This window comes from Serinicoccus sp. JS2-9 (assembly GCF_059025165.1).
Map to the genome: position 1 here is coordinate 388,062 of NZ_CM180091.1, position 445,493 is coordinate 833,554.

Below are 445,493 nucleotides of genomic sequence, written 5' to 3' on the forward strand. Positions count from 1 at the left end.
CGTCCGGCTTCTGCTCACGCAGGTAGCGGCCAGCGCCGGTGATGGTGCCGCCGGTGCCCACGCCCGCGACGAAGATGTCCACCCCGCCGTCGGTGTCGGCCCAGACCTCCGGGCCGGTCGTCTCGTAGTGCACCTTGATGTTGGCCGGGTTGGCGAACTGTCGGGCGCGGACGGCGCCCCGCTCGGCGGCGATCTCGTCGGCCTTGGCGACCGCGCCCTTCATCCCCTCGGGGCCAGGCGTGAGCACGAGCTCGGCGCCGTAGGCCCGCAGCAGGGCGCGGCGCTCGAGGCTCATCGTCTCGGGCATGGCCAGCACGACCTTGTAGCCGCGGGCGGCGCCGACCATGGCGAGGGCGATCCCGGTGTTGCCCGAGGTGCCCTCGACGATGGTGCCGCCGGGCTGCAGCTCGCCGGCCTCGACGGCGGCGTCGATGATCGAGGCGCCGATGCGGTCCTTGACCGAGGCAGCCGGGTTCTGCGACTCCATCTTGAGCAGCACCTGAGTGCCCTCGGCCACCCCCTCGGCGAGACGGTTGAGACGGACCAGCGGCGTCCTGCCGATGGCCTGGGTGATGTCGTCATACACGGGCACGGGGGTGACCTTTCGTCGGATCTGCTCGGACGCGGGGAAGCGATGCGCGCTCAGCACGTTATACATCGCGCAACATCAGGTTATTCCATGCTGGACCGGGCGGAGGCTCCGGCACGGTGTCGGTGGCGCGCACTACGCTGCCCCTATGTCTTTCGGAGTGCTGCAGGTCCTCGCCATCGTCGTCGCGGGCCTGGTCACGCTGGCTGCGGTGGCCCTCTTCGTCCGCACGATCGCGGGCTTCGTCGCACAGTTCCGGCTCGGTCAGCCGGCCGACCGGGCAGGCGAGCCCGGTCAACGGACCGTCACCCTCCTGCGTGAGGTGCTCGGTCACACCCGTATGGCGCGCAAGCCGTGGGTCGCGGTCGCGCACTGGGTCGTCATGGTGTCCTTCGGGCTGCTCTTCCTCACCCTCGTGACCGCCTACGGCCAGCTGGTCGACCCGCATTTCGCCCTCCCCCTCATCGGCCATTTCTGGCCCTACGAGTGGGCGACCGAGCTCTTCGGCTGGGGCGCGATCCTCGGGATCGTCTACCTCATCGTGGTGCGGCAACGCTCCCACCCGCGCGCGCTCGGGCGGCGGTCCCGCTTCTGGGGCTCGACGTTCTGGCAGGCGTATGTCGTGGAGTTCGTCATCCTCGGCGTCGGCGTCTGCATCGTGGCGCTGCGAGCGCTGGAGTTCGCGCTCGGTCGGGTCACCGGCGAGGAGTGGGCGAGCTCCCTGCACTTCCCGCTGACCTCCTGGCTCGGTGGCCTGCTCGACGGGGCCGCGGCGGGCACGCTCGAGGGCTGGATCATCGCGGTGGCCCTGGCCAAGATCCTCATCTCGATGACCTGGATGATCATCATCGCGCGCACGCCCACGATGGGCGTCGCCTGGCACCGCTTCCTCGCCTTCTTCAACATCTGGTTCAAGCGGCACCCCGACGGGCGCACCTCGCTCGGCGCGGTCCAGCCGATTCAGGTCGGTGGCGAGCCGGTCGACTTCGAGAACATCGAGGAGCTCGACGAGGACGCCGCGCTCGGCGTCGGCAAGGTCGAGGACTTCACCTGGAAGGGCCTGCTCGACTTCTCCACCTGCACCGAGTGCGGCCGCTGCCAGGAGCAGTGCCCCGCGTGGCACACCGAGAAGCCCCTGTCGCCCAAGATGCTCGTCAAGAACCTCCGCGACCAGCACCACGCCGTCGCCCCCTGGCTGCAGGCCAGCACCGAGCACCGGGAAGCCGCGGAGAAGGCTCTCGCCGCGGCCGGCGGAGCCGGCGCCGACGGACTCCCGGACACGCTGCACGGCATACCGACGACCGCCGTCCTCGCAGCGCAGCGTCCGCTCGTCGGCGAGACCGAGGGCGACCCCACCGTGCCCGACGGGGGCGGCGTGATCGACCCCGACGTGCTGTGGTCGTGCACGACGTGCGGCGCGTGCGTGGAGCAGTGCCCGGTCGACATCGAGCACGTCGACGCCATCGTCGACATGCGGCGCTACCAGAACCTCATCGAGTCAGCCTTCCCGAACGAGCTCGGCGGGCTCTTCAAGAACCTCGAGAACAAGGGCAACCCGTGGGGCATGAACGCCCGGCTGCGGATGGACTGGGCCAAGGGCCTCGACTTCGAGATCCCCATGGCCGGGGCCGACGTCGAGAGCCTCGACGAGGTCGACTACCTCTTCTGGGTCGGCTGCGCCGGAGCATTCGAGGACCGCGCCAAGAAGACGACCCGCGCGGTCGCCGAGCTGCTGCACACCGCGGGAGTGAGTTTCGCGGTCCTGGGCGACGGGGAGACCTGCACCGGTGACCCGGCCCGCCGCAGCGGCAACGAGTTCCTCTTCCAGATGCTGGCGATGCAGAACGTCGAGGTGCTCAAGGAGGTCGGCGCGACCAAGATCGTCGTGACCTGCGCCCACTGCTTCAACACCATCAAGAACGAATACCCCCAGGTGGGCGGGCAGTTCGAGGTCGTGCACCACACCCAGCTGCTCAACAAGCTGGTGCGGGAGAAGCGGCTCACACCGGTCGCACGGCCGGGTGAGGCGGACACCGCCGGGGTGGCCTCGACCGCGGAGTCGGTGACCTACCACGACCCGTGCTATCTCGGCCGGCACAACCAGGTGTACGCCCCGCCGCGCGAGCTGCTCGGCGCGCTCCCTGGGGTCGAGCTGCGGGAGATGCCGCGGCACGCCGAGAAGTCCTTCTGCTGCGGCGCCGGTGGCGCCCGCATGTGGATGGAGGAGAAGCTCGGGACCCGGATCAACCTCAACCGGACCGAGGAGGCGATCGCCACCGGCGCGGACCGGATCGCCATCGGCTGCCCCTTCTGCCGCGTCATGCTCTCGGACGGGCTGACCCAGAAGCAGGCCGAAGGGGCCCGCGAGGAGGTCGAAGTCGTCGACGTGGCGCAGATGCTGCTCGCGGCGGTGCGCCGTGGCGAGGAGCCGGAGCCGGCGGCCGTCGAGGGGCAGCCAGATGCGCAGCCGGCGCGCGAGGAGCAGACGGCAGGCGAGCCGGCACAGACTCAGCCCAAGGGCGAGCCCACCACCTGACCAGCAGCCTCGTCTGCTCAGTCCGGTAGCCTCGTCTGCTCGATCCGGCGGCCTCGTCTGCTCGATCCGGCGGCCTCGCCTGTTCGCTCCGGCAGCGTAGTGAGCCTCAGCGGCGTACGTCGCTGCGGTGGAAGTTCGACCACGACCGGCTCGCGGTCGGCCCGCGCTGACCCTGGTAGTGGCTGCCCTTCGCCGAGCTGCCGTAGGGATGCTCCGAGGCAGAACTGAGCTGGAAGAAGCACAGCTGACCGATCTTCATACCGGGATGAAGCACGATCGGCAGCGTGGCCACGTTGGACAGCTCGAGCGTCACGTGACCGGTGAATCCCGGGTCGACGAAGCCGGCCGTCGCGTGCGTCAGCAGGCCGAGCCGGCCGAGCGAGCTCTTGCCCTCGACCCGCGCCGCGACGTCATCCGGCAGCGTCACCTGCTCGTAGGTGGAACCCAGCACGAACTCGCCCGGGTGGAGGACGAAGGTCTCCTCCGGCTCGACCTCGACGAGGCGGGTCAGGTCAGGCTGCTCCTGCGCCGGGTCGATCACCGCATACTTGTGGTTGTCGAAGAGCCGGAAGAAGCGGTCGAGCCGCACGTCCACGCTGGAGGGCTGGATCATCGCCGCGTCCCACGGCTCCAGCCGGACGCGGCCGGAGTCGATCTGGGCGCGGATGTCGCGGTCGGAGAGCAGCACGCAGACACCCTAGCCGGGGTGGAAGTTGGAGGCGCCCCACGGTGCAGTTATGATGACTGACCGGCCCGGCAACAGGGCCTCGCGGGTGTAGTTCAATGGTAGAACATCAGCTTCCCAAGCTGAATACGCGAGTTCGATTCTCGTCACCCGCTCTGCACGACGGCGCCTCTCGCGGGGCGCCGTTTCGCATGCAGGGGGTATGCCGTGGGTCACGTGGGCGCTGCCGGACTGGGCAGACCAGGCTCTCGGAGTGATCAGACGAGAGGACAGGCGAGGGTGGGCCCGTCGTGGCTCAGGCAGCCACCTCAGCGAGTGCGTCGGCGAGGATCTCGACACCGCGTTCGGCATCCTCGTGGCTGATGACGCACGGCGGCACGAGGTGCACGCGGTTGGCCACGACCAGCGGCCACATCCCGCGCCGCACGCAGGCCGCCTGCACCGCCTTCATCGTCTCCGCCGCAGCCGGCTCACGGGTCTCCCGGTCGGCGACCAGCTCGGCGACCCAGAAGACGCCCAGACCGCGGACGTCTCCCACCAGCTCGCTGCGCTCCAGCAGGCCGCGCGCCGCGGGGCCCAGGCTGCGCTCGCCCACCTCGGCGGCGTGCTCGACGATGCCCTCCTCGCGCATGATCGTCATCGCGGCGACCGCCGAGGCGGTCGCCAGCGCGTGGCCGGAGTAGGTGAGCCCGCCGGGGAAGGGACGCTCGTCGAAGGTCGCCGCGACCTCGTCGGAGAGCACGAGGCCCCCGAGCGGCACGTAGCCGGAGTTCACGCCCTTGGCGAAGGAGATCAGGTCAGGACGCACGTCCCAGTGGTCGAAGGCGAACCACGCGCCGGTCCGGCCGAACCCCGCCATCACCTCGTCGAGGATGAGCAGGATCCCGAACTCGTCGCACAGCGCCCGCACGCCCTCGAGATAGCCGGGCGGGGGGATGAGGATGCCGTTCGACCCCACCACCGTCTCGAGGATGATCGCCGCCACGTGCTGCGGGTGCTCCGCCTCGACGGTATGCCGAAGGTGGGCCAGCGCGCGCTCGCTCTCCTCCTCCTCGGTCGAGGCGTGGAACTCGCTGCGGTAGAGGTGCGGGCCCCAGAAGTGGACGACCCCGGGGATGCCCGGCTCCCCGCCGAAGCGCCGGGGCTCGCCGGTGAGCGTGATCGCCCCGGCCGTCGCCCCGTGGTAGCTGCGGTAGGCGGCGAGGATCTTGTGCCGCCCCGTGTGGGCGCGCGCCGCGCGCAGGGCGTTCTCGTTGGCCTCCGCGCCGCCGTTCGTGAAGAAGACCTTGTTCATGCCCTCGGGCGCGAGGCCGGCGATCATCGCGGCCGCCTCGGCGCGGCTCTCCTCGGCGAAGGACGGTGCCACCGTGGTGAGCCGCCCGGCCGCCTCCGCGACCGCGGCGGACAGCCGAGGGTGCTGGTAGCCGATGTTGGCGTTGACGAGCTGGGAGGTGAAGTCGAGGAAGCGCCGCCCCTGGTAGTCCCAGAAGTAGGCCCCCTCCCCTCCGGCCAACGGGAGCGGGTCGACCGCCTGCTGGGCCGACCACGAGGTCAGGACATGCGCCCGAGAGAGCTCGCGGATGCGGGCCTCTCGCGTCGGGTCTGCGGGGAATGTCATACCGGAACTCTAGGGCGTCCGACCTTCCCTGGCGTCACGCCCCCGCGGACGGCAGGATGGGCACCATGGCTGACGCACTGGCGCACACCACCGGGTCGACGGATACCCCGCTGCTGGAGCAGACGATCGGCGACAACCTCGACCAGACCGCCGCCGAGCACGGGGCGCGCGAGGCCCTGGTGGAGGTCGCCAGCGGACGGCGCTGGACGTATACCGAGCTGGTCCACGAGGTCAACGCGCTGGCCAGGGCGTTCATCGCCTCCGGGGTGCGCACCGGCGACCGGGTCGGCATCTGGGCGCCGAACTGCGCGGAGTGGACCATGGTGCAGCTCGCCACCGCCAAGATGGGCGCCATCCTGGTCACCATCAACCCGTCCTACCGCACGCACGAGCTGGCCTACGTGCTGCAGCAGTCCGGGGTGAGCACTCTCGTGGTCGCCCAGGAGTTCAAAGGCAGCTCCTATCCCGACCTGGTCGCCGAGGTGCGCGAGGACTGCCCCGACCTGGTGCAGGTGCTCGTCATCGGCGGGCCGGGCTGGGACGATTTCCTCGCGGGGGCGCACCAGGTGAGCCCGGGCCGGCTGCAGGAGCTGCAGGCCGGTCTGGCGCCGGAGGATGCGATCAACATCCAGTACACCTCCGGCACGACGGGCTTCCCGAAGGGCGCGACCCTCTCGCACCGCAACATCCTCAACAACGGCTACTTCGTCGGCGAGGGCTGTCGCTACAGCGAACGCGACATCATCTGCATCCCCGTGCCCTTCTACCACTGCTTCGGGATGGTCATGGGCACCCTCGCGGCCACGTCGCACGGCGCCTGCATGGTGATCCCCGGCCCCGGCTTCGACCCTGGCGCCGCCCTGCGCGCGGTCCGCGACGAGCAGTGCACCTCGCTCTACGGCGTGCCCACGATGTTCATCGCCGAGCTGGAGCTGATCGAGTCCGACGACGCCTACTCGCTCGACGACCTCAGCTCGGTGCGGACCGGCATCATGGCGGGCTCGCTGTGCCCCGCGTCGGTCATGCGCACGCTCATCGACGCCGGCGTCCGCGAGATGACGATCTGCTACGGCATGACGGAGACGTCGCCGGTCTCGACCCAGACCTCGCCGATGGACCCGTTCGACAAGAAGGTCGGCACCGTGGGGCGGGTCATGCCGCACCTGGAGGTGCAGGTGGTGGACACCGCCTCCCGGGAGGTGATGCCGCGGGGCGAGCCCGGGGAGTTCTGCACCAAGGGCTACTCCGTCATGCTCGGCTACTGGGAGCAGCCGGAGAAGACCGCGGAGGTGATCCAGGACGGGTGGATGGCCACCGGCGACATCGGGGTCATGGACGACGAGGGGTATGTCGAGATCACCGGCCGCATCAAGGATCTCGTGATCCGGGGCGGGGAGAACGTCTATCCGCGGGAGATCGAGGAGTTCCTCTACACCCACCCTGACGTGGTCGACGCACAGGTCGTCGGGGTGCCGGACGAGAGGTACGGCGAGGAGCTCATGGCCTGGGTCAGGCTGCGCGAGGACGCCGAACCGCTCACGCCCGAGGCGCTCAAGGAGTTCTGCGCCGGCAGACTCGCGCACTACAAGATCCCGCGCTACGTGCAGGTCATCGAAGAGTTCCCGATGACCGTGACCGGCAAGGTGCGCAAGATCGAGCTGCGCGAGCGAGGCGAGGAGCTGCTGCGCACCACCTGACCCCCTCTCACCGGGCGTCGCGAAGGGTTGCCCACCACCCCACCGGGCGTCGCGAATGGTTGCCACCGACCCCACCGGACGTCGCCCGTGGTTGCTGGCAGGATCGTGACATGAGCCTCGACTACACCCGGATGTTCCGTCTCGAGGGCCGGCACGCCGTCGTCCTCGGGTGCGGCGGCATCGGTGCCGAGATCGTTGCCGGCCTCGCCGCCCAGGGTGCTCGGGTGAGCTGCCTCGACCGGGACCCGGGCGTCGCCGAGGCGGCGCTGGAGCGCGCACCGGGCGGCGCGGCATACCACGCGGACGTGGTCGACCCGGCGAGCCTGGAGACGCTCGCGGCCGAGCTCGGCGACGTCGACGTGCTCGTGCTCACGGCTGCGATGAACGTGCGCAAGCGGCTGCTCGACTACAGCGCCGAGGAGTTCGACCGGGTGGTCGACCTCAACCTGCGCGGCACCTTCTCGGCGGTGCGCGCCTTCGCGCCGGCGATGCTCGCCCGCGGCGCCGGGTCGATCGTGGTCCTGACCTCGATCCGGGCGCTGACCGTCGAGCCCGGACAGGGGGTGTATGCCGCGACCAAGGCGGGCGCGATGCAGCTGGTGCGCACGTGGGCGGCCGAGCTCGGGCCGGCCGGCGTGCGGATCAACGCCGTGGCGCCGGGGGTGGTGGAGACGCCGCTCACGCAGCAGATCCGCGACGACGCCGAGTGGAACCGGGCGTATGCCGAAAAGTCGGCGCTCGGTCGCTGGGCGCGGCCGGAGGAGATCGTCGGGGCCGTGTGCTGGCTCGCGTCGGACGCGGCGAGCTTCGTCACCGGCAGCCAGGTCATGGTCGACGGCGGCTGGACCGCGATCGACGGACGGTTCACCCCGCCCACCTGAGCTAGGGTCACACTCCCACCGGGGAGGATCGGTGCACCTGCACCGAAGCTCACCGCGACAGGCCCACCCACCCGGGGAGGATCGGTGCAGCCGCACCGAAGCTCACCGCGACAGGCCCACCCACCCGGAGAGGATCGGTGCAGCCGCACCGAACCTCACCGGCACGGCCGCTAGTTGAAGACGATGGTGCGGCCGCCGCGCAGGACCACGCGGTGCTCGGCGTGCCAGCGGATCGCCCGGGAGAAGGCTGCCGCCTCGACCTCCTGGCCCTGCTGGGCGAGCTGGGCGGGGGTGAGCCGGTGGTCGACCCGGCGGAAGTCCTGCTCGATGATCGGGCCCTCGTCCAGGTCGGCCGTCACGTAGTGCGCTGTCGCACCGATGACCTTGACACCACGGTCGTGCGCCTGGGTGTAGGGCTTGGCCCCCTTGAAGCTCGGCAGCAGGGAGTGGTGGATGTTGATGATCCGCCCGGAGTAGTCACGGCACAGGTCCCGCGAGAGGACCTGCATGTAGCGCGCCAGCGCGATGGTGTCGACGTCGTGGTCGTCGACGATCCCGCGCAACCGCGCCTCGGCCTCCGGCTTGGTGTCGGCGGTGATCGGGACGTGGTGGAAGGGGATGCCGTGCCACTCCGCCAGGCCACGGAAGTCCTCGTGGTTGGACACGATCGCCGGGATCGTCACCGGCAGCTGGCCCGTCCGCGCCCGGAAGAGCAGGTCGTTGAGGCAGTGCCCCATGCGGCTGACCATGATCAGCAGCCGGTGCGGCTCGGCCCGGTCGTGCACCTGCCACTGACCCGCCAACCCGTCCGCGACCGGGGTCAGACCGGCCCGGAGCGCCTCGACCTGGATCGGGCTCCCCTCCCGGGTGGCCTCCATGCGCAGGTGGAACTCGCCGGTGCTCGGGTCGGCGAACTGCTGGCTCTCGGTGATCGTCAGGTCGTGCTCGAGCATCGCGCCCGCGACGGCATGGACGACGCCGGCGCGGTCCGGGCAGGAGAGGGTCAGCACGAAGTCACGGCTCGTCTCGGGGCTCACGGCCGCCCAGTCTAGGTCGGGCCCGAGGTATGCGGGAGCGCCGGGGCGGCGGTCTCCGGCCGGCCCGGCGTGGACCGGGACGTCACGGAGCAGCGCCCGGCAGCGTGGGACAACCTCGACGCGGCCCCGAGGCGTCATCGTGGCGACACCGACACAGAGGGGATCTCGCATCGGCCCTGACACCCTTGTGAAGGAGAAGCAGCACCCGATGAACAAGCGCAACCTCGACCAGCACGTCGCCGAGTCCGCCGGCATCGACCAGACCACCGCCGAGAAGGCCCTCGACGCCGTCCTCGGCGGCGTCAGCGAGACCCTCACCAAGGGCGAGAAGGTCTCCCTCGCCGGCTTCCGCGCCTTCGAGGTCCGCGAGCGCTCCGCCCGCACCGGTCGCAACCCGCAGACCGGCGCCTCGATCGAGACCGCTGCCTCCAAGGCGCCGGCCTTCAAGCCCGCCTCCGCGCTCAAGGACGCCGTCAACGGCTGATCGCGCCGCCCGCGCCGCGCGGGCCTGACCCGCGCGGCGCGGGCACGGCACGACGAATCGACCGGCGAGGGTCAGGTGGCGATGTCGGGGTACGGCTGCACGTTCAGGTGGGCCAGCTTGGCGGCGTAGTCGAGCTGCATGCCCAGGGGCTCGTCCCAGTCGCGCTCGAACATCGCGATCCACAAGGTGAGGGTCAGGAACGGGTGGGCGCCCATCTCGAAGAGGGCGACGTGGTCGTGCTCGACCAGGGCGCGGCGCTCGTCGTCGGTCAGGGCCAGCCACGTGGTCCGCTCGTCCTCGATCGAGCTCAGCAGCCGCGGCCCGATGTTCTCCTCCCACCACGCGACCAGCCCGGCGGGGTCCTCGCGGTAGCGCTCGGTGAGCTCGCGGTCGCGGTCGACGGTGAAGAGGAACTTGTTGACCAGGTACTTGCTCATGCCTCGGCTCCGATCAGCTGCTGGTCCGGGTACCAGGTGAAGTAGGCCTCCATGGTGTGGAACAGGTCGAGGCTGTCGGCGTGGTCGGCCTTCGCGTAGCCGGCGATGCCCATCATCAGCATGAAGTCCATGAACCCGTGGGTGGCGTTGCCGGGGGCGTGGAGGCTGTCGAGGGTCACCTCGGACAGGCAGCCGTCGATGTCGCCGCGCGAGATCCAGTCGATCGCGCGGGCGTCGAACTCCGGGTCCGGGCCGTGCGGGCCGAACTGGCGCGGGCCGCCGAGCTCCAGGGACAGGTGCCCGCTGCCGATCACCGCGACCCGCAGCCCGCTGGGCCACGAGTCGATGATCTCGCGGATCGTCCGGCCGAGCTCGACGAACCGCTCGGGACGCGGCAGCGGCGGGGCGAAAATGTTGGTGTAGATCGGCACGATCGGGAGGTCGTTGTCGGGGCGAACGGTGAAGATCGGGCAGGTCACCGAGTGGTCGATGCGCAGCTCGTTGCTGAAGGCGAGGTCGAAGCCGCGGTCGATGCCCTCGCGCAGCATGTACTCAGAGAGCTCCTCGTGCCCGCGCAGAAGCAGCTTGGGCATCCCGAACTCGCGCATCTCGTTCTCCCAGTTGGCGTCGTAGAACGGCGCCTTGCCAACCAGGAACTGCGGCATGTTGTCCAGCCACAGCTGGTGGAAGTGGTCGGAGCCGACCATCACCAGCACGTCGGGGCGGGCCCGGGTGAGGGTCTCGCGGTAGGTCTCCACCTTGCGGACCCACTCCGCGGCGAACGGCGGCGCCTCGTGCGCGGGCAACCGGCTGGTGCGGTAGTAGAACGGGTGGTGGGTCGTGGCCAGGATCGCGACCAGGTCGGCCATCAGGGGGTTCCTCTCGTGGTGGTCGACGCGATCATGCGCGTCGGGATCTGCGTCCAGGTGTCCGCTCTACGGTCCTCGGCGAAACTGTGAGACGATCGGTCGGCCGGTCGACCGACCGACCGGCTCCGGGACGACGAGGTGGCACTGTGGCGGGACGAGGCACCGGACCGGACTTCGTGGAGTCCCTCGCCCGCGGTCTCGACGTCCTGACCTGCTTCGATGCGCACCACCGGCGGATGAGCCTGAGCGAGGTGGCGACGGCGACCGGCCTCGCCCGGCCCACGGCGCGGCGTCTGCTGGCCACGCTCGAGGAGCTCGGCTACGTCCGCTTGGTGGACAGCGGCTTCGAACTGACTCCGGCGGTGCTGCGGCTCGGCACGGCGTACGCCAGCTCGCTGGGCCTGTGGGACATGGCCCGCCCCCACCTCCAGCAGCTCGTCGCCCGCACCGGGGAGTCGTCCTCGATGAGCCAGCTCGACGGCTCCGACATCGTCTACGTCGCCCGTGTCTCGGTGCCGAAGCTGATCGCGCTGCGCGTCGACATCGGCACCCGCTTCCCGGCGTTGTGGACCTCGCAGGGCAAGGTCCTGCTCGCCGCCCTCGACCAGGAGCAGCGCGACCGGGTGCTCGCCGAGCCGAGCCGCGCGGGCGTGACGGTGCCGGCGTACGACGGCGACGTCGAGGACGACCTCAGCCAGGTCCGCGCCCGGGGCTGGGCGGTCGCCGACGAGGAGCTCGCCCCCGGCATCCGCTCGGTCGCGGTCCCCGTGCGTGACCACCTCGGCACCGTCCGGGCCGCCATGAACGTCACGGTTCACGCCTCCGAGACCAGCCGGGAGACCCTGCTGGAGGACTACCTGCCGCTGCTGATCCGCACCGCCTCCGACGTCTCCGCCGACTGGGCGCACTGGCTGACCCGCCCGCACGTCGAGTAGCCGCATCAGGCCGGCTCCCGCGCGGGATCACGCGTGAGATCGCTGGCCGGCTCGAGCACCTCGGCCAGCGCGGCGCCCAGCGCCGCCGCCGGGTCCGCGGGCAGGTCGGTGCTGCGCCAGGCGACGACGGTGTCCGGGCGCACCAGCACCGCGCCGCCGGGCCCGACCTCGCGCAGCGAGGACCAGGAGCCGTCCGGGTCCTCCCAGGACCCGCCGGCCCCGACCGCGACCACGTCGAGGAGGCCGGCCAGCGGGTGGTCGACGCCGTCGACCGCGGCCCGCCAGGTGTCGGCCTCGGCGTCCACGAGCAAGGCGAACCGCCCGGGCGCCGGCAGGTCGAGGGTCGAGCAGCGACTCCCCCGGCCCTCGAGCCACGCGTGCGGCACGTGGTGGCCGGGCCGGGTGGTCGGGCGGTAGACGAGGGTGTCCTCGGGCAGCGCGCTGGCCTCCGGGTCGGGGCACAGCGCGCCGTCGACGTACGCGAAGCCGTTCTCGGCGCCATGGGCATGGAACTCCCGGTCCATGAACGCCACGGCCTCGTCGAGCGCGGCCTGCAGCCGCTGCCCCTTCTCGCTGCCCGACCACAGCGTGCGCAGCCGCTCCCAGCCCTCCTCGGGCGGCAGGTCGGGACGCAGGCCGATCGCGGCGTCGATCACGCCGCCGTGGCTCTGGAAGTTGTGCAGCGAGCTCGCGGCGACGCTCTGCGCGACCGGCCGGCGCTCCTGCTCGTAGGAGTCGAGCAGGCCCGCCGTGCGCGGGTCGGCCAGTGCCAGGGCGATCTTCCAGGTCAGGTTGTGCGCGTCCTGGACGCCGGTGTTGAGGCCCAGCGCGCCCCACGGCGGGATCCGGTGGGCGGCGTCGCCGACGAGGAAGCAGCGGCCCTCGGTGAAGGAGTCGGCCACGACGGACTGGATGTACCAGTGGGAGATCGAGTGCAGGTCGACCTGGAGGTCGGGCAGGCCCAGGCTGCGCCCGATCCGCGCGGCCATCGCCTCCTCGTCGAAGCGGTCGGGGTCGTCGGCGAGGAACCCGCAGGCGAACACCCACTCCTCCGAGCGCCCCTGCTCGTCCCAGGGGCCGAGGTGGTAGAGGTAGCCGCTGCCGATCGAGCCCCCGTGGTCGGGGTTGACGAACCACGAGATGAGGTTCTCCCGGCTGGGCAGCGCGTCGGTCAGGTCGGCGCCGAAGTGGGCGCTGACCATGTCGACCAGGTTGGTCGGTCCCGACACCGTCACGCCCAGCGCGTCGGCGACCATCCGGCCGCCGTCGGCGCCGAGCACGTAGTCGGCGCGGACCACCCGCTCGTGGCCGTCGACCAGCACGGTGACGTCGGCCCCGTCGGCGTCGGGGGCCAGCGCCGTCACGCCGGTGGCGAAGCGTACGTCGGCCTGCGGCTGCGCCTCCGCGGCGGCGCGCAGCAGCGGCTCTAGCCGGATCTGGGGCAGTATCGTGTACGGCGCCGGGCTGGCCGCGGCGTACTCCTCGGCGTACTGCCCGCCGCCCCACGCGTCGCGCGAGGCGATCTCGCGCCCGTGCAGCTCGGTCGAGCCTCCGAAGGAGGTGTACCAGCCGGTGCGCGAGACCGTCGACGGCGGCGCCGCGGCCGCGGCCAGCTCCTCGCCGAGCCCGAGCTGGCGCAGGATCTCGACCGTGCGCTGGTTGAGACCGACCGCCTTGGGGTGGATCGAGGTGCCCTCGTGGCGCTCGAGCAGCAGGTGCTCGACGCCGAGGCGGCTGAGCATCAGCGACGAGGCGAGCCCGACCGGCCCTCCCCCGACGACGACGACCGGGTAGTGGCTGCGGATCTGGTTCACGAGCGGCTCCTCAGGCGCGGGCGTGGGTGCCGGCGTCGCGGTACTCGGTGTAGGTGTAGGGGTTGTCGAGCACCTTCGACTCCGGGATCTCCGGGGTCATCCCGGCCCGCCAGCCCTCCTCGCCGAGCTGCTCGGTGAGGTGCGCGACGGTGTCCTCCACCGCGGCGCGGGCCCTGGCCAGGTCGGCGTCCACGAGCCGGTGCTGGTGCTTGACCAGCCGACCCCGCACCAGGACGGTGTCGACGTCGCCGCGCTGGGCCTGGAAGACCACGTGGCCGTAGGGGTTGAGCAGCGGGAACATGGTCGGCGAGGCGTCGTTCTTGATCAGCACGACATCGGCCTGCTTGCCCGGCTCGAGGCTGCCGATCTCGTCGCCCAGGCCGAGGGCCTCGGCGCCGCCGCGGGTGGCCCAGCCGACCACGTCGGAGGCGCGCAGCGACACGTTGGTGATCGTGTCGCCGTCGACGTGGGCGAGGTCGTGCTCGCGGGCCCGGTCGGCCGAGAGCGTCGAGCGCATCGCGGAGAACCCGTCGCCGCTCCACCACACCGAGGTGTCGACCGACAGCGAGATCGGGATGCCGTGGCGGCGCAGCGCCCAGCTCGACGGGTAGCCCTGGCCGCAGGAGGACTCGCTCTCCGCGGAGACCGAGGCGACACCGCCGGTCGCGGCGATGCGCTGGTAGGAGTCGTCGGTCAGGGTAGCGGCGTGCACGTAGACGGTGCCGGGGGTCATGAAGCCGTTCTCGTGCATCAGCTTGATGCCGGAGTCGTTGGTGGCGCCCCACACCCCGGCGTGGGTGGTGACGGTGGTGCCGAGCTCGCGCGCCACCTCGAAGGCCCGCCGCTCGGGGAACTCCGGGTCGCCGGTGACGTCGAAGGCCATCTGGAAGCCGACCTTCCCGCCGTCGATCACCCGGCGCGCGAAGGACTGGAACTCGGCGGAGTCGGCCCACTCCCAGGGGCCTGCGTGAATGTTGCCGTAGGCCAGCACGAACCGTCCGGGGACCTCCTCGAGCGCCGACAGCGCCGCCTCGCCGTGCGCGACCGACTGCAGGCCGTGCGACCAGTCGACGCTCGTGGTGACGCCGGCCTCGAGCGAGTCCAGGGCCGAGAGCAGGTTGCCGGCGTAGATGTCCTGCGGGCGGAAGTGCTTGCCGTGCTCGAGGTAGTTCCAGACGAAGTACTGGGTCAGCGTCCAGTCGGCGCCGTAGCCGCGCATCGCGGTCTGCCACATGTGGCGGTGGGTGTCGACCATACCCGGCATCACGATGCCGCCCGAGGCGTCGATCTGTGCGGTGCCGTCGGGCACCTCCAGCGCCGGTCCGACGGCCTCGACCTTGTCGCCGACCACGAGCACGTCGGCGTCGGTGAGCACCGTGCCGGCGGCGTCCATGGTCAGGACGGTGCCGCCGCGGAAGACCGTCGCCGGGGCGGCGGCGACGTCCGCGCTGGACGGCGCCGGGGACGGGTTGGACTGGCTGCTCATGATCGACCACCTCGTTGGGGAACGTATGCCGGACAGATGTCCATTGACGCTCAGCCTGCTGGTGCCGGCGTCACATGTCAACCCCGGATCACTGGTGTCACCTGCGCCGCAGTCGGATCCGCCCCAGCCTCCGACGACCCCGCGCCACCGCTGTGACCTGCGGCGACGGGATCCTTCTTGACGTCGTGGCGTCGGTGACCCAAGATCGTGGACATGCGTCCGCAAAACTCCGACTCCCCGCCCAGCCCGTCCGAGGGGCCGCTGTCGGGCCTGCTGGTCGCCGACTTCAGCCGGGTCCTGGCCGGCCCGTACGCCACGATGCTGCTCGCCGACCTGGGCGCGGAGGTGGTCAAGGTGGAGAGCCCGGCCGGTGACGACACCCGCCACTGGGTGCCCCCGTTGCGCGAGGACCAGGGCACCTACTACCTGGCGATCAACCGCAACAAGCGCTCGATCAGCCTCGACCTGCGTGACCCCGAGGACCAGCAGGTCGCCCAGGAGCTGGCCCGGCGCGCGGACGTGTTCATCCACAACTTCAAGCCCGGCGGGCTCGCGAAGTACGGCCTGTCCTACGAGGACGTGTCCGCGGCCAACCCGGGCTCGGTCTACTGCTCGATCTCCGGGTTCGGCTCCGACGGCGGCGCGCACCTGCCCGGCTACGACCTGCTCGTGCAGGCGGTCTCCGGGCTGATGAGCCTCACCGGCAGCCCCGACGGCCCGCCCTACCGCGCCGGGATCTCGGTCTTCGACGTGATGACCGGGCTGCACTCGGTGATCGGCATCCAGGCCGCGCTGCGCCAGCGCGAGCGGACCGGCCGCGGCCAGCACGTCGAGACCAACCTGCTCTCCACGGCCCTGTCAACCCTGGTCAACCAGACCTCGGCGTACGTCGCAGGTGACGTGGTGCCGGGCCGGATGGGCAACGCCCACCTCAGCCTGTTCCCCTATGAGCCGCTGGCCACCGGCGACGGCGACCTGATCGTGATCGCCGGCAACGACGGGCAGTTCCGCAAGCTGGCCGAGGCGCTCGGGATCGGCGAGGTCGCCGACGACCCCCGCTTCACCTCGGTCGGGCTGCGCAACGAGAACCGCGAGGAGCTGCGCCCGCTGCTGCTCGAGGCGCTGGCGACCCGCTCCGCCGACGAGTGGTTCGCGGTGCTCAGCGACGTCGGCATTCCGTGCGGACCGATCAACGACGTCCGCGGCGGCATCGAGCTCGCCGACCGGCTCGGCCTGGAGCCGGTCGCCATGGCCGGCGACATCCCGACCGTGCGCAACCCGATCCGCTTCAGCGACGCGACCGTGCGCTACGACCTGGCACCGCCGCGCCTGGACGCCGACGGCGACGACGTACGCCGCTGGCTAGCCGAGCCCTCTTCCGACACCTCCCCCAACACGAGCCAGGACGGACCCCGCGCATGAGCACGCCCGACCAGCCCTCCTTCCCCACCTCGCTGGGGACCTCCGACCTGACGTCGATGAGCCTGCTCGGCAAGGACGTCGCCACCGAGCTGATGGGCGAGGTGACCTTCGGCGAGCTGGCGTACTGGCTGCTCACGCTGCAGCGACCCACCCGCCAGCAGGGCCGGCTCTTCGAGGCGGTGCTGCTCGGCCTGGCCGACCACGGCTTCACCCCCACCGCGATCGCGGCCCGGATGACCTACCTCAGCGCGCCCGACGCCATCCAGGGTGCGCTCGCCTCCGGCCTGCTCGGCGGCGGCTCGCGCTACCTGGGCGTCACCGAGGACACCGGCCGCTTCCTGCGCGCCGTCGTCGCCGACCTCGACGAGGTCCCCACCGACGACGCCGGGTGGGACGAGGTCGCGCTGGCAGCGGTGCGCGCCCAGCGCGAGAAGGGCACATTCGTGCCCGGGCTCGGCCACCCCGTGCACAAGCAGGGCGACCCGCGTACGCCGCGGATCATCGAGATCGCGCGGGAGGAGGGCCAGTACGGCACCAACCTGGCGCTCTTCGAGGCGATCGGCCGCGTGCACGAGCAGGTGCTCGGCACGTGGCTGCCGCTCAACGGCGCCGGCGTCAGCGGGGCCGCGCTGGCCGACCTGGGCATCCCGACCGAGCTGCTGCGCGGCACGGTGCTGCTGGCGCGCTGCGCCGGGCTGCTGGGTCACGTCGCGGAGGAGATCCGGCGCCCGATCGCGAACTCGATGTACCTGAGCATCGACCGCAACGCCGTCTACGTCGACCCGTCGGACGGGCAGGCCGGCTGAGTGCGCGCCGGGCTGCTGGACGAGCACGGCGGCGTCCCCCGCGTCGTCGACGACCACCCCGACCCGGCGCGCGGAGTTGCGCCAGAGGGGCTGGCGCTGGTCCGGGTCCGGGCGGTGCCGCTGACGCCGCTGGACGTGCTCTGCGCGAGCGGGACCAGCTACTTCGGCGCGCCGGCGCTGCCTTACGTCCCCGGAGTCCAAGGTGTCGGCGAGGTGGTGGAGGCCGCAGGGCTTCCGGCGGGCACCCGGGTCTGGTTCCCGACCAGTGCCGGGATGACGCCCGGCGACGGGGCGCTCGCCGAGCTCGCGGTCGTGCCGGAGGCCGACCTGGTGCGGCTCGACGCCGAGGCGCCCGACGACACGGTGGTCGCCTCCCTCGGCCTGTCGGCGATGGCGGCGTGGACGGCGCTGCGCGACCGGGGCGGGCTGCGTCCCGGTGAGCGGGTGCTCGTGCTCGGCAGCAGCGGCGTGGTCGGCTCGGTCGCCGTCCGGTCCGCGGTCCTGCGCGGCGCGTCGGCGGTGTTCGCCGCGGCTGTCGAGCCCGGTGCCGCCGATGCCGCGACGGCGTTGGGGGCGCACGGCTTCGTGCCGCTCGGCGGCCTCGACGGCTCCGACCGGGAGGCCGACGTCGCCGCGCTGGCCGAGCGGATGCGTACCGTCGTCGGCGAGGTCGACGTCGTGCTCGACCCGCTGTGCGGGGTGCCCGCGAGCGCGGCCGCGCTGTGTCTTGCGCCGCACGGCCGGCTGGTCAACCTCGGCTCGTCGGCCGGGGCGGACGCGACCTTCTCCAGCGCGCACCTGCGCAGCGGCTCGCGTAGCATCCTCGGCTTCACCAACAACGACCTCACCGCCGAGCGACGCGCGGTCGCGATGGCCGAGATCCTCTGCCACGCCGCCGCCGGGCAGCTCGCCGTCGACCACGAGGTGTTCGGGCTCGACGATCTGCCCGCCGCCTGGGAAGCGCACCGCGCCGGCCGGGTCCGCGGTCGGGCGGTCGTGCGGATCTGCTGAGCGCCGCCGCGGCCCACGGTACGAAAATTGGCACCTCGGGGCGCGGGCGCTGGCACGTCGCGACGAACGGCCCCCGGACCGTGGTGGTCCGGGGCCGTTCGTCACCCGTGGTCTCGAGACGCTCGCTGCGCTCGCTCCTCGACCGGCGCGCCGTGGCTTCGAGGCTCGGCGCTGGCGCGCCTCGCTTCTCGACCGGCGGCGGGGCGGTCGGGGTCAGAGGGTGATGCTGACCTCCGCGACGGAGCCGACCTGGGCGTGGACCTTCTTGTCCACCGGGTCGGCCTTCGGGGCTGCGGGCATATGCCGCCGCCCGCGCCGACGCCTCACGCTGAGCCGAGGTCAGGGGCGCAGGCGTGGCCGTTCGAGGGACGGCCGCCTCGGCCCGGCGTGCAGCCATGGCGCGGTCAGTCGTCCCGCCCCGCGCTGGGGAAAGCGTCGCGGTAGCCACGCCAGGAGCCCGCCGGGGTGGTCACCGACTCCGCCGCCAGCACTCCACGGACCATGGCGCGGGTCACCACCTCCCCCGCGCCGTGGAGCAGGGCGTGGAAGCCGGCGACGTCCGGCACGCCTCGCGCACCGGTCGACAGGCCGAAGAGCGCGTCGCCGTCGAACATCGTGTGGATCGGGTTGACCGCGCGCGCCATGCCGTCGTGACCGCTCGTCGCCAGCCGCGAGCACTGCGCTGGGGTCAGCCTTGCGTCGGTCGCGACCACCCCGATCGTCGTCGCGAGCGAGCGCGGGACGCGGCTGGTCGCGTTGGACTCCTCCGCCGCCCGCCGCGCCGCCTCCAGCTCGGCCGGATCGGGCCGGGCGGGCAGCCCCCCCTCCGGCCATCCTGGTATGCCGCGCACGTCCGCCTCGACCAGGTGGCGGGCGCCCCACAGCTCGCCCGTGCCGAGGTCGACGGCGGACCCGACAGCGTTGACCACGACGAGCGCCGCGAGCGTGGTGCCGTCGGGCAGCACGGCGCTCGCCGTGCCGACCCCGCCGCGCAGCCCGCCGACCTGCGTGCCGGTGCCGGCACCCACGTTGCCCAGCCCCGCGACGCCACCGCTCTCGGCGTCGGCCAGGGCCCGCGCGCCGAAGGAGGCGTCCGGGAAGGAGCCGAAGTCGCCGCCCCGCCCGAGGTCGAAGCAGACCGCCGCGGGCACGATCGGCACCACCTCGCCCGGCTCACCCATCGGGAAGCCGCGACCTTCGGCATACAACCGCCGCATGACACCGTCGGCGGTCGCCAGACCGAAGGCGGACCCGCCCGACAGGACCACCGCGTGCACCCGCTCGACCAGGTTGCGCGGGTCGAGCAGGTCGGTCTCGCGGGTGCCGGGCGCCCCGCCGCGCACGTCCGCCCCGGCGACCGCGCCCTCGGGCGGGCAGAGCACGACCGTGGTGCCGGTGAGGGAGCCGTCGCCGACGCGCTGGTGGTGCCCCACCCCCAACCCGCCGACGTCGAGGAGAGAGTTGGTGGGTCCGGCGGCGGGGTGCATACCCCTCAGCCTGCCAGCGCGGTGAGGATTTCCTCCACCTTGTCTTTGGCGTCGCCGAAGATCATCTGCGTGTTGTCGCGGAAGAAGAGCGGGTTCTGCACCCCGGCGTAGCCCGTCGCCATCGACCGCTTGAAGACGACCACGTCGCGGGCGTTCCACACCTCGAGGACGGGCATCCCCGCGATCGGGCTGCCCGGCTGCTCGATCGCGGCCGGGTTGACGGTGTCGTTGGCGCCGATGACCAGGACGACGTCGGTCGAGGCGAGGTCGTCGTTGATCTCGTCCATGCCGAGCACGATGTCGTAAGGCACCCGCGCCTCGGCGAGCAGGACGTTCATGTGCCCGGGCAGGCGCCCGGCGACCGGATGTATGCCGAAGCGCACGTCCACGCCGAGGTCGGCGAGCCGCTCGACCAGCCGGGCGACCGGGTGCTGCGCGTGGGCGACGGCCATGCCGTAGCCGGGCGTGATGACGACCGACCGGGCCTGCCGCAGCAGCTCGGCGACACCCTCCGCGCCCACCTCCCGGTGGGTGCCCTCCTCCTCGCCGTCGCCCGCCGGCCCGACCGGATCGGCGCCGAAGCCGCCCGCGATGACCGAGACGAAGGAGCGGTTCATGGCCTTGCACATGATGTAGGACAGGATCGCGCCCGAGCTGCCGACCAGCGCCCCGGTGATGATGAGCAGGTCGTTGCCGAGCATGAAGCCCGCCGCGGCCGCCGCCCAGCCGCTGTAGGAGTTGAGCATCGAGATGACGACCGGCATGTCCCCGCCACCGATGGAGGCGACGAGGTGCGCGCCGAGCAGCAGCGCCAGGGCGGTGAGCAGGAGCAGCGGCAGCAGGCTCGAGGCCACGACGAACCACACCGACACCGCCAGGCTCGCCAGCACGACGAGCAGGTTGAGCAGGTGGCGCCGCGGCAGCATGAGCGGGGAGCTCTTCATCCGGGCCGAGAGCTTGGCCCAGGCCACGACCGACCCGGTGAAGGTGACCGCGCCGATGAAGACCCCGGCCGCGATCTCGATGCGCTGGCTGACGCCGGCGGCACCGGCATACCCCTCGCCGAGGAAGGTGTTGACGCCCACGAGCACCGCCGCGACGCCCACGAAGCTGTGCAGGATCGCGACGAGCTCGGGCATACCGGTCATCTCGACGCGACGCGCCCGCCAGATGCCGATGACCGCTCCCAGCGACATCGCCACCGCGATGAGCAGGAGGGTGGTGAGCGCCCCGCGCTGCGCGGTGCTCACGGCGAGCGCCACCGTCGCGACCAGCGCGAGCGTCATGCCGGTGATACCGAGCAGGTTGCCGCGGCGCGCCGACTCGTGCCGCGACAGCCCGGCGAGGGCGCCGAGGAAGAGCAGCGCGGCGACGAGGTAGGCAGCGTCGACCGCCGAGGTGAGCGTCACGACTCCGCCCTCCGGAACATCCCGAGCATCCGGTGCGTGACGGTGAAGCCGCCGAAGATGTTGATCGAGGCTACGGTGATGCCCACGAGCGACAACGCCGTCACCCAGGTGTTGGTGCTGCCGACCTGCAGGATCGCGCCGACGCAGATGATGCCGCTGATCGCGTTGGTCACGGACATGAGCGGCGTGTGCAGCGCGTGGGTGACGTGCGAGATGACGTAGTAGCCCGCGATCACGGCGAGCGCGAAGACGGTGAGGTGCATGCGCAGCTCGTCCGGCGCGAAGGCGGCGCCGAGGGCCGCCAGCACCGCGAGGGCGAGGAGCACCGCTCGCCGACGGCGCGAGTCCGGTGGGCGCGCCTCGGTATGCCCGTGCGCCGGGTCGACCTCGGGCGTCACCGCCGCGGCGGGCGTCGGGGCGGCGCTCACCGAGACCTGCGGCGGCGGCCAGAGGACCTCGCCGTCGTGGGCCACGGTCATCGCGCGCAGCACCTGGTCGTCCAGATCGAGCACGAGCGGGGGGCCGCCGGCGCTGTCGTCCTCCGGCTCCCCCGAGAGCAGTCCGACGAGGTTGACCATGTTGGTGCCGTAGAGCTGGCTGGCCTGGGCCGGCATCCTCCCCGCGAGGTCGGTCCAGCCCAGCAGCGCGACCCCGGAGTCGGTGACGACCCGCTCGTCGGCCCGGGTGCCCTCGACGTTGCCGCCGTCGGCCGCCGCGAGGTCGACGACGACCGACCCGGGGCGCATCGCGGCGACGGTCCCGGCGTCGATGAGGCGCGGGGCTGGGCGGCCCGGGATGAGCGCGGTGGTGATGACGATGTCGGCGGTGATGGCCTCCTGGGCGTAGAGCTCGGAGGTGGCGCGCTCGGCGTCCTCGGTGAGCTCGCCGGCATACCCGTCGCTGCGGCCGCTGCTGGTGTCGACGTCGAGCCGGACGAAGGTCGCACCCATCGACTCGACCTGCTCGGCGACCTCGGGGCGCACGTCGAAGGCACGCACCTGGGCCCCGAGCGACTGCGCCGCACCGATCGCGGCCAGCCCGGCGACCCCGGCGCCGACGACGAAGACGGTGGCCGGCGGCGTGGTGCCGGCCGCGGTGACCTGGCCGGCGAGCATGCCGCCGTAGTCGTGCGCCGCCTCGATGACCGCGCGGTAGCCGGAGAGATTGGCCATCGAGCTGAGCACGTCGAGGCTCTGCGCGCGGGAGATGCGGGGCACGGCGTCCATGGCGAGGGCCGTCACGCCCTGGTCGGCGAGCGCCCGGAGGAGGTCGGGCGAGCGGGCGGGGGCCAGGAGCGAGGCGATCGTGATGCCGGGCGGCAGGGCCGCGACCTCGGCCGGGGTCGGCGGGTCCACGGCGGCCAGCAGGTCGAGGTCGGCCTCGCGCAGCCCGCCCGGGTCGACGAGGGTGGCGCCCGCGTCGCGGTAGGCCACGTCGGGGTAGGACGCCCGCTCCCCCGCGCCCTTCTCGACCAGCACCGTGTGCCCGCGCTTGCGCAACGTGGCCACCGTGCTGGGCGTGGCGGCGACGATCGCCTGGGTCTCCCGCGACTGCCGCGGTATGCCGATCAGCACCGGTGCTCCCCTCTCGTCCTCGAGCCTCGAAGCGAGACCGACCCTAGCCCGGCATACCGACACCGGCGCAGCCGACCCCGCCCCACCCCAAAGTGCGGTCAGCTTCCGGCATCCTCCATCACGCTAGAGGGCGATGGAGGTTGCAACTTGGTGACCGCACCCCCTGGTCAGTCGCGCGAGGCGCCGCGCGCGAGGTCCTGCGCGGTGCGACCGGCCAGGGCGGCGTGCAGGTCGGGGATCGCGGCGAGCAACGACCGGGTGTATGCGTGCTGCGGCTCGGCGAAGAGCTGCTCGGTCTCCCCCACCTCGACGACCTGCCCGTCCTGCATCACCGCGACCCGGTCGCACACATGGCGCACCACGGACAGGTCGTGGCTGACGAAGACGAGGGTGAGGTCGAGCCCGTCGACCACCTCGTCGACGAGGTTGAGCACCTGGGCCCGGACCGACACGTCCAGCGCCGACACCGGTTCGTCGGCGACGAGGATGTCCGGGTCGGGCGCGAGCGCGCGAGCCACCGAGATCCGCTGGCGCTGCCCTCCGGAGAACTGGTGCGGGTAGCGGTCGGCGGCGTCCGGGTCGAGGCCCACCCGCTCCAGCAGCTCGCGCACCCGCGCCCCGTGGTCGCCGCCAAGGCCCTGCGCCACCAGCGGCTCGGCGACGATGTCGCGCACCCGCATCCGCGGGTCGAGGCTGCTCATGGGGTCCTGGAAGACGAGCTGCAGCTTCTCCCGCAGCCACCCGAGGCGCCGCGCCGGCTGGTCGCCGACCGGGCGCCCCTCGACCAGCACCTCTCCCGACGTCGGCCGGTCCAGCCCGCAGATCAGCCGCAGCAGCGTCGACTTGCCCGACCCGGACTCGCCGACGATCCCGAAGCGCTCGCCCTGCCCGATGGTCAGGGTGACGTCGCGCACCGCGCGGACGACCGGGGGCGCCTCGCGCAGCGACGTGCGGGGGCGGCGGAAGTCACGGCACACCCCGCGGAGCTCGACGGCGGGGGTCTCGGAGTCAGCCACGGCTCCCCTCCTTCTCGGCGGTGGTCTCGCCCGCCGGGTGGTGGCAAGCGAAGCCGTGCGCGAGCTCCCCCGCGGGGTGCTCGCCGCGCGCCGTCCACGGTGGCAACGCCTCGCAACGGTCGGTGGCGTGGTCGCACCGGCTGCGGAAGACGCACCCGTCGGGGAAGCGGCCGGCGGGGGGCACCGTGCCGGGGATCGTCGGCAGCGCGGCCCGGGCTCGGCGACCCTCCCCGCCGGCGAGGTCGGAGGCGCCGATGAGGCCCTGCGTATACCGGTGGCGCGGGTCGGAGAAGACCTCACCGACGGGGCCTGCCTCGACGATGCGCCCGCCGTACATCACGAGCACCCGCTCGCACACCGTCGCGACGACGGCGAGGTCATGGGTGATGAAGAGCATCGCGGCGTCCCGCTGCTCGACACCGCGCACCACGAGGTCGAGCACGGTGGCCTGGACGGTCACGTCGAGGGCGGTGGTCGGCTCGTCGCAGATGAGCAGGGCGGGGTCGTTGGCGAGCGCGATCGCGAGCACGACCCGCTGCCGTTGGCCACCGGAGAGCTCGTGCGGGTAGGACCGGGCCAGGTGCGCCGCGTCGGGCAGCCCCACCTGGTCGAGCAGCTCGACGACCCGTCGTCGCGCCCCGGCCTTGTCGCGGGTGCCGTGGATCCGCATCACCTCGGCGACCTGGGCACCGACCCGCATGGTCGGGTTGAGCGCCGTCATCGGCTCCTGGAAGACCATCGACATCGCGTCACCGCGCAGCCGCGCCATCTCGCGCTCGCCGACGTCGAGCAGGTTGCGCGCGGCGGGGGTCCGCCCGGACAGCCGCACGTCACCGCTCGCCCGCAGCCCCTCGCCGAGCAGCCCCATGATCGCGAGCGCGGTGAGCGACTTGCCCGACCCGGACTCCCCGATGAGCCCGACCCGCTCGCCCCGGTCGATGGAGAAGGAGACGTCGTGCAGCAACGGGGTATGCCGGGTCCCCACGTCGAGCCCCTCCACCGCCAGCACCGTGCGCTCGCCGCTGGCCTCTTGCGCCGCCTCGGTGCTCACGGCAACCCCGGCCACGGTTCACCCAGCTCCAAGAAGTCCGCGAGCCACCTGCGGATCTCGCGCAGGACGTCATCCTCGACGTCACCCACGATGCCCTGCAGCCGCTGCCGCGAGAGGGTCCGGACCTGCTCGGTCATGGCGAAGCCGGACACCACACCAGCCTCCACCGCGACATGGTTCTCCCACCCCCGGTCGACGCGGGTGACGGGAACCACCATGGCGAGCTCATCGACCACGTCCAGGTAGCCGCGGCCGCTCACCACGACCACCGGGCGACGCCCACCCTGCTCCCCACCGCTCACCGGATCGAGCCAGGCCCAGCAGATGTCCCCCGGCGACGGTGGCCCAGCGCCCTCACCCATCGGTGACCGAGTCAGCGAGCTCGGCACGCTCCCAACCCGAGGTCTCCCGCGACCAGGAGTCCCGGTCCGCCGGGCTGGTCGCCGCGATCTGTGCCTTGAGCCGGGCGAAGCGCCCCTCTCGTTCCCCTCGGCGTGCGAGCGCGTCCAGGTACTGTCCCAGTGTCAGATCGGCCCGGCCCGCCTGCGCCTTGAGTTGGTCCCGTGTCGCAGACGCCACCTTGATGGTCGTGAGCCCAGTCATACCTGGAGTATGACTCTGGACAGCGGCCGCGGCAACCGCCTGCCTGCTGACCAGGCCGAGATCGCGGAGTGCCGCTGTGCTCGACGTCGCCCAGCGTCACAGAGCGAGGTGCACCCGCAAGGCGTCCTCGAGGTCGACCATGAGCGGTGTCGGCACCCGACCGACGGCCGCCCCGACCCGTCGCACGTCCACCGAGCGGACCTGCTCCGCCTGGGCCTTGGAGTCGACACGCAGGGAGGTCTCGTCGGCGGGCAGGAGCACCTGAAAGGGGTAGATGCGTTCGACGGCGCTCGTCACGGGCACCACCGTCACGACCCCACGCCCGAGGCGCGCTGCTGTGGTGTTGGCACGGTCGTTGCTGACGAGCACCGCCGGCCGACGCTTGTCGGCCTCGCTGCCTCTCGTCGGATCGAGGTCGACGAGGCGGATCTCACCTCGGAGCATCGGCAAGTCCGTCACCGACAACCGACTCCCAGCGACCGCCGTCGCCCTTCGCCCACTCGTCCCACGCCTGGGCGTAGTCGTTCTCGATCTCGGCGTCGGGCAGCCGTCGGATGGCAGCCTGGACGGCTGCCGAGCGGGAGGCCAGGCCGGCCTGGCGGGCATACCTGTCCAGGGCCCCGAGGTCCTCGGCGCTCAGGCTGATACTCACCTTCATACCCCTATGCTACTCGCGCCCTACCGACGGTGCTACCCCTGGAGCGGCCACGCCACGAGCAGCATCGGCATCGACACGAGCAGCACCATGACCGCGCCGAAGATGGCGAAGAGTGCGATCTGGGGGAAGGTCATGGCTCAGGCGCGGAGCGAGGCGTCGTCGAGCGGCAGACCCACGACTCCTGCGACGCGGTCGAGGTCGACGTCGTGGGCGAGCAGCGAAGCCCCGTGTCGCCACCCGACGGCAGCGATGAGACAGTTCAGCAGCCCTCGTGGCGTGACCCCCGACTCCCGACAGCGCCGGTAGATCCGCGCCGCCGCGTCGAAGTCGGCGACCGGCTCGACAGGCAGCAACGTGACGCTGAGGAGGAGCCGGCGCAGGTCGTCCTCGCGGTCCGCGGTCCGGGCCCTGGCCAGCACCTCCATCATGACCGGCTCGGTGACGGCGAGCGATGATCCGGAGGCGATCAGCTCGGCCATCCGCTCATCGACGGGACTTCCTGTTGCCCGGTCGTACTCGACCCAGGCCGAGGTGTCCGCCAGGATCACGCGACGCCTTGCGGCGGGAGGTCGTCCGGGACCTCCTCGATGGCGCGAGCCCCGCGCATGGCGAGCGCCTCCTGCCTCGACATCGGCTGCCCGGCCAGGTGCCGCAGCGCCAGGTCGACAGCGTCGGTCTTCGTTCTCACCCCGTAGCGGTCCATGATCGTCTCGACGTAGGAGTTGTCGATCTCGATATTGGTCCTCACCCTGCTCATGCACGCATGATACACGATGCGTGTATTGTTGGTGTATAGCCCTCAGGGTGTACGGAGGACGCGGACGGGGTCTCGGGTGGCGGCGTAGAGGGCGGGGGGTATGGCGGCGGTGGTCGCGGCGATGAGGGCGAGGGTGGCGGTGGCGGTGGTGAAGTCGGCCGGGGGGATGGTGTCGGGGCCGAGGCGTGCGGCCAGGGCCAGGCCTGCTGCCACCCCGAGGGCGGCGCCGAGTATGGCGGGGGCGAGGGTGCGGCCGATGACCAGGGTGATGATCGTGGCCCGGGTAGCGCCCAGGGCGCGGCGGCGGCCGAGGTCCTTGCGGCGGACGAGGACGTCGGCCAGGACGACGATCGCCACGAGCAGGGCACCGCCGCCGAGCACCCCGAGGAGCAGGGTCGCACCGAACGCGGCAAGGTCGCCGGTGACCTGGGCCTGCAGGTCGGCCAGAGAGACAGGGGAGGTGATGGTTACCGCATCCGGGGTGGGCGGGTCGACCAGGCCCAGGACACTGGCCTGGGTGGCCTGCGCGGCGGATGCGTCGGTCAGCACCACCTGCACCGCGTCCACCGGTTGGTCGGCCGGCGCGACGTACAGCACCCCAGCGGCGTAGTCACCGAACGGGTCCCTGGGGGTGAACGTCCCGACCACCGACCAGTCGTCGACCTGGGTGGTCGAGGCCAACGCGACCCACCCGGCCGGGTCGGCCATCCCGAGCTGTGTCATCGCGGTGTCGGTGACGATCGCCTCGCCCGGGCCGGGCCAACGCCCTGCCTGCAGGTTGGCGACCGCGGCGAGGTCACCGTGCACCCCCCACGCGGGCACCCGGGTCCCGCCCTGCCCGATGACCCCGTTGACGACATCGACCGGGATCAGGGTCCCCACCCCACGCTCGACCGTCGACAGGGTGCTCGCCTGGTCCACCACCGTCGGCGGCAACAGACCGTCACCGCGGGCATCGGCAACGGCGAGGACCCGCGACCCGGCCTCGTCCAACCGGTCCGTCAGCTGTTGCTCCGCGGCGGCGGTCCGGCCCACCGTCGCGATCGTGGCCGCGCACATCACCGCGACCAGTAACCCGACCAGCGCCGAGGGCACCTTGGACGCCCACGCCGTCGCGACCGCCTCCCGCACCACCAGCACCCACCTCACAACGCCAGCACCTCATCCGCGTGGTCCAGCACGAACGGGTCGTGCGTGGCGATCACCACCGTCCGCCCCTCGGAAGTCCCCCTGTCGGGGCCCGAGCCTGCCCCGTTATCAGCGTTCCCTGCGGCCTGGTCGCGTCCGCCAGCGGCTGCGGACAATGCGGCCAGCACCCCGGCGGCGTTGTCCCGGTCCAGGTTGCCCGTCGGCTCATCAGCCAGCACGACCACCGGGTCGGTCACCAGAGCACGGCACACCGCGACCCGTTGCGCCTGCCCACCGCTGATCTCCCCCGGCCGGTGACCCGCCCGCGCCGAGACCCCCATCTGCGCCAGCAACCCCGACCCGCGGGCCCGGGCATCGCGCAGCCGCCACCCGGCATACAACGCAGGCTCGATGACCGAGTCCAGCACGGTCCGGGTCGGGTCCAACGCCGCGTCCTGGAACACGAACCCGATCCGGTGCGCCCGCACCCGCGCCCGCACCGCATCCGGCGCGGCAGAGACCGCCTCACCCTCCACCAGCACCCGCCCGCTGGTCGGGGTCAACATCAACCCCAGCACGTACAACAACGTCGACTTGCCCCGCCCCGAAGGACCCGTCACCGCCGTCACCACCCCCGGGGTGAACACATGGGACACCCCTCCAAACAGCTCTTCAGCACCCCTCGCGTAGGAGAACGACACCCCCTTTAGGGCCAGCACGGCTCACCCTCCCCCGGTCTCATCGCCACCATCCCCCGGCACCTGCGCTGGGTCCCCGGCCACCAGCACCCGCAGCCCCTCCACGAGCCCCTCACCTTCGACGACCGCGATCCCCTGCCCAGAGCCGGCCACCACCACGTCCACCTGCCCGTCCTCGGTCACCACGAACGCGCTGCCATCCGCGTGGGTCCGCACCGCTGCCGCCGGGACACTCAACCCCTCCACCCGCGGCACCACCACCACCTCCGAGCGCACCGTCACCTGCTCATCCCCCGGCAGGAGCCCACACTCCTCTCCGCACACCGACCCACCGCCCGGCGCGGTCAGCTCAAACACCGTCGACCCTGACTCGTCCACGCTCGACCCCGCGATCACCCCAGTCCACTCCTGGTCTTCGAAACTCATCTCCACGGTCGCCTCCGCCGGGATCAACCGGGCCTGCTCCGCGGTCACCACCAGCACGAAGTCTCGCTCCCCCGTCGGCGCCAGCACCGCGTCCTCACCACCCGACACCTGACCCCCCACCCTGATTGCCTCACCGACCGTGACCGTGGCCGGCAGCTGCGGCACCGCCACCAGCTCCCCCAAGGAAACTGACCCCGACCCCGGCAACCCCTGCTCCTCCTGCCACACCTCCACCGCATCCTCAGTCACCTGACCGAAGTCACCATCGGCCTCAGCGTCCAGGTACCCCCCAGCGACTAGCAGCTCCTGCAACGCGACCACGTCCTCACCGCGCGCACCCCGAGACAGCTCCCGCCAGAACGGTTCCTCCGCCTGTACCACCCGAACCGGTGTCCGCCCCACCACGTACACCACACCACCGGTCTCCACCCGGCCCGGCGACGTCGAGGTCACCACCCCCGACAACCCGTTCACCGCCACCACCCCCACCGGCTGCCGCACCGTGGTCGACAACGGCAACGACCGCCCCACCGACCCCTGGACCACCTCACCCCACACCACCTCACCCGCCGGCGAGCTCGACTCGCCCACCGACGTGTCCGGCAACGTCGCCCGCGACGCCCACCACCCCGCCGCCCCAACCCCGATCACCAGCAGCACGACCAGCAGCGCGACGCCCGACTTGCGCGAGGTCCTCCCCGCACTCCTCACCATCCGCCGATCCTTCCACAGATAGCACGAGCCTCCTGGGTTCTTGCCAACGGGCTCCTCCTGTGGGCACCGCTCCTCCACATCGGCCCGTTTAACGTCACTGACCGTGACCTGTTCATAGATGTCGGCTCCCGCGACCCAGGCTCCTGTAGACACTTACCGATCAGCCGAAGTGCCTCCTCGTCAACCCCTTTGCCTTTGGCTCGACTCCGTCGGTGCTCACCGTAGACGAGAGATCGACCACCCTGCACCCCAGCAACCAGTGCCGGGATGACCACCGGCAACACCATGCTGAGACGACCACCCAACGAACACTGATCTGCTACACACAGACAGGTCTTTTCTCGCGAGGCCATGAGGGCGCCGTAGACACGTCACACATTTGAGCTACTCTTGCGCGTTGATGTCCGGCTCAGGGCACGATTCGGTCATGATTGACCCTTCGCCGGTTGAAGGCAAGAACGGGGACCAGGGGGACCGTCCTTCACGATAATCTGCCAGGAACACGCCGAAACTCACCGGCTCGGACGGCGAGAATCCCTCCGAAACCAGGCATTCATAGGCCTTGACATTCTCGTCAAACAACCATCGGATCTCTTCATCGGTCAGGGGAGCAGCCGCAGCCCCGTAGTCCACCTCTTGATCGCACGACTCATTAGCCTGCTCGTAGGCCTGCCGTTGTTCGCCCACCTCCACCGTCAGCGTGCCATCGGCGTTTTGCTGAGACGGGAATCCTCGGTCTTCCAAGCACTGTCGACGCTGCTCCAGCGCCTCCCGGGCCGCGGTCCCTCGCAATTGTCGAGACTCTTCGACGCTCAGGGTCGACAGGTCGGTGGCCTGCGACGCATCAGTGCTTCGCTCCTGATCGACGGTCCCCGGACTACTGCATCCCCAGAGGACCGCGAGGGCTAGCGCAATGGCAGAGAGTCGCCTGACGCGAGCCCCCACTGCGATCCGCAGTCTGCCGGACGCCGGGTTCAGGGCGAACCGTCGCCGCAGAAGGCATACGTGCCCGGTGCGCCAGCAGTCAGTTTTCGCAAGAATCGCATACATATATCTGCCCTCAAAGATGCAGGGAGCCTCTTCGCCCCCAAGCTATGATTCGACCGTACCCCCCCCCGATCGGGTTAGCAACATCCAGGCCGGGCTCTTGACCAAACCTCTACTCCAGGAACTCTTCACCTCTTCTCCAGCTTCGGGTCCAGCCAGTCCCGCAGTCCGTCGCCGAAGAGGTTGAAGCCGAGCACCGACAGCGCGATCGCCGCGCCGGGGATGAGCGCCAGGTGCGGCGCCGTGCGCAACGTGGTCTGCGCCTCGTAGAGCATCCGCCCCCAGCTCGCCTGGCCGGTCGGCGTGCCCAGGCCGAGGTAGGCCAGCGCCGCCTCGGCGAGGATCGCGATGGCGAAGGAGACCGACGCCTGCACGATGACGAGCCCCGCCACGTTGGGTATGACGTGGCGCACCGCCATCCCCAGCGGCGAGCGTCCCGCGGCCCGGGCGGCGACGACGTACTCCGTCCTCATCACCCCGAGCGCGCCGGAGCGGGTGATGCGCGCGAAGGCCGGGATCGTCGCGATCCCGATGGCGATCATCGCCACCCTGGTCGAGCCGCCGTAGAGCGCGGCGAACATGATCGCCAGCAGCAGTGCGGGGAAGGCCAGCAGCACGTCGTTGCCGCGCATGACCAGCTGACCCAGCCAGCCCGGCGACATCGCGGCCAGGATCCCGAGCGGCACCCCGACGAGCGCCGCGACGCCGACGGCGACGAAGCCGACATACAGGGTCGTGCGTGCCCCGACGAGGATCTGGGTGAAGACGTCGCGGCGGTAGCGGTCGGTGCCGAGCCAGTGCTCGGCGTTGGGCGTCTGGTAGGCCTCGACCGGGAGGACCCGCATCGGCTGGTAGGGCGTCCAGACGTAGGAGACCAGCGACAGCACGACGACGGCGACGACGATGCCGCCGCCGATGAGGAGCGAGGCGTTGAGGCGGCGCCCGGAGTCGTCTCCGGCGGCGGCCTGCGTCTCGGCCCCCTGCGCGGCCGCGCCCTGGATGTCGCTCACGTCGCCCCCGTCCGCAGCCTCGGGTCGATGACGAGATAGAGCGCATCGACGAGAAAGGTGATGAGCAGGGTGGCGACGACGAGCACCATGACCACCGTCTGCACGGTGAGCAGCTCGCGCTGGGCGACGGAGTCCAGCAGCAGCGAGCCCAGGCCGGGGATGTCGAAGACGCGCTCGATCACGACCGCCCCGACGAGCAGGGTCGCGAGCTGCAGCCCGAGCACCGTCACCACCGGGATGGCGGCGTTGCGCAGCCCGTGCCGCCACAACGCCTTCACCGGGCGCAGCCCCTTCGCACGGGCCGTGCGCAGGTAGTCCTCGCGCAGCACGTCGAGGACGGCCGAGCGGACATACCGCGCGAGCACGGCGGCCTGCACCCCGGCGAGGGAGATGGATGGCAGCGCGATGGCGCGCAGGAAGCCGGCCGGGTCCTCCGCCGGGACGACCCAGCCCCCGCTCGGCACCCAGCGCAGCCGGACCGCGAAGACCGAGATGAGGACGATGCCGGCGAGGAAGGCGGGGATCGCGATGCCGACCTGCGACAGGGCCGACATGAGCAGCCCGTCCACGTGCCGGTGCCGGACCGCCATCCAGATCCCGACCGGGACCGCGACGAGGACGGCCAGCAGCATGGCGGCGAGGACGAGGAGCAGCGTCACCTGGATCCGGTCGGCGATCTGCGGGCCGATGGCCGCCTTGGAGATGAACTCGATGCCCGGGTCGAGGGTGAGCATGCCGCGCATCCAGTCGAGGTACTGCACCACGAGGGGCCGGTCCAGCCCGAACTGCTCGCGCAGCCGGGCCACCGCCTCGTCCGAGGCGTTGATGCCGAGCGCCACCCGCGCCGGGTCACCCGGCAGCACCCGCATGAAGGCGAAGACCAGCACCGAGGCCGCCAGCACGCTCGCCAGGAAGATCAGCGCGCGGTGCAGCAGACGCAGGACCATGGCGTCACTCTAGGCCGGTGCGCCGGACCAGCCCCACGTTCTGGACAGAGGTTTCTGGGGAACGGGCCTCACAATCCTCTGTCCAGAAGGTCAGGTCAGTAGTTGTAGTACTAGTTGCTCCGCCCCTCAACGGCGGTCTTGGTCATCACGAGCCCGGAGATCTTCACGTCGCTCGTCTCGAACGTCCGCAATCCCTCTTGCAACTCGCGCCGCCTCGTGTCGACCGACACCACCATCAGCACGCTCCCCACCATCTCGCTGAGCACCAAGGAGTCCGTGACCGGAAGCACCGGCGGGGTGTCGATCAGCACGAAGTCGAAGTCGCGCTGCATCCGTCGCATCAGCTCTCGCATCCCCGACGAGCCGAGCAGCTCGCTGGGGTTGGGCGGGATCTCACCGCCGGCGAGCACCGACAGCTCGGACTGCTGCCACGGCTGGATCACGTCGTCAGGCTCGGCGTCGCCCACGAGCACGGTGGTCAGCCCCACGGCGTCCTCGAGCCCCAGCGCCTGGGCGATCCTCGGCCGCCGAAGGTCGGCGTCGAGGATGAGCACAGCGCCCCGCCAGCGGCGAGCGACTCCAAAAATATCGCACCGACATGCGACCGACGACCCTTCAACAGCACTCTCAAGGTCATTCAACGACATACGCCCGACACCCCCGGCGAGGGTCCTGCTGGCCTTCCCCCGGCACCCCTGCCGCGCGTCGGCTGCCAGACTGGGCCGCGTGGGTGTCCGCATCACCGCCCGACGAGCCGTCGCCGGGGCGATCCTGCTCCTCCTCCTCGCGGCAGCGGCATGGAGTGCGCTCGCCTGGCGCATCGTCGCGCACCCCACGATCGACGCACCGTCCGAGGTCGACGCGGTCTACGTCCTCGGCCCGGTCGAGACCCGCATCGACGAGGCCCTCGCGGTCATGGACTCCGGCGTCGCACCGCTCCTGCTCGCCACCACCTCGGTCAACCAGGAGACCGGCGACACCTACGCCACAGACCACTGCGGCCTCGTCACCGACACCTACACCGTCGAGTGCCTCACCCCCGACCCCTACACCACCCAGGGCGAGGCCAGCCTGCTCGCCCGTGAGGCGCAGACCGGCGGCTGGGACCGCGTAGCCGTCCTCACCAGCACCCCGCATGCCGCCCGCGCCCGGCTGCTCATGGAGCGTTGCGTCGATGCCGAGGTCCTCGTCTGGGACTACCCGCAGGAGAGGTCGACCCGCAGCTGGATCCGCGCCGCGATCTACCAGACCGGCGGCTGGGCGAAGGCGCAGGTGCAGCGTGACTGCTGACCGGAGCGCACGGCATACCTCGCGCACCGCCGACCGCCCCACCCGCGTGGTGTGGATGGACGTCGCCCGCGCCCTGTGCATCGTCCTCGTCGTCGGCTACCACGCCGGCCACGGCGCCGCCGAGGAGCTGCTCCCGCCAGACCTCACGGGTGCCGCGAGCGCGTGGATGGTCGCCAACGAGCTGCTCATCCCCCTGCGGATGCCGCTGTTCTTCGTCATCTCCGGCCTGCTCGCCGGGGGCGCGGTCGCCCGCGCGTGGTCGCGCGTCGTCCGGCCGCGCATCCTCGACTACCTCTGGCCCTACGCGCTGTGGAGCACGGTCTTCGCCGCGACCGCGTGGGTGCGCTACCGCCCCGGGGACCCGTGGGGCTACCTCGGTGACCAGCTCACCCGGTCACTCATGCTGGGCTCGCCGTACTGGTTCATCGGCGTCCTCCCCATCTTCTTCGTGCTCGTCCGGCTCGGCCGCAGCCACCCGCGACTCCTGCTCGCGCTGACGTTCGTCCTGTATGCCCTCGCACCCCTCACGAACGACGTCCTGCGCGAGATCGCCCCGGCCGGTCTCGCCTACGGCGTCTTCCAACTCATGGACCTCGCCTTCTGGTACGTCCTGGGCTACGTCCTCGCCGCGCCCATCCGCCGGTTCGGCGACACCGTCACCCTTTCCGTGGGCCTGGCGCTCACGGTGGGGTATGCCGTGGCCGCGGCGGCGTACTGGTGGCTCCAGGACGTCCCCGCGGCCGGGCGCCTCGCCGAGCTCGTCGCCTCTGTCGTCGGGATCCTCGCCGTCGTCGCCCTCTTCGCACGCGCGTCGTCGCTGCCGGCTGTCGCGGCCTTTGGATCGGCCGTGGGGCGCCGCACCCTGGCGATCTATCTCGTGCACCCGCTCGTCATCAACGCAATCGTCGTCGGTATGAGGGCGCTCTACACCAGCGGTGCCGTCACCGGCTCACTGGCGCTGGATCTGGCGCTGGCGCCGGCGGTTACGGTCGTGGCGGTCGTCGCCGGCGTCGGCCTGGACGTGCTGCTGCGCCGCCACGGCCCACGCTGGGCGCTCGCCGCTCCCGGGGGTGGACCCGTCGACCCCGCTAGCTCCCGCCCACGAGCAGCTGGTGGCCGGGCCCGATCCTGATCGGCCCGCTCACGTCGTCTGACGGATCGACCACGCCACCCCGCTGCCGAATTTTCACCTGCCCCTCGTCCGCGAGCTCGCAGGCCACCTCCCGCACCAGCGGCATCAGCTCACGCCAGTCCTCGCCCCCGACCACCCGGGCCGCGTCGCTGGGGCAGATGGTGCTCCCGTCGCGGTGCCGCAGCAGCGCCCGGATCGTCGAGGAGACGCGTTCGCGCTGCGCTGACTCCTCTGGCTCCTCCCACCACGGCTGGCCACGCTCCCCCAGCGCCACCTTGGCATCCTGCACCCGCGGCCGCGCCTTCCCCTCAGCCCCAGATTCTGGACAGAGGTTTTTGGGGAACGGGCCCCACAATCCTCTGTCCAGAAAGTCAGGTCAGCCGCGGGCGAGGTCGGAGAGGTCGAAGGACTCCTTGATCGCGTTGGTGGGCAGGCCGGTGATGTCCGGGTCGGCCACCATGAGGTTGGGCAGCAGGAAGAGGAAGTCGGCGGCGGCCTCCTCGCTGATGAGGGCGGCGGCCTCCTGGAGCTTCGCGGTCTGCTCCTCCTCGGTGCCGGTGTCGGCCTCCTCGAAGAGCGTCTGGATCTCCTCGGTGCCGTAGGTCGTGTAGTAGTCGGGGTTGCCGAAGACGTTGGCCATGTCGCGCGGCTCGACGTGCGCCACGATCGACATGTCGAAGTCCCGGTTGGTGAAGACCGTCTCTAGCCACGCCGCGGGGAACTCCAGCTCGTCGATCGTCACCTCGAGCCCGGCGTCCTCGAGCATGGACTCCACGACGGTGCCGCAGGAGACGGCATACGGCAGCGAGGGGATGCGCAGCCGCAGCTCCTGACCCTCGGCCCCGGCCTCGCCGATGAGCCGCTGCGCCTCCTCCAGGTCGAAGGGGTAGTCGCCGGTGCGGTCCTCGAACCACGGGTCGGTCACCGGGGCCATCGAGCCGATGAGCTCACCGCGCCCGGCCCAGCAGGTGTCGATGAGCATCTGGTGGTCGATCGCGTGGCGGACCGCCTTGCGCAGGTCGGCGTCGGCCAGCGGCTGGCCCTCGTTCTGGTTCATCGACAGCACGACCTCGCCGTTGGTCGTGCCCTCGATGATCTGGAAATCGCCCCCCTCGAACTCCGCCAGCGACTCCGGCGCCTGCACCGTCGACACCACGTCGATCGCGTCGGTGAGCATGGCGTTGTTGAGTGCGTTGGCGTCGTCGAAGTAGCGCATCTCCACGGTCGCGAAGTAGGGCGCCTCGCCGTGGTAGTCCGGGTTGCGCTCCAGGGTGATCTGCGACCCACGGTCCCAGGTGCCGAAGGTGTAGGGCCCGGTGCCGAGCGCCTGCTCCGCGAGGTTGTCGACCCCCTCGGTGTCGAACATCGCGCCGACGCGGGTGGTCAACGCATACAAGAAGGAGTTGGACGGGCGGGCGAGGGTGACCTCCAGCGTCGTGTCGTCCACCGCCTCGACCGACTCGACCACGTCGAGCTGCGACTTCAGGCTGATGGTCCAGTCGTCGGAGGAGACCCGCTCGACGGAGAAGGCGGCGTCCTCTGCGGTGAACTCGGAGCCGTCGGAGAAGGTGACGCCCTCCTTGAGGGTAAAGGTGTATGTCGTGCCCTCCTCGTCGACCTCCCAGCGCTCGGCGAGGGCGCTGACGATCTCGCCGGTCTCGACATCGACGGTCACGAGCGTCTCGTAGACGTTGTCGAGCAGCAGCTGCGGGATGGCGGCGCCGTCGGTCGTGGTGAAGTCCAGGCTCGCCGGCTCGGCGACCAGGCCGATGCGCACGGTCTCGTCCGAGCCGCCCGGCGCGGGGGCGGCGGCCGTCTCCCCGCCCGTGTCGGAGCCGGAGTCGCCCGAGCCGGAGTCGTCGCCGCTCGGGTCGGACGTGCTGGTGCCAGAGCCCGCGTTGCACGCGGTCAGCAGAGCGGTCGCGGCGAGCGCGGCGACGAGGGAGCGAGTCTTCGTTGACGACCTCATGCAGGCATCTTCGTCCATCGGTGCGCGCCCGCGCCAATCCCGCTGCCCTAAGGTCGACTCGTGAGCACCGCAGCACACCCTTCCTCCCGACCGGTCGCGCTCGTCGCCCCGGACAAGTTCCGCGGGTCCCTGACCGCGCCCGACGTCGTCGCCGCGGCGCGCGCCGGGGCCGAGGCGGTCGGCTGGGACGTCATCGGTATGCCGCTCGCCGACGGGGGCGAGGGCATGCTCGACGCCTTCGGCGGAGCCAACCGGGAGTCGTCGGTGACCGGGCCGGGAGGGACGCCGGTGACGGCGGCCTGGCGGCTCGGGGACGACGGCCTCGCGGTCATCGAGTCGGCCGCAGCGAGCGGGCTGCTCCTGGCAGGCGGCAAGGAGGGCAACGACCCGGTGGCGGCCACGAGCGCGGGCACCGGCGAACTGGTGGCCGAGGCGGTCCGGGCGGGCGCCCGGCGGATCGTCGTGGGCCTCGGCGGGTCGGCGATGAGCGACGGCGGCCGCGGCGCGGTCGTGGCAGTCCTCACCGGGCTCGAGGGGCGGCGGCCGGTCGACCACGGCGTCGAGCTCCTCGCGGCCTGCGACGTGCAGACCCCGTTCGTCGACGCCGCGCGCGTCTTCGGCCCGCAGAAGGGCGCTCGCGGAGACCAGGTCGTCGAGCTCACCGGCCGCCTCTTCGAGATCCAGGGGGAGTATGTCGAGCGCTTCGGGATCGACGTGTCGCAGCACCCGGGTGCCGGAGCCGCCGGTGGCCTGGGCGGCGGGATCCTCGCGCTCGGCGGCGCGCTCGTGCCGGGGCTGCAGCTCGTGGCCGACCAGGTCGGGCTGGCCGACGCGGTCGCGCGGGCCGACGCCGTCGTGACCGGCGAGGGCGCGCTGGACGCCGAGTCCTTCAACGGCAAGGTCGTGGGCGGGGTGGTGGACGCGGCCGAGCCCTACGGCATACCCGTCGTGGTCGTCACCGGCACGGTGCGCCCGGACGCGCCTCAGGCGCGCCTCACCCGGCTCCACGTCGTCGACCTCTCCGAGACCTTCGGGGAGAGCGCCTCCTGGGAGCAGACCGCCGACTGCGTCACCCGCGCCGTCTCCGACCAGCTGGCCTCCCTCTGACCGACTGGCCGCGCGAGATGCCGTGACCGGCCGCGCGGTATGCCGTGACTGGCCGCGCGGTATGCCGTGACCGACCGCGCGACATGCCGTGACTGGCCGCGCGAGTTGCCGTGACCGACCGCGCGAGTTGCCGTGACCGACCGCGCGCATGGCAGACCTGCGCCGCCCTGGGATGACCGCATGTTGCTGACCACTGAGGCCGTGCTGCGGATCCGCGACATGATCCTGTCGCGCGAGATCGGCCCCGGCGACCGGCTCACACAGTGAAGGGCGCTCTCCGAGCGGCTGGGGCTCTCCCGGAGCTCCCTGCGCGAGGCGGCCAAGGCGCTCGAGGCGATGCGTCTCCTCGACGTCCGCCGCGGCGACGGCACCTACGTCACCGCCCTCACGCCCTCGCTGCTGACCGAGGCGATGTCCTTCGCCGTCGACCTGCACCAAGGCGACATCCTCGAGCTGCTGGAGGTGTGCGCCGCCTCCTGGATCGCGGCGCGGTCCGCAGGGCGGGGCTGGTCGCAGGCCCCGAGCTCGTCGCCGAGCTGCGCGCCGAGATCCCCGACCCAGGCGTGGACCACGAGACCCTCGTCGAGGGCGACCTGCGCTTCCACCGGCGGCGCCCGGGCGAGCGGCAACGACTTCCTCGTCGGGATGATCCACGCGCTCTCCCCGAGCACCGTCCGCGCACGGGTATGGCGTGGCGCCGCGCGGGCGGTCACGGCATCTCGCGCGGGCGGTCACGGCATACCGTGCGGGCGGTCACGGCATACCGCGCGGGCAGTCCGGGCGGTCTGCGGGGGAGTTACCCGTCGGTATACACTGGCGCCAGAACCGTGTACGGCGGGTACCGCATACTTCTCCTGGAGGGCCAGAGTGGGTCACTACCGCAGCAACGTCCGCGACGCCGAGTTCCTGCTCTTCGACGTCCTCGGGCGGCACGAGATCCTCGGGGCCGCGCCCTACGACGAGGTCGACCTCGACACCGCGCGGGCGGCGCTGCACCAGGTCGCCGAGCTCGCCGAGGGCCCGATCGCGGCGTCCTTCGCCGAGTCCGACCGGACCCCACCCGTCTTCGACCCGGCCACGGGCGAGGTGAGCATGCCGGAGAGCTTCGTGAAGTCCTACCAGACGTGGGTGGAGAACGAGTTCTGGCGGCTGGAGATCGAGGAGGGCCTGGGCGGCACGCCCGCTCCCCCGAGCCTCACCTGGGCCATGTCCGAGCTGGTCATGGGCGCCAACCCGGCGGTCAAGATGTTCGCCGCGGGCTACACCTTCGCCAACGTCCTTCACCGCCTCGGCACCCCCCAGCAGCAGCAGCTCGCCCAGCTCATGGTCGACAAGGCCTGGGGCGCGACGATGATGCTGACCGAGCCAGATGCTGGCTCCGACGTCGGCGCGGGGCGGACCAAGGCGGTGAAGGCCGGCGACGGCACCTGGCACCTCACCGGCACCAAGCGCTTCATCACCAGTGGCGTCGCGCCGTTCTACGACAACGTCGTGCACTTCGCCCTGGCGCGCCCGGAGGGCGCCGGCCCCGGCACCAAGGGACTCTCGTTGTTCATCCTCACCGACCGGCACGTCACCGACCTCGAGACCGGTGAGCTGGGCGAGCGCAACGGCGTGCGGATCACCGGCCTGGAGCACAAGATGGGGCTCAAGGTCTCCACCACGTGCGAGGTGTCCTTCGGCGAGGACCCGGACCGGCCCGCGGTCGGCTACCTGCTGGGCGAGGTCCACGACGGCATCGCGCAGATGTTCCGGATCATCGAGTACGCCCGGATGCTCGTCGGCACGAAAGCCATCGCGACGCTGTCGGCGGGCTACCAGGCGGCGCTGGCCTACGCGAAAGAGCGGGTGCAGGGCGCCGACCTGACGCAGATGGCCGACAAGTCCGCGCCCCGCGTGACCATCACCCACCACCCGGACGTGCGCCGCTCGCTGCTCCTGCAGAAGGCCTACTCCGAGGGGCTGCGGGCGCTCATGCTCTACACCGCGAGCGTGCAGGACCAGGTGCACGCGGCGCAGGACGCCGGTGAGCAGGCCCCTGACGACACCCCGGACGAGGGGCTCGCGGCGCGGGTCAACGACCTGCTGCTGCCGCTGGTGAAGGGCTGCGGCTCGGAGCGGGCATTCACCCTGCTCGGCACCGAGTCGCTGCAGACGCTGGGCGGTTCGGGCTTCCTGCAGGACTACCCGATCGAGCAGTACGTCCGCGACAGCAAGATCGACAGCCTCTATGAGGGCACCACCGCGATCCAGGGCCAGGACTTCTTCTTCCGCAAGATCCTGCGCGATCGCGGGCAGGCGCTGGGGTATGTCGCGACCCAGGTCCAGCAGACCGCCGCCGCCCAGGTGGACGACGGGCTCGGCGCCGTGCGCGGCGCGGTGCTGCGCGGGCTGGGCGAGGTCAACGCGATGGTGGAGTTCCTCACGGCCAAGGCGGTCGAGAGTCGGGAGCGGGCCGAGGCGGTCTATGCCGTGGGGCTGGGCACGACGCGGCTGCTGCTGGCCACCGGCGACCTGCTCATCGGGTGGCTGCTGCTGCGGGAGGCCGAGGTCGCGGCGCGACTGCTGCAGTCGGGCGAGACCGGTGTGAGCGGCGTGAGCGCCGACGACGAGGACGGGCGCGCCTACCTCGAGGGCAAGGTGGCCGCCGCGCGCTTCTTCGCGACCGAGGTGCTCCCGCGGCTCGGCTCCGACCGCCGCACCGTCACCGCCGCCGACACCGACCACGTGGCCTCCGTCATGGACCTCCCCGAGGCCGCCTTCTAGCACCGGGCGCGCGTTCGTCACGCACCGGGCGCGCGTTCGTCAAGCACCGGGCGCGCGTTTCTCAAGCACCGGGCGCGCGTTCGTCACACACCAGGCGCGCGTCACTCACCGGTCGCGCGTTCGTCGCGCACCAGCGGGTCGCAGATCACGCCGCTGGTGCTTGACTCCCTCGGTATGCAGTTCACTGTCCACCCGGTCACGCCGGATCGCTTCGACGACTTCGCCGATGTGGTCAATCCGAACCGGCGCTCGACCCACTGCTGGTGCGTGCCGCACCGGCTCCGGCAGGCCGAGGTTGACGAACTCGCCGACGGCGATCGCGAGCTGGCGATGCGGGCCCTGTGCGAACGCGAGCTACCACCCGGTGTCGCGACCTACGCCGACGGCATACCCGTCGGCTGGGCCAACGTCAGGCCCCGCGCGGACATCCCCGTCCTCGTCCACTCGCGCAAGATCCGGCCGCTCGACGACCTGAACGTGTGGAGCATCGTCTGCCTCGTCATCCGTGGCGGACACCGCAAGCAGGGCTACACCACCCGGCTGATCGAGGGGGCGGTCGAGCATGCCGCAGCTCACGGCGCGCCCGCGGTGGAGGCCTATCCGGTCGACCCGCGGAGGCGGATGGACACGACCATGGCCTTCGTCGGCACCCGGGCGATGTTCGACAAGGTCGGGTTCGAGGTGGTCGGTCACACGGAGGCGGTGGCCGGCCGGATGCCCCCTGTCGTCAGCGCCGGACGCTCTGAAGTTGCCGGACCGACGAGGCCAGGCTCCCGGATCGAACACACGACGTGGGTGGCTTCTGCACCGCACGCACGTTCGTCACAGACCGAACGGGCGTCCGGTGCGGGACCAACGCACGTCCGGTGCGGGACCAACGCACGTCCGGTGCGGGACCAACGCACGTCCGGTGCGTGTGGTGGTCAGGTGTAGATCTTCAGGCGGAAGACGAAGTTGCGCATCATGAGATACATGAAGACGGCCTCGCAGGCGCCCGCGATGAGCCGCGCCCAGAGGTAGTTGACCCCCACGGCCTCGAGGGTCGTCGAGAGCGCCAGGATGAACAGCAGGTAGTTGGCGAGCACGGTCACGACGTAGCGCCGGGTCTGCGCGCCGACAGGTCCGTGCGACTGGAAGTTGAGCCACCGATTGAGCACGAAGGCCAGCCCGAAGGCCACGACGTAGCCGATCGTCACGGCGAGCGGATACCACACGCCGAAACCGTCGAAAAGCACCGACAGCAGCGTCAGGTCGACGGCATAGGTGAAGGAACTGATGGCGGCGAAGCCGATGGCGGTCTCAGGGATGATCCGCCGGAGCAGCTCGGGAAGGGCCGCGTGGACCCGGGCGCGGGCCCGGGCGAAGGCCTCGGCGGCGCTCAGTAGCCGCCTCGGTCACGCCGCTGACGGACATCGGACTCCGAGCGGCGGTCCACGATCTCGCGGTGCGTGGTGTTGGTGCGCTGGGCGTTGATGACCAGGCCGAGCAGCAGCGAGAGCACACCGGCCGCCATGAGGATGTAGCCGATGGTCACGAGGTTGACGCCCTCGATGACATTCGTGACCGCGAACGACAGGATGGCGCCGACGACCAGCAGGAAGATACCGAGACCAAGACCCATGTCGATCCTTTCCTTGGGTGCGACCAGCCTATCCGCCCTCGCTCACAGTCGCCGGTCAGCGAGCACCGGGAAGGCCTCGCGCACCCGCGCGACCTGCTCGGTGTCGATCTCCACCGACAGCACCTGCTCGTCCGGACCGGCCTCGGCCAGCACCACCCCGCTGGGGTCGATGACGGCGCTGTGCCCGCCCATCTCGACACCGGCGTGCGTGCCCGCCGTGTTGCCGGCCACGACAAAGCACTGGTCCTCGATCGCCCGCGCCCGCAGCAGCAGCCGCCAGTGCTCCACCCGCGCCATCGGCCAGGCGGAGGGGATGAGGAACAGCTCGGCTCCACGGTCGAGCTGCTGTCGGTAGAGCTCGGGAAAGCGCAGGTCGTAGCAGGTGGACAGGGCGGTGGTGAGCCCGTCGGCCGGTGCCGGCAGGTCGGTCACCACCAGCTCGGTGCCTGCCTCCATGAGCGCGGGCTCGCCGCCACCGAAGCCGAAGCGGTGGATCTTGCGGTAGGTCGCGCACACCTCGCCCTCGGGATCGAGCACGACCGAGGTGTTCCACAGGTGGCGCCCCTCCTCCCCCGGCTCGGCGGTCCGCTCCACGACCGATCCGGTATGCAGCACCGCACCGAGCTCGCGCGCCACCGGCGCCAGCGGGGCCAGGGCGGGAGGGAGGTCACCGCGGTGCAGCCCGGACAGGTCCTGGCTGCGCTCCTCCCACTCCTTCGAGGCGAAGCCACCCGCGCTCCACAGCTCCGGCAGCAGCACCAGGTCGTGCCCCACGCCCTCCTGACGCGCCAGCCCCGCGGCCCGCTCGGCGCGCGCCTCGACCGACTCGTCGGCACCCTCGGCATACCCGAGTTGGATGACCGCGATCCTCATCGACTGCTCCTCTCCGCGAGCCGCTGCAGGTGGGCGTTGTAGGCCGCCAGCTCGGCGTCGTCGTCGCGCTCGGCCTGGCGGTCCGAGCGTCGCGTCTCCCGCTCGTCGCGGCGCATCCAGTCCACCACGACCATGAGCACCAGCACCACCGTGGGCAGCTCACCGACGCCCCAGGCGATGGCGCCGCCGACCTGCTGGTCGGCGAGCAGGTCGGTCACCCACGGGACCTCGATCGCCTTGTAGAACCCCGGTGCCAGCAGCCAGGTGCCCTGCATCAGCGCCAGCCCGAAGAACGCATGCGCGGCGAGGGTCCCGAGCAGCACGAGGATGCGCAGCGGCGCCGGCCACTTCGGCGGACCCGGGTCCTGGCCGACGAGGGACCACACGAAGGCGAAGCCGGTGAGCGTGAAGTGCACCACCATGAGGACGTGTCCGGTGTGCGACGTGAGGGCCCACTCCAGCAGGCCGGTCCAGTAGAACCCGACGAGGCTCCCGAAGAAGACCGCCCCCGCGACGACCGGGTTGGCGACCAACCGGGCCCAGCGAGAGTGCACGACCGCCACGAGGATCTCGCGGGGCCCGAGGGTCCGGTCGCGCCGCGACGGGAGGGCACGGTAGGCCAGCGTGATCGCCTGCGCCGGCACGAAGAAGATCGGCACCCCCATCATGAGCGCCATGTGCATGATCATGTGCTGGGAGAACATCACTCGGCCGTAGACGCCCGGGGCTCCGCTGGTGACGTAGACGAAGATGGCCCACCCGATCACCCAGAGCAGCAGCCGCCACAGCGGCCACCGGTCGCCCCGGCGCCGTAGCCGCACCACGCCCGCGGCATACAGGGCGACGGCGGTGAGCGCCGCGAGGAGGAAGAGCCAGTTGACCTGCCAGGTGTCGAGCAGCCGCGCGGTCTCGTAGGGCGGTGGCATGGGATAGCCGGTCAGCGCGAAGACCGCCGTCGAGGTGTCGCTCGAGGACTCCACCACCGGCGGCGGGGTGCGGGAGAGCACCGCCCCGAGCCCCACCGCGGCCGCCATGACGGCGAGCTCGCTCGCGGCCAGCGCGGCGAAGAGCCACGGCCGGTCGGCGCCGCGGGCGATGATCTGGCGCCGCTGCACGGCCCCCATGACACCGAGCACGCCGAGCAGGCCCACCTTGGCCCAGATCAGCGCCCAGTATGCCGTCAGCAGGTCGCCGCGATCATCGACCGTGAGCAGCGCGAAGAGCACACCGGAGAGCGCGATCGCGCCGTAGCACCACGCCGCCAGGGTCGAGTAGCGCCGGAGCGTGTCCGGCAGGGCCGGGCCGAGCACCGGGAGCAGGAGCCCGAGCGCCATGAGCCCCCCGACCCACACCGTCATGCCGCCGAGGTGGAGCAGCAGCGCGGTGACCGCTGTCTCGTGACCATCGGTGCCGCTGGCGTGACCGCCGTACGAGAGCGGGATCAGGCAGGCGAGCGCCACCGCCGCCGCCCACGCGAGGGCTCCACGGGTGCGGGCCCACGCGGTGAGCAGCAGGACCACGCCGACCATGACGGTCTCGATGAGCCGCAGCCGCATCGGCTCCAGACCCCAGACGTTGGCGACGAGGTCCTGCAGATATCCCGGGCTGGCGGGCGGCAGACCGGCGAGGTCGCCGAAGCCGAGCAGAAGGATCGCCCCCGAGCTGACGCACCACAGCAGCGCCGAGAGCGCGGCCACCCTCCCGGCGGCGCCGCGGCGGTCGGTGTCGCGGCCCTCCCGGACGAGGAAGGCTGCGACCACGAGCAACCCGATGGTGAGGGCGGCGGCGAGGTGGTGCACCACCTCGAGCACGGGCATACCCCAGCGCACGATCGGCCCGGCGTCGCCGAGCGGCAGGGGCGCAGCGGCCCCGGAGAGCGCCGCGGCGGGGAGCGCCACGACCAGCGCGGTGAGAACCGTCGTCACGGGGACGGTCCAGCGAAGAGCCATGCCGCCCATGCTACGGACAGCGACTGACAGGCTCAGACCAGGTTGAAGGTGGACAGGATGGTGTCGATCGCGTGCAGGTCCGCCTCGGTCTGCACCCCGGCGATGACCACCATGATCGAGTCGGGGTCGGCGCTCGGGACGGCGACCAGGGCGATGGCGATCAGCTCGCCGCAGTCGAGCGTCATGTAGCGACCGGTGAAGGCGGAGTCGGCGTAGTCGTCGCGCTCCCCCTCGGTGCACTCGGGCGTGCCACTGATGGCGGCGTCCAGGAGCGGGTCGAGCGGGAAGTCTCCGACGTCCTGGGCGTAGGCCATGATGACGCCGGGGGCGGCGTCGTTCTCGAAGGCGGCGAGGTCGGTCGTCGCCGTGATGGACGGGCTCAGGGCCCCGGTGCCGAGCAGGTCGATGGGCTCGGTGAGGGTGTCGTCCCAGTTGGCGGGCACGCTCACGGTGATCGTGTTGGTGTCGTCGACGAGGTCGACCGTCTCCGGGGCCGCGGACTCGGTGGACCCGCCACCGTCGCCCTGCTCGACCTCGTCACTGAGCTCGGTGGCGAAGGAGAAGGTCGCCTCCAGCTCGCGCCCGTTGAGCTCCCCCTCGAGCATCTCCTCGGTGTCGGAGCGCAGCACCCGCAGCGACATGGTCGACTCGGGGCTGTTGGACCGGAGCACGTCGCAGTACTCCTCGTAGGTGCCAGACTCCATCGCGACGCCGTTGAATGTGGTGATGATGTCGCCCGGCTTCACGCCGGCGTCGGACGCGGGGCCGCCGGGCGCGACGCCCGCCACCCAGATCCCGGCCAGGCCATTCTCCTCGTCCAGGATCGCCTGGCCGTTGACGCCGATCGAGTCGTTCCCGCCCGCCACGAGGTCGGCGACGATCGCCTGCGCCTCGTCGGCGTTGATGGCGAAGAACTGCGACGTGCCGGTGCCCGGGTCGCCGCCGGCGTAGTTGACGCCCACGACGCGCCCCTCAGCGTCGACGAGGGGACCGCCGGAGTTGCCCGGCTGGATCGCCGCGTCGTGCTCGATGACCGCGCTCACCGACGCCCACGGGCTCTCCCCGTCGGCCTCCGCCTTGCTCACGATGCCGCGGGTCATGGTGAACTCCGGGTCGCCCAGGGGGAAGCCGGCGGCATACACCTCCAGCGGCGGGGTCGCCGGCTGCGTGGACCACTCCAGCGAGGGGTAGTCGCCGTCCTCGGTGAGCTGGATGACCGCGAGGTCGTTGCACTCCGAGACGCCGACCACGCGGGCCGGGATCTCCTCGTCCTCGTCCCCACCGATGATGACGCGCAGCGAGCCGGCGCCCGTGACGACGTGGTTGTTGGTGACGATGTAACCGTCGTCGGAGACGAGGAAGCCCGACCCTGACCCGGAGAAGCTGGTCATGCCCTCGGCCCCCCGCATCTCCCCGTCGGCGAGGATCTGCACGGTGGCGGTGCCGACCTGGTCCAGCCCCGAGACGGGTGCGGGGCCGGTGCTGGTGGCGACGTCGTCGTCCGCACCCTCCTCGCCCCCGTCGCCAGCGCAGGCCGCCAGGACGAGCCCGGCGAGGGCGGCCGTGGTGACCACTCGCGTGGCGCGCGAACGATCGTGCGCCCGTGCGGCGCGAAGTGGACGGACCGGCATGACGAGACCCCTTGGTGGCGAGCGGGCCCTGCCCTGCATGAGCGGGCCCGTCTGGACACGGTGTGGTGAGGCTACCGCAGTCAGGCGACCGGCGGGCGGAAGTCCGGTGAACACGTCGTTAGGCTGGCGCCATGGTCGTCCACCCCGCGCCGCCCGCCGACGTGCCCGGCTACGTCGAGGCCTACCGCCAGGTCCTGATCTCCCTCGTCAACACCTGCGACGGCCTGCGCGAGAGCGAGTGGGACCTTCTCACCCCCTGCCCAGGCTGGACCGTCCGCGACCAGATCGCCCACATCGTGCACCTGGAGGACTACCTCTCCGGCTCTCCGCAGCCGGCTGTCGACGGGATCGCGGTCGGCACTCCCGAGCACGTCCGCAACGAGCTCGGCGTGTGGATGGAGCAGGGCGTGCGCTCGCGCGCCTCGATGACGCCCGAGCAGCTGCTCGCCGAGCTACGCAGCCTGGTCGAGATCCGCAGCGCGCAGCTCTACGACCGGGAGCTGGCGCTCGACAGCCCCGTGCGCGGGCCGCGCGACCAGGAGACGACCTTCGAGCACCTGGCCACCCTGCGGCTGAGCGACGTCTGGGTCCACGAGCAGGACATCCGCGAGGCCGTAGGCCGGATCGGGTCGCTGGACAATGCGGGGGCGGCACGGTTCACGGCGCTGGTCCTCGACGCGGTGCCCCAGGTCGTCCGCAAGCGGGTCTCTCCCGAGCCGGGCACCGTGGTCATCGTCGAGAGCACCGGGCCGGTCACGGGCCGCGCCGGGGTGCGCATCGACGTCGACGCCAGCGGCGAGCTCGTCGCGCACGAGCTCTTCACCGGCCACTCCGAGGAGAGCGACCCGGACCCCGAGAGCGATGCCGCCCCCGCGGCCGACCTCTCTCCGCAGGTCGCCGCGCCCGAGGACGCCGAGGCGACCGTGACGACGATCTCGCTCACCACCCACGCCCTCACGCGCCGGGCCGCCGGGCGCGCGAGCACGGCGGACACGGCATACCAGGTGAATGGCGACGAGGCGCTCGCCGAGCGGGTCCTCGACGCGCTCGTGCTCACCCGCTGAGCGACGTCACCCGCGTCCCGGACGGCTGTAGAACCACAGCCCGCCGACGAAGAGCGCGAGCACGGTCAGCACCGTCCCGGCGACCCAGAGTCCCGGCCCCCACTGCACGGTGAACTCCAGGATCAGCCCGACCAGCGCCAGCAGCAGCGCGCCCTGCCCCGCCAGCCGGATCGCGCGGAACTGCGCCAGCGCCTCGGCCCGGTCCGCCTCGCTGCCCGTGAGCAGCCGCGCCGCTGGCTCCAGCCGCCGCGTCACCGAGTGCAGCACGCCGTAGCCGAGGAAGAACAGCGCCCCGATGATCGCGACGCGGGTGTTGCCGCGCGACATCCCGGCGACAAAGATCACCACCGCGGCCAGGGTCGTCACCAGGGTGAAGAGCCGGTCCTTCAGGCGGGGGCGGGTGGCCATGCCTCGATGGTATGCCGCCCGCTCACCTCTCTCGGGACGACACCGGGACGCACCGAAGGACCTGTGCACGCCAGATTGACCTGTGCACACGGCATAACCTGCGTACAGGTCAATCTGGCGTGCACAGGTCGGTGAGATGGGGGCTGCGGAGGCAGGCGCAGGTCAGGATCGGCACGTAGGCTTCCGGCGTGAGCGACACCACTGACTCCCTGGGGAGCCGCCGGAGCCAGACCTCCTCGCGCAGCCGGATGCTCCTGCCGCTGGACCTCGCCCGCGGCTTCCTCATCGGCTCGGCCGAGCTCATCCCCGGTGTCTCTGGCGGGACGGTCGCGCTGGTCACCGGGCTCTACGAGGACCTCATCGGCAGTGCCTCCCACGTCGTGTCGGCGGCCAAGGCCCTCGTCGTGGGCGACGAGGACGGGCGCGTCGCCGGAGCGCTGCGCGAGCTGCGCCGGACCGACTGGTGGCTGCTCGTGCCGGTGCTCGTCGGCATGGGCCTGGCGGTGCTGACCGTAGCCGGCCTCATGAGCGGATTCGTCACCGACTACCCCGAGCACGCGCGGGGGCTCTTCCTCGGCATGGTGGCGATGAGCATCCTCGTGCCGATCCGGATGCTGCCCAAGCGGCGCCGACCGGTGTGGCTCGAGGTCGTCCTCGTCGTCGGAGCCGCGGTGCTGGCCTGGTCCCTCATCGGCTTCGCCGGGGGCGGCGCGGTGAACGACCCGCCCTTGCTGCTGGTCTTCGGCGCCGCCGCCATCGCCATCTGCGCGCTCGTCGTGCCGGGGGTGTCGGGGTCGTTCTTCCTGCTGGCCATCGGGCTCTACACGACGACGCTCGAGGCCGTCGACAGCCGGGACCTGGTCTACATCGGCGTCTTCGCGTTGGGCGCCATCACCGGCCTCGCGTCCTTCGTGCAGCTCATCAGCTGGCTGCTGGAGCACCACCGCCGCTCGACGCTGCTGGTCATGACCGGCCTGATGGTCGGCTCGCTGCGCGCGCTGTGGCCGTGGCAGGAGGCGGCGGGCGGCGACGACCACAGCCCGGGCGCGCTCGTCGCACCCTACGACCCGGTGCTCTGGCCGACCCTGCTGGCCCTGCTCGGCGCCGCGATCGTGGCGACGCTCGTCGTCGTGGAAGCCAAGGCCTCCGGCGACCACTCCGACTGAGCATTCCCCTCCCACCGGGCGTCGTGAGCAACCATGCGCGACGCTCGGTCCAGGGGAGGAGCGGGGAGGCGTCAGGTCAGAGCCAGGCGAGCGCCTTAGCCGGGTCCTCGAGCAGCGCGGCGAGGTCGGCGAGGAACATCGAGCCCAGCTCGCCGTCGATGAGCCGGTGGTCGAAGCTCACCGCGAGCTGGGTCACCCAGCGCGGCTCGATCCGCTCATCGGCCCCGGTGCCCACGACCCACGGCATCCGCCGGACCGTGCCGAAGGCGACGATCGCCGACTCGCCCGGGTTGATGATCGGCGTGCCGGTGTCGACGCCGAAGACGCCGACGTTGGTGATCGTGATCGTGCCGCCGGACATGTCGGCCGGCTGCGTGCGCCCCGCCTTGGCGGTCGCGACCAGGTCGGTCATCGCCTCGGCCAGCTGACGCAGGTCCATGAGGTCGGCGTCCTTGATGTTGGGCACGACCAGCCCGCGCGGGGTCGCCGCCGCGATCCCGAGGTTGACGTAGTTACGCTGCACGATCTCCTGAGCGTCCTCGTCCCAGACGGCGTTCATGCCCGGGTTCCGCCCGACCGCCACGGTGAGCGCCTTGGCCAGGATGAGCAGCGGGTTGATCCGCAGGTCTCGGTAGGCGCGGTCGGCCTTGAGCCGGTCGATGAGCTCCATCGTCCGGGTCACGTCGATGGTGATGAACTCGGTGACGTGCGGCGCGGTGAACGCCGAGTTGACCATCGCCTGCGCGGTCATCTTGCGCACGCCCTTGACCGGGGTGCGCTCCTCCCGCTCGCCCGAGCGGTTCAGCATCGGACGCTGGTATGACGCCGCGCTCGGGGCGGCGCCGCCCGCCTGCGCTCCGACGTCGGTCACCGCGGGCGCGGAGCCGCTCATCCCCTCGCCGGCGGAGCCGGCTGGGGAGGATTCGGGGGACAGTGTCTCTGCCCCCTGGAGGAACGCGTCGATGTCGGACCGCCGCACGATGCCGGTCGGGCCGGCCGCGGGGACCTGGTTGATGTCGACCCCCCGCTCCTGGGCGTACTTGCGCACCGGCGGCGAGGCCTTGGCCTTGCGCACGGGCGCGGCCTCGGTCTCCGCCTCGGCGCCCGAGGCTCCCCTGCGCCGCTTGCGCCGCGTCGTCGAGCCCTCGATCGCGCCATACCCCACGAGGACGGCCTCGCGCTTGGGCCCGCCCTCGCTGCCCCCGCCCTCGGGCGGCGTGGGCACGAGGTCGGCCGCGTCGCCAGACCCGCCGGCGTCGTCGGCATCCTCCTGCGCCGACGCGTCTCCCCCACCGCTGCGCCCCCCGCCGTCACCGTTGTCCACGACGATGATCGGGGTGCCGACCTCGACCTCGTCGCCCTCGGTCGCCAGAATCTCGGTGACCGTCCCGTCATACGGGATGGGCAGCTCGACGAGCGACTTGGCGGTCTCGACCTCGACGACGATGTCGTTGGTCTTGACCGTGTCGCCGACGGCGACCTTCCACTCGATGATCGTGGCCTCGACGAGACCCTCACCGGGATCGGGAAGCTTGAACTCAGGCACGGCTGCTCCTCTTATCCATTCCTCGACGTCCTAGGTCGCCCGTGGTCGTGTCTCAGGCCTCGAGCACGGTCTCGACGGCGTGCAGCACGCGGTCGAGGTCGGGGAGGAAGACCTCCTCGTGCCGGCTGGGCGGGTAGGGGATGTTGTAGCCGCCGACCCGCAGGACCGGCGCCTCCAGGTGGAAGAAGCAGTGCTCCTGCACGTGCGCCGCGAGCTCGGCGGTGATGCTGGAGAAGGTCTGCGCCTCCGACAGGGCGATGCAGCGGCCGGTCTTCTTCACCGACTCCTCGATGAGCTCGGTGTCCAGCGGCGACAGCGAGCGCAGGTCGATGACCTCGATGGACGGGCCGTCCTCGAGCTCGGCGGCCTGGGCGGCCGCGTGGGCCACCTTGACCATCGGGCCGTAGGTCAGCACCGTCACGTCGCTGCCCTCGACCCGCACCGCCCCCTCGTCCAGGGCATACGGTGCGTCGTCCAGCGACCCTGCCTCGGCGGCGCCCAGGTCGAGCACCCCGCGCTCGTGGTAGCGCCGCTTCGGCTCGTAGAACACGACCGGGTCGTCGCTGGCGATGGCCTGCTGCATCATCCAGTAGGCGTCCTCGGTCGTCGCGCAGGTCACCACCCGCAGCCCCGCGGTGTGCGCGAAGTACGACTCGTTGGACTCGCTGTGGTGCTCGACCGCGCCGATGCCGCCGCCGTAGGGGATGCGGATGACGATCGGCACCTTGAGCGCACCCAGGCTGCGGTTGTGCATCTTGGCGACCTGGCTGATGATCTGGTCGAAGGCGGGATAGACGAAGCCGTCGAACTGGATCTCCACGACCGGTCGGTAGCCGCGCAGAGCCAGCCCGACCGCGCTCCCGAGGATGCCGGACTCGGCCAGCGGGGTGTCGATGACGCGGTCCTCGCCGAAGTCCTTCTGCAGGCCCTCGGTGATCCGGAAGACCCCGCCGAGCTTGCCGACGTCCTCGCCCATGAGGACGACCTTGGGGTCGCGCTCCATCGCGGCGCGCATGCCCGCGTTGAGCGCCTTGGCGATGGTCATCCGGGTGCCGGTGCTCGCGGTCTTCGCCGGCGTCGAGCTCTCCGTCTGCGTGCTCATCCGTCTCTCCCCTCAGTCCTCGAACCCGGCCTGGTAGTCCGCGAAGAGCGCGGACTCGCGCTCGATGAGCGGGTGCGGCTCGGCATACACGTGCGCGAACATCTCCTCGTGCGGCGGGTCCGGCATCGTCTGGCACGCCTTGCGGATCCGGGCGGCGAGCGCGTCCGCCTCGGCCTGGACCTCCTCGAGCCACGCGTCGTCGACCGCGCCCTCGGCCTTGAGGTATGCCGTCATCCGGTCGATCGGGTCCTTCGCCTTCCAGGCGTCGACCTCGGCGGAGATGCGGTACTTCGTCGGGTCGTCGGACGTGGTGTGCGCGCCCATCCGGTAGGTGAAGGCTTCGATGAGCGTCGGCCCCTGGCCGCTGCGGGCGCGGTCGAGGGCGTAGCGGGTCACGGCGTAGCTCGCGAGGACGTCGTTGCCGTCCACCCGGATGCCCGGGAAGCCGAAGCCGTCGGCGCGCCGGTAGGGCGGGATGGTGAACTGCCGGTCGTTGGGCTCGGAGATCGCCCAGTGGTTGTTCTGGACATAGAACACGACCGGGGCGTTGGTGACCGCGGCGAAGACGAGTGACTCGTTGAAGTCGCCCTGCGCGGTGCCGCCGTCGCCGGTGAAGGCCATGACGGCGGTGTCGCGCTCAGGGTCGCCGGTGCCCATGTCGCCGTCGCGGGCGACCCCCATGGCGTAGCCGACCGCGTGCAGCATCTGGTTGCCGATGACGATGGTGTAGAGGTGGAAGTTGTTGTCGTTGGAGTCCCACCCGCCGTGGTTGACGCCGCGGAACATCCCCAGCAGGTTCTCCGGCGGCACCCCCTTGCACCAGGCGACGCCGTGCTCGCGGTAGCCGGGGAAGGCGTAGTCCTGCGGTCGCATCGCCCGGCCCGGACCGACCTGCGCGGCCTCCTGCCCCAGCAGGCTGGGCCACAGCCCGAGCTCGCCCTGCCGCTGCAGCGCGAAGCCCTCGGCGTCGACGCGGCGCACCAGGATGAGGTCGCGCAGCAGCCCGCGCAGGTCGTCCTCGTCGAGGTCGTCGAGGTATGCGGCGTAGGGCTCGGTCTGCGGGGTCACCTCGAGCCGGGTGCCGTCCGCGGCGAGGAACTGGACCATGTCCGGCCCGCCGTCGGTGATGTCTCGCTCCGGCGGCTCGTGCCCCGCGGTGGGGGCGCCCGGCGCCACGACGTCGTCGTCGCTCACGGAAAACTCCTTCGTCCTGGGGGCGTGGCGCAGACGTTACCGCACACGTCAACCTGACCTCGGGGCAGCGACCGGAAGGCCTGGTCAGCCGCGGTCGCGCCCGTCCGGCAGGAGGGCCCCGACGAACATCGAGACGATCGAGATGATGATCGATCCGAGCACAGCATCCCACCAGAAGTCGTCCACGTGGAAGTCCAGGCCGAGCACGCCGGACAGCCAGGAGGTGAGCAGCAGCATGAGCGCGTTGACGACGACGAGGAAGAGCCCGAGCGTCACGATGATGAGCGGCAACGAGAGCAGCTGGGCCACCGGACGCACGATCGCGTTGACGACCCCGAAGATCGCGGCGACCAGCACGATGGTGAGGACCATCGCCCCGCCCTGACCCCCGAACTCGATCCCGGAGATGAGCGCGGCCGCCACCCAGAGGGCGACGCCGTTGGCGACGATGTCGGCGAGAAGCTTCATACCTCGATGATCCCATGCCCTCATGAGCTGGCCGGGGAAGCGAGGGGATGCTAGAACGGAGAGCATGGCCCCGACGCACGTGCTGCGCGACGACGACCGTGATCCGGATGAGGTCGGCCCAGAGCCGCGGCTCAGGAGGATCCACGACATCGTCGACGCCTATGCGTCCGCCGACGTGGAGGGGCACATCTCCACCGTAGAGGACCTCTACGACGAGGCGACGGGCCTGCCCCGCTGATCCTGGACGGACCTGTGCACGCTGATGCAGCCTGAGCACGCGCCATCACATGCGCACAGGCCGCAGTAACGTGCACAGTCCGGCCGGGCGCCTCGGCACCGGGCGCAGAGCCGGGTCGAGCCGCGCTGGCTACGCTGGCCCCATGACAGAGCCGTCCTCGCCCGTCCGCCTGCGCGCCGCCCTCGATGGGGTGCCGGCCTACGTCCCCGGGAAGCCACCGACACCGGTGGAGGGGGTCACGGCATACAAGATCTCCTCCAACGAGAACCCCCACCCGCCGCTGCCCTCCGTCGTCACCGCGATCAGCGAGGCAGCGGCCCGCGTCAACCGCTACCCCGACATGGGGGTGGTCGCGCTGACCGAGGCGCTTGCCGCGGACCTGGGCGTGCCCGCGGAGCAGATCGCGACCGGCACCGGCAGCGTGGCGGTGCTCACCCAGCTCGTCGCCATCTCCTGCGATCCGGGCGACGAGGTGGTGTATGCCTGGCGCAGCTTCGAGGCCTACCCCATCGTCGTGGCGCTCTCCGGCGCGACGTCGGTGCAGGTGCCGGTGGACGCCGACGCGCGCCACGACCTCGACGCGATGGCCGCGGCGATCACCGACCGCACCCGCCTCGTGCTCGTGTGCACGCCCAACAACCCCACCGGTCCCGCGGTACGCGAGGCGGAGCTGAGGGACTTCATCGCCCGGGTGCCCTCCGACGTCATCGTCGTCATCGACGAGGCCTACCTGGAGTTCACCACCGAGCCCGACGTGCCCGACGCCCTGGCGCTCGCCGCCGAGCACCCCAACGTCGTCGTGCTGCGCACCTTCTCCAAGGCCTACGGGCTGGCCGGGTTGCGGGTCGGGTATGCCGTCGCGCACCCCGAGGTGGCGACCGCGCTGCGCAAGGCGGCGACGCCGTTCGGGGTCACCGACCTCGCCCAGGAGGCGGCGATCGCGAGCCTGGCGGCCCGCGGCGAGCTGCTGGTGCGGGTCAAGGACCTCGTGGCCGAGCGCCAGCGAGTGGTCGAGGCGCTGCGCGGGCAGGGGTGGGAGGTGCCCGAGGCGCAGGGCAACTTCCTCTGGCTGCCCCTCGGCGACGACGCCGTGCCCTTCGCCCAGGCGTGCCAGGCGCGCGGGCTCATGGTGCGGCCCTTCGCCGGCGACGGGGTGCGGTGCACCATCGGCGAGACCGAGGCCAACGACCGACTCGTCGGCGCGGCCGGCGAGTGGCTGGCCAGCCGCGGCTGAGCACACCGGGCTGTCGGACTGGTCACATCAGGCTGCCGGAGTGAACACACCGGGCTCTTGGACTGGTCACACCAAGCTGCCGGACGGGACACACCAGGCTCTCGGAGCGGGCGCGCGAGGCTGCCGGTGCGGGGGCGGGCTCAGCGCGCGCGCCGCTTGACCACCTCGCGGGTGAGGCTCGAGATGACATACGTCATGCCCCAGCTGGTGACGGCGACGATGAGCGCCGGTAGCAGTACGCCCTGACCCTGCTGGGCGAAGGCCAGCCCGAAGAACCACGGGACGGTCATCCCGAACGCCCCAGCGGTCGCCATGATCCACGGACGGCCGCGTGGGCCGGCGATGAGCTGGGCGGCGACGGTCATGATGGCGAGGTTGCCGTAGGCCATGAGCACCTGGAAGACCTCGCCCGCCCCGCGCTCCACGCTCCAGGACTGACCGGCGACCCACGCGAGCACGCCGCCGAGCAGCATGATCGGCAGCCCCTTGCGCAGGGACCCGGTGACCACGGCGCTGGAGCCGTGGGGGGACAGCGTCATGGGGCCTCCTCTCGCATCCTGCGAGGGTAGCCGCCGTGCCGAGTGGGGGCGACGTGGGAGGGGAGGTCGGAGGCCAGCGCTACCATCGCCGTTGACGTGCCCGTCACTCGAGGGAGAGCAGCGCGATGGAGGAGACGATCCAGCCGGCCGAGGAGGTCGTGGAGGCGATGCCCGAGGTCCTCGCGCTGGCGGAGGGCTTCACCGGCGCGACGCGCGAGCAGTGGGAGGCCCAGGTCGTGCGCACGCTCAACCGGGGCCGCCCGGACGGGGCACAGCTCGACGCCGAGCAGTGCCTGGACCGGCTCCGCACCCGCACGATCGGGGGTCTGCAGGTCGAGCCGCTCTACACCGGCGCGGTGACCGAGCTGGGCGAGCCTGGTCGGGCGCCGTTCCGGCGCGGGTCGCGCCCTGCCGCGGGCGCGATGGACGCCTGGGACGTGCGGGCCCTGCACGACGACCCGGACGTGGCCACCACCCGCGGGGCGGTGCTCGCCGACCTCGAACGCGGCGCGACCTCGCTCTGGCTCGCGGTTGGAGATAGCGCGATTGCCGCCGCCGCGCTCCCGGACGTCCTGTCCGGCGTCGAGCTCGGCCTCGCCCCCGTCGTGCTGTCGAGCGAGGACGACCAGATCGGTGCCGCCCGCGCCCTGCTGGAGGTATGCCGTGAGCGCGGCACCACGCTCGCGCCCGGCAGCAACCTGGGGCTGGACCCGGTGGCGCTCGCCGCCGTCACCGGCAGCGAGGTGGACGTCGCCCACCTCGGCGACGTCGTCCGCGAGGCTGCCGCTCACCCGGGGACCCGGGCGCTGACCGTCGATGCGACGTGCTTCCACGACGCCGGGGCCTCCGATGTCGACGAGCTGGCGCTCGCGCTGGCCACCGGCGTCGCCTACCTCCGTGCGCTCGAGGAGCAGGGGGTGGACCCGGCCACGGCCGCGGAGCAGCTGGAGTTCCGGGTGTCGGCGAGCGCCGACCAGTTCCTCACCATCGCCCGGCTACGCGCGCTGCGGGTCCTGTGGGCGCGGGTGGGCGAGGCGTGCGGCATACCGGAGGAGCAGCGAGCCGCCCGCCAGCACGCGGTCACCTCGTGGCGCATGCTGACCCGAGACGACCCGTGGGTCAACCTCCTCCGCGCGACGACCGCGGTCTTCGCCGCCGCCGCCGGTGGGGCGGAGGCGATCACGGTGCTCCCGCACGACCACGTGCACGGCTATCCCGACGCCTTCTCCCGGCGGGTCGCGCGCAACACCCAGGTGGTGCTCGCCGAGGAGTCCAACATCGGTCGCGTCGCCGATCCCGCGGGGGGCTCGTGGTATGTCGAGTCGCTCACCGACGAGCTCGCCGCCGCGGCCTGGGCGAGCTTCCAGCAGGTCGAGGCCGCCGGGGGCGTCGCGGCGGCCCTCGCCGGTGGCACGGTGGCCGAGCTGCTCGCGTCCAGTCGCCGCGAGCGGGCAGACCGGCTCGCGCGGCGGGACGCGGCGATCACCGGGGTGAGCAGCTTCCCCGCGATCGAGGAGCAGCCGCTGGAGCGCCGGCGGCGGCCCGGGCGCGCCGAAGGCGGCCTGCCGCGGGAGCGCGACGCCGAGGTCTTCGAGGCGCTGCGCGACCGGTCGGCGCGGCACGCCGAGACGGTCGGCGCGCCGCCGACGGTCCTGCTCGCCGCCCTCGGCACCCGGCGCGACTTCGGGGCCCGCGAGACGTTCACGACCAGCCTGCTCGCCGTCGGCGGGGTGCGCGCTCACCTGGTCGAGGGGGCCGAGGGGCTCTCCGCCGAAGCGCTCGGCGACGCCCTGACCGCGACCGGTGCCCGCGAGCCGGTCGCGATCGTCTGCTCCTCCCCCGCGCAGTATGCCGAGCATGGCGCGGCCAGCGCGCAGGCTCTGCGCGACGCCGGGGCCGGACGCGTCCTCCTGGCTGGCTCTGTCTCCGAGCTCTCCAACCCAGCCGCCGAGGCGCTCGTGGACGGCACGGTGCACGCCGGCATGGACGTGGCCGCCTTCCTCGCTGACCTGCTCGACACCCTGGGGGTGGCCCGATGACCCAGCCTGACCAGAGCCGCGCCGCGAGCGCGATCCCGGACTTCACCCAGGTCCCGCTGGAGTCCACCGCGCGAGCCGCGATCTCGGACGGCGACGACACGGCATACCCGGGAGGCGGTGACGGCTGGGAGACCCCCGAGCACATCCTGGTGAAGCCGGTCTACGGTGCCGACGACCTCGAGCCGCTGGACTTCCTCGACACCTGGCCGGGCATCGCGCCCTACTTGCGCGGCCCCTACCCCACGATGTACGTCAACCAGCCGTGGACGATCCGGCAGTACGCCGGCTTCTCCACTGCGGAGGAGTCGAACGCGTTCTACCGCCGCAACCTCGCCGCCGGGCAGAAGGGGCTCTCGGTCGCCTTCGACCTCGCGACGCACCGCGGCTACGACAGCGACCACCCGCGGGTCGCGGGCGACGTCGGCATGGCGGGCGTGGCGATCGACTCGATCCTCGACATGCGTCAACTTTTCGACGGCATCCCGCTGGACCAGATGTCGGTGTCGATGACGATGAACGGCGCGGTGCTGCCGATCCTGGCGCTGTATGTCGTCGCCGCCGAGGAGCAGGGGGTGGCGCCGGAGCAGCTCTCGGGGACGATCCAGAACGACATCCTCAAGGAGTTCATGGTCCGCAACACCTACATCTACCCGCCGGGACCGTCGATGCGGATCATCTCTGACATCTTCGCGTTCACCAGCGAGCGGATGCCGCGGTTCAACTCCATCTCGATCTCCGGCTATCACATCCAGGAGGCCGGGGCCACGGCCGACCTGGAGCTGGCCTACACCCTGGCGGACGGCGTGGAGTACCTCCGGGCTGGACAGGAGGCCGGGTTGGACGTCGACGCGTTCGCGCCGAGGCTGTCCTTCTTCTGGGGCATCGGGATGAACTTCTACATGGAGGTCGCCAAGCTCCGGGCGGCGCGGCTGCTGTGGGCCCGGCTGGTGGACCGCTTCGGGGCGCAGAACCCGAAGTCGCTGTCGCTGCGCACGCACTCCCAGACCTCCGGCTGGTCGCTGACCGCGCAGGACGTCTACAACAACGTCACCCGCACCTGCATCGAGGCGATGGCGGCGACGCAGGGGCATACCCAGTCGTTGCACACCAACGCCCTCGACGAGGCGATCGCGCTGCCGACCGACTTCAGCGCGCGGATCGCGCGCAACACCCAGCTCTTCCTGCAGCAGGAGTCCGGGACGACGCGCGTCATCGACCCGTGGGGCGGCAGCGCGTATGTCGAGCGCCTCACCCACGACCTGGCGCGCGCCGCGTGGGCGCACCTGGAGGAGGTCGAGGAGGCCGGCGGCATGGCTGCGGCCATCGAGGCGGGCATCCCGAAGATGCGGGTGGAGGAGGCCGCCGCGCGGACCCAGGCCCGGATCGACGGCGGCACCCAGCCGCTCATCGGGGTCAACCGCTATCCGCTGGAGCACCCGGAGAGCCTCGACGTGCTCAAGATCGACAACGCGCAGGTGCGGCGCGACCAGCTCGCCAAGCTGAAGCGGCTGCGGGCCGACCGCGACGAGGAGGCGTGCCAACAGGCGCTCGCGGCGCTCACGGCCGGTGCGGCCGACCCGGCGGCGAACCTGATGGCGCTCTCGATCGACGCGGCCCGGGCGCACGCCACCGTGGGGGAGATCTCGGACGCGATGGAGCAGGTCTTCGGCCGCTACACCGCGCAGGTGCGGACGATCAGCGGGGTCTACCGAGGAGAGGCGATGGGATCGAGCGCGGCCGAGTCGTTGGAGCGGACGCAGGCGCTGGTCGAGCGCTTCGAGCAGGCCGAGGGACGGCGCCCGCGGATCCTCGTGGCCAAGATGGGGCAGGACGGGCACGACCGCGGGCAGAAGGTCATCGCGACGGCCTTCGCCGACCTGGGTTTCGACGTCGACGTGGGCCCGCTGTTCCAGACGCCGGCGGAGGCGGCCCGGCAGGCGGTGGAGGGCGACGTGCACGTCGTGGGAGTCTCGTCGCTCGCGGCCGGACACCTCTACCTCGTGCCGGCGCTGCGCGAGGAGCTCGACGCCCTGGGCCGTGAGGACATGATGATCGTCGTCGGCGGCGTCATCCCCGAGGGCGACATGGAGCAGCTGCGGGCCGCCGGGGCGGATGCGATCTATCCGCCCGGCACCGTCATCCCCGTCGCCGCGGCCGAGCTGGTCCGCGACCTCGCGGAGCGGTTGGGGCACGAGGAGGCCGGCGGAGACCGAGCTGGTGAGGGTGCCGGGGGCGACACGGATGCCGGGGGTGCCGCCTGCGCGGAGGGCGCCGGGGAGCAGCCGGGTGCCTAGGCCGGTCGACGTCGACGCCCTCGCCGAGGGCGTCGCGGGCGGTTCGCGCGCCTCGCTGGCGCGGGCGATCACCCTCGTGGAGTCGACCCGGGCCGATCACCGCCTGGCGGCGCGGGAGCTGCTGCGGCGGCTGGCAGCCGGGCGGGGTGCGGCGACCGGCACCGCCGATGGGCGGCCGATGGGCGACGAGTCGCGGCATACCGCGGTGGCGGTGTCCACGACCACCTCCGTGCGGCTCGGTATCTCAGGAGTCCCAGGAGCGGGGAAGTCGACCTTCGTCAACGCTCTGGGGCAGCGACTCATCGAGGCCGGGCACCGGGTCGCCGTGCTGGCCGTCGACCCCTCGTCCTCCCGCTCCGGCGGATCGATCCTGGGCGACCGGACCCGGATGGGCGACCTCGCGGCGTCCGACGACGCCTTCGTCCGGCCCTCCCCCACGGGGCTGCACCTCGGCGGTGTCGCGCGGGCCACCCGCGAGTCGATGCTCGTGGTCGAGGCGGCCGGCTTCGACGTGGTCGTGGTCGAGACCGTCGGGGTCGGCCAGTCCGAGGTCGCGGTGGCCGAGATGGTCGACACCTTCCTGCTGCTGGCCCTGGCCCGCGCCGGCGATCAGCTGCAGGGGATCAAGCGGGGGATCCTGGAGATCGTCGACGTCGTCGCGGTCAACAAGGCCGACGGGGAGCACGCAGGCGAGGCGCGAGGGACGGCGCGGGAGCTGGCGATCGCGATGCGACTGCTGCGCGGCGGCGAGGAGCGCCGGGTGCCGGTGCTGACCTGCAGCGGCCTCACCGGCACCGGTCTCGACGAGGTGTGGCAGGCGGTGCTGGCGCATCGCGAGCACCTGGAGGCGGCCACGCCCGGCGGGCTGGCGCGCCGACGCGCTGACCAGCAGCTGCAGTGGCTGTGGGCCTTGTTGCGGACCGAGCTGTGGTCGCAGTTCCGCGACGCCCCGACCGTGCGGGCCCGGTCGGCGCAGGTCGAGGCTGAGATCCGCGCAGGTCGCCTCAGCGCCGTCGAGGGAGCCGACCAGATCCTGGCGGCCTTCGCCCGCGAGGCGCCTGACCTGCCCTGGGGCCGCTAGGCCGAGGCGGGGGTGAAGGCCTCGCCTGCATACTCCACGACCTGGCCGGGGCGGACCTGGGTGCCGCGGCGGGTCACGACCTCGCCGTCCACCCTCACCTCGGCGTTCTCGATGACCATGCGGGCCATCGCCCCGTCCGGCACGACCCCGGCCAACTTGAGCAACTGACCGAGGCGGATGCTCGCGTCGCGGATCTCCACCGTCTGCACGGGGATGCCGCCCTGCTCGTCGTCGCTCTCGACGTCGACGAGGTCCTGATGCTCGGGGTGGTCGGCGAGATACTGCGGGACGAACGGGCAGGTCGGGCGCACCCGCAACCCCTCGGCCCGGGCGTGCTGCAGGGCGGTCTCCACGAGCCGACCGCCGAGCCCCTGGCCCCGCGCGGCCGGGTCCACGACCGTGTGCTGGAGGTCGATGACTCCACCCTCGAGCACGTAGGACAGGTAACCCACCGAGCGGCCCTGCTCGTCCTGGGCCTCCCAGCGGTCGCGGTCCGCGAGGTGCACGATCTGCGTCATGGCACCAGCCTAGGCCGCGGCCCACCCCTTTCTGTGACTGGCCGCGCGATATGCCGTGACCGGCCGCGCCGTATGCCGTGACCGGCCGCGCCGTATGCCGTGACCGGCCGCGCGGTATGCCGTGACTGGCCTCACGGTCTGCACGCTCGCCAGCCTGACCTGGGCACGGTGCTTGCCCAGGTCCCACGCCAGCCATCAGGACTGCCCAACCGTGCACACCAGGCTCCCGGAGCGCGCAGCCGAGGCTCTCGGAGCGAGCACACCAGGCCCTCGGAGCGAGCAGCCGAGGCTCTCGGTGCGAGGGATGACCGTCAGGCGTCCGAACCGTCGGAGTCGGACTGCTCGCCCGGCTGCCAGGGGCCACCGTCGGAGTCGGCTCCCTGCTCGCCCTCGGCCGCGCCGTCGGGTGCGGTCTGCGGGGGCTGGCCGCCCGTGCGGGGCTCGCCCATCTCCCGCTCACCCAGGCCCGGCCCACCCATCGCACTGAGTGGCTCGTCCAGCAGCGCCAGCAGACGCTCCTCCTGATCCGCGAGGAGGGCATCGACGAGAGCCTGCCGCTCGAGACCGGCGTCGTCGGCGACCTCGCCGAGCGTGCTGCCGGACTGCAACTGGGTCAGGAGCTCCTCCTCGGTCAGGCCCAGCGTCTCCGCCGCGGCCGTCAGCGCCAGGCCACCGCCCGGTCCGAGTCCCATGCCGCCGGGGCCGCCACGCATGCCGCTCTCCGCACCTGGGCCTGTCACGACCGCACCCTCGTCCTCGCCCTGTCGGTCGGCGGTCTCCGCGGCCCCGTCGGCGCTCGAGGTCACCGTGGCCGGGTCCTCGTCGGCGAGGCTGGGCAGGGCGACACCGAAGCCGACGACCGCGGCGGTCAGCGCCGATGCGCCCAGGATGGAAGCAGTAAACGTCTTCACGAGAGATCCTTCCGTCACGCCCGGGCACCGTGCCCCGGCTCGTGACTCCACGCTCCGCCGCCCCGGTATGCGCCCGCTCAGCCACACCTGTGGATCACCTGTCAGCCTCGCTCACCCAGCCTGCCCGCCCCCTCCGTCAGAGCCAGTCCACCCGGCCGACGAGCACGGCATACCCGACGAAGGCCACGACGTCGAGCAGGGTGTGCGCCACGACGAGCGGCATGACCCGCCGCGTGCGGGTGTAGAACCACCCCAGGATGACGCCCATCGCGACGTTGCCGATGAAGCCGCCGAATCCCTGGTAGAGGTGGTAGCTCCCTCGGATCAGCGCCGAGGTGAGGATGATCGTCCACGTCGACCAGCCCGCCTGCGCCCACCGGGTGAAGAGATAGCCGACCACGACCACCTCCTCCAGCACCGAGTTCTGCACCGCCGCCAGCACGAGCACCGGCACCGCCCACCACACGTCGGGCAGGTTGGCGGGCGCCACGGTGGTGTTGACGCCGAGCTCGCGCGCCGCGAGATACAGCAACAGACCAGGTATGCCGATCACGGCGGCCAGCGTGGCGCCCTGCGCCAGGTCTCGGACCGGTTGGGCGAGGTCGAGACCGAGGAACTGGTCGGGGCGGGCGATCTCGCGAGAGAGCAAGTGCAGCGCGAGCGCCACCGGGACGAGCGCCAGGGTGATCTCGGCCAGCTGATAGGCCAGGTCCAGCCACGGCCGGTCCGGCGCGGCGCTGGTGTTCATGCTCGTCGTCTGCGCCGACAGCGTCTGCTCGGCGGTGAGCTTGCGGATGATGCTGAGCACGGACCAGATCGCCGAGGCCCCCAGGCTGACACCAAGGACGAGGACCGTCTCCACCAGCAGCGTCCGGCGCGGCAGGTCGCTCGCCGGAGCACGGACAGCGGTCATGAGCCCACGCTAGGTGATGCGACATCGACTCGGATCACCCGTGGCGATCAGTCATCGTCATCGTCATCGTCGCACTCCTCCCACTCGTCGTCGTATCAGCACATGACGGGAGAGGACTGGACCGGCGCCACCGCCGAGGCCACCAGCTTCCTGGCCCCAGTGTGATCACCACGGAGGAGAAGCCGGTGAGACCCGCATGAGACTCTCTCATCTGCCCTGGTGAGCGCAGGCTCAACCGACCCCGAGGTCGTTCCGGGGGACCACGCCCGGCAGCCGGTCACGCCCCCGGTCGGCACGACCGGCGGTCGCTCACGCCTCGAAGCGGTAGCCGATGCCGCGCACCGTCGTGATGCGCTCGCTGCCGAGCTTGGCCCGCAGGTAGCGGATGTAGACATCCACGACGTTGCTGCTCCCGGTCACCTCGCAGCCCCACACGCGGTCCAGCAGCCTCGAGGACGTCGTCGCCGCGGCCCGGCCCACCCTGCTGCTCGGCGTGCTGCCGCAGCCGCAGCCGGATCCGGGCCCGCAGCTCCTCGACGCGAAAGGGCTTCGGCATGTAGTCCTCGGCACCGCTCCCCAGCCCCTGCACCGTGTCCTCCACCGAGTCACGCGCCGTGCACATGATGACGGGGACCGGCTCCTTCATGGTGCGCAGCATGCGCAGGGCGGTGAATCCGTCCATCTTGGGCAGGCCCACGTCGACGACGAGCAGGTCGACCGACCCAGAGGTCGCCGCCTCGAGGTCGGCCAGGCCGTCCCGCACCACGGTCGTCCAGTGCCCGTCGGCCCGGAGACCGCGGTCGATCACCCTGGCGATTCCCTCTTCGTCCTCCGCGAAGAGAATGTGCGGCATGGCGGCAGGCCACCCGCCGGTCACCGTCGCAGCAGCCTCTCGGGCCTCGGGACGAGTCGACGGCTCGGCTACCCCACCGTCCCCCGGGATCTCGATGGTGAACCGGGAGCCCAGGCCCTCGACCGAGTCGACCCCGGCGGCACCTCCGTCGGGAGGCACGCCGGGCTCCCAGGTCGCGGGGGCGCGCGCCGTCGTCGCTGCCCCCGTCCACCCAGGCCGTGGCGAGGACGACGACGCTCCCGGGCTCGCTGAACTTCACCGCGTTGGCCGCGAGCTGCACCACGGCCTGGATGACGCGGTGGCGGTCGAGAGGCACGCTCCCCTCGGCGTCGGCCGCGAGCTGCCACTGCCGGTCCCCGAGAGCGGTGAGCCGCTCCATGCACTCCCCGACGAGCTCGGTCAGGTCGGTGGGCGCGGGCCGCAGGAAGTCCTGGCGCTGGGAGCGGGCCAGCATGAGCAGGTCGTCGACGAGCCGCTGCATGCGGTCCACCTCGTCCAGGAGCAGCACCCGCGTCGCGGCGACCTCGTCGGGGTCGTCGGGACGCAGCAGCTCGGCGTTGCCGCGCAGGATAGTGAGGGGTGTGCGCAGCTCGTGGGCGGCGTCGTCGAGGAACTCCCGCTGCTGGCGCACCCCCTCCTCGATCCGGTCGAGCATCTCGTTGAAGCGCTGGCCGAGCTCGGCGCCGTCGGTGTCACCCGCTGCGGTGACGTCCACGCGACGCGACAGGTCCTCCGAGCTGATCTGCGCCGTGGTCTCCCGCAGCTCGCGCAGCGGTCGCAGCAACCGGCTGGTGAGCAGCTCCTCCACGTCGGTGTAGGGCTCCCCGTCACGCTACGGACCGCTCTCCGCCAGGGCGCTCACCTCCCGCACCTCCTGCATGAGCTCGGCATCGACCCGCTCATCGGTCGAGCCGAACTGCAGCGCGAACGACAGGACCCCGGTGAGGGTCAGCCCCAGCGCCATCAGGCTCACCATCATCACCAGCAGCCGCTGGCGGACGATTCAGCCCCGACGGGCGTCGACGCTCACCTCGGCGCGCCCCTCAGGTCCCCCCGCGCGAGCAGCGCGAAGGACACCAGCCAGTGGGTGGCCATGAAGTCTCCGTCGGTGATCGCGGTCAGCACGGCGGCCTCCTGGGCGTCGGCGCCGTCCAGGAGGGTCGGCGCGGCATCTGCGTCCACCCACGATGCCAGACCGCGCAGCGCCCAGGCCCGAGACAGGGCCAGCCCCAGCAGGTGGGCCCCCTGACCATCCGTGGGGTCGAGCACCTCCGGCGGGGCCAGCAGGTGCGCGTGCTCGCCCGTCCCGAGCCCCGGCAGCACGCGGGCGACCCACCCGCGCGCCTGCTCCGGCTCGAGGACGCGCGTCATGAGCAGGGCCTCGGTCAGCGCCGCTGACAGGAAGTCGCTGCCACCCGGCTCGTGCGCGGTCGGCGCCGGACCGTCCTGCCCGAACCACGCGGTCGCGGTCCGATCGGCCGCCGCGACGACGTCCGGCCGTCCGAGCCGGTCGTAGGCATCCCGCAGCAGGAGCAGCGCGAAGGCGTCGTTCTGGTGCTTCCCGTGCCGCACCGGGTAGGCCTGCCGCGGCCACCACGCGAGCACCCGCTCGGCCACGAGGTCGGCCAGCGGCGCGAGCGCATCGGCCCACCGCTCGGCGTCCGTGTCGGTCGCGCCCAGCTCGCGGGTGACCGCCGCCAGCTGGGCGGCCCAGGCCCACCCGTAGGGGCGCTCGTAGCCCGGTCGTCGGCGCAGGTAGTCGACCTCGACGGCGACGTGCTCGCGCGTCAGCCGCTCTCCGAGCAGCGCGCGCGCCGCCGCGCACTCGGCGTCACCGAGCCGATCGGCATACCGGGTGAGAAGGGTGACCAGCGACCATTGCATGTGCACGCACGAGTGCCAGTCGAGCGCTCCGCGGAAGGCCGGGTGCAGCCGGTGGGGCACGACCTCGGTGTCGTCCGGTCCGGTGACGACGTGACCGGGCGCCCACGGGTATGCCGTGCCGATCACCTCGCGCGCGACGCGGCTCCACGCGGCGACGTCGGTGGGTGGGGCCAAGGCGGGGTGGGAGGGGCCGGGCGGGGAGAGGTCGGGCACAGGTCCATTACTACACTCGCGGTCCATGAGTGGTGAGGGCGACGGCGAGCGGCACTACTTCACGGCCCTGGGCGAGGGGCGCTATCTGCCGACCGAGCACGTGCAGGGTGCCTGGTCGCCCGACGAGCAGCACGTGGCCCCGGTGATCGGCCTGCTGGTGCACGCGCTCGAGCACGAGCACCCGCGCGAGGACCTGCAGTGGGCGCGGGTGAGCGTCGACATCCTGGGGTTCATCCGGCGCGAGGAGATGCTGGTCACCACGCGCGTGCTCCGGCCTGGGCGCACCATCGAACTGCTCGAGGCGACCGCCGAGATCGGCGACCGCGCGACGGTGCGGGCCACCGCCTGGCGGCTGGTGGCGGGCGACACGACCGCCGTGGCGGCCGAGGAGCAGGAGTCGATGCCCGGACCGGACGAGGTCCCCGCGTGGGACGGGATGGACCACTGGGACGGCGGGTTCATCCGGTCGCTGGAGTTCCGCTCCGTGCCCGGCTCGCGGCCGGGTCGTGGGCAGACCTGGGTCCGCACGAGCGTGCCGCTCGTCGGCGGCGAGCAGGCCTCGGCGCTGGCGTCCTGGGTCGGGCTGCTCGACACCGCCAACGGCACCGCTGGGCGGGAGGCGCCCCGCGACTGGCTCTTCCCCAACGTGGACCTCACGCTGCACCTGCACCGCATCCCCGAGGGGCCGTGGGTGGGGCTCGACACCCGGGTGTCGTGGGGGCCGGGCGGCATCGGCCAGACCTCGACCGTGCTCCACGACGAGCAGGGCCCGGTCGGCACCGTGCAGCAGGCTCTGACCCTGCGCCGGGCCGAGGCCCGCTGACCTTCCCGCAGCCGCACCACCACCCGCGGGGCACGCGAGATCTGAACCCGTTCACGCGAGTGTGACGCAAATCACAGTATTCGGGTGCAACGTCTGCGCTCTTCACCACGTCTAGGAAGTGTCGGCCCGGGACAGCCGACGCCCGCCCGAGGGGGCCACCACGTGGTGGAGGCGTGGGGGCGCAGGAGGGTGGGGCGCCGGATCAGGGACCGGCGCCCCACCACCTGCAACGACCCAGGTCGCTGTCCACCTGGCAGCGATACGCAGGGCCGCCGCGAGCGGCATACCTAGACTGAGGGTGAGCACGAAAGAGGTGGCTCCATGACCAGCACCCGCCACAGCACCGTCACCGCCCTCAGCGCCGCGTTGGCGCTGTCGACCCTGGTGGCCTGCGGCGAGTCCGACGGGGACGCGGGGGAGACCACCTCGAGCAGCGCCGCCGCGACCGAGTCCGCCACAGCCGCAGCCCCCACCCCGAGCGACGACGGAGCGACCCAGTCCATGGACCGACCCCTCCCCCTCCCGGCACCCGAGGACCCGATCGAGGGGCTCCCCACCGGGCCCGTTCCCGACTCCGTGCTCCAGCGCGACGACGTGCAGGCAGCCGTCGCGGCCGAGGCCGAGCGCAGCGGTGTCGCCCGCTCGACCGTCACCGTCGCGGGCTACGCCGACGTCACCTGGAACGACGGGAGCATCGGGTGCCCGGAGCCGGGCATGATGTATACCCAGGCCCTCGTCCCGGGGCACCAGCTCATCCTCGACGTGGACGGCCAGCTGCACAGCTATCACGCCGCGCAAGGCCAGGAGTTCCGCTACTGCGCCCAGCCGAGGCTGTCGACGGGCGCGCCCCGCAGTGACAGCTGAGTCCCTGACGCGGACGCCCGACGGGGAGCCTGCGGCGCTCCGGTCGGAGTGCGTCGCGCAGCGGACACGCCGGGCCAGCTCGCGCGACTTGCGCACGGGGTGCCCACTCAGCCGAAGGCCGCGGTGAAGCCGCGCTCCAGGTCGGCCCGCAGGTCCTCGACGTCCTCCAGCCCCATCGACACGCGGATGGTGCCGTCGAGGATCCCCGACGCGAGCCGGGCCTCCTCCGGCAACCGCCGGTGCGTCGTCGTGGCCGGGTGGGTGGTCAGCGACTTGGTGTCACCGAGGTTGTTGGAGATGTCGACCACCTGCAGCGCGTTCATGAACGCGAAGGCCTGCTCCTTGCCGCCGTCCAGGGTGAAGGTGACGACCGTGCCGCCGCCGGACATCTGGCGACGGGCCAGCTCGTGCTGCGGATGCGACTCCAGCCAGGGGTGGAACACCTGGGTGACCCGCTCGTGCGACTCCAGGTGGCGGGCGAGCTCGAGCGCGGTCGCGGCCTGCTTCTCCACCCGCAGCGTCAGCGTCTCCAATCCCTTGAGCGTCACCCACGCGTTGAACGGCGACATCGCCGGACCGGTATGCCGCAGCAGGGTCTGGATGGGGCCGCCGACGAGCTCGGTCGGGCCGAGGATCGCGCCACCCATGACGCGCCCCTGACCCTCGATGTGCTTGGTGGTGGAGTAGACGACGATGTCGGCGCCGTGGCCGAGGGGCCGGGAGAAGACCGGGGTGCCGAAGACGTTGTCCACGACGACGACGGCACCGGCCCGGTGGGCGAGCTCGCTGACCGCCGTGATGTCGACCAGCTCCTGCGTGGGGTTGCTGGGCGTCTCGAAGAAGACCGCCGTCGCGGGGGTGGCCAGCGCCTCCTCCCAGGCGTCGAGGTCGGTGCCGTCGACGAAGGTGCTCTCGACACCCCACCGGCGCAGCACCTCGTCGACGACCACGAAGCACGAGCCGAAGAGCGCCCGGCTGGCGACGATCCGGTCGCCCGTGGCGCACAGACCCCCGAGCGCCGTAAACACGGCCGACATGCCGGAGGCGGTCGCCTGGCAGGCCTCGGCGCCGTGCAGCACTCGCATCCGCTCCTCCAGCATGGCGACGGTGGGGTTGCCGTAGCGGCTGTAGACGAAGCGGTCGATCTCCTCCTTGAAGGCGGACTCCGCCTCCTCGGCGTCGGCGTAGACATACCCGGACGTCGGGTAGAGCGCCTCGGCCGTCTCGTCGAAACCGCTGCGCATGAGGCCACCGCGCACCGCGAGCGTGTCCGGCCGCCAGTCTGCAGGGGTGTCCATGGGGGTCCAATGTAGGTCCTCGCCAGGGCTGGAGACACACCGCCCCGACGCGATCCGGTATGCCGTCGCAGCCGCGTCATCGCAGGTCAGCGGGCTTCTCCGCAGAGTCTGCGGAGTGTCGCAGCCGCCGCCGCAGGTCTCCTCGCACGAGCGAGAGGGACCCTCAGATCCGGGATGTGGTGACTCTGTGTGGTGGTGGTGGGTGTGTGTCGCCATGACGACGCACACCCACCACGACCTCACGAGGTCACCACGCGCTCAGCCGGGCGGCAGGGCGGCTACCCCGGACGGATCGAACCGGAGGTCGACCTCATGGCCGACCTCCGGCCCGAGCTCGTCGGCGAGCGCGGCCACTCTCCCCAGCCTCGGCACGTCGACCTCGAGGTGGACGGCGTCCGAGACCGTGGTCACCCGGGTGACCGCGCCCCGCAGCGGGCCGTCGGGAGCGAGCCGGAGGGCGCTGCGCCGCAGGGCGAGGATCGGCTCGGCCACCACGGGCGACGCCCGGTCGGGGTCTGGAAGGAGGTCCAGCAGGTGGGTCGCGGCCGCCCCGGTGAGGACCGTCTCGTATCCGATGAACTCCGCCACCCCGCGGGAGGCCGGCTCGCGCCAGACCTGCACCGTCGGCCCCTCCTGGGCGATCCGGCCCACGAGCATCACCGCCATCCGGTCAGCCACGGTGAAGGCCTCGTCGTGGTCGTGCGTCACGAGCAGTGCGGTCGTCGCCGTCTCGGTGAGGATCGTGCGCAGGTCGCCGGCGAGGCGGTCCCGCAGCGAGCGGTCCAGCGAGCTCAGCGGCTCGTCGAGCAGCAGCAGCGCCGGGTCGGCCGCGAGCGAACGGGCCAGCGCCACCCGCTGCTGCTCGCCGCCGGAGAGGGTGGCTGGGCGGCGGTCGGCATACCCCGGCAACCCGACGAGGTCGAGCAGCTCCTCCACCCGCGTCCGCCGCAGCCCCCGGCCCACACCGCGCAGCCGCAACGGATAGCCGATGTTGTCGCCGACCGAGGCGTGCGCGAAGAGTTGGCCGTCCTGGAACATCAGCGCGAAGCCGCGCTCGTGCGGCGGCACGCCGACCAGGTCCTCGCCCTGCCACCGCAGCGAGCCGGAGGTGGGGCGCTCCAGCCCGGCGATCGCCCGCAGCAGGGTCGACTTGCCGCAGCCCGACGGGCCGAGCACGGCGAGGACGGTGCCCTCCTGCAGGGCCAGCGACACCCCGTCCACGGCGGTCGTGCCCGGGAAGTCGACGGTCAGATCGGTGAGCTCGAGCATCAGAAAGCACCCACCGATCCGACGCGCAGCCGCTCCACGATCCCCATGACGGCAACCGTCATGAGCGCCAGCAGCACGCTCGCGGCCAGTGCCATGCCCAGGTGGTCGGCGCCGGGCCGGGAGATGAGCTGATAGATGACGACCGGGACGGTCGGCCGGTCCGGGCGCGCGAGGAAGCTGGTCGCGCCGAACTCACCGAGCGACACCGCGAAGGCGAAGCCGGTCGCAGCCAGCAGCGGCCGGGCCAGCACCGGCGCCTCGGTCGTCCAGGCCGCCCGCCAGGGGCTCGCCCCCAAGGTGGCTGCCGCCTCGCGTTGCCGCGGGTCGACCGAGCGCAGGACCGGCGCCAGGGTGCGGACCACGAGCGGCAGCGCCACCATCGCCTGGGCGATCGGCACGAGCACCGGCGAGGTCCGCAGGTCCAGCGGCGGTCGGTCCAGGGTGATGAGGAAACCGAAGCCCACGGTCACCGCCGAGATGCCGAGCGGCAGCATGAAGGCACCATCGAGCATGGACACGACGCGCGCCCAGCCGCGTGAGCGCGGGCGGCGGGACACGACCACGGCCACGATCACCCCGAGCAGGACCGCCAGCACGGTGGCATCGACGGCGGTGCGCAGGGAGTTGCCCATGGCCTCGGTGACACTCACCCGCAGCGCGGCCGTGGCGTCGGGGTCGGTCAGCGCGCGGTAGTGCGCCAGGCCCCACGACCCGTCGACCTGCAGCGAGCGGACGACGAGACTGCCGACCGGCAGGAGCACGAAGACCAGGGCCAGCGCCGTCACCGCGAGCGCGGGGAGGTCGTGCCGACGCGGCGGCCGGGCGGCGGCTCGGGCCCCCACCCGGCGCAGCGCCTGCTCCCGCCGCGATCGGGTACGGGCCGCGACCGCCAGCATCGCCACCACGGCGACCAGCTGCAGCACCGAGAGCACCGCCGCGCCCTGCAGGTCGAGGAACTGCACCGTCAGCAGATAGATCTCGGTCTCGACGGTGCCGTAGCGCAGACCACCGAGGGTGAGCACCACCCCGAAGGCGGTCGAGCAGAAGAGGAAGACCAGCGTCGCCGCCGAGATGATGCCTGGCGCGAGGGCGGGCAGGGTGACCGAGCGCCATACCTGCCAGGGAGTCGCACCCAGGGTGGCGGCGGACTCTTCGGCCCGCCGGTCCAGCCCCTCCCACAGCCCGCCGACGGTCCGCACGACGACGGCGAGGTTGAAGAAGACGAAGGCCAGCAGGATGGGCACCCACGTGCCGTCCAGCCCGAGGCCGCCGAGCGGGCCACCGGCCGAGAGCAGGGAGCGGAACATCACGCCCACGACGACGGTCGGCAGCACGAAGGGCATGACGACGAGCGCGCGGAGCAGCCCGCGACCGGGGAAGCGCAGCCGGTAGAGCGCGAAGGCGACCGGGAGCCCGAGCACCAGCGTGAGGACCGTCCCCGCCAGCGAGCTGACGAGGGTGAAGGTGAGCACGCGCAGCGTGCGGGCCCGGCCCAGCACTTCGGGCACGGCGGAGAGGTCGAGCCGGCCCTCCGGCCACAGCCCGCGCGCCAGCATGCCGCTCACCGGCAGCACGAAGAACACGGCCAGGAAGGCCACGGGCACCAGGGTGAGCAGGCCCAAAAGCAGGCCCGACCGAGACAGGGCGGAGGTGCGCGTCATGAGCTCAGGGAGGGACCGGTCCGTCGACGGGTGCCCCACGGTGTCCCACCGTTCGACATGCTCGAACGGGAAGCTTCCTGGAACGCAGCGCCCGTCATCCGGTCGCGACGTCCGCCCACTCCTGCAGCCAGGTCTCGCGCTCGGCCTCGATCTGCTGCGGGTGCACGACGATCGGGTCCTCGGCGACCTGGGCGAACTGCGCCCAGAGCTCGGGCAGCGCCACCTCGTCGTCGACCGGGAAGACATACATCGACTCCGGGATCGCGGCCTGGACCTCCGGGCTGAGCAGCCAGTCGATGACGGCCTGCGCGCCCTCGGGGTTGTCGGCGCCCGCGAGCACGCCGGCGTACTCCACCTGCCGGAAACAGGTGTCGAGCAGCGCCGCCGTCGTCGGCTGCCAGCCGTCCTCGGGGATGGTGAAGGGCGGGCTCGAGGCGTAGGAGAGCACGATCGGCCGGTCACCCTCACCGCCGCCCGCGGTGAAGTCGACGGTGTAGGCGTTGGTCCAGTCACTGGTGACCTTGGCGCCGTTGGCCATGAGATCCTCCCAGTAGCCCTGCCACTCCCCCGGGCCGAACTCCCCGATCGTGGCGAGCAGGAATGCCATACCCGGGCTGGAGGTGCTCGCTCCCGGCGTGACGAAGAGGTCCTCGTAGGCGGAGTCGGTGAGATCCGACAGCGACTCCGGCGGCGCGATGCCCTGGTTGGCGAACCACGCCGTGTCGACGTTGACGCAGACGTCGCCGTAGTCCACGGGCGTGAGGTAGGCGTCGCCGCCGTCGGGCAGCGCGTGCTCCTCCGCGGACTCGGGCAGCGCGTCGCTGGTGTAGGCCTCGAGCGCCTCTGCGTCGATGACCCGGCTGGCGAAGGTGTTGTCGACACCGAAGACGACGTCGGCCGTGGGATTGCCGGCGGTGAGGACGACCTGGTTGGCCATCTGGCCCGCGTCGCCGGACAGCTGGATCTCGAGCTCGTAGCCCGACTGCTCCTCGAAGGCGGCGACGAGGTCGTCGGGCAAGGCGAACGAGTCGTGGGCAGCGAGCACGACGGTGCCGGTGTCCACGGGCTCGGGGACGGGTGCCGCGGTGCTCGCGCTGGTCCCGGAGTCGTCGGTCGTCGCCCCCGCGTCCGGGTCCGTCGCGCGGGGTGTCGGCTCGGCCGCGCTGGGCTCGGCGTCGCCCTCGCCCAGCAAGGTGCAGGAGCTGAGCGCGAGGGCGGCCACGGAGGCCAGGGCCAGCGGGCGGCCGCGGCCAGGCATGCGCAAGGGTGTACGGGTCATGGTGATCTGTCTCCTCATCGACTTCCTTCGCCGGTGCTAGCCGGTGCAGGTTCGAGGGTCTGCGGCGGGTGCCGCACTCTCAGCGCCGAGGCGCTCCCCTGTCGTGTGCGGTCTCGACACTAGCACCACTGTGGCAGGATCGAGCCATGGGCAACATCGTCGCGAAGCTCCTGACCACCGGTGCGGTCATCGCCGCCAGCACCATCGCGCGCAAGGCCACCGACGGCACCTGGAAGTTCGTCACGGGCAGCGACTCGCCGAGCAACCCCGAGGACCCGGACATCGACCTCAAGGAGGCCATCGCCTTCGCGGTGCTCTCCGGGGCGCTGGTGGGTCTGGCGCGCATGCTCGCGAACCGCGAGTCGAGCCGAGTCATCGCCAAGGCGAGCGGCAAGAGCTCGGAGCAGGTCGCGGACGAGACCAACTGACCCGCTAGTCTCTCCCCAGCCGCGGCCCTCCGTCGGGCCGCACCAGTTCGGTGCCCTGCACCGCTGCCGGACGACCATGACCCTTGGACCCTGACCATGGACACCCCTACCCGCGCAGCCAACGCCGGCCTCGTCGCGCTGGCGCTCGTCGCCACCGGTATGACCAGCTATGCCATCTGGAGCGTGCGCCAGCCGCCCGTGGAGTCACCGTCGACCGTTGTCGCGGGTGGCTCGTCCCTGGCGTCGCTGACCACCGACCCGGCCCAGAGCACGAGCACCGCGGACCCGACCACGGCGGGCCCTGACGAGGCGACAGCGACCACCGAGGGCCCTTCCGGTGGCACCGACGGCGCCGAGTCCATGTCGGTCGAGGCCTGGGTCGAGGCGCTGGCGCCGGGGGCGGAGGTCGACCTCCTGGTGGTCGGCGACGGCTACAGCAACCTGCCGGACCAGTGGGTCGAGCTGTGGGCCGAGCAGCGGGGCGATCAGGACGAGCGCACGGTGCAGTTCCGCCACTGGGGCGAGGCGGAGGACGCCTCCTTCAACGACCCGCTCGCGCTCACACTGGGCGACGGACCCCCGCTGAGGGTATGGAGTGCCAGCCGGGCGGACACGACCGTCGCCGACGCCGCCGCACGCCTCCCGGATTTCGTCGCCTCGGCGACCGATCCCGACGCGGTGCTCCTCACGCTGGGCCGGTCGAGCGAGGACGAGGACATCCCGTCCGCCCTGGGCGACCTCGCGGACGCGTTGCCCGAGGTGCCGGTCCTGCTCGTCATCGGCCCCGCAGGGCTCTATCCGGACGGTGTCGGTGACGCCTTCGAGACATGGGCCACCGAGCACCCCGACGAGGCGGCCGTCGTCGATCTGCGGGACCTCGCCCCGGAGAGCCCGAGCGCGGAGGAGTGGGCGCAAGCCTTCGACGAGGCGTTGCGCGGCTGACCCCTCGCGCCGGGCCGCTCAACCCTGACCGGCGCGCAGGTTGCGCTGGTCGGTCACCCACAGTCCGGTGAGACCGCGGAAGTGCGCGATGAACTTGTCGTGCTCGTGCTCGGGGTAGTGCCCGCGGACCGTCTCGGTGAGCAGGTCGTCGAAGGCCTGCGAGCCCACCCACTCGAGCACCCGCTCGGGCAGGTGCGCGAGGTGGGTGTCGGCCCACTCCCAGTAGCGCTCGGTCTCGAACTCGTCGTCGGCGAGCTGCCGGTAGGCCTGCATCTTGTCCTCGTAGCTGCGGTCCGGGTCGTCCGCGATGGCGAAGTACTCGCGCGGGTTGCGCACGCCGATCGCCGACTTGCGGCCGGTGGCGAGGCAGTAGGTCGACCACCGGACCAGGGCCGTGATAGCCCATGGGAAGTAGTAGTGCAGCGAGGTGACGGCCACGTCGGGGCAGGCGTTGGCGTAGTCGATCGGGTAGACCTCGTTGCCGGCGACGAGCATCTCGGCGGAGTTGAACTCCCAGCCGAAGAACGCGTTGACGACCTTGCTGACCGTTTCGGCCTCCCAGCCGGCCTGGGGCGAGAGGAAGTCGTAGCTCACGGCATACCGGTTGTGCATCGGCTCGTCGGGACGGAAGTCCATGACCATGGTCTCCGGACCGATGGTCAACGCCCTGGCGAAGTGCTCGTAGTCGGCGGTGGCCTGCAGGTGCATGAGCATGTTGCCCGACTCGTCGTAGGCCTGGTGCAGGCCGTCGACGTCCTTGACCTTGGAGACGCCGCGCCAGCCGCCACCGTCGAAGGGCTTCATGAAGAGCGGGTAGCCGATGTCCTCGGCGATCTTCTCCAGGTCGAAGGGGTCGTTGTACTTGCTGGAGGTGTAGGCCCACCGGACGTTGTCGACGGGGTTCTTGTAGGGCACCAGCACGGTCTTGGGGATCTTCATCCCGAGCCGGAGCATGGCGACGTAGGCGCTGTGCTTCTCCATGGACTGGAAGGTGAACGGGCTGTTGAGCAGGTAGGTGTCGTTCATCAGCGACGCCTTCTTCAGCCACTCGCGCGGGTGGTAGTACCAGTACGCGAGGCGGTCGATCACCAGGCCGTGGCGCACCGGGTCGGTGAGGTCGAAGGGGTGGATCCGCACCCGCTCGCTGCCGACCGAGTGCGTGACGCCGTCGGCCTGGATCGGCCCCACCATGTCGAGGACGGCCTCGAAGGCCCGGGGCCAGTCCTCCTCGGCGCCGAGGAGCAGTCCGATCAGGTGGGAGCGCACGTCGTTGGCCATGAGCCGAACGTTAGCGGGTCGACGGGGCCGCCCGCAGCAGGTGTCGGTATGACGTGCAGCTGCCCTCGTGAACCCGTGGACGCCGTGTCGGACGAGCACCGACGAGAAAAAGTGCCCGCGTGAATCATCGTTACCGCATCGTTAGGTCAAATACGTGAAGGCTCACTTACGGTGGTCGCGCCGGCGTGGAAAACCTCGCCGAATTCCCAACACCCTCGAAGGGGACACGATGAAGAAGTGGATTACTGCTGCCCTCGGCGGCACCGCCGTGGCGACTCTCGCCTTCGCCTCGGCCTCGGCGCTGACCGTGGACGGCGGAACCCTCCAGGCTGGAGTCGACGGCGACCTGCGTTGCGACACCGACGGCGTGAAGGTCAACTGGGGCCTGGAGACCGACGACAACTCCGTGCGCACGGTCCGCATCACGGGCATCGACGCCGCCTGCTCCGGAGCGGAGATGTTCGTCCGCACCACCCAGATGTCCGACGCCGCGAAGGTGACCCTGGACGGCAGCGACCAGGCCGTCGTTCGCTTCACGGCGCCCTACCCCGCGCCGGAGGAGATCACCTCCGTCCGCGTCTGGATCGAGGGCTGAGGCGATCGTGGCGGCCGTGACCGCGCTCCCGCGGCCGCCACGACCGCACCCTGCCCCGATGAGCCGACACTGGCCCAACATCGCGGTTTGGGCCGCTGTCGTTGCCCTTCTGGTCTGCTGGGCATTCACGCTGCGACCGACTGAGCTGGGCGGACCGGCCACCTATGTCGTCGTCTCGGGCGACAGCATGGAGCCGGCGCTCAGCAATGGGGACCTCGTCGTCCTGCGGGAGCGACCGACCTATGCGGTCGGGGACGTCATCACCTTCCCCGTGCCCGATGGCGAGCCGGGGGCCGGCGCCCTCGTCATCCACAGGGTGGTGGACACCGACGGGCCGGCCTACGTGCCGCAGGGCGACAACCGGGAGCGAGCCGACGACTGGCGGCCGACTCTCGAGGCGGTTCGGGGCAGCCTGTGGTGGCACGTGCCTCGTGGCGGCCACCTCCTTGGCCTCCTCCTCTATCCCCCGCTCCTGGCGGCCGCGACCGGAGGGTTGACCACGATATGGCTATTGCTGCGTGAGCCGACGCCACCGGCCCGAAAGAGGAATTCATGAGAAGGCGTCTTGCCGCGTCCGGAATTCTCACCCTTATGGGTGTAGCGACCCTCAGCACAGTAGTTTATGCGTCAGCGAGCACGATGCCGGTCGACGCCGACACTCTGCAGATCTGGGACATTCCCGGAGGCCCCGACCCTGGGGCGCCGGCTCCCTCGACGACACCCACGGACGGCCCTGAGCCGACCGGCCCAGACACCCAGCCCGCGCAGACCGACCCCAGTGCCACAACGAGCATGCCGGTGGAGTCCGAGCCGATCGATGGAAAGGCGGATTCCGCGACACTCCCTGCCGCCGACGCTGTGGAGGCGCCGGCGTCGAGCGATCCAGCTGGCGTCACGGCAGACCCGGGCGAGGACCCAGCCCTTCCCTGACACGGCGGCGGGCCTGGCTCAGCAGAAGCGCGGCAGGTGGTGAGCCAGCTGCTTGCGCCACCACGGCCAGTCGTGGGCGCTGTCGTGGCCCCAGAGGTCGAACTCGTGCGGGATGTCCTTCTCCGCGAGGATCCCCGCCAGGCGGTGCGCGCCGGGCAGCGACTGGGTGGGGTGCACCTCGAAGGCGCCCTGGCCGGCGACGAGCAGGATGTTGGCGTGCTCACGCACCCACTGCAGGTGGTCGCCCTCCATGCCGGCGACGTAGGCGGTGGGGTTGGCAAAATAGGTGGCCTCGCCCAGCTCGCCCCACCCGTGCCAGGAGCTGGGGTCGAAGTTGCCGGACAGGCTGATCCCGACCGGGAAGAGGTCCGGGCGCTTGAGCCCGAAGTTCACCGCGTGGAAGCCGCCCATGCTGCAGCCGACCGTGACGATGCCGCGGTGCCCCGGTGAGTCGTCGTCGATGAGCGGCACCACGGTGTCGAGGATCCAGCTCTCGTAGGCCCCGTGCCGTCGGGCGCGCTCCTCCGTCGGGAGGCTGTTGTCGCTCCAGGACAGGTGGTCGAAGGAGTCGACGCAGTAGACCTTGATCCGCCCCTCCTCCACGAGGTGGCCGATCGCGTCGAACATGCCGTTGTTCTCGAAGTCCCAGGCCCGCCCGGCCTCGGACGGGAAGACGAGGACGGGCCGGCCCCAGTGGCCGTACCGCACGATCGTCCCGCGCCCGACGCCCTGCGTATCGAGATCGATCTGCTCACGGTCCATGGCCACTCCTCGTCCGCTGTCCTGGGCGTCGGCCGACCCGACGTGGGGGCAAGCCTGCCACACCTCATACAGGCACCACGGGCCCCGCACAGCAGACACATAGGCAGGACCGGCGGAATGGAGAAGCACAGCACCCCACCGCCTCCGAGGAGCCTTCCATGAGCACCCTGATCCTGCCCGCCGTCGACCTGGTCGCGATCGTTCTGCTGACCTTCGCGGTCTACCTTCCCCGCCACCGACGGACCGAGCTGGTGCCCGCCTTCCTCGGGGTCAACGTCGGCGTCCTCGCGGTGAGCCTGGCGCTGACCTCCTCGGCAGCGACCATCGGGCTCGGACTCGGTCTCTTCGGCGTCCTCTCGATCATCCGGCTCCGGTCCAGCGAGCTGAGCCAGCGCGAGATCGCCTACTACTTCGCCGCGCTGGCGCTCGGGCTGCTCGGCGGCATCGGGGTCACCAGCCTCGCGCTCGGAATCGGCCTTATGGCGCTCATCGTGCTGGCGCTGGCGATCGGCGACCACCCCCGGATCTCCGGACAGCAGGCCTCGGTCCGGCACCAGCTCGTGGTCCTGGACCGCGCCATCGCGGACCAGGACGCGCTGCTGGCCCGGCTCGGCGAGGTCCTCGGCGGCCAGGTGGTCGACGCGACGGTGGTGCGCCTCGACCTCGTCAACGACAGCACCCAGGTGGACGTCGTCTGGCTCCCTGAGCCGCGTGAGCCGGCGGCGCAGCACGGCACCCGCATCACCCGGTCCAGCTCCGCCGACGCCGCGGTGGTGACCCGATGAGCCCGCTCACCGCACTGCCGGCCATCTCTCTGGACACGCTGGTCGCCGAGGCCGCCCTCCTCACCCGGGTGGACCGCAAGTACCTCCTCCGGACCCGCGACCTGGAGCAGGTCATGACCGCTCTGCCCCACGGCACCCGTGCGCTGGAGATCGAGGGCCGGCGCACCTTCGGCTACGCCTCCACCTACTTCGACACCCCCGACCGAGCCAGCTACCACGGCACCGCGACCGCGCGCCGCCGCCGCTGGAAGGTCCGCACCCGCTCCTATCTCGACACCGCCACCTGCTGGCTCGAGGTCAAGACCCGAGGTCCGCGCGGCGCCACGGTCAAGTCGCGTCAACCGCACCCCGGAGGTATGCCGTCCGCGCTCCCCCCGGAGGCGGTCGCCTTCGTGGAGCGGACACTCACCGACCAGAGCGTGCCGGTGCCGACCGGGGGCTGGGTCGCCGCACCCGCGCTCGGCACGGCATACCGACGCAGCACCCTCGCCCTGCCGGGCGGCGAGCGCGCCACCGTCGACACCCACCTGCGCTGGGAGGCCGCGGACGGCACCGAGCTGGCCGCCGACGACGTGGTGATCGTGGAGACCAAGACCGGCTCGACCCCGTCGCCCCTGGACCGCCGCCTCTGGGCCGCAGGACACCGGCCCGTGCGGCTCAGCAAGTTCGGCACGGGCATGGCCCTGCTCGACCCCACCCTGCCCGCCCACCGCTGGCACCGCCTGCTCACCATCACCGGCCCGCTGGCCGCCTGACCCCACCGACCCCCAGACACCCCCACCCCATCGAGGAGAGCACCATCATGAGGATCACCCACCTGAAGACCGTCGCCGCCACCGTCGCCGCCGCCGCGCTCATCGCCGGCTGCGGGATCCAGGACGGCAGCGGCACCGCCGCGGCGGGCAGCGAAGCGACCACGACGAGCTCGACGACCACCAGGTCGGCCGACACCGCCGACGCGGAGAGCGAGACCACGCAGACCACGGACGACGCGGACGACGCGGACGACGCGGACGACGCGGACGACGACACCATCGGTGCGGTGGGACTGAGCACCCACGCCGACGGCGACGAGGGCGACGACGACGAGGACGACGCCGTTCAGGTGTCCCTCGCCGACGACGCCGGCACCACGGCGGACAGCGGTGTCGAGGTCACCAGCACCGACGAGGGCACCGACCTCGTGACCATCACCGAGGCCGGCACCTACGTGCTGAGCGGGACCCTGACCGACGGCCAGGTCGTCGTCGACGTGCCCGAGGAGGAGGACGTCACCATCGTCCTCGGCGGGGCGGAGATCACCAGCTCTCTCGGATCCGCGCTGCACATCAGCTCGGCCGAGGACGCCACGGTGGTCCTGGCCGACGGTTCGGACAACTACCTGGCCGACCCGGAGATTTATGCGAGCTCGGCGGCCACCGTCGACGAGGAGACCGGCGAGGAGGTGGACGCACCCAACGCCGCGCTCTACTCCACCGCCGACCTGACCATCGCCGGCGACGGCGCCCTGACCGTGGAGAGCTACGGCAACGACGGCATCACGAGCAAGGACGGGCTGGTCATCCTCTCCGGCGACCTCACGGTCAACGCGGTCGACGACGGCATCCGCGGCAAGGACTTCCTCTCCCTCGAGGGCGGGACCGTCACGGTGACCGCCAACGGCGACGGGTTGACCTCCGACAACACCGACGAGGGCACCGGGATCGTCGCGATCTCCGGGGAGGACACCGAGGTGACGGTGGCCGCCGGCGACGACGCGGTGAAGGGCGAGAACGTCATCGACCTCGTCGACGGCACGCTCACCGTGACCGAGTCGCTCGAGGGGCTGGAGTCGGCGCGGATCATCGTCGAGGGCGGCACGACCGATGTCACCGCGAGCGACGACGCGCTCAACGCCGCCTCCGACACCACCACCCCGTCGGTCGAGATCACCGGTGGGGACCTCACGCTCGATTCTGGCGGCGACGGCCTGGACTCCAACGGGACGGTGACGATGACCGGCGGCACCGTCACGGTCCACGGCCCCACGATGGACGGCAACGGCGCCCTCGACGTGGACTCCGACTTCCTCCTCTCCGGCGGCACCCTCATCGCGTTCGGCAGCGCGGGCATGCTCATGGCTCCGTCGACCGCCAGCGAGCAGACCACGGTGGCCACCGCCCTCACGAGCACCGTCGCCGCGGGCTCGACGGTGACCGTCACGGACGGCGACGGCACGCTGGTCGCCGACCTCGTCACCGACAAGGAGACGGCCTCGCTCGTCCTCTCCTCGGCCGAGCTCACCGCCGGAGAGACCTACACGATCAGCGTCGACGGCTCGGAGGTAGCGAGCGCGACCGCAGGCGACTACTCCCTCCAGGGCATGGGCGGCATGGGCGGCGGTCCGCGAGGCTGACCGCAACCCTGCCGACCTGCCAGCCTGCCTGACCTGCCCGACCTGCCATCCCTGCCAGAGCTGCCGACGCCCGCGCGGCTGCACGACCGCGGACGGAAAGCACTCCGTCGCGGAAATCCCCCTGCAGGATGATGTCCCGGTCTGGTGAACCCCACCAGACTGGGGCGCGTGCAGTCAGAAGATATCCAGGTCGAGGTCGTCGCAGGCGACACCAACGGAGACGCAGGCCAGGCCCTCGGGCAGGGTCAGCTCGTCGCTTCCGACCTCGTGGTGCTGGTGCTGGACGACAGGGCGTCCGCACCGGCTCTTCCGCTGCACGTGCTCGTCCCTGTCGCAGCAGGGGGCGACAGGGACGAGCACATCAACGTCGCCGAGATCGAGCAGGCACCCGAGGGCGTGCCGTGCGTCGGTCTCCAGCTGGAGCGCCCGGCGCAGGTGACCCTCACCGGCGAGCCCGCGCTTCCCGAGGCCCTGCGGCCCAGTCTCGAGCGCCTGGACGACCAGCGGCTCGACGACGGCGGCGGGCGCCTCTCCTCGATCGCCAGCGGCCTCCTCGGGGGACGAGAGGCCGCTGGCCGCGACCCATGGTGGTGCAGGATGTTCCCCCGGTGGTGCAGATAGGCTGGCGAGAGGTCACGACCTCGGTGCCCCGACCAGGGAGGAGGGCTCTGGTGGACGCAGACACCTCGATGGTGCGCGCGACGGCGACTCCCCCCGCGCCCCCGCGTCGGTGGCGACTGGAGGTGGCGATCCTCGCCAGCGCCTTCCTGCTCGAGCTCTTCGCATCGGGCGTGGTCCTCGGGCCGATGGTGGAGTGGGGCGGCGGTGATCAGGTGCCCCGGTGGATCATCGTCGCGATCCTGCTCGTCGAGCTCGGCGCGCTCGTCGTGCGCCGGCACCGGCCGATGATCGTCCTGGTCGGCGTGCTCGTCGTCAGCGCTGGCCTCGCGCTCTGGCTCGAGGGCGCGCAGCCCTTCTTCCTCGTGCCGGTCGCCCTCTTCGCCGCAGCGACGCTGACACCGTTGCGGCACAGTCTCCTCGCGCTCGGCCTCTCGCTCGCCTACGTCGCCGTCCTGGTCTGGTCGGTCCTGCGGTACCTCGAAGATCCGGCGGGGCCTCTGGACTGGTTGTTCCCTGCCGTGGGCTTCTCGTTCCTTCTGACCGCCGTCTGGGTCGTGGCCCGGCGCGACCGGAACCTTCGGTTGCGCGCCGCCGCGCTCCGTGACGAGCTGGCCGTGGAGGCCGAGCGCGCCGCGCAGGCCGAGCGGCACCGCATCGCCCGTGAGCTGCACGACATCGTCGCCCACTCCGTCAGCGCCATGATGATGCAGGCTGCCGGGGCGCGGGCGATGACCCAGTCGGTGGCTCGGGACCTGCCCGAGGACGGTCGGGTCACGGCGGTGCAGGGCGCCCTGGGCACCATCGAGAGCACCGGCGCACAGAGCATGCGCGAGCTGCACCGCCTGCTGGGCGCGCTGCGCGACGGCGAGCTGGCCTCCGCGGGGAGCAGCCTGGACCTCGAGCACGACCTCTCGCCGAGCACCCAGCCCCACCTGGGCGACCTGGACGAGCTCATCCAGGTCCCGCGTCGCAGCGGCCTCATCGTCGACGTGCACCAGCAGGGGACGCCGCAGGAGGTCGACCCCTCGGTCGGCAGCGCGGCCTACCGCGTCGTGCAGGAGTCGCTGACCAACGCCCTCAAGCACGCCGGTCGAGGTGCGCTCGTCGACGTCTACGTCGCCTGGCAGGAGCAGGACCTGCAGGTCCAGGTGCGCTGCCGTGGGTCACGCGACGCCACCCGCCCGGACACCCCGAGTGGCGGCACCGGCCTGCGCGGCCTCAAGGAGCGGGTCAACCTGGTCGGCGGCACCTTCGAGTCCGGGTGGGCCGGCGAGGAGTTCGTGACGACCGCCACGCTGCCCGTCCGCCCACCGGCCAGCGGCGGCGCCGACGGGACCCCGCGACACGTCGGTTCGACGGGGTGGGAGTGAGCATCCGCGTCGTCATCGCGGACGACCAACGGGAGGTGCGCGAAGGCCTCGGGATGCTGCTCGACGCGCAGGACGACATCAGCGTCGTGGGCCTGGCCGCCGACGGGCTGCAGTCCGTCGAGATGACGGCACGAGACCGCCCGGACGTCGTCGTCATGGACATCCGCATGCCCGGCATGGACGGCATCGAGGCCACCCGACGCATCGTCGCCGACCGCGAGGATCGCGACGACGTCACGACCGTACTGGTCCTCACCACCTTCGCCCACGACGACGCCCTCTACGGCTCGCTGCGCGCCGGGGCGTCGGGCTACATGCTCAAGGACGCCGCCCCCAGCCGCCTTCCCGGCGCGATCCGCACCGTGGCCGACGGCGGGTGGTGGATCGACCCCGGGGTCGCCGGCACCGTCATCAAGACGCTGCGCGACACCGCTCCGCTGGATCCCAGCGGCCGCCCCAGCCTCGACATGCTCTCGCGGCGAGAGCTGGAGGTGCTCACCCTCATGGGCGACGCCCCGTCGAACTCCGAGCTGGCCGGCCTGCTCTTCCTCTCGGAGGCGACCGTCAAGACGCACATCTCCCGCCTCCTCATGAAGACCGGGAGCGCGGACCGGTCTCAGCTCGTCGCGCTCGCCTACAAGTCGGGGCTCGTCCGACCCTGACCCGCGGCATACCAACTTCGGGGTCTGCGGCGAGAGGTCATGAAGCCGCGTAGGACGCCGGCAGGAGATCGTCCGGCCACCGCCCCGTTTCGCAGGATATGTGCTCTGACCTGCGAAAACGTCGCTTGTCAGAGGTTGTGCGGGGCCGACATACTCCCCTGGTGCCCACCACCATCGGACTCTTCGGCACCGGACGCCTCGGATCGGCGATCCGGCAGCTCGCCGCGTCCCGCGACGGGGTGGAGGTGGCCTGGGCGGTCGGCCGAGAGGCCGCACCCGCCGCACCCGTGGACGTCGCCATCGATGTCAGCGTGGGCGAGGCCGTCGGCGAGCATCTCGCCTGGGCCCGGCGCACCGGCGCCGACCTCGTCATCGGCGCCACCGGCTGGGACCCGGAGACGACGCTGATCGACGAGGACGAGCGCCCCGGGATCAGCATCCTCCTGGCCCCCAACTTCTCGCTCGGAATCGCGCTCGTGCGACGCCTCGCCGGCGTGCTCGGGGAGTATGCCGCCGCTCGCGGCGGGCAAGGCGCCGTCGACCTCGCCGTGACGGAGACCCACCACCGGCACAAGGTCGACTCCCCCAGCGGCACCGCCCTGGTGCTGCGCGAGGCCCTGGCCCGCGGCGCCGGCGCCCGCCTGGAGGACGTGCAGACGCAGAGCCTGCGCCTCGGTGAGGTGATCGGCGACCACGAGGTCAGCCTCACCTCCGCGCTGGAGACCATCAGCCTGCGCCACACCGCACACGACCGCGACCTCTTCGCCGACGGCGCCCTCACGGCCGCTCTCTGGCTGGCGCACCGGCCCACGCCCGGCCTGTTCACCCTCGACGACCTCGCCGAGGACCAGCTCACCACCCTGCTCTCCCTCGGCCCCGACGCCGGGGAGCAGCCCGCACCGTCGACCACCGGTCGACGCACCTCCGCCGGGGCGCGCGCCTGAGCGGCGCCACGGCATACCTCGAAGGAGTCAGCATGGACCGCAGCCTCACCGCAGCACCGTTCACCGGTCTCGGCGTCGCCCTGGCGACGCCGTTCACGACCGGGACCGACGCCGTGGGTGGCTCGCGAAAGCCGGCTGTCGACCACGCGGCCTTCGAGCGGCTGGTGCACCACACCCTCGCCGACGGGCTGGGGATCGACTGGCTGGTCGTGCTGGGCTCCACCGGTGAGGCGGCCACCGTCGACGACGCGGAGCGGCACGCCCTGGTGCGGCAGGCGGTCGAGCTGACCCGCACCCCGGGCGGCGGGCCGGGCATTCCCGTGGTCGTCGGCGTCGGCCACAACGACACCGGACGCACCTGCGAGCTGGCCGCCGAGGCGGCCGCCGCCGGGGCAGACGCCCTGCTCGTGGTGACGCCGTTCTACAACAAGCCGCAGGTCAGTGGGCTGGTCGCGCACTACCGCGCGGTGGCCGAGGCTGCCCCCGGGCTGCCGATCATCGCCTACAACGTGCCCGGGCGCACCGGTTGCAACATCACCGCGGAGGCCATGCGGCAGATCTGGCAGGTGGAGCAGGTCGTGGCGGTCAAGGAGAGCTCGGGAGACCTGCGCCAGATCGGCCAGATGTGCCAGGAGGCGCCCGAGGGGCGGGCCGTGCTCGCGGGCGACGACGACCTCGCGCTGGCCTCGATCGCCGTCGGCGCCCAGGGGTTGGTCTCGGTCTGCGCCAACGTCGCGCCCGTCGAGACCCGCCGGTTCGTGCATGCCGCGGTGTCCGGGGACCTCGGCCTGGCCCGCGAGATGGCCTCGTTGCTCGCGCCGCTGATGGAGGCGATGTTCGTCGAGACCAACCCGGTGCCGGCCAAGGCGGCGCTCGCCTGCCTGGGGCTCGGCACGGCCAACGTGCGGCTGCCGCTGTCACCGGCCGAGCCGGAGACCTGGACCCGGGTCCAGTCGGCCCTCGCGCGGGTGCAGTCCGCCCGTCGGGGCGCCCTGGCCGGGCTGCCCGCCACCGCGGTGCCGCACGACCCTGCCGCCCTCGCCTCGTGAGCGCCGCCGACCTGAGGGAGACCTTCGCCGAGGAGTCCGGCGCCGAGCCGACCGTCGCCGACGTCGAGGCGCTGCTCGCAGCCCTCGAGGACGGCTCCGCCCGCGCCGCCACCCGGACCGCGGACGGGGACTGGGAGGCCCACGCCTGGGTCAAGCGCGGCATCCTCGCCGCCTTCCGCCTCAGCGAGACCGTGGAGCTGGACTGGCCCGGCGGCAGCGTCGACAAGTCGCTCGTGCCCGCGCGCCAGATCACGGCGGGCGACGGCGTCCGGCTCGTGCCCGGTGGGACCTCGGTGCGCCGCGGTGCCCACCTCGCCCCAGGGGTCGTCGTCATGCCGCCGAGCTATGTCAACGTCGGTGGCTACGTCGGGGCCGGGTCGATGGTCGACAGCCACGTGCTCGTCGGGTCCTGTGCCCAGGTCGGGTCCGGGGTCCACCTGTCGACGGCGGTGCAGCTCGGCGGGGTGCTCGAGCCCGTCGGCGCCCGGCCGGTGGTGGTCGAGGACGACGTCTTCGTGGGCGCGCAGTGCGGGCTCTACGAAGGCGTCGTCGTCCGGCAGGGTGCCGTGCTGGCCCCCGGCGTGACGCTCACCGCCGGGACGACGATCTACGACCTGGTCGAGCAGCGAGAGGTGCGCGGCGAGGTGCCCGAGGGTGCCGTCGTCGTGCCGGGGTCGCGCCCGGCCCGCGGCGACTACGCCGACGTGCTCGGACTCTCGCTCTACGCCCCGGTCATCGTGAAGTATCGCGACTCCTCCACCGACGCCGCCACGGCGCTCGAGGAGTCGCTGCGGTGAGCCCTGCTGCACGGGTGGCAGGGATCAGCCTGTCGTCCATCCGACGCATGACCGTCGGTGCTCCCCCCGAGGCGATCAACCTCGGCCTGGGCGAGCCCGGCTGGCCCGTGCCCGATGTGGCCCGGGAGGCTCTGGCGGGGCTAGGCGCCGTGGCCGCCGGATCCGCCACGGCCCACGCGGAAGGGGCGGGTGCGCCGCTCTCCTACGGCCCGAACACCTCCGACCCGGCCCTCGTCCGCGCCATCGCCGCCCACGCCTCCCGAGCCACCACGCCCGGGCCCAGCTCACCACACCCCCGGCCCCCCTCACCCCGACCAGCAGCCTCGTCTGCCCGCTCCGAGAGCCTCGCCCGCACGGTCCGAGAGCCTCGTCCGCACGGTCCAGCAGCCTGGGCAGCGCACTCCGAGAGCCTGGTCGGCCCGGAGCAGGTGATGGTCACGGCCGGCAGCCAGGCGGCGCTCTTCGCGCTCTTCCAGGCGCACGTCGACCCCGGGACCTCTGTCCTCGTCCCCGACCCCGGTTTCGTCGCCTACCCGACCCTCGCCCGACTGTGCGGCGCGACGCCGGTCGGCTACCCGCTCGGCGCCGACGGGGACCTCGATGCCGGTGCGCTGCTGCGCGTGCTCGGTGAGCGACGGCATACCTCGCTGGTCGTGCTCAACCACCCCGCCAACCCGACGGGCGGCGTCGCCTCCCCCGAGGCGTTGCGCGCGGTCGCGGACGCCTGCCGCGAGCGCGGCGTCGTGCTGCTCAGCGATGAGGTGTACGCCGAGCTGTGGGTCGGCGGGCGGCCTGCCTCGGTGCACGACGTCGTCGGCGTCGACGAGGCGGTCGTGCTGGGCTCGGTGAGCAAGGCCTTCGCGGCGCCCGGCCTGCGCGTCGGCTGGGCGATCGGCGCCGAGGACCTCCTGGCCCCCGCCCGGCTGGTGCACAACGCGATGACGACGGCGCCCGCGCGCCCCTCGCAGGCTACCGCCCTGGCGCTGCTGGAGGCGGCCGACGACGTGCTGCCCGCCGCGCGGGCGGAGCTCCGAGCGCGCTGGGACCTCGTCGCCGAGGTGGCGCCGGAGCTGCTGACCCCTCGAAATCGACCACGGGATTCCTCGCCGGTGCACGAGAACGCGTGGTCGAGTTCGCCGCAGCGGGCCGGGATCTACCTGTGGCTCGCGGTCCCGGACGACCTCGACAGGGGACGACACGACGTGGGACGACACGACGTGGGGGGCCACGAGAAGGATGCGACGGAGGGCTTCGCGCTGCGGCTGCGCGACGAGGCCGGCGTGACCACGATCCCGGGGACCGCCTTCGGGGCGGGCGGCGCAGGTTTCCTGCGGGTCGGCGTCGGCGGGCCGCAGGGCGAGCTCGAGGAAGGACTACGGCGCCTGGCGCCCTGGTGGAAGGCATGATCTTGACCGCTGCGACGACCGACCTGTTCGCGTTCGACGAGCCCGAGCTGCTGCGCCTCTCGGAGGAGTACCCGACGCCGTTCTTCGCCTACGACCTGGGCACGGCTCGCGAGCGCTACGCCCGGCTCCGGGAGGCGCTGCCCGCCCGCGTCCGCCTCGCGTATGCGGTGAAGTCGAACCCGGGACTGCCGCTGCTGGAGACCTTCGCGGCTTCCGGCGCGTGGTTCGACTGCGCGAGCGCGGGCGAGGTGTCGACCGCGCTGGCGGCCGGGGGCACTGGTCCGGGCATGGTCTTCGCCGGCCCGGCCAAGTCCGAGCGGGACCTGCAGGCGGCGCTCTTCGCCGGCGCCCGCATCCAGGTGGACGGCATCGAGGACGTCGAGCGACTGCATACCCTCCACACCGGGGACCGGCCGCTGCCGGTCAGTGTGCGGATCAACCCCGCGGCGGGTGTGTCAGAGGTCGCGACCATCATCGGAGGTGGCGGGCCGAGCGCGTTCGGGGTGGACGAGGAGGTGATGGACGACTTCGTGAGTCAGGCCGCCCGGTTCGACCGGGTGGAGATCCAGGGGATGCAGGTCTTCGCGGCGAGCAACGAGCTTGACGCCGGTCGGCTGCTGGCCAACCACCGCACGGCGCTGCGGATCGGTCAGCGGCTGCAGTCGCTGCTCGGGCGCGAGCTGGACCTCATCGACATCGGAGGCGGGCTCGGGATTCGGTATGCCCTCACCGAGGCCACCCTGGACATCCGGGCCGTCGGTGCCGGGCTCGGCCGCATCCTGGCCGAGAATCCATGGTTCACCGGCGAGCTGCTGCTGGAGCCGGGGCGGTGGCTGTCCGGGCCGACCGGGGTCTACGCCGCCCGGGTGGTGCGGACGAAGGTGTCGCGGGGTGAGCGGTTCGCCATGCTCGAGGGCGGCATCAACCACCTGCTACGACCGCTGCTGACCGGGCAGTCCTTCCCGACGCTGGTGGTGCGCCCCGGCGACGGGGTGGTCACCACCGAGCGCGCCGCCACGACCCTGGCCGGCCCCCTGTGCACCTCGCTGGATCGCGTGGGCACCGGAGACCTGCCGGTGGATCTGCGGCCGGGCGACGTCGTGGTCTTCGGGCAGACCGGCGCCTACGCCTACACCCAGGCGATGAGCCACTTCCTGTCCCACGCCGTGCCCGAGCAGCACTGGGTGGACTAGCCGACTGCCGCCCTCAGGCGATCCGGACGGCGATCTTGCCGCCCGGGCTGCCCTGCTGCGAGAGCCGGTGCGCGTCGGCGATCTGGTCCAGGTCGAAGGTCTCGGCGACCGTGACCCGCAGGTCACCCTGCTCGACCAGCCTGGCGAGCGCGTCGAGGTGCGCGCGATCGGGGCGGACGAAGACGTAGTGCCCGCCAATCGACGCCATCTGCTCGGCATCGATGACCGAGACCACCCGCGAGGTGTCGGTGACCTGCTCGGCGATGTCCGCCATGGCCTCACCCCCGACGAGGTCGAGCACGGCGTCCACCGGACCGCCCGCCCGCGCCAGCTGCTCGCCGATCGGCCCGGCGCGGTGGTCCAGCACCTCTCTCGCCCCCAGGGAGCGGACCAGGTCGTCGTTGGCGGCCGACGCGGTGCCGATGACCTCGGCCCCCAGTGAGCGGGCGATCTGCACCGCGAACTGGCCCACGCCGCCGGACGCGGCGTGCACGAGCACCCGCTCACCCGCGGCCACCTGCAGCGCCTCGGTGAGCGCCTGGTATGCCGTGAGGCCGGCGAGCGGCACCGCAGCCGCCTCCTCGAAGGAGAGGCTGGCGGGCTTGCGGGCGAGCGTCCGCTCCGGGGCGGGCACCAGCTCGGCGGCGGTTCCGGCGGCGATGTCGTCGCGGCGCACGTAGCCCCATACCTCGTCCCCGACCTGCAGCCCGGTCCGCACGGCCGGTCCGACGGCCTCGACGACCCCGGCGACGTCCCAGCCCGGGATGATGGGCAGGTGGTGCGGGTAGGCGCCCTGCAGGTAGCCCTCGCGGATCTTCCAGTCGACCGGGTTGACGCTCGTGGCCCTGGCCCGCACCAGGACGGTGTCCGGGCCGACCGGCGGGTCCGGGCGCTCACCGACGGTGAGGACCTCGGCGCCCCCGAAGGACTCGTAGCTGGCTGCACGCATCATGCTCTCCTCACGCTCAGTGGTGGATCGGCGGGTGGCCGCCGACCCGTGACCCGAGGGTCAACGTCCGGGCGCGAGCACTATTCCGCGGCTGCGGTGGCGACCCGCACCCGCAGACCGCTGATGTCGTAGCCCGCGGTGACGTCGTTCCAGCGCACGACCGGCTCACCGACCAGGCTCCAGCGCGTGCGCATCAGGCGCCGGAGGAAGACGTCGGCCTCCTCGAAGGCCAGGTGCTCACCGGGGCAGGAGTGGTGACCGGCGCCGAAGGTGAGGCCGGCGGCAGGCACCCGGCCGTGCTCGGCCACGGGGCAGCGGTCGGGGTCGACCGCCGCCGGCCGGTCGCCGAAGACGTCCTTGTCGGTGTTGGCCCGCCGGAGGTCGAGCTCGAGGTCCGCACCGGCCGGGATCGTCACGGGCCCGTCCTCTCCGTCGAGGGTGAGTGGCTCGGTGGCGCGTCGGTGCAGGGTCGCGGCGACCGGGTCGATCCGCAAGATCTCGGCCAGGATGGCCTTGCGCTCGACGTCGCTCCCCACGCCGAACCGGTCGGCCAGCACGGGCTGCTCGAGGAACTGCCAGGTCGCGACCGAGATGAACTCCCGCGTCGTGACCATCCCGGCCGCGGCGTAGGTGAGGCACTCGATGAGGATGTCGCGGTCTTTCAGCCCCTGCGCCAGCAGGCCACCGATGACGTCGTCCCGCTCGTCCCGCCGGTGCGCCCGGATCGCGGGGCGGACGTGCTGGAGGTAGAACCGGGCGGTCGCAGTCTGGGTGCGCGCCTGGGCACCGAGCCGGCGCCACCACGCCGCGGTGCGCGCGGGTTTCGGCTCGAAGAAGACCTCGAGCAGCTGCTGCATACCGGAGACAGAGGAGTGGGTCAGCCCCACGACCTCGCACACGACGCTCATCGCCAGCCGGAAGGACGCGGCATCGACCGACCCTCCACCGGCGCGCTCGAGCTCTCCGACCAGCTCATCGCTGAGCGACTCGATCGTCTCGCGGTGTCGGGTCGTGACCGCACGCGGCGTGAAGTAGCGCCCGGCCAGCCGCCGTTGCTCCCGGTGCGCCGGGCCCTCGGCGTAGAGCATCGGGGGGCGGGTCAAGGGCGCCGAGCTCGCCAGATCCGCGGAGAAGCCGGACTGCCTGGTCCCTGAGGTGCGGCCCAGCAGGTCGCGCGCTGCGGCGTAGGAGCGCAGCACCACCCGCACCGTGCCGCCGTCCTCCCGGACCTCGACGTCCGGGCTCGCGACCTCGTCGGCCCGGCGCGTGCGGCGCTCGTCCGGGGCTGCGGGAGGGGTTGGCTCGGCCACGTCGGCCATCCTCACAGCCGGAGCCCGCACCGGCACCTGATCGTGGCTCGCCGAGCGGGAGGTGCTCGATCGTCGGCCACCGATCGCCACCGAGCCGCCCGTAGGTGAGCACGTCCACCCGCGTGCCGTCGACGAGGAACTTCTCCCGCTCCCGTCCCTCGACGACGAAACCCGCCGCCCGGGCGACGCGACCAGAGCCCGGGTTGTCGACGCGGTGCCCGAGCTCCAGCCGCTCCAGCCCTTCTCCCCCCTCGTCGGCGGCGCAGAGGAGTCCGTCGGCCACGGTCGCGACGGCGCGGGCCATGACGCCGCAGCCACGGTGCCGGGCATGCATCCACAAGAAGACCCACGCGCTGCGGTTCGCCGCGTCGAGGCTCGCACCGACCATCCCGACGACGACGTCGTCGCAGGTCACGGCATACCCCCGGCGCTCCGGGCGCTGCAGCCAGGAGACGTAGCGGCGTGCCGAGACCTCATCACTCACGTCCCCCTGACGCATCATGTCGTCCGCGCTGCGGAAGGCGTCGAGGACTGCGGCGACGTCACCCTCGCGCACGCGTCTGATGCGGTATGCCGCTGCTTGCGTCGCTTCGGTCATCGCGCCAGCGTAGGCGGCTTCGGTCGGCGCCGGAACGGGTTTTCCACAGACCGGCTCCGAGCCCTACGCTTTGCTGGTGATCCTGGGGATTTCCGACTACTGAACGTTCTTCGTCGCCGGCCTCCTCATCGTGCTCCTCCCCGGCCCGAACTCGATGTTCGTGCTGTCAGAGGCCGCCCGCCACGGGGCAGGGCGAGGGTATGCCGCCGCGTTCGGCGTCTTCGTCGGCGATGCGGTCCTCATGGGCCTCACCTTCCTCGGCGCCGCCTCCCTGCTCCAGGGCAACCCGGTCATCTTCAGCGTGGTGAAGTACCTCGGCGCCGCCTACCTCGCCTGGATCGGCCTCAAGCTGGTCCGGGCCGGGCTGACGGCGCTGCGCCGGCCCGGCAGCACGGCGACCGACGTGGCCGACCAGGGCGCGGCTGTGCCGCCGCGGGGCGGCAGCTCCTTCACCACCGCGCTGATCCTCAGCCTGCTCAACCCCAAGGCAATCCTCTTCTTCGTCGCCTTCTTCGTGCAGTTCCTCCGGCCCGGCTCGCCGACGCCCCTGCTCGACTTCCTCGTGCTGGCGACCACCATGCAGGTGCTGAGCATGCTCTACCTCAGCGCCCTCATCTTCTCCGGCCGCGCGTTGGCCCAGCGCTTCCGGCAGCACCGGCGCACCGCGGGCGGTCTCACGGGGATCGTCGGGACGGTCTTCGTCGGCTTCGGGGTGAAGCTGGCGGCTGCCTCGCTCTGAGGACCCCCTCCCGGCGGGTCCGATCGGGAGCGGGCCCTTTCTCGGGACGTGTGCCGATGACAGTCGCGCGAGGCTGACGGCACTCCCGCCCTGCTCACCACCACGGCCCTGCTCAGCACTCCCGCTCCGCTCAGCGCAACCGCCGCGCGAGCAGGGCCAGATGCAGGTCCAGCCGATCTCGCCCACGCCGCAGGTCGACACCCAGCGCCTGCTCCACGAGCCCCAGCCGGTAGTAGACCGTGCTCCGGTGCAGGTGCAGGCGCGCTCCGGTCCGCGACACGTCGCCGGCGAGATCCAGGAAGGTCTCCACAGTCACCAGCAGGTCGTCCCGACCGCTCGACTCCAGGGGCTCCAGCAGGTTGAGCGGCTCTGTGGCACCCAGGATCAGCCGCTGCGACAGCAGCCGCTCCCAGACGGCCACCCCCTCCAGCACGGGATCGAGGAGCGCGGCGCGCGCCGCCTGCCGAGCCTGGGCCAGCGAGGCAGCGACCCCCGAGGAGGGTGAGCCCTCCTGGCCCCCGACGGGATGCGCCGCTCCGAGGCCGAGCACGACACCTGTCCCAGACCCCGCCCATGGGGCCAGGGACGCCGCGACCGCCTCAGGGTCGTCCCCGGGCCCCCCGCCGAGGAGCACGATCACCGAGGCTCCCTCCAGCACCGCGCCCAGCACGCCACCCGAGGTGGCCACCCGGCGGCACACCTCGCGCAGACTCCGCGTCCCGCCTGCGTCGCCGGCCCCCTCCCGAGGCGTGAGGACGGCGGCCCGCACCGACCCTGGTCGGCCGCCGGGCGCCCGCGCCACCAGCGCCTCCCAACTCTCGTCGTGACCGGCCACCAGCGCGCCGACCGCCTGCTCCCGGGTGGCCGTGCCAGCAGCGGCGGGCACGGCGTCGCCCTCCGCCAGCTCGCGCGCGGCCGCCAGCACTCTCGCCCGCTGCCCGGCAGTGAGGTCGTCCGCGCTGGCCGTGACCCAGACCCTGCCGCGGACGCCGGAGCCGACCCGCACCTCGGCGCAGAGCCGCGGCCCCAGCCCCAGCTCCTCGTTGACCGGCACGCAGACCAGACCGCTACGCCCCAGCAGGTGCCGCTCCTCCCACGCCCGGACCTGCGCCGACCCCACCCGTCGCAGGATCGCCTCCACCCGCGCGGGATCCGCCTGCTCACCAGCCAGGCTGTAGGCGAGCACCCGCCCCTCGGCATCGTCGAGCGTCACCCCCCGACCAAGATCGCGGGCCAGCGCGTCCACGACCTCCTGCACGGACAGCGACACGCGCCACACCTCCTCAGGACCGACCTTGCGACGATTGTAGGAACACCGCGGCCTCACCTTCGCGCAGCCGACCGATGCGCCCCCACGCCGCCGCGGCCTAGCCTGCGGGAGACGCTGCATACCAGGAGGAGACCGTGACCGCACTCGCCCGCCGCCCGTGGGTCCCGACCACCAGCGAGGACCTCGTGCGCTCGATCGCGGCCCGCGCCGCCGCCTCGGCGCCGGGCGACCTGCTCACCGAGATCGAGTCGTTAGCCGCTCAGAACCGGGAGATCCACGACGTCGAGTGCATCAACCTCAACCCGGCCACCAATGTCATGAACCCGCGCGCCGAGGCGCTGCTCGCCAGCGGCCTCGGGTCGCGGCCGTCCCTGGGCTACCCGGGCGAGAAGTACGAGATGGGGCTCGAGGCGGTCGAGCAGATCGAGGTCATCGCCGCCGAGCTCGTCGCCGAGGTCTTCGGGGCGCGCCACGCCGAGATCCGGGTCCCCTCCGGCGCCATCGCCAACCTGTATGCCTTCCTCGCCACGTGCGAGCCCGGAGACACGATCATCGCTCCCCCGGCGTCGATCGGCGGTCACGTCACGCACCACGCGGGCGGCTCGGCCGGGATGTACCGGCTCACCACGGTCCCCGCACCGGTCGCCGCGGACGGCTACACCGTGGACGCGGAGGGGCTGCGCGCTCTCGCGCGGGAGGTCCGGCCGCGCATGATCACCATCGGGTCCAGCCTCAACCTCGTGCGGCACCCCGTCGCCCAGATCCGCGAGATCGCCGACGAGGTTGGCGCCACGGTGCTCTTCGACGCCGCCCACCAGTGCGGCCTCATCGCCGGAGGGCAGTGGCAGCAGCCGCTCGCCGAGGGCGCCCACCTCATGACGTTCAGCACCTACAAGAGCCTGGGCGGGCCGGCGGGAGGGGTCGTCGTCACCGACGACGAGGAGATCGCGCAGCGCCTGGACGCCATCGCCTTCCCGGGTCTGACCGCCAACTTCGATGCCGCGAAGTCCGCTGCCCTGGCGGTGACGATGCTCGACTGGAAGGTCGCGGGCGAGGCGTATGCCGCGGCGATGGTCGCCACCGCGGCGCGGCTGGCGCAGGAGCTCACGGCACGGGGTGTGCCGCTCTGGGCAGCGCCGGACGGCACCGTGACCACCTCGCACCAGTTCGCGGTCCGAGCCCAGGACTGGGGTGGTGGGCAGGCCGCGGCACGCCGGCTGCGGCGGGCCGGGATCCTCTCCTGCGGCATCGGGCTCCCGGACGACGTGGTGGAGGGCGACGTCAACGGGCTGCGGTTCGGCACTCCGGAGATCGTGCGACGCGGCATGGAGGCCGACGACATGTCCGCGCTCGCCGACTTCGTCGCGCGCGGCCTGGACCAGAGTCGAGAGCCGGAGGAGGTCGCCGGCGAGGTGCGCGAGTGGCGGGGGCGGTTCGACCGGGTGCGCTACACGGTCGACGACCCGCGCTGAGGCCACTGCACGCCCCGCCACCCCCGCCTGGGACCGACCACGGGATAGCACGACCTTCCTCGGCGAGTTTGCCGATGAAGGTCGTGCTATCCCGTGGTCACTCTTCGGGCCGGGGTGGGGCTCAGCGCTCCCACTCGTCGAAGACCAGCCAGGTCCGCGTCGCGCGCACCCCGGCGACGCCCTGGATCCGACCGAGCACGACGTCGCGCAGCTCGTGGTTGTCGCGGGCACGCACCTCGACCAGCATGTCGAACTCCGCCCCGACCAGCGCGACCTTCTCCACCCCGGCCAACCCGGACAGCGCGTCCAGCACCTCACGCCAGGAGCCCTGCTCGATCGACACCGACACGTAGGCCCCGGTCGCCAGGCCGAGCTTGTCGGCGTCGACCTGCGCGGCATACCCCGTGATGACCTGGTCGCGGTGCAACCGCTCCAACCGGGAGTATGCCGTCGCCCGGCTCACGTGCACCCGCTCGGCGAGCGCGCGGACCGAGAGGCGGCCGTCGCGACGCAGCTCGGCGACGATGGCCCGGTCGGTGTCGTCGAGCGCGGGGGCCACCTGTCTCGCGTTGGCGGTGGCGTCGGCGTCGGGGTCGGACGTCTGGTCGGCAGTCACGCATCGATGGTGTCATGCGTCTGGACATACCGCCACGTGTAGCAGCAAAGTGTCGAGACGCGGGACCATGGAGGTCGAGACGTCTAGGTGAGGACTCGAGGACTCGACGATGAGCGACATCAGCGATCTGCTGCCCTGCCCCGAGCCGGTGCGGCTGCTCGACCCCGATGGCACGGCCACCGAGCCATCGCAGCAGGCGCAGGACCGCGGCTACACCATGCCCGGCACCGACGAGCTGCTCGCGGTCTGGCGGGCCATGGTCATCGGGCGGCGTTTCGACGCCCAGGCCACGGCGCTGACCAAGCAGGGACGGCTGGCGGTCTACCCCAGCTCGCGCGGGCAGGACGCCTGCCAGGTCGCGCCCGTCCTCGCCCTCGCCCAGGACGACTGGCTCTTCCCGACCTACCGCGACTCGATGGCCCTGGTCACCCGCGGCATCGACCCGGTCGAGGTGCTCACCCTGCTGCGCGGCGACTGGCACTGCGGCTACGACCCGGTCGCCACCCGCACCGCCCCCCAGTGCACGCCGTTGGCCACCCAGGCGGTGCATGCCGCCGGTGCCGCCCACGGCCTGACCCGACGCGGCAGCGACGGGGTGGCCCTCTGCCTCATCGGCGACGGCGCGACGAGCGAGGGGGACTTCCACGAGGGCCTCAACTTCGCCGCCGTCTTCGAGGCCCCGGCGGTCTACCTGGTGCAGAACAACCAGTACGCCATCTCCGTGCCGCTCGCCAAGCAGACCAAGGCCCCGGCCCTGGCCTACAAGGGCGTCGGCTACGGCGTGCGCAGCGAGCAGGTCGACGGCAACGACCCGGCCGCCGTCCTCGCCGTGATGAGGGCGGCCTACGCACACTCCCGCTCCGGCGGAGGGCCCGTGCTGGTCGAGGCGCACACCTACCGGATGGAGGCGCACACGAACGCCGACGACGCCACCCGCTACCGCACCGCCGACGAGGTCGACGGGTGGACCGGGCAGGACCCGATCGTCCGGCTCCAGGCATACCTCACCGAGCAGGGGCACCTCGACCAGTCACGCGTCTCCGAGGTGCGCGAGGAGGCGGAGGCGCTGGCCGCGGACCTGCGGACACGGATGAACGCCGAGCCACAGGTCGAGCCGCTCTCCCTCTTCGACCACGTGTATGCCGAGCCCACGCCGCAGCTGGTCGAGCAGCGGGAGATGGTGCGGGCCGAGATCGACAGCCACGTCACGCACGAGGAGATGGAGTCTGCGCGATGAGCATCACCTACGCCAAGGCCCTCAACGCCGCCCTGCGCGACGCGCTCACCGAGGACCCCGACGTGCTCGTCCTCGGCGAGGACGTCGGCGCGCTCGGTGGCGTCTTCCGGATCACCGACGGGCTCACCCGCGACTTCGGCGAGGAGCGCTGCGTCGACACGCCGCTCGCCGAGGCGGGGATCGCCGGCTTCGCGATCGGCCTGTGCCTGCAGGGATTCCGGCCGGTGATCGAGATGCAGTTCGACGCCTTCGGCTACCCCGCCTTCGAGCAGGTCGTCTCGCACGTGGCGAAGATGCGCAACCGCACCGCGGGCCGGGTCACCCTGCCCATGGTGATCCGGGTGCCGTATGCCGGTGGCATCGGCGGGGTGGAGCACCACTGCGACTCCTCCGAGGGCTACTACGTGCACACCCCGGGCCTGCACGTCGTCACGCCCGCGACGCCGGCGGATGCCTACTCGCTGCTGCGCGAGGCGATCGCCTCGGACGACCCGGTGGTCTTCATGGAGCCGAAGTCGCAGTACTACGCCAAGGCCGACGTCGAGCTCCCGGTCACGACCGAGCCGATCGGGCAGGCAGCGGTGCGCCGCGAGGGGACGGACGTCACCTTGGTCACCTACGGGCCGCAGGTGGCCGGGGCGCTCAAGGCGGCGGAAGTCGCTGCGGCAGAGGAGGACTGGGACGTCGAGGTGGTCGACCTGCGCACGCTCGTGCCCTTCGACGACGCCACCGTGGAGGCCTCGGTGCGCAAGACCGGACGGGCTGTCGTGCTGGCCGAGGCGCAGGGCTTCGCCGGGATGGGCGCCGAGATCGCGGCCCGCGTGCAGGAGCGATGCTTCCACTCCCTCGCCGCGCCGGTGCTGCGGGTCAGCGGGCTGGACATCCCCTATCCCCCGCCGAAGCTCGAGCACACCCACCTGCCCGGGGTGGACCGGATCCTCGACGCCATCGCACGGCTGCAGTGGGAGGACGAGCCCGACCTCACGCATTCCGTTGCGGCGCAGCAGGTCTCGGCTCCGTCGGAGGAGCGGGTATGACGCAGGTCTTCCGGCTGCCGGACCTCGGCGAGGGCCTGACCGAGGCGGAGATCGTCGAGTGGCACGTGGCCGTCGGCGACGAGGTCGGCGTCGACCAGGAGGTCGTCGTCGTGGAGACCGCCAAGGCCTCGGTGTCCGTCCCCTGCCCCTATGCCGGCACGGTCGCCGCCGTGCACGCGGAGCCCGGGTCGGTGCTGCCGGTGGGTGAGGCGCTCATCACCATCGGCGAGGCCGCGGCCACCGGCGACGGCGCGGCGACCGGCGACGGCAGCGAGGGGGCGACCGGCGAGAGCGCGGAATCCGCACCGGACGCGGGTTCGTCACGGCCTGCTGGGGCCGGTGGTGAGCAGTACCGCACCGAGGAGCGCGCAGGCGCCCAGGTGCCAGGCCAGGACGGTGCCGAGGACGAGCCCGAGCGTCCCCTCATCGGCTACGGCGCAGGCGAGGGCCCGGCCCGGCGGTCCCGCGCGGGTGGCCGACGTCGCCGCACCTCCCGACCGAGCGTCGCTCATGGTGGCTCAACCACCCCACCGAGCGTCGCTCATGGTGGCCAGGACTCCCGATCGAGTGCCGCCGGTGGTGGCTCCGCCACCCGATCGACCGCCGCCTCGACCGGTATGGCCGTGCGCGTGATCTCCCCCCTGGTCCGGCGGCTGGCGATCGAGCGTGGGGTCGACCTCTCCGCGGTGACCCCGGGCCCGACGGGCGTGATCCGCAAGGCGGACCTCACGGCATACCTCGATGTCGGAGGCGACATCTCGCGCGGCCAGACGCAGCAGACCGCGCGTCCGGTCACGGCAAACCGTGCGGCCGGTCACCACGAAGGCGGCGCAGAGCGCGCGTCCGGTCGGGAGGCAGGCGAGACCCGGGTCCCGATCCAGGGTGTGCAGCGCCTCATGGTCGAGCGGCTGTCGACCTCACGACGGGAGATCCCCGACGCGACGACCTGGGTCGACGTCGACGCCACCCGCCTGCTCAAGACCAAGGACCGGCTCAAGACCGCCCGGCCCGACGCCGGCATCGGCGTGCTGCCGCTCCTGGCGCGGATCACCGTGGCCGGGCTGACGGCATACCCGGCACTGAACTCCTCGGTCGACACCGAGGCTCAGGAGATCGTCCGCCACGGCGCGATCAACCTCGGTTTCGCCGCGCAGAGTCCGCGCGGGCTGGTCGTGCCAGTGGTTCACGGGGCGCAGGCCCTCTCCACCACGGAGCTCGCAGCGGCGCTGCGTGAGCTCACCACGAAAGCACGCGACGGCAAGCTCACCCCGGCCGAGCTGACCGGCGGCACCGTCACGCTCAACAACTACGGCGTCTTCGGGGTGGACGGGTCCACACCGATCATCAACCACCCCGAGGCCGCGATGCTGGGCGTCGGCCGCATCGTCGACAAGCCGTGGGTGCACCGGGGCAAGCTCCGGGTGCGCAAGGTGACGCAGCTGTCGTTCACCTTCGACCACCGGGTGTGCGACGGCGGCACCGCGGGCGGCTTCCTGCGCTTCGTCGCCGACTGCGTGGAGGACCCGGGCACGCTCCTCGCCGACCTCTAGCCCGAACCCCTCCTCGGCGTCTGGCACGATCTTCCCTCGTGGAGAGCAGCGAGGTCGTCGAGCTGGCGCGGGCTCGACCGTGGGCCGACCAGGACTGGGGCGGCCCGATCCTCGAGCGCTTCCCCGAGGTCCTGCGCCGGACCATCGAGCGCTGGGACCTGACGATCGAGCGAGCCCACGTCGACGGCGTCGGGCTCCCCGTCCTGGAGGTCCGCCACGGGGATCTGGCAGCGGCGGTGAAGTTCGACGACGCGGGCACCGACCTCGAGCAGCAGGTGCGGGTGATGGAGGCGGCACAGGGCCGCGGCTACTGCCGGGTCCTGGACCACGACCTCGACATCGGGGCCGCCCTGCTGGAGCGGCTCGGCCCGTCGCTGGCACGCACCACCCCGGACGGGCTCGCTCAGATCGAGGTGCTCGTCGGCCTGCTGGAGCAGGCCTGGGCGCTGCCGCTCACGGTGGCGCAGGACGAGGAGCCCGGCGAGAAGGCCAGCCACCTGCACGCGATCGTCGCCACCGAGATCGCGGACGGGGGCTGGGTCGAGCGGCATACCCGGGTCGTCGACCGAGCCGAGCGCCTGGCGGGCGAACTCGTCGCCTCACCCCTGGCCGACCGGGTCGTCGTCCACGGCGACGCGCACAGCCTCAACGTCCTGGCCCGGGAGAGCGGCGGCTATGCCTTCATCGACCCCGACGGTTTCCTGTGCGAGCGGGAGTACGACGCCGGGGTCGTCCTGCGCGACCTCAGGGACGAGCTGGAGCAGCGGGGCCGCAACGGAGGTCTCGGCGCGGCCCGCCGCTGGCACGAGGACCAGGTGGCGCACGTCGCCGCACGGCTGGGGCTGGACGCCGAGCGGGTGGGCGCGTGGGCCTTCGTGGAGCGGGTGACGACCGGGGTGTGGCTGCACCGGCTCGGCTGGGCGGACGAGGGCGAGCGCTGGCTGCGTTCGGCGGCGCTGTTCCTGGACTGAACCGCCGCCGGGGGTCCCGGGGTCGCTCAGCGTCGCGGGTGACCTCAGAATTCGACCATCGGTTGTCGCGCCATGGCGGGAGAAGCCGTGGTCGACATCGTCGAGCTAGCCGAGCTCCCCCAGCACCGCGGGCAGCACCTCGTGCATGTCGCCGATGACGGCGTAGCGCGCCTTGGTCACCATCGGCGCCTCGGCATCGGTGTTGACCGCGATGATCGTCTTGGACGAGCTGCACCCGGCCCAGTGCTGGATGGCCCCGCTGATGCCGCAGGCGAGGTAGAGGTCCGGCGCGATCCGGCTCCCGGTCTGACCCACCTGCTCGTGGTGCGGCCGCCACCCCAGGCTCGTCACGACCCGGGACACACCGACAACCCCACCGAGCCGGGACGCGACCGCCTCCACGTCGTCGAACTGCTCGGCTCCGCCGACCCCACGCCCGGCACCGACGACGACGTGGGCACCGGTCAGCGCCGAGGTGTCACCGCCCTCGCGCGCCTCGACGCGGACGACCTGGGCGACGAGGTCGGCGTCACCCATCTCGGCCTCCACCTGCTCGACCTGCGTCTCCGCCGGAGTCGTCGCCGGCTCGGGGGCGACGGCGTGTCCGGCCACGGAGGCGATCGCGAGCGCTCCGCGCTCGCCGAGGGACACCCGCTCCAGCACCGCACCCCCGGCCACCTGACGCTCCGCCTCGGGCGGGTCGGCGCTCACGACCGAGACCAGGTTGGCCGCCATCGGCAGGTCGCGCGCCGCCGCCACGTGCGCCAGCACCTCGTTGCCGCGCGGGGTCCCACCCGCGATGAGGTATGCCGCACCGCTCGCCTCGACGGCGGCGTCGGCGACGCGTGACCAGGCGCGGGCGGCATACCGCTCCAGCCGGGCGTCACCGCTGGTGAACAGCGTGCGCACGCCCTGCTCACGGCAGTGGTCCAGCACCGCGGCCTCCGGCGCTCCGGCCGCTCCGACGAGCAGCGCATCCACGTCTCCGTCCGCACCGGGCATCGACCGGGCGAAGGTCAGCACCTCCTGGGACACCACCGACAGACCGGCGCTGCCGTCCGCCAGGTCCTCGGGCTCCACCAGCACCAGCACGCTCATCGCACGACTCCGATCTCCCGCAGCACCGCGACGAGCCGCGGCGCGGCGGCCGCTCCCTCGCCGAGCACCTCGACGTTGCTCTCCAGCGGCGGGAGCACCCGCAGCCCGTGGCGCCCGGCACCTCGCGGCGCGACACCTGGGGTGATGACCTCCACCTGCGCCTTCTTGGCCTTCATCCGGCCGCTGATGTTGGGATAGCGCGGCTCGACCCCGCCCTCCCAGACCGTGAGGACCGCAGGCAGCGGCACGTCGTAGACCTCTGTGTCACCCGACACGCTGGATCGGACCTCTAGTCGGTCGCCCGCGTCGTTGACCAGAGCCTCTTGAGCACCAGCCACGACGGGCCGGTCCAGCAGGTGGGCCAGCCGGATCCCGACCTGGTGGTCACCGGTGTCGGCGGCGTCGTTGCCGACCAGCACCAGCCCGAAGCCGCCGCCCGACGACTCCCGTGCCCGCACCACGTCGGCGATGGCGGCGGCGACGTCGGCGGGGCCGTAGTCGTCGGCGGCGGCGTCGATGCGGATGGCCTCGGTGGCACCGACCGCGAGCGCCGCGCGCAGCTGCTCGACGCTGTCCTCGTCGCCCACAGTGAGCACGGTGACCGAGCCGTCGCCCTCCCCGGCGATCTGCACCGCCAGCTCCACCGCGGCCTCCTCGTGCGCGCTCATGGTGTAACCCGCATACCGTCCGTCGACCGCGCTCCCGTCGGCGGTGAGCACGACCTCGCCGCTGGTGTCAGGCACCCGCTTGACGCAGACCAGAACGTCGGTCATCAGGCCACCCCCAGCGGCTCGGCGGCGGCCGTGGTGGCGGTGGTGTCGCCCGACTGCTCGAGCTCGGCATACCGCCCTTTGACGCGCAGGTTGTCGGGGTCGAGCAGGGGCGTCGCGTCGACGCTCGCCACGGTCACGGGATAGAGCTCCTCCATGTAGGACACCGCAAGCTCGGTGCCGACGACCGCCTGCTTCGGCGGCAGGAAGGCCATGAGCACGTGCTTGCCCAGGCTCGGCGCCGAAGCCGCGGACGTGACGTAGGGGTGGTGCCCGTGCCCGTCGGTCAGGCGCTCGCCGCCGCGGCCCAGGATCGGCTCGCCACCGAGCATGTAGCGCTTGACGCCGCTGGAGGAGGTGTGGTCGTCCACCGTCATCGCGCAGAGCACGGACTGTGGCGGCTGCCCGGCCTGGGCCACCACCGCGTCCTTGCCGATGAACTCGGCCTCCTTGATCTTCGGCCGCTCCATGCCGGTCTCGGTGAGGGTGCGCTCGGAGTCGAGCTCCGCGCCGTAGGCGCGGTAGCCCTTCTCGATCCTGCCGGTGGCGGTGTAGACCCCGATGCCAACGGGGACGACGCCGTGCCCGCGGCCGGCCTCGATCAGCCTGTCCCACAGGGCCTTCGCCGTCTCGATGGGCACGTAGAGCTCCCACCCGAACTCTCCGACGTAGGAGATGCGCGAGGCGAGCACCGACAGGTCGCCGACCTCGATGAGGGTGCAGGTGCCGAAGCGGAAACCCTCGGGCGACAGGTCGGCGTCGGTGAGCTGACCCAGCACGTCTCCGGCGCGCGGACCCCAGACCCCGATCGTGGAGTATGCCGAGGTCAGGTCGACCAGTAACGCACCCTCGGGCAGGTGGTCGGCGAACCACTTCGCGTCGACCATGCCGTGCGCGCCGCCGGTGACGACGCGGAAGCGGTCGTGCGCCAGGCGCATCACGGTGAGGTCGGAGCGGAAGCCCCCGGTTTCGTCGAGGACCGGGGTGTAGATCACCCGACCGATCGCGACGTCCGCCTGCGCGACGATGATGCCCTGGATCGCCTGCAGCGCAGCAGGTCCCACGACGTCGAAGATCGCGAAGGCAGTGAGGTCGACGATCCCGCCGCGGGCCCGCAGGGCCAGGTGTTCGGCGTTGATGATCGGGCTCCACCAGCGGGAGTCCCACTCGTGCTCCCGGGGCATGACGGCGTCGCCGAACTCCTCCAGCAGCGGCTCGTTCGAGGCATACCAGTGCGGGCGCTCCCACCCTGCTGCCTCGTAGAACACCGCACCGAGCGCCTTCTGACTCTCGTGCATGGGCGAGAGACGGATCGGGCGCGAGCTCTCCCACTGCTCGCCCGGGTGGACGATGCCGTAGGTCTTGTTGAAGGCCTCGCTGGTGCGGGCGCGGATGTGGGCGCGGGTGCGCTGGTGTGGGTAGAACCGGGCGATGTCGCTGTGCCCCAGGTCGATCTCGGGGTTGCCGTGGGTCATCCACTCGGCGACCGCGCGACCGACGCCGGGGCCTTCCTTGATCCACACTGCCGCACAGGACCACAGCCCCGTGACCTCGGGAGTCTCGCCGAGCACGGGGTTGCCGTCCGGCGTGAGCGAGAGCAGGCCGTTGATGGCGTAGCGGATCTCGGCGCGCTCGTCGCCGAGCAGCTCGGGCATGAGCTCCAGCGCCTGCTCCAGCTGCGGGTCGAAGTCGTCCTCGGTGAACGGCATCTCCGTGGGCGAGAGCTTGGCCTGGGCGATCGACGGGATCTCGTCGGGGTCGTGCAGGATCGCGCGGTGGGCGTAGGAGCCGACCTCCATGTCGGACCCGTGCTGCCGCTCGTAGCAGAAGGTGTCCATATCGCGGATGATCGGGAAGCTGATCTCTCCGGGCCGCTCGGCCAACGGCTCGCACGGGCCGACGGAGATCATCTGGTGCACCGCCGGCGTGAGCGGGATGTGCGCCCCGGCCATTCGGGCCAGGCGCGGACTCCATACCCCGCAAGCGATGACGACCACAGGGGCCTCGATGTCGCCCTTGTCGGTCTGGACCGCGCTGATCCGTCCCTCGGTGACCGTCATGCCGGTGACCTCGACATTGGGCACCGTCGTGAGCACGCCCTTGGCCTGCGCCTTCTCGCGCATGATCGTCCCGGCGCGCAGGGAGTCGACGACGCCCACGCTCGGGGTCCAGAACGCACCGATGATGACGCTGGGGTCGAGGAAGGGGACCTTCTCGGCGACCTCCTCGGGGCTTACCAGGCTGGCCTCGATCCCCCAGGCCCTCGCCGAGCTCATCCGTCGGCGCAGCTCCTCCATCCGCTCCTCGGTGCGCGCGACCTCGAAGCCTCCAGAGGTGGTGAGCACCCCCATCTCCTCGTACTGCCGCATCGAGTCGAGCGTGAGATCAGTGATCTCCCGGCTGTGGTCGACCGGGAAGATGAAGTTGGAGGCGTGGCCGGTCGAACCGCCCGGGTTGGGCAGCGGCCCTTTGTCGATCTGGACGATGTCGGTCCAGCCCAGGTCGGCGAGGTGGTGGACCAGCGAGTTGCCGACGATGCCGGCGCCGATCACCAGCACGTTGCAGCGGGAGGGGAGGGTGGAGGTGCTCATGGTCGCCCTTCAATGGTGCGTATCGCGCAACTCTGTGCGCATCACGCAACTAGTCTCAACCGGTCGTATGCCGGGTGTCAAGGGTCGGGGCGAGCGGCCGCAGACCGGGCGTCCAGTCCCGGCAGAACGCGCGGCCAGTCCCGGCAGAACGCGCGTCCAGTCGTCACCGCGCGTGCCAGCCCAGCCGGGCGGACACGTCGGCGGCGGCCTGCTGCAGGGAAGGGAGCACCTGCGCCACCCGGTCGTCGTCCATCCTGAAGCTCGGGCCGGAGACGCTGAGCGAGGCGCAGACCTCGCCGTGCGCGTTACGCACCGGGGCCGCCACGGCGGTGAGTCCGACGTCGAGCTCGTCGCGCACCACGGCATAACCCTGCTCCCGCACCTGACTCACGAGCGGCTCGAGGAGATCGGGGTCGGTCACCGTCTGGTCGGTGTATGCCGCGAGCTCGCCCCACGTGGAGCGCCGCTCGTCGCGCGTCAGCTCGCTCACGAGGACGCGACCGTTCGAGGTCGCGTGCAGGGGGATGTGCTGGCCGACCCAGTTGTAGGAGGTGATGGTCGAGGGTCCGATGACCTGGTCGATGTAGAGCGCCGAACGGTCACCGAGCACGGCGAGGTTGACCGTCTCGGACGTCTGGGTCGCGAGCAGCCGACACACCGGGCGCGCCTCCTGCACCAGGTCGAGCCGGGCGCTGGTCGCGCCGGCGAGGCGGAGCACACCGACGCCCAGGCGGGCCCGGCCACGCTCCGCGGGCTGCTCCACCAGGTCGTGTGCCGCCAGGGCCGCGACGAGCCGGCTGGCGGTGGACTTGTGGACCCCCAGCTCGGCCGCGATCTCACCGACGCCGGCCTCGCCCGTCCGCGCCAGGATGTCCAGGATCGTGAGGGCGCGGTCGACGGACCGCACCGCCCCCTGACGCGGCTCGTCCTCGTTGCGCATGTCGCAACCCTACGCGCATGACGCAGCAGGTGCATCGCCATGAGGGCAGCCCGACAGAGCAGTCCTCGACACCCCCCCTCAGCTGGGCTCCAGCACCTCCACCCCTGCTGGCACGAGGCACGACAGACGCGCACCATCGGCGCCCTCCGGACCTGGCCGCCGCGTGCGTTGCGTATAGCGCGGCCCATTGCATGCAGCGCTACGCCGGGTGTAGCGTCTCGAGCACGCTGGACCACAGCGGCCGTCTGGTCGAGCCGCGCGTCTCGACCCCGCTCCGCAAGGAGGGATCACACCTTGTCCGTCACCTCGAGCACCGCACCACAGGATCTGGCAGGCACCCGGCACGTTGCCCCCACCCAGACCCCGACCAACCACAACTACCCCTCCGTCCAGCAAGGACGGACGGTCCCCGTCAACCTTCGGCAGAGTGGCCCGACCCCGGTGGAGCTGCTCATCTCGACCCGGATCCGCAAGTCCCCCTACTGGCAGCTCTCGATCGAGGCCGGGGCGTGGCGGGCCGAGGTCTACAACCGGGTCTACCACCCGCGCGGCTACGTCAGCCGCGACGACGGAGCCGCCCTCACCGAGCACGAGTCGGTGGTCAACGACGTCACCCTCTGGAACGTCGCTGTCGAGCGGCAGATCCAGGTCAAGGGCCCCGACGCCGAGGCTTTCGTCAACTACGTCATCACGCGTCAGGCGAAGAAGATCAGCCCGATGCACGCCCGCTACGTCATCCTGTGCAACGAGGCGGGGGGCATCCTCAACGACCCCGTCCTGCTGCGGCTGAGCGAAGATGAGTTCTGGTTCAGCCTGTCCGACTCCGACCTCATGCTGTGGTTGCAGGGAGTCAACGTCGGCAAGGGCTACGACGTCACGATCCAGGAGATCGACGTCTGCCCCGTGCAGATCCAGGGCCCGAAGTCAGAGGCGCTCATGCGGGACCTCATCGGACCGGCAGCCTCCGACATCCCCAACTACGGTTTGGCGGCCGCCCAGGTGGCCGGCCTGCCGGTCATCGTGTCGCAGACCGGCTTCACCGGCGAGAAGGGCTATGAGATCTACCTCTACGACGCCACCCTCCACGCCGAGGAGATGTGGGCGGCGATCCTCGCCGCCGGAGAGGCGCACCACCTTCGGGTCATCGCTCCTGCCCACCCGCGCCGCGTCCAGGCCGGGATCCTGTCGTGGGGGCAGGACATGGACGCCGAGACCTCTCCCCTGCAGACGAACCTCGCCTACCAGGTCCCTCGCCAGAAGGAGGAGGACTACATCGGCAAGGCGGCGCTAGAGGCACAGCGTGCCCAGGTCGAGGCGGGGAACCCGCCCTTCAGCCAGATGTTGGTGGGTCTGCGGCTGGGTGGTCAACCGATCACCGACTATGCGCCCGATTTCTGGCTGGTGAGCTTGATCGACAGCGACGACCCGGTCGGATACCTCACCTCGCCATGGTACTCGCCCGAACTCGGCACCAACATCGCGTTGGGCTACGTCCCGGTCGGCTCGAGCGCGCCCGGCACGCAACTGCGGGTCTGGCTCCCTGACCAGTATGCCGAGACACCCGGCGAGCCGGTGGGCGCCACCGTGGTCGAGGTGCCGTTCCGGCCGTCGGTGAACCCGAACACCCGCGAGGTGCTGAAGGAAGAAGGCGCCTCCTTCTGAGTCAGCCGTGCCACCCCAGACGAGCCGACGACTCGGCAGCTGCCTGACGTAGCGGTGGCAGGACGGCCTCGACCCAGTGGTCATCCATGCGAAAACTCGGCCCGGACACGCTGACGGATGCCGCGATCTCACCGTGGGCGTTGCGCACCGGTGCGGCGACCGCGACGAGTCCGAGGTCGAGTTCTTCGCGCACCACCGCGTAGCCCTCATCCCTCGCCTGGCGCACGAGCTCCTCCAGCGACTGTGGGTCGGTGACGGTGGTGTCGGTGAACGTCTGCGCGCGCCCCCACGCCGCCCGGCGTTCAGACTCACTGAGTGCCGCTGCCAGCACTCGCCCGCTCGCGGTCGCGTGCAACGGGACCCGCTGACCGACCCAGTTGTAGGACGTGATGGTCGAGGCCCCGATGACCTGATCGAGGTAGAGCACCTCGGCATCCCGGAGGACCGCGACGTTGACGGTCTCGTTGGTCCTCGCCGCGAGCTCCTGACAGACGGGGCGCGCCTGCTGAACCAGGTCGAGGCGGGCGCTTGCCGCTCCGCCCAGCCGGACGATCCCGACGCCGAGCACGGCCCGCCCCGGCTCGGGCTGTTCGACCAAGCCGTGGGCCGCCAAGGTGGCGAGGAGGCGGCTGGCCGTCGACTTGTGCACGTCGAGGGCCGCCGCGATCTGGCCCAGGTCGGCTTCTCCCGACTCTGCCAGCACCTCGAGGATGGTCAGCGCACGAGCGACCGACTGCACCGTGGCAGGCGAAGAGTCGGTGGGCATGCGGGCCACCCTACGTGCCGCTGACTCGCCCCTCACCTCGGTGCTCTCCGCGCGGTCGGTGCAGGCCGGCGGGAGCGGGGCGCCACTCGGAGACAGACGCCAGCTGCTCACGGCGCCAGGTCTCGGTCTTCTCGACCTGGTTGAAGCTGTAGAGGTGCAGCCCCCGGACCCCGAGGCGTTCGGAGGCGGCGAGCGCGGCGATCCGGTGCACGAAGCGGGTCGTGCTGAAACCGGGCAGAGCGATCCGCGCGAAGACACTGCGCTGCTTGCGCAGGAAGCGCATCGAGTCACCCACCCCGATGACGCTCGCCATCCGCAGCAACTTGGTCGGGTCGACGGGGCCGGGCACGCCGACGTAGACCGGCAGCTGCACGTCCCGCCGCCGCACCCGCTCCAGCCATTGCCCGACGAGCTCGTCGTCGAAGGTCATGTTGGAGACGATCGCGGTGGCATATCGCCGCTTGTCCCACATCGACTGCACCAGCGCGTCGTCGTCGATGCCGGGGTGTGACTCCGGGTAGCCGGTGATGCCGACGCCCTCGAAAGGCGCGCCGAGCTCGTGCAGCGCGGTCAGCAGGTCTAGCGCGTCCGTGAAGGTCGACTCGGTCGGCGTCGCGTCGCCGCCGGGCACGAACACCTCGGTGACCCCTGCCTCCCGCAGCCGTGCGACGAGGTCGGGCAGCGCAGCCCGCTCCACCATCCGCGCCGCCAGGTGCGGAACCGTGTGGTAGTGCCCAGCCAGCTGCTCGGCCAGGCTGAGGGTCGCCTCCAGCCCCTTGGCCGGGGAGGCGGTGACCGTGACCGTGCGGCCCGGCTCGACATGCTCGTGGACCTGCTCGGCGACCGACTCGGTCGGCAAGATCTCCAGGCGCGCCCACCGCAACAGCCTTTCCAGGGCAGCCGAGGGGTACTTGTTGCTCAAAACGCAACGCACTTCGTCATACGCACCACCACAGCGTAGGAGTCACCCTCCGTGCCTGACAAGACCCCGCACCGTGTCGGAGTCACCCCTCCGCACCTGCAGCCCCGTCTGCGGCACACTCACCTCATGCACCGCAGCAACCAGGTCGTCCTCGACGCCGTGGCGGCGGCCGGCATCACTCCGCGGGTGGTCTGGCTGGACGAGCACGCGCGGACCGCTGCCCTCGCGGCGACCCAGATCGGGTGCGACGTCGCCACCATCGCCAACAGCCTCGTCTTCTCCTGCGACGGCGAGCCGCTCCTGGTCATGGCCAGCGGCGCCGCGCGGGTCGACACCGACCTCATCGCCCGCACCCTCGGCGCCGAGGTGGTCGAGCGGGCAGGAGCCGGCTTCGTCCGGGACGCCACCGGCCAGGCCATCGGCGGCGTGGCGCCCACCGGGCACCCAGCGGCCCTGCGCACCGTCGTCGACGTCGACCTGTCGCGCTTCGGCGAGGTCTGGGCCGCGGGCGGCACGCCCGACACCGTCATGGCCCTCACCTACGACGAGCTGCTGCACCTCACCGGTGGCACGCCCATGCGCGTGCGCTGACGCACCTCACGATGCCTGTCACACCCTCTCAGTAGGGTCTGCCCCGTGACCCTCTTCGTGCACCGGGACGTGAGCACCGCGGCGCTGGCCGACGGCCTCGCCGAGCTGCTCGCCAGCCCGCTGCCCGACCCGTTCGCGGAAGAGATCGTCGCGGTCCCGGCCAAGGGGGTGGAGCGGTGGCTCGCCCAGCGACTGTCCCACCGGCTCGGCGCGGGTGACGAGGGCCACGACGGTGTCTGCGCGGGCGTGCGCTTCCTCAACCCGCATTCCCTCGTCGCACTCGTCCTGGGCATCGACCGCGACGACCCGTGGCACCCCGACCGGCTCGCTTGGCCGGTCCTGCAGGCGATCGACGCCAGTCTCGGCGAGCCGTGGGCGGTCACGCTCGCCACTCATCTCGGGCGAGGCATGCCGGGCGCCGAGGGCGAGCTGCGCCGCGGTCGAAGGTATGCCGTGGCGCGCCGCCTGGCGGGACTGTTCGCCTCCTACGCCTCGTCCCGGCCGGCGATGCTCACCGACTGGCGCACGGGTGGCCAGGGCGACGGCCTCGGAGGCCCGGTCGACCCCGACCTGGACTGGCAGCCCGAGCTCTGGCGCCGGGTGCTCCCGCTCGTCGACGCCGAGCCCCCGGACGTCCGCCAGCAGCGCGTCGTGACGGCCCTGCGGACCGGCGACCGCGCGGCCGACCTCGACCTCCCCGGCCGGCTCTGCCTCGTCGGCCACACCCGCATCGCGCGCAGCGAGGTCGAGGTGGTGTCCGCGCTGGCCGAGCAGCGCGACGTGCATCTCTTCCTGCCACAGGCCTCGCCCGCGGCCTGGGATTCCCTGTCCGCGCTGGCTGCCGAGGGGCCGGTGCCCCGCGACGACGACACGTCCGCGCTGCTCGTGCGTCACCCGCTCCTCGCGAGCCTGGGTCGCGACGCCCGCGAGCTGCAGCGGACGCTGGCGCTCGCACCGCATACCGTGAGCGGACCCACGGCCCGAAGCGGCTCGGCCACCCCGCCGCCACCAGCCGACGGCGGACCGGGGGCGCTGACCCTCCTGCAGCTCCTGCAGCGCGACCTGGCCGCCGACCACCCCCCAAACGACGCCGAGCGTGACGCGAGGATCGTGCCGGCGTACGACCGCAGCCTCCAGGTGCACGCCTGCCACGGTCAGGGGCGACAGGTCGAGGTGCTCCGCGACGTGCTCACCGACCTGCTGCAGCGCGACCCCTCCCTCGAGCCGCGCGACATCCTCGTCATGTGTCCTGACATCGACGCCTACGCCCCCTTGGTGCATGCCGGGTTCGGCCTGGGCGAGGTGGTCGCGGCGGGCAACCACGCGACCCGGGCGGCCGCCACGACCGGCGGGGCCGGCGGAGGCGGCGGCGGCGGCATCGGCCACCCGGCGCACGGGCTGCGCGTCCGCCTCGCCGACCGATCGCCAACCCACGCCAACCCGCTGCTCGCGCTCGCCACCCGCCTCGTCGAGCTCGCGGGAGGTCGCCTCACGGCGAGCGAGGTCCTCGACCTCGCGCGGAGCGCGCCGGTGCGCCGGCGCTTCGGCCTGGACGACGACGACCTCGGCCGCATCGGGGGCTGGGTCGAGGCGGCCGCCGTCCGGTGGGGGCTGGACGGAGAGCACCGCGCGGACTACGCGCTCGCCGGCCTCACCCAGAACACCTGGCGCAGCGGCCTGGCCTCGGTGCTCGTCGGCGCGGCGGTCGACGGCGAAGAGGTCGACCACCTCGGCACGACCCTCGGGCTGGACGACCTGGACAGCGGCGACCTCGAGCTCGCGGGCCGGCTGGCCGAGCTCGTCGCCCGGCTCGGCAACACCCTGCAGGAGCTGCGCAAGGCCGACGCGGTGCCGGAGTGGGTGCGGGTGCTGTGTGAGGGGGTGCTCGGCCTGGCCGACGTGCCGACGGCCGACGGCTGGCAGGTCACCCAGCTCGTGCGCGAGCTCGAGCTCGTCGAGGAGTCGGCCGGTCGGCGGGAGGGGACCGACTCGCTCAGCCTGTCCCTCTCCGACGTCCACGCGCTGCTCGCCGAGCAGGCCGCCGGCCGCGCCACCCGGTCCAACTTCCGCACCGGCACCCTCACCGTCTGCACGATGGTGCCGATGCGCTCGGTGCCCCACCGCGTCGTCGCTCTCGTGGGCCTCGACGACGGCGTCGTCCCGCGCACCACGACCGCGGACGGTGACGACGCCCTGGCCCGGCGCCCCGTGACCGGAGAGCGCGACCCGCGTAGCGAGGACCGCCAGCTCCTCCTCGACGCCCTCATGGCCGCGGGCGACACCGTCGTCATCACCTACACCGGTTTCGACGAGCACACCGGCGCCGAGCGCCCGCCTGCCGTCCCCCTCGGCGAGCTGCTCGACACGGTCCGGCGCACCGCCGACCCCACCTCCCCGGGGGTATGCCGCGTGCTCACCCGGCACCCGCTGCAACCCTTCGACCCGCGCAACCTCGGCGCCGCCCCGGCGGAGCTCCCGCCGCTCCTCCCGCAGGACCGGCCCTTCAGCTACGACCCGACCGCGATCGCTGGAGCCCGGGCCGCGCTCGGAAAGCGCACGGCCCGACCGGTCCCAGCCACGGCGGCGCTCGGCCCGCCCCGGACGAGCAGCAGCGACGACGTCGACCTCGACGACCTGCTGCGTTTCTTCGACAACCCGGCCCGGGGCTTCCTGCGGGAGCGGCTCGGCCTGCTGCTGCCGCAGGTCCCGGAGGAGCGGGGCGAGGGCATCCCCGTCGAGCTCGACGGCCTCGACACCTGGGCAGTCGGCGACCGGCTGCTCGCGAGTGTCCTCGCCGGCCGGGCCCCCGGCGCCACCGTCGACGCCGAGCTGTGGCGCGGCGAGCTGCCCCCGGGTGCCCTGGGCGCCCGCACCCTGCGCGAGATCACCCGCCAGGCGCAGCTGGTCGCGGAGGGCTCCTGGGCCGCCGTGGGCCAGGGCAGGTGGGGCGTCGAGGTCCCTCGCGAGGCCCTGGACGTCGACCTCACCGTCGCCGACGGACGCCGCCTGGTCGGGACTCTCACCGGACTGGTCGGCCAGCGAGCCCTGACCGCGACCTACTCCTCGGTCCGGGCCAAGCAGCGGCTGCGGTCGTGGATCCTCTCGCTGGTCCTCGCCGCGAGCCTGGGTGGCGAGGCCACCAGCCACCTCGTCGGCCGCTATCGCTGGGGGCGGCACAAGGGAGCGGCGCACCTCACCCACGGCCCGCACGACCCCGACCGTGCCCTGGAGCTGCTCGGGCAGCTCATCGACCTGCGCGACCGGGGCCTGACCGCGCCCCTGCCGCTGCCCGTGGGCACGTCGCTGCGCTGGGCGGAGGCCTACCTCGGCGGCCCGGGCGACCCGCAGGCGGCGACCCTCGACGCAGTCCGGGAGTGGCGCACCGACGACACCTTCGAGCAGGCCTTCCCCAAGGAGCAGGACGACCCCAGCCACCGCTACGTCTACGGCGAGTCGGTGCCGCTGCAGCAGATCCTCGGCACTCCCCTCGACGACGAGCGCTGGACCCCCGGCGTGGACCACCGCCTCGGCCAGCTCGCGCTGCGGGTCTGGGCCCCGGTGCTCACCGGCGGCGCCGAGCGCAGGGAGCGGGTGTGATGGACGACTTCGACATCACCGACGATCTGCCGACCGGCACCGTGCTGCTGGAGGCGAGCGCAGGCACCGGCAAGACCTGGACCATCGCCGCCCTGGTGACCCGCTACGTCGCCGAGGGGCTGGTCACCCTGCCGGAGATGCTGGTCGTGACCTTCGGACGGGCCGCGAGCCAGGAGCTGCGCGCCCGGGTGCGGGCCCAGCTCGTGCTGGCCGAGCGCGCCCTCACCGACCCTCCCCCGCCGCACGACCGCGACGCGCTCGTGGCCCACCTGCTGCAGACCGACGAGGGCGAACGCGCCCTGCGGGCACGGCGCCTGCGCGCCGCCCTCTCCGACATCGACTCGGCGACCATCGCCACCACGCACCAGTTCTGCCAGCAGGTGCTGCGCGGCCTCGGCGTGGCCGGCACCTCCGACGCCTCCGCGGTGCTGGTCGAGGACCTCGACGGCCTGCTCGTCGAGGTGGTCGACGACCTCTATCTGCGCGCCTTCGCCCAGCGCGACGACGAGCCCATCTTCGACCGTCGCACGGCCCTGGAGATCGCCCGCACCGTCATCGACGACGTGCACGCGGAGCTGCGGCCGACCAGCGCCGAGCGGGGCTCGGTGCCCGACCGGCGGGTGCGCTTCGCCCGCGCCGTCCGCGCCGAGCTCACCGTGCGCAAGCAGCGGCTGCAGGTCATGCACTACAACGACCTGCTCACCCAGCTCGACGACGCGCTCGAGGCCGAGGACTCCCCGGCCCGGGCCCGCATGCGCCAGCGTTGGCGGGTCGTCCTCGTCGACGAGTTCCAGGACACCGACCCCGTGCAGTGGTCGGTGCTGCACCGCGCCTTCGCCGGGCACGTGCGCGCCATGGTGCTCATCGGCGACCCCAAGCAGGCGATCTACGCCTTCCGGGGCGGCGACGTCGACACCTACCTCTCCGCCGCGGCCACCGCCGACGACCGCCGCACCCTCCCCCGCAACTTCCGCTCCGACCCGGGCGTCGTGACCGCGCTGGGCCACCTGCTGACCGGCGCCGAGCTGGGCGACGAGCAGATCGTCGTGCACCCGGTGAGCGCGCACCACGAGGACGGCCGGCTGGTCGGCGCCCCCAGCCTCGCCCCGGTCCGGCTGCGCCAGGTGCTGCTGCGCGACCACCTGGGCGGCGACAAGCGCATGCCCACCGTCCGGCCCTGGATCGCACGCGACCTGGCCCACGACGTCGCTGCGCTCCTGGCCTCCGGCGCGACCTACGACGGGCGACCGGTGCAGGCCCGCGACGTCGCCGTCCTCGCGCACCGGGCCAAGGACCTGCTGGAGGCGCAGCGCGCGCTCGCCGAGCTTGGCATACCGGCCGTGAGCACCGGCGGCTCGACCGTGCTGCACAGCCGCGCGGCGCACGACTGGCTCGCCCTGCTCGAGGCGATGGTCGCGCCGCACCGCTCGGTGCTCACCCGCGCCGCCGCACTCACCGACCTGCTCGGGTATGCCGTCGCCCGCGTCGGCGACCGCGGCGAGGAGCAGGACACCGCGCTCGAGGACGAGCTCGCAGACCGGTGCCGCGAGTTGGCCGCGGTCTACGCCCGCCAGGGGATCGCGGCCGTCCTCGAGCTGGTGACGACCCAGGGGCTCCCGGGTCGGGTGCTCGGGCAGGTGGGGGGCGAGCGCACGCTCACCGACCTGCGGCACGTGGCCCAGCTGCTGCACGAGGTGGCCCGGTGCGACCAGCTGGGTCTGGTCGCGCTGCTGGAGTGGCTGCGGGCGGGGATGGCCGAGGACGCCCCGCAGTCGGCGGGCGCGCGCACCCGGCGGCTCGACAGCGACGCCGCCGCGGTCCAGCTCGCGACCATCCACGGCAGCAAGGGGCTGCAGTATCCCGTCGTCTACCTCCCCTCGCTCGGCGACCGGTGGGTGAGCGACTCCCCGAAGATCCCGCTCTTCCACGAGGAGCCACCCGAGCGCCTCCGCTGCCGCGACGTCGGCGGCGAGCACGCCAACCCGGACTGGGCGGAGTCGGTCCGACGACACAAGGAGGAGGACGCCGGCGAGTCGTTACGGCTGCTCTACGTCGCGCTGACCCGGGCCCAGTCCCAGGTCGTGACGTGGTGGGCCCCGGTCAACAACGCCACCGCCTCCCCGCTGCACCGGATGCTCCTCGGTCGTGAGCCGGGCGGCGGCCCCGTCCCCGACCGCGCCCCGGTGCCGCGCGGTGACGCCGAGGCGACGGAGCGGCTGCGCCGGTGGGAGGCCGAGGGGGCCCTCGTGCTGGAGCGGGCCGACCCGGCGAGCGACCCGGCGCCGCAGCGGCAGCAACCGCCGGCCGACCTGCGCCTCGCCCCGTGGACGCGGGTGGTCGACACGGGGTGGCGACGCACGTCATACACCGCGCTGTCGACACCGGTCCCGGGAGCAGAGCCGGGAGTCGGCAGCGAGCCGGAGACCGGGCTGACGGCTCGCGAGGACGAGCCGGACGCACCCGACCCGGTCACCGAGACCTCGCCGTCGCTGCCCGGTCTCGACGACCTGGCCCCGCCGCCCGGCGCCGACGTGCCCTCCCCCATGGCCGAGCTGCCGGTGGGCGCGACCTTCGGGTCGCTGGTGCACGCCGTGCTGGAGCACGCCGACCCGCGGGCGCCCGACCTGCGCGCCGAGCTGGTCAGGCAGATCGCTGAGCAGCGGATCCGGTGGCCGGTCGAGCTCGGCGAGGGCGGCGGGGAGCGGCTCGCCGAGGCCCTCGTCGCGGTGTGCGACACCTCTCTCGGGCCGCTTGCACGCGGAGTCACCCTGCGTGGCATCGCCCCCGAGCACCGGCTCTGCGAGCTCGACTTCGAGCTCCCCCTCGGCGGGGGCGACCTACGACGACCGGCCCCCGATCCCGCTGCTGCCCCTCGCGCCGAGGCTGCGCTGCTGGGAGACCTGGCTCCGCTCCTGCGGGCTCACCTGCCCCCGGGCGACCCGGTGCGGGCCTGGGCCGACGTGCTCGCGACGAGCCCGGACCTCGCGGATCAGCAGCTGCGCGGCTACCTCACGGGGTCCGTCGACGTCGTCCTCCGCCTCGATCCGGGCGAGCGGTCCGAGCGCTACCTCGTGGTCGACTACAAGACCAACTGGCTCGGCGCCCCGCAGGAGCCGCTGACCGCCGCCGACTACCGGCCGGAGCGTCTGGTCGAGGCGATGGGACACTCCTCCTACCCGCTGCAGGCGCTGCTCTACGCCGTCGTCGCGCACCGCTTCCTGCGTTGGCGGCTGCCCCGCTACGACCCGGCGCGGCACCTCGGCGGCGTCCTCTACCTCTACGTCCGCGGCATGTGCGGTCCCGACACCCCGGAGGTCGACGGTATGCCGTGCGGCGTCTTCTCCTGGCAGCCCCCGGTGGCGCTCGTCGAGGCCGTCTCGGCGCTGCTGGACGGTCACCGCGGGGCCGGCGCGCGCGCCGCCTCCGAGAGGCGGGAGAGCCGCTGATGTCGACCCCGCTCCTGGAGCTGTTCGAACCGACCTCGGACCACGACCGGCGGCTGGCGCTGACGGCCAGCGGCCCGCTGGCCGACCTCAACCGGGCCGGTCTGCTCACGGCGGCCGACGTGCACGTCGCGACCGCGCTGGCGCGGGCCGTCTCCGAGCGCGACCCTGACGTGCTGCTGGCCGCGGCCGTCGCGACCCGCGCGGTCCGCTCCGGCTCGGTCGCGGTCGACCTGACCGCCCTGGCCCGCGAGGGCGCCGAGGCGCTGCCCGAGATCTCCTGGCCGGAGCCGGACGGCTGGACCGCCACCGTCGGGGCGAGCCGGCTGGTGCGCGAGGGTGGCCTCGTCGTCGATCCCGACACCTCGCTGGTCTACCTGCAGCGCTACCACCACCAGGAGGTCCAGGTGGTGCAGGACCTCCTGGCCCGGGCCAGTCTCGAGGCCCCCACGATCGACGAGGACGTCCTGTCGGCCGCCCTCGACCGCATCTTCCCCGGCGCGAGCTGGGCCGAGCAGCGCGCCGCCGCGGAGATCACCGCCCGAGCCCGCACCAGCGTCATCACCGGCGGCCCCGGCACCGGCAAGACGACCACCGTCGCCGGGGTGCTGGCGGTCCTCGCGGAGCAGGCCGTTGCGGCCGGGCAACGACCGCTGCAGGTCGGCCTGGCCGCCCCGACCGGCAAGGCCGCGGCCCGCGTCAAGAGCGCGGTCGACGACGCCCTGGCCGACATCCTTCAGCGCACGCCGGACGGGTCTGCCCGGGACGTGGTGCATCGGTTGCGCGAGGTGGAGGCCCGCACACTGCACCGGCTGCTCGGGTGGCGACCAGAGCGCCGCAGCCGCTTCCGGCATCACCGCGGCAACCGGCTGCCGCACGACGTCGTCCTCGTCGACGAGGCCTCGATGGTGTCGCTCACCCACATGGCGCGGCTGCTGGAGGCCCTGCGCCCGACGGCCCGGCTCATCCTCGTCGGCGATGCCGATCAGCTCGTGTCGGTGGACGCCGGTGCCGTGCTGGCCGACCTCGTCGCCGGCGCCGAGGAGGACGCGGGGACGCAGGTGGGCGCGGGAACGCAGGAGGGCGCGGGAACGCAGGAGGGCGCGGGAACGCAGGAGGGCGCGGGAACGCAGGAGGGCGCGGGAACGCAGGAAGCCACGGGGACGCCGGGGGGCGTGGGAACGCAGGGGAACAGGGGGGCGGAGGACGACGAGCGAGCCGGCACCTCCCCGCCCTTGGCCCTGGCCCGGCTCCGCACCGTGCACCGCTACGGTGCGGAGATCGGAGACCTCGCCGAGGCGCTGCGGCGCGGCGACGCCGACGCTGTGGTGTCCACGCTCGGGGCCGGCGCCGAGGGGGTCGAGTGGGTCACCGAGGAGGAGCCGACGGCATACCTGCGCGATGTCGTGCTCCCGCATGCCCGGACCGTCCTGTCCCGCGCCCGCGCGGGGGACGCCGAGGCCGCCCTGGCCGCGATGGCACGGCACCGACTCCTGGTCGCGCACCGGGAGGGTGAGCGTGGCGTGCGGCACTGGAACCACCTCACCGAGACCTGGCTCGCGGAGGAGACCGGCCTCACCTTCTACGAGCCCATGTATCTCGGCCGGCCGCTGCTCGTCACCGCCAACGACTACGCCACCGGGGTCCTCAACGGCGACACCGGGGTCGTGGTCGCCTCGCGCACCCCGGACGGCACCCCCGTGCGCATGGTGCAGATCGAGGGTCGCCCGCAGCGCTTCGCGCCGGGGCGACTCGGCGACGTCGAGACCCTGCACGCCATGACGATCCACAAGGCGCAGGGCAGCCAGGCGGAGGAGGTGACCGTCCTGCTCCCCGACCTGGACAGCCCGTTGCTCACCCGCGAGCTCTTCTACACCGCGGTCACCCGGGCGGAGAAGCGAGTCCGCGTCGTCGGGTCCGAGGAGGTCGTCCGCGCCGCGGTGGAGCGGCGCGTGGTCCGGGCCAGCGGCCTGCGGCAGCGCCTCAGCCGGCGCGATCGGGGCGAGCCGACGCGGTGAACGAGGACGGGCCGGCCCGGTGTCCCGTCCCGGCCGGCCCGTCGGGGCCTGCGACCCGCGCCCCTGAGCGCGAGGAGCCCCTGGGGTCGGGCGCCGGTGTGTCCCTGCACCGACGCCGACCCGGTCTACGTCGCGGCGAGTCCTTCCGCCGGGCTGACGCGCGCGGCCCGCCTCGCCGGGAGGACGCTGGCGAGCATCCCGGCGAGCAACGCCACCCCGACGATCATCCCGACCCTGCCCCACGGCACGGCCAGGTCGAGGGCGGTGCCCTCGGGGAGGATCGTGTGGATGCCGAGCGCGGCATACCCGATGCCCAGCAACAGCCTCAGGCCCGCGCTCACGACCGCGAGTAGTACCCCTTCGACCACCAGCATGACACGCATCTGCCCTCGCGTCAGCCCCATTCCGCGCAGCAGGGCGTGTTCGCGGTGCCGCTCGATGACGGACAGCGACAAGGTGTTGGCGATCCCGACGACGGCGATGACCACCGCGACGCCGAGCAGGGCGGTTGTGACCAGCACCATCACGTCGAGCACCTGCACGGTCTGCGCCCTCATCACCGCCGGGCCGTCAGGCGACATGGTCGCCTCGTCGGTGAGCCCGGAGAGGTCGCCCATCGTGGCCACGAGGTCGGCGTCGTCGGTCAGCCGGATCAGCACCGCGCCCGGCTCCCGGTCCGCGCCCGCGCGAGCGACCAGGTCGTCGGCGGGGATCGTCATCCGCCCGTAGCCCAGCCACAGCTCCACCACCCGGAGCTCGCGCTCACCGCCAGCTCCGGTGACCGTGACCCGGTCGCCGACCTCCAGCCCGTGGGCCAGCATGTCGCCGTCGGACAGGCCCACCATGCCCGGCCGGAGCGCGGCGACGAGCTCCTCGCTGCGCAGCACCCGGGCGCCGGTGGCCCCCTCGGCGGGCCCGAGCTCGAGGTCGGGTGGCTCGGGCGTGCGACCCTGCCACAGGACCCCACACACGCTGCCGGACGCGTCGTCAGACCTCCAGCGCGCGCACGATCGGCACGCCGACCCGGTAGGGGATGTGCAGCCAGCTCGGCGCCTCCACGACCGCGAGGTCCGCGCGCTGCCCGACGCGTACCCGCCCGACGTCGTCCCGCCGCAGCGCCCGCGCCCCACCCACGGTGGCGGCGAGCAGGGCCTCGGCGGGAGTCATACCCATGTCCCGTACCGCCATCGCGATCATCAGCGGGATCGAGGAGGAGTAGCAGGTGCCGGGGTTGCAGTCGCTCGCCAGCCCCACCGAGACCCCGGCGTCGAGCAGGCGGCGGGCGTCGGGGTAGGGCTGGCGCGTCGAGAACTCCACACCCGGCAGCAGGGTCGCCACCGTGTCGCTCCCGGCGAGCGCGTCGACGTCCTCGTCGGAGAGGAAGGTGCAGTGGTCGACACTCGCCGCGCCGAGCTCGACCGCGAGCTGGACCCCGGGACCGTGCGAGAGCTGGTTGCCGTGGACCCGCAGCTCCAGCCCGGCGTCCCTCCCCGCCTCGAGCACCCGCCGCGACTCCTCGCCGTCGAAGGCGTGCGCGCTCGCGGGCTCGCAGAAGACGTCGATCCAGCGGGCGTGCGGCGCGCACGCGGCGAGCATCTCGCCGCAGACGAGGTCGAGGTATGCCGCCCGCTCGCCGTCGCCTCGTCGGTCAGGGGGCACGACGTGGGCACCGAGGAAGGTGGTCTCGGTGGTGACCTCCCTGGCCAACCGCAGCGCCCGCGCCTCGTGCTCGGTGTCGAGACCGTAGCCGCTCTTGATCTCCACGGTCGTGGTGCCCTGCGATCGCATTTCGGCGACCCGCGCCTCGACGAGCCCCCGCAGCTCGGCGTCGGTGGCGGCCCGGGTGGCCTCCATGGTGACGGCGATGCCGCCGCCGTCATACGGCTGACCGGTCATCCGCGCCGCGAACTCCGCCGAACGGTCTCCGGCGAAGACGAGGTGGCTGTGGCTGTCGACGAAACCGGGGATCACCGCCTTGCCGCCCAGGTCGATCGCCCAGTCGGCGGCAGGAGCGTCGGTGGCCGGGCCGACCCACTCGACGACGGGAGCGCTGTCCTCACCCCCGCCTCCGATGACGATGGCCGCGTCGGGCACGACCCCGAGCCCGCGCGACAGCTCAGCCGCGGCGCCCTCGCGCGGGTCCGACACCGACTCGTCGCAGGTGACGAGCTCGCTGATACCCGTGATGAGCATGCTCATCGGATCACCTCTCCTTGATCGTGCCGTCCGCCACGTGCACCCGCCCGACGGGTCTCCCGTCGGCCGGGTGCCGTGGCCGGCTCTTAGGGCCCCCAGACGACAGGGGCGTCGCCGTAGGGATTGGCCTGCCAGTCTCCGCCGCCGTCGGCGTTGTCGTTGCCCGACCAGGTGGCGCCGACCACCTCCATCCCCTCGCCGAGAGCGATGACACAGGTGCTCGCGGTGCTTCCGGGCTCGAGGCGCTCGAACGGCTGGTTGGTGCATTCGCCGATATCCGCGCCGTCGGCCCAGATGGTGCTGGCCGCTGACCCGTCCTCGTGGACGGCACCGAGCTCGGGGTAGAGGTCGAGCTTCTCGTAGGCGCCGTCGGTCTCGATGATCTCGTGCTCGGCCCGCACGAGGTAGGGCACCTCGTCCTCGATCGGGGTCGCGAGCTCCACGCCGTCCAGGATGCCCGGATCGGCCTCGACGACCTCGATCACGGTCGTCCGCAGTTTCGCGTAGCGGTAGTAGTCGTCGTCCGGATCCGCGACCGTGGCGACCTGGAGGACGGCCGCGTCACCCAGCGCCAGCTCTTCGCCGGGCCCGGTCAGCTCGGTCGAGCCGGCGGCCGCGTCCGCGGTGGGCGACGCGACCGGAGCCGCCGAGGTCGCAGCGGCCTCCTCGGTCGGGGTGCTGGTCGCGGTGTCCTCGGCAGGAGCATCATCCGCGGCGTCCTCCGCCGTCGTCGACGGCATGGGCGTCTCCGCCGACTCTGTTTCCTCACCGCCACAGGCGAGCAGCACCAGCGTCGACCCCGCAGCCAGCGTCGTCCAGATCCTCCGTCGCACCTTCAGCATCACTGTCCTCCTCGTCGTCGGCCCCCGGGGCCCCATGGTCAGGGACGCTCGCCGCCCCCTACCGGCCAGCCTGTCACACCTGATGAGCCAGGTCCTACCTGGACGACCTCAAGACCACAGCGGCCCGATCGCCTCACGCAGCAGGCGACCCACGTCGCCCAGCCGGTGCCGGCCGCCCTCCACCACCAGCTCACCGTCGACCACCACCGTGTCGACGTCGCTCGCCGTCGCCGAGAGCACGATCTGGCCCGGCTTCGACCCGGCGGTCCGCACCGTGTCGTCACGCACGGCCACCAGGTCCGCCCGGGCTCCGACCTCGATCCGACCCGCGTCGGGCCACCCGATGCTCTCCTGAGCGGTGGCCGCGTCGACCAGGTCGGCCGGGCGCAGCCTGCCGCGCTCGAGGCTCACCAGCCGTTCGTGCATCTCCAGCGCCCTGGCCTCCTCGAGCAGGTCCACGACGGCGTGCTGATCCGAGCCGAGCGACAGGCGCGCCCCCGCCTCCCGCAGCTCGTGCGCGGGCCCGATGCCGTCGGCAAGGTCCCGCTCGGTGGTCGGGCAGAAGCAGACCCAGGAGCGGTGGCGCCCGAGCAGCGCGATGTCGTCGCCGGTGAGATGCGTCGCGTGGACCGCGCTGAGGTCGGGCCCCAGCACACCCTCGGCCTCGAGCAGCCCGGTCGGGGTCAACCCGTGCGCGGCGAGGCAGGCCTCGTTCTCGGCCGGCTGTTCCGAGAGGTGGACGTGCAGCGGCCGCCCGTTCCCCGCACCCTTCGCCACCGCGTCCACACCTGCGGCGCGCACCGGACGCGCGCTCTGCGGCATACCCGCAGCACCGCGCCTGCGGGCCCACTGCGCCACCGCACCGAGCTGATCGCGAGGCACCGCGCGGACCGAGTGGATGGCAGCCCCGACCCGCAGGTGCTCGGGCCCGCCGTCGGTGTGGTCGCGGAGGTCGTCCACCCGGAGCGCCCAGGTCAGCGCGTCACGATCGTCGAAGCGCAGCTGTGGCCCCTCCAGGTCGACATACCCAGCCCCGTCGAGACCACCTGCCAGATAACAGGTGTCGAGCAGCGTCAGCCGGATGCCCGCGTCGGCGGCCGCCTGCACCAGCGCCCGCCCCATGGCGTTGGGGTCCATGTAGCGCTTCCCACCCGGCCCGTGGTGCAGGTAGTGGAACTCGCCCACCGCCGTGATCCCAGCCAGCGCCATCTCGGCGTAGGTCGCCCGCGCGAGCGCCAGGTAGCTCTCCGGATCCAGCTGCGCCGCAACGGCATACATCCGCTCGCGCCAGGTCCAGAAGGTGCCGCCCCGATCGTGCGTGCGCCCGCGCAGCGCGCGATGGAAGGCGTGGCTGTGCGCGTTCGCGAGACCTGGGAGCACCACGCCCGGCAGCCGGTGGTCGCCAGGCTCGGCGGGTATGCCGTCACTCACCTCCGCGATCCGCCTGTCCCGCACGATGAGCCGGACGTCGGAGCGCATCCCCTCAGGGAGATAGGCCACCGCGGCGTGGAACACCTGGGCCGTGGTCATGACGGGTCCTGCGCCAGCTCGGCCAGGCAGGCCGCGAGCGCGTCCGCACCGGCGTGGCAGTCGGCGGCCTCCGCGTGCTCGGCGGGGCTGTGCGAGACCCCGCTCGGGTTGCGCACGAAGAGCATCGCCGACGGTATGCCCGCGGTCGCCAGGATGCCCGCGTCATGGCCGGCTCCGGTCCCCAGCACCGGCACGCTGAGCTCGGGCGAGGACGCGTCTCCCCGACCGGCCGCGCGGTCTGCGCGCTGCAGCACGCCCCGCAGTCGCTCCGTCAACGGGCCGTCGAAGCGCGTCGTCGGCGTCCACGACTCCTGGGTGACCGTGGCGCCGCCAGGTTCGCCGCCGCATCGCGCCGTCAGGTCACGGACCAGGCCCTCGACCTGAGCCTCGTCGGGACCGCGGGCGTCCAGCCACCCGGTGACGTGCGACGGGATGGCGTTGACCCCGCCCGGCGTCACGTGCACCTTGCCCACCGTGGCGACGCAGCCACGACGCTCGGCGGCCTCGCGTGCAGAGAGGACGAGATCGGCATACCCGAGCATGGCGTCGCGCCGGTCCTCCAGGCGCGTGGTGCCGGCGTGGTTGGCCTGCCCGGGGAAGTCGAAGCGCCACCGTCCGTGCGGCCAGATGTCGCTGGCCACGGCAACCGCGCGACCGAGGTCGACCAGCGCGCGGCCCTGCTCGACGTGCAGCTCGACGAAGCAGCCCACCCTGGCCAGCGCCTCGTCGTCGGGACCGAGGTGCTCGGGCGCGCGGCCAGCGGCGGCGAGGGCCTCGGCATACGTCATCCCGTCGGCGTCCCTGAGTGCGCGAGCACGGTCGGCGTCCAGCACGCCGGTGAGGACACGCGACCCCGCGCACGCGATCCCGAAGCGGGCGCCCTCCTCGTCGACGAAGTTGGCCACGGCGATCGGCACGGCGGGTGAGATGCCCTGTGTGCGAAGGGCATCGACGGCGACGAAAGAGCTCACGACGCCGAGCGGCCCGTCGAAGGCGCCACCGTCCGGCACCGAGTCCAGGTGCGAACCGATGACGACACCCTTGTGCCCGGCCCGCACGGCGTCGTCCACGCTGCCCGGACCGTCCCACCACCAGGCCCACTGGTTGCCGACGCGGTCCTCGACGAGGTCGAGCCCGCGCGCCTGCGCCTCCGCGGCGAACCACTCGCGCAGCGTCGCGTCTTCCCGGCTCCACGCGAAGCGCCGGTAGCCGCCGCTCGCGACCTGACCCACCGGGTCGAGGTCGGCCCACATGCGGTCGAAGCTGCGGAGGTGGTCTGCGGTGGTCACGACTCCGACTCTAGGGCGAGGACCCGCTCCAGAGGAGGGGACAGAGGGAGAGCTGTCTCGGATCCCGGACATGCCCGGTGGCCGGCACGGCCGTCGCGCCTCGGCCCAGGACTTGGGGACGGATCGAGCCGCGGCCAGGTCCCAAGCCCCACGGTGCACCCGCTGCCCCACGGATGATGTGGACCCCCATGGCTGCAGCAGTGGGGCCATCCGGCAACCGTGGGGCTATCCGGCAAGCGCGGGGCCTCTGCCAGGCATCAGGCCCGGCACACGCTTCGGCCCCGCTCACTACGCTGAGAACCCATGAGCGAGGAGCGCGTCACAGCCGCGATCGAGGCCGCCGGTCTGGAGTATGCAGTGACCCGCCACGGGCGCGTCGGCAGCCTGGAGGAGGCGGCCCGGGTCCGGGGCGTGCAGCCGCGCGACATCGTCAAGACGTTGGTGGTGCGCCGGGGCGAGGACGACTACCTCTTCGTGCTCGTGCCGGGAGACCGCGAGATCTCCTGGCCCAAGCTGCGGGCCCTGCTCGGGGTCAGCCGGCTGTCGATGCCCGCCGCGGCGACGGCCAAGGACGCCACCGGCTACGAACGAGGCACCATCACGCCGTTCGGTTCGGTCACCGCCTGGCCGGTGGTCGCCGACGCCTCGCTCACGGACGAGCCCGACCGCCGCATCTCGCTCGGCGCGGGGGCCCATGGGGTCGCCGTCACGCTCGACGCCCTCGCCACGATCGATGCTCTCGGGGCCCAGGTCGCAGACGTCACATCCCCGCCCGGCCCCGTGTGATCCGGGTGCAGGTCCAGTCGATCTCGTAGGTCCGACTCACGCCGGTCGCCCCGCGGCCCCCGCCTCGCACGAGCTGTTCAGCCTGAGCGTCCCGTGGGAGTCGACACCGTCGCCAACTCCCACGGGACCTCCCCTCAGCTCAGAAGAGCAGCAGCCCCACCGGGATCGCCAGCACCAGGCTCAGCGCCACCCGCTCGAACCACACGATGAGCAGCCGCGGGATCGACACCGGGATCTGCGTGCCGACCAGCGACGGCACCATCGCCGAGAAGAAGATGATCTGGCTCACGCAGACCACGGCGACGACATATCGCACCGACATCGCCGACTCCGCGACCAGGGCGGCGGGCAGGAACATCTCCGAGACCCCGAGCGCGGCCGCCTTGGCCACGAGCAGCGGCTCGGGGATCTGCATCGCCCAGGTGATCGGGTAGAACAGGTAGCCGAGCCAGTCGAAGACCGGGGTGTACTCCGCCAGCACCAGGCCCAGCAGCCCGATCGACAAGATGCTCGGCAGGATCGCCATGGCCATCTTGAGACCGTCGACGAAGGTGGACCAGATGGTCCGCCCGATGCCCGGGTCCGACGCGACGGTATGCCGTGCCTCCCGCCAGGCGGCGGCGAACCGGCTGCCGGTGACCTCGGTCTCGGGGTCGTGCTCGACGCCGGGCGCGGTCTCGTCCGGGATCCGCGACAGCGGAGGGAGGTGGACCGTGATCGCGGTGACGACGAAGGTGATGAGCAGGGTGGACCAGAAGTAGAGGCTCCAGTGGTCCATGAGGTCCAGCGCGCCCGCGACGACGATCATGAAGGTCGCGGACACGGTCGAGAAGCCGGTCGCGATGACCATCGCCTCGCGGCGGGTGTACTTGCCCTCGAGGTAGACCCGGTTGGTGATGAGCAGCGCCAGGGAGTAGGACCCGACGAAGCTCGCGACCGCGTCGATCGCCGAGCGTCCGGGCGTGCGGAAGAGCGGCTGCATCACCGGCCGGGCCAGGACGCCGATGAACTCCATCAGCCCGTAGCCGGTGAGCAGCGCCAGGAAGACCGCGCCGATGGGCACGAGCAGCCCCACCGGGATGACGAGCGCGTTGAGCAGGAACGGCCCCATCCCGTCGGCGAAGAGCCAGTCCGGGCCGATGCCGGAGACCAGCATCACGCCGACGACCAGGCCGACCACCCGCGCCACCGCGAAGACGGCATCGGTCGTGCTGCGCCGCCAGCTGCCGCTGACCCAGGGGTAGACCGCACCCGCGACGATGAGCGCGAGGGCATACCAGGGCAGCACCGTCGGCATCGCCTCGCGCAGCCACGACACGATGTGGTCCAGCGGGATGGTGCTGCGCTCCCCGATGGTGATCGGGACGAAGAACATCAGCACACCGATCGCCGAGTAGACGAAGAACTTCCACATCGGCACGCGCCCGCCCTCATCCGGCGCAGCGTCGTCGATGCGCCCGGTCTCGGTGGTCATCTCACTCACCCTCCTCGAATCCGACCACGGGTTTCGTCGCCATGGCATGAAGAACCATGGTCGAAATCTGCTGGTATGCCGTTACTCGCCCTCCCGCATCGGCACCCGCACGCCGCGCTCCGCGGCGACCTCGTCGGCCCGGTCGTAGCCGGCGTCGACGTGCCGGATGACGCCCATGCCGGGGTCGTTGGTCAGCACCCGCTCCAGCTTCTGTCGGGCCAGGTCGGTGCCGTCGGCGACGCTCACCTGACCGGCGTGCAGGGACCGGCCGATGCCGACGCCGCCGCCGTGGTGCAGCGACACCCAGGACGCGCCCGAGGCGGTGTTGACCATCGCGTTGAGCAGCGGCCAGTCGGCGATGGCGTCGGACCCGTCGGCCATCGCCTCGGTCTCCCGGTAGGGGCTGGCGACCGAGCCGCAGTCGAGGTGGTCGCGGCCGATGACGATCGGCGCCGACACCTCGCCGGAGGCGACCATCTCGTTGAAACGCACACCCGCCTTGTCCCGTTCTCCATACCCGAGCCAGCAGATCCGCGCGGGCAGCCCCTCGAAGGCGACCTTGTCCTGGGCACCGCGGATCCACTTCTGCAGGTGGTCGTTGTCGGGGAAGAGGTCGAGCACGGCCTGGTCGGTGGCGGCGATGTCCTTCTCGTCGCCGGACAGCGCGGCCCAGCGGAACGGGCCCTTGCCCTCGCAGAAGAGCGGCCGGATGTATGCCGGGACGAACCCGGGGAACTCGAAGGCGCGGTCGAAGCCGCCCTGGCGGGCCTCGTCACGGATGCTGTTGCCGTAGTCGAAGACCTCGGCGCCGGCGTCCATGAAGCCGACCATCGCCTCCACGTGCCTCGCCATCGACTCCTGCGCCCGGTCGGTGAACTCCTCGGGCTTCTTCTCGGCATAGTCGCGCCAGTCGGCGAGGTCGATGCCGGTCGGCAGGTAGGACAGCGGGTCGTGGGCGGAGGTCTGGTCGGTCACGACGTCGATCGCAACCCCGCGGCGCAGCAGCTCGGGGAAGATCTCCGCGGCATTGCCGACGACGCCGATCGAGACCGCCTCGCGCGCCTCCTTCGCGGCGAGCGCCCGCTCGATGCCGGCGTCCAGGGAGTTGGCGACCTCGTCGAGGTAGCGGCTCTTGACCCGCCGCCGCAGCCGCGACTCGTCGACGTCGACGACGAGGCATACCCCGCCGTTGAGGGTGACGGCGAGCGGCTGCGCGCCACCCATGCCACCGCAGCCGCCGGTGAGGGTGAGCGTCCCGGCGAGGGTGCCGTCGAACTTCTTCGCGGCGACCGCGGCGAAGGTCTCGTAGGTGCCCTGCAGGATGCCCTGGGTGCCGATGTAGATCCAGGACCCGGCGGTCATCTGCCCATACATCGTCAGCCCGAGTTGCTCGAGCCGGCGGAACTCTGGCCAGGTCGCCCAGTCGCCGACGAGGTTGGAGTTGGCGATGAGCACGCGCGGCGCCCACTCGTGGGTCTGCATGACGCCGACCGGGCGGCCGGACTGGACCAGCATGGTCTCGTCCTCGCGCAGGTCGGTGAGGGTGCGGACCATCGCGTCGAAGCTGCGCCAGTCTCGTGCGGCGCGGCCGGTGCCGCCGTAGACGACGAGGTCGTCGGGCCGCTCGGCGACCTCGGGGTCGAGATTGTTCTGCAGCATCCGCAGCGGGGCCTCGGTGGCCCAGGAGCGGGCGGTGAGCTGGGTGCCGCGGGCGGCACGGACGGGGCGGGCGCCTTCCATGGTGGTCTCCTTCGACTCGGGCTTGGGTGTGGTTCTGGCCCGACCGTCGAATTCGACCGCTGGAACTTTTGCCATGGCAGAGATTCGGGTGGTCGAATGCGGCGGTCGGGCGGGGCAGTTCCTAGCTCAGTGGGCCGGTGATCGTCTCGGCGGCAGCGCGGACGCGGCCGGAGGAGACGAGGTCGACGGCGGTCTCGATCTCGGGTGAGAGATGGCGGTCGGGGCCGGGGCCCTCGACGCCGGACTCGCGCAGCAGCGCGACGACGGCCCCGGTCGCCGGGGCAGGGGTGAGCGGTGCCCGCAGGTCGAGCGCGCGAGCGGCGGTGAGCACCTCGATCGCGAGCACCCGGGCGAGCCCGTCGACGGCGCGGCGCAGCTTGCGGGCCGCTCCCCACCCCATGCTCACGTGGTCCTCCTGCATCGCCGAGGACGGTATGGAGTCCACGCTCGCCGGGGTGGCGAGCCGCTTGAGCTCGGAGACGACGGCGGCCTGGGTGTACTGCGCGATCATGTGGCCGCTGTCGGTGCCCGGGTCGTCGGCGAGGAACGGCGGGAGGCCGTGGTTGCGGGCCACGTCGAGGAAGCGGTCGGTGCGGCGTTCGCTGATACTGGCGACGTCCGCCGCGACGATGGCGAGGAAGTCGAGCACGTGCGCGACCGGGGCGCCGTGGAAGTTGCCGTTGGACTCCACCCGACCGTCGGGGGTGACGACCGGGTTGTCGATCGCCGAGGCGAGCTCACGATCGGCGATCGTGGCGGCATACCCGCAGGTGTCGCGCGCCGAGCCGTGCACCTGGGGCGAGCAGCGCAGGGAGTAGGCGTCCTGCACCCGGGTGCACGCCTCGGTGCGGTGCGACTCGCGGATCGGGCTGTCCGCCATGAGGTGTCGCAGGTTCTTCGCCGAGCGCGCCTGGCCGAGCTGGGGCCGCAGGGCATGCAGGTCGGCGGCGAAGACGTCGTCGGTGCCGAGCTGACCCTCGACGCTCATCGCGGTGGCGACGTCGGCGGTGGCCAGCAGGTCACCCAGGTCGTGCAGGGCGAGCACGAGCATGCCCAGCATGCCGTCGGTGCCGTTGATGAGAGCCAGGCCCTCCTTCTCGGCGAGGACGACCGGGGTGATCTCCGCAGCGGCCAGCGCCTCGGCGGCCGGGAGCAGCTCCTGCGGCCCCCCTACCCAGGTGCTGCCGCCCGAGCCGGCCTCCGGTCCGAGCCGGACCATCCCCTCACCCATGACGGCCAAGGCGCAGTGCGAGAGCGGCGCGAGGTCGCCGGAGCACCCGAGCGAGCCGTGCTCGTGGACGACCGGCGTGATGCCGGCGTTGAGGAGCGCGGCATACGTCTGCGCGGTCTCGAGCCGGACGCCGGTGCGGCCGGTAGCCAGGGTCGACAGCCGCAGCAGCATGAGCGACCGGGTGACCTCGCGCTCGACCTCCGGCCCGGAGCCGGCGGCGTGGCTGCGGACCAGGCTGCGCTGCAGCTGAGCCCGCTTCTCCGGCGGGATGCTCGTGTTGGCCAAGGCGCCGAAGCCGGTGGAGATGCCGTAGTGCGGCTGGGTGTCGCTCGCCAGGTCCTCGATGATCTGGCGGGTGGCTCGGATGCCCTGTATCGCGTCGTCGGAGAGCGTGACCCGGGCGCCGTGCCGGGCGACGGCGACGACCTCGGCGTGGGTGAGGGGGCCGACGCCGACGGTCACCTCGGTCGGCAGGTCGGTGCGGGGGTGCTGGCTCATGACCACCATTGGACCGCCCGCGTCGCGCCGCGTCACCCCCGCGACCACTCGCAGCGTCTCAGATCTCAGACAGGGGACGGCACCGAGGGATCAGTCGGTCCGAGCCGTGGCGACTTCTACGCTCCGGCGCCGTGGTCACCGTCATCTGTTCATGAGCAGTCGAACGGTCCTCGATCCAGGGTCACGTCCCGCGAGCGAAACACTTTCGACTGCTCATGCCGACGGGAGCTTCGGACGAGACGCACCAGGACATGGTGAGCGGCTGACCTGCGTCGCCATCGTCACGAAGCTGGCGAGGATCCGCCGCACGTCGTCCAGCTCGTGCTCCCGCGCCTGCGCGACGATCGGATCCACCTCGTCCGGCTCGCAGTATCCGTGACCGGCATAGATGTGCAGCCGGTGCTCCAAGGAGTCTACGTCCAGCTCAGGGTGGAACTGCGTGGCATAGACGTGCTGCCCGATCCGGAACATCTGGGTCGGGCAGCCCGCTGACGAGGCCAGCAGGATCGCGCCAGGGGGCAGCACGGCGCAGGCCTCCTTGTGGCCCACGATCGCGTGGAACGGGTTCGGCATCCCCAGCAGCAGCGGGTCGATCCGCCCGTCCACCGTCAGGGAGATCTCCACCGCCGCCGGCGCCTCGCCATACCTCCGGTCGACGACGCCGCCGCAGACCTGCCCGAGCAACCCGATGCCGTAGCACGCTCCGAGGAACGGCTTGTCCGCCGCGACCACCCGCTTCACCAGCTCGCCGAGCTCGCGCTCGACACGCACCTGGACCGGTGATTTGCGCTCGTCCGAGGCGTTGAAGGGGCTGCCCCCGAGGATCAGCCCCGCGTAGTCGTCGAGGTCGATCGCAGGCATCGGCCCCGCCTCGACCCGCACCCGGTGGAGCCGGCTCTCGGGCAGCCCGCTGTAGCGCAGGAACCCGGCGTACTCGTCGTCCGCGGCGTCGTCCTCGGCGCGCGTGCCGAGCAGCAGGAAGGGCTTCACACCCGCAGAGCCTAAGGTGGCGCGGGTGAGCGAACGAACCACCGCCGAGCAGGAGCGCCTCGATGCCCGCGTCGCCGCCTTCTGGGCCGACGCGCGGATCCGCGGCAAGCTCAACCGCATCGAGGTGTATGCCGGGCAGCAGGTCAGCGACACCCTCCCGCCCCCGGCGTGGGCCTTCGGCGACGACGCGGCGAGCGCGGACCAGTTGCTCGGCCTGGTGCTGGCCGGCCGCAAGACCGCGACCGCGAGCGCCTACCGGGACTACGAGGAGGAGGCCCGGCAGCACGCCGCGGCCCTCGACGAGACCGACGCCCCCGGTGACACCCTGACCCGCACCGGCATCGACCTCGACCTCGCGCTCCCCGAGCCCGGGCTGCTCTCGATCCTCCTCGACGGCTCCGAGCGACCGCGCGCGCTCATCCAGATCACCGACGTCGAGTTATGCCGCTTCGGTGACGTCGGCGCCGAGCACGCCCGCCTCGAGGGCGAGGGCGACGGCTCGCTCGAGCACTGGCGACAGGTCCACGCGGAGTTCTTCCGGGCGAGCTCGCCGCAGGGCGAGCCGGTGGACGACGACACCCTCGTCGTGCTCGAGCGCTTCCGGGTGCTCGTCCCGGCGTCCGCGCACCGGGCCGCCCGCCGCGGTCAGCCCTGACCGCGCGACCCGGCCCGCGGGGACTCGTCCCACGGACCGGGCCGGGCTCAGTCGCCCTTGACGTTGACCAGCTGCCGGAGGGTGTGCCGGACCTCCACTCCACGCCCAGACCAGCCACTCGGCGACCTGCCGCACGACCCGGTCCATCATTTCCTCCCGGTTGAGCAGCGCATACGTCTGCGCCCACCGCATCTGCGCGATGTAGGCGTCGAACTCCGGCGTGCCCTCAGTGAGATAGGCGAGGTCCCGGTGCGGGAGGTCCACGCCTTCGCAGGCCCGCGCGGCGACCTGGATGTGCCGCTGGGCGATCCGGTTGCCGACACCCCGCGACCCGGAGTGCAGGAACAGCCAGACACCGTCCTGCTCGTCGGCGCTCACCTCGATGAAGTGGTTGCCGGAGCCGAGGGTGCCCAGCTGCAGCTCCCAGCGCCGGGCGTGCTCGGCCGGGTCGAAGCCCGCCTCCTCGGCGAGCGCGCGCAGGGTCGCCAGCCGCTGCTCGGTGTGCTCGCGGCTCACCGCCCGGTTGGCGGCGCCCGCGTGCAGCGGGATCGCCCGCTCGATCGCCTCCCGCACGGGGGCCGTCAGCTCCGCCTGCTCGCGCGTGCTCTGCTCCAGGATCGACGCCCAGTGCATGAGCGTCGGCGTCAGCTGCTCCGTCGGTCCTTTCCTTCTCGTCCGATCCGCCGCATGCGGACCGAGGAGTGACCCTAGAGCGTCGAAAAGGCGCTGCACCTGGGGTTTTCGGTATGCCTGCGCACCCCCCTGGTTCTCGCCGCAGCGGGCCGCTCCGGCATACCGCTGAGCGACTCAGCCCTCAGACGCGCACGAGCATCTTGCCGGTGTTGTCGCCGCGCAGGAGCCCGAGGAAGGCGTCGACCGCGTGCTCGATGCCGTCGACGACGGTCTCGCGGGAGCTCAGCTGCCCGGAAGACAGCCAGCCGGCGGCCCGCTCGGCGAACTCCTCCGCCAGGTCCTGGTGGTCGGAGACGAGGAAGCCGGTCATCGTGCCGCGCACCTGGATGAGCCGGGCCAGATTGCGGGGCCCGGGCGCGGGCTCAGTGTCGTTGTAGCTCGAGATCGCGCCGCAGATCGCGATCCGGCCACCCTGCCGCAGGGCCCCGATCGCGGCCTCCAGGTGCTCGCCGCCGACGTTGTCGAAGTAGACGTCGATCCCGTCGGGCGCGTGCTCGGCGAGCTGGGCGGCGACGTCGCCGTCCTTGTAGTTGAAGGCGGCGTCGAAGCCGAGCTCGTCCACGAGGTGGTCCACCTTCTCCTGGGAGCCGGCGCTGCCGATCACGCGGGACGCGCCGAGCGCCTTGGCCACCTGGCCGGCCACGCTGCCGACCGCTCCGGCGGCCCCGGAGACGAAGACGACGTCGCCCTCGCGCAGCTGCGCGACGCGGACCAGCCCGGCGTAGGCGGTGAGCCCGGTCATGCCGAGCACCCCGAGGTAGGCGGGGGCGGGCGCCGCGTCGGTGTCGACGACGCGCGCGGACTCGGCGTCCACGACGGCCTCCTCGCGCCAGCCGAGCTGGTGCAGGACGTGGTCACCCACGGCATACCCCTCGGCGCGGGACTCCTCGACGACCCCGACGGCGCCGCCCTCCATCGCCCGGCCCAGCTCGAAGGGCGCGACGTAGGACCGGGTGTCGTTCATCCGACCGCGCATGTAGGGATCGACGGAGATCAGCTCGTTGCGCACCCGCACCTGCCCGTCGGCGAGCTCGGGCAGCTCGCTCGTCGCGAGCTCGAAGTCGGACGGCTCGGGCCACCCGTGCGGGCGGGCGACGAGGCGGACCTCACGGGCGGGGGCGGACTCATCGGCTGGGGTCACTCTCGGTCTCCTCCGGTCTCGGGTGCTCTCAGGGCGGGCCTGGTTGCCAACACACGCCCCGCGCGAGGTATGCCCGGGAACCACCGAGGCCCTAGGGTTACGACTCGTGACCTCCACGCACCCGCACCCCGTCATCACCGACGAGAGCCCGTCCGCCGACGCCAACCGGCGCGGCCCCAGCTTCGAGGCGTCGCACGAGCTGGCGACCGGCCCGGTGACCTCGCCGCCGCGCACCGTCGACGGCTTCGTCCGTGAGTTCCTGGACCAGCTCAACTTCGGGCAGGGCGTCAAGCTGTCGCAGTCGACGATCAACGACCAGTACCTCGCGCTCGCCCGCACCGTGCGCTCCTACCTCATGGCGTCCTGGCTGGAGACCGGGCACCGGCGCCGCAAGAACCCGACCCGGATCGTGGGCTACCTCTCGGCGGAGTACCTCCTGGGCCGCCAGCTCGGCAACAACCTGCTCGCCTCGGACCTGCAGGGCATCGCCGAGCAGGCGATGGAGCAGTGCGGCATCGACATGGCGGCGCTGCGCGGCCAGGAGGTCGAGCCCGGCCTGGGCAACGGCGGCCTCGGGCGGCTCGCCGCCTGCTTCGTCGACTCGCTCGCGACGATGGACCAGCCCTGCATCGGCTACGGCATCCGCTACGAGTACGGCATCTTTCGGCAGACCTTCGTCGCGGGCCGCCAGGTCGAGGAGCCGGACAGCTGGCTGCGCCTCGGCAGTCCGTGGGAGTTCCCGCACCCCGAGCGCGCCGTCCAGGTCGGCTTCGGCGGGCATACCGAGACGTATGCCGACGCCGACGGCACCGAGCGCACCCGCTGGACCCCCGCCTGGCAGGTGCGCGGCGTGCCCTACCACTACATGGTCCCCGGCTTCCGCAACGGCGTCGTCAACACGCTGCGGCTGTGGAGCGCCGAGGCCAACCAGGCCTTCGACCTGCAGACCTTCAACGCCGGCGACTACGCCCAGGCCTCCCGGGCGGAGATCTTCGCGGAGAACATCTCCAAGGTGCTCTACCCCGACGACTCGACGCCGCAGGGCAAGGAGCTGCGGCTGCAGCAGCAGTACTTCTTCGTCGCCTGCAGCCTGCGCGACTTCATCGAGAACACCCTGCCGCGCGACGTGGACCTGCGCGAGCTGCCGCAGCGGATCATCTTCCAGCTCAACGACACCCACCCGGTCATCGCGGTGCCCGAGCTCATGCGCATCCTCGTCGACGAGAAGGGCTTCGACTGGGACGAGGCGTGGGACATCACCCAGCAGTGCTTCGCCTACACCTGCCACACGCTGCTGCCCGAGGCGCTCGAGGTGTGGCCGGTGGAGCTGCTCGGCCGGCTGCTGCCGCGGCACCTGGAGATCATCTACCGCATCAACACCGAGTTCCTCCTCGCGGTGCGCGAGGCCTTCCCGGGTGACGAGGGCCGGGTGCGGCGGATGTCGATCATCGCCGAGCAGCCGCAGCGGGCGGTGCGGATGGCCTACCTCGCGACCGTCGCGGGCGCCAAGGTCAACGGGGTCGCCGAGCTGCACAGCCAGCTGCTGCGCGACAACGTGCTGCCCGACTTCCACGCGCTGTGGCCGGACAAGTTCACCAACGTCACCAACGGCATCACCCCGCGCCGCTTCCTCTACCTGGCCAACCGGCGGTTGTCGGACCTCATCAACGAAACCATCGGGACCGGTTGGGTCACCGACCTGGAGCAGCTGCGCCAGCTCGAGCCGTATGCCGACGACGCCGACTTCCGGCAGCGGTTCCGGGACGTCAAGGACGCCAATAAGGAGCGGCTCGGCAAGCTGCTGCGCGTCCGTGACGGCATCGAGCTCTCGCAGGACCACCTGCTCGACGTCATGGTCAAGCGGCTGCACGAGTACAAGCGGCAGACCCTCAAGCTGCTGCACGTCGTCTCGGTCTACGAGGGAGTCCTCTCGGGCCGCACTCCGATCGACCAGGTGACCCCGCGCACGGTGCTCTTCGGCGCTAAGGCGGCGCCCGGCTACCACATGGCCAAGGAGATCATCTTCCTCATCAACTCGGTCGCGGAGACGGTGAACACCGACCCGGTGATGGACGGCCGGCTGCAGGTGCTCTTCCCGGCCAACTACAACGTCACCCTCGCGGAGAAGGTCATCCCGGCCGCCGATCTGTCCGAGCAGATCTCGCTGGCCGGCAAGGAGGCCTCGGGCACCGGCAACATGAAGTTCGCGCTCAACGGCGCCCTGACGATCGGCACCCTCGACGGCGCCAACGTCGAGATCCTCGACCTCGTCGGCGAGGACAACTTCTTCCTCTTCGGCATGACCGAGCCGGAGGTCGAGGAATTGCGCCAGCGGGGTTACGTCCCCAGCTCGTGCTACGAGGCGGACCCGGTGCTCAAGGCCACGATCGACCTGATCGGCAGCGGCCACTTCACCGGCGGCGACCGGGGCGCCGTCTCGGCGGTGCTGGACAACCTGCTCAACCACGACCCGTTCATGGCGCTGGCAGGATTCGGGTCCTACCTCGAAGCCCAGGACCGCGTGGAGCGGGCCTACGCCGACCCCGAGGCGTGGAGCCGCTCGACGATCCTCAACGTCGCCCGCTGCGGGTTCTTCTCCTCCGACCGCTCGATGCGCGACTACCTCGACCGGATCTGGCTGCCCGGGGACGCGTGAGCGCCCGCGGAGGCGGGTGAGCGCCTACCCTCGGGAGGATGGGGACCGGCAATGCACCCGCCGCGGGTCACGCGCTGGCCATCCTCACGCTGCTCGCTCGGCACGCGACACCGGTCGCGGCGGCGACGATCGCCCGCGAGCTGGGGCTGCCGCGGTCCACGACCTACCACCTGCTCACGGTCCTCGTCGACCAGCACTATGCCGTGCACCTGCCCGAGGAGCGGCGCTACGGCCTGGGTGTCGCCGCCTACGAGCTGGGCTCGGCCTACACCCGGCAGGCGCCGCTGCAACGGCTGGCCCGCCCGCGGCTGACCCGGCTCGCCGACGCGTGCGGGCTCAACGCGCACCTGGCGGTGCTGCACGGGCCGGACGTGCTCTACGTCATCGAGGAGCGGGTCGCCGGGCGACCCTCGCTGGTCACCGATGTCGGGGTGCGCCTGCCCGCGACCCTCACCGCGAGCGGGCTGGCGATCCTGGCGGCGCTCCCGGCGGCGCAGGTGCGCGCGCTCTTCCCCTCGCGCGAGGCCTTCGTGCAGCGGCACGAGGAGGGCCCGCGCTCGCTGATGGAGCTGCGGCGGGTCCTCACCGAGACCCGCGCACGGGGGTATGCCGTCGAGGACGGCCTCGTGACCCCCGGGCTCGCGTCGGTCGCCTCGGCCGTGCTGGACCACTCGGGCCACCCGGTCGCAGGGGTCGCCGTCACCTACCCGGCGGACCGTGACCTGCGCATCGAGGCGGTCGTCCGGCTGGTCCGGCAGACGGCGGCCGAGCTGTCGGCGCGGCTCGGTCACCGCGACCAGGGACGCTCCCCGGTGGGCTGACCGACAGGCATCAACCCCGGCGCCGCAGCCAGCCGAGCACACCGGCACGCTTCTGCCCGCTTCGGTCACCAGGCAGGTTGCCGTGGTCCTGAAGCCGCTCGACCAGCGCCTCCACCTCGTCCTGGTTGAGCTCGAGGTAGTCGTGGACCTGCCGCCAGTAGGGATCGGTCGCCGCCCCTTCCTCCGGTCGTCGCGGCTCGTCCATCACGGCGACGATCGAGCAGGGACCATCCCGGTCGGCGATCAGTCTCAGCTGGGTCCAGTCCACGCCACCGGCGGCCTCGTACAGCGCCTCGATAGCGTCATGAGCCGTCGAGGTGCGGCCGTACTCTGCCGCGAGCTGCGCTCCGTCCCAGGTGATCACCCGGTTGAGCCGCACGTTGTTCGGTGCCGTCGACCCGTCCTCCTGCTGGAGTCGCCCGATCCACATCACGACGCGGATCCACGACGAGTGGTCACCGGTCAGGCCGTCCACGATCCGGTCGGCGATCTCGTGCACGCCGGGAACGTCGACCAGGGCGGGCCCGGCCTCCTCCGTCGTCGGCTCCGCCGGCAGCCCCTGGAGCTCCTCACGGTGTCGCTCCAGGTAGTGATGTACCTCGTCCGCCCAGGGGTCCTGGAGCGAGGCCTCCGCCCGGACGAGGGTGTCGTGGTCGAACTCCGCGCGTGGTTCGGGGTCGTCGGCGTCGATCTCGACCCGCATGACGAGCCAGTCGGCATGACGTTGGTCCAGCACCTCGAGCTGGATCAGGTCCTGCAGCGGCTCGCTCGCCGGCTCGATGGGCTCCTGCACCAAGACACCGCTGCGATCCCGGAAGATCACGACAGCAGGCGTCATGGTCGCCTCAAGAGATGCCTCGTCGGGCGAGTCGCCCATCTTGGCCCACCATGTGACGATCCTCACCCAGCCGTCGGGGGCTGCATCGCGGTAGGCGTCGGCAAAGCGCTGAAGGTGCGGCCGCGCCTGCTCATCCATCGCGAGAGTCCACTCGAGTCGAAGCTGACGGCTGGCCGCGACGGTGCCGGAAGAGGCTGAGCAGGCCTCGTCCGCCACGCTTCTCCTCACCGGTAAGTTCCCCGCTTGCCCGCAGCCGCTCCACGAGCGCATCGACTTCGTCACGGTTCAGTTCCAGATAGTCATGCACCTGACGCCAGTACGGGTCGGTTGCCGAGCCCTCGACCTGACGCCGCGGCTCATCCGTCACGAACTCGACCTGTCGGCCGCCGTCTCGGTCTACGACCAGCCTGAACTGGGTCCAATCGACGTCAGACGTCATCTGCGAAATCGCGCGGTAGGCGTCGTAGTCGTCAAACCCGGTGTAGTACTCAGCGACGACATCACCGTCTTTCCAGCACAGGACCCGGTTGAGGTAGATGTCGCTATCGGCAGGTGAGCCGTCATCATTCTGAAGTCGGCCGACCCACACCACCGCGCGGATCCACAGCGGGTGCTCGGAGGTGACGAGGGAGACGATCACCTCCACCTGCCGGTCCACCGATGCTGGGTCGCTCATGTAAATATGCTCTCGTGGTCTCTGATCATGTACCCGGGCGGAAGTAGCTGAGCACCCCTCGGCCCGACTTCTTCTTCCCACCGGGCAGGTCGCCACTGTCCCGCAGCCGATCCACAAGCGCATCGACCTCCTCCCGATTCAGTTCGAGGTAGTCGTCGACCTGGTGCCAGTACGGGTCGGTTGCTGAGCCTTCGACCTGACGCCGCGGCTCGTTCGTCACGAACTCGACCTGTCGGCCGCCATCTCGATCTGCGACCAGCCTGAACTGGGTCCAAACGACGTCAGAAGTCATCTGCGAAATAGCAAGATAAGCATCGTAGTCGTCGACGCCGGCGTAGTACTTCGGAACGACCTCCCCGTCCTCCCAGCACAAAACGCGATTGAGGTAAATGTCGCCTTCAGCTGGCGTCCCAGCGCTGTCCTGCAGCCGCCCCACCCACGCCACCGCTCGAATCCACTGCGAGTGTTCGGCAGTGAGGACTGCAACAATGTGCTCAACGTGTTCATTAATGAGCATGTCCTGGCTCATAGGGCTTCCTTACTTGTTGACGATTGGCCCGAAGCGCCGGAGCCGGCCATCGACAAACGCAGTGACTCGAAACTCGGACGGTCTCCAATCGCTGGCGTCGGGGTAGATCGGTCGGATGTCGATGTTGACACTCGTGCCGTGCTGCAGGGCGTCCCGCAATTCTCGCTCCATCGTCGCGTCGGCGCCCTGGTTGAGGTTCGCCAGCCCGTCGTCGATCGGCTTGCCGTTGCCGGGCAGGACGTTGAGCCGGTTGGTCGGACCGCCGAGTGAGTCCGCGATGAGGTGGACGCCCACATCCGAGTCACGCGACCCCGGGCCCTTGCCGATCTCGGTCTGCAGCTTCGGGTCGTTGCGGCCGACGGGGTTGAGCTTGAGCTCCCCCCCGACCTCGATCGGCCTGCCCTCGACATCGGTGCGCCAGGACATCCCGTCGTACTCGTAGCGCACGTTGGGGTGGGGATTGTTGGCGGCCCGGTTGAAGTCGTCCATGTTGTCGAAGCGGAAGACACCTGGCTCGACGTTGTCGGCCTTGGCGAGCAGCTGCACCGACTCGTCCATCTGGTTCAGCGGGACGTTGTCGAGGTTCTTGAACACCGCCTCGGCGGCCTCACCGCTCAGCGCTCGACGTCCCCACTTGGCGGCCGTCGCACCCTGACCACCGATCGGGACCAGCGCGACCATCGACAGCGACCCGTCGACGACATTGCCCTCGGCGTAGTACCAGGCGCCGTTGGCGAGGTCGGCGAGCTCCCCGATCCCCGGGATGAGCCCCAGGGTGTCGAGCACGATGTGCCCGGCCGAGGACCACCACGGGGCGTCGTCAGGGCGAGACTCCACCTCCTGCTTGAAGGCCTCGCTCGCCCAATAGGCGTCGACCGCGACCTCGGCGGAGTAGACCGATCCACCCTCGTAGGGCGTGGCGGCGGCCAGGATCATCTGGCCCGAGGCCTCACCGTCGTCGACCGGCCACCTCCGCTGCGAGATGAGGTAGTCCACGAAGACGCTCACCTCGTGGTCCTCGCCGTCGACCTCCACCGTCGTCGTGCCCGACTCCTCAAAGATCCGCATCCCCGCTTCGGGATCCTTCGCGACAGCCTCCAGCACGAGCGCCATCGGGTCGTAGGCCTCGGTGCCGTCCGGCAACCTGGCTCCCACGTCGCTGCCCATCGGGTGTGAGCTCTGGCCCCACATCCCTATAGCCCTCTTCCCCGGTCTCGTAGTCGTGGAGCGCCTGCATGAGCTCCACGGTGAAGTCGGTCGACCACCGGCCGCGGGACACCACCGCCGCCAGCCGGGAGGCCTGACCGGGTGGGTCGGTCGTGGTGATCGCGTCGATCCACTGCTGGCCCCACCCCTCCGACGGGGCCACGTCGCCGGTGCCGCGCGAGGCCAGACCCATGGTCTGCCCGAGCCCGTCGAACAGGGCGTCGTAGTCCTACCGCCAGGCCTCCAGCTTCTCCTGGTGGTCCGGGTCGTAGCCGCCGGTCTGCGGCGGCATCCCCGCGCCGGCGATGGTGTTGGACAGGTCCTCCAGGTCGACCCGCTCGGCCAGGGCCTGCGCGAAGTAGGGGTCGTTCTTGCCCTCCGCGAGCAGGTCGAGGATCTCCTGCGGGATCCCCCCGCCCTCCTCGAGGTAGTCCGCGACCTATCACGCGTCCGCCTCGACCTGGGCCTGGCTCTTGATGGAGAGGTCGTCCTCGTCGAACTGGGCGTACACGCACCCGCCCCAGGGTCCGCTTGTGCTCCGCCAGCGCCGCGCCGAAGTCGTCGGCCGTCGTGCTCACCCAGCACCCCAACGACAGGGCCCGGTCGGCCTTGTCGAGGGCCTCCTTGATGTCACCGGCCGGGTCGACCGACCGGTTCCGCGCCTGCTCCAGCGCCGTCCGGTACGGGTTGGCACCATCGTGACCTCGTCGTCGCCCGCCATCGCGCTCCCCCTTCGTCCTGGTATGCCCGCGCTCAGCGCTGCGGGCGCTCGCCGTGCTCGGCGACCCACGTCGCCAGGTAGTTCTGGAACCGCCCCATCGACTCCCCGTCCTCGATGCCGAGGCTGCGCTTGGGCTGGCCGTAGCCGAAGGTGGTGCGAAAGGCCCCGTCGGCGTCCACCTCGAGGTCGAGCACGCTCCACCGATCCCCGGAGGAGCCCATGCCCTCGTGCAGCTCGACGACCAGGTCGTAGAGCGGCTCGTCGAAGTCGAGCTGCCCGATCCCCCAGCGGTCCTGCAGGTCGACCACCGCCAGGGTCAGGTAGTTGAGATTGACCTGGCCGTCCACCCGGGTCGCCTCCCAGTTGCCCACGAGCCGGGCCCAGCCGGCCGGCGCGATCTCGACGAAGCGCTGCGCGACCGCGCGCACCGCCTGCTGCTGCTCACTCGGCTCCACGACCGCTCCCCTCGCTGTCCACTGGTCGTGGCCACAGACTAACCACCGTTGACCCCGACCCCGCACCACGCGGTACGGTCGGCGCTACCCGCGACGAGGCATACCAGGAGGTCACGATGGGCGTGCTCCGGGGAATCGGCAGCATGGCGGCGCTCATGGCGCTCGCGCTGCTGCTCTCGGCGTGCGGCAACCTCGAGATCGCCCCGGAGACGGCTCCGCAGGAGGAGCCCGCCGAGGCGAGCACAGGAGCCGGCGGCTCGGGCGACGGGGCCGGCGGAGACCACCAGGCCAGAGGGACCGCGACGGACAGCACCACAGACGCGGAGGACACCGTCCCGACGGAGTCGGACGAGGCCGAGACCGACAGCTCGGCCGCGCCGACGCCGACCCGGCCCGCCGAGGGGTCGTGCGCTGCCCTGGCCCGGGACGTGGCCGTCGAGCAGCAGGTGGGACAGCTCTTCATGCTGGGCGTCAACACCGAGGCCGGGGCGACGCCCGCGCTGCTGGACCTGCTGGCCACGACCTCGACCGGCCAGGTGGTGCTGCTCGGAGACACCGAGGCGGGCGTCGAGGGCGTCGCGGCGATGACCGAGTCGCTCCGGGCGGGGGCCTCTCAGCCGGAGAAGGTCGGGCTGCTCGTCGCGGTCGACCAGGAGGGCGGCCAGGTGCAGCGGCTGCGCGGGCCGGGCTTCGACCGCATACCTCCGGCGACCGAGCAGGCGACGTGGTCCGCGGCGCAGCTGCGGACCGAGGCGCAGACCTGGGGCGAGCAGCTGACCGAGGCGGGGGTGGACCTCGACCTCGCCCCGGTGGCCGACGTGGTGCCGGAGGAGTCCGTCGGCAGCAACGAGCCGATCGGCGTCCTGCGGCGGCACTACGGCACCGACGCGGTAGGAGCGAGCGCGCGGGTCGTGCCCTTCGTGGAGGGGATGCACGCAGCGGGCGTCGGCACGAGCCTCAAGCACTTCCCCGGCCTGGGGCGCGTGCGCGGCAACACCGACTTCTCCCCCGACGTGAGCGACACCGAGACGACCCGCGACGACCCCGGGCTGGCGGCCTTCGAGGCCGGGATCGCGGCAGGCGCGAGCACGGTGATGGTCGGCACCGCGGCCTACGACCTCATCGACCCGGGCGTGCCCGCGGCCTTCTCGGAGGTGGTGGTCGAGGACATGCTGCGCGGCGACCTCGGCTTTGACGGCGTCGTGATCTCCGACGACCTGGGCGCCGCCGCGCAGGTGCAGGACGTCGCTCCTGGCGACCGGGCGCTCGGCTTCCTCGAGGCGGGCGGTGACGTGGTCATCAACGGCGACCCGACGATCCATACCGCGATGGTCGAGGCCACCCTCGCCGCCGTGGAAGGCGACCCGGACTTCGCGGAGGAGATCCAGGCCAAGGCCGCCCGCGTGCTCGACCTCAAAGCCAAACTCGACCTCGCCCCCTGCACACCGGCAGCCTCGTAGGTCCACTCCGGCAGCCTCGTAGGTCCGGTCCAGCAGCCTCGGCTGCACGCTCCGAGGCCGGCGACGGCATAGCCTGTCACATGGCGAACGCCCCCGCCGCCGGGCACGCGCTGGCGATCCTGCCCCTGCTCGCCCGACACGCGACCCCGGTCGCCGCCGCCACGATCGCGCGCGAGCTGGACCTGCCGCGGTCCTCGACCTAACACCTGCTGTCGGTCCTGCTCGACCAGGGATATGTCGCGCACCTCCCCGACGAGCGGCGATACGGGCTCGGCGTCGCGGCCTACGAGCTCAGCGACACCCGGTCGAGGGGGTATGCCGTGGAGGACGGGCTGGTCACGCTGGGCCTGGCGTCGGTCGCCGCCGCGGTGCTGGACCACCCCGGCCACCCGGTGGCCGGGGTGGCGGTGACGTACCCGACCGAGGCGGGGGGCGCGAGCGGCGGTCCCGACACTGAGCAGGTCGAGCAGATCGTGGCCCAGGTACGGCATACCGCAGCGGGGTTGTCCGAGCGCCGGGGCCACCGCTCCCAGACCTAGATCGGCAGTCGACCCCGCAGACTCCGTCGGGGGCCGAACCTAGGCAGACTCGTAGCGCCTTGGTGTTCCTGTGCCCGGCTGCAGCAGGACACGAGTGCATGACGGCGCCACAAGTCCTCCCGACCGGCGCCACCAGATCTGCGCCGGGCCCACCCGGCACGGTACGGTCTGCACAGTCGAGCGAGGACGCATACCGGGAGGTGCACATGGACGTGCTGTGGGGCATCGGCGGCATGGCGCTGCTGGTCGGGCTGGGACTGGCGCTGTCGACCAACCGAAGGGCGGTGCGCTGGCGGACCGTGCTCGCCGCGCTCGGCATCCAGGTGATCTTCGGCGTCATCGTGCTCTACTGGTCGTGGGGGCAGGCCGCGCTGGCGAAGGTCACCCAAGGGGTCCAGGCCGTCATCAACACGTCCAACGCGGGCATCGGATTCCTCTTCGGACCGGTCCTGCCGCAGGGCGACGACGCGGGCGTGGTCTTCGCCTTCCAGGTGCTGCCGGTCATCATCTTCTTCGCTGCGCTGACCGCAGTGCTCTACCACTTCAAGATCCTGCAGTTCGTGGTCGAGAATCTCGGCTGGGCGCTCGGCAAGGCTCTGGGCACGCGCAAGGCCGAGTCGGTCAACGCCGCGGCCAACATCTTCGTCGGCCAGACCGAGGCGCCGCTGGTGATCCGACCGTATCTGAAGGGACTGACACGCTCCGGGCTCTTCGCCGTCATGGTCGGCGGACTGACGACGGTGGCTGGTTCGGTGCTCGTCGGGTACTCGCTGCTCGGGGCGCCGCTGGAGTACCTCATTGCCGCGTCCTTCATGGCGGCCCCCGGGGCGCTGATGATGGCGAAACTGGTGCTGCCGGAGGACCCAGACGCTGAACCGGAGGAGCGACGACAGCGCGAGGACCGGGTCGCCCACGACCAGCCGGCGGAGGCGGACGCGGACACCGACGCCGACGGCGCCGCTGCGCGAACGGAGGACGACGACGATGACATTGCTGAGGGTATGGAGTATCGCAACGTCGTCGACGCCGCCGCCTCGGGCGCCGCGGACGGGCTCAAGCTGGCTCTCAACATCGGCGCGATGCTGCTCGCCTTCATCTCGCTCATCGCCCTCGTCAACCTGCTCATCGGGACGGTCGGTGCCTGGTTCGGCCAGCCGGACCTGACCTTCGAGCAGATTCTGGGCTACGTCTTCGCACCGCTCATGACGGCGATCGGTGTGCCCTGGAGCGAGGCGACCGGCGCCGGCAGCTTCGTCGGGCAGAAGGTCGTGGTCAACGAGTTCGTGGCCTTCTCGAACTTCGCCCCCACCATCGGCGACTTCAGCGACAAGACGGCCGCGATCGTGACATTCGCGCTCACCGGCTTCGCCAATCTCGGGTCGCTCGGCATCCTGCTCGGCGGCCTCGGCAGCCTGGTCAAGGACCGGCGGCGCGAGATCGCCGAGCTCGGCATCCGCGCCATCCTCGCCGCCACCCTGGCCAACCTCATGAGCGCCGCCATCGCCGGCATCCTCATCGGTTAGCCCTTTCTTCCTTGCTTATCCACCTTTCTTCCTCAGAGGGTGGATAGGTGCCGCTGAACATCAAGGACCCTGACACCGACCGGGCCGCTCGCGAGCTCGCTGCGGCCACCGGCGAGTCCATCACCGTCGCCACGCGGCGTGCCCTGGAGGAGCGATTGGCGCGAGTCCGGGCCCGCGCCCGCGCGCATGGTGGCGCCGCCATCGACGACATCGCAGGCATCATCGACCGCGGGAGGTCGCGCACCATGCAGGACGCCAGGACTCCCGACGACATCCTGGGCTACGACGAGGCCGGGCTGCCGCGATGACGGTGGTCCTGGACACCTCTGCGCTCGCGTCGGTCGTCTTCGGCGAGTCGGGTGCCGAAGGCATCCTGGACGTGATGCGGGGCGCAGCCGGTGATCTCGTGCTCAGCGCCGCCACAGCGGTGGAGGTCGGCATCGTGGTCGAGGCCAGGCAAGGCGCCGAGGCGACTCGCGACCTCCAGCTCCTCCTCGACCGCCTGGCCGTCGACGTGCACCCGGTCGACGCGGACCAGGCCGCTATCGCGGTCGCCGCGTGGCGCCGTTTCGGGGAGGGGCGCCACCCCGCAGCGCTCAACCTCGGAGACTGCTTCAGCTACGCCACGGCGCGCAGCCTCGGCGCCGCCTTGCTGTTCACCGGTCACGACTTCGCCCAGACGGACATCCCCTCGGCCCGGTAGTGCTGGCTCCGGCGGCGGCGTGCCACCGCCCGCTCGTAGGGTGGCGGTCATGCGAGCCATCACGATCCCCGAGCCCGGCGAGGCCGACGCCCTCGTGCCCGCCGAGGTGCCCACCCCGAGCGTCGGCGAGGGCCTCGCCCTGGTTGACGTCGTCGCCGCCGGCGTCAACCGCGCGGACGTGCAGCAACGCAAGGGCCTCTACCCGCCCCCGCCCGGCGAGTCCGAGCTGCCCGGCCTCGAGGTCAGCGGGCGCATCCGTGAGCTCGGTCCCGGCACCGAGGGCTCCGGCTGGTCGGTCGGTGACGAGGTCTGCGCCCTCCTCGCCGGCGGAGGGTATGCCGAGACCGTCGCCGTACCGGTCGGGCAGCTCCTGCCGGTTCCGGACGGCATACCGGTCGCGGACGCCGCCGCCCTGCCCGAGGTGGCGTGCACCGTGTGGAGCAACCTGGTGATGGAGGCGGGCCTCGCCGAGGGCGAGACGGTCCTGCTCCACGGCGGCTCGAGCGGCATCGGCACCATGGCGATCCAGGTGGCGAAGGCTCTCGGCGCGCGCGTAGCCGTCACCGCAGGCTCGGCGGAGAAGCTCGAAGCCTGTCGCGAGCTCGGGGCCGACGTGCTCGTCAACTACCGCGAGCAGGACTTCGTCGAGGAGGTGCGCGAGGCCACGAACGGCGCCGGCGCGGACGTGATCCTCGACGTCGTGGGCGCGAAGTACCTCCCCGACAACGTGCGCGCACTCGCCCACGACGGGCGACTCGTCGTCATCGGGCTGCTCGGCGGGCGCACCGGCGAGCTCGACCTCGGCCGGCTGCTCACCAAGCGCGCCTCGGTGCGTGCCACGTCACTGCGCTCCCGCCCGCTGTCCGGCAAGGCCGAGATCGTCGCCCAGGTGCGCGAGCACGTCTGGCCCTGGATCGCCGACGGTCGCGTGCGGCCGCTCATCCAGTCCCGCTACCCGCTCGAGCAGGCCGCCGACGCGCATCGCGAGATGGAAGCCAGCCAGCACATCGGCAAGATCCTGCTGACCGTGGCCGGGTGACCGGGTGGCGCGAGGCCTACGGCGCCCGTGCCCGTGAGTATGCCGACTTCATCGGCCGGCTCGACCTCACCGACGACCGCGCCCGGATCGACCGCTGGGCGGGCTCGATCACGGGTCCCGTCCTCGACCTCGGGTGCGGCCCGGGGCACTGGACCGCCCACCTCACCGCGTCGGGTCACGACGTCTCGGGGATCGACCCGGTGCTGCGCGACGCCCCGCGGCCGGCCGGCTCGCTCACCCTCGGGTTCTTCGACGGCGAGCACGGCGCCGCCTTCGACCACGCGGTGGCGACGGCATACACCTGGTCGCTCGACCGACTCGTCGCCGAGCTGGAGGAGGTGGGCTGGACGATGCTCGACCGGGAGCAGCGATCCGCGCCCGGCGCGCGACCTCACGCGGCACTGGTCGCGACCAAGAGGCAGGGCATCGAGGCCCACCAACATCCCCGGTGAGGATCGGTCCCCCTGCACCGATCCTCCCCAGGTGAGCCGGGAGTGAACGTGACAGTCAGTTGCGCGCCAGCTCGGCCTCCGAGCGCAGCACGCAGAACTCGTTGCCCTCCGGGTCGGCCAGGGTGACCCAGCCGCTGCCCGGGCCGTAGATCCCCCGTCGGTCAGCGACCAGCGTGGCTCCCCGGGAGAGCAGCCCCTCCACCTCGTCGTCCCGGTCCCGCTCCCGCGGACGCACGTCGAGATGGATGCGCTTCGCCGGAAGGTGTTCGTCGGGCACCGCGATGAAGAGCAGGGTATGCCGCGTGGCCGGGTCACGGATGAGGCACTCCTCGTGCCCCGGCTCGTTGGGGTCGTCCGGCTCCATCTCGTAGTCCAGCGTCGCCCGCCACCACTCGCTCAGCGCGAAGGCGTCGTGGCAGTCGATGGTGGTGTGCGAGACGAAGACCGACATGGGCCAGACGCTAGTCGGGTCGGGCTCACTCGACCATGAGATATTCGATTTCCGGGTCGAGCTCGGCGACCTCCTCAGCCGTCATGATCGGCCCGAAGACGGCGTCCTCCTCCAAGAAGAGCTTGAAGCCCCCGCGCACGTGGTCGGGCGTGCTCTCGTTGACCCGGTCGAAGGTCGCGACCTTGTCGTTCGGGTGCCCGATCCCGTCCACCGACTTGATCGCCACGACACCGTCGTGCGCCACGAAGTCACCCTCGTCCTGGACGACGCCCTCGTGCACCTGGTGATAGACCATCGCCTTCTCCGGAAGCCCGTGCTCCTCGACCAGGTCGGCGAGGTAGGCCGCGACCTCGTTGAGCTCCTCACCGCTGGTGCGCCCGTAGACCTCCCCCGGCACCTGCCCGGGCTCCACCGCCCACTCGGGGTCGAGCGCGACGCCGACGTTGGGCTCGACCAGCCACTCCTCGAAGTTCTGCACCTCCTCGAGGAAGGGCACCGCCCCGGTCTGGATGTTGAGCAGCAGGATGGCGTCGTGCCGGTTCGCGGCCGCGAGGTAGTCGTCGATGACCTCGTCCGGGGCGTGGGTGCGGTAGGACCCGTCGGCGCCAGGGACCGGGTGCGCGATCGAGGCGATGAGCTCGAGGGTCGGCATCGGCTCCCGGTCGCCCACGAAATCGCCGAGCTCGGGCTCGATCTCCTCGACCCGTTCGTCGAGGTCACCGATGCCCAGCCGGCCCATGCCCGGCGAACCGGGGTACCCGGCATACCCGATGAGGCGGTAACGCGGGAACAGCTCCGTGCCCCCCCGCGGAAGCTGTAAGGGACCCTCGGTCGTGCCGGCGGCGGTGTCGCCCCCGGAACCGGCGTCGGCGGCCTCGCCTGCGTCCTCCTCGGAGCCGGGTGCGGGGGCCGGGGCGACCGAGCTGGCCGCGGCCTCGTCCGCCACCCCGGCGGTCTCGGTCGCGGTGTCGCCGCTCGTGCCTCCCGAGCAGGCGGACACGGTGAGCGCGCTGGTGGCTACGAGGGTCAGGAAGAGACGTCTCACAGCACTACTGTGACAGGTCGGTCCAGGTGCCCTCGCGTCGCGGCGCGTCAGCGCTGGCGAGCTCGGCGAGTATGCCGCGCGTGTCCCGGTCGGCGGGACCCAGCTCGGCGCGGGAGGTCCAGCGCGCCTTGCGCGCCTCGGTCGACAGCTCGAGGTCGGGCCGCCGCTCCAGGCGGACCCGGAAGATGACGTCCACGCCCTGCTGGAGCGGGTCGATCCGCACCGCGACCGGGTCTCCCGGATCGAGGTCGAGGCCGACCTCCTCGGCGACCTCGCGGCGGACCGCGTCGGCGGGGTCCTCGCCCCGACCGAGCAGACCGCCCGGCAGGCTCCACCCGCGCCGGTGCGGCTGCCACAGCACGAGGAACTCGCCGTCGTGCTCGATGACGCACACGGCTCCGACCGTATAGCTCGGGGCGACGGTCCGGACCACGGCGCGACGCACCGGCCCGGGGGTCAACCGGAAGCCGAGGAGGGCCGCGGTGCTCGCCTTGCGGCGCAGGGTCGCCAGATCCATGGCCACACCCAACCACACCGGGCAGACAACGCTGCCCGGTGAGCAGACGAGGCTGCTAGAGCGAGCAGACGAGGCCCTCGGACCGGGCCCCCCAGGCTGCTGGAGCGAGCAGACGCGGCTCGCGGAGTGAGCAGACGAGGCTGCCGGTCGGGGTGGGGTCGCGTGGCGGTGGGGTCAGGTGGCGGTCGCAGCTGCGGCGGCGCGGCCGGCCGCGCGGCCGCTGAAGAGGCAGCTGCCCAGGAACGTACCCTCCAGGGAGCGGTAGCCGTGCACCCCGCCGCCGCCGAACCCGGCGACCTCGCCCGCGGCGTACAGCCCGGGGATCGCCTCGCCCGCCGCGTCCAGCGCGCGCGACTCCAGGTCGGTCTGCACCCCGCCAAGGGTCTTGCGGGTCAGCACGCGCAGCCGGATCGCCACGAGCGGCCCGTGCTTGGGGTCGAGGAACCGGTGCGGCGGGGCGGTCCGGATCAGCCTGTCCCCCAACGACTTCCGCGCCGCGCGCACGAGCGCGACCTGCACGTCCTTGCCGTAGCCGTTGGCCAGCTCCCGGTCGCGCGCCTCGACCAGCTCCCGCACCGCGCCGGCGTCGAGCGTCGGCTCACCGCCGGTCAGCGCGTTCATCTTCCCCACCAGCTCCTCCACGCTCGGCGCCTCCACGACGTCGGCGCCGTGGTCGACGAAGGCCTGCACCGGGGCCGGCACGTCGGTCGTCACCCGACCCAGCACGTCCCGCACCGAGCGTCCGGTGAGGTCGGGGTTCTGCTCGGAGCCGGAGAGCGCATACTCCTTGCCGAGGACCGTGTGCGTCGCGACGAACCAGCTGTGGTCGTGCTCGGGCAGCGTCGTGCGCAGGTGCGCGAGGGTGCCGAGCGTGTCGAAACCCGGGAGGCATGGCGCCGGGAGCCGCCGCCCGGTCGCGTCGAGCCAGAGGCTGGTCGGCCCGGGCAGGATGCGGATACCGTGGCCGGGCCAGACGGGCGAGTGGTTGGGGATGCCCTCGACGTAGTGCCACATCCGGTCCCGGTTGACCAACCGCGCCCCCGTCGCCTCCACCGGGGCGAGCATCGACCCGTCGACGTAGGCAGGGACCCCCGTGACCACGTCCTTCGGAGGCGTGCCGAGCCGATGCGGCCAGTGCTCGCGGATGAGGTCGACGTTGGCGCCGATCCCGCCACTGGTGACGACCACCGCCTGCGCCGACAGCTCGGCCTCGCCGACGACCTCCCGGGACGACGGCATACCGCGCTCGACGATGTCGTCAGCGAGGACGTCGCACCGCACGCCCGTCACCGCGCCGTCGGTCGTGACCAGACCGGTCACCCGGTGCCGGCCCCGCAGCTCGACCAGACCGGCCGCCACCCCCTCCCGGACGGCCCGCTCGAACGGCTCGACCAGACCCGGCCCGGTGCCCCAGGCGAGATGGAAGCGGGGCACCGAGTTGCCGTGCCCGGTCGCCGTGCCGTCACCGCGCTCGGCCCAGCCGACGACCGGGAAGAAGCGCACCCCGCGCTCGCGCAGCCAGTCCCGCTTCTCCCCCGCGGCCCAGTCGACGTAGGCGCGCGCCCACCGCATACCCCAGTGGTCCTCCCCCGGTGCGCAGCCCGCGTCGCCCTCGCCGTCGAGCCGGTCCCACCCGGCGCTGCCGCGCCAGTCCTGCCAGGCGAGGTCGACGGAGTCGTGGATGCGCATCCTTCGCTGCTCGGGGCTGTCGACGAGGAAGAGCCCGCCGAAGCTCCACCACGCCTGACCGCCGAGATGCTCGGTCGACTCCTGGTCGACGAGGATCACCCGGCGCCCGGCGGCGACGAGCTCGGTGGTGGCGACCAACCCCGCCAACCCGGCCCCGACCACGACGACATCAGCGCGCGCACCCGCACTTCCTCGTGCCATGGCTGCGAGGCTACCGGCAGGCCCCGGTGCCGCAACGGGAGTTAGGCTCGATCCGATGGGCAACCGTGAGCGCATCGCCACGACGGTGAGAGCGGGGCTGCGGCGCGTGGGCGTCGTGGCCCTGCTGCTGCTCCTCGCCTTCATCGGGGGTGTCGGCACGACGCAGATCTGGCCGGTCCACACCGAGACCCGCTACTTCGCCGCCGACATCTCGGTCGAGCCGCGGCTGGACTCCACCGTGGTGCTGCCGACGGTCGTGGGGGACATGGAGGTCTCCTTCGCGCGGCAGGTGCTGCCCGCTCCCGGCATCGAGGCGCGCGTGCAAGTGCGCGACCAGATCACCGACCTGCTACGCCGGGGGCAGCTGCGCACCGCCGACCTGGAGCCGACGCCGGAGGAGCTGCGCGCGGCGATCGACCGCGGGGTCCGCGAGCTGGCCTGGAAGTTCGCGCTCGGCGCGCTCGTCACCACCGCGCTGGTGATGATCGCGTATGCCGCGGCGCACCCGGCGCGCAGAGTGTTCGGGCGCGGGCTGCTCGCCTCGGCGATCGCCTCGGTGCTGGCGCTGGCGATCCCCGGCCTGGCGGCATACCTGACCTATCGCACCGACCGGGTCGAGGAGTTCCGCACCACCAGCCTCCTGTCGTTGGCCGCCGACAACAGAGATCTGTTTGCCGGGCTGGACCAGCGGGCCGACCACGGCGCGGTCTACGTCACCAACCTGCTGGCGCTGTCGAGCGCGATGCGCGAGGAGTTCAGCCCCGAGGGGGAGGGCGTGGCCGAGGCGGCGCGCTTCCTGCTGGTGAGCGACATCCACGGGATGAACCAGTACCCCCTCATGCGCGAGATCGTGCAGACGCAGGACATCGACGCGGTGATCGACGCCGGCGACCTGCTCAACTTCGGGCGGGCCGACGAGGGTGACCTCACCGACATCTACGAGGGCATCGAGAGCCTGGGGGTGCCCTACGTCTACGTGCGTGGCAACCACGACGGCGCCGCCGCGGGCGACGACAACGTCCTGCGCCGTCTGGAGCAGGTGCCCAACGCGCTCCTCGTGGAGCCGCGCGAGGGCGAGCTGCAGCAGATCGGCGTCAACGGCGTGACGATCACCGGGTTCAACGACACGCGCTACTTCAACCAGCGCAGCGAGGACTTCGGCGCCGACCAGGGCGAGCTGGCGCAGCGCTTCCGAGAGCTCACCGACGGGGCGCCGGCCTCCGACATCGTCCTGACCCACCAGCCCTACGCCGCGGACCGGGTGAGCGCCGAGGCGGTCACGATCAACGGGCACATGCACCTGCCGGGGTTGCAGGGGCAGCATGTGCAGGTGGGGTCCTTCACCGGCGGCGGGCTGGTCAACCAGTTCCGGCTGCCGCCGCTCACCGACGAGGCGCAGGAGGCTGCCGAGGAGGACCCGGAGACCGCCGGCGAGCTGCAGGGCCACGCCTACAGCTTCGACATCCTCAGCTTCGGCGAGGACTGCGCCGTGTCCAGCCTGACGCGCTACCAGTACCGCAACCTGGTGTCGGGACGGCCGCAGTTCGACGACGTGAGCCTCATCAGCGGCCGGTCGATCCAGCCCGTGCCGCCGGCGGACCGGAGCTGCTCGGCGGAGCAGGGCGTCACCGTGGAGCAGGTCGACCAGCTGCGCGTGCAGGACGAGCCGGATCCGACCCCGGTCGAGCTCACCCCACCAGACGACGCGGTGATCACCACCCTGCCGCCGGAGGTCGACCTCCCCGAGATCGAGGACGACGCGGCCGTCACCGGTGACCCCTGACCGGCCGCGCGATATGCCCGCACTGGACGCGCGATATGTCCGGACTGGCCGCGCGACATGTCCGGACTGGCCGCGCGAGATGTCCGGACTGGACGCGCGAGATGCGGTCTGTCGCCGCATACCGCGAGGCCAGTCACAGCAGAACGCGCGGCCAGTCACAGCAAACCGCGCGGCCAGTCACCACAGAACGCGCGGCCGGTCACAACAGAACGCGCGGTCGGTCACTCTGAGGGGTCAGGGGTGGGGGATCGCCCAGCGGTAGCGGACCTCGTAACGCGGGGTGCCACGCGGCCCCTGGCCCAGCTCGGAGCGGATCAGACAGATCTCGTCCGCCGTCCACCCCGAGGTATGCAGCGTGTCCAGCGCCTGCAGCAGGTGCCCGGCCGGCTGGGGTCCCCGGGCGGAGCGGGCCAGGGTGACGTGCGCGGTGAACCGGGTGCCGTCCACCTGAGCCCCGGCCCGACTGGCCACCGCCCGCAGACCGCGCGCCCAGTCGGCGAGCAGGGCAGGCTCCTCGTCCTCGTGAACACCCTGGTCGGCGCCGGTGGCAGGCCGCTCGCCAGGCGCCCGCACCTGCCGCGCCGCGGCCCACAGGACGCGGGCGCGCTCCGGGGCGGGGAAGGCGCCGGCACCGGCCAGCGTCAGGTCGACGGGAGTCCGTCGCCCTGCAAACTCCTCGCCGGCCTCGACGAGCGCCTCCTCGCGCCACTCGTCCAGCTCGGGCAGGAAGGCCAGGGTCAGATGTCGGTGCTCGGGCCGGGTCCAGCGCCAGTGCCCGTGCGGCGCCCGGGCGTCGCGGCGGGGCTCGAGGAAGGCATCCAGCTCGTCGGTCACCTCCGGGGGCAGCAGCAGGGCGATGAAAGCACGCATCCCCTCATCATTTCAGGACGCCCGGCCCAGCACGTCGTCCCAGCCAGCCCTACCCGGGGGAGGATCGGTCCACTCGCACCGATCCCCACCGCATACCCCGCCTCACCCGGAGTGCATCGGTCCACTCGCACCGATCCCCACCGCATACCCCGCCTCACCCGGAGTGCATCGGTCCACCCGCACCGATCCCCACCGCATACCCCGCCCCACCCGGAGAGCATCGGTCCACTCGCACCGATCCCCACCGCACGGCCGACCGCACCCACCCTCACCCCCGCCGCCCCGCGCACGGCCGACCTCCTGGCATGTGCCACGCTGACAGGGTGAGCGCTCCTCCCGACCAGACGCCCCGCGACGACCACACCGCGATCGCGATCGCCTGGGCCGTCGCGGCCGTGGTGGTAGCCCTGGCCGCCGCCTTCATCGCCTGGCTCGCCCTCGGCAACCCCGCGCCTGACGGCACCTCCTCGCCCCAGACCTCGTCCGCCGCTCCAGAGACGGCGGGCGCCGCCGAGGAGCCGGCGACCGGGGACACCGACGAGGACCCCGACGCCCAGCCGGAGCAGAGCGAGTCCGAGGAGCCCACCGAGCAGACCGACCCCGGCGCCACCGAGCAGACGCCGTCTCCCGAGGTCGCCCAGATGCTGCTCGACCTGCAGCGTCGCGACGCCGACGACACCATGGCGTTCGGTGACGTCGACGCCCCGGTGGTCATGATCGAGTACGCCGACTACCGCTGCCCCTACTGCGCGCAGTTCCACCTCGAGATCCGCCCGGACCTGCTGCCGCTGGTGGAGGATGGCACGCTACGGATCGAGTTCCGCGACTTCGTCATCTTCGAGGAGACCTCCGAGCTGGCTGCGGTCGCCGGCCGCGCGGCCGCCGCGCAGGGCCACCTGGAGGACTACCAGTCGGCGGTCTTTGCGCTCTCCACCGAGGGGCACGCGGAGTTCGAAGCCGCCGACCTCGTCGACCTCGCCGAGGAGGTCGGCGTGCCCGACCTGGAGCAGTTCGAGTCCGACCTGGAGAGCGATGAGCTGCTCGAGGCCGTCCGCGCCGACACCGAGGAGGCCACCTCACTGGGCGTCGGCTCGACCCCCACCTTCCTCATCAACACCCAGGTGCTGCAGGGCGCCTACCCGGCCGACCGCATGCGCACGATCATCGAGTCCGAGGCGGCGGTGGCGCAGGAGTGAGCGGCGCACGGCATACCCGAGGAGCCCCAGCAGCACCAGGCAGACCAGCACCGTGAGCACCGGGTTGCCGGTCACCGCCGCGCCGATGACGGCGCTCCACACCGCGAAGCCGACCGTCGCGTAGATCAGCGCCCAGGCGAGTGCACCGGGCAGCTGCGCGAGCGTGAACCGGGCCCACCGCATCCGGATCGCCCCGGCACCGGCGAGCACGATCGTCTGGAAACCCACCGTCAGGTAGCACGCCGCCACCGCGACCATCCCCCAGCGCTCCACCACCGCGCGCCCCCGTCCGACCGCTTCACCGTTCAGCCAGCGGTGCACCGCGGCGGGCCAGCCGCTGGTCGGTCGGGTATGACGTATCGCCTGCTCGGTGACCAGGCGCGCGATCGCGTAGGTCACCTGGCCGCGCAGCAGCGCCACCGCGAAGAGGAAGGCGAGCGCGGCGGCGAACGGGTAGGCGTCCAGATCGGGCATGCGTCAGCCGACACCCGCAGCCGTGTGCAACGGCGAGCGGGCGGCCGCGAGGTCGACGAAGACTGCTTCGTTGAGCCGGAAGCTCTCGACCGCCTCGGCCAGCACCGCCTCGCGCTGCGCCCCGCTGAGCGACAGCGCGTCGAGGCGCTCCCGGTAGCCGTCCTTGTAGACCTTGGGCTTGTCGACTCCGGAGAAGGTGTAGAAGGTCAGCCCGGCGTCGGGCACGCCGTAGTGGCGCTGCACCAGCCGGGCCACGATCTGGCCACCGGAGAGGTCGCCGAGGTAGCGGACGTAGTGGTGGGCCAGGATCATCTCGGGGGTATGCCGCTCGCGCAGGGTGGTTGCGTAGGTGCTGGTCGCGTAGCAGATCGGGAGGCGCCCGTCGGCGAGTCGCACCTCGTGGTCGGGGCCGACGAGGGTCGTGAGGTCGTGCTGCAGGGACGGCACGCGGTCGAGCCGGCGGTCGTCGACGGGGCCCAGCATGGGATGACCGGCATAGTGCTCGCGCAGCACATCCTCGAGGGCGCGGTAGATGAGCAGGTGCTGGGTCGCGAGCGCGGTGAAGGCCGCGGCGCAGGCCCGGCCCTCCACCAGGTCGCTGACGAAGGAGGACTGCTCGGCGGAGGAGTGCGCGGCCGCCGTGGCCTGCCGCAGCGCCTCGGAGAGGGGAACGTTCACGGGCACTCACCCTTACTAAAGACGAATAAGGTCACCCTTACTTTAGCGCGGCTTGCGCGTCCGCGGGCGCGGGCGTCCCCACGGCAGGGGCGGGACGGCATACCGTCAGCGCATGAGGATCGTGGTAGCGCTCGGCGGCAACGCGCTGCTCGAGCGCGGGCAGGTGCCCGACGCGGCCGCTCAGGTGACCAACATCCGCCGTGCGATGCAGGCCCTGGCACCGCTCACGGACGACCACCAGGTCGTCATCACCCACGGCAACGGCCCGCAGGTCGGCATCCTGGCGATGGAGAGCGCGAACGACGCGCGCCTGAGCCAGCCCTACCCGTTCGACGCGCTGGGCGCGATGACGCAGGGGCTGATCGGCTACTGGATCCTGCAGGCGATCGGCAACGAGCGGCCCTACCGGCAGTTCGCGGCGGTGCTCAACCAGACGCTGGTGGACGCCGACGACCCAGCCTTCGTGGACCCGACAAAGTTCGTCGGGGAGGTCTACGACGAGACGACGGCGCGCGGGCTGGCCGAGAAGCACGGCTGGCAGGTGAAGGCTGACGGGGAGCACTGGCGCCGGGTCGTCCCGTCGCCCCGGCCGCGGGAGATCATCGAGACCCAACTCATCGACCACCTGCTGGACCAGTCGGTGATCGTGGTGTGCGCGGGCGGCGGTGGGGTGCCGGTGGTGCGCACCGGGACCGGCGACCTGCGTGGGGTCGAGGCGGTCATCGACAAGGACCTGTCCGCCGCGCTGCTGGCGCACCGGCTCGGCGCCGACCGGCTGCTCGTGCTCACCGACGTGCCCGCGGTGCTCGACGGCTTCGGCACGGATGCGGCGCGGGAGATCCGGCGGACGACCCCGGAGGAGTTGCGGGCGCTGGATCTGCCCGACGGGTCCATGGGCCCGAAGGTCGAGGCGGTATGCCGTTTCGTCGAGGTCGGCGGCAAGGGCGTCGCCGCGGCGATCGGGAGCCTGGACGAGGCGCAGGCGCTCGTGGACGGCGCGGCCGGGACCTACGTGACCTCGGCCCACCCCTGACCGGCAGCCTCGCGCGCTGGCCGGCAGCCTCGCGCGCAGGCCAGGCTCTCGGAGTGAGCAGGCCAGGCTCTCGGTGGGGTGTGGCTGCTCAGCTCACAGCTCGCCGGCGAGCGCACCGTCGACCCAGGCACCCAGGACCGGGGTCCACTCGCGGATCGCGACCTGCTCGACCAGGCCCTGCTGCTGGAACGGGTCCTCGCGCAGGAGCTCGGCCAGGTCGGCGGCGCTGTCGCCCCGCACGAGGATGAGCGCCGCGTCGGGCGCCTCGGCGACCTCGACGTACGGCCCGGAGACCAGGACCGTGCCCTCGGCCGCGAGCGCGCCGAGGAACTCCCGGTGCGCCGGCCGGTGCTCGTCGCGCGCAGCGGTGTCGTCGGAGTAGGTGTAGTGCACGACGAAGAGGCTCATGCGGCTCATCCTAGGGACGCCACGACCCCACCGGGCGTCGCCCATGGTTGCGCTCGCACTCTATTTTGCTAGCATCCTAGGTATGACAGAGAAGGCGCAGTTCAACGTCTACCTCCCCCGGGACCTCATCACCGAGGTCAAGCACCGCGGCATCGACGAGGGCATCAGCCTGTCGGCCCTGGTCGAGAAGGCGCTGCGGCACTACCTGGACACCACCGAAGGAGACCGCTCATGAACGACCACCTCACCACCCGCCCGATCCGCTTCACGGCGGACCTCCCCGGTTGGCAGCGCCTCGTCGAGGCGCTCGGCGGTCGCCTCATCTTCGAGCGCCCCGGATGGCTCGTGTATGCCATGGGCTCGGGCCGGCTCGCCCTGCACCAGGCGAGCGCGCACCAGCCGCCCGGCACGTCGTTGGCGTTCGAGACCAGCACCCCGATCCCCGAAGCGGTCGAGCAGACCGCGGCGCGCGGCATACCGATCACCCTGGGGCATCCCGACCACGGCGAGGCGGGCATGGTGTCGGCGCCCGACGGCACCGAGTTCACCCTGGACTCCCCCACGCCGGTCGAGTCCACCGGGGAGCATCCGGACGCACGACTGGCCTCGCTGTCGATCTGGTACGGCCCCGACCCGGCGATGATCCGGGCGATCGTCGAGGGGCTGGGCGCGCGGCCACGCATCGTCGGTGACGACGGCACGTGGACAGACCTGTCCTGCGCGGGCGGCGGCTTTGTCGGCGTCCACGCCGCGGACGCCCCCGGGACCGAGCTGGCCTTCGAGTGGGACGGCGACGTGGAGGACGCCCTGGCGCTGCTCACCGGGGCCGGCGTCGACGCAGCCCTCATCGACGAGACCTACTCGCGCACGGTGCAGGTCACCGACCCCGACGGACTCAAGGAGATCTGGATCAACGAGCGCCAGACCGACCTCTACGGCTACAGCAGGGCCTGACCCAACCCTTCGCGACGCCCGGTGGGTCTGTAGCCAACCACTCGCGACGCCCGGTGGGTGGGGGAGCCGCGACGGTCAGGGAGTCGTCGTCGGAGCGTCGAGCGCCTGGGCCAGGTCGGCCCAGAGATCGTCGACGTCCTCGACGCCGACCGAGAGGCGCAGGAGGGTCTCCGGCACCGTCTCCACCTCGAGGGCGTGCCGACGCCGCCGCTCGATCTGGCTCTCTACCCCACCGAGGCTCGTGGAGTGCACCCAGAGCCGGGTCGCGGCGCAGATCGCCTCGGCCCCGTCGACACCCCCAGCGACCTCGATCGACACCATGCCGCCGAAACCGGGGTAGCGCACCCGCTCCACGACCGGGTGCTCCTCCAGCCGCGAGACGAGCTCGCGGGCGTTGGCCTGGGCCCGCTCCAGGCGCAGGTGCAGCGTGCGCACCCCGCGCAGCACGAGGTAGGTCTCCATCGGGCCGGGGATCGCGCCGTAGAGCGTGCGGTGGGTATGCAGCCGCTCCAGCAGGTCGGGCCGCTCCCCCGAGACGACCAGGGCGCCGAAGAGCGCGTCCGAGTGCCCGGCGAGGTACTTCGTCGCCGAGTGCACGACGACGTCCGCCCCCCAGGTCAACGGCTGCTGCGCCAACGGCGTCGCAAACGTGTTGTCGCACACCACGATCGGCCGGGCGTCGGCATACCGCTCGACCAGCCCCCGCACGACGGCCGCGACATCGGTGACCTCCATCATCGGGTTGGAGGGCGACTCCAGGTGCAGCACGTCCGCCCCCTCACAGGCGTCGACGATCGCCGCGACGTCCTCGGGGGCGACCCGGCGCTGGGTGAGCGCGCCAGCGGCCTCACGGTCCGCGAGCTGGCCGGTCGTGCCGTTGTAGACGTGCGTCGGCGCGACGACCACGCCACCGACCGGGACCAGAGACATGGTGGCCGCGATGGCCCCCATCCCGGAGGCGAAGACCAACGCCTCACCGCCCTCGAGCGAGCCGAGCACCTCCTCCAGCGCCGACCACGTCGGGTTGCCGTCCCGGGCGTAGTCGACCTCCCCGTCGGCGGCATACGTCGAGGTGAAGGTCACCGGCACGTTGACCGGCGCTCCTGGCTCGCGCGCCGGGCGCCCCATCGTCACCACGCGCGTCCCGGCTGCGAGCTCGTCATGGTATGCCGCCTCCCGCCCCTCGGTGCTCTCGGTGAGGTCACTGCTCGTGGTGCTCTCGTGCATGGTCATCCCTCTCCTCGGCGGCTCTGCCGCTCACGATAGGCCGCGGCGGCGACGCGGTTGCCGCAGGTGGTGCTGCAGAACCGCTTGGAACGGTTGCGGGAGAGGTCGACGAAGACCCCCTCGCAGTCGTCGGCCCCGCACCGCTTGAGCCGGGAGACCTCTCCGGCCCGCACCACGTCGATCATCGCCATCGCCGCCTCGACCACCATCCGGCTGGCGAACGGAGCCTCGTCGGGCACCGCGTGCAGATGCCAACCCCATCCGTCGTGGTCGACGAGTCGGGGCACCGCCTGCTCCGCAGCTAGCAGCTCGTTGACCAGGCCGACCACTCCCTCTTCGTCGAGATCCCACAGGACGGCCAGCCGGGGCCGCACGTCTCGCACCGCGGCCAGCTCGCTCGCGTCGGGCCTGCCGGTCCACCCCCAGTGCGCCACGAACGCCCGCATCTCCTCCGCGGTGCCGAGCGCATCCAGGCTCTCCGCCCGGGCCCGCGCCGCCTGCTCGGGCACGAGATGCTCGCTCCCCTCACCGGCGGCGGTGCGGGTGTTGACCAGCGCGGCCATGGATTGCAACGCCACCTCGGTGTCATGGATGAAAAGCACTTTGACTCCTGACGGGTATGGCGAGTATCGTCATTAGTGTCATTTATCGACACCGATGACGCCAACTGAGAGGGGGCCTTCCCCATGACCACGCTCGACACCACCCGCACCCCACGCCCGACCACGGCGCGCACGCGCCTGCGGACCGTGCTCATCGGGCTCGCCGTCGCCCTCGTCTCCGCGGCGATGTTCGGCACCTCGGGCACGGTGGGCAAGAGCCTCATCGTCACCGGCTGGTCACCCGGTGCCGCCGTCACGATCCGCGTCGGCCTGGGCGCCCTCATCCTCGCCGTCCCGGCGGCCCTGGCCATGCGCGGGCACTGGCACCTGCTGAGGCGCCCCGTCACCTGGATCCACACCGGCCTCTTCGGCCTGCTCGCGGTCGCCACCGCCCAGCTGTTCTACTTCCTCGCCGTCGAGCGGCTGTCGGTCGGCGTCGCCCTCATGCTGGAGTACCTCGGCCCCATCCTCGTCGTCGGCTGGCTCTGGGCCCGGCACGGCCAGCGGCCGCGCCGCCTCACCATCGCCGGGATCGTGCTGGCTGTGGGCGGCCTGCTGCTCGTCCTCGACGTGCTCGGTGACGTGTCGCTGGACCTCGTCGGTGTCGTGTGGGGCCTGGTCGCCGCCATCGGCCTCGCGGGCTTCTTCCTCGTCGGCTCGGACGACTCGAGCGGACTTCCGCCGACCGCCTTCGCGGCTCTGGGCCTGAGCATCGGCACCGCCATCCTGGCCTTGGCCGGTCTCCTCGGCGTCCTGCCCATGGCCGTCGGCACCGCCGACGTCGTGCTGGCCGGCATCGACGCCCCGTGGTGGGTGCCGGTGCTCTGGCTGGGCCTCATCGCCGCGGCCGGCGCCTATCTCACCGGCATCGTGGCGGCCCGCATGCTGGGCGCCAAGGTCGCCTCCTTCGTGGGGCTCGCCGAGGTGATGTTCGCCGTCCTCTTCGCCTGGGTGCTGCTCGGTGAGCTGCCCGCTCCGGTCCAGCTGGCCGGCGGAGTGCTCATCGTCGCCGGCGTCGCCGCCATCAAGGCGGACGAGCGCGACGACGAGCTCCCTGGCTCGACGTATGAGGTGGAGCCCCTTCCCGAGGCCTGACCCGTCACGCGTGGGTCCCGTGGGAGTCGGCACCGTCCCCGACTCCCACGGGACCTGCTGCATACCGACATGGCTCCGGCTTAGGGTGACTGCATGACGACGCCCGTCGAGGCCGACGCCGACGTCGGACTGGACCGCCCGCCGACGGCCTGGCGGGTCCTGCGATGGACGACGCTCGCGCTGGGCGTGGTCACGGTGCTCGCCACGATCTTCATCGGCGTCCGGCAGGCTGACTACGCCTCGCTCGAGGCAGCGCTGCGCTCAGGTGCCGTCGACGAGGTGACGGTGCAGAGCCACGCTCCTGGCATCGAGGAGCCTCGACCGGGGGTGGGCACCGTGCGCCTGCAGTGGCGCGCGAACTGGCAGACCCACTCCGCGACGGTCTGGAACGCCGGGTCGGAGAGCACCCTCGAGGGGCACCCACGCCCGAGTGACTCCGACATCAGCGGCGTGATCATCGGCGCCCTCGGTCCGGAGCTGCGGACCCTCAATCCCGATGTCACCCTCACGCAGGAGCAGGTGCCCTCGACGTGGGGCACGCTCGGCAACCGGGACCTCTACGGCGCCTGGGCCGTGCTCCCCGGCCTCCTGTGGATGCTGACCATGCTGACGCTGCTCACCGGCCCCGAGCCACGCTGGGCCACGCGTTGGGCCTGGACCTGGCTGCTCCTGTCGCCGGCGGTCTTCCTCGCCGTGCCCGCCTATCTCGTCTGGGGCGCCAGAGGTGATCACGGCGGCTGGCGGCTGACCGGTGGGTGGGCCTTCCTCGTCTTCCTGCTCGCGAGCGGCAGCTGACCTCAGCTGTCGAAGGTGATGGTCACGTCCTCGTGCCCGAGTGCCGCGAGCAGGCCCTCCAGCATCGCCACGGTGTTGCTCTCGGCGACTTCGAGCAGGACCCCGCCTTCGTCGGCGGCCTGTGCCATCTGCTCGACGGCGGTCTGCTGCGCACGCTGCTCGAGGTCCGACCCGCGGAACCGATTGGTGAGGCCCCGGTCGAAGCTGACGACGTAGCTCTCCTCCAGGTCCAGCGTCGGGTCGCCGACCGTCGGCTGCGGCAGCCGCACCGTGACCCCGCCGTTCTCGTCCGAGACCTGGACCCGGCGCTCGTCCAGCTCCCCGAAGTCGACGACCGCATCGACGTCGCCCTTGCCGACGTAGAGCAGCCGCTCCCCGCTGACCCAGTCGGGCAGGAAGCGGGTGTCCCGCTCCAGGTCGACGACGGTCTCGTAGTAGGCGCTGGCCGCGTGGAACTCGCTGATCTCGGTGAGCGACTGCAGCACCGAGGGCCCGGTGCGGTCGGTCTCCTCCTCCACGAACGGGTTGAGCGAGGGACGCCAGTCGGTCAGCAACGAGAAACCGCCGACCACCGCGAGCAGGAGCACCGGGACCAGCAGCACGGCGCTCAGCCAGCGATTCTTCATCCCTCGACCCTATCCACGCGAACCCGCTCGACCTCGCTGAAGCGCCGACCGCTCACGCCTCGGCGCCGCTCGCCCTCCGCACGAAGTCGGTGATCCCCTCGGCCTCCTCGATCCGCGACGCTTCACCGATGTAGGGCATGTGGCCGGTCTCGAACCATGCGTGCTCGATCCGGTCCAGCGCGCCGTCGGGCAGCCGCAGATGGGCCACCATGTCCTCGGCCGCGGCATAGGGGGTAGCGAGGTCGTAGTAGCCGTACTCGATCCGCACCCGCAGGTGCGGGCCCGCCCGCATGACCCGCTCCAGCTTGTCGACGACGTTGATGGGCCGACCCTCGAACTCCTTGTAGGACCAGTGCTCGATGGCGTCCGAGAAGACGGCATAGGGCAGCTCCAGCTCCGAGCGCAGCTCCGCCTTGAGGTAGTGGTGAATGGCTGCGGCGTAGGGCCCCATGATCGCGTCGATGCTCGGGTCGGCGTCCATGCCCTCGGCGATCCCGGAGTGCAGCAGACCGCGGATGCGCCCGTCGATCCGACCCACCGTCTCGCCCTGCTCCCGCAGCAGCTCGGTGCAGAAGCGCCAGTGCTCGGGTCGCAGGTCGCACCGCTGCACGTAGTCCTCGGAGAGCCCGGTGAGCGCCGCGAGCTGGGCGGCGACGTCATACCTCTCCTCGTCGGTCAGTCGGTTGCCGCGCGAGAGCGCCCAGCGGTAGGGGCCGGCGGCGAACTCCTCGGCGTCGGCGAGCACCTCACGCAGCTCCCGGCCCTCGTGCCGGCCGTGGTAGTGCGCGATCGCGGCGTAGGTCGGCACGTAGTTGAGGCAGGCCTCGTCGAAGCGCACGTAGCGGAAGTCCTGGGTGCCGAAGTCGAGGACGCTGGAGATGAGCACGAGCCCGTTGAGCTGCATCCCGAACTGCGCGAGGAGGTGATCGGCCACCGAGACCGCGCGCGTGGTGCCGTAGGACTCGCCGGCGAGGAACTTCGGGCTCATCCAGCGGTCCTCGCGGGTGCACCAGAGCCGGATGAGCTCGGCGACCTGCTCGACGTCCTTCTTCCACCCGTGGAAGTCCTTGGGCTTGCCGCCCTCGACCGCGCGCGACCACCCGGTCGACATCGGGTCGATGAAGACCAGGTCGGACGCGCGCAGCAGCGTCTCCGGGTTGTCCTTGAGCACGTAGGGCGGCGGGGTCGGCTCGTTGGGCTCGCCCGCGTCGGCGATCCGCGGCCCGAGGACGCCCAGGTGCAGCCACACCGAGCTCGAGCCTGGCCCGCCGTTGAAGACGAAGGTGATCGGTCGACCCACGTCCGGTTTCCCGTCCTCGCCGTCGAGCGTGTATGCCGTCACCGCCAGCTCGCCGCGCGCCGTCCAGCCCCCGAAGACGTCGTCCTTGACCTCTTCCTCCCGGATGACGATGCGCCCGGTCCGCGCCGTGTAGGCGAGATCGCCGTCGGTGGTCGAAATCGTGTGCCGCGTCTCCACGAGCAGGTCGCGCGGCTCGGGCTTGGCTGCTGCGGTGTCCGCGCCGCCGGCAGCCCCCGTGGCCGACGTCCCTGGCGTGTCGTTGCTGCCGGTCCCGCTCGCCTCGTCGCTCATGCCGGTCACCTTAGCCACCACCACGGACAACCCCCAGAGAGCCGCCCTCGAGGCCGTCCCGCTGCCCACGACTTCGCCGCAGCGCGCGCCGGGAAGACACTCGGTATGCAGCTGCCGGACGCGATCGCCGAGGGTCGCCGATGACGATCGCCGGTCTCGTGCTGGATGCCTCGGGTGTGCTCTCCTGGTGCTTCGAGGACGAGTGGACCGAGGCTTCCTCGCCCTCCTGCACCAGCTGCCCGTCGAGATCTCCGAGCACGACCCCGCGCCCGGCGAGCTCGTGGCCCTCGCCCGAGAGAGCGGCCGCGGTTCCTATGACGCCTGTGACCTGCTGACCGCCATGCAGTCGGGCCTTCCCCTGGCCACGCTCGACCAGCGGCTGCGCCAGGCAGCCGTGCGGGCCGGGGTGAGCGTGCTCCCCTGATCCGAGCGCCGACGGACACGCGAGGGGCGGACGGGTCGTGCGACCCGTCCGCCCCTGGCATCAGCGGTCTGGACCTACCGCGTCAGGACCATCGCGAGCCGGGTGAGGGTGTCCTCGGTCCCGGTGAAGCCCTCGCTGGGGTTGAAGGTGTCCTCGTGGAAGTCGATGTCCGGGTCGTCGGCCGTGCCGCCGACCCCGTCGTCACCGACGCCGTAGAGCAGCGGGAAGTTGCCGCCCTGATCCATGAGGTTGAGCACGTCATTGAACTGGTCGACGTGCCAGTTGCCGAAGAAGTGACCTGCCTCGTGCGCGGTGACGTTGCCGACCGCCGTCCCCACGAACTCGATGACGTCGCTCTCCTCGGTGATGTAGGTGTTGAGCGACGCGTCCGGCCCCGCCGGCTCGCTGAGCACGTCCAGCAGCACCAGCGCGGACTCCTCCGTGCCATAGTTGCCGGGGTCGATGCTCTCGGCGATGCCGATCGTGGCGATGCCCGACTCCTCGATGCTGCCACCGATGATGATCCGACTCACGTTGTCCGAGCCCCAGGGGTCTCGGTGGTCGCGGCTGTTGCGGATCCGGATGTCGAAGCGCCGGTTGACGTCGCTGTCGTCGAGGTCCTCGTCGAGGTTCTCCTCGACGGTCTCGATGATCGTGTCCACGAGGTCGTCGTAGTCGTCCTCACTCAGACCCCAGTTGGCCACGTAGTCCTCGAACGGGCTGAGATCGCGGACACCCGGACCACCGAAGATCCCCGTGTTGATCCGCGCCCCGTCGAAGTCGAGGAAGAGCACCTGCCGCGGGCGGTTCTTCTCCAGACCCGGACGGTAGGCCTCGATGACCAGGTCGTAGTCGCCGGTGCCGGCGCTGACCATGACGTAGTGCCATCCGGTCTCGTCGGCGACGTGGTCGGCGACCGCGTTGCCGCCACCGGGTAGCGGCGACTCGGCGGGGTAGAGCGCGGAGGCATCCTGCTGCGAGCCCATGACGAGGTCACCCGACGGGTCGAGCACGCCGACCATCTCGGCACCGCCACTCAGGACCGTGCCGAGCACGTCCCCGTCCTCGAGCTCGACGGCATACACGTCGACGTCGAGGAACCCGACGGAGAGGGTGAGGTCGAACTGCCCCTCGCTCCCTGCGCCGTCCCCGCTGCCGGAGTCGAACGGGTCGACCGGCACGGCGCTGTAGCCGGTCGCCATGACGTAGTAGGTCCCGCCGGCAGCCGCGGTGTAGCTCAGCAAGCTGTCGAAGCCGGGGCCGCCGTCGTCGTCGAAGGCGACGAGCTCACCGGCGTCGTCCCAGAGGAAGACCATCGGGTCCAGCGCGCTGTCCGGCGTGTCCACGGCGGCGGTGAGCGACTCGCCGGCCTCCAGGGTCACGCTGTAGAAGTCCAGGTCACCGCTGCCGGTGCCCGACGAGCCGTGCGGGCCGTCGCCGATCGTGGCCGTGGTGGTGGCCGCCTCGCGGACGGTGCCGACGCCGCTGTCGGTCGCGAGCGGGATCGACCCGTCGTCCTCGACGCCCGGCGCGATCTCCTCGGCCTCGCCCGCCGCAGGCTCTGCCAGCGAGCCCGAGATCTGGGCGACGTTCGTCTCCCTCCTCTCGGTCCCGAAGTCCTCGATGACCTGGGCCGTGTCGATCGTGTCGTTCTCGCCGCGGGTGTCCGCGGCCTCCTCCTCGGTCACGACGATCGGCTCATCGGACCGCTCCCACGTGGGTCCGTTGCGCGCAGCCGCGGCCCGGGACGAGGCCATGGCGCGTTGCTGCGCCTCGGCCTCCTGCTCCATCACCTTGGCCCAGCCCGCGTAGTCCGCCTCGGCGGGGTCCGGCAGCAGGGCCAGCCAGGGGTTGGGCCCGAGCGGTTTACCAGCGGACTTCTCCGCCACCTGCAGGCCCAGCGACAGCGCCGCCTCCTGCGGATGGCCGCCCGCCCCGTTGTCCGGTTGTGCCACAGCGGCCGGCGCCAGCACGAGCGCTGCTGCCGTGACCGCCCCGTAGATCATCCTGCGTTGCATCATTGCTCCTCAGTTCCTACGACCCGCCCGATCAGGCGAGGGGATGGGAACAGCACTGTCCCCCCCTCGATCACCCTAGGGTCCGGACGCCCCGAGGGGAAGACCCCAACCGGACCCCGTCGGGCTTTCACCCACCCGGTCGGGCCACTCCCCGCTGTGGTCAGATGAGGGTATGACGAACCCCCTCCTCTCCCCCTCGACGCTGCCCTTCTCCCTGCCGGACTACGCGTCGCTCACCGACGCGCACGTGCGGGAGGCGCTGGAGGTGGGGATGGGTGAGCAGCTCGAGGCCCTGCGGACGCTCGCCGACGACCCGGCCCCGGCCACCGTCGCGAACGTGCTGCACGCCTGGGAGACCAGCGGGGCCACCCTCGACCGGACGCTGTCCGCCTTCTGGGTCGCCAAGTCCGCCGACACCAACGACGAGCGCGACGCGATCATGGCCGAGTTCGCGCCACGTCTGTCGGAGCACGGTGACACGATCATGCTCGACGCCGACCTGTATGCCCGGCTCACCCAGCTGCGCGAGCGCGCCGACGCCGGCGAGGTCGAGCTCGACGAGCAGGACCAGTTCGTGCTCACCGAGCGGCTGCGGGCCTACGAGCGCGGCGGCATCGCCCTGCCCGAGGCCGAGCAGGCACGACTGCGCGAGCTCAACTCCGAGCTCGCGACGCTCTCCACCGAGTTCGACCGGCTGCTCGTCACCGGGCGGGCCGCGGCGGCGGTCCACGTCACCGACGAGGCCGCGCTCGCCGGGCTCGACGAGGGCGACCGGGCCGGGCTCCGCGAGGCGGCGCAGGCCAGGGACCTCGACGGCTGGCTCGTGACGATCACCAACACCACCGGCCAGCCGATCTTGGACCAGCTCGAGGACCGGGGGCTGCGCGAGCAGGTCTTCCACGCCTCCGTGGAACGGGGCCTGGGTGGGGAGCACGACACCCGCGACCTGCTCGTCCGCATCGCCCGGCTGCGGGCGGAGCGGGCCACGCTCCTGGGCTACCCGCACCACGCGGCCTACGTCCACGAGGTCGGGTGCGCCCGGACCACCGACGCGGTGAACGACCTGCTCGCACGTCTCGCCCCGGGAGCCGTGACCCTCGCCGAGCGCGAGGCCGAGGCGCTGCGCGAGAAGCTGCATACCCTCGAGCCGGAGGCGACGCTGGAGGGCTGGGACTGGCAGTTCCTCGCCGCGCGCACCAGCGGCGACGGCGAGTTCGACACCGCGCGGCTCACCCCCTACCTCGAGTTCGAGCGGGTGCTGCACGAGGGTGTCTTCGCCGCCGCGACCGCGCTCTACGGCATCACCTTCCACGAGCGGGAGGACCTGGTCGGTTACACCGCCGAGGCCCGCGTCTTCGAGGTGCGCGAGGAGGGCGGCGAGCCGCTCGGCGTCGTCATCCTCGACCCCTACACGCGTCCCACGAAGAAGGGTGGCGCGTGGATGACGAGCATCGTGGACCAGAGCCACCTGCTCGGCGACCTGCCCGTCGTCACCAACACGTGCAACGTGCCGCCGCCGTCGGCGGGCTCCCCCAGCCTCATGACCTGGACCAACGTCATCACGCTGTTCCACGAGTTCGGCCACGACCTGCACGGGCTGCTCTCGGACGTGCGCTATCCCTCCCGCTCGGGCACGTCGGTGCCGCGCGACTTCGTCGAGTTCCCGAGCCAGGTCAACGAGATCTGGGCCTGGGAGCCGGCGCTGCTCGAGCGCTACGCCCGGCACCACGAGACCGGCGACCCGGTGCCCCCGGAGTGGATCGAGCAGCTGGCCGCGAGCCGCACCGAGACGGGCTATCACACCCTGGAGCTGCTCAAGGCGATGATCCTGGACCAGGCCTGGCACCAGACCCCGCTCGCCGAGCTGCCGGAGGACGGCGCGGGCGTGGAAGCCTTCGAGGCCGCGGCGCTGGAGCGCGCGGGCGTCGCCTTCCCGCTCGTCCCGCCGCGCTACCGGTCGGCCTACTTCCACCACATCTTCGGTGGCGGCTATGCCGCGGGCTACTACTCCTACCTCTGGTCCGAGGTCATGGACGCCGACACGGTGGCGTGGTTCCGCGAGCAGGGCGACGCCGACCACCCCGGAGGTATGACGCGTGCCGCCGGCGACATCTTCCGCGCCGAGCTCCTCGGTCGGGGCGGGTCGATCGAGGCGCTGGAGACCTACCGCCGCTTCCGTGGCCGCGACCCCGAGGTGGGCCCGCTGCTGGACCGGCTGGGCCTCACCGGCTGAGGGTCCCCCACGGGCCGCGGCAGGCCCCATGGTTCCTGGCCCTCCTCCACTGCGTGCCCAGCCCACGCGTGATGGCCAGCCCCCCGGTACCTCGCCTTCCCCACGGTCCCTGGCCGGCCCCGCGGTTCCTGGCCCTCCCCCACTACGTGCCCAGCCCACGCGTGATGGCCAGCCCCCCGGTACCTCGCCTTCCCCACGGTTCCTGGCCCGCCCCACGGTCCACGGCCCTCCCCACTGCTGCAGCTGGAGGGCCACCCGCCAACCGTGGGGCCTCCCGCCGTGCGTGGGGCCAGGGTTCTCGCACGCCACCCACCCACCGTGGGGCCATCCGATTTCCGTGGGGCTGATGTCTGCTGAGCCCTGACGCCAAGGCCGCCACAGGCGTAGGTTGACGGGTATGACGCGCAACGGGGCGACGGCAGCAGCGAATCTCAGCGAGTTCTCGGCGCCCACCGGGCCAGATCAGATCCGCACCGTGGTGCTGGTCGGACCGCAGGGCACGGGCAAGAGCGCGCTGCTCGAGCAGTTGACGACCGGTCAGCTGGGCCACGTCAAGGACGCGGAGGAGGCGTCGACCGGCCTGGGCGTCGCGGCGACCGTGCACGAACCCACCGGCACCGTCGTCACCGTCGTCGACAGCCCCGGCCGCCCCGACTTCGTGGGCGACGTGCGCGCCGGGCTGCGGGCCGCCGACGCGGTGCTCTTCGTCGTGGCCGCCGGGAGCGGCATCGACGAGGCCACCAGGCTGCTGTGGCGCGAGTGCGACGCGGTCGGCATACCTCGCGCGGTCGCCGTCACCCAGCTCGAGCTGGCCCGGGCCGACTGGGACACCGTGGTCACCGACTGCCGCCGGATCTTCGGCGACGCGGTGCCGCTGGCGCTGCCGGTGCTCGAGGGCAGCCCATCCTCCCTGACCGCCATCGTCGACCTGCTCGACCAGACCCGCACCGACGCCGACGGGCGGACCCGCGACCTCGACGACGACGAACGGGCCGAGATCGAGGAGGCCCGCAACACGCTCATCGAGTCGGTCATCGAGGAGTCCGAGGACGAGTCGCTGCTCGACCGCTATCTGTCCGGCGAGGAGATCGACCTGGAGGCGCTGCGTGCCGACCTGCGCACGGCCACCGCGACCGCACGCTTCTTCCCGATCATCCCGCTCAACCCGCCGACCGGCACCGGTGTGCCGGCCCTGCTGGACCTGATCGTCGCGGCCTTCCCCTCGCCGGAGCGCGCCTGGATGCCGGCGGTGATGACACCCGAGGGCGGGTCCTTCGGCACGCTCACCGCCGACCCGGACGGCCCTCTCGTCGCGCAGGTGATCCGCACCTCCACCGACCCCTACGTCGGCCGACTCTCGCTCGTCCGGATCTTCTCGGGCACCCTCGCCTCCGATACGAAGCTGCACGTCAGCGGCCACCTGGAGTGGGTCGTCGGGCACGAGGTGGAGGGCCACCCCGGCCATGACGAGGACGACGAGCGGGTGGGCCAGATCAGCACGCCCGTCCCCGGCGGCACCCAGGCGCGCAGCTCGGCGATCGCCGGCGAGCTGGTGCTCGTCACCAAGCTCGCGAGCGCCGGCACCTCGGACACGCTGTCCACCACCGACCAACCAGCCCTGGTCGAGCCCTGGCTGCTCCCGGAGCCGCTGCTGCCGGTGGCGATCCATGCCAGCGCCACCAAGGACGAGGACAAGCTCGCCGGTGCGCTGCAGCGACTGCTCTCCGAGGACCTCACCCTGCGGCTGGAGCGCAACGCCGAGACGCACCAGCTCGTGCTCTGGACCCTCGGGCCGGCGCACGTCGACGAGGTGCTGGCCCGGCTGCGCGACAAGCACCACGTCGAGGTCACCACCGACCCCGTGCGCACCTCGCTGCGGGAGACCTTCGTGCGCCCGGTCGACGTGCAGGGTCGCCTGGTCAAGCAGTCCGGAGGGCACGGGCAGTATGCCGTCGTCCAGCTCGAGGTCGAGCCGCTCGAGCGGGGCGCGGGGATCGAGTTCGTCGACAAGGTCGTCGGTGGCGCCGTGCCACGCAACTTCATCCCGTCGGTGGAGAAGGGCGCCCGGCACCAGCTGGGCGAGGGGGTGCTCGCCGGCTACCCCTGCGTCGACGTCCGGATCACCCTCGTCGACGGCAAGGCTCACTTCGTCGACTCCTCCGACATGGCCTTCCAGAACGCCGCCGCCCTCGCGCTGCGCGAGGCGGCCAACGAGTCGACCGTCTCGCTGCTGGAGCCGGTCGACACCATCGAGGTGACCGTCGGCGACGACTACGTCGGGGCGGTGCTGGCCGACCTGCGCGGGCGTCGCGCCCAGGTGCACGCCACCGCGCCGGCCGAGCTGGACGCGCATACCGTCATCACCGCCGACGTGCCCCAGCACGAGCTGTCGCGCTATCCCATCGACCTGCGCTCGGTCGCCCACGGGTCAGGGTCGTTCACCCGGACCTTCGCCCGCTACGACTACCTCCCGCCCGCACTGGCTCGCGAGCTCACGGGCTGAGGCACCCACGCTTGCTGACAGGCCCCGCTCTTGCCGACAAGCCCCACGCTTGCTGACAGGCCCCACTCTTGCCGGCCAGCCCCACGGTTGGCGGAGTTCCCTACGGCTGCGGCCGTAGGGAGTCCGGCTAGGCGTGGCGCGAGCGACCAACCATGGGGCGCCGCGCGCACCACCTGGGCAGCCACGCGTCATACCGGCGTGGCGAGCAGCTCCACCAGGTGCGCGTCGACCTCGTCCAGGTAGGACTGCTCGAAGCCGAAGAGCCCGAAGTGCCCGCCGATCGTGTGCAGCACCCGCAGCTCGCTCCCGGGGATCAGCGCCTGCTCGGCGGCGCAGTCGCGGGGAGGGAAGAACATGTCCTCGTCGATCGGCATGACGAAGGTCTTGGCCGTGATCCGTCCCAGCGCCGCAGCGAGGTCGCCATCGGTATGCCGTGCCACGTCACCTCGCTGCCACTTCCACCCCATCGTCAGCAGCGCGTTGGGATCCATGAGGCCGAAGAGCAGCCGGGTGAAGTTCTGCTGGAACTCTTCGAAGGTGTCCCACCCGGCTCCCTCGACCACGGGCGGCATCCCGCGCCAGAACTCCGTCTTCCAGAACTCGGTGGACAGCCCCATGATCGCCCAGATGTCGGCGTGCCGGTGCAGGCCCGCGGTGACGTCGGTGTGGGAGGCGTACTCACCGTCGTTCCACCCCGGGTCGGAGGTGATGGCCTCCATCAGGGTCTGGGTGAAGAGGAAGTCGTGCGGGGTGTTCTGCGCCGTGCCGGCGATGGGTGCCGCCCGCAAGACCTTGTCGGGGAAGCGGACGGCCCACTCGTAGGTCTGTTGAGCCCCCATCGAGCCCCCCACGACCAGCGCCAGCCGCTCGATGCCGAAGACCTCGCGGAGCAGCTGCTCCTGGGCTCGCACGTCATCTCCGATCCGCACGCGCGGGAAGCGCGACATCGCGATCTCGGGATCGCTCGTGGTGTGCGGTGAGGTCGACAGCCCGTTGCCGATCTGGTTGACGACGACGATGAAGTACTTCTCCGGGTCCAGCGCACGACCCGCGCCGAGGTATACCTGCCACCAGGTCGCGTGCGTCCCGGAGAACCACGTGGGGATGAGGATGGCGTTGGACCGGTCCTCGTCCAGCGTGCCGTAGGTCGCGACCGCGAGCTGCAGGTCGGGGATGACCCCGCCCTCCTCGAGCTCGAAGCGACCGAGCGCATGGAGCTCGTAGTCGCCCTGCATCTCGGCGGTGTAGAACGGGTTGTCCAGGGGCATCGCGACCTCCTCGTCGGTGACCCCCAAGGTAAGGGAGAGCTGAGAGGGCGTCCATTCGACGGCCAGAGACCGCAGGCGAGCCCAACGCCCATCACCACGTCGTGCGGCCGGCCCCACGGTTGGTGGCGTTCCCCACGCTTCGCGTGAGGCCCCACGGTTGGTGGCGTTCCCCACGTCTGCGGCCGTGGGGAATCAGGCCAAGCGTGAGGCGAGAAGCCAACCGTGGGGCTTCTGACCCGACTCTCAGGACGCGACCTCCGGGCGCCGCGCTCGCACGACGGCCGCCGAGGCGAGCTCGTGCACCTCGTGGGTGCGCTGGATCTCGATGTCCGCGAACCCCGCCTCGCCCAGCATCCGCCGGTAGTCCTCCTCGACCAACGCGCCGGCGATGCAGCCGGTCCACTGCTCCACCTCCTCGAGGTAGCCCTGCACGAACTCCACGTTTCCCACCCCCGCCTCGTCGGCGTTGCGGCGGGCCAGCTCCAGCATCTGCGGGGTCATGTCCAGGCCGATCGCGCGACCGGTCGGCCCGACCCGACGGGCCGAGATGAGCACGTCACCCCCGGTCCCGGAGCCGAGGTCCAGCACCGTCTCCCCCTCGTGCAGGTCGGCCACCGCGGTGGGCACGCCGCATCCCAGCGAGCCCTCGAGCGCGGGCTCAGCGCCGTCGGCGGCGTCAGCAGAGCCGTAGAGCGAGACGCCGAAGACGCCCTCCGGGGTGAGCTGATCCAGGTCCAGACCGCCTGGTCGAGCCCCGTCGCCGGAGCCGCAGCACTCTGCAGCCGCCTCGCCCCCCGCCCCGGCCGAGCGGGCCTCGATCTGCCGTGCGGCCTCGGCGTAGCGCTCCTGGACGGCGTCGCGGAGGGTGGGGTCAGACATGCTCGGTCTCCTCGTCGTGGTGGGTGGTCCGCAGGTGCGGGGGCAGGTCCTCGACGCAGCACGCGCCTCCCCGGATGACCAGCGCGGCCACGTCGGGGAACTCCTGCAGGCAGGCGGGGTTGACGGCATACCGATTGCTGGTCCCCTCGCGCGTCAGCGTGAGGAAGCGGGCGGCCGCGAGCGCCGCGAGGTGATGGCTGACGGTGGACTGCGCCAAGGGGAACGCCTCGACGATCCGGCCGACCGGGACGGGTCGCTCGTGCTGGGCGAGCCATGCCAGCAGCTGCACCCGGGTGGCGTCGGACAGGGTCCGGAACCATTCGGCATACCTCTCCGCGGCGTCGCGGTCGAGCATCACGGGAGCATTCATCGATGATCGACGATAGTCGATCCTAGCGCAGGGGACAAGGTCGGCCTTAAGGTGTACGCGAGGAACGACCATGACGCCGCACCGCACCACCGTCGTCGGTCGTGATCACCCGCGACGGGTGGTTCACGACCATCTGTGCGCGGGCTCATCGGTCCTCCTCGAAGGCCCCGCAGGTATCGGCAAGTCGCTGCTGGGCACCTCGGTTCTCCGGCAGCCTCCGTGCTCGGCCCGCCTGGTCGCGACCATGATCGGGACGCGCGAGACATCGGCCGTCGCGCTGGCTACCCTCGCGAGCGGCGCCCCGTTGCCACGCCGGGCCAGCCCGACGCAGATCTATGCCACCCTTGTCGACCGGTGGACCCGCAGCCTCGCTCCGGGCTCGCGCCCCCTCATCTACCTCGATGACGCCCACCTCGTCGACGCGACGACGGCGGCCTTCCTACGAATCGGGATCGACGCGGGCAGCCTGCAACTCCTGGCCTGCCGCCGGACCCCGGGGCCGCTGCCCGAGCACCTCGCTGCCTTGCTGACCAGCGGACTGCTCGTCAGCCACACGGTGGCGCCCCTCACCGATGCGGCGATCCGTCGGGTGATCGGCCAGCATGCCCCGGTCGCGCCCACGGCCGGCACGGTCGACCAGATCGTCGCCCTGGCGCACGGCAACCCGCTCTACGCACGTGAGCTGGCGCGGACCATCGCCGACGGATCGTTGCCTGACCTACACCAGAGTCTCGAGTCACTCGTGGGTCGAGCGGTCCTCGACTGCGACCCACCCGCGCGACGGCTGCTCGAACTTGTGGCCGTAGCCCAGCCCGTACCCATGTCACTGCTGGTCGCGCGCCGTGACGCACAGGCAGAGCTTCGGCGCCGCGGGCTCCTGCTCTGCGACGGCAGGGGCGATGTCCGCATCGACCATCCGTTGCGCCGAGAATGGATCCTGGCCGACCTCGGGGCAGGCGCCAGCCAGACCCTCGCCGCATTCATCGACGCCGTCGGTGTGGAGACGGTGCGCCGCCTCGACCCCGTCCGGTATGTGGAGTGGTGCCGCCTGGCAGCACGTCCGGTGGAGGCGGCGGAGTTGCGAGAGGCCGTCTCGTCAGCACTGGCGCGAGACGATCCCCGCACGGCACTGAGCCTGCTCGACGGCGACCCCATCGGCCCCCAGGCCACCGCCCCCGATCCCGACGGCCTGCGAGCTCAGGCTCTGCTGGCGCTCGGTCGAACCTCCGAGGGGATTGCGGCCCTCGAGGAGCGACTGCGCCTCGGCGCGCCCACACCAGCGCTGGCGATGGCCTGCGTGCGCCACTTCGCGCTGGGTCAGCAGGACACGGCGCGGGCGGAACAGGTGGTCCGTGATCTCGTCGAGTGCTCCGGGCCGGATACACGCCTCGCGGCGCTCAACTGCGAGGTCTGGCTCGCCAACTTCTGCGGGCTCTCGGCCAGCACTCCCCTGGACGACTGGGCGCAGACGGCCAGCACCGAGGCGGACCCAGACCGACGGGCCGAACTCCAGGCCGGAATCGGCAAGGCCATCCTGCTCCGCGACGGCCCCGGCCGGGCCCGACCCCTGATCGAGACGTCGGGGCAGCGGGTCGGTCGAGCCGACTGGACGACCTCCCATGGCCGGCCCGCCACGGTCCAGCTCATGCAGGGTCTGGCGTCGGGGGATCTGGCGACCGCCTTGCCACGGATGCACGCCGCTCTTCATCTCGCACGCCAACACCACGACATCGAGTCGCAGCTCTGGATCGCTGGGGCGGGCAGCCTGGCCTTAGCCATCGCAGGGCAGGTCTCGCGAGCGGTCGAGACTTCGCGATCGGTCGACGTCTACCACCGAGCAGACGGCTGGTTCCGCTTCCATGGGATGGTCGAGCTGATCCAGGCAGGGACTGCCGCCTACCTCCGCGAGACGACCCACCTCGATCGTCTCTGCGGACCCGTCGACGGCCCCGGCATCTACCCCTTGGCCCGTGCCCGCGCAGCCGATCTCGCCGCGGGATTCCGAAGCCGCAACGAGGAGGTGAGGGACAAACGTGCGGGCCCGCACGACGACGACGCGGTGCACCACGCTCTGGAGATCCTGGCCGGCCGCGGTCACTACCTCTACGCAGCGCTGCTGGGCCTCGAGGTGACCGACCTCACCACGGCTTCCGACGTGCAGGAGCACCTGGCCGACATCGTGCCTGCGCAGATGGACGGGGTGGCTGACGTCTGCCGCGGCGCAGCCCGGGCGCGCCTCTCCCTCGACCCCGCGGAGTTGGTCCGTCTCGCTCGTCGTGCGGAGCAGTCGGGGTGGGTGGTGCCTGCCCTACGCCTGTACGGCGATGTGCTGCGCCTCGCCGACGACCAGGACGTCGGGCCGGTCGCCCGCGGAGCGGTGCTGCGCCTGCTCGCGGCCTGGCAGGGTGAGGACCCGTGGTGGCTCCCACCGCTGCCCACCCTGCGCCAGCGCGAGATCGCCCAGCTCATCGCCGCCGGGCCGTCCAGTCGGCAGATCGCGACCGAGCTCCGGCTGTCGACCCGCACCGTGGACAACCATCTGCAACAGGTCTTCGACTTCGTGGGCGTGCACGACCGCGCCCGGCTGGGCGTGCTCCTCGGCGGAGCCGCGGCGGCCCCACGCGGCTAGCCGCGAGCCACCGCCCTGCGCCGGGTCGACCGGGCGCACACCCGGGTCAGCGCGCCGCGAGCGCCGGGATCCCACCCAGCAGGGCCCGGGTCCGTGGTGCCGGCTCGACACCGAGATCACCCACCAGGCGCTCCCGGCACGCGCCATAGGCCAGTACGGCCGCGGCGTCGTTGCCCGCCTCACGCTCCAGGGCGATCAGCTCGCGCCACCCGTCCTCCCCGTAAGGTTCTCGCCGCACGACCTCGAGGAGCGCCTCCCGGGCCGGTGCCCAGCGCTCCAGGCCGCGCCGGGCCCGGCCCAGCAGCAGGAGAGCCTCGACGTACTCGTCGTCGGCCCGGTCGCGCAGCTCCTGCACCCACGGCACCTCCACCCCGGGCAGCGCCTCCTGGCACAGCACCGACCGGGCACTCTCCGCGAGGCGCTCGGTGACGGCATACCCGGCGGTGTCCGCGGTGACCGACGCCTCCCGCAGCCAGTCCCGTGCCTGCTCGAGATCGACGCTCAGCCCGGGGAGGTGCACGTGATAACGCCCCGAACGATGCGCGACGCAGTCCGTCTGTGCCCCGACCGCGAAGAGCAGCCCGCGGACCCGGCTGACCAACCCCCGCAGCGCAGGCCGCCACCGGGCCGGCAGCCGCTGCGGCCAGATCTGCTCGGCCAGTTCCTCAGGCGACCAGCAGCGATATCGCTCCAGCAGCAGGAGCGCGGCCACGAGGCGTGGCTGCGGCCCGCCGAAGGCGGCGTCCTCCACCCGGCCCACCTCTCCGTCGAGCGTCATGGCGCCAGCGACGCAGAGATGGACCCGGGCAGCCCCAGCCGCTGCCGGTGCGGGCAGCAGCGTTCCTCGCGGATGGGTCACGGCCATGGGCGACAGCGTGCACCCTGCCGGTCGCGCCATGGCCGCGCGTCGGCAGGATGAGTAGCGACCGACCGGCCCGTGAGTAACGCGGGACGCGAGGAGCTCAGCTCATCCGGATGGTCGTGAGGTCGAGCCCCTGGAAGTCCGCCGGGTCGCCGACCGGCCCGAACTCGCCGACGACGAGATCGGCCCACGCCTTGACGATGTAGCGCGCCCCTGGACCGCTCGCGCGACCCACGACTTTGTTGACGTGGTGCTCATCCCCGGTGGTGAGATAGGTCAGCTTCTGCTTGACCAGGCCCGATCCGGTCGCGAAGGGTGTGTCCGGCACGGTGTCCGGGTCGCCGTCGAAGAGCACCTCGCAGGTCGCGCCGATGAACTCCGGCGCTCCGAGGTCGGAGTGGTAGAGGTAGAGCGGCACGTCACGATCGATGCTGCGCAGCACCGTCGTGCCGTCGGGCTTGGCCGAGAGCTTCGCCACGCTTGGCACCCCGGTGTCGTCGGCGCAGAACTCTGCCGCTGTCCCACCCGCGAAGAGCAGCACGTCATCGTCGAAGTCGCCGTAGAAGAACGCGATCCTCTGGTCGATCTCGTCGTATCCCTGCGGGTTGGCGGTCGCCGTCATCGACGTCCCACCGAAAAGCATCACGGTGGCGATCGCGCGCACCGTCACTCGTGTCGTGAACTGCATGTGGGTCTCCTTCGCCTGTCACGGTGTGCCGCGGGGGCCGGGTGCCCACCGCGTGCACCACGCCAGGGTGGACCTGAGGCGCAAGAGCGGCGCAAGAATCCTCAGCCGCGCTCGGCCTCGACCTCCTGCGCGACGGCGTGCATCCGCTCCATGAGGCGGGCCATGTCGGCGAGCTCGTCGTCGGCCAGCCGCCCCAGGACGAGGTCCTTCGCCTCCCGCGTCGGCTCCTCGAGGTCGGCCAGCATCTGCTCGGCGGACGACGTGAGGTGCAGCAACAGCCGGCGCCGGTCCGCCGGATCGTGCTCGCGCACCACCCAGTCCTTGCTCACAACGCGCTCCACGATGCCGCTCATCGTGGGGGTCGAGACGTCGACGAGGTTCGCCAGATCCTGGCCGGTGATGCCGGGGGTATGCCGGATCAACGTCAGCACCTGCAGCTGCCGGAGGGTGAGGTCGGCCGGGATCGGCAGCGGCTCCAGCCAGCGCATCGCGACCGCGTGCAGCGCCGCTTCGGCCTCCGCGATCCGGCGTAACCACGCGGCACGGTCCGGGCTCAGGGGGACCTGCGTGAGCGTCATACCGTCCGTGCTCCTCTCGTGGGCAACCATGGGCGACGCCCGGTCGGTCTCTGGGCAACCATTCGGGACGCCCCGTGGGTGTCACCGCAACCATTCGCGATGTTCGGTCGGTCGCTCGGCAGCCATTCGCGACGCCCGGTGGGTCGCCCAGCAACCCTTCGCGACGCCCGGTCGGGTCGTGGGTGACGGGCGATTCGGTCGAGGCTAATGGTTCGCCTTAGGCTAGGCATCCTATGTCACGTCTCACCGTGTTCAGCGTCCGCAACCGGGCGCTCGTGGCCCTGGCCACCCTCTTCAGCATCGTCGCGGGACTGTGGTCGGCGGGGAGCCTGCCGCGCGAGCTCTTCCCGTCGCTGCAGTTCCCCGTGCTCGTGGTCGCGACGAGCACGCCGGGCTCGAGCACCTCGGTCATCGAGGAGCAGGTGACCGAGCCGGTCGAGGTGGCCGCCCAGGGGCTCAACAACGTGGTCGAGGTGTCCTCGACGAGCACCGACGGCTTCTCCTCGGTCATCATCGAGCTCGACTACGGCACCGACATGGGCTCGGCTCAGACCGATCTGCAGCGGGCAGTCCTGTCGCTGCCGAACCTCCCGGACTCGGCCAACCCGCAGATCTTCGCCGGCAACCTCGACGACTTCCCGATCATCCAGCTCGCCGCCAGCGGCGGGGACGACGCGCAGGACCTCGTCGCCCGGTTGGAGCGGGTGGTCATCCCCGACATCGAGGACATCGACGGCGTCCGCGCCGTGACCCTCTCGGGGGTCGCCGACCGCGTCGTCACGGTCGACCTCGACGAGGAGGAGGCGGCCGACGCGGGCGTCTCGCTGTCCACGGTCACCCAGGTGCTGCAGGCCAACGGCGTGGTGCTGCCCGGGGGCTCCGTGCTCGACGGCGAGACGGAGCTGCCCGTCCAGGTCGGCTCCCGGCTGACCTCGGCCGAGCAGATCGCCGCCCTGCCCATGCTGGGCCAGCAGGCGATCGCGGCCCAGCAGGGCGCGGCGCAGACCCGGGCCCAGGCGCAGGAAGCACAGCAGGCCGCCGACGAGGCGGCCGAGGCCGCGGCTGCCGCACCCGACGACCCCGAGCTCGCGGCCGCAGCCGCCGCAGCGGCCGGTGCCTCCGAGCAGGCCCAGGCGGCCGCCGAGCAGGCCGGTGAGGTCGACATCCCCCTCCTCTCCGACGTCGCCACCGTGACCCTGGAGGAGCGGGAGGCGACGGCATACACCCGGACCAACGGTGAGCCCAGCGTCGGGCTCGCGATCACGAAGACCCCCGACGGCAACGCGGTGGAGATCAGCCAGGAGCTCGAGGCTCTGACCGAGGAGATCACGACGGCGCTCGACGGCGGCGAGCTGGTCACGGTCTTCGACGGGGCACCCTTCATCGAGAAGTCGATCGAGGACCTCGCGACCGAGGGGGTGCTCGGCCTCGGCTTCGCCATCCTGGTCGTGCTGCTCTTCCTGCTCTCGATCCGACTCACGCTCGTGACCGCGGTGTCGATCCCGCTGTCGCTGCTCATCGCGCTGGTCGGGCTGCAGGTGTCCGACTACAGCCTCAACATCCTCACCCTCGGGGCCCTCACCATCTCCGTCGGTCGCGTCGTCGACGACTCGATCGTCGTCATCGAGAACATCAAGCGCCACGTCGCCCGCGGTGACGACCGGCGCAGCGCCGTCGTCGAGGCCACCAAGGAGGTCGCGGGCGCCATCACCTCTGCGACCGTCGCGACGGTGGCCGTCTTCCTCCCGCTGGGCTTCGTCGGCGGGCAGGTGGGCGAGCTCTTCCGGCCCTTCGCCGTGACGGTGGCCCTGGCGATGCTGGCCTCGCTGCTCGTGGCGCTCACCATCATCCCGGTGCTGGGTTTCTGGTTCCTCGGGCGCCGCGGCGGTGGGGGCAAGCACGAGCCGGAGGCACCGCAGACGGTCGACGAGCACTCGGACGATCCCGACCGGATGCAGCGGGCCTACCTGCCCGTGCTGCGGACCGCGCTGGCCCGCCCCTGGCTCACCATCGTGCTCGCGGTCGCGCTCCTCGGGGGCACGGGCTACGCGGCGACCCTGCTCAAGACCGACTTCATCGGCAGCTCGGGCGAGAACTCGCTGCAGGCCACGCTCACCATGCCGACCGGCACGACGCTGGCCGACACCGACGCGCAGGCGGAAGAGGTCGAGGCGTGGCTCGCCGAGCGGGATGACGTGGAGACCTACCAGATGACGGCCGGCAGCCCCGGCGGCATCGAGGCGGTCTTCCTCGGCAGCGGCACCAACACCGCGACCTTCGCGCTGACCCTGGCCGAGGGGGTCGACGGCGAGACCTTCGGCGACGAGCTCACCGAGGCCTTCGAGGACGACCTGCCCGAGGGCGGGACGTTTACGGCTCAAGCAGGCCAGCAGGGCGGCCCCTCCGCGGCCGGGCTCGAGGTGCAGGTGCAGGGGCAGGACCTCGAGGAGCTGCGCGTGGCGGCCGAGGACGTCGCGGCGCTCATGGAGGACGCCGGCGCCCTCGACGTCTCCAACAACCTCACCGACACCGTGCCCGCGCTGCAGGTCGAGGTCGACCGCGAGGCGGCCGCGGCCGCCGGGCTCGCCGAGGCCCAGCTGGGCCAGGTCGTGCAGGCAGCCACCGACGGCGCCACCGTGGGACAGGTGGAGATCGACGCGAGTCGCGTGGACGTCGTCGTGCGCGACGGCGAGGCGACCGACGTCGACGAGCTGGGCCAGCTGGAGGTGGGCAGCGGCACCGACGGCGACGCGGTCACCCTGGGCGACGTCGCCGAGCTCCGCACGGTCGACGAGGCGGTCAGCGTCACGCGGGTGGACGGGCTGCGCGCGGCGACGGTCACCGGCCGCTCGACGAGCGACGACCTGGGCGCGCTCACCGCCGACCTGCAGCAGCGGCTCGACGACCTGGAGACGCCGGAGGGCGTGCAGGTCACCCTCGGTGGCGTGAGCGCCGACCAGGAGGAGGCCTTCACCGCGCTCGGCCTGGCGCTGCTCGCCGCGATCGCGATCGTCTATCTCGTCATGGTGGCGACCTTCAACTCGCTGGTGCAGCCGCTCATCCTGCTCGTGTCGGTGCCCTTCGCGGCGACCGGCTCGATCGGGCTGCTGCTGCTCACCGACACCCCGCTCGACATCGCCTCGATGGTCGGTCTGCTCATGCTCATCGGCATCGTCGTGACCAACGCGATCGTGCTCATCGACCTGGTCAACCAGTATCGCGCCAAGGGCCTGGACCGCACCCGCGCCGTGATCGAGGGGTCGAGGCACCGGTTCCGCCCGATCGTCATGACCGCGCTGGCGACGATCCTGGCGCTGACGCCGATGGCGTTCGCGATCACCGGTGGCGGTGCCTTCATCTCCCAGCCGTTGGCCATCGTCGTCATCGGCGGGCTCATCAGCTCGACCGCGCTGACGCTCATCCTGGTGCCGGTGCTCTACGAGCTGGTCGAGCGCGGTGCCGCCTGGGTGACCCGCCGCCGGGAGTCGGGCGAGTCTCAGGCAGAGCCGGAGCCGGAGCCCGCGTCCACCTGACCGGCACACCGGGGAGGATCGGTGCAGCCGCACCCGTCCTCGACGAGAACCGGCCCTGGCGCGGGGAGGATCGGTCCACCTGCACCGATCCTCATCGGGTGGGCTCGGCGCCCGCCCGGTCAGTCGGTGAGCCGGGGACTCCTGGGGTATGCAGCGCCGCTCGCCGGTCGACCCCAGCGCCAGACCGCGTAGGCCTGGCTCGGGCGGCCGAGGCGGTCGGTGACGTGCGCGTTCAGGGCCGCGGCGGCGCCCGGCTCGTCGATGAGCTCGCTCAGCGGATGGGCTGACCAGCGGCGCCGCTCCCCTGCCAGCCAGGCCGCGAGCAGGTGACCGCCCAGGTCGCCCAGCTGCTCCGGCGGGAGACTCGGCGGGGCGGCGAGCGCGACCACGGTGCCTCGTGGGCTCGTCTGGCTCAGCCGCGCCACGAGCCGGTCCAACCCGGTCCGCCCGAGGGCAGCCTGCCCCAGCCGCGTGCCGGTGAGCAGGCCCAGCGCCCGCGCCTCGAACGCCGAGAGCTCGAGCGCGGCGGCGCTCAGGCCGTCGAGATCGTGCCGCGGGTGTGATCGCCGTAGTCGTAGCCACCCCGCCAGCTCGGCACCGACCTCCCCGGAGAGTGCGTGTGCAGTGGCCTCCGGCAGCAGCTCGTCGACGAGGTCGTCGGGCAGGGGCACGAGGTCGATGCCTGAGGGCAGCCCGGCGACCTCCACCAGCGCCGCCACCTCCTCGTGATCCGGGTGCTCGGGGAAGGAGGCGCGCACCGTGGCCCGACTCCGTAGCTCCTCGACCCGCCAGGACGTGTCCTCGTCGCGCGCAGCCGGTGGCACCCTGTCGGGATTCGCGCCACCGGGCTCCCGGCCCCGGTCCGCGTCAGCCACAGCTTCCTGCGCTGAGGCTCGAGCTGTGAGCCGCAGGGTGGCGGCCTGTCGCGTCGCCGCGCCCACCGCCCAATCCACCTCGGCCCGGAGCCCGAGATCGGCTGCGACCACCTGCAGGCTCAACGCCACCGCGCCGAGCGAGAGCAGCAGGTCACGCCGGGTCGGGTCGGCCACGGGCAGCGCGCGGTCTTCGTGCCAGCCCAGCGCCAGGGTCTGCCCGTCGAGCGCCCGCACGTCCCACGGCTGGGTGTTGTGCGCGCTCGGGGCCCGTCCCCAGTCCGCTGCCCGGGCCAGCAGCCGCGCTGCCGGCGACTCAGACTCCACCACCGACCGCGAGCCTGGTCTGCCCGATCCAGAAGCCTCCCCCTCGGACCGAGAGCCTGGTGTGTGCAGTCCGGCAGCCTCGTCCGCACCCTCGCTCCCCGCCGCCTCAATGTTGGCGAGCCCCGGGATCTGCACCGCCTTCGTGTAGAAGCAGGTGCCGTGCAGCGGCATACCTCCCATCGCGACGAACTGCGCCTGCGACCCGGCGTTGCCGTCCTCGATGAAGGTCACCCGCAGGTCGCGGTAGCCGCCGTGCTGCAGCCCGTGCAGCAGCTCGCGCGACAGGTGGGTCATGAGCCCCTGCCCCCGCGCGTCCGGCACGGTGCCTTTGATGATGAGCACCGCGTCCCGCCGGTAGCGATCTTTGGTCAGCAGCAGCCGCGCCATCTCGACCGGCCCCAGCCGCCCTCCGGTCGAGCGGACGAAGTCGGTGAGGTCGGGCACGACGAGCACGAAGGCGAGCGGCCGTCCGTCCTGCTCCACCCACAGCAGCAGCTCCTCGTCGAGCAGGTGCGCCAGCCCGTCCGTCGCGGCCGCGAGCTCGTCGGCTTCGATCGGTGTGTAGTAGCCCAGCTCGGCGAAGGCGGCGTTGAGCATCTCGCGCAGGATCGGGAGCTGCTCGTCGAGCCGTCGCCGGTCGCCCCTGCGCAGCCGCATCCCCTCCGGCAGCGTCGCGCCCGGAAAGGTGTCGTGGGCATCGAGCCGCCCCACGTCGCGGCAGATCCAGGTGGCTCCCTCCCAGATCCGCTCGAAGCCCAGCGCCTCCCAGTCCTTCGGGTAGTAGCTCGGATTCCACGGCCCGTCCAGGAAGCCCGGGTGCTCCCACCCCGACGTGACCACGCCGCCGACCTGGTTGGGCAGCAGCGACACCGGCCCGAGCAGCCGGGTGCGCCCCCGCTGCCTGGCCGTGGCCTCGGCGTGCTCCACCAGCGCCGCGAGCGCGGGCGTCCCGGCGAACTCGGTGGCCCCCATGAGCAGGGTCGGCTCCCCCAGCTTCGCGTCCATCCTGCGATCGGTATGCAGTGTGGTCCGGCCGGCGACGTGGTCCCACGGGTCGCGCACGAGGAGGAGCTCCACCGCGCCGTGGGCGCGGTGCGGGCCGCGGCCGGTCCACCAGGAGCGCACGGTGCTGTGCCACAGGGGCACGCCGTGGGTCGGCCGAGGCGTGCCCCAGGGCGGCACCCGCAGGAAGTCGCGCAGGTCGGCCCGGGTGCGGACCGGCTGCACCCGGAAGGGTGGCACGCCTTCCTCGGCACGAAGCCGCTGGGAGGCCACCGCGGCATCACCCGAGGCCGAGTTCGGGGTCGAGACGGCGAGCGACGTATCCCCCGTCCTCGCCCGACGCACCACCGTCGGCCCCTGCTTCTCCCGACCCACCGGCGTGAACCGCTCGATGTGACGCATCTGGCCGTCCTCGGCCCGCCACACCCCGTTGCTGTAACCGTCCGGGTGGGCGTGGTGGACCTGCGCGGTGCACATGCCCTCCCCGACGACGACCCGCACCGCCCGAAGCGCCGCCTCGGCGCTGGCGGGATCGGCATACCAGGCCACGACCCCGGCCCTGCGCACTCCGGCGCGCAGCCACTCCCGTCGCACCGCGCCCGCCCCCGACAGCGCCCGTGCGACCGCGCTCAGCCACCCGGCCCCGGCCCTGCGCCCCGCACCGGGCTCCACCGTGAGCATCACCGCCGCCTGCGCCAGCGGGGGCGCGGCGCTGAAGTCACGCGTGCGCATCGTGCTCCGGCTCGGCGCCCTGAGGGTCGGCCCCGTCCCCGCCGCTGAGCTCGTAGACCCGGATGTAGCCCCCGGTGGCGTTGTCGGTGCCGTCGGTGACCCACTGCATGAGCTCGCGGTGCTCTCCGCTGCGGGCGAAGCGCAGGAGGTCGTCGCGGGTCGCGAAGTAGCCGATCGTGCCCAGGGTGAACGGCGGGTCGTAGTAGACCTGGTGGTGGACATACCCCGGCATCCGGCGCATCTGCGCCACCATCCGCCGCCAGCGCGGCCCGAGCCGCGCCCAGGCCACGGGCGAGGCATAGCGCGTCGCCCCCACGAAGACGGCGCCCGCCTGCTGCATCAGCCGTCCTGCCGGGACAGGTAGACCCGCTTCAGCTTGTCCGGCAGCCCCGCGAACGGCCCGGTGCCCGCGTCGTGGACCCGCACCTCGATGTCGTCGCTGCGGTCGCTCTCCTCCAGCGACTGGGCGAAGTCGCGGCTGGTGCGGGCGAGGTAGTCGACGACCCCGGTGCGCACGTCCGCGGCGAGCGCGGCCCGCTCGCCCTCGTCGAGCTCCACGTCGTCGCGCAGCTCCAGGTGGATCGTCGGCTGCTGGGCGGTCGCGTCGCCCGCGACGTCCTCGAGGGTGAGGGTGAAGGAGGCGATCTGGGCCGCCCGGCGGGGGTCGGTGTAGAGGCCGTTCTCGACGTCCTGGGGATAGATGTTGGCGCCCATGAAGGAGATCGTCGCGTCGGCACGGCCGAAGAGGAGCAGCAGCGGCAGCTTCATGCCCTGCCGCTCGAAGGCCTCCCGCGCCGGGGCCTGCCACTGCGGCTGGCTGCGCAGCACCGCCGCCAGGTCGTGCCAGTCCATGAGCCGCGCCTCGTCACCGATGTTGTAGCGCAGTTTGGGCGAGAGCACTGCCGTGGACGTGAGGGTGCACAGCAGCTGCCCGTCCTCGGTGGTCTCGAGGTAGGTCTCGAGCGGGTTGTACTGAAAGATCATCGGCGTCCGGGTCTCCCCCGGCCCGAGCACGGCCTCGCGCAGGTCGTGGTCGGAGAGCAGCGCCCGGCGCAGCCAGACCGTGAGGTCGGTCTCGCCGCCGATCCCGATGGTGAGGTCGGAGGCGCCGTAGCCCGAGCGCACGGTGAGGAAGCGCTCCTCGCAGTAGTCACGCAGCGCCTCGGTCATCCCCTCGCCACCGACCAGCCCGTGCATGCGCCAGGCCGACCAGTCCCAGCCCTCGGCATCGAGCCGGTCGCGCAGGTCCTTGAGGAAGGGCGGGTAGGCCGCGACCAGGTAGGTGAACTCCGGGCCGAAGTGGCGCAGCGTGTCGACGATCTTGTCCAGGTCGGGCCCGGTGTTCTTCACCATGGCGATCTTGGCCATCGCGATGCCGGTGTTGGTGCCCGTGGCCCAGGCGCCCATGGAGTAGGCGTTGATGACGAAGAGCCGCTCCTCGTCCTTCATCATGAGCGCCGTGAAGCCGGCGACGTTGCGGTGGATGTCGGCGAGCTCGTCCCGCCCCCGCACCCAGTTGAAGGGCGTGCCGGAGCTGCCCGAGCTCTCGTCCACCAGCGTCCCGCGCAGCTCGAGGCGACCGGTGCGCGTGCGGGAGGCTTCGTCATACCGCTGGACGTAGGACGCCTTGTCGGTGGGCGGGTAGTTGGTGAGGTCCCACCAGCGGAAGCGCCAGTCGTGCTCGTCGAGGTGCTGGCGGTATGCCGGGACGTGCAGCGAGCCCAGCTGGCAGGTCATCCAGGCGTGCAGCCGGGCGAAGTCACCCATCCACGGCTGGTAGTGCGTCGCCGTGTAGCGCCAGGTCGCGGGATGCACCTTGTAGAGGCTGTAGGTCGTCGTGAGGGCCGTCGTCCCCGCCCGCAGCGCCCCCCGTCGCGCGGCCGTCAACGGCCGGCTCACCCAGATCGTCTCCCCGACATCCCGCCATCCCATGCCCGGACTCTAGCGGCAGCGCGCCCGGGGCGACGGGACGGCGGGCGACGATCAGGCGGCGGGCTCGGTCGAGCCGCCCGGACGCCCACCGAGCTTGCTCAGGTTGGACGAGGCTCGGACCACGCTCACCAGCCGTCAGGACCGGCCGAGCCGGCGGCATACTCCTCCAACGGCACCTCGCCCGCCTGCCAGGCGTCGTAGACCGGCTCCACGATGCGCCACAGCTCCTCGGCCTCGTCGCCACGGATCGTCAGCAGCGGGTTGCCGTCGAGGATGGCGCCGAGGATCTCCCCGTAGGGCAGCATCCGCGACTTGCCCAGCTCGGCGGTGAGCTCCTTCTGCTCCAGGTCGAAGGGGTCGCCCTCGGCGTTCATCGACAGGTCCAGCGCGACGCGCCCCGGCTTGAGGTCGAGGACCAGCCGGTCCGGCCCCGCGGCCGGGGTCAGACCGGTCGGGGTGTGCGCGGGCTCCTTGAAGGTGACGACGACCTTCTTGGACGCCTCGCCCAGGGCCTTGCCGGAGCGGAGCACGAAGGGCACCCCCGCCCAGCGCGCGTTGTCCAGCTGCACCGTGAGCTGGGCCAGCGTCTCGGTCTCCCGCGAGGCGTCGACCCCCTCCTCGGAGGCATAGTCAGGGACCTGCCGGCCGTCCAGCTCGCCCGCGGTGTAGCGGGCCCGCCGTGAGGCCCCGGCGGGGTCGTGGCCCCAGGGCTGGACCGCCCGCAGCGCCTGCGCCTTGAGCCCGCGGATCTCCTCCGGCGCCATCGTCGCCGGGGCCTCCATGGCGAAGAACGCGAGGATCTCCAGCAGGTGGCTCTGGATCATGTCCATGAGCGCGCCGGCATGGTCGTAGTACCCGGCTCGCCCCTCCAGCGCCAGCGTCTCGTCGTAGGAGATCTCGACCCGCTCGATGTGCTCGGCCGTCCAGATCGGCTGCAGCAGCCGGTTGGCGAAGCGCAGCCCGATGAGGTTGAGGATCGTGCTCAGCCCCAGGAAGTGGTCGATCCGGAAGATGCTGCCCTCCGGCACCACTCGCAGCAGCTGGCGGTTGAGCTCCTGCGCCGACTCGAGGCTGTCGCCGAAGGGCTTCTCCAGCGCCAGCCGGGTCCCGTCGGGCACCCGCAGCTCCTCCAGCAGCACGCAGACCTTGACCGTCACGGCGGGCGGGAGGGCGAAGTAGAACGCCAGCGGCGTGCCCGTCTCGGCCAGCAGGTCCTCCAGCTGGTCCTTCTCCAGCAGGTCCGCCTGGTGGTACGTCGACGCCTCGACGACACCGCGGGCGACCTCCTCGGGCACCTCCGCCTCCGCCAGGCTGTCGCGCACCTTGGCCTGCCATTCGTCCTGGCTCAGCTCCACCCGGTCCGCGCCCATCACCCGCACCGTGCGCCCGGGCTCCTCGCGCAGCAGCGTCCCGAGCCCAGGCAGCAGCAGCCGCCGGGTCAGGTCGCCGGAGGCGCCGAGGATGAGCAGGGTGGTCGTGTCGTCGGCCATGCCGGTCCTCTCACAGATCAGGTATGCCGTGCGCGGGCACGGCGGTCGGGTCCCACCGCGCCTCAGTCTGTCAGGTGGTCGGTGCGGCGGTGTCGACCCGGGCGTCCGCCCGGGGGGCGGTCCGCCGGTGCACCAGCAGCGAGATGCCGAGGAGGACGAGGCCACCCAGCGAGAGGGCGGCGCCGACGAGGGCAGGGGCGCGGTAGCCGTAGCCCAGGGCGATGACCAGGCCGCCGGCCCAGGCCCCGAGGGCGTTGGCGGCGTTGAGGGAGGCGTGGTTCATGGCCGCGCCGAGGGTCTTGGCCGGGCCGGCCACCTGCATCAGCCGCAGCTGCAGGCCGATCACCCAGGCCGAGCTGGACAGGCCGATGACGGCCAGGGTGAGCAGCGCCGGGACCAACCACTGGGAGGTCCAGGCGAAGGCGAGCAGCGACCCCGCCGAGGCGACCCCCATGATGACCAGGGTGCGCAGGACCGACCAGTCACCGAGCCGCCCGCCCAACCACGTGCCGACGAGCGACACGACGCCGTAGACGAGCAGGAAGACGGGCACCCAGCTCTGCGGCATACCTGTGACGTCCGTGACCGTGGGCGCGATGTAGGAGTAGGTGGCGAACATGCCGCCGAAGCCGATCGCGCCGATGCCCAGGGTGAGCCAGAACTGCGCGCTCGTGAAGGCCCGCAGCTCGGCCCGCAGGGAGGCGGAGCGGTCGCGCGGGGTGCTGGGCACCCAGAGCCGGACGAGGATCGCGGTGAGCAGCCCGATGACCGCGACGGCCCAGTAGGCGACCCGCCAGCCGAAGGCCTGCCCGGCCCAGGTGCCGAGCGGGACCCCCAGCAGCAGGGCGATGGGGATGCCGAGCATGACGGTGCCGACGGCCCGGCCGCCACGCCCCGGTGGGGACAGCGCGATCGCCACGAGCGCCGCGAGCCCGAAGAAGCCGGCGTGCGGCAGCCCCGCGACGAAGCGGGCCACGACGAGCACCTCCAGGGTGGGAGCCAGCGCGGCGGCCGCGTTGCCCACGGTGAAGAGCAGCATGAAGAGCACGAGCATGAGCCGCCGCGGCGCCCGCGAGGCCACGACCGCCGCGAGCGGAGCGCCGACGACCACGCCGAGGGCATACGCGGAGATGGCGTGGCCCGCGGTCGGGATCGAGACGCCCAGGCCTTCGGAGATCTGCGGCAGCACACCCATGGTGACGAACTCGGCGACGCCGATCCCGACGCCACCGAGGATGAGGGCGGCGAAGGAGAGCTTCACGGGAGGGCCGGGGCGCGGCGCAGGGCTGGATGCCTCGGGGCGATCGATCGTGGGCAGGGTCGACAAGGACAACCTCGGTGGAGGGGGCACGACGGTGGGATCCGGGCGCTCGTGCGCCGTTGGCGACGGTCCCGGTGCCTCCAGTCTACGCCTCGCCCAACCCCCGGCTCATGGCGCGAGCGCCTCGGCCACCGCGACGAAGTTGGCCTTCTGGGACCCGTCGCTGCGGGCGCCCAGCGACGGGTCGCAGGTGATGAGCGCGACCCGGGCGACGTCGGTCTGGTCGCCCCAGACCGCCTCGCTCGTGGTGAGCCCCTCCTTCGACACCTGCTGGGTCGAGGTGACCACGAACTCCCGGGTGTCGCCGTTGCCGTAGCCGATGGTGACGAGGTCGCCCTCGGTCACCTCGCCGAGGTCGTAGAACACGTCCGGCTCGTCGTAGTAGGTGACGTGCGCCGCGATGACCGCGGTGCCGACCTGACCGGGGACGACCCGGTCAGAACCGACATACCAGATCGCCTCGCCCTGGTCGGGGTTGATCGTGCCCTGCGGCGTCATGCCCTCGGGCGTGATCGGCTCCTCGTCCAGCCCGGCCGCCTCGACGCTCACCCAGGCCGGGGCGTCCTCGCCCTCGGCCGTGACCGGTCGGCCCGAGGTGCCCTCGATCGCGCTCACGGCCTGCACGGCGAGCGCGCTCACGCCGAGCGTGGCCACGAGCAGCCCGGTGGGCACGAGCAGACGGGTGCTCATCGCGGTCAGAGAAGCTGGGGTGGGTCAGCCGGCGTGGCCGTCGCGACGCCGCAGCGTCGCGTAGCCCACCAGGCCCAGCCCTGCGGCGGCGAGCACGCCGCCACCGATGAGGCCCGCGCTGGGGCCGGAGGCGCTCAGCGGGCCGTCGGTCTCGACCGCCGGGCCAGCGCTGTCGTCGTCGCCGTCGTCATCGTGGTCGCTGTCGTCCTCGACCGGCGCCTCGGTCGCCTCCGCCTCGTCCGACTCCTCGTCGGCACCGCCGGTGGCGTCCGGGTCGGCCTGGCAGAGCGTGATCTCCTCGATGACGCCGCCGTCCGTGGGCGAGTAGGCCTCGTCGACGCTGCCGTAGCCCGGCTCCTCGATCTCGGTGTCACCCTCCTCGGTGGTGAGCGTGAGCGAGCTCCACTCGTTGCCCTCCTCGAGGTAGGGCGCGTGGACCTCCTCGACGAGGTAGGTGGCCAGCGTCCCCTCGGGCATCGTCATGACGTCGCAGTCCTCGGCGCCGTCGTCCGCGGTCTCGTTGGCGTGCGCGGGCGCGGTGAGCAGCACGAGAGCGGCTCCGACCGTGGCTGCACGCAGAGTCATGGTGCGCATCTGCAGTTCCTTTCTCTGCGCCGGGGCCCCTGCCCGCGGCGCCCCTGGTCGTCGGTCCGTTCCGGTTCCCTTGAGTCACACACATCACATGTGTCACATCAGGCGCTTTCGCACCATAGCGTCGTGGAGGTGCTCCGCCGGGGCGCTCCGGCGGCGTGTCGGCAGCTGACCGAGCTTTCGACCACGGGTTGTCGCACCATGGCACCACCTCCCGTGGTCGAATTCGGGGTATGCCGTGGGTCAGCGCCCGCGGACGAGCGCCACGATCGTGGCGCCCTCCTGGGGCACGTGCGAGGTGGGGGTGATGACGTGCGCCACGCCCTCCTGCACGAGAAACATGAGGACCGCGTCGGGCTCCCGCTCGCGGAAGTCGTCGAGGGTGTGCTGGTCGGTGAGCTTGGTCCGTCGCACCTGCATCCCCTCGCGGGTGGCGGCATCGAGCTCCGGCGCCGACATCGGCGGGTTGAAGGCGACCCGTGCGGTGAGCTTGCTCGCGGTCTGCTGCTTGGCCGTGGCCTCGGAGGAGGAACGCCCCCCGGAGCCGCTCTGCTCCTCCTTGGGGCGAGCCCGCTTCGGGAGCGGCTCGCCCTGCCGGCGCAGCTGATAGGTGTTGGACTGCCCGAGCGCGTGGCCGAACTCCCGCGCCGCCGTGGAGTTGGTGTCGTCGTCGTGCGTCGCCGCCACGAGGGAGCCGAGACCGGCGAGCTCCATGTCCTCCACGGCATACTCCGAGAGGATGTGCGTGCGCTCGACCCGCAGCCCGGACATCTTCGCCTGGGCCACCTCCCCTGGGGCCAGCGAGACGAGCAGCGTCGGTACCTTGAGCTCCTGGAGCACCCCGGCCGCCTGCCTCGCCCACACCGGGGCGCCGGCGAAGAGGACGCCGTTGGGGGTGGTCGTGGCCAGACCGAGCCGCTCGGCCAGCCGCCCCACGCCGAGCCCGTAGACCGCCACCGTCACCACGATCGCCACGAAGACGAGCGGCACCAGGTCGGCCGACTCGACCACGAGCTGTTCCAGCCGGCCGGCGGCTGCCTCCAGCGCCAACGCCTCCTGCGGGTCGGGGCTCCCCACCGCCGCCTCGTGCCGGGCCTCCTGGGCGGCGTGCTCGATCTCCAGGGCGAAGATGCTGGTCACCGCGGCGGCGACGATGCCCCGCGGCGCCATGAAGGCCAGCAGCGTCCGCTCCTCCCGCGTCGCCTCGGTGCCGAGCAGGCCGAGCGCCACCGACGCCGGGCGCACGACCAGCAGCAGGAGCAGCACGAAGATCACGGCGATCGGTGCGACGTCCACCAGCTCCTGCGGGGTGACCCGCCCGGCGAGCAGCACGAAGAGCGCACCCACGATGAGCACCTGGAGGTGCTCCTTGAACTCGCGCACGTGCTCCAGCCGCAGCCCGGGCCGGTTCGCGAGATAGATGCCGAGCATGGTCACCGTGAGCAGGCCGCTCTCCGGCTGGAGCTCGTTGGAGATCACCAGCGCACCGACGGCGACCGCCAGGAAGGCGACACCCTCGAGGAAGTCCGGGATGATGTGCCGCCGCATCGCCACCTCGAGCAGCACCCCGAAGACCAGGGTGAGGACGGTCGCGATGAGCACCGTCCGACCGAGCGTGAGGGCGGCGGTCGCGAGGGCACCGTCCGGGCCGCCGACGATGATCGCCTGAAAGACGAGGACCGCCAGGATCGCGCCGATGGGGTCGACGACGATGCCCTCCCAGCGCAGCATCGAGGACACCCGTCGGGTCGGCCGCAGCTGCCGGATGATCGGCGCGATGACGGTCGGACCGGTCACCACGAGCACCGCTCCGATGAGCAGCGCGAGCTGCCAGGCGACGCCGGAGATGATGCCCGCAGCCGTCGTCAGCGCCCACGCCAGCAGGACCGTGAGCGTGCAGAGCCGCACCACCGCGTTGCTCAGGCCGCGCAGCTCGCGGAAGCGCAGGGACAGCGACCCCTCGAAGAGGATGATGCCCACAGACAGGTTGACCCCGGCGAAGAGCAGGTCCCGCCCCAGCACCTGCTCCGGGGAGACCAGCTGCCCCAGCCCGAAGCCAACGACGAGCAGCAGCAGGATCGAGGGGATCCGCAGGCGGTAGGCGATGAGCTGGCAGAGGATCGCGACCCCGAGCACCAGGGCGAGATACGGAGCCGGGGTCACCGGCGCCAGTCTGCCAGCAACCCTGCCTCCAGCAAGTCAGAGACGGCGCGTCGCGTGAGCTCCAGCACCTCACCCTCGGGAGGTATGCCGTATTCCTCCTCGAGCGCCCGCGCCAGGTCCTCGACCGCGATGCCGTCGGCGGCGAGCACCCGGATGGTGGTGCCGATGGGCGAGACGCGGCGCACCTCGCCGTCCATGAGCACCAACGACTCGCCCTCGTGGTGCAGCTCGTCGTGGGCCGGCACGGAGCGCACCCCGGTTACCACGGGGAGCTCCGCGCCAGGATCTCGGCGGTGAGCGGCTCGAGGTCCGAGACCTCGGCATACCTCAGGCGCCGTGCGGGGCCGGTCCGGTCGAGGACCTCGGCGACCCAGCGCAGGGGCCCGTCGGTGCCCATGAAGCCCGACGACTCCGGCGTCAGCGCCAGGACGGCGTCGAGCAGATCCAGCTCGTCGACCTCCGGCGGCCCCTCGTGCGCGGCGTCGCGCTGCAGGAGGACCAGCCCGGCCACCCAGGGGGCGGCCGTGGCGGCGGCCAGGCCGACGTCGGCCGGGGCGGTCTCGTCCTTGACCCCCAGCCAGTCCTCGCGGCGCAGCGACAACGGCTTGGGGTAGGCGTCGATGCCTCCGTCGCGCCGGATCCCCACGGTCTCGTCGGTGAGGTAGCCGCGGCCCGGCGCCAGCGTGCGGCACAGCGTGGTCTTGCCGGTGTTGCCCGGAGCCACGAAGACGGCGCTCGCGCCGGTGGTCGGGTCGGCGACGGCGGCGGCGTGCAGCATGAGCAGGTCGCCGGTGCGGGCCTCGATGAGGGCATGGGTCACCGACTGGGTCAGGCGCTGCAGCAGCCGCCGCTCGTCGGAGTCCTCCACCACGCTGGCGCCCCTGGGCGAGCTGGGCCTGGCGGCAGGCGAGTCCGACTCACGCAGCGCGACGTCCACGACACGCACCGGGGTGGTCTCGACCTCCGCGCCGTCGCGCAGGCACAGGTGCCAGCGGCGGCGAATGCCCTCCGCCAGGGCCTGCGCCGCGGCCCCCTCCCCGCCGACCCGCACGTCGAGCGGCACGCCGAGTGCCCACAACGGCACGACGCGGGTCTGGCTCACCCGGGCGAGCCTACGCGGAGCGCGGCGGGAGACTAGCGCGGACGGGACCGGCGCGGCCGGCGACTCGGGGCAACGGTCGCGCGACCCGGCGGCATACCTGTGCGCGGTGGGAGTCGCCGACACGGGCGACGGGCAGACGGGCGACGGGGATGCCTGTGGGGACGCGGCGGCATACCTGTGCGCGATGGGAGTCACCGACACGCCCGACCAGATCGGCCGCAGCGTTCACGTGAACGCTCGAGCCGACGACGCGCCCGACCTGACCGGCCGCAGCGTTCACGTGAACGCTCGAGCCGATCGGCGCCGCTAGCCTGACCGGCGTGGGCGCACGCGAGGATTCCGAGGTGAGCGACGGTCAGGCGTTGCGCGCCGCGGTCTCTGCCCTGTATGCCGCGCCGCCGGCGGACTTCATCGCCACCCGCAAGGAGTGGGTCGCGCGGCTGCGCTCGGAGGGCCGCAAGGATGTCGCCACGGAGGTCGCCGCCCTGCGGAAACCGAGCGTGTCGGCCGCCGCGATCAACGCCCTCGTCCGGGCCGACGACCCGGTCGCGGGTCAGCTGCGCGACGTCGGCACCCGGCTGCGGCACGCCCAGTCGGCCCTGGACGCGGCCGGCCTCGCCGCCCTGCGGGGCGACCGTGACGCGCTGCTCGCTGCGTGGGCCGAGGCCGCGCGCACCCACGCCGCGTCCTCGCTCACGGCCAGCGTCGAGAGCGAGGTCCGGGACACCGCGGTCGCCGCCCTCGCCGACGCCGAGGCCACCAAGGTGGTGCTGAGCGGCGCACTCACCCGCTCCCTGTCCTACAGCGGCTTCGGCGAGGTCGACATCGCCGACGCGGTGGCCCGGACGAGCACCGGCGTCGTCCTGACCCGGATCGACGGCGGTGGGCAGGGGACCGACGCGCCCGACGTCGAGTCCGCACCGCCCTCGCCCGACGGCGCGTCGGGCACAGCCGGAGACTCGGCCCGTGACGGGACGCACAGCGGTGGGCACGCTGGCGAAGGCGAGCACAAGCAGGATCGCCACCGCGCGTCGGGAAGCGCTCACGACCTGGCCACGCTGCGGGCCGACCTGGAGGCATCCGAGGCCGTCGTGACCGCGGCCCGCGACCGGCGCAGGGCGGCCGCCGACGCGATGGGCGTGGCGGAGGAGCAGCGGCGCGTCGCCGCGTCCGGCGTCGAGCAGGCTCGCCGCCTGCTCATGCAGGCCGAGAAGCACGCCGCGGCAGCCGAGTCCACAGAGCAGGCGGCCCGCGACGAGGTGGAGGAGGCTGAGGAGGCGCTGGCTCAGGCCCGGGCCCGGCGCGACGGCGCGAGGGCCAGCCTCAAGGAGGCCGAGGACACCTGACGGGCCTGCCGCCCACCCCGGGCGTCCGACGTCACCCCGGCGCGCCGGGCCCTCAGCCCGCTGTCCTAGGTCATCACCCCGCTGCGCCGGGGCGTCAGCCCGCTGTCCTGAGTCGTCACCCCGCTGCGCCGGGGCACCGGCCCGCTGGGCGGGATCGGCGCGAGAGGCACCTGTCGCACGGCCACTCCCTGGGAGCGGGCCTTCCGCAGGACCCGTCGCTCCCAGCTGGCCCGGCTGCCCCTGATCTGCAGCAACCACCCGACCAGCTCCGCCGGATAGGCCACGACCTGGCTCTGGGCACCGGCCCGGAGCGCCCCCGGCTCACCTCGCGACGGGCCGCCCAGCACGATCTCTGGCCCACCGTGCTGCTCGGCCACGGCGGCACCGATGGTGAGGATGTCCCGGACGAGCGGCTGACCGGCCAGGTATACGCAGACGACCGGGTGCCCCGGGTGATGCGCGGCGACGTGGGCGAGACCGGTCCTGAGCGCCTGTCCCCGGCCCCGGCTGACCTGGTGCCGGAGCATCTCGGCCCCGAGACGGCGGACGCGGTCGAGGATGACGGCATACCTGCCACCGACGCCGCCGCCCGAGCCGTCGTCGACCACGACGACCGGGATCTCGGGTGAGCGCCGCCGCAGCTCGCGCACCAGATCGGCGAGCGCCTCCTGCGGCTGGTGCACGGGGATGACGACCACGGGTAGGCGCAGCGCCGACCGGGGTTCGGACGGCGCCCGGGAGCGGAAGAGGAGATGCCGGGCCGAGGTGGTCGTGTCCATGCACCCAGGTCTACGGACCCTAGCTATGCGTCTCCTGTGCGCGAGGTGGTGCCGCGCTGTGCGTCAGTCGCGCCCGGCGTCGAGACGCCGCACGATCGACCAGGCCAGCGGGAAGACGGCGGCGGCGATGCCGGCCTTGATGATGCCCGGGACGATGAAGGGCGTGATGCCGGCCGCGGCGATGACGGCCGGGTCGGTCATGCCGAGCTGGTTGGCCATGTAGGGCACGCCCACGAGGAACGGCGCGGCGGTGGCGAGGAGGAAACCGACCATGGCCAGCCCCACGTGGCGGTCCCAGGCACGCTCGGCGGCCCAGCCGGCGACGGCCGCGGCGAGGATGAAGCCGATGATGAAGCCGAAGGACGGGGCGAGCACGTAGGCCGGGCCCCCCGCGCCCCCCGCGAAGATCGGCGCGCCGGCCAGGCCGGCCAGCAGGTAGGTCACGAGCGCCGCGGCCCCGCGCCGCATGCCGAGCGCCCCGCCGACGAGCATGACGCCCAGCGTCTGCCCGGTGATCGGGACCGGCCCGATGCGGAACTCGACGAGGGCGAGCAGCGAGACCACGACCACACCCCCGGCCACCAGGCCGATGTCGGTGAGGACGCCGCGGCGCGGGAGCACCCGGTCGGCGAGCACGAGCGAGGGAGTACGCGGGTGAGCGGCAGCGGTCGACATGGCGCTCAGAATGCCACAGTCCGGAGATACGCACCGGTCACGTGTGAGGTGACCCCACGTCACCCGACCACGTCGCGCACCGGCGGGACTGGCACGTCGGGGACCGCTCGGCATACCCTGGGGTGAGCAACGGCGCCGGTCACACAGCACAAGGTGACCGGCGCGCTCGTCTGTCGGGCCGTGAAAAGCCCTAAGAACCCTGACAGCCCTGTGAAGGATGGATGCATGAAGATCGGTCTGCTCACCGCCGGCGGCGACTGCCCGGGCCTCAACGCCGTGATCCGCGGCGTGGTGCTCAAGGGCGACCGGATCTACGAGCACGAGTTCGTGGGCATCAAGGACGGCTTCCGAGGCCTGGTCGAGGACGACATCGTGCCGCTGCCGCGGCAGAAGGTCCGCGGCCTGTCGAAGGTCGGCGGCACCATCCTCGGCACCTCGCGCACCAGCGCGATGAGGCACGGCGGCAGCGAGCGGGTCAAGGAGGTGATGGGCAAGCACGAGATCGACGCGCTCATCACCATCGGCGGCGAGGGCACGCTCACCGTCGCGCGCATGCTGCACGACGACGGGATCAACATCATCGGCGTGCCCAAGACGATCGACAACGATCTCTCCGCCACCGACCGGACCTTCGGCTTCGACACCGCGGTCTCCATCGCGACCGAGTCGATCGACCGACTCCGCACCACCGGTGAGGCGCACAGCCGGTGCATGGTCGTCGAGGTCATGGGGCGGCACGTCGGGTGGATCGCGCTCCACGCCGGGATCGCCAGCGGCGCGCACGCCATCCTCATCCCCGAGGTGCCGGTGACGCCGGACCAGCTGTGCGAGTGGGTGCAGCACGCCATGGACCGCGGTCGCGCGCCGACGGTCGTGGTGGCCGAGGGCTTCACGTTCTCCGGGGCCGACCAGATCGAGAGCGACCGGGTGGACGGCTTCGGGCGGCCGCTTCTCGGCGGGATCGGCGAGGCCGTGACCCGGATGCTCGAGGAGCGCACCGGGCTGGAGACTCGCAACACCACCTTGGGTCACCTGCAGCGCGGCGGCGTGCCCAGCTCCTACGACCGGGTCCTGGCCAGCCGGTTCGGCACCGCCGCGATCGACTCGGCGAGCGAGAAGAAGTGGGGCACCATGGTCGCGCTCTCCGGCATGGACATCGTCAACGTCAACCTCAAGGACGCCACCAGCGCGCTCAAGAGCGTGCCCCGCGACCAGTGGGACGAGGCCGCGATCCTCTTCGGCTGACCCTTCACCTCTCGACTGGCCGCGCGGTATGTCGTGACTGGCCGCACGGTTTGTCGTGACTGGCCGCACGGTATGTCGTGACTGGCCGCACGGTTTGCTCTGCCCGCAGCATCTCGCGCGGCCAGTCACCGCATCTCGCGCGGCCAGTCACCGCATCTCGAGCGGCCGGTCGCGGCATCTCGCGCGGCCGGTCCGTCCCGGGCGCGCATGACGTTGCGTCAGGTCCCTCTCCTAGGATCGGCGGTATGTCGTCACCCGAGGACTCGAGCACGCTCACCGATCTGCCGCTGCCCGCTGCGGCGGACATCGACGCGGCGGCCGAGCGGATCGCGGGGCGGGTGACCCGCACCCCCCTGGAGCCCAGCCTGCGGCTCTCCGATGTCACGGGTGGCCGGGTCTGGCTCAAGCGGGAGGACCTGCAGCCGGTCCGCTCCTACAAGGGGCGCGGGGCAGCCAACCTCATCGCGCAGCTCGACAGCGAGCAGATCTGGGCGGGCGTCGTGTGCGCCAGTGCCGGCAATCACGCCCAGGGGGTGGCGCACGCCTGCGCGACGCTCGGCGTCAACGCGCGGATCTACCTGCCCGCCAACACTCCACGGCAGAAGCGCGACCGGGTCGCGGCCATCGGCGGCGACTGGGTCGAGGCCGTCGTGGGCGGCCGGACCTACGACGAGGCGGCCGCCGCCGCGCTCGCCGACGTGGAGCGCACCGGCGCCACCTTGGTCCCGCCCTTCGACCACCCGCACACCATCGCCGGGCAGGGCACCATCGCCAAGGAGATCAGCGAGGACCTGCCGGTGGTGCCTGACGTCGTCGTGGTGCCGGTCGGCGGCGGCGGGCTGCTGGCCGGGTGCCTCACGTGGTTCGGCGAGCGGCACCCCGACGTGCGGATCGTCGGTGTCGAGCCCGCCGGCGCGGCCAGCATGATCGCCGCGACCCAGGCCGGGGAGCCGGTGGCGCTGGAGGAGATCGACCGCTTCGTCGACGGCGCCGCGGTGCAGAAGGTGGGGAGCGCGACCTTCGGCGTGGTGCGACGGCATACCCCCGAGCTGGTCGCGGTCCCGGAGGGACGCATCTGCACCGAGATGATCCGGCTTTACCAGAGCGACGGGATCATCGCCGAGCCGGCCGGGGCGCTGGCCGCGGCCGCGCTCGACACCCTCGGCGACCTCTCCGGGCTCAACGTGGTCGTGGTGGTGTCGGGGGGCAACAACGACCTGCTGCGCTACCCCGAGGTGATGGAGCGCTCGCTCATCCACGAAGGGCTCAAGCACTACTTCCTCGTCGATTTCCCGCAGGAGCCGGGGATGCTGCGGCAGTTCCTCAACGAGGTCCTCGGGCCCGACGACGACATCGCGCTGTTCGAGTACACCAAGCGCAACAACCGTGAGACCGGCCCCGCGTTGGTCGGCATCGAGCTCGGGTCGACCGACGACCTGCAGCCCCTGCTGGAGCGTATGCACGCCTCGAGCATGCAGATCGAGCCGATCCAGCCGGACAGCCCGCTCTTCCGGTTCATCCTCTGACCGGCAGCCTCGTCTGCTCGATCCGGCAGCCTCCTCTGACCACTCCGGCAGCCTCGTCTGCTCACTCCGGAAGCCTGGTCCGCCCAGGGAGTCCGCCGCCGCGATCCGTCCTGGCGACGCGGCCGACCTGAGCGGCTCAATCGCGCACGTGGACGACTGAGCCGCTCGAGACCGGCGCGCCGTCGGGAGCGATCCTTGTCCCGCGGCCTCGCCAGGGTTCCCGACAGCGGGAGCGCCCATTCGCGGCGTCCGGTGGAGGTGAGGTCAGGTGTCCGGCAGGAGGGCACGGTCGACCGCGGGCAGCCACGCCTCGTCGGTATGCGGCTCGGGCACCGCGGCGCGAGCGCGGGCGATGACCGCCACCGCCAGCTGGCGCACGACGGCCGGGGCGCCGGCGCGCCATACCGGGGTCCAGGGGAACACCGGCACCGGGTCGAGCAGCGGGACGACCACGGTCGGCGGCGGAGCGGTCATCGCAGCGCCGAGAAAGGTCACGAGCGGCCGACCGTCGCTGAGCTGCGCCGCGAAGTGCGCGAAGCCCATCGTCGAGCCGGCGGTGTCGATCTCCAGCCCGAGGTCGTCGGCCAGCTCGTCCAGGAGATCGATCCACTCCCGCGGCGCACCGGTGGTCGGGAACCACACATCCTGACCCGCCAGCTCCCGCAGTGCCCGGGGCGCGCCGTCCGCCCACGGATGCGCCGGCCCGACCAGCGCGCAGATCGGCTCCAGGACGGGGGTGCCGCGCTCGAGGTCCGCTGGCCACGTCTCCGCGTCGACCGGCACGACGGACGAGTCCGCCGTCCGCGACGCCTCCGCGACGACGGCGCCGGCCCGGCCGAAGCCCACGTCGGCCCCCGCCGACCGCAGCACCTCGGCCAGACTCCTGGCTTCCTCGCGCATGGTCACCTCGACCCGCGACGCCCCGACAGCGCTCGCCTCCTCGATGACGAAGCGCAGCAGCGAGAGGTGCTCGCCGAGCACATCGAGGCGCACGGGCCGGTGCGCCGGGTGCGCCTGCCGCAGGAGGGCGTCGACGGCCTCCAGTGCTCCGCGCGCCTGCGGGAGCAGCTCGTCAGTGAGGCGGGTCGCCGCGATGCCCTGCCCCGCCCGCCGGAACGTCGGGGCACCCAGCACCGCGTCCAGCCGGGCCAACCGCTTGGAGACAGCCTGCTGGCTCACCCCCAGCTGTGCCGCGGCCCGACCGACGTGCCCCTCCTGCGCCACCGCGAGCCATGTGCGCAAGAGCACGGTGTCGAGATCCGCCGGCGCGCGACCGGCGCCGGGGGCGGCGCCCACGTGGTCGGGGTCCGGTCCGGGCGGCATACCGGTCACGCTGCACCGACAACCGTCGGTTGTCAACGCACCACCGGATGCTGTTGGACGCGTGGCCGCCGCCGGCCGCACCGTGTCGACATGGAAGATCCGCTCGCACGCCGCCGCGTCCTGCTCCTCACCGCGCTGGCCACGCTCTTGTCCCTCGGGCACCACGTGGACCACCTCATCCGGGGCAACCATGTCGGCTGGCCTCTCACCGACGACGTCAACGCCTTCACCCTCAGCCTGGGCGTCTACCCGACGCTGGCGCTGGCCGTGCTGCTCTACCAACGGCGGTTCATCGGGCCCGGCACCTGGGCCCTGCTGTCGGGCAACGGCGCGCTCTTCGTCGCGGCGCTGCACTTCGGGCCGCACGCCGTGGAGCCACCGCGGGACATCATCGGGCTCTACCCCGAGCCGATCGGGTGGTTCTGGTTCGCCTGGCTGCTGTGCCTCGTCGGCGTGCTGCTGCTGACCTGCGTGTTCGAGGTGCGGCTCTGGGCCGCTCGCCGCCGCAGCGGGGACGAAGCCGCTCGCCGCCGCAGCGGGGACGAAGCCGGGCGCCGCGGTCCCGCAGACGCCCGGGCACGCAGGCGTGAGGTCGTGCCGGGACGGCATTCCTGATGCTGGCCGGCCACGTCGGCGCCGCGCTCCTGGGCAAGGCGTGGCGGCCCGAGCTGCCCCTCGGCCCCTTGGTGCTCGCGGCGCAGCTGCCCGACGCGGTGCAGGCGGGGCTGCTGATCTTCGGCATCGAGCGCTTCTCGATCGATCCGGACAGCACCGGACCGTCCGCCGTGGACCCGGCCTGGGTGCCGTTGAGCCACTCGCTGCTCGGCACGCTCGTGCTCGCCCTGGTGGCCGCAGCAGCCGCGCACCGGTGGTTGGCGTGGGCCCGCCCGGCGAGTGGTCTCGTCGCGCTGCTCGTGCTGTCGCACTGGCTGCTCGACGCCGTCGTCGAGCCCGCCCTGCCACTGCTCGGCCCGCTCGGCGAGATCGGTCTCGGCCTCGGTCTCGGCCTCGGAGCCACGGTCGCGGGCTCATGGGTGCTGGACGCGGGGATCCTGGTCGCGGGCCTGACTGCCGTCGGCCTGCGCGCCGCACCCCGCGGTCCGATCGGGTGGCTGGCGGTGCCGGGGTGGGCAGCGGCGGTCCTCGCCTTCCACGTCGGCATCACGCTGGGCGCGCCTCCGCCGGCCAGCCCGATGCTGCTGGCGGTGAGCACCTGGGGTCTGGTGCAGGTCCTCGCCCTGACCGGTGGCTGGGTCGGTCGCCTCCTGAGCACTCCGCCGTAGCCGCCGCTCGTCGCCACGGGCCTCCCCGCGCCTGATCGGCCGCACGCTCCGGCCATTCCCCGATCGACGGGCTCGGTGACATACTCGGGGTATGCCGCCGGTCCGGATCCCGCTGCCACGCACCTTCCGCAGGGTGCAGGTGGCGTTGTGGTCGCTGCAGGCGGTCCTGTGGTCGGTCCAGGCCGTGGCCGGGTGGGACGACCGGCGTGGCTTCGCGGTGGTCGCTCTCCTCCTGGCTGTCGTCTCCACGGCGCTCACGGTCTACATCGTGTCGGGAGCGGCCACTGCCGCCGCGGACGCGACGGGCGTGCGTCCCGCATCGTTGACGGGTCGACGGCGCATACCGTGGAGCGAGGTGTCGGAGATCCGGCCCTCGCCCGGCTCTCCGGACCGCCTTGTGGTCCGCGGCACGGCCAGGCGCACGCTGATCGAGGGGGAGATGCCGACCGAAGCGGAGGTCCGCCAGTTGCACGCCTGGCACAGCGCCGAGGCAAACGGACCCGCCACCACCTGACCACGCAGAACGCGCGGCCAGTCACGGCAAATCGCGCGGCCAGTCACCGCATATCGCGCGGCCAGTCACAGCAAACCGCGCGGCCAGTCACACGGCCAGCCCGTCAGGCCTGGGCCTCGACCGCCGCGATCTCCTCGGCAGGGTCGAGGTCCTCGACGTCCTCGGGCCGGTGCCGGCCGGCGTGCTCGACCCGCCGCGGCCACCAGAAGCGCTCGCCGAGCACCCGCACGATCGCGGGCACCAGCACCGTCCGCACCACCAACGTGTCGAGCAGCACGCCGATGCAGATGACGACACCGATCTGCGCCAGCACCACCAGAGGGAGCACGCCCAGCACCGCGAAGACCGCGGCGAGGAGGATGCCCGCGCTGGTGATCACCCCACCGGTCGCCCCCAGCGCCCGCAGCACACCTTCCCGGGTGCCGTGCTCCCCGGCCTCCTCGAGGGTCCGCGTGATGAGGAAGATGTTGTAGTCCACACCCAGGGCGACGAGGAAGAGGAAGGCCAGCAACGGCATACTCGCGTCGATCGCGCCGAAGCCGAGGACCCCGGTGAACAGCCACCACGACACCCCGACCGCCGCACAGAAGGTCGCCACGACCGAGGTCACGAGGATCACCGGCGCGAGCACCGAGCGCAGCAGGCCCATGAGCGCCAACAGCACCAGGCCCAGGATGAGCGGCATGACGACGAAGCGGTCCCGCACGTTGCCCTGCTGCTCGTCGAGCGCGGTGGCATCGCCACCGGTGACGTAGGTGTCGGCATACCCGTCGACCGCGTCGCGCACGTCACCCACGACCGCCTCGGCCGCGTCGCTGCCCGGCTCGTCCTCGAGCACGACCTGGACCTGACCGATGCCGTCGGTGGGCGGCACCGCCGTCACCTGGGTGACCCCGTCGACCTCCTCGACCGACGCGGCGATCTCCTCCACCTGCACCTCGTCACCCCGGGTCACGACGACGAGCGGGTCGGAGACGCCGGCCGGGAAGGACTCCCCCAACCGTTGCGCAGCGGTGATCGCCTCGGGCGTCTCGAGGAACTGGTCCTCCGGCGCCAAACCGCTGCGCAGCTGGGTCAGCCCGAAGGCCATGGCCGCGAGCAGCACCAGCGTGCCGGCGATGTATGCCGCGGGAGCCTTCGCGACCGCGTCGCCGATGCGGCGCCACAGCGAGCGCGACTCGGCCAGCACCTCCTGGCCCTCGCGCGGCACCTGCGGCCAGAAGACCCAGCGCCCGAAGACGACCAGCGCCCCCGGCAGCACGACCAGCACGAAGGCCATCGCGACCAGGACACCGACGGCGCACGCGAGCCCGAGGCCGCGCGTCGAGGGGAAGACGGAGAGCAGCAGGCAGAGCACGCCCACGACGACGGTGCTGGCGCTGGCGATGATCGCCTCGGCCGCCCGCCGCAGCGCCACCCGCATGGCCGCGTGCCGCGAGGAGTGGGTCCGCAGCTCGTCGCGGTAGCGGCTGATGAGCAGCAGCGCGTAGTTCGTGCCGGCACCGAAGACCAGCACCGACAGGATACCGATCGTGGACTCGTCCCACGGGATGCTCACCGCCGCGAGCACATAGGTGGCGGCGGTCGCGGCGACCTGGTCGGCGACACCCACGACGAGCAGCGGGATGATCCACAGCACCGGGCTGCGGTAGGTCACGATGAGCAGCAGAGCGACCACGCTGGCGGTGACGGCGAGCAGCGTGATGTTGGCCCCGTCGAAGACCGCCGCGAGGTCGGCCTCGATCGCCGCCGGCCCGGTGACCTGCGCGGTCACCCCGTCGGGCACCGCGTCAGCCAGGTCGGCGCGGAGCGTGGTCACGACCTCGTTGACGTCCGTCGCGGTCGGCGCCTCGACGGTGAGGATGCTGAGCGCGGCACTCCCGTCCTCGGCCGGGATGACGGGGTATGCCGCATCCACGCCGGGCGGCGGTCCGCCGCCCCCGTCCTCGGCCGACGCGGGCGGTCCACCACTCTCCTCCTCGCCGGAGGCCGGAGCACCGGCACCCGCTTGCTGGCCGGTCTCCCCAGGCTTCCCCGAGCTGGGAGCGCCGCCGGCGGGCTCGGCCCCCTCGGGCGCGACGTCCTCCATCACCTGGGCGAGATCAGGGAGTTGACCCTCGATCTCATCGTCGGTCGTGAAGAGCACGATCGCGGTCTTGCTGCCCTCGTCGGGCAGCTCGTCGAGCAGCGCCTGCCCCTCGGTGCTGTCGTAGCCCGCGGGCAGCGTGTCCAGGGCCGACGCGGTGCGCTCGGCCTGACCCACGCCGCCGATGAGAGCCGCGCCGAGGACCAGGCCGATGACGGCCACGACCCAGGACCGGCGACCGGTCAGGGCGGAGAGGAGTCGGGACACGGGGCTTGACCTCCGGGCTAGTCTGGGCCACAGTCGTCAGGTGGATACCTAACTAAGTGAGATATTTCGTGACTGAAAGTAGCACGCGCTCCACGCGGCCCCCAAGTCGTGGCCCCGGGACGGAGTGGGTCCAGAGCTGGGAGCCGGGGCCGGTCCTCGACGCGCTGCGGCGACTGCTGGACTCGGGGCGCCGCGCCACACCGGCGCTCGCCCGCAGGGCCGGCCTCACGCATACCGAGCTGGCGGTCCTGGAGCACGTCATGGACGAGCCCGTCGGCCCCACCGAGCTGGCGCAGCGGCTCGGCGTCACCTCTGCGGCCGCGAGCGGCATCGTCGACCGCCTCGTGGCGCGGGGCCACGCCGAGCGCCAGCCGCACCCGACCGACCGCCGCCGGACCGCGGTGGTCGCGACCGCGAGTGGCCGGGAGGAGCTGATGGGGCACCTCATCCCGATGTTCGCCGAGCTGCAGCACGTCGCCGAGGGGCTCAGCGAGGACGAGCGCGCGGTCGTCCTGCACTTCCTGCTCGCCGCCGATCGTGCCGTGGGCCGCCTGCTCTGACCTCCACTCGAGGATGAGCAGTCGAGGTGTCCTCGCGCACGGGTCCTGGCCCCTGCCCGAGGAGCCTTCGACTGCTCATCCGCCGGCTGGGGGTGGACGCCTCGGGTGGGGGCGGGTCGGTGCCCGCGAGCCCCGGGCGCCCGCGACTCCTAGACTGTGGTGATGAACGTCGACCCGCAGGCCGAGCCACTCCGCGAGGGGGCGGTGGCCATCACCGTGTCCGACCGCAGCTCCGACGGGCGGCGGGAGGACGAGTCGGGTCGCCTGCTCGTGGAGGCGCTGCGCGCGATCGGGTATGCCGTGACCGCCCCCGTCGTCGTCCCCGACGGGGTCCAGAGCGTGGCCGGGGCGCTGCGGGACGCCGTCGACCAGGGGGCGCGACTGGTCGTCACGACGGGCGGCACCGGCATGGGGCCGCGCGACCTCACCCCCGAGGGCACCCGCGAGGTGATCACGCGCGAGAATCCCGGCCTGGCCGAGCTGCTCCGGCGCGAGGGGTCGAAGCAGACGCCGTATGCCGCCGTGTCCCGCGGGGTCGTCGGCGTCGTCGACTGGCCCGCCGGGCGTGGCGTCGGCGGCACGCTCGTGGTCAACCTGCCTGGTCGGCCCTCTGCTGTCACGGAGGGGATGGAGATCATCAGCCCGCTGCTCGGGCACGTGCTGTCCCAGGTGAGCGGGGGTGACCACACGTGGTGACCCGCGAGCCCCTGGTAGACCGCTACGGCCGGACCCACCGCGACCTGCGCATCTCGGTGACCGACCGGTGCTCGCTGCGGTGCACCTACTGCATGCCCGAGGACGGCGTGCCGTGGCTGCCTCGGCCGACCATGCTCACGACCGAGGAGGTCGTCCGGCTGGCCGACGTCGCGGTCTCCCTTGGCATCGAGGAGATCCGGCTCACCGGCGGAGAGCCGCTGCTCCGTCGTGACCTGGTCGACGTCGTGTCCGGGCTCGCCGCGCTGCGGGTCCCGGCCACCGGCGCGGCCCCCGAGATCTCGATGACCACCAACGGTATCGGCCTCGACAAGAACGCCACCGCGCTGCGCGAGGCGGGCATGACCCGGGTCAACGTCAGCCTCGACACCCTGCGCCGCGACGTCTTCATCGCGCTGGCCAAGCGCGACCGGCTCTCCGACACGCTGGCCGGGGTCCGGGCCGCCGAGGAGGCCGGCCTGGTGCCGGTCAAGCTCAACACCGTGCTCATGCGCGGCGTCAACGACGAGGCGGACGACGTCGTGGCACTGCTGACCTATGCCCTCGAGCACGACTACCAGCTGCGCTTCATCGAGCAGATGCCGCTGGACGCGCAGCACGGCTGGGACCGCAGCCAGATGATCACCGGCGAGCAGATCCTGGACAAGCTACGGACCGGCTACGACCTGACCCCGCAGCCCGACGAGTCCCGGGGAAGCGCCCCGGCCGAGCTCTTCGACGTCCGCCCGCTGGGCGCCGACCCCGACAGCGAGCCGCTCGGCACCGTCGGGGCCATCGCGTCCGTGACGATGCCCTTCTGCGGCAGCTGCGACCGCGTGCGACTCACGGCCGACGGCATGATCCGCAACTGCCTGTTCGCCACCGGCGAGACCGACCTGCGCACCCCGCTGCGCGAGGGCGCGAGCGACGATGAGCTCGCTGACCTGCTGCGCGCCTCCATCGCCGCCAAGCTGCCGGGTCACGGCATCAACGAGCCGACCTTCCTGCAGCCGCCCCGGCCGATGAGCGCCATCGGCGGCTGAGCGGCAGGCGCCCCACCCCACACCCGGCACCGGCAGCCTGGTGTGCCCACTCTGAGAGCCTCGGCTGCCCACTCCGAGAGCCCCGCGTGTCCACTCCGAGAGCCTCGGCTGCCCACCACCCGGCGTTCCCGGCCTTGCTGCGAAGTGCTTGCTGCATGGTGCACGTCCAGACGTGCAACACGCCGCAGGGCCTGATGGTCATGCGCGCGACACGCCGGGGCGGGCCTGGGCGCATACCGCGCGGGCGGTCACGGCATAGCGCGCGGGCGGTCACGGCATACCGCGCGGGCAGTCACCGCATACCGCGCGGCCAGTCACGGCATACCGCGCGGCCAGTCACTCAGGCGGGGGCGCCGACTCTCTCCTTCTCGCCGCCGTCACCGTCACCGTCCCCATCGCTGCTGCTGCCGGCATCAACCCGGGCCTGCTCGTGGGCCCGCTTCGAGACCGCCTTGCCGCGCTGCAGCTCCCAGTAGGCCGCCGCGAAGTAGACGATCGTGCCGGTGATGGCGATGGTGTAGAAGGTGTTGCGCTGCGTCAGGTAGGTGTAGATGTCAGGGCTGTCGAAGAAGACGATGCAGGCGTAGACCAGGATCACCGCCAGCGCGAGCATCCAGACCACCCGCAGCGCCCGGGTCAACGGTGTCGTGTCCTTGACGTGCCCCGGCAGCGCGTCCGCCTGCTTCTGCTTGAACGCCTTGACCCGTTCGAGGAAGAGCTCGTGGTCCTTCTGCTGCTCGGTGTAGTCGTCCCCGGCGCCGGCCTGCTTGGCCAGCGCGACGTAGACCAGCGCCGCGATGATCCACGCCGGCACGAAGGCGAAGTAGGGGGAGATGATCTGGGTGAGGTTGAGCACGATCCCCACGCCGAAGGCGACGGCCCAGGCGATGATCGCCGGCACGTTCGTGACTCCCTTGAACCGCGCCCAGTACTCCGTCAGCCCGAAGCGCTTGAGCAGCGTGTGCTCGGCCCACACGATCCCTCCGACCGGAGCCAGCAGCACGCCCGCCCACGTGACCAGGGGCGCATAGTTGCGGTAGACGAACGGAAAGCACGCCACGACCACGACGATCACGCCGACGATCAGCGTCGCTCGACCACGCGACATGGACGGGAAGACACCCTGCGTCGCCAGGCCGGCGCGGTAGAGGTTGGCGTTGGCCGTCGTCCAGCCGGCGACCACGACGGTGACGTAGCCCGCCCAGCCCAGGGCGACCCAGGAGACGTCACCGGGCGACAGCACGGTGATGCTGGTCAGCGTGAGCGCTGCGGTCGCGGCGCCCATGAGGCCGGCGGAGAACCACGCGACGTAGTGGCCGAACAGCATGCCCGTCGAGGTCATGAGGCCGTGCCAGCCCTTCTTGGCGTAACGCAGCAGGGCCATGTCGATCATCCCGGCATGGGCGAAGCTGTTGGCCGCCCAGGCCAGGCCCGCGACCTCGATCATGCCGATGCCCTCCTCCCCCTCAGGCGTGATCCCGGTGAAGACGGTGGCCCCGGCGATGTCGACGAACTCGCCGAAGCTGCCGATCGAGGTGACGCCGGTGACCGACTCGGCGACGGCCGGCAGCAGCACCAGCCCACCAACGGTGAACATCGTCGCGAGCCAGGGCCCGCAGATCGTCGCGAACTCCGCCAGCGCGTTGAAGCCGAAGACCGCGACGAGCACCGCCACGATGCTGAAGGCCACGACGAGGATGATGAACCCGAGGTGCGTCGGGTATGCCTCCGCCTGGGTCGGGATGCCGATCACCCGTTGCACGGCGGTCGCCGACACGGTGAGCATCGCCGCGGAGATCACCGCGAAGACGATGGCGTTGGCCAGGTTGTAGATCCGGGAGATGGCGCCGCCGCCGAAGCGCAGCAGGTAGGTGTAGACGCTCAGCCCCACCTGGCGCGCCACGGGCGTGGTGATGAGCCAGAAGGTCAGCACCGCGAGCGTGTTTCCGATCAGCAGGCCGATGAGGACGTCCCAGATCCCCGCCCCGAGGATGACGAAGGTCGCGCCGAAGACGAACTCCGTGCCCGCGACGTTCTCCGCGGCGTAGAGGCCGGCGAAGTGCTTGGCCCCGTGCTTCTCGTGCTCACCGACCGGCAGCAGCTCGGGGTCGGTGCTCGCGATCTGCTGGTCGATCTGCTCGACGGTGCGTGCCATGGCGGTTCCCCTCAGTCCTCGTCCTGCTCGGCCAGCAGACGGGTCTGCTCGATCGTCTCTCCCGCGACCCACTGGGATCGCTCCAGCACCTCGTCGAGGCTCAGGTCGCCCTCGATCGCGGTGGAGTACTGCTGGCCCACGGCGTTGCCGAGGCTCTGGAAGGCGGGCACGTCGACGTACTGCATGCCGACGTACGGCACCGGGTCGCTCGTCGGTGACGCGATCTCGGAGGTCTGGATCGCCTCCAGCGCGAGCTCGGCGAAGGGCGCCGCCTCGGAGTAGTCCGGGTTCTCGTAGAGGTCGGTGCGGTTGCCGGGCGGCACCGCGGCCCAGCCCAGCTCGTCGGCGACGAGCGCGGCATACTCCGCCGAGGTCGCCCAGGTGATGAACTCCTTGGCGAGGTCGGGGTTGTCCGAGCTCGCGGGGATCGCGAGCGCCCAGGCCCACAGCCAGTTGCTCGCGCGGCCACCGTCCGCGCTCGGCGCGAAGGCGAAGCCGACGTCGTCGGCGACGCTCGACGAGTCAGGGTCGGTGACGAAGCTCGCGGCAGAGGTCGCGTCGACCCAGATGCCGCACTCGCCCTCCTGGAAGAGCGCGAGGTTCTCGGTATACCCGGCCTCACCGACGCCGTCGGGCGCCAGGTCAGCGAGGGCCAGGTAGGTCTCGCTCGCCGCGCGCCACTGCTCGCTGTCGAGCTGGGGGGTCCACTCCTCGTCGAACCAGCGGGCGCCGTAGGAGTGCGCCATGGAAGTGATGACGGCGGTGTTCTCGCCCCAACCGGGCTTGCCGCGCAGGCAGACACCGGCCGTGTCGGTCTGCTCGTCGATCGCCGTGGCGGCCGCCAGGACCTCGTCCCACGTCGGCCGCTCGGGCAGCTCGACACCGACCTCCTCGAGCAGGTCGGTGCGATACATCGTGAAGGTCGACTCGCCGTAGAACGGCGCGGCCTGCAGCGTGCCCTCGGCACTCAGCGCGTCGGCCACCTCCGGGATGAAGGCGCCCTCGTCGAAGCCCTCCGGCATGTCCTCGAGCGGGGTCAGGAGCCCGCCGATGTCGGCCCAGACCTGGGCCTCGTAGGTGCCGATGCTCGCGACGTCGAAGCGGCCGGCGCCGGTGCCGACATCGGTCGACACCGTCTCCCGGAGCTCGTTCTCGCCCTCCCGGACCCACTCGATCTCGACGCCGGGGTGCTCGGCGAGGAAGGCGTCGCTCAGCTGCTCCAGGGTGTCGAGATCGCCGTTGTCGACCACCGCGATGGTCAGCGTGTCAGCATCGGCCGCCCCTTCCTCGTCGCCGCTGCCGCACCCGGCGATCAGCAGCGGGACGACGCCGGCCGTCGCCAGCGCACGGCCCCCGCCCCGTGAGCCTGTCTGCGTGGAACGCACTCGTCGCATCTGTTGACTCCTTCGTCCTGACACCCACCCCGGCCGGGTGACCGGGCGACCCGACGGCCGGCCTGGACCCGAGCAGAGTCGCGAGATCTCTCTCGACCGTTCTGCACATACGAGCGCGATGCTGCGCACGTATGAGCCTCAGTCAAACTGCCGGAACCGCTCGTGTCAAGAGCATGAAGCCGAGTCAAGGGCGTCTCGCGCGGTGGCGGGTCGGGCGTCGCGGCAGGTCTGACCTGCGTCGTCGTGGCCCGCCGCCGTCGCCTCAGCCCCCGGCGAAGGGCGGGAGCACGTCGAGCACGGCATCGTGCGCGAGGGCGAGCTCCGGATCGGAGACGTACTGCCCCTCGTGCAGGACCGAGCTCCGCTCCAGCACGCGGGTCAGCTCGGCCCCGTGCCGCGCGCGTAGGTCAGCCAGGAGCGTCCCCAGGTCGTCGGCCTCGACGCCCTCGCTGTCGGTGCCGGCGGCCTCGGCGGCCGCGGCGAAGTACCTCACCGTCGCCATGGCCTCAGTGTCGCACGCGGGGCAGACACGCGCGGCCGGGCCGACCGTGACTCGCTGGTCGAGCCCCACTCATCGCGTGAGGTGGCGGACCCGGCGGTGCTCCAGGAGGGGGTTGTCGGGGTCGTAGCGGTCGTCGTGCTTGACCTGGCCGTCGCCGATCCAGCCGTGCCGCTCGTAGAACCCGGCAGCGCGCTCGTTGCCGTCGAGCACCCAGAGGTGAGCGGCGGCATACCCGAAGGAGCGCAGCCGCTCCTCGACGGCGGTGATGAGCAGGTGCCCGACACCGGTGGACCAGCGACCGGGCAGCACGTAGAGGCCGTAGAGCTCGCCGTCGCCGGGGCGGTCCTCGGACCTGGTCAGCCCGGCGACGGCCCAGCCCACGATCTCGCCGTCTTCCTGCGCCAGGAGCTCGACGTCGTGCGGGTGCGCGTGGCGCTCGTCCCAGCGCTCGCGTCGCCGGGCGGCCTCGCGGACCGGGTCGAGAGCGTCCAGCATCCCCTGCGGCATCAGACCGGGGTATGCCGCGCGCCACCCGGCGACCCGGATCGTCGAGATCGCGAGGGTGTCGTCGGGCGTGGCGTCCCGGAGGTGCATGGCGTCAGCCTGACACAGCGCCCGCGAGGCGCGAGACCCATGGCGCCTTCGCGGACTCGTGCGCGGAGAGAGCCGCCCACAAGACCACCAGGACGCCACGAGTCCGGGGCGGTGGATCAGTGCGACGACGTGCGGCGCGGCACGAGCGCGAGACCGGCGCCGACGACGAGCCATGCGCCCAGGACCAGGACCGGGCCCCACGCCCCCGCCCCGTCGCAGAAGGACGTCGACCGCAGCAGCGAGCCGGCCGCCCCGGGGGGCAGCAGCTGGCCCAGCGCGCCCCATCCGGCCGGCAGCATCTCCGGCGCGCTGGTCACGCCGGACAGCGGGTTGCCCAGGAGCATCATGACCGCCGCGCCCAGGCCGATCCGACCGTGCCGAGGACCCGGTGCAGTCCGACCAGGCTCGCGCCGATGGCGGCGATGCCGAGCGCCACGGATCCCGAATTGGCCCAGTAGCTGCCGGTCAGCGCGCCGAGCCAGCCCTGCAGGATCGCGGTGATCAGCAGTCCGCCGAGGACCGCGATCGAGCCGACCGCCGCGAGCCGCTGCCACGGGCCGTGCAGCGCGAGCGCCGAGGCGATGCCGGACGCCATACCTCCGAGGAGGATGGGGAAGAGCGAGGTGGCCAGGCCGACCCCTCGCGGGTCGTCCTCGGGCAGCGGCGCGAGCTCGGTGACGACCAACGGGCCGCCCGCCTCGGCCGGGACGGCCACCGCGACCTGGGTCAGGGAGGCGGCGACCGCGGAGGATGGCCGACGTCATCGAGGCCAGCGGGCTGTCCGCAGGAGCGGTCTACGGCTACTTCACGAGCAAGGACGACCTCATCCTGCGCTCGCCGACACCGCCATCAGCCAGATCGAGCCGGCCTTCGCCGCGTTGGTCGAGCAGGATCCGCTCCCGGACGTCGCCGAGGTCATCGGCCTCCTGACCGGCGGCATCGAGCTGGTCGGAGGGCACCAGCCGGACCTGACGAAGGTGGCCGTGTCAGCCTGGGCCGAGGCGGTCCGCAACCCCGCGGTGGGCGCCCTCTCCGAGCGCTTCCTGCGCATCAGGGAGCACCTGGTGGCCTATCTCAGGCGGCTGCAGGACGCCGGTCGACTGGACCCGGAGGCCGATCCGGTGGTCGGTGGCGCAGGCGACCTTCGGCACCATCCCCGGCTTCGTGCTGCAGCGGCTGGTCATCGGCGACGTGTCGTCAGCGTCCTACAGCGCCGGCTTCGCCGCCCTCGTCGGCCATCGGCCGGTGGCCACCGACTCCTAGCGGCGGCGGCGATGGGCAGCCAGATCAGCCCATGTGTCGATGTCGCCCACGTGCTCGCGTCCGTCCTCGACCTCTCGCCAGCGCAGGTCGCAGACCAGGTCGCGCACCGAGGTATGCCGCTCCCCAGCCGGTCGGCGGCGCGCAAGCCGCGCCCGAGCCGCCTCGAGCGCGACGCGTCGATAGATCGCGAGGAGCCACTGGCGCTGGCCGTCGTCGTCGACGTGGCACAGCGCGTCGGGGGCTCTGGGTGCCTCCCTGTCGGGGTCACCGGGGCGATCGGCCAGCGCCCGACGCAGGGCGGCCAGTGCGGCAGCCGCTCCTGGCTGGTCGACGGCCGCGACCGCGACCCAGGCCGGTTCGTTCCCGCCCGCACCCGGCGCGGCCGGGGACGGCATACCGGAGAGCGCGTCCAGACCGGCACCGATCCCGGCGGCCGGACCACCACCGGGGGGGTCCTCCACCACGCGCGGGACGCGCTCCGGCACCGGGGTGTCACCGACGACCACGACCCGGCCGCCCAGGTCAGCCGCCAGGACCCGGTCGAGCAGCGACCGACCTGCGACCACGAGCGCGGCCTTGTCCTGCCCACCCAACCGCTCGGCGCGCCCCCCGGCGAGCACGATCAGGTCGATGGGCGGCAGCTCTGGACCCTGGTCGGCCATCAGTAGCTCGGCAGGCTCGGGTCCACCTGCTCGATCCAGCCGAGGATCCCGCCGGTCATGACGCTGACGTCCGGGCGCCCGAGGCGCACCAGGTGCGCGGCCGCGCGCTGCGCCCGCGGCCCAGCCTTGCAGTAGACGACGACCGGGCCCTTCGGAAGATGGTGGTCGAGGTCCTCCCAGCTGAGCACCTCGCCGACCGGGACGAGCAGGGCCCCGGGGAGGGTGCCGAGCTCGTGCTCGGCCGGCTCGCGCACGTCGAGGAGCGTCGGAGGAGCCACCACGGGCGACGTCCGGTCGCCGCTGGAGCCACCACTCGCGACGCCCGGTGGGGGTGAGGAGCGACCCTTCGCGCCGCCCGGTGGGTCTGCGGGGGCCAGCTCTCGGATCAGCGCGTCGACCTCCCGCGGCGACACCTCCGGCAGCGGCACGATCTCACGCACGGACTCGCGCTCCACCGGCTCGACCACGGCGCCGACCGGCCGTAGCGGGATCTCCCGGGTCCGCTGCGACAGCGCGTCGACGAGCAGCACGCGACCCACGAGCGGCTCGCCGAAGCCGCACACGAGCTTGACCACCTCGGCCGCCATGATCGAGCCGACCTGCCCGACGAGCGCCCCCAGCACCCCTGCCTCGGAGCAGCTCGGCACGTCCTCCGGCCGAGGCGGCACGGGGAAGAGATCCCGTAGCGACACCGCATCATCGACCCCCGGCACGAAGGTCGACAGCTGCGCGTCGAAGCGCAGCACCGCTGCCCACACCAACGGCACCCCGAGCTCGACGCAGGCGTCCGAGACGGCATACCGCGTGGGGAAGTTGTCGGCGCCGTCCACGACGACGTCATGCCCGCCCAGCAGCGCACGGGCGTTGTCGGCGTCGATCCGGGTATGCCGCACGTCCACGGCGACGTCCGGGTTCAGCCCGCGCACGAAGGCTGCGGCGGACTCCCCCTTGGCGTTCCCGACGGCGTCGGTGCGGTGGATCACCTGGCGCTGCAGGTTGGTCACGTCGACGTCGTCGTCGTCGATCACCGTCAGGTGACCCACGCCGGCGGCGGCGAGATAGGACAGGACCGGGCTGCCGAGGCCGCCCGCCCCCACGACCGCCACCCGGGCGGCCAGGAGCCGGCGCTGCGCCTCGATCCCCATGCCCGGCACGAGGAGGTGCCGCGAGTAGCGGGACATCTGCTCGGGAGTCAACGCCGGCAGGCCCTCCGACGCGACGAGCGGTGACAGCGGGGTCATGGCTACAGTCTGCCTCGCGCCGCGCCGGGGCGAGGCGCTGCCCCGCCCAGCGTGCGGCTCAGCTCCCCGGGTGCGCGACCAAGCGACCTGCGGCGTCGCGGGCGAGATGACCCTCGCCCACCAGCCGCGTCAGCCACGGGTCACCGGGCTCGGCGCCCCAGCGCTCACGCCATACCTTCGCGTGGGCGAGCGCCGCGCGCACCTCTTCCTCCGGGCGGGGCGCCTCACCGGGCTGCCGGTAGGCCTCGGCGCCCCCCACCCAGGCCATCGAGCCCCCGGCCCGGGCGACGACGGTGGCGAAGTCCGCGGCCTCCAGGCCGCGACCCGCGTAGTCCTCGACGAACCCCCCGGTCGCGGCGAAGTCGGCGGCGCTCATCGCGAAGCTCGCCGGGGAGAAGAGATGCCAGCGGGGCTCGACCCGGATCTGCCCCGGGGACAGGGCGGGCGCCCCGGGCGCCCGGCGGGCGAGCTCGTGCAGGCGCCGCAGCGAGTAGCCGACGGCGGGGTTCTCCAGCGGAGGCAGATCGAGGACGGCGCCGGTCCAGATCACCGGGGCGGTGGGAGTCTCCTCCCCGGCGCCCTGGGTGACGACCTCGGCATAGCGCTCCAACGTCCGCGGCCCAGGGATGACCGCCGCGTCGAGGAAGATGAGCACGTCGGCTCCCTCGTCGACCGCGAGCGAGGCCGCGAGGTTGCGGGCGGCGGCGTAGGGCAGGGCGCGCCGGTCGGTCTGGACCGGCTTGACGATGGTGCGCCACCGGTCCGTGCCGAGCGGCAGCCGGCCGCGGGTGAGGTCACGGTCGCCCATCGAGATGACCACGTGCAGGTGAGGTGGTGCGGTGCCGACCGAGAGTCCGTCGACCTGGCCGAGAAGGTGGTCGTGATGCGCACGCGTCATGGTGAGCACAGCGATCGTCCCAGGCACGGGGTGCACCATAAGCAGCAAGCGTAGCGACCTGCCACATCCTTTGGGGTGGTTTCATCGTCATCCATCCTGGGCCGGTTCGGGAGGCTTCGAGCCTGCGACGGGCGTAGTCTGTCGCCCCATGAGCACCGCGTCACCCCTGCGCGTGGCACTCGTGAACGATTTCGAGGTCGTGGTCCGAGGGCTCCACGCGATGCTGGCACCGTTCAAGGACCGAGTGTCGATCGTCGAGCTCGGCGCCCAGGTCGAGGTCGAGCAGTCGGTCGACGTCACGCTCTACGACACCTTCTCCGAGCCGCAGGTCGACAGCGAGGAGATGGACGACGTCCTCGCCAGCGAGGAACCGGGCGTCGTGGTCGTCTACACCTGGAACGTCCAGCCCACCCTGGTCGAGATCGCGCTGGCCAAGGGCTGCCGCGGATACATCGGCAAGACCGTCGGCGGTGCCGAGCTGGTCACCGCCCTGGAGCGGGTCGCCTCCGGAGAGGTCGTCGTCGCGCCGGCGACCGGCAGCACCCCGGCCGAGCCGGGGCACGCGACCGGCGACTGGCCCGGGCGCAAGGAGGGGCTCTCGGCGCGGGAGGCCGAGATCATCACCCTCATCACGCAGGGGCTGACCAACAACGACATCGCCCTGCGCACGTATCTGTCGATCAACTCGGTCAAGACCTACATCCGCACGGCCTACCGCAAGATGGGGGTCACCCGGCGCTCGCAGGCGGTGCGCTGGGGGCTGGAGCACGGTATGACGCCGGACACCATGCGGGTGCGGCGCCCCACCGAGGAGAAGGCGCGGCAGTCGGTCCAGGAGTCGGAGCCGATCGGGTAGCAGCGGTCAGTCGAGGCCGAAGACCACGACGGAGTAGGGCCCGATGTCGAGGGTCCCGTGCCCGTCGGCGGCGTCGATCCCCGGCGTCGCGTGGTCGCCGAACAGCTGGCTGTAGGCCCGCGCGTCGCTGTTGAAGATGACCCGCCACTGCCCATCCGGGAGCTCGACCGGCCGCTGCGCGGCGTGCGAGCTGAGGTTGAGCGCCACCAGCGCGTGCTGCCCGTCGCCGGTGGAGCGGACGTAGGCCAGCAGGTTGGCGTCCTCGTCGACGGCGACGACGGTGGTGTGCGGGCCGGAGAGCCCGGCGGAGCGCCCGTCGGCGTTGCGGCGCAGCCGGATGAGGTCGCGGAACATCTGAGTGATGTCCCGGAAGGCCCAGGCCCGCTCCCAGTCCAGGGGCACGTTGTCGCGGAACCACTCGTCCTCGAGGAACTCCTGGCCCTGGAAGAGCATCGGCAGCCCCGGGGCGGTCAGCACGAGCGCGGCCCCGAGGGTGGCGCGCTTCTGGGCGTTCCACCCGCTCGGGTTGTCGCCCTCGACCTCGGAGGTGATCCGGGCCTTGCCGTTGGAGACCTCGTCGTGGGACTCGGTGTAGATGACCCGGTCGAAGGGGTGGTCGTATTCGTGCGTGATGGCCTTCGCGACGGCGTCCATGGAGCGGTGCGCGTCGTCGAGCGTGATCAGCGCCTCCCGCACCGGGTGCACGAACTGGTTGTCCCACTGCGCGTGCATCGCCGCGCCACCGGACGCGGTCGAGGTCACCGCGGCCACGCCGTGCAGGTCTTCGGCGATGACGAGGTGACGGGGGAACTCGGTGCGCACCATGTCGCCGATCCGGCGCATCATCTCCCACCCCTCGGGGATCTCGTCGCCATCAGTGCCGCCGACGCGGCGCATGTAGGGCGTCATGTCCAGCCGCAGACCGTCGGCGTGGTAGTCGCGCAGCCACATCCGGGCGTTGTCGAGGATGAAGTCGCGCACCTCCTGGCGGCCGTAGTCCGGGCGGGTGTCGCCCCAGGGAGTCTCCGAGCGGTGGTCGTTGTAGAAGTAGATCCCGCCCTTGCCGTTCTCCGACCAGCCGTCGAACTGCCAGGTCGGCAGGTCGGACGGGCCGAAGTGGTTGTAGACGACGTCGATGTAGACCGCGAGGCCGCGCTGGTGCGCCTCCCGCACGAAGGTCTTGAGCGCCTCGGGGCCGCCGTAGCTGGACTCGACGGCAAAGATGTGGGCGGGGTTGTAGCCCCAGGAGTAGTCGCCCGCGAACTCCATGAGCGGCATCAGCTCGATGGCGTTGACGCCGAGCCCGACGAGGTAGTCCAGCTTGCCCATGAGGTCGCCGAGGTTGGCGGGACGACCGTCCTCGGTGGCGACGAAGGACCCGATGTGGGTCTCGTAGATCACCGTCTCGTGCTGCCGTGGCGGGGTGAAGTCGTCGCCCTCCCAGTCGAAGGCGGCGTGGTCGTAGAGCAGCCCGTTGCCGACCGAGGTGGTGACGGCCAGCGCCCTGGGGTCGATCCGGTGGACCGTGTGCTCGCCGTTGCTGACGAGCAGCTGGTACTCCTGCCACATCTGCGCGCCCGGCACCTCGACATACCAGTGACCGTTGCCCTCGGACTCCATCCCGTGGGCCTCGGGATTCCACCCGTTGAAGTCGCCGACCACACTCACCGCGGTCGCGTTCGGTGCCCAGACGCGGAAGGCGTAGCCACCCTCGATCGGGATGGCTCCCATGCCGGCGACGCTCACGGACTCTCCTTGCTGCTGGGGGTCATGACAAAGGGCGCGGCAGCTCAGCCGGCCGCGCCCTCGCGCCCCCATGCTACCGGCCGGTCGCGAAACCGGGTGGCCGACGGGTGGTCGGCACAGGCACGCTCTGCGGTATGCCGCTTCGCGCCGAGACCGTCCCCGTCCCCGACGACCCCGCCCACCCGCACCCGTGGCTGGGCGCGGTGGTCGAGGTCGAGCGGGCGCACCACCAGCAGCTCTTCGGCCACGACGACCTGGTCGACCCGGTCGAGTCGGTGGCCACGGCCTACACCTGGCAGGACACCAGCCGCCGGGTGCGCCTGGTCGCCCTCGACGGCGACGCCGTCGTCGGGGCCGCGCACACCTGGATGCCGTTGCGGGACAACCGGACCCTGGGCTACTTCCTCGCCAACTACCGACCCGGCAGCGAGGAGTCGGCGGTCTACGACGTGCTCTGGGCGGCGGCCGAGCCACTCCTGGCCGCAGCCGAGCGCACCTCGATCCACTGCTGGGCGAGTCACCCGCCGGTCGTGGCCGGGGAGCGTCAGGTGGAGCCGCGCAGCGGCGCCGGGGCGCTCGCCGAGGACGAGCGTGCGCGGTGGCTGGCCGCCCACGGCTTCGTCCTGGAGCAGGTGGAGCGCTACAGCGTGCTCACCGTCGACGGGCAGGCCCAGGAGCGCGCGAGGCAGGTCCTGGGTCGCCGGCCGGGCGACGGCACGGACGACCTGCTCCGCACCTGGGTCGGCGCGACACCGGCCGAGCTGCGGCCGGGCATGGCGGCGCTGCGCTCCCGGATGAGCGTGGACACGCCCGCCGCCGACCTCGACCACGAGGAGGAGGTCTGGGACGTCGAGCAGGTCGCGCAGCGGGACCATCGGATGGACGCGGCAGGGCGGGACGTCGTCACGACGGTCGCCCTGCACGACGGCGAGCCGGTGGCCTATACCGAGATCTCGGTGCCACGGGGCCGACCGGTGGCCGCCTTCCAGGACGACACCCTCGTGCACGGCGAGCACCGGGGCCGCCGCCTCGGCGCGGCAGTCAAGGCCGCGAACCTGCTGGCACTGCATACCCACGCGCCGACGGTGGAGCGGATCCACACCTGGAACGCCGAGGAGAACGCGCACATGCTCGCCATCAACGACGAGCTGGGCTTCCGCGCCGCAGGGGTCCAGGGCGGGTGGCAGCTGCGCCGCTGAGCCGATCGGCCGCGGCCCCTACTGCTGCTCCGCTACATGACGACGAAAGCCGCGCCCTGTGGATCCATGACGGTGGCGAATCGCCCGACGCCGGCCATGTCCATCGGGCCCTGCACGAGCGTCCCGCCCAGCTCGCCGACCCGAGCCACGCTCGCGTCGGCGTCGTCCACCATGAAGTAGACGGCCCAGTAGCTCGGGATCTTGGCCGGCACGTCCGGCGGCATCTCCATGAGCCCGCCCAGGCCACCGTCGTCACCGCCGCGGATGACGTGGTAGGTGCCGAAGGGCATCGGAGCGGTCTGCTCGTAGTCCCAGCCGAAGACCTCCGTGTAGAAGGACGTCGCCGCCTCCAGGTCGCGGGAGAGCAGCTCGTTCCACGACCAGGTGTGGTCTCCGTGCAGACGTCGGCGCCGCGGTGGGAGCCGGCCCGCCAGGCGCTGATCGCGGCTCCGGCAGGGTCGGCGAAGATCGCCATGCGGCCGACGTCCATGACGTCCCACGTCGGCATGAGCATGGTCCCGCCCGCCGGCTCGACCTTCGCCATCGTGGCATCGAGGTCGTCGGTCGCGACATAGGTGCTCCAGACCGGCGGCATACCGGACACAGACGTCCAGACCCCCGCGGCTACCGTGGACCCGTGAAGTCCCGTCCCCCCGAGCAGCCGACCAGCGCGGCGCCGGCCCGGGCGACATTCGTGCTGACGTTCACGCTCGCCAGCCTGGCGATGATCGGGCCGTTCACCATCGACACGGTCTTCCCCGGTTTCGAGGCGATCGGGCGTGATTTCGACGTCGACGCCGCCGGGCTGCAGCAGATCACCAGCGTCTACCTGCTCACCTTCGCCGTGATGAGCGTCTTCCACGGGCCGCTGTCGGACGCGCTCGGTCGCAAGCGGGTGATGATCACCGGCCTCCTCGGGTATGCCGTGGCCTCTGTGCTCTGCGCCCTCGCCCCGAGCATGGGGGTGCTGCTCGCGGGGCGCGCGATCCAGGGCGTCTTCGCCGGGGCGGCGACCATCGTCAGCCGAGCGGTGATCCGCGACCTCTTCTCCGGAGCCGAGGCGCAGCGGCTCATGGCTCAGGTGATGATGATCTTCGCGATCGCGCCCGCCATCGCGCCGGTCATCGGCGGCGAGATCCTGCGCTTCGGCCCCTGGCACTGGATCTTCTGGTTCGTCGCGGGCTACGGCATCCTCGCGGCGGTGCTCACGGCCGTGGTGCTGCCGGAGACGCTGCCGCCCGCCGACCGGCAGCCCGTGCGGGTCGGGTCCATCCTGGGCGGGCTGTGGCAGGTGGCCCGGTCGTGGCGCTTCGAGCGGCTCGCCTTCTGCTCGGCCTTCACCTTCTCGGCCTACTTCCTCTACGTCGTCGCCGCGCCGATCATCGTCGTCGACCTGCTGGGCCGCGGTGAGCAGGACTTCTGGATCCTCTTCGTGCCGATGATCGGCGGCATGGTCGTGGGCTCGCTGCTGACCAGGCGGCTCGCGGGCCGGATGCCGACCGAGACGCTGCTGGACCGCACCATGGCCGGGCTGCTCGCCGCCGCCGCGGTCAACGTCGTGCTGTGCCTCGTCGCCCCGTCGCTCCCGTGGGTGCTCATCGGGCCGGCCGCGATGGGCGTCGCCCTCGGCATCGCCTTCCCGGTGCAGCAGCTGGCGCTCCTCGACCTCTTCCCGCACCATCGCGGCTCGGCCGCGTCGATGGCGTCCTTCGCCTCGCTGCTCTTCAACGCGCTGCTGGCCGGGGCGATCTCGCCGCTGGTGACGGGGAGCCTGCTCAGCACCGCGGTGACCAGCGCTGCCTTCGCCCTGCTCGGCACAGCACTGTGGGTCTGGCACCGCCGCGACCCCGCCACCTGACCTTTTCGACCACCGCTTCTCGCGCCATGGCAGCACAAGCCGTGGTCGAATTCTTCGGTCAGCCGCCGGACGGCTCGGCCACCTCGCCGCGGTCGATCTCGCCCCGGCGGTAGAGCTCGACGCCGGCGCGCAGCAGGTCGTCCATCTCCTCGCCCCGCTCGACGCGCGCCACGATGCTGCGGCGCATCCGCGGGGGCCAGAACTTGCGCAGGTGCGTCGCGATCTCCTCGGCGCCCCGCTCGGTCGGGTGGTGCGCCATCGCGCGGGCGATGTCCTCACCCATGCGCAGGTCGGCCGGCTGGTGCTGCCGCTGCTCGGCGTCCACGTCGTCGTCGCTCACGGGACGGGCACGGCAGCGCTGTTGGCGACGCCCACCTGCACGGCCGTCACCTTGTATTCCGGACAGTTGGTGGCCCAGTCGGAGTTCTCGGTCGTCACGACGTTGGCGCCGGTCACCGGGTGGTGGAAGGTCGTGTAGACCACGCCCGGTTGCATCCGGGTCGACACCTCGGCGGTGAGCGTCGTGACCCCCACCCGGCTGGCGAGCTCGACCGTGTCACCCGTCGAGATCCCGCGCATCTCGGCGTCCGCCGGGTGGATCTCGAGGATGTCCTCGGGGTGCCAGGAGGAGTTCGCGGTGCGCCGGGTCTGCGCGCCGACGTTGTACTGGGAGAGGATCCGCCCGGTCGTGAGGATGAGCGGGAAGCGCCGGTTGGTCGTCTCGGTCGTCGGCACGAAGACGGTCGGGATGAGCTTGCCCTTGCCGCGCACGAAGGAGTCGACGTGCATCGTCGGTGTGCCCTGCGGCGCCGTGTCGTTGACCGGCCACTGCATCGAGCCCTCGGCGTCGAGCCGCGCGAAGCTGACCCCCGCGAAGGTCGGCGTCGTCGCCGCGATCTCGTCCATGATCGCGGAGGCGGAGGCATACTCCATCGGGTAGCCCATCGCCGTGGCGATCTCGCAGACCACCTGCCACTCGTCCTTGCCGACCTTGCTCGGCGTCACCGGCCGCACCCGACCCAGCCGCCGCTCGGCGTTGGTGAAGGTGCCGTCCTTCTCGAGGAAGCTGGACCCGGGGAGGAAGACGTGGGCGTAGCGCGCGGTCTCGTTGAGGAAGAGGTCCTGGACGACCACCATCTCCATGCTGGTCAGCGCCGCGCGGACGTGCTGGAGGTTGGGGTCGGACTGGGCGATGTCCTCGCCGTGCACGAAGAGCCCCTTGAAGCTGCCGCCGATCGCGGCGTCGAACATGTTGGGGATCCGCAGGCCCGGCTCCGGGTCGAGCGTGACACCCCAGAGGTCCTCGTAGATCGAGCGCGCGTCCGGCAGCGAGATGTGGCGGTAGCCGGGCAGCTCGTGCGGGAAGGAGCCCATGTCGCAGCTGCCCTGCACGTTGTTCTGCCCGCGCAGCGGGTTCACGCCCACGCCGGCGCGCCCGATGTTGCCGGTGACCATCGCCAGGTTGGCCATGCCCATGACCATCGTCGAGCCCTGGCTGTGCTCGGTGACGCCGAGGCCGTAGTAGATCGAGCCGTTGCCCGCGTCGGCGTAGAGCCGGGCGGCGGCGCGGACCTGCTCGGGGTCGAGACCGGTCGCCTCCGCGGTCGCCTCCGGGCTGTTCTCGGGGGCGCGGATGAAGTCGAGGTAGGCCTCGACGTCCTCGCACCGCTCCTCCAGAAAACCCTTGTCGTGCAGACCTTCGGTCACGATCGTGTGCGCCATCGCGTTGACGAAGGCGACGTTGGAGCCGGGCAGGAGGGGCAGGTGGTATGCCGCTTCCACGTGCGGGGAACGCACGAGCCCGATCTGGCGCGGGTCGGCGACGATGATCTGCGCGCCCTCGCGCAGCCGCTGCTTCATCCGCGAGGCGAAGACGGGGTGGGCGTCGGTCGGGTTGGCCCCGATGAGCAGCACCACGTCGGTGTCCTCGACCGACGCGAAGTCCTGGGTGCCGGCCGAGGTGCCGAAGGTCTGGTTGAGGCCGTAGCCGGTGGGGCTGTGGCAGACCCGGGCGCAGGTGTCGACGTTGTTGTTGCCGAAGGCCGCGCGCACCATCTTCTGGACGACGTAGACCTCCTCGTTGGTGCAGCGGGAGGACGAGATCCCTCCGATGGAGCCGACGCCGTGCTGGTCCTGGATGGCCCGGAAGCCGTCGGCGACCCGCTGGATCGCCTCCTCCCACGAGACGACCTGCCAGTCGTCCTCGATCGAGTCGCGGACCATGGGCGACATCTGCCGGTCCTCGTGGTGGGTGTAGCCGTAGGCGAAGCGGCCCTTGACGCAGGAGTGCCCCTCGTTGGCCTTGCCCGCCTTGAGCGGCATCATCCGCACGACCTCGGTCGTCGTCTCGCCGGTGACCTCGTCGCGGGTGTCCGTGACCTCGGCGCGGAAGGAGCAGCCGACGCCGCAGTAGGCGCAGGTGGTCTCGACGACGCGCTTCGGCATACCGAGGGAGATCACCGACTTCTCGGTGAGCGCGTCGGTCGGGCAGGCCTGCACGCAGGCGCCGCAGGAGACGCACTCGGAGGCGAAGAAGTCGGTCGGCCCGGGGACGATCCGCGAGTCCGGGCCGCGACCCTCGACGGTGAGCGCGAAGGTGCCCTGGATGTCCGAGCAGGCGCGCACGCAGCGCGAGCAGGCGATGCAGGCGTCGGGCTCGTAGGCGAAGTAGGGGTTGGAGGTGTCGCGCTCGCCGCGCGGCAGCGGGGCGTCGAGGCCGTAGCGCACCTCGGCGACCCCGGTCTGGCGGGCCAGCGCCGCGATCTGGCAGGTGCCGCGGGCGCAGCCGGCGCAGTCGCTCGGGTGGTCGGAGAGATAGAGCTCCATGACCCCGGCGCGCACCTTCCGGACCTCGTCGGTGTCCGTCCGGACCACCGCGCCGTCAGCGCACGGCGTCGTGCACGACGCGGGCTTGACGCCGTTCTTCGTGCCCTCCACGTCGACCAGGCACAGGCGGCACGACCCGAAGGCCTTGAGCGAGTCGGTGGCGCACAGGCTGGGGATCTCGACGCCCGCCTCGCGGGCTGCGCGCATGACCGACGTGCCCTGGGGCACGGTGACCTCGCGGCCGTCGATGGTCAGGGTGACCGTCTCGTCGTCGCTCACCTCCTTGCTCACCGCTGGGGTGCCGAAGTCGGGCTCGGGCTGGTATGCCGCTCCCCGCGGGTCGAGCGGGGAGTCGAGCTGGTCTCCACCCTGCCCGTCGCGACTGACAGACCCGAGCCGGCTGGCGATCTGCTCCGCGGTCGGGACGGCGGGGGTGGGCGCTTCTGGGGTGAGCGTCATGCGGTGCTCCGTTCGAAGTCCTCCGGGAAGTGGGTGAGCGCGCTGCGCACCGGCATCGGCGTGAGCCCGCCCATGGCGCAGAGCGAGCCGGTGGCCATGGTGGTGCAGAGGTCGTCGAGGACGAGCCGGAGCTGGGTCCGCTCCCCCGGATCGGTGGCGCCGCGCAACCGGTCGATCGTCTCGACCCCGCGGCTGGAGCCGACCCGGCAGGGGGTGCACTTGCCGCACGACTCCTTGGCGCAGAACTCCATGGCGAAGCGGGCCATCCGCCCCATGTCGACGGTGTCGTCGAAGACGACGACGCCGCCGTGCCCCAGCATCCCGCCGGCCTCGGCGAGCTCCTCGTAGCCCATCGGCACATCGAGTCGGTCGGCGGGGAGATAGGCGCCCAGCGGCCCGCCCACCTGGACGGCGCGGACCGGCCGGCCGGAGCGGGTGCCGCCGCCGATGTCCTCGACGAGCTCGCGCAGCGTGATCCCCAGCGGCGCCTCGTAGACACCGCCGCGGGCGATGTTGCCGGCGAGCTGGAAGGTCTGGGTGCCGCGCGAGCGCCCGACGCCGCGAGCGGCATACGCCTCGGCTCCGTCGGCGAGGATCATGGGGATCGCGGCGAAGGACAGCAGGTTGTTGACCACGGTGGGGCTGCCCCACAGGCCCTGCAGCGCGGGGATCGGCGGCTTGGCACGCACCTCGCCGCGGCGCCCCTCGAGGGACTCCAGCATGGAGGTCTCCTCGCCGCAGATGTAGGCACCGGCGCCGACCCGCACCTGGAGCCGGAAGGCCCGCCCGCTGCCCGCGACGTCGCCACCGAGATAACCATGCTCGGCCGCGACCGCGATGGCGTCGCGGAGCTTGGCGATGGCGTCGGGGTACTCGCTGCGGCAGTAGATGTAGCCCTCGGTCGCGCCCACCGTGACGGCGGCGATGACCATGCCCTCGATCAGGGTGAACGGGTCGGCCTCGGCGAGGATCCGGTCGGCGAAGGTGCCCGAGTCGCCCTCGTCGAGGTTGCACGCGACGAACTTCTGATCGCTCTCGGCCTCGAGCACGGTGCGCCACTTGATCCCGGACGGGAAGCCCGCGCCGCCCCGTCCGCGAAGCCCGGAGGTGACGACCTCCTCGACGACGTCGGCCGGGTCGAGCTCGAGGGCGCGGCGCAGCCCCACCCAGCCGCCCTGGGCCTCGTAGGCGCTGATATCGGTCGGCTCGGCGAGCCCGATCCGGGCCAGGCTCACCCGGTCCTGCGCGGTGAGCCACGGGTCGTCGTCGACCACCCCCAGATACTCCACCGGGCGTCGCGCAGGGTTGCTCTCAGCCCCACCGGACGTCGCCTGTGGTGGCTCACCGGCGAGCATCCCGGCCTCGACCAGCTGCGGTATGCCGTCCGCGGTCACGTTGGCATAGCCCACGCGCCCCCGGTCGGTCTCGACCTCGACGAGCGGCTCGCGCCAGAGCATGCCCCGCGTGCCGTTGCGGCGCACGGTCACGCCGTCGACCTGCGCCAGGGCGGCGGCCACCTCGTCCGCGCCGACCGCTCGGGCGGACGAATCCTGCGGCACCCACACGACACACTCGCGGCTGCTTCCGGTCATCGGTCCCAGCCTGACTCTGCGGCGGCGAGGTCGTCAATGCTGACGCGCGCGCGCAGGGTCCCGTCGATGCTCGCGCTCGGCCCGAGCGCGCAGTTGCCGAAGCAGAAGACCTCACGCACCTCGACGTCCTCGCGGCCGTCGAACCGCTCCTGCGCCGCGGTGAACAGGCCGGCGGCGCCGACCGCCTGGCAGGCCTCGGCACGGCATACCTGGATGCTGTGGTCGGGCGCGGGCGCGCGCCGGAAGTCGTGGTAGAAGCTCACGGTGCCATGCACCTCGGCCACCGAGAGGTTGAGCACGTCGGCGATCTGGACGACGTCCTCGTCGGCGACGAAGCCGTGCTCGGCCTGCACCGCGTGCAGGATCTCCAGCACCGGCCCCCGTTCCCCGACATAACGGGTCGCGATCTCCCGGGTGATCTCCGCCCGGGCCGACCTGGGTGTCAGCTCATCCGTCTGCTGCCGACCAGCACGCGCCACGTCGCGCCCTCCCGTCGTTGGGTGATGCCCCCAACTCTACGTCGCGTCACCGACCACGGCGATCCGCGGCACCAGGTCGACGGAGCCCTGTTGGTTCGCCTGGCCCCCGGAAGGACCGCCGTGCCCTGTGCTTGCAGCCGCCTCGGGCGATTGACCATCGCGCCTGGCGCGTTCCTCGATAGCGTCCACGATCTCCATGGGGACGGTCGGCACCCTCGGCAATGCGGGTTGGCCTCGCTCTCGCGCTCGGCGAGGTCTTAGCCCACTTCCGCCTCAACGGCAACAGATCCGTGGCAGGCTGCGGCTGACCGACTCATCGCCCAGAGGGCAACCGCCCATGACCGACCACACCGTGCCCGAGCCCGTCGCCTCCTTCATCGAGGCGGTCAACGCCCACGACGAGCAGCGCTTCCTCGACGCCTTCACGTCCGACGGTGCCGTCGACGACTGGGGCTCGACGCACGCCAACGGCCGGTCCGCCTTCACCTTCGACGTCGCGGGTGACCAGATCGCGAAGATGACGATTCGGGAGGGCTGGATCTCCGGAGAGGATCGGTGCACCTGCACTTATCCTCCACCGGCGACGAGGGCCCGACCGGAGAGGATCGGTGCACCTGCACCGATCCTCACCAAGAGCCGGGTGGCAGGGGCCAACTCTCCGTCAGCCGCCATCGACGGCGTCACCCACCGCGATCTCGGCAGCCCCGTCCCCCAGCCCGACGGGCACGAGCCGGATGCCGAACCACGTGTTGCCGTCCCACCTCCGGTGCTTCGCGAGGGTCCGGATCGGTTCTTTCCCGGTATGCAGTGTCTCGAGGTCGATGGTCGTCATCACGCAGCGGTCGCAGAGTTCGGTGCGGCGGTAGCGGACGTCGCCGATCGTCACGAACTCCCACTCGTCCTCCGCGAACGGCTCGGCGCTCTGGCCGTCGATGACGACATTGGCCCGGAAGCGCGACATGGGCACCGGCTCCCGGCCCTCCTCGAGGATCCAGTCGCTGAGCCTGGTGAGCGAGGCCTCGCTGGTCAGCAGGATTGGCCCGGTATCGGCGAACGACAGTGACTCACCCTCCTCGCCCCCGTGGGCGCCGGAGATCCGACGCAGGGTGGGGTCCTCCTGCCAGACGAGCCGCACCCCGCGCCTCACCTTCGTGGAGATCCACTCGCTCACGTCCTCGTCCGCCGGCGGGGCAAATCCTTGCCGCGAGTGGCCGACCGGCACGACCGGCACACCCAGCGGCGTCTCCACCAGGATCGAGTCGCCGTCCCGCGCGGCGATCCGGATCGTCTCCTCATCGACCTGCGTGGCGGTCAGCCCCAGCAGCTCATGGCAGTCGCGCGCCGTGACCGGGAAACCGTCCGGGCCGACCACGCCCCAGCGCCGATCCCCCTCGAGCCCCCATGGCTCCACGACCGAGCGCTCGACCCGCTCCCCGCCGAAGGACTTGACGGGATACCTCCACAGCTCGGTCACACGCATACCTCAGCCTGTCACGGCACGAGGGGTCAGCGGCCGTAGTGGTAGCGGCACGCCGCGACCCGCACCTCCTCCGCCGCCACTTTGTAGACCAATCTGTGCTCGTCGGTGATCCGACGTGACCAGTAGCCGGCGAAGTCATGCTGCAGAGGTTCTGGCTTGCCCATCCCCTCGTTGCCGTTGCGCAGCATGTCCTTGATCAGCACGTTGACGCGCTTGAGAACCTTGCGATCCTGCGTCTGCCCCGGCTGATCGCGCCCAGCGCGGACGGGCAGTCGAGGCGGCCGTAGATCCGCCCGTGGCGGTGCCCGCCGAGCCGGCCGGGCGTCATACTCCGCACGCTCCGCCGTACTCGTCGACCTCTGCCGTGACGGCCTCCCAGTCGGCACAGTCCACCCGCTGGGCGAAAGGATCGGCCGGCTGAGTCCGCAGGGTCGTGGTCGTCGTCGAGATTGTCGTCATGCCGCCTTCTCCAGGGTGAGCAGGGTGGTCTTGGCCTCGGGTCCGCCGATGTAGCCACCGAGGCTGCCGTCGGCCCGCAGCACGCGGTGGCACGGCACCACGACCGGGTGGGGATTGGTCGCGCAGGCCGTGCCGACCGCCCGCACCGCACGCGGGCTGCCGACGAGCTCGGCGACCTGTGCGTAGGACCGGGTCTGGCCGTAGCCGATCTGCGGGAGCTGGCGCTGCACCGTCTCCCGGAAGCCGGTGGACATCGCGTAGTCCAGCGGGAGGTCGAAGGCGTGCCGCGTCCCCGCGAAGTACTCCTCCAGCTCGGTCGTGACCGCGTCCAGGCGCCGCGGCGCTTCGAGCACACGCGGGCTGATCCGGGCCGCGAGCATCTCCAGCACCGCGTCGAAGCCCTCGCTCTCGTAGGCGACCCGGGCCAGTCCTCGCTCCGTGGCCGCCAGCAGCAGGGGGCCGACCGGGGTGTCGAGGGTGCGGTAGGCGACGTCCAGCAGTTCCTCATCTGCGGCCGCCAGGGCGAGCCGGGCGCGCAGCTCGGTCATCGTGGCGTCGCCCACCGGGAAGAGTGCGCGGTGCTCCGCGCCGGTCGGGGGTCTGGTCTCGTTCATCGGAGGTCTCCTTCCGCGATCTCGTCGCGGTAGATCTGTCTCACGGTCCTGATGCCGTCGGCGGCCGCGCGGCGGACGGCGTCGGGGCTGCCGCCGATCAGCTCGGCGGTCTCGGTATGCCGCAGCCCACCGAGGTAGTGATAGGCCAGGGCGAGTCGTTGCCGGTCCACGGTCGTCCGGTGCGCGGTGACGGCCTGCTCGAACGGCTGCTTCATCTTCATCACACGGTAGTCGCGCGAGCCGCCACGAACGTGAGGCCGCGACCTCGCCGCCTAGAACAGCCGAGCCGCCGCCACCTCGGCCGGCTCCTCGAGGTCGAGCAGGAAGCGTTTGCGCCGCAGCCCTCCCTCATAGCCGGTGAGCGAGCCGTTCGAGCCCACCACCCGGTGGCACGGGATGAGGACACACAGCGGGTTGCGCCCCACCGCCTGCCCCACCCGCTGCGCCAGCGACCGGTCACCGAGGCGCTCCGCCAGCGCGCCGTAGGTCGTGGTCCGGCCGTAGGGAATCTCCCGCAGCATCCCCCAGACCAGCTCCGAGAAGGCGTCACCCGCCGTGCGCATCGGCACGTCGAAGGTCCGGCGCTCGCCGAACAGGTAGGCGTCGAGCTCCTCGCGCGCCTGCCCGAGCAGCGGGTCAGCCTCGATCTCCACCGGGCCGCCGAAGGCCGACTCCTCCGGTCGGTGCCAGTGGCTGCGGAAGTACAGCCCCGTCAGGGCGTCGTCCTCGGCCACGAGGGTCACCTCGCCGAGCGCCGTCTCGGTCCCGGCGTGTCGCAGGTCTGCCATCGTCCTCACCTCTCGTCGTCGGGCTCGCCCCGTAGACGCGCCAGCACCCCAGAGCGTGAGATCGCGGCAGACCGATCGATGCACGGACATCCGCACACGGTGTAGAACACAGGCATAACAGGGCAGTCGCCCGCCACCACCAGTGAACCCCGCGCGGGCTGGAGCCTGGTCGGCCCCGGCCTCATCGTCGCCGGCCTGGTCCCGCGCATCCCCGAGGGCGGCCTCATCAACGTCCTGTCGGTCGCGGGCGGCGTCGGTGGCACGATCACGGTCGCCTGCACCGTCACCGGCAGCTTCGTCATCTCCACCCTCATCGTCGGCGCCGAGCTGCTCTACTCCGCCGGCATCGCGGTCGACACCGGCGACCAGGGCCTGCTCGACCTCTCCGAGGTGCTGCGGGACCGGTATGGCGCGTGGGTCGGCACGGTCTTCCTCGTCGGTTTCTGGTCGGCGGCCATGAGCTCGCTGGTCGGAGTGTGGAACGGCGTGTCGATGATGTTCGCCGACTTCATGCCGTTCCTCGCGTTCACCCTGCTGTGGATCCTCAACACCGACCGCACGCCGAGGCAGTGGCGCAACGGCTCGGTCGTCAACGTGCCCATGGCGATCTGCGCCGCCCTGTTCATCTGGCTCGCCGCCACCCAGCTGCCGGGCGCGGTCGAGCGGGCCTTCGGCGGCTGAGCGAGGAGGCTCGGGGCCGGGATACCGCTCCGACCGTGAAATTCGACCATGGGTTCTCCTGCGATGGCGCCACAACCCATGGTGGGAATTCTCTCAACGACGCGTCGTAGTAGAGTAAGAGCGAGCCCGAGCCCCGGAGGACCTCATGAGCGAACCCACCACCCTCACCGACGAGCAGTGCTGGGAGCGGCTGCGCTCCCGTGAGTTCGGACGGCTCGCCTACCACCTCACCGACGAGGTGCACATCGCCCCGGTCAACTACGCCACCGACGGCGACCGGGTCCTCATCCGCACCGCCGAGGGCTCCAAGTTGCTCGGGGTGGTGATGGACTCCGACGTGGCCTTCGAGATCGACGAGGTCGACGGCGGGGCCGAGACCGCGTGGAGCGTCATCGGGCGCGGGCGGGCGCAAATCCTCGAGGGTGCCGCCGCGCGCGCGGCCGACGCCCTGCCGCTGCGCCCGTGGGTGGCCGACGACAAGGTCATCCTCGTGTCGATCACGATCAGCGAGATCAGCGGGCGGGAGTTCCACCTCTCCCGTTGAGCTCCCGGGTCGGGGCCGACGGCGGGCGCAGCGCCGGGATCGCCGCGGCGATGGCGACCTCGGCGTACGGGATGCCGAGGAAGGACACCATGAGGAAGGCTGCGGTGCCCATGATCGGCGGGGTGATGGACCCACCGGTCGCGGCGGTCGCCTCGATGCCGCCCGCGTAGGTCGCGGGGTAGCCAGCGCGCTTCATCGCCGGGATCGTCATCGGACCGGCGGTGAGCACGTCGGAGACCGCGCTGCCCGACATCATGCCCATCGACGCGGACGACGCGACGGCCACCGTGGCCGACCCGCCCCGGGCGCGGCCGAAGACCGAGCGGGCCAGGTCGACGAAGAAGTCGGCGCCGCCGGTGCGCTGCAGCACCGCGCCGAAGATGAGGAAGCCGATGAGGATCACGGCGGCGGTCTGCAACGGCAGGCCCAGGATTGAGTCGACGCCGAGCGCGCTGCAGCGCAGCTCCGGTGGAGTCGTGCTGCACGCCCTGCAGGACCGGCCACGGGATCGAGGGCGCACGCCACCCGGCCTGCGTGGCCACCCAGATCACGCTCGTGCTGCCCTGAGCCTCCCCTGACCGACGAATTCGACCACGGTAATCGTCGCCGTGGCAGCGATTCTCGTGGTCGAATTCGTCGGTCGGGACGGTGAGTTAAGGCTCAGTCGCTCAGTCGCCCTTGCTCAGCCCGTCGCTGATGAGGTCCATCACCGAGGAGTCGGCGAGCGTGGTGACATCGCCGACCTCGCGCTTCTCCGCGACGTCCTTGAGCAGCCGGCGCATGATCTTGCCCGACCGCGTCTTGGGCAGCTCGGGCACGACCATGATCTGCCGCGGCTTGGCGATCGCACCGATCTCCTTGGCGACGTGCTGGCGCAGCTCGGCGACGAGGTCCTGACCCTCACCCTCCTCGTCGGCCTGATCGAGGGCCTCCTCGCGCAGGATGACGAAGGCGCAGATGGCCTGACCGGTCGTCTCGTCCGCGGCGCCCACGACCGCCGCCTCGGCGACCTTCGGGTGGCTGACCAGCGCCGACTCGATCTCAGCGGTGGACATCCGGTGGCCGGAGACGTTCATGACGTCGTCGACGCGACCGAGCACCCAGATGTTGCCGTCCTCGTCGAGCTTGGCGCCGTCACCGGCGAAGTACATGTCCGGGAACCGGCTCCAGTAGGTCTCCTTGTAGCGCTCCGGGTCGCCCCAGATCCCGCGCAGCATCGAGGGCCACGGGTCGGTCACCACGAGGTAGCCGCCCGAGCCCTTCTCGACCGGCTCACCCATGTCGTCGACGACGACCGCGTTGATGCCGGGTATGGGGTGCTGCGCCGATCCGGGACGCGTCTCGGTGACGCCGGGGACCGGGCTGATCATGATGCCGCCGGTCTCGGTCTGCCACCAGGTGTCGACGATGGGGCAGTTCCCGCCGCCGATGTGCTCGCGGTACCACATCCACGCCTCGGGGTTGATCGGCTCACCGACCGACCCGAGCAGCTTCAGGCTCGACAGGTCGAACTTCGCGGGGATGTCCTTGCCCCACTTCATGAAGGTGCGGATCGCGGTCGGTGCGGTGTAGAGGATCGTCACCTTCTTGTCCTGGACGATCTCCCAGAACCGGCCCTGGTGCGGGGTGTCCGGTGTGCCTTCATACATGACCTGCGTCGCGCCGAGCGTCATCGGCCCGTAGACGATGTAGGAGTGGCCGGTGACCCAGCCGACGTCCGCCGTGCACCAGTAGACGTCGGTCTCGGGGTGGATGTCGTGGACGACGTGCGAGGTATAGGCCGTCTGCAGCAGGTAGCCGCCGGTGGCGTGCACGATGCCCTTGGGCTTCCCGGTCGTGCCGGAGGTGTAGAGGATGAAGAGCGGGTGCTCGGCGTCGAAGGCCTGCGCCTCGTGGGTGTCATCGGCTGCCTCGAGCGCCTCGTGCCACCAGAGGTCGCGCCCGTCGGTCCACTCGACGTCCTGCCCCGTGCGCTGCACGACGAGGACCTTCTCGACCGGGGTGTCACCCTCCAGCGCCCCGTCGACGACCGACTTCAGCCCCGACGGCTTGCCCCGCCGGTAGCCGCCGTCCGCGGTGATGACGACCTTGCTGTCGGCGTCCGCGATCCGGCTGCGCAGCGCGTCGGAGGAGAAGCCGCCGAAGACGACGGAGTGCGGGGCGCCGAGCCGCGCACAGGCGAGCATCGCCACGGCCGCCTCGGGCACCATCGGCAGATAGATCATCACCGTGTCGCCCTCACCGACGCCGAGGTCGGCCAGCGCGTTGGCGGCCTGCTGCACGAGCTGGTGCAGCTCGGCATACGTGATGTCGCGGGTGTCGTCCTCGGGCTCACCGACCCAGTGGATCGCGACCCGGTCGCCGTGCCCGGCCTCGACGTGCCGGTCGACGGCGTTGACGCAGGCGTTGAGCCGGCCGCCGACGAACCACTTCGCGAACGGCGCGTCGGACCAGTCGAGCACCTGGTCGAAGTCGGTGTCCCACTGCAGATACCGCCGCGCCTGGTCCCCCCAGAACCCCTCGCGGTCGGCCTCGGCCTGCTCGAAGAGCTCGGCCCTCCCGTTGGCCTGCGCCACGAACTCCTCGCTCGGCGCGAAGGTGCGCTCCTCGTGCAACAGGTTGGACAGTCCCTCGTCGGACATCGTGCCTCCTTGCCTCGGTGATCTGGGTCCGAGTATGCCGTGTGCTCCCCGGGCGGGACAGTCGGGCTGCCGTGGGGTCAGGTCGAGCCTGACCGAAGCCTGGGAGAACGCCGGGCGTCGCGCCTACCGCAGCGTGCTACGTTCGCGCACTTGCGCACCCCCCGATCCTTTGGAGGAATCGACCATGTCCGTCACGAAGTGGCTCGCCGCGGCAGGTCTGACCCTGAGCCTGGTCGGCCTGGCCGGGTGCAGCACCGACAGCACGACCGGCGATGACGCGAGCACGTCGACCGCCCCGGACGACGCCGCTGCGACCAGCACCGCAGCCCCCGACGAGGCGGCCATGCCCACCGTCGACCTCAGCGACATCCCCGACCCTGTCGCCACGGTCAACGGCGAGGACATCACCAAGGACGACTTCGCCGACTACTACGAGAGCCAGTACGCCTCGGCCACGACCCAGGCCCAGATGACCGGCACCGAGTTCGACGAGGAGCAGCTGCAGTCCGACACCCTCGACCTCGTGGTCGACGCCACCCTGTTGACCCAGGCGGCGGCCGAGGGAGGGTTCGAGGCCACCGACGAGGAGGTCGAGGCCTTCCTCGAGGAGCTCGCGACCGGCAACGGCCTGCCCTCCGTGGAGGAGTTCCTGGCGCTGCTGGAAGAGCAGGGCATGGACGAGGAGACCGCCCGCGAGGAGGTCGCCACGCAGCTCGCGATCGAGGCCTACATCGAGGCCGAGGCCGATGTGCAGGAGCCCACCGACGAGGAGGCGCGGGCCTACTACGACGAGGTCGTCGAGCAGCAGGAGGAGGCGGCCGGCGAGGACGGAGCCGCCACCACGGCACCGGGCTCGCAGATCCCGGCCTTCGAGGAGGTCGAGGAGCAGATTGCCGGCCAGCTGCTGCAGGAGGCCCAGACCGAGGCCACCGAGGAGCTCGTCGCTCAGCTGCGCGAGGACGCCGAGATCGAGAGCTACCTCTGAGCCGACGGGCACCCCAGCCACCCAGAAGCGGAAGGCCTGTCCCACCGGCTGGAGCGGGCGAGCGCCGCCCCCACCCCACGCCTCCCTCTCGGCGGGTAGTGCGCGGCGGCGACGACCTCCCGCGCCTGCTCGGCGCTGGCCACCATCGGCACGAGGAGGGTCTGCGCGCCGAGGTCGAGGACCTGCTTGATGACGACCTCGTCGTCGCTGGGCACGCGCACCACGGGGGTGACGGGGTAGGCCGCCCTGGCCTGGAGCTGGGCGAGGACGGACTCCAGCCCGTTGGGCCCGTGCTCGCGTCCAAGAGGCCTCCTTGGTCCGGACGGTATGGCGAGACTCCGGGCCTACAGGCCCTCGAGCTCGGAGAGGTCGTAGCAGTCCGGCGGGACGTAGTTGCCGGCGCGGTCGAACTCCTCGCACGTCACGAAGTTGCGGTGCTCGTGCCCGCGACGCCCCCGAGCACCGTCACCCCCACGGTGATCACGCCAGCCAGTGACCAGCCGTAGAGCCCACCGGTGATGGCGACGAGCAGCAGCCCGCGGGCCGACCCGAGCGGGGCGACCCGGGCCCCGTCGGCCGAGCTCCCGTCGGGCCGCCCCTCCCCGGTCCCCTCGTCGCCAGTCACGCGCAGGGGCATACGCAGGCGCCCTCCTGACAGACCTGTGCACGCTTCCTGAGCCGGTGCGCAGGTGATGCCCTACGCACCGGTCACGGGAGCGTGCACAGGTCCGGACGGGGGCGCGGGTATGCCGCTACTCCCCCAGCCAGATGAAGCGCGCCAGGAGCAGCGCGGCCACGACGTAGAGGACCCAGTGCACCTCGCGGGCCTTGCCGGTCAACGCCTTGATCGCGCAGTAGCTGATGATGCCCATCGAGACGCCGTTGGCGATGGAGAAGGTCAGCGGCATCACCATGATCGTGAGGAACGCGGGGACGCTCTCGGCCACCTGGTCCCACTCGATGTGCCGGATGCCGTCCATCATCAGCGCTCCCACGAGCACCAGGGCCGGCGCCGTCGCGGCTCCCGGGACCACCCCGGCGAGCGGCCAAAGGAAGAGCGCCAGGCCGAAGAGCAGGCCGGTGACGGTCGCGGTGAGGCCCGTGCGGCCGCCCTCCTCGATGCCGGACGCGCTCTCGACGTAGGCGGTCGTCGTGGACGTGCCCATGGCGGCGCCGAACATCGTGGCGAGGCCGTCCATGGAGAAGACGGTCGTGGCGCGCGGCATCTCACCCCGGTCGTCGAGGTATCCCGAGCGCTGGGCCAGCCCGGTCAGCGTGCCGGTGGAGTCGAAGAAGTCGATGAAGAAGAAGGTGAAGATCACGCTGAGCAGGCCGAGGCCGAGGGCGCCCATGACGTCCATCTGACCCACGAGGTCGCTCGGCCACACCGGGGCGCCGACGATCCCGTCGGTGAAGCCGCCGAAGGCCGCGGGCGCCCCGTCGGCCCCGGTGTAGACCTCGGCCCGGGTGACGACCGCCAGCAGCGAGGTCGCGAGGATGCCCCAGAGGATCGCGCCGGTGACCCGCAGCTGCAGCAGTACGGCGGTGAAGATGAGACCGATGACCGCGAGCCAGGCGCTCGGGGCACCGAGGTCGCCCAAGCCCACCAGCGTCGCCTCGTCGGCGACCACGATGCCGGCGGTGCTCAGACCCAGGAAGGCCAGGAAGGCGCCGATACCGGCGGTGATCGCGAGCTTGAGGCTCATGGGGAGACCCTGGACGATCGCCTGGCGGACCCCGAGCACGCTCAGCACGACGAAGAGCACCCCGGAGATGAAGACGGCGCCGAGGGCGGTCTGCCAGGCCACCCCCATCCCGAGAACGACGGTGAAGGCGAAGAAGGCGTTGAGCCCCATGCCCGGCGCCTGCGCGAAGGGGTAGCGCGCGATGAGCCCCATGGCCAGGGATCCGAACATCGCGGCCAGGCAGGTCACCGAGAGCAGCTGCACGAAGGTCGTCGGGCCGACGTCGATCGCGTTGCCGAGCACGTTGGGGTTGACGAAGATGATGTAGCTCATCGTCAGGAACGTCGTCAGCCCCGCGCGCAGCTCGATCGGGACGGTGGAGCCGGAGGCGGAGATGCCGAAGTAGCGGTCCATCCCGCCCCGGGGCGCGGGGTCGGTCTTGGTGGGCGCCGCCGACGGCTGCGTCCTCGGGTCAGGCGTTGACATCGGTGCTCCTCGAGGGGTATGCGGTGGTGCCGGTCGGACCGTGACCTGCCACGATCCGGCCCCCCACCCAGGTGGCTGCGACATCGCCCGGCGCGCCCTGGGCGACGATGGTGGCCAGCCTCTCAGATGCGCCGGGCGCGTGCGCCATCGTGGTCCGCAGCGTGCTCCCGGCCGACGGACTGACCCAGGCCGCGTCGAAGTCCTTGCCCGGGCTCAGGTCCCCCACCCTCTCCCACAGCCCCAGCGCCCGCGCACCCGCCCGGGTGGCCAGGTGCAGCAGGTGCGCCGGCCGCAGCCGGACCCCGTCCTCCCCCAGCAGCTGCTGCAGGAAGTAGGCCTGCAGCCCTTCCTTGAGCAGGCTGACGTCGGCGCCGGCGCCGACGCGCTGCCCACCACCTCGAGCTCACCGCCGAGGTGCAGGAGGAAGGTGCGGTCGGGGACGTGGCGCACGGTGAACCCATCCGCGCGGTCGACCGCCTCCCGGATCTGCTCGGCGTGCTCCTCGCTCGTGCCGTGAACGGTGAGGTCCACCGTGACGTGGTCTCCGGACGACTCGGCGACGTCCAGGGCCTGCACCGCCGCCCCGGCCTCGGCGACGACCTGGGCGAGTCGGGTGGTGGCGACGAAGTCCGGCGGGGCGTCCACCCGCAGCACGATCGAGTATCCAGGACCGGGGGCGGCCATGACGTCTCCTGTGTCGTCTCGCCCTGACGCTGCGTCAGCGCGGTGCCCACACTCTTGCACCTCGACGGCGGGCCGACGGTTCGGCGCGATGGGGGGGAACACGAGTAACGACGCAGGTATGGAGTTCCTCTTCCGCATCGCGAGAGGAACGGGACTAGACTTGCCGACGTGAGTGCCGACCCGACTCCCTCCGCGCGTCGGCGGCCGGCCGGGGTGCAATCCGTCGGTAAGGCCGTCGACGTCCTGGAGATCCTCGCCGCGGCGCCCGCCGGAGAGTTGTCCCTCAGCGACATCACCTCCGCCACCGGTCAGCCCATGCCGACCGTCCACCGGCTCGTGCGCACCCTGCTGGACCACGGCTTCCTGCGGCAGCTGGACAACCGTCGCTACGCCCTCGGCACCGAGCTCATCGTGCTGGGCCAGGCGGCACGCTCCTCCTTCGGCAGCTGGAGCACCACGGTCCTGCAGGACCTCGTCGCCGACTTCGGCGAGAGCGTCAACCTCGCCGCGCTCGAGGGGGACGACGTGGTCTACATCGGTCAGGCACCGTCGCCGCACGCCGTCCGCATGTTCACCGAGATCGGTCGGCGCACGCCGCCGCACGCGACCGGGGTCGGCAAGGCGCTGCTCAGCCAGCTCCCCGACGACCAGGTCGTCGCGCTGCTGCGTCGGACCGGTATGCCGGGACGCACGCCCCGCACGATCACCTCGCCGGAGTCCTTCCTCGAGGCGGTGCACACCACCCGGCGCGAGGGTTTCGCGCTCGACGACGAGGAGATGGAGCTCGGGGTGCGGTGCGTGGCGGTGCCCTTCCCCGAGCCGCGCCTCCACCTCGCGCTGTCGATGTCGGGCCCCGCGAGCCGCATGACGGACAGCCTCATCAGCCGCGCCCTGCCACCGCTGCAGGCGGCGGCCCGCATCCTGGCCAGCGAGGTCGCGGGGAGTGCGCCCGGGGTGGACGCATGACCGCGTCGTCGGGCTCCGGCGGTCGCACCGACCTTCCGACCCTGCCCGACCTGGAGACCGTCAACGGCCTCGACGCCGACACCGCGCTCGAGGGCCACCCGCGGATCGGTGAGCGCGCGAGCGGCACGGGGCAAGACGCCCGCTTCGGCCGCCGCGAGCAGAGCGCCGTGGCTGACTCGGACGCGGCGGTGCAGGCGCAGATCCGCGCAGGCAACCTCACCTAGGAGCGCTTCGACCGGGTGTTCCTCATCCGGGCGGCCGGCCGCAGGCCCGAGGAGATCCTCGTAGCGCTCACCCGGCGTCTGGATCAGGACGCGCAGACCGAGGCTGCCGAGGTGGTCGAGCAGCTCCGTCAGATCACCCACCGACGACTTCGGGAGCTGATCACCTCATGAGCGGGAGCATGAGTTCTACCCACGTGCTGGATGCCCGGACCGGCACCCCGAGGTCGCGATCACCTTCGTCGTCGACGAGGACCGGCACTATCACGTGCCGCTCCTGCTCAGCCCTACGCGTTCTCCACCTACCGGGGCAGCTGACGCCCCCCACCGCACGAGAGGAACCCCATGAGCGCCACCGATCGCGGCTACGTGCTCGGTCACACGCAGTACGGCACGGCGGAGACCCACGTGGTCCGGGTCTATCGGGACGACCCGCAGGCCCCGCACGAGATCGTCGACCACCTCGTCTCGGTGGCCCTGAGCGGTGACTTCGCCGATACCCACCTCACCGGCGACAACGCCAAGGTCCTCACCACGGACGCGACAAAGAATACCGTCTGCGGCTTCGCCAAGGAGCACGGCGAGCAAGCCCGCACGCCCGAGGGCTTCGGGATCGCCCTGGCCGACCACTTCGTCGACACCACCGAACACGTCACCGCCGTGCGGGTCCAGTGGTGCCACGACGACGCGGCTGTGAGCAACCCCCACACCGACCGGGACGCGTCCTTCGCCGCCGTGCTGGACGCCATGACCAGGGCCTTCGCCGAGTCCTACAGCTACGCGCTCCAGCACACCATGTGGGAGATGGGCCAGGCCGTCCTCGACGCCGCACCCTCGGTGCTCGACGTGCGCTTCTCCTGCCCCAACGTGCACCACGTCGTCATCGACCTCTCGCCCTACGGCATCGAGAACCACTGCGAGGTGCACCACGCCGACGGCCCCCCTACGGGCTCATCGAGGCCAGCGTGAAGCGGTCGGAGGACGTCGACACCACCACGGCCTACGACCCCGGGCCAGGCCTGGTAGCCGCTCAGCCCGGGACGACGCGCACCGGACCGACGACCCCCAGGCCGACGACCTCGCCGACCGACGGCGTCTCCGGGCCCACCACGCGGGCCCGCAGCCCCCGCACCGGGGTGCCGTTCTCCAGCTCGAGCCCGACGACGCAGTCGTGCCCGAAGAAGGTGACGGTCGTGACGCGGGCGTCGACCGACCCGCTGCCGGGCGGGCCGAGCCGCAGCTGCTCGGGGCGCAGGATCCCCACGACTGCGCCGCGCAACCCCGGTCCGGCGGCACCGAGGGTGCCGAGCGCGCACCGGAACTGGTCCTCGTTGGCCAGCCCGTGCACGGGGATCGCGTCGCCCATGAAGGCCGCCACGTGCGCGTCGACCGGCTCGGCATATACCGTCCTCGGGGCGGCGATCTGCCGGAACGCCCCCTCCCGCAGCACCGCGATCTCGTCGGCGAAGGACATCGCCTCGCCCTGGTCGTGGGTGACGAGCAGCGTCGTCGCCCCGGAGGTATGCAGTGCCCGCGCCGTCGCCTCCCGCGTCGCCGTCCGCAGGGCGGTGTCGAGGGAGGAGAAGGGTTCGTCGAGCAGCACCAGATCGGGCCGCGGCGCGAGCGCCCGGGCCAGCGCGACGCGCTGCTGCTGACCGCCGGAGAGCTGGTCCGGCCGCCGCTCGGCGACATCCTGCGGCAGCTCGACGAGGTCGAGCAGCTCGGCCACCCGGTCGCGGTGAACCCGGTCTCGCCGGCCCAGCCGCGGCCGGGGCAGGCCGAAGGCGATGTTGCCCGCCACCGACAGGTGCGGGAAGAGGCCGCCGTCCTGGCGGACGTAGCCCACCCCGCGGTGCTCCGGCGCCACCCAGGAGGTCGCGGCCCCGTTGGCCACCACGCGACCGCCCACCTCCACCTGGCCGACGGCCGGCCGCAGGAAGCCGGAGATGACCTTGAGCAGGGTGGTCTTGCCGGATCCGGAGTCGCCGAGCACGGCGGTCGTGCCTCCGGAGGGCACGACGAGGTCGACGCCGTGAAGGATCTCCACGTCGCCGTAGCCGGCGCGCACGCCGGACAGCCTCACCTCGCTCATCGGGTTCCCTGCTCCTCAGCTCGTGATCTGGCGCCGCAGCAGCACCGTCAAGGGCACCGACAGGGCGATCATCATCGCCGCGAAGGGCGCGGCGGCAGCGTAGTCCAGCTCGGCGGCCGCGCTCCAGAAGGCCAGCGCCAGGGTCTCGACACCCGTCGGAGCGAGCAGCAGCGTCGCGGTGAGCTCGGTGCTGATCGCCAGCGCCACGAGCACGAACCCGGCCAGCACCGAGGGCGCCGCGAGCGGCAGCACGACCCGTCCCAGGACACCTGCCGAGCCCTGGCCCAGGGAGCGGGCCGCCTCGGACAGCTCCGGCGGTGCCGCGGCCAGCCCGGAGCGCAGCGCCACCATGGCGCGCGGCAGGAAGAGGATCGCGTAGGCCAGGAGCAGCAGCACGGTGGTCTGGTAGATCCCCGGGAAGGCGGCGATCGACAGCGTCACCAGCGCGAGCGCGACGACCACGCCGGGCAGCGAGCTGGCCACGAAGGTCAGCCGCTCGACCAGCACCGCGAACACCCCGTGCTGGCGGTCCAGCAAAATCGCCCCCGGCAGGCCCAGGACGAGGGCGAGCAGCCCCCCGGCGAGCGCCAGCCCGACGGTGGACCCGGTGACCAGCAGCAGATCGCCCGCACCCACCCCCTGGCCGCTGATCGTCGAGCCCGCGGCGAGCCAGCGCAGCAGGACCGCGACGGGCACCCCCACCGCGAGCACGACCACTGCGCCGAGGGCCATCAGCGCAGGCACCCGCCACCGCCCCAACGGCAGCGGCACCGGCCGTCGGCCCGCGCCGGACCCGAGCCGCGAGACCCGCGCCCGCCCGCGCGCCGCGACCTCCGCGGTGAGCACGAGCAGACAGAGCACGAGGAGCACCGACGCGAGCAGCGAGCCGCGGACGTCGCTGAAGCCGACGGCATACTGCTGCAGGATCGCGGTCGTGAAGGTCTGGTAGCGCATCATCTCCAGCACGCCGTACTCCGCCAGCAGGTGCAGCGCCACCAGCAGCGCGCCGCCGCTGATCGCGGGGCGCAGGCGGGGGAGCACGGTCCGGAGGAAGGCGCCTACCGGGCCGACGCCGAGCGAGCGGGCGATCTCCTCCTCGCCGGCGTCGAGGGTGCGCAGCAGGGCCGCGACCGGCAGGAAGACGAAGGGGAAGTAGGCCAGCGTCGTCACGAGCACGGCTCCACCGAGGCCGACCAGTCCCGGCTGCACCGAGATCCAGGCATAGCTCGCGACGAAGGCCGGCACCGCGAGCGGCGCCAGCATGAGGGTGCGCCACACCCCGGGCCACGGCAGGTCGGTCCGCTCCACCAGCCACGCGGCCCCGACCCCGAGCACGACGGACGCGGGCACGGTGAGCAGCATCAGCCAGCCGGTGTGCGCGAGCAGCTCGCCGATCCGCGGCCGCAGCAGGTAGTCCAGCGCCTCAGAGGCCGGCCCGGAGGCCGCCCGGACCAGGACCACCGCGACGGGCAGCACGGTGAGCGCGGCGACCAGCGTCGCGAGGACCCCGAGCAGGCGGCTCGTCGGCCGCCCGGGCATCCGGCCGGAGCGTGACTCCACCTCAGGATGCGTCTCGACCGACGTGCGGGGCCCGGTGCTAGAGGAGACCGACATCGGTCATCAGCTCGGTGACCTCGTCGCTGTTGAGGGTGAACGGGTCGACCGGCGGCGCGTCCAGCTCGGCGAGCGTCGGCAGCGCCGGGTCGGACTCGACTCCCTCGGCGACGGCATACTCCATCGAGCCGGAGTCGACGAGCACCTGCTGTCCCTCGGCCGAGGTGATGTAGGCGAGGAACTGCTGCGCGGCGTCGGGCATCGCGGCGCCGGCGAGGACACCGCCGGCCGAGAGCGACACGAAGGCGCCCGGGTCCTCGTTGCCGAAGTAGTGCAGCCGCGTGTTGCCCGACTGCTCCTGGGTGCCGGCCTGGTCGCGGTACCAGTAGTAGTGGTACATCACGCCGACCGGCACCTCGGCGGCGTTGACGGCCTGCATGGTGGCGATGTTGTTCTGGTAGATCTGCGCCCCCGACTCCAGCGCCTCGAGCCAGGAGCGGGTCTCCTCCTCGCCGCGGTCGGCGAGCATCCCGGCGACGATCGCCTGGAAGTCGGCGCCCCCGGGCGCGCAGCCCCAGCGGTCGGCCCACGCGGGGTCGGCAAGGTCCATCATCGAGGCCGGCAGCTCGCCCTCGGAGATCTCCTCCGGGTTCCAGCACAGCACGGTCGAGCGGGCGGCGATCGCGGTCCAGTCGCCGCTGGAGGGGGTCAGGCCGTCCGGGATCTGACCGAGCGTCGCTGCGTCGACCGGGGCGAGCAGCCCGGCGCGCTCGACGACGGTCATCGCCGGGGAGTTCTCGGTGAGGAAGACGTCGGCGGGGCTGCTCTCCCCCTCGGCGACGATCTGGTGACCCATCGAGGAGTCGGTGCCACGGCGGATCTGGGTGGGGATGCCGGTCGCCTCGGTGAAGGCGGCGGCCCAGGCCTCGGTCACCTCGCGGTGCTGGGAGGAGTAGATCTGCAGCGCGTCCGGGTCGGGGACGTACTCCTCCTCCCGGCTGCAGGCGCTCAGCAGCAGCGGGGAGGCGGCCAGGGCACCCAGCAGGGTGCGACGGGACAGCGTGGTCACGCGGGGGTCCTCTCGGATCGGGTATGACGTGGGTCGACCAGGTCCTGCAGCCGCCGCACGGGGCCGTCGGTCAGGCGCCACAGGAGCACGCCGGCCGCGAGCGCCACGAGGGTCGCGAGCAGCGGCGTGGGCACCCAGCCGAGGATCTGGAACTGGATGAGGTAGATGTGCAGGCTCGCCGCCGCGAGGACGGTGGCGACCGGTACGAGCCGGGCGGGCACCCGGATGGTCGGCACCAGGGCCAGCACGACGACCCCGGCGAGGATGGTGAGGTTGCGGATCGGGTCGTCCGGGAAGAACCACGCGATCCCCAGCGCCATCGCCCCGAGCGTCCACCGGCGGCGCGCCGGCGTGTCGGCGTGGGCGAGCGCCATACCGACCGCGAAGAGCCACAGGACGGTCGGCATCATGCCGCGCAGCACCCCGTCGGCGAAGGTCAGCACGACGAAGCGCGGCACCAGCGCCACGAGCACGAGGGCGTAGGACACCCGCCACGGATCGACCTGCCAGCGGCGCGCGACGGGCGGCAGGGAGAGGACCGCCGCGGTGAGCACGAGGCAGGCGACGAGAGCGTCGACGAACCACAGCTCGTTGTGCTTGCCGTAGGCGATGTCGCCGACCAACCAGTTCGCGAGAAAGACGTTGTCCCACCCGTAGCGGCCGTAGGACAGACCGACGAGTGCGACGGCCATGGTCGGCACGGCGACCCCGACGAGCAACCGCGCGGTCCCCCGCCAGCGCGGGGGGACGGTGGGCGCAGCCAGGCCGAAGCGGGCGGCGTTGAAGCCGGCGACGACGAGCAGCGTGTGCGCGCCGCCGAGGATGCGAAAGAGGTCGGCGTGCGAGCCGCAGATGATGACGACCGCGATCGCGCGCAGCACGACCGAGGACTCCAGGCGGACCCAGCGGCCGCGACGGGGGGTGGGGTCGGCGTCGGGAGTGGCGTCCGCCTCGGGCGGGCTGGGTGTCGCGGCGGCGACGAGCTCGGCCAGCGGGCGCTGGTGCCAGTCGCGGGGCAGCTCGCCGAGAAGCGCGGTGAGACGGGTGGAGGCCAGCACGTGGCTGAGCGAGTCGCCGCCGAGCTCGACGAAGGTGCGGCGCAGGTCGACGTCGTCACGGCCGAGCACGTCGGCGAGCACCGCCGCGGCGCGCACCTCGAGGCTGGGCCGGTCCACCTGCCGGCGGGTGTCGGTGCACTCGTCCGGGTCGCTCCCGCGCACCAGCGCGTCGGCGCCGGCGCGGTCGACCTTGTCGTTGCCCAGACGGGGCAGCGGCAGCACGGCGGCGCGCACGTGGCCGACGCCGACACCGCTCGCCCTGGCCGCGAGGCGGCGCGCCCGGGCCGCCAGCTCCACCACCGGTATGCCGTCCTGCGGCTCCACCGCGACCCGCAGCTCGTCGTCGTCTCCGGTGACGCAGGCGGTCAGGTGCTCGACCTCCAGCGCCCGCTCCACCTGGCCGAGGTCGATCCGCAGCCCCAGGATCTTGACGAAGCCGGAGCGGCGGCCGACGATGCGCAGCACCCCGTCGGCGTCGATCCGCCCGAGGTCACCGGTGCGCAGCTCGGTCACGGACCGGCCGAGCGCGAGGTCGGCGGGAGTGACGGCATACCCGAGCATGACGCCGGGACCACGGACCACGACCTCCCCGACGTCGCCACGCGCCTCGGGTATGTCGGTGTCGAGGTGCAGGGTGGTGCCAGGCACGGGGCGACCGACGGCATCGGGCGCCGCGGTGACGTCGGCGGGGTCGTGGACGCAGATGCGGGCGGTGGCCTCGGTCTGCCCGTACATCACGGACAGGCCCCAGCCGTGGCCGGCGCCCTGGGTGGCGACCGCGCGGACCCGTTCCGGCGCGAGGCGCCCACCGGCCTGGGTGATGCGGCGCAGGGACGGGTGTGGGCGGTCCAGCTCGCAGGTGCTGGCGAGCAGGTCGAGCTGGTGCGGCACGACCGGCAGGGTGGTGACGCCGCTGCCGTCGACGAGTTCCCAGAAGTTCGGCTCGGTGACCGAGAGGTCGGTCAGCGTGAGGCTGCCGCCGCTCACGAGGTGGCTGTGCAGCACCGAGAGGCCGAAGCAGTAGTGCAGCGGCAGGCTGGTCACGCCGCGGTCGGCGGGGGTCAACGCGAGTGCGGCCGCGATGGCGCGGGCGTTGGCCAGCACACCCTCCCGGCCCAGCCGCACCAGCTTGGGCGAACCGGTGCTCCCCGAGGTGCTCAGCAGCAGGGCGAGGTCGGGGTGGAGCTCGTGGCGGGGGCCGTGCTCGGCGGCGTGGGCATCCTGGGCGGCGATGCCGAGCGCGCCGTCCATGACGAGGTCGGGGTGCCAGGTCTGGCCGGGGCGGTCTGAGGCCTTGCCGAAGGTAGCCGTGATGTCGGCAGCAGTCACGAGGGCGACGTGACCCGCCTCGAGCACCGCGAGATACCCCACGACGTCGTCCACCTGCGGGCGCAGCGGCACCTCCACCAGGAGCCGCCCGCCGCTGGCCGGGGGCAGCGCTGCTGCGGCCGTGTCGACCCGGTCCCGGAGCGTCCCGTGGTCGATGAGCGTGCTCTCCCCCGCACCGTCCGACACGACGAGAGCTGCAGACGTCGGCTCGATGGCACCCCGCGCGGGCAGCAGGCCGAGGCTCAGATCTGCGCGGAGGTCACGGGTGCGTGCCGGGGCGGTCACGTGAACGGACACTCGGGTGAGGCTACCCTCACCCCGAAATCAGGACAAGCTCGCACCTAAAGCACTGCTGAGAGACCTGACCTTCTCGGAGCGCCCCACAGTTGCGCTGCAGCCCCTCGCTCCCCAGCGACCCCCAAGGTTGCTCTAGAGCCCTACGCTCCTCAGCGACCCCCACGGTTGCTGTGGAGCCCCACTGCTGGAGCCATGGGGAAATTCCTCAACCGTGGGGCTCTCGCACGACCGTGGGGCCGGGGCGTCATGCGGAGCAGGCCAGGCGCCCTGAGTGACCAGACCGCGCTCTCGGAGTGCGCAGCCGAGTCGCCCGGGGTGAGCAGACCAGGCTCTCGGAGTGAGCAGACCGCGCTCTCGGAGTGAGCAGACCAGGCTCTCGGTCAGGGGTGGGTGGGGCGAGCGAGCTGGTCGTGCTGCTCTAGCTGGTCTGGCTGGTCTGGCTCGTCCTCGAGGGTCTCGCGCAGAGGCACGTGCCGGATCATCGCGGTCGCCACGAAGACGAGGGCCAGGATCGGCAGGCCGACGAGGAAGGCATCGTGCAGCTGGTCGGCAAGGCCGGCCCGCAGCGCCTGCTCGACGACCGGTGGGACCTCACCGAGGGAGGACGGGTCGAGCACCGACCCGACGTCCAGGCTGCTGCCCGCCTGCTGCGCCGCCTGCTCCCGCATCGACGCGGGCAGGTGCGAGGCCACCGCGGCGCCGAGCCCGCCGGTCATGATCGACCCGTAGACCGCGATGCCCACGGTCGAGCCGATGTTGCGGCTGAACTGCGTGGTCGCGGTGGCGACCCCGAGATCGCGGCGCGCCACGACGTTCTGGACGACGAGGGTGAACTGCTGCAACGCCATACCGAGCCCGATGCCGACCACCGCCATGGCGCCGAACAGCTCCCAGGCGCTCGAGGCCTCCGAGAGCAGCGTCAGCAGCCAGACGCCGACCGCCATGATCGCGACCCCCGCGAGCATGAACGGCTTGTAGTGCCCGGTGCGGGTGACGAGCAGCCCGGTGAGGATGCCCATGACGATGAGGCCGAGCATCATCGGCATGAGGATGAGGCCGGACTGTGTCGCGTCGACCCCGAGGACGCCCTGGGCGAAGACGGGGATGTAGATGATCGACCCGAACATCACCATCGACAGGCCGAGGCCCGCGACGTTGGACCAGCTGAAGACGCTGGACCGGAAGAGGCGCAGCGGCAGCAGCGGCTCCGAGGCGCGCAGCTCGACGACGACGAAGGCGACGGCGAAGACGAGACCGACGGCATACAGGCCGAGCACCTCGACCGACGCCCACGGGTAGGTCGTGCCGCCCCAGCTCGTGGCGAGCAGGATCGAGACCATGGAGATGGCGAGGGTGATGACCCCCGCGACGTCGATCTTGGCGTCGCGACGCTGGTGCGGCAGGTGCATGTGGCGGGCGACGAAGGCCAGCGTCACCAGGCCGACCGGCAGGGTGGCGAAGAAGAGCCAGCGCCAGCCGAGGTGGTCGGTGATGAGCCCGCCGGCGAGCGGGCCGGCGACCGAGGTGACTCCGAAGACCGCGCCCATGAGGCCTTGGTACTTCCCGCGCTGGCGCGCCGGGATGATGTCGCCGATGATCGTCTGCGACAGCGGCATGAGGGTGCCCATGCCGGCCCCCTGGATGGCGCGCCCGGCGACCAGGACCCAGAAGCTGTCCGCGAGACCCGAGACGACCGAGCCGAGCATGAAGATGACGAGGCCGGCGACGTAGAAGCTCTTGCGACCGTAGAGGTCGGACAGCTTGCCGACGACCGGGACGACGACGGCCGAGACGAGCATCGCGGCGGTCGCGACCCAGGAGTAGTGGTCCATGCCCCCGAGGTCGGCGACGATCTGCGGCAGCGCCGGGCCGACGATGGTCTGGCTGATCGAGGCGACGAACATGCCGAGCATGAGCCCGGCGAAGACGATCTTGTGCTCCCGGCTCAGGCGGAAGGCCGCCGGGGTGGTGGAGCCGCCCGGGGTGGGCGGGTGGGTGGTGCTGGTCGCCATCAGGCTCCTCGCGTGGTCAGGGGGGTGGGTGTCACGGGGTCGAGGTCGGGTCGCCCGAGGGCGGAGGGCTGCCGGGAAGTCCTGGTATGCCCTGGGCCGTCCGCCGCGTCTCGATCGAGTCGGTGAGGCGCGCCAGCAGGCGGGCCAGCTCGTGCTGGTCCTGCGCCGGCCAGTCCTCCAGTGCCTCGGTGACCAGGGCCACCCGTCGGGCGCGCTCGGCGTGGACCGCCTGCTCCCCCTCGGCGGTCAGGGCGAGCACCTGGGACCGGCGGTCGGCCGGGTCGGGGCTGCGCCGGATCAGCCCGCGCTCGGCCAGGGACGCCAACCGACGGCTCATCGTGGACGGGTCGAGGCCCTCGGCGCGGGCGAGGTCACGGGAGCGGGTGCACTCGTGGCCGGCCAGGCGCACCAGCACGATGAAGTCCGCCCGCGACAGGTCAGCCTCCCGCTCGTGCAGGAACCGCCCCAGGGCGGTGAACGACCGTGCCAGTTCCTCAGATAGTTGCATGTTGCACACATCTTATAACACGTGCCCCCCCTCGCCGATGTCCATCACGGGTTCTCGTGCCATGGCAGCCCGTGGTCGAGTTCGCCGGTCAGGGCTGCTCGACATAGCGTGGGGGGTATGGAGTTTCGATACCTCGGCAACAGCGGCCTCAAGATCAGCGAGATCACCTACGGCAACTGGTTGACCCACGGCAGCCAGGTCGAGAACGACGTGGCCCGGGAGTGCGTGCGCGCCGCGCTCGACGCCGGCATCAGCACCTTCGACACCGCGGACGTCTACGCCAACACCAAGGCCGAGAGCGTCCTCGGGGAGGCGCTGGCGGGCGAGCGCCGTGAGAGCCTGGAGATCTTCACCAAGGTCTACTGGCCGACCGGCCCCGGGGGCAAGAACGACACCGGCCTGTCCCGCAAGCACATCATGGAGTCGATCAACGGCAGCCTGGAGCGGCTGCAGACCGACTACGTCGACCTCTACCAGGCGCACCGCTACGACACCGAGACTCCGCTCGAGGAGACGATGCAGGCCTTCGCCGACATCGTGCGTCAGGGCAAGGCGCTCTACATCGGCGTGAGCGAGTGGACCGCCGACCAGATCCGCGCCGGCCACGCACTGGCCCAGGACCTCGGCATCCAGCTCATCTCCTCCCAGCCGCAGTACTCCATGCTCTGGCGGGTCATCGAGCCCGAGGTCGTCCCGACGTGCGAGGAGCTCGGCATCTCCCAGATCGTCTGGAGCCCGATGGCCCAGGGCGTCCTCTCCGGCAAGTACCTCCCCGGCCAGCAGCCCACCGAGGGCCGGGCCGCCGACGAGTCGATGGGCAAGGGCATGCAGGGCTTCCTGCGCGACGAGGTGCTCACCGCGGTGCAGGGCCTGAAGCCGCTCGCCGAGGAGGCCGGCCTCACCATGCCGCAGCTCGCCGTCGCCTGGGTGCTGCAGAACCCCAACGTCGCCGCCGCGCTGGTCGGCGCCTCCAAGCCCTCCCAGGTGCAGGACAACGTGCAGGCCGCCGGTGTCACGCTGGACGCCGACCTCCTGGCGAAGATCGACGAGGTGCTCGGCGGCACGGTCGAGCGCGACGCCGGCAAGACCGCGGAGCACGCCCCGCAGACCCGCGTCGCCTGACCGCTGCCTGCGATGAGGCAGGCTAGGGGGATGAACCCACGACCCAAGGCCTCTGACGTGGCCCGGATGGCGGGGGTGTCGCAGACCGCCGTCTCCTTCGTCATGAACGGGCAGGCCGAGGGCAACGTGTCGGCGGCGACCCGCGAGCGCATCCTCCGGGCCGCCGCCGACCTGGGCTACGAGCCCAACGAGGTCGCCCGCAGCCTGCGCAGCAGCCGCACCCGCACCCTCGGTCTCGTGACCGACGCGATCGCCTCCTCCCCCTTCGCCGGCCGCATCATGGGCGGCGCCAGCGAGCGCGCCGCCAGCCGCGGCTACGCGGTGATGACCATCGACACGCACGCTCATCCCGACCGGGAGGTCGAGGCGCTCGCGGAGCTGGCGCGACGGCGGGTCGACGGCCTCATCTATGCGTCGATGAGCTTCCAGCAGCTGCAGCGCCCGCCGACGGCCCGCATCCCGGTCGCGCTGGCCAACTGCACCGCCTACGCCGACGACGAGGCGAGCGTCATCCCCGACGACGCCGGTGGCGCCCGCACCGCGGCCGAGCACCTGCTCGGCCTGGGGCATCGGGACCTCGCGATGATCGCGGGTCACCACCACCGCGGCGACGACGGCACCGCAGCGTCCGGCAACGCCTCCGGACCCCTGCGCACCCAGGCCTTCGAGGAGGCCGTGGGTTCGGCCGGGGCGACGGTGCAGGTGGTCGAAGGTGGTTGGGAGGTGCAGAGCGGGTATGCCGCCGCGCGGGCCCTCCTCGAACCCGCCGCGCGCCCGACCGCCGTCTTCGCGGCCACCGACCGCGCCGCGCTCGGCGTGCTCCTGGCCGCGGCGCAGCTCGGGCTCCGGGTCCCGCAGGACCTGTCCGTCGTCGGCTTCGACGACCAGGACGGCCTGGCCGCCGACGTCGTCCCCGCGCTCACCACGATCGCGCTCCCGCACGCCGCCATGGGGGAGCTGGCGGTCGACATGGCCCTGGACGCGGCCGCCGACCGCTTCACCCCGAGGCGCGAGGTGCTCCCGTGTCCGCTCGTGGAGCGCGACTCGACGTCAGCACCGCGCTGACCTCCACCCCACCCTCGACGCTCCACGGCAGCGGGTGCCGGAAGGTCGCGGGGGCCGCTGCGGGCCGGAAGACCTCCAGCACCGGGCCGTCGACCAGGACGAGCGAGCCTGGCGGCAAGGCCAGGTCGGGCAGCTCGGCGTGCCGCAGCAGCGCCCCCTCTCGCCCCGCCCGCGCCAGGGAGTGCGCCGGGAGCTGACCTGCGGCGAGGACCTCCGCCGACCCGAGCTCCAGGGCGGACTCCACCGCGGGGTCGAGGACGAGCCGGGCACCCGCCGGATCGCCCAGGCCCGCCAGGACGACCCGGCGCGGCAACGTCATACACCCCGCGTGGTCCGACACGGCCGGGTCGACGTCCTCGTCGCGCACCCAGCCCACCAACCACCAGCCGTCGCGGTGGTCGGTCGCGAGCTGCGGGGCGTAGAAGTCGGTCCCCTCGTCGAGCACCTCGACGACCTGCGGCTCCAGCCGCGGGCGCCCGTCGTCGTCGGTGAGCGTGCCGGAGACCCCCACGACCGGCCCGAGGGTGCCCCGGTCGTGCAGCGAGAGCAGCAGCGTGGCCCGCCCGTCGGCCACCGCGAGCTGCGGGCACTCCCACACGTCCGCCGGTGACGAGGGCTTCTGCGGGAGGTCCCGCTCCGTCAGCCACACGCCCAGGTAGTCCCAGTCCTCGAGGTCGTCGCACCCGAAGAGCAGGGCGGCCGGCGTGCCGTCAATGAGCCCGGCCCCGAGGAGAGCGAACCGGTGCCCGCCGTGGGTGAAGACGAACGGATCACGCATGATCGCGACGTCGTCGACCTCCGGGGTGGTCGCGACCACCGTCGGAGCGCCCCAGTCGTCGAGGTCGTCGCTCCCCCGGCGCAGGCAGACGGTGCTCTGGCCGTCCGGCCCGGTGACCCCGGAGTAGACCACGACCGGCGTGCCCAGCCCGTCGACGAAGACCCCGGACCAGCAGCCGAAGGCGTCCGGACCACCCGGGGTGGGGCGAAAGGCGACCGGGTGCTCCCGCCAGGTGACGAGGTCGGCGCTGCTCAGGTGGCCCCAGGCGATGCGGTCGTGCCGCGGTGCGTCCGGGTTGTGCTGGAAGAAGACGTGCCAGCGACCGCCGGTGAAGACCATGCCGTTCGGGTCGTTGAGCCAGCCGCTGCCGGGCCGGAGGTGGTACGCCGTCGGCGGCGCGGTCTGCTCGGTCATGCATCATCCCCTGAGACTCCGTGGCCTGATGTGTCCACCGAGGCTAATACGGATCAGCCGGGAGGGCGACGCTCCCGGGACACCTCACCTGAGAGGCTGTCGCCCATGAGCTCGCCCTTCGACCTCACGCTCGAGGACATGCGCACCCACCGCAGCGCCAAGTGGAGCCGCGTGCCCGACGACGTGCTGCCCGCCTGGACCGCCGAGATGGACGTCCGGACGGCGCCCGCGATCGCGGCGGCACTGCATACCGCCGTGGAGCGCAGCGACTTCGGGTATGCCGGGGCTCCCGAGCCCGTGGTCGACGCGTTCGCCGGTTTCGCGCGCGACGTCTGGGGCTGGGAGACGACGGGGACGCCAGGGCGGACCCGGCTCTTCGCCGACGTCGGCCAGGGGGTCAAGGAGACGCTGCGCGGCCTCTGCGCGCCCGGGGACCAGGTCATCCTCAACCCGCCGGTCTACCTCTCGTTCTATCCCTGGCTGCGCGGGATCGGTCTGGAGCCGGTCGAGGTGCCGATGCTCGACGTCGAGTCCGGTGGCCGGATGGACCTCCCGGGTATGGAGCGCGCGCTCGCCGCGGGTGCGAAGGTGGTGCTGCTGTGCAGCCCGCACAACCCCCTGGGCTACGTCTACCCCGCCGACGAGCTGGCCGCCGTCGCTGAGCTCGCCGCCGCGCACGGGGCGGTCGTCGTCTCCGACGAGATCCACGCCCCGCTGGTCCACCCCGGCAGTCCGCAGCAGTTCGTGCCCTTCCTCACCGTCAGCGACACGGCCCGCGAGGTCGGCATCGCGCTGCACTCGCCATCGAAGGCGTGGAACACTGCCGGGCTCAAGCTGGCGGTCGGCGTGACCGCCACCGCGGGGCGCTGGCCGGACTCGCTCTCGCCCTCGCTCGACTGGTCGCCCAGCATCCTGGGGCAGTATGCCGCGATCGCCGCCTACGCCGAGTCCCGCGACTGGCTGGCGACCACCACCGCCGAGCTGGAGGCGCGCACGCAGGCCCTGCCCGCCCTGCTGGCCGAGCACCTGCCGGGGGTGCGCTACCACCCGGGGCGGGCGTCCTACCTGGCGTGGCTGGACTGCCGGGACCTCGGGCTGGGCGACGACCCGGCGGCGACCTTCCTCGAGCGCGGCCGGGTGCTGCTCTCCCCCGGGCCGGACTTCGGGGCGACCGGCGAGGGCTTCGCGCGGCTCAACATCGGCACCAGCGCGGAGCTCATGACCGAGGCGGTCCGCCGGATGGCGGCGGCGCTGGCCTGATGCGGGCGGCGGACGGGGCACGGCATACCCTGTCCCCATGACCGCACCCCACCTGTGGATCCGCGCCGAGGCCCGCCCGACCGAGCAGCGGGCGCCGCTGGTGCCGGCCGACGCCGCCCGCCTCATCGCGGACGGCTTCGACGTCACCGTCGAGGAGTCGCCGACCCGGATCGTCGACCTCGACGACTACGTGGCGGCCGGATGCGCGGTCGCGCCCTCCGGGTCGTGGGTGGACGCGCCGGAGGGGACGGTCGTCGTCGGCATCAAGGAGCTCCCGGAGGACCCTGCCGACCTGGCGCACACGCACGTCTTCTTCGCGCACGCCTACAAGGGTCAGGAGGGGGCCGACGCCACGCTCGACCGCTTCCGCCGCGGTGGTGGTGAGCTGCTGGACGTGGAGTTCCTCACCGTCGAGGGCAAGCGCGCCGTGGCCTTCGGCTTCTGGGCGGGGTATGTCGGCGCTGCCCTCTCGGTGCTGCGGCACCGTGGGCAGCTGGCCGGTGGCGTGGCGCCGATGGCGCGCGCCGACCTGGACGCGGCGCTGCGCTCCAGCGCCGAGGGCCGCGAGCCGGAGCGCGCGCTCGTCATCGGCTCACGCGGGCGGTCCGGGCGGGGTGCCGTCGAGGCCCTGGAGCTCGCGGGCTGCGCGGTGACCCGGTGGGACCGGGCCGACACCGAGCGGCTCGACAAGGCCGCGCTGCTGGACCACGACCTCCTGGTCAACTGCGTGGTGAGCAGCACTCCGCGCGAGCCCTTCGTCGGGCCCGACGACGTCATCGCGCCGCGGCGGCTGCGGACCATCGGTGACGTGACCTGCGACGTCACGTCCGACAACAACCTGCTGCCCGTCAACACCGCGATCACGACGTGGGACGAGCCGGTCCGTGACGTCGGCACCGAGGACGCGCCGTTGGAGGTCATCGCGATCGACAACCTGCCCTCGCTGCTGCCGCTGGAGTCGTCGGTCAGCTTCTCCGCCGAGCTGTCGCCGCTCCTGCCCGACCTCGCCGACCGGCAGGGCCCGTGGGCCGCGAGCCTGGAGTGGTTCCGCAAGCACGTCCACTGACCGACGACTTCGACCACGGGTTGTCGCGCCATGGCGCGAGGAGCCGTGGTCGACATCGTCGAGAGGGCGGGGGGTCAGCGCTTGGTGACCCAGCGCCAGCCGCGGGGCGGCTTGCCCTCGATCGCCAGCGGCATCGTCCGGACCCGGACGTCGCCCATGAGCGTGGAGGCGTTGAGGAGCACGCGCGCCCCGGTCTCGGGGGCGGCGGCCACCTCGGGGTCCACGTCGTGCCGGCTGCTGCCGAGGGCCGTGAAGCCCGAGAGCTCCACCCGCGTGCCGGGCGGCACGACGATCCGCACGTCGCCCGCGGCCGTGAAGGTCGAGACCTCCAGCGTCTCCCCGGGGCGGATGACCTCGCGCAGATCGAGCTTGACGTCCCCGAAGAGCAGGACGGTCGTCGTGCGGCTCGCCGCGGTCCAGGCGCCCGTGCGGACCACGTCGCCCATGAGCGTGCCGAGGGTCTGGGTCTCCTGGCGCATCGGGACCGGCCGGTCGTCGTGAGCGGGGAGGCCCGGCTGCATCGGCTGACCCGTCCGCCGGGCGGCCTCCTGCGCCCGCCATGCCGCGGGCAGCTCCTCACGCGGAGCCTCCCGACGGGGCTGCGGGATCTCCGGACGCCAGTCGTGCGGCACCTCGGACGGCCCGCCGGGTGACGGCTCGGGAGTGGTGGGGTTCGGCATACCTCGAGGGTAGCGATGCCGCGGCACGAAGTCCGGTGACAGCTGTCACCGGACCGTCAGCGGAAGGCGCTCATCCCGGTGACCGAGCGGCCGACGAGGAGGGACTGCACCGTGCGGCTGCCTTCATAGGTATACGTCGCCTCCAGGTCGGCGAAGTGCCGCGCGACGTGATGGTCGAGGAGGATCCCGTTGCCGCCCAGCATGTCCCGCGCGATCGCGACGACCTCCCGGGCGGTGGTCGTCGTGTGCAGCTTGGCCATCGCGGCGTGCTCGATGGTGCACCGCCCCTGCGCCTCGAGCTCACTCATCCGGGAGCACATGAGCTGCATCGAGGTGATGAGCGTGACCATCCGGGCGAGGTCGTCCTGGATGAGCTGGTTCTTGGCCAGCGGCCGGCCGAACTGCTCGCGGCGCACGGCATAGGTGAGCGCGCCCTCGTAGGCCGCGACCGCGTGCCCGATCGCCTCCCAGGCCACGGCCTGCCGCGAGCGCGCGAGCACCCGGTTGGTGTCGGCGAAGGTGCGCGCCTGCGCGAGCCGGTTGTCGACCGGCACCCGCACGCCGTCGAGACGGATGTGCGCCTGCCAGACGCCGCGGTTGCTGATCTTGCCCTCGATGACCTGCGCGTCCCACCCGGGCGTCTGCTGCGGTGCCTCCACGACGAAGCCCCCGACGTCGCCGTCGTCGTCCCGGGCCCACACGACGACCAGGTCGCAGATCGACCCGTTGCCGATCCACCGCTTGGCGCCGTCGAGCACCCAGTGGTCGCCGTCCCGGCGCGCGGTGGTCTCCATGCTCACCACGTCAGAGCCGTGGGTCGGCTCGGTGAGCGCCACCGCGCCGATGAGGTCGACGGAGGCCATGCCGGGCAGCCAGCGCTCGCGCTGCTCCTCCGAGCCGAGCAGGTGGACCGAGGTCATCGCCAGGCCGGAGTGGACCGCGTTGAAGGTCGCCAGCGACCCGTCGCCGCGCGCCAGCTCGGCGCACATCATGCCGTCGAGCAACGGCGAGAGACCCTCGCAGCCGTAACCCTCGATCGCGACCCCCGCGACGCGCGTCGCGGCATACCCCGGCACCAGCTCGCGCGGGAAGCGCGCCGCCTCCCACCACTCCTGGGCGTGCGGCACCACCTGCTCGTCGCACCACGCGCGCACACCGTCGCGCAGCTCGCGCTCTCGGTCGGTCAGCAGGTCGTCGAGGTGCAGGAAGTCGGTGCCGAGCGCGCGGCCCAGGTCGGAGCCGTCCGGCAGCTCGCGGGCGGACTCGGGCATCGGGCTGGGTGTGTCACTCACCCTCCCGAGGGTATGTCGCTCCTCTCGCCTCCGCTCCCTGGCACCGGTGGCAACGGCTCGGGGCTCAGCCGAGCGGGTGCGCCGTCGTGAGGCCGGGCTCGCGGCCCGGCTCGATGAACCACTCGTCGCCGAAGACCGCGGCGAACTGCTCCTGCGGCATGCCGAGCATCCAGCCGACGTCTTCCTGGCTCGAGTGCGCCGCGAGGGCTGAGCGCTTCGCCGCCAGGACCGGCCGGACGTCGACGTGCCAGTGCAGCTCGGCCTCCGGCGTGCCGAAGGGGTTGCCGTCGTCGGCCGGGGTGTCCGGGTCCCAGTCGGCGTCCGCCCCGGCGCCGGCGTCGCGGGCGGCCTCGAGCATCCGGCGCATGTGGTCGCGGTTCATGGTGTTCTCCAGCATCCGTGGGCGGCGCTTGGCCAGGTCGGCGGCGGCGTAGGCCACCCGGTGCACCTTGACGTGGTCGGGGTGGCCGTAGCCGCCGTGCCAGTCGTAGCCCACCAGGACATCGGCGTCCTCCTCGTCCAGGATCGCCGCCAGCCGCTGCGCCGCCGCGCCGGTGTCGGCCGTGTGGAAGGACGCCTCGTAGCCGTTCTCCTCCCACCCGGTCATGCCGGAGTCGGCGTAGTCCAGCCAGGCCACCCGCGCCGTGCCCAGCACCTGCGCTGACTCCTGCGCCTCGGAGCGTCGCTGCTGCACCACGCTCTCCCCCTCGCGCAGGTCGTCGGGGGCGGTCCCGTGGTCGCCGTTGGTGGCGTAGACGCAGACGACGCGGTGGCCCGCGTCGGCCGCGAGCCGCATCGTGCCGGCCGTGCCGCTCGCCTCGTCGTCGGGATGGGCGTGCAGGAAGACGATCGTGGTCACGGGCGCCACGCTATGCGTCGGCACCGACATTCACACAACCTCCACATCCGCCGACCACCCTCTCCACCAGCGCAGACCTAGGCTCGAAGCATGACGCAGAGCTCGCGCACGGTGCTGGTGGTCGAGGACGACCCCACGATCAACCAGGCCCTCACCGACCGCCTCGCCGCCGAGGGATTCACCGTGGCGCGCGCCGTGGACGGGCCGGGCGCGCTGACCGAGGCCGCACGGCATACCCCTGACGTGGTGGTGCTCGACCTCATGCTGCCGGGACTGGACGGGCTGGAGGTATGCCGCCGGCTCCAGGCCGAGCACCCCGTCCCCATCCTCATGCTCACCGCGAAGACCGACGAGACCGACATCCTCGTCGGCCTCGCGGCGGGCGCGGACGACTACGTGACCAAGCCCTTCCGGATGCGCGAGGTGGTGGCCCGGGTCCAGGCGCTGCTGCGCCGCGTCGAGAAGGCGGCCGAGCTCGCGAGCGCCCGGCTGCCCGTGCTGTCGGCCGCCGACGTGGAGATCGACCGCACCACGCGCCGGGTCCGGGTGGCGGGCGAGCCGGTGCACCTCACCCCGCTGGAGTTCGACCTGCTCACCGCCTTGGCGCAGGAGCCCGGGGCGGTCCGCAGCCGCGACGACCTCATGACCGAGGTGTGGGGCTGGGCCGACGCGCACGGCACCCGGACCCTCGACAGCCACGTCAAGGCGTTGCGCGCCAAGATCGGCGCCGCCCGGGTGCGCACCGTGCACGGCGTCGGGTATGCCCTGGAGGTGCCGGAATGAGCGCGCCCGCGCGGCCCCTGGAGGGCCTCGGCTCGATCACGGTCAAGATCGGCGTGCTCGTCGCGGTGAGCATCCTCGCGGCCGTCGTGATCTTCGAGGTGGGCGACCGGTCGGGCGTCACCGCCTGGCTGACGATCCCGGTCTCGGTCGCCGCCGCGCTCGCGGTCACCCAGTGGCTGGCCCGGGGCATGACCTCGCCGCTGCGGGAGATGACGGTCGCGGCGGGGCGGATGGCGGAGGGTGACTACTCGACCCGCGTGACCGCGACCTCCGGCGACGAGGTGGGGGCGCTCGCGACCGCGTTCAACACCATGGCGACCGACCTCCAGGGCGCCGACCAGCAGCGGCGGGAGCTGCTCGCGACCGTCTCGCACGAGCTGCGGACCCCGCTCGCCGCGCAGCGCGCGCTGCTGGAGAACCTCGTCGACGGCGTCGTCACCCCCGACGACACGGCGCTGCAGACGGCGCTGGACCAGTCCGAGCGGCTCAGCGCGCTGGTGCAGGACTTGCTCGACCTCAGCCGGTTGGAAGCGGGCGTGACTGCGCTGGACCTGCAACCGGTGAGCGTCTCGGATCTGCTGGACCGGTGCGCCGCTGAGTCCCGGTCGACTCCCGGGGTGACCGCCCGCGAGCTCACCGTGGAGGTGGGGGTGAGCCCCGCCGACCTGCAGGTGGAGGCCGATCCGGCACGCCTGGCCCAGGTCGTCACCAACCTGCTCGACAACGCGGTGCGGCACAGCCCCGAGGGCGGTGCGGTGTGGGTGCGTGCGAGCTCACGGGACGGCGCGGCGCACGAGACGACCTGGGTGCTCGAGGTCGAGGATGACGGGCCCGGCTTCCCACCGGGTCGGGCCGAGAAGCTCTTCGCGCGCTTCGGCGTCGGCGACGACAGCAGCGGTGGTACGGGTCTCGGCCTCTCGATCGTGCGGTGGGTGACCGAGCTGCACGGTGGCCGCGTCGCCGCGGTGGGGCGCGGGCAGGCCGACGGCGCCCTGGTCCGCGCCGTCCTGCCCACCCGGCCCACGGCATACCCGAACACCCCGACCACCGAAGGAGCGCCCATGCCCGAAGATCCCGTGAGCACAGCCACCGCCACGGCCCCGCCCCCGGCGCGCCGGGCGGGTCAGCCCCTCGACGTGCCGACGCCGTCGGTCTTCGACACCCTCTTCGGCCGCCTCTGGCCGGAGCCGGCACGCCTGCGGACGGCCCCCGTCGCCCTCTGGGCCTCGGTCGCGGTCGGGGCGCTGGCCGCGATCCTGCTGCCCTATCGCGGCATCGGTCTGGCGTATGCCCTCGTCCTCCTCGCCGCGGGCGGGCTCGTGCTGCGCCTCTCGCCCCGGCGCCGCGACCCGTGGACGATCCTGTCCGCCGCGCTCTGCCTCGGGCTCGCCTCGCTCGTCGTGCTCCGCGCCGCCGAGTGGCTCTCCGTCCTCGCCCTACTCACGGCCGCCGTCCTCGTGACGACCGCGCTCACCGACGCCCGCGGAGTCCCCGCGATGGTGACCGGCGCGATCTCCTGGGTCGCCAGCGGCCTGCGCGGGCTCCCGCTGCTGGGGCGTACGCTCACGGCGACCTCACGGCATACCCTCCTGTGGCCGGTGCTGCGGACCGCTGCGGTCTCGCTGGTCGCGCTCGTGGTCTTCGGCGGGCTCTTCGCCTCGGGCGACGCGGTGGTCGGCGCGTGGGTGAGCGACCTGCTGCCGGAGGTGAACATCGCCGAGTCGCTCGTGCTGCGCAGCTTCACCTGGTTCGTCGTCGGCGGGGTCGTCCTGGCCGCGTGCTACCTCGCGCTCAACCCCCCGAGGGTGAACCTCGTGCAGCTCCCCGCGGGGCGACGCGTCCGGCATACCTGGGAGTGGCTGGTGCCGGTCGGCGTGGTCGTCGCGACCTTCGTCGTCTTCCTCCTCGCGCAGGGGGCGGCGCTCTTCGGCGGGCACGACTTCGTGCAGCGCACCACCGGCATGACGTATGCCGAGTCCGTCCACCAGGGCTTCGGCCAGCTCACCCTGGCGACCGCGCTCACCCTGCTCACGGTGGCGCTCACCGTGCGGCGGGCGGCGCAGGAGACCCCGCGCGACCGGCTGCTGCTGCGCTCGGTGCTCGGCACGCTCTGCGGGCTGACGCTCGTCGTCGTCGGGTCGGCGCTCTACCGGATGCACGTCTACCAGGAGGCCTACGGGTTCACCGTGCTCCGCGTGCTCGTCGACGCCTTCGAGCTCTGGCTGGGGCTGCTCGTCGTGCTCGTCATCGTGGCCGGGGTGCGGCTGCGCGGCGCCTGGCTGCCGCGGGCGGCGCTGGTGTCGGGCGCGGCGTTCCTGCTCGTCATCGGTCTGGCGAACCCCGAGGCCTGGGTCGCGCAGCGCAACATCGACCGGTATGCCGAATCCGGTCGCCTCGACCTGACCTACCTGCAGACCCTCGGGGCCGACGCGGTGCCGACGATCCGCGAGGGCCTGGGGGACGAGCAGGTCGTCGGCCGGACGGTGGCTGACGACGACGGCGTGACGCTGGCCGACTGCGCCGTCGGCTGGCGCCCGGACGACGAGCTGACCGAGGACGCGCTGAGCTGGAACCTCGGCCGGGCCAGGGCCGAGGCGGCCGGAACGGTGAGCCTGACCACCATCGACGGGACCGGCTACCCGACATACGCTCTAGGCACGTGCCCCGTGGAGCTCCCGGGCCGCTGACGCGGCCGAACGACGGCCCCGCACTCGTGGCGCCTTCGTGTTCCTATGGCCGGCTGCATCCGGGCGCGAAAACACCAAGGCGCCACGAGTCGGCGATGGGCGGCGATGCGTTGGAGCCGCGGCTGATGATCATGTCCCTGGCCCGGTCGACGATCGTCGATAAACGGCTCCGGCGCGGTGGAGGGCTAGGCTGGAGTGTCGGCGAAGGAGGCCGGTATGGGGATCGCGACCACCGAGGGGACACCCGCACCCCTGGACAAGGTCGGGCGGCGTCGGCTCGAGCTCGCCGAGTCGGCCCTCAAGACGCTGGGCGAGCTCGGGTATGCCCGGACGTCGCTGCGCGAGATCGCGAACAACTCCGAGTTCAGCCACGGCGTGGTCCACTACTACTTCCGCGACAAGGTGGAGCTCATCTCCTACTGCGTCCGGCACTACAAGACGATCTGCTCGCGCCGCTACGACGAGGTCGTGGAGTCGGCGGTCACGCCGGAGGAGCTGGCCGCTGGCTTCCTCGAGCGGATGACCCGCACCCTGGTCGAGGAGACGCCGATGCACCGGCTCTGGTACGACCTGCGGACGCAGAGCCTCTTCGAGGGGGCGCTGCGCGAGGACGTGCGCGCCATCGACGAGCTGCTCGAGGCGATGACCTGGCGGATCGTGTCGCGCTACGCCGAGCTCGCCGGGACGACGGCGCTGGTGGACGCCCCCACCGTGTATGCCCTCCTGGACGGACTCTTCGAGCAGGCGCTGGTGGCGGCGGCCGACGACCCGCAGGCCGCCGCGGACCAGCTCGGCGAGCGGGTGGCCGCCGTGCTCCCTCGACTGCTGACCTGATCAGCCCTTGAGGTCCGGGAAGTCGCTGTCGCGCCACTCGGTCTGCGCGGCGCCACCACCGCCGTCGCCGAATTTTCCCGCCAGCTCCTCCTCCCGGGCGCGCAGCTCGACCCGGCGGATCTTGCCGCTGATCGTCTTGGGCAGCTCGTGGAACTCGACCCGCCGGACCCGCTGCCACGGCTGCAGGTGCTCCCGGGCGTGCGCGAGGATCGAGCGGGCGGTCTCGGCCGTCGGCTCGTGGCCGTCGACCAGCGCGACGTAGGCCTTGGGCACCGCGAGCCGCACCTCGTCCGGCGCCGGCACGACGGCCGCCTCGGCGACGGCCGGGTGCTCGATGAGCACCGACTCGAGCTCGAACGGGCTGATCTTGTAGTCGCTGGCCTTGAAGACGTCGTCGGTGCGCCCGACGTAGGTGATCATCCCTTGCGCGTCCCGTTCGGCGACGTCGCCGGTGTGGTAGAAGCCGCCGGCCATCGCCTCGGCGTTGCGCTCCTCGTCGCCCTGGTAGCCGGTCATGAGCGCCACCGGTGAGGCGGACAGGTCGAGGCAGATCTCCCCCTCTCCCGGACCCTCGACCTTCTCCCCGCTCTCGACATCGACGAGCACCGAGGGGACGCCGGGAAGCGGCATACCCATGGATCCCGGCTTGACCCGCCCACCCGGGCAGTTGCCGATCTGCGCGGTCGTCTCGGTCTGGCCGTAACCGTCGCGCAGGGTGAGCCCCCACTGCTTCTGGACCTGCGAGATGACCTCGGGGTTGAGCGGCTCGCCGGCGCCGATGACCTCGCGCAGCGCGCCGGGACCGCCGGAGAGGTCGGCGTTGATGAGCATGCGCCAGACCGTCGGCGGCGCGCACAAGGTCGTGACGCGGTGGCTGCGGAGGACCTTCAGCAGCGCGGCGGGGTCGAAGCGGGCGTAGTTGTAGACCAGGATCGTCGCCTCGGCGATCCACGGGGCGAAGAAGCAGCTCCACGCGTGCTTGGCCCAGCCCGGGCTGGAGATGTTGAAGTGGACGTCGCCGGGGCGCAGCCCGAGCCAGGACATCGTCGACAGGTGGCCGACGGGATAGCTCACCTGGGTGTGCTCGACGAGCTTGGGCTTGTTGGTCGTGCCGGAGGTGAAGTAGAGCAGCAGCCGGTCGTCGGGAGCGGTGCCCGGGTGCTCGGCGGGCGAGACGTCCTCGTGGTATGCCGTCCGCAGGTCGGTCCACCCGTCTGCCTCTCCCACGGACAGCCGGACGTAGTCGCCCGGGACCTCGTCGAACTTCGCCGTGTCGGCGGCGTTGACGACGACGGCGCGGGCGGCGCCGCGCTCGAGCCGATCCCGCAGGTCCGCGGCACCGGCCGCCGTGGTCGTCGGCATGATGACCGCGCCGAGCTTCATCACCCCGAGCATCGTGTCCCAGAGCTCGACCTGGTTGCCCAGCATGACGACGACGCTGTCTCCCCGGCCGATGCCCTGATGGGCGAGGAGCGCCGCGATCTGGTCGGAGCGCGTGGCGATCTCGTCGAAGCTCAGGGTCTGGTCGGTGCCGTCCTCCTCGACGACCACGAGCGCCGGCCGCTCGTTGCCGCGGGCGATCGCGTCGAACCAGTCGACCGCCCAGTTGAACCGCTCCCCCACGTCGGGATAGCGGAACTCCTCGCGCGCCCGGTCAGGATCCCCGTGCAGCTCGACGAGCTGGTCCCGTGCGGCCCGGTATGCGGTGGTGGCGGCGGACTGGTCGGCGGACGTCGGCGTCATACTCCATGCCTACACCGAAGTCCGGCGGTGTGTCAGCCCGAGGTCCGGCCCTGCTCGTCCGCCCAGACCCGGCGGATCTCCCGCACCACCGACTCGACGGCCGGGCGGCGGACACTGGAGTCGCGGTGCGCCAGCATGATGCGACGGGTCGGCGGGTTGCGGACCGGGATGGCGACGACCGTCTCCGGCATCTCGGGACGGCCCAGCCGCGGCATCAGCCCGATCCCGAGCCCGGCGGCGACGAGGGAGATCTTGCTGGGGAAGGTGTCGACGCTGGCGGCGATCCGGTAGTCGAGGCTGCGCTCGTGCAAGGCCGAGAGCAGCCAGTCGCTGAAGACGCCTGGCGAGTCGTCGACCCAGTCGCGGCCCCCGAGATCGGCCATGTCGACCACCCCAGCCCTGCTGAGGCGCAGCCCATGGTCGTGGGGCGCGATGAGGTCGACGACGTCATGGCCCAGCTCCCGCGCGGTGAGGGCCTCCGGGAGGGCCATGTGGTGGTCGGTCCAGTCATGCACGATCGACAGGTCCACCTCGCCGCGGCGCAGTGCCGCGAGCGACGCCTCGGGCGTCAGCTCGCGGACCGTGAGTCGCAGCAACGGGTGGTGCTCCTGCAGCGGCCGGAACGCGGGCGCCAGCAGACCCGTGACGCCGGTGGGGAAGGAGGAGAGCACGAGCGGCCCGGAGACGTCCCTCGTGAGGTGCTCCAGCTCGGCCCGCGCCGCCTCGTCCAGCTGCTCCACCTGGCCCGCCAGGCGCACCAGTACCTCGGCGGCATCGGTGGGCACCACGTTGCGGCCGCGACGGACGAGGACGGGCTGTCCTGCCTCCTTCTGCAGCCGCGCCAGCTGCTGGCTGACCGCCGACGGCGTGAGGCCGAGGCGGTCGGCTGCGGCGAGCACGGTCCCCTCCTCGACGACGGCCTTGAGACTCACCAGGTGCTCGGGTGCAAACATGCAGCAGATCTTACACATATTCGTAAGAACTGTTCGCTTGTGCTAATGAGCGAAACCTGTCAGAGTATTCATTGTCAGTCCCCGACACGAAGAAAGGTGGCCATCATGACCGCTCTGTCCAAGGCTTTCCGCAGCAGCACCCACGTGATCCTCGAGATCGGTCGCGCGTGGCGCCCGATCGAGCACATCCGCGGCTGACCCCGACGCCTTCTCAAGAGCCGCCCCCGGACCTGGTCCGGAGGGCGGCTTTCTGCATGTCAGAGGCCTCGTGGCGAGGCACCCGCCACGAGGCCGACAGGCACCGCCGGCCGGGCTCGCACGCCGCTCGTGGGACGCCCATCGAGCCTGTAGTGACCATGCAGCACAACTACATGGTACGTGTAAGAAATGTCCGCTTGTGCTAACGCACGAAATCTGTCAGAGTATTCATTGTCAGACCCCGACACGAAGAAAGGTGGCCATCATGACCGCTCTGTCCCAGGCTTTCCGCAGCAGCGCCCACGTGATCCTCGAGATCGGTCGCTCCTGGCGCCCGATCGAGCACATCCGCGGCTGACCCACAACGCCTCACGAGAGCCGCCCCCGGACCTGGTCCGGAGGGCGGCTTCTGCATTCGAGGAGGGTGAGGGAGAGCCCCCGACACGGTCAGCCGCAGGCCGCCTGCTCCAGGGCCGCCAGACCCGCGAGGTCGCCCTCAGCCAGCTCCTCCTGGCCGGAGTTCTCCGCCGCCATGAGGGCGCCGGGGTCGTCGGAGTGCCCCAGCCCCAGCACGTGGATGAGCTCGTGCACCAGCACCACGCGATCGTCGAGGCTGCGGAGCCACCCGCCGGGCATGTCGGTGTCGAGGACGACCATGCCTCCGACCGACCGGGCGCCACCGCCCGGCCCGATCACGTAGGACGAGCCACCCAGCCCGGCGGTCGAGCCCGCCAGCTCCGGCACCTCCTGCTCGTCGGCCCACCCGAGCAGCACCGGCCCCCGACCTCGGTCGGTGAACTCCCGGTCGTCGGTCTCACCGGCGACCACGAAGGTGAAGGACGTGACGTCGTTGACCTGCGCCACGGCCGAGGCGACGAGTTCGGCATACCCCTCGGGCGCGCCCTGCGGGTTGACCTGGAGCTCGATCTGCGCCTCGCACCCCCACGTCACGGGTGAGCCACCCTCGGTGACCTGCATGAAGGTGTAGCCCTCGCCTCCTGACCCGGGCACGCCCGCGGAGCGGTCGGAGGAGACGGTGCGGCGCACGTTGCCGAAGTCGAGGCCGGGCGAGAGATAGATCACCATGCTGATAACCAGGCCCAGGATGAGCAGCAGGGACAGGACGCTCGTGCACCCACCGCCGCGCCGCTGCTCGTCCACACGTCCAGTCTGCCCGCCGCACCTGGGCGAAGCGTGAGCCGGGCTCCTGACCGGCGAATTCGACCACGGGAATCGCCGCACCGGCAACGATTCCCGTGGTCGAATTCGACGGTCGCAGCGAGGGGCTACTGCCCCAGGTCGGCCAGCAGGCCCTCGAAGTCCGTGACGTCCTGGTCGACGCCGGTGCCCGAGGTCCGGCGTGGGGCGGTCTCGGGGCCGAAGCCCGCGATGCCCGCGGTGACAACTGCGGCGGCGAGCTCGCCGGCCGCGCGGGTGATCCGGCGGCCGAGGTCCTGCGACCCCGGGCCGCCGAAGTCGTCGGCCGCGGCGAAGACGCCGGTGGGCACGACCGCGGCGCGCAGGTAGCTGAAGAGCGGCCGCAGCGCGTGGTCGAGCACCAGCTGGTGCCGGGCCGTGCCCGCCGTGGCGGCGACGAGGACCGGCATCCCCGACATCGCGTCCGGGTCCAGCACGTCGACGAACATCTTGAACAGCCCCGAATAGCTCGCGGCGAAGACCGGGGTGACCGCCACGAGGGCGTCGGCAGAGCTCACCAGCCCCTGCGCGCGCTGGACGGCAGGGGTCGGCATACCCCCCGTGGTCATGGTCGTGGCCAGGTCGTGCGCGAGCTCACGCAGCTCGATCACCTCGACCTCCGCGGCCTCGCCGCGCGCCGTCACCTGGGCGGTGACGGCGTCGGCGAGCCGGTCGGCGAGCAGCCGGGTGGAGCTGGGCTGCGACAGCCCGGCGGTCAGGACGACGATGCGGCAGGTCATGACGTGCTCCCTTCGGTATGACGTGTGCTCAGGCTCAGGCGCTCGCGGCGGTCTGCGCGGTGTCTGCGCTCGCGGCGCTCGCTCGCGCGGGCGCGACCAGGTGGTGCGGCGCGAACGGGCCCTGCTCGAGCAGCGAGGCGTGGGTGGGCGGGTCGCTGGGCACGTGTGCGGGGCGACGCGCCTCGAACTCACGACGCAACACCGGCACGACCTCGCGGCCCAGGATCTCGATCTGCTCCAGGACGACGTCCTGCGGCAGACCGGCGTGGTCCATGAGGAAGAGTTGGCGCTGGTAGTCACCGACCGCGTCGGCGAAGCCCAGCGTGCGCTCGATGACCATCTCCGGAGTGCCGACGGTCAGCGGCGTGACGCGGGTGAACTCCTCCAGGCTCGGGCCGTGGCCATAGACCGGCGCCACGTCGAAGTAGGGCCGGAACGCCCGCTTGGCCTCGGCCTCGGAGGCGGCCATGAAGACCTGCCCGCCGAGCCCGACGATCGCCTGGTCGGCGGAGCCGTGGCCGTAGTGCTCGAAGCGGCGACGGTAGAGCCCGACCATCTGCGCGGTGTGCTCGATGTTCCAGAAGATGTTGTTGTGGAAGAAGCCGTCGCCGTAGTAGGCGGCCTGCTCGGCGATCTCGGTGGACCGGATCGAGCCGTGCCACACGAAGGGCGGCGTGCCGTCCAGCGGCCGCGGGGTCGAGGTGAAGCCCGACAGCGGGGTGCGGAACTTGCCCTGCCAGTCCACGACCTCCTCGCGCCACAGCCGGCGCAGCAGGTGGTAGTTCTCGATCGCGAGCGGCACGCCCTGCCGGATGTCCTTGCCGAACCACGGGTAGACCGGGCCGGTGTTGCCGCGGCCCATCATGAGGTCGACGCGGCCACCGGACAGGTGCTGCAGAAAGGCGTAGTCCTCCGCGATGCGCACCGGGTCGGTCGTCGTGATGAGGGTCGTCGCGGTCGACAGCTGCAGCTGGTGGGTCTGCGCGGCGATCGCGGCGAGGTGCGTCGTCGGCGCGGAGGACACGAAGGGCGGGTTGTGGTGCTGGCCGCTGGCGAAGACGTCGAGACCGACCTCCTCGGCCTTGAGCGCGTAGGCCGTCATCGCGGCGATGCGCTCGCCCTCGCTCGGCGTGCGGCCCGTCGTCGGGTCCTGCGTGAGGTCACCGACGCTGAAGATCCCGAACTGCATCTGACTCACTTTTCCTGGGGTGTGGAGCGGCTGATCGACGTCTGATTGACGAATCAACTATATCAACGCAGGACGGCCCGAGATATTCCACGCGCACCGGCCGGGCCACCGCAGGGGAGTCGGTGGCCCGGCCGGGTATGCGGTGGCGTCAGCGGGAGCAGCCGCCCGCCGCTCCGCCACCGCGGCCCGCGCCGTGGGCCCCGGCCGCGCCCTGCGCGCCCGGTCCGCCCTCGCGCGGGCCCTGCGGGGCCGCGCCCTCGGCCCCGCCGTTCTGGGGCGCCCGGCCGGCCTGCTGGGCCGGAGCGCCGCCCGCGACGCCCGCGTCGGCGGCCGCGTCGCTGGTGCCCGCGCCGGCCGCAGCAGCGTCCGTCGCCGCAGCGTCCGTCGCCGCGGTGTCCGCCGTCGTCTCCGTCGTCGCCGCCTCGCCCGAGCCGCCCGTGGACTCGAAGCCCATGCCCTGCCAGCAGGAGGCCGAGGCCAGCCACGGGGTGGTGCCCTGCTCGGTGTAGAGCTCGATCGCCGCCGCGTCCTGCACGGACTCTGGCGCGTCGGTGGCGCGGGCGTAGCCGGCCGCCGCGTCCATGCCCTGCCACGTGCTGTCGAGGAACTGGTAGGCGCCCGACGCGGTCGAGGTGGGGTTCTGGGCGGAGTAGTCGCCGCCGCTCTCGCACTGCTTGATCGCCTCGAGCACCGGGATGCCGGTGTCTGCGGCGGAGGCGGCCCCGGCGCCGACGACGCCGGCGCTCACGAGGGTCAGGGTCGCTCCGGCGGTGCCGAGGGCGCGAGTGGTGAGCTTCATCTGTGCACTCCTGCGTGGTCGTAGGGGGTGTGCTGGTCTGCTGATCTGCCGACCAGCACTGCGAGACTGCCCTGCGCACGTGTGCCGTCGGTGTGTCGTCGGTGTGCGGGATCCACATCTGCGACCGGTGCGCCCCACAGCAGGAGCACAGCGGGCGCACGGACCGTGGACGCCATGAGAGTTCTGATCATCGACCTCGGCGACGACGGGGCGCGGCGGCTGGGCCGCGCGCTCGTCGCCGAGGGCTACGCCGTCGAGCTCGTCGAGGACACCACCGAGGCCGTGTGGGTATGCCGTGAGTCACCACCGCAGACACCCGGCGGGATCGCGGTGGCGGTGGCCTGCGTCCCGGTCGCCGGCGAGACCGAGCGCCGGCTCTGCCTCCGGCTGCGCGACGCCGGGGCTGCGACGCCGGTCCTCGTCGTGGCCGGGCGCAGCAGCTCCGACGACGTCGTGGCGACCCTGGACGGCGGCGCCGACGACATCGTGAGTCGGCCGATCCGCATACCGGAGATCGTGGCGCGGCTGCGGGCGCTGGCTCGCCGCGAGCCGGTGGTGCCGACCCCGAGCCTGGTCGTCGGCGACCTCACGCTGGACCCGGCCGCGCACCGGGTCAGCCGTGGCGAGGAACCGATCGAGCTCTCACCCCACCTGTTCACGCTGCTGGAGACCTTCGCCCGGCACCCGGGCCAGGTGCTCACCCGCGACGTGCTGGTCGAGGCGGTCTGGGACCCGGCGCACGAGCCGAGCTCCAACGTCGTCGAGCAGTCGATCGCCGCGCTGCGCCGGCGCATCGACGCCCCCTTCGGCCGGGCGACGCTGCAGACGGTCCGCGGTCGTGGTTACCGGCTCGACCCCGCAGCCTGACCCACCGAGCGTCGCGAGTAGTTCCTCCCATCCCCACCGAGCGTCGCGAGTGGTTGCTCAGCCGAGCAGATCCTTCATCCGCTTCGCGATGAGGTCCGTCGCCCGCTGCGGCGACAACCGCGAAATGCGGTCCAGCAGCGCGGCGTCCGAGCCCACCGTGACGTGGAAGTCGCCCTTGCCGACCGCGCGGTCGACGACGATCGTCGCGGCCTTGGCCGGCGGGAGGGTCTTGTGCCCGCTCTGGTCCTGCCGCGCCCGCTCCTCCCCCGGGGTGGAGACGCCGGAGTTGGTGGTGATCTCGGTGCCGATGGCGCCCGGGAAGACGACGCTGACGGACACCGGAGTGCCGCGCAGCTCGGCATACAGCCCCTCGGTCAGCAGCTTGACCGCCGCCTTGCTCGCGCCGTAGAGCGTCTGCCCCGGCACCGGCACGAAGCCACCCATGCTGGAGACGTTGACCACGCACGCCTCCGGGCGCTCCATCAGGTGCGGCAGCACCGCCTTGGTCGTGTGGATGGTGCCCCACAGGTTGACGTCGAGCACCCGCGCCATCTCCTCGTAGCCGAGGTCCACGAAGGGCACGAACTGCTGGATGATCCCCGCGACGTTGACCAGCCCGTCGAGGTGGCCGTGGTGGGCGAGGACCTCCCCGGGCAGCCCCGCGACCGCCTCCCGGTCGGTGATGTCGAGGGTATGCAGTGACAACCGGTCGCCCGCGCCCGCCAGACCGGCCGTGGTCTCGAGCGCCTCAGCGCGCAGGTCGACGGCCGCGACCCGCGCCTCGCGGCGCAGCAGCTCCAGCGCGACCTCCCGGCCGATGCCGTTGCCGGCACCGGTGACGACGAAGACCTGATGGGCGATCTGCACGATGTCCTCCTGCTGCGTGGTGGGTGGCTGTCGTCAGGCTAGTGCGCCCGTCGGTGGTCTGGGTTAGGCTCACCCCCACGTCCGACAACATTGACGCCACGTCAGGGAGGGAGTCGACGTCCATGGCAACGACGCCAACCGAGGTCGAAGCACGCAGCACACCGCTGGTCGCGAAGCATCTCAAGGTCCCGTTCATCCTGCTCGTGCTGTGCTTCGCAGCCTGGGGGATGGCCGCCAACCTCACCGACATCCTCGTCGGTGTCTTCCGCGGCATCTTCGACATGACCAACTTCCAGTCCTCGCTGGTGCAGTTCGCCTACTACGGCGCCTACTTCCTGCTCGCCGTGCCGGCCGCCTTCATCAACGCGCGCTACGGCCTCAAAGCCGGCGTGCTCGTCGGGCTCGGGCTCGCGGCGATCGGCGGGTTCCTCTTCATCCCGGCCAGCCAGATGCTCGCCTACGGCATGTTCCTGCTGGCGCTCTTCGTGCTGGCCGCGGGGCTCTCGATCCTGGAGACCTCGGCCAACCCCTTCGTCATCGCGATGGGCGACGAGGCGAGCGCCACCCAGCGGCTCAACCTGGCGCAGTCGTTCAACCCGGTCGGCGCCAACCTCGGCGTGCTCATGGGGGCGGTGCTCATCCTCCCCAACCTCACGCCGGAGGAGAGCAAGACGATCATGAGCGACAGCGAGCTGCTGGCGGCCCAAGAGGCCGACCTGTTCCTCGTGCTGCGGCCCTACCTCTTCATCGCCGCCGTGCTCGTGATCATCTGGGTGCTCATCGCCTTTCGCAAGATGGAGCTGCCGACGCAGCCGGAGGCGGTCGACCTCACCGAGGGCGGCGGCGGCACCTTCGCCCGGCTCTGGGCCAACCGCCACTACCGGTATGGCGTGATCGCGCAGTTCTTCAACGTCGCCGCGCAGACCTGCACCTGGACGTTCACCATCCTCTACGCGCAGGACGTCGTCGGACTCTCCTCGGGCGCGGCCGGCTGGTGGCTCCAGGCAAGCCTCATCATCTTCCTCATCAGCCGGTTCGTCATGACCTGGCTGCTCGGGATCTTCCGTCCGGCCAAGCTGCTGCTCGTCATGGCGCTCTTCGGGGTGGCCTGCTGCCTGACCTCGATGTTCGTCCTCAACATCGTGGGGCTCATCGCGGTCGTGGCCATCTCGGCCGGGCTGTCGCTGATGTTCCCGACGATCTACGGCCTGGCGCTGCAAGGGCTCGGCCCGGACGCGAAGTTCGGCTCCGCCGGGCTGGTCATGGCGATCCTGGGCGGGGCGCTCATCCCGATGGTGCACGCGGCGGTCATGGACGTGAGCAGTTCGGCGATGGGGTATGTCGTTCCCGGCGTCTGTCTGGCGCTGGTCGCGCTCTATGCGCTCTTCGACCTGCGCAACACGCGGCCCGCACCCGGGTCGACGCCCGAGACGGTGGAGGCCTGAGGTGAGGACGAGCATGCAGACGACGACGCGGGTGGTGCTGCTGACCGGCACCCTCCTGGCCGGGACGGCGCTGAGCGGGTGCACGGGCGAGGAGCAGGAGCCGGTGACCGTCGGACTCATCACCAAGCAGGAGGAGAACCCTTACTGGGTCGAGATGCGGGAGGTGGCCGAGGAGACGGCCGAGGAGCTCGACGTCGATCTGCTCACCGCGACCGGCACCAGCGACACCGACGTGGCCTCCCAGGAAGCCGCGATCGCGGACATGGTGGAGCAGGGCGTCGACGGCATCCTCATCGCGCCCACCAACGCCGCGGCACTCGACGAGGCCATCGCGGCCGCCCGCGAGGCCGGGGTGCTGGTCATCGCGGTCGACACGCCGACCGACCCGCCGGAGGCTGTCGACGCGACCTTCGCGACCGACAACGAGCGGGCCGGTGAGCTCATCGGCGAGTATGCCGCGGCCAAGGTCGAGGAGCTCGGGCTCGAGCCGCACATCGCCACCCTCGACCTGACGCCCGGCGTCTCCACCGGCGAGCAGCGCCGGGCCGGCTTCCTGTCCGGCTTCGGGATCGAGGAGGGCGACGACGCGGTCGTGGCCTCGGTGGACACCGAAGGTGACCGCGACAACGCCGCGGTCGCGATGACCCAGGTGCTCGCGGAGAACCCGGACGTCAACGTCGTCTACGCCGTCAACGAGCCGGCCGCCCTCGGCGCGCTGGCCGCCCTGGAGGACGCTGGTGCGGACCTGGACGAGATCGTCGTGGTCTCGGTCGACGGCGGCTGCCGCGCGATGCGGGAGGGCGTGCGCCCTGGCCTGATCGACGCCACGGCCTCGCAGTATCCGCAGAACATGGCGCGCGAGGGAGTCGAGGCGATCGCCGACGCCGTCCGCGAGGACGACGCCCCGACCGGCTATCTCGACACCGGCACGCTGCTGGTCAGTGACGACCCGGCTCCGGGTGTGGACTCCGAGCGGGTCGAGTTCGGCGTCCGGACCTGCTGGGGGTAGCCGCGCAGGGGTTGGAGCGGGGTCTGGTCAGTGGATCGGTCAGCGGTGGGCGGTCGGCCACTGCACGATGGCCGCGCTGCGGGTCGCGGGGAGAGAACGGATGTCGTGCTGCGGGCCGCCGGTGAGGATGCGGTAGATGAACTTCGCCATGACCTCTACGATCCTCGTCTTCGACCCATGCGTCTAATGCCGTTCAGACAGGTTAACCATGCGCTAGCGTCATAGGTATGGAGATCGAGACGCTGCGCTGGTTCCAGCTCGTCGCGGACGGGGTGACCGTCACCGAGGTCAGCGAGGTCGAGATGGTCTCCCAGCCCGCGGTGTCCCGCGCGCTGACCCGGCTGGAGAAGGAGGTCGGCACCCCGCTGCTGCGCCGCGAGGGCCGGGTGCTGCGGATGACGCACGCCGGCGCCGCGTTCAAAAGGCACCTCGACGCGGTGCTGCACCACCTCGACGACGGCCTCGCCGCGGTCCAGCAAATATTGGACCCGGAGACCGGTACCGTGACGATCGCCTTCCAGCCGTCGCTGGGCACCTGGCTGGTCCCCGACCTCGTGAGCAGCTTCCACGCCGAGCACCCCTCGGTGCGCCTCGACCTGCGGACCAAGGACGACGAGACGCTGCCGGACGTCGGGCCGCGCAGCGACGTCGACCTGGAGCTGTCGACGCTGCGCCCCCACCCGGGCGACGACCAGCCCCGGTGGCGAGCTCTCGTCGCCGAGCCCATGCGGCTGCTCGTCGGCCCCGAGCACCGGCTCGTCGGCACGCGGGAGGTGGCGCTGTCCGAGGTCGGCGACGACCCGTTCGTCATGATCAAGCCGACCTCGCTGCTGCGCAAGCACGCCCAGCAGCTGTGCACCGACGCAGGTTTCGAGCCGCACGTCGCCTTCGTCGCCGACGACCTGCCGACCCTGCGTGGCTATGTCGCCGCAGGTCTCGGCGTGGCGATCGCGCCCACCACGTGGGGCGGGTCGGTGGCGGCGCCGGTGGCCGGGCTGCACGTCCTGGCCCTCACCGATGCGACCGCCACCCGTGACGTCGGCCTGTCCTGGGCACCACAGCGCCGGATGCTCCCGGCCGCCCAGCTCTTCCGGGAGCATGTGCTCACCCGAGCCCGCGCCGAGCTGCTCCCCCGCCCGGTGCCGCCCACCGACGGCTGAGCACTCCAGGCTGTGGATAGACGTCCATGGCCAGCTCGCGCGCAGGGCATGCTGATGCCATGAGCCCTCACATCACGGCGGCATCATCGACGATGCATCCCATGCGCACCACGGTGGACCTCCCGCCGGCAGTGCATCGACAGGTCCGCGAGCTGGCGGCGGAGCAAGGTCGGTCACTGTCCGCAGTCTGACCGACTTCGCCTGGTGCCCGATCACCTAGGGCGCCCTCGTCCGCTTCCTGATCCGGATGGGCGAGACCCCTGACACGATCCGCGCGGTGCTGGCAGCCGTGGACGATCACCCTCGAGGCCACTGGTGGCCGGACGACTTGTCCTACACGGCGGCCGACCTCCGCGGCGTCCAGGGGCATCGTCAGGTCACCGACGCCTACCTGGCCTCACTCGCGCGCCACCATGAAGGACTCCTCGCCACGACCGATCAGGCCCTGGCGACGTGGCGACCGGGTCAGTGGTGCTGCTCCCCACGGACGGCGGAGACTGACCACGGGATAGCACGACCTTCGTCGGCGAAGAACCCGATCAAGGTCGTGCTATCCCGTGGTCACTCCGAGGGCCGGGGACGCGGGGGCAGCAGATCCGGACGGCCGAACATCTGCGCCGTCTCGCGGGCGGTCGGCGTGCCGGCCTCCGGGTCGGCGCCGTGCTCCAGCAGCGCGGCGACCACGGCCTCCTCGCCCTTGAAGACGGCTCCGGCCAGCGGCGACTGACCGCGGTCGTTGAGCCGGTCGACGTCGGCCCCGCGGTCCGCCAGCTGCGCCACGGTCGCGGGGTGGCCGTGGTAGGCCGCGAGCATGAGCAGCGTGTTGCCGGACGGATCGGTGAGGTCGACGGGCGCGCCGGCGTCGACATACGCCGCGAGCCGCTCGGCCTCCCCGGCCCGGGCGAGGTCGAAGAGCACGTGCGCGAGGTCGACGGCCTCGGGGGCGGGGTGGGCGTCCTCCATGCTGCGAGGGTATGCCGTCGCGCGTCGCTCCCTCAGGGGTGGTGGGCGTGCTCGTGCTCGGTGTGCGCCGGCGGCTCGAGCTGGAAGGTCGAGTGCTCCACGCTGACGTCGAAGTGGTCCGCGACGCACGACTGCAGGGCGTCGAGCATCTGCGGGGCGTGCCCGTCGCGGAAGCACTCGGACTCCACGACGACGTGCGCGGTGAGGATGGGGGTGCCCGTGCCGATGCGGGAGGCGTGCAGGTCGTGGATGTCGAGCACGTGATCGACCTCCAGGATGTGCTGGCGCACCTCCGCGAGGTCCAGCCCGGGGGGCACCGACTCCAGCAGCACGCTGCCCGCCTCGCGCAGGATGCTGATCGCGCGGGGCACGATGAGTGCCGAGATGACCAGGCTGGCCACCGCGTCCGCCCTGGTCCACCCGAGCGTCTGGATGAGGACCGCCGAGACGATGACGGCGACCGAGCCGAGCGCGTCAGCGCCGACCTCGAGGAACGCGGCCCGGAGGTTGAGGTTGGCGTTGCGACCGCCCGCGAGGATGAGCAGCGACACGACGTTGCCGAGCAGACCAACGATGCCGAAGACGAGGAGCATGCCGCCGGCGATCTCGACCTCCTCGGCCCCGACGAGCCGCCGGACCGCCTCGATCGCCGCGTAGATCCCGACGCCCAGCAGGACGGTCGCCTGTGCCCCGGCACCGAGCACCTCCATGCGGGCGAACCCCCAGGTCCGGCGCTCGCTCGGCGGGCGGGCCATGAGGCGCGCGGCGATGAGTGCGATGAGCAGACCGCCGGCATCGGTCAGCATGTGGCCCGCGTCGACGAGCAGCGCGAGGCTGCCGGTGATCACGGCGCCCACGACCTCCGCCACGAGGATCGTCGTCGTGATGAGGAAGGCGATGAGCAGCCGCCGACTGCTGGCTCCGGCCGCGTGGTCGTGGCTGTGCTCGGCGCTCATGCGGCGAGTATGACACAGATCAGCATACCCCCCAAGGGTATAGTGATACCCACTCTCATCCCTACCGAGCGTCGCGAATCGTTGCGCCCGCGGCATACCGGAGAAACCACTGGACCCTGACGCGGCGTGAGGAATCAGACTGTCGACGTCCGCGTTGGACCCTCACCCACCCACGCACGAAGGAGACTGCCGTGACCACGCTCGACCAGGCCAGGCGAGCCGCATTCGACCCGCGCCCCCGCGTCCGCCAGGAGGCGGCCGTGCAGCTGGGCACCCTCGGTGATGCGTCCCTGGCCCGTGAGCTGGTGGCGCTGCTCGTCTCCGAGGACGACTTCTTCGTGCGCGAGACACTGACCTGGGCCGTCTGTCGACACCCGGAAGCGGCGCTGCCGCACCTGATCGGCGCGCTGCGCGACTCCCCAGGCTCGGCGGTCCAGGTCCTGCACACGCTGAGCAAGATCCGGTCGCCCGAGGCTCTCCCCCACATCGCGCCCTTCGCCGACGCCGACGAGAGTGCGGTCGCGGCGAAGGCGTGGTGGGCGCTCGGGCGCACCGGTGGCCCCGAGGCCGCCCCCGCGCTGCTCCCGCACCTCGCGGAGGGCGACGAGGACCAGCAGCGCGAGCTCTCGCGTGCGCTGGAGCAGCTGGGCGAGCCCGGCGTCGACGGGCTGGCCCGTGCGCTGTCGGACGCGGACCCGGCGGTGCGTCGGCATGCCGCTCAGGCGCTGACGCTCATCGGCGACCCCGCGGCCCGACCCGCGGCCGCCGCCCTCGTGTCGGTGGCGGAGACGGATGAGCGCGATCTCGCGATGATCGCGCTGGAGGCGCTCGCTGCGCTGGATGCTCCCGAGGTGGGCCCGGCGCTGGAGCGGCTGCGCGACGGGGAGGACCGCTTCCGCTCGCTCACCGCGCAGTGGCTGCTCGCCGACCGGGCGGAGCGCCAGCCCGACTGAGCCGAGGGTCTGTCGGTGGGGCGGCCTAGCGTGCGGGCATGTATTCGACCGTCGCGATCCACGGGTATCGCTCGTTGCGCGACGTCGTCCTGCCGCTCGGCCGCCTCACCGTCGTCACCGGCGCCAACGGGTCGGGCAAGAGCAGCGTCTACCGCGCGCTGCGGCTGCTCGGCGCCTGTGGCCGCGGGCAGGTCGGGCGCGGCCTGGCGCACGAGGGTGGGCTGAGCTCCGTCCTCTGGGCCGGTCCGGAGTCGCTCGCCCAGGCCCGGCGAGGGTATGCCGTGGAGGGCACGATGCGGTCCGGTCCGGTCTCGCTCCTGCTCGGCGTCGGCGGCGTCGGCGACGAGCTGTCCTACCTGGTCGATCTCGGCATTCCGGTCCAGTCGGACGTCACCCGCTTCAACCGGGACCCGGAGATCAAGCGCGAGGTGGTCTGGCGCGGCCCGGTCATGCGACCGGGCCGCCAGGTGGCCCGGCGACGCCATCACCGGGTGGAGCTGCGCGACGACGAGGGCCGCTGGGAGCAGGCCCGCGTGAGCCTGCCGCCCTGGACGAGCCTGCTCACTGAGATGGTGGACGCCCAGGCGGCTCCCGAGCTGTGGGCGGTGCGTGACGCGCTGCAGACGTGGCGCTGCTACGACGGCTTCCGGGTCGACGGCGCCGCACCCTCGCGTCGGCCCCAGGTCGGCACCCGCACCTGGGCCGTCGCCGAGGACGGCTCCGACGTGGCTGCGGCGCTGCAGACCATCCGCGAGGACTCCCCGTCCGACCTCGACGAGGCGATCCGCGACGCCTTCGACGGAGCCCGGCTCTCGGTGTCGGAGACCGACGGACTCTTCGACCTCGAGCTGCACCAGCCGGGGATGCTCCGACCGATGCGATCGGCCGAGCTGTCCGACGGGACGCTGCGCTACCTGCTCTGGCTCGCGGCCCTCCTGACCCCGATCCCACCGCGTCTCATGGCGCTCAACGAGCCGGAGACCAGCTTGCACCCGAGTCTCGTCGCGCCGCTGGCCCGCGCGATCGCCCGGGCCTCCCGACGCTCGCAGGTCGTGGTGGTCACGCACTCCGGGCCGTTGCTCGAGGCGCTCGACGAGGCGGTGGGCGAGCTCGAGGGCGACGACGGCGAGCTCCCGGCCCTGCGCCAGCACGAGCTCGTCAAGGACCTCGGGGAGACGCTGGTCACCGGGCAGGGCATGCTCACCACCCCGAGCTGGGAGTGGGGACGGAGGTGAGACGCAGCAGTCCCTGCGCGCCCGCGGCTTCGACGCCGCGCTCGGGGACGTCGCCCTCGGCGACGTCACCGAGGAGGTCGTGCTGACCCGCGATCTGGCGTGCGACGATCGAGGCATGGACGGGCAGGAGCAGATCGAGCCGGACACCAAGGACTGGACCGTCGTCATCACCGAGGGCTGCGCGGAGTGCGGCTTCGATCCGGACCTGAACGTCACCACCACCGGTGAGCGGCTGCGCCAGTCCATCGTCCGGTGGCAGGCGGTGCTGGCCCGCCCAGATGCCACCGAGCGTCCGCAGCCCATCACCTGGTCGACGCTGGAGTATGCCGCGCACGTCCGCGACGTCTGCGACATCTTCCGAAAGCGCCTCCACCTCATGCTCACCGACGACGACGCGCGCTTCGCGAACTGGGACCAGGACACGGCCGCGCAGGAGGGCCGCTACGGCGAGCTCGACCCCGACACCGTCGCGCAGGAGTATGCCGTCGCCGCGCTCGCCCTGGCCGCAGACTTCGACCAGGTGCACGGTGAGCAGTGGGAGCGCCGCGGGCTACGGTCCAACGGCTCGAAGTTCACGGTGTCGACCTTCGCGATCTACTTCCTGCACGACATCGAGCATCACCTGCACGACGTCGCGGCCTGACGAGGGCAACCATGCGCGACGCCCGGTGGGGGCGGGAGCAACCATGCGCGACGCCCGGTGCGGGTCCGGGTGATCTGATCAGTCGGTCGGGTCGACCGTATCCACGACAGGAGTGACCTGCGGGCGCTTGGGCAGGCGCCCGTCGCCGGAGCTCTCGCCGCGCAGCCGCCGCCGGATCCAGGGCCGCAGGTGCAGCGCCACCCACTCGCGGTCGGCCTGGAGCGACTCGAAGCGGGACAACGGCGGCGCCGGCTCGAGCGGCTCGGTCCACCCCTCCTCCTGCTCCACCCCGAGGGTCCACAGCGCCTGAGCCGCGATGCGCGTGTGCCCCTCGCTGCTGAAGTGGATCCGGTCCGGCCCCCACATGCGCGCGTCGTGCAGCGCCCGCAGGGTGTAGACATCGACGACGAAGGCGCCGGTCCGCTGGCCCACCGCCCAGAGGTTCGCGGTGTACTCCACCATCCGCGGGTGCACCCGGTTGACCAGCGGGGCCCAGGACACATCAGGTGCCGTCACGAGGATGACGTCGGCACCGGTCTCGCGGATCTCCAGCACCGCGTTCTCGAGCCGATCCATGACCGCCGGGAGCGACACCCGCGGCCGCAGCACGTCGTTGCCGCCGGCCGAGAGGCTGACCAGGTCGGGCGTCAGCGCTAGGGCGGGCTTGAGCTGCTCCTCGATGACGGCGTCGATGAGGCGGCCGCGGATGGCCAGGTTGGCGTAGCCGAAGGGGCGGCCGAGCTGCTCGTTGCGCGCCGCGAGCGCGGCGGCGAGACGATCGGCCCAGCCGACGTAGGCGTCCTCCTCCTGCGGGTCGTGGTCGTGCAGGCCCTCGGTGAAGGAGTCCCCCAGCGCCACGAACCGCTCCCAGACGCGAGGCACGGCGGAGTCGGGACGAACAGGCATACCTGCAGGATAGAAAGTGACGCAGCGTCAACCGGAAACCCCCACGCCCGGGCGACAGACACGGCAGCGCCCGGCCGTCCGAGGACGACCGGGCGCTGCGTGCAGAAGGGCTGAGCTCAGCTGGAGACGCGCTCCTTGAGCTTGGAGCCGGCCTTGAACGCCGGAGCCTTGCTCGCGGCGATCTGGATCTCGGCGCCGGTCTGCGGGTTGCGGCCGGTGCGGGCCGAACGCTCGCGGACCTCGAAGGTGCCGAAACCGGGGAACGAGACCTTCTCGCCCTTGGCCAGCTCGGCGGAGATCGCCTCGAGGACGGAGCTCACGACCTTGTCGGCAGCGGCCTGGGTCATGCCCGCCTCGCGGGCGACGGCCTCGACGATGACCTTCTTGCTCATGTGACACACCTTTCGATGGACGGATGATTCCGCCACACAGTAGGCAGACTCAGGTGCCCTGCGCCAACTGCAGACCCCGGCGCGTCGCGGAATTTCAGCCCTCGGAGGGACATCTGGACCGGATCAGAGGGTCAGCATGACCTTGGTGGCCCGCCGCTCGTCCATCGCGCGGTAGCCCTCGGCGGCCTCCTCGAGCGGCAGCGTGAGGTCGAAGACCTTGCCCGGGTCGATGGTGCCGTCCCAGATGAGCCGGATGAGCTCGGGCAGGTACCGGCGCACCGGCGCCGGTCCGCCCAGGGTGTGGATGCCGGCGAAGAAGAGCTGGATGCCGGGGATCTCGACCTCGTGGTTGACGCCGACGTAGCCGAGGTGGCCGCCGCCGCGGGTGGCACCCACGGCCTGCATGAAGGACTCCTGGGTGCCGACCGCCTCGACGACGCCGTGGGCGCCGAGGCCGCCGGTGAGCTCCTTGATCCGCTCGACGCCCGCGTCACCGCGCTCCTCCACGATGTCGGTGGCGCCGTAGTAGCGCGCGAGCTCCTGGCGCTCCTGGTGGCGCGACATGGCGATGACCCGCTCCGCGCCCAGCTGCTTGGCGGCCAGGATGGCCATGAGCCCCACGGCGCCGTCACCGACGACGGCGATGGTCTTGCCCGGGCCCGCCTGGGCGGCGTCCGCGGCGAACCACCCGGTGCCGAGCACATCGGAGGCCGCGAGCAGCGCGGGGATCTGCTCCGGGGTGGGCTGGCCCGGCGTCACGACGAGGGTGCCGTCGGCAAGCGGGATGCGGGCCTTCTCGGCCTGGGTCCCGATGGCGGCGGCGGACTCGGCCTGGACGCACTTGGAGGGGAAGCCTGCCTGGCAGATCTCGCAGGTGTTGTCCGAGAGCACGAACGAGCCGACGACGAAGTCACCCGGCTTCACCGTGGTGACCTCGGCCCCGACCTCCTCGACGACGCCGACGTACTCGTGCCCCATCGGCTGGTGGTCGACCTCCGTCACGCCGCGGTAGGGCCACAGGTCGGACCCGCAGATGCAGGTCGCGGCGAGGCGGATGATCGCGTCGGTGGACTCGACGATCTGCGGGTCCTCCCGGTCGACGACCACGATCTCGCCGGGCTTGTTCATGACGACGCCACGCATGGGCAGTCTCCTTCGTCGTTCGAGGTCAGGGTGCGCAGGGCGGGCGGTCCCACCCCGGCGCTTCCACAGTAGGCCACGCCCCGTCCCGCAAGGAGGTCCCGTCAGGGTCCCCCCTCACCGGAATACGCTGGCGTGCGTGCCGCCGACCCCATCCGCCGTCCCACCAGCCGGCGCACACGGCGGCGACGGGGCGGCCGTGGCCGCGGCGCTGGGTCTCGACCCGGCCGAGCTGCTCGACCTGAGCCAGAACATGAACCCGCTCGCGCCAGCCGTCGAGCCGCTCCTCGCCCGGCACCTCGACACGCTGCGCCGGTACCCCGACCCGACCGCCGCGACCCGGGTGCTGGCCGAGGCGCTGGGCACCGACCCGGAGCGGGTCCTGCTCACGAACGGCGGGAGCGAGGCGATCGCGCTGGTCACGGCCGAGCTCGGCGGCGGGGTGCGCAGCGAGCCGGAGTTCGGGCTGCACCCCCGCTCGCCCGACGGCCCGCGCTGGCGCACGGACCCGCACAGCCCCACGGGTCGGTTGGCGACGCCGCAGGAGCGCGCCGACGTCTGGGACGAGGCGTTCTACGCCCTCGCGACCGGACGCTGGAGCGCAAGAAGGCGCGTCGATCCGGGCGCCGTCACGGTCGGCTCCCTCACCAAGACGTTCCACTGCCCCGGGCTCCGGCTCGGGTATGCCGTCGCTCACCCCGATCTGGTCGCGCGGCTGCGCGCGCGGCAGCCGCACTGGTCGGTGAGCACCCTGGCGCTCGCCGTGCTCCCCGACCTGCTGGAGCGCGCCGACCTGCCCGCCTGGCGCGACGGCATACGGGATCTGCGCTCGGACCTGGTCGCGCTGCTCGGGCGGCACGACCTCGCGGCGGAGTCCGCCGACGCGCCCTGGGTGCTCGTGCGGGAGCCCGGGCTGCGGGAGCGGCTGGCGCCCCGCGGCGTGCTGGTGCGCGACTGCACCAGCTTCGGCCTGCCCGGGGTCGCCCGGGTGGCGGTCCCCGACGCCGACGGGCTGGAACGGCTGGACCGCGCGCTCGCCCTCGCCCTCCCCGAACCGGACGTGCGTTAGTCGCGCACCGGTCGGTCTACACTGAGCGCGTCGTGCAGACGAAGTCCGGTGAGAATCCGGCACTGTCCCGCAACGGTGGAGTCCTCCACGCCCGCCCCGGTGAGCGTGCGATGACCGAGTCCGGTCGAACTGCCCGACGATCCGAACACCACATGCCCTCGAGGACCCAGGGGCCGGTTCGGACGGCGGATCTCCATTCGTCGCTCGAGCGATCACCTTCCTCGACCGACAGGAGGACACACATGAGATCACGCCACCCCCTCGCCCTCGCCAGCGCGCTGGCCCTGAGCCTCACCCTCGCCGCGTGCGGCGGCAGCGACTCGGCCACCAACGAGGTCGACGACACCGCCGACGACGACACCAGCTCGGCGGCCGCCGACGCGGGCGCGGACGACACCGCAGCGTCCTCGGATGCCTCCGACACCATGGACGACATGGCCGGCCCGGGCACTTTCCCCGTCACGGTCGACACCGTCGCTGGTGAGGTGACGATCGAGGAGCAGCCGCAGCGGATCGTCTCGCTGTCGCCCTCGGCCACCGAGATCCTCTTCGCCATCGGCGCCGGGGACCAGGTCATCGCCGCCGACGCCTACTCCACCTACCCGGAGGAGGCGCCGACCACCGACCTGTCGGGCTACGAGCCCAACGTCGAGGCGATCGCCGGCTACGAGCCCGACCTCGTGGTCATCTCCGGTGACACCAACGACCTCACCGCCTCGCTGGAGGCCCTCGACATCCCGGTCATCGACAACCCCGCCCCCATCACCATCGAGGCCGGCTGGGACGGCATGGCCATGCTCGGCCTGGCGACGGGCCACGTCGACGAGACCGCCGAGACCGTCGCCGACCTGCGCCAGCAGATCGACGACGCCTTCGCCGAGGCGCCCGAGGGCGTCGACGGGCTGCGGGTCTACCACGAGCTGGACGAGACCTTCTTCTCCGCGAGCTCGAACAGCTTCATCGGCGACGTCTACACCCAGTTCGGCGCGACCAACATCGCCGACGAGGCGGACGCCGACGGCACCGGCTACCCGCAGCTGACGGAAGAGGCCATCATCGAGGCCGACCCGCAGCTGATCGTCATCACCGACCAGGTGTCTTACACCGCCGAGGACGTCGCCGAGCGCCCCGGCTGGTCCGAGGTCGAGGCCGTCCGCAACGGCAACATCGTCACCGTCCCCGCCGATGTCGCCTCCCGCTGGGGGCCGCGCCTGCCCGAGCTGGTGAGCACGCTGGCCGAGGCGATGTCGAGCGTCTCCGTGGGCGCCGGACGCTGACCCTCGCCCCTGACCTCGGCATCGAGACCGCTGACACGGCATACCTCATGACCGCCCGCACCCACGCGCCCACCGACGCGCTCGACGAGGCCGCCGACCGCGCCTTCCGGCTGTCGGTGCCCGCGCTGCTGGGCTGCACCGCCCTGCTGCTCCTCGCGATCCTGGCCTCGGTCACGCAAGGAGCGGCAGGGCTTCCCGTCGAGGGCGTCGTGCGCGCCCTCGTCGGGGCCCTGCCCGGCGCCGACCTCGCGCAGACGCTCACTCCCGCGCAGGAGCAGGTGCTCTGGCAGATCCGGCTCCCGCGCACTCTCCTCGCCGCGCTCGTCGGCGCGAGCCTGGCGATGGCGGGCGCGGGATACCAGGGCGTCTTCCGCAACCCGCTCGCCGACCCCTACCTGCTCGGCGTCTCCGCCGGTGCCGGGCTCGGGGCGGTGCTCGCGCTCGGCTTCGGCCTCGACCTGTCCTGGGGGCCGGTCGCGGCGCTGCCCATGGCGGCCTTCGTCGGCGCCTGCCTCGCGGTGACCGGCTCGGTGCTCGTCGCGCGCGGCTCCTTCCGCGACCCGGCGACGCTCCTGCTCGCCGGCGTCGCGATGGCGGCGCTCTTCTCGGCGACGCAGACGTATGCCCTCACCCGGCTCGACGAGACCCGCGCCCGAGAGGTGCTCTCCTGGCTCTTCGGCCGGCTGGCGACGCACGGCTGGGGTCCGGTGACGCTGCTGCTGCCCTACGTGCTGCTCGCCGGGGCGGTGCTCTGGCTGCACGGCCGGCACCTCGACGTGCTGCGGCTCGGTGACGACGAGGCCCGGTCGCTCGGGCTGGCACCGGCCCGGTCCCGGCTCGTGGTGGTCGCGGCCGCGACCCTCATCACGGCGGCCGCGGTGTCGGTGAGCGGCCTCATCGCCTTCGTCGGGCTGGTGACGCCGCACCTGGTCCGGCTGCTCGTCGGGCACTCCTACCGGCTCATCGTGCCACTATCGGCGATCGTCGGCGGCGCCTTCCTGGCCACGGTCGACATCGGCGCGCGCACGTTGGTCGCCCCGGCCGAGCTGCCGGTGGGGGTCATCACCGCCTTCGTCGGGGCGCCGTTCTTCTGCGTCGTGCTGTGGCGGCGAAAGGTCATGGGATGAGCACCGCGCACCAGCTCACGCCAGCGCACGCGCTGCGCACCCACGACGTGCGGGTGGCCTTCGAGGGCACCGAGGTGGTCAGCGGCGTCGACGTGGAGCTGCGCTCCGGGGAGTGGCTCGGGCTCATCGGCCCCAACGGCTCGGGCAAGTCGACCTTCCTGCGCTCGCTCGTCGGGCTGGTCCGCCGGACCGGCACGGTCGAGCTCGGTGACGGCAGCGCGCCCGGACCCACCGACCTGGCCCTCATGCCGCAGTCGCCGGAGCTGCCACCGGGGATGAGCGTGGTGGAGTACGTCCTGCTCGGCCGCACCGCCCACCTCGGCTGGCTCTCCTCGGAGTCGCCGGCAGACCGGCGGATCGCCACGGACGTGCTGCGCCGGCTCGGCCTGGCCTCCTTCGCCTCCCGGCAGGTGCGCAGTCTCTCGGGCGGCGAGGCGCAACGGGTCGTCATCGCCCGGGCGCTGGTGCAGCAGTCGCCGGTGCTGCTGCTCGACGAGCCGACCAGCGCGCTGGACATGGGGCACCAGGTCGAGGTGCTGGAGCTGGTCGACGAGCTGCGCTGCGAGGACGGCCTGACCGTGGTCGCCGCGATGCACGACCTCGGGATGGCCGCGCGGTATGCCGATCGCGTCCTCCTCCTCGAGCGTGGCGTGCCCGTCTCGGTGGGCACGCCCGAGGAGGTGCTGGAGCCCGAGCTGCTCAGCCGCGTCTACGGCCACCCGGTCCGCGTGCACCATCTCGACGGCCATCTGGTCGTGCTCCCGGCGCCGCGCCCACCGCATACCCCGATCCCCGCCGTGACCCCCCTTTCTGGACAGAGGAGTCTGGGGCCCGTCGCCCAGCATCCGATGTCCAGAACCGGGGCTCGCGAGTCCGTTGATCGATCGCCGACCGAGGAGATCTCATGAGCGACCAGCAGCAGGACACGCAGGGCACACAGGGCACGCAGGATCACGCCGAGCCGCGCACCGAGCGGCCCTACGACCGGCGCCAGCTGCGCTCGGCCCCGTCGCTGGTGCTGGTCAACACCGGCCATGGCAAGGGCAAGTCGACCGCCGCCTTCGGCACCCTGCTGCGCAGCCGCGGGCGGGAGTGGCCGACCGCCGTCGTGCAGTTCCTCAAGTCGGGCAAGTGGCGCACCGGCGAGGAGGCGATGCTGCGCCAGCTCGGCGTCGAGTGGTTCAGCGCCGGCGACGGATTCTCGTGGGACAGTGAGGATCTGGACGAGTCACGCGCCAAGGCGGTGGCCGCGTGGGAGTTCAGCGCCGGCCTGATCGCCGCCGGTGAGCACGCGATGGTCATGCTCGACGAGATCTCCTACCCGATGAACTGGGGGTGGATCGAGACCGATGCCGTGGTCGAGGCGCTGCGCACCCGGCCCGAGCGGGTCAGCGTCTTCCTCACCGGTCGCGAGATGCCGCAGCCGGTCATCGACGTCGCCGACACGGTCACCGAGATGGTGCCGGTCAAGCACGCCTTCCAGCAGGGGATCCGGGCCCGTCGCGGGATCGACTACTGAGCAGGGGTGAGGTGGGCGCGCTGCTCGTCGCGGGCGCCACGAGCGGTGCCGGGAAGTCGACCGTGACCTCGGCGCTGTGCCGTGCGCTGGCCCGCCGCGGCCGCGACGTCGCGCCGTTCAAGGCGCAGAACATGTCCAACCACAGCGCCGTCACGCCTGACGGCGGCGAGATCGGGCGTGCTCAGGCGATGCAGGCGCTCGCCGCGCGGGTGGCGCCGGATCGTCGGATGGGGCCGGTCCTCCTCAAGCCCTCGGGCATGCGCTCGCACGTCGTCGTGCTCGGCGAGGAGGTCGCCGTCGACGACGCGGTGGGGTATGGCGATCGCGCCCGCGCCCTGCGCCCGGTCGTCCTCGACGCGCTCACCGGGCTGAGGCGGGAGCACGAGGTCGTCGTGCTCGAGGGCGCCGGCGGTGCCGCCGAGCCGAACCTGTGGGACCGCGACATCGTCAACCTGCCGCTCGCTGCAGCGGCCGGGATCCCCGCGGTGCTCGTCGTCGACATCGACCGGGGCGGGGCCTTCGCTGCGGCCTACGGGACGTGGGCGCTGCTGCCGGAGTGGCTGAGATCGTGCCTGCAGGGCTTCGTGCTCAACGGCATGCGCGGCGACGTCTCGTTGCTCGACCCGGCGATCCGGGACCTGGAGGAGCGGACTGGGCTGCCCGTGCTGGGGGTGCTGCCGCACCTGGGCGAGGAGCCGATGCTCGGCGTGGAGGACTCGCTGGACCTGCGGGCGCCGTGGCGGCGGCCGGAGGGCACTGAGCGAGAGGGCACCGAGCCAGGTGAGGGCACCGACCGGCCGGTGCGGGTCGCCGTGGTGCGCCTGCCTCACCTGGCCAATCCGTCCGACCTGGACCCGCTTGTGCTGGAGCCGTCCGCCGAGCTGCGCTGGGCGACCCGGCCCGGAGACCTGACCGACGCCGACCTCGTCGTGCTGCCCGGATCGCGGGCCACCGTGCACGACCTGCAATGGCTGCGGCGGCAGGGCCTGGATCGCGCGCTCACCCGCGCGGCGGCCGATCCGGACGGATTCTGGATCGTTGGTATCTGCGGGGGCTACCAGATGCTCTGCACGGTCATCGAGGACGAGGTGGAGTCCTGCGCCGGGCGTGTCACCGGGCTCGGGCTGCTGCCCGCCTCGACGACCTTCGGCACGCCGAAGGTCGTCCGGCAGACCGCCGGTCGGGCCGCAGGGGGGCCCGACCGGCCGGTCGCCGGTTATCAGATCCACCTCGGCCGGGTGTCCGTGAGCCAGACCGGCTCAGCGGTCTCGACGGTCTCCGGCGACGGGAGCGACGGTAGCGACGGCGACGGGAGCGACAGGAGCGACGACAGCGACGACAGGGACGGCAGCGACGCGGCCGAAGTCGGGCCGTGGCTGGAGCTGGAGGCCGGGCCGCTGGCCCGGGTGCCGGAGGGGTGCATCCGGGCGGACGGCCGAGTCCGCGGCACGACGGTGCACGGCATCCTCGACGCCGACGCCCTCCGGCACGACCTCCTCGGTGAGGTCGCGAGAGCGCGTGGTCGTGAGGTCATACCCTCGAGCAGGCCGTATGCCGTGGCGCTCGACGAGCACCTCGACCACCTCGCGGAGTGGGTGGAGCGGCATCTGGACCTGGACCGGATCGAGGCACTGGCCGCGAGCGCCACCCCACCGGACGAGGCGCCCGGATGGTGACGATGCGGGTCGAGCGTGCCGCGCGGGCGCTGGTCTGGGAGGTGCCCCCGGGCTGGGTGGCGCTGAGCTCGGCGTCGGTCGGCGGAGGTCTGGTGCGCCCGCGGTGGGTGAGCAATCTGGACGTGGGCGATGCGTTCCGGCGGACGGACCTGGCCGCCTACGCCGGCGAGCGCGCTGCCGAGCTCGGGCTGATGGGACCGGGGACCTCGCTGCTCACCGCGGCCGACGTCACCCAGGTCGAGGAGGCCGAGAACGAGGGGGTGCGGGCCTGGGCGACGGTCGGGGTGACCAAGCCGACGTGGGCGCGACGTCCCTCGTCGGAGCCCGGCCGGGTGGATGGCCCGGGCGACCCGCCACCCCCCGGCACGATCAACATCGTCGTCGCCCTCCCGGTGGCCCTGACCGCCTCGGCACTCGTGCAGGCGCTGGGCACGCTCACGGAGGCCAAGACGCAAGCGCTCGTCGAGGGCGGCGTGCCGGGCACGGGCACCGCGAGCGACGCGGCCGTCGTGCTCTGCCCCGAGGCGCAGGGGGAGGACGCCGAGCCCTTCGCCGGGGTCCGTTCGCCCTGGGGGCAGCGGGTCGCCGAGACCGTGCACGCGGCTGTGGAGCGGGGACTTGCCGCCCACCCGTGGCCGCCCGACGACGTCGCCGCCTCGGTGGTCTGGTGAGCCTGGGCCAGCGTGCGCTCGGGGTCGCAGCCGGGCTGCTGCTCGACCGTGCGCTGGGCGAGCCGCCGGACGCCTGGCACCCGGTGGCGTGGTTCGGGCGGGTGATGGGGCGGGTCGAGAGCGTCGCCTACGCGGACGCGCGCCGCGCCGGGGTCAGGTATGCCGTCGTCGGAGCGGGCCTCGGCGCGCTCGCGGGAAGGGCGCTGGGGCGGCTCGGGGCGCCGGGCGTGGCCGCCGCGGTCGCGACGGCGAGCGCCGGACGGATGTTGCGGCATACCGCGGGGGAGATCCTCTCGATGCTCGACGCCGGTGACCTGGACGCCGCCCGCGAGCGGCTGCCGTGGCTCGTGGGCCGCGACCCGAGCGGGCTGGACGAGTCCGGGATCGCCGCCGCGGTCGTGGAGTCGCTGGCCGAGAACACCGTGGACGCCGTCGTCGCGCCGGCCTTCTGGGGGCTGGTCGCGGGGGCGCCGGGCGTGCTCGCGCACCGGGCGGTCAACACGATGGACGCGATGGTGGGGCACCGCAGCGAGCGCTATGCGCGCTTCGGCTGGGCGGCGGCCCGCACCGACGATGCGATGGCCTGGGTGCCGGCGCGGCTCTTCGCCGGGCTGGTGGCGCTCGACGCCGCCGTATGCCGGGCCTGTGCACGGAACGATCGCCTGTGCACACGATATTCCGTATGCACCGGTCATGGGAGCGTGCACAGACTCGAGGTTGGCCGGGGCAGAGGTGGCCAGAGCGTTCACGGACTCGGGGGTCGAGCGGTCGGAGCGGTGGGCAGGAGCGGCGGGGGCCTGCGGGTGCTCGCCACCGTCCGCCGGTATGCCGGAGCCCACCCCTCCCCCAACGCCGGCGTGGCCGAGGCTGCGGTCGCGGGGGCGCTGGGCGTGGAGCTGGGTGGGCCGCTGCGCTACGGCGAGCGGGTCGAAGACCGGCCCCGGCTCGGCGACGGGCCACGCCCGGTGGCTGCCGACATCGACCGGGCCCGACGCCTCGTCGACCGCGTGGAACTCACGCTCGTCGGCGGGGCCGTGACAGGGTGGATCATCGACACCCTGCGGACCCGCACCCTGCGAGCCTCGAGGAGACGCGACATATGACCCTGACGCTGCTCACCGGCGGCGCCCGCAGCGGGAAGTCGGCACTGGCTGTCCGCCGAGCCACCCGGAGCCGCTCACCCGTCACCTTTGTCGCCACCGCCGAGGTGCGCGACGTGGAGATGGCGCACCGCATCTCCCGGCACCGGGCCGAGCGCCCCGAGGGGTGGGACACCGTGGAGGCGCCGGTGGATCTCGTCGACGCCTGTGCGGCCATCGCCCCGGGCCGCTACGTCGTCGTCGACTGCCTCGCGCTGTGGGTCAGCAACCTCCTGGAGCACGGCGACGACGAGGCGACCACCGTCGCCCGGGCGGGCGACCTCGCGCGGTGGGCGGAGGCATACCGCGGAGATGTCATCGTCGTGAGCAACGAGGTCGGCCTGGGGATCGTGCCCATGCACCCGCTGTCGCGCGACTATCGTGACCGTCTCGGCCGGGTGAACCAGCAGGTGGCGAGGTCTGCCGATCTCGCCCAGCTCGTCGTCGCCGGCCGCACCCTGACCCTGGACCCTGTGGAGGACTGAGCACCATGGCCGTTCCGGCCGACCCCGGCACCACCGCCCGTGACCTGGTGGAGCGCACGATCGCTGCCCTCGGCGGCCCCGACCACGACTCCTCTGCGGCGGTGGCGGGTGCGTTCGACGGCAAGGTGAAGCCCCGGCACAGCCTCGGACGGCTCGAGGAGCTCGCCGCCCGCATCGCCGGCATCCAGCGCACGCGGCAGCCGCGCGTGGACCACCCTGTCGTGGTGGTGTGCGCCGCCGACCATGGGATCGCGCAGGCGGGGGTGAGCGCCTACCCGCAGGAGGTCACCGGGCTCATGCTCGCGAGCTTCGCGACCGGGAAGGCGGCGGTCTCGATCCTCGCGGAGCGGGCCGGAGCACGGCTCGTGGTGGCTGACCTGGGCGTGGTGGATCCGCCTGCGCCGCAACCAGGGTGGGCGCCCATCCTCGACCGCCGGGTGCGCGCCGGGACCGCCAACAGCGCCGATGGACCGGCGATGAGCGTGGCCGAGGCGCAGCTCGCCGTGGCCCACGGCATCCGGCTGGCCGACGAGCTCATCAACGAGGGAGCCGACCTCGTCGCGCTGGGCGAGATGGGGATCGGCAACACGACCACGGCGAGCGTGCTCACCTCCGCGATCCTCGACCGCGACCCGGCGCGTGTGGTCGGCGCGGGGACGGGCGTCACCGGCGAGGTGCTGGCGCACAAGGTCGAGATGGTCGACGCCGTCCTCGCCCGGCATGACGACGTCGACGAGCCCTGGGAGGTGCTCGCGACCATGGGCGGGCTGGAGATCGCGGCACTGGCCGGGGTCACCCTGGGGTGCGCGGCCCGGCAGGTGCCGGTGCTGCTCGACGGCTTCATCGCGTCCGCGGGTGCGCTCATGGCCTGGCGGCTCGCGCCGCGCTGCGCCGACGCGATGATCGCTGCGCACCGCTCCACCGAGCCGGGGCACACCATGCAGCTGCAGGAGCTCGGGCTGGAGCCGTTGCTCGATCTGGGTATGCACCTGGGCGAGGGCAGCGGCGCCGCGCTGGCGATCCCCCTCGTCCGGTCGGCGCTGGCGCTGCTGGAGGACATGGGCGAGCTGGCCGATCTCGGGCTGGGTGGGGACAGGGGCTGATGCTCGGGGCGCTGCTCGACGCGACCGCGTTCCTCACCAGGGTCCCGGTGCCGGAGCGGCGGGCCTTCGACCTGGCGCGGGCGGTCTGGGCCTTCCCGGTTGTCGGGGCGGCGGTCGGCGTGCTCGTGGGTGGGGTCGCCGTGGGTTCGGGTCTGGTGCTGCCCGCGCTCGCTGCCGCGGTGCTGGCGGTGACGGCGGAGGTGGTGCTCACCGGCGCGCTGCACCTCGACGGGCTGGCCGACTGCGCCGACGGATCCGGGGGCCGGGACCGGGAGTCGCGGCTGCGGATCATGAAGGACCACGCGGTGGGGGTCTACGGCGCAGCGGCCGTGGTCCTGGCGCTGCTGCTGCAGGTCGCGCTGCTGGCGGGGCTGCTCGATGCGCTGGACGGGTGGCGGCTGCTGGCGGTGACCGGGGCGGCTGGGGCGCTGGCCCGGGCGGAGATGCTCGTCCCAGCACTTCGGCTGCCCTACGCGCGGGACGAGGGGACCGGGCGAGAGCTCGTGGCCGGCCTACGGCGCCCGCTGGTGCTCGTGGCGGTGCTCCTCGGACTGGCCTGCGCCGGCGTGACCTGGGCCGTCGTCGGCGCCGGGCCGGCGGTCTGGATGGTGCTGGCCGCAGCAGCGGTGCCCTGGCTGGTGCAGGCCTGGGCGCGGCGGACGCTGGGCGGCGTCACCGGCGACGTGCTCGGCGCGGGCGCCGTCCTGGTGCAGCTGGCGGCGCTGCTGGCGGCGCTCGCTGCCCTGCCCGTCGCCTGACGCTCCCATCACCCACCGAGCGTCGGGGGCAACCATGCGCGGCGCCCGGTCGGTAGATTGGCGGCCGTGAGCCAGCCTCCGGAGTCCTTCGGTCAGCACCCCCTCCCGCGCTACACGATCGCCCACGTGAGCGACACCCACCTGCTCGCCGGTGGGGTGCGCCAGTTCGGCGCGATCGACACGAGCGAGAGACTGCGGCCCGCGCTGGAGCGGCTCACCCGGCTCGACCCCGCGCCGCAGGCGATCGTCGTCACCGGTGACCTAGCCGACCTCGGCGAGCCGGCGGCATACCGTGAGTTGAGATCGCTCATGGAGCCGATCGCCGAGCAGCTCGGGGCGCAGGTGATCTGGGTCATCGGCAACCACGACGAGCGGCCGGCCTATGCGGCTGAGCTGTTCGGGGAGGAGGTCGGCGCCGAGGACACCCAGGACAGGGTCTACGAGGTCGACGGGCTGCGGGTCATCTCGCTGGACACCACAGTGCCGGGATACCACCACGGCGAGCTGCGCCAGGAGCAGTTGACGTGGCTGGCCGAGATCCTGGCGACGCCGGCCGAGCACGGCACCATCCTCGCGCTGCACCACCCGCCTATCCCGGTGCCGATGGTGCCGGCGGCTTCCATCATCGAGCTGCTCGACCAGGACCGACTCGCGGCAGTGATCGAGGGCAGCGACGTGGTGAGCATCTTGGGGGGGCACTTCCACTACTCGTCGCACTCGACCTTCGCCGGCATCCCGGTGTCCGTGGCCGCAGCGACGTGCTATCTCGAGGACCCGGCGCCACTGGATCGGCTCACCTCAGCGGTCGACGCACACCAGTCGGTCAACCTCGTGCACGTGTATGACGATCGCGTCGTCCACTCGATCGTGCCGGTGGCCGAGGGACCGGAGGTCGCGGGTCACCCAGCGGCTGTGCTGCAGCAACTGGCGGCACTCAGCCCGGAGGAGCGGCTCGAGCTGGTGTCGTCGAAGACGTCGCCGCTCAACGCGACCTGAGGCCGGCGTCGGGGCCGCTGAATCCAGGCTTCCGCACCGGAACATGGCGTGCTCCAAAGCATCCAGCACCAGCGGCGAGACTTTCCCTCAGGCCGCGAGGCGCCCGGCCCGCTGCGCACCCCCGACGTGCGCCCTGCCATGCGCCCCTACCGTGCGCCTCTGACTGCGTGCTCTCGCTCATCTGCACATGCCTGTGAGCCGACCCTGTGGGGTCGGCTTCGGGGCGTGGTGGTCACAGGTGCCAGGTGACGGTGCCGCCGGTGATGGTCGCGGTGAGGTCGTGCAGGTGGACGTGCGTGTGGTGCCTGCCGCACAGGAGGGCGAGGTTGGTCAGGTCCGTGGTGCCGCCGCGGGCCCAATGGGTGATGTGGTGGGAGTCGCACCACTGCGGCAGCGCGGAGCACCCGGGGAACGTGCACCCACCATCGCGCACCGCGAGGGCTTTCCACTGCGCCGGGGACGCGAACCTCGCTGTGCGCCCCAACGCGAGCGGCTCCCCGTCGGGCGAGACCCATACCGGTGTCACGTCCCCGGTGCACGCGGCCTGGGCGGCGGCGCGGGGTGGGACGTAGTCCCCTCCAGCGGTGAACGCCGGGCCCCCACCCTGGGCACCCTTCGCGGGGTCGAACGGGATCAGCAGCATCACGCTCGCTCGCGCGGTCGAGGGGCCAGCGCCCGGGTTGGACAGGCCCCGGTCGATCACCGTGACCAGCGCGTCGAAGCGGCGTTGCCCCGCCGACCGGGTATCCACCTCCACGACGTGCCCGTGCTCGTCAGTGACCGGCACCGGTGCCGCCAACGCGGAAGTCAGGACCCCGGTGATCGTGGCCGCCGCCCCCGCGGGGGCGTCGATCGTGAACCTCGTCAAGCTCGCTGACCCCCGCCCCACCGTCCGGGTCGTCACCCGGCGCAGCTCGTGCGCGGTGCGCTCGCCCTCGCCCGGGGCCTTGCCCTCCAGCAGGTCTTCGATCAGCCGGTGGCACACCTTCGCCAGGTCCCGGTCCGACACGCCCCGGTTCGCCGCCGCAGCGGTCGCGATCGCCGTGTACTCCCCCAGCTGGTCCACCTCGAGTGAGGTCCTCAGTCGGGTCATGGTGCGGGCCACCAGCGCGGCCCGGTACACCGGGACCGTGCCCGCCGCGACCGCGTCCCCGATCGCGGCCATCGCCGGGTTCGTCGACGCTTTCACGACCGCCGCGATCTGGGACGCCTCCTGAACCGACGTCCACGGGCACCTCGCCCGCAGCCAGTCCACCAACGACAACGACAACGCCGTGTGCAGGCCCCGTGCGTGGGCTTCGCGGACCATCGTGAACGTCACCGCCCCCAGCTGGGTCGACACCTCACCCAACGCCTCGACCGAGGCGACCAGGTCCTCCTCCAGGACCGTGACCGCCTCATCCCGGGTGAGCCAGGCCCGGCCCAGGCCCCGCCGCGCCGCGGTCACCCCACCCGACAGTTCCTGCTCCGGCCGGTCATGCCCCGCCGCGTAAGACGCGGCGACCTCATCCATCAACGCCCGATACGCCCCCGGCCCCAACGCCCCCACATCCACATACCCCGCCCACGGATCCCCACCGAACAGGTCACCCACGCTGGCATCGCTATCCATGTGGGGATCGTCGACACCGTCGGCGCCGCAACTCGAGTCAGCATCACCGCTCGAGCGAGCGGCGCCGAGGTCAGCACCGCCCTCCGCGGCGCTCTCCGATGCCGGGTCGGCATCGGCGCCGCAGGCATCGGGCCACGGGTCCGCACCAGCCACGCCGGTAGACGCGGCGTCGCCCCACCGGCCCCGCGCGGCGGCGAAGATCGCCTCCAGCCACCCCGACCCCTCGCCTCGTCCCGGAGGCCCTGACTCGGCCGCCGCTCGCAGCTCCGCAACAGCCGTCTTCATCTGCCACGGCAACGGCCCCGCAGCAGCACGAGCCTGGGGCGACCAAGGGTCCACCAGGTCCCGCCCCTGCCCACCCGTCTGCTCCATGAACACACTCAACCACCCGGCACTGACATACCCGCTGACCTGCAACGACACCCGTGCGGGCACGACCGCCCCTGCAGCACCTCCCCATGCCGTCATCTACGCTCGACCGATGCCCGACCTCGTGCCGCCGAGTTTCGTCGCGACCATCTCGGGACGCCCCGCGGACGAGCTCCTCACCGGCCTCGCCCGCCGTGCGGGACCGCAGCGGCCGGTCAGCGGCGATGCCTGGCTCGCCACGCTCCCCCAGCTCGTCGACGACAGCCTCGCCCGTTGGGACCTCTCGCTCGACACCGCCGAGCCCAGCCGCCACGGAGAGTGCGCGCTCGTCGTGCCGGTGCTGCGGCATACCGGCGAGGCTGCCGCGCTCAAGCTCACCTGGCCGCATGCGGAGGCGCGGCACGAGCACCTCGCGCTGCGCCTCTGGGACGGCCGCGGGGCGGTGCGGCTGCTCGCCGCCGACCCCGCTGTCGGCGCGCTCCTGTTGGAGCGACTGGATTCCACCGCCGAGCTGCGCAGCCGACCCCTCCTCGAGGCGTGCGAGGTCGTCGGGCAGCTCATGCGCGAGCTGGACCGGCCGGCGACGCCACAGTTCGACACCGTCGCCGATCGAGCCGCCCGGTGGGCGCGGCAGCTCACCGAGGGAACTCCGCTCGTGCCCCGCCGCCTCACCGAGCAGGCAGGCGCGACCCTCGCTGCCCTGCTCTCCGACGACGCGCCCGCGCGCCTCGTGCACGAGGACCTGCACGACCTCAACGTGCTCGCCCCGGTCGATCCCGCGCGCGCCGCCTGGCTCGCGATCGACCCCAAGCCGCTCGCCGCGGAGTGGGGGTATGCCGTCGCTCCCGTCGTCTGGAACCGCGCCGACGAGGCGGCCCGGGCGAGCAATCTGCGCGTCCACGCGCGCCTCAGGGCCGACATTGTCGCCGAGGCCGCTGGTCTGGACGAGGACCGTGTGCGGGCGTGGACCTTCGTCCGGCTCGTGCTCAACGCCGTCTGGGCCGCCGATCACGCACCGGCGAGCGACGACTTCCGGGCGCGCATGATCGCGCTGGCCAAGGCCTTCACCGACTGACCCGGTGCCGCCCCCGCCGTCGGCGGCGCCGCCCGCCCGCACCTCCCTCCGCCAGGTGCTCGGCGAGGAGTGCGTCGGCCTGGGCCTGCACGTCGTCCTTGCCGTCGGCCAGCACCGCATCCGGTATGGCGTCGGGCAGCCCGTCCTCCAGCCGCCGTAGCGGGCGGTGCAACAGGCCGGCGACACCCCAGAGCGTGATCACGATCCCCACGCAGAGCAGCGCGAGGGCCGAGGGCGCGGCCGCGTCCCGGTGCCCCAGCGCGTCGGCCACGCCGCCGAGCCACCCCTCCCGCGCCCCCGCGAGCGCGCTGGTGACCGGCCCCGCGAGCAGGAAGCCCAGCGGCATCGTCGACATCGCGAGCATCTGGTTGATCGAGAGCACCCGCCCCTGCAGGTCCAGCCCGACCTTGGTCTGGATGAGCGCCAGCCAGTGCGCGTTGAGCACCAGCAGCGCGCCGTAGATGACGGCGTTGGCACCACCCTGCACCCACGCGGACGGGCTCAGCCCGAGCAGGATCACCCCGACCCCGAGCACCGCGGTCCCGCCCACCATGCCGATCGCGCGCCGCTCCGTGCCGCCCCAGAGCGCCATGAGCACGGCACCGACGACGGCCCCGACACCGCCGGCCGCCAGGACCGCGCCCAGCACCTGCGGCGGGTGCTCGGCCAGCACCAACGGCATGGTCAGGACGAGCGGCAGCGCGAAGAGGAAGTTGAAGACGACGAAGAAGACGACCATCACCACGAGCGGTCGGCGGCGGGTGAGATAGCGCCACCCACCGGCGATCTCGGCGCGGAACGTCTCCTCCTGACGCACCCAGAGCCGGTCCGGGAAGCGCACCCGGAGCAGCACCACGAAGGCGATCGTGAAGGTGACGACATCGACCGCCACCACGGCCGACAGGCCGATCACTCCGACGAGGATGCCGCCGACCAGCGCCGCGACCAGGTCCCCGGCGGAGGTCCCGAGCGTCACCAGCCCATTGGCCTGCCCCAGGTAGCGCTTGGGCACGAGCTGGGTCACCGCAGCGAGGTAGGCCGGTCGTTGGAAGGCGGTGGCGACCGCACCGACCGTGGTGAAGACGAAGACGAACCACAGCTCCAGCCGCCCCGTCGCGAGCAGCGCCACGAGGGTCGCGGTGGACGCCCCGGCGACGCCGTCGGCGACGAGCATCACCCGTCGCCGGTCGACCCGGTCGGCGAGCGCCCCCGCCACCGGCAGCAGCGCGATCGCGGGCAGGCTGGCGAGCACCATGATGAGCGAGAACAACGTGACCGACCCGGTCCGTTGCAGCACCCAGACGCTCAGGCCGAAGCTGGTCAGGCCGGTGCCGAGCATCGACAGCAGCTGGGTGATCGCCACCCAGAGGAAGGTCGAGGTGCGTGCGGCGGGACCAGGTGGTGGTTCGGTGCGCGGACGATCTCCCGCCCGCCAGGCCCGCACGTGCTCCTCGACGACCTCCGCCAGCTCGTCGGCCTGGTGCTTGAGGAAGTAGTGCCCGGCGCGGTCGATGACCCGCAGGCTGACGTCGTCGGAGAAGTCGCCCCACTCGGCGAAGCGCTCCTGGTAGAGCTCGGTGGCGCGGTCCTTGGAGCCCACCACGCACAGGACCGGCGCGCGCAGCCGGGGGACGTCGCCGGTGGACTCGAGTGCGGCATACCTGCGCGTGTAGTAGTCCTCCGCCTCACGGGCGTCGTGCCGCAGCGCCGCCACGAGGAACTGCCGGTCCGCCCGGTCGACGTCGGTGAAACCGCCCAGCGAGCGCAGCATGTCGTGGTAGGCGCGGTCGGAGAGCCAGCGATCGGTGGGCATCACCCGGTCGACGAGGCGCGCCACGCGGCCGGGTAGGCGTGCCGCAGGGAAGGTGCCCGCCTCGACCAGACCCAGGACGGGTATGCCGCCCGCCTCGCACCGCAGCGCCGTCTCGGCGGCCAGCGCTCCCCCGAGACAGTGCCCGTAGAGCACCACGTCGCCGTCGAGCTCACCGATCTCGGCGGCCAGGTCGTCGGCGACCTCTCCCAGCGCGCGCGGCGCCTCACCGGCCCGCCCCGGGTCGTGACCCGGGAGGTCGACCCCGTGCACCGCCACGTCGTGACCGACCGCCTGGGCGAGCGGGGCGAACGTGACGGGGCTGCCGCCGCCGTAGGGCACGCAGACGACGTGGACGGTGGCCCCCGGATGCGCGTCGAGCCGTCGCAGCAGGGTCGGCCCCCCGGTCTCCTCCTTCGTCGTCTCGATCCGGTCCGCGAGCTCGGCCACGCTCGGGTGCCGGAAGACGTCGACGACCGAGACGGGAGACCCGAGCGTGCGCGCCAGCCGGACGGCGGAGAAGGAGTCGCCGCCGACGTCGAAGAACCTCGTGGTCGGACCGACCGCGGGCAGCCCCAGCACGGAGCAGAAGGCGGCTCCGACGCGCGACTGCGCTCCCGGCGCCAGCGGCTGGTCCGCCTCCCCGGCATCGACCCCGGCGACCACGTCGGGCAGGGCTGCCCGGTCCACCTTGCCGTTCGCGGTCAACGGGATCTCGGGCACGACGGCGAGCGCGGCGGGCACCAGGTGCTCGGGCAGGCGGTCGCGCAGGTGCTCCCGCAGGTCCCCGAGCGCAGGCGGCGAGGTCTGCGCCACGGGGACGACGTAGCCGACGAGCTCCAGGTCGCCGCGGGCGCGAGCCCGCGGGAGCACCATAGCCTGAGCGACCCGCGGGTGGCTGCGCAGCACCGCCGCGACCTCCCCCGGCTCGACGCGGTAGCCGCGGATCTTGACCTGGTCGTCGAGACGGCCCAGGAAGTCGACGGTGCCGTCGCGGCGGCGGCGCACCCGGTCGCCGGTGCGGTAGGCCCGCCCGCCAGGGCCGGGCAGCGGCTCGGGTATGAAGCGCCGCGCGCTCTGCTCGGGCAGGTCGAGGTAGCCACGGCTCACCGTGGGCCCGGCGAGGACCAGCTCGCCCGCCACGCCGTCGGGCACCGGCCGCCCTACGGCGTCGAGGATGTGCGCGCGCGTGCCCGGGAAGGGTCGGCCGAGCGGCACCGTGCCGCTCTCGGCGGGCAGCGGCCCCAGGGGCACGGGGTGGGCCATGGCCGAGACCGTGGTCTCGGTCGGGCCGTAGTGGTTGTGCACCGCGAGGTCCGGTGCGAGCTGCCGCACCCTGGCCACCAGCTCCCACGGGCAGGCCTCTCCGGCCAGCACCAGCAGCCGCCGCGGCAGGACGGCACGGGGGTCCGGGACGTCCAGCAGGGCGGACAGGTGGCTCGGCACGAGCTTCATCGCGTCGACCGGCTGCCGGGTGAAGCGCCCGGCGACGGCGTCGGGATCGGTCACCTCCTCGTAGCCGAGGAGCTCGACGCACCCGCCGGTCGTCAGGGCGCCGAAGAGGTTGGTCAGGCCCAGGTCGGCCGCCGGCGTGCTCATCATGGCCCAGGTCCACCCGGGCTCGATCGGGGCGACCTCGCCCAGCCCGGCGAGGTAGGCCAGCAGCGCCCCGTGCGTCACCGGCACCCCCTTCGGTCGGCCCGTCGTGCCGGAGGTGAAGAGCAGGTAGAGGTCGTCGTCGCTGCTCACGGTCGGAAGCGATGGACGCTCCTGCGGCGGCGAGGGCGGCGTCGAGGCGCGCGACGCCGGCCGCTCGGTCAGATCGGTGGCCTCGCCGCGCCCGGCCACGTCGGTCCCGGTCAGCTCGCGCCACGGGATCTCGGCGGGCACCCGCCCGGCGAGGTGCCGCTCGCCGAGCACCAGGCGGGCACCGCTGGCCCGTGCCAGGTCGGCCAGCCGGTCGTCGGGGTGCAGGGCATCGAGCGGCACATACGCGGCGCCGACCGACATCGTGGCCAGCATGCCCACGACCAAGTGCCCGGAGCGCTCGGTGAGCAGGCCGACGCGATCACCCCGCCCCACGCCGTCGGCCTGCAGCCCTGCCGCGACCACGTCCGCGGCGGCGACGAGCTCGGCATACGTCCAGGTGCGTCGTGCCTCCCGCACCGCCGGGCGGTCGGGGTGCTCCGCGGCGACGGCCCGGATCACGGTGCCCAGGTCGGACCCGGCGAGCGCCGGTGTCGACGGGCCGGCCCCGACAGCCTCCGGCAGCGCCTGCTGCTCCTGCGGCGTGAGCATGGTGAGATCGCCCACCGCGCTCCCGGGATGGCGGTCGAGCTCGAGCACGAGCTGGCGCAGGTGCCCCATCAGTCGCACCACCGTGGCCTCGTCGAAGAGCCGGGTGCGATAGGTCGCCGAGACGGTCAGCCCGGTCCCCCCGCCCCCGTGGTGGGCGACGGCGTCTCCGGCGACGTGCAGCCCGAGGTCGGTCTTGGCCACCGGCGGCAGCGCGTCGACCCAGGTCGCCGCGCCCTCGGGCAGCGCCAGCCCGGGGCCCGGCTCGGTGTGGACGGTGAGCGAGACCTGATAGATCGGGGTGCTGGCCACGTCGCGGGGGCAGTCCAGCGCCTCGACGACGTCCTCGAAGCCCACCTGCTGGTGCGTCAGCCCGTCGAGCGCGACGTCGGCCGCCCGGCGCAGCAGGTCGGCCACGGGCTCGTGCTCGTCGCTGGTGAGCCGGAGCGCGACGGTGTTGACGAAGCACCCCACCAGCCGCTCCGACTCGGCCAGCTCGCGGCCCGCCACGGGGGTGCCGACGACGGTGTCTGCCGTGCCGGTCCACCGGCTCAGCACCAGGTGCAGGGCGGTCAGCAGCACCACGAAGGGCGTCGTGCCCGCGCGGCGGGCGACCCGCAGCAGCGCGGCGCCCTCCTGCTCCGACCACTCCTGAGAACCCCTGGCCCCCGTCGGATCGGCGACGGCCGGGCGAGGGCGGTCGGTCGGTAGGTCGGTGAGCGCGGGCGCGCCGCGGAGGTGGTCGACCCAGTGCTGCAGCGCTGCCGCCGGCGGAGGGTGCTCGTGCTGCCAGCGGGTGAGGTCGCTGAACTGCAGCGCCGGGGTGTCCGGATCGTTGAGCGCCTCGCCGCGATAGGCGCGCACCAGGTCGTCCAGCGCAGTCGCGACCGACCAGCCGTCGGCGGCGATGTGGTGCAGCACCGCGGCGAGCCGGAGACGGCCGTCGGGTCGGTGCACGAGCCGCAGCCGCCAGGGCTGCTGCGCGGCCAGGTCGAAGCCGGTCGTGAGCCAGTCTCGTGTCAGCTCCTCGGCATCGCCGGCCAGCACCTCGATCGCCGAGGTGTCCGGCTCGGTGTCGACGACCGCGACGGGGCTCGCGTCCTCGCCGACGGCATACCTGGTCCGCAGCACGTCGTGCCGCGCCACGACGCGAAGCCACGCCGCCCGCAGCCGCATCGCGTCGACACCAGGCGGGCAGTCGAGCACGACCGGGATGAGGTATGCCGTGGAGTCGGGCTCGAGCTGCGACAGGAACCACATCCGTCGCTGGGCGGAGGAGAGGCGCACCGGGAGGTCAGGACGCGGGATGATCGTCGGTGTCCGGCGCAGCGGGCTCTCGCCGCTGCCCGGGCGCCCAGAACCGCTGCCGCCCGCGCTCCCACCGGCACCTGCTCCCGCGCCGTCATTCCCGGCTGTGCTCCCGTCGACACTCGCGCCAGCCTTCTCCGCGGCACGGGCGGCCCGGCGCTCCCGCGCCAGCCTGACCCGGTCGGCGACGGCGCTGGTCTGCGTGGTCATCCGGGCTGCCCCTGCTCCTCGGCGAGCAGCGCGTGCTCCACCTCGAGCGCGAAGTCGCGCAGCCGAGGCCGCCGGAAGATCGTCGCGACGGGCAGGTCGAGATCGAGCTCGGCGCGCAGCGTCGCGACGACACGGGTGGCAGTGAGCGAGTGCCCTCCCGAGTCGAAGAAGCTGGTCGATGACCCCACCCGGCCGACCGGAAGGTGCTCGGCCCAGATGTCGGCGACCAGCTCCTCCAGCTCGCTCATCGGGCTGTCGTCGGCCGCGGCCTCCAGCTCGACGGCCGGCAGCGCGGCCCGGTCGACCTTGCCGCTCGGCCCGAGCGGCAGGGTGTCGAGGCGTTGCAGGAGGGTAGGCACCATCGCCGCCGGCAGGGTGCGGCGCAGCTGCCTGGTGATCTCCTCGTCGTCCGGTGCGGCGTCGCCGGGCACGAGGTAGCCGACGAGGATGCTCGCAGCGTCGCCGAGCTGGGCTACCGCGCAGGTCGCGGCCGCCACACCGGCCACCGAGCGCAGCGCCTGGTCGACCTCCTCCAGCTCGATGCGGACACCGCGCACCTTGACCTGGTTGTCGGTGCGCCCCAGGCACTCGATCAACCCGTCGGCCCGGAGGAGCCCACGGTCGCCCGTGCGATAGATCCGCGGCGTGCCCGGCAGGTGCGCGCCGGTCGTGAAGGCGGCAGCGGTGAGCTCGTCGCGGCGGTGATAGCCGTCGGCCAGGCACGGCCCCGACAGGTGCAGCAGGCCAGGCGTCCCAACCGGCACCGGGTGTCCCCCGTGGTCGAGCACGTGGACGTGCGCGTGCCCGAGCGGCCGCCCCACGGGCACCCGCGGGCCGGTCGTGTCCTCGGTGCGGATGCGGTGGGCGCAGGCCCAGATCGTCGCCTCGGTGGGGCCGTAGACGTTCCACAGCTCATCCACCCTCGGCAGCAGCCGGGCAGCCACCGTGGGTGGCACCGGCTCGGCCCCGATGAGCGCCCGGACCGCCCCGGAGCCGCCCCCGTCCCACCCCGAGTCCAGCAAGACGGTCCAGCCAGAGGGCGTCAGCTGCACGACGCTCGCGCCGCCGGTGTCGATCCGCTCCGCCAGCGCGAAGCCGTCCACGACCTGCGCCTCGGTCGCCGGGAGGACCCTCGCCCCGGCGGCCAGGGCGTGCCAGGTCTCCAGGCCGGAGATGTCGAAGGACGGCGTCGTGGCGTGGAGCACCACGTCGTCGGCGGTCAGCGGCAGCACCTCGGTCATGGCGTCTAGGAAGGACGCGAGCGCCCGGTGCCCGACCCGCACCCCCTTGGGCGTGCCGGTGGAGCCCGAGGTGTAGATGAGGTAGGCGAGGTCAGACAGCCCGGCCGGCGTCAGCGGCTCCGGGAGCTGGGCGTCGGTCTCCACCACCGCGCCCGAGGTCTGCGCTCCGCCGGGTCCTGCCTCCCGGTCCGGTCCCCCGCTGGAGCCGTCCCCGGAAGGACGGGCCACCCAGGCGCGGCACCGCGGCAGCCACGCTCCCACCTCCTCGCCCAGCAGGTCGTCGGTGACCAGCGCCACCGCTCCCGCGTCGTGCAGGATCGTCTCGAGCCGTGCCGGTGGGTGAGCCGGGTCCAACGGCAGGTAGGCCCTCCCGGCCCACCACGCCGCAAGCTGACCCACGACGACGTCCGCGCCCCGCCTCGCCGCGACGGCGACCGGCCCCTCCCGGTCGCCGATCGCGTCCTGGAGCTCGCGGGCCACGACGTCGGCACGGCATACCAGCTCGGCGTAGGTGACCGGCCCCCGCCGCGGACAGTCCACCGCAACCTGCCGCGGGGCGCGGCGGGCGGCGCGCAGCACCCGGTCGCGCACCGTGTCGAGCGGCTCCACGAGTCGCCCCGCGTCGAGCTCGGCGAGCGCGCGCCGGTCCTCCGGGCCGCTCAGGCACAGTGTCGAGACGGGGGCGTCGAGGTCGTCCAACGCCTGGCGCAGGAGGCCGAGCAGCTGCTGGGCATAGCCGCGGGCTCCGGCGGCGTCGTGACGGGTTGCGTTGAACTCGACCCCGAGCACCGCACCGTCCGGTGCGCCCAGCTCCCAGAAGAAGCTGAGGTCGAGCTTGGAGCCGCCGTTGTCCGGCTCGCAGGCGTAGGACCACCGCCGGCCCTGCTCCGTGTGCTCGGCCCGGCCGTAGTTCTGCACCGCGACGAGCAGCCCGCCGACGTGCGCGCCGTCGGCGTCGCGCCGCAGCGCCGGCAGCGTCCCGCTGTCGCCCATGCCGGTCCAGGCGTGCTCCAGGTCGCGCAGCGCGTGGTGCGCGACCTGCCCGGCGAGCTCCCGGACCGTGGGGTCGCCGTCGAGGTCGACCCGGGCTGGGGCGGTCTCGATGAAGGGCCCGATCATCGACTCCATCGCCGGGTGGCGCCGGGTGCTCACCGGCACGCGGAAGGCGTGGGTGCGCTCGCCGGTCTCCCGGTGCAGGCGGATCGCGGTCATCGCGCTGATCAGGCTGTATGCCGTCAGCCCGGCCTGGCGCGCCGCGGCGTCGAGGTCGTCCATGACGTCGGCGGGGATCGGCATCCGGACGTATCCCCCGGCCAGCGGTCGACCCGGCGCGGCCGGAGTGGCGGTCGGCGGCAGAGCGCTCTCGGCGCTCACCCCGGCCATCCGGGACCGCCAATAGGCTCGCACCCGCTCGCGGTGCTCCGCCCCGCGGGCCGCGAGCCACTGCGCGACCGCCGGATAGCTCACCGGCGGAGGGGGTGGCGCCTCGCTGCCGTCCTCGGCCGCGCGGTAGAGCTGGGCCAGCTCACGCAGGATCACCCCGATCGACCACCCGTCGCACGCGGCGTGGTGCACCCGGACGAGCAGGTGGTGCTCGCCACCCTGGACGCAACTCATCGCCTCGACCAGCCGGCCCTGCTCGAGGGAAAGGGGAGATCGTGCTGCGGCGTGCAGCGCGTCCAGGTCTGGGACGCTGCGCAGGGGCACCGGCTGCGGCGCCTGGACCCGGCAGACGATGCCGTCGGCGACGGGGACGACCGCGGCGCGCAGCGCCTCGTGCCGAACCACGAGCTGGTCGAGGGCCTGCTGCAGCAGGGCGTGGTCGAGCACCGCGTCCACCCGCGCGTGCACCGACATCACGCTGATGCCGGTCTGGCCCTCGGTCAGCGCGTCGAGCACCGCGAACTCCGCCTGCGGCGGCGACGCGGGGAACTCCGTAGCCCCAGCTGCCTCCAGCGGCTGCTCGGGCACCGCCTCGACGCCCTCGAGCGTGGCGGCCAGCTCGCGCGCGGTGCTCCTGACCGGGAAGTGCTCCAGCCCGACGCGGGCGCCGGTCCGTGCCGCGAGGCGGTGCAGCACCGCCGCGGCGGTGAGCGAGCTGCCGCCGAGCGAGGCGAAGCTGACGTCGACCGGAGGGGCCTCCGGCAGATCCAGCACCTCGGCAGACAGCTGCGTCACGAGCCGCTCCTGCACGGTCTGCGCGCGCTCTCCCTCGACGCGCCGTGGCGTGCCGACCTGCTGCGGCAGCGCCGCCCGGTCGACCTTCCCGTTGGGCGTCCGGGGCAGGTGCTCCAGGAGCACGGTCTCCGCGGGATACATGTAGTCGGGCAGCCGCGCGGCCACCCGCGCCAGCGCACCAGTCGCCGCCTCGTCGTCCTGGGCCTCGAGGAAGGCGACGAGCCGGGCCTCGGCGCCCACCCGGCGCGCGTCGACGGCGGCGGCGCTGATGCCGGGGTGCTGCTGCAGCGTGCTCTCGATCTCCCCCAGCTCGACGCGGTAGCCGCGCACCTTGACCTGGTGGTCGACGCGGCCGTGATACTCCAGCTCCCCGTCCGGGCGCTCGCGGACGAGGTCGCCGGTGCGATACATCCGCTCACCGGGGACCGCGGGGTCGGGCGCGAAGCGCTCGGCGGTGAGGTCGTCGCGCCCGAGGTAGCCCCGGGTGACGCCTGCGCCGGCGAGCCACAGCTCCCCCGTCTCGCCCGATGGGACCGGGCGACGCTGCTCGTCGAGCAGATAGCAGCGGGTGCCAGGCAGCGGTCGCCCGATCGTGGGCTCCCGGTCATCGGCCCTGGGCACGAGCGACCACGTGGAGTAGGTCGTGTCCTCGCTCGGTCCGTAGAGGTTGAAGAGCCGGTCGACGTGCGGCAGCGCATAGATCGCGTCGGCGAGCCGCCGCGGGAGCGGCTCACCGGCGAGGTTCACGGTGCGGACACCCTCGGGGACCATGTGCTCGGCCACCAGCATCCGCATCGCCGGGGGCACGGTGTTGACCAGCCGGACGTGCGCCCGGTCGGGAGTCGAGCCCAGCTCGAGCGCCGAGTCGACGAGCACGAGGCCGCCGCCGACCGCGAGCGTCGCGAAGATCTCGAAGACGGACAGGTCGAAGCACACCGACGTGCTCGCGAGGACCCCCGCCCAGTCGTGCTCGTCGTAGGTCGCGTGCGCCCACTCCAGCAGGCTCCGCGTGTGCCCGTGCTCGATGGCCACACCCTTCGGCGCCCCGGTCGAGCCGGAGGTATAGATCACGTAGGCCAGATCGTCGGGCTGGGCGCGTCCGGCAGCGTCGGCGGCGAGCGCCGGCGCGTCCGGCGCCGGGGGCAGCAGCCGCAGCGTGTCCCCGAGCACGTCAGCGGTGGACTCGGCGCAGATCACGACGGCGGCCGCGGAGTCGGCGACGAGGTATGCCGTCCGCTCCCGCGGGTAGCCCGGGTCCAGTGGGACGTAGGCCGCGCCGACGCGGAGCACACCGAGGAGGGCGGCGAGCAGATCTGGGGTGCGCGGGAGGCATACGCCGATCCGGTTGCCGGGTGCGACGCCTCGCTCCTGGAGCGCGTGCGCCCACTGCCCGGAGCGGCGCCAGAGCTCGGCATAGCTCGTCGTCACCCCCTGGTGCCGGACCGCCACCGCGTCCGGCACCCGCTGCACCTGCTGCCACACCCGTGCGTCCAGCGTCTCTCCCAGACCCGGCACGGTGGTGGTCCCGTCCTGCGACATCGTCGTCGTCATGGGTCACTCCTTCGTGATTTCCTGCACCTCTGCCGCACAGTCCCTGCGCAGCCCACTGCACCCCTGTCGGACCCTCACGCTCCCTGCCTGGGCCTGCCCTCAGCACGCTACACAAGGCCTCTGACAGGGTCCAGGGTCGAGGGACCCATCGCCGGTCAGGCCCGTAGGTCCACCCGGGCTCGCGGCTCCTCCGTCGCCAGCGCCATCGCCGTGCCAGCACCGACCACCCCGAGGTCGTGCACGTGCCACGGCCGCGGCGGCGCGGCCAAGTGCACCCCGACCTCGACCTGCTGCGCGTCGGCCCAGAAGCCGGTGCCCTGCGCCTTGAGCACGGCCTCCTTGCGCACCCACCAGCGCTGGAAGATCTCGGGCAGCAGGTGCGGGTGCTCCTGGTCGACCTGCTGCAGCTCGGCCAGCTCGCGCGGGCTCGCGACGACCCCGGCGACGCCGACGAGGTCGCGCATGCTCGGCAGATCCTCGACGTCCAGTCCCACCCGCCGCGACCCCAGTGCGACGGCGATCACGCTGCGGCTGTGGGAGATCGAGATCTCCCGGCCCTCCCCGTGCGCGCCGGCGAGCCGCGGCCTCCCCAGCTCGTCCGCCGTCAGCCCCACCGCCGCCGCCTCAGATCCCAGCCACTCCCCGAGGCTCACCCGCACGAAGGCCCGCCCCCGCGCCCAGCGCGCTCCGAAGGGATCGGCCATCCGGTCCCGCCGGGCCAGCTCGTCGCGGGTCAGCAGATCATCCTGCTGCGGCAGCTCGTCCAGCGGCGCCCACCGCACGACGACCTGCGCCTCGCCCGCCATGGGCGGAAGCATAGGCGCCGGCCTCACTCAGCCGCGGGCGGCGTCATACCTGCTCAGCGCCTCCTTGCGCTCCTCAGCGTGGTCGACGATCCGCTCGGGGTAGCCGCTTGCATACCCGTCGTCCGCGTTCCACGGCTGGTGCGCCGCCTTGCCGGAGAGGTGCCGCAGCTCGGGCACCCAGCGCCGCACGTAGTCACCGGTCGGGTCGAACTTCTCGCCCTGCGTGATCGGGTTGAAGACGCGGAAGTAGGGCGAGGCGTCGGTGCCGGTCCCGGCGACCCACTGCCAGCCGTGGTTGTTGCTCGCGATGTCGCCGTCGACCAGCCGGTCCAGGAACCAGCGCGCGCCGGTCGGCCACCACACGTGCAGGTCCTTGGTGAGGAAGCTCGCCGTGATCATCCGCACCCGGTTGTGCATCCAGCCCGTCTCGAGCAGTTGCCGCATGCCGGCGTCGACGATCGGGAAGCCGGTGCGCCCCTCCTTCCACGCCTCGATCGCGTCGCTCGGCTCGTCATATCGCATGCCGGACAACGCATCTCGCAGGTCCGACCAGGCACTGCGCGGATTCTGCGCGAGCACGTCGGCATAGAACTCGCGCCAGGCGATCTCCTGCTCGAAGGTCTGGGCTCCCCGCGACCGTTTCGACGCCATGTCGGCCAGGATCGTGCGCGGATGGATCGCGCCGATCTTGAGGTATGGCGACAGTCGGCTCGTCCCGTCGAGCGCGGGTTTGTCGCGGTCGCCGTCGTAGTCGTCGAGCGCTTCGTCGCGGAAGTCGCGCCAGCGCTGCAGCGCGGCCTTCTCTCCCGCCTCCGGCATCGTCGGCAGGTCGTCCTCACGCAACGCGCTCATCAGCAGGTCGAGCGCCTTCTGATGGCTGTCGAGGTCGAGCAGGTCGAGTTTCCTCGGGTATGCCGCGGGCTCGGGCCAGCCGTGCTCGTGCCAGGCGCGGTGGAAGGGGGTGTAGACCTTGTAGGGGTCGCCGCTGCCGTTGACCACGAGGCCGGGGCCGACGGCATACGGCGTGCCGGTCTCCACCCACTCGATGTCCTTGTCCTGCAACGCGTCCCGGACGGCCTTGTCGCGGCGTACCCCGGCGGGCGTGACCTCGCGGGTGACGTGCACCGAGCCCGCCTCGATCTCGGCGGCGACCTGAGGCACGACCTCCGCCGGGTCGCCGTGGCGGATGACCAGCCGCCCGTCGAAGTCTTCCTTCGCGGCCTCCAGGCTCGCCGTCAGCCAGGCTCGCCGGACCGGACCGCCTCGCTCCCAGAGGCCCGGGTCGACGACAAAGAGCACGGCGATGCCCTCGTCCCCGCCCGCGTCGCGCGCGGCGAGCAACGCCGGATGGTCACCACGGCGTAGGTCGCGACGGAGCCAGAGCAGGGCGGTCAACGGCATACCTCACAGGTCATGGACCCGACCCTAGGTCGGCCGGGGGCGGGCGGCCAGCGCTAGTCGCCGAAGGACTCCAGCAGCGCCTCGACGGCGTCCTTGCCGAGCTGGTGGGCGGCCAACGGGCTGTCGCCAGTGAGCACGTTGCGGTCGCGCGTCGTGGCGCCCGACATGTCGTCGTTCTGCACGGTCAGGCCCTGCTCGGTGAGGGTCTCGCCCAGCTTCCACGGCATCTCGCCGGGCAGGTAGCCGATGTCGAGGTTGGCACCGAAGTCCAGGGCGTCGGGGAAGGCGACGACGGAGTAGCCGGACAACGGGTTGGTCTCGCGCCCCATCCCGGCGGCGACGAAGGCTGCAGGTCCGTGGCAGATCGAGATGATGAGGCGGTCGTGGTCCAGGAACCAGTCGAGGGCGCGCTGCACGTCCGGGCTGGAGGGGAGCCCGTTCATGGCGCCGTGCCCGCCGGGGATGAAGACCGCGGCGTAATCGTCCAAGCCGGCGTCGATGACGTCGGCCAGCCGGTGCGGAGCCTTGAACGCCGCGCGCGTCGCGTCCCAGGTGCCGGTGACGGCCTCGTCCTCGCGGGGGAAGGCCCACCACTCGACCTTGCCCGGCCCACCGGAAATGGTGGCGATGTCTACGGCATACCCGGCCTGCATGATGTGGTGCATCGGCAGCAGGGTCTCGACGGGGTGGTTGCCGGTGGAGAAGAAGGTGCCGTTGCGCATGAGCATGTAGCGCTCGTCGGTGGCGATGACGAGCACCTTCCACCGGTCGCCTGCGTAGGTCTGCTCGGTCCCCAGACCGTCGAAGTTGGTCGTGTCGGCGGTGTACTGGCTCAGCGAGTAGGGCGAGGGGAAGAAGGCGTTGTCCTCGGCCGGGTCTGCGGTGGGCTGACGGTCTTCGGTCTGCGACATGGGTGCTCCCTGTCTCGTACGCCTGACTCCCCTGCCCGGTGGACAGGGCCTGCCAGTGTGCACGACGAGGGAGTGGTGCGCGAGCCTGACCTGTCGCTCGCACGCGCGACAGGGCATAGTGGGGCCCATGAAGATCGCGGTGCCCACAGAGGTCAAGAACAACGAGTTCCGGGTGGCCATCACCCCGGTCGGCGTGCACGAGCTGGTGCGACGTGGGCACGAGGTCTTCGTGCAGCAGGGCGCGGGGCTCGGCTCCTCGATCAACGACGAAGAGTATGTCGCTCAGGGCGCCACGATCGTCGACGGTCCGGACGACACGTGGGCTGCGGGCGAGATGGTGCTCAAGGTCAAGGAGCCGATCGAGCAGGAGTACTCCTACCTGCGCGACGACCTGACGCTCTTCACCTATCTGCACCTAGCCGCCGACGAGCCGCTGACCCGGCGTCTGGTGGAGGCGGGCACGACGGCGATCGCCTACGAGACGGTGCAGCTGCCGAGCGGGATGCTGCCGCTGCTCTATCCGATGTCCGAGGTCGCCGGGTGCCTGGCGCCGCAGGTCGGGGCGCACACGATGATGAAGGCCTCCGGCGGGCGGGGTGTGCTCATGGGCGGCATCGGCGGCGTGGCCAACGCCAAGGTGCTCGTGCTCGGCGGTGGCGTCGCGGGGCAGAACGCTGCCAACATCGCGCTCGGCATGGGCGCCGACGTGACCATCCTCGACACCGATCTCGACAAGCTGCGCACGCTCTTCTGGCGCTTCGACAACCAGGTCAAGCAGCTCGCGTCCAACAACCTGACGATCAGCGAGCTCGTGCCGGAGGCCGACATGGTCATCGGCACCGTGCTCATCCCCGGCGCGAAGGCGCCCAAGCTCATCACCGACGACATGGTCGCGACGATGAAGCCGGGCTCGGTGCTCGTCGACGTCGCGATCGACCAGGGCGGTTGCTTCGAGGGATCCCGGCCGACCACGCACGCCGACCCGACCTTCCCGGTGCACAACTCGCTCTACTACTGCGTCGCCAACATGCCCGGCGCGGTGCCGCACACCTCGACGTGGGCTCTGACCAACGCCACGCTTCCGTATGCCGTGCAGCTCGCCGAGAAAGGTTGGGAGCAGGCGCTCCGCGACAACGCGTCGCTGGCGAAGGGGCTGAACACGCACGCGGGCAAGCTGACCTACGGCGCGGTGGGTGAGGCGTTCGGCATGGAGTCGGTCGCCGTCGAGGAAGTGCTCGCCTGAGGCTGGGCGTCTGTGCCAGACACTGCCGACTGGCCGCACCCCGGCAGCCCTCCCGGTGGCGGTCCCACCACGCCTGCCTGGGCAGGGTCCTCCTTTTGCAGGCTAGTCCGACGCTCGTGACAGACCGGATTCACCGATCGGCTCGCCCTCGTCAGGGATGTATGGGTAATCGGCCGCGCCGAGGGCCGGTACGGTACATCGCTGTCATGCCGATGTCAGGATGCTTCGGAGCCTGGTCGCCATCGACGCTCGTGGCCGGAGTCCGGGCAGTTCTTCGTTGGCTTCCTCCCCACCTTCTGCGCGGCCGCAGGGAGCTGTAACCGTGCGTGCCCGTCGCAAAGGCGTCTTCGCACGTCAGTGCGGGCCGCTGTGTTCCGGACGCTCGTACCGTTAGTGTTGCCCCCGGAGGTGGTGAGAGTGACGGCGGAGTACTTGGTTGGCCGCAAACCCGGAGTGATCACAGATGACGCACGTGTGTACTCCGACGTTCTCTTCAGGGCAGACCGCTTCGACGGAAAGGACATATCGAGCCTCACGTTTCGTCACGTCACCTTCGCGAACAACTCATTTAAAGGTGCGCGGATCGACGACTGCACATTCGAGAACGTTGTCTTTCTCAGTGGGTACTTTAGAGATACCGTTATAAGCGATTCACGCTTTGCCGGCTGCAAGTTTATCGACTGTGACCTGTCACGCGTTGACTTGCGCACGACATCCCTGAAACTGTACAACAAGTTTCCCGGCTCCTATCTACCTTTCGATCGGGCACGGGATTGCCTACCCGAGGAAGGGAATCTTCGAAAGCTCTTATGCAGTGAATTGACTCGAGAGGCGATCAACATCGGGCAGCATCGCGACGCAGGGCTGTTTCGAAAGGAAGCCCTCCGCGGAGAGCGACGGTACCTGACGGAAGTATTGCGGCAACGGGTACCGTATTACAAACAAAAGTACGGGTTCAACGACCGCGTCGCGGCACTGGGAAAATTGATCAGGCAGACCCTCTTTGATATCGCATGGGGGCGTCGCCGTTCACACGCCGTGGTGTTGAGAAACTGGTTGCTTTTGGCGCTATTATCCGGAGCCACTGCTGCAGCCTTGAGGGAGCAGCACCTGAGTGAACAGCCGAGTTACTTGGAAGCAGCAGCTTTTGGCGCCCTCAACCTCTTCCCAATTCATAACCTATACGATTTGACGCCTTCTTCATATTTCATGATGGGCTTCGTGCTGATTGGCCGGCTACTCGGCCTCTTGATGTCTGGTCTGTTCATTGCCATTCTGTTCGCGCGACTCTATGAGGGCCGCAGATGACTCACATCACTATCCTATACGGATCGCGTGCTCGCGGGGACGCAGATGGACTCAGTGATAAGGACGTTTTGAGCGTCGGTCTTTCCAGGGGGAACGTGGTCCCGACTTACACTTGGGAACAAATGGAATCCATGAGGTCGTACGGATCACTGTTCGTTCACCATCTCAAACGTGAGTCCAGGATACTCAAGGGGGATGCACGCGGCGTGGAGCGATGGATGGATCTAATGAACTCGATCCCCCCTTATCAGCGCACACTGCAAGACCTTCGGTCCTTCGAGGCAGTCGCCAACGATATAGTTGACGGGCTGAGTGTGGGCGATAGTACCCTAATCTACGAAGCACAAGTGGCCGCGCGCTTGGTGCGTCATTCGGCCATCGTGGCGTGTTACGAGGGTGGCTCACCCAATTTCAGTAGGTACGCAGCCGTAGCACAAGCTGCAAGACAGTATCGTGTGTCGGTGCCCAGACGCGCAGGCTATGAAGCGTTGTACAGCACCCTGAGTCAGCCTGAAGCTGCTCCCATTACGGCGTCCGATGTGATCGACTGGGTCGAGTTTTCTCGACACTTAAACAGGGCAGTCAAGTCGGCTCACAGGAAGGAACGGAGTCATGGTCACGCGTGAGGACGCCCTCCGTCGGCTCGATGTCTTGGTTGAGACCTTGGCCAGCCCCATGGACGCTTATCTGGTTCGCAGTCGTTTGGATCGAGCCTCGATCGTGGTAAGACGGTATTTGGCAGAGACTCCCGCCGAAGGCCCTTGTTCTATTGAACCGCTGCTGTGTCGTGTCGAGGCCGCGTTCGTGGCTCTGCGGCGCCGGAGTGAGCCCTTCGGTGAGGCTTGGTTAACTAGATTGACGGAAGTGAAGTTCGAGGTAGGTGTCCTCAGGGATGCCCTCATTCGAGAGCGGGATAGCCCCTTAGTCATCGACCACGATGAGGGACAGGAGCGTTAGGTTCGCATGGAGATAATTCATGTCGGCCGGCGCTGGGGTGAAGTCTTCGCTGCGGTCCATGAGGGCACAGTTGTTGCAGTTGCCGAGATCTCTTCCACTGCGAGCATTTCAGAGGATCCCGAGCACGTGCTCCATCTCGTATATACGCATCCGGATCACCGTGGTGCCGGATTCGCCCGTCAGTTGCTTGACACATTGCATGGTAAGTATGCCGGCCTTAATCACGATGGCTCGTTGTCATTAGCTGGTGAAGGATTATGCAACGCGGTGGGAGTGACACGCCGAAGCATGCGAACGTGGGAGCGTCGAAATGCACGTGGCGAGGGGGTTGAGACGAGCCGCCTACCCGAGGAAAAGGCCGAGAAACTTGGCATGGAGTTGTCAGAGTGGTGCGAAGCCCAACTGCAGCAGCAAGGGACTTGCAAGAAGGATGGCGGAGAGGCGGCTCCAGGGTGACAGCAGAGCCCTCAGGACAGGCACGCTTGAAATTGGCCGAGCTGGCGGCGCTGCCGCGGTCCTTTTGGTTGTCGCGTGATCATCCGATCAAGGTTGTTGCCGCGCCTGGCCCTCCGTTCTATTCGGCGTCCGTCCCTCGTGGCGCGGCATGCGAGTGGTCGTGAACTCGACCGTGGCCAATAGGGTCCAGAAGATCCAGTCGAGGAAGTCCTCTCCGTATTTGCTGTGCTGCGCGCTGTTGTGATGCCGGACGTCGAACTGGTTGAGAATAGTGAATAAGGCCCCCTCATCCTTGCTTCCCAAACTGGCTCGGACCACGTCACGTCGGCTTTCCAGAATGTCGCCCAAGGCCTTCAAGGCATCCCGCTTGTCCTCTCGGGTAGCCGCGCGTGCGCGGAACCTTGAGATGGCGTGAACCACGCGGTCACCATCCCCAGGGTCCTGTGACGCCAGAGCCCGATCAACCAGTTTGGAACGGGGATCCGAAGGGGTATGCGCCAGACGCCCGACGTCCGGGCCAGCGCCTGCAAGACGCAGGTCTAACTCGGTGCGCTCCAAGACGGTGTTGATACGCCATCGGTACATCAACTGACCAGGGGGACGGTCGAAGTCTGAGTAGTCCCACTCCTCGCCGAATTCGTGCCAATGACGCAGGCGGGGTCGAGCCGCCAGGTCATGGCACACCTCGAGCAGGTCAAAGGTATGCCCGAGGAGGCGGTCCCCCTTGGTGTCCAGGGGGAGGTTGATGAGTGCGCGGTCGTAATCGTTCGGTCCGGGCGGCCAGGACCACTCGATTCTCCTAGCTAGGCGGTTCGTGATCAGGTCGCGAGCTGCCTTCTGCCGGTCGATTCGTTCGTCGCAGCACGAGGAGCCGAACGCGGCGTCGAAGTAGCCCATCTGGTCCAGCTCACCGAGCACGTTGAGGAGTTCTCCTACGAGAGCCTTACCCGACAGAGTCGGTGGAGCCGCTGCCACTCCGAGAATTCTGGAGGTGTAGTACACAGGCGGGCTGTATAGTGGGATTGCGTCATTGGCGAGCGCGAGGCGCAACGAGCGCACGAATTGATTGAATGCGGCCGCCCGCTCGGACGAAATGTCTTCGTCGTCAAAGACGTTTCTTGTCCGCAACGACTCCAAGGCCGGGGTCGGGTAGCCGTCGTCCCTGGACAGGGGCAAACCCACAGAGTTCACGATCGCCTCTGCGATCAAGAACTCCAGGGCCAACGAGTCTGCGGGAGAGCGCACCGAGGTATCCAGCACACCAAGTAAAACGTCGGCGGGCCAGAGTAGTCGCAGGTCACCAAGGTCGAGATGCATGAGGAAAACTTACCTACTGACCATCCAGTGGTCTGATGGCGGCCGCTTCGGCCGGGCAGGAACCGAAGCACCCTCATGCTGCCACCAGCGTGGTCGCTCGCTTCGTGCGCGTCGGCCTATCTGTCGCTCGGCCGCTCGCGTGAGTTGACATCACGGAAGGACGATCACCGAGGGTTAACGAGTGCGCCTGAGCGAGCAGAGACGGTTCACGGTCGAATAGGCTGAGGCGCATGGGCTGGTCACAGGGTGGCGAGGTGCGGGCATCTGTGGTGAGCGCGACGATGCTGGCGGTTGTGATCCTAGCCGCGTGCGCGCCGAGCGGTGATGGGGCCGGGGCCAGTAAGGACGCCTTAGTGGATACGAGCATGGACCCTTCGGACGGTCACGCCCCCACCGAGTCGGTCACGGAGACCGGAGCAACGGGGGCTGCCCAGGAAACCACCACGATGGAGACCGGCGCCGAGGAAACCACCACGATGGAGACCGGCGCCGAGGAAACCTCGACCGTGGAGACGACCGCCATGGAGACCACCGACGCGGCGGAGGAAACCTCGGAAGTGGAGCCAAGTAGTACGCAGACTGAGACCGCCGCGCCCGGCGATGTGATCGTGGTATCGGATTTCACCACCTTCACGACGCCTGCCCGGGCGGCCTACTGCTTTATCAGTGCACCGACCAGCGACATGGCAGCCTCCATCAGCTGCGAAGTGGCGCAGACCAGCGTGCCGCCGGGCGATCCACTGATCGGTGTCTGCGATGCAGAGGGAATCGGCTGGTTCTTCAACTTCTTCGCCGACAGCGGCCATGGGGGCTTCTTCTGCAACCACGTTGATGGCATCACTCGAGGTGGGGGGAACCCGCACTATTGGCAGGACGACCCCTGGATAGACCCGAACAACGTCGTTACGCTGCAAAACGGTGCCCGAGTGGCTGTCCTGGACTACGGCCGCATCATGCGCGCCGGTGACATGGACTGCAGTGTCCAGCCGGACGGGTTGACCTGTCAGGCAGCCGGCAGCGGTCACGGCTTCACGGTCAACTCAGGGTCCTACTCGACCTGGTAGCCCCTGGCCGATCCTCATACGTAAGTCGGGCTATGGCGAATGCCGCAGCCGACGGTGTGGCGCCGTAGTCCACTGCACTCGGCCACGGCTGGGTGGATACGTCCGGAAATGCTTGTTATGCACGTGATCTTCCGGGAGATTTCGACCAGCCGGTGTGGCTGATGGTCGAGGGACCGGGAGGTCGTGACATGTCGGGTCTGGATCCGTGTCTGGTCAGGTCGCGAGGGCCCTCGGGCGAGGTGGTGCTGCGGGTCGGGGTCGGCTGCGCGGACGAGTACCTGGACTTCCTGTCCGGGCGGTGCCGGCCGAACACGGTCCTGGCCGCGGCGTACGACCTGAGAATCTTCCTGTCGGTGCTCGGCAAAGACCCGGCCGAGGCGGTCCCGGCCGACGTGCTCGCCTTCATCACCGCCCAGCGCACCGGCCGTCCTGCCGGCGTGGTCCAGGGGCTGCCCGCCGACGGCGGAGGCGGGGTGGGGCCGGCCACGGTCGCCCGGCGGGTCTCCACGATCTCCGGGTTCTACGCCTTCTTGCAGGTTCGCGGGGACGTGGTCACCAACCCGGTGCCCCGGGGGCTGCCGACCCGCAGGGAGAGATCCCGCCCCTCCCAGGGCGTGCCGTTGACCAGGCGGGTCCGGTCCCTGCCGCGGATCCTGGCCCCGGCCGATGTCGATGCCCTCACCGGCGCCCTGCGCACCCACCGGGACCGGGCCATGGTCGCGGCGATGGTGCTCGGCGGGCTGCGCCGCTGCGAGGTCCTGGGCCTGCGCCTGGAGGACTTGCGGGTTGCCGAACGGCGGGTGTTTATCGCCGAGGGCAAGGGCGGGCGGCAACGCATTGTGCCCGTCTCGGCCAGGTTCTTCACCGCGGTCGCCGACTACCTGGCCATCGAGCGACCCGCCGACGCCGCGACCGGCCGGTTGTTCGTCGTGCTCAAGGGACCCACCCGCGGGCAGCCGCTGACCGTGCGCGGTATCGATCAGGTCCTGGCCGGTGCCCGGACGCGTGCGGGCCTGTCCCACGGCACCTGCCACGAGCTGCGGCACACCTGCCTGACCCGGCTGCGGGAGGCAGGGATGGCCCTGGAGGCCGTCCAGGCCCAGGCCGGTCACGCCTCGATCGAGTCCACCCGGATCTACCTGCACCTGGCCGACGACTGGCTGGCCTCCCAGTACCGCAAGGCCGCCGAGGTCATCGACGCCCAGGTCTTCGCCGGCGTCCCCGGCGTGCACGCGACACCGCCGCCGGGCGCCGGTGAACGGCCGGCGCTGCCGGGGTTCCGGAGGCTGCGATGAGCACCACCCTGCCGGTCCGGTTCGACCCCGCCCAGGACCAGCGCGGCGGCGCCGCGCCGGTCGCGACCTGGGACCAGGTCGCCGCCGAGCTGCCTCAGGTCGCGGCCACCATGCGGGCCTACCTGACCCAGCTGGCCTGCGTGCTGCGCCCGGGCAGCGTCAACGGCGCCGACCAGTCGCTGCGCTGCTTCGCCACCTACCTGCTCACCCACACCCCGACCCTGACCTGCGTGGCCGACATCGACCGGTCCACGATCGAGGCCTACAAGCCGTGGCTGGCCGCCCGCCCCGGCCGCGGCGGGACCCCGTTGGGCCTGGCCACCATCGCCGGCCGGCTGGGCACGCTGCGGATGTTCTTCATCCGGATCGGCGAGTGGGGCTGGGACGACGCCCCGGCCCGGGTGCCGATGTTCTCCGGTGACCTGCCCCGCCAGGACCGGCCCCTGCCCAAGGCGCTGGACGACCCGAGCGCCGCGCGGCTGCTGCGCGCCGCCCAGGCCCAGCCCCGGATGCTGCTGCGCGTCACCGTGGAAGTCCTGCTGCGCACCGGCCTGCGAGTCAGCGAGTACACCGCCCTGCCCGCCGACGCTCTCGTGCACATCGGCACCGGACCCTGGCTGCATGTGCCGGTCGGCAAGCTGCACCAGGACCGCTACCTGCCCTTGCACCCGCACGTGCTCACCCTCATCCAGGACTACCGGGCCACCCACGTCGACCCCGCCCACCCGCTGCTGCTCCCGAGAGAGAACGGCCGGGCGCTGGACCGGCACACCGTCACCCGGATGATCAACAAGGCCGGCGCCGCCGCCGGCCTGGCCCACATCCACCCCCACCAGCTGCGCCACACCCTGGCCACCCAGGCCATCAACCGCGGCATGTCCCTGGAAGCCATCGCCGCGATGCTGGGCCACTCCTCGATGGACATGACCCTGCGCTATGCCCGCATCGCCAACCGCACCGTCGCCGAGGAGTACTTCGCCGTCACCGACAAGGTCGACGCCCTCTACACCGACCCCGCCCACCTGCCCGCCGACGCCCTCGGACCCAACATGGCCCGGCTGCGCCGCGAGCACTCCCGCATGCTCGGCAACGGCCACTGCACCCGACCCCCCGAGCTCGACTGCGCCTTCGAGTCCATCTGCGAGACCTGCACCTTCTTCCAGACCACCATCGCCTTCCGCCCCACCCTCCAGGCCCAGCACGACGACGCCCACGCCAAGGGCCAGACCCACCGAGCCCAGCTCTTCGGCAAACTCCTCAACGATCTCGAGAACGGCGAAGCATCATGAACCGCCCCCACCCCCATCACGTGCATAATGCCGCGCTGAGCGTGGTCCGCACGCTACTGCCGCTGGTCGCTCGGCGGGTGAGGTGGGGACCCAAATCTTGGTGCGCTGTTAGGGACGTAGCCGCCTTCCGCTGCACTGTCGTTACATGTAACGTGGTAGGCATGACGGTGAAGCATCGAGTCAGCGAGTACCGGCGCAGGATGCGCGCACGCGGACTTCGACCCGTGCAGATCTGGGTGCCGGACGTGCGTAGCGAGCGCTTCGCACAGGAGGCCGAACGTCAGGCGGCCCTGGTCGCCAGGGCGGACAAGCAGTCCGAAGACCAGGAGTTCGTCGAAGCCGTCACCGCCCCCTGGGACGAGGAGTGAGGCGCGGCGAGCTGTGGACCGTCGCCGGGGGTGTCTACGCCTCCAAGCCGAGGCCCGCACTGATCGTGCAGGACGACCTCTTCGAGGGCACTGCCTCGGTGACCGTGGCGCCCCTGACGACGACGCTGGTAGATGCCCCTCTGCTTCGCGTACGCGTCGCCGCCGATGATTTCACCGGCCTGCAGCACGACAGCCAGGTCATGATCGACAAGGTCACCACAGTCCGCCGCGAGAACGTCGGTACCCGCATTGGCCGCCTGGCGCCCGAAAGTCTCGTGGAGGTCGAACGCGCCCTCATGGCTTTCCTCGGCCTGGCTAGGTAGCGGACGAGAGACCACTGCGGACATCCGGATCTGCCGCGGGCCGGCAGCTGAAACTAGTGCGATCGGGCCAATTCGCGGGCTGCTACTCGGTGGTCGGCGGCGCCGCTGGCGACGGCGATGACCAGGTCGTACGCGTCGTCGTCGGGCGCATGTAGATCGATGTCGTTGAGTCCGTAGAACACGACCACTGCGAGCCATCCCAGGCGCTTGTTGCCATCGACGAGCGGGTGGTTGACGACGATGGACTCCAGCAGCGCGCCCGCCTTGGCGTCGATGTCTGGGTAGGCGTCACGTCCGAGGACACTGGAGCTGGGGCGGTGGGCCGCTGAGTCCAGCAGGCCAAGGTCCTGGATCGGACCTACGCCCAGGTCCGTTGCCAGGGTGAGCAGATCCTCGGTCGTCAGGTACTCCAAGGGTCAGCGCCCGAGACGCTCGAGCAGGTCGGCGTACCGCTCTCGGCCCCGTGCGGACAGCTCGCGTACCTGCTCCTCATGCCCGCGCCGTGCAGCCGCCTCCCGGATGGCCCGAACGGTCGCCTCCTGCTTGCTCACACCCTCAGCCTCGGCCAGAGCCGCCAACGCTCGCTCATCCTCTGGAGACAATCGCAGAGTCATCGCCATGCGATCATGGTACCACTTTGGTATCTAGCGTCCATACCGCCGTTCATGCGGTGGGCTGCCACCGTCGCGTCGTGAAGCAGACGGAACTGGCCGCTTCCTACACTCCCGTGAACGGACAACTGGCCCTCGTAGCGGCGCTGGCAGCGATCGGAGGGCGCTGGCTCCGGGGAGGGGCGAGTGCACCCATACCCGACTTGTCGGGCGGCAACTCAGCCTTCCAGTACGTGGACTCGTTCACCGCCACACTGCCCCCGCGCGGCTTCCTGAGGCGCACGTCGGTGGTGACGGGTCCAGAGGAATGGCTCACCGGCCTCCCCTCCCGGGGAGTCACGGATCTCTCGTTGGTCACCGACCTGCCCACCACAGGTCCACTGCCTTCACGCCGCCCCGGACTCCCGGATCTGGTCAGTGTCTGCGCACGACTCGTCGGCGGAGGGCTTCAGAGCACCACAGGTCGGCGTGACAGAGGCCAGGACGGCGCTACAGGTCGCGCTGCATGACATCGGGGGCTTCGCCCAGCAGTTCGACGAACTCCACAGGTGGGCGTCGTGGTTCAGAAAGGCCGAGAGCCTCCTCACCGACCCTGCCCCGGCTGCCCCCTACCACCAGGACCTGCTTCCGCCCGATGCCGACCTCGAGCGTCGCCAGCTGGCAGCCGCGGTCGTGCAGGGTTGGGTGTTCGGCGGAATGGGGTCGTGGAACGACGGCGGACCTGCGGATCCCGGGGCGCAGCGAGAATACGAGCGCGTCGGCGCGCACTTGTACTCCGCTCTGCTCACCGCGCTTCCGGCCGCGACCAACGGTGCGTGACGCCCGCCCTGCCTCGCCCGGAGGTCAGGCAGCGACGAGCAGCAGTCCGTACCTCAGAGCTTCTCGAGCTTGTGGAACGGACTCGGGATGCGCATCGTGCGGGTGCCGAAGTTCACGGTGACCGCCGAGCTCTCCGTGCCCACGACACGTCCGAGGCCCAAGGCCTGGTGCGAGACCCTGTCGCCGACTTCGAAATGCTCGACGTCCGGCTCGACTCGCGGCTTGAAGGGGCTGGAGGCAAGGTGGCGCCGCTGGGATCCGGACCGGTTCGATGTGATCACCCCTCAGTATGCGCCCCAGAGCCATGCCAGCCGGACCCGCCGCTCACGTGCGTCCAGGGCGTGGGGCCGGGCTCGTGGCTACCCTGCCGTGGCAGGCGGAGGGCGTCACCGGCCCGCGGGGCCCTCTTCGGGCTCGCGGATGAGCCGCAGGTGGCGCTGCAGCCAAGGGCGGGCCTCCTCGAGCACCGCGTCCAGGCCGCGCACCGCTGGGTCGGGGTAGAACCCGGAGGTGTCGTTGGCGCGGTAATAGAGGCCGGCTGGGCGGTCGGCACCGTCGACCTCGTGCCGCCACGGGAGATAGATGACCGTGACCGGTTCGCCCTCGAGGTCCACCTCCCGGCTGCGGGGGGCCTGCTGCTCCGTCGGGAAACTCAGGATGGTGGCACCCTCGTCCCCGGTCCCTGGGCCCTGCTCCGTCATGTCGATCACCATACCGCTCCGGTGAGGGTACCGCCGGATGCTGCCGGCCCAGTTGCGGGTGGGGAACCGCATGGCCAGGATGAGCATCCAGGACAACGTGAGTCTGCTGCGAGCACGGCGTAGGACAGGGACGACCAGGGAGGCCGACGATGCGCTGCTACCGGCTCGCGCTCTCGATCGTTGTTCTCGTCTTCGCTACAGCTTGCTCCGAGTCGGACGGGCAGGACCACGTGCTCGACACCCACTGCGGGATCGACGATGTCCACGTCGAGGGACAGTGGTACGAACGCGCTCAGGGCCGTCTCGATGACGGCTCAGGCAACCCGCCCGACGGTTGGGACAACCCGGAGCAGATGGGCACCATCACCCGGGTCGACGAGACCACCCTCGTCTTCACGGACGACGTCGGACACCGAGAGGAGTTCGTCCTCCGTCCGGGGGCGACTGAAGCGAAGCGGGCCTGCGATTGAGCGAGCATCGCCCCGTGCCGCTCACTCCTCTCAGGCAGTCAACACCCCTCGCGCGTATGCCCCGGACCGCTCGTCTGCGACATCGCCAGCGCGCACGATCAGCAGCATGAACCCCGCGCGCCAGGTCCGGCGCCAGCGCCCGCCGCGGCCCCTGCAGGGCGCCCTTAACCACCCCCACCGGATCCGTCGTGTCCGTCATGGGTCACATCTCGGCAGTGACGGCACGGTGCCGGGACTGACGTCTGTCACTTCGCTCGTGCCGAGCGCGGCGTGCTCATGGGCGGCATCGGTGGTGTCGCGAACGCCAAGGTGCTGGTGATCGGCGGCGGTGTCGCGTCGCAGAACGCCGCCAACATCGCGCTCGGCATGGGCGCGGACGTGACGATCCTGGACACCGACCTGGAGAAGCTGCGCACCCTCTTCTGGCGCTTCGACAACCAGGTCAAGCAGCTGGCCTCGAATAACCTCACCATCACCGAGCTCATCGCGGACGCCGACATGGTCATCGGCACCGTGCTCATCCCCGGCGCCAAGGCACCCAAGCTCGTCACCGACGACATGGTCGCCACGGTGAAGCCCGGCTCCGTGCTCGTGGACGTCGCGATCGACCAGGGCGGCTGCTTTGAGGGCTTCCGGCCGACCACCCATGCCGACCCGACCTTCCCGGTGCACAACTCGCTCTACTACGACACGCCGTGCTTCTCCACGCCGGTGGTGCTCCTGTGGCGCAAGCGCCGCTACCGGTGCCGCGAGGACTCCTGTGAGGTGGCCACGTTCACCGAGCAGGAGCCCGCCCTGGCCCGTCCGCGCGGGCTGCTGACGACACGGGCCGCGCGGTGGGCCATCGGCCAGATCCGCCGCGAGCACGCCTCGGTGCTGGGCGCGGACCGCCAGCTCGGGGTGGGGTGGCGCACGGTGTGGTCGGCGATCAAGCCGATCCTGACCGACGCAGCCGACGATGAGTCCCGCTTCGTCGGCGTGAGCATCCTGGGAGTGGATGAGCACGTGTGGCACCACGTGTCCACCAAGCCGCCCGAGGAGGGTGGTCGTGGCCCGAAAAAGCTGACCGGGATGGTCGACCTGACCGTCGATGAGAACGGGCAAATCAGGGCGCGTCTGCTCGACCTGGTCCAGGGCCGCACCCGCGCCGCGTACGCCGACTGGCTCACCGAACGCGGCGAAGGCTTCGCTGCCGGTGTGGACGTCGCGACTCTCGACCCGTTCCAGGGGTACAAGACCGCGATCGATGACGAGCTGTCCGACGCGACCGCGGTCCTGGACGCCTTCCATGTCGTGGCACTGGGCACCAAGTGCGTCGATGAGGTCCGGCGGCGGGTGCAGCAAGCCACGACCGGTCACCGGGGCCGCAAGGGCGACCCGCTCTACGGGATCCAGACCATCCTGCGCGCCGCGGCGGAGAACCTCACCGACAAGAAGCGGGCCCGCATCGAGAAGGCCCTTGCCGCCCGCGTCGAGCACGAGGTCGTCGACCTGGCCTGGCAATGTGCCCAGCAGCTGCGCTCCGCGTACAAGCAACCCGACAAGGCCCAGGGCCCGCCAGATCGCCGAGCGCATCATCGCCACCTTTCCTACCTGCCCGATCCCCGAGATCGCCCGACTCCGCAGGACCCTACGGAAGTGGAAGGACGCGTTCCTGGCCTACGTCGACACCGGCGCCACCAACGGCGGCACCGAGGCCATCAACGGCCTCATCGAGCTCCACCGCCGCATCGCCCGAGGCCTCGCCAACCTCGACAACTACCGCCTACGCATGCTCCTCATCGGCGGAAGACTCAACTCTGACCCCACCCTCAAAGACGAAGAGCCGGTTGAAGCCGACCGATGACGCTAGCGCGCAGCTGCGCACGACGGACATTCGGTCCGACGCGCCCCATCACCACCTTCCGGGTGCTCGCGGAACGAGTCGAGAGGTAGGCCTCAGGACGAGGACCTCACCGTGATCTCGGCGCCCCGACCGGCACCGCCATAGGTGATCCGCCGAAGCACGACCTCCGCCGGCCCGGGCCGCCCGGCCCGCTCCAGCCACGCGCACAGGAGCACCGACACGAGCCAGATCACGACGGCCAGCCCCGCGGCGCCCGCTGACCCGAGGCTCGCTCCCCACCCCTGGCCCCACGCCGCGAGCAGGGGCGCCATCGCCAACGACTGCCAGAGGTATGCCGACAGCGACCGCTTCCCCACCGCCGCCAGCGATCCCGACACCGGTCCGGCGACCCCGCGCTGCTCCAGGCGCGCGGCTAGGAGACCGAAGAGTGCGGCATACCCGAGACCGCCGGCGAGACCGGTGAGCGCCTGCAACCCCAGGAACATGAAGCTGATGTCTGGCGTCAGCCAGGCGCCCGTGTGCACCAGCATGAGCGGCAGTCCGCCGAGCCAGGCGACGGGCAGCCCCAGCGCGGCCGTGAGACGCAGCCGCCGCAGGTGCTCACCCGGCTGGTCGAGCAGCCCTTGCCGCGCCCAGATCCACCCGGTGAGCAGGGCGATCGGCACGTGGAGGACGAAGATGCTAAAGCCGGTGATGAAGCCCCACTCGGTGAGCCGCGCGAGGATCGAGGCGGCATAGCTCTCGATGCCGTTGGCGTTGACCGTCGTCGGCATCACCAGCTCATCGACCGCCCACGTCTCCTGCGGCACCCGCAGCAGCGAGAAGCCGAGGCCGAGCATGAGCGCGGTGAAGGCGCTCAGCAGCCCCACCAGCACCCCACGCACGATCTTCAGCGTCTGCGTCGACGCCATGAAGAGCATGGGGAAGAGGATCAGGCCGAGGACGCCATAGGCGCCGAGGACGTCGCCGTACCAGAGCAGCGCCGCGTGCAGGGCCCCGATCGCGAGCAGCGCCACGTGGCGGCGGGTCATCATCGACCTGAAGGCCGCGACCGGCGTCCCGCGCGCCTCCTGCGCCCGGGCGAACTGCACCATGCCGTAGCCGAACAGCAACGCAAACATCGGCAGCGCCCGGGTGTCCACCAGCGGGATCATGAGCGACTGCACCACCTGGTCCGCGCCCGTCGCGCCCAGTGGGTGGCTCAGCACCATGCCGGTGTCTGCGGCATACAGGAACCACGGGATGTTGGCCAACGCGATGAGCAGGAGCATCACGCCCCGCGCAAGGTCCGGGGCGAGGGCGCGGTTCATGGCGTCAGGATGCCACGTCGATCATCGGTGAAGCATCGAGTGAGCGAGCCGAGATGACGTTTCTCGGCTTGGCGAGGTAGGACGCCGGGTCAACCTCCAGGACGTCCGGGGCACCGCGATGCCACCCAGCTCATGCGTGAGTTTCGGCGAGCTGCGTCAGCGGCAGGCGTCCGCCGATCGGCCGCCACGCCCGTGCGGCAATACCTAGCTTCTGGCGTCAGCGACATCCGGACCACCGGCGAGCAGCACCCGCTCGTCCGCCGTCAAGAGTGTCGCCCCTTCGACGTGCGCCTGCGCCAGGAGCAGGCGATCGAGTGGATCGCGATGCTCCAGACGACTCTCACGCACTCCCAGGACGTGCTCGGCGGTGATCGGCATCAGGCGCAGACCCGACTGCTCTATAGCGGGGCCGATCGGTGCGGGGTCTGGGAACTTTCCGATCGAGTGCTTGATCGACAGCTCCCACAGGCTTGCCGCCGAGACCAGCACCGCCACAGCGCTGTCAATCCGGGCCCGGGCAGTTGCCCCCAACCGCTTGTCGTCCGTGAGCAACCACAGCATGACGTGGGTGTCGAGGAGCAAGCGGCTCACTCCGCCCCCAGCAGCGCTGCCACGGCGTCGTCGGCCTCGAGGAAGGCTTGGTCGGAGTAGGCGAGGTCAAGTTGCCCATAGGTGACGCGCGTCTGGTGATGCGGCACGAGGTCGGCGATCGGCATGCCCGCCCGGGCAATGGTGACGCGCTCCCCCGCCTGCACCCGCTCCAGCAGGCGGGACAGGTGCGTCTTGGCTTCGTGGATGTTCACCACCGTGTCGTGACTCATGGACTTAGTCTAGTCGACTAAGCCGGCGTGTCAGCGATAGACGTCGGCCCGATGCTCGATGGCGACAATGGTCGCGTCCTCACCGATCCGATAGATGATGCGATAGTCCCCGCGCCTCGCGCTGTGCAGCCCTTCGAGATCAACCCGCAATCCCTTGCCCACGCGCTGCGGGTTCGTCGCCAGGGGACCGTAGATGAATTCGATGGCCGCAGTGGCCACCTTCTCGGGGAGTCGGCGCAAGGCGCGCTTCGCCGTGGGTGTCCACGCGACTTGGTATTGCCCCTCCATCAATCGCGCAGCGCCGCGAGGGCCTCTTCCTTGCTCAGGACCTCCACCGCGCCATCAGCAAGCTCTGCGAGGCTGTCGCGGACCTGGGTCATGAGCCTGGGCCGACTAGCGATCTTGAGCGTCTCCTCCAGCGACTCGAGGTCGTCAGCGCTGATGACCACGGCCGCCGCTTTGCCATGCCGCGTGATGGTGACGCGGTCGTGCTCGCGCTCGACCTGGTCCACCACCTCGGAGAGACGGTTCTTCACGTCACGCAGGGCCATTGCAGCGTCCACAGTCATAGCCACAAGTGTAGCCACACCATGACGGGAGAACCAGTCTCTCGGGCTGGCACGCTCGTACGCCGCGATCCGAGGCAGCCGTCAGGACGCCTGAGACCCCGCGATGTTGACCATCCAGCTCACCCCAGCATGCACGGCGTCAGCATCCGTGACGGTCACCGCGGCGCTGGCGGTGGTCGTGTTGCGGTCGACTTGCTGCACGATGCACGCCATGACGTGCGACACGCCGCAGGGCTGGTCCGCCCTGTGCGCGACACGCCGGGCCAGCGGGCAACCGCGCACCCCGCCCGCCTCAGGGCGTGTCGGTGTCCCGCGCGTCCTCGTCCAGCCCCGACCGGTCCGTCGAGTCGATCTCGCCGATGTGCACGAGCGCGTCGCCGCGGTTGACCAGCGGCGCCTCGGCTCGGCCGATGACCACGCCGCCCCGGTCGGCCTTGACGATCGCCAGCCGCTTGCCGAAGGAGTTGAAGAGCTCGCCGAGCTTCTGGCCCTGCGTCACGTGCTCGCCGAGCCCCGCGTCGAGGTGCACGATGCCGGTGCGGCGCGCCCGCACCCAGCCGCTGCGCCAGCACACCTCGCTCGGCGTGCCGACCGGCCGCACGTCGACCTCGTCGACGTCGATCATCCCGAGGTGGGCCAGCACGCGCAGCACCCCGACGACCCCCGCCTCGATCGCCCAGTCGTCGAAGCGCCACGCCTCGCCGCCCTCGTAGAGCAGCACCCGCGCTCCCCGCTCCCGCGCGGCATACCGCAGCGAGCCGTCGCGGAGCTTGGCGTGATACATCACCGGCGCGCCGAACGCCTCGGCCAGCGCCCGGGTCTGCGGGTCCTCCAGGTCGCAGCGGATCTGCGGCAGGTTGGTGCGCCGGTCCGCTCCGGTATGCAGATCGATCCCGACATCCGACGGGCCGATGATCTCCTTCATCATCAGGTGGGCGATGCGCCCCGCGAGCGATCCGCGCGCCGACCCGGGGAAGCTGCGGTTGAGGTCGCGGCGATCCGGCAGGTAGCGGTCGCCCGACATCACGCCGAGCACGTTGACGATCGGGACGGCCAGCACCGTGCCGCGGATCGTCTTCGGGTCCAGCACCGCCATCACCCGCCGCACGACCTCGATGCCCACGACCTCGTCGCCGTGGATCGCGGCGGAGAGCCACACCGTCGGCCCGTCCTCGCGGCCGTGCAGCACGTGCACCGGCAGGCTCACCTCGGCGCCGGTGACGAGACGGGAGATCGGCAGCGACACCTCGCGGCGGCTGCCGGCCCGGACCTTGACGGTGCCGATCGGGAAGGACGGCCGGAGCTTGCGGGCGCGCGGTCGGCGCGCCGCAGCCTCGCCCGGTCGCACGTCCGCTGCGGTCGCGGACGCCGTCGTCGCCTCGCTCACTGCTTGCCCCAGTTCTTCCGCCGCACGGCGCGCTCGGGACGACCCCCGGCATACGACTGCGCCGGGTCGACGAGGAAGCCCTGCACCAGCGCCTCCCGCCCGATCAGCATGCGGAAGCCCATCTCGTCGCGGTCGGTCAGCGTGACCTGGGCCTGCACCTCGCGGCCACCGAGGAGCAACGGGAGGAGCACGACATACCTCTCCTCCTCGTGGCCGGAGGAGGAGCGGACCGAGCGGGAGTCGTGGACCGGCAGCTCCACCTCCACGGCGTCGGAGGCGGTCGCCTGCCACGGGTGGACGCTGAAGCGGACCCAGTCGCGACCGCCTCGATCGACCGCGCGCAGGTCGAAGGCGTGGATCGCCGACGTCTTGGCGCCGGTGTCGATCTTGGCCTTGATCCACGGCACACCGACGCCCGGGATCTGGACCCACTCCCGCCACCCGACGACGGTCTGATCTGTGATGAGATGCGGTTGCCCTGTCACCCGGTCATCCTCTCAGGACGTCCCCATGAAACTCGCGATCCTCTCCCGCTCCCTGCGCGCCTACTCCACGCAGCGCCTCCGCACCGCCGCCCTGGAGCGCGGCCACCAGGTCAAGGTCCTCGACACCATGCGTTTCGGGATCGACCTCTCCGGCGACGAGCCCGATCTGCACTTCCGCGGCAAGCCGCTGTCGACCTACGACGCGGTGCTGCCGCGGGTCGGGGCGTCGGTCACCTACTTCGGCACCGCGGTCGTGCGGCAGTTCGAGCAGATGGACGTCTACACGCCCAACACCGCCAACGGCATCATGAACAGCCGCGACAAGCTTCGCGCCACGCAGATCCTGTCCAAGCACAACATCGGTATGCCGGCGACCGCCTTCGTGCGCAACCGCGCCGAGATCCCGCACGCCATCGAGATGGTCGGCGGCGCCCCGGTCGTCGTGAAGCTGCTCGAGGGCACCCAGGGCATCGGCGTCATCCTCGCGCCCACGATGAAGGTCGCCGAGGCGATCATCGAGACGCTGCACGGCACCAACCAGCAGGTGCTCATCCAGCGCTTCGTCAAGGAGTCCAAGGGCAAGGACGTGCGCGCGCTCGTCGTCGGCGACCGGGTCGTCGCGGCGATGCGGCGGGTCGCCCAGGGCGATGAGTTCCGCTCCAACGTGCACCGCGGCGGCCGCGTCGAGCCGGTCGACCTCGACCCGGAGTATCAGCAGGTCGCCGTCCGCGCCGCCCACATCATGGGCCTGCGGGTGGCCGGGGTCGACATGCTGGAGGGCAACGACGGGCCGCTGGTCATGGAGGTCAACTCCTCGCCGGGCCTGGAGGGCATCGAGGCCGCGACCAAGCTCGACGTCGCGGGCGCGATCGTCGACTACATCGCCGACCAGGCCGGCTTCCCCGACATCGACGTGCGCCAGCGACTGGCGGTCTCGACCGGGTATGGCGTCGCCGAGATCGCGGTCATGTCCGGCTCGGAACTGGTCGGGTCGACCATCGAGGCATCTGGCCTGTGGGAGAAGGACATCCAGGTGCTGACCCTGCACCGGGGAACCCGGGTGGTCCCCAACCCAGCCGGGGCCAAGGTGCTCGAGGACGGCGACCGGCTGCTGTGCTTCGGCAAGCACGAGAACATGCGCTCCCTCATACCCACGCGCTCGCGCCGGCCCAAGCGGGTCAAGCGGCTGCCCAAGCAACCGATCCTGGACGAGTCGCCCGGCGCCTGAGGCTCGCGACAGGGGGTGGCCCCTCCCGCACTCGTCGCGCCACGGTGTTCTTGTGGCGCGTTGTAGACGCGCCACAAGAACAGCATCGCGCCACAAGTCGCGGCCGTGGGAGCTCCTCCTCAGGCGCCGGTGGCCACCGCGTCGAGGGCCTCGTCGATCGGGGTCGACCCGCCGACGAACTCGATCATCCGGCCGGTGAGGTCGTCGCGGCCGAGGACCGCGGCGATCACTGCGGCCACGTCGGCCCGTGCCACGTCGGCGAGCTCGCTGCCGTCGGCCGGACGCGGGTCGGATCCCGGCCCGCTGCCCCGCACCTCGATCTGGCCGGTCGGCTCACCCAGGCTCAGGTGCCCCGGCGCGATGATCGTCCAGCCCAGCCCCGAGCCGCGCAGGTGCTCGTCCGCCGCAGCCTTGGCCTCGGCATACGCGAAGAAGCCGTTGTCCTCCGGCACCCCGTGGTCGGTGCGGGCGCCGAGATAGCTGACCATGAGGTAGCGGTCGACGCCGGCCTGCCCGGCCGCGTCCATGGTGCGGATGGCGGCGTCGCGGTCGACGGCGTAGGTCCGCTCCGGGTCTCCCCCGCCAGCACCCGCCGACCAGACCACCGCGTCGTGCCCGCCGAGCAGCTCGGCGAGCTCGTCGGTGCTCATGCTCTGCACGTCGGCGACGACCGGCGTCGCCCCGACCTGCTCGATGTCGCTCGCGTGCTCGGGGTTGCGGATGACCGCATCCACCTCGTGCTCGCCCAGCAGCGGGCTGAGCAGCATCGCGACCTTGCCGTGTCCTCCGATGATGACGATACGCATACCTGGTCCAACAGAGGCGTCCGCGACGATGTTCCGCCGCGTGCTTGACGCCCCCAGCGGCACGGCATACCGTCGAGTGAAACATTTCAACGACGAGAGGACGACTCGTGCGCCGCGTCTGCTTCCAACTCCAGGTCAAGCCGGACCGCCTCGACGACTACACCCGTCGGCACGCCGAGGTCTGTCCCGACATGCTGCGCGCGCTGCAGGAGACCGGCTGGCACAACTACTCCCTCTTCCTGCGCGCGGATGGTCTGCTCATCGGCTACGTCGAGACACCAGATCTGGGCGCCGCGGTCCGAGGTATGCAGCAGCGCGAGGTCAACGCGCGGTGGCAGGAGGAGATGGGCGAGTTCTTCGTCGACCTCGACGTCCCGCCGGACCTGGGATTCATCGAGCTCACCGAGGTCTTCCACCTGGAGGATCAACTCGCGCGATAGCACATCGGGCGCGTGACGTCCGCATGAAATCCCGATGACACCGCGGACAGACGAACGTCCACGGCTGCAGATCCTCCGCACCTGTGGTTTTCTTGACCAGTCCCGTACGACACCACAGGAAGTGCACGATGACGTCCTCCCGTAACCGCCTCATGGGCCTCGGGCTCGCCGCCTCGCTCGTCGCGACCGGCCTGCTCGCCAGTGTCCCCGCCCAGGCCGCCAAGCCCGACAACCGTGGCACCGAATCCCTCCAGCTCCTCTCCTTCAACGACTACCACGGCCATCTCGAGGCCACGGATGGTCCGCTCGACTCCGAAGGCAGCGGCCGTGACGCCGGTGGCGCGGAGTACCTCTCCGCCCAGCTCGACCTGCTGCGCAAGCGGGCCGGCTCGCGCACCAGCCTCACCGTCGCCGCCGGTGACCTCATCGGTGGCTCACCCTTCCTGTCCGGCCTCTTCCACGACGAGCCGAGCGTCGAGTCGCTCAACGCGATGGGCCTCGACGTGAGCTCGGTGGGCAACCACGAGTTCGACGAGGGCACCCAGGAGCTGCTGCGGATGCAGAACGGCGGCTGCCACCCGGAGGACGGCTGCTACTTCGAGAACGACCCCTACGACGGTGCCGACTTCCAGTGGCTCGCGGCCAACGTCGAGAAGAAGAACGGCACGGGCACGCTGCTCCCGGGCACCAGCATCAAGCAGGTCGGCACCGAGCGTGTCGGCTTCATCGGCATGACCCTCGAGGCCACCCCGACCCTGGTGAGCCCGGCCGGCGTCGCCGACGTGACCTTCCGCGACGAGGTCGAGACCGCCAACGAGCAGGCCGAGGTGCTCACGGCCATGGGCGTCGAGGCCATCGTGGTGCTCCTGCACGAGGGTGGCTACCAGGCGGGCGACTACAACGACTGCGAGGGCATCTCCGACCCGATCGCCACGATCGCCACGCAGATGACCGCCGACGTCGACCAGATCATCACCGGCCACACGCACGAGGCCTACGTCTGCTCGATCCCCGACCCGGAGGGCGACGAGCGGCTGGTCACCAGCGCCGCGTCCTACGGTCAGGCCGTCACCGAGTCGCGCCTCGCCATCGACCGCGCCACCGGTGACGTCATCCGCGAGCGCAGCCGCGCCCGCAACCACCTCGTCCGGCAGAACCTGCGGCCCGACACCGAGCAGACCGAGATCATCGCCAAGTGGAAGAGCCTGAGCGAGGTCGAGGGCGCCCGCGTCATCGGCACCGTCGCCGAGGACATCACCGGTGACTCCGGCGGCGACCGTGGCATCGAGACGCCGATGGCCGACCTGGTCGCGGACTCGATCCTGGCGGCGACCGACGGTGCCGACGAGGGCGGCGGCCAGATCGCCTTCCAGAACGTCGGCGGCACCCGGGCCAGCCTGCTCTACGCGCCGAAGTACGACGAGGCGCCGAGCGACGTGACCTATCAGGAGGCCTTCGACGTCCTGCCCTTCGGCAACCGGATCGTGACCATCACGATGACGGGCGCGCAGATCGAGGAGGCGCTGGAGCAGCAGTACCAGCCGGTCGAGGCTCGTGGCTCCCGCCCGACGCTCGCGCTCGGTGTGTCCGAGGGCTTCGGCTACACCTGGGACGACAGCCAGCCGCAGGGCTCGCGCGTCGTGGAGGGCTCGATGACCCTCAACGGCGAGCAGATGGACCTGGATGCCACCTACCGCGTCAGCCTCTACAACTTCCTGCAGGAGGGCGGCGACCTGTTCACCGCCTTCACCGAGGGCACCGAGCTGACCGGTGGCCCCGAGGACCTGCCGGCGCTGGAGGCATACCTCGGCGACAACCCGGACATCACCGCTCCGGAGAGCCGCATCGACGGGCTGTGATCCACAGCTGACGTCATGACGGGTGCGGGTCGGTCCTTCGGGGCCGGCCCGCACTCGTCGTGGTGCCCCCGTGGGTGTCGCACCCTGCCGCTGCGGCAGGGTGGGGGCATGGGTGGACACGATCTTGAGGGATTCCTGGCGGGGGCATCCATCGACGACGCGGTGCGGGCGCTGCGGCCGGACTATCGCGCGCTGCTCATCGCGGTCGAGGGGATCCACCCGGCGGCGAGCGACGCGCACAGCGAGGCACGCCTGCAGGCAGCGCGGGAGGCGGCCCGCGAGGCGATCGGTAGGGCTGACCTGCTCGACCTGCCGCACGTCGCGGCCTGGCGGGAGGCATACCGCTCCTTCGGCGCGAAGCCGCAGCGCACCCGGCACAGCCTGGAGTCGCTGCTGCGCCGCGTCGACGACGGGCTGCCGCGCGTCAACCGGCTCACCGACCTCTACAACGCGATCTCGGTGCTCCACCAGATCCCCCTCGGCGGCGAGGATCTGGATCGGTATGCCGGGCCGCCCCGCCTGGTGCGCGCCGCCGGGGACGAGCACTTCGAGACGATGGCGTCGGGCGAGTCCGCGGTCGAGCACCCCGATGCCGGTGAGGTCGTGTGGCGCGACGACGAGGGCGTCACCTGCCGCCGGTGGAACTGGCGCCAGACCCGCCGCACCGCGTTGCGCGACGAGACCACGGCGGCGCTGTTCATCCTCGACGCGCTGGAGCCGGTCTCCGACGACGCGCTCCTCGCGGCGGGGCAGGACCTGGTGACCGAGATGGCCCGGCTGGGCCCCGAGGTCCGCTCGGCGCAGCGCGTGCTGCGCTGAGGTCGTCACGCACGCCAGGGCACGTGCTTGTGACACAGGCGTTCACCCGAGAACGCCTGTGTCACAAGCAGGGCAGTGCGGTCAGCAGGCCTCGACGGCACCGATGTCCGCAGCGGCACCGGCCAGCGGGGCGCGGGACGCAGCAGCCTGCGATGACCGGGCAGGTCAAGGAGGACGTGCTCATCCCCTTCGCCGAGCTCGGGCTGCGGGCCGAGGACGGGATCGTGCTTTTCGACGTCGGCGCGGTGCGCGAGGCGGACTGGAGCACGGGGCGCGGCGTGCTGGAGTACCTCGACGTGGACGGGCAGGTGGCCGGCGTCGAGGTCGACCCCGGGATGCTGGCCTTCACGGCGGCGGGGGTCCCCGTGCGGTATCGGCGCGCGGCCGGGACAGGTGTGGCGACGGGTGCGGCGCTCGGCGTGGGCGGCGGCGCAGGTGGCGTGGGCCGCGCCGCGGCCGGCGGCGTGGGCGGAGGACGGGTCGAGGTGACCCGGCGGGACGGCTCGCGCGAGGTGGCCGACGGCATGGCCTTGAGCCTCGAGGATTCCCGGGCGCTGCTCGCGCGGGACGGGACGGTCCGGGCAGTGACGGTGGTCGGGTCCGCCTGATAGGGGGGGTCAGGCGGACTCTCTGACGACCAGCTCAACGTCCTGGACGAGGGAGCGCGGCGGGCCCTCGGGCCCGCCGCCTTGCAGCTGCTCCAGCAGCAGCTGCGCCATCGCTCGCCCCTGCTCGACCGTGCGCTGACGCATCGTCGTCAGCGCCCAGCACCATGAGGTCGGAGGCGCAGAAGAGACCGTCGATGGGGGTCGTGGTCGAGCAGGGTCGCCGTGGCGGCGGTCCCCGACTCGGTGGCGAAGTCGCCGTGGGCCACGTGGTCCTTGTTGAAGTCGCGACCCAGCCCCGCACGGAAGCCCTCGAGCCGGTCGACCCCGGCTGACATGTCGAGCGGACCGGTCACGGTGGCGACGCGCTGACGGCCCTGGCGCCGCAGGTGCTGGGCTGCGGTCCGCGCCCCGCCGACGTGGCCGCCGGTGAGATAACGCACCAGCGAGTCAGGGTCGTCGTCGGCCTGGGTCATGGTGAAGGTGAGCTCGACCCCGTCGGCGTTGAGCCGCTGGCTGGCACCCCGCAGCACCTGGGCGAAGAACGGGTCGCCGAAGACCCGCTCCTCCGTCTCCGAGGCGACCAGCGCCACCGTGTCGGTGCGGCGGGTCATGAGCGAGCGAGCCGCGTGCTTGGCACGTAGTTGAGGTCCCTGATCGCCTGCTCGACCGTCTCGCGCAGCTGCGGGTCGAGGGTGCTGGCGCGGTTGACGACGCGGGAGACGGTGGCGCGGGACACCCCGGCATACCGGGCGACCTGCTCCAGCGTCGGTCGCCGGCGACCTCCTGCTCCCTGCTGCACACTCACGGGCCTCTTCCTAGGGAGGTGACGGGCTGTCGGAGAGCGCTCTACGTCATACCTGTGCGGTCGTGGTCCGCGTGCTGGTGACGCAGGCGTGGGCGGACGCACGCCTGCGTCACCAGCACCGGTTCAGTCGTCCCCGAGCGCGAAGATCTGCTCGACCGGCATGCCGAACAGTCGCCCGATCCGGAGCGCGAGGGGGAGGCTGGGGTCGAACTTGCCCGTCTCGATGGCGTTGATCGTCTGCCGCGACACCCCGACCTCAGCCGCGAGCTGCGCCTGGCTCCAGCCGCGCTCGGCACGCACGGAGCGCAGGATGCTCGTGGTCTCAGCCACGCAGGCGGCCCAGCAGCACCTGGTAGCGCACCCAGAAGGCAGCGACACCCACCACGAGACCCCCGAGGGCCCACAGCCACGACCACGGTCCCGGTACGACCATGAGGGCCAGCATGAGCAGCGCCATGATGAGCAGCGAGGCGGTGAAGGCGTCACTGCGCGCCGCGACGGCTGCCTGATACTCCACACTGTCCGGCGAGTCCTCACGGCGCTGCGCGCGGCGACGACCGGCGGTGATGTTGGCCGCCATGGCCACCGGCATGATGATGAGCGCGAAGGCGAGGAGCTGCCATGGCCACGACTCACCCACCGTGTCGAGCAGGACGTAACCCGTCACCACGAACAGCCCCACCATGCCCCACATGACTCTCGTGCTCATGCGTCAAGTGTGCTTGACACAAGCTGGCACGTCAAGTGCACTTGACATCCACCGAGAGCCTCGGGTGCCCGATCCGACAGCGCGCACCAACCATGCGCGACGCCCGGTCGGTCTCCCCGCAACCATGCGCGACGCCCGGTGGATCCTGGAGTGGCGGCGGCCTCGCGGTAACGCCGGGCGACCAGCTCGGCGAGCGCTGGGTGAGTGCCCAGTGGGCCAGTCGCGACCACCCGCGCAGGCTGGCCGCCAGCTCGCTCTCCCTGGGCGGACGCCTCCGCGCCGTCCACGTCAGCCGCGGATGCGAGCGCGTGCGCCTTGTCGAGGAAGAAGCCGGGCGAGAGCAGATGGGAGGCCAGCACGATGCGGGTATGCCCGTGCGCCCGCAGGCGGTCCAACTCCTCCTCGGGGCGGGGGCCGGGTCCGCTCAGGAAGGCGGTGCCGGTGGCGGCGTCGAGGCGCTTGCCGAGCCGGTCGGCCACGGCCGCGACCTCGGCGCGGGCGGCATCGACGCTCGATCCAGCGCCGACGAGCAGCACCGCGTCGGGTCCGGGCAGGGCCTCGGCCACGCGCGACGCGAGCGCCTCCAGCACCAGGGCGTCGACCCCGAGTGCCGGGGTGACAGTCGCGCCGGTCAGCCCCTCGACGGCGGACGGCACGTCGTGCCGGACGTGATAGCCCGAGGCGAGGAAGTAGGGCACGATCACCGGGTCCGAGCCCGCCAGATCGGCCAGCACCTCCTCGAGGGTCGGGCCGCAGACGTCCACGTAGCCGACCCGCACGTCGTCCAGGTCCAGGAGTCTGGCAGCCCGTTGTGCGCACGCCACCACGGCCGCTTGTCCTCGGGGGTCCGCAGTCCCGTGAGCCGCTACCACCAGAGGGCGAGGCCTCGCCACCGTCCGAGCCTCACTCATGGTTGCCTGCCGACCCACCACAGGCGACGCTCGGTGACGTGTGGGGCAACCATTCGCGACGCTCGGTGGGGTCTGGGGCAACCATTCGCGACGCTCGGTGGGGCCTGGAGTGGGTCATCGGACGGGCTCGCTCATCGCACGCCGTCCGGCACGGCCTCGGACTCGGGCTCCCGAGCGGCGTCGGCCTCGGCCTCGGCGTCGGGGTCGGCGCCGGCCTGGTCGCTGGCCGGCTCCCGCAGCCGCCGCAGCACCGCACCGGTGACGACGACGAGGAGGATGAGCAGGCATACCGCGAGCGCCGCCAACCGAGTGAGCAGGGCGCCTTGACCGTCGATCCCGACCAGCTGCAGGACCGGCCCGAGGTTGAGGTTGACGATCATCGACCCGACGGCCACGCCGAGCACGGCGGGCGGCAGTTTCCCGGCCAGCAGCGCCGCGATGGGCGCGGCCAGCACCCCGCCCAGCATGAGCGCCAGGATGGTGCCAACGTGCAGCCCGCCGAGACCGAGCCCCACGACGAATCCCAGGCTCGCGCACACCGTGACGACGAACTCCGCCGTCGACACCGACCCGATCACCCGCCGCGGCGCCGCCGGGCCGGTCGTGAGCAGGGTCGAGGTGACGACCGGCCCCCAGCCACCGCCCCCGGTCGCGTTGACGAAGCCGCCCACGAGCCCCAAGGGCCCGAGGAAGCCACGGCTCCGCGTCCACGCCCCACCCGCGTGGTCGCGCTGCGGTGGCCGGGTGAGGAAGCGGACGATGACCCCCACCCCCAGCAGCAGGAGCAGCACCGCCATGACCGGCCGCGCCGCCGCGGTCGACAGCGAGGAGAGCAGCATCGCCCCGGCGAGACTGCCGAGGCCACCGGGCAGCGCGAGCCGCCGCACGATGGCCCAGTCGACGTTGCCGGCCCGCCAGTGCGCGGTGCCGGAGGAGAGGGTGGTGCCGAGCTGCGCGAGGTTGACCGAGGCGCTCGCCAGCGCCGGCGCGAGGCCGGTGGCGAGGAGGAGGGAGGTGGAAGTGACGCCATACCCCATGCCGAGGGAGCCATCCACGAGCTGTGCGCCGAAGCCGGCGAGCGCGATCAGCACCAGGGATGACATCGTCACGCCACGGCTTCCCGCGCCCGACCGGCCACCGCATCGACCACACGCCCGGCGGGCTGCTCGCCCGCCCAGTCGTGCGCCAGGGTCACCACGTCGCCCACCACGACGACCGCCGGCGAGCGGACGCCGACCCGCTCAGCGCGGTCCGCGATGTCGGCGAGGGTGCCCAGTGTCGTGCGTTGGTCGGCGGTCCAGCCGTTCTCCACGATGCCGACCGGGCAGGTCGCAGGCCGCCCCGCCGCGATCAACCGCGTCGCGGTCTCCCGCAGACCGGCGATCCCCATGAGCACGACGAGGGTGTGGTCCGTGCCGGTCGGCAGCCCGGGCAGCTCCTCGTGCCCGGTCACGACGGTGAAGCCGCGCGCCAGGCCCCGGTGCGTCACCGGGATCCCCGCCGCCGCGGGCACCGAGACGGCGCTGGTGATGCCGGGCACGACCTCGACGCGGACGCCTGCCGCCTCGCACGCGGCGCGTTCCTCGCCGCCGCGACCGAGGACGTAGGGGTCGCCGCCCTTGAGCCGCACCACCGCGTGGCCGCGCATCGCCTCCTCGACGAGGATCCGGTTGATCTCGTCCTGGGGCACCGGGTGGTGTTGCGGCTGCTTACCCACGTCGATGACGCGCGTGCTCTCCGGCAGCCGGGCGAGCACCGCCTGCGGCACCAGCCGGTCGGTCACCACGACGTCCGCCGCTGCGAGCAGGGTCGTGGCGCGCCGGGTCAACAGTTGCTCGTCGCCCGGACCGGCACCCACCAGCGCCACCCAGCCGCCGTGCGGCCGGTGGTTGCGCAGGTCGACGACGCCGGAGACGAGGTGGTCGGCCAGGTCGTTGCGGATGCCCATTGCCCGGCGCGGGTCGCCGCCCGCGTGCACGGCCACCCGCACCTTGCCGGTCGGGGTCGGCACCTCGGCGCGGGCGGGCACCTGCGCGGTCCCTCGGGCGGCGTCGCTGGCGTTGACGCAGAAGGTATGCCGTGCCTCGGCGTCGTCGGTCACGCGCAGGTCCATCGCGGGGTCGCCGGTCGCGGTATGCACCAGCCAGGCGCCGTCGAGGTCGGTCGGTCCGGCATACCCACGCCGGGTCCAGGTCAGCTCACCCGCCGCGGCTCGGTCGGCCAGGTCGGCGACGAGGTCGGGCGCGACGACCTCGATGACGGCGCCCTCGGCGAGCAGGTCGGCGACCCGGCGCGCGGTCACGGCTCCCCCGCCCACGGCCACGACGCGGCGGCCGCTCAGCTGGAGCCCCAGCAACATCGGTGAGGTATGCCGTGTCATCGCGCATCTCCTCCGGTCACCGCATACCGCGCGGCCGGTCCAGGCATACCGCGCGGCCAGTCACGGCATATCGCGCGGGCGGTCACCGCATATCGCGCGGCCGGTCCACGCATATGGCGCGGCCAGTCACGGCATATCGCGCGGTCGGTCACGGTGGGAAGGGTCGTCGTCATCGCGCTCAGCCCCGCAGCTCGGCGCCGACCATGCCGGCCGCCAGGGTGGTCCCGTCCTGCGGGTCGAGCACGAGGAACGACCCCCCGTCGCGGGCGTCGGCGTAGGGCTCCAGCGGGAGCGGCTCGGCCAGCACGAGGGAGGCCCGCACGAGGTCGTTGAGCTCGGCCCGCTCCGCCGGCTCGACCTCCAGCGTGCCGATGTCGAGCCGCTCGGTGAGGCCGGCGACCTTGGCCCGCACCGTTCGGGTGCCGTGCTTGACCAGCACCCTGGCCCCCGGCACGAGCGGCTGCTCGGCAAGCCAGCACAGCACCGCGTCGGCCGACGACACCGGGCTGGGCGCATCGGCGGCGGCGGCGATGAGGTCGCCGCGGGAGACATCGACCTGGTCGGCCAGCCGCAGCGTCACCGACAGCGGCGCCTCGGCGCGCTCCACGCTGCGCCCGCCCCGGTCGATCCCGACCACGGTGGTGCGCCGCCCCGACGGCGACACGACGACCTCGTCCCCGACGGCGACCGCCCCGGAGGCGACGTGACCGGCATACCCCCGGTAGTCGACGTGCTCGGGCGAGACGGCCCCGTGCTGCGGGCGCAGCACGAGCTGCACCGGGAGCCGGAAGGACGCGTCCACCTCCTCCGACCCGGCCGGCAGGGTCTCGAGCAGCTCGAGCAGCGTGGGCCCGGCATACCAGGGGGTGGTCGCCGAACGATCGACGACGTTGTCGCCGTGCAGCGCCGAGAGCGGCACCGCGGTCGACGGGGGCAGCCGCAGCACCGCCGAGAGCTCGACGATCTGCGCCGACACCTCCTCGTAGACCGCCTCCGGGTCCTCGACGAGGTCGATCTTGTTGAGCGCCACGACGACGTGCGGCACCCGGAGCAGCGCGACCACGGCCAGGTGCCGCCGGGTCTGCTCGACCACGCCGTTGCGGGCGTCGACGAGGACGACCACCGCGTCGGCGGTGGAGGCGCCGGTGACGGTGTTGCGGGTGTACTGCACGTGCCCGGGGCAGTCGGCCAGGACGAACGAGCGCCGCGGCGTCGCGAAGTAGCGGTAGGCCACGTCGATGGTGATGCCCTGCTCGCGCTCGGCGCGCAGCCCGTCGGTGAGCAGCGCGAGGTCGGCGAGCTCGCCGGTCCAGCCGCGCCGGCGACTGACCGCCTCGACCGCCGCGAGCTGGTCGGCGAGGACCGACTTGGTGTCGTGCAGGAGGCGCCCGACGAGGGTCGACTTGCCGTCGTCGACCGAGCCGGCGGTGGCCAGGCGCAGCAGGCTGGTCGGTCCGGCCACCTCGCGCGAGGGGGGCTGGGCGAGGGTGTGGGTGCTCATCAGAAGTACCCCTCCTTCTTGCGGTCCTCCATGGCGGCCTCGGAGAGGCGGTCGTCGGCGCGAGTCGCGCCGCGCTCGGTGATCGTCGTGGCGGCGACCTCGGCGATCACGGCGTCGACGTCGTCGGCGACCGATTCGACGGCGCCGGTGCACGACATGTCACCGACGGTGCGGTAGCGCACCGAGCGGTTCACGACCTGCTCCCCCGCCCGCGGCTGGGTCCACGGCCCGGGCGACAGCAGCATGCCGTCGCGCTCGAAGACCTCTCGCTCGTGCGCGTAGTAGAGCCCCGGCAGCTCGATGCCCTCTCGGGCGATGTAGCGCCAGATGTCGAGCTCGGTCCAGTTCGACAGCGGGAAGACGCGCACGTGCTCGCCCGGGCGGTGCCGGGTGTTGTAGAGCCGCCACAGCTCGGGGCGCTGGTTCTTCGGGTCCCACTGACCGAAGGCGTCGCGCAGGCTGACGACGCGCTCCTTGGCGCGCGCCTTGTCCTCGTCGCGCCGGCCGCCGCCGAAGACGCCGTCGAAACGGTGCTCCTCGATGGCGTCCAGCAGGGGCAGCGTCTGCAGCGGGTTGCGGGTGCCGTCGGCACGCTCGCGCAGCCGCCCGTCGTCGAGGTAGTCCTGCACGCTCGCGACGACCAGCTCGATCCCGAGCAGCTCGACGGTCGCGTCGCGGAAGGCGAGCACCTCCGGGAAGTTGTGGCCGGTGTCGACGTGCAGCACCGGGAAGGGCACCCGCGCCGGCCACAGCGCCTTCGCCGCGAGGTGCAGCATGACGACCGAGTCCTTGCCGCCGGAGAAGAGCAGCGCGGGGCGCTCGAGCTCGGCCACCACCTCACGGATGATGTGGATGGCCTCGCTCTCCAGGGTGTCGAGCAGGTCGTGCCCGGCCCCCTGGGCGTCGGCACTGCTCAGGTATGCCGTCTCGCCCGCACTCTGGCTCATGAGCGTGGTCATCACGCCTCCTTGGGGATGGTCGGGGTGGGCAGCGGGGTCTCGGTCGGTGTCGCTCCCGACGTGCTGGCGCCGGGACCGTCGCCCGAGTGCAGGCCGCACTCGGTCTTGGCGAAGCCGGCCCAGCGGCCGGCCCGCGGATCCTCCCCCGGGGCGACCGGGCGCGTGCAGGGAGCGCAGCCGATGGACGGATAGCCCTGCGCCAGAAGGGGATTGGCGGGCAGCAGCTCGCGCTCGGAGTAGGCCAGGAGCTCCTCGAAGGTCCACGTGGCCAGGGGGTTGATCTTCACCAACCCGAAGGCCTCGTCGTAGGTCACCAGCGGGGTGTCGGCCCGGGTCGGGCCCTCCTCGCGGCGCATCCCGGTGACCCACGCGTCATACCCCGACAGGGCCCGGCGCAGTGGCTCGATCTTGCGCATGGCGCAGCACGAGCCCGGGTCGCGGTCGTGCAGCTTGGCCCCGAACTCGGCGTCCTGCTCGGCGACGGTGCGCTCGGGCGTCACGTCGACGACGGTGACGTCGAGCAGGTCGGCGACTCGGTCGCGGGTCTCCAGCGTCTCGGGGAAGTGGTAGCCGGTGTCGAGGAAGAGCACGTCGACGCCCGGCCGGTGCTCGGCGACGACGTGCGGCAGCACCGCGTCGGCCATGCTGCAGGCGACGGCCAACGAGTCGACGAACTCCTCGGCGACCCAGGCCAGCACCGCGTCGGCGAGCGCCTGGTGGCCGAGGTCGGCCTCGACCGCGGCGAACCGGGCGTTCGCGTCCTCGGCGATGGCGCGTAGCCGCGCGGTGCGCTGCTCAGGGGTCTCGGTCTTCGTGGTCGTCGCGGTCGTCATGACAGCTCCTCGTCGCTCGCGGCGTGCGCCCAGGTGGCGAAGCTCTCGCCCCCCTGGCGTGCGTCGGCATACCGGCGGATGACCCGCTCGACGTAGTCCGGCAGGTCCTCGGCGCTCACCTTGAGCCCGCGGACGGTGCGCCCCAGCCCGGCCTCGCCGTCGCGGTCGACGGAGGCGAGGCCGCCGCCGAGGTGGACCTGGAAGCCGGGCACCTGCTCGCCCGCGTCGTCGGTGATGATCTGGCCCTTCAGGCCGATGTCGGCGGTCTGGATGCGGGCGCAGGAGTTGGGGCAGCCGTTGACGTGCAGGCTGATCGGGTGGTCCAGCAGCGGCTCGACGTCGGCGAGGCGCTGCTCGAGCTCGGCGACGGCCGTGACCGCGGTGGCCTTGGTCTCGACGATCGCGAGCTTGCAGAACTCGATGCCGGTGCACGCCATGGTGGAGCGCCGGAAGATGGAGGGCGCGGCGGTCAGGCCGAGCGCGGTGGCGCCGCCGAGCAGCGTCTCGGTCTGCTCGGCCGGCACGTCGAGGACGACGATCTTCTGGTGCGGCGTGAGCCGCACCCGCCCGGAGCCGACCCGCTCGGCGAGATCCGCGAGGCCGGTGAGGGTCGAGCCGCTGACCCGGCCGACCGTTGGGGCGAGCCCGACGTAGCGACGCCCGTCCTTCTGCTCGTGCACCCCGACGTGGTCACCAGGGCCGGAGGCGGGCGCGGGCGCCGGGCCGTCCGGGAGCGCATACCCGAGGTAGTCGTCCTCGAGCACCTGGCGGAACTTTTCCGGCCCCCAGTCGGCGAGGAGGAACTTGAGCCGGGCCTTGTTGCGCAGCCGGCGGAAGCCGTAGTCGCGGAAGATCTGGACGACGCCGTGCCAGACGTCGGGCGCCTGCTCGGCGGTGACGCAGACGCCGAGGCGCTCGGCCAACCGCGGTGCCGTCGAGAGCCCGCCGCCGACCCAGAGGTCGAAGCCGGGGCCGAGCTCGGGGTGGACCACGCCCACGAGGGAGATGTCGTTGATCTCGTGGACGACGTCGAGGCTGGGGTGCCCGGTGATCGCGCTCTTGAACTTGCGCGGCAGGTTGGCCAGCTCCGGGTCACCGATGAAGCGGTCGACGATCTCGGTGATGACCGGGGTGGGGTCGAGGATCTCGTCGGCGGCGATGCCGGCCACGGGCGAGCCGAGGATGACGCGCGGGGTGTCGCCGCAGGCCTCGGTGGTGGACAGGCCGACCGCCTCCAGCCGACGCCAGATCTCGGGGACGTCCTCGACGCGGATCCAGTGCAGCTGGATGTTCTGCCGGTCGCTGACGTCGGCGGTGTCGCGGGCGAGCTCCGTGGAGATCTCGCCGATCGTCCGGAGCTGCTCGGTGGTCAGCGCCCCGCCGTCGCTGCGGACGCGGAGCATGAAGAAGGAGTCCTCGAGCTCGTGCGGTTCGAGCTGGGCGGTGCGGCCGCCGTCGATGCCGGGCTTGCGCTGGGTGTAGAGCCCCCACCAGCGGAAACGACCATGCAGGTCGTCGGTGGGGATGGAGTCGAAGCCCTGGCGGGAGTAGATCTGCTCGATCCGCTCGCGGACGTTGAGGCCGTTGTCGGCGGCCTTGAACTCCTCGTTGCCGTTGAGCGGCGCACGGCCGTCGATCGCCCACTGGCCCTGCGGCTTGGTGGAGCGGGAGGGCCGGACGGTGGCGCGGGCCGGCGTGGGGGTATCGGTGCTCATGGGTGTCCTCGGGGTGTCGCTGGTCGGGGGCCGCGCGGCGTGCGCAGGTGGCGACGCGTGGGGCGTCGTGCTGCGGGGGCGGCGCGTGGACCCGGCGGGCAGGGTGGGGTCAGCGACAGGTGCACATCAGCATGCTGCTGACGCGCTGGAAGTCGACTTCGTGGCACGTGGTGAGGTGCCAGCCCCGAGAGCGCATGACTCCATCATGCACGGTTATCGGTTCGGTCACAAATCGTTAGGGATGCCCGGACGGGGACCCGCGGGGTTTGACGGGCGCGATGGTTCTGTGGTTCATTAGTCATGTAATGAACCACAGAAGCGAGGCGAGATGTTCGATGGACGGGACCCGATCTACCTCCAGATCGCCGAGGCGATCCGGGGCGAGATCCTGGGCGGCGCCCTCCAGGACGGCGACCAGGTGATGTCCACGACGCAGTACGCCACGACCTACCGCATCAACCCCGCGACGGCCGCCAAGGCCTTCGCCGAGCTGGTGGCCGAGGACGTCCTGGTCAAGCACCGCGGTGTCGGCATGTTCGTCGCCGCAGGCGCCACCGAGCGGCTGCGCGACCGGCGCCGGGCGACCTTCGTCGAGGAGCGCCTGGCACCCGTGGTGCGCGAGGCGGCCGCCCTCGGCATCACCGCGACCGAGCTCACGACATACCTCCAGCAGAACCTGACCGACGACAAGGACCACTCATGACCGGCCTCACCGTGACCACCCGGGACCTGCGCGTCCGGTATGGCGACACCCGCGCCCTCGACGACGTCACCCTCGACCTCGAGCCGGGGCGCATCCACGGCCTGCTCGGCCGCAACGGCGCGGGCAAGACCACGCTGCTGTCGACACTCGCCAGCTTCCAGCGGCCGACCAGCGGATCGATCGCGCTGGACGGGCGAGACCCGTTCGAGGACGCCGACCTCATGGCCGGCACCTGCTTGGTGCGCGCGTCGGGCGACCTCGGCTCCGACAGCCGGATCCGCGACATCCTGCGACTGCAGCAGGTGGGCCGCCCCGGCTTCGACCGCGGTCTCGCCGAGGGCGTGCTCGACGGGTTCGGCATCTCCCTGCGCCGGCCGCTGAGCAAGCTCTCCCGCGGGCAGCAGTCCGTGGTGGGAGCCACCATCGGGCTCGCGACGCGCGCGCCGCTGACGATGCTCGACGAGATCCACCTGGGCATGGACGCCCCGACCCGGCAGGAGTTCACCGAGCTGCTCATCGCCGACGTCGCCGAGCACCCGCGGACCGTCCTCCTCTCCAGCCACCTCATCGGCGAGGTCGAGCACCTGCTCGAGACCGTCACGATCCTGCACGAGGGGCGGGTGCTGCTCTCCGAGGAGGCCGACCACCTCCGCGCGCGGGGCATGACGGTCACCGGGCGGGCGGACACGGTCGACGCGATGACCCGTGAGTTGCGCACCGTGGGGACACGCGACCTCGGGCCCACGCGGGAGGCGACCGTCCTCGGCGCCGCCCACCCCGCCTGGGTCGACGAGGCCCAGCGACAGGGCCTGCAGCTGGGGCCCGTGGCCCTGCAGGACCTCTTCATCCACCTCACCAGCCGCACCAGCAAGGACGCCGCATGACCACCGCCCAGACCTCCAGCCCGCAGGCCACCCCGTCGACGTCGGGAGCGCCCTCCGCGCCGTGGCTCCGCCTGAGCCGGCACGTCGGTCGGCAGGGTCTGATCTTCGCGCTCGGCACCCTGGTGGTCCTCGCGCTCGGCTGGGCGATCGCCTATGCGACGGCGCGGCTCAGCGACGGCGAGACCCTCCTGCCGACCACGCTCCTGGGCTACCTCAGCGTCTCGACCGTCCCGTGGCTGGCTTTCGCGGCCCTCATCGGCACGGTGGGCGCCGTCGTGCGGCCGCTGGTGCACGCCGGCTTCACCAGGCGCGCCGTCGTGCTCGCCGGGCTGGTCTCCTCGGCGCTCGTCGGGCTGGTCCTCGCCCTGGGATCGGGTGGCCTGTGGGCCGTGGGCATCGAGGCGGTCGAGACCACGACCAGCGCGGGGGTCTGGCATCCCGCGCCGGTGTATGCCGTCATCGGTGTCCTCGCGCTGCAGTGCACCACGGCGGCTGCGTCCGGCCTGATGGTCGGAGCCAGCTTCGTCCGGTGGGGTGGGTGGGCCACGCTGCTGCTGCCGCTTACGGCAGGCCTGCCGTTCTTCGCCCAGGACGTGCTGTGCGGCAGCGTGACGTTGCGCGGCAGCTTCAACCCCAGCGACCCGCCGGCGTGGGTCCAGGCGGTGCGCGACCTGTCGACCGCACCGACCCTCGGGCTGTCGCTGGCCGTGCTCGCCCTGACGGCGCTCGGCGCCTGGCTGGTCATCCGGGACCTGCCGCTGCGCCCGCGCGCGGCCGCCTGAGCGACGCGACCCGCCGGGCGGTCACGGCCCGCCCGGCGCGACGGAGAGATCCTTCATACCCCTCCGGCCCGATCAGACGTCTCGGCGAAACCCTGGCACGGCACGAAAGTGCCAGTGCTCTCCCTTGACGTCAGGCGGCAGTGACGGAAACCGTGGAAAGGCCCACGGCAACCTGTCACGAGGGAGTGACCATGAGACCACGATTGACCACACGAGCGAGCCGCACCGCGCTCGCCGGCCTGTCAGCGGCGGCTGTCTGCGCCTCGCTGACTGGCGCACCGGCCCTGGGTGGGCCACAGGGACCCGACAAGCGCGGCAAGGGCCCCGGGCCTGACGTGCCGCGCTCGCCGGCGACCGCTCCACGTCTGCGGAGCTGATCCGGACCTACTCCCGTGACAGGCGACGGGCCGGCCACCCCCTGGTGGTCGGCCCGTCGCGCCGTGTCCGGGGCGTCGAGGAAGGGCCCGACCCCGCCGACCCCTAGGCGCGCGTGCTGGCCGCGAGGTCCGACCGACGTCGCCGCGACCGCCGAGCGCCCCGCGGCGGCAGCCGGCGCGGCACGATGGCGGCCCACAGCACGCCGCCGACCACGAGCGCACCACCGGCCAGCTCCAGCAGCGTGGGCCGCTCCCCCAAGGCCCACCAGGCGGCGCTGATCCCGACGACCGGCACGAGCATGGAGAACGGCGCGACCACCCCGGCGGGGTGCCGGGTAAGCAGCCAGACCCAGATCCCGGACCCCACGACCGTGCCGAGGACGACGGTGTAGGCGAGCCCCAGCCAGGCGGGCACTGCCGCCGTGTCCAGGGAGGTCGCCAGCGCGCTCCCGATCTCCGCCGGCCCCTCGACGAGCAACGACACCGCCAGCATGGGCAGCGGTGGGACGACCGACATCCACAACGTCAGGTGCAGCGGGTTGGGTGCTGCGGCCAGCCGGCTGGCGAGGTTGCCGAGCGCCCAGCCGAAGGCGCCGAGCACCACGAGCAGGAAGGGTCCCCAGCTCGTCGCCTCGGCCCGGCTCAGCCCCACCAGCGCGAGGCCCGCCACCGCCACCCCGACGCCCAGGGCGCGGCGCGGCGTGAGCCGCTCGCGCAGGAGCAGCACCCCCAGCACGACGGTGAAGGGAGCCGACGCCTGCAGCACCAGGGACGCGAGCCCGGCGGGGAAGCCGGCGGCCATCCCGAGGTAGAGCCCGAAGAACTGCAGCGTGCCGAAGCCCAGCCCGTAGCCGATGAGCCAGCGCAGCGGCACCTGCGGTCGTGGCACCAGCAGGATCGTCGGCGCGGCGAGCACCGCGAAGCGCAACGCCACAAGAAAGATCGGCGGGAAGTGCTCCAGCGAGGCGTGGATCGCCAGGAAGTTGAGGCCCCAGAGCACCGCGACGGAGACGGCGAGGAGGGTGTGGCGCAGCGGCATACCCCCGAGTCTGAGACGACCGTCCGCGTAGGTCTAGCGACTGTTTGTGAAGATACTCATCATCTGCCCTAAAGAGATCGCTAGACTGCCGCCGTGGAGGTGCGACACCTGGAGCTGCTGCGCGAGCTCGCCGTGCGCGGCACGTTGGCGGCGGTCGCCGAGGCCACGCACCGCACGCCGAGCGCCCTCTCGCAGCAGCTGCGCACCGCGGAGCGGGAGCTGGGCGTCGCGCTGGTCGAGCCGGTCGGGCGAGGGGTGCGGCTCACCGCCGAGGGACAGCTGCTGGCCGACGCCGCCGACGAGGTATGCCGTGTCCACGCGCAGGTGCAGGCCCGACTGGACGCGGCGCGCGGGGAGCCGCGGGGCCGGGTCGCCATCGGCACGCTGCCGAGCGCCGGGCAGGCTCTGCTCCCTGGCCTGGTGGACGCGCTGCGAGACACCGACATCGAGCTGGATCTGGACGACTTCGACCTGGCCGAGGCCGACTACGCCACCCGGACCCTCGACGTCGACGTGGTGATCGCCCACAGCCTGCGCGGCGACGTGCCGGCGGGCGCCGAGGGGCTCACTACCCGCGTGCTGGTGCGCGAACCCATCGACGTCGCGCTGCCGCTCTCCCACCCCTTCGCCGACCGCCCGCAGCTGCGCCCCGCGGACCTTGTGGGGACCGCGTGGATCGGCGTGCCGGAGGACTACCCCTTCGACACCATCCTGCAGGCGGTCGAGGCGGTCACCGATAGCCGGCTCGACCGGGTGCAGCGGCTGCGCGACAACCACCTCATCCGGGCGCTCGTCGCGGAGGGCGCGGCCTTGGCCCTGCTCCCCCGCTTCACGACGCCGGCGGATCCCACGGTGGTGCTGCGCCCCCTGGTCGGCGTGCCGGCCCGCCGCAGCATCGTGGCCCTCTGCCGCCCCGACCGCTACGCCCGGTTGGCCGTCCGCCGCGTCGTCGACGAGCTGGGGCGGGTGGGCGCGAGCCTGCAGGAGTGAGGACGCGAGCGCTGGCTGGCCTGATGGTTGGTGACCTGCCCCAGGGTTGATGGCTAGCCCCATGGTTGATGGCCAGCACCATGGTTGATGGCTGGCCCCATGGTTGATCGCCAGCCCCAGGGTTGATCGCCAGCCCCAGGGTTGATGGCCAGCCCCATGGTTGATGGCTGGCCCCACCGCTGCAGCCCCGGGGACCCCCGGCAAGGGTGGGGCAGATGCGGAAGCGTGGGGCCTGATCCGGCCGCCACGATGAGTGGCTGGCCCCACGGATCCGGGCTGACCCCCCGGTTGCTGGCCAACCCCACCGCTGCAGCCATAGGGATCACCAGCACGTGTGGGGCTGCCGACGAAGCGTAGGGCGCGACGGGACGTGTCCGACGGCTCAGCCGCCCGGATGAGCAGGGAGCGCGGGGTCGAGGGTCAGCCTTGCGGCCTGTCGTGGATCTGCTCGACGACCCGATCACGCCCAGCCGCGCTCCGGGGGCGAGCACCCTCGGCATCGCCAGCACCAGAGTCCTCGTCCCACCCTCGGCTTCGAACCCCGCACTTGTTGACGCCCCCTCTGGCCGCAGCCGTGGGGAGGCCCGTCAACCGTGGGGCGAGCCGAGGTGCGTGGGGCGCGTCCAGGGGCATGGTGGCCTGCGCCAACCGTGGGGCCATCCGGGATCCTGGGGCTCGACCACGGGTGTCACGCGTCCTTGGGCGGCTGCTTGCGCGCCCAGGCCAGCCCCAACCGCACCATCTCCTCCAGCACCCCGTCCCCCACCGCGTTGTCGGCGTAGACCCACTCGCGCATGGCCCGCCCGCGCATCACCATCGGCTGCAGCCCCTGGCGCTGCGCCAGCTCCCGCGCCAACGGCTCGTCGACGTGGATCATCACGCCCTCGTTCCCCGTGGCGGCCACCGCCATGTGCCCGTCCACGAGGAACGCAAGCCCGCCGAACATCCTCTTCTCGGTGATCCCCGGCTCCCCCGTCAGGAGGTCCCGGATCCGCTGCGCCAGCCCCTCGTCATACGCCATGGGACCTGAGTATGCCGCGCTCGGCACCGGTGCGGCACGATGTCGGCATGCATCCCTTCGACGCTCGCGGCAGCGCCTTCACCGCCCGCGAGACCGGGCTCCCGTTTTCCAGCCAGGCCGAGGTGGCGCAGTCGCAGGGCTTGTGGGACGCCGCCGCGAACCTGCTCGCCAAGGTGGGCCAAGCCCTGGTCGACGGCGATGACGACCGGGCCAGGCGCCTTGCCGAGCGGGCCGCGGCGATGCCTTACGACACCCGCGAGGAGGTGTGGCCCGGAGTCGTCGTGGCGGCCCAGGAGATCTTCAACACCATCACGGACCTCGTCGAGGAATGGCCCGCGAACGACGCCGAGTGGGTCTCGATCCTGGAGCGGGTCGCCCAGGAGTCGGATCTGGCAAGGCTCGAGATGCGGCACGTGGCCGCCGTGCTCGCGCACACCACCACGCTGATCGAGATCCGGCCCGTCGAGCGGCGGCGGCTGGCGCGGCTGGCGGGCGGGGCGGACGGCATGGCGTTCCCCACCAACGACCTGCCGCGTGAGACCCACGCCGACGCCATCATCGAGCTGGCCCGCATCGACGCCCGGGTGCTGCAGCTGGCGGCGGAGCTGCTGCGGGACTGAGCGCTCAGGCGACCATCCCGTGCGGGTCGATGACGAACTTCGTCGCCGCACCCTGGTCGAACTCCTGGTAGCCCCGGGGAGCGTCATCCAGGCTGATCGTCTGCGCGTTGACGGCCGTGGCGATCTGTGCCCGGTCGTGCAAGATCATGTCGCCGGTGACATACAGACCAGGTATGCCGATCCCTCCAGCCGCGCGGGTCACCGTCATCGCGTCGTTGAGGACCGTGGCGGGCGCCTCGTCGGCACCCTCGCCGTGCCCGCGTGCCTCGAAGCCGACCGCGTCGACCGCAGCATCGACCTCTCGCTCCCCGACCACCTGCTCGATCTTGTCGACGAGGTCACCGTCGGTCGACAGGTCGATCCCGACGCACCCGAAGCTCTCGGCCTGGCCTAGCCGGTCCGGGACCATGTCGCCCACCATGACGACCGCTGCTCCCAGGGTTGCGCGGCGTGCGCGGCCGCGAGACCCACCGGCCCCGCTCCCGCGACGTAGACCGTCGACCCGGTGCTCACCCCGGCCGTGCAGGCGCCGTGATAGCCGGTCGGGAAGATGTCGGACAGCATCGTCAGGTTCAAGATCTTCGCCAGCGCCTGGTCGCGGTCCGGGAACTTCAGCAGGTTGAAGTCGGCGTAGGGGATCATGACGTACTCCGCCTGACCCCCGAGCCACCCTCCCATGTCGACGTAGCCGTAGGCCGCGCCGGCCCGAGCCGGGTTGACGTTGAGGCAGACCCCGGTGTGCCCCTCGTTGCACATCCGGCAGCGGCCGCAGGCGATGTTGAAGGGCACCGAGCGGATGTCGCCCTCGGAGACGAAGTTGACGTCGGCGCCGGTCTCCACCACCTCGCCGGTGATCTCGTGGCCGAGCGTCTGTCCCTCGGGCGCCGTGGTGCGGCCACGGACCATGTGCTGGTCAGAGCCGATGTCGGCGGCGCCGGGCGGCGTCGCCCTACCAGCATCGTCACCACACGTGACGACGACTCGTAACAACAACAGCCTCACCAGACACGTCGGCGGTGGGTCACCCTCGCTGCACCCAGGTGGCCGGCGGCGCCCAGTCCTCCGGAGGGTCCTCGCCGACCCGTCCGTCCACCGCCTCCCGGAGCAGATCCGCGTGACCGGTGTGACGGGCATACTCCTCCAGGATGTCGAAGAGGATCCGGCGCAGGCTGATGTCGACGCCGAAGGGCTTGCCCCACTCGACGATCTGGCCCAGCCCGCCCGCCTCGATCACCTCCGCCCAGCGGGCGCGCGTGGCGGCGACCGCCTCGTCATACCGTGCGTAGAGCTGTGCGGGAGAGTCCTGCGCCGCTGAGGTGAAGGCCCAGTCCGGGGTGGCCTCCCAGTCGACCTCGGACCACGGTGGCCCGAGCGCTGAGCCGTCGATCCGCCGCGTCGCAGCGCTGCGCTCGACCCCGGTGAGGTGCTTGAGAAGCCCACCGAGGGTCAGCTGCGAGACCCCGACGCGGGCCGCCAGACCGTTGGCATCCAGGCCGTCGACCTTCCACCGGAAGGTCAGCCGCTGCCGGTCGAGCGCCCCGAGCAGGTGCGCCACCTCGTCGCCCGCCACGGGCGGCTCCCATGCTGGTTCATCCGTCATGGACACGACGCTAGACCCGAGGGCGGACAGGTGCCGTTCGCGTCGTCGGGGACCCGGCTACGGGAGGACACCACTGACGACGCGCAGGTGTCCCCCGCGCAGGCTGGCCCGCACGACCGCGGAGCAGTCCCGCTCGACCGCCCGCCACGGGTGCGCGTCGATGTCGGCGCCACCGAGCCAGGTCGCCAGCAGCGCCGCCGGGAGGAGCGCGGCGGCGCGGCCGGTCGGCCGCGCCATGTCGGCGACCGCCACCCGGGCCCCCGGCGCCGTGTCGACGACCTGCCTCCACGCGGCCTCCCAGGGGTCCATGAGCGAGAGCGTGTAGGTCGCGATCACCCGTCGCGGCGCAAGGTCGGCGATCCGCCGCCACGCCACGGCGGCGGCATCGGTCGCGTCTGCCGTGAGCAGTGTGCACGGCACGTCGAGCCGATCGGCCCGTCGCCGGGCCATCCGCAGCATCTGGGGTGAGGCGTCCACACCGACCAGGTGGCCCCGTGGCCCGACCCTCTCCGCGAGCATCGGGAAATTGAGCCCCGTGCCGCAGCCGAGGTCCAGGACGGTGTCGCCCTCCCGCGCCTCGAGCTGGGCGTGCGCCTCGACCCGCCCCGCGCGGTAGACCAGCCGCTCTCCGGAGAGCTGGTCGTACGTCGCGGCGAGGAAGCGGTAGCGGCTCGCGGCACCCACGGGACACCTCCTGCGATGGTGGGTCTGTCGAGTATGTCGGGCCGAGCGGGCACGGGCGACAGGGGACGTGCAGGATCGACTGGCAGGCTCGGCCCGTGCTCCTCGATCTCTGGGAACGCGCCACGACCACGCAGCCGGCCCTGTCGTGGCAGGCCAGTCTGCTCCTGGGCGCCGTGGCGCTGCTCGTGACCTGGAGCCCGGTCGGCTACCGGCTCGTCCGCCACCTGGTGACACTCGTCCACGAGGCCGGGCACGCGCTCGTCGCGGCGCTCGTCGGGCGGCAGCTCACTGGCATCCAGCTCCACTCGGACACCTCGGGGGTGACCGTCTCGCGCGGTCGCCCGCGGGGCCCGGGCATGATCGCGACCGTGCTCTCCGGCTATCCCGCGCCCGCCCTCGTCGGCCTGGCCGGAGCCTTCCTCCTCGGTGCCGGGTATGCCGCCGCGCTCCTCTGGGCGCTCGTCCTCACGTGCGCGCTCATGCTGGTGCTCGTCCGCAACCTCTACGGGTTGTGGGTCGTGCTCGTCACGGGCGGCGCGGTCGCCGCGCTCTCGTGGACGGCGAGCGGGGAGCTGGTGACGGGTGCGGCATACCTCGTGGTGTGGGCGCTCCTGCTGGCGGCGCCGCGGTCGGTGGTCGAGCTGCAGCGGCAACGGCGACGCGGGAGCCGGCGGCGCGGCGGGTCTGGTGGCCCGCGCAGCGACGCCGATCAGCTGGCCGGGCTCACCGACGTGCCGGTCGCGGTGTGGCTCGCGGTCTTCTGGGTGGTCTGCGTGGCGGGCCTGCTCCTCGGCGCGCGAGAGCTGCTGCCCCTCCCCTGATCACCGAGCGTCGCGCGTGGTTGCCGAGCGCCGTCACCCGGCGACGATCTCCACCTCGAAACCCTGGGCGTTCTCCAGATAGAGCGCGGTCAGATCCGGCCCACCCGCGTGCGGATAGCGGTCCGCGAAGAGCTCGGTCCAGTCGTGGTCACCCGCTTCGGCGCGAATGCCGTCCAGCTCAGCGCGCCCCTCGACCCGCAGCGCCAGGTGGTTGAGGCCCGCGCGCATCCGGTCGTGCGGCGCGGTCACCGCCGGGGACTCCTCGAGCACGATGTAGGCGCCGCTCGGGTGCCGCCAGACCCGACCCTGCGGCCAGCCCGGGTCGTGGTCGGCGGGCCAGCCCAGCCGCGGCAGCAACCAGTCGAAGGGCTCCACCACCGGCTCCAGGTCGTCGGTCCAGAGCTCGATGTGATGCACGGGGTTGACCATGACCCCGAGGCTAGCGAGGCCTCACACCTCGCAGTCGGTGGCGACGGCCAGGGCCGCGCAGACCTGGCCCATCCGCTCACCGCTCAAGCTGCCCAACCTTTCTTGCGCTTGCACATGGCCCTCATGACTGGGCGGCGGCGTCGAGGAAGTCGTCGAGGTGGGCCCAGACGTCTCGCGTCTGAGCCGGGGCCCGGGCGAAGGCCCCGGCATACGCACTGTCGAGGCGCGCCGACCTGTGCTCGCGCAGGAGCGCTTCCAACGCCGCTTCGACCATCGAGGCGTCGGTCCGGCCGACCCCCAGTCGTCGGGCTTGCTCGAGCTGGTCGCTGTCGACCGTCGTGCTCACCCTCACCCGCGTCATGCCACCATCATGCCCGCCTGTGGCATCTGCGCTGATCAGCGCTCGCTGGGCATGATGATCCACAGCACCAGGTAAGCGATGACCTGCGGTCCGGGCAGCAGGATGGACAGCACGAAGAGCAGCCGGACGAGGCCGGCGCTCATGCCGAAGCGGCGGGCGAGGCCGGAGCAGACGCCGGCGATGACGCGGTCGTGAGCGGGTCGGACGAGTGCGTTGGTAACCATGTCCACCACGCTAGGCGTCGCGACCGACACCAGCGATCCGGGAGACCACCCGATCAGGGTGGGGCTATCCCCCGGCGGTGGACTCGCTCAGCCGGCTCCCGGGCTGAGCTGCTGCTCCCCGAGCACGCCGAGCTGCTGCATACCGGAGCCGGTGTCCACCACCTCCCACATCTCGGCGATCCGACCGTCCTCCACCCGCACGAAGAGTGCCTGATCCACGCGGATCCGCGCGCCGGTCGGCGCGACGCCGAGGAAGTCCCCGGTATGTCGCCCGCTCACCTCCACCCGGACGGCTGCGGCGTCACCGGTCACCACCACGTCGAGCGCCTCGTGTCGCAGGTCGGACAACCCGGCGCGGGCGGCGCGCCAGGTCGCGATCGTGGCGTCGACGCCGTGGATCACCACCCCACCGGGCGCGTGCGTGACGACATCCTCGTCGAGGCACGCCGCGACCGCCGCCTCGTCGCCGGCGTCGCCGGCAGCGAGGTAGGAGTGCACCATCGCCTCGACGTCCACGCGCACCTCCCGTCAGGGCCTCCGAGTCTCCTCGCTTCCGGGCCGCCGCGCCAGGGGCACCCGCGCCAGCCGCGCCGCCTCGTCGGTCGGCACCTCCTGCACCTCGTGGGGGTGGCGGTGTGGCACCTCGTCGATGACGCGATAGATCCCGTCCGACCGCAGCAGCCAGCGGTAGTCCACGAGCTCGCGCCGCAGCGAGGCGACGTCCTCGTGCGCGGTGGCGAGGAGGGCGTTGACTTCGGTCTCGGCATACTCCCGACCTCGCTCGAAACGGGTGAGCAGCTCCATGAGCACCGCCGCGCGGGGGCGACGACGGGTCGGGATCGAGCGCAGTCGCTCCCCGTCGAAGAAGGTCCCCACCGCCTTGTCGGCGGCGAGGTCGGTCTCCGCCACGAGCGCGCGGGGCGGGGGCGCGCTCAGCAGGGCGGCGCGGGCGGCGGTGTAGGGCTCCCCGGTGCGGGCCATCCGCTCGCGCACCCGGGCCTTGAGGTCGGCGTCGGCGGTCATGCTCACGTCTCTCCGGTCGGCGTCACCCCAGCCGTGGCCGACCTCGATCGCGAGGTATGCCGTGTCACGCCCCGGAGGATCTGCTCCCCTTCGCCGTGGTGACCGCCGGGCTGGGCGCCGGTCCGGCTCGGTGTCAGGGCGACACCAGGTGCCAGGGTAGCGCGATCGCTGGGCGCAGCGGCCCCGTGCAGCGCGCCCTGTGGACGAGCGAGGGGGTGTGTCGGTCGCCCGTGCCAGGGTGAGGCCACGGATCTGGAGGGGACCCGTGGGAGGGGAGACATGGACACGGTATGGAGCGACAGGACCGCTCGGGCGCACTGCGAGGAGCTGGGCGGGCAGGTGCGCCGACTCTGGCAACGCGGCTGGGAGCCGGCCGACCTGCAGGGCTGGGTGGTCCGGCAGAGCAGGGATGGACTGGCGGCGCTACTGCACGACGCGATGGCGGCTGACGTGGCACGGCACGCGCCGGTCACCGTGGAGCCGCGCTGGCACGACCAGCTAACCGAGATCGGTGCCTGCGTGTGGTGGGAGGCCGACACCGACCACCTCAGCGCCCGGGCACGGCGGGAGCCGGGCGGCTGGGAGGAGGTCGGCTCGACCGTGACGCTGCTGGTGCTCCTCCTGGGCCTGCTGCCCTCGCTGGAGAAGATCGCGGCGGTGCCGGGAGAGGCGCGTCCGCGAGCCTCCTCCTCCGTGGCGGAGCTGGACCAGCGGGTGTTGTCGAAGGTGCGGATCATGCTGGCCAAGGCGGAGTCCACGACCTTCGAGGAGGAGGCGGACGCCTTCACCGCCGCGGCGCAGAAGCTCATGTCCAGACACAGCATCGACCGGGCCATGGTGGAGGAGGCCGAGCGGGCAGAGCACCGACACCGGCGACTCGGTGGGCCGGTGGTGACCCGGGTGGGCGTGGATCGTCCCTACGACCGCCCCAAGTTCACCCTGCTGTCGGCGATCGCGGAGGCCAACCGCTGTCGGGCGTTGTGGAACCAGCAGATCGGTCGCGGCACAGTCGTCGGCTTCGAGGTCGACCTGCGGGCGGTGGAGCTGCTCTATGCCTCGCTGCTCGTCCAGGCCACGTCGGCGATGCAGGCCGAGGGCCCGCGCCGCACCGCCCGAGGCGGCTCCCGGACCCGGTCGTTCCGCAGCTCTTTCCTCACCGGCTTCGCGCTGCGGATCGGCGAGCGGCTGCAGCAGGCCGCTGCACAGGAGGAGGTCGCGGCGGCCGCGGAGCTAGCTGCGTCGGGAGCTGATACTGCTGAGGAGCAGACGTCGGGCGCAGGTGCGGGCGGGCCGAGCACCTCGGTGGCGCTCGTCCTGGCTGCGCGCACGCAGGAGGTCGACGACGCGGTCACCGACCGGTTCCCACGCCTCAGCACGGTCCGGTCGCGTGCGGCCTGGGACCCGGAGGGCTACCGCTCCGGCCGGGCCGCCGCGGAGCAGGCCCGGCTCGGCGTCCGGGAGCGCCTGTCATGAGCGGTTCGTGGAGAGGTGGGCCGATGGTATGCATCATGCATGGATGGGAGTCCTCGTGCAGGTGAGAGACGTCGACCGGTCCGTCCGGGATCGGCTCAGGCAGAAGGCCGCTGCCCGCGGGCAGTCCCTCAACACCTACCTGCGCGAGCTCATGGAGCGTGATTCCCGGCGCCCCTCCGTGAGGAGGTCATCCGCCGCCTGCGTGAGCGAGGAGACCTCCTCTTCACCACCACCGACGCACCGAGCGCGGTGTAGGCCCTCGCATCTGCCGGGGACGCGCGGCTGCAGGAGCTCGCGAGACGCACCGAATCGTGATCGTCGTCGACTGCTCCTTCGTGGTCGACCTCCTCGTGCGACCGAGCTCGGTCGAACTCCGCCGGCGAATGCTGGCACTCGCCCACCACGTCTCGGCCTACGACGCGAGCTACCTCGCGCTCGCCGAAGGGCTCGACGCCGAGCTCTGGACGCGGGAGAGGTCCCTCGTGGCCGCGGCGAGGAGCACCGTGAGCTGCGTCCTGGTGTGACGGATCCGCCCGGCGCCAGGTAGGAGGCCAGTGTGCTGCCGGGGCTAGGCCACCGGCTAGGCGGAGTCCGGGTGGCCCGCGAGGGCCTCGAGAGCCACCTGCCGGATCATCGCCCGCGCCTCGGGCGGGTCGATGACCTGAGCCCATGACCCGAATCCGGTGAGCACGCCCGCCAGCCCGCGCAGCGAGCTCACCGGCGCCGCGAGGCGCACGTGCTCCGGGCCGTCGTCGGTGAGCTCGACGGGACCGCGCAGGGCGATCGCGAGTTGACGCCGGGCGAGATCTGCCTGGTCCCGCCGGACCCGGATCGTCACCACCGTGCTGGGTTGCTGCTGCCAGGTGGAGCGCAGTTCGTGCCAGGTCGCCAGCAGGTCGAGGCCCGCAGGTCGGCGCGCCGGGGCATCGAGCAGTCTCACCCGCTCGAACCGGTCGATGCGATACGTGTGCGGCCGGCCTCGGTGAGCGGCGATGAGATACCAGCTCTGCCCGGCGAGCACCAGTCCCCACGGGTCGAGCGTGCGTCGCCCGCCCCACTCCGAGGAGGCGGCCCGATAGACCGTCCGGATCCGGCGATCCGCCTCGACGGCGCCGAGCAGCTCGCGCAGCCGCTCCGGACGATGCTGGCGCCCCGACCACCCGCCCGGGTCGATGACCACGCGCTCCAGGGCGCGACCGACCTGGCCGGTGCGCCCCTCCGGCATCCCGGTCGCCAGCTTGCGCAGGGCACTCTCGTAGTCGCGCCCTATGCCCAGGGCGTCCGCGACCCCCGCCCCACCGGTGACGAACAGCGCGCGCGACTCGGCCTCGGTGAGCTCCTCGACATCCGGACGATAGCCGGGAAGCAGCGCGTAGCCCCCGTCCCGGCCGCGCTCGGCATACACCGGCACACCGGCGAGGGAGAGCGCCTCGATATCGCGCATGACCGTGCGCGGGCTGACCTCGAGCCGCCGGGCGATCTCACTGGCGCTGAGCCTCCCATGGGCGCGCAACAGCCCGACGAGACGGAGGAGGCGCTCGGTCCGCATACCGGAGAAGAATGTCAGAGAACTATGACACCACCTGTCAGGTATGCCGTCGCAGACTGGATCCATCGGGGGAACCGCCCGCCACCGAGACGAAGGAGATCGCCATGACCGAGCAGCCAGACCTGCGCCCCGCCCTCGCCCGCACCCAGGACTGGGTCGCGAACCTCATCGACGGTGTCGACGAGTCTCACCACGAGCGGACCACACCGTGCAGCGACTGGTCGGTCCGCGACCTGGTTGAGCACCTGCTCGCCGTGGAGCACCGGGCCGCCGTGCTCCCGGCACAGGGTTCCGTCGACGGAGAGCCGGTGCACATCGCGTTCGAGGACAGCCCCGGCGAGGCCTTCCGGGCCGGGGTTGCCCGCGTCTCTGAGGCCTGGGCCGACGACGCGGTGCTCGACCAGGAGATGTCACCGCCGTGGGGCACCATGCCGGGCCGCGCAGTGCTCGGCGGCTACGTCCAGGAGCACCTGGTGCACGGGTGGGACCTCGCCGCGGCGACGGGGCAGGACGGCGAGGCCTTGGCGGACCTGGCCGAGCAGGTGCTGCCCGTGGCGCGCGAGACCATCCCGGCAGCGGCCCGCTCCGAGGACTGGATGCCTTTCGTTGAGGTCGTCGAGCCCCACCCGGACGCCGGGCCCACCGAGCAGCTGGCCAACTGGCTCGGCCGCACCACCCGCTGAGCAGCCCCGTCGGAGCGACCACGCCGCCGCTGTGACCTCGCCCGCCGGAGTGACCACGGGGGAGCAGGACCGTCACCGGCCTACCCGGCGATGACGGTCTGGCTCTCCCGACCGCACGCCCACGTCAAGGGTGCCGCGCGCCGGTGTAGACCCCGCGCAACCGGAACCGCATCCCCGGCTCGGCCAGCTCCTCGATCGCGTGCGCCGTCCAGCCAGCAGTACGGGCGCACGCGAAGATCACCGAACCGGCGTCGCGAGGCAGGTCGTGCTCCAGCACGAGCAGCGCGAGTGCCACGTCGACGGTCAGCACCCAGCCGCGCCGCTCGAGCAGCTCACGCTCGAGCAGGAGCAGCGCCTCGCGCACCGGCGGCGCGCAGTCCGGCAGCAGCCGGTCCAGCAGCACCTGGGCGCGCGGGTCCTGATCGGTGTAGACGACGTGGCCGAAGCCCGGCGGCGGCCCGTCGGCGAGCGCGGTGTCCAGGGCACGACGGGGGTCCAGCAGGGCAGGGCGCAACCAGTCGACCGCGCGCACCGAGGCGCCGACGTGCAGCGGGCTGTCCGCGGCGGCGAGTCCCGCGAGCAGCGCGGAGGACGGGTCGCTCCCCGCCGACACCGCGACACGGACCGCTGTCGTCGACACCGCGAGGTCGTGGTCGGCCAGCAGCACGAGGGCGGTGTCGACAAGCTCGGCTGGCACGTCGAGGTATGCCGCGAACGTCGCGGCCAGCGTGGGGCCAGGTTCGGCCCCGGTGACCGAGCAGGCCATCGCCGTGGCAGCGCGGGATCCGGCGAGCGCAAAGGCCTCGGGGCGACGGTCGCGCCGGCCCACGTCGGTCGCGCCCGCGAGCAGCACGGCGTGCTTGAGGCGGTCGAGCGCGGGGGTGGCCGGGGGCAGCGCCGCGACCAGCTGGCGCAGGGGCTCCACCGGGTCGGGGGCTGATGGTTCTGCCGGTGCCGTGGCATCCCTGGACGCAGAACGTGCGTCCGGTGCGTGCAGACCGTGCGGCCGGTCCACGCCTCGCGCGCGGTCGGTCGGTGCAGAACGTGCGTCCGGTGCGTGCAGAGCGGCGTCGGCTCCGGGCAGAGTGATCCCGGTGAGCAGGTCGCGGACCTGCTCGAAGGTCCAACTGCCCGCCAGGTCGCGCACGTCGTGGCCGCGGTAGGCGAGGCTGCCGGGGCCGACCTCGGTGATCGCGGTGCGCACGTCGTCGCTCGTCGCGGGGCCGGTGGACCGACCTCCCCGGCGCCCCGAGCGGCCCGGCCGACCGGCGAGCGCGCGGACCTCGTCGACCGCGAAGAGGCTCCCCACCCCCGGCTCCCTGCGCACAGGTGCGAGCACGCCCCGGCTGACGTAGGCATACAGCGTCTGCACCTTGACCCCGAGGTAGTCCGCGGCCTGCGCGGTCGTGAGCACGCCGGCGTCGCGCTCCGCCGTCATGTTGACTCGATCAACGTTGACACTGCATCAATGTTAGCGGCACGCTCGCGCCATGACGACCCCATCGCAGCAGCAGGCGACCCACGCTCCTCACGGCCTCAAGGGCCTCGTCGTCGCGCAGACCACGACCGGCGACGTGCGCGGGCAGGAGGGGTTCTACCACTTCCGGGAGTACTCCGCCGTGGAGCTGGCGCGGCGCCGGTCCTTCGAGGACGTCGCCCACCTCATGCTCGAGGGGCACCTGCCGGACGCGGCCGAGTCCGGCGCCTTCGCCACAGCCCTCGCCGAGGCGTCGCGCCTGCCGCACGAGCTGCTGGAGCAACTGCTCGCCATCGCCCGCTCGGGCCCGGACCGCGCGTCGCTCGCCCGGCTGCGCACGGCGATCTCACTGCTCGGGTCGGTGGAGGAGTTCGCCCCGACCTACGGCGCCAGCCCGGAGCAGGTCCGCGCCGACGTCCTGCGTCTGGTGGGCGCGGTGCCGGTGCTGCAGGCCGCGCTCTTCCGGCTCCGGCAGGGGCTGCCGCCGCTCGAGCCGCGCCCTGACCTGGGCTCTGGCGGCAGCTGGCTGTGGATGCTCACCGGCGAGGAACCGGCACCCGAGCACGCGGCGGCGGTCACGGCATACCTCATCAGCACGGTCGACCACGGCTTCAGCGCCTCGACCTTCACCGCGCGCGTCGTCACCTCCTCCGGTGCCGACGTGGCGTCGGCGGTATGCGGCGCGATCGGCACCTTCTCCGGCCCGCTGCACGGCGGTGCTCCCGATCGGGCCCTGGATGCGCTCGACGAGATCGGGGGCCCGGAGCGTGCCCGCGAGTGGGTGCGCGAACGTGTCGCGGCCGGCGAGCGGATCATGGGGTTCGGGCACGCGGTCTACCGCACGATGGACCCGCGGGCGGCGCTGCTGCGCGAGCACGCAGAGGCGCTTGGCGGGCCCCTGGCCGAGCTGGCGGTGCAGGTCGAGCGCGAGGTGATCGACGCGCTGGCCGAGCTCAAGCCCGGACGAGAGCTGCACACGAACGTCGAGTACTACGCCGGCGTCGTTATGGAGCAGTGCGGCATCCCGCGAGAGATGTTCACCCCGACCTTCGCGACCGCGCGGATCGTGGGCTGGGGCGCGCACATCCTGGAGCAGACGGCCGACCCACGCATCATCCGTCCGGCGGCGGAATACGTCGGCCCGCCGGCCCCTGCCCCGCTCCCCTGACGACCTGACCGGCCGCACGGTTTGTCGTGACCGAGCGCGCGGTATGTCGTGACCGAGCGCGCGGTTTGCCGTGACCGAGCGCGCGGTTTGCCGTGACCGAGCGCGCGGTTTGCCGGAGCGGCTGCATATCGCGCGGCCAGTTACCGCATATCGCGCGGCCAGTCACCGCATATCGCGCGGCCAGTCAGAGTAGAGCGTGCGATGAGAAGCCCTGGGCGAGGCGGTAGTAGGCCTTGTTCCAGCGCAGCTGGTCGCGGAAGCCGCGCGTCGTCGTGGCATCGTCGATCTCCAGCAGCTCGATTCCGGCGATCTCGGCGAAGTCGCGGAAGACGTCGACCCCGACCGCCGTCGTCATCACCGTGTGGTGGGCGGCGCCCGCCATGATCCAGCAGGCGGCGCTGCACTCTGAATCGTTTCATGCAACCTACGGTCCCGCTGTCTTCACCGTCAACCCCCCCCCGACCCCCGACACCCTGAAAAGTTTCACCGATAGGCTTCACCTACCTCACGAGAAACGGAGCTCGCCATGGCCCGCCCGAGCGTCAAGGACGTCGCGCGAAGCGCGGGGGTGTCGCTCGGGACCGTCTCCAACGTGCTCAACCGCCCCGAAAGCGTGCGCCCGGCCACGCGCGAGCGGGTCGAGGAGGCGATCGCCGAGCTCGGCTTCGTGCGCAACGACACCGCCCGCCAGCTGCGCGCCGGAGACAGCCGCACCCTGGCCTACCTCGTGCTCGACGCGGCCAACCCGTTCTTCACCAACGTCGCCCGCGGCATCGACGGCGCCGCGCGCGACGCCGGGCTGACCGTCTTCCTCTGCGACAGCGGCCAGCAAGCAAGCCGTGAGGACGACTACCTCGAGGCGCTCCTGTCCCAACGGGTGCGCGGCGTCTGCATCACCCCGGTCGACGCGGACAACCCCCAGTTGCGGACCCTGGTGGAGCGCGGCATCCCCGTCGTCTTCGTCGACCGGACCCCGCGCGGCCAGGACGAGCACTGGTGCAGCGTGGGCGTCGACGACCTGCTCGGTGGCCGTCTAGCGGCCGAGCACCTGCTCACGACCGGCCACTCCCACCTGGCGTTCGTCGGGCAGAGCAGCGACGTCCCGCAGTCGATGGACCGTCTGGCTGGCGCCCGCACAGCGGTCGCGGATGCCGGCGCCTCCGCCGCGGAGTTGCTCGTGCTCGACACCGAGGGTATGCAGTTCGAGGACGGACACGACGCCGCGCGCCGCTTCCTCGCGCTGGCTCCGGCGCAGCGCCCGACCGCGCTCTTCTGCGCCAACGACCTCCTCGCGCTGGGCGTGCTGCAGGTGCTGACACAGGAGGGCGTGGCCGTCCCCGACGAGGTCGCGATCGTCGGCTACGACGACATCGACTTCGCCGGAGCCGCGGCGGTGCCACTCACCTCGATCCGGCAACCGTGCCGCGAGATGGGCCGCGCCGCGGCCGCGGCCCTGCTCGAGGAGGCCGCCGGCGGCGAGCACGAGCACCGGCACGTGAACTTCACCCCCGAGCTCGTGGTACGTCGCTCGACCGATCCCGCTCGCGACCGCGCCTGACCAGGTCACGCTCCCGCAGCGCGTCGAGCCCGAGCGGGAGCACCGGCATACCCACGTGGGAGTCGGTCGCGGTGTCGCCGTGACCCGGACATCCGCTCGACCAGGGGTATGCCGTGCCAGCCCAGGTTCGGGGCGAAGCGGACGACGTCGTCGGCGTCGACGACACCGGGGGCGCCGACGCCGCCGCCGAGCACCGGCTGCTCGGCGGCGGCGACCAGCTCGCGGGCGAGCTTGGTGGCCAGCACGATCGCCTCGTCACCGGTGGCGCCGCCGATGTGCTGGTCGGAGCAGGCGACGACGGGGAGGATCGGTGCAGCAGGACCGATCCTCACCAGAAGGCCCGGCCCCCGCGGGGAGAATCGGTGCAGGTGGACCGATCCTCCCCAGAAAGCCCGGCCCCCGCGGGGAGAATCGGTGCAGGTGGACCGATCCTCCCCGCGTCCCGGTCGGGTCGGGTCAGGTCAGATCCGGAACGGTCAGACCACCGGGATGTCGCGGCGCCGGAAGCCCGCGACGCCGGCCGCGAGCAGCACCAACCCCAGCGCCACGAGCACCACCGTGCCGGTCGCCTCCGGCCCGTCACCGACGACATTCGTCCCGATCGCGAGGAAGGGCGTGGCGTCCAGCAGCCACTCCGGCAGATCGAAGCCGGGCCCGAGGTAGGCCAGCAGGGCGGCGAGGGCGAAGACGGCCCAGCCGACGGCATACCCGCGGGGCAGCCACCCGATGAGTGCCACGACCAGCCCCAGGAAGAGCACCACGGCCGGGGCGAATCCCGCTGCGCCAGAAAAGATCTCGCCGGTCCACGTCGAGTCGCCGAGAGACGCCGCCGCCGACCCGCCGAGCGACAGCGCGCCGACCACGCCCATGACGACCGCGCCGACCACGACGACGACCAGGTGCAGCCCCAGCCATCCTGGCCGGCCACGCGGCGCCGAGAGCTCGACCTCCATCCGCGCGGTCTCCTCCTCCTTGCGCAGCGAGCCGACCGACGCGATGACGAAGGCCGCCACCAACATGCCCAGCATCATGACGAAGGTCGACATGATGGGCGGCAGGATCACGTCAGCAGCCTGGGCCGCCGCGTCCCCCTCCGCCCCGAGGAAGCCCCCGAGCGCCGGGTTGTCGAGGACGACGTCGATGATCTCCTGCGCCAGGGAGCCGTAGACCCCCATGAGCGCCGCGGCGCCCACCGTCCAGCCGAGGATCGCGCCCCGGTGCTGGTGCCAGGCGAGACCGAGCGGGTGCCGGAGCAGCGCCGAGGCCCGCGGGGTCGCCCGACGTGGCTGCACCAGCGCGCTGCCGACGTCGCGGCGTGTGCTCAACCAGAACGCCAGCCCGAGGAGAGCGACCCCCGTGCCGAGCGCCAGCAGCAGCGGCCACGCGCGCGCCTCGCCGAAGGCCCGGATCTCATCGATCCAGCCGTGCGGCGAGAGCCACAGCAGCCACTCGCCCTCCAGGGCGCCGAGCCCGCGGAGCAGGTATGACGTCATCGTCACCGCCAGGCCGATGCCCCACACGGCCCGGTTGTGCTCCACCACCTGCGCCGCCACCGCGGCCACGCCGATGAAGACGAAGCCGAGCGCCGCGATGCCGAGACCGTAGAGCAGCGAGCCACCGGCATCGGCCCCGAAGGCCGCCATCGCCAGACCGCACCCCAGCCCGGTGACCAGCACCGCAGCCGAGCTGGTGAGGACCGCCGCCAGCAGCGGCGCGAACCGCCCGATGCTCGAGGCGAGCAGCAGCTCCAGCCTCCCCGCCTCCTCGTCGCGCCGCGTCGCCCGCGACATGAGGGCGATCGCCATGAGCGGCATACCGAAGGAGAGGACGAAGCCGAACTCGTTGGCGAAGACGCCGCCGAGCGTGTCGAGCCCGGCGACCCGCCCGTTGAGCACGGCCATCGCGTCGCCGCCGAGCGACTCGGCATAGCCGCGGACCTTCTCCGGGGTGTCGTAGAGCGCCGCGATCGAGGAGCCGGTGAGCGCCATGATCCCGACCATCGCCAGCACCCACGCGACCAGGCCCTTCCACCCGGTGCGCCACGCGATGCCGGTCATCGTGCCGACGCCGTGGACCGTGCTCATCGGGCGTCCACCAGCGCGTCGGTGCCACTGCCCGCGTCCTGGCTCTCCCCCGCGTAGGCCTGCAGGAAGAGGTCGTCCAGACTCGGCGGGGTGACGGTCAGCGTGTGGATCCCCGCCTCGTGCAGGGCGCCGACCAACCGCCCGACGGCGTCCGGCTCGGCCGAGGCGTGCACCTCGGTGCGCCCCTGCTCATCGGCGTGCGTCTCGACGTCGGTGACGCCGGGCATACCGTCGAGCGTCGGCGCCCGGTCGGTGACCGCGCGCACCGCGGAGTGGGTATGCCGTCGCAGGTCCGTGAGCGTGCCGGTCGTCACCGTCCGGCCGGCGCGGATGATGGAGACGCGGTCGGCGAGCGCCTCGACCTCGCCGAGGATGTGGCTGGAGAGCAGCACCGTCACGCCGTCGTCCCGGCGCTCGCGCACGACCTGCTGGAAGACCTCCTCCATGAGCGGGTCGAGCCCGGAGGTCGGCTCATCGAGGACCAGCAGCTCGGCGTCGGTCGCGAGCGCGGCGACGAGCGAGACCTTCTGCCGGTTGCCTTTGGAGTAGTCACGGGACCGCTTGGTCGGGTCGAGGTCGAAGCGGTCGACGAGCTCGGCGCGGCGGCCCTCGTCGATCTGGCCGTGGGCGCGGGCCAGGATGTCGATGCACTGACCCCCGGTGAGCCCCGGCCACAGCGTGACGTCGCCGGGCACGTAGGCCAGGCGGCGGTGCAGCTCGACGGCGTCGGCCCACGGGTCGCCGCCGAAGAGTCGGGCGCTGCCACCGCTGGAGCGCATGAGGCCCAGCAGGATGCGGATGGTGGTCGACTTGCCGGCGCCGTTGGGCCCGAGGAAGCCGTGGACCTCCCCGCGGTCGACGACGAGGTCCAGCCCGTCCAAGGCGGTGACCTTGCCGAAGGTCTTGCGGAGCCCGTCGATCTCGATGAGGTGCTCGGTCGAGGTGGTCACGATGTGCCTTTCGTCTGCGGGGTGAGCATGAGGGCGAAGAGGGAGTACATGTCGGTGCCCCACCGGTCGATTCCCTCGGGAGCCAGCGGGTCGAACCCGAGCATCTCGGTGAGCGGGCCACGCAGCAGCACGCCGCCGAGGTCCATCGCGAGGAGTCCGGCCGCGCGGACCTGCGGGTCGGGGCCGGGGTCGATGAGGCCGGCGTCGCGCCAGTGCAGGAGGAGGTGGAGGGTGAGGTCGTACCAGCCGCGCAGGACGGCGCGGGCGCGGTGGTCGTCGGTGAGCAGCATGCGCCGCAGGTAGGGCATGACCGGGGAGTCGCCCGGGAACAGCTCGGCGAAGGAGCCGAACTTCTGGTCGGGCTGGGAGCGCAGCGTCTCCGCCAGCTCGGCGTCGGAGGGCATCGCCTCGCCCAGGAGGCCGTCGAAGAGGCCGAGGACGTGCTCGTCGCAGGCGGTGCGGAGGCCGTCCTTGGAGCCGTAGTGGTGCAGCACGAGCGCGGGAGAGACCTCCGCCGCTGCCGCGATCCGGCGCACGGTGACGGCGTCGAAACCCTCGTCGGCGAAGAGCCGTAACGCCGCGTCACGGATTCGCGCCTTGGGGGTGAGGTCGTCTGAATGCACGTTCAATATCTTAAACGGGTGTTCCGTATGCTGTCCAGGCGTTCAGGTCTCGGTGGCGTCGCTGGGAGCCTGTGCGCGCTCTCGTGGCCGGTACACACGGCATATCTTGCGCACCGGTCACGGGAGCGTGCACAGGCTGGGAGGGGACAATAGGGGTATGACGACCGCCCCGACCTCCGCCACGAGACGCCCGGACGTGCCGTCGTGGGCGAGACGCGTCATACCGGTGCTCGTGCTGGTCGGACTCATGTGGGCCAGCGAGATCCTCGACCTGATCCTGCCGCTGTCGTTCGACCAGTTCGGGATCCGGCCGCGCCAGCTGGACCACCTGCAGGGGATCGTGCTGAGCCCGTTCCTGCACCTGGGCTTCGGCCACCTGCTCACCAACACCGTCTCGTTGCTCGTGCTCGGCTCGATGCTGGCGCTCTCGACGCGGCACCTGTGGCTGGTGACCGGAGGCGTCGTGCTCATCGGCGGTCTGGGCGTGTGGCTGCTGGGCGGTCCCAACACGGTGCACATCGGCGCCAGCGGCGTCGTCTACGGGTATGCCGCGTTCCTCGCGGTCTACGGCTTCATCGCCCGGCGCTTCGGGCAGGCGCTGCTCGGCGTGCTGGTCATCGTCGTCTACGGGTCGATGATCTGGGGCGTCCTGCCGATCCGGGAGGGCGTGTCGTGGCAGGGGCACCTCTTCGGTGCGGCCGCCGGGGTGCTCCTGGCGGTCTGGCTGGGCCGCCGCGACCGGGCATCCCGAACCGTCGGCGCCGTCCCCACGCGCCGCTGAGCCACCCCTGCCCGCACCGGACGCACGTTCGGCCCGCACCAGCCGCACGTTCTGCACGGACCGGACGCACGTTCTGCACGGACCGGCCGCACGTTCCGCCCGCACCGGACGCACGTTCTGCACGGACCGGCCGCACAGCATGCCGTGACCGCAGCGCGTCAGGCGTCGCAGGCCGTAACGTGCTTGGGCTGGTCGATCATGATGTCGTCGGCGCCGGGCACCTGGACCATCGCCACGAGCCCGAACCCTATGTCTGACGGCCCGGAACTGAAGGTCGCACCCCTGTCGGACAACTCGGCCATCGTGTCCTCCAGGTGGTCGCAGACCAGCGCGATCTCGTGATGCCGCTCCCCCGCGAAGGTCGGCGTCCTGGTCGGGTGCACGCCCAGCTCGCTGGGGCCGGTGGCGAAGCTCAGCCAATCGGCGGGATCCTCAGACCCGGAGTCACCGCCACCGCGCCGCCCCTCCTCGCCTCACCCGGCTCGGCCACGAAGGGCCACCGAAGGACGTCCTTGAGAAAGGCCCGCGTGACCGTCGGATCGTCGGAATAGATGAGGGTGTGGACCGCCTGGATCACCGCTCCACGCTAGCGCCGCGGCGGAATGCCGCGGACCCGTGCGGTTGTTGACACGTCCATGAAGCGCATCGGCTTTCTCTCCTTCGGCCACTGGACCCCGCACCCGCAGTCGGCGACGCAGTCGGCCTCCGATGTCCTCCTCCAGTCGATCGACCTGGCGGTCGCGGCCGAGGAGCTCGGCGCGGACAACGCGTCCTTCCGGGTGCACCACTTCGCCCGGCAGCTCGCCTCGCCCTTCCCGCTGCTCGCGGCGGTCGGCGCGAAGACCGAGCGGATCGAGATCGGCACGGGTGTCATCGACATGCGCTACGAGAACCCGCTCTACATGGCGGAGGACGCCGGCGCGGCCGACCTCATCTCGGGCGGTCGGCTGCAGCTCGGCATCAGCCGGGGCAGCCCCGAGCAGGTCATCGAGGGCTACCGCCACTTCGGCCACCACCCCGCCGAGGGTGAGACCGACGCCGACATGGCGCGACGGCATACCTCCCGGTTCCTCGAGGTGCTCTCCGGTGACGGTTTCGCCGAGCCGAACCCGCGCCCGATGTTCCCCAACCCTCCCGGCAAGCTCCGCCTCGAGCCGCACTCCGAAGGGCTGCGCGAGCGCATCTGGTGGGGCGCCGGCACCCGCGCGACCGCGGAGTGGGCGGCCGAGCAGGGGATGAACCTCATGTCCTCGACCCTGCTCACCGAGGACGCGGGTATGCCGTTCCACCAGCTGCAGGCCGACCAGATCCGCCGCTTCCACGAGGCGTGGGCGGCGGCCGGGCACGAGCGCACGCCGCGAACCTCAGTGTCCCGCAGCATCTTTCCGCTCGTAGACGAGCGGGACCACGCGTACTTCGGGCTGGAGCGGCGCAGCAGCGACCAGATCGGGATCATCGACGGCGCCCGGTCGACCTTCGGCAAGACCTACGCCGCCGAGCCGGACGAGCTGGCCCGCCAGCTGGCCGCCGACGAGGCGATCGCCGCCGCCGACACGCTGCTGCTCACCGTGCCCAACCAGCTCGGCGTCGACTACTGCGCGCACGTCATCGAGAACGTCCTCGCCGTAGCCGACGACCTCGGTTGGCGTTGAGGGGCTGACCTCGGCTGGCACTGAGGGCCAGCCGAGGCGGCACCGCTCAGGCAGCCGGCTGGTCCATGGGCTGGCCGGTCTCGACCAGCGTCTTGAGACCGGAGAGCGACCACGGCCAGCCGCCACCGCCCTGGTCGGGCTCCCCGCCGCCAGCGATCTCGGCCGCGAGCTGCGGGGCCGCGGAGACGTCGTGGGTGAGCACGACCTGGGTGAGACCGGAGGGATACTCGGTGAGCTCCCAGGTCAGCCGGGTCGGCTCGATGCCCTGGTGCCAGGTGGGCGACCAGTCGAGGACCAGCTTGTGCGGCTCGTCGATCTCGACGACGGTCCCCTCGACGGCCACGTCGCCCATGCCCATCTCCTTCATCTCGTCCGTGGTGAGGTTGCGGTAGACACCGCCGGGACGGGGGTCGAACTCGATCGGTCCGCCGTAGCCCCAGCGGGTGGTGTGCTCGGAGCGGGTGATCGCCTCCCACACCTTCTGGGCGGGAGCGTTGATGTAGATGCTGAAGACCTGGACGTCATTCATGGTGCTCTCCTGGGGGTTCGTGGTCTGAGTTGCCCTCGAGCTGGTGCTTGAGGTCGAGGAGCCCAGCGGCGATCGCTGCCCGCTGGGTGTACTTGCCGATCCACCGCTCGTGGATCTGCTGGATGGGGACCGGGTTGAGGTGGTGGTGCTTGGTCCGGCCCACCTTGCGCGTCGTGACCACCCCGGCGTCCTCGAGGATCCGCAGGTGCTTGGCGACACCGAACCGCGTCATCTCGACGTGGTCGTTGACGACGGCCTCGAGCTCGCCGAGCGAGCGGCCGTCCCGCTCGAAGAGCGCGTCCATGAGCAGCCGGCGGACCGGGTCCGCCAGTGCCTTGAACACGAGGTCGTCGTCCATGCGGACGACATTAGGTGACCATATGGTCACCTGTCAACGGGTATGCCGTCGCAGACCGCGGATCTCGACCACGGGTTCTCGCGCCATGGCGACGTTTCCGGTGGTCGAAATCAGGGGCCTCCACGGCAAACCGCGCGGCCAGTCACGGCAAACCGCGCGGCCAGTCCCGGCAAACCGCGCGGCCAGTCACGGCAAACCGCGCGGCCAGTCACGGCATACCGCGCGGTCGGTCACGGCATACCGCGCGGCCGGTCACGGCATACCGCGCGGTCGGTCACGGCAAACCGCGCGGCCGGTCACGGCGTGGGAGGCTGGGCCCGTGGCATACCGCAGCATGGACCTGGAGCAGGCGCACACCTTCCTCTCCGCCGACCCGGCCCGACCCGCGATCCTCGCCACCTCCGCCAGGACGGGAGGCCGCACGCGGCGCCGATCTGGTACGTCCTCGACGATCACGGTCGGGTCTGCTTCAGCACCAGCGCGGACACGGTCAAGGGCCGGGTGCTGCGGCGGGCGGGGTATGCCGCGCTGACCGTCCAGGACGACCGGCCGCCGTTCTCCTACGTCATGGTCGAGGGGCCGGTCGAGCTGGTCGACGACCTCGCCGTGGTGCGGGAGTGGGCGGCGCGGATCGGTGGACGCTACATGGGCGCTGATCAGGCCGAGGCCTTCAGCGCGCGCAACGGCGTGCCGGGCGAGCTGCTGTGCCGGCTCACGATCGACGAGCACGTCGGCGCGCTCGACGTCGCCGACTGAGCGGGCGGGCGCGAGGTGTCGGGGTCGACGGGCACCACCGTCGTCCCGGACGCAGCACTCGTAGCGCCTTGGTGCTCTCCTGTCCGGCTGCAGCACGACATCAGGACAAGAAGGCGCTAGGAGTCGTCCGGCCCGACCGCCGCCACGCGGAAGTCGGCGACCTGCCGGTGGGTCAGCGCGACCCAGCCTCCGACGGCGAGGCACCCGAGAGCACCCAGCAGCGCCGACCAGGCGGGCGTGGTCAGCCCCGCGACCAGGCCCGCCCGGGCGTTGCCGATGTCCGGGCCCGCCACCCCGATGACGTGCTCGACGGCGGAGACGCGCCCCAGATGACTGTCGGGAGTCGCGAGCTGCACCATCGCCGCTCTCGCGGTGACCGACACGGTGTCGGCCGCCCCGGCCACGGCGAGCGAGGCGAGCGCCGCCCACGCCAACCCCGTGAGGGCGGCGAGGCCGAAGCCGAGCAGCGCGAGACCCCATACCCCCACGGCGAGCAGCTGCACCACGCCGAGGCGCGCTTGGCGTGTCACGAGCCCCGAGGCGAGACCTGCGGTGACCCCACCCACGGCGATGCAGGTGAGGAAGAGCCCGAGCGCGCGCGGGTCTCCCCCGAAGAGCGTCTCGTTGACCATGGGGAAGAGCGCGACGGGAAACGCCAGCAACGTCGCGGCGAGGTCGAGCAGGAAGGACCCGCGCAGCACCGGGTCGCGCCGCACCTGGCCGACGCCCTCACCCAGCATGACCACGGCGGTGCGCGTCCGGCGGCGCAGTCGAGCGGTGCGCGAGGCACCGCTCAGGTATGCCGCTCCTCCCGTCCGCGGCGCTGCGGCGGTCGCGTGGTCGCCTGGCTCGGAGGCGCTGCCGTCCGGGGCAGCGGTCACGCTCGCGGCAGGCCCGACGGAGCCTCCGCCCTCGGGCGTCGCTCGCTCAGGCGGTAGTGCCGGAAGCGCGCGGACCGTGAGCCAGCTGATGGCCAGCGCGACGGCGTTGACGAGGTAGCAGACCGCCGGGGAGGCGACGCCGAGGAGCAGTCCGCCGAGCGCAGGCCCGACCATCATCGCGGCCTGGAAGCTGGTCATGTGCAGGGCGATTCCGGCCGCGACCTGGCTCCGCGGGAGCAGCCGGACGATGAACGTGCGGCGGGCCGGGGCACCCAGGGCGCTGAACGCCGTCTGCACGCTGATGAGGGCCAGCAGCAGCGGCAGCGGATAGAGGCCGAGGACCAGCTGCGCGCCGAGCGCGAGCGCCGACAGCGCCTGGCCGCCGGTCGCGAAGAGCGCCACCCGGCGCCGGTCGAGCACGTCGGCGACCGGACCACCGACCAGACCCATGACGATCATGGGGATCGCCTGGGCGATGCCGATGGAGGCGACCCAGAAGGCGCTGCCCGTCATCTCCCACACCTGGAAGAGCACGGCGACGACAGCCACCTGGTGACCCAGGCCGCTGAGCGCGCCGCCGGCCCAGATCCGGCGGTAGGCGGGGCTCTGGCGCAGTGGGGTGAGGTCGAGGAGCGCGCCGCGCGGGCTCACCTCACACCCCACCGGGCGTCGCGAGTTGCTCTCGTCCCCACCGGGCGTCGCGAAGGGTTGCTTTCAGCACCACCGAGCGTCGCGAAGGGTTGCTGAGTGCCCGACCGGGCGTCGCTCGTGGTTGCTGCGCCGCTCACTCCCGACCGCCCAGGTGGTCCTCGAGCCGCTCGGCGAACGACCGGCGGGAGAGCGCGGCTGCCATGTCGGCGGCGACCTGGCTGGGTGCGTAGGGCAGCTCGGCCTCCAGCTCGGCGATCGCCGCCTCGGTGGCCCGCCACTCCGCCTCCGCGAGCGGCACGAGCGCCTGGCCGCGATCGGTGAGGGTGATGACACGGGTGCGACCGTCCTCCCCCGGCTCGCTCGCGACGAGCTCGGCCTGGCGCATCTGCGCGATCGTCTGCGAGAGGGCCGAGTGGGTGCGGTCGACCTCGGCCGCGAGCTGCGTGATGGTCATCGGGCCGAGCCGCGCCAGCCGGACGAGGGGCAGCGCGAAGCGGGGCCGCACCTGTCCCTGGCCCCGCTCGCGATAGACCTCGGCGATGGCGGCGTCCATGTCGGCGAGGACGGTGAAGAGCGTCTCGAAACGGCTCTCGCGCGTCGGGTCCGGCGATGTCATAGCGCTAATGTAACAGTGCTGTCACAATCACCGAACGTCGTGAAGGGTTGCGCTGATCCCGACCGAGCGTCGCCCATGGCGGCTCTCGTCCCCACCGAGCGTCGGGAATGGTTGCCCTTGTCCCGACCGACCGCCGCTCATGGTGTCAACCGACCCGACCGAGCGTCGTGACTTCTTATCCGCCGTCGAGCGCAGCCCGGATCTCCCGTTCGTCATCGTCGCTCAGCCCGGACCACATGGCCCCACCCCGCGCTTCCTGGTCACGGAGCGCGTCGGCGAAGGTGTCGGCATACGGCCTGGTATGAAGCCCGCTCGCCACCGCGCGCGAGGTGTCCATCCCCGCGAAATGGCGCCAGTCGGGGTCGTCGATCCACAGCGGGAGCGAGCGCGGCCCCATCCACGGGTTGACGCCCAGCTCGGCGAGGCGCGACGGGGCCACCCGCCGCACCGGCACGTCCGATCCCGCAGCACGCGCGGCATCCGCTAGCACCTCGCCCAGCGAAGCGACCGGCCCCGTGACGTTGACGGGCCCCTCGACCCGCTGCTCCGCCGCGCCGACCAGCCACGCCGCCAGGTCGCGGACGTCGATGAAGGCGACCGGGAAGTCTAGGTCATCCGGGACGATCACGTCCGGCCCACTCGGGTGCGCGAACCGCCACGCCCAGTAGCTCACGCGCCAGGAGTCGTCCCCCGGACCCCCGATGAGGCCCACCCGCGCCAGCGTCGCGGTGGCACCCGCACCGGTCGCGCCCTCGGCGACCGCCCGCTCGCACGCCACCTTCGCCGGGCCGTACTCCTCCATGCTCGAGATGACGCCCGCCTCGAGCGGTGGGAGGAGCGCCCCGTCCTCGGTCTGATGCGGGCGGGAGACGTCGGCATACACATTGCCGGTCGAGACGAAGACCCAGTGCGCGGCGTCGAGCTCGGACACGGCCCGCCGCACCTGCCCTGGCTGCCGGCTGAGGTCGAGCACCGCGTCCCAGCGGGTGTCGAGGACCTCCGCCAAGCCGTCCGGCTCGTCCCGGTCACCCCGCACGAAGCGCACACCGTCCGGCGGCGGGGCGCTCCCACGCGCCAGGCAGGTGACGTCATGGCCTCGCTTCATCGCCTCGATCGCGACCTGCCGACCGAGGAACGCGGTGCCGCCCAGGATGAGGAAGTTCATGGCTCCGGTCTACATCGGGTATGCGGTTCCGTCACCGGATCTGGACGTCGGGTTCGCGCAGGGCGCAGCGCCAACAACCATGCGCGACGCCCGGTGGGGTCAGGGTGGGTCAGACGACGACGCTGCGGGCCCAGTTGGCGCCGGTGCCGGTCTCGTAGCGGCCCAGCTCGGTGAGGGTGCCGTCCTCCGCCACCGCCACGAGGGCGACCTCGGTGTCCTGCTCACCCGTCACCACGGCGTGCTCACCGTCGTCCAGCACCATGAAGCCGCGGGGCTGGGTCACGGTGTCGATCATCGACACGGCCTCCCCCACCGACCCGTCCGACCCGACCGGCAGGCTCGCCAGGGTCGACTCGGACCGCTCACTCGCCAGCACGAACCGGCCGCCACGGGCCAGGTGCAGGTCCGCACCCCAGATCAGGTGTCCCGCAACGGGATCCGCGCCGAGCTCGCTGTGGCTCAGGCCTCGATTCGGCGCGTAGGCCGGGGTCGCGCCCTGGGCGGTCAGCACGCCGTCGCCACCGTCCCGCCGATAGGTCAGGACCTCGCCGGAGAACTCCGTCATCACGTAGGCCCTCTCCTCGCCGTCCGCCAGCACCAGGTGCCGCGGGCCCGATCCGTCGGGAGCCTCCGCCGTCTGCGGCGCCAGAGGAGCCAGCTCCCCGCCGGCCGAGAGCGCGTACTGCGCGACGACGTCGGCCCCGAGCGACACGACATACAGGTGCCGCCCGCCGGCTGCGACGGCGACGCAGTGGGCGTTCGGCCAGGGGACCTCGGCGGTGGGCTCGTCCACGTGCCCCGCCCCGTCGACCGGGAAGACCTGCGCGCTGCCCCCACCGTAGGACGCGCCCACGAGCAGCGTCCCGTCGTGGGCCAGCGCGAGATAGGTCATCGACGACTCCACGTCGGTCCGCGACAGGTGCACCAGCCGCCCGGTCTCCCGCTCGAGGTGGAAGACGTCGATGCCCGGCGGCTCCCCCTTGGCGGCGGCGTAGACGAGGTCGCGCTTGGCGTCGACGACGAAGGTGCCGCAGCCGCTGCCCACCTCGCTCACCGCGATCCGCTGCAGCGACGGCCCGTCAGGATCGACGCGGAAGGTGCTCACCGTGCTGTCGCCGGCGTTGGCCACGAGGACGAGTTCGGTCATGGCTCCACGGTATGCCGCCGCGCCCGCCATCTCTCGCCCAGCCGCAGACCTGTGCACGCTTTCTGAGCCGGTGCGCAGGTTATGCCGTGTGCACAGGTCCATCGGGAGTGCACAGGTCCGTCGGGGCGGCCCCTGCGCTGGCCATGCGCTCAGCCTGCTGCGCTAGCCCTGCGCCACCCAGCGGAAGAGCTCGCCATCGGCCCCGGTCACAGCGACCTCCGGCTGCGGCGCCAGGGTGATCGCGACCCGCAGCCACTGGTCCTGTCCTGAGGAGACGTAGGTGATCGCCTCGTTGCTCTGGCTCTCCACCTCGGTCCGCGCCCGCGCGAGCCACGGGTGTCGCCGTCGCAGGCCGATGAGCTCGCGGTGCAGAGACAACATCCAGGCGCCCTCGTCGCCCAGCTCGCCAGGATCGTCCGGCAGCGCCGGGCGGATGTCGTCATCTCCCCCGAGCCGCTCCTCCTTGAGCCCGCGGAAGGCGCGCTCGTCGCCGTAGTAGACCGACGGCATACCCCCGACCGTCATGAGCACGGCCGCGGCGACGGCGGCGCCCGCGTCGCCGACGGTCGTGGCGATGCGGGTCACGTCGTGGTTGCCCACGAAGGTCTGCGGCACGAACGACGGCAGCAGCGCGTCGTGCCGACCGAGCGCGTGCGCCAGCTCCCAGCAGTTGGTGTCCGTGATGGAGCTCCAGATGGCCTTCCACAGCTCGTACTGCGTCACCGTGTCGAGGTCGCTGTCGGTCACGATCTGCGCGTAGTCGCCGTGGATGACCTCGCCCACGAAGAGCGCGTCCGGGAACTCCTCGCGCACCCGTGCGGTGACCCGCGACCAGAAGTCGGTCGGCACGGCATACGCGACGTCCAGCCGCCACCCGGCGATCCCCCGCCGCAACCAGCGCAGCATGACGTCGACCACGAACTGCTCCACGTCAGGGCTCGAGTGGTCGAGCTCGACCAGGCCCTCGTGCCCCTCCCAGCTCGCCGCCGCACCGTCGGCGGTGCGCTTGATCCAGCTCGAGGTATGCGGATCGGTCACCATCGGATGGTCGACGCCCACGTGGTTGAAGACGCCGTCGAGCAGCACCGAGAGCCCGCGCCCACGGCACGCCTCGATGAGCCGGTCGAGATCCGCGTCGTCACCGAGGCGCGGGTCGACCCGGTCGTGGTCCAGCGTGTCGTAGCCGTGGCTGGACGCGGCGAAGACCGGCCCGAGCAGCACTCCGGAGCACCCCAGCTCGACGACGTGGTCCAGCCAGCCGACCAGGCGTGGGAGCCGATGCTCGACCGGCGCGTCGAGGCCCCCGTCGAGGACGGCGGGGGCTCCGACGGCGCCGAGCGGATAGACGTGCCACCAGATGGCGTGGTCGAGCAGGCGGGCGGCGCCGGGAGCGGGAGTGTGGGTCATGTCCCTATCGTCCTCGACACCGGGCGGTTCGTCACCCGAGCGTCTCGCCCCTCACGCGGCAAGCGCTCCCGCCCTCGCGTGGGTCACCAACGGTGCGCGACGTCGATGACGAGCCGCTGCCCGTCCCCGGGCCCGTCGAGGACGAAGACCCGCATCGGCAGCCGGGCGCGCACGCCCAGGCCGATCGAGGTCTGGCCCTCGAAGCTCCCACCGAGGCGCACCTGGCGCAGCGTGCTGTAGCCCGCGGTGTCGACGAGCTCCGCGGAGTTCGCCGGCCGGTAGACCGCGCGGCCCTGGTAGTCGTAGGTCGGCGAACCGACCAGGACCTCGATCCTCGCGCCGCCCCGGAGGCTCTTCGCCTGGCCGCTGCCCGGCTCACGGTAGGTGTCCACGTAGCGGACGGAGTACTCGCCCGTGAGACCGGAGACGTCGACGACCACGCGGTCGAAGCACGTGTGCCGCCCGGAGCGGACGCCCGTGATCGGGTCGGTAGCGGTGTCGTAGCCGGTGGCCTCGGGGAGCGATCCCCAGGTGATGCCGCAGTAGGGCGTGGCAGCACCGGCCGCGGGTGCGGCGGTGGTGCTGGTGATCGGTGCGATCGCGACGGTGGCGAGCATGGCGCTGGCCAGCAGTGCGCGTGGGGTGGTTCTCATGACGACCTCCTCGTCGTGCGGTGGTGCCTGTATGTCGCACGGGCGGGGCCACAAGGTTGCCTGCGGCCGGAAGGCGGTCACCCGGAGCGGGCCCGGCAGTGGCTGGCCGGCGTCGAACGCCGAGGCCTCCCCCTGGCCCAGCGGGGGTTCACGCGGTAGCCAGCCCGGTCGACCGGTCTGGTTACCCTGGAGTAGTGACTGACACGGCATACCCTCATCTGCTCAGCCCGCTGGAGCTGCGCGGCGGGGTGACGCTGCCCAACCGCGTGGTCATGGGCTCGATGCACACCAAGCTCGAGGACCGTGCCAGAGACATCGACAAGCTCGCCGCCTACTTCGGCGAGCGCGCCCGCGGCGGGGTCGGGCTCATGGTCACCGGGGGGTATGCCCCGAACTGGCGCGGCTGGCTGCTCCCCTTCGGCTCCAGCATGGTCCGCGCGGCGCAGGCGCGACGGCACCGGAGGGTCACCGACGCCGTCCACGTGCACGGTGGGCGAATCCTGCTCCAGGTGCTGCACGCCGGCCGCTACGCCTACCACCCCTTCAGCAAGGGCGCCTCGGCCACGAAGTCGCCCATCACGCCGTTCCGCCCGTCCGCGCTGTCGACCCGCGAGGTGGAGCGGACGATCGACGACTTCGCCCGGACGGCGCAGCTCGCGCAGCAAGCGGGGTACGACGGCGTCGAGATCATGGGATCCGAGGGCTACCTCATCAACCAGATGCTCACCGCGCGCACCAACGACCGCACCGACGCGTGGGGCGGGTCAGCCCCGGCCCGCATGCGCTTCCCCGTCGAGATCGTCTCCCGCACACGGGATCTCGTGGGCGACGACTTCATCGTGCAGTACCGCATGAGCCTGCTCGACCTCGTCCCCGAAGGCCAGAGCTGGGCCGAGACCGTCAACCTCGCGCACGCGCTGGAGGAGGCCGGGGTGACGCTGGTCAACACCGGCATCGGCTGGCACGAGTCGCGCATCCCGACGATCGTCACCTCGGTGCCGCGAGCCGCCTTCACCTGGGTGACCGCCCGGCTCCGGGAGGAGATCGGCATACCCGTCATCGCCTCCAACCGGATCAACCGCCCGGAGGTCGCCGAGGAGATCCTCGCCTCCGGCGAGGCCGACCTCGTGTCCATGGCGCGACCGCTGCTCGCCGACGCCGAGTGGGTGCGCAAGACCCAGGAGGGTCGCGCGGCCGAGATCATCCCGTGCATCGCCTGCAACCAGGCCTGCCTGGACCACACCTTCGACAACCAGCGCGCCACCTGCATCCTCAACCCGCGCTCCGCCCATGAGACCGAGCTGGTGCTCAGCCCCACCCGCGCGGCCAAACGGATCGCGGTTGTCGGCGCCGGCCCTGCCGGGCTCGCGGCGGCGGTCGAGCTGGCCGGCCGCGGCCACGACGTCGAGCTCTTCGAGGCGGGTGAGCAGGTGGGCGGGCAGTTCCGGCTCGCGGCGCAGATCCCCGGCAAGGAGGAGTTCCGCCAGGCGATCGCCTACTACGAGCACATGCTCGGGGTGTGCGGCGTCACGCTCCATCTCGGTATGCGCGTCGCCGCCGCCGACCTGGAGGGTTTCGACGAGGTCGTGGTCGCCACGGGGGTCGAGCCGCGGGTGCCGGGGATCGAGGGCATCGACCACCCCAGCGTCCTCACCTATCCCGAGGCGATCCGCGAGCCGGGGCGGGCCGGTCGTCGGGTCGCGGTGATCGGGGCCGGCGGCATCGGTTTCGACGTCAGCCGCGCGCTGCTGCACGAGCCGGACGAGAGCGTGCGGGAGTGGCGCGAGCGGTGGGGCGTGGCCGACCCGTGGGAGGAGCGCGCCGGGCTCGGCGACAAGGAGCACCCGCCGGTGTCGCGCGAGGTGCATCTGGTGCAGCGCAAGACATCTCGGCACGGCAAGGGCCTGGGCAAGACCTCCGGCTGGGTGCACCGCACCGAGCTCACCGACGCCGGGGTGAGCTTCGTCGGGGGCGCGGAGTACGTCCGCATCGACGACGCCGGGCTGCACCTGACCCTGCCCGTCGAGGACGGTGAGAAGGACGAGCGCCGGCCGCACGTCCTGGCGGTCGACACGGTCGTGCTGTGCGCCGGCCAGGAGTCGGTGACCGACCTGGTCGAGCCGCTCGCCGCGCTCGGGGTGCCCGTGCACGTCATCGGCGGCGCCGACGTCGCCGCCGAGCTGGACGCCAAGCGGGCGATCAAGCAGGCCACGGAGCTCGCGGCGCGGATCTGAGGGCCGCTCGGCGCGGACCTGTGCGGGTGCTTGTGACACAGGCGTGATGCCAGCAACGCCTGTGTCGCAAGCAGACGCACCACCCTGTGTTCACGGGTGCGCCTCGCAAGCTCTTGACACCACGGCCCGCCGGGGCATGGACTCCATGCCCGTGAGCACGCGAGAGCACCGGCACCCGTTCGAGCCTTACCGCCCTGAGCGGATCGACATCGGCGAGAGGCTGCGCCGGGGCGAGGCACTGCATACCCATCTGGCGGCGCGGCGCAGCGTGCGGTGGTTGGCTCCCGACCCGGTCCCCCGGCAGGCGATCGAGGTCGTCGTGCGCTGCGCCAACACCGCGCCGAGCGGCGCCCACCACCAGCCCTGGACCTTCGTCGCGGTGGCCGATCCGCAGGTCAAGCGGCAGATCCGCGAGGCCGCCGAGGAGGAGGAGGAGCGGCAGAACTACGAGGGCGGCCGGCTCAGCCCGGCCTGGCGCGAGGCGCTCGCGCCGCTGGAGAAGGACGCGCGCAAGGAGTTCCTCGAGGTCGCCCCGTGGCTGGTGGTGTGCTTCGCGCAGAAGTCGACGCCGATGCCGGACGGGTCGCTGCGCAAGAACTACGACGTCAACGAGTCGGTCGGCATCGCGTGCGGGCTCTTCATCGAGGCGCTGCACACCATGGGGCTGGCGACGCTGACGCACACGCCGAACCCCATGGCCTTCCTCACCGAGATCCTCGGCCGGCCGGGCAGCCAGCGCCCCTCCATCCTCTTCCCCGTGGGCTATCCGGCGCCCGACTGCGAGGTGCCCGCGCTGGAGCGCAAACCGCTGGAGGAGGCGCTGGTGGTCGTCGGCGACTGAGATTTCAGCGACCGGAGAGCTGCCGACGGCACCGACGAGTGGACGGGCGTCAGACGCTGACCGGCAGGGATCGCCTGGGTCGGGCGGATGGGACACTCATTCCATGCGCACGATCCTCAACATCGTCTGGGTCATCTTCGCCGGGTGGGTCCTCTTCATCGGGTACGTGCTGGCGGGCATCGCGCTCTGCTTGCCGATCATCACCATCCCCTGGGCGATCGCGTCGTTCCGCATCGCTGGCTACGCGATTTGGCCGTTCGGTCGCGACATCGTCGCGCGGCCAACGGCCGGCGTCGGCTCCTTCCTCGGCAACGTCATCTGGGTGATCCTCGCGGGCTGGTGGCTCGCCATCGGTCACATCCTGTCGGGGATCGCGTTGTGCCTCACGATCATCGGCATTCCTATGGCCATCGCCGACTTCAAGATGGTGCCGATCTCGCTGATGCCGCTGGGCAAGGAGATCGTGCCCAACCGCAGGGGCGCATTCGACCGCACGCTGTGAGGCCGTGCGCCAGTGACGAGTCCAGCTCGACGAGTCAGCTCGCCGGGGAGTAGGTCGCCAGCACCGCCTCGACGGACGCGGGCACCGGGGCGGTCACGCCGGGCGTCGGCTCGGGCTCGCCGGCTACCGTGCGCAGCGGCACGACGCCGGTCCAGACGGCCGAGTCCTCGGGGGCATCGGTTCCACCGCTGCGGGTCTTGAGCAGCCAGGAGCCGTCCTCGATGGGGAGGGCCAGACAGGTGGTGGCGGCCATCTCGCGCCGGGTGCTGGCCCGGACCTCCCCGGTGCGGCCGGGCAGCAGGCGGTCGGTCAGTCGCTCCAGCGCTCCCCACGCCTCGTCGGCGCCGACCTCGACCGCCGTGCCCCGGAGCACCGCGCTGCGGTAGTTCGCCGAGGAGTCGAAGGCGCTCTCCGCCACCACCAGCCCGTCCAGCGCGAAGACCGTGAGCGTCAGCGGCGCCCCGGACAGCAGGTGGCGCAGCGCACCGGCCCCGGTCGACCCGTGCAGGAGCACCCGGTCGCCGTCGCGCGCGACGAGCAGCGGGACGGACCACGGCAGCCCGTCGACCACGGTCGAGAGCACGCCGACGGGCACGGAGTCGAGCAGGTCGTCGAGGGCGGCGCGGTCCCCGGTGCCGCGCTCGGGCTTGCGGGTCAGGGTGGACAGCTGCGTGGTCATGGTGCCCATCCTGCGGCACAGGTGGTCCGCGATCTAGATCCATTCTGTGCACGAATCACAGGACCACTTCTATGCTCTGAGGTATGCCGTCCCGCACCTCCCCGTCACCACGATGGGCCGGACCGTCGGCACTGCCCCACGGGCCCGGCTCCCTCCCGCACCGGCTCAGCGCGGCCATCGTCGCCGCCCTCGCCCGCGGCGAGTTGACGCCCGGCGACACGCTGCCGTCCACGCGGTCGCTCGCGGCGCAGCTGGGGATGGGTCGCGGCGCCGTCGTGGCCGCCTACGACGAGCTGGCCGCGGCGGGCTACATCGAGGCCCGGATGGGCAGCGGCACCGTCGTCGTCCCCGGCGCCGACGCCGCCGCCCGCGCCGCGCACCCGCATCCCCACCCGCACTCCCACACCACGACCGAGAGCCCCGCCTGCCCGGTCCAGGAGCCCCGCCTGCTCATTTCGAGCGCCTCGCCTGCCCGATCCGAGAGCCCCGCGCGTCCACTCCGAGAGCCTGGCGACGACACCTCCCTGGGCTCGCCCGCCCCGCCACCGGGCGCACTCGACCTGCGCCCCGGCCACCCCGAGCCAGCCCTCATCTCCACCCGCGACTGGCGCGCGGCCTGGCGGCACGCCATACCCGACCTCCCGGGTGCCGAGGCGCTCAGCCGGCTGCGCCACCCCGAGCTCGAGACCGCGCTCGCCGCACATCTGCGGCGCTTCCGCGGTCTCATCGTCGACCCCGAGGAGGTCGTCGTCGTGCCGGGCGCCAGCGCGGCGTTCACGATCCTCGCCGCGGCGGCGGCGCTCGCCGGTCGCTCGGTGGCGGTGGAGGACCCTGGCTACCGGCGGGCACGCGCCGCCTTCGCGCAGTCCGGCGCCCGGCTGCGCCCGGTGCCGGTGGACCAGGACGGGCTCGATCCGTCGCTGCTGCGCCCGAGCGACGCGGCGGCATACCTCACCCCGGCGCACCAGTATCCGCTCGGCGGGCGAATGCCGGTGGCCCGGCGCAGCGCGCTCGTCGACCAGGCCCTACGCGCGGGGCGGCTGCTGATCGAGGACGACTATGACGGCGAGTTCAGGTATGGCGTGCCGCCGATGCCCGCGCTGCGCGCCACCGCGGGGGGCGAGGAGTGCGTGGCGTACGTCGGCACCGCGAGCAAGATCCTGACCCCGGATCTCGGGCTGGCCTGGATGGTGCCGCCCGCCGGGATGCTCGGCGCGGTGCGGCAGGCGCAAGACCGCCTGTCGCTCGGCGCGTCACCGCTGGCGGCCCGGGCGCTGGCCCATCTCATCGCTGGCGGCGCCCTCGGCCGGCACCTGGCGCGCGCCTCGCGGCTCTACCGCGCCCGCCGGGACGCGCTGGTCGCCGCGCTCCGGCGGGAGCTGCCGGAGGTCCGGGTCGTCGGAGTAGAGGCGGGGCTGCACCTGGTCGTGCTGCTGGACGACATCGATGACGAGCTGGTCGCGACGAGCCTTCGGAAGCGCGGGGTCGGGGTCGAGCCGCTGAGCGCCTACTACCTCGGGGCGTCGAGGCCCGGCCTCGTCGTCGGGTATGCCCGTCTCCCCGAGACCCGGGCCGCGGCGGTGGTCACGGCGCTGGCCGAGGCGATGGTCGGGTGAGCAGATCCGTCCCGGCGGCGCGCCCGTCCAGAGCGGCTGCAGCGTTCACGTGAACGCTCGGGCCGGTCGGCGCCGGCGCGTCACCGGGACGGTTGCTGCCTCTGTGGCCTGGGCGTTCAGCCCGAGCCGAGCAGGACGGCATCTAGGTCGTAGGCGAGGACGACCGCCCTCGCCAGGGCGCGCTCCTGGGAGGGCTGGAGCCAGCCCAACGTGCGCCCCAGCAGCTCGACCGGGATCGTGACGACGTTGTCGCGCTGCTACCGTCGCCGCATGGCGACCACGACGGTGCCCGGTGGTGCGGTGCACGACCTGCCCGGCGACCTTCGCGCGGAGCTGACCGACCACGCCGACGCGCTCACGGCGTGGCTCGACATCGCTCCGCTGGCGCGCAACGAGTTCATCTGCCGGGTGGAGGACGCCAAGAAGGAGCAGACGCGGGCGCGGCGCATCCGCCGGACCCGGGAAGAGCTCCAGGGAGGTATGCGACGCCCGTGCTGCTGGCCCGGCTGCAGCCACCGGGAGCGGACCGGGTCCTGACCGCATACCGCGCCGGCGGTCCGACAGTGGGTGCGCTCAGGCGGTCTGGAGCAGGTCCACGCCGAGGGCCGCGAGAGTTCCGAGCAGCACGCCCCACAGGATGATCGAGATGACCTGCCAGATGAGGACGCCACGGGTGTTCGCGCCGAAGGCGACGAGCGCACCGGAGGTGATCTGGCTGGGCAGCACCGTCTGGCCGAGCAGGCTGACACCCGGCACGCCGAAACGGTCCATCATCCGGCGCAGGCGCTCCTTGCGCGGCGACATCTCCTCGGTGGCCTGCACCCCACGACGCTGCCGCAGCCGGTCGGCCGACAGCACCACGACCGCCATGCTGATGACGTTGCCCACGATCGCCGCCACCACGGCGACGACCGGGTTGAGCCCAGCCACGACGCCGATCACCGAGCCGAGATAGCTCTCGACGAAGGGGATCGCGCTCACCGCGATCACCCCCAGCCACTGCAGAACCTCGGGCAGCCCGGCGGTCCACTCCTGGAGCGACTCGATCATGGTCTCTACATCCCCTCTTGACTAGTACGGTGTGCTAGACAGAAGATTAGCACACTGTGCCAGCACGGCGTACCAACACGGAGGTCAGCATGGACCGGCGCGAGGAGATCGTCGAGGCCGCCAAGGCGATCGTCTCCGAGGAGGGGATCGAGGCGGTGAGCGTGCGCAGCGTCGCTCGCCGCGCCGGGATCGGCGCCAGCACCCTGCGTCACTACTTCCCGACCCAGGGCGACCTGTATGACGTGCTCCTCGAGCCCACGGTCAACCGGATGCTCTCCGACCTGCGCATCCGCGACCGACGGATCTCCCCGCACCGCCGGCTGACCGAGTGCCTCATGCAGTACTTCCCGGACGACCTGATGCGACCAGAGACGATGTCGCTGTGGTTCGCCACGTATGCCGCTGCCGTGGGGCCGGGCGCGACGGAGCAGGGGGCGCGGACGCTGGGGCGGATGGTGGTGCTGTCCCGGGAGCGCATCGACAGTTGGCTAGAAGTTCTGGACGGGGAGGGGGCGCTGAGCGTCGATCGACGGACCGCTCTGCTGCTGGTCCTCACGACCCTGGACGGGATCTGCATCCAGCTCATCACTCCCGAGACGGTCTTCACCCCCGACGACGTCCGACCCACGCTGGAGCTCGGGCTCACCGCCGTCGTGCGCTGAGCCGGGCGCAACCGCGCGAAGGTCGACTTGCCCGAGCCGGGGAGACCGGCGACGCCCAGGAGGGCGCGACCCCGCAGCCGGGACCAGGGAGTCGGCGAGGTCAAGGAGGTCCGGGGCGAGCGGCATACCGCCACCCTGGCAGATCATCTGCTCCGTCAGTGGCACCGGACACACGACGCATCCGCAGCAGCAAGGTCGCGGACGGCACGACCTTGCCGGAACGGTAGGTGGACAACCGCGAGGCGGAGGTGCCCAACCGGAGGGCGAACTCACCCGCGCTCAGCCCGCTCCGGGCGACGAGATGAGCGACCTCGTCGGCCACGGCCGCGCGCTCCGCCATCTCAGCCTGCGTCCGGGCGCTTCCCACGGCACGTCCGAGGAGGGCCGTGACCCCGGACGACTCCGCGTAGCCCAGGTAGTCCTCGACCTGGCGCGCCACCGGGCCCCACGGATCGTCGCGCACCCGCCCCGTGATGCGTGCCCAGTCTCGGACGGTGCCGCGCTCGATCAACGTCACCAGCGCCTCGTAGGGCCAGTCGTCCAGGGATGCGTCGGGGTCGACCTCCACGTGTCGGATCGGTGTTGACATCACGGCTCCCTAGCCCTCACGAGACCGTCGGCCAGGTCCCGGCAGACCCGAACCACACTGTCCCAGTCGTGCCACCGGTGGTCGAGGCCCTTGTAGGTCGGGAGCTGACCCGTGACCCGCTCGTCCCGGGGACGCGGCTCGGACAGTCGCTCGACCAGGGACGTGAGGACCGAGTCCTCGCCCTCGGACCGGTCCGCGTAATAGTCGTCGATACCCCCGAGCACCTCGATCGACTCCTCCAGCCCCCACCGATCGGCCAGGGCCGCCGTGTCGAGGTAGTCGCGCGTCGCGTTGCGCTGTACCACCAGGTAAGCCTTGATGCGGAGCATCTCCGGGAGCGGTGGGACACGGACCACGACGCTGCCGCCGTCGTCGGCGACATCGACCTCCTGCTCGACCACCTCCAGCGGCTGGGTCCGTCGGAGCTGGCGCAGGCCTGCTTCGACGCCGTCGAGCGAGCCCAGCAGCGTCAACGGCGGCGAACTTGCCCGGACACTGGTCACCCAGCCCTCGCTCGCCTCCACCGCCTCCACGACCTGGGCGTAGCGCCCAGCCAGGTCGACGAGGACGTGGTCGTGATCGAAGGACACCCGGTGGCCGGCGTGCAGGGCCGACGCCGTCCCACCGACGAGCACCGCGTCGGGCACGAGTCGCTGGAGATGGGCCGCCGAGGCAAGGACCCGTGCGAGTTCCGCGCGCATGCGCTGATTTTATCAGAAATGATAAATCGTGCCACCCACTCCCATCGCGCGGCGCCAGACCGACACGTGGCTCTCGCTCTCGGCGGTGAACTCCGCGCCCGACCAGTCGGCCCACCGCGACTCCAGCGACATCCCGGCGAGCCGGGCCATGAGGTCAAGCTCGCTGGGCCAGACGTAGCGGAAGTGGTGCGGCCAGTAGCTGTACGACCCGTCCGCCTGTCGCGAGTAGTGGTGCGACATCGCCCGCTGGGTGACCGGGTCATAGGTGTCGAGGCCCACGTGCTCGGCGGAGACGTCGAACGGGATCGCGGCCTGCCCGGGCGGCAGCCGCCGCAGCGCCGGCACCCCCACCTCGACCACGAAGCGGCCGCCCGGCTCCAGGTGTCGCGCGGCGTTGGCGAAGCAGGCGACCTGCTCCTCCTGCGTGCACAGGTTGCCGATGGTGTTGAAGACGAGATAGACGAGGGAGAAGGTGCCCTCGACCTGAGTGGTCGCCATGTCGCCGATCGTCACGGGCAGTCCGGGCCGCTTGCGGTGCAGCTGCTCGGCCATCGGCTCGGACAGCTCGATGCCGACCACGTCGACACCCCGCTCCGCCAGCGGTATGCCGACCCGTCCCGTCCCGATCGCCAGCTCGAGCGCCCGCCCGCCGCCGGCGAGATCGGCGAGCCGCTCGACGGTCGGACCGAGGATCTCGGGAGCGAACATCGCGGCGCTGGACTCGTCATACCGGGCGGCGGTGTCGGCGTTCCACAGGTCGCTGGAGGCCATGGGGCCAGCCTCGCGAGGGAGCCGGGCGAGTGCCACCCCTTTTCCCGGCACCGCCAACCCCCCAAGGTATGCCGCGCGCCCCACGGTTGATGGGCCTCCCCACTGTTGCAACCGTAGAGACGCCCCGGAAGCGTGGGGCTCCCCGGTGACCGTAGGGAATCCCGGGAACCGTGGGGCGTCCACACACCGTTGCCTGCCCAGCAACCGAGGGGCGCGGCAGACTGGGGTCATGCCTGACAGCGACCCCGGCACCTTCACCGGCATCCCCCATGCCGCGACCGAGTTCTACGCACGGCTCGAGGAAGACAACTCCAAGGAGTTCTGGGCCGAGCACAAAGGCGACTACAAGCGGCACGTGCGCGAGCCGCTGGTCGCCCTCACGGACGCACTCGCGCCGGACTTCGGGGAGGCCAAGCTCTTCCGCCCCCACCGGGACGTGCGCTTCTCCGCCGACAAGAGCCCCTACAAGACGCACCAGGGCGCCTACGTCGCGGTGGCCGAGGCGACCGGGTGGTACGTCCAGGTGTCCGCCGACGGACTCATGCTCGGCGGCGGTTGCTACCAGATGGACCCCGCCCGGCTGAAGGCCTTCCGCGCGGCCGTCGACGCGCCCGCCACCGGCCACGAGCTGGAGCGCATCGTCGCCGAGCTGACGGAGGGCGGCTGGGAGATCGGCGGCGACCAGGTCAAGACCGCACCCCGCGGCTGGGACCGCGAGCACGAGCGGATCGCGCTGCTGCGGCACAAGAGCCTGACGGGTATGCGGTGGGTCGAGGACGGCGACATCGTCACCACACCACGCCTCCTGGACGAGGTCCGCGCCCGGTGGGAGCAGGTCCGGCCGCTGGTCGACTGGCTGGCCGCGACCGCGAAGCCCTGACCTGGCGCAGGCTCGCGGGGAACTGGTCAGCGCGTGCCCGCGCTGCCAGCCGCCTGACCGGCGGCGCAGTCAAGGCGTCTCAGAGCCCTCATCCGGCGCAGCCCGCAACGCCCCCACCCACGCATCGGCGCTCTGCACCACGTCCCACCGGTCCTCCTGCGGCAGGTCGAGGGTCTCGGCGCCGCCCGACAGCCCGATCCGCAGCTGCTGCGGGCTCTGGGTGTCCGCGGCAGCTCCCCAGGCCTGCCACCACACCATCACCTCCGCGCTCTCCCCTGTCTCGACCACGACAGGGGCGGCCCGGACCTTCTCGCCGGTCGCCGGGTCGACCTCCGAGACATGGACCGAGAGCATCGGGTCGTCCTGCTCGACGTTGCCGATGAGGGACACCGTCGGGAAGCCGCTCAGCTCGCACGAGCGGCCGCTCTCGTTGGTCACCACCGTCGTGTAGACGTCGTGCATCGCCGTCGCCGGCAGGCTCGTCGCCATGGTCATCTCGTCCGGGTGGCACAGATCGCCGATGGTGGGCCCGGGTGGGTCCACCGGAGGTGGCTCCGGCGCCCCCTCGGCCTCGCCGGCCGGCGCAGGCTCCGCAGCGTCACCGGTGGCCGGCGCGAAGAAGTAGGTCGCGGCCTGCGCGACCGTGAGACCCACGAGCAAGAGGCTGACCGCAGCGGCGGCATACCCTCGAGGATCCCGGCCGAGGCGGACCGCGACGACCGTGAGCCCGAGCGCTACGGCACCGAGCACCTGGTGGGGCACGCTAACGGTCAGCGCGCTGGTCGTGACCCCGGCCCACGCGGTCGCCGCCACGAGGCCGGTGACCAGACCCACCGTCGCGGCGGCCCAGCGCGGACCGCCCGCCAGCCAGCGGTGCAGCAGCGCCCCACCCCGCCCGCGACCAGGCCGCTGAGGACCACCCCCGCCCAGAAGAATCCCTCGGCCCCGGGCGCCAGCCGCTGCAGCTGACCCGCCCAGGGGCCTAGCACGACGACCGCGCCCGCGGCGAGGAGCGTCTCGGCCGTGACGCCGATCGGCGCGGTGTCGCGCGGAGTCCGCCAGCGCGACCGTGCCCCCTCACCGAGGACGACCATGTCCCGGTCACCGGTCTCGTCGACCGGCCCCGTGGCCGACCGCCGCTCGTCATCCACCCGTCGCCGACGCCTCCCACGCCTGCAGCACCCGCCCGGGGGTGAACGGCAGCTCCCGCAGCCGCACTCCGATCGCGTCGAAGATCGCGTTGCCGACCGCGGCGCCGACCCCGACGATGCCGACCTCGCCGATGCCCTTGGCTCCGGTGGCGCCCATCCACGGGTCCGGCTCGCCGATCCAGCCGACCTCGACGTCGATGACGTCGGCGTGCGCGGCGACGTGATAGCCCGCCAGGTCGGCGTTGACGACGTGCCCGAAGCGCGGGTCGCGGTAGGACTCCTCGAAGAGCGCCCCGGAGATGCCCATGGTGATCCCGCCGACGAGCTGGCTACGGGCGGTGCGCGGGTTCATGATCCGGCCGCCGTCGAAGTGCCCGTAGTGGCGCCGCACCCGCACCTCCCCAGACACCTCGTTGACCGCGACCTCGCTGAAGTGCGCCCCGAAGGCCATCCGCTTCACCCCGCGCACGCCCTGCGGCATCCGTCCGCGGGCCCGCGCGGTCGCCCCCTCGGCGGGCGTGTCGCCGTGCTCCTGCCGGAAGGCCTGCGCGGCCTCGACGACGGCGGCACCCCAGCCGAAGGTGCCGGTGCTGCCGCCGGCGATGATCGCGTAGGGCGCGTCGGTGGTCCCGATCCGCGCCTCGACCAGGTCCGGGTCCACGCCGAGCGCCTGCGCGGCGATCTGCGCAAGCACCGTCCAGGCACCGGTGCCGATGTCGCTGGCCTGCATCGACACGACATACCGGCCGCCGGTCCAGGTGATCCGCGCCAGGCTCGGGCCCATGCCCATCTGGGGGAAGCTCGCGCACGCGACACCCTGGCCGATCCACCACTCCCCCTCCTGGTGACGCCCGTGCTGCTGCTCGAAGCCGAAGACCCGCGCGCCCTCGGTGAGGCAGGTGGTGACGTGCCGACTGCTCCACGGCTTGCCGGACTCAGGGTCGGCCTCCGGCTCGTTGCGCAGCCGGAGGGCGATCGGGTCCAGCCCGACCTCGTGCGCCAGCTCGTCCATCGCGGTCTCGAGCGCGAACATGCCGGTGTACTCCCCCGGCGCGCGCATGAACGTCCCCGGCGCGATGTCCAGGTCCTGCACGCGGTATGCCGTGCGCCGGCTCGGCGAGGCATACATCGTCAGGCTCGACCCGGCGCTCGGGTCCATCCAGGGGAGCACGCGCGAGACCGGGGTGAAGACCTCGTGGTCGATCGCGGTGAGCGTGCCGTCGGCGTCGGCGGCGAGCGCCACCCGCTGCTGCGTCTCCGGCCGGTAGCCGGTGCCGGCGAACATCTGCGGACGGGTGAGCGCGACCCGGATCGGGTTGCCGCGCAACAGCTTTGCCGCCATAACCGCGACCATGGTGTGCGGGTGCGGAGCACCCTTGGTGCCGAACGACCCGCCGACGTAGGGCGAGATCACCTCGACCTGCTGGGGCAGCAGCCCGAAGGCTCCCGCGATGACGCCCTGCGGCGCGACGACGCCCTGGTTGGAGTCCCAGAGCGTGATCCGGCGCGCGTCCTCGTGCCACAGCGCCGTGACGGTATGCGGCTCGATCGGGTTGTGGTGGTTGGTGGGGGTGGCGTAGGTGCCGGCGACGTGGTGCGCCGCGGAGGCGAGCGCCGCGTCGACGTCGCCCTCCGACGTCCGGCCGGGGTAGATGCCCATGACCCGCCGCACGCTGCGGACGGCCGGGTCGGCCGGGTCGACGCGCGTGTCGGCGTCGTCCGCCGCATAGCTGACCTGCAGCAGCGCGGCCGCCTGCCGGGCGGCCTCGGCGGTCTCGGCGACCACCGCAGCCACGATCTCCCCGCGATAGCGCACCCGCGGCTTGCGCAGCACGGCCAACGTCGGCAGCGTGGGAAGGGTCAGCCGCGGGGCGTTGTCGTGGGTGAGGACGAGCCGCACCCCGGGCACCGCACGGGCCGCCGTGTCGTCGATCGTGGTGATCCGCCCGGTCGCGACCGTCGCCAGGACCGGCGCGAGGAAGAGCACGCCCTCCAGGTCGGCCTCATAGGCGTAGGGCGCCAGGCCGGAGACCTTGAGCGGCGCGTCGACCCGCGCCCGGTCGCGGGCGGGCTCCTGCGGGTCGCTGCTGCGGCTGCTCCCCGGTCGGGTCGTCGTGCTCATCGCCCCTCCTCCGCCCGCTCCGTGGCGGCCAGCGCGCCCAGCACCGCCGGCACCGCGCGCCGCAGCTGCAGCACCTTGTAGGCGTTGTCCTCACCCGGCCGCGCCGGCTCCAGCTCGGCGTCGATCGCCTCGCGATAGGCCTGCGCCGTCGCCGGGCCACCGCGCAACACCTCTTCGGCGACCCGCGCCCGCCACGGCTTGTGCGCCACCCCGCCGAGCCCGATCCGCACGTCGGCCACCACGCCGTCCTCCACCCGCATCGCCGCGGCCACGGAGACGGTCGCGAAGGCATACGACGCCCGCTCCCGCAGCTTGCGGTAGCGCGAGCGCGATGCGAAACCCGGCCCGGTGATCTCGACCGCCGTGATGAGCTCGCCCGGGTCGAGCGTCGTGTCGCGCTCCGGGCGGTCGCCGGGCAGCCGGTGCAGGTCGTCGAAGGGAAGGCGGCGCTCCCCCAGCGGTCCTTCCACGACGACCGTGGTGTCGAGCGCGGCAAGGGCCACGCACAGGTCGGACGGGTGCACGGCGACGCAGGCGCCCGAGGTGCCGAGCAGCGCGTTGTAGGTGCCCAGGCCCTCGATCGCCGAGCACCCGGAGCCGGGCTCGCGCTTGTTGCACGGCGTGGAGGTGTCCTGGAAGTAGACGCAGCGCGTGCGCTGCAGCAGGTTGCCGCCGATGGTCGCCATGTTGCGCAACTGGCCGGAGGCGCCGGCGAGCATCGCCGCGCTCACCACCGGGAAGGCGCGGCGGACCAGCGGGTGTGCGGCGACGTCGCTGTTGCGCGCCATCGCCCCGATCCGCACCCCTCCCTCGGGCAGCGCCTCCACCTCCGTGAGGTCGAGGTGGCTGACATCGACGACCCGGTCCACGTCGCGCACGCCGAGCCGCAGGTGGTCGATGAGGTTGGTCCCACCCGCGAGGTATGCCGTCGCTTCCCCGGCCTGGCGGCCCGAGGCGCTGCGTCGGACGGCGTCGGCGACGCTGCTCGCGCGCTCGTAGGTGAACGGCCTCACGCGACGCCCTCCGTGCTGGCAGCGTCGACGTCGCGGGCCTGCTCGGTGACGTGGACGCTGCCGTCCACCCCGGCGCGGGCTGCCGCCGTGTCGCGGATCGCCGCGACGATGTTGACGTAGGCGCCGCACCGGCACAGGTTGCCGCTCATCCGCTCGCGGATCTCCTCGTCGGTGAGGGTCGAGACGGGGTGGCCCTCGGGGTCGGCGAGCGCGTCGGGATCGGTGACGTGCGACGGCATACCCTCCGCGACCTCGGTGAGCACCGCCTCGGCCGAGCAGACCTGCCCGGGCGTGCAGTAGCCGCACTGCAGCGCGTCCCGGTCGACGAAGGCCTGCTGCAGGTCGCTCAGCTCCTCCGGGGTGCCGAGCCCCTCGGCGGTGACGACCTCCGCACCGTCGAGCGACGCGGTGAGCGACAGGCACGAGGCGACCCGGCGACCGTCCACGAGCACGGTGCAGGCGCCACACTGGCCGTGGTCGCAGCCCTTCTTGGCGGAGGTGACGCCGAGGTGGTCGCGCAGCGCGTCGAGCAGAGTCACCCGCACGTCGTGGCGCAGCTCCTGCGGATGCCCGTTGACCACCAGCTTCGTGCTCAGCGCCGCGACGGGAGGGCCGTCGATGAGATCCGCGTTCATGCCCCCATCCTCTCCCGCAGTGACCGCCGTCGCAGCCCGGGCGCGCTCGGTGCGGCGAACCTGGGGGCCCGCTCTGCGCTGCGCTGCCGGGGCCCTGCTCAGAGCAGGTAGCGGTACATGAGCAGGAAGTGCAGCGTCGCCGCGATGACGACCAGGATGTGCCAGATCTCGTGGAAGCCGAAGACGCCGGGCACCGGGTTGGGCCGCTCGAGGATGAAGATGACGAAGCCGATGCTGTAGACGACCCCGCCCGCGGCCATGAGGGCGAGCGCCCCGGTCGGCAGCGTGAGACCGCCGAGCACGAGCACGACCGGCATCCAGCCGAGCACGATGTAGAGGGTATTGGTCACCCACTTCGGCAGGTCGCTCCACACCGACCGGGCCGCGATGCCGAGGGCCGCGATGAGCCAGACGGTGCCCAGGACGGTCCAGCCGAAGACCGTGCGGTCGAGCACGAGGACCAGCGGCGTCACCGTGCCGGCGATCAGCCCGAAGACCGAGGTGTAGTCAAGGGTGCGCAGGATCCGGTTGACGCGGGGGCTGAGGTCGAGCCCGTGGTGCAGGGTGCTGGCGACCAGGAGGGTGAGGAGGGAGGCGGCGTAGACCGACAGGCCGACGATCATCCATGGGTCGCCCCCGGCGCTGGCCTGCGCGACCAGCAGCCCGCCCCCGAGCAGCGCGAAGCACGACCCGACGAGATGGGAGATCGTGTTGATCCGCTCGTCGGTGACGTGGACGCTGCCGTCACGGCTGCGCTGGGCGGTGTCCATGGCTGGCTTCCGGGAGGGTATGACGTGCGCCTCCAGGGTAGCCGCGGCACCGAGGCGCTATCGCACGCCCGGCACGATCCCCGTGCGCCCCTCCCAGCTGCCGTGCTCGGCGAGCGGGTGGAAGCGCAGCGTCGTGAACTCGTGGTGGAAGTCGCGCCGCTCCCGCTCCACCATGGCGTCGGCGTGCCGGCGCGGCTGCTCGGCGCCGCTGCGCCCGTGCCCCATCGCGGTCATCTCCCGCGTGCTGCGCCAGACCGAGAAGGTCGAGACGGTGCCTGGCGGCTGGTAGGCCGCGAGCGCCAGGGTCCGACTGGGACGACTACCGTCGGGCGATGGTCGCCGACCGACGGCTCATCGTGCGACTGCGGGTCGAGCACGTCTACGGCGTCGCCCAAGGCTGATCACCACGCGCTCACGGCGGAGCCGTCCACGCCCGTGCGACTGCGGTATGCCCTCAGGCCAGCCCACGTACCAGCTCGTCGAGAGCCTGGAGATGGTCGGCGTAGGCACGGCGCCCCTCCACCGTCAGACGGTAGCGGGTGCGCGCCGTCTTGCCGACAAACTCCTTGGTCACCCGCAGGTAGCCGGCCTTCTCCAAGAGGGTGGCGTGCTTGGAGAGGAGGGCGTAGCTGATGTCCAACGCTTCACGCACGGTCTGGTAGTCGGCCTCGTCCACCGAGTTCAAGGCGCTCATGAGCGCGAAGCGCACCGGGCTGTGGACGAGGTCGTCCAGGGAGCGCCGGGCCTCGGCGAGACTCACGCGGCCTCGCGGACCAGGCGCGTCCACCCCACCAGGTAGGGCAGCACGCTGAGCACCGCCACCGCGGTGGTGAGCGCCGGGCTGGTGTCGTGGCTGCCCTGGGCGATCCAGAACCAGCCCGCCACCAGCACGACGGCGATGAGCCAGAGGCCAGCGATCAGCATCGATCGGCCGTGGCCCCGGGGGTGGACCCCACGAACGCGACGCAGCTGCGAGACCAACAGCACCACGCCCACGAGCAGGAGCGCCTGGGTGCCGTAGAGCACGAGCCCGCCCCACTCGACGGTCTGCGCCTGGAAGAGCACCGCCTGGCAAGCTCCGAGGAAAACTGCGAGGCAGATGCCGAGCATTCCCTCACGTCGGCTGATGCCCTGCGGCGTGGCTCGCTGCGCCTGCTCGGCCGACTGGGTGAAGCGACCTGTGTTCGTGTCCATGACCGAATGGTGGCAATCGGCTCAACGATTCGTCAAGTGGTCGCCGTTCTGCCTAGTGCGCGTTTACCCGGGTCCCCGCGTCGGTCGAGCCGATGCGTGGCCGGGTCGACAGGCAGCGACCCCTCCCCGTCCGTCACCGCGCCGCGGCGAGTTACAGGCGTGTAGTTATCCACAGACTGTGTACAACCTGGGGACAAACCCTGGACACCGCCGGTGCACGGTCGGGCGCCTACGTCAACGGCATATCGCGCGGCCAGTCGCGGCATACCGCGCGGCCAGTCCCGACATATCGCGCGGCCGGTCCGGGCAGAACGTGCGTCCGGTGCGGGGTCAGCCAACGCGGACGGCGCTGCGGCGCAGCGCCCGGTCGGCGACGCGGTAGCCGTCGCGGGCGATCGCCTGCCAGATCTGCAGCGCCGCCGCCGGGTCCTCGGCGGTGATCCGCTCCAGGTCCGCCGCCGAGAGCACGAGCAGCTCCAGCTCCGTCTCGGCCCGGATCGTCGTCTCCTGCCGGTCCCGGGTGCCGAGGGCCAGCTCGCCGAAGGACGTGCCCGGCCCCAGCTGGACCAGCGTCGTCACCTCGCCGTCCGGCCCCCTGTCCTGGGCCACCGCCTGACCACGCACGATGACGTGGATCCCGGCGAAATCGGTGCCCTCCGCGAGCACGACCTCCCCCGCCGGCACGACCTGCCGGGTCATCGCCGCGTCCAGCGCGGCCCGCCCCGCCTCGTCGAGGTCGCGCATGAGCGGGTGGTCCTCCACCGGGTCGGGCTCCTTGCGCGGGCCGCAGTAGGTGCGGATGAGCATCTGCTCGCACCACTCGATCGCCGACGGGAGGTCGGTGAACCGGGGCGAGGCCTCGTCGGTGCCCTCCGCCGGGTCGGGGAGCACCCCGCTCGGGTCGACCGCGATCGCCTCGCTGCCCTCCTCACGCAACCGGTCGCGCAGCGCGAGCAGAGTCAGCCGGCTCACGTCGGCGATGTCGTTGACGTGCGTGAAGTCGAAGACCGCGAGCTCGGGGGCGTCCTCCACGACGGTCCGCACGATCTTCTCCGCCCCGGCGAAGAGCAGGTCGCCGTGCAGCTCGTAGACGACCGCCCGGTCCGCGACCCGGTCCAGCACCTCCTCGTCGGCACCCTGCCAGTGGGTGTTGGAGCGGGCGCTGGCCAGCGAGTAGCTGCTCCGCACGGCGTTGCGCGAGCCCCGGCTGACGTGCATGAGGTGCATCTCCATGTCGGTCGACATCCGTTCGAAGAGCGCGACGCCGCGGGCGCTGTTGCCGTGCTCGTCCAGCCGCGGCGAGAAGACCGCGACCCCGACCTGCCCCGGCAGCACGCCGATGATCCCGCCGCTCACCCCGCTCTTCGCCGGCATCCCGACGGCCGTCACCCAGTCTCCGGCGGCGTCATACATGCCGCACGTCGTCATGACCGACAGGACGTGCTCGACGAGCGTCGGGTCGAGCACCTGCTCCCCGGTGCGCGGCTGCCGCCCGCCGTTCGCCAGGGTCGCGGCCATGAGGGCGAGGTCGCGCGTGTCGACGGAGACCGAGCACTGCCGGACGTACTGGTCCAGCACCTCCTCCGGGTCCCCCTCGAGCACCTCGAACTCGCGCAGCATGTGCGCGATCGCGCGGTTGCGGTGCGCGGTGCCCAGCTCGGAGCCGTAGACCCCCTCATCGAGCGCGAGCTCGCGCCCGGCGAAGCGACCCAACCAGTCCAGCGCCCGGTCGAAGCGCGCGTCGCCGCTGTCCCCCTCCACGAGCGACGAGGCGGTGATCGCCCCGGCGTTGATCATCGGGTTCTTGGGCCGGCCGGTGTCCGGCGCCAGGCTGATCTCGTTGAACGCGTCGCCGGACGGCTCGACGTCGACCTTGCCCGCCACCGCCTCGACGCCCTGGTCGTGCAGCGCGAGCGCATACGTGAACGGCTTGGAGATCGACTGGATGCTGTAGCGGTGGTCGGTCCCGCCCACCTCGTAGACCCGCCCGTCGACGGTCGCGAGGCACAGCGCGAAGCGGTCAGGGTCGGCGGCCGCGAGCTCCGGTATGTAGCCCGCCACCTCTCCCCCGGCGTCACCGCACTCGGCGACGATCGCCTCCAGGTAGTCCTGCACAGGGTTGCGCACGTGGTGCCTCCTCGGTCCGGGGATCCCTCCGCGGAGAGCCTACGTGCGCCTGCACCGATCCTCGCCAGGTGAGGCCGGGCATACCGGGGAGGATCGGTGCAGGTGGACCGATCCTCACCAGGTGAGACCCCGCATACCGGGGAGGATCGGTGCAGGTGGACCGATCCTCACCAGCGACGCGCGCCTCAGATACTGCCGAGCCGCCCGGCGAGCTGGCGGTGCCGGTCGAGGCTGGAGTCGTTGAGGCCCTGGATGTCGACCGCGGTGCCGTGCGCCGCATACTTGCGCTCGATCGCGTCGAGGGCGGCGACCGTCGAGGCGTCCCAGATGTGGGAGTCGCTCATGTCGATCACCACGGTATGCGGATCGCCGGCGTAGTCGAACTGGTGCACCAGGTCGTTGCTCGAGGCGAAGAAGAGCTCGCCGACGACCTTGTAGGTCGCCACCTCGGGGTCGTCGGTCGGCACGCTGACCACCTGGGTGAAGTGCGCCACCCGACGGGCGAAGACCACCATGGCCGTGAGCACGCCGACGACGACACCGATCGCCAGGTTGTGGGTCGCGATGGTGGTGACGACGGTGGCGAGCATGACGATGTTCTCGCTCTTGGGCATCCGGCGCAGCGTCGACGGCGCGATGCTGTGCCAGTCGAAGGTCGCGACGGACACCATGATCATCACCGCGACCAGCGCGGCCATCGGGATGGAGGCGACGAGATCGCCGAGCACCACGACGAGGATGAGCAGGAAGACGCCGGCGAGGAAGGTCGAGATCCGGGTGCGGGCGCCGGAGGCCTTGACGTTGACCATCGTCTGGCCGATCATCGCGCAGCCGCCCATGCCGCCGAAGAATCCCGTGACGACGTTGGCGACGCCCTGGCCCCAGCCCTCGCGGGTCTTGTCCGAGCCGGTGTCGGTGATGTCATCGACGAGCTTGGCCGTCATGAGCGACTCCATGAGGCCGACGAGGGCCATGCCGAGGGCGTACGGCGCGATGATCTGCAGCGTCTCGAGGGTGAGCGGCACGTCGGGGAGGAAGAGCGAGGGCAGGCTGTCGGGCAGCTGGCCCTCGTCGCCGACGTCCGGGAGGCTCCAGCCCGCCGTGAGCGCCATCGCGGTGAGAGCCACGATCGCCACCAGCGGTGCCGGGACGACGGTGGTCACCCGCGGCAGCAGCACCATGATGGCGATGCCTGCCGCGACGAGCGGGTAGACCAGCCACGGCACGCCCAGCAGGTGTGGCAGCTGCGCCATGAAGATGAGGATCGCCAGCGCGTTGACGAAGCCGACCATGACCATGCGCGGGATGAAGCGCATGAGCCGGGCGACACCGGCCAGCGACAGCACGATCTGCAGCAGGCCGGCGAGCAGCACGGTGGCGATGAGGTAGTCCATCCCGTGCTCGCGCACCACCGGCGCGATGACCAGCGCGATCGCGCCGGTCGCGGCCGAGATCATCGCGCGGCGGCCGCCGACGATCGCGATGGTGACCGCCATGGTGAAGGAGGCGAAGAGCCCGACGCGCGGGTCGACGCCGGCGATGACGGAGAAGGAGATCGCCTCGGGGATGAGCGCGAGCGCGACGACGAGACCGGCGAGGATCTCGGTGCGCAGCCGGGCCGGGCTGCGCAGTGCGGCGCGGACCGAGTGCGGGTCGGGCGTGGTGGTGGGCTCGGACGTGGGGGCAGGCAGGACGGACAGGGCGATTCCTCGCAGGGTGCGGCGGTGGGACAAGGAGGGGGGTGTGCCGCCGCGGAGGTGTCAGCTGGTCTAGGTCTACCCACCGGGCACGGCTACTCCAGTCTATCGGTGCTGCGGCATACCCCGGTCCCCCGGTCGCGGACGACGTGGTCGGTGCCGCCCCGCCCGATGACTCCGGGCCGCCACCGCGGTCAACCCTGGGCACAGCCGACTGGGCGGCGGCCCGGTCGACCTCTTCGCCAGCAGCGGTGGCGCGGTCAACGCGCTCGCGCTGGCGGCGGCATACCCTCAGGACGTCCGTCGCCAGGGTCGTGGCGCACGAGCCCCCGACCGCCGTCTTCCTGCCCGACCGCAAGGCGGTCGTCCGCGCCTGCGAGCAGCTGCGCGCCACCTACGAGACCGATGGCCACGGCGCGGCGATGGCCCGGTTCATCGCGCTCGTCATGGAGCAGGGCGAGCTCGACGAGGGGTATGCCGACCGTCCCGGCCCCGACCCCGCCGCCTTCGGTATGCCGCCCGGGGACGACGGCTCACGGGACGACCCTCTCTTCCGCAACATGCCCTCCAGCATCACCTACGCGCCCGAGCTGCTGGCCTGACGGCCCCAGGGTGCGGTTCAGCCGTCCTCGAGGACGGTCCGCATCCGCTCCAGGGTGGTCCGCATCCCGCGCTCGTTGGTCCGCGAGCGCCAGCGCCCCAGCAGCGCCCAGTAGGCCCGCCCGGCCGGCGAGTCCTGGAGCCGGTAGTACTCGGTGACCTTGGTGCCGTTCCCGGCCGGATCGAGTCGGTAGCCCCAAGTGTTGAACGCGCTCTTCTTCGTGCCCGCGGTGAACTCGAAGGCCCGATCCGGCTCGCACCGCGTCACCCGGCAGGCGGACCAGTAGGTCGGCCCGACGCCGTTGCGCACCACCTTGCCGGCGAAGGTCGCGCCCACCTGCGGCCCGGTCGAGCCACCGGTCCACCGACCCGCCACCGTCTCGGGGCTGAACTCCCCGATCCGGGTGACGTCGCTCACGAGCGACCAGACCTCCTGAGGGGTCGCGTCGATGTGCAGGGTGACCTCTCCGCCGAGCGAGCGCATGTCCGCATCATCGCAAACGCTGCCGCCGGCCCGCGGCGCCTCCGTCCGCGTTCTCGACCATGCGTTCTCGTTCTCGTGCCGTGGCACGACAGACCATGGCCCAATTCCTCGGTCAGCCCTGCTCGAGCAGCTTCAGCCAGATCTCGCTGACGGTCGGGTAGGCGGGGACCGCGTGGCGCAGCAGGTCGAGCGGCACCTGCCCGACGATCGCGATCGTCGCGGCGTGCAACAGCTCGCCGGAGTGCGGGCCGACGAAGGTCGCCCCCACGAGCCGGCCGTCCTGGACGACGAGCCGGGCCTGGCCGGTGACGTCGTCCCGCTGCAGCGAGGCACCGGCGACGGTCGACATGTCGGCGTCGAGCACCCTGGCGTCGGGCGCCTCGGCGCTGGTGCGCCCCACCCACGCGACCATCGGGTCGGTGAAGACCACCTGTGGGACGGGCACCCCGTCCGGTTCGCTGCGCGGGCTCCCCGCGAGCCGGGAGCCGACGAGGCGGCCGTGGTACTTGCCCCAGTGGGTCAGCGGCGCCTCGTCGGAGGCGTCACCGACGACCTCCAACCAGTCCGGCAGGTCTTGCGCAGCGAGCCCACCGCGCTCCGGCACCTGCACCCCGACCGACTCCAGCCCCAGGTCGCGCAGCGCCGGGCGACGACCGGTGGCGACCAGCACCTCGGCATACCTCTCCTCCTCGCCGTCGACGACGAGGGTGACCTCGGTGCCGCGCGGGTGACCGACGGCGGTGGTGACCGGCTGGTCCCGGTATGCCGACCCCACCTGGACCCCGAAACGCACCGTGATGCCGGCGTCCCGCAGCGACGTGGCCACGATCTCGGCGGCGACGTCCTCCGCCCGGGCCAGCAACCGGTCGTCCCGGACCAGCATCGTCACCTCGGCGCCGAGGGCCGCGAGCCAGCGGGCGGCCTCGCACGCGACGACACCTCCGCCGACGACCGCGATCGAATCGGGGACCTCGTGGATGCCGGTGGCGTCACGACTGGTCCACGGCGCGACCTCGGCGTAGACCTCGGGCACGACCGCCTCGCTCCCGGTCGCGACGACGACGGCGCGACGGGCCTGCAGCACCCGGTCACCGACGGTGACCTCGCGCTCGCCGGTGAGACGCCCTCGCCCGCGCTCGACGCTCAACCCCGCCGACTGCGCCCAGTCGACCTGGCCCTCGTCGTCCCAGCCGGAGGTGAAGGAGTCGCGCCGGGCGAGCAGGGCGTCCCGGTCGAGGGTCGGCGTGGCCAGTCCGCCGAGATGGTCCGCCTGGGCCGAGACGTCGAGCGGGGTGAGCAGGGCCTTGCTCGGCATGCAGGCCCAGTAGGAGCACTCACCCCCGAGCAGCTCGGCCTCCACGACCGCGACGTCGAGGCCGCCGCGGGCCGCGTAGTCGGCGGCGTTCTCGCCGGCGGGGCCGCCGCCGATGACGACGACGTCGTAATGGGTGACCTCGTGCTGGCTCATACGGCGCTCTCGACCACCTTGGCGAGCCGGTCCACCGAGGCCTGCAGCTGGGCCTCGCCGGTCGTGCGGGCCCGCTCCATCCGGGACTCGTCGGTGAGCTCGGTCCAGTCGTAGGTGTGGGTGACGCGACTGCCACCTCCCGGGAGCGGCTCGATCTCCCATCGCCACTCGTGCCCGGCCGGGTCCTTACCCTCGCTGGCCGGCCGCCAGGCGATGAGCCTGCCCTCCTCGAAGGCGACCACGTGGTTGTCACGGACCTTGCCGTTCGTCACCCGCATGGAGAAGACGTCGCCGACCGCCCGGACGCGGTCACCGCGCACGACCTCGTCGAGGTTGTCGTTGCCGTCCCACGCGGGCTGCTGCGCGGGATCGGCGATGAGCTCGAAGACGGCCTCCGGCGAGGCGGCGATCTCACGGCTGGCGGACACGATCTGCACTTCCTCGGTCATGGGTTCAGTCAAGCGGTCGGAGGAGAGTCCTGTCGACCGCAGGGTCCTCCTCGGTCCGGCCCCGGGTGGTGCCGGCCCGCTCCCTCGAGCGAGCCAGCACCAGGGAGGGCCCGAGAGCGAGGCCTCAGACGGCGCCGACCAGCGACCGGCTCGCCGCGGTGGCGACGACGTCCGTGACCACGCCGGCCTGGCTGACGAAGACCGCGTGGCTGCCCGCGACGGTGCGGCTCTCCGAGCCCGCGCGCTGCGCCATGTGCTTGCAGCATGGTCTGGTCGAAGGCGTTGTCCTCGGTGCCGAAGACCGCCCAGCTCGGCTTGTCCCGCCAGGCCGCGTGCGTGATCGTGGCCGAGAACGCCGCCATGTTGATCGGCACCTGCGCGTTACTCATGAAGGCCACCTCGGCGTCCGGGAGGTCCGCGGCGTACTGCTGCGCGGTGGTCTCACCAGAGTCGGGCGCGAGGGCTGCGACGTAGACGAGCGCGGCCACCGACGGGTGGACCCCGGCCTCGGTGATGACGGTCCCGCCCCAGGAGTGACCGACGAGGATCGTCGGGCCGTCCTGACGGTCGAGCACCCTCGTCGTGGCGGCGACGTCGTCCTCGAAGGAGGTCAGGGGGATCTGCGCCACGGAGACCTCGAACCCTCGGGAGCTCAGGTCGTCGTGGACCGACCGCCACCCTGATCCGTCGACGAAGGCGCCGTGCACAGCACGATGTTCTTCACCTCCGGGTCCGTTCCCGGCACGGGGTCTCGCCCTTCCAGCCGTTCGTTCATGATCAGTTCCCTTCTGTCGAGGCGGAGGAGCCGCCGGGTGCGACACCGCAGCGGTCTGCTGAGGGTCGGTGGCGGGGGTCGGTTCACGAACCGATGACCAGCCGGGTGATGGCGTCGTCACAGCGTGAAGAGGTAGTCGAGGCCCGGAGCGACTATGCCGACAGGTCCTGCAGCCGGGGCCGCAGCTCATCGGCGAAGAAGCGCATGAAGCCGTCGACGTCCGGCCCCGCGCTGATGAGGGCCAGGTGGTCGAAGCCCGCGTCGGAGAACTGCCTGGCGACCTCGAGGTGGCGCTTCACGTCGGGGCCGCAGGCGAAGACCTCGCGCATCGAGTCCGGGGTGATGAACTGGGTGGCGGCCTCGAAGTGGGGCGGGTTGGGCAGCTCACTGTTGACCCTCCAGCTGCCGAGCCCGAAGCGGAACAGGCGGTGGGCCGACTCGGCGGCGGTCTGCTCGTCCGGCGCCCAGGCGAGCGGCACCTCGGTGTAGCGCGGCCCCGACCCTCCGGCCCCCTCGAAGGCCTCGATGAGCGAGGCGTCCGGGTCGGTCGTGAAGATCCCGTCGCCCTCCTCGGCGGCCACCCGCGCCGCCTGCGGCCCGCCGACCGCCACGACGATCTGGGGCAGGGTCCCCGGTAGGTCGAAGACGCGGGCGTCCTCGATGCTGAGGAACTCGCCGCGGTAGGAGTGGTAGCCGCCCTGCCACAGCAGCCGGATGATCTCCAGAGCCTCACGCAGCCGCTGGTGGCGGTCACGCACCTCCGGCCAGCCCTGGCCGACGACGTGCTCGTTGAGCCGCTCGCCCGAGCCCACGCCGAGGGTGAACCGCCCGTCGGCGAGGATCTGGGTGGTCGCCGCGGCCTGGGCGATGATCGCCGGGTGGTAGCGGATCGACGGGCAGGTGACCCCCGTCGCCAGACCGATGCGCTCGGTCGAGGCGGCGATGGCTGCGAGCACCGACCAGGCGAAGGGCGAGTGCTCGTGCTCCGGCAGCCAGGGGTGGAAGTGGTCGCTGATCTCGACGAAGTCGAAGCCTGCCCGCTCGGCCTCGACTGCCTGCCGGACGAGCTCGGTGGGGGAGAAGTTCTCGGCGAAGAGCTTGAATCCGATCTGCATCCAGCCAGCCTAGGAGCCGGCCGTGCCCGGCGCCTGGCGTGCCGCCTCATACCGGCTGCCGGATCAGCGCGCGGGACGCGCCCGTCGTGGTTAGCGTCGAGGGTGTCCCCCACCGCCGGCTGTCGAGGTCGACGGGCACCCCCGCCCGAGCATCCAGGAGATCGACATGGCACACCACGACGACGACCGCACGACCCCTGCGGCACACCTGCACCACCCGGCCGCCCCCTCCTACCCTCCGGCACCGGAGGTGCCGCGTCCGCCGTCCCCCAGCAGCGCTGGCCAGGCCGCCGACAACCCTGTCTACACCGACCGGACCGAGCCGGGGCAGGGTGGAGAGCTGCACCAGCAGCCGGGCCCCGACCAGCCAGTCCTCACCACCGCCCAGGGCGTCCCGCTGTCGGACGACCAGAACTCCCTCACCGCCGGCGACCGCGGCCCGACCCTGCTCGAGGACTTCGCGCTGCGGGAGAAGATCTTCCACTTCGACCACGAGCGCATTCCCGAGCGGGTCGTCCACGCCCGTGGGTACGGCGCGCACGGCACCTTCACCGCAGCCGAGGACCTCTCGGACCTGACCTGTGCCTCCCTGTTCGCCGAGGCCGGCAAGCAGACGCCGGTCTTCGTGCGCTTCTCCACCGTGGCCGGCAACCTGGGGTCCTTCGACCTCGCGCGCGACGTGCGCGGATTCGCGACCAAGTTCTACACCGACGAGGGCAACTGGGACCTCGTCGGCAACAACATCCCCGTCTTCTTCATCCAGGACGCGGTGAAGTTCCCCGACCTCGTCCACGCCGTCAAGGAGGAGCAGGACCGCGGCTGGCCCCAGGCCCAGTCCGCCCACGACACCTTCTGGGACTTCGCGGGCCTGATGCCGGAGTCCACGCACATGCTGCTGTGGCAGATGTCGGACCGGACCATCCCGCGGTCGTTCCGCTTCATGCAGGGCTTCGGCGTGCACACCTTCCGGTTCGTCGACGCCGACGGCCGCAGCACCTACGTCAAGTTTCACTGGGTGCCCAAGCAGGGCCTGCAGTCGGTGGTGTGGAACGAGGCGGTGAAGATCAACGGCGCTGACCCCGACTTCCACCGCCGCGACCTGTGGCAGGCCATCAACAACGGGGATCTGCCGGAGTGGGACCTGGCCGTGCAGGCGTTCGACGACGAGTTCGCCGACCAGTTCGAGTTCGACGTGCTGGATGCCACCAAGATCATCCCCGAGGAGCAGGTGCCGCTCCGGGTCGTCGGCACGATGCGGCTGGAGCGGGTCGTCGACAACGTCTTCAGCGAGACCGAGCAGGTCGCCTTCTGCACCCAGAACGTCGTTCGCGGGATCGACTTCACCAACGACCCGCTGCTGCAGGGGCGCAACTTCTCCTACCTCGACACCCAGCTCAAGCGGCTGGGCAGCCCCAACTTCAGCCAGCTGCCCATCAACGCGCCCCGGTGCCCCGTGGCCCACTTCCAGCGGGACGGGCACATGCAGACCGGTGCGCAGGCCGGGCGCGCCACCTATGAGCCGAACTCCTTCACCGGGGCAGCGGCCGGCCCGCGGGCGGACGCGGAGCGTGGCTACCGCAGCGTGGCCCGGCAGGAGAGCGGTGAGACCCGGCGCACCCGACCGGAGTCCTTCGCCGACCATTACTCCCAGGCCGGGCAGTTCTGGCGCAGTCAGAGCGCGACCGAGCAGCAGCACATCCGGATGGCCTTCGTCTTCGAGCTGTCCAAGTGCGAGATCCCGCAGATCCGGACCCGCGTCGTGGCCAACCTGCGCAACGTCGACGAGGGGCTCGCCGCTGCAGTGGCCGACGGCCTGGGCATGGAACTGCCGGAGGCCACCTCGCCGCACGTGCAGCCGGACCACGACCTGCCCGACTCACCGGCGCTGAGCATGGTGTCGCGGGCGCCCAAGAGCTTCGCCGGGCGCAAGCTCGGGGTGCTCGTGACCGACGGCGTGGACGCCGAGCTCCTCGACGGGGTGACGCAGGCCTTCGAGCAGGGCGGCGCCATGGTCGAGACCATCGGTCTCAAGGTCGGCGGGGTGACTCTCGCCGACGGCGAGCGACGCCCGGTGGACCACAAGATCGACGGCGCCCCGTCCGTCCTCTTCGACGCCGTGGCCCTGCTGGGTGCCGGTGACGGTGCCGAGGAGCTCGCCGGCCACCCAGCGACCCGCGACTTCGTCTCGGACGCCTACAGCCACTACAAGGTGATCGGGCACCTGCCCGGGTCTGCGCCCCTGCTCGAGGCCGGGGGCATCGCCGAGAGCCTCGACGACGCCTGCGTCGACCTGGGCAGCCGCACGTCCGAGGACTTCCTCGAGGCCTGCGGCGCGCTGCGTCACTGGGCCCGCGACGTCTGATCCCACCACCCCATCGACCAAGGAGCACCATGACCAGACCAGACCTGTCCTCCGTCCCGGGCCAGCACCAGGAATGGCCGGGCACCGTCGCCGACCTCGACCCCCAGCCCGACCACGGCGAGCAGTCGTGGACCGGCCGGGGGCGCCTGACCGGCCAGCGCGCCCTCATCACCGGCGGCGACTCCGGCATCGGCCGCGCCGTCGCCCTCACCTTCGCCCAGGAGGGTGCCGCCGTGGCGGTGGCCCACCTGCCGCAGGAGAGCGAGGACGCCGGGCGCACCCGCGAACTGGTGGAGGAGGCCGGGGGCACCTGCCACCTCTTCGCCGTCGACCTGCGGGACCACGACGCCAACGAGCGGCTCGCGCGGGACGCCGTCGAGGCCCTCGGCGGGCTCGACGTGCTGGTGGCCAACGCGGCATACCAGATGACCCACGACGTGCTCGAGGACTTCCCGCCCGAGCAGATCGAGCGCACCTTCGCCACCAACGTCTTCTCGCCGTTCTGGCTGGTCCGGGCGCTCGCGGAGAAGCTGAGCCCGGGCGGCTCGGTCATCGTGACCACCTCGGTGCAGGCCTACTCGCCCTCGGACCACCTGCTCGACTACGCCGCCAGCAAGGCGGCGCTCAACAACCTCGTGGTCACCCTGGCCGCGGAGCTCGGCCCGCGGGGGGTCCGCGTCAACGCCGTGGCCCCCGGGCCGATCTGGACCCCGCTCATCCCGTCCACGATGGAGGCCGACAAGGTCGAGGGCTTCGGGTCGGACACCCCGCTGGGCCGCGCGGGTCACCCGGTCGAGGTGGCGGCGGCCTACGTCTTCCTGGCCTCGGACGAGGCGAGCTACGTCTCCGGCACCGTGCTGGGGGTCACCGGCGGCAAGCCGGTGTTCTGAGAGCGGGCGGGCGGGCCCGCTCAGGCCGTGAGTCGCTCCAGCCTCGTCGTGAGCAACGGGACCCGGTGCGCGTTGCCGTGGAGCGCGGCATACCGCTCGCCGTAGATCGACAGCAGCGCGTCGTCGAGGCGGCGGACGGCGCCGGGCGGGTAGCGATAGCCCATGCGCTCGTCCATCGCGGTGACATCCACGTCACGCAGGACGTCGCGCAGCTCGGGCAGCGAGGTGATGCCGAGCTCGAGCAACAGGCCGCTGATCCAGGCGTAGTGGTCGGTGCGGGACCAGCCGGCGTCGTCGAACTGCCCGGCGAGGAAGGCCGCGAGATCCGTCGGGCTGATGCGCGGGTCGTCGTCCGGCTCGCCACCCGGGGAGGAGAGCTCCTCCCGGTGCCGGTCGCGGATCGCGGTGAACTGCTGATCGGCCAGCTCGAGCAGCCCTGCGGCCAGGGTGAAGCGTCGGTCGAAGTCGGGCGCGTGCTCCTCCGGCACCGACCCCTTGTAGCGGATGTCGTGCTCGAACTCCGCCCACGCGTGCTGCAGGACGGTGCGGATCTGCACCGACGCGGGGCGGCCGGGCGGGATGCCTGCCTCGGTCGCCTGCGCGTCGTCGAGCGCGACGAGCAGATGCCGGCTGGAGTAGCCGAAGCGACCCTCGGCCGCGGTCTCCTGCCCCATGTCGCGGTCGTCGCGGACGTCGAGCTGCGAGGAGAGCAGTTGAGCGACGGCGTCGACATCGGCCAGCACGTAGGTCACCACGCGCACGCCGATCTGGTCGGTGATGTCGGTCAGCGGCTTCGGGTGCGCGAGGCGGCCGCTGCTGGTGCGCCGGGCCGCCTTGGCGGCGAAGGACTCCACCGTCTTGGTCCGCCCGCTCACGGCGAGGTAGTTGATGCCGGCGTCGTCGAGCAGCTGCGTCACGAGCTGGACGTAGGCATCGGTGGCGCCGCGCAGCTCTTCCTCGCCAGCGGCATACCGCGCCACCGCCCTGCGGATCCGGACCGATTGAGTCGTCGCCATGGGTCCAGCCTGCCGCATCGCCAGATCCGTGCACATGAGCAGTGGACGGTTCCTCAGGCAGTGGCCAGGACCCATGCGCGAGGCACTGCCGACTGCTCATGCGGGATCGGGCACTCTCAGCCGACCCGCACCGCCCGGAGCACGACGTCGTCGACGTGGTGCGTCGAGGCGGCACCGGGCGGGCGCGGCCTGGTCTCGTGGGTCTCTACCCGCCAGCGGTCGTCGGCCGCGAGCGCCGCCGCGATCTCCTCGACGCCGACGTAGGCATCGGGGTCGAACATCCGGGTCTGCGTCGGGACGTCGACCGGCTCGCGCAGCGGTGCCAGGTCGTGCGCCACGACGAGCAACGTGCCGCCCGGGGCGACGGCGCCGAGCAGGTTGGTCAGGCCCCGCTGGTCCGGGGTGCGCAGGAAGGAGCCGTACTGCAGCGACACCAGGTCGAAGCCCGCGTCGCCGAGGGCGTCGACCGCATTGATGTCGGTATGCCGCAGCGTCACCTCCACGCCCCGCTGTTGCGCGGCCTTCCCGACGTGCCGCAGCGCGGCCCCGGAGATGTCGGTCGCGGTGACGGCCCACCCCCGCTCGGCCAGCCACACCGCGTCACCACCCTCGCCGGCGCCGACGTCGAGGGCGCGACCGGGCGGCATCCCCTCGACCTCGGCGACCAGGGTGCCGTTGGGGTTGCCGCTCCACATCCGGTCTTCACCCGCGTAGCGGCGGTCCCAGTCGCCCTCCTCGCCCGAGACCCGGCTCGCCTGCTGCAGGTCCTCCTCCGCGAGGCTGAAGGCGATCATCGCGGCCACCCGGCTGCCGTGCGCAGCCGATGGGAGCACCTGCAGCGAGGGATCGGTGAGGTTGCCGGCGGCGTAGATCCCCGGGACCGCGGTCTGGCCGGTCATCGGGTCCACCTCGACGACATCGCCCAAGCCGCTGGGGTGTGCGGCGGGCGTGACCCCGGCCGGCTCGAGGGCCTTCGCCCGGGCGCGGAAGCGAGGACCGACCAGCACCGCTTCGGCCGGAAGGAGCGTGCCGTCGGCCAGCTCGACCCCGCTGACCGCACCGTCGGCGCCGGTGGCGACGCGGCGCGCGGTCGCGCGGTGGACCGGGATGCCCGCGGCCCGCAGCGGCGCCAACGCGGCGTCATCGATCTGGCCGCCCTCGGCACCGTCGACCTTGTGCACGACCACGGTGAGCCGGTCCGTGAGGTGGCGCAGCAACGGGGTCGGGTGCAGCCCCATCGAGTGGGTCACGATCTGCACCAGCCGCTGGTCGCGCACCTCGTAGCCGTGGCAGAACGGGCAGTGAATGACACCCTGACCCCAGTGCTCCGCGAGACCCTCGATGTCGGGCAGTTCGTCGACGATCCCGGTGGCCGCGAGCACCCGTCGGGCGATGAGGGTATGCCCTCCGCCGAGTTCGACGCGGAAGCGACCGTCGTCCACGCGATGGACCGCGGTGGCGCGGCCGGTGAGCACCTCGCCGCCGTAGCTGCGGACCTCCTCCCGACCGATCGCGACCAGCACCGACGGCGGGGCGGCCTCGCGCCCCAGGTAACCGTGCATGTGCGCCGCCGGCGCGTTGCGGGGTGTGCCGTCGTCGACCACGATCACCGAACGACGCTGGCGGGCGAGCTGCAGCCCCCCGGCCAGCCCGGCGGCCGAGCCGCCGAGGATCGCCACGTCGCAGTGCCGGGTGACGGGCGAGGCGTGGTCGTGGTCATGCGAGGCGTGGTCGTGCGTCATGCCTCAACGGTAACCCCGCCATGCGCATGCTGCGAGACTTCTTGCAGGAACTGCAAGAGTGAGGCACCCTGAGATCCATGCCCCAGGACCAGGACATCGAACACCTTGCCCGCTCGCGCCTCCGCAGCCTGCGCACCACCCTGGGCTACTCGCTCGACGAGCTGGCCGAGCGGACCCATCTCAGCGCCTCGACCATCAGCCGCGTCGAGACCGGTCGGCGCACCCTCGGTCTCGACGTTCTCGTGCCGCTGGCGCGGGCGTTGCAAGTCAGCCTCGACGTGCTCTTCGAACTGCCCGGCGACGACGACGTCGTCATCCGGCCGGCGCCGCACCGTGAGGACGGCCGCACCACCTGGCCGCTCAGCAGGCCCGACGGCCGCACCCTCGCGGTCAAGCAGCGCCTCGAGCCGAGCCCGACCCCGCCGGAGCAGCGGGTGCACGCGGGCCACGACTGGTTCGTCGTGCTGGAGGGTCGGGTGCGGCTGCAGCTCGGTGAACGCGAGATCGAGGTCGGGGCCGGCGAGGCCGCCGAGTTCTCGACGATGACGCCGCACGCCATCAGCGCCCTCGACGAGCCCGCCGAGCTCATCATGATCTTCGACCGGGAGGGTCAGCGGGCGCACGTGCACCAGTGACGCGGTCTGCGCTCAGCTGCGCCCGTCGTGCCGTCAGCGCGTCGGGTCGATCATGGTGACCCCCGCGACACTCGCCCGGTCGAAGCCGGGCAGCAGCTCAGCCGCCTCCTCCAACCCGACCGTCCGTTCGATCAGCCGCTGCGGCGCGAGCGACCCCCGCTCGATCAGGGTGAGCATGCCGGGGTAGTCGACCGCCGGCATACCGTGGCTGCCGAGCAGGTCGAGCTCCCAGCCGATGAGCCGCTCGAGCGGCACCCGCGGGTGTCCCTGCGCCGCAGGCAAGAGACCGACCTGGACGTGGCGGCCCCGGCGACGCAGGCTGAGCAGTGCGTCGCTGCAGGTCTGCTCGCTGCCGACCGCGTCGACGCTCACGTGACTGCCGCCGGTGAGGGCGTGCACCGCGGAGGGCACGTCGGCACCGTCGTCGGCGAGGACCGCGTGCTCCGCCCCGAGCTGCTCAGCGACCGCGAGCGCCGCAGGGTTGCGGTCCACGGCGACGACCCGGGCACCGCGAGCGCGGGCGACCATGATCGTGCTCAAGCCGACCCCGCCGGCGCCCACCACGGTCACCCACTCCCCCTCGCTCACCTCCGCGCGATCGACCACGGCCCGGTATGCCGTCGCGAACCGGCACCCCAGGCTCGCCGCCGTCGGGAAGTGCACGGGCTCGGGGATGGCGACGAGGTTGGTGTCGGCGGCGTGCAGCGCGACGAACTCGGCGAAGGAGCCGTGGTGGGTGAAGCCGGGCTGCTGCTGGTCGGGGCAGACCTGGGCCTCACCGCCGCTGCACCAGGCGCATCGGCCGCAGCCGCAGACGAAGGGGACCGTGACCCGGTCACCGACGTGCCAGCGCTCCACCCCCGGCCCGACCTCCGCGACGACACCGGCCAGCTCGTGGCCCGGGACGTGCGGATAGGCCAGGTCGTCGTGACCGACCCAGGCGTGCCAGTCGCTGCGGCACAGGCCGGTGGCCCTGACCTCGACGACCACACCGCCCGCGGGCGCACTGGGCCGGGGGATGTCCCGGACCTCGGGCTGCACCTTCACGCCGTCGACCACGATGGCTCGCATGGCCCGATCCTGACACGACGAGGCCGGCCGCAGGTCAGCCCGTCGAGGCGGGTGACGCGGGGCGGGAGCGGCGGGACTCACGGCCCATGGCCAGCAGGCCGAGCAGCGGATAGGCCGCGCACAGTGCGCCGGAGCCGGCGAGCGCCAGGGCGGCGACCCGGCCACTGCCCCAGGCGGCCGCAAACCGGCCCCCCACCACGCAGCCGACCGCACCCACCGCGATGACGACGAACGACCAAGCGGACATCAGCGTGCCGGAGGTAGCGACCGCGTCGGCGACGAGGAGGGGGACGACGGTCCACAAGGCATATAACTCCCACATGTGGCCGAAGTAGCCGAGGGCGGCGAAGCGGTAGTCGGAGACACCGAACGCGCGGAAGACCGCACCCCAGCGCAGCCCGCCAGGTGCTCCCTGGGGCAGGTGCGGGCCGTCGCCGAGCAGGCCCGGCGGTCTCAGAGCAGGAGCGTGAAGAACTGACTGTTGGGGTCTTCACCGTAGGAGCCGAACGGCTGACACTCCACGAAGCCGGCCGACCGGTAGAGGTCCCGCGCCGGGGCGAAGAAGTCCATCGACCCGGTCTCCAGCGACAGCCGTCGCACCCCGGTGGCGCGGGCGTCGGCGAGGAGGTGGTCGAGCATGGCGCGCGCCAGGCCCTGGCCGCGGTGCGACGGCGAGGTGCGCATGCTCTTGAGCTCGGCATGGCCGGACTCGAGCTGAGCGGTGGCGCCGGTCACCACCAGGTCGTCGCCGAGGTGGCCGACCCACATCTGCACCCCGAGTCCCTGCAGCCCGGCCAGGTCGAGGGCGTGCCGGCTCTCGGCGGGCGCGGTCGGCGCCATGTCGTCCAGGTGCTGCTGCAGGAAGTCGGCGAGCCGGGGATCGGTGAAGTCGGCGCTCGCGATGGTGAGGTCCACGGCGGTCAGGCTATCGAGACGTCGCTGGTGATCTGGCCGGTCCGGCGGTCCGGCCTCCGTCCCCCAGACCGTGCAGCTCAGTCGTCGAAGACCGACCAGCACAGGTGGCTGCGGTGCGCCTGGTCCTCGAGGACCAGGTCGCTCAGCTCCTGCGGGACCCGGGCGCGCTGCCAGTCGCGCTCGGCGAGGCGGACTGCGTCTGCACCCTCACCCGGTGCCGCTGCCACCGCGGCCCGGATCGCGTAGGCGGCCGCACCGAGCGCGTGGTCGGCGACGTGCGGCACCGCACCCGCCTGACCTGCGGCATACGCGGCGAAGCGGGGAGCACCGACGAGGGGACGCGCGGCACCCATGGCGTGCCCGCCGAGCGCCCGCGAGGCCATCATGCGCAGCTCACCGCGGGTCCAGGAGCGGGCGGCGGCGATCGCCTCCCGCGGTCTCGGATCGTCGGCGGCGACCGCCTCGAAGTGCGACAGCACGTGCTCGGCGCACGTCGCGGCCCAGCGCGCGAGCAGGTGGTGGTGCTCGTCGGTGAGGGTGCCGCCGCGCCGGATCGTGATGAGGCGGGGGTCACGGACCTTCGGGATGATCACGATGCCGAGACGTCAGAGCGCTGAGGTGAGGTCGGTGTGGATGATATGAGGCGCTTCTCCTTCCATGGCCAGCGCTGGCGGCTCGGGGCAGCCGTAGACGCGGCCGTGCTACTCCGTCGGCACGGCCACGGCGGAGGTGTCGACGCAGATCACCCCGGTGTTGCCGTCCTGATCGGCGATGACGGTGAGCCCCGGAGCTTCGCCGTCGTCGGCGATGGTCCCACCCGCCGCGAGGGCGGCTGAGACCCGGTCGTCCCGCACCTCGGGAGCGACGTAGACCTCGATGTGGAAGCGTTGGCGCGAAGCGTCGCTCTCGTCGGCGCCGCCGAACCAGAGGTTGGGTATGCGCCCGGTCGCGTCGCGGATCTCGTCGCTGGGCGTGCCGCGCCCCTGGGCGTCGGCATCGCCGGTGAGCAGAGCCGCCCACACCGGGGCGATGGTCGACGAGCTCGCGGTGTCGAGGCCGAGCTCGATCACGCTGACGGCGGCCGGGTCAGGCTGGAGACCGTGCTCGGCGGCGATCTCGGTGATCCGTCGGGCGAGGTCGACGTCCTGCTGGGTCGGCCACTCGACGACGTGCTCTGCGCCGTCCTCCTCGCGGTAGATCGCGTCTGCCGTGACCAGCTCGAGGTCGACGAAGCCCCGCCCGATGGCGACCTGCGGGTGGTGGCCGGCGTCGTCACCGGCCTCGCCGATCGCCGCGACGAAGCGCGCGGCGGTCCCGAAGTCCGCGACGAGGTAGCGGGCGTGCAGCCCCTGCGCCAGCTTGCGCCAGTCGGTCAGCTGCGCTGCGGCGATGTGATCTCCCATGAGCATGTCCATGGATCACGACGCTAGCCCTCACCTCCGACATCGTCATCCGCGGACGGCGACTGTCCGTGACCGGGGATACGGTGCCGACATGGGCGACGACACGTCATACCGGATCGAGGCGCTGAGCCCGAAGACCTGGGACGCCTTCGCGGGGCTGGTGGAGCGTCACAACGGCATCTTCGGCGGGTGCTGGTGCACCTACTTCCACCCCTCGTGCGCCGAGCGGGGACCGGGGTACGACGGCAGCAAGGCGATGAAGAAGGCCTACGTGGAGCAGGGTAGGGCGCACGCCGCGCTGGTCATGGACGGGGACGAGGTGATCGCCTGGGCGGAGTACGGCCCGCCGGAGGAGTTGCCCAACATCCACCACCGCAAGCAGTACGACGCGACGAAGGAGGCGGATCCGGACTACCGCATCACGTGTGTCTTCGTCGACAAGCGGCACCGACGACAGGGCGTGACTGAGCTGGCGATCACCGGGGCGCTGGAGATGATCGCGGAGGCGGGGGGCGGCGTGGTCGAGAGCTATCCGCACGACCTGACGCACCAGACCAAGAAGATGTCGTCGTCGTTCCTCTACAACGGGACGCGCCGGCTCTACGAACGGATGGGGTTCACCTATGACCGGCCCAAGGGGCTGAAGAACTGCGTGATGGTGAAGACCGTCGAGCCTGCGTGAATGTTGGATCGCTGGCGTCGTCACCCCGGTGAGCCAGGCTCAGCATCAGGCTGGCGGGGTCGGCCTCCGTCCAGGGGTCGGTGAAAGCGTTCGTATCTGCCCATGTCTGCGACCTTCACGAAACCAGCAGCCAGCAGGACCTTCACGCTCGCGTCATTGCCGTGAGTGACGCCGGCATAGACGTCGGTCGCTCCCAACTCCGTCTTCGCCTGGTCAAGTGCGAGGCGCATGGCTGCCGTGGCGTACCCGTTGCGACACGATGCCAGGTCCACCCAGTAGCCGATCGCGTACTTGGGCGTGCCACCGGGTTGAGATCGAGCCTGCCGATGATGACCTCGTCGAGGAGGATGGCCAGCTTGACGTCCGATCGGTGGGGTCGACCAACCGCCGCGCTTCCAGCGGCGCCCCTGCGTCCCTGAGCGCTGAGCCGACGACTCAGCCATGAACTCCCCTGACGTGATCCGCAGTGACTCTGGCGTCGCCTGAAGCGATCAACCCTCAGTGGGATGGGATGAGTTCGACCCGGCAGCGAAGCCCCGGCGCGGCGGTCAGGCGTCGATCGGCGGTCACGAGGGCGAAGTCGTGCATCTCGGCCGCCGCCACGAAGAGCGCGTCGTAGGCACTGAGATTGTCCCGCAACTCCCAGACCCGCCTCAGGAGAGGAGCCATAGGCAGCCGATCGATCACCAGCCGGGTCCAATCGCCGATCAGCTGCTCCCCCTCGACGGCCGTGAGCTTGGCTCCGCGCACCAGACCTCGGAGGGCGTGAGCCACCTCCGCGTCGATCACGTGCGGCGCCACGAGGCGTTGGTCCGTGATGGCCAGCCGCGCCGGCTCGTGGCCCAGGAGTGCAGCCACGGCCACGGAGGTGTCGACGACGATCAACGGTCCCTGCCCGAGCGGACGGCCGCCACAACGTCGCCGAGATCGACACCTCGATCGGGCTGCGCCGCAAGTAGGTCGGCATTGGCTCGGAAGGCGACCGCGTCGCGCAGTTCCCGCACCGCCACCGCGCTCACCGACATCGACTCACGCCGGGCCAGTTGCTCGAGGGCCTCGGAGACCTCGTCGGGGACATTGCGAAGATAGAGCGTCTTCATGTCGCATTATGCTAGCATTACGCAACACCAGCGCGTCTCAGAGGAGACGTCCGGCGGCCGCATCGCGGCGCTTCCACGCCGCGTTCGCAGGCCGCCATGACAGCCCGGTCGACCCCGCCACGGCGTTGCACCAGCTGGGCCGGCTCGCTGCGGGTACAGACCCCGAGCGCGCCGCCCGACTCTACGACGAGGCGCTGGCCGCCCTGGGTGACGGCTTCGAGCAGCTCGCCGACCAGATCCGGGTCGATCAGGGCCAACTGGCGCAGCGCTGACCACGGGGTGGGACGACCGCACCTCGCGCGTGGTCACGCTATCTACGGGCGCAGATGAGGTGGCGGGTCGAGTGGGCGACGAAGGGAGTGCCGTCCCGCAGCTGGGCGTCGAGGCTCCGCAACTCCGCCTCGTAGCGGTCGACGGAGAAATCGGGAACCCACCACACGCACTTGCGGAGGATCCACACGACCGCGCCGACGTCGACAAACTCCATACGGCATCTCGCCGTCCGGAGTTCCTCCACGGTCAGGCCCGCGTGCTCGGCGCCGGCGACCTCACCGGCCGTGTCCCGTCCCGCGCGCTGCTCAGGTCTGGGCCCGAGGAACCACTCGATCAGCTCGAACGCGGAGGCGGGACCCACATGCTGGGCGAAGTAGTGCCCGCCGGGTCTGAGCACCCGGGCGATCTCGGACCAGTCGGGGCGGAAGGGGTGCCGCGCCGTGACCAGCTCGAAGGACTGGTCGGCGAAGGGCAAGGGCGCTCCCTGCTGGGTCGCGACCACCTGCACCCCTCGGGGCTCGAGGGTCTGGCGCGCGCGGGCCAGGTTTGGTGGCCACGACTCGGTCACCACCATCGTGGCGGGCAGGGCCGGTGCCTCGTCGACGACCTCACCGCCACTGCGGTCGGACGCCATCGAACGGATCGTGGAAGCTGTGCCACAGCAGGGTGGTGAGGTCAGTCGCCCGGGTGCCGCTCCCGGCGTTGCCGATCCACGACGGCCACCACCTTCCCTTCGCGAACCAGGACGTTGCTGGGGTTGAGATCGGAATGCACCATGTCGGGTGCCGCCATCGGCGGTGAGACCTCGGCACACATCAGTTCCAGGCGCTCGACCAGGGCCGACACGTCCAGGGTCACGTCGCGCAGGATGTCGGTCGGTAGACCCCGGGAAGGGTCGATCATCATGCTGGCCTCACCAGTCGAGCGTCGAAGGCGCACAGGCCGCTGGCGTGCTCGCTGTCGGGGACGTCGATGGGTCCTCAAACACCTGAAGCATCGGCTCCCCTAGCTAGGGCCGGAACGTCACATCATCGGGCAAGAGTCCACCAGTGGCCGCATCTCGACAACGGATGTCGAGGCGCAGGGAAGGTTGCACACCCGGCCTCGACCGACCTTGCACGTTCCGACTCTGCCGTCTGGGTTGTGCAAAGTACAGGAGGGTCTGTCGACGGCCCTACTCTTCTTGCGCCTGGCTTCTGGGGGTTCGATAGCCGGTGCGGCGCTTCCAATCGCCCGGTGGGGCGTAGGTGGTGTCCCAGGGCATGGGTTGATAGGAACGGCACGTGGGTTGGCGGGGGCCGGGCCAGGGGTCACCGAAGGAGCGGCGACAGGGACAGACGTGCTCGGTGTTGGTGTTGCCAAGGATTCGGAACCGTGGGGGCCTGAGGCGCGGCGAGTAGTCCAGGGTGGCTCCGGGCAAGACGTCGGCCGCGGTGTCGCTGACGATGAGCCAGGCACCGGGACATCCATACGTTGTGCCACCTGCTGCATCTGGCGCCGCGGGGTCCACCTGGTCGAAGACGTAGGTGGTGCCACAACACCCACCGTCTTCGAGGTCGATGCGGACCGCTCCGCCCAGGGCGGTGAGTTGGTCGATCGCCGCCCGTGTCACCGTAAACGGCGGGAAGATTGTCTGATCCGTGCTGATGGTCATTCGCTACATCTACCAGGCAGCACGGACACTGCTGCCGTCATCGCCGACTCGGCACAGTGCTGATGACACATATGAACTCAGTTTGTGCCATGTTCGCTGCATCTCGACAACGGACCTAGAAGTTGCTCGCCATGTTGGTAAACCGGCTGTAGTGACCCTGGAACGCCACCACGACCGTGTCGGTGGGACCGTTTCGATGCTTGGCCACGATGACGTCCGCCTCACCCTCACGTGGCGACTCCCGCTCATACATCGACTCGCGGTGCAGGAGGATCACGACGTCCGCATCCTGCTCGATCGAGTTGTGCACCGCGATGCCGTTGGCCACGAAGTTGTGCGTCCCCAGCACCGTGGCGTCGAAGACCTCTTCGACACCAGCGAGCTCGACGGTCTGGATCTGGTCGAACTGGACATCGTTGATGGCAGCCAGGTCGAGGTCCTCGCGATCCAGGACGTCCACGACGGCAGACATCGCGGCCGGCTCGGCCTCGAGAGCCAGCACGTCGCCGATCTCGCGCCAGAGGGGCGAGGGGTCGGTCAGAACCGGTCGGGGGTCCGTCGCACGAGCGCCAGCCCGGGCGAGCTGCATGGCGACAGGCACGTCCGTACCGAGCGAGCCGTGACAGGCGATCTCCTGCAGGAACCGGCGCTGGTCGTCGCGCTCCCTCACGGAAAGGAGCCACGACGGGCCGCTGGGCTCAACGACCGTGCTGATCCCGAACCGCAGCAGTTGCCGACCGACCTGATCGAGAGTCAGGCGCGCACCAGTGAGTTCGATTCTGGGCTCGATGTCACCTGCGGCACACTCCACCCGACCGCACTGCTCCCACATGGTGGCCACGAGCAACGCGATCTGTCGCTTGGACATATGCCAGGCGGCCTCAGGCATCTGCGCCACCGCACCGTTGCACAGCGCGACCGCCAGGGACCTCACCTCGGCGTCGTCCTCCCACGGCTCATGCTCCTCCGGCGCAGGGACGTGCCGCGGCACCGCGAGGCGGTCACCCTGTCGCAGGGCGCCCAGCTGCTTCCACCCGTCGTAGGTGAGGAAAGGGTGGTTCTCGGTCGCAGTCAGCGTCTTGCCCGAGGTCAGGGTCAACCGGAAGACCGGCTTCATCCCGGTCGGGAAGACGTGAGTCAGGTGCCGCCGCACATACCGGAGCGACTCGTCCAGAGACCAGACAGGGACGTCAGTCGCACCCTGCTCGTGCAGCTCGCCCAGGGTCACCTCCGCGCCATTGTCGGCCCGCAGCACCCGCGTGTCCGCCGTGAGACATCCCGACTCCCGAAGGTCACTCATCTGCGGCTTCTTGTCGGTCCGCTGCTCGGGGCCACGGTTGAGCTGGGAGAGCGCGATGACCGGCACCTCGAGCTCCTTGGCCAACAGCTTGAGCGCTCGGGAGAACTCCGCGACCTCCTGCTGCCGCGACTCCACCCGCTTGCCCGAGCTCATGAGCTGCAGGTAGTCGACGATGACCATCTTGAGGTTGTTGCGCTGCTTGAGCCGGCGGCACTTCGCCCGGATCTCCATCAGCGACATGTTGGGGCTGTCATCGATGAAGAGCGGCGCCTCGGAGATCCGCCCCTGCGTGTCGGCCAGCCGCGCCCAGTCGCGGTCGCGCATGTTGCCCTTGCGCATGTTCTGCAGCGGGATCTCCGACTCCGCCGACAGCAGACGCATCGTGATCTCGGTGCGGCTCATCTCCAACGAGAAGACGACGGTCGGCATCGTGTGCTTGATCGCGGCCGCCCGGGCGATGTCGAGCGCGAGCGTGGAGTTGTGGGTCGGGATCATCGACCGCCCAGCGAGGTAGAGATGATCGTCCGCATGCACCTGCACGCACCGCACCGGCACCGACTCGACGAGACGGACGTCCCGGACGGACCACGTCTCGGGCTGGTCGCCACCACGCTCGACGCTCGGCGCCTCCCCCCGACCCAAAGCTGACCAGAGCTCCGCGGTGGTCGCGACACTCTCCATACCGGAGAGGTTCACGGCCCACAGGTGCTCCTCGTCGGCCACGATCACCGAACCGTCGGAGAACTCCACCTCGTAGCACGGGCGCCCCTCCATCACCTCGGTCGCGGCGACGACCTCGGTCGGCCTCCCGTCAGCACCCAGGAGCTGGTCACCGACAGCGACGTCGCCCATGGTCGTCCAGCCGGTCGGCGTGGGAAGCGGGGTGTCAAGAGCCAGGGCCTTCCCCACAGCCGGTCTGGCCGCGACGATGATCATCTGCCCCGGGTGCAGCCCGTTGGTCAGCTCGTCCAGCTCGGTGAAGCCGGTGGGGACGCCCGTCATCTCCCCCGACGAGCCTGCGGCGTGCTCGATCTCGTCCATCGTCGGCTCGATGAGCTCGCCGAGCGGGTGGTAGTCCTCACCGCCCCGCTTGTCGGCGACGGCATACACCTCCGCCTGCGCGGCGTTGACAATATCTTCGACGTCGCCGCCCTGATAGCCGATCTGCACGATGCGGGTGCCGGCGTCGACCAGCCGCCGCAGGACCGCGCGCTCGGCGACGATCTCGGCATAGAACGCCGCGTTGGCCGCGGTCGGCACCTCGGCGATGAGCTGGTGCAGGTATGCCGTGCCGCCGATCCGCTGCAGGTCGCCCCGCTTGGTCAGCTCGTCGCCGACGGTGATCGCGTCGACCGGCTCCCCGCGCGAGTAGAGGTCGACGCAGGCCTCGAAGATCTTCTCGTGAGCGGGGCGATAGAAGTCGGGCGCCTTGACCAGCTCTGAGCACTCGGCGATGGCGTCCTTGGACAGCATCATCGAGCCGAGGGCGCTGCGCTCTGCCGCGACGTCCTGCGGGGGCAGGCGGTCCTCCGGCCCCGCTCCCTGACCCTGATCCGGGGGTGCGTAGACCTCCATCTCACTCAGCGCCATACCGGCCTCCAGACCCATCGAACTGACGTGCGAGACAGTCCAGCACCGACCACCGACAGACCCGCCAACGCCCCACCGTAGGGCCCAGATGCCGTAGGCGCAGCATCCTCCTGTGGACGGGGTGTGGACCACCTGTGGGCCCCGTGGGGACAACCGTGGTGACTCGTGGGTAGCCGGTGTGGACAGACCTGTGGAAACTTTGGGAACCTAAGTCATAGACCTGCTCTGACCAGCGCGGATGCGCCACACACCCTGTGGACGCAAAGAAGTTCGCGCGCACCTGACCTGAACCGTTCTCGCCCGCCGCTCCTCGCCCAGACCCCCGGTGGCACACTCGTCCGGTGAGCAGCCAGCCGCCCGCCGGACGGGCCCGGGAGATCCTGCGCCTGGCCGTCCCCGCCTTCCTGGCGCTGGTCGCCGAGCCGCTCTTCCTGCTCGCCGACTCGGCGATCGTCGGGCACCTCGGCACGTCCGCGCTGGCCGGCCTGGGGGTCGCGAGCGCCGTGCTGCTCACGGCGGTCAACATCTTCGTCTTCCTCGCCTACGGCACGACCGCCGTCGTGGCGCGGCGCCTTGGTGCCGGCGACGAGCGGGGCGCGGTCAGCGCGGGGATCGACGGCATCTGGCTAGCACTCCTGCTCGGCACGGCCGGGGCGATCCTCACCGCGATCCTGGCCCGCCCGCTCGCCGAGCTCTTCGGCGCCAGCCCCGAGGTGATCACCGAGGCGGTGACCTACCTGCGCTGGTCGACCCTCGGCATACCGTCCATGCTCGTCGTCCTCGCCGCCACCGGGGTGCTGCGCGGGCTGCAGGACACGAGGACCCCGCTCGTCGCCTCCGTGGTGGGCTTCACCGGCAACGCGCTGCTGTCGCTGCTCCTCGTGCACGGGGTCGGGTGGGGCATCGCCGGTGCCGCGATCGGGACGGTGATCGCCCAGACCGGTATGGCGCTGGCGCTCGTCCTCGTCGTCGTCCGCGGAGCCGGCCGGCTGGGATCGTCCCTGACCTTCCACGGCGCGGGCGTGCTCCGGGCGGCGCGTGGCGGCATACCACTGCTGGTGCGGACCATCGCCCTGCGGGCCGCGCTGCTCTTGACCACCTGGCTGGCCGCCGGGCTCGGCGACGAGCAGCTCGCGGCGCACCAGGTCGCGATGACGGTGTGGTCCACGCTGGCCTTCGCCCTCGACGCGCTCGCGATCGCCGCGCAGGCGCTGACCGGCAAGACGCTCGGCGCCGGGGACGTGGAGGGGACGCGGGAGGCGACCTCGCTCATGGTGCGGTGGTCGATCTGGTTCGGCGTGATCCTGACCCTGCTCATCCTGGCGCTGCACCGGGTGATCCCGCTCGGCTTCAGCCAGGACGACGACGTTCGGTCGGCGCTCGCGGCGGCGCTCATCGTGGTGGCGATCGGCCAGCCGGTCGCCGGGATCGCCTTCATCCTGGACGGGGTGCTCATCGGGGCGGGAGACACCCGCTGGCTGGCCTGGGCGCAGACCGCGGCGACGCTGGCCTACGTGCCGATGGTGCTGGCGGTGTGGGCCAGCCCGGCGACCGGCACGACCGGCCTGGTGTGGCTGTGGGTGGCCTTCACGGGCTTCATGATCGTGCGCTCGGTGCTCATGTGGCGGCGCGCGGCCGGGGAGTCGTGGATGGTGGTCGGCGCCGAGCGCTGAGGGCCGGTCGGCCCCCCGCGCGCGCGTGAATCCTCCCCTGCGAGCCCGAAAGATCAACTCGAGAAACGGGCATACCAGCACGATCCCGGCATCGTGATCAGATCGTGATCTGAATCACACGTGCGCTTGCATTTCGCGTCGCGACCCGAATAGATAGACCTGCTGGGAGGGCATGGCCCACCCCGGCGCCCGAGATTCGTCGACGAGGCAGAGGCTGGCTGTGTGGCAATTCATCACTGACCGCTGGGCCGACATCGCCTATCGCTCCTACCAGCACGTGAGCCTCGTGGTGCAGTCCGTCGCGCTGGCTACCGTCATCGCGATCGCCGTGGCGCTGCTGGTCACGAGCTACCAGCGACTCGAGCCGGTCGCCAACTTCATCAGCAGCGTCGGGCTCACGATCCCCTCGCTGGCGCTGCTCGGCATCATGTTGCCGATCGTCGGCATCGGCACCATCCCTGCCGTCGTGGTGGTGACCTTCTATGCCGCCCTGCCCATCCTGCGCAACGCCGTCGTCGGGCTCAAAGGTGTCGACCGAAATCTCGTCGAATCAGCGCGCGGCATGGGCATGAGCAGCTGGGCCACCTTCCGGCGGGTCCGGCTGCCCCTGGCCTGGCCGGTCATCCTGGCCGGACTGCGCGTCTCGACCCAGATGTCCATGGGGGTCGCCGCCATCGCCGCCTACGCCCTCGGCCCCGGGCTCGGCTCCTACATCTTCACCGGCCTGACCCAGATCGGCGGCGTCAACGCCGTCAACTACGCCCTCGTCGCCACCATCGGCATCGTCATCCTCGCCCTCCTGCTCGACGCGCTCCTGCTGGTGCTCGGGCGCCTCACCACCTCGAAGGGGATCCGCGTCTCATGACCCAGTCGACCCAGTCCACCACCCGGTCCAGCGAGCGCGACGACGCCGTCAGCGGCGTCGAGATCGTCTTCGACGACATCGTCAAGACGTATGCCGGCACGAACGCCCCGGCGGTCGACCACCTGTCGCTGACCATCCCGGCCGGCGAGATCGTCATGTTCGTCGGCCCGTCCGGCTGCGGCAAGACCACCTCGCTGAAGATGATCAACCGGCTGCACGAGCCGACGTCCGGCACGATCACCATCGACGGCGAGGACATCCGCGACAAGGACGCCGACGAGCTGCGGCGGCACGTCGGCTACGTCATCCAGGGCGGCTCGCTCTTTCCGCACATGACGGTGAAGCAGAACATCGCGCTCGTGCCCGGTCTCCTGGGCTGGGACAAGCAGCGCACCGCCGACCGCGTCGACGAGCTGCTCGACCTCGTCGGCCTCAAGCCGGACCGTTATCGCGACCGCTTCCCCCGCGAGCTGTCCGGCGGCCAGCAGCAGCGCGTCGGCGTGGCCCGCGGGCTGGCGGCCGACCCCCCGGTCATCCTCATGGACGAGCCCTTCGGCGCCGTCGACCCCATCACCCGCCAGCGGTTGCAGGACGAGCTGCTCTCCATCCAGGAGGAGCTGCGCAAGACCATCGTCTGTGTCACCCACGACATCGACGAGGCGGTCAAGCTCGGCGACCGGATCCTCATCCTCACCGAGGGCGCCAACATCGCGCAGTACGACACCCCCGAGAACATCCTCGCCGCTCCGGCCAACACCTTCGTCGAGGACTTCGTCGGGGCCGGGTCGGCGCTGAAGTCGCTCAGCCTGTCCCGGGTCGCCGAGGTGGAGCTCTACGACCAGACGAGCGTGCGCGTGGGTGAGTCCGTAGCCGACGCCAAGCAGCGGGCCGAGCAGGCCGGGCATACCTCGGTCGTGGTGCTGGACGAGCAGGACCGGCCGATCGACTGGCTCTGGCTGCGCGCCCTGCAGGGCGACACGGTCCGCGAGCCCGACGAGGAGCGTGACCTCATCACCATCGGCCAGCAGGCCACCCTCAACGACGCCCTCGACTCGATGCTCGTGTCCACGCACGACGGCGTGCCCGTCACCGGCGCCCACGACCGCTACCTCGGAGTCACCACCTTCGCCGCCGTGACCTCGCTCATCACGAGCAAGAACCAGCAGGCCCACGAGGACTCCGTCGACGAGATCGCTCAGGCGCCCACGGACGCGGAGCTCGACACCGAGCCCACCACCGACGCCGCGCAGGACGGCTGAGCCGATGTCCGCCGACACCTCGACCGACGCGTCGCCGAAGCGCTCCCGCGTCTCCCGCGAGGACCTCGGGCTGCTGCTCGGCCTGCCGATCCTGTGCACCCTGGTGCTCGGCGGCTGGGCGATCTGGCGGGGCACCGCCGACCTCGACGACATCGAGACCCGGGCGCTGGACTGGGGCAACATCCTCACCCTCGCCGGCGAGCACCTGCTCCTCACCTTCGTCGGCGCGGTCGCCGTGGTGGGGACGGCGATCCCGATCGGCATCGCGCTGACCCGCCCCGGGATGAAGCGGTTCGCGACCCCGGTGGTCGGCGTCGCCAACGCCGGTCAGGCCGCCCCGGTCATCGGCGTCATCGTGCTCTTCGCGATGTGGCTCGGCTTCGGTTTCTGGACGGCGATCCTGGCCCTGTCGCTCTACTCCTTCCTCCCCGTCCTGCGCAACACGATCGTCGGTCTGCAGTCGGTCGACCCGACCCTCGTCGAGGCCGCGCGGGGGATGGGGATGTCGAACGCGACGGTGCTGCGTCGCGTCGAGCTCCCGCTGGCGATGCCCGTCATCATGACCGGTGTGCGCACGGCCCTGGTGCTGCTCGTCGGCACCGCGGCTTTCGGCACCTTCGTCAACGCCGGCGGCCTGGGCGCCCTCATCGTCGTCGGCATCACCCTCTTCCGCAGCCCGATCCTCATCAGTGGCGGGCTGCTCATGGCTGTGCTGGCACTGCTCGTGGACTGGGCCGGGCGGGTGCTGGAGTTCCTCGCGACACCGAAGGGCATGTGATGGGTCACCACCGATCTCGCGGTATGCGGCTCGCCGGCGGCGGCGTCGCGGCGCTGCTCTCCCTCGGTCTGGCCGGGTGCGGGCTGGGGACCGGCGGCGGGTTCGTCCCCAGCGGTGACCTCGCCGGGCCGCTGGAGGGACTCGAGCCGATGGACGACGTCCCCGTCTCGGTCGGCAGCAAGAACTTCTCCGAGCAGCTGCTCGTCGGCAAGATGGCGGTCATCCTCTTCAAGGCCGCTGGGGCGGACGTCAAGGACTACACCAACATCCCCGGCTCCTCGAGCACCCGCCAGGCGCTGCTGAGCGACGAGCTGGACATGGTGTGGGAATACACCGGCACCGCCTGGATCGCCTACCTCGGCGAGACCGACCCCATACCGGATGAGCAGGAGCAGTGGGAAGCGGTCAAGGAGGCCGACGCGGAGTTCGACCTGGTCTGGCTCCCGCCGGCGCCGATGAACAACACCTACGGCTTCGCGATGACCTCCGAGAGCGCCGAGGAGCTGGGCATCACCCAGCTGTCGCAGATCGCGGACATCCCGGTCGAGGAGCGCACGTTCTGCGTGGAGTCGGAGTTCAACAACCGCAACGACGGCTTCGACCCGATGCTGGAGACCTACGACATCCCCCGTGGCGAGGGGGTGCCAGAGGACAACGTCAAGCTCTACGACACCGGCGCGATCTATGTGGCGACCGATCAGGGCGACTGCACCTTCGGCGAGGTCTTCACCACCGACGGGCGCATTACGGCTCTCGATCTGGTGGTGCTCGAGGACGACCGCGACTTCTTCCCGGCCTACAACCTCTCGCCCGTGGTGCAGGAGGAGATGCTCGCCGAGCACCCTCAGGTCGAGGAGCTCTTCGCCCCCGTGGCCGAGGCGCTCACCGACGAGGTCCTGCTCGAGCTCAACGCGCAGATCGACGTCGAAGGACGCGAGCCCGGGCAGGTCGCCTTCGACTGGCTGGTCGAGGAGGGCTTCCTCACCGAGCCGGAGCAGGCTGAGGGCTGAGCGGCCTGCCACCTGGGGCGCACCAGGAAGTTCTCCCCCGACGGGCGACAGTGGGAGATGCACCGAGCCCGAAGGGAGCAGCGACGATGAGCGACCTCAGCCTGGTCGCTGCTCGTCGACGCCCGGCCCCAGGTGTAGGGCCGCCACTCAGTCCGGGCACACAGAAGACGGCCACCCCTGCCTGGCAGGGGCGGCCGTCTCTCGTGCGGTGGTGCGTCAGGCGCTGACGACGCTCACCGTGACGTCGGCGGCGACGTCGTCGTGCAGCCGCACGTGGACCGGGTGGTCACCGACGGCGCGGATCGGGGTGCGGACCTCGATCCGGCGCTTGTCGACCTGCGGACCGCCGGCGGCGACGATCGCGTCGGCGATCTCCGTCGGGGTGACGGCGCCGAAGAGGCGGCCGCCCTGGCCCGCGCGGGCGGACACGGTGACCGTCGAGCCCTCGAGCCGCGCCTTGGCCGATGCGGCCTCCTCGGCGGTCTTGAGGGCGCGCTTGTCACGGCCGGCCTTGATGGAGTCGACCTGCTTCTGGCCGCCCTTGGTCCAGGCGGTCGCCACCTTGCGGGGCAGCAGGAAGTTGCGGGCGTAGCCGTCCTTGACGTCGACGACGTCACCGGCCTCACCGAGGCCCGTGACGGGCTGGGTCAAAATGATCTTCATGGTGCTCTCCTGATCCAGTGGCCGCTCAGCGGGCGGAGCTGCTGTAGGGCAGCAGCGCCATCTCGCGGGCGTTCTTGACGGCGCCTGCGATGCGGCGCTGCTCCTGCACGGAGACGCCGGTGACGCGACGCGCGCGGATCTTGCCGCGGTCGGAGATGAACTTGCGCAGCAGCGCGGTGTCCTTGTAGTCGATCGACTCGATCTTCGCGGACTTGAGCGGATTCGCCTTCTTCTTCGGCTTCCGGATGACGGGCTTGGCCATCGTGGTGCTCTCCCCTTTCGTGAGAGCCCGAGCAGCTGCTCGGGATGGTAGGTCGTGCTTCGGTCGTGCTGTCTCTGTCGGTGATCCGCTGGTCGCGCGGATCGTTCAGGTGCTCATCAGAACGGCGGCTCGTCGTAGGACGGCGCGCCGCCCCAGCCGGAGCCACCACTCTGGCCACCCTGACCGCCGGTGTTGCCGCCGCCGGTGTTGCTGGCGCCGCCGGTGGCCCACGGGTCGGACTCGTTCATGCCGCTGCTCTGGCCACCCTGGGTGCCGCCGCCCTGCTGCGGGTTCTGGCCTCCCTGGTTGCCGCCCCAGCCGCCCTGGCCGCCCTGCTGGGCGCCCTGGTTCGACTGCTGACCGCCCTGCCAACCACCACCAGAACCTCCGCCACGCTGGGCCTTGGTCACGGTCGCGGTGGCGTAGCGCATGGACGGGCCGACCTCGTCGACCTGCATCTCCATGACGGTGCGGTTCTCGCCCTCCTGGGTCTGCCAGGAGCGGGAGACCAGACGGCCGGTCGCGATGACCCGGTCGCCACGGTGCAGCGACTCGGACACGTGCTCGGCCGCCTCCCGCCACACCGAGCAGCGCATGAACAGCGTCTCGCCGTCCTTCCAGTCGTTGCTCTGACGGTCGAACTGGCGGGGGGTCGACGCCACGGTGAAGTTGGCAACGGCCGCACCGCTGGGGGTGAAGCGCAGCTCGGGGTCGGCGGTCAGGTTGCCGACGACGGTGATGGGAGTCTCTCCGGCCATGTCAGGTCGTCCTCGATCCGTTCGGGCGGGTGGTCAGTCTCGATCAGCGGTATGCAGTGGTGTCGGCTGGCGGTCTCGCGTGCCGGCCGACTCTCGCCGACGACTCAGGCGTCGCGGCGCAGCAGCTTGGTCCGCAGGACGGACTCGTTGAGCCCGAGCTGACGGTCGAGCTCCTGAGCGGTCGCGGGCTCGGCGGTCAGGTTGACCACCGCGTAGATCCCCTCGGCCTGCTTCCTGATCTCGTAGGCCAGGCGGCGACGGCCCATGACGTCGATCTCGTCGACGGAGCCACCGTCCTTGCCGACGACGGCCAGCATCTTCTCCAGCGTGGGCTGAAGGTTCCGCTCGTCCGTCTCCGGGTCGAGGATGATCATCAGTTCGTACTGACGCATGAGTAAGGCCCACCTCCTTCGGTCTGTAGCGGTCACGGTCTCTCCGTGACAGGAGGGCTTCCTACGTCTCACCGCTGCCCTGCCACCATGCCACCGATCCGGTGCTGGCCGCAGGCGCTGTCCACAGGCCCGGACGATTCCGGGCAGCGGGCAGTGCGATGAACCCGTCCACGATACCGACGCCCGCCCTGCCGCGCCTAATCGGGGCGGCCTCACCGACCACGCACCCGCGTCACGCCATACTGGGCCCAGACGTCACCCCACCACGGACCCGGACCCTTCCAGGAGCCTCATGAAGATCGCGATCGCCGGCACCGGCTACGTCGGCCTGTCCCTGGCCGTCGTCCTCGCCCAGCACCACGAGGTCGTCGCCCTCGACATCGACCCGGCCAAGGTCGCGCTCCTGCAGGAGCGTCAGAGCCCGATCCAGGACCCGGACATCTCCGACTACCTCAACTCCCGCGAGCTCGACCTGCGCGCCACCACCGACCCGGCCGACGCCTACGCGGGCGCCGAGTGGGTGGTCGTCGCGACACCCACCGACTACGACACCGAGTCCAACTTCTTCGACACCCGCAGCGTCGAGGCGGTCCTCGCCGACGTCCTGCGGCTCAACCCGGACGCCTCGGTGGTCATCAAGTCGACGATCCCGGTCGGCTACACCGAGCAGCTGCGCGCCGAGCACCCCGGCGCCACCATCATCTTCAGCCCCGAGTTCCTGCGCGAGGGCCGGGCGCTGCACGACAACCTGCATCCCTCCCGCATCATCGTCGGCGACCCCGGCGAGCGCGGGCAGGCCTTCGCCGACCTGCTGCTCGAGGGCGCGATCGACAAGGACGTCCCGGTGCTGCTCACCGGCGGCACCGAGGCGGAGGCGATCAAGCTCTTCGCCAACACCTACCTCGCCATGCGCGTCGCCTACTTCAACGAGCTCGACACGTATGCCGCCACGCGCGATCTCGACACCCGTCAAATCATCGAGGGAGTGGGTCTGGACCCCCGCATCGGTCCGCACTACAACAACCCCTCCTTCGGCTACGGCGGCTACTGCCTGCCCAAAGACACCCGCCAGCTGCTCGCCAACTACGGCACCGTGCCGCAGACCCTCATCACCGCCATCGTCGACGCCAACACGACGCGGATGGACTTCATCGCCGCCGACATCCTCGACCGGCACCCGGCGCGGGTCGGCATCTACCGGCTCATCATGAAGGCCGGGTCCGACAACTTCCGCGCCTCCAGCGTGCAGGGCGTCATGTCGCGCCTGCAGGCACGCGGCGTGGAGATCGTCATCTACGAGCCGACCTACGAGGACGACACCTTCCAGGGATGCCAGGTGCTGCGCGACCTGGAGCAGTTCACCGAGGCGGCCGACGTCATCATCGCCAACCGGGTCGACGAGCACGTCGAGGGCTTCCGGCACAAGCTCTACACGCGTGACTTGTACGGACGTGACTGAGCAACGGCAGATGAGCGTGCCGGCGCGCCGGCAGGGTCAGGAACGACAGGGGGCGCTGCGCGGCGACATCGAGGGCCTGAGGGCCATCGCCGTCTTGATGGTGCTCCTCTATCACGTCGAGCTGCCGTGGATCCCGGGCGGCTTCGCCGGGGTGGACGTCTTCTTCGTCATCTCCGGCTTCCTCATCACCAACCTGCTGGTCAAGGAGGCCAGACGGACGGGCACCATCTCCATCCGCACCTTCTACGCGCGTCGCGCCCGACGGTTGCTCCCGGCGGCGACCGTGGTGCTCGTCTTCACTGCGGTGGCGGGCTTCCTCGTGCTCGGTTCAGGCCGCCGTGCCGAGTTGGGATCCGACGTGGTCGCGGCGGCGCTGTACGTCGTCAACTGGGCCCTTGCCTGGCGGTCGGTCGACTACCTCGCTGAAGACAGCACCCCCTCGCTGGTCCAGCACTACTGGTCGCTGTCGGTCGAGGAGCAGTTCTACGTGGTGTGGCCCCTGCTCATCCTGGCCGCACTGGCGTGGGGGGCCCGCTCCCGCACCCGACCGACCCGCCTCATGGGCGTCATCCTCCTGTCGGCATCCGGGCTCTCGCTCCTGTGGTCGATCTTCCAGACCTCAACCTCGCCGCAGACGGCGTACTTCGTCACCACGACCCGGGTCTGGGAGCTCGGCATCGGAGCCCTGCTCGTCTTCCTGACCCCGCGCCTGATGCGCATGGCCCACGGCCTGGCCGCGCCGATCGCGGGCCTCGGCGTCGTGGCCGTGGGCGTGAGCGCCTTCGCGTACTCCTCCGCCACCCCCTGGCCCGGCTACGCCGCCCTGCTGCCCACGGTCGGCACGGCCCTGGTCATCGCCGCGGGCCTGCGTTCACAGGAGACGGTCGTCGCCCGCGCGCTCGGAGTGCGACCGATGCGGTTTATCGGGGGCCTGAGCTACGGCCTCTACCTGTGGCACTGGCCGCTGCTGCGGCTGCTCGAGGAGGCGAGGCCGGGGTCTGGGCTTCCCGCCAGGCTGCTGGTCGCGGTGCTCGCCGTGCTGCTGGCGTGGATCACGCTCCGGCTGGTCGAGGACCCGATCCGGTTCAGCCCGGCCCTGAGCCGTCGCCCTCGCAACGCCCTCCTGGTCGGGGCCCTCGGGATGGCCCTCACCTGCGTGGTCGGAGGGGCGGTCTGGCTCCGGGCACCCTCCGTCCAGGACCTCCCCTCGACCAGCCAGGGAGCCCTCGCCCTGGTGCAGGAGGGAGTGCAGAACGGTGCCGACCCCAGCCTGATCTCGGACCCCGCGAGCGTCTACCAGACGAGCGGCGAGGTCTTCCCGGCGCCGGGAGCGGCGACGCTGGACGTACCGTCGGCCTACGGCGACGACTGTCAGGTCCCGGAGAGCGAGGTGAAGGTGCCTCGCGGCGGCGCCTGCGTCTACGGAGCCGACGATGCCGACACCGTCGTGGCCGTGGTCGGAGACTCCAAGATGCTCCAGTGGCTGCCCGCCCTGATCCCGATCGCGGAGCAGGAGGGATGGCGGATGGTCATCTACACGAAGTCGGCGTGCGGCTTCACCTCCGGCGGGCAGTACGACGAGTGCCATGCCTACAACGACGCCCTGCGGGACCACCTCACGCGCCCTGAGAACGTCCCGGACGTCATCCTGACGTCTCTGGGGGATCCGTGGGTCTCCATGGGCGATCGGCTGGTCGACAACCTGCGTCCGCTGCAGGACCTGGGCTCCACCGTCGTCTTCGTCGCCGACAACCCGTACGCCAACGCCGAGGAGACCGCGGGCGAGTCGACCTGGTACGAGTGCGTGGAGCGGCACCCCACCGACTACGGCGTGTGCTCCTACCCGGAGACCCCGGGCCGGGGGACACCGGCGCTGGAACGCGCGCACGAGCAGCTGGACGGATCACTCTTCGTGGACCTGAGCAGGTGGATGTGTCCCCCGGACACGGCCGTCCCCGGTGCACGGGACGACGAGGCTCGCTGTCCTTCGGTGATCGGTGAGGTCCTCCTCTACCGGCAGGGCTCGCACCTCACGGCGACGTATGTCCGCACCATGACCCCGCTGCTGCACCGGGCCCTCATCCGGGAGGGCGTCGCCACGACCCCGGAGGACCAGGTCGACTGGAGCGTGGCCACGGTCCAGGACGGCGAGGGATCGCGCTAGCCCCGCTCACTCAGGCAGACGGCGGCGGCGCGTCCGCGCTGGGCGTCCGGACCTCGTGAGGACCGTGCGTGATCCGGTACTCCCGTGAGGTGCGCAGGTCGGCAGCGAGCCGCGACGCCGCCCGCTCCCACTCCTTCCCCAGTCGCTGGTCATGCTCCGGCACGTACGCCTGCTTGCCCCCGGGGGTCAGGGTCACCTCGCCGAACCACACGGCGTCCGGGAGGTCGTACAGGTCGATGCGGGAGAAGGGCAACGGGAGCGCGCGGGACAACCTTCGCGCCACGTCCACCACCTCGGACAGGCGCTCCGGCACCGGCACACCAGGATCCACGTCCTGGTCCAGACGTACCTTCCCGAGGTCCGCGCCGCGGGCGTCCACGAAGCGTCGGCGAGCGGTCGAGGTGACGGCGTGCCGCTCGACGCCGCGGAGCAGGATGTGGCCCACGTCACCGTAGAAGGTGTAGACCTTGAGGTCGTGCGGCAAGGACCCGGGCGAGCGAGGGTCGACCATGAGCTCCTCCGCGAAGAACGGTGGCCGCAGAAATCCCTTCTCGAGCCTGGTGCGCAGCAGGGTTCCGAAGTGCTCGGCCGTCCGGGGGGCTGTGTGCCCGGACAGGTGGTACCGGTCACCCACCCTGCGCAGGGGGAGCACGCCGAGGCCCGAGGACCCACCGTCGGACTTCAGCACGAACGTCTCCGGCAGGTCGTGCCATGCGATCTCCTCCGGCGTGGCCCACAGTCCGAGCACCGAGGGGACACGCACCCCGTGACTCTCGGCGAAGCGGTACATCAACAGCTTGCGGTTCATCCCGAAGCGCACGTCGGACTCGTCACCCCGACGGCGGGTGCGATCCAGATCCCGTGCCCAGGCCGCCAGCTGGCCGGCGAAGCTGGGAGCCCGTCGGTCCCGCGCCGCGGCGACAGCCGCGCGCTCCCGGTCGACGTCGGCAGCTGCCTCGGCGAGCGAGCGCTCGGCGGCTTCGAGGCGCCCACGCAGGGTCCGCATCTCCTGTCGCTGTCTGGCGATCTCCTCGCGCAGCTCGACGATCCGCGCCTCGCGCCAGGCGATCGGTGGGAGGGAACGCGCCAGCGCTCGTATGCGGTTCACAACCTGCTCCTGTCCGTGAAGGCCTCGCGCACGACGGCGTGCCCCGGAGGGCAGCGGCACCCGCGGGTCTAGTATTGCGGCTGCGTCCCCAGCCTCGTCTCGCGGGATGGAACACCGCTCATCGGCTCGGAGGGAGCACTGCATGGACGACGCCGCCCGGACCAGACCGCGGGGGGCGCCGGAACAGCCGCGATCGGACGGTGGGGGGCGGCCGTTCCTCTCCCGCATGATTCGCGTGGCACGACGCGCGCGTCCAGGCGGCGACGCTGCGGCCGACTCGGGTCCAGAACCGGCCGAGGACCTCCGGACTCTCGTCGAGAGCAGCCTCAGGAGCAACCCCACCGGCGATCCGCGGCCCGTCACCGATGCCCGGGTGGCGTTCGTCGGCGGGCCCCGCCTGCGCGCCGGTCTCGCGTGGGAGTGGGATCAGCTGGAGCCGGAGGGTGAGGACTGGCTCCCCGACCTCAGGGCGCGAGGCGCCGCGATCCTCGTGGTCGAGGTGCACGGCGACACCGTCGTCGGGACGTCCGGGTCACCGTCGGCCCTCGAGCTGGCGCGGAGGGCACGGGACCTCGGCCTGCCGGTCGTCGCCTGGATCACCGGAGGATGCCGACCCGCACCGAGCGCCGCCCTCCGGGATGTCGGCGCCGTCGTGTTCTGCGCGGAGCCCCACTGCGCCTCGGGCAACCGCTCGCTGCTGCCGGCGACCCAGCCGCGCCTGCAGTCACCCGTGCATGCCCCCGGGCAGGAGCGTCCGGGGAGCATCGTCACCCTGTCCGCGGGCGGCGACGCGGCCGAAGCGCTGGCTGCCCGACACCCGGAAGGACTGGTGCAGGACTGGGGCTCCGACCCTGAGCACCCGCTCCCAGACGCGGACGTCCCGCTGCTCTCCCGCTACCACGTCCTGGCCGACATCGGCGAGCGAGACGTGGCGGACACCGGCGCGGTCCTGGACGCCCTGGCCAGCCGGACCGCCGTCGTGACGAATCCTCGGAGGGCGGCCGTCCTGCCTCCCGACCTCCGAGAGGTCGTCCATGCGGTCGAGGCCGACGCCGTTCACCGCCAGGTCGGGGCGCTCGTCCAGCAACCCGAGTACCGGGACCGCATGACGCACCGAGGGCTGCGGTCGATCCTCCAGGGACACACCTACGCCGACCGCGCCCGCACGGTCCTGGACGCGGTCGACCTCCCCTCGCGGACCGAGGCGCGGACAGTTTCCGTGGTCGTCCCGACGAACCGGACCCACGAGATCGACAACATCGTCGACAACGTCGCGCGGCAGCAGGGAACGTCAACCGAGCTGGTCCTGGTCGCGCACGGCATCGACGTCGAGGAGTCACGGCTCCGGGCGCGGGCCTCAGCCCTTGGGCTGGACGAGGTGACCGTCCGCCAGGTCGACGGGTCCCGCACGCTCGGCGCGGTGCTCAACGTCGGCCTCGAGGCGGCCTCTGGCGCCTACATCGCCAAGATGGACGACGACAACTACTACGGCCCACGCTTCCTGGCCGACCTCGTCGACGCCTCGGTGCATACCGGCGCCGAGATCACAGGGAAGTGGGCGCACTACGTCTGGCTTCGCTCCAGCGGCGCCGTCGTGCTGCGCTTCGAGGGCTACGAGAACGCCTTCCACCGGCTGGTGCAGGGCGGTTCCATCGTCGCGACCCGTGACGTCGCGCTCGACCTGATGTTCAGCGACATCCCGCGGGCTGTGGACTCCGACTTCCTGAACCGGGCCATGGCTGCCGGCGTACGCACCTACTCGGGCGACAGGTTCAACTTCGTCAGCATCCGCGGGGCGGATCGTCAGGGCCACACCTGGAAGGTCGATGACCTGGTCTTCCTCACCGGTGCGGGACGGGTCGTGACCTACGGTGACCCCCGCGAACTGGTCACCGTCTGAAACAGGAGGAGTCCCCCCAAGTGAACCCGATCTCTCGACGACTGCGGCGTGGGCGCCGTCGACTGACCGCAGGCCTGGCCTCGCGCGCCCCGGTCCACGTGGGACCGGAGCTCTGGACCGACCTGGTCGCGGAGACGCGACTGCGACGGGCGGCACGGCACATCACCAGCGACCCTGACCTCACCCTCGAGATGATCGGTCCGCTGCTGGAACACGCCCCCGAGCCGCGGACGCTCCTCCTGGCCGCCCGGACCTACGAGCAGATGGGCGACTCCCGCCGTGCGGTCGGCCTGGCCCGCGCCGCATCCGAACACCCCGCTCACACCGTCCAGGTCCTCGCCGACCACCGGCAGATCGCGCAACGGACCGGGCATCTCGAGGAGCTCCCCTGGATCGTGGCCGCCCTCACCAGGACCCCACCACGCACCGCCGGTGAGGCGGCGATCGTCAGCGAGTCGTTGCGGGGCGCACCGCAGGAGGTGCTCGAGTCCTTCGCGGCCACCGCCGCGGAGGCTGGCCCTGGTGAGGTGGACGCTCAGGAGCTCGCGCAGGAGCTGCTCGCCGAGGAAGAGCTCGTGGCCGCCCATGCCGCCGGACCGCAGGCCTTCGACGACGTCGTGGAGCGGGTGCTGACCAGCCGCCGGCGAGCCATCGCCGTGGTCACGAGCGCCCTGGTGCGTCGGCGGGCCTGGCAGCAGGTCGCCGACTTCGTCGCCGTGACCCCGGGCAGCCAACGCCTGGGGCCGCAGGCGACCGGGGCCTTCCCCACCCGCGAGGTCACGCACGCCGCAACGACCGCGCTGCGTGCCGGTCATCCTCGTCCGGCAGCGATGCTCGCGGCGCGCGCGCTGGCCGCCAACCCGCGCTCCCGGACCGCGGCCGAGACCTTCACCTCCGCCCAGGATCAGCTGCGGGTCGTCCGGGACAGCTGGTCGCCTCCACCGAGCCGGGAGCAGCCGGAGTACGAGCCCGACCAGAGGTCCGCGCTGGCCGTCCTTTCGCAGTCGATGCCTCATACCTCCGGTGGGTATGCCACGCGCAGCCACGGCATCCTGACCGGACTCGCCGCAGGGGGACGCCACATCGAGGCGGTGACACGGCTCGGCTTCCCGTACGACCGGTGGTCCGACCGCGCCACCCAGGTGCCGTCGTCGGACGTGGTCGACGGCATCGTCTACCACCGGCTGCTGGACCGGCGGCGGAGATACCCGCAGCATCCAATCGCCGACTACGTCTCGGAGAGCGCCGAAGGGATCGCGGATCTGGCACGGTCTCAGCGTGCCGCGCTCATCCACGCCTCGAGCTTCTACGTCACCGGCATGAGCGGCCTCGTCGCGGCCCGGCGGCTCGGGATCCCGTTCCTCTACGAGATGCGCGGCCTGGAAGAGTTGATGAAGGTCTCCCGGGACCCCGACTTCGCCGGCTCGGGCCGCGAGGCCTTCCTCGACGTCGTGGAGACCGGAGTCGCCAAGGAGGCGGACGCGGCCCTGATCATCACCGAGGCTCTCCGCACCGAGATGATCGCTCGCGGGGTGGACGAGGATCGGGCCTTCGTCGTGCCGAACGGCGTGCACGCGGAGCAGTTCCAGCCGCAGCCACGCGACCGTGACCTCGAGGCCAGGTTCGGCTTCGAGGGCAAGACCGTGATCGGGTATGTGGGGGGGTTGGTCGACTACGAAGGCGTCGAGCTGCTCCTCGATGCGGTGGCCCGCCTCCGCGCCGGTCATCCGGACGACTTCCGCGTCCTCATCGTCGGCGACGGCCCGCACGAGAAGGTCGTCCGCGGCGCGGCTGTGGCGAACCAGCTGCTCGACGTCGTGACCTTCACCGGCAGGGTGCCGCACGCGCAGGTGGGGGGATACCTCTCGCTCATCGATATCGCGCCGTTCCCACGGCAGCCGCTGCCGGTGTGCGAGATGATCTCGCCCATCAAGCCGTTCGAGTCGATGGCCATGGCGAAGGCCGTCGTCCCGTCGGACGTCGCCGCCCTCGCCGAGATCGTCGAGGACGGCGTCACGGGCCGTCTCTTCCGCAAGGGCGACCCGGACGACCTCGCCCGCGTGCTGTCCGAGCTCATCGGGGATGCTGAGCAGCGCGCCCGGCTCGGTGACGCGGCGCGGGAGTGGGTCGTCCGCGAGCGCGACTGGGCGAGCATCACGCGCACGGTGGACGCGATCTACGACGAGGTGCTGCGTCGGCGGGGGATCTGACCGCTACCGGGACCGGGCCACCCGCTCCAGCTCGCCCACGAACTCCTCAGACCTGACCGACCAGTCCAGCTCGCGGCGGACCAAGGCGTGGCCCCGGCGACCGATCTCCCGGGCGCCCGCCGGGTCGGCGGCCCACGCGAGGAGGTGGTCGACGGCGGCGTCCACGCCGTGGAACGGCACGACGACACCTCCCCCGCTGCGCTGGACCAGCTCGACGGCCCTCGGCAAGGGCGTTGTGATGACCGGGAGACCGTGGGCCATGTACTCCACCAGCTTCGTCGGCATGCTGGGTCGGAAGTTCGCGATGTCGTGCAGGAGTGAGAGACCGGCGAGCGCGCCGTCCAGCCGGGCGAGCGCCCGGTCCGCGGGCACGAATCCCGTCCACGAGAGCTTGCCCGCGTCGACCGCCTCACGCAGCAGAGCACCGGACGACCCGTGCGCTGGGCCGATCAGCTCCAGGTGGACGTCTCCGGACGTCGTGGTCGCCAGGGCTGATCCCAGGGCCATCAGTTCGCGCACCCCCCGTTCCTTGGTCAGGCTGCCCAGATACACCACCCTGAGCCGGCCGTGCTGGTCCGGTTGAGCGGCGAGAGGCGCCTGAGGGGGCACCGGGGTGGTGTTGGGGATCACTACGTGCGGACGTCGGAATCGACGGGCGTAGTCATGGTCCGCCAGGAGGAGGTTGAGCCGGGACTCGGCATGCCGCTCCAACCTGAGGACGGACCACGCAGCCGCGGGACGCACGGCCCGCGGCAGCCAGGGACGCACCGCCACGGCTGCCGCGGTGTCCTCATGAACGTCCCACACCACCGGTGGCAGGTGGAGACCAGCGGCGGCGAGGACGAGTTCAGGGTCGTGGAGCAGCACCACGTCGTGACGCGGGCCCTCCTCGGCGAGGACGTGCCGGGCCGAGCGCAGCGCGGCGAGGCGGCGACGCCCGGTGGCCCTCTCGACGTCGAGCAAGGTCAGCCCGGCGGCCGGCTGGTCGAGTTCCAGGGCGAGGTCGAAGCCGGTGTAGGGAGCCGCGTAGGTGACGGTCCAGCCAGCCTCGAGGAGCGCGGCCAGCTGCCGGTGGTAGATCCTCGCGTCGTGCGGGTGGTGCACGACGGTGAGCACGAGGATGCGACGGGTCATTCAGGACGCCCTCGCATCGGGTTTCGGCTCCGGGCCCTGGGGGGGTCGGCCCCCCTGGGCTCGTCGTCCGACGGCGCCTTCTGCCTGGCCGGCTTGGCCTTCCCTGCACCCTTCTTGCGTCCGAACTTGGCGGAGTAGGCGTCGACCACCTCGTCGACGGGCCCGTCCATGATGAGCTCGCCCTTCTCCATCCACAGCGCGCGGGTCGAGATCTCCTTCATCGTCGCGGCGTTGTGCGCCACCAGGAAGACGGTGCCCGCCTGCTCCCGGATCTGCGCGATGCGCTCCGTGGCCCGCGCCTTGAACTCCGCGTCGCCGGTGGCCAACGCCTCGTCCACCACCAGGATGTCCGGGACAGAGGCCGTGGAGATCGCGAAGCGCAGCCGAGCCGCCATGCCGGAGGAGTAGGAGTTCATGGGCAGATCGATGAAGTCACCGATGCCGGAGAACTCGACGATGTCGTCGAAGCTGGCGCGGGCCTGAGCCGGGCTCATCCCGAGGGCCTGGCACCCGATCATGACGTTGCGGGCCCCACTCAGCTGCTTCATCAGGACCGCGTTGACCCCGAGCATGCGCGGCTCGCCGGACAGCCACAAGGTCCCGCGGGTCGGGGGCACGAGCCCCGCGACGGTCCGCAGGAGCGTGGACTTCCCCGAACCGTTGCGACCCACGAGGCAGATCGACTCGCCGTGCGTGGCCATGAAGGAGACATCCTTGACCGCCTCGACCTCGCGGACGCCGACCGCCTTGGTCCCACGGCCGACTGCCCGACGCCACCACGCGTGCTGATCCTGCTCCCGGTATCCCGACCCCGCGCCGAAGACGCGGTAGGTCAGCCCCAGGTGCGAGGCGATGACGGTCGGCGTCCCAGCCTCACGCCCGGCCATAGTCACCCTCCCCACGCCAGAAGACGACGGTCCCCACCACCAGGAAGATCAACGCCCACGCACCGCTCACGACCCAGGTCTCCCACCGCAGGGGAGCCGACTCCAGCAGCGTCTCGCGCACCATCGTCAAGGAGATCGCGACGGGCTGATACTCCAGCAACACGCCCCAGATGCCACTGGCGTAGGCCGAGATGCTGAAGAAGACACCGCTGACGTAACGCAGCATCCGGACCAGGAGCGGGATGAGGTTGCCGGTGTCTCGCACGGCGTGCAGCACCCGGGCCAGGATCATGACGACCCCAAGCAGCATGGCGACCACGATGAAAATGGCCACCGGGAAGAGCAGCCATTCCAGGCTGGGCTGCTCGCCCGTGAGCAGGGCGATGACGATAAGGATCGCGAAGGCCGGGAGGGCGTGGAGCAACTCGGCCAACGTGACCGCACACGGGAGGATGATGCGAGGGAAGCGCAACGATCGGACGATCGCCATCCGACCGATGATGGCCCGCGATCCCGCGGTGAGCGCCCCCGCGAAGAAGATGAAGGTGAAGAGGCCGGCGGTGAGGAACAGGACGTAGTTGTCCGTACCATCCGTGGTCTTGAGCAGCTGGCCGAAGATCAGGTAGTAGGCCCCGCCGAGCAGCAACGGGTTGAGGACCGCCCAGAGCATCCCTAGGTAGTTGTTCTGGTGCCGCGAGATGAAGTCGCCCTCCGCGAGGGCGACGACGAAGTGCCGGCGCCGCCACACCTCCCGCAGATACCCACCCAGGGAGGGCCGGAGACCGACCTGCTGCATGCCCTGGCTCCGTGCGAGCGCCTCGACATCGGCGGCGCTCCACGACGTGAGATCCCTCATCGGGACCTTCTCCCCCGGCGACGTCACAGGCGAGCTACCTTCTCGCCCTCCTCGGCGACCCCGCGGGTGTCGAAGAAGAGGGCGGAGGCTGCGGCGAGCCCGGCCACGTCGTAGTCGCGGTGGTTTTGCACCAGGATGGTCAGGTCGGCATGGCGAGCCGCCGCCACCGGGTCCTCCACCCGGACGGCATCCGGGACGTCGCGCCAGTCCTCGACGTGGGGGTCGTGGAACTGCACCGTGCCGCCCTTGGCGCCCAGCTGCTTGGCCAGCGGGACGGCGGGAGACTCCCGCTGGTCGGCGATGTTCGGCTTGTAGGTCACGCCCAGCAGCAGGACGGTCGCGCCGTTGAGCGCCTTGCCCTCAATGTTGAGCAGGTCCTGAGCCCGGCTCACGACGTACGCCGGCATCTGGGAGTTGATCTCCTGGGCCAGCTCCACGAAGCGGAACGGGTAGCCCAGCCGGGCCCGCACGTTGTAGGACAGGTAGTTCGGATCGATCGGGATGCAGTGTCCGCCGACCCCTGGGCCCGGGTAGAAGGCCTGGAAGCCGAAGGGCTTGCTCTTGGCGGCCTCGATGACGTCCCAAAGGTCGATCCCGAGCTCGTGGCAGAAGCGCGACATCTCGTTGACCAGGGCGATGTTGATGTGTCGGTAGGTGTTCTCCAACAGCTTGGCGGTCTCCGCCTCACGGGTGCCCTTGGTGCGGACCACCGTGTCCACGAAGGCTCCGTAGAAGGAGGCCGCCGCCTCGCTGCACGCGGGGGTGTGGCCCCCGACGACCTTGGGTGTGTTCTTGGCGCCGAACCGCTCGTTACCCGGATCGATCCGCTCTGGCGAGAAGGCGAGGTGGAAGTCCTTCCCCGCCTCCAGCCCACCCGCCTCGAGGGCCGGTCGGACGACCTCGTCGGTGGTGCCGGGGTAGGTCGTCGACTCCAGGATGACGAGCATCCCGGGCTGCAGCTGGCGGGCGACCGCGCCCACCGCGGACTCGACGGCGCGCAGGTCGGGGCCGCCCTCCTCGGACAACGGGGTCGGGACGCAGATCACCGCTGCGGCCGCCTCGGCGATCCGGGACTCGTCCGTGGTGGCCTCGAACCCCGCCTCCACCATCTCTGCGACGTCCTGGTCCGACAGGTCGTCGACGTGCGAGCGTCCCGTGTTGAGCGCATCCACGACACCCTGGTTGACGTCGAAGCCGAGAACCTGTCGGCCAGCGCGCGTCGCTTCCTGGGCCAGCGGCAGGCCGACGTAGCCCAGCCCGATGATGACGGCATCGAATGCCACGTGTGTCTCCTAGAGCAGAGTTCAGGGGTCGGGTACCTCGCACCGAGGGTGCCACCGATGTTAGCGCGCTGTGACATGATCCTCGGCATGGTCGCTGGCAGTCCCGAGCAGCACGTCGCGACCGTCTCGCACCTCGACGCCACGGAGCCCGCCGGGTCACCTCGCGTTCTCCTCCTCTCCAGCAACGGGGCCGGTATGGGTCACCTCACCCGGTTGCTGGCCTACGCCCGTCGACTGACGAGCCCCGCCCACGTCCTGTCCCTCTCTCAGGCCGTGCCGGTCGTCGCCAGCCAGGGACTGACCTGGGAGTACCTCCCGAGCCAAGGAGCGTCCGGCCTCCGACCCGCCGCGTGGCGAGCTCTCTTCGCCGAGCGGGTCGGGGAGATCCTGCACCGCGTACGTCCCGAGGTGCTCGTCTTCGACGGCACCCACCCCTACTCCGGGCTCGACGTCGCGCTCGCCTCGGCACCGGGGACGCGGTCCGTCTGGTCGCGGCGCGGGATGTGGAAGCCGGGTCGCAACGTCGACCAGCTCGCCAAGGCCGCCTGGTTCGACGCCGTCCTGGAGCCGGGCGACCTGTCCGGGGAGGCTGACCGTGGCGCGACCGCCGCCCCCCCGTCCCGCTTCGACCAGGTCACCACGCCGGTCACCCCCGTCCGCCCGGTCACGCTGGTCGACCGCGACGACGTGCAGCCGCGGGACGCCGCACGGGCCGCTCTCGGCCTGCCTCTCGACGGGCCGCTCGCGCTGGTATCCCTCGGAGCCGGCAACATCAACGACACCGGTGACGAGATCGGGGCGGCTGCCGCGGCGCTCCGGCGGCGCGGCATCGGCGTGTGCGTGACCGCCCCCGCCATCGCCGAGAAGGCCGTGGAGACCGAAGGTCTGCACCTGGTGCGGCATTTCCCGCTGTCGGAGTACTACTCCGCCTTCGACCTGGCCGTGGTCGCGGCGGGCTACAACTCCTTCCACGAGTCGCTGCGCCTGGGTGTGCCCACGCTCCTCGTGCCCAACTCACACACCTCGCTGGACGATCAGGCGTCGCGCGCGGGTCACGCCCACCGGCAGGGCTGGGCGCTCACCGCGCCGACCCTGACCGACGGTCGCGCCGATCGGCTGATCGGCGACCTGCTGGAGCGAGGAATTGAGCTGGCCGACCGCGCCAGGGCCGCAGACCCCGGGAACGGCGCTAGGGACGCCGCCGGGCTGATCGACTCGCTGGCCGGAGCCCGCGCATGAAGCCGCCCTCCCGGATCCCTCAGGAGCTCGCCCGCCGGGTGCGTCGCGCGCCGGGGTACGACTGGGCGCTGCGTGAGCTCCTGCCGCGGGTGCGACGCAACGAGCTGCTCAACGACCTGGCCTGGCGCGTCTTCGCGCCGCGTCACGGTGCCGGCCAGGTGGACGTGCCCTTGCACGGCGGCCGCCACGTCTCCGGGGCCGACGTGAACCTCCTGCCCGTCATCGGTTTCCTCGCCCTCGACCTGACGACCGAGCAGGCCGAGGCCTTCGTGACACGGGTCGCCGAGCTGCAGCGGGCCGAGCGCAGCTTCCGCCCCCTGCTGGTCCTGGACCAGCCGGTCTTCGCTGCCGCCCGCGAGCACGGGTTCGTGCTGGAGCACGTCGTGCGGCGCGGCGCCCTGGTCGGTAGCGGTAGCATCACCGACTCCACCGCGGCCTGGGACGCC

429 protein-coding genes, 1 tRNA gene, 14 pseudogenes and 2 riboswitches (2 of these 446 cut by a window edge) are annotated in these 445,493 nt (G+C 71.8%); of the genes and pseudogenes, 178 read left to right on the forward strand and 266 right to left on the reverse strand.

Annotated elements, in window-relative coordinates:
• Positions 1 to 592 carry the 5' portion of a cysteine synthase A gene (gene cysK / locus AC5PYY_RS02020; protein WP_493899308.1) on the reverse strand. 344 nt of this gene lie to the left of the window's left edge, so 592 of the gene's 936 nt are visible here — the first part of the coding sequence; the start codon lies at positions 590 to 592; its stop codon lies off the left edge, out of view.
• Positions 593 to 737: 145 nt separating this feature from the next.
• On the opposite strand from cysK, the gene AC5PYY_RS02025 reads away from it, so the two are divergent.
• Positions 738 to 3,125 carry a heterodisulfide reductase-related iron-sulfur binding cluster gene (locus AC5PYY_RS02025; RefSeq protein WP_493898151.1) on the forward strand — a complete coding sequence of 796 codons (2,388 nt, stop codon included), beginning with the start codon at positions 738 to 740 and terminating at the stop codon, positions 3,123 to 3,125.
• Between the two features lie 106 nt (positions 3,126 to 3,231).
• Here AC5PYY_RS02025 and dcd read toward each other — a convergent pair whose 3' ends face one another.
• On the reverse strand, positions 3,232 to 3,813 hold the full coding sequence (gene dcd / locus AC5PYY_RS02030; RefSeq protein ID WP_493898152.1) for a dCTP deaminase: 582 nt from the start codon (positions 3,811 to 3,813) through the stop codon (positions 3,232 to 3,234).
• An 81-nt stretch (positions 3,814 to 3,894) separates the two neighbouring features.
• Between dcd and AC5PYY_RS02035 the strand changes: the two genes are divergently transcribed.
• Positions 3,895 to 3,965: transfer RNA gene (locus AC5PYY_RS02035), tRNA-Gly, on the forward strand.
• 140 nt (positions 3,966 to 4,105) lie between these two features.
• Here the strand turns inward: AC5PYY_RS02035 and AC5PYY_RS02040 are convergent.
• On the reverse strand, positions 4,106 to 5,428 hold the full coding sequence (locus AC5PYY_RS02040; RefSeq protein WP_493898153.1) for an aminotransferase class III-fold pyridoxal phosphate-dependent enzyme: 1,323 nt from the start codon (positions 5,426 to 5,428) through the stop codon (positions 4,106 to 4,108).
• 65 nt (positions 5,429 to 5,493) lie between these two features.
• Between AC5PYY_RS02040 and AC5PYY_RS02045 the strand changes: the two genes are divergently transcribed.
• Positions 5,494 to 7,125: an AMP-binding protein gene (locus AC5PYY_RS02045; protein ID WP_493898154.1), complete on the forward strand. Its 1,632-nt coding sequence runs from the start codon at positions 5,494 to 5,496 to the stop codon at positions 7,123 to 7,125.
• 110 nt (positions 7,126 to 7,235) lie between these two features.
• Positions 7,236 to 8,006, forward strand: a complete 771-nt coding sequence (locus AC5PYY_RS02050) for an SDR family NAD(P)-dependent oxidoreductase (RefSeq protein ID WP_493898155.1) — start codon at positions 7,236 to 7,238, stop codon at positions 8,004 to 8,006.
• Positions 8,007 to 8,176: 170 nt separating this feature from the next.
• Here AC5PYY_RS02050 and purU read toward each other — a convergent pair whose 3' ends face one another.
• Complete coding sequence (gene purU, locus AC5PYY_RS02055) at positions 8,177 to 9,043, reverse strand: formyltetrahydrofolate deformylase (protein ID WP_493898156.1); 867 nt, start codon at positions 9,041 to 9,043, stop codon at positions 8,177 to 8,179.
• Positions 9,044 to 9,251: 208 nt separating this feature from the next.
• Between purU and AC5PYY_RS02060 the strand changes: the two genes are divergently transcribed.
• A complete protein-coding gene (locus AC5PYY_RS02060) occupies positions 9,252 to 9,527 on the forward strand; it encodes an HU family DNA-binding protein (RefSeq protein WP_493898157.1) in 276 nt (91 codons plus the stop codon).
• Between the two features lie 71 nt (positions 9,528 to 9,598).
• On the opposite strand, the gene AC5PYY_RS02065 is transcribed toward AC5PYY_RS02060, so the two are convergent.
• Both AC5PYY_RS02065 and AC5PYY_RS02070 read right to left on the reverse strand, forming a co-directional pair.
• The gene (locus AC5PYY_RS02065) at positions 9,599 to 9,964 is read right to left on the reverse strand and encodes a hypothetical protein (RefSeq protein ID WP_493898158.1); all 366 of its coding nucleotides are present in this window, start codon (positions 9,962 to 9,964) and stop codon (positions 9,599 to 9,601) included.
• On the reverse strand, positions 9,961 to 10,833 hold the full coding sequence (locus tag AC5PYY_RS02070) for a DODA-type extradiol aromatic ring-opening family dioxygenase (RefSeq protein ID WP_493898159.1): 873 nt from the start codon (positions 10,831 to 10,833) through the stop codon (positions 9,961 to 9,963). Before AC5PYY_RS02070 ends, AC5PYY_RS02065 begins: the two co-directional genes overlap by 4 nt.
• A gap of 146 nt (positions 10,834 to 10,979) precedes the next feature.
• Here AC5PYY_RS02070 and AC5PYY_RS02075 point away from each other — a divergent pair, with 146 nt between their 5' ends.
• Complete coding sequence (locus AC5PYY_RS02075; protein WP_493898160.1) at positions 10,980 to 11,768, forward strand: IclR family transcriptional regulator domain-containing protein; 789 nt, start codon at positions 10,980 to 10,982, stop codon at positions 11,766 to 11,768.
• 5 nt (positions 11,769 to 11,773) lie between these two features.
• On the opposite strand, the gene AC5PYY_RS02080 is transcribed toward AC5PYY_RS02075, so the two are convergent.
• A complete protein-coding gene (locus AC5PYY_RS02080) occupies positions 11,774 to 13,582 on the reverse strand; it encodes an FAD-dependent monooxygenase (RefSeq protein WP_493898161.1) in 1,809 nt (602 codons plus the stop codon).
• Between the two features lie 10 nt (positions 13,583 to 13,592).
• Complete coding sequence (locus AC5PYY_RS02085) at positions 13,593 to 15,068, reverse strand: amidohydrolase family protein (protein ID WP_493898162.1); 1,476 nt, start codon at positions 15,066 to 15,068, stop codon at positions 13,593 to 13,595.
• Positions 15,069 to 15,281: 213 nt separating this feature from the next.
• On the opposite strand from AC5PYY_RS02085, the gene AC5PYY_RS02090 reads away from it, so the two are divergent.
• Genes AC5PYY_RS02090 through AC5PYY_RS02100 form a run of 3 tightly spaced genes read left to right on the forward strand, consistent with a single transcriptional unit; the run spans position 15,282 to position 18,307 of the window.
• Entirely contained in the window at positions 15,282 to 16,490 is a 1,209-nt protein-coding gene (locus AC5PYY_RS02090; RefSeq protein WP_493898163.1) for a CaiB/BaiF CoA transferase family protein, read from the forward strand.
• Positions 16,487 to 17,296, forward strand: coding sequence for a citryl-CoA lyase (locus AC5PYY_RS02095; RefSeq protein WP_493898164.1), 810 nt, complete (start codon positions 16,487 to 16,489; stop codon positions 17,294 to 17,296). The genes AC5PYY_RS02090 and AC5PYY_RS02095 overlap by 4 nt, the downstream gene beginning before the upstream one ends.
• Positions 17,297 to 18,307, forward strand: a complete 1,011-nt coding sequence (locus AC5PYY_RS02100) for a quinone oxidoreductase family protein (RefSeq protein WP_493898165.1) — start codon at positions 17,297 to 17,299, stop codon at positions 18,305 to 18,307.
• A gap of 404 nt (positions 18,308 to 18,711) precedes the next feature.
• Here the strand turns inward: AC5PYY_RS02100 and AC5PYY_RS02105 are convergent, their stop codons facing one another.
• From AC5PYY_RS02105 to AC5PYY_RS02190, 18 genes are all read right to left on the reverse strand, one after another.
• Complete coding sequence (locus tag AC5PYY_RS02105) at positions 18,712 to 19,794, reverse strand: P1 family peptidase (RefSeq protein WP_493898166.1); 1,083 nt, start codon at positions 19,792 to 19,794, stop codon at positions 18,712 to 18,714.
• A 5-nt stretch (positions 19,795 to 19,799) separates the two neighbouring features.
• Positions 19,800 to 21,203: a Re/Si-specific NAD(P)(+) transhydrogenase subunit beta gene (gene pntB, locus AC5PYY_RS02110; protein ID WP_493898167.1), complete on the reverse strand. Its 1,404-nt coding sequence runs from the start codon at positions 21,201 to 21,203 to the stop codon at positions 19,800 to 19,802.
• A complete protein-coding gene (locus AC5PYY_RS02115; protein WP_493898168.1) occupies positions 21,200 to 22,777 on the reverse strand; it encodes a Re/Si-specific NAD(P)(+) transhydrogenase subunit alpha in 1,578 nt (525 codons plus the stop codon). The genes pntB and AC5PYY_RS02115 overlap by 4 nt, the downstream gene beginning before the upstream one ends.
• 167 nt (positions 22,778 to 22,944) lie before the next feature.
• Positions 22,945 to 23,793, reverse strand: a complete 849-nt coding sequence (locus tag AC5PYY_RS02120) for an ATP-binding cassette domain-containing protein (protein WP_493898169.1) — start codon at positions 23,791 to 23,793, stop codon at positions 22,945 to 22,947.
• Positions 23,786 to 24,859 carry an ABC transporter ATP-binding protein gene (locus tag AC5PYY_RS02125; RefSeq protein WP_493898170.1) on the reverse strand — a complete coding sequence of 358 codons (1,074 nt, stop codon included), beginning with the start codon at positions 24,857 to 24,859 and terminating at the stop codon, positions 23,786 to 23,788. The genes AC5PYY_RS02120 and AC5PYY_RS02125 overlap by 8 nt, the downstream gene beginning before the upstream one ends.
• A complete protein-coding gene (locus tag AC5PYY_RS02130; protein WP_022926030.1) occupies positions 24,841 to 25,206 on the reverse strand; it encodes a type II toxin-antitoxin system PemK/MazF family toxin in 366 nt (121 codons plus the stop codon). Before AC5PYY_RS02130 ends, AC5PYY_RS02125 begins: the two co-directional genes overlap by 19 nt.
• Entirely contained in the window at positions 25,199 to 25,447 is a 249-nt protein-coding gene (locus AC5PYY_RS02135) for a hypothetical protein (protein WP_022926031.1), read from the reverse strand. Before AC5PYY_RS02135 ends, AC5PYY_RS02130 begins: the two co-directional genes overlap by 8 nt.
• Positions 25,448 to 25,543: 96 nt before the next feature.
• A complete protein-coding gene (locus tag AC5PYY_RS02140) occupies positions 25,544 to 25,891 on the reverse strand; it encodes a type II toxin-antitoxin system PemK/MazF family toxin (RefSeq protein ID WP_022926032.1) in 348 nt (115 codons plus the stop codon).
• A complete protein-coding gene (locus AC5PYY_RS02145; RefSeq protein WP_022926033.1) occupies positions 25,878 to 26,105 on the reverse strand; it encodes a ribbon-helix-helix domain-containing protein in 228 nt (75 codons plus the stop codon). The genes AC5PYY_RS02140 and AC5PYY_RS02145 overlap by 14 nt, the downstream gene beginning before the upstream one ends.
• Before the next feature lie 137 nt (positions 26,106 to 26,242).
• Positions 26,243 to 26,653 carry a type II toxin-antitoxin system VapC family toxin gene (gene vapC / locus AC5PYY_RS02150; protein WP_022926035.1) on the reverse strand — a complete coding sequence of 137 codons (411 nt, stop codon included), beginning with the start codon at positions 26,651 to 26,653 and terminating at the stop codon, positions 26,243 to 26,245.
• Positions 26,650 to 26,862, reverse strand: coding sequence for a type II toxin-antitoxin system VapB family antitoxin (locus AC5PYY_RS02155; RefSeq protein ID WP_022926036.1), 213 nt, complete (start codon positions 26,860 to 26,862; stop codon positions 26,650 to 26,652). The genes vapC and AC5PYY_RS02155 overlap by 4 nt, the downstream gene beginning before the upstream one ends.
• A gap of 42 nt (positions 26,863 to 26,904) precedes the next feature.
• A complete protein-coding gene (locus tag AC5PYY_RS02160) occupies positions 26,905 to 28,011 on the reverse strand; it encodes an FtsX-like permease family protein (RefSeq protein ID WP_022926037.1) in 1,107 nt (368 codons plus the stop codon).
• On the reverse strand, positions 28,008 to 28,709 hold the full coding sequence (locus tag AC5PYY_RS02165) for an ABC transporter ATP-binding protein (RefSeq protein WP_022926038.1): 702 nt from the start codon (positions 28,707 to 28,709) through the stop codon (positions 28,008 to 28,010). The genes AC5PYY_RS02160 and AC5PYY_RS02165 overlap by 4 nt, the downstream gene beginning before the upstream one ends.
• Before the next feature lie 3 nt (positions 28,710 to 28,712).
• Positions 28,713 to 29,828 (reverse strand): peptidoglycan-binding protein, encoded by a 1,116-nt coding sequence (locus tag AC5PYY_RS02170; RefSeq protein ID WP_493898171.1) that lies wholly within the window; start codon positions 29,826 to 29,828, stop codon positions 28,713 to 28,715.
• 384 nt (positions 29,829 to 30,212) lie between these two features.
• Positions 30,213 to 30,878 (reverse strand): hypothetical protein, encoded by a 666-nt coding sequence (locus tag AC5PYY_RS02175; RefSeq protein WP_493898172.1) that lies wholly within the window; start codon positions 30,876 to 30,878, stop codon positions 30,213 to 30,215.
• A gap of 125 nt (positions 30,879 to 31,003) precedes the next feature.
• Positions 31,004 to 31,885 (reverse strand): ABC transporter permease, encoded by an 882-nt coding sequence (locus tag AC5PYY_RS02180; protein ID WP_493898173.1) that lies wholly within the window; start codon positions 31,883 to 31,885, stop codon positions 31,004 to 31,006.
• Complete coding sequence (locus AC5PYY_RS02185) at positions 31,882 to 32,832, reverse strand: ABC transporter permease (protein WP_493898174.1); 951 nt, start codon at positions 32,830 to 32,832, stop codon at positions 31,882 to 31,884. Before AC5PYY_RS02185 ends, AC5PYY_RS02180 begins: the two co-directional genes overlap by 4 nt.
• A 110-nt stretch (positions 32,833 to 32,942) precedes the next feature.
• A complete protein-coding gene (locus AC5PYY_RS02190; RefSeq protein ID WP_493898175.1) occupies positions 32,943 to 33,386 on the reverse strand; it encodes a CpsD/CapB family tyrosine-protein kinase in 444 nt (147 codons plus the stop codon).
• 172 nt (positions 33,387 to 33,558) lie between these two features.
• Here AC5PYY_RS02190 and AC5PYY_RS02195 point away from each other — a divergent pair, with 172 nt between their 5' ends.
• Together AC5PYY_RS02195 and AC5PYY_RS02200 are read left to right on the forward strand one after the other, a co-directional pair.
• Positions 33,559 to 34,122 carry a hypothetical protein gene (locus AC5PYY_RS02195; protein WP_493898176.1) on the forward strand — a complete coding sequence of 188 codons (564 nt, stop codon included), beginning with the start codon at positions 33,559 to 33,561 and terminating at the stop codon, positions 34,120 to 34,122.
• Positions 34,112 to 35,254: an acyltransferase family protein gene (locus AC5PYY_RS02200; protein WP_493898177.1), complete on the forward strand. Its 1,143-nt coding sequence runs from the start codon at positions 34,112 to 34,114 to the stop codon at positions 35,252 to 35,254. The genes AC5PYY_RS02195 and AC5PYY_RS02200 overlap by 11 nt, the downstream gene beginning before the upstream one ends.
• On the opposite strand, the gene AC5PYY_RS02205 is transcribed toward AC5PYY_RS02200, so the two are convergent.
• Both AC5PYY_RS02205 and AC5PYY_RS02210 read right to left on the reverse strand, forming a co-directional pair.
• Entirely contained in the window at positions 35,211 to 35,543 is a 333-nt protein-coding gene (locus AC5PYY_RS02205; protein ID WP_493898178.1) for a DUF3253 domain-containing protein, read from the reverse strand. The two genes, AC5PYY_RS02200 and AC5PYY_RS02205, sit on opposite strands and share 44 nt — an antisense overlap.
• An 87-nt stretch (positions 35,544 to 35,630) precedes the next feature.
• On the reverse strand, positions 35,631 to 37,223 hold the full coding sequence (locus AC5PYY_RS02210) for an ABC transporter substrate-binding protein (protein ID WP_493898179.1): 1,593 nt from the start codon (positions 37,221 to 37,223) through the stop codon (positions 35,631 to 35,633).
• A gap of 60 nt (positions 37,224 to 37,283) precedes the next feature.
• Between AC5PYY_RS02210 and AC5PYY_RS02215 the strand changes: the two genes are divergently transcribed.
• Positions 37,284 to 38,330 carry a glycerate kinase gene (locus AC5PYY_RS02215; protein ID WP_493898180.1) on the forward strand — a complete coding sequence of 349 codons (1,047 nt, stop codon included), beginning with the start codon at positions 37,284 to 37,286 and terminating at the stop codon, positions 38,328 to 38,330.
• Positions 38,331 to 38,462: 132 nt separating this feature from the next.
• On the forward strand, positions 38,463 to 38,597 hold the full coding sequence (locus AC5PYY_RS02220; protein ID WP_493898181.1) for a hypothetical protein: 135 nt from the start codon (positions 38,463 to 38,465) through the stop codon (positions 38,595 to 38,597).
• A gap of 104 nt (positions 38,598 to 38,701) precedes the next feature.
• On the opposite strand, the gene AC5PYY_RS02225 is transcribed toward AC5PYY_RS02220, so the two are convergent.
• Positions 38,702 to 39,043 (reverse strand): hypothetical protein, encoded by a 342-nt coding sequence (locus tag AC5PYY_RS02225; RefSeq protein ID WP_493898182.1) that lies wholly within the window; start codon positions 39,041 to 39,043, stop codon positions 38,702 to 38,704.
• A 154-nt stretch (positions 39,044 to 39,197) separates the two neighbouring features.
• Here AC5PYY_RS02225 and AC5PYY_RS02230 point away from each other — a divergent pair, with 154 nt between their 5' ends.
• Positions 39,198 to 41,096, forward strand: coding sequence for an acyl-CoA dehydrogenase (locus AC5PYY_RS02230; RefSeq protein ID WP_493898183.1), 1,899 nt, complete (start codon positions 39,198 to 39,200; stop codon positions 41,094 to 41,096).
• Between the two features lie 174 nt (positions 41,097 to 41,270).
• Entirely contained in the window at positions 41,271 to 42,029 is a 759-nt protein-coding gene (locus AC5PYY_RS02235) for a GNAT family N-acetyltransferase (protein ID WP_493898184.1), read from the forward strand.
• Here AC5PYY_RS02235 and AC5PYY_RS02240 read toward each other — a convergent pair.
• From AC5PYY_RS02240 to AC5PYY_RS02260, 5 genes are read right to left on the reverse strand one after another with little or no spacing between them, the layout of a single operon-like run.
• Complete coding sequence (locus AC5PYY_RS02240; RefSeq protein WP_493899309.1) at positions 42,020 to 42,478, reverse strand: GtrA family protein; 459 nt, start codon at positions 42,476 to 42,478, stop codon at positions 42,020 to 42,022. The two genes, AC5PYY_RS02235 and AC5PYY_RS02240, sit on opposite strands and share 10 nt — an antisense overlap.
• Positions 42,475 to 42,717 carry a DUF6458 family protein gene (locus AC5PYY_RS02245; RefSeq protein ID WP_493898185.1) on the reverse strand — a complete coding sequence of 81 codons (243 nt, stop codon included), beginning with the start codon at positions 42,715 to 42,717 and terminating at the stop codon, positions 42,475 to 42,477. The genes AC5PYY_RS02240 and AC5PYY_RS02245 overlap by 4 nt, the downstream gene beginning before the upstream one ends.
• A gap of 42 nt (positions 42,718 to 42,759) precedes the next feature.
• Complete coding sequence (locus AC5PYY_RS02250; protein ID WP_493898186.1) at positions 42,760 to 43,590, reverse strand: carbon-nitrogen family hydrolase; 831 nt, start codon at positions 43,588 to 43,590, stop codon at positions 42,760 to 42,762.
• Entirely contained in the window at positions 43,587 to 45,539 is a 1,953-nt protein-coding gene (locus tag AC5PYY_RS02255; RefSeq protein ID WP_493898187.1) for a bifunctional copper resistance protein CopD/cytochrome c oxidase assembly protein, read from the reverse strand. Before AC5PYY_RS02255 ends, AC5PYY_RS02250 begins: the two co-directional genes overlap by 4 nt.
• Before the next feature lie 32 nt (positions 45,540 to 45,571).
• A complete protein-coding gene (locus AC5PYY_RS02260) occupies positions 45,572 to 47,170 on the reverse strand; it encodes a S1C family serine protease (protein ID WP_493898188.1) in 1,599 nt (532 codons plus the stop codon).
• A gap of 131 nt (positions 47,171 to 47,301) precedes the next feature.
• Here AC5PYY_RS02260 and AC5PYY_RS02265 point away from each other — a divergent pair, with 131 nt between their 5' ends.
• On the forward strand, positions 47,302 to 48,234 hold the full coding sequence (locus AC5PYY_RS02265; RefSeq protein ID WP_493898189.1) for a maleylpyruvate isomerase family mycothiol-dependent enzyme: 933 nt from the start codon (positions 47,302 to 47,304) through the stop codon (positions 48,232 to 48,234).
• A gap of 6 nt (positions 48,235 to 48,240) precedes the next feature.
• Here the strand turns inward: AC5PYY_RS02265 and AC5PYY_RS02270 are convergent, their stop codons facing one another.
• Positions 48,241 to 48,642 carry a hypothetical protein gene (locus AC5PYY_RS02270; protein ID WP_493898190.1) on the reverse strand — a complete coding sequence of 134 codons (402 nt, stop codon included), beginning with the start codon at positions 48,640 to 48,642 and terminating at the stop codon, positions 48,241 to 48,243.
• A gap of 188 nt (positions 48,643 to 48,830) precedes the next feature.
• Between AC5PYY_RS02270 and AC5PYY_RS02275 the strand changes: the two genes are divergently transcribed.
• Positions 48,831 to 49,808 (forward strand): DUF368 domain-containing protein, encoded by a 978-nt coding sequence (locus tag AC5PYY_RS02275; RefSeq protein WP_493898191.1) that lies wholly within the window; start codon positions 48,831 to 48,833, stop codon positions 49,806 to 49,808.
• Positions 49,809 to 49,884: 76 nt separating this feature from the next.
• On the opposite strand, the gene AC5PYY_RS02280 is transcribed toward AC5PYY_RS02275, so the two are convergent.
• The 4 genes from AC5PYY_RS02280 to AC5PYY_RS02295 form a co-directional block, all read right to left on the reverse strand.
• Positions 49,885 to 51,354, reverse strand: a complete 1,470-nt coding sequence (locus tag AC5PYY_RS02280; protein ID WP_493898192.1) for a dihydrolipoamide acetyltransferase family protein — start codon at positions 51,352 to 51,354, stop codon at positions 49,885 to 49,887.
• 52 nt (positions 51,355 to 51,406) lie between these two features.
• Positions 51,407 to 52,456: an alpha-ketoacid dehydrogenase subunit beta gene (locus tag AC5PYY_RS02285; RefSeq protein WP_493898193.1), complete on the reverse strand. Its 1,050-nt coding sequence runs from the start codon at positions 52,454 to 52,456 to the stop codon at positions 51,407 to 51,409.
• A gap of 12 nt (positions 52,457 to 52,468) precedes the next feature.
• Positions 52,469 to 53,650 carry a pyruvate dehydrogenase (acetyl-transferring) E1 component subunit alpha gene (gene pdhA / locus AC5PYY_RS02290; protein ID WP_493898194.1) on the reverse strand — a complete coding sequence of 394 codons (1,182 nt, stop codon included), beginning with the start codon at positions 53,648 to 53,650 and terminating at the stop codon, positions 52,469 to 52,471.
• An 84-nt stretch (positions 53,651 to 53,734) separates the two neighbouring features.
• Positions 53,735 to 54,118, reverse strand: a complete 384-nt coding sequence (locus AC5PYY_RS02295) for a phage holin family protein (RefSeq protein ID WP_493898195.1) — start codon at positions 54,116 to 54,118, stop codon at positions 53,735 to 53,737.
• Between the two features lie 64 nt (positions 54,119 to 54,182).
• Between AC5PYY_RS02295 and AC5PYY_RS02300 the strand changes: the two genes are divergently transcribed.
• A complete protein-coding gene (locus AC5PYY_RS02300) occupies positions 54,183 to 54,356 on the forward strand; it encodes a hypothetical protein (RefSeq protein WP_493898196.1) in 174 nt (57 codons plus the stop codon).
• Between the two features lie 142 nt (positions 54,357 to 54,498).
• Positions 54,499 to 55,590 (forward strand): histidinol-phosphate transaminase, encoded by a 1,092-nt coding sequence (hisC, locus tag AC5PYY_RS02305; RefSeq protein WP_493898197.1) that lies wholly within the window; start codon positions 54,499 to 54,501, stop codon positions 55,588 to 55,590.
• Between the two features lie 140 nt (positions 55,591 to 55,730).
• On the opposite strand, the gene AC5PYY_RS02310 is transcribed toward hisC, so the two are convergent.
• The gene (locus AC5PYY_RS02310; protein ID WP_493898198.1) at positions 55,731 to 56,129 is read right to left on the reverse strand and encodes a hypothetical protein; all 399 of its coding nucleotides are present in this window, start codon (positions 56,127 to 56,129) and stop codon (positions 55,731 to 55,733) included.
• 125 nt (positions 56,130 to 56,254) lie between these two features.
• Between AC5PYY_RS02310 and AC5PYY_RS02315 the strand changes: the two genes are divergently transcribed.
• The 3 genes from AC5PYY_RS02315 to meaB are packed head-to-tail and all read left to right on the forward strand — an operon-like array spanning position 56,255 to position 61,543.
• Complete coding sequence (locus AC5PYY_RS02315) at positions 56,255 to 58,168, forward strand: methylmalonyl-CoA mutase family protein (RefSeq protein WP_493898199.1); 1,914 nt, start codon at positions 56,255 to 56,257, stop codon at positions 58,166 to 58,168.
• Positions 58,165 to 60,462, forward strand: a complete 2,298-nt coding sequence (scpA, locus tag AC5PYY_RS02320) for a methylmalonyl-CoA mutase (RefSeq protein ID WP_493898200.1) — start codon at positions 58,165 to 58,167, stop codon at positions 60,460 to 60,462. Before AC5PYY_RS02315 ends, scpA begins: the two co-directional genes overlap by 4 nt.
• Entirely contained in the window at positions 60,455 to 61,543 is a 1,089-nt protein-coding gene (gene meaB / locus AC5PYY_RS02325; RefSeq protein WP_493898201.1) for a methylmalonyl Co-A mutase-associated GTPase MeaB, read from the forward strand. The genes scpA and meaB overlap by 8 nt, the downstream gene beginning before the upstream one ends.
• Here the strand turns inward: meaB and AC5PYY_RS02330 are convergent.
• The 7 genes and pseudogenes from AC5PYY_RS02330 to AC5PYY_RS02360 form a co-directional block, all read right to left on the reverse strand.
• Complete coding sequence (locus tag AC5PYY_RS02330) at positions 61,540 to 62,061, reverse strand: GNAT family N-acetyltransferase (RefSeq protein WP_493898202.1); 522 nt, start codon at positions 62,059 to 62,061, stop codon at positions 61,540 to 61,542. The two genes, meaB and AC5PYY_RS02330, sit on opposite strands and share 4 nt — an antisense overlap.
• Before the next feature lie 311 nt (positions 62,062 to 62,372).
• Positions 62,373 to 62,972 carry a hypothetical protein gene (locus tag AC5PYY_RS02335; protein ID WP_493898203.1) on the reverse strand — a complete coding sequence of 200 codons (600 nt, stop codon included), beginning with the start codon at positions 62,970 to 62,972 and terminating at the stop codon, positions 62,373 to 62,375.
• 136 nt (positions 62,973 to 63,108) lie between these two features.
• The gene (locus tag AC5PYY_RS02340) at positions 63,109 to 63,885 is read right to left on the reverse strand and encodes a CPBP family intramembrane glutamic endopeptidase (protein ID WP_493898204.1); all 777 of its coding nucleotides are present in this window, start codon (positions 63,883 to 63,885) and stop codon (positions 63,109 to 63,111) included.
• 309 nt (positions 63,886 to 64,194) lie between these two features.
• Positions 64,195 to 64,738: pseudogene (locus tag AC5PYY_RS02345) on the reverse strand (response regulator transcription factor).
• Positions 64,739 to 65,186: 448 nt separating this feature from the next.
• Positions 65,187 to 65,546, reverse strand: a pseudogene (locus AC5PYY_RS02350) (histidine kinase dimerization/phospho-acceptor domain-containing protein); the annotation flags it as partial.
• Between the two features lie 24 nt (positions 65,547 to 65,570).
• Positions 65,571 to 65,717 (reverse strand): hypothetical protein, encoded by a 147-nt coding sequence (locus tag AC5PYY_RS02355; RefSeq protein WP_493898205.1) that lies wholly within the window; start codon positions 65,715 to 65,717, stop codon positions 65,571 to 65,573.
• 47 nt (positions 65,718 to 65,764) lie between these two features.
• A complete protein-coding gene (locus AC5PYY_RS02360; protein WP_493898206.1) occupies positions 65,765 to 66,835 on the reverse strand; it encodes a DUF2891 family protein in 1,071 nt (356 codons plus the stop codon).
• 25 nt (positions 66,836 to 66,860) lie between these two features.
• Between AC5PYY_RS02360 and AC5PYY_RS02365 the strand changes: the two genes are divergently transcribed.
• Entirely contained in the window at positions 66,861 to 67,658 is a 798-nt protein-coding gene (locus AC5PYY_RS02365) for a thioesterase family protein (RefSeq protein WP_493898207.1), read from the forward strand.
• Positions 67,659 to 67,979: 321 nt separating this feature from the next.
• Positions 67,980 to 68,522, forward strand: a complete 543-nt coding sequence (locus tag AC5PYY_RS02370; protein WP_493898208.1) for a DUF8738 domain-containing protein — start codon at positions 67,980 to 67,982, stop codon at positions 68,520 to 68,522.
• Between the two features lie 107 nt (positions 68,523 to 68,629).
• On the opposite strand, the gene AC5PYY_RS02375 is transcribed toward AC5PYY_RS02370, so the two are convergent.
• From AC5PYY_RS02375 to AC5PYY_RS02390, 4 genes are all read right to left on the reverse strand, one after another.
• Positions 68,630 to 69,820 (reverse strand): O-succinylhomoserine sulfhydrylase, encoded by a 1,191-nt coding sequence (locus tag AC5PYY_RS02375; RefSeq protein ID WP_493898209.1) that lies wholly within the window; start codon positions 69,818 to 69,820, stop codon positions 68,630 to 68,632.
• 258 nt (positions 69,821 to 70,078) lie between these two features.
• Positions 70,079 to 71,089 carry an ABC transporter ATP-binding protein gene (locus tag AC5PYY_RS02380; protein ID WP_493898210.1) on the reverse strand — a complete coding sequence of 337 codons (1,011 nt, stop codon included), beginning with the start codon at positions 71,087 to 71,089 and terminating at the stop codon, positions 70,079 to 70,081.
• Positions 71,089 to 72,750 (reverse strand): ABC transporter permease, encoded by a 1,662-nt coding sequence (locus AC5PYY_RS02385; protein WP_493898211.1) that lies wholly within the window; start codon positions 72,748 to 72,750, stop codon positions 71,089 to 71,091. The genes AC5PYY_RS02380 and AC5PYY_RS02385 overlap by 1 nt, the downstream gene beginning before the upstream one ends.
• A gap of 94 nt (positions 72,751 to 72,844) precedes the next feature.
• Complete coding sequence (locus tag AC5PYY_RS02390; protein ID WP_493898212.1) at positions 72,845 to 74,008, reverse strand: thiamine ABC transporter substrate-binding protein; 1,164 nt, start codon at positions 74,006 to 74,008, stop codon at positions 72,845 to 72,847.
• Between the two features lie 26 nt (positions 74,009 to 74,034).
• Positions 74,035 to 74,139: riboswitch (TPP riboswitch) on the reverse strand.
• 36 nt (positions 74,140 to 74,175) lie between these two features.
• Between AC5PYY_RS02390 and AC5PYY_RS02395 the strand changes: the two genes are divergently transcribed.
• Together AC5PYY_RS02395 and AC5PYY_RS02400 are read left to right on the forward strand one after the other, a co-directional pair.
• The gene (locus AC5PYY_RS02395; RefSeq protein ID WP_493898213.1) at positions 74,176 to 74,457 is read left to right on the forward strand and encodes a DUF4235 domain-containing protein; all 282 of its coding nucleotides are present in this window, start codon (positions 74,176 to 74,178) and stop codon (positions 74,455 to 74,457) included.
• A gap of 96 nt (positions 74,458 to 74,553) precedes the next feature.
• On the forward strand, positions 74,554 to 75,399 hold the full coding sequence (locus AC5PYY_RS02400) for a hypothetical protein (RefSeq protein ID WP_493898214.1): 846 nt from the start codon (positions 74,554 to 74,556) through the stop codon (positions 75,397 to 75,399).
• An 18-nt stretch (positions 75,400 to 75,417) separates the two neighbouring features.
• Here the strand turns inward: AC5PYY_RS02400 and AC5PYY_RS02405 are convergent, their stop codons facing one another.
• Positions 75,418 to 76,677: an ATP-grasp domain-containing protein gene (locus AC5PYY_RS02405; RefSeq protein WP_493898215.1), complete on the reverse strand. Its 1,260-nt coding sequence runs from the start codon at positions 76,675 to 76,677 to the stop codon at positions 75,418 to 75,420.
• 229 nt (positions 76,678 to 76,906) lie between these two features.
• On the opposite strand from AC5PYY_RS02405, the gene AC5PYY_RS02410 reads away from it, so the two are divergent.
• Together AC5PYY_RS02410 and AC5PYY_RS02415 are read left to right on the forward strand one after the other, a co-directional pair.
• Entirely contained in the window at positions 76,907 to 77,272 is a 366-nt protein-coding gene (locus AC5PYY_RS02410) for a hypothetical protein (protein WP_493898216.1), read from the forward strand.
• A gap of 58 nt (positions 77,273 to 77,330) precedes the next feature.
• Entirely contained in the window at positions 77,331 to 77,828 is a 498-nt protein-coding gene (locus AC5PYY_RS02415; protein WP_493898217.1) for a signal peptidase I, read from the forward strand.
• A 392-nt stretch (positions 77,829 to 78,220) separates the two neighbouring features.
• Here AC5PYY_RS02415 and AC5PYY_RS02420 read toward each other — a convergent pair whose 3' ends face one another.
• Positions 78,221 to 78,964 carry an esterase family protein gene (locus AC5PYY_RS02420; protein ID WP_493898218.1) on the reverse strand — a complete coding sequence of 248 codons (744 nt, stop codon included), beginning with the start codon at positions 78,962 to 78,964 and terminating at the stop codon, positions 78,221 to 78,223.
• A gap of 158 nt (positions 78,965 to 79,122) precedes the next feature.
• Here AC5PYY_RS02420 and AC5PYY_RS02425 point away from each other — a divergent pair, with 158 nt between their 5' ends.
• The 11 genes from AC5PYY_RS02425 to AC5PYY_RS02475 all read left to right on the forward strand — a co-directional run bounded on the left by AC5PYY_RS02425 (position 79,123) and on the right by AC5PYY_RS02475 (position 90,186).
• The gene (locus AC5PYY_RS02425; protein WP_493898219.1) at positions 79,123 to 79,749 is read left to right on the forward strand and encodes a DUF4956 domain-containing protein; all 627 of its coding nucleotides are present in this window, start codon (positions 79,123 to 79,125) and stop codon (positions 79,747 to 79,749) included.
• The gene (locus tag AC5PYY_RS02430; RefSeq protein WP_493898220.1) at positions 79,746 to 80,504 is read left to right on the forward strand and encodes a polyphosphate polymerase domain-containing protein; all 759 of its coding nucleotides are present in this window, start codon (positions 79,746 to 79,748) and stop codon (positions 80,502 to 80,504) included. The genes AC5PYY_RS02425 and AC5PYY_RS02430 overlap by 4 nt, the downstream gene beginning before the upstream one ends.
• Positions 80,505 to 80,551: 47 nt before the next feature.
• A complete protein-coding gene (locus AC5PYY_RS02435; protein WP_493898221.1) occupies positions 80,552 to 82,144 on the forward strand; it encodes a carbohydrate-binding domain-containing protein in 1,593 nt (530 codons plus the stop codon).
• A 168-nt stretch (positions 82,145 to 82,312) separates the two neighbouring features.
• On the forward strand, positions 82,313 to 82,765 hold the full coding sequence (locus AC5PYY_RS02440; RefSeq protein WP_493898222.1) for a hypothetical protein: 453 nt from the start codon (positions 82,313 to 82,315) through the stop codon (positions 82,763 to 82,765).
• A gap of 50 nt (positions 82,766 to 82,815) precedes the next feature.
• The gene (locus AC5PYY_RS02445) at positions 82,816 to 84,135 is read left to right on the forward strand and encodes a sensor histidine kinase (RefSeq protein WP_493898223.1); all 1,320 of its coding nucleotides are present in this window, start codon (positions 82,816 to 82,818) and stop codon (positions 84,133 to 84,135) included.
• Positions 84,132 to 84,797, forward strand: a complete 666-nt coding sequence (locus AC5PYY_RS02450) for a response regulator (RefSeq protein WP_493898224.1) — start codon at positions 84,132 to 84,134, stop codon at positions 84,795 to 84,797. The genes AC5PYY_RS02445 and AC5PYY_RS02450 overlap by 4 nt, the downstream gene beginning before the upstream one ends.
• 161 nt (positions 84,798 to 84,958) lie before the next feature.
• A complete protein-coding gene (locus AC5PYY_RS02455) occupies positions 84,959 to 85,741 on the forward strand; it encodes a 4-hydroxy-tetrahydrodipicolinate reductase (RefSeq protein ID WP_493898225.1) in 783 nt (260 codons plus the stop codon).
• Positions 85,742 to 85,773: 32 nt separating this feature from the next.
• Positions 85,774 to 86,790, forward strand: coding sequence for a 4-hydroxy-tetrahydrodipicolinate synthase (gene dapA / locus AC5PYY_RS02460; protein ID WP_493898226.1), 1,017 nt, complete (start codon positions 85,774 to 85,776; stop codon positions 86,788 to 86,790).
• Positions 86,787 to 87,587 carry a 2,3,4,5-tetrahydropyridine-2,6-dicarboxylate N-succinyltransferase gene (locus AC5PYY_RS02465; RefSeq protein ID WP_493898227.1) on the forward strand — a complete coding sequence of 267 codons (801 nt, stop codon included), beginning with the start codon at positions 86,787 to 86,789 and terminating at the stop codon, positions 87,585 to 87,587. The genes dapA and AC5PYY_RS02465 overlap by 4 nt, the downstream gene beginning before the upstream one ends.
• Complete coding sequence (locus AC5PYY_RS02470) at positions 87,584 to 88,993, forward strand: pyridoxal phosphate-dependent aminotransferase (RefSeq protein ID WP_493898228.1); 1,410 nt, start codon at positions 87,584 to 87,586, stop codon at positions 88,991 to 88,993. Before AC5PYY_RS02465 ends, AC5PYY_RS02470 begins: the two co-directional genes overlap by 4 nt.
• The gene (locus AC5PYY_RS02475) at positions 88,990 to 90,186 is read left to right on the forward strand and encodes a type III PLP-dependent enzyme domain-containing protein (protein WP_493898229.1); all 1,197 of its coding nucleotides are present in this window, start codon (positions 88,990 to 88,992) and stop codon (positions 90,184 to 90,186) included. The genes AC5PYY_RS02470 and AC5PYY_RS02475 overlap by 4 nt, the downstream gene beginning before the upstream one ends.
• 13 nt (positions 90,187 to 90,199) lie before the next feature.
• Here the strand turns inward: AC5PYY_RS02475 and AC5PYY_RS02480 are convergent, their stop codons facing one another.
• The 3 genes and pseudogenes from AC5PYY_RS02480 to AC5PYY_RS02490 all read right to left on the reverse strand — a co-directional run.
• A complete protein-coding gene (locus AC5PYY_RS02480) occupies positions 90,200 to 91,135 on the reverse strand; it encodes an NADP-dependent oxidoreductase (protein ID WP_493899310.1) in 936 nt (311 codons plus the stop codon).
• 80 nt (positions 91,136 to 91,215) lie between these two features.
• Positions 91,216 to 92,445: a cytochrome P450 gene (locus tag AC5PYY_RS02485; RefSeq protein WP_493898230.1), complete on the reverse strand. Its 1,230-nt coding sequence runs from the start codon at positions 92,443 to 92,445 to the stop codon at positions 91,216 to 91,218.
• Positions 92,446 to 92,620: 175 nt separating this feature from the next.
• Positions 92,621 to 93,043 (reverse strand): annotated as a pseudogene (locus AC5PYY_RS02490) (GNAT family N-acetyltransferase); the annotation flags it as partial.
• Between the two features lie 115 nt (positions 93,044 to 93,158).
• On the opposite strand from AC5PYY_RS02490, the pseudogene leuE reads away from it, so the two are divergent.
• Positions 93,159 to 93,782, forward strand: a pseudogene (leuE, locus tag AC5PYY_RS02495) (leucine efflux protein LeuE); the annotation flags it as partial.
• A gap of 130 nt (positions 93,783 to 93,912) precedes the next feature.
• Here leuE and AC5PYY_RS02500 read toward each other — a convergent pair.
• Complete coding sequence (locus tag AC5PYY_RS02500) at positions 93,913 to 95,052, reverse strand: PucR family transcriptional regulator (RefSeq protein WP_493898231.1); 1,140 nt, start codon at positions 95,050 to 95,052, stop codon at positions 93,913 to 93,915.
• Positions 95,053 to 95,186: 134 nt separating this feature from the next.
• Here AC5PYY_RS02500 and glyA point away from each other — a divergent pair, with 134 nt between their 5' ends.
• On the forward strand, positions 95,187 to 96,524 hold the full coding sequence (gene glyA, locus AC5PYY_RS02505; protein ID WP_493898232.1) for a serine hydroxymethyltransferase: 1,338 nt from the start codon (positions 95,187 to 95,189) through the stop codon (positions 96,522 to 96,524).
• A 121-nt stretch (positions 96,525 to 96,645) separates the two neighbouring features.
• Here the strand turns inward: glyA and AC5PYY_RS02510 are convergent, their stop codons facing one another.
• Positions 96,646 to 97,140, reverse strand: coding sequence for an Lrp/AsnC family transcriptional regulator (locus AC5PYY_RS02510; RefSeq protein ID WP_493898233.1), 495 nt, complete (start codon positions 97,138 to 97,140; stop codon positions 96,646 to 96,648).
• Between the two features lie 109 nt (positions 97,141 to 97,249).
• On the opposite strand from AC5PYY_RS02510, the gene pdhA (AC5PYY_RS02515) reads away from it, so the two are divergent.
• Genes pdhA (AC5PYY_RS02515) through AC5PYY_RS02530 form a run of 4 tightly spaced genes read left to right on the forward strand, consistent with a single transcriptional unit; the run spans position 97,250 to position 101,935 of the window.
• Entirely contained in the window at positions 97,250 to 98,377 is a 1,128-nt protein-coding gene (gene pdhA, locus AC5PYY_RS02515) for a pyruvate dehydrogenase (acetyl-transferring) E1 component subunit alpha (RefSeq protein ID WP_493898234.1), read from the forward strand.
• Positions 98,374 to 99,414 (forward strand): alpha-ketoacid dehydrogenase subunit beta, encoded by a 1,041-nt coding sequence (locus AC5PYY_RS02520; RefSeq protein WP_493898235.1) that lies wholly within the window; start codon positions 98,374 to 98,376, stop codon positions 99,412 to 99,414. Before pdhA (AC5PYY_RS02515) ends, AC5PYY_RS02520 begins: the two co-directional genes overlap by 4 nt.
• Positions 99,411 to 100,964 (forward strand): dihydrolipoamide acetyltransferase family protein, encoded by a 1,554-nt coding sequence (locus tag AC5PYY_RS02525; protein WP_493898236.1) that lies wholly within the window; start codon positions 99,411 to 99,413, stop codon positions 100,962 to 100,964. The genes AC5PYY_RS02520 and AC5PYY_RS02525 overlap by 4 nt, the downstream gene beginning before the upstream one ends.
• Before the next feature lie 38 nt (positions 100,965 to 101,002).
• Positions 101,003 to 101,935 carry an aminoglycoside phosphotransferase family protein gene (locus AC5PYY_RS02530; RefSeq protein WP_493898237.1) on the forward strand — a complete coding sequence of 311 codons (933 nt, stop codon included), beginning with the start codon at positions 101,003 to 101,005 and terminating at the stop codon, positions 101,933 to 101,935.
• 105 nt (positions 101,936 to 102,040) lie between these two features.
• Here the strand turns inward: AC5PYY_RS02530 and AC5PYY_RS02535 are convergent, their stop codons facing one another.
• The 4 genes from AC5PYY_RS02535 to AC5PYY_RS02550 form a co-directional block, all read right to left on the reverse strand.
• Complete coding sequence (locus tag AC5PYY_RS02535; protein ID WP_493898238.1) at positions 102,041 to 103,033, reverse strand: electron transfer flavoprotein subunit alpha/FixB family protein; 993 nt, start codon at positions 103,031 to 103,033, stop codon at positions 102,041 to 102,043.
• Positions 103,030 to 103,806 (reverse strand): electron transfer flavoprotein subunit beta/FixA family protein, encoded by a 777-nt coding sequence (locus AC5PYY_RS02540; protein ID WP_493898239.1) that lies wholly within the window; start codon positions 103,804 to 103,806, stop codon positions 103,030 to 103,032. The genes AC5PYY_RS02535 and AC5PYY_RS02540 overlap by 4 nt, the downstream gene beginning before the upstream one ends.
• The gene (locus AC5PYY_RS02545; protein ID WP_493898240.1) at positions 103,806 to 106,394 is read right to left on the reverse strand and encodes a GcvT family protein; all 2,589 of its coding nucleotides are present in this window, start codon (positions 106,392 to 106,394) and stop codon (positions 103,806 to 103,808) included. Before AC5PYY_RS02545 ends, AC5PYY_RS02540 begins: the two co-directional genes overlap by 1 nt.
• Before the next feature lie 163 nt (positions 106,395 to 106,557).
• Entirely contained in the window at positions 106,558 to 107,334 is a 777-nt protein-coding gene (locus tag AC5PYY_RS02550) for an IclR family transcriptional regulator (RefSeq protein ID WP_493898241.1), read from the reverse strand.
• Between the two features lie 294 nt (positions 107,335 to 107,628).
• Here AC5PYY_RS02550 and AC5PYY_RS02555 point away from each other — a divergent pair, with 294 nt between their 5' ends.
• Positions 107,629 to 108,996: a glycine cleavage T C-terminal barrel domain-containing protein gene (locus AC5PYY_RS02555; RefSeq protein ID WP_493898242.1), complete on the forward strand. Its 1,368-nt coding sequence runs from the start codon at positions 107,629 to 107,631 to the stop codon at positions 108,994 to 108,996.
• A gap of 1 nt (position 108,997) precedes the next feature.
• On the opposite strand, the gene AC5PYY_RS02560 is transcribed toward AC5PYY_RS02555, so the two are convergent.
• Positions 108,998 to 109,762 (reverse strand): IclR family transcriptional regulator, encoded by a 765-nt coding sequence (locus tag AC5PYY_RS02560; RefSeq protein ID WP_493898243.1) that lies wholly within the window; start codon positions 109,760 to 109,762, stop codon positions 108,998 to 109,000.
• Between the two features lie 10 nt (positions 109,763 to 109,772).
• On the reverse strand, positions 109,773 to 110,684 hold the full coding sequence (locus AC5PYY_RS02565; RefSeq protein ID WP_493898244.1) for a methylenetetrahydrofolate reductase: 912 nt from the start codon (positions 110,682 to 110,684) through the stop codon (positions 109,773 to 109,775).
• Between the two features lie 126 nt (positions 110,685 to 110,810).
• Here AC5PYY_RS02565 and AC5PYY_RS02570 point away from each other — a divergent pair, with 126 nt between their 5' ends.
• Genes AC5PYY_RS02570 through AC5PYY_RS02585 form a run of 4 tightly spaced genes read left to right on the forward strand, consistent with a single transcriptional unit; the run spans position 110,811 to position 120,333 of the window.
• Positions 110,811 to 111,275, forward strand: coding sequence for a YbaK/EbsC family protein (locus AC5PYY_RS02570; protein ID WP_493898245.1), 465 nt, complete (start codon positions 110,811 to 110,813; stop codon positions 111,273 to 111,275).
• Positions 111,276 to 111,320: 45 nt separating this feature from the next.
• Positions 111,321 to 114,872 carry an exodeoxyribonuclease V subunit gamma gene (gene recC / locus AC5PYY_RS02575; protein ID WP_493898246.1) on the forward strand — a complete coding sequence of 1,184 codons (3,552 nt, stop codon included), beginning with the start codon at positions 111,321 to 111,323 and terminating at the stop codon, positions 114,870 to 114,872.
• Positions 114,872 to 118,318, forward strand: a complete 3,447-nt coding sequence (locus AC5PYY_RS02580; protein WP_493899311.1) for a UvrD-helicase domain-containing protein — start codon at positions 114,872 to 114,874, stop codon at positions 118,316 to 118,318. The genes recC and AC5PYY_RS02580 overlap by 1 nt, the downstream gene beginning before the upstream one ends.
• Positions 118,318 to 120,333, forward strand: a complete 2,016-nt coding sequence (locus tag AC5PYY_RS02585) for an AAA family ATPase (RefSeq protein ID WP_493898247.1) — start codon at positions 118,318 to 118,320, stop codon at positions 120,331 to 120,333. Before AC5PYY_RS02580 ends, AC5PYY_RS02585 begins: the two co-directional genes overlap by 1 nt.
• 125 nt (positions 120,334 to 120,458) lie before the next feature.
• Here the strand turns inward: AC5PYY_RS02585 and AC5PYY_RS02590 are convergent, their stop codons facing one another.
• From AC5PYY_RS02590 to AC5PYY_RS02610, 5 genes are all read right to left on the reverse strand, one after another.
• Positions 120,459 to 121,304: an ABC transporter permease gene (locus tag AC5PYY_RS02590; RefSeq protein WP_493898248.1), complete on the reverse strand. Its 846-nt coding sequence runs from the start codon at positions 121,302 to 121,304 to the stop codon at positions 120,459 to 120,461.
• A gap of 16 nt (positions 121,305 to 121,320) precedes the next feature.
• On the reverse strand, positions 121,321 to 122,532 hold the full coding sequence (hutI, locus tag AC5PYY_RS02595; RefSeq protein ID WP_493898249.1) for an imidazolonepropionase: 1,212 nt from the start codon (positions 122,530 to 122,532) through the stop codon (positions 121,321 to 121,323).
• Between the two features lie 83 nt (positions 122,533 to 122,615).
• Positions 122,616 to 123,371: a hypothetical protein gene (locus AC5PYY_RS02600; protein WP_493898250.1), complete on the reverse strand. Its 756-nt coding sequence runs from the start codon at positions 123,369 to 123,371 to the stop codon at positions 122,616 to 122,618.
• 108 nt (positions 123,372 to 123,479) lie between these two features.
• A complete protein-coding gene (locus AC5PYY_RS02605; RefSeq protein WP_493898251.1) occupies positions 123,480 to 124,901 on the reverse strand; it encodes a formimidoylglutamate deiminase in 1,422 nt (473 codons plus the stop codon).
• Positions 124,898 to 126,154, reverse strand: coding sequence for an allantoate amidohydrolase (locus AC5PYY_RS02610; RefSeq protein WP_493899312.1), 1,257 nt, complete (start codon positions 126,152 to 126,154; stop codon positions 124,898 to 124,900). Before AC5PYY_RS02610 ends, AC5PYY_RS02605 begins: the two co-directional genes overlap by 4 nt.
• A 339-nt stretch (positions 126,155 to 126,493) precedes the next feature.
• Here AC5PYY_RS02610 and AC5PYY_RS02615 point away from each other — a divergent pair, with 339 nt between their 5' ends.
• On the forward strand, positions 126,494 to 126,976 hold the full coding sequence (locus AC5PYY_RS02615; RefSeq protein ID WP_493898252.1) for an aminoacyl-tRNA deacylase: 483 nt from the start codon (positions 126,494 to 126,496) through the stop codon (positions 126,974 to 126,976).
• A gap of 139 nt (positions 126,977 to 127,115) precedes the next feature.
• Here AC5PYY_RS02615 and AC5PYY_RS02620 read toward each other — a convergent pair whose 3' ends face one another.
• The 4 genes from AC5PYY_RS02620 to AC5PYY_RS02635 form a co-directional block, all read right to left on the reverse strand.
• Positions 127,116 to 128,450, reverse strand: coding sequence for a YjiH family protein (locus AC5PYY_RS02620; RefSeq protein ID WP_493898253.1), 1,335 nt, complete (start codon positions 128,448 to 128,450; stop codon positions 127,116 to 127,118).
• 81 nt (positions 128,451 to 128,531) lie between these two features.
• Entirely contained in the window at positions 128,532 to 130,190 is a 1,659-nt protein-coding gene (hutU, locus tag AC5PYY_RS02625) for a urocanate hydratase (protein WP_493898254.1), read from the reverse strand.
• A gap of 121 nt (positions 130,191 to 130,311) precedes the next feature.
• Positions 130,312 to 131,928: a histidine ammonia-lyase gene (gene hutH / locus AC5PYY_RS02630; RefSeq protein ID WP_493899313.1), complete on the reverse strand. Its 1,617-nt coding sequence runs from the start codon at positions 131,926 to 131,928 to the stop codon at positions 130,312 to 130,314.
• Positions 131,929 to 132,132: 204 nt separating this feature from the next.
• Positions 132,133 to 132,909, reverse strand: a complete 777-nt coding sequence (locus AC5PYY_RS02635; RefSeq protein WP_493898255.1) for a glutamine amidotransferase — start codon at positions 132,907 to 132,909, stop codon at positions 132,133 to 132,135.
• A 25-nt stretch (positions 132,910 to 132,934) separates the two neighbouring features.
• Between AC5PYY_RS02635 and AC5PYY_RS02640 the strand changes: the two genes are divergently transcribed.
• A complete protein-coding gene (locus AC5PYY_RS02640; protein ID WP_493898256.1) occupies positions 132,935 to 133,564 on the forward strand; it encodes an ASCH domain-containing protein in 630 nt (209 codons plus the stop codon).
• 111 nt (positions 133,565 to 133,675) lie between these two features.
• Here AC5PYY_RS02640 and AC5PYY_RS02645 read toward each other — a convergent pair.
• Positions 133,676 to 134,140: pseudogene (locus AC5PYY_RS02645) on the reverse strand (RtcB family protein); the annotation flags it as partial.
• A gap of 238 nt (positions 134,141 to 134,378) precedes the next feature.
• Positions 134,379 to 135,398, reverse strand: a complete 1,020-nt coding sequence (locus AC5PYY_RS02650; RefSeq protein WP_493898257.1) for an NADP-dependent oxidoreductase — start codon at positions 135,396 to 135,398, stop codon at positions 134,379 to 134,381.
• 106 nt (positions 135,399 to 135,504) lie between these two features.
• On the opposite strand from AC5PYY_RS02650, the gene AC5PYY_RS02655 reads away from it, so the two are divergent.
• Together AC5PYY_RS02655 and AC5PYY_RS02660 are read left to right on the forward strand one after the other, a co-directional pair.
• Complete coding sequence (locus AC5PYY_RS02655) at positions 135,505 to 138,054, forward strand: glycogen/starch/alpha-glucan phosphorylase (RefSeq protein ID WP_493898258.1); 2,550 nt, start codon at positions 135,505 to 135,507, stop codon at positions 138,052 to 138,054.
• Between the two features lie 38 nt (positions 138,055 to 138,092).
• On the forward strand, positions 138,093 to 138,875 hold the full coding sequence (locus AC5PYY_RS02660) for an IclR family transcriptional regulator (protein ID WP_493898259.1): 783 nt from the start codon (positions 138,093 to 138,095) through the stop codon (positions 138,873 to 138,875).
• 10 nt (positions 138,876 to 138,885) lie between these two features.
• On the opposite strand, the gene AC5PYY_RS02665 is transcribed toward AC5PYY_RS02660, so the two are convergent.
• From AC5PYY_RS02665 to AC5PYY_RS02685, 5 genes are all read right to left on the reverse strand, one after another.
• Positions 138,886 to 139,851 (reverse strand): hypothetical protein, encoded by a 966-nt coding sequence (locus AC5PYY_RS02665; protein WP_493898260.1) that lies wholly within the window; start codon positions 139,849 to 139,851, stop codon positions 138,886 to 138,888.
• Entirely contained in the window at positions 139,844 to 140,389 is a 546-nt protein-coding gene (locus AC5PYY_RS02670) for a hypothetical protein (protein WP_493898261.1), read from the reverse strand. Before AC5PYY_RS02670 ends, AC5PYY_RS02665 begins: the two co-directional genes overlap by 8 nt.
• A gap of 25 nt (positions 140,390 to 140,414) precedes the next feature.
• Positions 140,415 to 140,918 carry a hypothetical protein gene (locus AC5PYY_RS02675; RefSeq protein WP_493898262.1) on the reverse strand — a complete coding sequence of 168 codons (504 nt, stop codon included), beginning with the start codon at positions 140,916 to 140,918 and terminating at the stop codon, positions 140,415 to 140,417.
• 9 nt (positions 140,919 to 140,927) lie between these two features.
• Positions 140,928 to 142,085 carry a DNA/RNA non-specific endonuclease gene (locus AC5PYY_RS02680; protein WP_493898263.1) on the reverse strand — a complete coding sequence of 386 codons (1,158 nt, stop codon included), beginning with the start codon at positions 142,083 to 142,085 and terminating at the stop codon, positions 140,928 to 140,930.
• Positions 142,086 to 142,877: 792 nt separating this feature from the next.
• Positions 142,878 to 143,300 carry a hypothetical protein gene (locus AC5PYY_RS02685; protein ID WP_493898264.1) on the reverse strand — a complete coding sequence of 141 codons (423 nt, stop codon included), beginning with the start codon at positions 143,298 to 143,300 and terminating at the stop codon, positions 142,878 to 142,880.
• 116 nt (positions 143,301 to 143,416) lie between these two features.
• Between AC5PYY_RS02685 and AC5PYY_RS02690 the strand changes: the two genes are divergently transcribed.
• From AC5PYY_RS02690 to AC5PYY_RS02725, 8 genes are all read left to right on the forward strand, one after another.
• Complete coding sequence (locus tag AC5PYY_RS02690) at positions 143,417 to 144,760, forward strand: glycoside hydrolase family 3 N-terminal domain-containing protein (RefSeq protein WP_493898265.1); 1,344 nt, start codon at positions 143,417 to 143,419, stop codon at positions 144,758 to 144,760.
• A gap of 80 nt (positions 144,761 to 144,840) precedes the next feature.
• Positions 144,841 to 144,963 carry a helix-turn-helix domain-containing protein gene (locus tag AC5PYY_RS02695; protein ID WP_493898266.1) on the forward strand — a complete coding sequence of 41 codons (123 nt, stop codon included), beginning with the start codon at positions 144,841 to 144,843 and terminating at the stop codon, positions 144,961 to 144,963.
• 15 nt (positions 144,964 to 144,978) lie between these two features.
• Entirely contained in the window at positions 144,979 to 145,299 is a 321-nt protein-coding gene (locus tag AC5PYY_RS02700) for an IclR family transcriptional regulator domain-containing protein (RefSeq protein ID WP_493899314.1), read from the forward strand.
• 206 nt (positions 145,300 to 145,505) lie between these two features.
• Positions 145,506 to 146,822 (forward strand): NupC/NupG family nucleoside CNT transporter, encoded by a 1,317-nt coding sequence (locus AC5PYY_RS02705; RefSeq protein ID WP_493898267.1) that lies wholly within the window; start codon positions 145,506 to 145,508, stop codon positions 146,820 to 146,822.
• 47 nt (positions 146,823 to 146,869) lie between these two features.
• Complete coding sequence (locus tag AC5PYY_RS02710) at positions 146,870 to 147,130, forward strand: type II toxin-antitoxin system VapB family antitoxin (protein WP_493898268.1); 261 nt, start codon at positions 146,870 to 146,872, stop codon at positions 147,128 to 147,130.
• Complete coding sequence (locus AC5PYY_RS02715; protein WP_493898269.1) at positions 147,127 to 147,525, forward strand: type II toxin-antitoxin system VapC family toxin; 399 nt, start codon at positions 147,127 to 147,129, stop codon at positions 147,523 to 147,525. Before AC5PYY_RS02710 ends, AC5PYY_RS02715 begins: the two co-directional genes overlap by 4 nt.
• A 49-nt stretch (positions 147,526 to 147,574) precedes the next feature.
• A complete protein-coding gene (locus tag AC5PYY_RS02720) occupies positions 147,575 to 148,564 on the forward strand; it encodes an NAD(P)H-quinone oxidoreductase (protein ID WP_493898270.1) in 990 nt (329 codons plus the stop codon).
• On the forward strand, positions 148,561 to 149,016 hold the full coding sequence (locus tag AC5PYY_RS02725; protein ID WP_493898271.1) for a methyltransferase domain-containing protein: 456 nt from the start codon (positions 148,561 to 148,563) through the stop codon (positions 149,014 to 149,016). Before AC5PYY_RS02720 ends, AC5PYY_RS02725 begins: the two co-directional genes overlap by 4 nt.
• 55 nt (positions 149,017 to 149,071) lie before the next feature.
• On the opposite strand, the gene AC5PYY_RS02730 is transcribed toward AC5PYY_RS02725, so the two are convergent.
• The 4 genes from AC5PYY_RS02730 to AC5PYY_RS02745 all read right to left on the reverse strand — a co-directional run bounded on the left by AC5PYY_RS02730 (position 149,072) and on the right by AC5PYY_RS02745 (position 152,919).
• Positions 149,072 to 149,467: a VOC family protein gene (locus AC5PYY_RS02730; protein WP_493898272.1), complete on the reverse strand. Its 396-nt coding sequence runs from the start codon at positions 149,465 to 149,467 to the stop codon at positions 149,072 to 149,074.
• A 25-nt stretch (positions 149,468 to 149,492) separates the two neighbouring features.
• Positions 149,493 to 150,512: a hypothetical protein gene (locus tag AC5PYY_RS02735; protein ID WP_493898273.1), complete on the reverse strand. Its 1,020-nt coding sequence runs from the start codon at positions 150,510 to 150,512 to the stop codon at positions 149,493 to 149,495.
• 4 nt (positions 150,513 to 150,516) lie between these two features.
• The gene (locus tag AC5PYY_RS02740) at positions 150,517 to 151,029 is read right to left on the reverse strand and encodes an NUDIX domain-containing protein (protein WP_493898274.1); all 513 of its coding nucleotides are present in this window, start codon (positions 151,027 to 151,029) and stop codon (positions 150,517 to 150,519) included.
• Positions 151,030 to 151,203: 174 nt separating this feature from the next.
• Entirely contained in the window at positions 151,204 to 152,919 is a 1,716-nt protein-coding gene (locus AC5PYY_RS02745; RefSeq protein WP_493898275.1) for an FAD-binding dehydrogenase, read from the reverse strand.
• Between the two features lie 55 nt (positions 152,920 to 152,974).
• On the opposite strand from AC5PYY_RS02745, the gene AC5PYY_RS02750 reads away from it, so the two are divergent.
• A complete protein-coding gene (locus AC5PYY_RS02750) occupies positions 152,975 to 154,702 on the forward strand; it encodes a metallophosphoesterase family protein (protein ID WP_493898276.1) in 1,728 nt (575 codons plus the stop codon).
• A 234-nt stretch (positions 154,703 to 154,936) separates the two neighbouring features.
• Here AC5PYY_RS02750 and AC5PYY_RS02755 read toward each other — a convergent pair whose 3' ends face one another.
• Positions 154,937 to 155,572, reverse strand: coding sequence for a 2'-5' RNA ligase family protein (locus AC5PYY_RS02755; protein WP_493898277.1), 636 nt, complete (start codon positions 155,570 to 155,572; stop codon positions 154,937 to 154,939).
• Positions 155,573 to 155,895: 323 nt separating this feature from the next.
• Between AC5PYY_RS02755 and AC5PYY_RS02760 the strand changes: the two genes are divergently transcribed.
• The gene (locus AC5PYY_RS02760) at positions 155,896 to 156,768 is read left to right on the forward strand and encodes a DsbA family protein (RefSeq protein WP_493898278.1); all 873 of its coding nucleotides are present in this window, start codon (positions 155,896 to 155,898) and stop codon (positions 156,766 to 156,768) included.
• Here the strand turns inward: AC5PYY_RS02760 and AC5PYY_RS02765 are convergent.
• Both AC5PYY_RS02765 and AC5PYY_RS02770 read right to left on the reverse strand, forming a co-directional pair.
• Complete coding sequence (locus AC5PYY_RS02765; RefSeq protein ID WP_493898279.1) at positions 156,649 to 157,242, reverse strand: DedA family protein; 594 nt, start codon at positions 157,240 to 157,242, stop codon at positions 156,649 to 156,651. The two genes, AC5PYY_RS02760 and AC5PYY_RS02765, sit on opposite strands and share 120 nt — an antisense overlap.
• A 3-nt stretch (positions 157,243 to 157,245) precedes the next feature.
• Positions 157,246 to 157,920 (reverse strand): biliverdin-producing heme oxygenase, encoded by a 675-nt coding sequence (locus AC5PYY_RS02770; protein ID WP_493898280.1) that lies wholly within the window; start codon positions 157,918 to 157,920, stop codon positions 157,246 to 157,248.
• Between the two features lie 112 nt (positions 157,921 to 158,032).
• Between AC5PYY_RS02770 and AC5PYY_RS02775 the strand changes: the two genes are divergently transcribed.
• Entirely contained in the window at positions 158,033 to 158,953 is a 921-nt protein-coding gene (locus AC5PYY_RS02775; RefSeq protein WP_493898281.1) for a carbamate kinase, read from the forward strand.
• Positions 158,954 to 159,046: 93 nt separating this feature from the next.
• Here the strand turns inward: AC5PYY_RS02775 and AC5PYY_RS02780 are convergent, their stop codons facing one another.
• On the reverse strand, positions 159,047 to 159,361 hold the full coding sequence (locus tag AC5PYY_RS02780) for a YciI family protein (protein ID WP_493898282.1): 315 nt from the start codon (positions 159,359 to 159,361) through the stop codon (positions 159,047 to 159,049).
• Between the two features lie 82 nt (positions 159,362 to 159,443).
• Between AC5PYY_RS02780 and AC5PYY_RS02785 the strand changes: the two genes are divergently transcribed.
• Together AC5PYY_RS02785 and AC5PYY_RS02790 are read left to right on the forward strand one after the other, a co-directional pair.
• A complete protein-coding gene (locus AC5PYY_RS02785) occupies positions 159,444 to 159,596 on the forward strand; it encodes a ribbon-helix-helix protein, CopG family (RefSeq protein ID WP_493898283.1) in 153 nt (50 codons plus the stop codon).
• Positions 159,593 to 160,315, forward strand: a complete 723-nt coding sequence (locus tag AC5PYY_RS02790; RefSeq protein WP_493898284.1) for a hypothetical protein — start codon at positions 159,593 to 159,595, stop codon at positions 160,313 to 160,315. The genes AC5PYY_RS02785 and AC5PYY_RS02790 overlap by 4 nt, the downstream gene beginning before the upstream one ends.
• 75 nt (positions 160,316 to 160,390) lie before the next feature.
• Here the strand turns inward: AC5PYY_RS02790 and AC5PYY_RS02795 are convergent, their stop codons facing one another.
• Together AC5PYY_RS02795 and AC5PYY_RS02800 are read right to left on the reverse strand one after the other, a co-directional pair.
• The gene (locus tag AC5PYY_RS02795) at positions 160,391 to 161,542 is read right to left on the reverse strand and encodes a trans-sulfuration enzyme family protein (protein ID WP_493898285.1); all 1,152 of its coding nucleotides are present in this window, start codon (positions 161,540 to 161,542) and stop codon (positions 160,391 to 160,393) included.
• 2 nt (positions 161,543 to 161,544) lie between these two features.
• Entirely contained in the window at positions 161,545 to 162,144 is a 600-nt protein-coding gene (locus AC5PYY_RS02800) for a CGNR zinc finger domain-containing protein (RefSeq protein ID WP_493898286.1), read from the reverse strand.
• An 84-nt stretch (positions 162,145 to 162,228) separates the two neighbouring features.
• On the opposite strand from AC5PYY_RS02800, the gene AC5PYY_RS02805 reads away from it, so the two are divergent.
• Complete coding sequence (locus AC5PYY_RS02805; protein ID WP_493898287.1) at positions 162,229 to 163,239, forward strand: EamA family transporter; 1,011 nt, start codon at positions 162,229 to 162,231, stop codon at positions 163,237 to 163,239.
• Positions 163,240 to 163,332: 93 nt separating this feature from the next.
• On the forward strand, positions 163,333 to 164,034 hold the full coding sequence (locus AC5PYY_RS02810) for a hypothetical protein (protein WP_493898288.1): 702 nt from the start codon (positions 163,333 to 163,335) through the stop codon (positions 164,032 to 164,034).
• Positions 164,035 to 164,036: 2 nt separating this feature from the next.
• Here AC5PYY_RS02810 and AC5PYY_RS02815 read toward each other — a convergent pair whose 3' ends face one another.
• Together AC5PYY_RS02815 and AC5PYY_RS02820 are read right to left on the reverse strand one after the other, a co-directional pair.
• Positions 164,037 to 164,660, reverse strand: coding sequence for a DUF4230 domain-containing protein (locus AC5PYY_RS02815; protein ID WP_493898289.1), 624 nt, complete (start codon positions 164,658 to 164,660; stop codon positions 164,037 to 164,039).
• Positions 164,661 to 164,712: 52 nt separating this feature from the next.
• Positions 164,713 to 166,251: a S10 family peptidase gene (locus tag AC5PYY_RS02820; protein ID WP_493898290.1), complete on the reverse strand. Its 1,539-nt coding sequence runs from the start codon at positions 166,249 to 166,251 to the stop codon at positions 164,713 to 164,715.
• A gap of 187 nt (positions 166,252 to 166,438) precedes the next feature.
• Here AC5PYY_RS02820 and AC5PYY_RS02825 point away from each other — a divergent pair, with 187 nt between their 5' ends.
• A complete protein-coding gene (locus tag AC5PYY_RS02825; protein ID WP_493898291.1) occupies positions 166,439 to 166,675 on the forward strand; it encodes a type II toxin-antitoxin system VapC family toxin in 237 nt (78 codons plus the stop codon).
• Positions 166,676 to 166,749: 74 nt separating this feature from the next.
• On the opposite strand, the gene AC5PYY_RS02830 is transcribed toward AC5PYY_RS02825, so the two are convergent.
• Complete coding sequence (locus tag AC5PYY_RS02830; RefSeq protein ID WP_493898292.1) at positions 166,750 to 168,696, reverse strand: PPC domain-containing protein; 1,947 nt, start codon at positions 168,694 to 168,696, stop codon at positions 166,750 to 166,752.
• A 169-nt stretch (positions 168,697 to 168,865) separates the two neighbouring features.
• Here AC5PYY_RS02830 and AC5PYY_RS02835 point away from each other — a divergent pair, with 169 nt between their 5' ends.
• Complete coding sequence (locus tag AC5PYY_RS02835) at positions 168,866 to 170,926, forward strand: M3 family metallopeptidase (protein ID WP_493898293.1); 2,061 nt, start codon at positions 168,866 to 168,868, stop codon at positions 170,924 to 170,926.
• Between the two features lie 397 nt (positions 170,927 to 171,323).
• The gene (locus AC5PYY_RS02840) at positions 171,324 to 173,429 is read left to right on the forward strand and encodes an elongation factor G (protein WP_493898294.1); all 2,106 of its coding nucleotides are present in this window, start codon (positions 171,324 to 171,326) and stop codon (positions 173,427 to 173,429) included.
• Positions 173,430 to 173,617: 188 nt separating this feature from the next.
• Here the strand turns inward: AC5PYY_RS02840 and AC5PYY_RS02845 are convergent, their stop codons facing one another.
• The 3 genes from AC5PYY_RS02845 to AC5PYY_RS02855 form a co-directional block, all read right to left on the reverse strand.
• Complete coding sequence (locus tag AC5PYY_RS02845; RefSeq protein WP_493898295.1) at positions 173,618 to 174,697, reverse strand: alpha/beta fold hydrolase; 1,080 nt, start codon at positions 174,695 to 174,697, stop codon at positions 173,618 to 173,620.
• Between the two features lie 243 nt (positions 174,698 to 174,940).
• Entirely contained in the window at positions 174,941 to 175,576 is a 636-nt protein-coding gene (locus AC5PYY_RS02850) for a methyltransferase domain-containing protein (RefSeq protein ID WP_493898296.1), read from the reverse strand.
• Positions 175,569 to 175,946 carry an ArsR/SmtB family transcription factor gene (locus tag AC5PYY_RS02855; protein WP_493898297.1) on the reverse strand — a complete coding sequence of 126 codons (378 nt, stop codon included), beginning with the start codon at positions 175,944 to 175,946 and terminating at the stop codon, positions 175,569 to 175,571. Before AC5PYY_RS02855 ends, AC5PYY_RS02850 begins: the two co-directional genes overlap by 8 nt.
• Before the next feature lie 70 nt (positions 175,947 to 176,016).
• Between AC5PYY_RS02855 and AC5PYY_RS02860 the strand changes: the two genes are divergently transcribed.
• On the forward strand, positions 176,017 to 178,575 hold the full coding sequence (locus AC5PYY_RS02860) for a LuxR C-terminal-related transcriptional regulator (protein ID WP_493898298.1): 2,559 nt from the start codon (positions 176,017 to 176,019) through the stop codon (positions 178,573 to 178,575).
• Positions 178,576 to 178,621: 46 nt separating this feature from the next.
• On the opposite strand, the gene AC5PYY_RS02865 is transcribed toward AC5PYY_RS02860, so the two are convergent.
• From AC5PYY_RS02865 to AC5PYY_RS02875, 3 genes are all read right to left on the reverse strand, one after another.
• Positions 178,622 to 179,353, reverse strand: coding sequence for an AfsR/SARP family transcriptional regulator (locus AC5PYY_RS02865; RefSeq protein ID WP_493898299.1), 732 nt, complete (start codon positions 179,351 to 179,353; stop codon positions 178,622 to 178,624).
• A 184-nt stretch (positions 179,354 to 179,537) separates the two neighbouring features.
• Positions 179,538 to 180,125, reverse strand: coding sequence for a hypothetical protein (locus tag AC5PYY_RS02870; RefSeq protein WP_493898300.1), 588 nt, complete (start codon positions 180,123 to 180,125; stop codon positions 179,538 to 179,540).
• Between the two features lie 101 nt (positions 180,126 to 180,226).
• The gene (locus AC5PYY_RS02875) at positions 180,227 to 180,703 is read right to left on the reverse strand and encodes a MarR family winged helix-turn-helix transcriptional regulator (protein ID WP_493898301.1); all 477 of its coding nucleotides are present in this window, start codon (positions 180,701 to 180,703) and stop codon (positions 180,227 to 180,229) included.
• Positions 180,704 to 180,936: 233 nt separating this feature from the next.
• On the opposite strand from AC5PYY_RS02875, the gene AC5PYY_RS02880 reads away from it, so the two are divergent.
• Complete coding sequence (locus tag AC5PYY_RS02880; RefSeq protein ID WP_493898302.1) at positions 180,937 to 184,236, forward strand: efflux RND transporter permease subunit; 3,300 nt, start codon at positions 180,937 to 180,939, stop codon at positions 184,234 to 184,236.
• A 119-nt stretch (positions 184,237 to 184,355) separates the two neighbouring features.
• Here the strand turns inward: AC5PYY_RS02880 and AC5PYY_RS02885 are convergent, their stop codons facing one another.
• The 10 genes from AC5PYY_RS02885 to AC5PYY_RS02930 all read right to left on the reverse strand — a co-directional run bounded on the left by AC5PYY_RS02885 (position 184,356) and on the right by AC5PYY_RS02930 (position 196,458).
• On the reverse strand, positions 184,356 to 187,169 hold the full coding sequence (locus AC5PYY_RS02885; protein WP_493898303.1) for a hypothetical protein: 2,814 nt from the start codon (positions 187,167 to 187,169) through the stop codon (positions 184,356 to 184,358).
• Positions 187,156 to 187,509, reverse strand: coding sequence for a hypothetical protein (locus AC5PYY_RS02890; protein ID WP_493898304.1), 354 nt, complete (start codon positions 187,507 to 187,509; stop codon positions 187,156 to 187,158). The genes AC5PYY_RS02885 and AC5PYY_RS02890 overlap by 14 nt, the downstream gene beginning before the upstream one ends.
• Positions 187,509 to 189,101, reverse strand: a complete 1,593-nt coding sequence (locus AC5PYY_RS02895) for a phenylacetate--CoA ligase family protein (protein WP_493898305.1) — start codon at positions 189,099 to 189,101, stop codon at positions 187,509 to 187,511. Before AC5PYY_RS02895 ends, AC5PYY_RS02890 begins: the two co-directional genes overlap by 1 nt.
• A 125-nt stretch (positions 189,102 to 189,226) precedes the next feature.
• On the reverse strand, positions 189,227 to 190,591 hold the full coding sequence (locus tag AC5PYY_RS02900; RefSeq protein ID WP_493898306.1) for a glucose-6-phosphate dehydrogenase: 1,365 nt from the start codon (positions 190,589 to 190,591) through the stop codon (positions 189,227 to 189,229).
• Positions 190,592 to 190,661: 70 nt separating this feature from the next.
• Positions 190,662 to 191,852, reverse strand: a complete 1,191-nt coding sequence (locus tag AC5PYY_RS02905; protein WP_493898307.1) for an MFS transporter — start codon at positions 191,850 to 191,852, stop codon at positions 190,662 to 190,664.
• Positions 191,853 to 192,020: 168 nt separating this feature from the next.
• Positions 192,021 to 192,602: a class F sortase gene (locus AC5PYY_RS02910; protein WP_493898308.1), complete on the reverse strand. Its 582-nt coding sequence runs from the start codon at positions 192,600 to 192,602 to the stop codon at positions 192,021 to 192,023.
• Positions 192,603 to 192,626: 24 nt separating this feature from the next.
• On the reverse strand, positions 192,627 to 193,196 hold the full coding sequence (locus tag AC5PYY_RS02915; protein ID WP_493898309.1) for a hypothetical protein: 570 nt from the start codon (positions 193,194 to 193,196) through the stop codon (positions 192,627 to 192,629).
• Positions 193,197 to 193,436: 240 nt separating this feature from the next.
• Entirely contained in the window at positions 193,437 to 195,356 is a 1,920-nt protein-coding gene (locus tag AC5PYY_RS02920; protein ID WP_493898310.1) for a cation:proton antiporter, read from the reverse strand.
• Positions 195,353 to 195,622, reverse strand: a complete 270-nt coding sequence (locus AC5PYY_RS02925; RefSeq protein ID WP_493898311.1) for a hypothetical protein — start codon at positions 195,620 to 195,622, stop codon at positions 195,353 to 195,355. The genes AC5PYY_RS02920 and AC5PYY_RS02925 overlap by 4 nt, the downstream gene beginning before the upstream one ends.
• Positions 195,616 to 196,458 carry a hypothetical protein gene (locus AC5PYY_RS02930; protein ID WP_493898312.1) on the reverse strand — a complete coding sequence of 281 codons (843 nt, stop codon included), beginning with the start codon at positions 196,456 to 196,458 and terminating at the stop codon, positions 195,616 to 195,618. The genes AC5PYY_RS02925 and AC5PYY_RS02930 overlap by 7 nt, the downstream gene beginning before the upstream one ends.
• Positions 196,459 to 196,802: 344 nt before the next feature.
• On the opposite strand from AC5PYY_RS02930, the gene AC5PYY_RS02935 reads away from it, so the two are divergent.
• The gene (locus AC5PYY_RS02935; protein ID WP_493898313.1) at positions 196,803 to 197,804 is read left to right on the forward strand and encodes a hypothetical protein; all 1,002 of its coding nucleotides are present in this window, start codon (positions 196,803 to 196,805) and stop codon (positions 197,802 to 197,804) included.
• A gap of 65 nt (positions 197,805 to 197,869) precedes the next feature.
• Here the strand turns inward: AC5PYY_RS02935 and AC5PYY_RS02940 are convergent, their stop codons facing one another.
• Positions 197,870 to 198,583, reverse strand: a complete 714-nt coding sequence (locus AC5PYY_RS02940) for a hypothetical protein (RefSeq protein WP_493898314.1) — start codon at positions 198,581 to 198,583, stop codon at positions 197,870 to 197,872.
• Positions 198,584 to 198,646: 63 nt separating this feature from the next.
• The gene (locus tag AC5PYY_RS02945) at positions 198,647 to 199,258 is read right to left on the reverse strand and encodes a biotin transporter BioY (RefSeq protein WP_493898315.1); all 612 of its coding nucleotides are present in this window, start codon (positions 199,256 to 199,258) and stop codon (positions 198,647 to 198,649) included.
• A gap of 225 nt (positions 199,259 to 199,483) precedes the next feature.
• On the opposite strand from AC5PYY_RS02945, the gene AC5PYY_RS02950 reads away from it, so the two are divergent.
• Entirely contained in the window at positions 199,484 to 200,503 is a 1,020-nt protein-coding gene (locus AC5PYY_RS02950; RefSeq protein ID WP_493898316.1) for a 6-phosphofructokinase, read from the forward strand.
• A gap of 245 nt (positions 200,504 to 200,748) precedes the next feature.
• Positions 200,749 to 202,029: a threonine ammonia-lyase IlvA gene (gene ilvA, locus AC5PYY_RS02955; protein WP_493898317.1), complete on the forward strand. Its 1,281-nt coding sequence runs from the start codon at positions 200,749 to 200,751 to the stop codon at positions 202,027 to 202,029.
• Between the two features lie 264 nt (positions 202,030 to 202,293).
• Here ilvA and AC5PYY_RS02960 read toward each other — a convergent pair whose 3' ends face one another.
• A complete protein-coding gene (locus AC5PYY_RS02960; RefSeq protein WP_493898318.1) occupies positions 202,294 to 203,352 on the reverse strand; it encodes a LysR family transcriptional regulator in 1,059 nt (352 codons plus the stop codon).
• A gap of 90 nt (positions 203,353 to 203,442) precedes the next feature.
• On the opposite strand from AC5PYY_RS02960, the gene AC5PYY_RS02965 reads away from it, so the two are divergent.
• From AC5PYY_RS02965 to AC5PYY_RS02975, 3 genes are all read left to right on the forward strand, one after another.
• The gene (locus tag AC5PYY_RS02965; RefSeq protein ID WP_493898319.1) at positions 203,443 to 203,967 is read left to right on the forward strand and encodes a hypothetical protein; all 525 of its coding nucleotides are present in this window, start codon (positions 203,443 to 203,445) and stop codon (positions 203,965 to 203,967) included.
• Positions 203,967 to 204,635, forward strand: coding sequence for a hypothetical protein (locus AC5PYY_RS02970; RefSeq protein WP_493898320.1), 669 nt, complete (start codon positions 203,967 to 203,969; stop codon positions 204,633 to 204,635). The genes AC5PYY_RS02965 and AC5PYY_RS02970 overlap by 1 nt, the downstream gene beginning before the upstream one ends.
• A gap of 91 nt (positions 204,636 to 204,726) precedes the next feature.
• Positions 204,727 to 205,149 (forward strand): hypothetical protein, encoded by a 423-nt coding sequence (locus AC5PYY_RS02975; protein WP_493898321.1) that lies wholly within the window; start codon positions 204,727 to 204,729, stop codon positions 205,147 to 205,149.
• Between the two features lie 103 nt (positions 205,150 to 205,252).
• On the opposite strand, the gene AC5PYY_RS02980 is transcribed toward AC5PYY_RS02975, so the two are convergent.
• Entirely contained in the window at positions 205,253 to 207,502 is a 2,250-nt protein-coding gene (locus AC5PYY_RS02980; protein ID WP_493898322.1) for an MMPL family transporter, read from the reverse strand.
• A gap of 68 nt (positions 207,503 to 207,570) precedes the next feature.
• Here AC5PYY_RS02980 and AC5PYY_RS02985 point away from each other — a divergent pair, with 68 nt between their 5' ends.
• From AC5PYY_RS02985 to moaA, 3 genes are all read left to right on the forward strand, one after another.
• A complete protein-coding gene (locus AC5PYY_RS02985) occupies positions 207,571 to 208,062 on the forward strand; it encodes a MarR family winged helix-turn-helix transcriptional regulator (RefSeq protein ID WP_493898323.1) in 492 nt (163 codons plus the stop codon).
• A 162-nt stretch (positions 208,063 to 208,224) separates the two neighbouring features.
• The gene (locus tag AC5PYY_RS02990) at positions 208,225 to 208,758 is read left to right on the forward strand and encodes a MogA/MoaB family molybdenum cofactor biosynthesis protein (RefSeq protein WP_493898324.1); all 534 of its coding nucleotides are present in this window, start codon (positions 208,225 to 208,227) and stop codon (positions 208,756 to 208,758) included.
• Entirely contained in the window at positions 208,752 to 209,798 is a 1,047-nt protein-coding gene (gene moaA, locus AC5PYY_RS02995) for a GTP 3',8-cyclase MoaA (protein WP_493898325.1), read from the forward strand. Before AC5PYY_RS02990 ends, moaA begins: the two co-directional genes overlap by 7 nt.
• 340 nt (positions 209,799 to 210,138) lie before the next feature.
• Here moaA and AC5PYY_RS03000 read toward each other — a convergent pair whose 3' ends face one another.
• The 6 genes from AC5PYY_RS03000 to AC5PYY_RS03025 all read right to left on the reverse strand — a co-directional run bounded on the left by AC5PYY_RS03000 (position 210,139) and on the right by AC5PYY_RS03025 (position 215,158).
• Entirely contained in the window at positions 210,139 to 211,953 is a 1,815-nt protein-coding gene (locus AC5PYY_RS03000; protein ID WP_493898326.1) for a purine-cytosine permease family protein, read from the reverse strand.
• Between the two features lie 11 nt (positions 211,954 to 211,964).
• A complete protein-coding gene (locus AC5PYY_RS03005) occupies positions 211,965 to 213,347 on the reverse strand; it encodes an ABC transporter substrate-binding protein (protein ID WP_493898327.1) in 1,383 nt (460 codons plus the stop codon).
• 262 nt (positions 213,348 to 213,609) lie between these two features.
• Complete coding sequence (locus AC5PYY_RS03010) at positions 213,610 to 213,849, reverse strand: MoaD/ThiS family protein (protein ID WP_493898328.1); 240 nt, start codon at positions 213,847 to 213,849, stop codon at positions 213,610 to 213,612.
• A gap of 69 nt (positions 213,850 to 213,918) precedes the next feature.
• Complete coding sequence (locus AC5PYY_RS03015; protein ID WP_493898329.1) at positions 213,919 to 214,443, reverse strand: GNAT family N-acetyltransferase; 525 nt, start codon at positions 214,441 to 214,443, stop codon at positions 213,919 to 213,921.
• Between the two features lie 116 nt (positions 214,444 to 214,559).
• Positions 214,560 to 214,790, reverse strand: coding sequence for a hypothetical protein (locus AC5PYY_RS03020; RefSeq protein ID WP_493898330.1), 231 nt, complete (start codon positions 214,788 to 214,790; stop codon positions 214,560 to 214,562).
• Positions 214,787 to 215,158, reverse strand: coding sequence for a hypothetical protein (locus AC5PYY_RS03025; protein ID WP_493898331.1), 372 nt, complete (start codon positions 215,156 to 215,158; stop codon positions 214,787 to 214,789). The genes AC5PYY_RS03020 and AC5PYY_RS03025 overlap by 4 nt, the downstream gene beginning before the upstream one ends.
• Positions 215,159 to 215,193: 35 nt before the next feature.
• On the opposite strand from AC5PYY_RS03025, the pseudogene AC5PYY_RS03030 reads away from it, so the two are divergent.
• Positions 215,194 to 215,238: pseudogene (locus tag AC5PYY_RS03030) on the forward strand (hypothetical protein); the annotation flags it as partial.
• Between the two features lie 5 nt (positions 215,239 to 215,243).
• On the opposite strand, the gene AC5PYY_RS03035 reads toward AC5PYY_RS03030, so the two are convergent.
• On the reverse strand, positions 215,244 to 215,402 hold the full coding sequence (locus tag AC5PYY_RS03035; protein ID WP_493899408.1) for a hypothetical protein: 159 nt from the start codon (positions 215,400 to 215,402) through the stop codon (positions 215,244 to 215,246).
• A 169-nt stretch (positions 215,403 to 215,571) separates the two neighbouring features.
• On the opposite strand from AC5PYY_RS03035, the gene AC5PYY_RS03040 reads away from it, so the two are divergent.
• The gene (locus AC5PYY_RS03040; protein WP_493898332.1) at positions 215,572 to 215,706 is read left to right on the forward strand and encodes a hypothetical protein; all 135 of its coding nucleotides are present in this window, start codon (positions 215,572 to 215,574) and stop codon (positions 215,704 to 215,706) included.
• On the opposite strand, the gene mobA is transcribed toward AC5PYY_RS03040, so the two are convergent.
• The 3 genes from mobA to AC5PYY_RS03055 are packed head-to-tail and all read right to left on the reverse strand — an operon-like array spanning position 215,703 to position 218,534.
• On the reverse strand, positions 215,703 to 216,368 hold the full coding sequence (gene mobA, locus AC5PYY_RS03045) for a molybdenum cofactor guanylyltransferase (protein WP_493898333.1): 666 nt from the start codon (positions 216,366 to 216,368) through the stop codon (positions 215,703 to 215,705). The genes AC5PYY_RS03040 and mobA overlap by 4 nt on opposite strands.
• Entirely contained in the window at positions 216,368 to 217,609 is a 1,242-nt protein-coding gene (locus tag AC5PYY_RS03050) for a ThiF family adenylyltransferase (protein ID WP_493898334.1), read from the reverse strand. Before AC5PYY_RS03050 ends, mobA begins: the two co-directional genes overlap by 1 nt.
• Positions 217,610 to 217,667: 58 nt before the next feature.
• Positions 217,668 to 218,534 carry a glycosyltransferase family 2 protein gene (locus AC5PYY_RS03055; RefSeq protein ID WP_493898335.1) on the reverse strand — a complete coding sequence of 289 codons (867 nt, stop codon included), beginning with the start codon at positions 218,532 to 218,534 and terminating at the stop codon, positions 217,668 to 217,670.
• 121 nt (positions 218,535 to 218,655) lie between these two features.
• Here AC5PYY_RS03055 and AC5PYY_RS03060 point away from each other — a divergent pair, with 121 nt between their 5' ends.
• Positions 218,656 to 219,363 carry a response regulator transcription factor gene (locus AC5PYY_RS03060; protein WP_493898336.1) on the forward strand — a complete coding sequence of 236 codons (708 nt, stop codon included), beginning with the start codon at positions 218,656 to 218,658 and terminating at the stop codon, positions 219,361 to 219,363.
• 6 nt (positions 219,364 to 219,369) lie between these two features.
• Here AC5PYY_RS03060 and AC5PYY_RS03065 read toward each other — a convergent pair whose 3' ends face one another.
• A complete protein-coding gene (locus AC5PYY_RS03065) occupies positions 219,370 to 221,109 on the reverse strand; it encodes an alpha-amylase family glycosyl hydrolase (RefSeq protein ID WP_493898337.1) in 1,740 nt (579 codons plus the stop codon).
• Positions 221,110 to 221,243: 134 nt separating this feature from the next.
• On the opposite strand from AC5PYY_RS03065, the gene AC5PYY_RS03070 reads away from it, so the two are divergent.
• Positions 221,244 to 222,308: a GNAT family N-acetyltransferase gene (locus tag AC5PYY_RS03070; RefSeq protein WP_493898338.1), complete on the forward strand. Its 1,065-nt coding sequence runs from the start codon at positions 221,244 to 221,246 to the stop codon at positions 222,306 to 222,308.
• 32 nt (positions 222,309 to 222,340) lie between these two features.
• On the opposite strand, the gene AC5PYY_RS03075 is transcribed toward AC5PYY_RS03070, so the two are convergent.
• Positions 222,341 to 222,808: a VOC family protein gene (locus tag AC5PYY_RS03075; protein ID WP_493898339.1), complete on the reverse strand. Its 468-nt coding sequence runs from the start codon at positions 222,806 to 222,808 to the stop codon at positions 222,341 to 222,343.
• A gap of 137 nt (positions 222,809 to 222,945) precedes the next feature.
• Here AC5PYY_RS03075 and AC5PYY_RS03080 point away from each other — a divergent pair, with 137 nt between their 5' ends.
• The gene (locus tag AC5PYY_RS03080; protein WP_493898340.1) at positions 222,946 to 224,166 is read left to right on the forward strand and encodes a multidrug effflux MFS transporter; all 1,221 of its coding nucleotides are present in this window, start codon (positions 222,946 to 222,948) and stop codon (positions 224,164 to 224,166) included.
• Between the two features lie 58 nt (positions 224,167 to 224,224).
• Here AC5PYY_RS03080 and AC5PYY_RS03085 read toward each other — a convergent pair whose 3' ends face one another.
• The 11 genes from AC5PYY_RS03085 to AC5PYY_RS03135 all read right to left on the reverse strand — a co-directional run bounded on the left by AC5PYY_RS03085 (position 224,225) and on the right by AC5PYY_RS03135 (position 232,863).
• Positions 224,225 to 224,506 carry a formate dehydrogenase subunit delta gene (locus AC5PYY_RS03085; RefSeq protein WP_493898341.1) on the reverse strand — a complete coding sequence of 94 codons (282 nt, stop codon included), beginning with the start codon at positions 224,504 to 224,506 and terminating at the stop codon, positions 224,225 to 224,227.
• On the reverse strand, positions 224,503 to 227,451 hold the full coding sequence (gene fdhF / locus AC5PYY_RS03090) for a formate dehydrogenase subunit alpha (protein ID WP_493898342.1): 2,949 nt from the start codon (positions 227,449 to 227,451) through the stop codon (positions 224,503 to 224,505). Before fdhF ends, AC5PYY_RS03085 begins: the two co-directional genes overlap by 4 nt.
• Positions 227,448 to 229,043, reverse strand: a complete 1,596-nt coding sequence (locus tag AC5PYY_RS03095) for an NADH-ubiquinone oxidoreductase-F iron-sulfur binding region domain-containing protein (RefSeq protein ID WP_493898343.1) — start codon at positions 229,041 to 229,043, stop codon at positions 227,448 to 227,450. The genes fdhF and AC5PYY_RS03095 overlap by 4 nt, the downstream gene beginning before the upstream one ends.
• Complete coding sequence (locus AC5PYY_RS03100; RefSeq protein WP_493898344.1) at positions 229,040 to 229,522, reverse strand: NADH-quinone oxidoreductase subunit NuoE family protein; 483 nt, start codon at positions 229,520 to 229,522, stop codon at positions 229,040 to 229,042. Before AC5PYY_RS03100 ends, AC5PYY_RS03095 begins: the two co-directional genes overlap by 4 nt.
• 273 nt (positions 229,523 to 229,795) lie before the next feature.
• Entirely contained in the window at positions 229,796 to 230,089 is a 294-nt protein-coding gene (locus AC5PYY_RS03105; RefSeq protein WP_493898345.1) for a hypothetical protein, read from the reverse strand.
• Between the two features lie 94 nt (positions 230,090 to 230,183).
• Positions 230,184 to 231,002 (reverse strand): MOSC domain-containing protein, encoded by an 819-nt coding sequence (locus AC5PYY_RS03110; RefSeq protein ID WP_493898346.1) that lies wholly within the window; start codon positions 231,000 to 231,002, stop codon positions 230,184 to 230,186.
• A 26-nt stretch (positions 231,003 to 231,028) separates the two neighbouring features.
• Complete coding sequence (locus AC5PYY_RS03115) at positions 231,029 to 231,274, reverse strand: Txe/YoeB family addiction module toxin (protein ID WP_493899315.1); 246 nt, start codon at positions 231,272 to 231,274, stop codon at positions 231,029 to 231,031.
• Positions 231,275 to 231,326: 52 nt separating this feature from the next.
• A complete protein-coding gene (locus AC5PYY_RS03120; RefSeq protein ID WP_493899409.1) occupies positions 231,327 to 231,461 on the reverse strand; it encodes a hypothetical protein in 135 nt (44 codons plus the stop codon).
• Positions 231,458 to 232,075, reverse strand: coding sequence for a methylated-DNA--[protein]-cysteine S-methyltransferase (locus AC5PYY_RS03125; protein WP_493898347.1), 618 nt, complete (start codon positions 232,073 to 232,075; stop codon positions 231,458 to 231,460). The genes AC5PYY_RS03120 and AC5PYY_RS03125 overlap by 4 nt, the downstream gene beginning before the upstream one ends.
• Positions 232,072 to 232,296: a hypothetical protein gene (locus tag AC5PYY_RS03130; protein ID WP_493898348.1), complete on the reverse strand. Its 225-nt coding sequence runs from the start codon at positions 232,294 to 232,296 to the stop codon at positions 232,072 to 232,074. The genes AC5PYY_RS03125 and AC5PYY_RS03130 overlap by 4 nt, the downstream gene beginning before the upstream one ends.
• A gap of 51 nt (positions 232,297 to 232,347) precedes the next feature.
• Complete coding sequence (locus AC5PYY_RS03135; RefSeq protein ID WP_493898349.1) at positions 232,348 to 232,863, reverse strand: methylated-DNA--[protein]-cysteine S-methyltransferase; 516 nt, start codon at positions 232,861 to 232,863, stop codon at positions 232,348 to 232,350.
• A 183-nt stretch (positions 232,864 to 233,046) separates the two neighbouring features.
• Here AC5PYY_RS03135 and AC5PYY_RS03140 point away from each other — a divergent pair.
• A pseudogene (locus AC5PYY_RS03140) lies at positions 233,047 to 233,544 on the forward strand (Nramp family divalent metal transporter); the annotation flags it as partial.
• 145 nt (positions 233,545 to 233,689) lie between these two features.
• Positions 233,690 to 234,088, forward strand: a complete 399-nt coding sequence (locus AC5PYY_RS03145; RefSeq protein ID WP_493898350.1) for a pyridoxamine 5'-phosphate oxidase family protein — start codon at positions 233,690 to 233,692, stop codon at positions 234,086 to 234,088.
• On the opposite strand, the gene AC5PYY_RS03150 is transcribed toward AC5PYY_RS03145, so the two are convergent.
• Complete coding sequence (locus AC5PYY_RS03150; RefSeq protein WP_493898351.1) at positions 234,057 to 234,491, reverse strand: TRAP transporter large permease subunit; 435 nt, start codon at positions 234,489 to 234,491, stop codon at positions 234,057 to 234,059. The two genes, AC5PYY_RS03145 and AC5PYY_RS03150, sit on opposite strands and share 32 nt — an antisense overlap.
• A gap of 265 nt (positions 234,492 to 234,756) precedes the next feature.
• Positions 234,757 to 236,730 (reverse strand): acetate--CoA ligase, encoded by a 1,974-nt coding sequence (gene acs / locus AC5PYY_RS03155; RefSeq protein WP_493898352.1) that lies wholly within the window; start codon positions 236,728 to 236,730, stop codon positions 234,757 to 234,759.
• Between the two features lie 184 nt (positions 236,731 to 236,914).
• On the opposite strand from acs, the gene AC5PYY_RS03160 reads away from it, so the two are divergent.
• Entirely contained in the window at positions 236,915 to 237,715 is an 801-nt protein-coding gene (locus tag AC5PYY_RS03160) for a SurA N-terminal domain-containing protein (protein WP_493898353.1), read from the forward strand.
• Between the two features lie 35 nt (positions 237,716 to 237,750).
• Here AC5PYY_RS03160 and AC5PYY_RS03165 read toward each other — a convergent pair.
• The 5 genes and pseudogenes from AC5PYY_RS03165 to AC5PYY_RS03185 form a co-directional block, all read right to left on the reverse strand.
• Positions 237,751 to 238,011 (reverse strand): annotated as a pseudogene (locus tag AC5PYY_RS03165) (aldolase/citrate lyase family protein); the annotation flags it as partial.
• A 125-nt stretch (positions 238,012 to 238,136) separates the two neighbouring features.
• Positions 238,137 to 238,340, reverse strand: a complete 204-nt coding sequence (locus tag AC5PYY_RS03170; RefSeq protein ID WP_493898354.1) for a hypothetical protein — start codon at positions 238,338 to 238,340, stop codon at positions 238,137 to 238,139.
• A gap of 127 nt (positions 238,341 to 238,467) precedes the next feature.
• Positions 238,468 to 239,886 (reverse strand): NCS2 family permease, encoded by a 1,419-nt coding sequence (locus AC5PYY_RS03175; protein ID WP_493898355.1) that lies wholly within the window; start codon positions 239,884 to 239,886, stop codon positions 238,468 to 238,470.
• Positions 239,873 to 240,214: an amidohydrolase family protein gene (locus AC5PYY_RS03180; protein WP_493899316.1), complete on the reverse strand. Its 342-nt coding sequence runs from the start codon at positions 240,212 to 240,214 to the stop codon at positions 239,873 to 239,875. Before AC5PYY_RS03180 ends, AC5PYY_RS03175 begins: the two co-directional genes overlap by 14 nt.
• A complete protein-coding gene (locus AC5PYY_RS03185) occupies positions 240,100 to 240,570 on the reverse strand; it encodes an ACT domain-containing protein (RefSeq protein ID WP_493898356.1) in 471 nt (156 codons plus the stop codon). The genes AC5PYY_RS03180 and AC5PYY_RS03185 overlap by 115 nt, the downstream gene beginning before the upstream one ends.
• Before the next feature lie 168 nt (positions 240,571 to 240,738).
• Here AC5PYY_RS03185 and AC5PYY_RS03190 point away from each other — a divergent pair, with 168 nt between their 5' ends.
• The 5 genes and pseudogenes from AC5PYY_RS03190 to AC5PYY_RS03210 all read left to right on the forward strand — a co-directional run bounded on the left by AC5PYY_RS03190 (position 240,739) and on the right by AC5PYY_RS03210 (position 242,726).
• The gene (locus AC5PYY_RS03190; protein ID WP_493898357.1) at positions 240,739 to 241,536 is read left to right on the forward strand and encodes an IclR family transcriptional regulator; all 798 of its coding nucleotides are present in this window, start codon (positions 240,739 to 240,741) and stop codon (positions 241,534 to 241,536) included.
• Positions 241,533 to 241,760: a 2-oxo-4-hydroxy-4-carboxy-5-ureidoimidazoline decarboxylase gene (locus tag AC5PYY_RS03195; protein WP_493898358.1), complete on the forward strand. Its 228-nt coding sequence runs from the start codon at positions 241,533 to 241,535 to the stop codon at positions 241,758 to 241,760. The genes AC5PYY_RS03190 and AC5PYY_RS03195 overlap by 4 nt, the downstream gene beginning before the upstream one ends.
• Positions 241,761 to 241,772: 12 nt before the next feature.
• Positions 241,773 to 241,931 (forward strand): annotated as a pseudogene (locus AC5PYY_RS03200) (2-oxo-4-hydroxy-4-carboxy-5-ureidoimidazoline decarboxylase); the annotation flags it as partial.
• Between the two features lie 58 nt (positions 241,932 to 241,989).
• The gene (locus AC5PYY_RS03205; protein WP_493899317.1) at positions 241,990 to 242,106 is read left to right on the forward strand and encodes a hypothetical protein; all 117 of its coding nucleotides are present in this window, start codon (positions 241,990 to 241,992) and stop codon (positions 242,104 to 242,106) included.
• Positions 242,103 to 242,726, forward strand: coding sequence for a hypothetical protein (locus AC5PYY_RS03210; protein WP_493898359.1), 624 nt, complete (start codon positions 242,103 to 242,105; stop codon positions 242,724 to 242,726). The genes AC5PYY_RS03205 and AC5PYY_RS03210 overlap by 4 nt, the downstream gene beginning before the upstream one ends.
• Positions 242,727 to 242,787: 61 nt before the next feature.
• Here the strand turns inward: AC5PYY_RS03210 and AC5PYY_RS03215 are convergent, their stop codons facing one another.
• From AC5PYY_RS03215 to AC5PYY_RS03240, 6 genes are all read right to left on the reverse strand, one after another.
• Complete coding sequence (locus AC5PYY_RS03215) at positions 242,788 to 243,849, reverse strand: ABC transporter ATP-binding protein (RefSeq protein WP_493898360.1); 1,062 nt, start codon at positions 243,847 to 243,849, stop codon at positions 242,788 to 242,790.
• 15 nt (positions 243,850 to 243,864) lie between these two features.
• The gene (locus AC5PYY_RS03220) at positions 243,865 to 245,388 is read right to left on the reverse strand and encodes an ABC transporter permease (RefSeq protein ID WP_493898361.1); all 1,524 of its coding nucleotides are present in this window, start codon (positions 245,386 to 245,388) and stop codon (positions 243,865 to 243,867) included.
• Between the two features lie 58 nt (positions 245,389 to 245,446).
• On the reverse strand, positions 245,447 to 246,472 hold the full coding sequence (locus AC5PYY_RS03225; protein WP_493898362.1) for an extracellular solute-binding protein: 1,026 nt from the start codon (positions 246,470 to 246,472) through the stop codon (positions 245,447 to 245,449).
• Positions 246,469 to 249,156: an AMP-binding protein gene (locus tag AC5PYY_RS03230; protein WP_493898363.1), complete on the reverse strand. Its 2,688-nt coding sequence runs from the start codon at positions 249,154 to 249,156 to the stop codon at positions 246,469 to 246,471. Before AC5PYY_RS03230 ends, AC5PYY_RS03225 begins: the two co-directional genes overlap by 4 nt.
• A gap of 380 nt (positions 249,157 to 249,536) precedes the next feature.
• Complete coding sequence (locus AC5PYY_RS03235; protein WP_493898364.1) at positions 249,537 to 251,168, reverse strand: MDR family MFS transporter; 1,632 nt, start codon at positions 251,166 to 251,168, stop codon at positions 249,537 to 249,539.
• A 31-nt stretch (positions 251,169 to 251,199) separates the two neighbouring features.
• Entirely contained in the window at positions 251,200 to 251,676 is a 477-nt protein-coding gene (locus AC5PYY_RS03240; RefSeq protein ID WP_493898365.1) for a MarR family winged helix-turn-helix transcriptional regulator, read from the reverse strand.
• Positions 251,677 to 251,793: 117 nt separating this feature from the next.
• On the opposite strand from AC5PYY_RS03240, the gene AC5PYY_RS03245 reads away from it, so the two are divergent.
• Positions 251,794 to 252,798 (forward strand): aldo/keto reductase family protein, encoded by a 1,005-nt coding sequence (locus AC5PYY_RS03245; protein ID WP_493898366.1) that lies wholly within the window; start codon positions 251,794 to 251,796, stop codon positions 252,796 to 252,798.
• Between the two features lie 30 nt (positions 252,799 to 252,828).
• Complete coding sequence (locus AC5PYY_RS03250; protein ID WP_493898367.1) at positions 252,829 to 253,863, forward strand: LacI family DNA-binding transcriptional regulator; 1,035 nt, start codon at positions 252,829 to 252,831, stop codon at positions 253,861 to 253,863.
• Here the strand turns inward: AC5PYY_RS03250 and AC5PYY_RS03255 are convergent.
• Positions 253,796 to 255,055, reverse strand: coding sequence for a glycoside hydrolase family 32 protein (locus tag AC5PYY_RS03255; protein ID WP_493898368.1), 1,260 nt, complete (start codon positions 255,053 to 255,055; stop codon positions 253,796 to 253,798). The genes AC5PYY_RS03250 and AC5PYY_RS03255 overlap by 68 nt on opposite strands.
• Positions 255,056 to 255,160: 105 nt before the next feature.
• Here AC5PYY_RS03255 and AC5PYY_RS03260 point away from each other — a divergent pair, with 105 nt between their 5' ends.
• Positions 255,161 to 256,315 carry a MalY/PatB family protein gene (locus tag AC5PYY_RS03260; protein WP_493898369.1) on the forward strand — a complete coding sequence of 385 codons (1,155 nt, stop codon included), beginning with the start codon at positions 255,161 to 255,163 and terminating at the stop codon, positions 256,313 to 256,315.
• Between the two features lie 37 nt (positions 256,316 to 256,352).
• Positions 256,353 to 257,381 carry a saccharopine dehydrogenase gene (locus tag AC5PYY_RS03265; RefSeq protein ID WP_493898370.1) on the forward strand — a complete coding sequence of 343 codons (1,029 nt, stop codon included), beginning with the start codon at positions 256,353 to 256,355 and terminating at the stop codon, positions 257,379 to 257,381.
• A gap of 74 nt (positions 257,382 to 257,455) precedes the next feature.
• On the opposite strand, the gene AC5PYY_RS03270 is transcribed toward AC5PYY_RS03265, so the two are convergent.
• The 3 genes from AC5PYY_RS03270 to AC5PYY_RS03280 form a co-directional block, all read right to left on the reverse strand.
• A complete protein-coding gene (locus AC5PYY_RS03270; RefSeq protein WP_493898371.1) occupies positions 257,456 to 258,061 on the reverse strand; it encodes a hypothetical protein in 606 nt (201 codons plus the stop codon).
• 56 nt (positions 258,062 to 258,117) lie between these two features.
• Positions 258,118 to 259,353 carry an acyl-CoA dehydrogenase family protein gene (locus tag AC5PYY_RS03275; RefSeq protein WP_493898372.1) on the reverse strand — a complete coding sequence of 412 codons (1,236 nt, stop codon included), beginning with the start codon at positions 259,351 to 259,353 and terminating at the stop codon, positions 258,118 to 258,120.
• 64 nt (positions 259,354 to 259,417) lie between these two features.
• Positions 259,418 to 260,212, reverse strand: coding sequence for a PIG-L deacetylase family protein (locus tag AC5PYY_RS03280; protein WP_493898373.1), 795 nt, complete (start codon positions 260,210 to 260,212; stop codon positions 259,418 to 259,420).
• Positions 260,213 to 260,302: 90 nt separating this feature from the next.
• On the opposite strand from AC5PYY_RS03280, the gene AC5PYY_RS03285 reads away from it, so the two are divergent.
• The 3 genes from AC5PYY_RS03285 to AC5PYY_RS03295 all read left to right on the forward strand — a co-directional run bounded on the left by AC5PYY_RS03285 (position 260,303) and on the right by AC5PYY_RS03295 (position 264,516).
• Positions 260,303 to 260,995 carry a response regulator gene (locus tag AC5PYY_RS03285; protein ID WP_493898374.1) on the forward strand — a complete coding sequence of 231 codons (693 nt, stop codon included), beginning with the start codon at positions 260,303 to 260,305 and terminating at the stop codon, positions 260,993 to 260,995.
• Positions 260,992 to 263,682, forward strand: coding sequence for a DUF4153 domain-containing protein (locus AC5PYY_RS03290; protein ID WP_493898375.1), 2,691 nt, complete (start codon positions 260,992 to 260,994; stop codon positions 263,680 to 263,682). The genes AC5PYY_RS03285 and AC5PYY_RS03290 overlap by 4 nt, the downstream gene beginning before the upstream one ends.
• Positions 263,683 to 263,898: 216 nt before the next feature.
• Positions 263,899 to 264,516, forward strand: a complete 618-nt coding sequence (locus AC5PYY_RS03295; protein ID WP_493898376.1) for a TetR/AcrR family transcriptional regulator — start codon at positions 263,899 to 263,901, stop codon at positions 264,514 to 264,516.
• Here AC5PYY_RS03295 and AC5PYY_RS03300 read toward each other — a convergent pair whose 3' ends face one another.
• From AC5PYY_RS03300 to AC5PYY_RS03325, 6 genes are all read right to left on the reverse strand, one after another.
• The gene (locus AC5PYY_RS03300; RefSeq protein ID WP_493898377.1) at positions 264,517 to 266,259 is read right to left on the reverse strand and encodes an AMP-binding protein; all 1,743 of its coding nucleotides are present in this window, start codon (positions 266,257 to 266,259) and stop codon (positions 264,517 to 264,519) included. It abuts the gene before it with no gap.
• A gap of 32 nt (positions 266,260 to 266,291) precedes the next feature.
• A complete protein-coding gene (locus AC5PYY_RS03305; RefSeq protein WP_493898378.1) occupies positions 266,292 to 267,212 on the reverse strand; it encodes a LysR family transcriptional regulator in 921 nt (306 codons plus the stop codon).
• Positions 267,213 to 267,857: 645 nt separating this feature from the next.
• The gene (locus AC5PYY_RS03310) at positions 267,858 to 268,571 is read right to left on the reverse strand and encodes a matrixin family metalloprotease (RefSeq protein WP_493898379.1); all 714 of its coding nucleotides are present in this window, start codon (positions 268,569 to 268,571) and stop codon (positions 267,858 to 267,860) included.
• Between the two features lie 125 nt (positions 268,572 to 268,696).
• Complete coding sequence (locus tag AC5PYY_RS03315) at positions 268,697 to 269,347, reverse strand: FMN reductase (protein ID WP_493898380.1); 651 nt, start codon at positions 269,345 to 269,347, stop codon at positions 268,697 to 268,699.
• 34 nt (positions 269,348 to 269,381) lie between these two features.
• Positions 269,382 to 270,536, reverse strand: a complete 1,155-nt coding sequence (locus tag AC5PYY_RS03320) for an LLM class flavin-dependent oxidoreductase (protein ID WP_493899318.1) — start codon at positions 270,534 to 270,536, stop codon at positions 269,382 to 269,384.
• A 148-nt stretch (positions 270,537 to 270,684) separates the two neighbouring features.
• A complete protein-coding gene (locus AC5PYY_RS03325; protein WP_493898381.1) occupies positions 270,685 to 271,335 on the reverse strand; it encodes a transglycosylase family protein in 651 nt (216 codons plus the stop codon).
• Between the two features lie 174 nt (positions 271,336 to 271,509).
• Between AC5PYY_RS03325 and AC5PYY_RS03330 the strand changes: the two genes are divergently transcribed.
• The gene (locus AC5PYY_RS03330) at positions 271,510 to 272,202 is read left to right on the forward strand and encodes a response regulator transcription factor (protein ID WP_493898382.1); all 693 of its coding nucleotides are present in this window, start codon (positions 271,510 to 271,512) and stop codon (positions 272,200 to 272,202) included.
• 57 nt (positions 272,203 to 272,259) lie between these two features.
• Here AC5PYY_RS03330 and AC5PYY_RS03335 read toward each other — a convergent pair whose 3' ends face one another.
• A complete protein-coding gene (locus AC5PYY_RS03335; RefSeq protein ID WP_493898383.1) occupies positions 272,260 to 273,069 on the reverse strand; it encodes an SDR family NAD(P)-dependent oxidoreductase in 810 nt (269 codons plus the stop codon).
• Between the two features lie 122 nt (positions 273,070 to 273,191).
• Here AC5PYY_RS03335 and fucP point away from each other — a divergent pair, with 122 nt between their 5' ends.
• The 3 genes from fucP to AC5PYY_RS03350 all read left to right on the forward strand — a co-directional run bounded on the left by fucP (position 273,192) and on the right by AC5PYY_RS03350 (position 276,683).
• Positions 273,192 to 274,514, forward strand: a complete 1,323-nt coding sequence (gene fucP, locus AC5PYY_RS03340; protein ID WP_493898384.1) for an L-fucose:H+ symporter permease — start codon at positions 273,192 to 273,194, stop codon at positions 274,512 to 274,514.
• 13 nt (positions 274,515 to 274,527) lie between these two features.
• A complete protein-coding gene (locus AC5PYY_RS03345) occupies positions 274,528 to 275,523 on the forward strand; it encodes a substrate-binding domain-containing protein (RefSeq protein ID WP_493898385.1) in 996 nt (331 codons plus the stop codon).
• Between the two features lie 227 nt (positions 275,524 to 275,750).
• Positions 275,751 to 276,683, forward strand: a complete 933-nt coding sequence (locus AC5PYY_RS03350; RefSeq protein ID WP_493898386.1) for a LysR substrate-binding domain-containing protein — start codon at positions 275,751 to 275,753, stop codon at positions 276,681 to 276,683.
• Positions 276,684 to 277,244: 561 nt separating this feature from the next.
• Here AC5PYY_RS03350 and AC5PYY_RS03355 read toward each other — a convergent pair.
• Both AC5PYY_RS03355 and AC5PYY_RS03360 read right to left on the reverse strand, forming a co-directional pair.
• Entirely contained in the window at positions 277,245 to 277,646 is a 402-nt protein-coding gene (locus tag AC5PYY_RS03355; RefSeq protein ID WP_493898387.1) for an ankyrin repeat domain-containing protein, read from the reverse strand.
• Positions 277,647 to 277,678: 32 nt separating this feature from the next.
• Positions 277,679 to 278,602 carry a cation diffusion facilitator family transporter gene (locus AC5PYY_RS03360; protein ID WP_493898388.1) on the reverse strand — a complete coding sequence of 308 codons (924 nt, stop codon included), beginning with the start codon at positions 278,600 to 278,602 and terminating at the stop codon, positions 277,679 to 277,681.
• A gap of 191 nt (positions 278,603 to 278,793) precedes the next feature.
• Here AC5PYY_RS03360 and AC5PYY_RS03365 point away from each other — a divergent pair, with 191 nt between their 5' ends.
• The 3 genes from AC5PYY_RS03365 (at position 278,794) to AC5PYY_RS03375 (ending at position 281,433) form a co-directional block, all read left to right on the forward strand.
• Positions 278,794 to 279,555 (forward strand): HEAT repeat domain-containing protein, encoded by a 762-nt coding sequence (locus tag AC5PYY_RS03365; protein WP_493898389.1) that lies wholly within the window; start codon positions 278,794 to 278,796, stop codon positions 279,553 to 279,555.
• Between the two features lie 38 nt (positions 279,556 to 279,593).
• A complete protein-coding gene (locus AC5PYY_RS03370) occupies positions 279,594 to 280,790 on the forward strand; it encodes an AAA family ATPase (RefSeq protein ID WP_493898390.1) in 1,197 nt (398 codons plus the stop codon).
• A gap of 115 nt (positions 280,791 to 280,905) precedes the next feature.
• A complete protein-coding gene (locus tag AC5PYY_RS03375; RefSeq protein ID WP_493898391.1) occupies positions 280,906 to 281,433 on the forward strand; it encodes a DinB family protein in 528 nt (175 codons plus the stop codon).
• Positions 281,434 to 281,511: 78 nt separating this feature from the next.
• Here AC5PYY_RS03375 and AC5PYY_RS03380 read toward each other — a convergent pair whose 3' ends face one another.
• The 3 genes from AC5PYY_RS03380 to AC5PYY_RS03390 form a co-directional block, all read right to left on the reverse strand.
• Positions 281,512 to 282,339, reverse strand: coding sequence for an SGNH/GDSL hydrolase family protein (locus AC5PYY_RS03380; RefSeq protein ID WP_493898392.1), 828 nt, complete (start codon positions 282,337 to 282,339; stop codon positions 281,512 to 281,514).
• Positions 282,340 to 282,455: 116 nt separating this feature from the next.
• Positions 282,456 to 282,731, reverse strand: a complete 276-nt coding sequence (locus tag AC5PYY_RS03385; RefSeq protein WP_493898393.1) for an HU family DNA-binding protein — start codon at positions 282,729 to 282,731, stop codon at positions 282,456 to 282,458.
• A gap of 123 nt (positions 282,732 to 282,854) precedes the next feature.
• Positions 282,855 to 283,874 carry a zinc-dependent alcohol dehydrogenase family protein gene (locus tag AC5PYY_RS03390; protein ID WP_493898394.1) on the reverse strand — a complete coding sequence of 340 codons (1,020 nt, stop codon included), beginning with the start codon at positions 283,872 to 283,874 and terminating at the stop codon, positions 282,855 to 282,857.
• 136 nt (positions 283,875 to 284,010) lie between these two features.
• On the opposite strand from AC5PYY_RS03390, the gene AC5PYY_RS03395 reads away from it, so the two are divergent.
• The 12 genes from AC5PYY_RS03395 to AC5PYY_RS03450 all read left to right on the forward strand — a co-directional run bounded on the left by AC5PYY_RS03395 (position 284,011) and on the right by AC5PYY_RS03450 (position 295,691).
• A complete protein-coding gene (locus tag AC5PYY_RS03395; protein WP_493898395.1) occupies positions 284,011 to 284,940 on the forward strand; it encodes an aminotransferase class I/II-fold pyridoxal phosphate-dependent enzyme in 930 nt (309 codons plus the stop codon).
• Positions 284,936 to 285,091, forward strand: a riboswitch (cobalamin riboswitch). (Overlaps the previous gene by 5 nt.)
• 91 nt (positions 285,092 to 285,182) lie before the next feature.
• Positions 285,183 to 286,217 (forward strand): ABC transporter substrate-binding protein, encoded by a 1,035-nt coding sequence (locus AC5PYY_RS03400; protein WP_493898396.1) that lies wholly within the window; start codon positions 285,183 to 285,185, stop codon positions 286,215 to 286,217.
• Between the two features lie 47 nt (positions 286,218 to 286,264).
• Positions 286,265 to 287,344 carry a FecCD family ABC transporter permease gene (locus AC5PYY_RS03405; RefSeq protein ID WP_493898397.1) on the forward strand — a complete coding sequence of 360 codons (1,080 nt, stop codon included), beginning with the start codon at positions 286,265 to 286,267 and terminating at the stop codon, positions 287,342 to 287,344.
• Positions 287,341 to 288,252, forward strand: coding sequence for an ABC transporter ATP-binding protein (locus AC5PYY_RS03410; RefSeq protein ID WP_493898398.1), 912 nt, complete (start codon positions 287,341 to 287,343; stop codon positions 288,250 to 288,252). The genes AC5PYY_RS03405 and AC5PYY_RS03410 overlap by 4 nt, the downstream gene beginning before the upstream one ends.
• Complete coding sequence (cobO, locus tag AC5PYY_RS03415) at positions 288,249 to 288,863, forward strand: cob(I)yrinic acid a,c-diamide adenosyltransferase (protein WP_493898399.1); 615 nt, start codon at positions 288,249 to 288,251, stop codon at positions 288,861 to 288,863. Before AC5PYY_RS03410 ends, cobO begins: the two co-directional genes overlap by 4 nt.
• A gap of 11 nt (positions 288,864 to 288,874) precedes the next feature.
• On the forward strand, positions 288,875 to 290,539 hold the full coding sequence (locus AC5PYY_RS03420) for a cobyric acid synthase (protein ID WP_493898400.1): 1,665 nt from the start codon (positions 288,875 to 288,877) through the stop codon (positions 290,537 to 290,539).
• On the forward strand, positions 290,533 to 291,210 hold the full coding sequence (locus AC5PYY_RS03425) for an adenosylcobinamide amidohydrolase (RefSeq protein ID WP_493898401.1): 678 nt from the start codon (positions 290,533 to 290,535) through the stop codon (positions 291,208 to 291,210). Before AC5PYY_RS03420 ends, AC5PYY_RS03425 begins: the two co-directional genes overlap by 7 nt.
• Positions 291,207 to 292,313 (forward strand): cobalamin biosynthesis protein CobD/CbiB, encoded by a 1,107-nt coding sequence (locus AC5PYY_RS03430; RefSeq protein WP_493898402.1) that lies wholly within the window; start codon positions 291,207 to 291,209, stop codon positions 292,311 to 292,313. The genes AC5PYY_RS03425 and AC5PYY_RS03430 overlap by 4 nt, the downstream gene beginning before the upstream one ends.
• Positions 292,310 to 292,834, forward strand: coding sequence for a bifunctional adenosylcobinamide kinase/adenosylcobinamide-phosphate guanylyltransferase (cobU, locus tag AC5PYY_RS03435; protein ID WP_493898403.1), 525 nt, complete (start codon positions 292,310 to 292,312; stop codon positions 292,832 to 292,834). The genes AC5PYY_RS03430 and cobU overlap by 4 nt, the downstream gene beginning before the upstream one ends.
• 5 nt (positions 292,835 to 292,839) lie before the next feature.
• The gene (gene cobT, locus AC5PYY_RS03440; RefSeq protein WP_493898404.1) at positions 292,840 to 293,937 is read left to right on the forward strand and encodes a nicotinate-nucleotide--dimethylbenzimidazole phosphoribosyltransferase; all 1,098 of its coding nucleotides are present in this window, start codon (positions 292,840 to 292,842) and stop codon (positions 293,935 to 293,937) included.
• A complete protein-coding gene (cobS, locus tag AC5PYY_RS03445; protein ID WP_493898405.1) occupies positions 293,937 to 294,695 on the forward strand; it encodes an adenosylcobinamide-GDP ribazoletransferase in 759 nt (252 codons plus the stop codon). The genes cobT and cobS overlap by 1 nt, the downstream gene beginning before the upstream one ends.
• Positions 294,696 to 294,761: 66 nt before the next feature.
• A complete protein-coding gene (locus AC5PYY_RS03450) occupies positions 294,762 to 295,691 on the forward strand; it encodes a phosphodiesterase (RefSeq protein ID WP_493898406.1) in 930 nt (309 codons plus the stop codon).
• Between the two features lie 232 nt (positions 295,692 to 295,923).
• Here AC5PYY_RS03450 and AC5PYY_RS03455 read toward each other — a convergent pair whose 3' ends face one another.
• Positions 295,924 to 297,303 carry an HNH endonuclease signature motif containing protein gene (locus tag AC5PYY_RS03455; RefSeq protein WP_493898407.1) on the reverse strand — a complete coding sequence of 460 codons (1,380 nt, stop codon included), beginning with the start codon at positions 297,301 to 297,303 and terminating at the stop codon, positions 295,924 to 295,926.
• Between the two features lie 481 nt (positions 297,304 to 297,784).
• On the opposite strand from AC5PYY_RS03455, the gene AC5PYY_RS03460 reads away from it, so the two are divergent.
• Positions 297,785 to 298,747 (forward strand): aminoglycoside phosphotransferase family protein, encoded by a 963-nt coding sequence (locus tag AC5PYY_RS03460; protein WP_493898408.1) that lies wholly within the window; start codon positions 297,785 to 297,787, stop codon positions 298,745 to 298,747.
• Here AC5PYY_RS03460 and AC5PYY_RS03465 read toward each other — a convergent pair.
• The 5 genes from AC5PYY_RS03465 to hchA form a co-directional block, all read right to left on the reverse strand.
• Entirely contained in the window at positions 298,737 to 304,370 is a 5,634-nt protein-coding gene (locus tag AC5PYY_RS03465; protein ID WP_493898409.1) for a non-ribosomal peptide synthetase/MFS transporter, read from the reverse strand. The two genes, AC5PYY_RS03460 and AC5PYY_RS03465, sit on opposite strands and share 11 nt — an antisense overlap.
• The gene (locus AC5PYY_RS03470) at positions 304,367 to 309,340 is read right to left on the reverse strand and encodes an amino acid adenylation domain-containing protein (RefSeq protein ID WP_493898410.1); all 4,974 of its coding nucleotides are present in this window, start codon (positions 309,338 to 309,340) and stop codon (positions 304,367 to 304,369) included. Before AC5PYY_RS03470 ends, AC5PYY_RS03465 begins: the two co-directional genes overlap by 4 nt.
• A gap of 155 nt (positions 309,341 to 309,495) precedes the next feature.
• Positions 309,496 to 310,146 (reverse strand): 4'-phosphopantetheinyl transferase family protein, encoded by a 651-nt coding sequence (locus AC5PYY_RS03475; RefSeq protein ID WP_493898411.1) that lies wholly within the window; start codon positions 310,144 to 310,146, stop codon positions 309,496 to 309,498.
• 27 nt (positions 310,147 to 310,173) lie between these two features.
• The gene (locus AC5PYY_RS03480; RefSeq protein ID WP_493899319.1) at positions 310,174 to 311,541 is read right to left on the reverse strand and encodes a cryptochrome/photolyase family protein; all 1,368 of its coding nucleotides are present in this window, start codon (positions 311,539 to 311,541) and stop codon (positions 310,174 to 310,176) included.
• 59 nt (positions 311,542 to 311,600) lie between these two features.
• Entirely contained in the window at positions 311,601 to 312,458 is an 858-nt protein-coding gene (gene hchA, locus AC5PYY_RS03485) for a glyoxalase III HchA (protein ID WP_493898412.1), read from the reverse strand.
• Between the two features lie 127 nt (positions 312,459 to 312,585).
• Here hchA and ald point away from each other — a divergent pair, with 127 nt between their 5' ends.
• The 3 genes from ald to AC5PYY_RS03500 all read left to right on the forward strand — a co-directional run bounded on the left by ald (position 312,586) and on the right by AC5PYY_RS03500 (position 316,422).
• Positions 312,586 to 313,701, forward strand: a complete 1,116-nt coding sequence (gene ald, locus AC5PYY_RS03490) for an alanine dehydrogenase (protein WP_493898413.1) — start codon at positions 312,586 to 312,588, stop codon at positions 313,699 to 313,701.
• 417 nt (positions 313,702 to 314,118) lie between these two features.
• Positions 314,119 to 315,009: a pentapeptide repeat-containing protein gene (locus tag AC5PYY_RS03495; RefSeq protein WP_493898414.1), complete on the forward strand. Its 891-nt coding sequence runs from the start codon at positions 314,119 to 314,121 to the stop codon at positions 315,007 to 315,009.
• Positions 315,010 to 315,972: 963 nt separating this feature from the next.
• Positions 315,973 to 316,422 (forward strand): GNAT family N-acetyltransferase, encoded by a 450-nt coding sequence (locus tag AC5PYY_RS03500; protein ID WP_493898415.1) that lies wholly within the window; start codon positions 315,973 to 315,975, stop codon positions 316,420 to 316,422.
• Between the two features lie 87 nt (positions 316,423 to 316,509).
• On the opposite strand, the gene AC5PYY_RS03505 is transcribed toward AC5PYY_RS03500, so the two are convergent.
• A complete protein-coding gene (locus tag AC5PYY_RS03505; protein WP_493898416.1) occupies positions 316,510 to 317,739 on the reverse strand; it encodes a hypothetical protein in 1,230 nt (409 codons plus the stop codon).
• Between the two features lie 230 nt (positions 317,740 to 317,969).
• On the opposite strand from AC5PYY_RS03505, the gene AC5PYY_RS03510 reads away from it, so the two are divergent.
• The 5 genes from AC5PYY_RS03510 to AC5PYY_RS03530 all read left to right on the forward strand — a co-directional run bounded on the left by AC5PYY_RS03510 (position 317,970) and on the right by AC5PYY_RS03530 (position 322,078).
• On the forward strand, positions 317,970 to 318,803 hold the full coding sequence (locus tag AC5PYY_RS03510) for a hypothetical protein (RefSeq protein ID WP_493898417.1): 834 nt from the start codon (positions 317,970 to 317,972) through the stop codon (positions 318,801 to 318,803).
• 239 nt (positions 318,804 to 319,042) lie between these two features.
• Positions 319,043 to 320,098, forward strand: a complete 1,056-nt coding sequence (locus AC5PYY_RS03515; protein WP_493896381.1) for a tyrosine-type recombinase/integrase — start codon at positions 319,043 to 319,045, stop codon at positions 320,096 to 320,098.
• Positions 320,095 to 321,387, forward strand: coding sequence for a tyrosine-type recombinase/integrase (locus AC5PYY_RS03520; RefSeq protein WP_493896382.1), 1,293 nt, complete (start codon positions 320,095 to 320,097; stop codon positions 321,385 to 321,387). Before AC5PYY_RS03515 ends, AC5PYY_RS03520 begins: the two co-directional genes overlap by 4 nt.
• Positions 321,388 to 321,548: 161 nt before the next feature.
• On the forward strand, positions 321,549 to 321,755 hold the full coding sequence (locus AC5PYY_RS03525) for an antitoxin MazE-like protein (RefSeq protein ID WP_493898418.1): 207 nt from the start codon (positions 321,549 to 321,551) through the stop codon (positions 321,753 to 321,755).
• On the forward strand, positions 321,752 to 322,078 hold the full coding sequence (locus AC5PYY_RS03530; RefSeq protein WP_022923225.1) for a type II toxin-antitoxin system PemK/MazF family toxin: 327 nt from the start codon (positions 321,752 to 321,754) through the stop codon (positions 322,076 to 322,078). The genes AC5PYY_RS03525 and AC5PYY_RS03530 overlap by 4 nt, the downstream gene beginning before the upstream one ends.
• 53 nt (positions 322,079 to 322,131) lie before the next feature.
• Here the strand turns inward: AC5PYY_RS03530 and AC5PYY_RS03535 are convergent, their stop codons facing one another.
• From AC5PYY_RS03535 to AC5PYY_RS03545, 3 genes and pseudogenes are all read right to left on the reverse strand, one after another.
• Positions 322,132 to 322,491 carry a type II toxin-antitoxin system death-on-curing family toxin gene (locus AC5PYY_RS03535; RefSeq protein ID WP_493898419.1) on the reverse strand — a complete coding sequence of 120 codons (360 nt, stop codon included), beginning with the start codon at positions 322,489 to 322,491 and terminating at the stop codon, positions 322,132 to 322,134.
• 3 nt (positions 322,492 to 322,494) lie between these two features.
• Positions 322,495 to 322,629, reverse strand: a complete 135-nt coding sequence (locus tag AC5PYY_RS03540) for a hypothetical protein (RefSeq protein WP_269087266.1) — start codon at positions 322,627 to 322,629, stop codon at positions 322,495 to 322,497.
• Positions 322,630 to 322,698: pseudogene (locus AC5PYY_RS03545) on the reverse strand (CopG family transcriptional regulator); the annotation flags it as partial.
• A gap of 459 nt (positions 322,699 to 323,157) precedes the next feature.
• On the opposite strand from AC5PYY_RS03545, the gene AC5PYY_RS03550 reads away from it, so the two are divergent.
• Entirely contained in the window at positions 323,158 to 323,508 is a 351-nt protein-coding gene (locus tag AC5PYY_RS03550) for a hypothetical protein (protein ID WP_493898420.1), read from the forward strand.
• Between the two features lie 386 nt (positions 323,509 to 323,894).
• Here the strand turns inward: AC5PYY_RS03550 and AC5PYY_RS03555 are convergent, their stop codons facing one another.
• Positions 323,895 to 324,209, reverse strand: a complete 315-nt coding sequence (locus AC5PYY_RS03555) for a hypothetical protein (protein ID WP_493898421.1) — start codon at positions 324,207 to 324,209, stop codon at positions 323,895 to 323,897.
• A 149-nt stretch (positions 324,210 to 324,358) separates the two neighbouring features.
• Here AC5PYY_RS03555 and AC5PYY_RS03560 point away from each other — a divergent pair, with 149 nt between their 5' ends.
• Together AC5PYY_RS03560 and AC5PYY_RS03565 are read left to right on the forward strand one after the other, a co-directional pair.
• Entirely contained in the window at positions 324,359 to 324,679 is a 321-nt protein-coding gene (locus AC5PYY_RS03560; protein ID WP_493898422.1) for a hypothetical protein, read from the forward strand.
• A gap of 276 nt (positions 324,680 to 324,955) precedes the next feature.
• A pseudogene (locus AC5PYY_RS03565) lies at positions 324,956 to 326,525 on the forward strand (ISL3 family transposase).
• 92 nt (positions 326,526 to 326,617) lie between these two features.
• On the opposite strand, the gene AC5PYY_RS03570 reads toward AC5PYY_RS03565, so the two are convergent.
• The 7 genes from AC5PYY_RS03570 to AC5PYY_RS03600 all read right to left on the reverse strand — a co-directional run bounded on the left by AC5PYY_RS03570 (position 326,618) and on the right by AC5PYY_RS03600 (position 331,097).
• Entirely contained in the window at positions 326,618 to 327,835 is a 1,218-nt protein-coding gene (locus tag AC5PYY_RS03570; RefSeq protein ID WP_493898423.1) for a DUF418 domain-containing protein, read from the reverse strand.
• A gap of 204 nt (positions 327,836 to 328,039) precedes the next feature.
• Positions 328,040 to 328,417 (reverse strand): type II toxin-antitoxin system VapC family toxin, encoded by a 378-nt coding sequence (locus tag AC5PYY_RS03575; protein WP_493898424.1) that lies wholly within the window; start codon positions 328,415 to 328,417, stop codon positions 328,040 to 328,042.
• 5 nt (positions 328,418 to 328,422) lie between these two features.
• Positions 328,423 to 328,656, reverse strand: a complete 234-nt coding sequence (locus AC5PYY_RS03580; protein WP_493898425.1) for a type II toxin-antitoxin system Phd/YefM family antitoxin — start codon at positions 328,654 to 328,656, stop codon at positions 328,423 to 328,425.
• A 30-nt stretch (positions 328,657 to 328,686) separates the two neighbouring features.
• On the reverse strand, positions 328,687 to 328,944 hold the full coding sequence (locus tag AC5PYY_RS03585) for a type II toxin-antitoxin system RelE family toxin (protein ID WP_493898426.1): 258 nt from the start codon (positions 328,942 to 328,944) through the stop codon (positions 328,687 to 328,689).
• Complete coding sequence (locus AC5PYY_RS03590; protein WP_493898427.1) at positions 328,944 to 329,225, reverse strand: type II toxin-antitoxin system Phd/YefM family antitoxin; 282 nt, start codon at positions 329,223 to 329,225, stop codon at positions 328,944 to 328,946. Before AC5PYY_RS03590 ends, AC5PYY_RS03585 begins: the two co-directional genes overlap by 1 nt.
• Before the next feature lie 292 nt (positions 329,226 to 329,517).
• Positions 329,518 to 330,510, reverse strand: a complete 993-nt coding sequence (locus AC5PYY_RS03595; protein WP_493899320.1) for a succinylglutamate desuccinylase/aspartoacylase family protein — start codon at positions 330,508 to 330,510, stop codon at positions 329,518 to 329,520.
• 98 nt (positions 330,511 to 330,608) lie between these two features.
• Positions 330,609 to 331,097, reverse strand: a complete 489-nt coding sequence (locus tag AC5PYY_RS03600) for an ATP-dependent zinc protease family protein (protein ID WP_493898428.1) — start codon at positions 331,095 to 331,097, stop codon at positions 330,609 to 330,611.
• A gap of 25 nt (positions 331,098 to 331,122) precedes the next feature.
• Between AC5PYY_RS03600 and rimK the strand changes: the two genes are divergently transcribed.
• Positions 331,123 to 332,325, forward strand: a complete 1,203-nt coding sequence (rimK, locus tag AC5PYY_RS03605) for a 30S ribosomal protein S6--L-glutamate ligase (RefSeq protein ID WP_493898429.1) — start codon at positions 331,123 to 331,125, stop codon at positions 332,323 to 332,325.
• A gap of 119 nt (positions 332,326 to 332,444) precedes the next feature.
• Here rimK and AC5PYY_RS03610 read toward each other — a convergent pair whose 3' ends face one another.
• Complete coding sequence (locus AC5PYY_RS03610; protein WP_493898430.1) at positions 332,445 to 333,131, reverse strand: NAD(P)H-binding protein; 687 nt, start codon at positions 333,129 to 333,131, stop codon at positions 332,445 to 332,447.
• Between the two features lie 107 nt (positions 333,132 to 333,238).
• Here AC5PYY_RS03610 and AC5PYY_RS03615 point away from each other — a divergent pair, with 107 nt between their 5' ends.
• From AC5PYY_RS03615 to AC5PYY_RS03630, 4 genes are all read left to right on the forward strand, one after another.
• Positions 333,239 to 333,571 carry an L-rhamnose mutarotase gene (locus AC5PYY_RS03615; protein ID WP_493898431.1) on the forward strand — a complete coding sequence of 111 codons (333 nt, stop codon included), beginning with the start codon at positions 333,239 to 333,241 and terminating at the stop codon, positions 333,569 to 333,571.
• Between the two features lie 128 nt (positions 333,572 to 333,699).
• Positions 333,700 to 335,430: a bifunctional metallophosphatase/5'-nucleotidase gene (locus AC5PYY_RS03620; RefSeq protein WP_493898432.1), complete on the forward strand. Its 1,731-nt coding sequence runs from the start codon at positions 333,700 to 333,702 to the stop codon at positions 335,428 to 335,430.
• A gap of 108 nt (positions 335,431 to 335,538) precedes the next feature.
• A complete protein-coding gene (locus tag AC5PYY_RS03625) occupies positions 335,539 to 336,249 on the forward strand; it encodes a B3/B4 domain-containing protein (RefSeq protein WP_493898433.1) in 711 nt (236 codons plus the stop codon).
• A gap of 152 nt (positions 336,250 to 336,401) precedes the next feature.
• Entirely contained in the window at positions 336,402 to 336,857 is a 456-nt protein-coding gene (locus tag AC5PYY_RS03630) for a hypothetical protein (protein ID WP_493898434.1), read from the forward strand.
• Positions 336,858 to 336,866: 9 nt separating this feature from the next.
• Here the strand turns inward: AC5PYY_RS03630 and AC5PYY_RS03635 are convergent, their stop codons facing one another.
• The 12 genes from AC5PYY_RS03635 to AC5PYY_RS03690 form a co-directional block, all read right to left on the reverse strand.
• Positions 336,867 to 337,001 (reverse strand): hypothetical protein, encoded by a 135-nt coding sequence (locus tag AC5PYY_RS03635; RefSeq protein WP_493898435.1) that lies wholly within the window; start codon positions 336,999 to 337,001, stop codon positions 336,867 to 336,869.
• Positions 337,002 to 337,006: 5 nt separating this feature from the next.
• A complete protein-coding gene (locus AC5PYY_RS03640; RefSeq protein ID WP_493898436.1) occupies positions 337,007 to 337,468 on the reverse strand; it encodes a LacI family DNA-binding transcriptional regulator in 462 nt (153 codons plus the stop codon).
• Entirely contained in the window at positions 337,465 to 337,662 is a 198-nt protein-coding gene (locus tag AC5PYY_RS03645; RefSeq protein WP_493898437.1) for a LacI family DNA-binding transcriptional regulator, read from the reverse strand. The genes AC5PYY_RS03640 and AC5PYY_RS03645 overlap by 4 nt, the downstream gene beginning before the upstream one ends.
• A gap of 123 nt (positions 337,663 to 337,785) precedes the next feature.
• Entirely contained in the window at positions 337,786 to 337,992 is a 207-nt protein-coding gene (locus AC5PYY_RS03650) for a helix-turn-helix transcriptional regulator (RefSeq protein ID WP_493898438.1), read from the reverse strand.
• A complete protein-coding gene (locus tag AC5PYY_RS03655; RefSeq protein ID WP_493898439.1) occupies positions 337,985 to 338,371 on the reverse strand; it encodes a hypothetical protein in 387 nt (128 codons plus the stop codon). The genes AC5PYY_RS03650 and AC5PYY_RS03655 overlap by 8 nt, the downstream gene beginning before the upstream one ends.
• Positions 338,368 to 339,282: a sirohydrochlorin chelatase gene (locus AC5PYY_RS03660; RefSeq protein WP_493898440.1), complete on the reverse strand. Its 915-nt coding sequence runs from the start codon at positions 339,280 to 339,282 to the stop codon at positions 338,368 to 338,370. The genes AC5PYY_RS03655 and AC5PYY_RS03660 overlap by 4 nt, the downstream gene beginning before the upstream one ends.
• 131 nt (positions 339,283 to 339,413) lie before the next feature.
• A complete protein-coding gene (locus AC5PYY_RS03665) occupies positions 339,414 to 340,385 on the reverse strand; it encodes a sulfite exporter TauE/SafE family protein (protein WP_493899321.1) in 972 nt (323 codons plus the stop codon).
• A 2-nt stretch (positions 340,386 to 340,387) separates the two neighbouring features.
• Entirely contained in the window at positions 340,388 to 341,662 is a 1,275-nt protein-coding gene (cobA, locus tag AC5PYY_RS03670; protein ID WP_493898441.1) for a uroporphyrinogen-III C-methyltransferase, read from the reverse strand.
• Positions 341,663 to 341,840: 178 nt separating this feature from the next.
• Positions 341,841 to 343,163: a sulfate adenylyltransferase subunit 1 gene (locus tag AC5PYY_RS03675; protein ID WP_493898442.1), complete on the reverse strand. Its 1,323-nt coding sequence runs from the start codon at positions 343,161 to 343,163 to the stop codon at positions 341,841 to 341,843.
• On the reverse strand, positions 343,163 to 344,110 hold the full coding sequence (gene cysD, locus AC5PYY_RS03680) for a sulfate adenylyltransferase subunit CysD (protein ID WP_493899322.1): 948 nt from the start codon (positions 344,108 to 344,110) through the stop codon (positions 343,163 to 343,165). The genes AC5PYY_RS03675 and cysD overlap by 1 nt, the downstream gene beginning before the upstream one ends.
• Positions 344,111 to 344,121: 11 nt before the next feature.
• Positions 344,122 to 344,955: a phosphoadenylyl-sulfate reductase gene (locus tag AC5PYY_RS03685; protein WP_493898443.1), complete on the reverse strand. Its 834-nt coding sequence runs from the start codon at positions 344,953 to 344,955 to the stop codon at positions 344,122 to 344,124.
• Complete coding sequence (locus tag AC5PYY_RS03690) at positions 344,952 to 346,670, reverse strand: nitrite/sulfite reductase (protein ID WP_493898444.1); 1,719 nt, start codon at positions 346,668 to 346,670, stop codon at positions 344,952 to 344,954. Before AC5PYY_RS03690 ends, AC5PYY_RS03685 begins: the two co-directional genes overlap by 4 nt.
• 328 nt (positions 346,671 to 346,998) lie before the next feature.
• Between AC5PYY_RS03690 and AC5PYY_RS03695 the strand changes: the two genes are divergently transcribed.
• The 3 genes from AC5PYY_RS03695 to AC5PYY_RS03705 are packed head-to-tail and all read left to right on the forward strand — an operon-like array spanning position 346,999 to position 349,039.
• Entirely contained in the window at positions 346,999 to 347,373 is a 375-nt protein-coding gene (locus AC5PYY_RS03695) for a GntR family transcriptional regulator (RefSeq protein WP_493898445.1), read from the forward strand.
• Complete coding sequence (locus tag AC5PYY_RS03700) at positions 347,370 to 348,257, forward strand: ATP-binding cassette domain-containing protein (RefSeq protein ID WP_493898446.1); 888 nt, start codon at positions 347,370 to 347,372, stop codon at positions 348,255 to 348,257. Before AC5PYY_RS03695 ends, AC5PYY_RS03700 begins: the two co-directional genes overlap by 4 nt.
• Entirely contained in the window at positions 348,254 to 349,039 is a 786-nt protein-coding gene (locus AC5PYY_RS03705; RefSeq protein ID WP_493898447.1) for a hypothetical protein, read from the forward strand. Before AC5PYY_RS03700 ends, AC5PYY_RS03705 begins: the two co-directional genes overlap by 4 nt.
• 480 nt (positions 349,040 to 349,519) lie before the next feature.
• Here AC5PYY_RS03705 and AC5PYY_RS03710 read toward each other — a convergent pair whose 3' ends face one another.
• Complete coding sequence (locus AC5PYY_RS03710; RefSeq protein WP_493898448.1) at positions 349,520 to 350,455, reverse strand: EamA family transporter; 936 nt, start codon at positions 350,453 to 350,455, stop codon at positions 349,520 to 349,522.
• Positions 350,456 to 350,548: 93 nt separating this feature from the next.
• On the opposite strand from AC5PYY_RS03710, the gene AC5PYY_RS03715 reads away from it, so the two are divergent.
• The gene (locus AC5PYY_RS03715; protein WP_493898449.1) at positions 350,549 to 351,445 is read left to right on the forward strand and encodes a LysR family transcriptional regulator; all 897 of its coding nucleotides are present in this window, start codon (positions 350,549 to 350,551) and stop codon (positions 351,443 to 351,445) included.
• Positions 351,446 to 352,133: 688 nt separating this feature from the next.
• Here AC5PYY_RS03715 and AC5PYY_RS03720 read toward each other — a convergent pair.
• The gene (locus AC5PYY_RS03720) at positions 352,134 to 352,466 is read right to left on the reverse strand and encodes a TfoX/Sxy family protein (RefSeq protein WP_493898450.1); all 333 of its coding nucleotides are present in this window, start codon (positions 352,464 to 352,466) and stop codon (positions 352,134 to 352,136) included.
• A gap of 47 nt (positions 352,467 to 352,513) precedes the next feature.
• Between AC5PYY_RS03720 and AC5PYY_RS03725 the strand changes: the two genes are divergently transcribed.
• Positions 352,514 to 353,086 (forward strand): hypothetical protein, encoded by a 573-nt coding sequence (locus AC5PYY_RS03725; RefSeq protein ID WP_493898451.1) that lies wholly within the window; start codon positions 352,514 to 352,516, stop codon positions 353,084 to 353,086.
• 4 nt (positions 353,087 to 353,090) lie between these two features.
• Here AC5PYY_RS03725 and AC5PYY_RS03730 read toward each other — a convergent pair.
• From AC5PYY_RS03730 to AC5PYY_RS03740, 3 genes and pseudogenes are all read right to left on the reverse strand, one after another.
• A pseudogene (locus tag AC5PYY_RS03730) lies at positions 353,091 to 354,007 on the reverse strand (alcohol dehydrogenase catalytic domain-containing protein); the annotation flags it as partial.
• Positions 354,008 to 354,107: 100 nt separating this feature from the next.
• Complete coding sequence (locus AC5PYY_RS03735) at positions 354,108 to 354,686, reverse strand: mycothiol transferase (protein WP_493898452.1); 579 nt, start codon at positions 354,684 to 354,686, stop codon at positions 354,108 to 354,110.
• Positions 354,687 to 354,743: 57 nt separating this feature from the next.
• Positions 354,744 to 355,370, reverse strand: a complete 627-nt coding sequence (locus AC5PYY_RS03740; RefSeq protein ID WP_493898453.1) for a class I SAM-dependent methyltransferase — start codon at positions 355,368 to 355,370, stop codon at positions 354,744 to 354,746.
• A 95-nt stretch (positions 355,371 to 355,465) separates the two neighbouring features.
• Here AC5PYY_RS03740 and AC5PYY_RS03745 point away from each other — a divergent pair, with 95 nt between their 5' ends.
• A complete protein-coding gene (locus tag AC5PYY_RS03745; protein WP_493898454.1) occupies positions 355,466 to 356,191 on the forward strand; it encodes a M50 family metallopeptidase in 726 nt (241 codons plus the stop codon).
• 33 nt (positions 356,192 to 356,224) lie between these two features.
• Here AC5PYY_RS03745 and AC5PYY_RS03750 read toward each other — a convergent pair whose 3' ends face one another.
• The 5 genes from AC5PYY_RS03750 to AC5PYY_RS03770 all read right to left on the reverse strand — a co-directional run bounded on the left by AC5PYY_RS03750 (position 356,225) and on the right by AC5PYY_RS03770 (position 358,228).
• Entirely contained in the window at positions 356,225 to 356,620 is a 396-nt protein-coding gene (locus AC5PYY_RS03750) for a VOC family protein (protein ID WP_493898455.1), read from the reverse strand.
• 121 nt (positions 356,621 to 356,741) lie between these two features.
• Entirely contained in the window at positions 356,742 to 356,981 is a 240-nt protein-coding gene (locus AC5PYY_RS03755; protein ID WP_493898456.1) for an antitoxin MazE5, read from the reverse strand.
• 35 nt (positions 356,982 to 357,016) lie between these two features.
• The gene (locus AC5PYY_RS03760) at positions 357,017 to 357,205 is read right to left on the reverse strand and encodes a PspC domain-containing protein (RefSeq protein ID WP_493898457.1); all 189 of its coding nucleotides are present in this window, start codon (positions 357,203 to 357,205) and stop codon (positions 357,017 to 357,019) included.
• Positions 357,206 to 357,292: 87 nt separating this feature from the next.
• Positions 357,293 to 357,721, reverse strand: coding sequence for an ester cyclase (locus tag AC5PYY_RS03765; protein WP_493898458.1), 429 nt, complete (start codon positions 357,719 to 357,721; stop codon positions 357,293 to 357,295).
• A gap of 12 nt (positions 357,722 to 357,733) precedes the next feature.
• Positions 357,734 to 358,228 (reverse strand): DUF2087 domain-containing protein, encoded by a 495-nt coding sequence (locus AC5PYY_RS03770; protein ID WP_493898459.1) that lies wholly within the window; start codon positions 358,226 to 358,228, stop codon positions 357,734 to 357,736.
• Positions 358,229 to 358,507: 279 nt separating this feature from the next.
• Between AC5PYY_RS03770 and AC5PYY_RS03775 the strand changes: the two genes are divergently transcribed.
• From AC5PYY_RS03775 to AC5PYY_RS03785, 3 genes and pseudogenes are all read left to right on the forward strand, one after another.
• A complete protein-coding gene (locus tag AC5PYY_RS03775; RefSeq protein ID WP_493898460.1) occupies positions 358,508 to 359,701 on the forward strand; it encodes a DUF2786 domain-containing protein in 1,194 nt (397 codons plus the stop codon).
• A 43-nt stretch (positions 359,702 to 359,744) separates the two neighbouring features.
• Positions 359,745 to 359,849, forward strand: a pseudogene (locus AC5PYY_RS03780) (FitA-like ribbon-helix-helix domain-containing protein); the annotation flags it as partial.
• 163 nt (positions 359,850 to 360,012) lie between these two features.
• Positions 360,013 to 360,225 (forward strand): hypothetical protein, encoded by a 213-nt coding sequence (locus AC5PYY_RS03785; protein WP_493899410.1) that lies wholly within the window; start codon positions 360,013 to 360,015, stop codon positions 360,223 to 360,225.
• Between the two features lie 56 nt (positions 360,226 to 360,281).
• Here the strand turns inward: AC5PYY_RS03785 and AC5PYY_RS03790 are convergent, their stop codons facing one another.
• Positions 360,282 to 361,250 carry a helix-turn-helix transcriptional regulator gene (locus AC5PYY_RS03790; RefSeq protein ID WP_493898461.1) on the reverse strand — a complete coding sequence of 323 codons (969 nt, stop codon included), beginning with the start codon at positions 361,248 to 361,250 and terminating at the stop codon, positions 360,282 to 360,284.
• A gap of 104 nt (positions 361,251 to 361,354) precedes the next feature.
• Between AC5PYY_RS03790 and AC5PYY_RS03795 the strand changes: the two genes are divergently transcribed.
• Positions 361,355 to 361,933, forward strand: coding sequence for a TIGR03086 family metal-binding protein (locus AC5PYY_RS03795; protein ID WP_493898462.1), 579 nt, complete (start codon positions 361,355 to 361,357; stop codon positions 361,931 to 361,933).
• A 124-nt stretch (positions 361,934 to 362,057) separates the two neighbouring features.
• Here the strand turns inward: AC5PYY_RS03795 and AC5PYY_RS03800 are convergent, their stop codons facing one another.
• On the reverse strand, positions 362,058 to 363,371 hold the full coding sequence (locus AC5PYY_RS03800) for a citrate synthase (RefSeq protein WP_493898463.1): 1,314 nt from the start codon (positions 363,369 to 363,371) through the stop codon (positions 362,058 to 362,060).
• Between the two features lie 52 nt (positions 363,372 to 363,423).
• On the opposite strand from AC5PYY_RS03800, the gene AC5PYY_RS03805 reads away from it, so the two are divergent.
• Complete coding sequence (locus tag AC5PYY_RS03805) at positions 363,424 to 364,578, forward strand: citrate/2-methylcitrate synthase (RefSeq protein ID WP_493898464.1); 1,155 nt, start codon at positions 363,424 to 363,426, stop codon at positions 364,576 to 364,578.
• A 184-nt stretch (positions 364,579 to 364,762) separates the two neighbouring features.
• Here AC5PYY_RS03805 and AC5PYY_RS03810 read toward each other — a convergent pair.
• Positions 364,763 to 364,990 (reverse strand): annotated as a pseudogene (locus tag AC5PYY_RS03810) (L-arabinose isomerase); the annotation flags it as partial.
• A gap of 114 nt (positions 364,991 to 365,104) precedes the next feature.
• Between AC5PYY_RS03810 and AC5PYY_RS03815 the strand changes: the two are divergent.
• The gene (locus AC5PYY_RS03815) at positions 365,105 to 366,136 is read left to right on the forward strand and encodes a LacI family DNA-binding transcriptional regulator (RefSeq protein ID WP_493898465.1); all 1,032 of its coding nucleotides are present in this window, start codon (positions 365,105 to 365,107) and stop codon (positions 366,134 to 366,136) included.
• Between the two features lie 5 nt (positions 366,137 to 366,141).
• On the opposite strand, the gene AC5PYY_RS03820 is transcribed toward AC5PYY_RS03815, so the two are convergent.
• From AC5PYY_RS03820 to AC5PYY_RS03835, 4 genes are all read right to left on the reverse strand, one after another.
• The gene (locus AC5PYY_RS03820) at positions 366,142 to 366,468 is read right to left on the reverse strand and encodes a hypothetical protein (protein WP_493898466.1); all 327 of its coding nucleotides are present in this window, start codon (positions 366,466 to 366,468) and stop codon (positions 366,142 to 366,144) included.
• Between the two features lie 144 nt (positions 366,469 to 366,612).
• A complete protein-coding gene (locus tag AC5PYY_RS03825) occupies positions 366,613 to 368,220 on the reverse strand; it encodes an ABC transporter permease (protein WP_493898467.1) in 1,608 nt (535 codons plus the stop codon).
• Entirely contained in the window at positions 368,217 to 369,170 is a 954-nt protein-coding gene (locus tag AC5PYY_RS03830; RefSeq protein ID WP_493898468.1) for an ABC transporter ATP-binding protein, read from the reverse strand. The genes AC5PYY_RS03825 and AC5PYY_RS03830 overlap by 4 nt, the downstream gene beginning before the upstream one ends.
• A complete protein-coding gene (locus AC5PYY_RS03835) occupies positions 369,167 to 369,793 on the reverse strand; it encodes a TetR/AcrR family transcriptional regulator (protein WP_493898469.1) in 627 nt (208 codons plus the stop codon). Before AC5PYY_RS03835 ends, AC5PYY_RS03830 begins: the two co-directional genes overlap by 4 nt.
• Positions 369,794 to 369,950: 157 nt before the next feature.
• On the opposite strand from AC5PYY_RS03835, the gene AC5PYY_RS03840 reads away from it, so the two are divergent.
• Positions 369,951 to 370,574, forward strand: coding sequence for a rhomboid family intramembrane serine protease (locus AC5PYY_RS03840; RefSeq protein ID WP_493898470.1), 624 nt, complete (start codon positions 369,951 to 369,953; stop codon positions 370,572 to 370,574).
• A 158-nt stretch (positions 370,575 to 370,732) separates the two neighbouring features.
• On the opposite strand, the gene AC5PYY_RS03845 is transcribed toward AC5PYY_RS03840, so the two are convergent.
• Complete coding sequence (locus tag AC5PYY_RS03845) at positions 370,733 to 370,957, reverse strand: VOC family protein (protein WP_493898471.1); 225 nt, start codon at positions 370,955 to 370,957, stop codon at positions 370,733 to 370,735.
• Positions 370,958 to 370,986: 29 nt separating this feature from the next.
• Positions 370,987 to 371,151 (reverse strand): hypothetical protein, encoded by a 165-nt coding sequence (locus AC5PYY_RS03850; RefSeq protein ID WP_493898472.1) that lies wholly within the window; start codon positions 371,149 to 371,151, stop codon positions 370,987 to 370,989.
• 58 nt (positions 371,152 to 371,209) lie between these two features.
• Here AC5PYY_RS03850 and AC5PYY_RS03855 point away from each other — a divergent pair, with 58 nt between their 5' ends.
• Entirely contained in the window at positions 371,210 to 372,226 is a 1,017-nt protein-coding gene (locus AC5PYY_RS03855; RefSeq protein ID WP_493898473.1) for an LLM class flavin-dependent oxidoreductase, read from the forward strand.
• Positions 372,227 to 372,272: 46 nt separating this feature from the next.
• Here AC5PYY_RS03855 and AC5PYY_RS03860 read toward each other — a convergent pair whose 3' ends face one another.
• A complete protein-coding gene (locus tag AC5PYY_RS03860) occupies positions 372,273 to 372,755 on the reverse strand; it encodes an SRPBCC domain-containing protein (protein ID WP_493898474.1) in 483 nt (160 codons plus the stop codon).
• Positions 372,748 to 373,113 (reverse strand): ArsR/SmtB family transcription factor, encoded by a 366-nt coding sequence (locus AC5PYY_RS03865; RefSeq protein ID WP_493898475.1) that lies wholly within the window; start codon positions 373,111 to 373,113, stop codon positions 372,748 to 372,750. The genes AC5PYY_RS03860 and AC5PYY_RS03865 overlap by 8 nt, the downstream gene beginning before the upstream one ends.
• Before the next feature lie 42 nt (positions 373,114 to 373,155).
• Between AC5PYY_RS03865 and AC5PYY_RS03870 the strand changes: the two genes are divergently transcribed.
• Entirely contained in the window at positions 373,156 to 373,869 is a 714-nt protein-coding gene (locus AC5PYY_RS03870) for a PPOX class F420-dependent oxidoreductase (protein WP_493898476.1), read from the forward strand.
• 116 nt (positions 373,870 to 373,985) lie between these two features.
• On the opposite strand, the gene AC5PYY_RS03875 is transcribed toward AC5PYY_RS03870, so the two are convergent.
• The 6 genes from AC5PYY_RS03875 to AC5PYY_RS03900 all read right to left on the reverse strand — a co-directional run bounded on the left by AC5PYY_RS03875 (position 373,986) and on the right by AC5PYY_RS03900 (position 380,353).
• Positions 373,986 to 375,401, reverse strand: a complete 1,416-nt coding sequence (locus AC5PYY_RS03875) for an MFS transporter (RefSeq protein WP_493898477.1) — start codon at positions 375,399 to 375,401, stop codon at positions 373,986 to 373,988.
• Between the two features lie 133 nt (positions 375,402 to 375,534).
• The gene (locus AC5PYY_RS03880) at positions 375,535 to 376,017 is read right to left on the reverse strand and encodes a winged helix DNA-binding protein (protein WP_493898478.1); all 483 of its coding nucleotides are present in this window, start codon (positions 376,015 to 376,017) and stop codon (positions 375,535 to 375,537) included.
• A gap of 175 nt (positions 376,018 to 376,192) precedes the next feature.
• On the reverse strand, positions 376,193 to 377,182 hold the full coding sequence (locus AC5PYY_RS03885; RefSeq protein WP_493898479.1) for an NAD-dependent epimerase/dehydratase family protein: 990 nt from the start codon (positions 377,180 to 377,182) through the stop codon (positions 376,193 to 376,195).
• 109 nt (positions 377,183 to 377,291) lie between these two features.
• Positions 377,292 to 378,329: a lactonase family protein gene (locus tag AC5PYY_RS03890; protein ID WP_493898480.1), complete on the reverse strand. Its 1,038-nt coding sequence runs from the start codon at positions 378,327 to 378,329 to the stop codon at positions 377,292 to 377,294.
• A 162-nt stretch (positions 378,330 to 378,491) separates the two neighbouring features.
• On the reverse strand, positions 378,492 to 379,736 hold the full coding sequence (locus AC5PYY_RS03895; RefSeq protein WP_493898481.1) for an alpha-amylase family protein: 1,245 nt from the start codon (positions 379,734 to 379,736) through the stop codon (positions 378,492 to 378,494).
• An 83-nt stretch (positions 379,737 to 379,819) separates the two neighbouring features.
• A complete protein-coding gene (locus AC5PYY_RS03900; RefSeq protein ID WP_493899323.1) occupies positions 379,820 to 380,353 on the reverse strand; it encodes an AMIN-like domain-containing (lipo)protein in 534 nt (177 codons plus the stop codon).
• A gap of 230 nt (positions 380,354 to 380,583) precedes the next feature.
• Here AC5PYY_RS03900 and AC5PYY_RS03905 point away from each other — a divergent pair, with 230 nt between their 5' ends.
• The 3 genes from AC5PYY_RS03905 to AC5PYY_RS03915 all read left to right on the forward strand — a co-directional run bounded on the left by AC5PYY_RS03905 (position 380,584) and on the right by AC5PYY_RS03915 (position 383,966).
• Positions 380,584 to 382,623 carry an oxidoreductase gene (locus AC5PYY_RS03905; protein WP_493898482.1) on the forward strand — a complete coding sequence of 680 codons (2,040 nt, stop codon included), beginning with the start codon at positions 380,584 to 380,586 and terminating at the stop codon, positions 382,621 to 382,623.
• 151 nt (positions 382,624 to 382,774) lie between these two features.
• Positions 382,775 to 383,464: a nitroreductase family protein gene (locus tag AC5PYY_RS03910; protein WP_493898483.1), complete on the forward strand. Its 690-nt coding sequence runs from the start codon at positions 382,775 to 382,777 to the stop codon at positions 383,462 to 383,464.
• 103 nt (positions 383,465 to 383,567) lie between these two features.
• Entirely contained in the window at positions 383,568 to 383,966 is a 399-nt protein-coding gene (locus tag AC5PYY_RS03915; protein WP_493898484.1) for a YccF domain-containing protein, read from the forward strand.
• 34 nt (positions 383,967 to 384,000) lie between these two features.
• On the opposite strand, the gene AC5PYY_RS03920 is transcribed toward AC5PYY_RS03915, so the two are convergent.
• On the reverse strand, positions 384,001 to 384,645 hold the full coding sequence (locus tag AC5PYY_RS03920; RefSeq protein ID WP_493898485.1) for a pyridoxamine 5'-phosphate oxidase family protein: 645 nt from the start codon (positions 384,643 to 384,645) through the stop codon (positions 384,001 to 384,003).
• An 83-nt stretch (positions 384,646 to 384,728) separates the two neighbouring features.
• On the opposite strand from AC5PYY_RS03920, the gene pdxR reads away from it, so the two are divergent.
• Both pdxR and AC5PYY_RS03930 read left to right on the forward strand, forming a co-directional pair.
• The gene (gene pdxR / locus AC5PYY_RS03925) at positions 384,729 to 386,261 is read left to right on the forward strand and encodes a MocR-like pyridoxine biosynthesis transcription factor PdxR (protein WP_493898486.1); all 1,533 of its coding nucleotides are present in this window, start codon (positions 384,729 to 384,731) and stop codon (positions 386,259 to 386,261) included.
• A 270-nt stretch (positions 386,262 to 386,531) separates the two neighbouring features.
• Positions 386,532 to 386,798, forward strand: coding sequence for a YdeI/OmpD-associated family protein (locus tag AC5PYY_RS03930; RefSeq protein WP_493898487.1), 267 nt, complete (start codon positions 386,532 to 386,534; stop codon positions 386,796 to 386,798).
• A 36-nt stretch (positions 386,799 to 386,834) separates the two neighbouring features.
• Here AC5PYY_RS03930 and AC5PYY_RS03935 read toward each other — a convergent pair whose 3' ends face one another.
• Positions 386,835 to 387,311, reverse strand: a complete 477-nt coding sequence (locus tag AC5PYY_RS03935) for a hypothetical protein (RefSeq protein WP_493898488.1) — start codon at positions 387,309 to 387,311, stop codon at positions 386,835 to 386,837.
• 89 nt (positions 387,312 to 387,400) lie between these two features.
• Here AC5PYY_RS03935 and AC5PYY_RS03940 point away from each other — a divergent pair, with 89 nt between their 5' ends.
• Positions 387,401 to 387,973 carry a TetR/AcrR family transcriptional regulator gene (locus AC5PYY_RS03940; RefSeq protein ID WP_493898489.1) on the forward strand — a complete coding sequence of 191 codons (573 nt, stop codon included), beginning with the start codon at positions 387,401 to 387,403 and terminating at the stop codon, positions 387,971 to 387,973.
• A 100-nt stretch (positions 387,974 to 388,073) separates the two neighbouring features.
• Here AC5PYY_RS03940 and AC5PYY_RS03945 read toward each other — a convergent pair whose 3' ends face one another.
• From AC5PYY_RS03945 to AC5PYY_RS03955, 3 genes are read right to left on the reverse strand one after another with little or no spacing between them, the layout of a single operon-like run.
• Entirely contained in the window at positions 388,074 to 388,562 is a 489-nt protein-coding gene (locus tag AC5PYY_RS03945) for a helix-turn-helix domain-containing protein (protein ID WP_493898490.1), read from the reverse strand.
• A complete protein-coding gene (locus tag AC5PYY_RS03950) occupies positions 388,562 to 389,263 on the reverse strand; it encodes a hypothetical protein (protein ID WP_493898491.1) in 702 nt (233 codons plus the stop codon). Before AC5PYY_RS03950 ends, AC5PYY_RS03945 begins: the two co-directional genes overlap by 1 nt.
• A 12-nt stretch (positions 389,264 to 389,275) precedes the next feature.
• Positions 389,276 to 390,034, reverse strand: coding sequence for a class I SAM-dependent DNA methyltransferase (locus AC5PYY_RS03955; protein ID WP_493898492.1), 759 nt, complete (start codon positions 390,032 to 390,034; stop codon positions 389,276 to 389,278).
• A 229-nt stretch (positions 390,035 to 390,263) separates the two neighbouring features.
• On the opposite strand from AC5PYY_RS03955, the gene AC5PYY_RS03960 reads away from it, so the two are divergent.
• Positions 390,264 to 390,914 (forward strand): DUF2461 domain-containing protein, encoded by a 651-nt coding sequence (locus AC5PYY_RS03960; protein ID WP_493898493.1) that lies wholly within the window; start codon positions 390,264 to 390,266, stop codon positions 390,912 to 390,914.
• A gap of 69 nt (positions 390,915 to 390,983) precedes the next feature.
• On the opposite strand, the gene AC5PYY_RS03965 is transcribed toward AC5PYY_RS03960, so the two are convergent.
• The 11 genes from AC5PYY_RS03965 to AC5PYY_RS04015 all read right to left on the reverse strand — a co-directional run bounded on the left by AC5PYY_RS03965 (position 390,984) and on the right by AC5PYY_RS04015 (position 401,632).
• Positions 390,984 to 391,676, reverse strand: coding sequence for a DUF4232 domain-containing protein (locus AC5PYY_RS03965; protein ID WP_493898494.1), 693 nt, complete (start codon positions 391,674 to 391,676; stop codon positions 390,984 to 390,986).
• Between the two features lie 8 nt (positions 391,677 to 391,684).
• Positions 391,685 to 392,065: a hypothetical protein gene (locus tag AC5PYY_RS03970; RefSeq protein WP_493898495.1), complete on the reverse strand. Its 381-nt coding sequence runs from the start codon at positions 392,063 to 392,065 to the stop codon at positions 391,685 to 391,687.
• Positions 392,058 to 394,187 carry a xanthine dehydrogenase family protein molybdopterin-binding subunit gene (locus AC5PYY_RS03975; protein WP_493898496.1) on the reverse strand — a complete coding sequence of 710 codons (2,130 nt, stop codon included), beginning with the start codon at positions 394,185 to 394,187 and terminating at the stop codon, positions 392,058 to 392,060. The genes AC5PYY_RS03970 and AC5PYY_RS03975 overlap by 8 nt, the downstream gene beginning before the upstream one ends.
• Positions 394,184 to 395,200 carry an FAD binding domain-containing protein gene (locus AC5PYY_RS03980; RefSeq protein WP_493898497.1) on the reverse strand — a complete coding sequence of 339 codons (1,017 nt, stop codon included), beginning with the start codon at positions 395,198 to 395,200 and terminating at the stop codon, positions 394,184 to 394,186. Before AC5PYY_RS03980 ends, AC5PYY_RS03975 begins: the two co-directional genes overlap by 4 nt.
• Positions 395,197 to 395,835, reverse strand: a complete 639-nt coding sequence (locus tag AC5PYY_RS03985; protein WP_493898498.1) for a (2Fe-2S)-binding protein — start codon at positions 395,833 to 395,835, stop codon at positions 395,197 to 395,199. Before AC5PYY_RS03985 ends, AC5PYY_RS03980 begins: the two co-directional genes overlap by 4 nt.
• Before the next feature lie 98 nt (positions 395,836 to 395,933).
• Positions 395,934 to 396,605, reverse strand: a complete 672-nt coding sequence (trhA, locus tag AC5PYY_RS03990; RefSeq protein ID WP_493898499.1) for a PAQR family membrane homeostasis protein TrhA — start codon at positions 396,603 to 396,605, stop codon at positions 395,934 to 395,936.
• A 57-nt stretch (positions 396,606 to 396,662) separates the two neighbouring features.
• Complete coding sequence (locus AC5PYY_RS03995) at positions 396,663 to 396,839, reverse strand: hypothetical protein (protein ID WP_493898500.1); 177 nt, start codon at positions 396,837 to 396,839, stop codon at positions 396,663 to 396,665.
• A gap of 220 nt (positions 396,840 to 397,059) precedes the next feature.
• Positions 397,060 to 397,365 carry a winged helix-turn-helix domain-containing protein gene (locus AC5PYY_RS04000; protein ID WP_493898501.1) on the reverse strand — a complete coding sequence of 102 codons (306 nt, stop codon included), beginning with the start codon at positions 397,363 to 397,365 and terminating at the stop codon, positions 397,060 to 397,062.
• Positions 397,362 to 397,799, reverse strand: a complete 438-nt coding sequence (locus AC5PYY_RS04005) for a hypothetical protein (RefSeq protein WP_493898502.1) — start codon at positions 397,797 to 397,799, stop codon at positions 397,362 to 397,364. The genes AC5PYY_RS04000 and AC5PYY_RS04005 overlap by 4 nt, the downstream gene beginning before the upstream one ends.
• 330 nt (positions 397,800 to 398,129) lie before the next feature.
• A complete protein-coding gene (gene glsA / locus AC5PYY_RS04010; protein ID WP_493898503.1) occupies positions 398,130 to 399,926 on the reverse strand; it encodes a glutaminase A in 1,797 nt (598 codons plus the stop codon).
• A gap of 185 nt (positions 399,927 to 400,111) precedes the next feature.
• The gene (locus AC5PYY_RS04015; protein WP_493899324.1) at positions 400,112 to 401,632 is read right to left on the reverse strand and encodes a SulP family inorganic anion transporter; all 1,521 of its coding nucleotides are present in this window, start codon (positions 401,630 to 401,632) and stop codon (positions 400,112 to 400,114) included.
• A 305-nt stretch (positions 401,633 to 401,937) separates the two neighbouring features.
• Between AC5PYY_RS04015 and AC5PYY_RS04020 the strand changes: the two genes are divergently transcribed.
• Positions 401,938 to 402,225 (forward strand): hypothetical protein, encoded by a 288-nt coding sequence (locus AC5PYY_RS04020; protein WP_493898504.1) that lies wholly within the window; start codon positions 401,938 to 401,940, stop codon positions 402,223 to 402,225.
• A 17-nt stretch (positions 402,226 to 402,242) separates the two neighbouring features.
• Here AC5PYY_RS04020 and AC5PYY_RS04025 read toward each other — a convergent pair whose 3' ends face one another.
• The 5 genes from AC5PYY_RS04025 to AC5PYY_RS04045 all read right to left on the reverse strand — a co-directional run bounded on the left by AC5PYY_RS04025 (position 402,243) and on the right by AC5PYY_RS04045 (position 406,514).
• Positions 402,243 to 402,707 carry an SRPBCC family protein gene (locus tag AC5PYY_RS04025; protein ID WP_493898505.1) on the reverse strand — a complete coding sequence of 155 codons (465 nt, stop codon included), beginning with the start codon at positions 402,705 to 402,707 and terminating at the stop codon, positions 402,243 to 402,245.
• Between the two features lie 112 nt (positions 402,708 to 402,819).
• Complete coding sequence (locus tag AC5PYY_RS04030) at positions 402,820 to 404,175, reverse strand: dihydrolipoyl dehydrogenase family protein (RefSeq protein WP_493898506.1); 1,356 nt, start codon at positions 404,173 to 404,175, stop codon at positions 402,820 to 402,822.
• Positions 404,172 to 404,624, reverse strand: a complete 453-nt coding sequence (locus AC5PYY_RS04035; protein WP_493898507.1) for an SRPBCC family protein — start codon at positions 404,622 to 404,624, stop codon at positions 404,172 to 404,174. Before AC5PYY_RS04035 ends, AC5PYY_RS04030 begins: the two co-directional genes overlap by 4 nt.
• A gap of 8 nt (positions 404,625 to 404,632) precedes the next feature.
• Positions 404,633 to 405,589, reverse strand: a complete 957-nt coding sequence (locus AC5PYY_RS04040) for an alpha/beta fold hydrolase (RefSeq protein ID WP_493898508.1) — start codon at positions 405,587 to 405,589, stop codon at positions 404,633 to 404,635.
• Entirely contained in the window at positions 405,552 to 406,514 is a 963-nt protein-coding gene (locus tag AC5PYY_RS04045) for a TIGR03557 family F420-dependent LLM class oxidoreductase (RefSeq protein WP_493898509.1), read from the reverse strand. The genes AC5PYY_RS04040 and AC5PYY_RS04045 overlap by 38 nt, the downstream gene beginning before the upstream one ends.
• A gap of 166 nt (positions 406,515 to 406,680) precedes the next feature.
• Here AC5PYY_RS04045 and AC5PYY_RS04050 point away from each other — a divergent pair, with 166 nt between their 5' ends.
• Positions 406,681 to 408,876: a catalase gene (locus tag AC5PYY_RS04050; RefSeq protein ID WP_493898510.1), complete on the forward strand. Its 2,196-nt coding sequence runs from the start codon at positions 406,681 to 406,683 to the stop codon at positions 408,874 to 408,876.
• A 29-nt stretch (positions 408,877 to 408,905) separates the two neighbouring features.
• The gene (locus AC5PYY_RS04055; RefSeq protein WP_493898511.1) at positions 408,906 to 409,766 is read left to right on the forward strand and encodes an SDR family oxidoreductase; all 861 of its coding nucleotides are present in this window, start codon (positions 408,906 to 408,908) and stop codon (positions 409,764 to 409,766) included.
• Positions 409,767 to 409,786: 20 nt separating this feature from the next.
• On the opposite strand, the gene AC5PYY_RS04060 is transcribed toward AC5PYY_RS04055, so the two are convergent.
• Both AC5PYY_RS04060 and AC5PYY_RS04065 read right to left on the reverse strand, forming a co-directional pair.
• Complete coding sequence (locus AC5PYY_RS04060; protein WP_493898512.1) at positions 409,787 to 410,782, reverse strand: GTP pyrophosphokinase; 996 nt, start codon at positions 410,780 to 410,782, stop codon at positions 409,787 to 409,789.
• Between the two features lie 116 nt (positions 410,783 to 410,898).
• Positions 410,899 to 412,524, reverse strand: a complete 1,626-nt coding sequence (locus tag AC5PYY_RS04065) for an FAD-dependent oxidoreductase (RefSeq protein ID WP_493898513.1) — start codon at positions 412,522 to 412,524, stop codon at positions 410,899 to 410,901.
• Positions 412,525 to 412,601: 77 nt separating this feature from the next.
• Here AC5PYY_RS04065 and AC5PYY_RS04070 point away from each other — a divergent pair, with 77 nt between their 5' ends.
• Positions 412,602 to 413,159 carry a helix-turn-helix domain-containing protein gene (locus tag AC5PYY_RS04070; protein ID WP_493898514.1) on the forward strand — a complete coding sequence of 186 codons (558 nt, stop codon included), beginning with the start codon at positions 412,602 to 412,604 and terminating at the stop codon, positions 413,157 to 413,159.
• A 33-nt stretch (positions 413,160 to 413,192) separates the two neighbouring features.
• Here the strand turns inward: AC5PYY_RS04070 and AC5PYY_RS04075 are convergent, their stop codons facing one another.
• From AC5PYY_RS04075 to AC5PYY_RS04095, 5 genes are all read right to left on the reverse strand, one after another.
• A complete protein-coding gene (locus AC5PYY_RS04075) occupies positions 413,193 to 414,230 on the reverse strand; it encodes an alcohol dehydrogenase catalytic domain-containing protein (protein WP_493898515.1) in 1,038 nt (345 codons plus the stop codon).
• Positions 414,231 to 414,264: 34 nt separating this feature from the next.
• Positions 414,265 to 414,552, reverse strand: coding sequence for a hypothetical protein (locus tag AC5PYY_RS04080; protein WP_493898516.1), 288 nt, complete (start codon positions 414,550 to 414,552; stop codon positions 414,265 to 414,267).
• A 131-nt stretch (positions 414,553 to 414,683) separates the two neighbouring features.
• A complete protein-coding gene (locus AC5PYY_RS04085; protein WP_493898517.1) occupies positions 414,684 to 415,145 on the reverse strand; it encodes a GNAT family N-acetyltransferase in 462 nt (153 codons plus the stop codon).
• Positions 415,146 to 415,222: 77 nt separating this feature from the next.
• On the reverse strand, positions 415,223 to 415,738 hold the full coding sequence (locus AC5PYY_RS04090; protein WP_493898518.1) for a putative immunity protein: 516 nt from the start codon (positions 415,736 to 415,738) through the stop codon (positions 415,223 to 415,225).
• A 108-nt stretch (positions 415,739 to 415,846) separates the two neighbouring features.
• Positions 415,847 to 416,560, reverse strand: coding sequence for a 4a-hydroxytetrahydrobiopterin dehydratase (locus tag AC5PYY_RS04095; protein ID WP_493898519.1), 714 nt, complete (start codon positions 416,558 to 416,560; stop codon positions 415,847 to 415,849).
• Between the two features lie 79 nt (positions 416,561 to 416,639).
• On the opposite strand from AC5PYY_RS04095, the gene AC5PYY_RS04100 reads away from it, so the two are divergent.
• Positions 416,640 to 417,230 (forward strand): GNAT family protein, encoded by a 591-nt coding sequence (locus AC5PYY_RS04100; protein ID WP_493898520.1) that lies wholly within the window; start codon positions 416,640 to 416,642, stop codon positions 417,228 to 417,230.
• Between the two features lie 20 nt (positions 417,231 to 417,250).
• On the opposite strand, the gene AC5PYY_RS04105 is transcribed toward AC5PYY_RS04100, so the two are convergent.
• From AC5PYY_RS04105 to AC5PYY_RS04115, 3 genes are read right to left on the reverse strand one after another with little or no spacing between them, the layout of a single operon-like run.
• A complete protein-coding gene (locus AC5PYY_RS04105) occupies positions 417,251 to 417,673 on the reverse strand; it encodes a GNAT family N-acetyltransferase (protein WP_493898521.1) in 423 nt (140 codons plus the stop codon).
• Between the two features lie 55 nt (positions 417,674 to 417,728).
• Complete coding sequence (locus AC5PYY_RS04110; protein ID WP_493898522.1) at positions 417,729 to 418,115, reverse strand: type II toxin-antitoxin system VapC family toxin; 387 nt, start codon at positions 418,113 to 418,115, stop codon at positions 417,729 to 417,731.
• A complete protein-coding gene (locus tag AC5PYY_RS04115) occupies positions 418,112 to 418,330 on the reverse strand; it encodes a hypothetical protein (protein WP_493898523.1) in 219 nt (72 codons plus the stop codon). Before AC5PYY_RS04115 ends, AC5PYY_RS04110 begins: the two co-directional genes overlap by 4 nt.
• A 125-nt stretch (positions 418,331 to 418,455) precedes the next feature.
• On the opposite strand from AC5PYY_RS04115, the gene AC5PYY_RS04120 reads away from it, so the two are divergent.
• Entirely contained in the window at positions 418,456 to 418,602 is a 147-nt protein-coding gene (locus tag AC5PYY_RS04120) for a hypothetical protein (protein ID WP_493898524.1), read from the forward strand.
• Positions 418,603 to 418,640: 38 nt separating this feature from the next.
• Here the strand turns inward: AC5PYY_RS04120 and AC5PYY_RS04125 are convergent, their stop codons facing one another.
• From AC5PYY_RS04125 to dnaB, 3 genes are all read right to left on the reverse strand, one after another.
• Complete coding sequence (locus AC5PYY_RS04125; RefSeq protein ID WP_493898525.1) at positions 418,641 to 419,237, reverse strand: class I SAM-dependent methyltransferase; 597 nt, start codon at positions 419,235 to 419,237, stop codon at positions 418,641 to 418,643.
• Between the two features lie 41 nt (positions 419,238 to 419,278).
• Positions 419,279 to 419,461, reverse strand: coding sequence for a hypothetical protein (locus AC5PYY_RS04130; RefSeq protein WP_493898526.1), 183 nt, complete (start codon positions 419,459 to 419,461; stop codon positions 419,279 to 419,281).
• Between the two features lie 911 nt (positions 419,462 to 420,372).
• On the reverse strand, positions 420,373 to 423,147 hold the full coding sequence (dnaB, locus tag AC5PYY_RS04135) for a replicative DNA helicase (RefSeq protein ID WP_493898527.1): 2,775 nt from the start codon (positions 423,145 to 423,147) through the stop codon (positions 420,373 to 420,375).
• Positions 423,148 to 423,488: 341 nt separating this feature from the next.
• Here dnaB and AC5PYY_RS04140 point away from each other — a divergent pair, with 341 nt between their 5' ends.
• The 5 genes from AC5PYY_RS04140 (at position 423,489) to AC5PYY_RS04160 (ending at position 428,732) form a co-directional block, all read left to right on the forward strand.
• Positions 423,489 to 424,820, forward strand: coding sequence for an MATE family efflux transporter (locus AC5PYY_RS04140; protein WP_493898528.1), 1,332 nt, complete (start codon positions 423,489 to 423,491; stop codon positions 424,818 to 424,820).
• A gap of 220 nt (positions 424,821 to 425,040) precedes the next feature.
• Complete coding sequence (locus tag AC5PYY_RS04145) at positions 425,041 to 425,685, forward strand: ABC transporter permease (RefSeq protein ID WP_493898529.1); 645 nt, start codon at positions 425,041 to 425,043, stop codon at positions 425,683 to 425,685.
• Positions 425,682 to 426,944 carry a betaine/proline/choline family ABC transporter ATP-binding protein gene (locus AC5PYY_RS04150; RefSeq protein WP_493898530.1) on the forward strand — a complete coding sequence of 421 codons (1,263 nt, stop codon included), beginning with the start codon at positions 425,682 to 425,684 and terminating at the stop codon, positions 426,942 to 426,944. The genes AC5PYY_RS04145 and AC5PYY_RS04150 overlap by 4 nt, the downstream gene beginning before the upstream one ends.
• 4 nt (positions 426,945 to 426,948) lie before the next feature.
• Positions 426,949 to 427,722, forward strand: a complete 774-nt coding sequence (locus tag AC5PYY_RS04155) for an ABC transporter permease (protein WP_493898531.1) — start codon at positions 426,949 to 426,951, stop codon at positions 427,720 to 427,722.
• A complete protein-coding gene (locus AC5PYY_RS04160; RefSeq protein WP_493898532.1) occupies positions 427,722 to 428,732 on the forward strand; it encodes a glycine betaine ABC transporter substrate-binding protein in 1,011 nt (336 codons plus the stop codon). The genes AC5PYY_RS04155 and AC5PYY_RS04160 overlap by 1 nt, the downstream gene beginning before the upstream one ends.
• Before the next feature lie 216 nt (positions 428,733 to 428,948).
• Here AC5PYY_RS04160 and rplI read toward each other — a convergent pair whose 3' ends face one another.
• The 4 genes from rplI to rpsF all read right to left on the reverse strand — a co-directional run bounded on the left by rplI (position 428,949) and on the right by rpsF (position 430,807).
• Positions 428,949 to 429,395 (reverse strand): 50S ribosomal protein L9, encoded by a 447-nt coding sequence (gene rplI / locus AC5PYY_RS04165; protein WP_493898533.1) that lies wholly within the window; start codon positions 429,393 to 429,395, stop codon positions 428,949 to 428,951.
• A 25-nt stretch (positions 429,396 to 429,420) separates the two neighbouring features.
• On the reverse strand, positions 429,421 to 429,657 hold the full coding sequence (gene rpsR / locus AC5PYY_RS04170) for a 30S ribosomal protein S18 (protein ID WP_493898534.1): 237 nt from the start codon (positions 429,655 to 429,657) through the stop codon (positions 429,421 to 429,423).
• 116 nt (positions 429,658 to 429,773) lie between these two features.
• On the reverse strand, positions 429,774 to 430,415 hold the full coding sequence (locus AC5PYY_RS04175) for a single-stranded DNA-binding protein (RefSeq protein ID WP_493898535.1): 642 nt from the start codon (positions 430,413 to 430,415) through the stop codon (positions 429,774 to 429,776).
• A 104-nt stretch (positions 430,416 to 430,519) separates the two neighbouring features.
• Positions 430,520 to 430,807, reverse strand: a complete 288-nt coding sequence (rpsF, locus tag AC5PYY_RS04180) for a 30S ribosomal protein S6 (RefSeq protein ID WP_493898536.1) — start codon at positions 430,805 to 430,807, stop codon at positions 430,520 to 430,522.
• Between the two features lie 292 nt (positions 430,808 to 431,099).
• Between rpsF and AC5PYY_RS04185 the strand changes: the two genes are divergently transcribed.
• The gene (locus AC5PYY_RS04185) at positions 431,100 to 432,266 is read left to right on the forward strand and encodes a nucleotide sugar dehydrogenase (RefSeq protein WP_493898537.1); all 1,167 of its coding nucleotides are present in this window, start codon (positions 431,100 to 431,102) and stop codon (positions 432,264 to 432,266) included.
• Positions 432,267 to 432,276: 10 nt separating this feature from the next.
• The gene (locus tag AC5PYY_RS04190) at positions 432,277 to 434,430 is read left to right on the forward strand and encodes an acyltransferase family protein (protein ID WP_493898538.1); all 2,154 of its coding nucleotides are present in this window, start codon (positions 432,277 to 432,279) and stop codon (positions 434,428 to 434,430) included.
• A 10-nt stretch (positions 434,431 to 434,440) separates the two neighbouring features.
• Here the strand turns inward: AC5PYY_RS04190 and AC5PYY_RS04195 are convergent, their stop codons facing one another.
• Positions 434,441 to 435,538, reverse strand: coding sequence for an ATP-grasp fold amidoligase family protein (locus tag AC5PYY_RS04195; RefSeq protein WP_493898539.1), 1,098 nt, complete (start codon positions 435,536 to 435,538; stop codon positions 434,441 to 434,443).
• A gap of 235 nt (positions 435,539 to 435,773) precedes the next feature.
• Between AC5PYY_RS04195 and AC5PYY_RS04200 the strand changes: the two genes are divergently transcribed.
• Together AC5PYY_RS04200 and AC5PYY_RS04205 are read left to right on the forward strand one after the other, a co-directional pair.
• Complete coding sequence (locus tag AC5PYY_RS04200) at positions 435,774 to 437,438, forward strand: glycosyltransferase (RefSeq protein ID WP_493898540.1); 1,665 nt, start codon at positions 435,774 to 435,776, stop codon at positions 437,436 to 437,438.
• Positions 437,439 to 437,458: 20 nt separating this feature from the next.
• On the forward strand, positions 437,459 to 439,648 hold the full coding sequence (locus AC5PYY_RS04205) for a glycosyltransferase family 4 protein (RefSeq protein ID WP_493898541.1): 2,190 nt from the start codon (positions 437,459 to 437,461) through the stop codon (positions 439,646 to 439,648).
• 3 nt (positions 439,649 to 439,651) lie between these two features.
• Here the strand turns inward: AC5PYY_RS04205 and AC5PYY_RS04210 are convergent, their stop codons facing one another.
• From AC5PYY_RS04210 to AC5PYY_RS04225, 4 genes are read right to left on the reverse strand one after another with little or no spacing between them, the layout of a single operon-like run.
• Positions 439,652 to 440,782: a glycosyltransferase gene (locus AC5PYY_RS04210; protein ID WP_493898542.1), complete on the reverse strand. Its 1,131-nt coding sequence runs from the start codon at positions 440,780 to 440,782 to the stop codon at positions 439,652 to 439,654.
• The gene (locus AC5PYY_RS04215; RefSeq protein WP_493898543.1) at positions 440,779 to 441,669 is read right to left on the reverse strand and encodes an ABC transporter ATP-binding protein; all 891 of its coding nucleotides are present in this window, start codon (positions 441,667 to 441,669) and stop codon (positions 440,779 to 440,781) included. The genes AC5PYY_RS04210 and AC5PYY_RS04215 overlap by 4 nt, the downstream gene beginning before the upstream one ends.
• On the reverse strand, positions 441,656 to 442,525 hold the full coding sequence (locus AC5PYY_RS04220; RefSeq protein WP_493898544.1) for an ABC transporter permease: 870 nt from the start codon (positions 442,523 to 442,525) through the stop codon (positions 441,656 to 441,658). The genes AC5PYY_RS04215 and AC5PYY_RS04220 overlap by 14 nt, the downstream gene beginning before the upstream one ends.
• A 23-nt stretch (positions 442,526 to 442,548) precedes the next feature.
• Positions 442,549 to 443,808 carry a nucleotide sugar dehydrogenase gene (locus tag AC5PYY_RS04225; RefSeq protein ID WP_493898545.1) on the reverse strand — a complete coding sequence of 420 codons (1,260 nt, stop codon included), beginning with the start codon at positions 443,806 to 443,808 and terminating at the stop codon, positions 442,549 to 442,551.
• Positions 443,809 to 443,895: 87 nt separating this feature from the next.
• Here AC5PYY_RS04225 and AC5PYY_RS04230 point away from each other — a divergent pair, with 87 nt between their 5' ends.
• Together AC5PYY_RS04230 and AC5PYY_RS04235 are read left to right on the forward strand one after the other, a co-directional pair.
• Positions 443,896 to 445,047, forward strand: coding sequence for a glycosyltransferase (locus AC5PYY_RS04230; protein ID WP_493898546.1), 1,152 nt, complete (start codon positions 443,896 to 443,898; stop codon positions 445,045 to 445,047).
• Positions 445,044 to 445,493: the 5' portion of a hypothetical protein gene (locus AC5PYY_RS04235; protein ID WP_493898547.1), read on the forward strand. It continues 219 nt past the right edge of the window; only the first 450 of its 669 coding nucleotides appear in the window; the start codon lies at positions 445,044 to 445,046; the stop codon falls past the right edge of the window. Before AC5PYY_RS04230 ends, AC5PYY_RS04235 begins: the two co-directional genes overlap by 4 nt.

Bases quoted from the DNA above. Each gene is read 5' to 3' on its own strand.
- AC5PYY_RS02025 (WP_493898151.1), top strand. From the start codon at position 738: ATGTCTTTCGGAGTGCTGCAGGTCCTCGCCATCGTCGTCGCGGGCCTG.
- AC5PYY_RS02040 (WP_493898153.1), bottom strand. From the start codon at position 5,428: ATGACATTCCCCGCAGACCCGACGCGAGAGGCCCGCATCCGCGAGCTC.
- AC5PYY_RS02045 (WP_493898154.1), top strand. From the start codon at position 5,494: ATGGCTGACGCACTGGCGCACACCACCGGGTCGACGGATACCCCGCTG.
- AC5PYY_RS02050 (WP_493898155.1), top strand. From the start codon at position 7,236: ATGAGCCTCGACTACACCCGGATGTTCCGTCTCGAGGGCCGGCACGCC.
- AC5PYY_RS02060 (WP_493898157.1), top strand. From the start codon at position 9,252: ATGAACAAGCGCAACCTCGACCAGCACGTCGCCGAGTCCGCCGGCATC.
- AC5PYY_RS02065 (WP_493898158.1), bottom strand. From the start codon at position 9,964: ATGAGCAAGTACCTGGTCAACAAGTTCCTCTTCACCGTCGACCGCGAC.
- AC5PYY_RS02070 (WP_493898159.1), bottom strand. From the start codon at position 10,833: ATGGCCGACCTGGTCGCGATCCTGGCCACGACCCACCACCCGTTCTAC.
- AC5PYY_RS02085 (WP_493898162.1), bottom strand. From the start codon at position 15,068: ATGAGCAGCCAGTCCAACCCGTCCCCGGCGCCGTCCAGCGCGGACGTC.
- AC5PYY_RS02090 (WP_493898163.1), top strand. From the start codon at position 15,282: ATGCGTCCGCAAAACTCCGACTCCCCGCCCAGCCCGTCCGAGGGGCCG.
- AC5PYY_RS02095 (WP_493898164.1), top strand. From the start codon at position 16,487: ATGAGCACGCCCGACCAGCCCTCCTTCCCCACCTCGCTGGGGACCTCC.
- AC5PYY_RS02105 (WP_493898166.1), bottom strand. From the start codon at position 19,794: ATGCACCCCGCCGCCGGACCCACCAACTCTCTCCTCGACGTCGGCGGG.
- AC5PYY_RS02130 (WP_022926030.1), bottom strand. From the start codon at position 25,206: ATGGGTGAGGGCGCTGGGCCACCGTCGCCGGGGGACATCTGCTGGGCC.
- AC5PYY_RS02135 (WP_022926031.1), bottom strand. From the start codon at position 25,447: ATGACTGGGCTCACGACCATCAAGGTGGCGTCTGCGACACGGGACCAA.
- AC5PYY_RS02140 (WP_022926032.1), bottom strand. From the start codon at position 25,891: ATGCTCCGAGGTGAGATCCGCCTCGTCGACCTCGATCCGACGAGAGGC.
- AC5PYY_RS02145 (WP_022926033.1), bottom strand. From the start codon at position 26,105: ATGAAGGTGAGTATCAGCCTGAGCGCCGAGGACCTCGGGGCCCTGGAC.
- AC5PYY_RS02155 (WP_022926036.1), bottom strand. From the start codon at position 26,862: ATGAGCAGGGTGAGGACCAATATCGAGATCGACAACTCCTACGTCGAG.
- AC5PYY_RS02170 (WP_493898171.1), bottom strand. From the start codon at position 29,828: ATGGTGAGGAGTGCGGGGAGGACCTCGCGCAAGTCGGGCGTCGCGCTG.
- AC5PYY_RS02175 (WP_493898172.1), bottom strand. From the start codon at position 30,878: ATGTATGCGATTCTTGCGAAAACTGACTGCTGGCGCACCGGGCACGTA.
- AC5PYY_RS02185 (WP_493898174.1), bottom strand. From the start codon at position 32,832: ATGGTCCTGCGTCTGCTGCACCGCGCGCTGATCTTCCTGGCGAGCGTG.
- AC5PYY_RS02210 (WP_493898179.1), bottom strand. From the start codon at position 37,223: ATGAGGTCGTCAACGAAGACTCGCTCCCTCGTCGCCGCGCTCGCCGCG.
- AC5PYY_RS02235 (WP_493898184.1), top strand. From the start codon at position 41,271: ATGCAGTTCACTGTCCACCCGGTCACGCCGGATCGCTTCGACGACTTC.
- AC5PYY_RS02245 (WP_493898185.1), bottom strand. From the start codon at position 42,717: ATGGGTCTTGGTCTCGGTATCTTCCTGCTGGTCGTCGGCGCCATCCTG.
- AC5PYY_RS02250 (WP_493898186.1), bottom strand. From the start codon at position 43,590: ATGAGGATCGCGGTCATCCAACTCGGGTATGCCGAGGGTGCCGACGAG.
- AC5PYY_RS02255 (WP_493898187.1), bottom strand. From the start codon at position 45,539: ATGGCTCTTCGCTGGACCGTCCCCGTGACGACGGTTCTCACCGCGCTG.
- AC5PYY_RS02260 (WP_493898188.1), bottom strand. From the start codon at position 47,170: ATGCCGGTCCGTCCACTTCGCGCCGCACGGGCGCACGATCGTTCGCGC.
- AC5PYY_RS02265 (WP_493898189.1), top strand. From the start codon at position 47,302: ATGGTCGTCCACCCCGCGCCGCCCGCCGACGTGCCCGGCTACGTCGAG.
- AC5PYY_RS02270 (WP_493898190.1), bottom strand. From the start codon at position 48,642: ATGGCCACCCGCCCCCGCCTGAAGGACCGGCTCTTCACCCTGGTGACG.
- AC5PYY_RS02285 (WP_493898193.1), bottom strand. From the start codon at position 52,456: ATGAGCACGCAGACGGAGAGCTCGACGCCGGCGAAGACCGCGAGCACC.
- AC5PYY_RS02295 (WP_493898195.1), bottom strand. From the start codon at position 54,118: ATGAAGCTTCTCGCCGACATCGTCGCCAACGGCGTCGCCCTCTGGGTG.
- AC5PYY_RS02300 (WP_493898196.1), top strand. From the start codon at position 54,183: ATGGCCCCGACGCACGTGCTGCGCGACGACGACCGTGATCCGGATGAG.
- hisC (WP_493898197.1), top strand. From the start codon at position 54,499: ATGACAGAGCCGTCCTCGCCCGTCCGCCTGCGCGCCGCCCTCGATGGG.
- AC5PYY_RS02310 (WP_493898198.1), bottom strand. From the start codon at position 56,129: ATGACGCTGTCCCCCCACGGCTCCAGCGCCGTGGTCACCGGGTCCCTG.
- AC5PYY_RS02315 (WP_493898199.1), top strand. From the start codon at position 56,255: ATGGAGGAGACGATCCAGCCGGCCGAGGAGGTCGTGGAGGCGATGCCC.
- scpA (WP_493898200.1), top strand. From the start codon at position 58,165: ATGACCCAGCCTGACCAGAGCCGCGCCGCGAGCGCGATCCCGGACTTC.
- AC5PYY_RS02330 (WP_493898202.1), bottom strand. From the start codon at position 62,061: ATGACGCAGATCGTGCACCTCGCGGACCGCGACCGCTGGGAGGCCCAG.
- AC5PYY_RS02340 (WP_493898204.1), bottom strand. From the start codon at position 63,885: ATGACCGCTGTCCGTGCTCCGGCGAGCGACCTGCCGCGCCGGACGCTG.
- AC5PYY_RS02355 (WP_493898205.1), bottom strand. From the start codon at position 65,717: ATGATGGTGAGCCTGATGGCGCTGGGGCTGACCCTCACCGGGGTCCTG.
- AC5PYY_RS02365 (WP_493898207.1), top strand. From the start codon at position 66,861: ATGAGTGGTGAGGGCGACGGCGAGCGGCACTACTTCACGGCCCTGGGC.
- AC5PYY_RS02370 (WP_493898208.1), top strand. From the start codon at position 67,980: ATGACCAGCACCCGCCACAGCACCGTCACCGCCCTCAGCGCCGCGTTG.
- AC5PYY_RS02375 (WP_493898209.1), bottom strand. From the start codon at position 69,820: ATGGACACCCCTGCAGACTGGCGGCCGGACACGCTCGCGGTGCGCGGT.
- AC5PYY_RS02380 (WP_493898210.1), bottom strand. From the start codon at position 71,089: ATGCTCGAGCTCACCGATCTGACCGTCGACTTCCCGGGCACGACCGCC.
- AC5PYY_RS02385 (WP_493898211.1), bottom strand. From the start codon at position 72,750: ATGACGCGCACCTCCGCCCTGTCTCGGTCGGGCCTGCTTTTGGGCCTG.
- AC5PYY_RS02390 (WP_493898212.1), bottom strand. From the start codon at position 74,008: ATGCCTGGCCGCGGCCGCCCGCTGGCCCTGGCCTCCGTGGCCGCCCTC.
- AC5PYY_RS02395 (WP_493898213.1), top strand. From the start codon at position 74,176: ATGGGCAACATCGTCGCGAAGCTCCTGACCACCGGTGCGGTCATCGCC.
- AC5PYY_RS02400 (WP_493898214.1), top strand. From the start codon at position 74,554: ATGGACACCCCTACCCGCGCAGCCAACGCCGGCCTCGTCGCGCTGGCG.
- AC5PYY_RS02405 (WP_493898215.1), bottom strand. From the start codon at position 76,677: ATGGCCAACGACGTGCGCTCCCACCTGATCGGACTGCTCCTCGGCGCC.
- AC5PYY_RS02410 (WP_493898216.1), top strand. From the start codon at position 76,907: ATGAAGAAGTGGATTACTGCTGCCCTCGGCGGCACCGCCGTGGCGACT.
- AC5PYY_RS02415 (WP_493898217.1), top strand. From the start codon at position 77,331: ATGAGCCGACACTGGCCCAACATCGCGGTTTGGGCCGCTGTCGTTGCC.
- AC5PYY_RS02420 (WP_493898218.1), bottom strand. From the start codon at position 78,964: ATGGACCGTGAGCAGATCGATCTCGATACGCAGGGCGTCGGGCGCGGG.
- AC5PYY_RS02425 (WP_493898219.1), top strand. From the start codon at position 79,123: ATGAGCACCCTGATCCTGCCCGCCGTCGACCTGGTCGCGATCGTTCTG.
- AC5PYY_RS02430 (WP_493898220.1), top strand. From the start codon at position 79,746: ATGAGCCCGCTCACCGCACTGCCGGCCATCTCTCTGGACACGCTGGTC.
- AC5PYY_RS02435 (WP_493898221.1), top strand. From the start codon at position 80,552: ATGAGGATCACCCACCTGAAGACCGTCGCCGCCACCGTCGCCGCCGCC.
- dapA (WP_493898226.1), top strand. From the start codon at position 85,774: ATGGACCGCAGCCTCACCGCAGCACCGTTCACCGGTCTCGGCGTCGCC.
- AC5PYY_RS02475 (WP_493898229.1), top strand. From the start codon at position 88,990: ATGATCTTGACCGCTGCGACGACCGACCTGTTCGCGTTCGACGAGCCC.
- AC5PYY_RS02480 (WP_493899310.1), bottom strand. From the start codon at position 91,135: ATGCGTGCAGCCAGCTACGAGTCCTTCGGGGGCGCCGAGGTCCTCACC.
- pdhA (WP_493898234.1), top strand. From the start codon at position 97,250: ATGAGCGACATCAGCGATCTGCTGCCCTGCCCCGAGCCGGTGCGGCTG.
- AC5PYY_RS02520 (WP_493898235.1), top strand. From the start codon at position 98,374: ATGAGCATCACCTACGCCAAGGCCCTCAACGCCGCCCTGCGCGACGCG.
- AC5PYY_RS02525 (WP_493898236.1), top strand. From the start codon at position 99,411: ATGACGCAGGTCTTCCGGCTGCCGGACCTCGGCGAGGGCCTGACCGAG.
- AC5PYY_RS02535 (WP_493898238.1), bottom strand. From the start codon at position 103,033: ATGAGCGTGCTGGTGCTGGTGGAGCCCGAGGACCTGGCGGACGGCAGC.
- AC5PYY_RS02540 (WP_493898239.1), bottom strand. From the start codon at position 103,806: ATGACCGACGTTCTGGTCTGCGTCAAGCGGGTGCCTGACACCAGCGGC.
- AC5PYY_RS02545 (WP_493898240.1), bottom strand. From the start codon at position 106,394: ATGAGCACCTCCACCCTCCCCTCCCGCTGCAACGTGCTGGTGATCGGC.
- AC5PYY_RS02550 (WP_493898241.1), bottom strand. From the start codon at position 107,334: ATGCGCAACGAGGACGAGCCGCGTCAGGGGGCGGTGCGGTCCGTCGAC.
- AC5PYY_RS02560 (WP_493898243.1), bottom strand. From the start codon at position 109,762: ATGCCCACCGACTCTTCGCCTGCCACGGTGCAGTCGGTCGCTCGTGCG.
- AC5PYY_RS02570 (WP_493898245.1), top strand. From the start codon at position 110,811: ATGCACCGCAGCAACCAGGTCGTCCTCGACGCCGTGGCGGCGGCCGGC.
- AC5PYY_RS02580 (WP_493899311.1), top strand. From the start codon at position 114,872: ATGGACGACTTCGACATCACCGACGATCTGCCGACCGGCACCGTGCTG.
- AC5PYY_RS02585 (WP_493898247.1), top strand. From the start codon at position 118,318: ATGTCGACCCCGCTCCTGGAGCTGTTCGAACCGACCTCGGACCACGAC.
- hutI (WP_493898249.1), bottom strand. From the start codon at position 122,532: ATGAGCATGCTCATCACGGGTATCAGCGAGCTCGTCACCTGCGACGAG.
- AC5PYY_RS02600 (WP_493898250.1), bottom strand. From the start codon at position 123,371: ATGCTGAAGGTGCGACGGAGGATCTGGACGACGCTGGCTGCGGGGTCG.
- AC5PYY_RS02605 (WP_493898251.1), bottom strand. From the start codon at position 124,901: ATGACCACGGCCCAGGTGTTCCACGCCGCGGTGGCCTATCTCCCTGAG.
- AC5PYY_RS02610 (WP_493899312.1), bottom strand. From the start codon at position 126,154: ATGTGGGCCGACCTCGACCCGGTGGGTCAGGTCGCGAGCGGCGGCTAC.
- AC5PYY_RS02615 (WP_493898252.1), top strand. From the start codon at position 126,494: ATGAGCGAGGAGCGCGTCACAGCCGCGATCGAGGCCGCCGGTCTGGAG.
- AC5PYY_RS02620 (WP_493898253.1), bottom strand. From the start codon at position 128,450: ATGACCACCGAGACCGGGCGCATCGACGACGCTGCGCCGGATGAGGGC.
- hutU (WP_493898254.1), bottom strand. From the start codon at position 130,190: ATGGAAGGCGCCCGCCCCGTCCGTGCCGCCCGCGGCACCCAGCTCACC.
- hutH (WP_493899313.1), bottom strand. From the start codon at position 131,928: ATGGTGGTCATGAGCCAGCACCCCCGCACCGACCTGCCGACCGAGGTG.
- AC5PYY_RS02660 (WP_493898259.1), top strand. From the start codon at position 138,093: ATGGGGACCGGCAATGCACCCGCCGCGGGTCACGCGCTGGCCATCCTC.
- AC5PYY_RS02665 (WP_493898260.1), bottom strand. From the start codon at position 139,851: ATGGATGAGCAGGCGCGGCCGCACCTTCAGCGCTTTGCCGACGCCTAC.
- AC5PYY_RS02670 (WP_493898261.1), bottom strand. From the start codon at position 140,389: ATGAGCGACCCAGCATCGGTGGACCGGCAGGTGGAGGTGATCGTCTCC.
- AC5PYY_RS02675 (WP_493898262.1), bottom strand. From the start codon at position 140,918: ATGAGCCAGGACATGCTCATTAATGAACACGTTGAGCACATTGTTGCA.
- AC5PYY_RS02680 (WP_493898263.1), bottom strand. From the start codon at position 142,085: ATGGGCAGCGACGTGGGAGCCAGGTTGCCGGACGGCACCGAGGCCTAC.
- AC5PYY_RS02690 (WP_493898265.1), top strand. From the start codon at position 143,417: ATGGGCGTGCTCCGGGGAATCGGCAGCATGGCGGCGCTCATGGCGCTC.
- AC5PYY_RS02695 (WP_493898266.1), top strand. From the start codon at position 144,841: ATGGCGAACGCCCCCGCCGCCGGGCACGCGCTGGCGATCCTGCCCCTG.
- AC5PYY_RS02705 (WP_493898267.1), top strand. From the start codon at position 145,506: ATGGACGTGCTGTGGGGCATCGGCGGCATGGCGCTGCTGGTCGGGCTG.
- AC5PYY_RS02715 (WP_493898269.1), top strand. From the start codon at position 147,127: ATGACGGTGGTCCTGGACACCTCTGCGCTCGCGTCGGTCGTCTTCGGC.
- AC5PYY_RS02720 (WP_493898270.1), top strand. From the start codon at position 147,575: ATGCGAGCCATCACGATCCCCGAGCCCGGCGAGGCCGACGCCCTCGTG.
- AC5PYY_RS02730 (WP_493898272.1), bottom strand. From the start codon at position 149,467: ATGTCGGTCTTCGTCTCGCACACCACCATCGACTGCCACGACGCCTTC.
- AC5PYY_RS02740 (WP_493898274.1), bottom strand. From the start codon at position 151,029: ATGGATCTGGCGACCCTGCGCCGCAAGGCGAGCACCGCGGCCCTCCTC.
- AC5PYY_RS02745 (WP_493898275.1), bottom strand. From the start codon at position 152,919: ATGGCACGAGGAAGTGCGGGTGCGCGCGCTGATGTCGTCGTGGTCGGG.
- AC5PYY_RS02750 (WP_493898276.1), top strand. From the start codon at position 152,975: ATGGGCAACCGTGAGCGCATCGCCACGACGGTGAGAGCGGGGCTGCGG.
- AC5PYY_RS02755 (WP_493898277.1), bottom strand. From the start codon at position 155,572: ATGCGTGCTTTCATCGCCCTGCTGCTGCCCCCGGAGGTGACCGACGAG.
- AC5PYY_RS02765 (WP_493898279.1), bottom strand. From the start codon at position 157,242: ATGCCCGATCTGGACGCCTACCCGTTCGCCGCCGCGCTCGCCTTCCTC.
- AC5PYY_RS02775 (WP_493898281.1), top strand. From the start codon at position 158,033: ATGAGGATCGTGGTAGCGCTCGGCGGCAACGCGCTGCTCGAGCGCGGG.
- AC5PYY_RS02780 (WP_493898282.1), bottom strand. From the start codon at position 159,361: ATGAGCCTCTTCGTCGTGCACTACACCTACTCCGACGACACCGCTGCG.
- AC5PYY_RS02785 (WP_493898283.1), top strand. From the start codon at position 159,444: ATGACAGAGAAGGCGCAGTTCAACGTCTACCTCCCCCGGGACCTCATC.
- AC5PYY_RS02790 (WP_493898284.1), top strand. From the start codon at position 159,593: ATGAACGACCACCTCACCACCCGCCCGATCCGCTTCACGGCGGACCTC.
- AC5PYY_RS02795 (WP_493898285.1), bottom strand. From the start codon at position 161,542: ATGCACGAGAGCACCACGAGCAGTGACCTCACCGAGAGCACCGAGGGG.
- AC5PYY_RS02805 (WP_493898287.1), top strand. From the start codon at position 162,229: ATGACCACGCTCGACACCACCCGCACCCCACGCCCGACCACGGCGCGC.
- AC5PYY_RS02810 (WP_493898288.1), top strand. From the start codon at position 163,333: ATGACGACGCCCGTCGAGGCCGACGCCGACGTCGGACTGGACCGCCCG.
- AC5PYY_RS02815 (WP_493898289.1), bottom strand. From the start codon at position 164,660: ATGAAGAATCGCTGGCTGAGCGCCGTGCTGCTGGTCCCGGTGCTCCTG.
- AC5PYY_RS02820 (WP_493898290.1), bottom strand. From the start codon at position 166,251: ATGAGCGACGAGGCGAGCGGGACCGGCAGCAACGACACGCCAGGGACG.
- AC5PYY_RS02830 (WP_493898292.1), bottom strand. From the start codon at position 168,696: ATGATGCAACGCAGGATGATCTACGGGGCGGTCACGGCAGCAGCGCTC.
- AC5PYY_RS02835 (WP_493898293.1), top strand. From the start codon at position 168,866: ATGACGAACCCCCTCCTCTCCCCCTCGACGCTGCCCTTCTCCCTGCCG.
- AC5PYY_RS02840 (WP_493898294.1), top strand. From the start codon at position 171,324: ATGACGCGCAACGGGGCGACGGCAGCAGCGAATCTCAGCGAGTTCTCG.
- AC5PYY_RS02845 (WP_493898295.1), bottom strand. From the start codon at position 174,697: ATGCCCCTGGACAACCCGTTCTACACCGCCGAGATGCAGGGCGACTAC.
- AC5PYY_RS02850 (WP_493898296.1), bottom strand. From the start codon at position 175,576: ATGTCTGACCCCACCCTCCGCGACGCCGTCCAGGAGCGCTACGCCGAG.
- AC5PYY_RS02855 (WP_493898297.1), bottom strand. From the start codon at position 175,946: ATGAATGCTCCCGTGATGCTCGACCGCGACGCCGCGGAGAGGTATGCC.
- AC5PYY_RS02860 (WP_493898298.1), top strand. From the start codon at position 176,017: ATGACGCCGCACCGCACCACCGTCGTCGGTCGTGATCACCCGCGACGG.
- AC5PYY_RS02865 (WP_493898299.1), bottom strand. From the start codon at position 179,353: ATGACGCTCGACGGAGAGGTGGGCCGGGTGGAGGACGCCGCCTTCGGC.
- AC5PYY_RS02870 (WP_493898300.1), bottom strand. From the start codon at position 180,125: ATGCAGTTCACGACACGAGTGACGGTGCGCGCGATCGCCACCGTGATG.
- AC5PYY_RS02875 (WP_493898301.1), bottom strand. From the start codon at position 180,703: ATGACGCTCACGCAGGTCCCCCTGAGCCCGGACCGTGCCGCGTGGTTA.
- AC5PYY_RS02880 (WP_493898302.1), top strand. From the start codon at position 180,937: ATGTCACGTCTCACCGTGTTCAGCGTCCGCAACCGGGCGCTCGTGGCC.
- AC5PYY_RS02885 (WP_493898303.1), bottom strand. From the start codon at position 187,169: ATGCGCACGCGTGACTTCAGCGCCGCGCCCCCGCTGGCGCAGGCGGCG.
- AC5PYY_RS02890 (WP_493898304.1), bottom strand. From the start codon at position 187,509: ATGCAGCAGGCGGGCGCCGTCTTCGTGGGGGCGACGCGCTATGCCTCG.
- AC5PYY_RS02895 (WP_493898305.1), bottom strand. From the start codon at position 189,101: ATGGGATGGCGGGATGTCGGGGAGACGATCTGGGTGAGCCGGCCGTTG.
- AC5PYY_RS02900 (WP_493898306.1), bottom strand. From the start codon at position 190,591: ATGGCCGACGACACGACCACCCTGCTCATCCTCGGCGCCTCCGGCGAC.
- AC5PYY_RS02910 (WP_493898308.1), bottom strand. From the start codon at position 192,602: ATGAGCACCCGTCTGCTCGTGCCCACCGGGCTGCTCGTGGCCACGCTC.
- AC5PYY_RS02915 (WP_493898309.1), bottom strand. From the start codon at position 193,196: ATGCGCACCATGACTCTGCGTGCAGCCACGGTCGGAGCCGCTCTCGTG.
- AC5PYY_RS02940 (WP_493898314.1), bottom strand. From the start codon at position 198,583: ATGGACACGACCACCTCGGCCCGGCATCTCCTCTTCCGCTCCCGGGCG.
- AC5PYY_RS02945 (WP_493898315.1), bottom strand. From the start codon at position 199,258: ATGTCGACCGCTGCCGCTCACCCGCGTACTCCCTCGCTCGTGCTCGCC.
- AC5PYY_RS02950 (WP_493898316.1), top strand. From the start codon at position 199,484: ATGAAGATCGGTCTGCTCACCGCCGGCGGCGACTGCCCGGGCCTCAAC.
- ilvA (WP_493898317.1), top strand. From the start codon at position 200,749: ATGTCGTCACCCGAGGACTCGAGCACGCTCACCGATCTGCCGCTGCCC.
- AC5PYY_RS02960 (WP_493898318.1), bottom strand. From the start codon at position 203,352: ATGCCGCCCGGACCGGACCCCGACCACGTGGGCGCCGCCCCCGGCGCC.
- AC5PYY_RS02965 (WP_493898319.1), top strand. From the start codon at position 203,443: ATGGAAGATCCGCTCGCACGCCGCCGCGTCCTGCTCCTCACCGCGCTG.
- AC5PYY_RS02970 (WP_493898320.1), top strand. From the start codon at position 203,967: ATGCTGGCCGGCCACGTCGGCGCCGCGCTCCTGGGCAAGGCGTGGCGG.
- AC5PYY_RS02975 (WP_493898321.1), top strand. From the start codon at position 204,727: ATGCCGCCGGTCCGGATCCCGCTGCCACGCACCTTCCGCAGGGTGCAG.
- AC5PYY_RS02990 (WP_493898324.1), top strand. From the start codon at position 208,225: ATGAACGTCGACCCGCAGGCCGAGCCACTCCGCGAGGGGGCGGTGGCC.
- AC5PYY_RS03000 (WP_493898326.1), bottom strand. From the start codon at position 211,953: ATGGCACGCACCGTCGAGCAGATCGACCAGCAGATCGCGAGCACCGAC.
- AC5PYY_RS03005 (WP_493898327.1), bottom strand. From the start codon at position 213,347: ATGCGACGAGTGCGTTCCACGCAGACAGGCTCACGGGGCGGGGGCCGT.
- AC5PYY_RS03010 (WP_493898328.1), bottom strand. From the start codon at position 213,849: ATGGCGACGGTGAGGTACTTCGCCGCGGCCGCCGAGGCCGCCGGCACC.
- AC5PYY_RS03015 (WP_493898329.1), bottom strand. From the start codon at position 214,443: ATGCACCTCCGGGACGCCACGCCCGACGACACCCTCGCGATCTCGACG.
- AC5PYY_RS03020 (WP_493898330.1), bottom strand. From the start codon at position 214,790: ATGATGCTCCTGGGCAACCCGCTGTCCGGCGTGACCAGCGCGCCGGAG.
- mobA (WP_493898333.1), bottom strand. From the start codon at position 216,368: ATGGCCGACCAGGGTCCAGAGCTGCCGCCCATCGACCTGATCGTGCTC.
- AC5PYY_RS03050 (WP_493898334.1), bottom strand. From the start codon at position 217,609: ATGACCCCGCTGTCACCGCTCGTCGCGTCGGAGGGCCTGCCGGCGTTG.
- AC5PYY_RS03060 (WP_493898336.1), top strand. From the start codon at position 218,656: ATGAGCACCGCGTCACCCCTGCGCGTGGCACTCGTGAACGATTTCGAG.
- AC5PYY_RS03070 (WP_493898338.1), top strand. From the start codon at position 221,244: ATGCCGCTTCGCGCCGAGACCGTCCCCGTCCCCGACGACCCCGCCCAC.
- fdhF (WP_493898342.1), bottom strand. From the start codon at position 227,451: ATGACGCTCACCCCAGAAGCGCCCACCCCCGCCGTCCCGACCGCGGAG.
- AC5PYY_RS03095 (WP_493898343.1), bottom strand. From the start codon at position 229,043: ATGACCGGAAGCAGCCGCGAGTGTGTCGTGTGGGTGCCGCAGGATTCG.
- AC5PYY_RS03110 (WP_493898346.1), bottom strand. From the start codon at position 231,002: ATGCGTGTGACCGAGCTGTGGAGGTATCCCGTCAAGTCCTTCGGCGGG.
- AC5PYY_RS03120 (WP_493899409.1), bottom strand. From the start codon at position 231,461: ATGACGACAATCTCGACGACGACCACGACCCTGCGGACTCAGCCGGCC.
- AC5PYY_RS03125 (WP_493898347.1), bottom strand. From the start codon at position 232,075: ATGAACGAGACCAGACCCCCGACCGGCGCGGAGCACCGCGCACTCTTC.
- AC5PYY_RS03130 (WP_493898348.1), bottom strand. From the start codon at position 232,296: ATGAAGATGAAGCAGCCGTTCGAGCAGGCCGTCACCGCGCACCGGACG.
- AC5PYY_RS03135 (WP_493898349.1), bottom strand. From the start codon at position 232,863: ATGGCAGACCTGCGACACGCCGGGACCGAGACGGCGCTCGGCGAGGTG.
- AC5PYY_RS03145 (WP_493898350.1), top strand. From the start codon at position 233,690: ATGAGCGAACCCACCACCCTCACCGACGAGCAGTGCTGGGAGCGGCTG.
- acs (WP_493898352.1), bottom strand. From the start codon at position 236,730: ATGTCCGACGAGGGACTGTCCAACCTGTTGCACGAGGAGCGCACCTTC.
- AC5PYY_RS03160 (WP_493898353.1), top strand. From the start codon at position 236,915: ATGTCCGTCACGAAGTGGCTCGCCGCGGCAGGTCTGACCCTGAGCCTG.
- AC5PYY_RS03175 (WP_493898355.1), bottom strand. From the start codon at position 239,886: ATGTCAACGCCTGACCCGAGGACGCAGCCGTCGGCGGCGCCCACCAAG.
- AC5PYY_RS03185 (WP_493898356.1), bottom strand. From the start codon at position 240,570: ATGGCCGCCCCCGGTCCTGGATACTCGATCGTGCTGCGGGTGGACGCC.
- AC5PYY_RS03195 (WP_493898358.1), top strand. From the start codon at position 241,533: ATGACCGCGTCGTCGGGCTCCGGCGGTCGCACCGACCTTCCGACCCTG.
- AC5PYY_RS03210 (WP_493898359.1), top strand. From the start codon at position 242,103: ATGAGCGCCACCGATCGCGGCTACGTGCTCGGTCACACGCAGTACGGC.
- AC5PYY_RS03215 (WP_493898360.1), bottom strand. From the start codon at position 243,849: ATGAGCGAGGTGAGGCTGTCCGGCGTGCGCGCCGGCTACGGCGACGTG.
- AC5PYY_RS03220 (WP_493898361.1), bottom strand. From the start codon at position 245,388: ATGCCCGGGCGGCCGACGAGCCGCCTGCTCGGGGTCCTCGCGACGCTG.
- AC5PYY_RS03235 (WP_493898364.1), bottom strand. From the start codon at position 251,168: ATGGCGACCAGCACCACCCACCCGCCCACCCCGGGCGGCTCCACCACC.
- AC5PYY_RS03240 (WP_493898365.1), bottom strand. From the start codon at position 251,676: ATGCAACTATCTGAGGAACTGGCACGGTCGTTCACCGCCCTGGGGCGG.
- AC5PYY_RS03245 (WP_493898366.1), top strand. From the start codon at position 251,794: ATGGAGTTTCGATACCTCGGCAACAGCGGCCTCAAGATCAGCGAGATC.
- AC5PYY_RS03250 (WP_493898367.1), top strand. From the start codon at position 252,829: ATGAACCCACGACCCAAGGCCTCTGACGTGGCCCGGATGGCGGGGGTG.
- AC5PYY_RS03255 (WP_493898368.1), bottom strand. From the start codon at position 255,055: ATGACCGAGCAGACCGCGCCGCCGACGGCGTACCACCTCCGGCCCGGC.
- AC5PYY_RS03260 (WP_493898369.1), top strand. From the start codon at position 255,161: ATGAGCTCGCCCTTCGACCTCACGCTCGAGGACATGCGCACCCACCGC.
- AC5PYY_RS03265 (WP_493898370.1), top strand. From the start codon at position 256,353: ATGACCGCACCCCACCTGTGGATCCGCGCCGAGGCCCGCCCGACCGAG.
- AC5PYY_RS03270 (WP_493898371.1), bottom strand. From the start codon at position 258,061: ATGCCGAACCCCACCACTCCCGAGCCGTCACCCGGCGGGCCGTCCGAG.
- AC5PYY_RS03285 (WP_493898374.1), top strand. From the start codon at position 260,303: ATGACGCAGAGCTCGCGCACGGTGCTGGTGGTCGAGGACGACCCCACG.
- AC5PYY_RS03290 (WP_493898375.1), top strand. From the start codon at position 260,992: ATGAGCGCGCCCGCGCGGCCCCTGGAGGGCCTCGGCTCGATCACGGTC.
- AC5PYY_RS03295 (WP_493898376.1), top strand. From the start codon at position 263,899: ATGGGGATCGCGACCACCGAGGGGACACCCGCACCCCTGGACAAGGTC.
- AC5PYY_RS03300 (WP_493898377.1), bottom strand. From the start codon at position 266,259: ATGACGCCGACGTCCGCCGACCAGTCCGCCGCCACCACCGCATACCGG.
- AC5PYY_RS03305 (WP_493898378.1), bottom strand. From the start codon at position 267,212: ATGTTTGCACCCGAGCACCTGGTGAGTCTCAAGGCCGTCGTCGAGGAG.
- AC5PYY_RS03315 (WP_493898380.1), bottom strand. From the start codon at position 269,347: ATGACCTGCCGCATCGTCGTCCTGACCGCCGGGCTGTCGCAGCCCAGC.
- AC5PYY_RS03320 (WP_493899318.1), bottom strand. From the start codon at position 270,536: ATGCAGTTCGGGATCTTCAGCGTCGGTGACCTCACGCAGGACCCGACG.
- AC5PYY_RS03325 (WP_493898381.1), bottom strand. From the start codon at position 271,335: ATGAAGCTCACCACTCGCGCCCTCGGCACCGCCGGAGCGACCCTGACC.
- AC5PYY_RS03330 (WP_493898382.1), top strand. From the start codon at position 271,510: ATGAGAGTTCTGATCATCGACCTCGGCGACGACGGGGCGCGGCGGCTG.
- fucP (WP_493898384.1), top strand. From the start codon at position 273,192: ATGGCAACGACGCCAACCGAGGTCGAAGCACGCAGCACACCGCTGGTC.
- AC5PYY_RS03345 (WP_493898385.1), top strand. From the start codon at position 274,528: ATGCAGACGACGACGCGGGTGGTGCTGCTGACCGGCACCCTCCTGGCC.
- AC5PYY_RS03350 (WP_493898386.1), top strand. From the start codon at position 275,751: ATGGAGATCGAGACGCTGCGCTGGTTCCAGCTCGTCGCGGACGGGGTG.
- AC5PYY_RS03355 (WP_493898387.1), bottom strand. From the start codon at position 277,646: ATGGAGGACGCCCACCCCGCCCCCGAGGCCGTCGACCTCGCGCACGTG.
- AC5PYY_RS03360 (WP_493898388.1), bottom strand. From the start codon at position 278,602: ATGAGCGCCGAGCACAGCCACGACCACGCGGCCGGAGCCAGCAGTCGG.
- AC5PYY_RS03370 (WP_493898390.1), top strand. From the start codon at position 279,594: ATGTATTCGACCGTCGCGATCCACGGGTATCGCTCGTTGCGCGACGTC.
- AC5PYY_RS03375 (WP_493898391.1), top strand. From the start codon at position 280,906: ATGGACGGGCAGGAGCAGATCGAGCCGGACACCAAGGACTGGACCGTC.
- AC5PYY_RS03380 (WP_493898392.1), bottom strand. From the start codon at position 282,339: ATGCCTGTTCGTCCCGACTCCGCCGTGCCTCGCGTCTGGGAGCGGTTC.
- AC5PYY_RS03385 (WP_493898393.1), bottom strand. From the start codon at position 282,731: ATGAGCAAGAAGGTCATCGTCGAGGCCGTCGCCCGCGAGGCGGGCATG.
- AC5PYY_RS03390 (WP_493898394.1), bottom strand. From the start codon at position 283,874: ATGCGTGGCGTCGTCATGAACAAGCCCGGCGAGATCGTGGTCGTCGAC.
- AC5PYY_RS03400 (WP_493898396.1), top strand. From the start codon at position 285,183: ATGAGATCACGCCACCCCCTCGCCCTCGCCAGCGCGCTGGCCCTGAGC.
- AC5PYY_RS03405 (WP_493898397.1), top strand. From the start codon at position 286,265: ATGACCGCCCGCACCCACGCGCCCACCGACGCGCTCGACGAGGCCGCC.
- AC5PYY_RS03410 (WP_493898398.1), top strand. From the start codon at position 287,341: ATGAGCACCGCGCACCAGCTCACGCCAGCGCACGCGCTGCGCACCCAC.
- cobO (WP_493898399.1), top strand. From the start codon at position 288,249: ATGAGCGACCAGCAGCAGGACACGCAGGGCACACAGGGCACGCAGGAT.
- AC5PYY_RS03425 (WP_493898401.1), top strand. From the start codon at position 290,533: ATGGTGACGATGCGGGTCGAGCGTGCCGCGCGGGCGCTGGTCTGGGAG.
- cobU (WP_493898403.1), top strand. From the start codon at position 292,310: ATGACCCTGACGCTGCTCACCGGCGGCGCCCGCAGCGGGAAGTCGGCA.
- cobT (WP_493898404.1), top strand. From the start codon at position 292,840: ATGGCCGTTCCGGCCGACCCCGGCACCACCGCCCGTGACCTGGTGGAG.
- cobS (WP_493898405.1), top strand. From the start codon at position 293,937: ATGCTCGGGGCGCTGCTCGACGCGACCGCGTTCCTCACCAGGGTCCCG.
- AC5PYY_RS03455 (WP_493898407.1), bottom strand. From the start codon at position 297,303: ATGGATAGCGATGCCAGCGTGGGTGACCTGTTCGGTGGGGATCCGTGG.
- AC5PYY_RS03460 (WP_493898408.1), top strand. From the start codon at position 297,785: ATGCCCGACCTCGTGCCGCCGAGTTTCGTCGCGACCATCTCGGGACGC.
- AC5PYY_RS03465 (WP_493898409.1), bottom strand. From the start codon at position 304,370: ATGACCACGCAGACCAGCGCCGTCGCCGACCGGGTCAGGCTGGCGCGG.
- AC5PYY_RS03470 (WP_493898410.1), bottom strand. From the start codon at position 309,340: ATGACGACGACGATGTCGCAGGACGGGACCACCACCGTGCCGGGTCTG.
- AC5PYY_RS03475 (WP_493898411.1), bottom strand. From the start codon at position 310,146: ATGGCGGGCGAGGCGCAGGTCGTCGTGCGGTGGGCGCCGCTGGACGAG.
- hchA (WP_493898412.1), bottom strand. From the start codon at position 312,458: ATGTCGCAGACCGAAGACCGTCAGCCCACCGCAGACCCGGCCGAGGAC.
- ald (WP_493898413.1), top strand. From the start codon at position 312,586: ATGAAGATCGCGGTGCCCACAGAGGTCAAGAACAACGAGTTCCGGGTG.
- AC5PYY_RS03500 (WP_493898415.1), top strand. From the start codon at position 315,973: ATGGAGATAATTCATGTCGGCCGGCGCTGGGGTGAAGTCTTCGCTGCG.
- AC5PYY_RS03505 (WP_493898416.1), bottom strand. From the start codon at position 317,739: ATGCATCTCGACCTTGGTGACCTGCGACTACTCTGGCCCGCCGACGTT.
- AC5PYY_RS03510 (WP_493898417.1), top strand. From the start codon at position 317,970: ATGGGCTGGTCACAGGGTGGCGAGGTGCGGGCATCTGTGGTGAGCGCG.
- AC5PYY_RS03520 (WP_493896382.1), top strand. From the start codon at position 320,095: ATGAGCACCACCCTGCCGGTCCGGTTCGACCCCGCCCAGGACCAGCGC.
- AC5PYY_RS03525 (WP_493898418.1), top strand. From the start codon at position 321,549: ATGACGGTGAAGCATCGAGTCAGCGAGTACCGGCGCAGGATGCGCGCA.
- AC5PYY_RS03555 (WP_493898421.1), bottom strand. From the start codon at position 324,209: ATGACGGAGCAGGGCCCAGGGACCGGGGACGAGGGTGCCACCATCCTG.
- AC5PYY_RS03560 (WP_493898422.1), top strand. From the start codon at position 324,359: ATGCGCTGCTACCGGCTCGCGCTCTCGATCGTTGTTCTCGTCTTCGCT.
- AC5PYY_RS03570 (WP_493898423.1), bottom strand. From the start codon at position 327,835: ATGAACCGCGCCCTCGCCCCGGACCTTGCGCGGGGCGTGATGCTCCTG.
- AC5PYY_RS03580 (WP_493898425.1), bottom strand. From the start codon at position 328,656: ATGAGTCACGACACGGTGGTGAACATCCACGAAGCCAAGACGCACCTG.
- AC5PYY_RS03585 (WP_493898426.1), bottom strand. From the start codon at position 328,944: ATGGAGGGGCAATACCAAGTCGCGTGGACACCCACGGCGAAGCGCGCC.
- AC5PYY_RS03590 (WP_493898427.1), bottom strand. From the start codon at position 329,225: ATGACTGTGGACGCTGCAATGGCCCTGCGTGACGTGAAGAACCGTCTC.
- rimK (WP_493898429.1), top strand. From the start codon at position 331,123: ATGAAACTCGCGATCCTCTCCCGCTCCCTGCGCGCCTACTCCACGCAG.
- AC5PYY_RS03610 (WP_493898430.1), bottom strand. From the start codon at position 333,131: ATGCGTATCGTCATCATCGGAGGACACGGCAAGGTCGCGATGCTGCTC.
- AC5PYY_RS03620 (WP_493898432.1), top strand. From the start codon at position 333,700: ATGACGTCCTCCCGTAACCGCCTCATGGGCCTCGGGCTCGCCGCCTCG.
- AC5PYY_RS03625 (WP_493898433.1), top strand. From the start codon at position 335,539: ATGGGTGGACACGATCTTGAGGGATTCCTGGCGGGGGCATCCATCGAC.
- AC5PYY_RS03630 (WP_493898434.1), top strand. From the start codon at position 336,402: ATGACCGGGCAGGTCAAGGAGGACGTGCTCATCCCCTTCGCCGAGCTC.
- AC5PYY_RS03635 (WP_493898435.1), bottom strand. From the start codon at position 337,001: ATGCGTCAGCGCACGGTCGAGCAGGGGCGAGCGATGGCGCAGCTGCTG.
- AC5PYY_RS03640 (WP_493898436.1), bottom strand. From the start codon at position 337,468: ATGACCCGCCGCACCGACACGGTGGCGCTGGTCGCCTCGGAGACGGAG.
- AC5PYY_RS03655 (WP_493898439.1), bottom strand. From the start codon at position 338,371: ATGAGCACGAGAGTCATGTGGGGCATGGTGGGGCTGTTCGTGGTGACG.
- AC5PYY_RS03660 (WP_493898440.1), bottom strand. From the start codon at position 339,282: ATGAGTGAGGCTCGGACGGTGGCGAGGCCTCGCCCTCTGGTGGTAGCG.
- AC5PYY_RS03665 (WP_493899321.1), bottom strand. From the start codon at position 340,385: ATGTCATCCCTGGTGCTGATCGCGCTCGCCGGCTTCGGCGCACAGCTC.
- cobA (WP_493898441.1), bottom strand. From the start codon at position 341,662: ATGACACGGCATACCTCACCGATGTTGCTGGGGCTCCAGCTGAGCGGC.
- AC5PYY_RS03675 (WP_493898442.1), bottom strand. From the start codon at position 343,163: ATGAGCACCCACACCCTCGCCCAGCCCCCCTCGCGCGAGGTGGCCGGA.
- cysD (WP_493899322.1), bottom strand. From the start codon at position 344,110: ATGAGCCAGAGTGCGGGCGAGACGGCATACCTGAGCAGTGCCGACGCC.
- AC5PYY_RS03685 (WP_493898443.1), bottom strand. From the start codon at position 344,955: ATGACGACCGCGACGACCACGAAGACCGAGACCCCTGAGCAGCGCACC.
- AC5PYY_RS03690 (WP_493898444.1), bottom strand. From the start codon at position 346,670: ATGAGCACCGATACCCCCACGCCGGCCCGCGCCACCGTCCGGCCCTCC.
- AC5PYY_RS03695 (WP_493898445.1), top strand. From the start codon at position 346,999: ATGTTCGATGGACGGGACCCGATCTACCTCCAGATCGCCGAGGCGATC.
- AC5PYY_RS03700 (WP_493898446.1), top strand. From the start codon at position 347,370: ATGACCGGCCTCACCGTGACCACCCGGGACCTGCGCGTCCGGTATGGC.
- AC5PYY_RS03705 (WP_493898447.1), top strand. From the start codon at position 348,254: ATGACCACCGCCCAGACCTCCAGCCCGCAGGCCACCCCGTCGACGTCG.
- AC5PYY_RS03710 (WP_493898448.1), bottom strand. From the start codon at position 350,455: ATGCCGCTGCGCCACACCCTCCTCGCCGTCTCCGTCGCGGTGCTCTGG.
- AC5PYY_RS03720 (WP_493898450.1), bottom strand. From the start codon at position 352,466: ATGGCGTATGACGAGGGGCTGGCGCAGCGGATCCGGGACCTCCTGACG.
- AC5PYY_RS03725 (WP_493898451.1), top strand. From the start codon at position 352,514: ATGCATCCCTTCGACGCTCGCGGCAGCGCCTTCACCGCCCGCGAGACC.
- AC5PYY_RS03735 (WP_493898452.1), bottom strand. From the start codon at position 354,686: ATGACGGATGAACCAGCATGGGAGCCGCCCGTGGCGGGCGACGAGGTG.
- AC5PYY_RS03750 (WP_493898455.1), bottom strand. From the start codon at position 356,620: ATGGTCAACCCCGTGCATCACATCGAGCTCTGGACCGACGACCTGGAG.
- AC5PYY_RS03755 (WP_493898456.1), bottom strand. From the start codon at position 356,981: ATGACGCGGGTGAGGGTGAGCACGACGGTCGACAGCGACCAGCTCGAG.
- AC5PYY_RS03760 (WP_493898457.1), bottom strand. From the start codon at position 357,205: ATGGTTACCAACGCACTCGTCCGACCCGCTCACGACCGCGTCATCGCC.
- AC5PYY_RS03770 (WP_493898459.1), bottom strand. From the start codon at position 358,228: ATGACCGCCGACGCCGACCTCAAGGCCCGGGTGCGCGAGCGGATGGCC.
- AC5PYY_RS03775 (WP_493898460.1), top strand. From the start codon at position 358,508: ATGGACACGGTATGGAGCGACAGGACCGCTCGGGCGCACTGCGAGGAG.
- AC5PYY_RS03790 (WP_493898461.1), bottom strand. From the start codon at position 361,250: ATGCGGACCGAGCGCCTCCTCCGTCTCGTCGGGCTGTTGCGCGCCCAT.
- AC5PYY_RS03795 (WP_493898462.1), top strand. From the start codon at position 361,355: ATGACCGAGCAGCCAGACCTGCGCCCCGCCCTCGCCCGCACCCAGGAC.
- AC5PYY_RS03800 (WP_493898463.1), bottom strand. From the start codon at position 363,371: ATGACGGCGGAGCGCGACGCCGGCGTGCTCACGACCGCGCAGGCCGCG.
- AC5PYY_RS03805 (WP_493898464.1), top strand. From the start codon at position 363,424: ATGACGACCCCATCGCAGCAGCAGGCGACCCACGCTCCTCACGGCCTC.
- AC5PYY_RS03815 (WP_493898465.1), top strand. From the start codon at position 365,105: ATGGCCCGCCCGAGCGTCAAGGACGTCGCGCGAAGCGCGGGGGTGTCG.
- AC5PYY_RS03825 (WP_493898467.1), bottom strand. From the start codon at position 368,220: ATGAGCACGGTCCACGGCGTCGGCACGATGACCGGCATCGCGTGGCGC.
- AC5PYY_RS03840 (WP_493898470.1), top strand. From the start codon at position 369,951: ATGACGACCGCCCCGACCTCCGCCACGAGACGCCCGGACGTGCCGTCG.
- AC5PYY_RS03855 (WP_493898473.1), top strand. From the start codon at position 371,210: ATGAAGCGCATCGGCTTTCTCTCCTTCGGCCACTGGACCCCGCACCCG.
- AC5PYY_RS03860 (WP_493898474.1), bottom strand. From the start codon at position 372,755: ATGAATGACGTCCAGGTCTTCAGCATCTACATCAACGCTCCCGCCCAG.
- AC5PYY_RS03865 (WP_493898475.1), bottom strand. From the start codon at position 373,113: ATGGACGACGACCTCGTGTTCAAGGCACTGGCGGACCCGGTCCGCCGG.
- AC5PYY_RS03870 (WP_493898476.1), top strand. From the start codon at position 373,156: ATGCCGTCGCAGACCGCGGATCTCGACCACGGGTTCTCGCGCCATGGC.
- AC5PYY_RS03880 (WP_493898478.1), bottom strand. From the start codon at position 376,017: ATGACATCGCCGGACCCGACGCGCGAGAGCCGTTTCGAGACGCTCTTC.
- AC5PYY_RS03885 (WP_493898479.1), bottom strand. From the start codon at position 377,182: ATGAACTTCCTCATCCTGGGCGGCACCGCGTTCCTCGGTCGGCAGGTC.
- AC5PYY_RS03890 (WP_493898480.1), bottom strand. From the start codon at position 378,329: ATGACCGAACTCGTCCTCGTGGCCAACGCCGGCGACAGCACGGTGAGC.
- AC5PYY_RS03895 (WP_493898481.1), bottom strand. From the start codon at position 379,736: ATGACCCACACTCCCGCTCCCGGCGCCGCCCGCCTGCTCGACCACGCC.
- AC5PYY_RS03900 (WP_493899323.1), bottom strand. From the start codon at position 380,353: ATGCTCGCCACCGTCGCGATCGCACCGATCACCAGCACCACCGCCGCA.
- AC5PYY_RS03915 (WP_493898484.1), top strand. From the start codon at position 383,568: ATGCGCACGATCCTCAACATCGTCTGGGTCATCTTCGCCGGGTGGGTC.
- AC5PYY_RS03920 (WP_493898485.1), bottom strand. From the start codon at position 384,645: ATGACCACGCAGCTGTCCACCCTGACCCGCAAGCCCGAGCGCGGCACC.
- pdxR (WP_493898486.1), top strand. From the start codon at position 384,729: ATGCCGTCCCGCACCTCCCCGTCACCACGATGGGCCGGACCGTCGGCA.
- AC5PYY_RS03930 (WP_493898487.1), top strand. From the start codon at position 386,532: ATGGCGACCACGACGGTGCCCGGTGGTGCGGTGCACGACCTGCCCGGC.
- AC5PYY_RS03935 (WP_493898488.1), bottom strand. From the start codon at position 387,311: ATGATCGAGTCGCTCCAGGAGTGGACCGCCGGGCTGCCCGAGGTTCTG.
- AC5PYY_RS03940 (WP_493898489.1), top strand. From the start codon at position 387,401: ATGGACCGGCGCGAGGAGATCGTCGAGGCCGCCAAGGCGATCGTCTCC.
- AC5PYY_RS03945 (WP_493898490.1), bottom strand. From the start codon at position 388,562: ATGTCAACACCGATCCGACACGTGGAGGTCGACCCCGACGCATCCCTG.
- AC5PYY_RS03950 (WP_493898491.1), bottom strand. From the start codon at position 389,263: ATGCGCGCGGAACTCGCACGGGTCCTTGCCTCGGCGGCCCATCTCCAG.
- AC5PYY_RS03955 (WP_493898492.1), bottom strand. From the start codon at position 390,034: ATGGCCTCCAGCGACCTGTGGAACGCCGACACCGCCGCCCGGTATGAC.
- AC5PYY_RS03960 (WP_493898493.1), top strand. From the start codon at position 390,264: ATGCCTGACAGCGACCCCGGCACCTTCACCGGCATCCCCCATGCCGCG.
- AC5PYY_RS03975 (WP_493898496.1), bottom strand. From the start codon at position 394,187: ATGAGCACGACGACCCGACCGGGGAGCAGCCGCAGCAGCGACCCGCAG.
- AC5PYY_RS03985 (WP_493898498.1), bottom strand. From the start codon at position 395,835: ATGAACGCGGATCTCATCGACGGCCCTCCCGTCGCGGCGCTGAGCACG.
- trhA (WP_493898499.1), bottom strand. From the start codon at position 396,605: ATGGACACCGCCCAGCGCAGCCGTGACGGCAGCGTCCACGTCACCGAC.
- AC5PYY_RS03995 (WP_493898500.1), bottom strand. From the start codon at position 396,839: ATGACCGCGATGGGGCACGGGCGCAGCGGCGCCGAGCAGCCGCGCCGG.
- AC5PYY_RS04005 (WP_493898502.1), bottom strand. From the start codon at position 397,799: ATGGACACGAACACAGGTCGCTTCACCCAGTCGGCCGAGCAGGCGCAG.
- AC5PYY_RS04025 (WP_493898505.1), bottom strand. From the start codon at position 402,707: ATGCGCTCGCTCGGCGGAGAGGTCACCCTGCACATCGACGCGACCCCT.
- AC5PYY_RS04030 (WP_493898506.1), bottom strand. From the start codon at position 404,175: ATGAGCCAGCACGAGGTCACCCATTACGACGTCGTCGTCATCGGCGGC.
- AC5PYY_RS04035 (WP_493898507.1), bottom strand. From the start codon at position 404,624: ATGACCGAGGAAGTGCAGATCGTGTCCGCCAGCCGTGAGATCGCCGCC.
- AC5PYY_RS04040 (WP_493898508.1), bottom strand. From the start codon at position 405,589: ATGAGCTGCGGCCCCGGCTGCAGGACCTGTCGGCATAGTCGCTCCGGG.
- AC5PYY_RS04045 (WP_493898509.1), bottom strand. From the start codon at position 406,514: ATGCAGATCGGATTCAAGCTCTTCGCCGAGAACTTCTCCCCCACCGAG.
- AC5PYY_RS04050 (WP_493898510.1), top strand. From the start codon at position 406,681: ATGGCACACCACGACGACGACCGCACGACCCCTGCGGCACACCTGCAC.
- AC5PYY_RS04055 (WP_493898511.1), top strand. From the start codon at position 408,906: ATGACCAGACCAGACCTGTCCTCCGTCCCGGGCCAGCACCAGGAATGG.
- AC5PYY_RS04060 (WP_493898512.1), bottom strand. From the start codon at position 410,782: ATGGCGACGACTCAATCGGTCCGGATCCGCAGGGCGGTGGCGCGGTAT.
- AC5PYY_RS04065 (WP_493898513.1), bottom strand. From the start codon at position 412,524: ATGACGCACGACCACGCCTCGCATGACCACGACCACGCCTCGCCCGTC.
- AC5PYY_RS04070 (WP_493898514.1), top strand. From the start codon at position 412,602: ATGCCCCAGGACCAGGACATCGAACACCTTGCCCGCTCGCGCCTCCGC.
- AC5PYY_RS04075 (WP_493898515.1), bottom strand. From the start codon at position 414,230: ATGCGAGCCATCGTGGTCGACGGCGTGAAGGTGCAGCCCGAGGTCCGG.
- AC5PYY_RS04080 (WP_493898516.1), bottom strand. From the start codon at position 414,552: ATGTGGGAGTTATATGCCTTGTGGACCGTCGTCCCCCTCCTCGTCGCC.
- AC5PYY_RS04095 (WP_493898519.1), bottom strand. From the start codon at position 416,560: ATGGACATGCTCATGGGAGATCACATCGCCGCAGCGCAGCTGACCGAC.
- AC5PYY_RS04100 (WP_493898520.1), top strand. From the start codon at position 416,640: ATGGGCGACGACACGTCATACCGGATCGAGGCGCTGAGCCCGAAGACC.
- AC5PYY_RS04105 (WP_493898521.1), bottom strand. From the start codon at position 417,673: ATGGCTGAGTCGTCGGCTCAGCGCTCAGGGACGCAGGGGCGCCGCTGG.
- AC5PYY_RS04115 (WP_493898523.1), bottom strand. From the start codon at position 418,330: ATGAAGACGCTCTATCTTCGCAATGTCCCCGACGAGGTCTCCGAGGCC.
- AC5PYY_RS04125 (WP_493898525.1), bottom strand. From the start codon at position 419,237: ATGGCGTCCGACCGCAGTGGCGGTGAGGTCGTCGACGAGGCACCGGCC.
- dnaB (WP_493898527.1), bottom strand. From the start codon at position 423,147: ATGGCGCTGAGTGAGATGGAGGTCTACGCACCCCCGGATCAGGGTCAG.
- AC5PYY_RS04150 (WP_493898530.1), top strand. From the start codon at position 425,682: ATGACCCAGTCGACCCAGTCCACCACCCGGTCCAGCGAGCGCGACGAC.
- AC5PYY_RS04155 (WP_493898531.1), top strand. From the start codon at position 426,949: ATGTCCGCCGACACCTCGACCGACGCGTCGCCGAAGCGCTCCCGCGTC.
- AC5PYY_RS04160 (WP_493898532.1), top strand. From the start codon at position 427,722: ATGGGTCACCACCGATCTCGCGGTATGCGGCTCGCCGGCGGCGGCGTC.
- rplI (WP_493898533.1), bottom strand. From the start codon at position 429,395: ATGAAGATCATTTTGACCCAGCCCGTCACGGGCCTCGGTGAGGCCGGT.
- rpsR (WP_493898534.1), bottom strand. From the start codon at position 429,657: ATGGCCAAGCCCGTCATCCGGAAGCCGAAGAAGAAGGCGAATCCGCTC.
- AC5PYY_RS04175 (WP_493898535.1), bottom strand. From the start codon at position 430,415: ATGGCCGGAGAGACTCCCATCACCGTCGTCGGCAACCTGACCGCCGAC.
- rpsF (WP_493898536.1), bottom strand. From the start codon at position 430,807: ATGCGTCAGTACGAACTGATGATCATCCTCGACCCGGAGACGGACGAG.
- AC5PYY_RS04185 (WP_493898537.1), top strand. From the start codon at position 431,100: ATGAAGATCGCGATCGCCGGCACCGGCTACGTCGGCCTGTCCCTGGCC.
- AC5PYY_RS04190 (WP_493898538.1), top strand. From the start codon at position 432,277: ATGAGCGTGCCGGCGCGCCGGCAGGGTCAGGAACGACAGGGGGCGCTG.
- AC5PYY_RS04210 (WP_493898542.1), bottom strand. From the start codon at position 440,782: ATGACCCGTCGCATCCTCGTGCTCACCGTCGTGCACCACCCGCACGAC.
- AC5PYY_RS04215 (WP_493898543.1), bottom strand. From the start codon at position 441,669: ATGGCCGGGCGTGAGGCTGGGACGCCGACCGTCATCGCCTCGCACCTG.
- AC5PYY_RS04220 (WP_493898544.1), bottom strand. From the start codon at position 442,525: ATGAGGGATCTCACGTCGTGGAGCGCCGCCGATGTCGAGGCGCTCGCA.
- AC5PYY_RS04230 (WP_493898546.1), top strand. From the start codon at position 443,896: ATGGTCGCTGGCAGTCCCGAGCAGCACGTCGCGACCGTCTCGCACCTC.